Raw genomic sequence first — 408,639 nt, 5'->3', positions numbered from 1 at the left:
GAAGATATTCACACTCAACCAAATGGTGATTTGGCTGGGGGTGTGAGGGTTGATTATAAATGGAAACTTTTTGTTGGTGATAGGATTATTGATAGGATTGGTGGGAAGGAGTTTGATGGTGTATATAATATTCACACTCAACCAAATGGTGATTTGGCTGGGATTGTGGAGATTGATAGTGAATGGAAACCATTCATTTTTGATGGTAAGGATTATGTTTTTTATGATAAAATTAATAAAAAGGATTAAATAAACAAAAAAATACACCTATTTTTGGGTGATTTTTTTTGTTTATACTCAGAAGAGGACTCGGTCACAAATAATCTCCCTAACGGAAAATTTTCGCAACTCCTCTCCTCACGAAACTGAAGCATTTCAGTTTCTTTCTGAGCACAAAAATAATACATCTATTAAAATGTATTATTTTTGTGCTCAGAAGAGGACTCGAACCTCCACGGGCTTGCGCCCACAGGCCCCTCAAGCCTGCGTGTCTACCAGTTTCACCACCTGAGCAAAAATTTATTTATTTTGTTTTAGAACTTTCTATTCTTACCAACTATCATTTTTATTTTACTTTTTGCCAACCTTATTGTAATTCTTGTTTCTTTTGAAGATTTACCATCCACCTCCATTATAAAAGGCTTGTGGGAAGACACAGACATCTCCTCAAAAGGAAAAATACTCGGATCTTCATATTTATCACCAAACATCTTTTTTTTCTTTGCTGGGCGCAAAAATGCCTCCAACTTTCCATCTTGCGGATGAACAACTATATCTCCTTTTCTTTTTCTCTTCCACACAAAAGGTTGTAAATTACACACTACCAACTCCATCTTTCCGTTGTTAGATGAAACAGTAAACTTTTCATCGTATTCAATTTTTATATCACTTGCTGGAATATGCAATTGAGAAATAAAATATCTGTTGTTTACCCACCCAATGTCTAATTTTATCTTTCTTCTTTTAGACAAAACAGTACAAGACAACTCTCCAACAGGAATTCCTAAAACATCTGCTACAGTATTATTTTTCCCAACAGGCAAAAATCCAAATAAAATATCTGTTGCAGCAGATCTAGACAAAACCTTTGCAACAGTATTGTCATCACCAACAATTACAACGGTTTTTGCACCGCGCCTTATTTCATCTTGAATCAAAACTTCGGAATTTGTAAAAGGTTGGAGTCGAATTATCTTACCCGCAACACCAAAGTCTGTCAACCTAGTTTCAATTGCTTTCAGTATTGAGTCATATTTCTTCTGCCTCAAAAAATTGTCATATAAATAGACATACATAATATAAACAATAGTTCTGTCTTAAAATAATTATTCCTCTGAATCTTCTTTTTTTGATTTTGCGCGAGAACGCGTAGAAGTTTTTTTCGCACTATTTTTTTCAACAGACTCAAGTCCAGGCATCATAATTTTACCTTTTACCAAAGCACCAGCATGCACAACCAAAATATTACATTTTATATCCCCTGTAATTCTAGCGGTTTGAGTAAGTTCTAGTCTATTTTCTATCTTTGCATTTCCAATTATTTCTCCAGAAACTATTGAATCCCCTGCTTTTATGTCTGCTGAAACTTTTGCACCCTCTTCTATTGTAAGTAGTTTATCGGTAGAAACTCTCCCAGCAACACTTCCTTTTATTAAGATATTCCCGGCTGAATTAAAATCACCCTCCACATGAACAGAAGGCCCAACGACTGTTTCCACTTCGTCTTCTTGGTATTTTTCTTTATTTGTAGTAGTAATATCTTCTGAAGGTTTTTGAAACATATTTTTATGGGTTAAATTTATAGGATAAACTTATCTTATTATAATAGATATTTTATAACAAACTAAAAATAAAAACAATGACACAATGAACACAAAATGTTTACATCTCTTCCACGGTTTCAATAGATAAAATTTCAAGTGCATTTTTTAGTACATTTTTTACAGCGGTAGAAAGTAAAATTCTACCAACTTTAAGCTTTTCTGTTTCTGCTTCCACTATTCTATGTTTTGCATAAAAATCATTAAAAACTGAGGTCAACTCAAAACAATACCTAGTAATTACAGAAGGGTTGTAATCTTCCAAAGCTTTTTTGCAGATATCTTCATATTGAGAAAGTTTCAATAATACTACTTTTTCTTCATTTTCTTTTAGTTCACTTTTTTTATTTTGATAGTTTATGTTTTCTACTTTTCGCAAAATACTATTGATACGCGCAACTGTGTACAAAACATAAAGTCCGGTATAACCGGAAATTCCAGCTGATTCTTCAATATTAAAAACTACATTTTTTGATGCTTCATGTTTTTGCATACTAAATTTAATTCCAGCAAGTGTAAGTTTTTTTACATTTTCATTTATTTTTTCTTCACTCCAATCTATGTGTCTTTGTTTTGTTTCGTTTAACAAATATTCAAAAACCTGTTCATACACATCTTTGTACAAAATCACATTTCCTTTTCTAGAAGACATCTTTCCACTTGGCAAATTTACAAGTCCATACCCAATATGAGTCATTTTAAAATCAAAATTACTCAATTCTAGAATTTTGAAAAGTTGTTTGAAGTAAAAATTTTGTTCAACTCCTGTAATATTTATACTCTCGTCTATGTCTGGATATTTTTCTTTTTTTAATTCTGCCAAAGCCAAATCACTGGTCATATAAACCCCAGCTCCGTTGGATTTTCTAAGCAGTGCGATGTCCAATCCATATTTTTCCAAATCTGCAATAATTGCACCACCTTCTCCAGATTTTGCAAGACCTTTTTCAATTAGTTCGTCAACTTTCTTTTGTCCATTTTCTTTTATATCGCTTTCAAAAAAAGTTTGTTCGTGGTTTACTCCCAATTCTTTGTGAATTTGGTTAAAACCTTCCATACTCCACTCTCTTGTTTTTTGAAAAAGTTCATAAATATCACCAAATTTTGCTTCCAATTTTCTTTGAATTTCTGCGACATCTTCTTTTTTTGCAGGGTCGTCTCCTATTTCTTTTGTTGCTTCTGCATACACTTTTCCAAGCCATTCTTGTTTATTTTCTGTTGGCTCTTTACCATTATACAAAAACTGAATTCCCCACAAACATTTTGCCACATGTGCACCAAAATCATTTATATAATTTATAGGCGTCACATTGTAACCAGATTTTTTGTACAAATTTACAAGAACATTTCCTATACAAACATTGCGCAAATGTCCAACATGAAACTCTTTATGAGTGTTTTGCGACGGGTATTCAATCAAAACTTTTTTACCTTTACCCAAATTATTTGAACCATATTTTTCATTATTTTCTATTTTTTCTAATATTTTTACAGCCAAAACATTAGTGCTCAAAAATAAATTTACATAAGGTCCTTTGCTTTCTACATTTTCAATCAATTCTAGATTTCCAGATTTTATTTTTTGTGACAAATCATCTGCTATTTCCACAGGATTTTTCTGTTGTTCTTTTGCCAAATCAAAACAAGAGATCGCCAAATCACCCATCTGCTTATTTGGTGGAAATTCTAATTTTACTTCAAAAGATAGTAAATCTTTTAGTTGTTTTTTCAATTCGTCTAACATTTATATAATTTTTACAAAAAATCTTTTTCCTTTTTGAATTATGTCACCTATTTTTACCTCATATTTAAAATCATCTATTTTTTCCTCGTTTACTCTCACACCACCCTGCTCTATAGCTCGGCGGGCATCTGAAGAGCTTTTTACAAATCCAGCTTCCAATAATACTACGATGATATTATTTTCTGTAGGTTTCAGTTCTGGAATTTGCTCTGGTGTCTGTTTTTTTGCAAATGTATTTATAAAATACTCTTTTGCATTTCCTGCCTCACTATCTCCATAATACATCTTTACTATGGTTTCTGCCAATTGCATTTTGAAATCACGAGGATTTTCTCCATTTTTCATTTGTTGTTTTATGGTTTCAATTTCACTCATTGGCAGATAAGTACAACCTTCAAAACACTGCGCAATTGCTTCGTCTGGTAGTGCCATCACTTTTCCAAATATTTCGTTTGGTTCTTCGTTCAATCCAATTCCAGTTCCCAAACTTTTACTCATCAACTTTTCTCCTGTCACAGGATTTTCTAGTAAAGTTCCTGTCACAACAATTTTTTCTTTATTTTTATACTGTCTCAGCAAAGTTCTACCAGCAAGCATATTAAAAGTTTGGTCTGTTCCACCAATTTCCACATCTACTTCCAATTCTACGCTATCGTAACCTTGCATAAGTGGGTAGAAAAATTCATGGACATAAAGTGGCTTACTATCTTCAATTCTCTTTTCAAAACTATCACGCTCAAGCATTTGCTGTACTGTAAAATGAGATGCTAACTCCACAACATCTTTGAAAGACATCTTCTCCAACCATTCAGAATTAAATTTAAACTCAATAGGATTTTCTGTGTTTTCAAAATCTAAAATTTTTCCAATTTGCTCTTTGAAAGTTTTTGAATTTTCCAAAACTTGCTCTTTTGTAAGCTGAACTCTTGCAGAAGTTTTGTCTGTTGGATCTCCTACCATTGCAGTAAAATCCCCAACCAAAACTATAATCTTATGCCCCAATTCATGCAATCTCTTTAGCATTATATAATTTGTGGAATGTCCCAAATGAACATAGTCTGCAGTCGCATCTATTCCAGTATAAATTCGTAGTTGCTTTCCAGATTTCAAAAGATCCTCAAACTTTTCTTTTGTTGGATAAATTGTATCCACAGATCTGGTCAAAATCTCTTCAATTTTTTGTGCATCAGTATTTATTTCCATATTTTTATATTTGTTTAAGCTGTGGGGAATATAACCGAATACTTATTTGGTCTAAATTTCTAAATTTCGATATTTTTTACCTAAAATTTTTTCACCAATATTACCACATTTCTTCAAAAATTTTAGAAAAAAAATCCTCAAAATTATAAAAATTTATAGTTAAAGAAGTAGTCGCTCATAATCCCTTTTTAATTTATCTAATTTTTCTTTTGCCTCTTCCAATCTTTTTCTTTCTTCCTCTACCAATTCTACAGGAGCATTTTGCACAAAATTCTTGTTTGTTAATTTTCCTTCCAAAACCTTTACAAACGGCGCTACAAAATCTATTTCTTTTTGGATTCTTTCTTTTTGCTCTTCTAGGTTTATATCTATCTCTAAATAAATTGTATAATTTCTAGTCGCAAACTTAATCAAATTTTTATTGTTTGGAGCTTCATCTACAAAATTCAACTCAGATATGTTTGCTAATTTTTTAATTATCTCACTATTTTGAGTAAACAATTCTTTATATTTCTCACTTAAAATAAATGCATCGATTTTTTCTTTTGGTTTTACTTTGTTATTATTTCTTTTTACACGAATTTCTGTAATAAAATTTTGCAAAAAGAAAAACTTATCATATTCAGAAATATATTTTTGCTCATCTCCTGTAGATTCCGGATATTTTTCTACCATTAATACTTCATTTTCACCATAAACTTCTTGCCAAATCGCTTCTGTGACGAATGGCATAAATGGATGCCAAAGTTTAAGAATTGTATTCAAAATATAATTTAAAATTTCAGGTTTATTTCCTTCAACTTTTGCAATTTCCAAATACCAATCTGCCAATTCTCCCCAAGTAAAGTCTCGCAATCTTTCTCCAACTTTAGAAAACATATTATTCTCTAAGCTAACCACTGATAAATGTATTAAATTATCCAATTTATAATAAATAAATTTATCCGCCAAAGTTTTTGGCTCAGGTCGCTCAATATCTTTTTGTGGATTTTCTATATTCATCAAAATAAACCTAGAAATATTCCAAAGTTTATTTGTAAAATTCCTAAATCCTGCAACTTTTTCCTCGGACAATTTCATATCATTTCCAGGAGTTCCACCAATAAGCAAAGAAAGTCGTGTGGCGTCTGTGCCATACTTTTCTATCATATCTAGTGGGTTTATGATATTTCCTATAGATTTACTCATTTTTCTTCCTTTTTCATCTCTTACCATTCCGTGCAAGTACACAGTTTTGAAAGGAACTTCGCCCAAAGTATAAGTCGTCATTAGAATCATTCTTGCAACCCAAAAGAATAGAATATCATACCCTGTCTCCAAAACAGAAGTTGGGTGAAATTCCATATCTTTTAGATCATCTGGCCAGCCAAGTGTTGAAAATGTCCAAATTCCAGAACTAAACCATGTGTCCAGTGTGTCTGGATCTTGCTCCCAACCATCATCCTCTGGAGCTTCTACTCCAGAATAAACCTCGTAGCCTTTGTACCAAACAGGAATCCTATGCCCATACCAAATCTGGCGACTAATACACCAGTCGCGCAAATTGTCTATCCAATGAAAATAAGTTTTTTCAAATCTGTTTGGTAAAATTTCAATTTCTTTATTTTGAACAACTTTTTGCATCAATTCTCTTAGTGTCACTTCACTCCCACTTTCCACACCTTTTAAGTTTGATTTTGGAAGTACAAATTTTTTATTCACATTTACAAACCACTGTGTTTTTGGTAATGCTTCTACAACATCTTTAAACCTGTCAGAAGTTCCAACATTTTGTGTTATATCTTCTGTTTTAACAAGAAGACCTTCACTTTCTAAATATTCTACAAATTTTTCTCGTGCTTTCAAAACTGTAAGTCCTTTATATTTTCCAGAGTTTTCATTCATTTTTCCATCTTCACCAATTACTTGAATAAGTTCAATTGGTTCATTTTTTGCTTTTTGCCTTTCGTACATTTCGAAGTCAACTTTGCTATGAGCAGGCGTCACACCAACAGCCCCAGTTCCAAATTCTGGATTTACCTCTTCGTCTGCAATTATTTTTATTTCTAAGGGTTTAAAAGCTCCCACATCTATACTAAAAGTTTGCCCAACAAATTCTTTATATCTTTTGTCTTCTGGGTTTACCGCAACTGCAGTATCACCCAATTTTGTTTCTGGGCGTGTTGTTGCAATTTCAATTGGAAAATCTTTGGAATATTTAAAAGTGTAGAGTTTTGTAGGACGCTCCAAATGCACAAGTTCGTCGTCGCTACAAGTAGATTGCCCAGCAACAGACCAGTTGATAACTCTATGACCGCGGTAAATAAGACCGTCGTCAAACATTTTTTTGAAAACTGTGTTTACTGCTTTATGTCTTTTTTCGTCCAGCGTAAAAGCCTCGCGACCCCAATCCAAACTTGCTCCTATTTTTTTTGTTTGATGGACTATTGTGTCGTGAGATTCTTGTGCAAATTTTCTTACTTCATCCAAAAATTTTTCTCTTCCTAAAGTTTCTTTTGGTTTTTGCATTCCAGCGTCTATCAACATTTTTTCTACTTTTGTCTCTGTTGCAACTGCAGCATGATCAGTCCCAGGAAGCCACAAAGTCTTATCTCCTTTCATTCTGTGATAACGAACCATCACATCTTCAATAGCGAGCATCATAGCGTGCCCCATATGAAGTGTTCCTGTCACATTTGGCGGAGGCAATACTATTGAAAAAGGTTTTGCATCTTTTTTTGTAACACCTTTTTTAACGCATTCGTCTGGACTAAAAAATCCAGAGTCTTCCCAACTTTTGTAAATTTTATCCTCAAACTTTTTTGGCTCGTATGCCTTATCTAATTCCTTCATAACAATTTTTGTATTCAGTAAAGATGTATTTTCAAGTTTAATCTCATTTCTCCTTGTAGTTTAAAAGAAATTCACTAAAAAATCAACTAATAAGTGTTCTAAATGTTCTATCGCTACACTTGTTCCGGTTGTTAAAGTTGTAAAAAGGGAAAATAATGATTATTTAACTTTACAAAATACGTAAAAAATGGTAATTTAATATTGGTTCATTTTACCAGTACCACAAGGAGAAAATTATGCTCGGTCTGACTTTTACAAAAAATCATTTTTCAAAAAATTCTAAAGGTGAAGAAATTCAAGTTTGTGAATTTGAAATTCGTAGGTTTGATGGACACAAAAGATATAGATTTACTATGATAAATAGAATAACTTTTTTATTGGAAAAATATATAATAGAAATAATACATTGAAAGAAATTGTAGAATGTCAAGACCGTGTTATATTTTCTCAAGCTATCGAATCTATCCTTCCAAGAAATCCAGATACTGGAGATTTACTTACGACAGGATATGAATTTGTAATTGCACGAACTTTTTGGCTTGATGGAAGAAAACACAAACAAGAAGAAATAAATATAGAAAAAGCACAAAAAGAAAGAGAAAAGAAAGAAGCAAGAGAAAAAAGAATTTTCTAAAACTCACAAAATCGTACTATTTGCAGTACGGTTTTTTATTTATTAAAAATACTTGGCATATTTATTTACTATTTTTTGTTTTTCTGCTTGACATTATGCTCACAAATTGATAATATTATCTACTATACATATCACCAATATGGTATTAACATTAGTAGAACAAATTAACCAAGTACTGGAGAATAAAAAGAATGTACTTGTATGCTTCCCAAAAAATGGAAATCACGACGCTATCGCAAGTTCGATTGCGCTTTCTTTGTTTTTCAAAAAATTAGGTAAAAATGTAGATGTTATATCAGAAAGTTTTAAAAATCCTGAACAGCTAAATTTTCTTCCAGAAACAAAAAAAATAACTTCAAAATTTGAAGATTTGCGTAGATGTATTATAAAAGTAGATCTAACAAAAAATGGTCTAAAAGAAGTAAACTATAGTGTAGCTGGTGATAAGTTGAGCATTTCTATCACTCCAAAAAATGGAGCATTTTTGCCAGACCAAATAAAAATGCGTTCAACTGAATTTAAATACGATTTAATTGTAACGGTTGGAGTAGTAGAATTGGAATCTTTAGGAAAAATTTATAGAAACAATACAAAATTATTTTTCGATACACCGATTTTAAATGTAGGATTTAGTACAGAAAATGAACATTTTGGTCATATCAATTTTGTAAACATTACATCTACTTCTATCTCTGAAACTGTATATCTACTTATCAACAAGTTGGCTTCAGAACATTTGGATAGTGATATTGCAAATGCGCTACTTACTGGAATGATTGTAAATACAAAAAGTTTTCAATCTCCAAAAATTCGTCCGCGTACCTTGATGATTGCAAGCCAACTCATAAAACTTGGAGCAAATAGGCAAGAAGTTGTACAAAATTTATACAAAAATAAAAAACTTTCTACATTAAAATTATGGGGAGATGTTTTGACAAATTTACAAAATAATATTGAGTCAAAGTTTGTGTGGTCCACCATTACTAGTGATAATTTTGTAAGAACTGGAACAAATGTGAAAGATTTAAATGATATTTTTGATGATTTAATCCTAACTTCACCTGATGCAAAAATAGTACTACTTTTGCACGAACATCCAAAACAAAATAATTCAATATATGGAATTTTGAAAACTGTAAAACCATTTAATGCTATAAAAATTTCTAGAGAGTTTAGACCAACAGGAAATTCTACAGAAGTTCGTTTTGTTTTGACCAACGAAACACTAAAAAATGCAGAAAACAAAATTACACAAAAAATATTAGAAAATCTTTAATGTTTTTCTATATAATTTTATTTTTAAAATATTGTGAATCAAAAACGAGATCCATTCGACTGCATTCCGCTTCGCTACATTTCGCTCAGGATAACGTGATTATTTTACGTCATCTTGAGCAGAACGAAGTGGAGTCGAAGGTATACTTGTGCAGTATAATTAGAATATAAACAATTAAATTAAAACGTTAGTCCATCTTTTACTTTTGTTCTTTGTTAATTGATAGTTGTTAATTATTTCAATTAAAAAACTCCCTATTGAAAATAGGGAGTTTTGTTTTTTGAAGAACTTTTGTTTTTTCATTAAAAGCGTGCTCCTCCAGTTAGGAAGCATGCAGAATAATCTGCAGTTGCTCTACAACCGCTTACAATCACAGCATGGCTTATCGTACCTACCATTAGAATTTGGAAACCTAAACCATCTTCCAAATTCACAACTGGATCTGGAATTTCTATGTCTAAACCAAGCCCAACTTCATGGTTTTTGATTCGCAATCCAGCCTGCCAATTGAAATAAAAACCAAATCCAAAATCTAAACCAAGCTTACAATAATCCTTTACACTATCAAAATTATTCCAACGGATTGGTAGCCAATTTGCAGAACCTTGAATATTAAATTCGCGGTAAGAAATTGACGCCGTATCCTTTGGAAGATCTTTTGTATCTGTTAACTCTGTTGGCGGATACAAATATCCAATCATAAAAAAATAATTATCTTCCAAGTCATCGATAATAATAAACGAAGCCGTCAAATTTGTAGTGGTTTTACTCCACTGTTTACCACTCACAAAAATATAATCCGTAGTATCTTTTGTGGCTTTTTTATATTCCACTGTTAATTCTTTCAATTCTTGTTTTATTTCTTTTACTTCTTGCAAGACTTGTTCCAAAGTATCTTTTTCCAAATCTTGAAAATCTATATCATCTGGCACAGCAATAGAAGGTCTAAACCCCTCTGCAAAAGTAAAACTAGAACCAAACAATAAAAATACTGATATTGCCAAAAAAATCTTTACCCCTTTTCTCATGATTTATACCTTTTGGTTTGTGTGTTTAGTCATTATAATGTTTCAAAGGCATTGCAATTCCTCCTTGTTTTGGAAGTTTTGCACGCTCTTTGTCTGCTTCTTCTCTTATGCTTTTAGCAATACATCTATAATCATTATTCTTTGTCAAAGTTGGTAAAATACTGTCTTGAATATATCCAGAATCAGATTTACTATCTGCAAATCTCCTCCTAGCTCTTCTGTAAGCTTCTTCACTATTTACAAAAAATAAAACAGCTTCCAAAACCAACAAAAGTGGTGCTTGAATACAATCTAAAGAAGTTTTTTCAAAAGTAAACTCACTTCCTTTGCCATTTTTAATAGTTAAACTAGTTTTAACAGCTACTCCAAAGCCAAACTCATACAATTTATCATTTTTTGGATTTCGAGAAATACTATTTTGCCTACCTATTGACTCCTGTTTAAAACTAAGAGTTGTAACAGTTTTTAAAGTTTGAAAATCTGCAAATAAAGCAGAACGCAAACCTAAAAAGAAAGCATGAAGTGTGCCAACTCCCTGTTTCTCATTGATTTCTACAGTTCTATTTCCTAATTTTAAAGAACAAACAATAGTAAGTTCACCATTTTTATCCTCTGGAGTACTAAAAGGTATTCTAGAAGGAGTCTCTACATAATCACCCCTCAAAACCTCTTTCATAACTTGATAGGATTTTGCAAAATGATTATCACCTTGAATATACTCTGGCATTTTCCCCTCCTGTTGTGATTGTGAACACTGTCTATTTTTTAAACATAGTTATATTATGCACACAAAATTATATCATCGTCAAGGTAATAGTGACTGGCCTGTCATCTCCGGTGGTTGCTCTATTTCTAAAATCTTCAAAACTGTTGGTGCTACATCTGCAAGCATGCCAACTGAAGTCATAAGACTCAAATCTCCTTCTGGCGGATCTCCTGCTGGACCAGCCTGTCCTTTATAATTATTACCAATAATTATAAATGGTACAGGATTTGTACTATGTTCTTTTACTTTATCGCCAGTCTGCAAATTTACCACCTCTTCAGCGTTTCCATGGTCGGCTGTAATGAGCATTACGCCGTCTTTTGCAAGTACATACTCTGCTATTTGCCCAAGCCCTTTATCTACTATTTCTACTGCAAGTTTTGTAGCTCCTAAGTCCCCCGTATGGCTTACCATGTCCGCATTGGCAAAATTCATAAATATTACATCGTATTTATCTGACTCAATTGCTTTTATAACTTTTTTTGTGATTTCTGGAGCAGACATTTCTGGAGCTTTGTCATACGAAGCTACTTTTGGCGACGGTACTATTTCTCTATCTTCATTTTCAAATGGATCCTCAACAGTTCCATTCAAGAAAAAAGTAATATGCGCATATTTTTCTGTTTCTGCTATATGAAATTGTTTCAAACCAGCTCTGCTCACAACTTCTGCCAAGCAATTTCTTACAATATCTGGTGGAAAAGCAACATCAACAGGAAGTTCTTTTTCATATTCAGTCATGGTCGTAAAAGATAAACCTTTTATATATTCTCTTTCAAATTTATCAAATCCAGGCAAGACAAAAGATTGAGTAAGCTGCCGTGCTCTATCTGGTCTAAAATTAAAGAATATTACACCATCTTCACTTTTTATTGTGGTTTCTGGTTTTCCCTCTTTTCCAATTACAGTTGGTGGAAATTCTTCATCAAAAATTTCTTTATCATAAAACTCCTGAATTGTTTTTAAAGGGTCTGTTGTATAATTTTCAGCGACACCTTCTACCATTGCTCTATATGCTTTTTCTACTCTATCCCATCTACTGTCCCTATCCAATGCAAAATATCTTCCAGACAAAGACGCAATTTTTCCAACACCAATTTCTTTCATTTTTGTTTGAAGTTCTTGTACAAATTGAATTCCAGCATTATACAACGCATCGCGACCATCCATAATTACATGCACAAAAACTTTTTTGATTTTTTGTTTTTTTGCAAACTCCAAGAGAGCATAACAATGTTTGTCTGCTGCATGCACATTTCCAGGACTTACCAAACCTATCAAATGAAGTGATGACTTATTATTTTTTACCTGCTCAGCAACTTTTAAAAAAGCTTCATTTTCAAAAAAATCACCCTCTTCAATACTCTTGTTTATTCTTGGAAAAGTTTGGTAATAAACTCTTCCAGCCCCAATATTCAAATGCCCAACTTCTGAATTTCCCATTTCCCCATAAGAAAGACCGACCTCTGAACTAGATGCCGAAATAGTCATCACTGGGTACTCTTTTATAAATTTGTCAAAACTTGGTGTTTTTCCTTGTGTAATTGCGTTTCCTTTGTGATCTGGGGCAACACCCCAACCATCTAATACAGCCAACACAACTGGCTTTGGTCTATCTGCCATAAAATTATATTTAAATTAAAGATTTACCGGTCATCTCCTTTGGTTTTTTAATATCCATTATTTTTAATAGCGTTGGTGCAACATCGGCAAGTTTTCCTCCTGTTTTCAATTCTATATCTTTTACTTTTTTCTTAATAAAAATACAAGGGACAGGGTTTGTTGTGTGTTCTGTTCTAACTCCTTTTGTTTTTTTGTAAATCATTTCTTCAGCATTACCATGATCTGCAATAATTAACACCTGCCCATTCTTTTTTAAAACACCTTTTACTAGTCGTTTTATCTGTTTATCCAGAAATCCTAATGCTTTTTTTGCAGATTTAAAATTTCCAGTATGTGCAACAATATCCGCATTTGGATAATTTACACAAATAAAATTATATTTATCTTTTTTAATATAATCCAAAATAATACTAGTTAAATTTTTACAATGCATCTGTGGCTTTTCTGAATAAGAATAGTGACAGCCCGATCTTATCATTTCCCTATCTTCACCATTTACCGCACCAGCATAACCTCCATTTATAAAATATGTAATATGTGCATATTTCTCTGTTTCTGATATATAAAGTTGTTTATATTCCTCTCCAATTGCTTTTGCTAGCGGCATTTTTATATCTGGACTAGGAAACGCAGTTAAAACACCTTCTAAATCTGGCCCAAAATCTGTCATCGCGACAAAGCGAATATTTTTTGGTTTATTTTTCCTCTTAAATGCACCTTTATTGTGCTTTATGAAATCCTTTTGTACAAAAGCTTTTGTAAGCTGTCTTGCTCTATCACTTCTTGCATTATAAAAATATACCACATCGTTATCTTTTATTTTTGATATTGGTTTTCTTTTTTTATTTATTAAAACTGTTGGATGAATAAATTCATCTGTTTCCCCTCTTTTGTATGCTTTATTTATGGCTTCCTCTGCACTTACTGCTGTATATTTAGCTTCTCCAGAAACTATCAAATTGTAAGTTTTTTCTGTTCTTTCCCAGACCTTATTTCTATCCATAGAATAAAAACGACCACTTATACTGGCTATTTTTTCTCCATTTTTTAAATATTTTTTTAATTTCTTTAAATACTTTATTGCAGAATTAGGAGGTGCATCTCTACCATCTGTAAATAAGTGTAATGAGATTTTTTTATACTCTTCTCTTCTAAAAAAATTTAAAAGCTCGTATAAATGATCTGGGCAAGCGTGTGCAGAATGTCCATTGGTTAAAAGTCCAAAAATATGCACAGTAGAATTATATTTTTTTGCGTGAAAAAGTGCCTGCTTGAAAGCTAAATTTTTGAAAAAAGTACCATCTTTTATTGCTTTTGATATTATCATTAAATCCTGCTCAACAATTCTTCCTGCGCCTATATTAAAGTGTCCTGCTTCGGAATTTCCTTTTTGACCAGAACGCAAACCAACACTTACACCAGATGCTTTCAATTCTGTACTTGGATATTTTTTTATATACTTAAAAATATTTGGAGCAGTTTTTGGTGTAATAGCATTTCCAATATTCTTAAACCCAGTCAAACCAAACCCATCCAAAATAACCAAAACCGTAAGTTTTTTATCTTTAATTTTTGACATAATTATTTTAATTCACTTTCAATCTTCATCAATCTGTTGTATTTTCCCACACGCTCCGAACGAGAAAGAGAACCTGTTTTTATAAAATCCGCGTTTACTGCCACAGACAAATCTGCAATAAAAGTATCGCAAGTTTCTCCAGATCTGTGAGAAACTGAAACTTTGTACTTATTTTTCTTTGCCAGATAAATTGCATCTATCGTTTGACTAAGTGTTCCTATTTGATTTAATTTAATTAAAATTGCATTTCCAACTTTTCTATCTATTCCTTTTTTCAATCTTTTTACATTTGTCACAAAAAGATCGTCTCCAATAATAGCAACTTTTTTTCCAACTTCACGAGTAAAACTTGCCCAATTTTCCCAATCATCTTCTGCAAAAGGATCTTCCAAAGAAATAAAAGGATATTTTTTAATCCAACCTGATAAAATTTTCATCATTTCTTCTGCTTTTATCCCTATTTTTGAGCTGTTAAAAAAATATTTTCTATCTTTATAAAATTCTGAAGCTGCAATGTCTGAAGCAAGCATTACATCTTTCCCAGCAATATATCCAGCTTTTTTAATAGCTTTCATTAATAATTTTAACGCCTCCTCATTAAAAGTTAAGTTTGGTGCAAAACCACCCTCATCTCCAACGGCAGTATTTAATTTTTTCTCTTTCAATAATACTTTTAAAGTCTGAAATATTTCTGATCCGACCATTACTTTTTCTGCAAAACTTCCTTTTACAGGCACAAGCATAAACTCCTGCACAGAAAGTTTATTGTCTGCATGCCTCCCCCCATTCAACACATTCATAGTAGGTATCGGCATTACCCAAGTTTTTTCTTGAAGTTTAAAAGCACTACGAATATATTTATAAAGTGGAACTTTTTTGGAATTTGCACAAGCTCTAGCAGAAGCCAAAGAAACCGCCAAAATAGCATTTGCACCAAGTTTACTTTTGTTTTCTGTTCCATCCAATTCTATCATTAATCTATCCAATTCTCTTTGTTTACTAGCGTCCTCACCTTTCAAGAGTTTGTTGATTTTTTTATTTACATTTTCAACAGCTTTCAAAACCCCTTTTCCACCATATCTTTTTCCACCATCTCGAAGCTCCACAGCTTCATGAATTCCAGTAGAGGCACCACTCGGAACACAGGCAATACCAATAGAACCATCGACCAATAAAACCTCTGTCTCGATAGTTGGGTTTCCTCGTGAATCTAATATCTCCCTTGCTTTTACAGATTTTATATTAGTTTTTTTACTCATAATTATCTTATTTCAAACAAAACATTTATATTCATAACCACATCTGAAGTTCCAGTTTCAATATTTGGCTCAGAGGCATCCCCACCAAAACCTGACTCAAGTTTAGCATAATAAGGAACAATTCCACTTTGTTCGTACTCATTATATGAGACTACGCCAACAACCTCCAGACCTAGTGTTTTTGCAATTATTTTAGCTTTTTCAAGAGCATTTTTTAAAGCATCTTGTCGTGCTTCATTTTTATAAACCTCTGTGTCATCAATTGAAAAACTAACTCCACCAACCCTGTTCAACCCAAGCTCTCCAACCAAAGCCAGAACTTTTCCTGAATTATCTACATTTCTAACCTTTACAACCACATCTTGGTTTACAGTATAACCCGTCAATTCTCTATCCCCTTCTTTGTAGTTATACATTGGATAAACAGAATAGTCCTGTGTTTTTACATCTCTTCTTTCAATTCCCAACTCATCTAACTGAATAAATAACCTATTCATTATTAAGGTGTTTTTTTCTTGTGCCTCTACAACTGTTTCACTTTCTGAAACAATACCCATTGTAATTGTTGCTATGTCTGGTGTTACAACAGCTTTTCCTGATGCTGAGATATTTATTGTTCTTTCAGCACGATCTGCCTGCCCAATATAATGATATTTTTGGGTATTATTTCTAATCATTGTGCCAACCAACACAATAAGATACAACAGTAAAATAGCAAGAAAAACTCCAATTATTTTTTTAGTTAAACTTTTTGAGTGAGACTCACACTTATTCATTTTCATTTTTTCCAAAATTTTCGGTCCATTTTTTAAGACAGGCATATTTTTATAATTAATTTTATATGTATATTATAAACCTATTTTCCAACTCCAACAAATAAAACTATTGAAGTGCTTTCAAACCTGGTAAACTTTTTCCAGACAGATATTCCAACATTGCGCCACCGCCCATAGAAATAAAATCAATTTCTTTTTCAAAACTTAATTTTTTTATACTTTCTATAGTTTCTCCACCACCAACAATACTAAAAGCTCCTTTTTTTGAGTTTTTTACAATTATTTTTACCAATTTATCTGTACCTTCATTATAAGGTTTTTGTTCAAAATAACCCATAGCACCATTCCACAAAATTATTTTTACATTTTGCATTTTATTTGCAAATATTTTTATTGTTTCTGGTCCTATATCAAATATTCCTTCAGATTCCAAACAAATATTATGTGGATTTTCTTCTATTTTTACCACTCTAAAATCTGTTCCATCTTTTTTTCCAACAACAACATCAACAGGTAAAATTATTGTTTTTTCTTCAAGTAGACTCATTATTTTTTCATTTTCAAAACCTACTTCCAAAGAATTTCCAACCCCAAAACCTTTTTTCTTTAAAAAACTATTTGCAATCGCACCACCAACCAAAAACAAATCTGCCAAATTGGACAAACCTTCTATCAAATGTAATTTTGTTTCAACTTTTGCACCACCCAAAACTACCACAAATGGTTTTTCTGGATTTTCTAAAACTTTATTTAAATTTTTCAATTCTTTTTCAATCAAAAATCCAGCATAACTTGGAATAAATTCTGCAATTCCAACTACAGAAGCATCTGCTCTATGAGTAACAGAAAAAGCATCCAAAACAAAAACATCCGCCAAACTTGCCAAATCTTTTGCCAAAGTTCCTTTATTATCTTTTTCGTCTGGTGAAAATCTTATATTTTCTAGCATTACCACTTCCCCGTTTTGCATTTCGTCAATTCCTGTTTTTACCTCTTCTCCAAAATAATCTAAAAATTTCTTTATTTTTTTTCCAAATAAACCTGAAAATTCCTCAGCAACACCATCTAAACGCAAATTTTCATCGATTTTTCCTTCTGGTCGCCCCAAATGACTAATTATTATCACTTTTGCACCGTTTTCACTTAAATATTTTATAGTTGGTAAAGACGCTAAAATCCTAGAATTATCCACAATTTTCTTATTTTTAATAGGTAAATTGAAATCTACACGAACCAAAACCCTCTTTCCATCAATACTCTCTACTTCTTTTATAAAACGCATAAAATTCTTAAAAACTAATTACTTTAAGTAAATATACCACAATACCTTGACAAAATGTAAATACTGATGTATACTTATCTATTAGTGCTCATTACAATTTCCTTAACAATTGGAGAATAAACATGGAAGGAGTAATTTCCTCAGATAGTAATAAGGGGGAGTTTTATTTTAAACGAATAAAATTATTTTTAGATAGATTAGAGTTTGAAACTCAAAAAGATATCGAAAGAAAAAGAAACTCATTGGGGTATTTAGTTGATGAAATTAGTGGAAACACTTTAGATGATTATGAGGCATATGTTGTGTGTGGAAAATTCATCACAGATAAAAACATTGCGAATCTAATCAAAAAAATACACCCAGAACTGTTTATAGAGACAGTTCCACAAATAAACAATAGGCTTATTCAAAAAGAAAAAGCCTTTGAAGAAAAGAGTTTGTACCAACACTTTAAAGAATTAAGTGAAAAATATAATTTTACGATTTCTTTAACTTACAAACTCAAACCAAATGAAAAAGTTTTCATTGAAAATATAATAATTTTAGGAAAAGTTGAGAGAAGAATAAAGACGATTTTTTCAGCTTTTATAGATCAAATAAGAGAGAGTTGCATAGTTCCTGGGTCAAGATCAAAAAATATGCCCGAGGGAATTATAACTAACTCAAAATTTAAAAAAGAACTAAAGCTTGCCAAACATCACTTATGGCTTATTTGGCAACTTTTTCCAAGGAAAGAAAAATGAAAAAAATAAACAAAAACGGCGATTTAAAATCGCCGTTTATTTTTTTGTCTTAAAAAAGTTTTTATATCTTTTTTCCAACTCGCTCAACCATTTCTACAAGTCTGTTTGCATAACCCCACTCATTGTCATACCAAGCCAAAACTTTTACCAAATTTCCACCCACAACTTTTGTAAATTCCAAATCTACAATTGCTGAATATGGATTTCCAATGTAATCACTAGAAACTAATGGTTCATTTGATACTGCTAAAACATCTTTTAAATAGCCTTTTGAAGCATCGATAAATGCTTCATTTATTTCTTCTACCGTTGTGTCCTTTTTCAAAACTGCCACAAAATCTGTAAGTGACACAGAAAGAGTTGGGACACGGATTGAAATTCCATCAAATTTACCCTCCAACTCTGGAATTACTTTTGTAGTTGCAATAGCTGCTCCAGTTGTAGTTGGAACAATATTCATAGCCGCAGCCCTAGCTCTACGCAAATCTTTGTGTGGTGCGTCTTGCAAACGCTGATCTGAAGTATAAGAGTGAACCGTTGTCAAAAATGCTTTTTCTACTCCAAAAATATCATTTAGTACACGAATTACAGGCGCAGCACAGTTTGTAGTACAAGAGGCATTATTAATTATTTCTTTTCCATCATATTCTTCGTCGTTTACTCCACGCAAATATGTTGAAACCTCTTCACTTTTTGCAGGCGCAGAAATAACTACTCTTTTTGCTCCAGCTTTTATATGTCTTCCAGCTTCTTCGCCAGTTCTAAAAACTCCTGTTGATTCTACTACCACATCTATTTCCATTTTTCCCCAAGGTAATTTTTCTGGTTCTTTCTCTGCAAAAACTCTCACCTTTTTTCCATCTACAATCAAATTTTCCTCGTCAAAGCCTACCTCACCTACAAATTCTGGATAAGCTGTGTCGTACTTAAAAAGATGAGCCAAAGTTTTTGGATCTGTTAGGTCATTTATTGCAACCACTTCCATCTCAGAATTCTTAAGAGCCACTTTAAATGTGTGTCGGCCAATTCTACCAAAGCCGTTTATTGCTACTTTTATCATAAAAATATATACAAAAAATAATTACTCTTAGTTTATCACAATAGTATTAAAGCACAAGAAAAAAGGAAATAAATTATATAAAAATAATTATTTTTTATATTTTATAAATAAAAAAGAGACTTTCAAAAGTCTCTTTTTTAAATTCTTTATTTTTATTTTTCCATCTGTTCTGCAACTTCTGCTACAAAATCACAGCTTTTCTTTTCCATTCCTTCACCAACTTCATATCTAGCAAAACGACGCAAACTAATCTTTTCACCTATTTCAGCTGTTGCTGTGGTCAAAAGTTCTGCAATTGTTTTGTCTTCATCTTTTACATAAGATTGATCCATCAAACAAATTTCTGAATAAAATTTATTCAATTTTCCTTCCAAAATTTTCTCTATAATTTCATCTGGTTTTCCTTCTGTTCGTAGCTGTTCTCTATAAATATCTCTTTCTTTTGTTACAACCTCTACTGGAACTTCTTCGCGGTTCAAATAAATTGGAGAAGCTGCAACGATATGCATGGCAATATCTTTTGCCAATTCAACAAATTTATCATTTTTTGCCACAAAGTCAGTTTCACAGTTTAATTCTACCAAAGTAGCAATTTTATTTTGGCCATGAATGTAGCTTACAACCACACCTTCTGCAGCAATTTTTCCTGCGCGCTTTGCAGCTTTTGCTCCACCTAATTTACGCAAAATATCCACTGCTGAGTCATAATTTCCACCAGCCTCTTCCAAAGCCTTTTTACAATCCAAAATTCCTGCACCAGTTTGCTCACGAAGTCTTGAAATATCACTTGTGTTTATTGACATAGTTTTTATTTTATTTTAAGAAGTAATTATTATACAGCTTTCACAGGTTGAGCCTGTGCTTTTTGATTTTTTTCATACTCCACCTTTCCTTCTTTTACAGCATTTGCTACCAAAACTGACATCATTTTAATTGAGTTCATAGCATCATCATTTCCTGGAATAACATAATCAACCTTTATTGGGTTTGCATTTGTATCACAGACACCCACAACTTTTACTCCAAGACGGTTTGCTTCTACTATTGCGGTTTTTTCTTGTTGAACTGTAGGAGTAAATAATACATCTGGTATTTTTTCTAAAGTAGAGATACCAGAAATATATTCTTCCATTTTATCCAATTCTCTTTGTTTTTCTAAGGCTTCTTTTTTTGTATATCTTTCCCACTCACCAGTTGCTTTTTCTTCTTTATAAGTTAAATATTTCTTAATCAGTTTTTGAATTTCAGTAAAGTTTGTAAGCATTCCACCAATCCAACGATCTACCAAATAAGGTGTTCCACAGCTAATAGCAGCTTCTTTTACAATTTCTTTTGCATGTGGTTTTGTAGTTGTGAAAAGAATAACTTTTCCTTCTGAAGTCATCTGTTTTACAATTTCTAAAACTTTTTTAAGTTCTTCTTGTGTTTTTTCTAAATTAATAACATGAACACCATTTCTGTCTGTAAAAATGAATTGGTCCATTTTTGGATGCCAGCGTGATTTTTGGTGTCCAAAATGAACTCCAGCCTTTAACATTTCTTCTATACTCGGTATTTTCATAATTTCCTTTTAACTTCCTTCCTGTGTACCTTTTGAAAATGTTTTCAAAAAGAGGAAAAATACAGAAAGTGATAAATATGTTTACCAACTAATTGTTGACTCGGTAATGGCAATATTGTATTACATTTTAGTGTTTTTGTCAATAGAAATCTGTTATTCAATCAATAAAAACTAAAACTCACTATAATGTTGTTTTATTTTTTGCTATAATATAAGAAATAAATACATAACTAGATATATGAGTGGTTTTGTAGAACTATCAAAAGACAATTATATTCCAAAAAAACCTTGGTACAAAAAGACGCTAGGTATTTTATTTTTAATTTTTTCTTTTACTATTACAGCTTTAACACTTGCTTTCTTAATACTTTTAGGGTATTATTTATGGAATGTTAAGTTTGGCGACCCGACAGAGCTTACAGAAAAATTCAACAACCACTTTAGCTTTAGTACGGATATTCCTTTGGAAGCCCGTCCAGAAATTGAAGAAGATGTTAGTCAATTTATAAGAAGCTTCAACCCAACGCTTAATAATACAAACGCTCCTATCACAATTATCGCATTTATAGATTTTGAATGCCCGTTTAGTCAGGAATCTTATCCTATACTTAAACAGGTAGTCTCAAAATACGACTCAGCCATAAATGTAGTATTTAAACACTTTCCACTTACAAGTATTCATCCAAATGCAGTTCAAGCTGGGCTTGCTTCCACTTGCGCGCAAGATCAGGGAATGTTTTGGGAATATTATGATCTGCTTTTTATAAATAAAAAGTTGGATTATGAATCTTTGGTAAAAAATGCAGAAGATTTAAATTTAAATATTTCAATTTTTCAAAACTGCCTAACAAAACAGGTGCACCGTGCAAATATAGAACAAGACTTAAAAGATGGTGTTAGTTTAGGTGTAAGAGGAACTCCAACCTATATTGTAAACCAAACAAAACTAGAAGGCACTACAAACTTGTCTAGTTGGGATTCTATAATAGTAAGTGAACTACAAAAATAATATGAAAAAAATCATTATTGCTTTAAGTATTTTATTTTTATTTGCACCAATTTTTGCAAACGCACAAGTGGATAGTAAATGCTTTACAAAAGAACAGTGCGTACAACTACGAACACAATATAAATCACAAACCCCAAACGAAGGTTTTTTTGAAAAACCAGATCCAAAAAATGGTTGCGGAAAAGTACCGGTTGGCTCTATAACTGGAACACCGGGAGAGGTTATGGGATTTTGTCTGCCAGCATCCGAAACAAAGACTCAAGTCAAATTTGGTGGAAGACAAAATTTTGCAAATATAGGTGATTTCTTGAAATATATCTATAAATATGGTGTAATGGTGGCTGGAATCTTGGCAACACTTATGGTAATCGTTGCAGGATTTCAATGGGTTGCGTCTGGAGGAAATGCAGCTACAATTGGTTCAGCCAAAAAACGCATATTTGGAGCAATAATAGGATTAGTTTTGGCAGTTGGTTCTTTTACACTTTTGGAAACTATAAATCCTGCACTTGTAGAATTGCGTTTACCAAATGTCTGGATGATAAATAGGATTGCTTTGGGTGCAAACTATTGTAGTTTAATTAAAACCCCAGTTGCTTTAGCACTTCCAAAAAGTCAAAAACAACAACTTTTACTTTTAAAAAGTCAATCTACAAGTGCCTTAACGCCAGAAGCAAAAGTACTTGCAGAACAAAGAATTACTAAAGAAGAACAACGCATAAATCAACTAAAAATAGATGGATTAAATAAAATCCAAACTAATGGATATAATGTTGATCCACAAAAAACAGAATGTGGTAGCGATTATTTTGTACAAGGAGCAGGAAGTTCAACTTGTGTTGGTGCTATATGTAGTGAGAGGAATAAAGCGTGTGTTCCGTTTGATACAAATATAAATAATTTCATACAAACAGGAATACACAGAGTTCATGAAAAAATTCCTGAAAGTGCTTGTTGGGATGGAGTTTTAATAATGCATTATAAAGTGGAACAATCACTTTGGGAGTTGGCAAAAAGATCCACTCTTGAAGATGTTGTAACTTTGGAGCAATCCGACAATGGAGATGATAGATGGTTGGAAGATCCATCAAACCTTAGTGGGGATGAGGACTATCAAATGACTGTGAGAATTTACCCTGTTTGTGAAGGAGAAGTTACAGGAGATAATTATAAAGAAGTTACACCAGAATTTGAAACTCTCAACTCATCAAATTCCTTTTACGAATATGTTTTGAAGTTTAAAGAAAGTATGTTTGTACAGGCTGCAGTACAATGTCCGTCTGGTAGTAAAGCATACGGATTCATGATAATGAATCAAATTAATATAAATTTAACACCAAAAGATGCTTATATTTTTGTAGTAAAATCAGGTGACAGAACTGCATCTGCACATCTTTGGTGTGAAAAACCAGGAAGTTGGCAAAATAATGTTATACCAATAGAAAGTGTAATAGGAAATTCTCAAAAAAGTTTATTTTTAGAATTAACAATAACAGAAAGTTTAATTTCGCAAACATATAGTATACTTGATGATTCTGTGAGAGACGTACCTGGTGACACCTGTAACTAAAACAAAAAGTCAGAAAAAACAGATTATGAAGAAAATAAACAAAATAAAAATTAAGAACGCAAGAGTACACAATTTAAAAGATGTGTCGGTAGAAATACCAAAGAACAAATTAACAGTCATCACAGGACTTTCTGGATCAGGAAAGTCTTCTTTGGCTTTTGATACTATATATGCCGAAGGACAAAGACGCTATGCAGAAAGCTTGAATTCTTATGCGCGTCAATTTATGGATGTAAATGACAAGCCAGATGTGGATGAAATTTTGGGACTTTCCCCTACTATTGCAATTGATCAAAAAAATAGCAGCACAAACCCACGCTCAACAGTGGGAACTATAACAGAAATTTACGATCATTTACGATTACTTTTTTCAAAAATAGGAATTCAGTATTGTCCCGAAACAAACCATTGCGTAAAACAATATAGCTCCGGAGAAATTGCAGAACAAGTACGAAAGATAGCGCGTTCTGGCGATGAAATTATAATTTTAGCTCCAATAATTGCACAAAAAACAATAAAAGCAAAACAGCTTTTGCCAAACTTAGAAAAATCAGGTTTCAACTCACTTCGCGTAAATGGTGTTCAAATGAGTCTTTTAAGTTTAAAGAGATATAAATTTGAACCAAAAAAGCTTTATGATGTAGAGATAGTAATTGAAACAATTAGCGATATTAAAAAACAAAAGGTAGTAGAAGCTGTAGAAAAAGCATTAGATCTTTCAAATGGATCTTTGATAGCATTGAACCTAGAAACAGGAGACGAAAATTTATATACAACATTCCCATTCTGTCCAGAATCTGGAAAAACCTTTGAGTCTGTTGAGCCAAGAAGTTTTAGTTTCAACAGCCCGCACGGAGCATGTAACCGCTGTACAGGACTTGGATATACTTTAAATGTTGATTCATCCCTAATAATTCCAAACCCTCGCCTAACTTTGGCAGAGGGTGCTATTCAACCTTGGACCAGAATTGTAGGAAATCAAACTTATTACCAAAAATTGTTGAAAGTTGTTTCTGAAAAACAAAAATTCAACATAAACAAACCAGTAAAGGACCTTTCAAAAAAAGTAATGGACTTGGTTTTATATGGCACAGATGGACAAACTTATCAACTGGACAGCAAAGTTGTTCGATTTGAAGGAGTTATTCCAAACCTAACCCAACGACACGCAGAAACAGACTCAGAATATGTTCGTAAAGAAATTGAACATTATATGAGAGAAAGTGTCTGTCCTATTTGTGAAGGAAGAAGACTAAAGCAAGATTCACTCGCTGTACGAATTGGAGACTATTCCATTAGTGATATTGTAGAAATGGGTATTGGGGATGCTGTAACATTTTTCAAAAAACTGGTGGATCCAAAAAAATATGACGGCATTCCAACTTTTACAAAAAATGAAAAATTAATTGCAAATCCTTTACTAAAAGAATCTACAAAAAAATTAGAAAATCTTCAAAAAGTTGGGTTATCCTATTTAACTTTAGACAGATCTTTTGCCACACTTTCAGGTGGTGAATCACAAAGAATTAGACTTTCTAGTCAACTTTCAACTGGATTAAATGAGGTTATCTATGTCTTGGACGAGCCCTCAATTGGACTTCACTCAAAAGACAATGACAAACTAATAGACACTTTAAAAGCATTACGCGATAGTGGAAATACTGTAATTGTTGTTGAGCACGACCGCGCCATAATGGAAGCTGCGGATTATTTAATAGACATTGGACCTGGGGCTGGAATTTATGGTGGGAAAATAATGGCAAAAGGAACACCAGAAGAAGTTAGTAAAACAGATTCACTGACTGGTCAATATATGGCAAACCGCGAAGAAATCCCTATTCCAAAAAAACAAAACAAAGGAAATGGAAAAAGTATTTCTATTCAAGGTGCGACAGCATTCAATCTAAAAAATATTGACGTTGAAATTCCACTTGGAAAATTTGTATGTGTGACCGGTGTTTCTGGATCTGGAAAATCCACTCTTATTTCTGGAATTTTATCCAAAGCTTTGCATAAACATTTTTATAGAGCAAAAGCAGAACCCGCAGCTCACAAAAAAATCACAGGATTCAACCATATTGACAAAGTTATCACAATAAACCAAAGTCCAATTGGTCGAACTCCTCGTAGTAATCCTGCAACCTATACTGGAGTTTTCACAGCTATTCGCGATCTGTTTACAAGCGTACCAGAGGCCAAAATGCGTGGCTACGATGCTGGAATGTTTAGTTTCAATGTAAAAGGTGGTGGAAGGTGTGAAGCTTGTTCTGGTGAAGGTTACAAAAGAATTCCAATGCAATTCTTAAACGATGTGTTTATAGAATGCCCTGAATGCGAAGGAAGAAGATACAACAAAGAAGCTTTGGAAATTCACTACAAAAGAAAAAATATTGCAGATGTTTTGGCAATGACAGTTGAAGAAGCATATTTATTCTTTAGAGAAATTTCAAACATTGCAGACAAATTACAAGTACTACGAAATGTTGGGCTTGGTTATCTGCATTTAGGACAGCCTGCAACCACACTTTCTGGTGGTGAGGCACAAAGAATTAAACTGGCAACAGAATTATCAAGAAGAGCAACAGGAAAAACTTTGTATATTTTGGATGAACCTACAACAGGACTTCACTTCGAAGATATCAAAAGACTACTTCATGTGTTGAACGAATTGGTAAAAAAAGGAAATACAGTTCTAACAATAGAGCATAATCTAGATGTTGTAAAAAGTTCTGACTGGGTAATAGATATGGGACCAGAAGGTGGAAAAGCTGGAGGACAGGTTGTAGCTGTTGGCACACCAAAAGAAATCTCAAAAGTGAAAGAAAGTTGGACAGGACAATACTTGAAAGCAGAGGTTTTCAATAGATAAAAAATCTAACAAAATAAAAAACTGACGCAATTTACGTCAGTTTTTTATTTTTAATTTTCTTATGTTTTTACTTCAGTTTCCATCTTTACTTCTTCTTTTGGAGCTTCTACTTTTTCTTCAACCTTTTTTGCAACTTTCTTTGCTTTTTTTGGTTGATCTTTTCTGACCTCTTTCAATTTCTTTTTGTAATTTCTCAAGTAGTATGCTCTAGATTGATCAACTTTCATTGTTCTCACTAATTCAATTTTTTCTACTATTGGTGAATTTATTGGGAAAATCTTTTCTACTCCCACACCATTTGAAATTTTTCTAACTGTCACAGTTGCTCCAACCTCTCTTCCATGTTTTGTAGCTAATATGATTCCTTCAAAAACCTGGGTTCTTTCTTTTTCTTCACCTTTTGTGTTAGTTTCTCTAATTTTTTGGTAAACCTTTACGATCATTCCAGAACGCAATTTACTGCGAATATCTTCTGACATATTTTAAAATTATTTGTGAGCATTTGCCCACTTGCGGAGAGGTTAAGTTTTAATACCCAACATCACTAAAAATGTAATAATGGAACTAGTTTACACCAATTCATTGAAAATGTCAAGGAAAAGATTGACTTTCTAGCTTAAAAGTGGTAATATTTTATAAAGTTCATTTCAACATACAATCAAAAGAAAGGAGTTTGTAATGACAAATTTATCCAACCTACTTAAGCAATCTACAGAAGACCCAGAAAATATAGAACTCTTAAAAAAGCTTGCACTGGCGTTAAACAAAAAAATATCTTCTACTTCAAAAAACTATTTAATCTTCGATCTTGGAATTTCAGGATTAGCGAGAGTAAATATAAATAGAGACTTTGTACATATATTATTAAGAAGAGTAAAAAACCCTATCAACATTCTATGTTATGAGCTCATTGTTACTATCAATGATAGTCGCTATACATTGACTTTTGAAGGTCGTGCACATTATGAAAAAATTGAAAAACAAATAAAAGATTTCTACAGTTAAACACAAAAGACCCAAACGGGTCTTTTTTTATTTATAGAAATATTACCAAACATCATTTCATTTCCTCAAAAATTCCACTATTTTCTCTATCGTTTCTTCCAAATATCCTTCCTTATTTACAACCTTAAAATTATATTTTTCTGACTCAGCTATCTCATCTTTTGCTATTCCCAGTCTCTCTACTATTTCTTTGGCTGTGTGCCCACCTCTTTGCATAATTCTATTTCGCAAAACTTCCAAAGATTCCGGAAGTAAAAATATCGAAATATGATCTATACCCAATTTATCCAAATTATTTTTTCCATTTGTCTCTGTTGGTAAAAAAGAAAAAGCGTATTTTTGTTTTGATTCTTCCAATTTTGACTTTTCTGTACCATAATAATTTCCTGAATAAAAATTGTATTCAACAAATTCATTGTTCCCAATCTTCTCTTCAAATTTTTCTTTTGAAACAAAAAAATAATCAACTCCTTCCTGTTCACTCTCTCTTTTTGGTCGCGATGTCACTGTTATTACACGAGCGGAATTTGGAATTCTCTTTATCAACTCTTTTAAAATTGTAGTCTTTCCGCCGCCAGATGGCGCAGAGATTACAATTATTTTCCCCTTATTCTCCTCCATAAGATTATCTTAGTTTATTTAAAAAATTTTGTAATTTTTCTGGAAGTTCAGATTCAAAAACAACATATTTTCCACCAAAATCTTTAAATCCAAGTCTTGCTGAATGAAGAAAAAGTCTTTCCAATTTATCTTGTTTTTTGAATAAATTTTTATTGAAATATATATTGTCGCCAACAACAGGATGGTTGTATGCATACATATGAACACGGATTTGATGTGTTCTACCAGAATAAATTTTTATCTTCAAAAAACTAAACCTACCGAATCTTTTTTCTACCCAAAACTCTGTTTTTGCTTTTCTACCTTCTTGAATATCTCTTACAGTTCTCAAAGTTAACTTCTTCAAAGTTGGACGCGATACCATTCTACCATCTCTCCCTCTATCTATTTCAAAATCAATTATTTCTTGGTCTGTCTCTATAATTCCATAAACCAAAACCTTATAAATTTTTTCTACCTCTCTATTTTGAAATTGTTTTTTTAGATGTTCATACATTTTTTGATTTTTGGCAACTACCAAAAGCCCAGAAGCGTCTTTGTCCAAACGATGAACAATTCCAGGACGGAGTTTACCTTCTCCAACACCTTTTAATTCTGGATATTTTTCTAGTAAAATTCCAGCCATTGTCACCTTTTCCAAAGCTTCGGTTGGGTGTATCAAAAGTCCAGCTGGTTTTTCTACTACTAAATAATCCGACTCTTCTTTTATAATTGTTACATCGAAGTTTTCCTCTTTTTTAATTTGTACCTCACTTTTTCTTTCCTCTATTTCTTGAAAAGTTATCTCATTTGCAGAAATTAATTTTTTTCCAGCTTTTACTATTAGCTTTCCATCCACCAAAACACCACCTCTTTTTATCATTTTTTCTATTTGTGAACGACTAATTCCCAATTTTTCACTCAACAAAAGGTCGAGACGCTTCTTTTTCGACTCTTCATCTAAAATAATTTTTTGATTTAAGGCAGGCATTTGTAGAAATTAATTTGTGCGCCTGGATGGGATTGAACCATCGACCCCCACGTTATAAGCGTGGTGCTCTAACCCCTGAGCTACAGGCACATTTATGCAATAATAATAGCAGATTATTTATAAAAAATCAAGGATATGTTATAATTATACCAGAAAACTATTTTTTTTATGAAAGATACGCTTAGCAGTTTGATAAAAATTGCAAAACAAAAAATGAAGCACTCATCTGACTCTATACACGACCTAGAACATGTCAAAAATGTTGTAAATCATGTTAAAACCTTCAGTAATGATCTTCATTTAAATTCAAAACAAAAAAATGCACTAGTTTTGGCAGCGTGGTGGCACGATGTGTCTAGAACAGTTCCAAACAAAACTTCTTTTATTTGGATGCCTTTTTTAGATGATATTATTTCAGCTTTAATGCTGTGGTTTTTTACGTTAAAATATAAACTTTTTGGTGAGCTAGCTGGTACAAGTATAAAATTAATTCTGTGCAAAAGTCTTGGAACTGGAGCATTTTTTACAAAAATATTATTCAAGAAAAAAAATAGATTTTTGGTAGATTTACTAAAAGACGCAGACACTTTAGATGTACTAGGAATAGAAAGAATGAAAAAGACATTAGATCTAGTAGAAGAATCAAAAATTTACTATTTTGGCTATAAAACAGCAACATGGTGGTTTATATCTAAAAATAAACTAAAAATGAAAACAAAAGTTGCACAAAAATATTTAGAAAAATTAATCAAACAATTTATAGCTTGGGTTTCCAGCAAAGAAGTAAAAGACTTTTTTGAAAAAACTTTTGGATTAAAATGGGCAGACAAAATGCTAAGCAATATAAATAGAATATTAGATACTTTAATTCTTACAGGTTTAAAAACTACTTAAAAATAAATTGAAAAAATAGAGTAAATTATTACTCTATTTTTTATTTACAAAAATTATTTAACATTAACTTTTCCAAACTCACCATCATATCCAGGACTTAAAACAACCTCACCTTTTCGTACTTTATCCACAGCTTTTGCAATGTTATCCCCAGCGACCATGTGGATATCTTCTATTTTTGCATCCAAAAGAATAAAAAATTCACTACCAATATTCTCAATTAAATTATCATATTCTTTTTGTACAGTTTTTGTGTTCACACCTCTTCCCAATACACCAGACAAAATTTCTGGAAGTGGAACTATACTTTTATATGGAATTTTATTTACTTTTTTTGCCTCATTTTCAGTTCTGTCTGCCAATCCTACAACTCTATTTAAAACACCGATTATCAGAGATTTTTTACATTTTGGACATTTTCCTTTTAACTTTTTAGTCTCTTCTGGTTCACAAAAAAATCTGCAACCCCTATGACCGTCCACATGATATTTTCCTTCCTCAGGATAAAATTCAATAGTATTTAAAAATTTTGTTTTATCACCTTCTTGAATTATCCTTATTATTTCTTTGTAAGTTATTTCAGATTCATTTTTAAATTGAAAAACATTTGCCTCACGCCCAAGTTTTTGTAGGCTGTGTGCATCTGAATTTGAAATTAAAGTAATATTATCCAAAGCAGACAAACGCCAATTCATAGCAGGGTCACTAGAAAGCCCGGTTTCAATTGCATTTATATGTACTGACAACTCATCAAAAGCTTCTTCTAACGAATTGTAGCCACCTTTTGAACCAAATATACCAAACCATGGCGTCCAAGCGTGTGCTGGAATCATAACCATTCTTTCGTCCACCTCCAACATCAATTTCAAAATATCTTTACTTGGAATTCCCAAAATTGGACGCCCATCAGATTTTAAATTAAACCCCTTTTGTTCAAGAGTTTTATTAAATTTTTCTGCAATCTCTATGTTTGGAGCAAAAATTAGCAAATGTACTCGTCTAGTTTTTCCTTTGTGTTTTTTAATTGAAGAAACTTCAGTTCCCAAAATAAATTTAGTTTTACTTTTTTTATTTTTTAATTTATACACACCAACCGAGCTTTCTACCAATTCATTTTTAATACTTTCAAACCATTTTGGGTGTGTAAAATCTCCTGTAGCTACAATATCGATTCCACGAATTTCACAAGCTTTTGCAATTGTTGAAAGCTCTAATCTTTTACTACAAGCACGAGAATATTTGGAATGAATATGTAAATCTAAAATTTGTTTTATCATAATTTACTTATCAATAAAAATCAGTTTTAAAATTTTATTTACTGTTTCTTCCACACTTCCATTGTTTTCAATAATAAAACCATCAAAAAAAATACTCCATTTTTTAAATTTATCATATTTAAACAGCCCGTTCTGTTTTGTTTTGTATTTACGCTCAAATAAACGCTTCTTATATATCTTCTTATTCGGCAAAAGCATAATAGACTTCTTATCTCCCAAAAAATCATCTGGCGACAAGTCTGCAGCACCAACAAAAAGAAAATCGACATCGAACTTTTTAGTATTTAGTTTTTTATAAAAATTTTCTTTACGCTCTTTATAGTTTTTCCCAAGCTTTTCAATATCCAAAACATTATAATTTTTATTTTCTAAAAATTCTAAAAGCGTAGATTTTCCACTAGCAGGAGGACCGAATAAAATTATTAACATAATTACTCTACTGTCACAGACTTAGCCAAATTCCTAGGTCTATCGACATCTCTACCAAGCTTAACTGCTGTATAATAAGCGAACAACTGCAAGATAATTGTATTTAATAATGGCTCTAAAATTTCTATTGTTTTTGGTGTAAATAAAATGTCATCTGCCAATTCTTGTGCCGTAAAATCACCTTCACTTGCGAGTAGTAAAATAGGACTTTTTCTTGCTTTCACTTCTTCAACATTACTCCTCATTTTTTCATACAAACTATTTTTTGTAAGAATTGCAAGAATAGGAAAATCTTCAGACAAAAGTGCATTTACACCATGCTTCATCTCTCCAGCTGGACACGCCTCACTATGAATATAAGTAATTTCTTTTAGTTTTAGTGACCCTTCCAAAGCAACAGGATAATTTATTCCACGACCAAGAAATAGAAAATTTTTGTAATGTGAGTATTTTTCCGCAACCTGTCTTATTTTTTCTTTTTGTTCTAAAATTCTATCCATTTTTTGTGGAATTTGCCTTAATTCTTCTATAAATTCTTTTCCTTGGTGCAAGCTAGTTTTATTTAATCTACCAAACTGCAATGCGTAAAGTAGTAAAACAGCAACCATATTTGTGTAAGCCTTGCTAGAGGCAACAGCAAACTCAAGACCAGCATGGATATAAGTTCCACCGTCAGTCTCACGCGCAATTGTAGAACCAACCACATTTACAATTCCCCGTACAAAAGCGCCTTTTCTTTTTGCCTCGCGCAATGCCGCCAAAGTATCAGCAGTTTCACCAGATTGAGAAACTGCAAAAACCAAAGTATTTTTATCTATAATTGGATCTCTATATCTAAACTCACTTGCAACATCCACCTCCACTGGAATTCCAACCAACTTTTCAAAAGCATATTTACCAACCATACATGCATAATAAGCAGTTCCACAAGCTATCAAAACAATCCTGTTTATTCTGTGCATTTCCTCTATTGTCATATTCAACCCGCCCAAATGTGAAGTTCCATCTTCCTCATTTATTCTTCCGCGAATTGCATCCTTAAAAACAGCAGGCTGTTCAAAAATTTCCTTGAGCATAAAGTGAGGATATCCTTGTTTTTCAGCCTGTTCATCATTCCATTCTATATGTTCTATTGTTTTCTGAACTTCTTGCTCTTTTAAATTAAAAATTTCAAAACCTTTTTTTGAAACTTCTGCCAATTCTCCGTCATCCAAAAAAATCACATCTCTAGTATGTGCCAAAAGTGGTGTAGCATCGCTTGCCACAAAATATTCCCCCTCACCAACTCCCAAAACAATAGGACTTCCCATTCTCGCCACAATCATTTTATCTGGTTCATTTTTGTGCATTACCACCAAACCATAAGTTCCACGTATTTTTTTCAATGCTTTTTGAACTGCCAAACGAATATCACCATTATAAAATTTTTCTATCAAATGTGCCAAAACTTCTGAATCTGTTTCTGATTTAAAATTATGCTCAAATCCTAATTCTTTTTTTAACTCTCTATAATTTTCTATAATTCCATTGTGAACCAAAAAAACCTCATCTCTACAAGAAGAATGAGGGTGTGCATTTTGTTCTGTCACGCCACCATGAGTTGCCCAACGAGTGTGAGCAATTCCAATATTTCCAGAAACTGGATTAAATTTCAATTTTTCAGCTAAATTTTCTATTTTACCAACAGATTTTATAATAGAAAACTTATCTGCAAAACAAACTATTCCTGCAGAGTCATACCCCCTATACTCCAAACGACGCAAACCCTGAAGCAAAATCGTAGAAGCATCTTTTTTTCCAATATAACCTATAATTCCACACATACATTTCTTTACTTAATCTGCTTTCTTTTATTAGCCTCTTCCAATTCATGAGGTTTGTTTACTCCGTACCACTCTTTTCTATCTTCCAACAAAACAGCTTGAATTTTTTTATTTTCATCGCGTGCCATCATTATAGCTGCTGGTATACCATATTCGTTTATTGCGCGCATTTTTGGCATGTTTGGAAACACACCTTCATACCAAAACCTATCAAACACAAAAGTTCCAGTGCTAATTTCCTGTACTTTCTCCTGTTCCTCTGTTAAATATTCTTTTTCTATAATTTTGAAAGAATTATTTTTACGAATTACTCTTCCATAGCCTATTGGATGATCGAGTTCTGTGGTTAAAAGAGAAATAGTAGCATTATTTTCCAAATGCGACTGAATGAAATTAACCAAACTTTCCTTTTTATAAAAAGCACTGTCATCTCCATTTAATACTAAAACAATCTCAATTTCTTTTGGTAGTTTTTGCATTCCCACATATGCAGCATGTCCAGTTCCTAGTTGTTCTTTTTGGTGGGCATAAATAAAACCTTCACCAAAATATTCTTCAACTTTTTCTCTCTTAAAACCAACAACAAGAGAAATACTACTTTTTTCAAACCCAATTTGAAATAAAGTATCTACAATATAGCTTATAATCGGTTTATCCCCAATTGGGCACATAACCTTAGGAATTTCAGTACAATTCAATCTAGCACCTCTTCCTCCTGCCAAAATTACTACTCCAACTTTTTTAAAATCCATACAAAATAATTAAATTTTTTACTAAGCTTTTCCAAGACAACCAAAAGCTTTAAATTTATGTATAATTAATTTTTCCAACTCATCTCTTCCTGCACCCAAATATTTACGAGGATCCACTTCGCCAGGATTTTCATCCATATATTTACGAATTGTGGCAGTCATTGCTAAACGCAAATCACTATCAATATTTACTTTTACCACACCAAATTTTGTAGATTTACGAATTACACTTTCAGGAACACCTCGCGCACCAGAAATTTCTGCACCATGTTTTGTTGCCATTTTTACATATTTTTGCAAAATACTAGATGCTCCGTGCAAAACCAAAGGTATTTTTGGAATCATTTTTTGAATTTCTTCCAAGCGTTTCAAGTCTAATTTTGGATCACCTTTAAATTTATAAACTCCATGAGAAGTTCCAATAGAAACTGCCAAAGAATCACAACCAGTCCTTTTTACAAATTCTTTTGCTTTTTTTGGATCTGTATAAGCTCCCTCGCTTTTTTCACTTCCCTCGCCCGCGTCAAACTGTTCTCCAATCAATTCCCCAAGTTCTGCTTCTACTGTTATATTTTTTTTATGTGCATAATCCACAACTTTTTTTGTAAGTTTTACATTTTCTTCAAAAGGCAGATGTGAACCATCTATCATCACAGAGCTAAATCCAGCTTTAATTGCACTTTTACATATTTCAAAACTAGAACCATGATCTTGATGAAGTGCAGAAACCAACTTTGGGCTCATTTCCAATTCTGCTCTTACTATTGCAACGAGATCTTCTGTTCCTGCATATTCTCTAGCACCCTCTGAAACCTGGATAATAACAGGGGAATTTGTCTTTGCAGCTGCATCAACTATCGCTTGTGCGATTTCCAGATTATTTATATTAAAAGCACCAATTGCATAACCCTCTTGCATTGCTTTTTTAAACATTTTTTTTGTGCTTACAAATGGCATAAAATATAATTAAAAAAATAAAACTAACCTACTATTTATAGTATCAACAAACAAGGCAATGAAGCAAGTTTTTTTATATTAAAATAAAAAATACCTATTTAAAAGGTATTTTTTTAATCTTTTAGTCTTCTAATCTAGCAAAAGCCTGATCCCACAACTCCTCAAAATCCTCTTCTAAATCTAATTCTCCTATATGGTCTGCGCACCATTGCTCGAAAGCAACTTTAAGCTCACCGATGTCTGACGCATTTCCCAAAACATCTTCTAAAAGTGCATATTTTTCTTGATGTGCCATTGCCATCTCACCTTCTATCTCTTCAAATATTTCTTTTAAATGGTCCAAAATAGCACCTTTTGCTTCATCGTATTCGTACTCCATAAAAATTATATAAAAAATTAATATTGGATTATTTTCTAATATTCAAAAATAATCCCAACAAATAAAACTATACCATAATAATATTCTTTTGCAAATGTGGATAACATAAAAAATATTAAAAATTTTGTAATAAAAAAAGTGGTATACAATTTGTATACCACTCTAAAGACATTACTTCCGTCTATTATTACTACTTTTTTGAACCTCCTTTCCTCTTTTTTAGCACGATTCCACTCGTGCCACTCGGCTTCCAAAAGACGAAGGTTTTCTTTCTCTTCCAGCTTAACAAACTACTCCCCTTTTTTGTCGATCTCAGAACCATACTCATCAAAGAGACGAACAAAGTCCCAAGAATAGATTCAATAAGTTTAGAGTCTTTTCTTGTTTTAAGTTGTTTCAAAGCCTCCATTCTACTGCCAACAGACTTGTCGACCAAAGTTGGGAAACTTCTTTCTTCTTTATTTTCTTTAATTTTTGTATTCATCATTTTCTCCTTTTTTGTTGATGAATTGTCTAAAGAATATCAAACATTATCATAAACAATCCATTTTGCCAAGCAAAAAATAAAAATATAATTTAAAAAACAAAAAATACAGCATTTAAGTTGTATTTTTCTATTAAAAAAACAATATCTTGTAGCTCTAAGATTTTCAATTTAGTTTACAATACCTGGCACCTACCTACTTTTGCCTTTCGACTATCATCGGCGTAAACGAACTTAACTGCTGTGTTCGAGATGGGAACAGGTGTACCCTCGTCACAAAAGACACCAGGAATTGTAAACTAAATTGTAAAAAATCTAGAATTAAATAGAAATAAATCTACTTAAATCAACAAAATATTGCTTTTTTGTTTCACAAATAAGAGTCCTAACTAATTTTTTGGCAAAATCTATTCAATTTAAACCTCAAATAATTAGAAAAATGTTTGTAATATAAATACACAAATGTGAATTTATTATAGTAAAAAACTACTATGTGCTTTCGTAGTGCACTTGACCGATTAGTACACCTTGGCTCAACTTATTGCTAAGCTTACACCTAGTGCCTATCAACCTCCTGGTCTCGAAGGGGTCTCGAATGAATAGTAATCTTGAGAACGGCTTCGCACTTAGATGCTTTCAGCGCTTATCCGTGCCGAACTTAGCTACCCAGCGGTGCCCTTGGCAGGACAACTGGTACACCAGAGGTTCGTTCATCCCGGTCCTCTCGTACTAGGGATGAGTTCTCTCACTATTCGTCGCCCACAGCAGATAGGAGACCGAACTGTCTCACGACGTTCTGAACCCAGCTCGCGTACCGCTTTAATTGGCGAACAGCCAAACCCTTGGGACCTTCTCCAGCCCCAGGATGCGATGAGCCGACATCGAGGTGCCAAACCACGCCGTCGCTATGGACGCTTAGGCGTGATCAGCCTGTTATCCCCGGAGTAACTTTTATCCGTTGAGCTTCCGCCGTCTCACATCGTACGGTCGGATCACTAACTTCTACTTTCGTAACTGCTCGGGTGGTAACCCTTGCAGTAAAGCTGGCTTATGCGTTTGCACGTCCACCTGGATTTCCATCCCAGGCAAGCCAACCTTATAAACGCCTCCGTTACTCTTTAGGAGGCAACCGCCCCAGTTAAACTACCCACCAGATACTGTCTCCCCTCCCAGATTCATGAGAAGAGATTAGGTGTAGCCCAGCATAAGGGTGGTATCTCACGGGTGCCCGAAGGCTCCCACCTATGCTGAACATATGAAGCACCACACCAATATCAAGTTATAGTAAAGCTTCACGGGGTCTTTTCGTCTAGCTGCGGGTATGTCGCATCTTCACGACACTTGCATTTTCGCCGAGTACATAGTTAAGACAGTCTTCATACCGTTATGCCATTCGTGCGGGTCGGAACTCACCCGACAAGGAATTTCGCTACCTTAGGACCGTTATAGTTACGGCCGGCGTTCATCCGCGCTTCAGTTTAGAGCTTCTCTGATAAATCAAATAACCCCGCCCCTTAACGTTCGGACACTGGCCAGGCATCGCCCCCTATACTTCAGCTTACGCTTTTGCAGGGAGCTGTGTTTTTGGTAAACAGTCGCATGAAGTCTTTCGTTGCACCCCAACAAAGTTGGGGAGGCCTTATCCCGAAGTTACGGCCGCTGTTTTGCCGAGTTCCTTAACTATGTTTCTCTCGTACGCCTTGGTCTACTCGACCTGTCCACCTGTGTCGGTTATCGGTACGATTTGATATAGCCTAACGTTGTATTACTTTTCTAGGAACTTCTCTAATATGAATCGACATTGTCCGAAGACGCTATCTTTACCTTGCGGAACGTCAATAGCCAAAAAACGCTCATACCTTTGAAATCCGCATAATACAACAAACTATACCAAGTGCAGGAATATTAACCTACTCTTCCATCGGTTACCCCGCTTTTACCACGGGCTGGCCTTAGGATCGACTAACCCAGGGACGATTCACGTTGCCCTGGAAACCTTGGACTTTCGGCGTGCTGGACTTTAACCAGCATTTTTGCTACTTGTGCCTGCATTCTCTCTTCCCAACGCTCCACCGTTCCTCACGGATACGACTTCAACGCAGTTAGGAATGCTCCTCTACCACTGTTATAAAATAAATTTTAAAACAATTCGCAATTTCGGTACACTGCTTAGCCCCGGTACATTTTCAGTGCAGAAACTCTTGACCAGTGAGCTGTTACGCTATCTTTAAAAGGTGGCTGCTTCTAAGCCAACTTCCTGGTTGTATGAGAATTTCCACCACTTTTTACACTTAGCAGTGATTTAGGGACCTTAATTTGCGATCTGGGCTGTTTCCCTTTCGACTGTGAAGCTTAGCCCCCACAGTCTAACTTGCATGCTATTAATCTTTGGTATTCGGAGTTTGATTGAAAGTGGTACGGTAAACCGCCCAACTCTCATCCAGTGCTCTACCCCCAAAGGGAACACATACAGCTAGCCCTAAAGCTATTTCGAGGAGAACCAGCTATTACTGAGTTCGATTGGAATTTCTCCGCTATCCACAGCTCATCCCCGCGTGTTGCACGGCGCGTGGGTTCGGTCCTCCCATCAATTTTACTTGATGTTCAACCTGGCCATGGATGGCTCACTCAGTTTCGGGTCGTATGAATGCTGCTTATCGCCGGTTAAGACTCGGTTTCCCTATGCCTACGGACCAGAGGCCCTTAAACTTGCAACACCCACACACTCGCAGGCTCATTCTTCAATAGGAACGCTGTCACCCACCATAAAGGCGGGCTCCAACTCATTGTAAGCACACGGTTTCATATACTATTTCACCACCCTCCCGGGTTGCTTTTCACCTTTCCCTCACGGTACTAGTTCACTATCGATCACTAACAGTATTTAGCCTTGCCGCGTGATCGCGGCGGATTCCGACGGGATTTCACGTGTCCCGCCGTACTCAGGTACAAAAATTATACATAACATATGCATTTCGCCTACAGGACTATCACCTTCTAAGGTGTCCCTTTCCAGGGATCTTTGGCTATACATATATCACATACCAAATCTAATCAGGAGATTTGACATTTAAGACCTACAACACCTATATTGCAACGACCTGCTCTTTCTGCACTGGGCCAAAAAGTCCGAAGACAAATTGAATCCAATACATTCACAAATATAGGTTTAGGCTGTTCCCCGTTCGCTCGCCGCTACTAAGGGAATCATTATTATTTTCTGTTCCTCTGGTTACTGAGATGTTTCACTTCACCAGGTCTTCATTGTACACCTATGTATTCAATGCACAATACTCGATCATTACATCGAGTGGGTTCCCCCATTCGGAAATCTCCGGGTCAAAGGTTGTTTACCACCTCGCCGAAGCTTATCGCAGGTTACTACGTCCTTCATCGTCTGTTAGTGTCAAGGTATCCACCGTGCGCTCTTGAGATGCGCACTACGAAAACACATAATAGTATTTTCGCATATAATATTTTTTTACTTACAATTTTTCTTTTAGATATATTTAAAATAACTTTGTATCGCTATAAAGATTATTTTAATTTATATCTCTATTAAGACTCTTGAATTGTAATGTGCTATCAGTTGGATTCTCTAAGTAAATAAGTCATCTGCTGAGATGTTTATTTAGAGACTCTTATAATCTGACCACAGAAATTAACGACTTGATTAACTTCTGTAGTGAGACTATTTTTTAAATTTCGATAACGCTCCACATTTTACACTATTTAAAAAAAGCTGTCAAGTACTTTTCTTATAACAGTGGATAACTAATAATTTTAAGAAAAGAATACGATACAACTTCCACCGTTTTCATCCATTTCAACATGTTCAATTAGTGGGTTTTTTTCTAAAGATTTTAAAGTTTCATTTTTAAGCTTACCAGTTCCAATCCCAAAAATAATCCTACAATATTCTTTTTCATCTTGATACAAAGAATATAATTTTTGGTCTAATTTTTCCATAGAAGCATACAAAGAATTTTCTGTGTGCAAATCTATAGTATCTATATTTGGATTTATCTGACTTGCAAAAATTTTTATACTCTCCATATTTATAGATATATTTTGAAACAGCTTTTAGGTGCAACTTTTAGATTTCGAGCGAAAAGTGAAATTTGAAAAAAGCTTTATATACATAATGTTTTTTGATAATTTTACTTTGCAGCCGAAATCTAAAAGTTTCAACAAAAGATTGTTTTAAAATATATCTATTTTAGTGCGGGTGGAGAGACTCGAACTCTCACGCCCGAAGGCACATGGTCCTAAACCACGCGTGTATACCAATTTCACCACACCCGCTTTTTGTGGGAATAATTTCCAAACATCATTTCTATTAAAATATTTAGATTTTGACTACGACTTTAAGAAAAAATATTTCTGAAGATATGACTAGTCAAAAATTTTTTCTTTTTGTCTCGCTCAAAATTTAAAGATTTTAATAATGGAAAGCATTTTTGAAAATTATTCCCTACTTGAAACAACCTATTTTAAATACCCACCTAAATTGGGCGGGTATATTATATACTAAATAAAGTATTCTGTCAACTTAATTACTTGCAATTTTATATATAAAAAATTATTTGTAACGCAGTGCATCTAATGGGTTTAATTTGGCTGCACGCCTGGCAGGAAAAACACCAGTCATAAAACCAATAACAGTTGAGAAAAAAATAATAACACCAATAAACCAAAATGGGCTTACAAACAAGTCAACAGATTCACCACCCAAATTTTTTGCCAAAATATTTATTATAAAATTAAAAATTTCTCCACCTAAAATTCCAATACCAACACCTCCAAGCCCACCCAAAAATCCCATTAGCATTGCCTCAACAATAAATAAAGTTCTAATGCTTCTACGAGTGACGCCGATTGATCTCATAATACCTATTTCATTTGTACGCTCCAAAAGCATAACTGTCATTGTATTGAACATTCCGATAGCAGAAACAGTAAGTGCCACCAAACCAAACAAACCTAAAATTAATTGTACAATGCTAAATATTTTTTGTGCATCTTCAATTACATCTTTAAGTGCAGAAACAAAAAAACCCATCTCCACAATTTCAAGTCGTATATTGTCCATTGCTTCTATACTAGAGACTTTTACTTTTGTTTCTAAAAAATTTTCTATTCCGACACTTTCTACCGAAGCCAAAGGGATATAAACAAAACTTTCTGAGTCATCAGCCACAACACCAACAATAGAATACATTGTATCCTTATCTACAATTTCCAAATGCTCCACACCTTCGCCATCTATGCGTGGAATAAAAAAACTTAAATTAAACTCCTTTCCTAAGATATCTTCTGGGTTCATATTGAATAACTGAACAGCCGCGGAAGAAACTATTGCTTTTGGATTTTCATCAGTATTATTCTCAAATAAATCCCCTAAAATTGTATCCACTCCACTTAATCTAAAGTATGATGGTTTGACAGCATACATTGTTCCGTCTCCAACCAAATTTTCTAAACTTATTTGTGCAGAAGCAGAAATCACAGGACTGACCTCTTCCACATTTGGAATTTTTTTTATTTTATCAATTACATCTTTATTTAAAGTAATTAACTCTGAACTTCCTGGTGCAACATCTAAACTAAGTAAAGCGTCTGCCGTTGTAATACGACTTAATACAGCGTCTTGCAGACCGTAACCAAGTGAGACCAAAAATAGAACAGTTCCAATACCAACACCAACACCCATTACTGTTAATAATGTTCTAAGTGGTCTTGTTCTAAACATTCTTGTGGATAACGACAAAGCGTCGGAAAGTCTCATAGCTTATAATTTATTCTTTTTTTCTTTAGTATCTTTTTCTTTTTTATGCTTTTTTCTTTCTTCTTTTTGTGCTTTTAATAACTCTTTTTCTCGTTTTTTATTTCTTGTATATTTTCCAAGTAAAACCAACTCTAATCGTTTTGCAATTTTTTTTGCAGTTCTTTTATTTAATCCCGCACCACCGTGCTCCAAATCTAAATCTAACATTTTAAAAACACCTTTTTTGTCTGTTACACCCTGAACCCTGTCTTTCAAAATATAGTCAATTGCATCTAAACTTTCTGTACTATTTACTTGAACATCAAAAGTTTCCAACAAATAATATCTTATCTGCTTTACATATGTTTCTATTGGTTTTGAGGTTTCTATCTTATCTGAATCTGAAACAATCCTCATTTCTGAAACAATATCTTTTACTTTTTTTGATATTTCTTTTGCTGTACGACTATCCAAATCTGCACCACCATTTTCAAAATCTTTGTCCAAATATTCATACATTTCACTCTTACCATCTACACCTGTTTTAATCATTTGTTTTGTGTATTCCTCTAAAACTAAAAGCTGCCTACTATTCATTCCTGTTAAAACTTCTAGTAAAATTTCTTTAGCTTTATATTCCAAAAGCATTCCATCTATTTTTTTTGTATTTTTTGAGTATATTTTAGATATTAATTCTAGATTACTTTTTTCTTTTTTAAGCTCTTTATCTTCTTTAGTTTTCTTACCAATTCTGTGAATCACGCGCGGATTCTTATTTTCTTTCACATCAATTAACGCACCATCTTTCAAATAAAAAACCCTGTCTGCAATATCCAAATGTGTAGGATCGTGCGTTACTAAAATAACAGTCTTTTTTTGTTTTCTGTTCATCTCTTGAATCAAACTAAGCACATCGGCAGCAGACTTTGAGTCTAGGTTTCCCACAGGTTCATCTGCCAAAATCATATCTGGATCATTTACAAGAGATCTACTAATAGCCACTCGCTGTTGCTGTCCACCAGAAAGCTCAGTTGGCAATTTACTTGACTGAGGTCCTACTCCAAAATATTCTAAAAGATCTGAGGCTTTCTTTTTTCTTTTTTTTGGGCTTACTCCAATAGCAATCTGAGGCATCATTACATTTTGCAAAACAGAAAGAGAAGGTATTAAATAAAAAGCTTGAAAAATCATACCAATAGTTTTTTGATAGTGTTTTTCCAAATCTTTATTAGTCATCTTCACAACATCTTTACCTTGTATTATTGCCTCGCCCGTAGCTTGACGCTCTAAACCCGCAATAGAATAAAGAAGTGTAGATTTTCCACAACCAGAAGGACCAAAAAAAATAACAAATTCGCCTTTATAAATTTCTAAAGACATTTTTTTTAGAGCTTTTACTTCATTGCTTTTACCCATAAAATAAGTAACAGCGATATCTCTTGTTTTTATAATAACCTCTCTTTTCGACATAACAAAAAAATAAATTCTTTTTTATTATACCATAAAAAGACATCAAACTATGAAAAATAAGTAGACTAAATAAAACTATGTACAAAACAAAAAAACAACCCACAAATGAGTTGTTTTTTGTTTTTAGAAGGTTAACTTCCTGTTTTTTCGTAACGTTTTGGTTGTCTTTTATCGTCTCTTCTTGGAGGCCTGCTCTGTTCTACAAAACCTTCTGGTTTTGGAAGTAGTGCTTTAATAGATAAGTTTATTCTTTTCATATTATCTATTTCCTTCACTTTTACTTGTACTTTATCTCCAATTTTTAATACATCGCTTGGCTCTCCAATTCTTGCCCAAGCAATTTCACTTACATGAACAAGTCCATCTTTTCCTGGCAATATATTTACAAAAGCTCCAAAGTTTTCCAAACGCGCTACAGTTCCTTCATAGATTTCTCCAGCTTCAACTTCCTTTGTAATATTCAAAACCATTTCAGTAGCTTTGTCCATTCCTTCTTGGTCGCTTGAAGTTATGATTACTCTTCCATCCTGCTCAATATCCATTTGAACTCCAGTGTCAGCAATAATTTTATTTATCATTTTTCCACCTGGCCCAATCACATCTCTAATCTTATCTGGATCAATTTCTATTGTTTCAATTCTAGGAGCTGTTGATGCAAGTTCTGGACGAGGCTCAGAAATCAATTCTGACATTTTTGCCAAAATCTTTGTACGAGCATCTGCACTTTGTTTTAAAGTTTGATCTACAATATCCCAATTCAATCCTTGAGTTTTTGTATCCATTTGCATTGCTGTAATTCCGTCTATTGTTCCTGTAATTTTAAAGTCCATTCCACCTTTTCCATCTTCCACATCTTGCAAGTCTGTCAAAACTTTCCATCTATTTTCATCGTTTTCCAAATCTGATGCAAGACCAATTGCAATTCCTGCAACCGGCTTTTTAATTGGTACACCAGAGATCATCAAAGATAGAGTTGATGCACAAGTTGAAGCCATAGAACTAGATCCGTTTGAACCCATTACTTCTGAAACTACACGCATTGTGTAAGGAAACTCTTCCACAGTTGGAAGCATAGGCATTAATGCTCTTTCTGCTAATGCACCATGTCCGATAGCGCGCCTTCCTGGTCCAAAAATTCTACCCGTCTCTCCATAAGTATATGGCATATCATTGTAATGGTGCATATAGCGCTTTGTACCATCTTCTTCCATAGTGTCCATAGTTTGAACATCTCCCGGAGAACCAAGAGTCACGATAGACAAAACTTGTGTGTCGCCACGCATAAAAATCGCAGAACCATGAACACGAGGAATCGTATCACCATCTACAAATAATTCACGAACCTCTTCCAATCCTCTTCCATCTAAACGCTCATCTTTTTCCAAAATTCTGTTTGAAATTACATCTGAAATATGTTTCTTTGTATCTCCCAAACCAATTTTCTGAGCATCTTCATTAAATCCTTTTTCTTCCAAATGACTTTGTAATGCATTTTTTACATCCGTCATCGTTTGTTTTCTTTCTTTCTTTGTAATTTTCTTCGAGTCGAAAATCATAGAATCTGCAACTGAAAATACAAAATCTCTAGAAGCTTTTTTTACTTGCTTTTTTATATCTTCCAATTCTTCAACTTTTGTACCAACTTCCACTTTTTCTGTACCAAGTTCTGTTTGAATTTTCTTTATAAGTTCAACTATTGGATTCAATTGTTCACAACCCCATTTCATTGCATCGAACATATCTTGCTCTTTGACTTCTTTTGAACCAGATTCAACCATGATTAATTTTTCTGGAGTTCCTGCGACTATTAGATCTAAATCGCTGTTTTCTAATTCTGATTTTTTAACATTTAAAACTAACTCTCCGTCTACTCTCCCAATTCTAGCTGCTCCAATAGGACCATTCCAAGGAATTGGTGAGATAGCTAGAGCGCAACTTGCAGCAATAAATGCTGTCACAAATGCATCGTTTTCACCATCTACTGAAAGTGCCATAGTCACAACCTGAACTTCATTTCTTGTACTATCGTCAAACAATGGGCGAATAGCTCGGTCTATAATACGCCCAGAAAGAACAGCATCATCACTTGGACGACCTTCTCTTTTTATAAAACGAGATCCTTTAATTTTTCCTGCTGCGTATAATTTTTCTTGAAATTCTACACTCAAAGGAAAAAAATCTAACCCTTCACGAACACCACTACTTCTAGTAGCTGTAGCCAAGATCATTGTATCACCATACCTTACAGTACAGGCTGCACCTGCCTGAAGTGCAAGTTTTCCTGTCTCAATAGTTAACTCCCTTCCTCCCCACTCAATTGACCAACTTTTTGGATTTACCAACATAGTATTTTTATTTTCTAACGGGAATGTCGCCAAATACGCTTTCGTTATTGAAATGGTATTTGCTGATATTCCCAAGAGATGATCTAGATACTACAGACCCTCAACGAAAAACTTAAAAAGTTTTTTAGGGATCTATTTGTTTCTAGACCATCTATAATTAATTTATTTTCTTTTGTTTCTTGGGCGTCTTTTTCTGTCTACAATTAGAAATTTTTTACCAACCTCACTCAAATCTGTAAAAGCATCTGCCGCTTCTATTAGTTTTGAAGAAGTTGTACCGCCAAACGCCATAACTTCGACTTGTTTACCAGCACTTTTTTGAATATACTCAATCAGTGGCACATAATCTCCGTCTCCAGAAACCAAAACTACAGCGTCCAAACTTGCAGACAAACGAATAGCATCCACAGTAAGACCTACATCCCAATCTGCTTTTTTACTTCCACCAAAGAATATTTGCAAATCTTTTTCTCTTGTTTCGATTCCAAGATTATACAAAGCTTCAAAGAATGGTTGCTCATCTTTTGACTCTGTTCTTACAACATATGCGATAGCACGGATAAGCTTCCTACCTTCTGCTGCTTCTTTTACAATCTCACCAAAATTTACCTTTTTACTATGCAAATTTTTTGCACTATAATATAAATTTTGTACATCGATAAACACCCCTACTCTTTGGTCGGGGTGTTTAAGCGGTTTTTTACTTTTAATAATTTTCTTTTCCATTTTATTTTAAGCTGTTGCTTTGTTTTTTAGGAAAGCTTTTGCTTGTTTTAATTTCAATGCGATCACCAAGTTTTCATAAGATTTTGCATCTTCCTTTTTCAAGAAACGCAACAGCCTGTGTCTTTGTCCTACTTTTCTAAGTAGACCACGACGCGATGAATGATCTTTGTGGTGAGCTTTTAAATGAGAAACCAACTCGTCTATCTCTGCACTTAAAAGTGCAATTTGAACTTCTGAAGAACCAGTATCACCTTCGTGAGTTTGGTATTTCTTAATTATATTCTTTTTCTTTGTTTTTGACAACATAACCATGCATACTTTTAACGGGCTCTGTGCGGGCATGTCCACATAGGTCCGCGCTTCTGAATAGAGAATCTTTGACAAATATAACATTATTATATTTGTTAAAGACTCCTTATAAAAAGCAGTAATTTAATAATCAAACTATAACAGAAAAATGATAATTTGTCAAACAAAAACTGCCTATAAATCACTCTGAAGTCTACTTTAATAATAATTTTAAAGAAAACTCAAAAATGACTTATTTTGACAGTTATTTTAACATCTTGTCTTTGCAGAAAATATGCAGAACATCTTTTATTGCCCTAACTTGCTCCAACTGAACTTCTGTTAGAGACAGTTTAGCCCAAAATAAATTCCTATCTTTTGGCACTTTGTATTTTTTAGAAGAAGAAAGTACACTCACCATTACTCCAACATTTTTAAACAACCCTCTTACATGCGGCCAAACCTTTTTATTTATATCGGTTATATGTTTTGGTGTAGTAATAAAAATCTCATAAATCTTTATACCTTTGTACCTACTCATTACAGCCTCCTTTTTAAGGATCCGTATTTAGTATAACACAATAATTGAACTTATTTCAAAATAATTATTTCCTAAAAATTCCTGCTTTATGCGAAAATTTTAAAGTTGCCCCACAAGTAAGTGCAATCGCCAAAGCATCCACAGCGTCGTCATGTTCTTTTCTTAATTTTCCTAAATTTACTATTACCATTTTTTCCACTTGTTTTTTATCTGCTCTACCATAACCTGTTAACGCCTGTTTTATTTGCAAAGGTGTAAATTCATAAATAGGTAAATTTGCCAACTTTAAAGTCAAAAGAATTGCGCCTCTTGCCTGCGCGACAGCAATTGCAGTTTTTACATTTTTGGCAAAAAATAAATCCTCTACCGCAGAATACGTAATTGGATATTTTTTAACTATTTTTTCCAATTCCTTGAAAACCGTCTCCAACCTATCCACAAAAATTTGTTTTGGCGAAGTTTCTATACAACCATGATCCACATAAATATAGTTTCCTTTTTCTTTTTTTATAATTCCATATCCAACCCTACCATATCCAGGATCAACACCTAAAATGTATTCAACTTTTTTTTCAATCATAAATAAAAATGATGTATCGCTAACGCTTGATGGATCAGTCGCTTCGCTCTTTTGGTGAATCGAAAAGCCATGCTTTTCTTGATAAATCGCTTCACTTGAAAAAAATATGAAAATTTATATCATATCTCATATTTCCTCCTGTCATCCCCAACTTGATTGGGGATCCAGGGTTTGTACCATAGTTCTGTTTTGTAAACTCTGGATTCCTGATCGAGTCGGAAATGGTAATACAGATTTTCAACTTTCCCAACTTCCTTATTTTTGATTTGTAAACACATCTTGAACATCGTCGCAATCCTCAATTTTTTCTACCAACTTTTCAAGTTTTATACTAGCCTCTTCGCTCAATGACAAAGGTTCTCTTGCGACCCATTCAAGTCCAGAGTCATCTGTTTCTATTTCAGATTTCTTCAAAAATTCCAATAGATTTTTAAAGTCTTCTGTGGCAGAAATTATTTCCACACCTTCATCTGCTTCTCTTATGTCTTCTGCGCCTGCATCCATTAATGCAAGTTGTAAAGATTCCCAATCACCAGTTATATCTTTCTTTTCATTTACAAGTCTTACCACACCCTTTCTTTCAAACTGCCACTTTACACTTCCGGGGGCACCAAGGGATCCACCATTTTTTGTTAATGTATTTTTGACCTCTGATCCTGTTCTATTTCTATTATCTGATAAAGTTTCTATCATTATTGCAATTCCTCCTACTCCAAAACCTTCGTACAATATCTCTTCCAGATCCACACCACCAGTTTCACCAGCTCCTTTTTTGATAGCTCTTTCAATATTATCTTTTGGCATATTCAAAGACTTTGCTTTTTCCACAGCAAGTCTAAGTGAAAAATTCATATCTATATTACCCCCACCTTGTCGTGCCGCCAGATTAATAGCTCTAGTCGCCTTTGTAAAAATAGCGCCTCTTTTTTGATCTTCTTTTCCTTTTTTATTTTTAATCTTACTCCATTTTGAATGTCCTGACATAAAATAAATATTAATTTATAATACTAAATCCTAATTTAACATAACAAAAAACCCTGTAATTAACAAGGTTTTTTGTTTTAAAAAGTAATTTATACTTCTATAAAATAAGTATCCTTCCAAGAATAAATATAAGGTTTATATGAAAAGTCATGACTATTTTCTAAACTATGAACTGGATATTTTTTATCTTGCACAATTTTATGTATTTCCGCACGATTTGAATGTATCTCTCCACGAGTAGGAATCAACACTCCTTTTGCACCAATTGCTTTTGCGGATTTTTTTGCAAATTCTATCATTTGATCATATATACTTTCTGGATTTGCAGAAGCAAGTAATTTTGGAGTTGGATTTATTCCAGGTAAACTAAGATACTTTTCACCTTTATCTTCTACAATTTCAAAATGCATTCCTCCCTGAGATTTCTTAATTTCATCGTCCCACAAAATTACATTCATAAAAGTTTCTTTGTTCCAAAGTTTTTCGTCCACTGCTACACAAACTCCCATATTTAAACCAGCTACACTGTGCAATTTGTGTTTTGATATTTCCAAACGCAAAGGTTTTCCAGATCCACCTCCACCTTCTACAAATTCATATTTAGAAATATCATCTTGCAGTTTATTTTTTTCTTCACCAAAAAATTTACCAGCCAATTCTGAAGAAAGTTTTCCTGCATTACGATTCATTTCTGCATTCAATAGTTTTTCTTGAAAGTACTCTTTTAAAATTTGTTCCATTTCCATTGTCTCTGCTTCCATTCTCGCTTTTATATCTTCTGTTTTTTCATTTTCACCTATTTCGACATCTATTTTCTCCACACTTTCCATCAATTTTTCATTATTTACAAGTTCACTCAATATATCCCCTTCAAAATGAATACTATATTTTTTCAATATTCTTTTTATTTTACTATTTACAAACCTGTCTGTATCCTCATCAAATATTTTATGTTTTGGCACGCGAGTATACTGTTTCAAAACTCCCACCATACTTTTTACTATTCCTTTTTTTGCTTTTTTATTTATCACAAGTTTTGTAGCAATATCTACATCTTTTTCATATTCTTCTGGATTTTCTTCTTTGTATGTTTTGAGTGCAATATCAATAGCATCTTTAAATTTATCACCAACCAAATCTAACAATTGTTTGTTATCTTCAAAAGTATCTCCCTTTTTTTCAATTCCTGCAACTCCAGGAACAGCTCCGCTTGCAATAAGTCTATAAATATCTTGGAAAACCTCATTTTTTTCTTTCCAATTAATTTTTTTTGTTCGCAAAAGTTGTTGCGCAAGTTTTACATATTCCGCACGCCAATCTTTATTTTCCTCTTTTTTCTCTTTTGCGGTTTTATTTATTTTATCAATAAAACCAGTATATTTTTCTGGTAAAGTAAAGTCGGTTTTTTCACCTTCTTTTAAATTCCAAAATCCAAATTTTTTATATACAGCTGTTATTTTTGTTTCTTTGTTTAAATCCATTAATTCTTGTGGGATATCTTTTGTCCTATCCTCTCTTCTACTCAACAGGTTTTCATATTGCGCCCTTCCTATAGATGAAGCTGGTGAAAAAACATCGTAAGTTAAACCAACCAACATTTTCTCATCTTCTTTATTTTCAGAATTTTCACCTCCACCTTTTATTATTTGCCCTTGTATTTTCAAAACTTTTTCTTTAAGATTATTCAATTCTGTTTTTCTCTCCAAATCTGTGAGTGAATCATCTTCTATAATTGATAAATATTCTTTATATATATCTTGTATAGTTGGTAAACCAGAAAATATGAATTCTTTTAAGTTTTTATTTTCTGATAATGACTCATTGTATTTACCATGTTGTTTTGTTAAAAAATCCATTGTTTCTATTGCTCTTATTCCTTGTCTTATAGCAATTTCACTTAACAAAGAAAAATCTTTTTCTGAAATAACTCTTTCAAATTCAATAAGTTTTGATGTAAAATCCAAAAACCGAAAACTTCCAACACTTTGAGAATTACAAACAGGAATTAAAAATTCTTCTCCAAATTTTCCAGATTCAAGATATTTTTTATCTTCTTCGGAAATGTTTTGTGCTTCTTTTAATTCATTAAAATTTTGTAAAAAACTACCATATTTTCTTAAAAATTCCTCTAATAATTGATTTTCCATATCGTGCGGTGGAGTTTGATTTTCAAAAATCTTTTTATAATCTTCTTTTTTACCACCAAAATTTGTTTGTGCATTTTGTTGAAATCCTTGTGATACTGTGTTTAAACCACCTTGGAATTTTTCTATATTATTTATAAGCAAATCTATTTGTGCATTTTCAATAAGTTTGCTCGCAATGTCTTGATGATCTAAACCTTGGAATTTTTCTAAATTTTTTACTAAAAACTCAGCATTATTAGGTTTAATAAGTTTATTTGCTAATTCTTGATGGTTTAATCCTCTAAATTTTTCTAGGTTATTTACTAAAGGCCATACATTATTAGATTTAATAAGTCTATTTGCAATGTCTTGATGATCTAAACCTTGGAATTTTTCTAGGTTATTTGCAAGCACATAACCTTGGTCTGATTTAATAAGTCTGTTTGCAATGTCTTGATGATCTAAACCTTGGAATTTTTCTAGGTTATTTGCAAGCACATAACCTTGGTCTGATTTAATAAGTCTGTTTGCAATGTCTTTATAATTTAAATTTTGAAATTTATCTCGATTACTTTCAATATTATTATAACCTCCACTAAACTCACAAAGTTTATTTGCAACTGTACTATTCAAATCCTGGACTCTTTCGTCAAATAAAAAAGATTCTTTAAAAAAATACACCTCTTTATCTAAAATATATAAATAAATATCATTTTTATCTCCTTCATAATTATCAATAGTTTTAAACAACTTATCTTTTAGATTATTATAATATTCATATTCATATTCATATTTTTTTAGTTTTTGTGCTTTGAAAATATCTTCTATTTTTTGTAAATAAGCTTTTTTTTCTAATTCAGTGTGAATTTCTGCTTCCTCAGCCTCACTCACCGCCAATTCTTTAATTTCATTTTCTTGTTCTCTATTATATTCTCTCATAAAAAATATATGAATTTGTTTATGTTTTATATATTACCATATAAAAAAATTAAATAACAAAAAACCTTGCTGATGGGCCTATCTAAACATACCATTTCTATTAAAATCTCCAAATTTTGACTACAACTTCAAGAAAAAATATTTCCGAAGCTTAGGCTGGGCAAATATTTTTTCTTTTTGTCTCGCTCAAAATTTAGAAATTTAAATAACGAAAGCGTATTTTTAGATAGACCCTTAACAAGGTTTTTTGTATTTTTAAAGTAGTTTTATGCTTTTTCTTCTGTTGTTTTTACAGCCTCTACTTTTTCTGTTACTTCTTCTTCTGTCGTAGTTTCCACTGCTTTCACAGTCTCAACTTCTGCAACTTCAGATTGTTTTCTTTCTATTGGTTTTACACCTGTTCCTACTGGAATCAATCTTCCAATAATAACATTTTCTTTTAATCCTTCTAGATAATCAATCTTACCAGTAACAGCTGCATTTACAAGAACACGGGCTGTTTCCTGGAAAGACGCTGCAGACAAAAAGCTTTGTGTTGAAAGAGAAACTTTACTCATTCCTAAGAATAATTCTCTAACTTCTGAAGTTTTTTTGCCTGCTTCTTTTGCTTTATTGTTTGCAATCATATATTGAGTTTTCTCAATGATTTCTCCTGGGATAAGATCTGTATCGCCGACGTCTTCTACAAATACACGACTGAACAATTGCTTAATGATAACTTCTAGGTGTTTATCGTTCAATTTCTGTCCTTGAGCTCCGTAAATTTGTTTAATTTCACGAAGAATATATTTTTGAACAGAACCACGATCTCTCAAAACAAATAATTCTTGCAGATTTACACTTCCTTCTGTAAGTTGCTCCCCTTTTTCTACAACATCACCATCTTTTACCCAAAGTTTCAGTCCGATTGGAATTATGTATTCTCTTAAGTGCTTACCTTCATAAACCAAAGTCATAGATTTTTCAGCAACACGAACACTTCCTTTGTAAAGTGCTTTTGTTTCTTCTCCTGTTGTACCTCTTACAAGTAATACTTGTCCTTTTTTGATTTTTTGTCCGTCTACAATTTTTACATCGTCAGTTTTTCTGATTTTAATATCCATCTCTTCAGTTCCTTCAAAATGAACCTTGATGATTTTTTGCCCTCTACGCCCCTCAAAAACTTTTCTTCCTGTTGAGTTTGTAATTACTTTTCCATCTGCATCTTCTATTTCAATTGTTCCATCTACCTCTGTCAAAACAGCTTGTCTTTTTGGATTGCGAGCCTCAAATAATTCTTCCACACGGGGTAAACCTTGTGTAATATCTCCTACTCCAGCAACTCCTCCAAGATGGAAAGTTCTCATAGTAAGTTGTGTTCCCGGCTCACCGATTGATTGTGCTGCCACAATACCAGCTGCCATACCTATTTCTACAACTTCGTTGTTACCAAGGTCGTATCCATAACACTTTTTACAAACACCTTTTACAAGTTTACATTTTATAATTGAACGAATATGAACTTCATCTAGATCTGCTTTTGCAATATGTCTTGCAAGCTCTTCTGTCACGACCTGTCCTTTTTTAACAATTGTTTTTCCTTCGCTATCTTTAAGAGTTTTTGATACAAATCTACCTCTTACACGCTCTGCTATAGTTTCCCCAACTTCTTCTGAGCTAGCTCTTGTTATTAAATCTCCCTCTCTTTCTCCACAATCGTCTGCATTTACAACTACATCTTGTGCAACGTCTATAAGACGACGAGTAAGATAACCAGCATTCGCTGTACGCAAAGCGGTGTCAGTTAGACCTTTACGAGTACCATGAGAAGATATGAAGAATTCCAATACACTAAAACCTTCTTTAAAGTTTCCTTTTACAGGCAATTCGATAATGTCTCCACTCGGTGAAGCTACAAGCCCTTTCATTCCTACTACCTGCCCAAGTTGTGCCCAACTTCCACGAGCTCCAGAGTCAATCATTGCAAAAACTGGACCGTCTTTGTCCAGAGCTTTATCGTTGTAAGATAAAACTCTATCTTTTACATCTGTCCAAATATCTAATATTTTTGCGTGTCTTTCTGAATCTGTAAGCAAACCATCTTGATATTGTTCTTCTACTTCTTGTGCTTTTTTGTCGCCTTCTGCTAGGATTTCTGTCTTTTCTTCATTTTTACCAAAGTCTTGCATTCCAAGTGAATATCCAGATTTTGTAGCATAACGGAAACCAATTGTTTTGATGTCGTCCAAAGTACGAGCTGTAAATACTTGTCCGTAAAATTCAAGCAGGAAAGCAATAATTTGACCCAAAGTTTTCTTTGAAACAGTCTCATTATAAAATGATAATTTTTCTGGTAAAATTTCATTGAACAAAATTCTACCAACCGTTGTTTCAACTATTGGACCAATACCTTCTTCAAATTTAGACAAATTTTTGAAACGTACTTTTATCTTTTCTTTCAAGTTAATTTTACGATTTTTATATGCAAATTTTGCTTCTGTAGCGTCTGAGAAAAACTTTTTTACTTCCTCTTCAGTTTCAATAATTCCAGTCAAGTAATAACAACCAAGTACAATGTCATGCCCTGGAGTTACCACAGGACGACCAGTTGCTGGTTTCAAAATGTTAGTTTCTGCAGCCATTAGGTTTTCAGCTTCCCATTTTGCATCTTCTGTAAGTGGAACATGTACAGCCATCTGGTCTCCATCGAAGTCAGCGTTGAACGCAGGACAAACAAGTGGATGAAGTTGGATAGCTTTTCCTTCGATAAGAAGTGGTTTGAAAGCTTGAATACCCAATCTATGAAGAGTCGGTGCACGATTCAACATTACACGCCTTGTGCTAGTCACCTCTTCTAAGATATCCCAAACTTCTGGTGCGTTCGATTCTATAAATCTTGAAGCACTTCTTACATTATGAGCAAAACCTCTCTGAATTATTTTTGACATTACAAATGGTTTAAATAATTCCAAAGCCATTTTCTTTGGCAAACCACATTCACTAATTTTCAAACTTGGCCCAACCACAATTACTGAACGCCCTGAATAGTCTACGCGTTTACCAAGTAGATTTTGACGAAAACGACCTTGTTTACCTTTCAAAATATCTGCCAAAGAACGCAGTTGGCGTTTTTGCCCAGTTGATGCTGTCACAGTCTTTGAAGTTCTTGCATTATTATCAATTAAAGCGTCTACAGCCTCCTGAAGCATTCTTTTTTCATTTCTACGAATTACCTCTGGTGCATTCAAATCTATCAATCTTTTCAAACGGTTATTTCTATTTATAACGCGTCTGTATAAATCATTTAGATCGCTTGTTGCAAACCTACCACCATCCAGTGCAACCATAGGTCTTAAATCTGGTGGAATTACAGGCACAGAAGACAATACCATCCATTCTGGTTTAATATTATTCTTCTTAAGACTTGTCAAAAGTTTTACACGACGAACAAGTCTGTCACGCTTTGCACCCTTACTTTTTTTGATTAATTCCTCTAAATTTTCTATTGTTTTACTTAAATCTAATTTTTTTAAAAGTTCTTTTACACCTTCCGCACCAATTTTTGCATCAAAAATATGTCCAAATCTCAAAGAAAGTTCTTGATATTGATTTTCTGAAATTAAACTCATCATTGAAATTTCTTTTAGCTCTTTTTCAGCATAAGAAAAATCTTCTTCAAGTGATTCTACTTTTTTATCTCTTTCGCTAGCTAAGTCTTCCAACAGCTTTGCATCTTGATTTTCTTTTACAGCTTCAGCAATTTTCTTTTTATACTGATTTTCAAGTTGTTTTTTCTTACTTTTAAACTCTTTCTTTAATTCTTCTTGTGTCTCGGCTTTTAGCTCTTCGTCTACTTTTGTAATTATAAAAGAAGCAAAATAAATTACTTTTTCCAAACCTTGAATAGACATATCTAACACCAAACCTATTTTTGAAGGAATTGAACGCAGAAACCAAATATGTGTGACTGGCGCTGAAAGCTCAATATGCCCCATACGCTCACGACGCACAAGTGAGTGAGTCACTTCCACTCCACATTTATCACAAGTTATTCCTTTATAGCGAATTTTTTTGTATTTTCCACAATAACACTCCCAATCTTTTGTAGGTCCAAAAATTTCCTCAGCGAAAAGACCAGCTTTTTCAGAGCGCTGTGTGCGATAGTTAATAGTCTCTGGCTTCGTAATTTCACCGTATGACCACCCTTTAATTACTTCTGGTGAAGCAATCCTTAAAGCTAATGCGTCAAAATCAGTTGAATGTAGCGCGTCACGATTTATAGTACTCATAAATTTATTTTTATTATTCCTTTGAACTCTTAGATGTTTTTCCACCTCTTACAGTGATATAACCATCTTCGGTTTTCTTTAAAAGTTCTACATCAAGAGCTAGACCTTTAAGTTCTCTTGTTAGTACATTGAATGATTCTGGAACATTTACTTTTGTAATTGGTTCCCCTTTAATAATAGACTCATAAGCTTTTGAGCGCCCTGGTACATCGTCAGATTTTATAGTTAAAATTTCCTGTAAAGTATGAGCTGCTCCATAGGCTTCCAAAGCCCAAACCTCCATCTCTCCAAAACGCTGTCCACCAAACTGAGCCTTTCCTCCAAGAGGTTGCTGTGTGATAAGACTATAAGGACCAATAGAGCGTTGATGAATTTTATCTTCGATCATATGGTTAAGTTTCAACATATAGTTGTAACCAACTGTTGTTTTATGATCAAATAGTTCACCTGTTCTACCATCGTGAAGTTGTAGTTGTCCATCTTCTGGAAAACCTGCTTTTTTAAGCTCTCCCTGAATTACTTCTTCTGGAATTCCATCCAAAGTAGGGATAGCAGCTTTATAACCAAGTGCATTCGCAGCTAAACCAAGATGAGTTTCAAGAAGCTGTCCCAAGTTCATACGAGATACAACTCCAAGCGGTGAAAGGATAATATCAACTGGTGTTCCATCTTCCAAGAAAGGCATATCTTCTACAGGAACAACACGAGCGATAACACCTTTATTTCCATGACGACCAGCCATCTTATCTCCAACCTGAATTTTACGCATATCTGCTACAGTCACTTGAACCTGTTTTACAACTCCAGCCTGCAATTTATCCCCCTCTTCTGCTGAAAATACTTTTACATCTATTACCTTTCCTTTGTCTCCATGTTCTAGATAAAGAGAAGAATCGCGAACATCTCTAGCTTTATCACCAAAAATTGCACGAAGAAGTCTTTCTTCTGGAGAAAGTTCTGTCTCACCTTTTGGACTAATTTTACCCACCAAAATATCACCAGAATGGACTTCTGCTCCAACACGAACAACACCTTCGGCATCTAAATTCTTTAATTTTTCTTCACTTACATTTGGAATATCACTTGTCACCAACTCTGGCCCAAGTTTTGTATCACGAATATCCAATTTATAGTCTTCAATATGAACTGAGGAGTACTTATCCGACTGAACAAGTCTTTCAGAAATTATGATAGCATCCTCATAATTGAATCCATCCCACATCATATACGCAACCAATACATTTTGTCCCAAAGCCAACTCACTACTCTCTATTGACGGTCCATCACAAAGTGACTCTCCTTTTTTAACATTATCTCCCAACCTTACAACAGGTCTTTGATTGATACAACTTGAAACATTTGAACGCACATACTTTTTCAATTTATGAGTATAAACCTCACCTTTTGAACTTGTAATCTCAATTTTATCTCCGTCTAAGTAAGTCACCTCTCCTGTAGCTTGTGCGTGTATAACATATCCGCTATTTTTTGCGGCATCTTTTTCCATCCCAGTTCCCACAAGTGGAGCGTCTGGAGTAATACAAGGTACAGATTGCCTCTGCATATTTGACCCCATCAATGCACGCGTAGCATCATCGTACTCCAAGAAAGGAATAAGACTTGTTGCAACACTTAAAATCTGATTTGAAGCAACATCTAAATAATTAACATCTTCCACTTTTACAATAGTGGACTCTGAATAAGCACGCGCTGGAATACGAACTCCCAAAATAAAGCCATCTCCGTCTACTGGTGTTGTAGCACTAGCTGTCACTGTGCGCTCCTCTTCAAAAGAATTTAAATATACAACTTCATTTGTTACACGAGGTTTTACTTTTATAGTTTTTGCTTTTGTATTCGCTAGTTTTTTAGCGATTGTTTTTGTAATTTTTTCACCACTTTCTACAATTCCTTTTATAGTTTTTGCTGAAACCTCATCTTCTGTAAAACGAGCCTCATTTGGAACCTCATTTATAACTTTTCTATAAGGTGTCTCTAAAAATCCAAAACTATTTATCTTTGAATATGTTGCCAAATGTCCAACTAAACCAATATTTGGTCCCTCTGGAGTAGAAATTGGACAAACACGACCGTAATGAGTTGTGTGCACATCGCGAACCTCAAATCCCGCTCTATCACGAGAAAGTCCACCTGGCCCCAAAGCACTAATACGACGCTTATGTTCCAATTCTGCCAAAGGATTTACTTGATCCATAAACTGTGAAAGCTGTGCACTCATAAAAAACTCATGTACAGAAGCAATAACTGGACGGGCATTTACAAGTTTATTTGGAGATAGCTTGATAAGTTCATAAGTACTCATCCTGTCTCTAATAATACGCTCCATTCTTGACAGACCTACTCTAAATCTATTTTGCACTAATTCTCCAACAGCACGCACACGCCTATTTCCCAAATGGTCAATATCGTCAGGCTCTTCTTGAGTGATGTTAAGTCTAATTATTTCTTTTATAACAGATGTCAATTTTTCTGGTGATAAAATACGATTTTCTTTCTTTTCAAAATCTTTATCCTTTAAACCAAGATTAAACTTGGTATTAAATTTATAAATACCAACCTTACTTAAATCATACCTTTCGAAATTGAAGAACATTGAATGTATAAGACTTTTTGCATTGTCTGCTGTAGCCAAATCACCCGGTCTAATACGCTTGTACACTTCAATCAACCCTTCCTCTTCGTTTGAAGATACATCCTTTTTCAAAGTATTCTCAATAAAGTCTATCGTTGGATGATTATTTACATCTTTGAACAAATCTATAATTTGTTCATCGTTAAGACCTGCAAAAGCACGCAAAAGTGCTGTTACAGCTATTTTTCGTTTTCTGTCTACTTTTGCCCAGATTACATTGTTTTGGTCTGTTTCAATTTCAACCCAAGCTCCACGATTTGGAATAATTTTTGCACCATAAAAACGACGTCCGCGAAGGTTGGTTGCTGTAAAAAATGCTCCCGGACTTCTGATAAGTTGTGAAACTACAACACGCTCAATTCCATTTACTACAAAAGTGCCACGCTCTGTCATAAGTGGCATATCCCCAAGGTAAATCTCCTGTTTAGTTGATTTTCCTGTTCTTTTGTTTAATAATTTAACTGTAGCGCGAAGTGGAGCCTCGAAAGTAATATTCTTTTCTCGGCAAGTTGTTTCATCAAATTTTGGCTCATCTATGAAATAGTCTTCAAAATAAAGCTCTAAATCACGACCTGTAAAATCGTTAATAGGAGAAACCTCCTCGAAAAGTTCTTTGATACCCTCTCTTAAGAACCAACTGTAAGAATCTTTTTGAGCCTGAATAAGATCTGGAACAGGTAAACTAGAGCTAAATTTTGTAAAAAATTTACGCTGTTTTGTCTTTAATGGCTGTCTCTTGTATATTGGCATAATTCCTATAAGAAACAATTAATAGAATTTTCTTTGGAATGAAAAATCTAAGTGTGTTATGATTTAAAAAATGTAAAAATTTGAAAAAGTCAAATTTTTTATACTAAATTTCCTTATTTAATTAACAAAAAATACGCTCTTTACTTAAGAACGCTCTTAATTACTTTTAATTTATCCCTCTTTCGATTTGTTGCATGGTTTCCTACTTTTGTACACTCCCGTGCAATAACCCGCGCACTCACGATTTGTTATCGTTTGGCGTAGATTTTTTAAAGCGGTCATTACCCTTGCTTTACACTTAATTTCATCGAAAATAAACGACAAAAATAAGTGAAAATAAAAGCGAACATAATTATATACTATTATCTTAATTTTGTCAAATAAACACAGACCGTTTTAGTAAAAACTACTTTAAAGATGTTTTATTAAGATGATTCCTATGATATAATTTATTTATTCTATATTATAGCACAACCTAATACGCAGACAAACCATTATAATTTTATGCCAAGAAAGAAAAAGCAACAGATAGACGCCTTTAATCCCAACTTATCTCGCGGTATTATTGCGATTCTTATTTTAGTTTTAGCAATAATTGTTACTTTAAGTTTTTTTCAAAATGCTGGAACAGTCGGAATTATAATAGATAAATGGATTTTAAGCTCACTATTTGGATTTTCCAGATACTTTGTACCTATTGTACTGGCAATTTTAGCCTGGTTTTTTGTAAAAGATGTAGAATACAACTACAAAACAACTCATGGAATTGGTGCTTTTTTATTTTTCTTATCTACCGCCGGATTACTTCATTTAAAATTTGATGCAAGTCAGATGTGGCTAAAAGCATTAGACGGAGAAGGTGGAGGTATTTTTGGAATGTTTGCTTGGCCATTAAAAACATACTTAGGCAATACCGCGGGTTTAATTTTATTAATAGGCTTTGTATGTGTTTCGCTTTTACTACTTTTCAACACAAGTATAGTCTATTTTATACACTTAAATAGAAAAGCTTTGGGAAGTGTAGGATCTATCGGCAAAAATACTATTGGTGGTGCAGAGTTTTTTGAAAGCAAGCCCAAAAAAGATGATATAAAAATAAATGGAATGTACGGAAAAGAAGGAAGTACAGAAAGTGATAATGAAAGTCGTGTTGGTAATTTTCTGGCTCGTAAGATAAAAAGTAAAGAAGAGCTTCTTGCAAAACCAGAAAAAAAACCCGAAGATGAGTCATGGGGTCAAAAAGTTGTAATTAAAGACTTGCCACCAATTCGACTTTTAACCACTAGAAAAGGAAAACCGACAAGCGGAGATATAAAATTAAATGTTAGAATTATTCAAGAAACACTTAGCGATTTTGGAGTAAATGTAGAAATTGGAGAAGTTCGTGTTGGACCAACAGTCACTCAATACTCTTTTACACCCGCACGCGGAGTAAGGCTTTCTAAAATTGCATCTCTTACAAACAATTTGGCACTTGCTTTGGCCGCTCATCCCATTAGAATTGAAGCTCCAATACCTGGAAAATCTTTGGTTGGGATAGAGGTTCCAAACCAAAAAGCAGCACTAGTGAGTATTCGAGAGTTATTAGAAAGTAAGATTTTTAAAGCAAGAAAACATGGAATGATGATAGCACTTGGAAAAGATGTGGGTGGTAAGGTTTGGTTTGCTGATCTACCAAAGATGCCACATCTTTTGATAGCAGGCTCTACAGGATCTGGAAAAACTGTATGTATGAACACAGTTATAATGAGTCTACTTTTTCAAAACACAGCAGAAACACTTCGTATGATTATGGTTGACCCAAAAAGAGTAGAACTTACTCTTTATAATGGAATTCCCCATCTTTTGACACCTGTAATAACGAATACTCAAGACACTGTAAACGCTCTTCGCTGGACAATAAACGAAATGGATAGGCGTTTTGAAACTCTTGCAAAAGCAGGAAATAGAGACATTACTTCTTACAATTTGAAACACCCGGACACAAAATTACCGCATATAGTTTTTATTGTAGATGAGCTTGCTGATCTTATGGCAACTGCAGCGAACGAGGTAGAGTCTGGAATTATTCGTTTGGCACAGATGGCTAGAGCTGTAGGAATTCACTTAATTGTCGCAACACAAAGACCAAGCGTAGATGTTATTACTGGTCTTATGAAAGCAAATATCCCTGGTAGAATTGCTTTTTCTGTGGCTTCACTTATTGATTCTCGCACAATCTTGGATTCTCCTGGGGCTGAAAAACTAGTCGGAAAAGGAGATATGCTTTTACAAACAGCCGACCTTTCAAAACCCGTTCGTATTCAAGGAGCTTTTATCTCTGAAGAAGAGTTAAAAAATGTTGTAAAATTCTTAAAAGTAGAAGGAGAAAATATTTATGACTCAAACATAATTTCAAAAGATGACGAAGGCGATGGAGATGGAAAAACAAACTCATTTGGTGGAGGATCTAGACACAAAAAAGATTTACTTTTTGACGATGCAAAAAAATTAGTAATAGAAGCGGGAAAAGCTAGTGCCTCGTACCTACAAAGAAGACTGCGCGTTGGTTATGCTCGCGCAGCAAGGCTTATGGATGAGTTAGAAGACGCTGGAATAATAGGGCCACAACAAGGCTCAAAACCTCGTGATATATTAGTCGACACAAGCATAGCAGAAGTTCCACTGAGTCAGGAAGAAATTTCTAATATTCCACAAACAAATGATACCGGTGCCGAGCTTAATATTTTTCAAGAAGAAGTCAAAAATCAAGAAAGTGTAGATATAAAAATTAATGAGCAAATTGATAATCCGTATGATGAAGAACAGTAATAATCAAGATGCTCAAGAAGATGGGAATATCATTTTGGATATTTGCACAAACCTAAAAAATGAAAGGATTTTCTCAAAAATAGACTTAGAGACAGCATCAAAAAAAACAAAAATTGGAAAACACTATCTAAAACTTATAGAATCTGGTGATTTAGATAGTTTGCCATTTGCAGATATTTATAAAAAAAATTTTATAAAAAAATATGCGAATTATTTAGAGATTAAAATAAATGAAGGGGTTTTAGATAATATTCTCACAAAAAAATCCACAAATTCAGTAATACCAAAACAAAATAAAACGAACTACTCGTCCCACAACCTTCCACTTATTTTAAGGATTATTTTGGTTTCTGCAATTATTTTAGGTTTTTTTAGTTATTTGGGTTTTCAAATACAAAACATACTTAAACCCCCTTCGTTAATAGTTTATTCACCTGAAAATGGTCAAATAACCCAAGAATACACAGCGGAGGTTCACGGAAAAACAAAGCCCGGGGTAAATGTTTTTATAAATGGAAAAGATATTAAAAGTACAGAAAGTGGTGAGTTTAATGAAACCATAAATTTGAATAATGGTTTAAACACAATTACAATTTCGGCGAAAAAAAAATATGGTAAAACTATAACAGAAACAAGGTATATTATATTAAAAGAAAATCAAGAATTTTCTTACATTGAGTAAATTTGACATACAAAAATAAAACGAATACACTATCATCAAGAGGGTTTGGGCTTTATTAAAAGTCCTTAATTAATCCTCTTTTTTTAACCATAAATATTGGAAATATGACAAAATCAGACGAGCAGAAGGGTAAAATGCAAGCGGCTCAAAGCGCGATAGACCAGATAAAACAAAGATATGGAGACGGTGCTATAATGAAATTTGGTGAGTCTAGAACAATGGATATTGCAACAGTTTCTACTGGTTCTATTTCACTGGACATTGCACTTGGTGTAAAAGGTGTACCACGCGGAAGAATTTTGGAAATTTTTGGGCCAGAATCAAGTGGAAAAACAACTTTGGCGCAACATATAATTGCAGAGGTACAAAAAGAAGGTGGAATCGCAGCATTTATAGACGCAGAGCATGCGCTAGATCCAGACTATGCTCGTAAAATTGGTGTAGATGTTGATAATATGCTGATTTCTCAACCAGACACTGGAGAGCAAGCATTAGAAATTCTAGAAACTCTTGTACGCTCAAATGCTGTGGATGTGGTAGTTATTGACTCGGTTGCAGCGCTTGTACCCAAAGCAGAGATAGACGGCGACATGGGAGCATCTCACATGGGTTTGCAGGCAAGACTTATGAGCCAAGCACTTCGTAAATTAACTGGAGTTGTAAGCAAATCCAAAACAATTGTAATTTTTATAAATCAAATCCGTCATAAAATTGGGGTATTTTTTGGAAATCCTGAAACTACAACCGGTGGAAATGCTTTGAAATTTTACTGTTCTATACGAATTGAAATAAGAAGGGCTGCTCAGATAAAACAAGGAGATAAAGTAATTGGAAATCGGGTAAAAATTAAAGTTGTTAAAAATAAAGTTGCAGCACCATTTAGAACAACTCAGTTTGATATTATGTATAATGAAGGGATTTCCATTCCAGGAGATTTACTAGATGTTGGTGTGGAATACAGAGTAATAGACAAGTCTGGAAATACTTACACATTTGGAGAAGAAAAATTAGGAGTTGGAAGAGAAAAAGTAAAACAATATATAAAGGCAAATAAAAAATTGATGGAAAAAATTAGAAAACAAATTTGGGAAGTTTTGGAAAAAGGAATTGCTCCACCAGAAGAACAAGGAAAACCTGGGAAAAAAGAAAAAATTCAAAAATAATATAAAAAACCTTGGGTTAAACCCAAGGTTTTTTTGACACAAGACATAAGAATATGTTAAAAATAAAATAGAAACCTACAAAGGAGGGTCGAATGCTCATTAAAAAAATGTCGGAAGAAGATTTTTTCTTATTACAAAAAATTGCAGAAGCACCAAGCCCAAGTAATTTGGAAGGTGCATTAACTTACGGGGTTATACACCCAATTTTTAAAAAACTAATTACAGAAAATAAAAAAAGCTGGACTATTCATAGTTTTATTGGAAATGCTGGAATTGTTTTAAAAACAGAACGCAAAAAAAGTAATCCTTTAAAAATAATGTTGGTTGGACATTCTGATAAAATTAGACTTCAAGTAAAACATATAGAAGCTGACGGAAAAATCAAAATATCAAGCTCTTCTTTTTTACCAACATCTCTTATATCTAACAAAGTCAAACTTTTTAGCCGTAAACCAGATAATCCAAAAGAATTTAATGTTTTTTATGGCACAATAGAAGGAATTCCGCCAATACATTTAGCAAGTCAATCTCTAATTTCTGGAAAAAAAGGCGTTTCTAGCTCTGCTTTATATTTGGAGCTTGGTGTTTATGGAAGTCATGCTGATTATAAACTAAAAAACCTTGGTATACGACCCGGAGATCCTATTATTTTTGATAGAAAAATTGAAAAAAGACTTTTTACTAACATTTTTTCTGGGCCATATTTAGATAATAGTGTTGGATGCTTTACTGTTGTTCAACTTGCTAAAATGTTTAGTAAAATACAAGATTTAGAAAATATTCAACTACTCTTTACTATTTCCGCACAAGAAGAAATTGGTAGATATGGGAGTATGGTCGCTGTTGAAAATTTTAAACCCGATATTTTGATTGCAATTGATGTAAGTCACGACTATGTAAACACCCCGAACATACTTTGGAGAAATTTTCCAGAGACAGAAATTGGGAATGGTTTCACAGTAGTTTGTGGTGCAATGATATCACCAATATTAAATAATATTTTAATAACAGAATCAAAGAAAAAGTCAATTCCATATCAAACTGTTATATGTTCAAGAGATACTGGAACAGATGCAAGTTCTGGTGTAAAAGTTGGTAGAGACACAGTAGCAATGTCGCTTGGTGTACCGCTTCGATATATGCACACAGCGTCAGAATTAGCGCACACAGGTGATATTATGTCCTTACAATATGCCGTATACAACCTTATACAATATATAAACCTAAAAGGATTAGATAAAAATTATTTTGTAACCAACCATCCTCAACTTCAAAAAGCTGATAAAATTACACAAATATAAACTACTTTTAAAAAGTAGTTTTTTATTGACAAAAAAAATTAATATATGGTACAAATAAATTAGTACCTTTACAATAAAAAGGAGGAGAAAATGAGTATATGTACAAAAAAAGGTAGCAGAACTGCCATAATGCTTGGCGCAAAATTTATTTTTTATCCGGACACAAAGTGTTTGGAAATATTAAACTATGAAAATGGTTTGTGGCAAAATATTTATTTTATAAAAAACAAAAAAAAGCAAATTGATTTTATTAAAAGTTTTTCACATTTCAAACAATTTGTAGAATTTTTGGCTTTTACTCTTGGAAGGGGTATAAACAAGCCATATGTAAGACATGGAAGGTGGGCCTGCACTTTATGCCTAAAATATGATTATAAATATTTTGTAATAAGGGATAAAAATGGATTAGTTTGGGATGAAGAAAGAAAACTTATCCAAATTATTCCTGAAAAAGACGATGCTCTTAATTGCGTAGAAATAGAATTGGGAAATAGAGGTGTAATTCCAGCCTATTTTGTTCAAAATAAAAATGATTTTTTTGCTCTTCTACAAATAATTTGTGAGACTCATTGGATTAAAATATCTAAAAAAGTAGAAAGTCCTGGTTATTTTGAAGTTAAATTTGAATCGGCTTAGAAAAGTCAAAAGAGCAGAAATATTCTGCTCTTTTTTTTTGAATTTTTTATTTAAAACCTGAAGGTTTCAATAATATGTTTTAAATCATCTTCATGTTCTGAATTTGTATAAATATATGAAATATTATATCCATTTTTATGAACATCTGTTCCCATTTCAAAAATAAGATAAGTTACACCAAGACCTTCAAATTTTTTAGTTGGATATTTTTTATTATTAATTGTTGTATTAAACTCATTAACTAATTCTGTACCAAATGAAAATCCTATTTCTATAGCAGGATACTGAAATGATGCCTGACCATCTGGAGCCACTGCTGTTCCTATTTCACCCAAAGTTTCTTTATTTGTTATATCTTTTCCCCAATCGCAAGGATATTCAAAGCTTATATTATCTTTTTGGTAAGTTTTAAAACATTCGTTATTTTCAGATTTATTAAATATTAAATAACTAGCACTTCCAACAATTAAAGTTGTAAGTACAATTGTAATTATTATAGAACTTAAGGAACTTTTCATATTTTTAAATTAATTAATAACTTTTATATTATACACCATAATAATAATAAGAAATTTTTATTTATAAAACTTCTCCACCTCTACACCAGTATAATAATATTTAACCAAATCAACCCAACTAGATCCCAGTTCGTCGGCGCGGATTTCTGCGTCTCGTTGACTCATACCTACTCCGTGACCAAACAAACTTTTGCCGTCACGAAGGTCGTAGTCTGCTTTTACAGAAACAAGCCAAGGCTTTTCACCTCCCCAAACTTCGGACCATGCTCTAGTTCTACCATCTGTGTTTCCAAAATATGGTGTTATCACTGGAGTTCCATTGTAAGTTATAATTGAACCTTTTGTAGCAGTAGCTGCGGCTGCGACTTTTGGCGCCAAAGTCTCGTGCAAATAACCAAGATAAAGCTGATCGCCGGTATGAGCTACCACATCAAAATTGCGTTTATCATGTTTACTACTATATTGCTGGATATAATATGCGTAAGTTCTAGCTGAAGTTAACAAAGCTTTTATGTATTCTACATTGTCATAATTTGTAGTTTCTCCTATTCCAGCTGTATAATCTTCAAACAAAACGTCATTTATAAGGTAAACATTCGCGCCATCTTGTGTCACTCTATATTCTGCAGCTCCTCTATATTTATTGAAATTTCTAGGACCTTTCCATGAAACCTGCCTTTCATAATTGCGAAGTGTAAAAACTGCACGCTCATTTGAAATAGGCTCAAGTCTAATATAATTTTTTGTGTTCAGAGAAATTCCACCACCGCTAAAAGTATAAATTCCAGCAGAATAACTCATTTTTGCAAGAGTTCCGCGAGGTAAAATACCTATCAAAACTGTACCTTCAAAAACATTATAATTGTCTTCATCAGAAACAAACTCAACAAAATTTGCATCTCGCCAAAGCCCTACACGAATTCTAGGTTCTTGTGATAATCTGTAAATTTCAATTGGTTCCCCACTAAGAACTGGCTCAACATAATGTGAGGGTGCATCGGATGTGACAGTGATTGGAATTTCCACAATTCCATCGCCCAATACTGTACCATCTACTTTCAACTGAAATCTAGCAGTATAATTTCCCTGTTTTGCTGGAGCACGCATAAAAAAAGTCTCTCGTAAAATTCCTCCAGAAGAAATAGGGTTATTTTTTTGTAAAATAGTATTTTTGTCTTGCCAGCTAGCATCTGCAAAAGACGCAAATTCTCCACTTGCCACACTTGTGCCACCAGCCACAAAAGAATAATTTTGCCATGCAGACTCCCCCACATTTTGATAACCCAAAATTATTTTTATTTGCTCTCCTCCAACTGCTGTGATTTCTGGTTTATTCAAAATAAAACGCTGAGCTTTGTAAATTGTTGTTGAAACCTCCTCTTTAGTTTCTACTTTTTCAATTTGCGTAATTTTTGCTTTTTGTATTTCTGGAGCATTTATTACTTTAATTTTTAAAAAGAAATAACTTCCACGAACCCAACTATAATTTTCTGCTGCAAGATAAAATTTTTCTGTGTATTCCCCGACTTTATTTGGAGCTATTAGGTCTATTTTTAACTCTCCAATTTGACCTTGATAAGTATCTTTAGAAATTGTTGCAGTCTGATCACTTCCAATCCAGTTTGAACCACGAAATAATGAGTCGTGATATTTTGGCTCAATTGTATAAGCAGAAATAAAATTAGATCCACCAGCATACCACACTTTTGTACCAGTGTTTTTAAATCGGATTGTGACAGTTTCACTTGTTCCTGCTGGAATTACTATAGGATCACCAATAGATTGATCTACATATTTTGCAGAAAATCCTGTGTCTCGGATAGTTGGATGGTCTATTGCTAACACATCATTTACAAAAATAAAAGGTGTTAAAAATAATAAAAATATAAAAAAATTTCTAAAAAAAATCATAGTTTTTGAGGATATCATAAAAAAGATTAAATTTGATTAAAGACTATCTCAAAACATCATTTCTATTAAAATATAAAAATTTTGGCTACGACTTCAAGAAAAAATATTTCCGAAGTTAAGGCTGAGCAAAAATTTTTTCTTTTCGTCTCGCTCAAAATTTAGAAATTTTAATAATGAAAGTATATTTTGAGATAGTCTCATCTGATATTTAATTATACCATAAAAAAACAAGATATATTACAGAAAGAATAAAATAAAACTCTAAAAAATATCCCCAAAATAAAAAAGCCAGAAATTTAATCCTGACTTTTATTTTAAGAAGTGAATACATTTTCTATATCACTTTCAGCATATAATTTATCTCTTTTTATTTTTTTAGAATTTTTCACAGCCGTTTTATATCTTTCTTTCTTTTTAACCAAATATACTTCTGTTGATTCAGCAGATTCAGCAGTAATTTTATTTACATCCATTACAGCACCTTTACTAAATTTTGCCATACTTATATTAGCAAAGACAAAACTTGCCTTTTCATCGTCATCTTGATTGTTTGTAAGATCTTTTTCACCAAAAGGCCTCATTAAAACAGCTTCGTCAAAAACAGCCCCAAAACAATTTGTATAATCAAAAACAGTTCCTCGCAAATTACACCCTGAAAAATCTACATTTTTCAAGATAGAATCTGTAAAATTTACATAAGCAAAATCTATTTCACAAAGTTTTTGTTCAGAAAAATCAACACACATACACAATGCACCTCTAAAAGAGGTTCTTATTTTACTATTTGAAACATAAAAAAGATTATCTCGAAAAATTACACTTCTTAAGTCTGTGCCTATAAAACTAACATCTACCAAATAAGCTCCTTCGAAGTTTACACCTCTAAGGTTTGCAAAATCCAAAACAATTCTTCCATTAAAACGGTCTGATCTTCTAAATTTTGATAAAGCTGTTTTTGCACCATTTTCCACAATATCATCAATAAGCTGTCTTCTTATTTGATACTTAGTCAAAACTTTTTCGTCTTTTTGCTGTTTCATTTATACTACCCCTTTATTTTTAAAGAACTTATTGCTTTATTTTGTACCATTTTTATACTAATTTGTCAAAAACAAATCGTTGTGAAATTACTCTCAAACTGATATAGTGATTATAGAATAATATATGAATATGTCTTTGAACAAAAAAATTGCACACAATACAATAATTCAAATTGTTGGAAAAATAATCTCAACAATTTTAGGTTTGATTGCAATAGGAATGCTCGCCAGATATTTAGGGCAAGAGCGTTTTGGTTGGTATATTACGGCAATTTCATTTTTACAATTTATTGGGATTGTGATTGATTTTGGGCTAATTCCTGTCACATCACAAATGATGAGTGAAAAGAAATTTGATAAAACAAAATTATTCCAAAATTTACTTGGATTTAGGTTTTTAAGTTCTGTTTTGTTTTTATCACTTGCGCCACTTATTGTCTTGTTTTTCCCTTATCCAGCAGAGGTGAAAATTGCAATTTCCGTGTTAGTTTTGGGTTTTGTAGCGGTTTCAATGAACCAAGTTTTGATAGGTTTTTACCAAGAAAAACTAAAAATGCATATTCAAGCTTTGGGCGAAGTAGTAGGAAAAATTATTTTAGTTGTTGGACTTTGGCTTTTAATAAGTAAAAATGCAAATTTTTTACCAATTATGGCTTTAATTACAATTTCTAGCATTTCTTATACTGCCGTGCTTTGGATACGAGCTTTCAGAGAAAACACAGCAACACTTCGTTTTGACTGGCATATTTGGAAAGCGATTATCCAAAAATCTTGGCCAATTGCGATTTCTATAGTTTTCAATGTGGTTTATTTGCGTGGAGATATTTTACTACTTTCTATTTTCAAAAGCCAAGCAGAAGTTGGAAGCTATGGTGCCTCGTATAGAATTTTAGATGTCGTAGCACAAACTGCCATGATGATAATGGGTGTTTTACTTCCTATTCTAGCATACAATTGGTCTAGAAATTTGAAAAAGAAGTTCTCTTACAGATTGCAAATGTCTTTTGACACAATGATGGTTTTTGCAATTCCAATAACAGTTGGAATTATCGCTCTCGCTGAGCCTATTATTTCACTTGTTGTCGGTGCTAATTTTACAGATTCTGTATTTCTTTTGCAGATTTTGTCTTTAGCAGTTTTTGGAGTATATTTGGGGGCTGTTTTTGGTCACACTGCTGTAGCCATAAACAAACAAAAACAGGTGATGTGGATTTATATTTCAAATGCCGTAATAACTCTTACGGGATATTTAATTTTTATCCCAAAATTTGGTGCATTCGGCGCAGCTTGGATGACGGTTTTTTCTGAATTTTATGCAGGAATTTTACTTGCAATCGTAATTTGGAGATACACAAAAGTTCGTATAAAACTTGGGACTTTTATGAAAGCAATTCTCTCCTCTGCAGTTATGGCCGTGGTTATTTTATCTCTTCAAGATTTAAATATAATATTTTTAGTATTAATTGGTAGCTCTATTTACTTCGCTACTTTATATATTCTCGGCGGTTTTTCCAAGGAAACTGTAAAGGAGATTATCTCTTTGAAAAAATAAATACAAAAAAGAAGTTTAACAAAACAAACAAAGATCTCCAATAATTTAGAGATCCTTGTTTATTTTTAATTTACCAATTTTAATTTACGAATAATAAATTTAAAAGGAATAAGAAGTATACTCCAAGGTAAAACAGACAAAATTACCGGGATAACTATGTTTGGATCTACAAAAAATTTCCCAGCCAAATAAATTGCCAATGTGAAATTCATATAAGAAATACAAATTGTGATTGTAATTCTGTCTTTTTTGTCTCGCCAAAAAACCACAAAATACCCCAAAAAATGTACAATTATAAAAAATACAAATGTTAAAAATAAATAAAATAAAAATTTTCCCTGCAAACCACCGATTATTACATCTGCTTGTTGGGAGACAACACTTACTATCAAAAGTCCTAGGAGAACTGTTGATATAGATTTGAAAGATTTGTAGGCTGGTTGTATTTTTTTGTACCAAAAATATTTTACAATGTTTGCCAAAATAAATGGAATAAATATAACTTTTGCAAGTGAAACAAACATATCATACATACTCACATCTACATTTGCGCCAGCCAAAACTTTTATCACAATTGGAACTGTAAATGGCGCCAAAAGTGAGGTTGAAATTGTAAGAACTAGCGCTAAACTCTGCTTACCTCCACAAATTTCCGAAAGAAGAGGTGCTGTCATACCACAAGGCATTACAGCGAGCAAAAGAAATGCTATTGCCAAATTTGGAACTAACGACAAAGTGACAAAATATACAGCAATTGGAAGTAAAATAAGCATCACCAAAATCACAACCACAAACATTGCTTTATCTTTAAAATATCCAAGAGTTTCACGCAAATCTATTTTTAAAGCACTCAAGAAAAAAATTGAACCAAGAAAAAGTGTACTAAATGAAGCAAGTTTTACTGTTTGAGTAGGAAAAAGAAGACTTACCAAAAGTGAAACTGACAAAACAAAAAGATAAGAACTCGCAAATTTGTTTAAAATATTTTTCAAAGACATTTTGAAGATTTAAATTTTATATACTTGTATTTTACAATATTTTACTCTCTTACACCAAATTAACAATAATTTTAACTTTTATTTTTTACTTTTTTATGATTAAATAACTACACACTCAAAAAAGGAGAAAATCGTGAAAATAAAACCACTGCCCTTTTTAAAAACCCACGTTGCAAATATTGCACAAAACCCTGATCTTGGATTAGTTTTTCTATATTCAGAACCTGAAAAAACAAATGGTCTAACATCTGTATCACACGAAAGTTTTACAAATGATCAACTTCAAATAGCAAAACACATGATACAACATTTTGCAGAAATTACTAGAGATGATTTGAAAACAGAATTTCCAAAACCTTGGGTTGAAATTCCAGAATGGAAACCTGCACGGCTTACTGATTGGGATATAAAAAAAATAGAAAGCGATATAGTCAAGATAAAAGCTATGATGCAATCTATAGAACGTTTAACCATAGACAAAACCGACCCAGAGTTTAAATTATTTTGGGAATTAGCACGTCAAGACGGTGAATGTAAAAGAATTTGCAAAAAAATTATAAGACAAATAGACGAATTCGTTTTATTTGCAAATCGTAGAATTTTAGGTGTGCAGGTTTGCTGTAACATAATAAACCTCCCCAAAGATTCAGAGGAATTTGAATCTGCATTACATTCTGGCGGACTAGAACTGGCAAACGATATTATAAAAGCATTCTCCTTTGACGAAAAAATGGATATACTCGATGCAGGACTGTTTGGCTATGGAGGTATTAAAAATGAAGATTCTGCACCACGAGAAGTAGCCCCAGAATTTGTAAAACTTTTACGAAGTTTACTTTTGCATGAATCTATTCGCCATGGGTATAGACAATAAAATAAACCCCGCATAAATTAATATGCGGGGTTTTTTAAATAATTTTTATTTCATCAATTCATCTACCCTGTTTTTAAATTCATCATCGGAAAGTAAAATTTCTCTAACTTTTTTTGGTGTTGCAATTACTTCTATTTTTTGTCTGGCAGGCTCACCTTCTACTACTTTTTGTTCTGATTTCATTCCTTTTAACTCAATTCCGCGAGCTTTAAAAAGCATAATAAGTCGCCAATGTTCGCCGTCATTCCAAGGGTCGGCAGAAACAAAAGTAGTCTCTTCTGGCATAGTTTTATTTTTTATTAGTCAACCTTTTTAACTTCTTTTTTAAATCGGTTATTCTAAGCTCTCTATTTACCAAAAATTTATTCATTTTCTCTGAACGCTCCACTTGAGTTTTAAGTTTATCGTGATTATGTTTTTGCTCAAATGCACTAGCAATTAAAAAAGACATAATTCTAATTAAATCTACCTCTATTTTATTCCAGTTTCTGGACCTTCTGTCTTCATCAAACCCAATAAAACCAAACTTTTTTCCTTGAATTTTAAGTGGAAAAATAATAATAGCTTTTATGTTTTGTGGTATAAAAATTTCCTGCAAATCTGTTGGTAATTTTTTTACATCGTCCACAACAAAATCGCCATCTGTTTTTAATAATTTCAAAAAAGAAGGAATATCTTTATATTTTATATCTTTTAATTTTTTTATCTGTGGCTCAACACCTTTTGCAACCCACTCGTATGTATTTTTTGTGTGTGTTTTATGTTTAAAATCCTCAAAAATATAGACACGGCTAACATCTGTATGCTCGCCTATTTTTTGCATTGTGTAGTTCATTTTTTCCTCGAAACTAAAAGAAGATGAAGCCAACTTAAGAGCTACTTTTGCTAAAACTTCCTGCTGTCTAATTAGGTATTGCAAAAAATCAGAAGCACCGTCTAGTGCTCTACTATAATCAAAAGACTTTACATCTTGCAAAATTTTTCCATCTTTATTGTGAACTTTCTTTTTCTTCATATTTTGCAAACAGTTTGCAATTTTAGACTTAAAATAAAACTATTTTTTTAATTTATCAATTCTTTTCCTTATTTTTTTATTCTCTTTTCCAATCTTCTTTTTATCTTTTTCTACACTCACCCTCAATTCATAAAAATCTTCTAAAGCTTGTTCTAGTTTTTTATTTTGTATTTTTATCTTTTTCTCAATCTTAACTAACTTTTTACTTTTAACTTTATATTTTTTTGTTATTTCTTCTAATTTTTTATTTTTTATCTCCAACTCAGTAGTTTTTCTAATTAATGCATACATCCATTTAATAATTCCATAACTTGCAATAGCCAATCCTATCGGAACTAAATTTTCTATAAAAGTTAAATTTAAAACAAAAAATTCATCTAAAAAATCTTCCAAAGATCCAAGAAAAAATAATGAAAGCCCTAAAAATAATGGGATAAATAAGATTTTTTGTTCATAAATTCTTGCAATTACACCTATCCAAACTAAAATAACCAAAGCCGTAAGCCCTTCTGAAAAAATATCTCTATAGCTTACACCTAATACAGGTACTGTAGAGATAAACACAGTATAAACCAACAAAAGACTAAACAAAATTAACCCCAACAGTGGAACATAAAAACCTTTTAACTTTTTTATTTTATTTTTCAGAATAATTTTATATAAACTTTTACTTAATTATACACAAAAAACCATTTTTTTACAAAATAAAAAATAGAGCTGTACACACTCTATTTTTTATTTTTTAAATTTAGTAACGGTCGTCACGTGGTTTTGGAGGTCTTGCCTCGTTAACAGTGATTGCTCTTCCGTCTAGCTCATACCCGTCTAATGCTGCAATAGCGGCAGTAGCTTCTTCTTCTGTACCAAAAGTTACAAAACCGAATCCTTTTGAACGGTTAGTAGCTCTGTCAGTAATTATAACAGCTTCTTCAACTGTTCCGTACTGTGCGAACAACTTTCCTAAATCGTCTTCAGTTGCTCCCCAGCTAATGTTTCCTACAAATAATTTCTTTGACATGTTATCTATTTAAAATATAAAGATTTCGAACTGTGTTTTTGCTAAGTGTATCTTTATAAATTAAACTGTACACATTTAAATTTATTACTGACACGGAAAAACAAACGTTCTAAGAAGAATTATACCATTATTTTAATTAAATGTCAAGTATTTTTGGATAATTTACTTAATTTTCTTAATTAATCCTGCTATCTCTGAATAATGTTTATTTACAATTTCTGGTTTTCTAAAATTTTCTGCAAATTTTGCCAACTTTTCACAGGCTTTTAAAAGATCTTCCTTTGTTGGATTATCAAAATCAGCCCCAACATCTTCAAAAGTTTTTTTAATTTGCAACTCTATACTCATCTTCTTTATTTTTTCAATTTCTTTTGGATCTACGCCATCCTCTCCCATATCATCCAAAACCTCTTTGTGTGCTTTTATAAAACACTTTATAGTTGCGTCTCTTACATCTTTTGGTGTTACTTCTTTTGTTGTATCCACTCCATACACTAGTTTTGTCATACTTTTTTTAAATTAATATTAATTTTTTATTTTTTCTGCCCAAATATTTCTAAAATTTTATGCCAATGATTATGTCCTTTTGTGTTGTCATAGAAATCAAAAACTTTTGTTTTAATATTATAAAATCCTGCATCTTTAAATATTTTTTGTAAATATTCATTAGATAAATCAGACTTACTATTTACATCTAGTTTATCAAAAGTTTGTACAAAAAACCAGCCATCTTTTTTTAAATTAATATAAATTGTCTTAATAAACTCTTTTTTATTTTTTATTTTATGTATCACATAATTTGAGTAAACTAAATCAAATGGTTTATCTTTTGATTCAAACAAATATTCCAAATCAACTCCAGTTTTCAAATCCACACCATCTGCTTTCCATCCTATTTTTTTTAAATCCTCAACATCAGAAAAATTACCTGCACCCAAATCTAAAGACTTTCTTGGTTTATTAAATTTTTCTATTACAAATTGTTTCAAATGTTTATTCATATCTTTATTATATAATAAGTTCTTATAAAAACAAAAGGCCGTTTAATAAAAAACGGCCAAGTTAAAATTATTTTAAATACAACAATGAGGATCTTCTTCTAAATAGTCGCCCATCTGTATTAAAGCACGCGCCCTACAGCCCCCACACTGATATTTTATCTTACAACTCCCACATTTACCTTTTAAATTCATTCCAAGCATATTTCGTACTATTGGATTGTTTTGATATTTAATATTCATTTGCTCTATATCTAAGTCAAAAACATTCATCATTGAAATATCTAATAAAGCACAAGGTGTCATAGTTCCATTAGCATTTACATTAAAAGTAATCGCCGCAGCTCCACAACCGTCAAAAACTAATTCACCCTCTTCACCAAAATCACTTTTTCCTCTAAGAATACATTTTAATGGGTCGTTTGTTGTCACATTAATATCTGGAAAAATCTTTTTCAATCTATAAATTTCTTTCAAAAAAGAAAATTTTTGATCACGGGTCATCCACAAATCTCCTCGTCCTATTGCTTTTCCTGCAGGATGTATAGCAGAAAAACTAACTCTTTTACATCCAATATTTTTTGCAAAATTAACCATTTTCTCCATTTCACAAATTTGTGATGCTTGTATAGTTGAACGCATAGATGCCACCAAATTTGGGATATTACTTTCAACAACTAATTTTAATGCATCTACAGCTTTTGAAAATGCACCGTCATAAACACGAAAACTATCATGTTTTTTTGGGTCTAAATTATCCAAACTTATAGAAAGTACGAAACGCTGAAAATTTAACTCTTTAATTAATGAAAGATGTTTTTTTGTAAGTAAAAGACCGTTTGTTGTTAATGTTACAAAATCTCCACCGCTGAACCTTACCTGCCTTAAAACATCTTCAAAACTATCATGCAATAAAGGTTCCCCTCCAGAAATTACAATTTCTTTATAATTTTGGCTGAACTGCCTAGCAAATTTAATTATTTTCACAATTTGATTAATTGGCATATCTTTCCTAACCTGATTGTCTGCTCGACAGTGCTGACAACTCATATTACATCTTCCAGTAATTTCAATCTGAATCTGTCCAAACTCTATTTCATAGATTATATTTTCTGTTTCAACCTCTAAGCCTTTTATTTGAGTTTTATATTCCATCGTCTTTCCTCTTCTTTGAGTTTTTAGAAAAAATGAAGGGAGGAGAACCTCCCTTCTGTTTCAAAAATTAGTCACATATACTGCAACTACCTTTGCCGATACGCACTTTAATGCGTTTTTTAACTACTTTATTTTTCATTGTTTTACCTCCTTTTTACCCATATTATTTTATTAATTTTTAGGCTAGAAACTTATAATAAGTTTCTATTTAATTTAATTAACCTAAAAAAATAATAAATAGAAATAGGACTTTGAGTTTAATGTTAAAGAACTAATAAAAATACTATCATTATTCTTCTATTTTGTCAATAATTTTAAAATCTTACCAATTAAAAAAGTTAGTATAAGACTATATACTAACTTTTATTTATTTTAATATAAAAATTAAAACAATGTTGCCACATAATTATGTATTAAATACCCAATCACCAAGACTAAAACAAAATAATATATTGTCCAACCTTTTGTAGCGGGAAAATATCTTGCCATTATGCTAAAATTTCCTTTGTACCATTTTTTGACACCAAACCAAGAAATTGCGTTTGCCCCAACTGAATCCACCAAAAGAATATAGAAGAATATAATCCAAAATGTTGTCATATTTTTTGATTAAGAATTATTTTTTAAAATACTAAGTTTATTTTACCATTAAAAAATTATTTTTTCAACTTTAATAATCTTGCATTTATAGCAACAATTACAGTACTAAGCGACATCATTCCTGCGCCAATTGCTGGCGAAATCACAACTCCGTACCCAATCAAAACCCCTGCTGCCAAAGGTATGGCTACAGCATTGTACCCAGTTGCCCAAAATAAATTTTGTATCATTTTTCTGTAAGTTGCTTTTCCAAAAATAATTAATGAAACAACATCTTTTGGATTGCTATTTACCAAAACTATGTCCGCAGTCTCGGCTGCCACATCTGTGCCAGACCCAATCGCTATACCAACATCTGCCAAAGCTAATGCGGGAGCATCGTTTATGCCGTCTCCAGCCATTGCCACAAACTCTCCTTTTTCTTGTAGTTCTTTTATCTTTTCCTGTTTTTCGTGTGGCAAAACTTCTGCAAAAAATCCATTCAATTTTAATTTATCAGAAACATTTTTTGCAATTTTTTTGTTGTCTCCTGTCAGCATAAAACACTTAATTCCCCTATTTTTTAGCTCTGAAATTGCTTCAAAGGATTCCTTTCTTATTTTATCTTCTAGAGTAAAAACTCCTACCAAATCTTTGTCCACAACTATAAAAACAAGAGTAGCAACATCGTCTATTTTTATATTTTTTGGTATTTTCAATTTTCTTTTTTCTAAAGCTTTTTTACTTATAAGTTGAATTTTTTGTTTATTTACAACACCTTCCACACCTTCACCTTTTAAAACTTTAAATTTTGATACTTTTAATATTTTTAGTTTATACTCCTTTGCTTTTTCGATAATTCCTTTTGCAATTGGGTGTTCTGAATTTTTTTCCAAAGAAGTTGCAAACTGTAAAACCTGCTTTTCTTTGTATTTTTTATCAAACAAAACAATAGAACTTACTCCAAATTTTCCTTCTGTAAGTGTTCCTGTTTTATCAAAAACAATTGTTGTTATCTTTTTTGCATTTTCAAATGCAGTTCTATTTTTAATTAAAAGACCGTTTTTTGCAGAAACAGATGTTGAGACAGAATTTACAAGAGGAATTGCAAGTCCTAAAGCGTGCGGACAAGCAATCACCATAACAGTTGCCAACCTCTCTATTGCAAAAGCCAAATCTGGTCCATAAAAAAACCAATACACAAAAGTTCCAAATCCTGCAACTATTGCTATCATTGTAAGCCAGCGAGCTGCAACATCTGCAAGTTTTTCGGTTTTAGATTTTGATTCTTGAGCCTGTTTTACCAAGTTTATAACTTTTGCAAGATAAGAATCTTCTCCCGTTCCAGAAACTTTAACCTCCAAAATTTTATCCCCATTTATAGAGCCTCCTATTACAACCGCTTTCAATCCTTTTTTTACAGGCTTAGATTCACCCGTAAGCATAGACTCGTTTATATAACTAGATCCTTTTACAATTATTCCGTCTGCTGGAAACTTTTCACCAGCTTTAATTAAAACAACATCATTTTTTTTAAGTTTTGATATTTTAACATCTACTACATCTCCATTTTTTAGTAAATGGGCTGTGCTTGGCATAAGTTCTGCCAATTTTTCCAGTGCTTTTGATGCTCCAATTATAGATTTCATTTCTATATAATGTCCCAAAAGCATTACATCTATTAAAGTAGCAAGCTCCCAAAAAAAATACTTTCCTTTTAGTCCAAAAACAACTGCGGTGCTATAAAAATAAGCAACAGAAATTGCCAAAGCAATTAGCGTCATCATTCCCGGTTTTTTCTGCCTTAATTCTGTAAAAATACCTTTTAAAAATGGCTTTCCACCCCAAAAAAATATAAAACTAGAAAGAGCAAACAAAACATATTTATCACCAACAAAACTTAGTTCAAAATTTAATAAACCCTGAACAAGAGGAGAAAGTACCAAAATTGGCACTGTAATAATTGCGGAAACAATAAATCTTTTTTTATAATCTTTCATCATCATTTTGTGATGATTATGATTTGCACTTTTCTTACTATGCCCTTTTACATCTTTATGTTTATTATGTGAGCCTTTCATTTTTACAAGTTTTGTTCCGTCCATTTCACATTTTCCCGGTTTACTATATTCCATCTTACATTTTGGACATTTATATTTTTTCATACCCTCCTTTTTTAAATTATATATTATCAATTACTTTTTTTAGCTTTTCTTCTATAATTTGTGCCGTATTTTCCAGATCTTTATTCTCCACAAAGCTCATTGCAACAGTTGGAAGTATGGCGGAAACAAAAGTATCACTATTTTTTTGGTAAACTATCACATTGCAAGGCAACAACAACCCAATTTCAATCTCGGCTTGAAGTGTTTTGTAAGCATTTGGCGGATTGCAAGCACCCAAAATAATATAGTTTTCAAAATCAACATTAAGTTTATTTTTTAATGTTGATTTTACATCTATTTCCGTAAGAACTCCAAACTGCTCTTTTTGTAGCTCTGCTTTTGTCTTTTCTATTGTTTCTTCAAAAGAAAGATCCACTTTTTTACTATATCCGTATTTCATATTATTTATTTTTTAATATTAAGTTTATATATTATACCAAGAAAAAGAAGAAAATATATAACTTTATATTTTATTTTTTAAGTAAAAGCTCCAAATCTATCTCCAAATCATCAAAACGATTTTTTAAAACATCTTTTGAATCCTCTACTCCTTTATTATAAATATTTTCTCCAATATTTTGTAAGAAAAAATCCAAAACTTCCTCTCCAGCTATCATTCCAGGTTCTTCATCTCGCTCTTCTGCAAAAAAAGTAATTAATTCCCTGACAAAATATTTCCTTTCTTCACTTGAAAGTATATCCCACCTTCTTTTTATTTTGTTCATATTATTATAAAAATTGATATATTTATATAAATATATCCTTATAAATTTTGAATTTATTTCGGATATACGCTGTTATACCTCATTCCGCTCCGCTCCATTGCGTATAACATTCCAGTATATACGATGTTTTGCGGAACGCAGTGGAGCAAAATATGGGAGAGCGAAATGCAACGAGTGAACCACATATACTGTGTTAGGCGAGCCGAACGGAGCGATAGCGAAGTGAGAGTGCAACGGGGCAAGTTTATAGCGGAGCGGAGGGCGTGGCCTATTTTTCTAAAATTTTTCAATCATTATTATTGTTATAGAATTTTATCTTTAAAAGAAATTTTGATTTTTCGTCTGGGCTTTTGGGAAGAGTGGGAATTAAAGGGGTGAATTCTCCCTTTCTCAAACCCCTTATTCTTTACTTATTCCCCAAACACTTCGTTCAATTTACTTCTAGTACTTGGCCCGACATAACCAAAACCAATATCAGTACTATCCTTTATTACACCGTATTTTAATTGGAATCTTTGAACTGCTTTTTCTGTGAGTATTCCAAAATATCCTGTTGTTAATCTTTCTAAATATATGGAAGGTAAGGTAGATAATAATTTTTGTAATCTTCTAACATCATTATTTTTCATTCCTATTTCTAATCCTTTTGTGAATAAAGAAGATGTTTTTATTTCTTTTTTAACTTCTACTTGTTTTTTAATGGATTGTTCTGTTTTTTCTATTATTTTATTATTAGAATCATTAACAAACTTAATTGTAGATGGACCAAAATACCCAGTACCAACAGATAACTTTACTGGCTTAAGTATTTCATTATAATATTTATTTTGAAATTTAATTAAAGCATTTTTAGTAGCTCTACCAAAAAATTCTGTTTCATAGCCAGATGACCCAGACTCACCTTTTGATGAAAGTGTAAATCTATTATTATTTAAATACTTTTGTAATTCTTTTACATCTCTTCCTGACATTCCAACTCTTAAACTACGAGTAAATTTATAGCTTTGTTTCTTAGAAGTAGAAGTATTTTCTTGTTTTTCAACTTGTTCTTTTATTTTTTTGTTCTCTAATTTAGTAAAAGTTAAATCAATTCTGTTTTTTAACAACTCGTTATATTTAATTTTAATATCATTTATACCATCTTTATTTAAATCAATATTCTTTGTCTGTTTTGGATATAAATATATGGCAACAGGATCAGGATTTAGAACAAGCTTTATTCTTCTATCCGACATATCTAACTCCTCAATTTTAACGATATACTTTTTATTGTTTCTGTAAGCTACAAAACCAATCATAGAATTTATATAAGCTAAAAAGTTTTTTCCTTTTGTATTTATAATAAACCCAGATTTTGTTTGACCCATACCAATACTAGTGTCCGTTGTTCCATTTCCAATTGAATGTGGCAAGACGTATCCACCACCCCCGCTAACACTACTAGCAGCTGAACCAAATACACCAAAAGTAGTGAAATGATTAGTCTCACAAGACACAGTATTAGCTGTTGTATTTACTGAACAATTATCTAAAACAGACCAAGCACTACCAGTCCAATAATAAATAGCCAATGTAGTTTCATCTAATTCGCTTACATCACTATCAATATAAGTAATGGTAATAACTATATTTTTATCAAAATTTTGTATAGCTGTATTCACATCTTCAAAAGCGGTCAAATTGTAGGTATGTTCACCCACTATACTTGTTTCACTAGGAGTATTCGTAGTTAATATTACAGCATTAGTGTTTAGTTTATTTAATTGAAATTCAACACTATAATTAAGAGTAGAAGAAAAATTAGCTGGCACATTTAAAGAAAGATTTGCTGTGCCAGAATTAAAATTAATAGTAGCTCCAGTGGAAACAGTAACTGTGCTAAATTTTATTTCTTCAACCGCTGCTGAGCCTGTACAACCTAAAGTTGTAAAAGTATTATCGGAACTTGTGCCTTGGTTTTGGGCTAAATCTTTTGATCTAACTCGGTAATGATATCTTGTACAAGGTAAAAGATTAGACAATGAAATACTATGATCAGTTACACGTGTTGGTGTATTTGTTTCAATAGTAGATGTAGTATAACTAGAGGTAAGTCCATAATCTACTATACTAGAACCTGCTTCATTGGTAGCCCAAGCAATAGCTGTTGTAATTGAAGTTGGAATGGAAGTAATGCTAGAATTAATTGGCAGAGTAAAATCTTCAGTTATTACCTTATCAAAATGTACTGCCCAATTATATAATGTATTACCATAAAGTGATGAGGTAGGATCGGTATCACGAAGATTACCAGCAGGAGACCCAACAATTTGAGCACCTGGTACAGTTCCAGCTACTCCAGTATATGCATAACGAAGTTTTTGACCACTACCAGTTGGAGTACTGTCTAAAGTTACTTTAACAGTTTCTGAATCTAATAGCTCCACACTACTAATACTTGCTGAAGTAGTCGAATCATAGTATTCAAAACCATAATTGTTACGAGCACTAACTAAAGAAGTATCAAAAGCTAATTCTCCTGCTGGTACATGAAATTGAGCATAGATAACATTATCATTTCTTACAATAGTATCTGGACTAAGAGGTCTCCAAGCCTCACCATCAATGACAACTTTTTTTATAACTTTACCATAATATTCTCCGAGCCAACGATAACCGACATTTGTTAAATGAGCTGAATCTGAATAAGTGAAAAAATATTTTGGAGTTACCAACACGATCTTATCTGGATTATCTTCAGCTGCTGATAATTGATCGAGAGTAATCGAAGGAAACGCGGCATTATACCAATTAAATGAACTCATTTGATCGGTAAATAATGGAATGGTTCTGGTTTGACCAGTAATTGCTTTGATATCTGTTTCATAATCAGACTGCCATGCTTCTAAATACCCTTGATAAAGACCTCCATTACCAGCTAATTGATCAGACTCTCCATGTATAGCTGTCACCCCAATCACTCTGTCTGTCAGACCAAGTGCAGTAGCTGCATTTTTAACATCAGTAGTCTGAGATAAACCATTATTGTATGCTGAAGTACCTTTCTTTAACCCAGAATATGCTGTTCCTCCAATACCATGACGAGTAACAGCTGATTGAAAACTACCGTCTGGAGATAAAGCTGTAAGAGTATTTGCCATAGCACTGCTCATTGTTTCTACACTACTTTCTATTAAAGGTACTAAAGATGAACCGCTTAACATTTTATTGCTATATGGTTGACTAGTAGATAGGGCTGGAGAACCATTCTGACCTTCGGATAAACTTTGACCTGTAGATAAAATATGATTAAAATAACTCAACTCATTTACTTGAGAAGTTGCTGAGCTCAAATAAGCATTACCAGTAATAGGTGTAGTATCTGCTATTGGAGTAACTTCAAATTTAAAATATTTATTTAAATCACTAGAGGCAACTGTATAATTGATACTAGTTTCTCCAGAAATAGCTGAATATGTTCCATCTGCCGTATCTGCTTTTAACCAACGATATAAAGAAGTTGCTTCACTATCGCCATTTACATCATTAAAAGTGTAATTACCTGTGATTAATTCTCCAACCGATACTAATCCAGTTATAGTTATTGTATTAGCAGTTGGCACAGTTGGAGTGCTGGATATTGGAGTAGCCGAAGAAATCGAAGAAGCATTACTAGTACCATTAGTATTAGTTGCTGACACTCTAAAGTCATAGCTAAGTCCATTGGTTAGACCTGTGACAGTAGTAGTAGTGGTTGTAGAAGTCCCATCTGCGAAAGTAGACCAAGTAGTCGGTTCTGAAGCTAATTTATATTCTACTTTATAGTCAGTAATAGATACTCCTCCATTATTAACTGGAGCTGTCCAAGAAAGAACCATTTCTGTACTAGATGAAGTTGCAGTTAGACTGGTGGGAGCGTCAGGAACAGTGGTTGGCACTGAAGAATCTGAAACAATTGAACTGTAAATAGTTGTTGTTAATGATGAAGAATGACTGGCAGTAATAAAATATCCTGTAGAAAAAGTACCGTCTGCAATAGAATTTACTCCTCCAGCAAATAGGTCTATATCCTCACCGACGTCATTAAAATCTCCGTCACCATTGGTATCTTGATACAATTCAAAAGTTGCTCCTGCTGATGTTCCAATATTGATAATAGCTCTATAGCGTCTATTAGCGACAATAGCAACTCCTGTGCTAGTTAGAGTAGCCCAAGCATTGTTATAACGACGAGCTATATAAAAACTCCCTGAATTATGAACTATCAACGCATAATTTTCATTAGTTGCATGATTTAGTATGTCATTAGGGCCATACGCAATAGGAGCGCCAAACTGCCCCGTAACACTAACTGAAAAATCCGTCTGCAACATAGGAGTAGATGATCTAAGAAAACTATCTTGACTAACCAATCTAACACCACCCCAATTAGCACCGTCTCCTACTATTGTTAATGCATCATTTTGTTGAATTGAACCCGAAGAACCACCAACTCCCGTAGCATCAACTTCATTCCATTTAGAAGTATTAATAGTGGTACCTGTAAATGTATCCTCTAGTACAACAGCTGCCTGAGTTGTATTTGCAATAAAAATAAAAATAATTAAAGAAAAAACTAAAATATAACCTGTAAATATTGGTGATATTTTTTGTAAAATTCTATTTTTTTCTAATAACATAAGACTAAATTGTATTTTTTAATAATATTTATTTGTGTATTATATCCAGAGTGTCTAAATTTTATGTAAGACTTAACACTTTTCCCAGACCACGATTTTGTGATTTTGTAAGTCAAAATGGCAAATTCCAAACCTTCCTTCACTCCTCTTTCTTGCCACTCATCTGTAAGCTCTTTACGAACCTCAATTGTTTTGAGTCTTTGATTAATCCATTCTTTGGAATATCCCTTTTTTAGATATGTTTGCACAGCTCTGTTAATTGCTAATTCTGGGTCTTCTGTTTTTTCAATCCTTTCATAACCGACTTTGCTAGCCAAAGCTTAAAAGGCTCTGCTTTAGGCGAAGGAATTGACTGAATAAGCTTTAAAAGTGATTCTGTGTCAGCTACATCTGTAATTCTCATTTTCCCATCACTTGCTATTAATTTCAAACGGCTACAATTTGTAGCCACTTCACTACCTTCTTTTTTTAGCCTTGTTTTCAATACACTCCAATATTTTCGTGGATTAACACTTTCGGTTAAAACTTCAATAACATCAATGATAGAAAAATACCAAATTTCTTTATCTTCGTCCCAATGACGACGAACTTATTTTTCGTGAAAAAGTACAATTGAAGTATCTTTTTTAGTCATATTTTAAAAATTATTATTACCTTAGTGTTACATCTATATTATACTAAAAACTATGTTTTTACAATTTTATAAATAAAATCGTTTTCGGATCGATAGCGGAGAAAATACCATATTTCCCCTCTAAAAATAAAAAAGAAAAATTTTGTTTTGCTTCCTTATTTTTAAAAGCGAAGCGGGAAACCTCCTTATTATCAAACAGATAAAAAATGTATGTCGCCTAACGTTCCAGTATATCTGATGTTTGCCAAAATTCCTTTAAAAATCAATTAGTTTTTGGCAAATATGGGTCGAGCGAGGGCACGAGCGAGCTAGATATACTGTGTTGTCAGACCCGAGCGTAGTTTACGGAGCGAGAGTGCAACGGGGGCGTAGCGATAGCGGAGCAGTTTTTAAAAAATTATAAATTTCCCGCTTTAACCATGTCTATCGATGACTTTCCTCCTTGCTCCTCTAAATATACTTTATTCTTATCTGCAAAATAATGTTTCAACCTTTCAACTTGTTTAGGCACAGTGTTTTTAGGGATACTATCTAAGGTAAAATATCTTAAATCTCTAGCTTCTTCATTTAATGTGAGTTTTCCACCAATTACATTACAAACGAACATAAAAACTATTTCATCTTTATGAGGTTTTGCGTAAATACCCATAAAACGAGAGACTTCTACATCTAAGCCAGTTTCTTCTTTTGCTTCACGAATCATGCATTGCCAAGGAGTTTCGCCTTTTTCAAGACTGCCACCGGGAAGATTCCATAAATTGTAATCATTACGATGACAAAGCAAAACTTCACCTTGTTCGTTTGTAATTATCCCAAAAACCCCAACTGTTATTGTATGTTTCATAAGAATTTATAATTTTTTAAAAATTTCTGACAACGTCAGGGATATCCGAAGTTTTTCTGTAGCGTAGCGGAAGAAAAATTTGGAGAAATGGCGAGCCGAGCCATTTCTCGTATATCCCTTGTTAAGTGACCTGACGACCGAAGGGAGGAAAGCGCAGCGTGGTGCGGAGTGAAACGGAGCAAGTAATTTTTTGGGCGTTCCATCCAGCGAACACAGTGAGCCTTCCAGAACAAGTATCAATGGGCTTGGGCGTATCAGTTAAGTGCTTCCTATAAAACTTGATGAAGATTTCTATTTAATATCTTGAGGTATTTTCTTTTCTCGCTTCATTTTTTCTGTCTTTTGTTCCACAGTCATAAAATATGGTTTGTCTCTGAAATGTCTGTTTAGTATTTCACAATTCTCTTCAAGTGAATGTTCTAATGTGTCATTTTGAAGAATTTGTCCTGTTGCTACTAACTTTTTTGCTTCCTCAATATCTGAATCTGCCTCATAAAGAATTGCAGTAATTTTACAACCTGCAAAAGCTAAGGCAGTAGTTCTATGACTACCATCTAACATAAAATATTCTGCAACGGGATTTTGATGTTCAAATCTTTCAAATTCTTCAAGAAGTTTGTTATCAAAATACTTTCTGACTATATCTTTTCTGATGACTGGAACAAAAGGCACTTCTTCTCCTGATTTGCATTTAGAAAAATATTCATTTAGAACGCTATCGCTATGAACTGGGTAATCGTTCAAAGTGACAATTTGATTGGGCGTTAGTTCTATAGTTTTCATACCGTATAGAAATTAAGTAGTTCTTTAAATAGTTTAGCGTTCTAAATCCTCAATTATCTTTTTTAGTCTATTTATGTCCAAGTCCAATCTTTTTGAAATCTCAGGAGTAAGTTTTTTATTCAATTTTCCCTCTTTAACTAAACCTAAACGCCAAACTGAATATCCAATATCTCCGCAGGTATTGAGTAAGGAAATAACCAGTAATCTCTTTTTGCCTGTTTTTGATATTGGGTATCTATATGTTTTAAGGAATAGTTCTTTTTGTTTAGGATTTAGTTTTAAGCTTTGAATAAAATAGACAAGATCCCATTCGGGAAAATTGTATCTTGAGAATTCCCAGTCCAAAAGTCTAATGTTCTTGCCATCATAAATAATGTTTTCTCTTGATAAATCGCCATGCAACAAACAAGCCTCTTTTCTATCAGCAAAAATGTTGTCTTTTTTTGTGCAAAAAACAGTTACTCTCTTGAAAAGAGAATCAATTTCATTAGCTGTTTTAGAGGGAATTGCATTTTTATGGTTATTAACATTCCTAAAATATGGTTTTATTGCTTTCAACATGGAGTGTTTTTTGCAAGGCTTTTTTTGTTGATGCAGTTTCTTAAGCCATTTAGCCATTAAAATTATGAATTTGCCATTTAGTTTCTTAGGATATTTTCCATCAACAAATTCTTCAACAAAAAAATCAGCAGGAATAATTTTATGAGATTTATCAAAAAAATAGACTTTTGGTCCTAGTTTGGGTTTTAGAGATTTCAAAAGATTATATTCTTTTTTTAAATTCTTGAATTGAGGATTGTTTTCTATTCGCAAAACATATTTTTTTCCAGTTGTTTCAATTGCATAATTGTCATTATGATTTCCACTAGCGAGAAAAGAAAATTTTATTAAATCTTCATCAAGTTTTTTACAGGTTTCTTCTACTTGTTTTTTAGTAATTTTCATAATAGGTAGGTAAGGAAGCACGTTTATATAAGTTGCCCAAGCCCCATCACATTTTAGCCCAAAAAATTATTTCACTTAACGTTTAGTATATGCGATGTTTTGCGGAGCGTAGCGGAAGAAAAATTTGGGTGAAGCCCGAGCTGAGGGCTGAACCGTATATCCCTTGTTATACGCCCCGACGACTGAAAGGAGGAGAGCGCAGCGTGGCACGGAGCGTAGAGGAGTGAGTTCAAAAAATATTTTTCGTTTTTATTCATTTAGATAGGCTTTCGTTTATTTCTTATAAATTTGATTTTTTCGTTTTTCTTTTTCCAAGAGGGGTTAGGGGTGAATTGGAAAAAGGAAAACTCCTTATTTCTTTGTATTTTTTAATGAGAAGATAATACTTTCAGCAGGATAATTCATACGTTCACAGATTCTTTTTAAGATTCTAACAATATGATTTGCACTAAGTCCAACTTCAATAAAGTGTCCTTCAATAAATTCTATGGCATTTGGCAATTCTTTGTCTATTTCAAATAACCATTTGAATTCATCACTCTTTTTGATATTTACAAATTCAGTAGGCGAAAATTTATATAAAAAATTACATGTTTTTAATAGTAAATCTCTCCATGTCTTTATTTCAATACCTAATTCATCATTTTCAAAAAATAAACGAGACGGCTTACTTCCACTAAAACTATCTTCTGATTCTAAATCAAAAGTTTGTTCTTCTGGAATTGGTTTAGAATAAGTTGTTTTTGGATATGGCCAAATTTCCTCTGCATTTTTTATTAAACTTTTTGCTCTTTCTATTATAATTCCTTCATTCCAATCTGTTTGATTATCAAGTTTATAATTTAATTTTAATCTGCTTGTCTGAAAATCTATTTGTTGTTTATCTTCTAGTGAATTATTAGACAATTCACTATTTTTTGCTGTCAAACTTAAATTACCTAATGTGTGTAAATATTTATTGTGAATCTCTTGCCAGTTATCGCCTAATTTTAGTTTCCATTCTTTTGTTAGTGTCTGTGGCATAATATGTTCAACAGTTAAATTTTCCACATTTACAGGATAAGCAGAATTATAATTTTCTAATGATTCTAATAAAAAGTTTTTATTTTTTGCTTGTAATCTATAAATTTCTTTATTTATTAAAGCATTTTCAAATTCTTCGTTAGTTGGAACTTTTTGAGAGACTCTTTTTTCAAGTAGAATGTAATTCAATATATTTACATACTGATCTTTCCATGAATCTTCTTTTTTAATCTCTTTTGAAAGAGTAATAAACATTTTATTTAATCCTTGTGTGGTGTTATCCACTAGAATTTTTCTAAAAGCATAACTTTCAATTAATGTAAGGATTTCTATAATGTTATTTTCAGAAAGATTTTCCAATTTGACATCATTAAAAATATCAAATAAATAAGGATAACAAATAGTAAATTCTAATTTATTCAACCTTGATAATTTTTTATTAATTTCAATATTCTTATGTTCTTTAATTTGGACAAACCAACTAAATAATTCTGCGAATGTTAATAAATCATCAAGTATTTTTTCTTTATCTTTTTTGAAATTATTAAATGAATATTCTTTGAAAACTGAATAAACATCTGCCTTCTTTACCCATGTTCTTTCTTTGAAAATTAAATAATTTCTTATAAATTCAGCAATATTACCAGTTAGATTTTCTATTTCAATCCAATATTGTTTATATAACTTTTCTTGTTCAACTGGTTCTAAATCCATTAAAATGTAATTTCTAATTAAATCTCCTGCTGTTAAATCAACACCTGTTGAATTAAGGCTTTCAAAGATTAGTTGAGGATCATCTTGTCCCCTTACTAAATCTATTAGAACTACCTTCAATTTCCTAAAAGAATCAAAAATCTGCTGTGGACTTAATTCTTTTGAGGAAATTTTATTTAAGAAAAAATTATAATTATTAATAATATTAGAATTTACATCTAAATTATTTGATTTTTCAAAAAGATTTTCAAAAAATTCTTTATCTTGTTTATTTGGTTTGAGCCTAATTCTTTTATTTTTTTCTTTAGAATATTTATTAATCAAAAAATCCATTAATTGCTCGATTAAAACATTCTCTTCTTCTGATTTGTTTTCCTTTTTTTCCAAAAAATCATGTAGAGCCTTTAATAATAAAGAAACAGTAGTTAATCTTTGTTGCCCATCAATTACAGTATATTCTTGAAAACCACTTCCTATTGTTACCAGTGTTCCCAAAAAATGATCACTTCTTGAATTATTATTTAAATCAATTAAATCATTCCATAATTTAAGACAATTTACTTTAGTCCAAGCGTAATCTCTCTGATAAACAGGGATAACAAAACTTTTCCCCGAACCTTCTAAAAATTGATAAATTGGTAATTGTTGTACTTGCATATTTCCACCTATTATAAATTAAAATTGTAATTAGTATATAAGTTTTCTCTTTTAAATAAAATCGTTTTCGTAACGGAGTGGAGAAAACACAATATTATCCCCCTCTTTTATTTTTGAAAAAATCAAATTTATTCCCCTTTTAGAAAGCCTATAGTTATCGTACATCAAGAAAAATATTTTTTGAATTGCGTATAACTGGTTATTATCCGAAGTTTATTTCGGATAATAACTGTATTTTGTATTAAATGCGAACTTATGTTAGTATTCATATATATATAACTTATTTAGAAGTTTACCATGGAAAATATATTATTACAAACAAAAAATTTACTAAAATTAAGGGGATATTCTCCAAAAACTAGAAAGGCGTATTTATTATATATTAAACAATATTTAGATTTTGCAAAAAAATATGACTTGAAAAATAAAAAAGAGGCTATAGAAAAATTTTTATTAGAAAAAGTTGAGCAAAAAAAATCTCCACAAACTATAAATCTAGCTTTAAATTCTGTTAAGTTTTTTTATAAAGAAGTTTTGAAAAACAATGAAAGTATTGATTTAAAATTTACCAAAAGAAGTAAAAAATTACCTATTGTTTTAAGTAGAAAAGAAATACAAGAAATTTTAAAAAGTCTATCTAATCAAAAATATAAACTGGCAATAACATTAGCTTATGCTGGTGGCTTACGAATTAGTGAGGTACAAAATTTAAAAGTACAAGACCTAGATTTAGAAGAGTTAATTATTCATATTAAAAATGCTAAAGGTAAGAAAGACAGAATTACAGTTTTTCCAGAAAAACTAAAAGCAGATTTTCAAAATTTAATCGCAGGAAAAAAAATAAATGACTTTATTTTTAACTCTAATCGTGGAGGAAAATTAAGTACAAGATCTTTTCAATTTGTTTTTCAAAAAGCTCTACAAAAAACAAAAATAAAAAAACCAGCCACTTTTCATTCTCTTCGACATTCATTTGCTACTCACCTACTTGAAAATGGAGTAGATGTGCGATATGTTCAAGAATTGTTAGGACATTCTCATATACGCACGACACAACTTTATACAAAAGTGACAAATCCAAAATTAAAAAATATAAAAAGCCCATTATGAGTTTAGTTTTTTTATTTTTTTTCATATTATTTATTATTTTCGCTTGGAAAAGATTTTTTTGGGCTTGTTTTTTGGTTATTTTACTTTTACCATCTTATTTAGTTCGATTTAGTTTTGGACAAATTCCTACAACCTTTTTAGAGTTAATGATTGGAATTATCTTTATTTTTTGGCTAATTCGACTTTTTAATGAAGACAACAGAAAACTTGCTCAAAATAGAGCAAAGAAATTGTTCGACAATCACAAATCTTTATTGTTTGCGATAGGGATTTTTGTAATTGGGGCTGTAATTAATATAACTATTTCTATAGATTTACGCTCTGCACTTGGAGAATTTAAAGCTTTTTATGTTGAACCTATTATTTTTGCATTTATTTTATACACTTCGATTGAGGATAAAAAGCAGGTAAACAATTTAATTTTTGCTTTAGTTTTAAGTGGATTTGCAACTGCAATTTTGGCAATTTATCAACATTTTACTGGCTTTATGGTGCCTTATTCTTTTTGGGAAAATAGAGATACTTACCGCGTGACAGGTTGGTGGGGATTTCCAAATGGAGTTGGAATTTATTTAGCACCAATTATTCCACTTGCGATTTATCTTTTTGTAAATTATAAAAACAAAATTATTCAAACAACCTCCCTACTTTTTGTACCACTCGCTCTGCTCGCTATTTTTTATGCCAAAAGCACTGGTGCTTTAATTGGAGTTTTAGCTGGTTTATTTTTCTTACTTCTTTTCAATAAATTTACAAAAATAAGTGTAATTATAGCGTCTATTGCTGTGTTTTTGTTTGTAATGTTTGCACCAATGGCAAGTGGAATAAAACAAGAAATTCTACTTCAAGACAGGTCTGGACAACTTCGTATAAATATGTGGGGTGAAACTGTTGAATTACTCCGACACAACCCTATTTTTGGTGTTGGGCTCGCAAGTTATCAAAAAGCTATTTATCCGTATCGTATAGATAAATGGATAGAGATTTTTCACCATCCGCACAATCAATTTTTGACAATGTGGGTAAATATAGGGATTGTTGGTTTGTTTGGATTTATTTTAATTTTATTTTGGTTTTTCAAAACTGCTTTCAAAAACAAAAATATTTTTTTGTTAAGTGCAATGATTGTATTTGTAATAATTGGATTAGTTGATTCTCCTTACATAAAAAATGATATGGCTATAATTTTTTGGCTTTTACCTACTTTTTTACTACTTTTTAATGAAAAAGGTTGACAAACTCGCATAATTATAGTAATCTTACTTTTAGTGCTTTTAAAGTTCGGGTCCGTAGCTCAGTGGTAGAGCAACATACTCATAATATGTTATGCCTCGGTTCAACTCCGAGCGGACCCATTACCTTTTACACACACCATAATATTTGGAAGATAAAACCCGTGTGTAAAAGCAAAAACCCGACATTAAGTAATGTCGGGTATTTTTTTATCTAAAGTATCTATAATGTCCAATGCTTGCTCTGCATATTTTATCCACAAATAATGCTCTGATTTTCTTTTTGCCCAGTCAGGATAAGAATTAGGCAGATCAAGATCTCCTTTTCTTCCTAATGTTAAGCGTCTGGAAGACATAGATCTAAAAGCGATAATTACATCACTATTATTTGAGTCTACCTCTTCTGAAATACCAACAACAATTGGGCAAGAAAAAAGTCCTTCTGGAGTTAAAATAACCAAAAAAGGATCGCGCCCCCACTCATCGACTCTTCTTAATTCAACGCCTCTTGCTTTAAAGATTGTGGCAACTTTATTTTTCCACAATTTACTACTATCTGCAAAAGTCATTTCTGGAAAAACATCGTAAACTTCTTGAATTTCACATATAATACAATCTTGAATTTCTGGTACAGACTTTATAATAAGTTTGTCTATTTTATCCCTACACTTTTTTATAGACACAGATACCTCCACTTTTTCTATTTTAAAAGAACAAAATATTAAACCACAAAAAAGAAAAAATGTCAACAAAAAGGAGCATAAATATCGAAATATCTCAAGACCTTACTATTAAAATTGTGAATATTTAAAGTTCTTATGATTTTATCCCGAGATCCGTTCGACTTCATTCCGCTCAGGATGGTGTATTTAATTTTTCTTTTATTTTTTAAAATTTATTTTTTGTGATTTGTTTACATCTTGTTTCTTTATCATTCTATTGCTTAAATAAGTCAAAAAAGGTATATTAGTTTTATATAATTCACTTATTTCTTAGGTCTTAACCTTAACTCCTCGCTCTGTATGGCATTAACAATATTTTTATTAGTTTTAGGAATTGGTATTTTGATAGCCGGTGGTGAATTTCTAGTTCGCGGTTCTGCGTCCATCGCCAAAAGACTTAAGGTTTCTCAGCTTGTGATAGGATTGACTGTTGTGGCATTTGGAACTTCGGCACCAGAGCTTGTGGTAAATATATTTTCTGCTCTAAACAACTCACCAGACTTAGCAATTGGAAATATTGTAGGAAGTAATATATCAAACATCTTACTTATTTTGGGAATTGCGGCGATAATTTATCCGCTTCAAGTATCAAAAGGAACTGTGTGGAAAGAAATTCCACTTTCACTTTTGGCGGTTATATTACTGTTTATTTTTGGAAATGATGCACTTTTAGACGGGTCTCTCACAAATGTTCTTAGTAGAGCAGACGGCTTGGCATTTATGGCTTTCTTTATTATCTTCCTTTATTATACTTTTGGGATCTCCAAAATAGAAGGTGAAAAAGAGGTAATTCACACATCCAGCTGGTTAAATTCTGTTTTAATGGTTTTAGCTGGAATTGTTGGATTAGGTTTTGGTGGACAACTTTTGGTAAAAAATGCTATCATTTTGGCACAAATTGCCGGAATGTCTGAATCTCTTATTGGTCTTACAATTGTGGCTATTGGAACATCACTTCCAGAATTGGTGACGGCTGTAATCGCAGTTCTCCACAAAAATGATGATATGGCCATTGGAAATGTTGTTGGATCAAATATCTTTAATATATTTTGGATACTTGGACTTACAGCTGCAATAAAACCTTTGGCTTTTAATATCGCAGCCGATATAGATTTATTAGTAAATATAGGAGCTACACTCCTATTATTCTTATTTTTATTTAGTGGAGAAAGAAGAAAAATAAATCGACAGCAAGGTGTTATTTTTGTAATTCTTTATATAATTTATATTATTTATTTAATAAATAGAGGTTAAAATATGCGATTAAATAAATTTTTAGCGCAATCTGGATTGTGCTCTCGTAGAAGAGCAGACGAGTTTATAGAAGCTGGGAAAATAACTGTAAATGGAAAACAGCCAAAACACGGCGTGCAAATAGATCCAAAAAAAGACGAGGTAAAATTTAGAGACAAAATAATAAAACTCTCCGAAGAAGAGTTAATTTATATTATTGTAAACAAACCTGTTGGATATATTACAACTACAACTAGCGACCAAGGCAAGTCTGTTTTGGAACTTTTGAAAGCAAAGTATTATTATGCAATTGGCGGAAAAAGAGAAAGACGAAGAGTCTTCCCGGTTGGCAGATTGGACAAAGATTCCGAAGGGTTGGTTTTGCTTACAAACGATGGAGATTTGACAGAAAAATTGAGTCATCCGCGTTTTGAACACGAAAAGGAATATGAAATTCTGATCGATGAAGATATGAGTGAAGATGACATTGAAAATGTTTCCAAACAAATGCAACTTGGCGACGACAATGTAAAAGGAGCAAAGATAAAAGAAGTGAAAAAAGTAGAAGGTGGATACGCTGTTTATCTAGTCTTGAAAGAAGGAAAAAATAGACAAATCCGCAGAATGTTTGGAAGACTTGGGCATAATATACGAAAATTGAAAAGAATTAGGATAAATAAACTAGAACTTGGAAAATTGCCAGTTGGGCAATGGAGATATGTTGAGAAAAGTGAAATAATTTAAAAAGATGGATCGCTTACGCTTGGATTAAGTAGGACAAAATAAAAAGAGTTGGAAGGACCGGCTAATGTTTTATTATAATTATTTATATTTAATGATATTGCACGGGGATATTTCGACTCCGTTTCACTACGCTCAATATGACATAACTGAGACAATAAATTAAACTAACAAAAAAAAAGAATCTTGAGAAAGATTCTTTTTTTGTGTCAATTCCTTGACAAAAATAAAAACCTCGGACTAATATAGTCCGAGGTTATTTTATTTACAGTTTTTTTCTATTTATTGGGATTAGGTAAAGCGAACACACGATATCTACCAAAGAACTTTTATAAATTTTTTGAATTTTATGGTATGCGAAACTGTGTTCAGGAAATTCAAGGTTTACGGTTCCTGTTCTTTTCATTTCTTCCAAAACTTTATCTTTATTTGGATTAGTTGAAAAAGTTTTTAGAGATTCCTCCAAATCACTTTCAATTCCTTCATAAATACTTGCGATATATATTACCGCTTGCCTAAATTTTTGTACAGCTTCTGGTGTAAGCAAAAGAAGTAAATCTTCCGCAAAAATACGATTGGCATTTAAATGAAGGAAATCTACCCATTCTTCTGGGTTTTGTGAATAAAGATTAAGAAATTCCAAAATCTCTGACTTTTGCATCACTATTCTCCTGTTGTTAAAAGACTTATATACTTAAACAAAATTTAACACTTTTGTCAAGGTCTGCTATACTAAGCTTAGTAAAATTACACAAAAAAATATGCCAAAAACAAAAGTTAATTTTGATAAAATGCGTTCAGCATTTTTCTTTGCACTCATTATACTGCTTAGTATAGGAATGGTTTATTTATTACGACCATTTTTCTATCCTATTTTTTGGGCAGCAATTGTGGCAGTAATATTTTATCCAATTTACAGGTTTACAAATAAATACCTAAATTCTCCGGGTACAAGCTCTATTATTACTATTATTTTATTTACAGTTTTTCTTCTTTTACCTCTTACACTTTTTAGTGTTTTATTTATAAATGAGTCTGTAAACTTGTTTGATAAAATATCACAAAGAGATGTGCTTGGAGATGTAAAAATAGCTGCAGACTGGATAAATAAAACCTCACTAGCACCTTATGTAGAAATTGCCCAAGAAAAATGGACAGGCTATGCGCTAAATGCATCGGAGACAGTGGTTGTGTTTCTTTTTACTAACATAAAAAATATTACACAAAACTCAATGCGTTTTATTGTTATGTTTTTCTTGATGCTTTATACTTTATATTATTTTTTTAAAGATGGAGAAAAGATGTTAAAAAGAATAGTGGAAATTTCTCCACTTGGAAATAAATATGAAAAACTTTTATACAAAAAATTTACTTCAACAACAAAAGCCACATTAAAAGGAACCTTAATTATTGGTGGAATCCAAGGTTTAATTGGAGGGCTTACATTTTGGGTTGTGGGAATTGAAGGTGCTTTTATTTGGGGTGTTATTATGTTGGTAATGTCTTTAATTCCAGCAATTGGTCCATTTCTTATTTGGTTTCCAGCGGTCATTATCTTACTTTTAACTGGAAATATCTGGCAAGGAGTTGTACTTTTACTTGTTGGAAGTTTATTTATAAGTAGTATAGACAACCTTCTCCGCCCAATAATTGTAGGAAAAGATACTGGTCTTCATCCTTTGATAGTTCTACTTTCTACTCTTGGAGGTTTGTTGATATTTGGAATTTCCGGATTTATAATTGGGCCTGTCATTGCAGCATTATTCCTTTCTATAATTACCATTTACAAAGAGTACTACAAAAAAGAACTTAAAAATAATTAAAAAAATAAAAAAAGACTGCTAGAAAGGTCTTTTTTTTATTGACGAAATTTATATTTTGTGCATAAATAGTATAAACTATATTAACAGTTCTTTTAAACTCAAGGCAAAAGGAGAAAGATGTGTTCTTATTTAGATACCGAGACAAGACCAATTAAACTTTTACCCACAATAACAGAGCAAGATTTAGAGGATAAGGGTTTTACTGCAATTGAAAATAAAATAAGCAGAGACGCCACAACAACAGAGCTAATAACAAAAGCTCTGAAAACAGAAAGGCGTAATGGGTATAATTTTACCCTAAAAGAAATCTTTCTAGGTGTTATTTTTTTAGATTTTCACAATTCGGAGACAGAATTAGAAATAATTATTTTTGAAGGTTGGCGTGAAAACAGTGAAGGCAAAAAAACTGTTTTTTTTACTTCAAAAAAATTATTTGTAAGAAAAAATGATCCAGAAAAAGAAAAGAAGATAGAATTAGTACGAGGTTATTGTCTTTTGTCTGCTTTTTTTGATGCAAGACTAATGAAAAAGTCTGAAAAATTAGAATACACTACATTTTGTGAAGTTTTAAAAACTATACACAGTTTTCTTTTCGGGATAAAAAGTAGGATTATATTATTTTGTAAAAAAAATAATTTTAAAACCCTAGACCAATAAATTTTATTGGTCTTTTTTTTTGACAATATTTTTCAACTAACTTACAATAAAATTATTGCCTGTCTACTCTAACCAAGTAGTCTTTTTTTTTATAAAAAATATGAAAATTAAAACCATTTTATATACTATTCCTATATTTTTTCTGGTGAATTTACTTTTTTTGACAGGTTTCAGTAGTTTTGCGCAGTCGTCTTCGCTGGACCATATTATAATTACAGAAATTCAGGTTGCGGGCGAAGGTGGAACAACAGACGAATTTGTGGAAATTTTTAATCCAACAGCCAACAAAATAAATTTAGACGGTTGGAAACTTTATAAACTTACAAAAACGAACACAACAACAAAACATATTTTAATTGATTTTATAGGTAAAATTGGTTCGCAAAAATATTTACTTTTGACCCATCAAAACTACTCAAATGTCAGCACTACTGCTGATTTTATTTTTAATAACAGCAAAACAATTGCACCTAATAACACTATTGTTTTGGAAAATAATAAAGGAGAAATTGTAGATATGGTGGGTTATGGAAAAGCTACAGTTTTTGAAGGTGTTTCACCAGTTAATAAACCAGCCAGCGCAAAAAATTTTTCTAGGATAAAAATTCAAAATGATTTTCAGGACACAAACGAAAATTCAAATGATTTTATAAAAAATGATGCAGATCCTCAAAATAATTCTTACATTCCCCCATTGAACAATCCACCAATAGCAATTCTTTCACCAATTTCTGCAAGTAGCACAATAAATCAAGAAATTTTGTTTAGTGCAGAAAATTCTACCGACGACAAAGAAATAATAAGTTATAAGTGGGATTTTGGTGATGGAAATTTTGATTTTAATACAACGACAACTTATAGCTATGCTGTAGCTGGAGAATTTATCGTGAATTTAACCGTCACAGACGCACAAAATGAAACTGGATTTGCGAGTACGACGATAAATATTTATGAAGAACCAGAAATTACAACAACCACACCAACTTCTACAGAAATAATTGCTAAAATAAAAATAAATGAATTTTTACCAAATCCAAATGAAGATGAAGAATGGGTTGAACTTTATAACCTAACAACTTCAACTGTAGATTTGACCGACTGGTTTTTGAAAGATAATACTGGAACTTTTCCTTTAAATGGCGATATTACAGCTTTGGGATTTTTTGTATATGAATTTTCTAGCTCAAAGTTGAATAATGATGGTGATATAATTCAACTTTTTCACAAAAACGGTGAAAAAATAGATGAAACAAGCTACACAAATGTAGAAAAAGGAAATTCTATTGCAAAAAGTTTGGATTCAGGAAATTTTGAAGAAACTACAACTATCACAAAAAATGCAGAGAACATAATAACTACTCCACCAACCTCCGAACCTGCAAATCCCGTAAGTCAAAATATTGGGACTCCGCCACCAAGTTCAAATCCTGCTCAAAATAATAATTATTCTCATTTGGGCAAAATTATTATAAACGAAATTCTACCAAATCCAGATGGATCTGACATTGAAAATGAATTTATTGAACTTTTTAATGCGGACACAAAAACTATAAATTTGGCAGGTTGGCAAATTGGAGACGAGAGTACAAAAAGATATACAATTAAAAATACAATTTTAGAATCTGGAGAATTTTTGACACTTTTAAGGTCTAGAACTAAAATCGCACTAAATAATACCGGTGGCGACAGTGCAAAACTCTATAATGCAAACATATCACTTGTAGACAGCGTACAATACAGTGAAAAAGCAAAAAATGGAGAAAGTTATAGTCGTGGAGACGAAGGTTGGTTTTGGAGTGAAATAACAAGTCCAGACACAAAAAATGCAAAACAGCCAAAAAATGAACCTCTTTTAATTATAGACGCGCCAACTTCTACAGAAGTTGGAATTTCTGTAAAATTTGACCTTTCTGATTCTACAAATATAGAAGATTTAACTTTTGAGTGGGATTTTGGAAAAAGTACAAGTACGGGAATGTTTGCAGAATATATTTTTAGTGAAACTGGATTTTTTACTGTAAAACTAAACGCCGAAAATTCAGAAGGAGAAAAATTTGAAAAAGAAATTGAAATTGAAGTTTTGGAAGTAGAAAATTTTGCTGGCGGATTTCCTATTGATTGGGAAAATATAGAAATTACAGAAATTTTCCCAAATCCTGCTGGAAATGACGCAGACGAATTTATAGAAATTTACAATTCTGCCGATTTTCCAGTAGATATAACTGGGCTAAAAATTGATGATGAAGACGGAGGTTCAGAAGGATATATTCTCCCAAAAAATTCAGTGATTTTGCCAAATAGTTTTGTAGTTTTTTGGAAAGAAGAAACTAAAATTTCTCTAAACAATACTGGCGACTCCGCTCGCTTGCTTTATCCAGACGACTCTGTCATTTTTGAAATAAATTATGGAAAAACTATAGAAGACGCAAGTTTTGCAAAAATAAATAATAATTGGAAATGGACAACAACCCCAACACCAAACACAGAAAATGCTTTGGAAATAGTTGTAAAAACAACAACTTCACGAAAAAAAGTAAAAACGATTTTAAATTTACCAATAACAGAAATAAGAGTAAAGGTAGATACAGGTGATTTGGTACGAACACAAGGAACTGTGGCGGTTTTGCCAAATATTTTGGCAACTCAATACTTTTATATCGTTGATAATTCTGGAATTCAAGTTTATATGCACAGCAAAGATTTTCCAGAATTAAAAGTTGGAGATTTGGTAGAAATTGTTGGAGAAATTTCACAAGCTTACGGTGAAACTCGTATAAAATTGAAAGGTCGGGAAAGTATAAAAATTTTAAACCATACAAATTCGCTCGCTCCAAAAATAGTAGAAATTGCAGACATAAATGAAAGTTTTGAAGGATCTTTTGTACAAATTGCAGGAGAAATCACAGAAATAAAAGGTTCATATATGTATGTAGACGACGGAAGTGAGGAAATAAAAGTTTACTCCAAAAAAGGCACAAATATAGACAAACGAATGTATAAAATTGCAGATTTAGTGACCACTAACGGAATTGTAGGAAAAACTCGTGGCGGATATCAAATTTTACCCCGTTCCCAAACTGATATTATAAAAACTGGAGTTAGTGACTTTTCTACTGAATATAAAAATAATAGCGAAACAATTTCAAAAGACAGCGCAATAGAAAAATACCTCACCGCAACGGCTGGCGGACTAACTTCTGTTATTGTTGGTTTATTTGCACATTCCAAAAGGAGACATTTTGGCGGATTATTTACGAAACTTGCTGGAATTATTAGAAAATAGAAATATAAAATAAAGAAAGACCACAATACAAGTAGTCTTTCTTTATTTTACCTACTCTACCTAATCTACTCACTTATGGTATAATAGACACATTCAAATAAAATTTATGGAAAATATTTTTTTACAAATTAGCGTGCTTTTTGGAATTACCGTTAGCATTTCTCTTTTTATAAAACTACTTAAACAACCTTTAATAATCGCCTACATCTTTTCTGGACTTTTTGTAGGACCTTTATTTTTAAATTTAATAGACGGATCCGAGCATTATTTTGAATCTTTTGCAGAAATGGGAATTGTCCTTCTACTTTTTATGGTTGGGCTTGGTTTGAATTTAGAATTTGTCAAAAAATCTGGAAAAACTGTTGCAATAGGAACTTTAACACAGTTTGCAGTCACGGGAATACTTGGATTTTTGATAATGTATTTTTTAAATTTTGCTTTTTGGCCGGCGGTTTTTATAGCAGTCGCCATTACATTTTCTAGTACAATTATCGTCACAAAACTTTTAGCAGACAAAAAAGATTTAGATACAACTTACGGTCGTTATATGATTGGATTGTTATTAATCCAAGATATTATAGCCGTAATGCTTTTGATTTTTATAAACACATCTACCAGTAACGGTGGCGTCTGGTACAGAGTTTTAGGCACCACAATGGGGAAAGGATTTGTTTTGGTTGGTGTTGTATATTTTTTGGCAAAATATATTCTCCCCAAAGTTATAGAAAAAGTTGCAAACTCTGGAGAACTTTTATTTATATTTACAATTGCATGGTGTTTTGGTGTAGCAAGTCTTGTTTATATGCTTGGTTTTGGACTAGAAATAGGAGCTGTAATAGCAGGAATATCTCTTGGAACTTCACCATACCAAACACAAATTAGTAGTCGTGTAAAACCACTTCGAGACTTTTTTATTGTTTTGTTTTTTATTGTTTTAGGTAGTGAGCTTCAGCTTGGAGATATACAACAAGCGATAGTTCCCGGCGCAATTCTAACTGCTTTTGTCTTGATTTTTGATCCTTTAATTCTTTTTATAATAATGAGGCGACTAAAATATACTAGGCGTAACGCATTTTTGACTAGTATCACTACAGCTCAGGTAAGTGAGTTTGGTTTTATATTAATTTTTGCAGCAACTGGTGCAGGTTTTTTAGCCGGTGTAGAACTTGCAATACTTACAATTGTTGCACTCTCTACCATTATTGTTTCTTCTTATGTAATCACATACAACGAACAGATTTACAAAAAAATATTACCAATACTCAAAAAATTTGGTAAAGATGTGCAACAAGAAATTGAGGTTAAGACAGAATATCCTGTTTGGATTTTTGGATATCACAGAATGGGTTGGAAAATCTGTGAAGCTTTAAAAGAAAAAGGTATGAAATTTGCCGTAGTAGACTATGACCCAAATACTATAAAAAAACTAAAACAGCGTGATATTCCTGCGTTTTTTGGTGATGCCTCCGATGTTGAATTTTTGGAAGAACTACCTTTAGAAAAAGCAAAGCTTATTATATCTACTATTCCAGAAGTAAACGATCAAAAAACGTTAATTTCACATATACGACAACACTCAAAGAAAATTTATATTATCTCAACACTTTTCCATGTAAAATATTTGCGTGAACTTTACAAAGAAGGTGCAGATTATGTAATGCTTCCGCATTTATTGGGTGGTGAGTGGATTGCAAATACCTTGAAAGAAAATAAATGGGGTAAGAAACTATTTAATGATCTAAAAAAAGAACAAAAAGAAGAATTGAAGTTAAGATTTACAGAAGGAACACACCAATAGATAATATAAAAAACAAGTGTAATGTATTTATAGATGTTTTTATTACTCAAATTCTTGACATTCTAAATAAAAACTTGTATAATTGTGTACATTGCTTAACGGGCCCGTAGCTTAGCTGGTAGAGCGCCGCCCTTGCACGGCGGAGGTCAAGAGTTCGAATCTCTTCGGGTCCACAAGACGCTTTGGTGTCGTAATTGCTATTACATTAAAACAGGTCGGATACGCCGAGGTAGCTCAGTGGTAGAGCAGTGGACTGAAAATCCTCGTGTCGTGAGTTCAATTCTCACCCTCGGCACACATCGGAGTGTAGCTCAGTTGGCTAGAGCACTGCGTTTGGGACGCAGGGGTCGAAGGTTCAAGTCCTTTCACTCCGACAACTTCAAAAACTTCCTTTTAGGAGGTTTTTTGTTTTTACTCACATTGACAAAAATTAAAAAAACAAGTAAACTGAATTTATTATTAACGTGGGGGTAATTTGGAGGAAAAAGTAATGAAAAAGTTCTTTTGGCAATTCTATGCAATTTTGTATGATATTGTGAGATTTTTAAAACCTTACAAATATTTACAAAAGAGAATTTTGGAAGAGTTGAGACTTATTCCACACTTAGATATTTTAGATTCTGGATGTGGAACAGGAAACTCAATAAAAGAAGTGGTTTCTTCGAAGGATTTACCTTATAATATAAAAATTTTTGGAATCGATATCTCTTCTATAATGCTTGGAAAAGCAAGGAGAAAATTGAAAAAATTTAGTAATGTAAATTTTGAAAAAAAAAGAACTGAAAATGAAGCGAAAAATAAAAGATCTTTTGACCGCATAATATCTTCAAACTCGCTTTATACAACAAAAAATCCAGAAGAAGTCATAGAAAATTGGTATAAAAAATTAGAAGACGGTGGTATTTTAGTATTAGTTAATCCTTTTAATCCAAAACCACAAAATATTCTAAATGAACATTTACAATTGATTAAAAAAGAGAGAGATTGGAAAGCAGGACTATTATTTTTTTGTATTTTTCCTTTGTCAGTCTTACTTATGATGATAAACTTAGTTATTGCAAAAGCTGCAAAAAAAGGAAGTACAGTACACTTTATTGAACCTAAAAAACTAGAAGAAATTCTTAAAAATGTAGGTTTTATAATTTTAAATTTTGAAGTTTTGTATGGTGATACTTGTATTTTATTTAGTTGCCAAAAAGACACGGGTCAAATAATTACAAAAGGTGGGGAAGAAATTCTTATTCGTAGAGCACAAACTCCAGAAGAAATAATTGAAACCCAAAAATTAAGATATGAAGTATATTGTGAAGAAATAAAAAGTTTAGACCCAAAAGATTATCCAGACAAAATAGAAATAGACTGGTTTGATCAATATTCTTATCATTTTTTTGCAAAGAATAATTGTGGTATAATAGGGTGTATTAGGCTAATTCCAAATACTCCAAGAGGATTTTTATTGGAAGAGGAGTTTGAATTACCAAAATTTCAAGAAATAGCAAGAATGAAAACACTGGAATTATCTAGATTGTCAGTCGCAAAAATAAAAAGAACTACAAATTTAGGTATTTTAATAACAGCATTTTCATTAATAACCACAAAAAAGAAAATCTATACAAAATATTGGATAGCTGTTTGTCAAAAAAAATATTGGTTAGAAATATCTAAAACTTGTAATATTAAAATTTGGGAATCATATAAAGAATATCACGGTACATTTTCTGCTCCTGGTAGTATTTTTTTTAAAGATAAAATATATTTTAATTTAAATTATGATTTATAATTCATTTTCAATTTTATATTTAATTGTTTTTTCTTTAAATATATTATTAGGTTTAAAAATACTATTTAATAATAAAAAAAATATTTTAAATAAACTATTTGCAACTTATGCTTTTAGTTTAGCGTTTTGGAATATTTCTCTTTTTTTTACAATTACTGCAATAGGCGGGCCTACACTTCAACTTTGGTGGAGTAGGCTCGCTTTTTCTTTTTCTTTAATTTTAGTTAATGTTTTTTTATATTTTTCTTTAATATATCCAAAAACAAAACCAAAAAATAAATTATTTAATTTATTTTATATTATTGTAAGTTTAGTTTTATTTATTTTAACATTAACACCCCTATTAATTACAAATAGTGTTATTATTATTAATGGATCCATAAATGGAACCTTGGGGCCTTTAATTAATTTTTTTACTTTTTATTACCCAACAATTATTATAATAACTCTTATAATTTTAATTATAAAAGTTATAAATTCTAAAAAAATAGAAAAAATTAAACTAGCATATACAACAATAGGTTTTTCCATATTGGTAATACCAATACTTATAACAAATCTATTTTTACCGATTTTATTTAATAATTTTCACTATAATAATATAGGACCTTTATTCTCTTTCCCAATGCTTTTAATCATTGGTTATGCTATTGTAAAACATAGATTTTTGGATATAGAGGTTATTATAAAAAGAGGTTTTATATTTTCTGCAACTTTTGTAGTTGTAGCCACACTATTTATTGCAAGCATGCTTTTTGCCGGAGAGTTTATTGGGCAAACTTATGCACTTGTTTTGGCAGCTTTTATAATTACAATTGGTTTTACACCTTTCAAAAACTCTTTAGAGAGGATTACAAACAAGATATTTTTCAAAAGACAATACCACTTACGCTCTGCACTAGAAGAATTTAATAATCTTCTAATATCAAAACACAATTTGAAAAACTTACTTACAGATACTGCACAAAAAATTAAAGACAAACTCCAAACAGATGATGTCACCTTTATACTTGGGAGTGCTGTTTACAAGAAATTTCATACTGCAAAAGTTTTTGGAGATAAAAATAAAATAAAAATTGAAAAACATAAGGACTTAGTAGAGTATATATCAGACCACAAAAACAAAGAGGCTTTTATAGACAAAAATACAAGTGTTATTTTTAAAGACCATCTGGACTATTTAGTAAGCCATACTCGTATTTTTACAAATGGACAAAGAAAAAAACTTATTCACTTTAAAAAAGCTATGAATAAGTCTAAGTTTGAAGTTATTTCCCCTATTTATTCTCACAAAGACAAAAAATTGATCGCTATATTAATTATAGGAAAAAAGAAGTCTGATGATCCTTTTTATGATAAAGATATCCGACTAATAGACCAGATTTCAAAAGAAGTTGTTTACCCAATTGAACACTCAGAAGCCTTGAGAAAACTTCAAGAAACAGATAAAATTAAAACTGAATTTATAAATGTTTTGTCTCTTCACCTTCGTACACCGCTTTCTTCGGCTCTTTGGGATTTGGAAATTTTATTAGATGGAGATGTTGGAAAAATAAGTAAAAAAATCAGCTCTCACACAAGTGGAATTCACTACAAACTAAAATCTTTAAATAATGGTTTAAATTCACTTTTTACATCACTCGAAATATCAGAAAAAAAAGTAGCTATCAAAAAAGATCCAAATGATTTCTTTAAAAATCTACTGACACCAGCATTAGAAAAAGTAGAAGAAGACATAGAGAAAAAAGGTATAAAAATTAAAATAAAATCTAGTCAAAAAGAAATTACCATAAACTGTGATACAAAAAAAATACAACAAATTCTAGAAACACTCATTTCCAATGCTGTAGATTATAGCCCAAAAAAAAGTACTATTATCATACATCCATCATTAAATGTTCGGACAGACAAATTTACTGTTTCAGTGGAAGACGAAGGTGTTGGAGTATCTACAAAAAACAAAGAATTAATTTTTGAAAAATTCTTTAGAGGAAATGAAATTAAAAAAATAAAACCAGAAGGGTTAGGTGTTGATTTATTTATAAGTCGTAAATTTGCAAAAAAACATAAAGGTCAGCTGTGGTGCAAAGCTAAAACAAAAAAAAGGAAAGGTGCCACTTTTATATTAGAGATACCTTCAAAATAACAAGATATTACCAATAAAAAAATCGCGGTTATCCCACGATTTTTTTACGCTCTAAAAAGCGAAATTCCTTCTAAGAATATACAGTTCACCTTTTACAGTTTGGCAACTATTACTCTAAAAAGTTCTAATTTAGCCTCTCTTCTAAGCTTTGGATTACAACAGGATCTAATGTTAAATTCAGCTCAATCCCCCTTTCTATGTTTTTGTAAGTTGTAGATACATTTACAGTAGTATTTGATACATTTCCAGATATATTTACTCCACAATTATATGATACCATATTTATTGTAGTTGTGTTAAATGTACTATCGTTTTGCAATCTTATTAAAACCTCGTCCACACAAGCAGTTAATCTTTCTTTCGTTTGTACTGCTATAATTTGCTCATCTAAATCCAAAACAGTCATAAGACTAGTTCTGGCAAAACCAAAGAAAAAAATAAACGAAGTAATGCCTATAACAACCAAAAGAAGTATCATTACAACTCCTTTATCATTTTTTATTATAGTCATACTAAATTTCTAAAATACTAGAATTAAAATTTATTGTAGTTGAAACATTAAAACTATTTGAATTAAAACCTTCTTCTGAAACCGTAGGACCTTCTATTTTCAATTCTACGCGCAACCCTGTTAGTGTGCCAACACTATCTCTAACTGCGTGTATGTTCCACTTATCTATATTTAAATCTGGATCTGTTAGCCAACTTTGTGTGCTACTGCTTTGGTTTACAAGACGCAATCTGTTTATATTTTGCTGTGTATCTGCAAATAATGCTGTTGTTGAGACACTTTCCAAAATAAAACTATTTCCATTTTTATTTTGAAAAAATAATCTACTCTCATCCACTCCCAAAGTAGAGCTTGTTATACTAAAAGCTGTTGCATTATTAAACTCATAATGAACTCTGGAGAAAATTACAGAAGCAGAATTTATTATTCTAGATTTTGTGTCTAATTTTGAATAATTTGCAGTAGTTCCCAAAAAAAACATAACTAAAGCAGGTAAAATTATAGCCAGTAAAGCTATGTAAACAAGGGTTCCCACGAGTGTAATTCCGTTTTGCTTTCTCATACTAATAAGAAGGAGTAAAAATTCCAGTACTCACAGAAGTACCATCTTCTAAATAAACAGTTATTGAGATAGTAGAACCTTCCATATTTTGTGTAAATTGAGTTTTATGTAGCTCTACTGTATCTTCACCATCAACCTCTGCATGATGTACAAAAAGCTCTGTACCACTTGTTTGATAGCCGGAAGGAGAGCCTGGGCCAGAGCTAGACCAAATTTTGTGATTATCCAAAAATACTTGTGTTATTTCTGTATTATAATCCCAAGTAAAAATTATACTATCAATATCAAAATCGTCTTCACATATATTTGTAAAGTACACATCTCTCAACTGTTTTCCTCCAGACCAAGAAGCCGATGAAATATCTACAGACAAACAAGAATCATTCACCACAAAACAGCTTCCACTTGGGTTTTGCCAATTTGTTCTAAAACTTTCAAGAGAAACATCTCGCATTTCTCCATTTGTGTCTTGCCAAGTCACATTACTTTCTATTTTAAAAGTATCCAGATCTATTGTATCTGCTTGATTTTCACTTATACCACAACTTGCGCTTCGTCTTATACTACTTACCAAAATTTCTCTTGTAAACTTTCCTGTATTTTCTGGACCATTTTCTAGTAATTGCCAACTGCCAACCTCTTGTGAACTAGTCACAAAATGTAAACTACCACTCGCAGTCTCAAATAAATCACTAAATGTCATAGTTTTTATAGCAGAGACACCTTCTTGTGCAAGCCATAAACCTTCTTGAAAATCTGTATTTTTATAACTATCAAAACTACTCACTACCAACAAACTAGAGAGGGAAAGAAAAATTATAGCCATTAAACCTATTGTTAAAAGAGGCTCTAGAACTGAAAATCCTTTTTTATTTTTTAAAATCATACTACTTCCAAGTAATAAACCCATCTTTTGATACAATAATGGTTGAGGTTGCACCAAAAGATTGCACTAATATCTCTCCGTACTGACTAGTATCTGCGGAAAAAGGTAAAAATACAATTTCGTGATCATTGCCACTTGAACTACCAGAACCACTCACAGACATATTTATAAATTCTATTGCTTTTGTAAATTTTATATTTATATCTTTTGATGTGTCCCTAGCACCATAACTATCGCCAGAAAAAATTACAGCAGTTTCTGTTTTTCTAGTCACTTCATCATAAGGAAAATATATTCCCCAAGAAGTGCCAAAAAGTCCGTTTCTAGCTTTGTTTGCAGCAGAATTAATAACCGAACCAACCTCTTTTAATCCAGTTTCTGCAATAACATTTTGAAAGTTTGTATAAATACCAAAACTAGCAGCGGAAATTATTAAAAATATACTCATTGCTACTATAATCTCTATTGTTGTAAAACCTTTTTGTTTCATTTATTAACCTACAGAACCTATTATCTTATAAATTGGTGTAATAATAGAAGAAGCTAGAAGTGCCACAACCCCTCCTATCAAAAGTATAACAAAAGGTTCTAAAAGTGTAGATAAATTTTTTGTTGTTCCATCAATTTCTTGTTCATAAAATTCGGCAACATATACTAACATTTTATCCAATGTTCCTGTCTCTTCTCCAACTTTAATAAGCCTTGTTGCTAAAATTGGAAACATTTTTTTATGTTTTTCAAGAACTCCACTTATAGTTCCCCCTCTTGCAACCTCTTTCCCAACTCTTTTCATTACTTTTTTATACCTTACATTTTGTAAAACCTGAGAAGATATAGACAAGACTTCTTTTAAAGTCATGCCACTTTTCAGCATAGTGCCCATTAGTCTTGTCAACCTTGCTAAGTTTGTATCTCTAGAAAGCTTACCTGCGACAGGTAAACGCAATAAAATCCAGTGTAAAATAGGTTTTACAAATTTTAATTTTTTCAATACAGATAAAAAAATAAACAATGTTATCGAAAAAGCAATAACAGTAAGATAATCGTCTCTAAATAATTCAGATACCCAAAGCAAACCTTTTGTTGTTGCTGGTAATTCTATTTTTAAAGAATAAAAAAGCTCCACAAGCCCAGGCATTACAAAGATTATAATTCCAACCATTACTATTACAGCAACAGAAAGCACAACCACCGGATAAACAAGTGCACCTTTAACCTTTTTTCTAAGTTCATACTCCTTTTCCATTTGAAGCGTTAAATTTTCTAAATTATTTTGCAATGTACCAGAGCTTTCTCCAGCTTTAATTAAATTTATAAATACAGAAGAAAATATATGAGGATAATTTTCTAAACCAGCAGATAAAGTTCCACCTTTTCTTATATTTCCTTGAAGGCTTTTTAAAATCTTTTTTAAAGAACCAGATGATTGATCCACCAAAATATCCAACGCTTCATCTAAAGTAAGACCAGAACCCAACAAAACATTAAGGTATTTTGTAAATAGCATCAATTCTGTATGTTTTAAATTTACAGATATTCTATTCCAAAGCAGGTTCTGCTTTTTTTTAGATTTTTTTATTATTTTATGTTTTTTATGGTGCTTCTTCTTCATATTAAAATATATTACTCTTGCATAACCCTCATAAATTCCTCTAATGTGGTGTCATGGCAAGCAACTTTTTTCAATCCATCTTCTGCCATTGTTGTCATCCCATTTTTAATAGCTATTTCTTGTAGTTTTGTACTATTTACATGTTTCAAAATTAACTCCTGTATTTCAGGTGTATTCTCCAAAACCTCATAAACACCTAAACGCCCTTTGTATCCTGTATTTCCACACTCGTAGCACCCAGTTGCGGCTGATATTTTGATTGATTTTTTATTTCCAAATAATAAATCTATATGTTCTTTTTTTAGAATTTTTTTAGCCTTAGTTTTTGTAAAAGTTCTTTTTTCTTTACATTCTGAACACAACTTGCGAACCAACCGCTGAGCAATAGCACAAATAAGTGTTGAGGCTACCAAATAAGGCTCTGTTCCCATATCTATAAGTCTTAAAACAGTTGTAGCGGCGTTATTTGTGTGCAGAGTTGAGAGTAGTTTGTGTCCAGTCATAGCTGCATTTACTGCTATTTTTGCTGTTTCGTGATCGCGAATCTCACCAACCATAATTACATCAGGATCTTGCCTCAAAAGAGAGCGAAGTCCAGTAGCAAAATCTAGCTTTGCCTTTCTGTCGACCTGGCTTTGGTTTACACCCTCTATTTCAAACTCTACGGGATCTTCAATTGTGGTTATGTTAACCTCTCTTTTATTTATCTCTTCCAAAATTGCATAAATTGATGTTGTCTTTCCACTTCCTGTTGGACCTGTTGCCAAAATCATTCCCCAATTTTTGTGAATTGCTTTGGAAACTTTTTTTAAATCGTGCTTCAAAAATCCGAGTTGTGTTAATGTTAATTTATGAGATTTACCAGAAAGAAACCGTAAAACTACTTTTTCTCCGTTTGATGTTGGAATAATAGAGGCTCGCACATCTACATCGTTTGTGGGAGTATCAAACTCAAAACGCCCATCTTGTGGAGACCTGTGCTCGTCTGTTCTCATTTTTGTAAGAATCTTCAAAAGTGCTACAAGATGCCTATAGATAGTTTTATTAACTTTAAACCTATCGTATAAAATACCATCTACACGAATACGAATAACAGCTTCCTCCTCCCATGGTTCTATATGCAAATCTGAGGCAGACTCACCGATAGCAGCATACACCATCAAACCATTGAATAGCTCCACTATAATATCTTGGACATGTTTGTGTTTTGCACTCTCAATCAATTTATTTATTTTTTTTGCTGTTACTATTTTTTTATTTGCAGATACTTTATTTACATTCTTTTTTTTACTACCTTTTTGTTTTTTTAAGTCTATTTTTTTAACCAATTTAAAATGATGGCTTCGCCTTTTTAGTTTCATTTTTTTCTTTTTAAGAATTGCCATACTATTTTTTATGTTGGTATATCTTATTATACCACACTTTTGTTGGTGAGATTAAGTAATAAAAATTAAAAAAGCCCGCTGTAAAAAACAGTGGGCTTTTGATTTTTGAAATCTTATATTTCGTTCAAATAGAATCCGTGTGCGTATGCTTCTCGATCTTGCATATAGAAGTGTTTATCATCAATATCAGCATCGATGACTTTGCTATTATCTACACAATACTCTATATGCCCGTTGACTTGCACAATTGGATACTTCTCATTTCCACTAATCATTTCGACAGCATGCCAACAACCATCACCACCTCTTGAAGCGCAAAACACATTTACAAATGTTTGGCAATAGTCATAAGTCTCAAAAATCTCTTTTGGAATATTTATTGAAAAAGTTGCAAACTCTTGCCCTAAAAACGGAATTTCTCTGTAATCAGTCCAATAATCATCGCCGCCAACCCTTATCCAATTTGTACACCACACACCAATTAGATAAGTTTGCGGTACAATATACGGTGAAAATGCAAACTCTTTCACAGATAAAATATTATCTGTATAAAAATCTCTTTCCAGAGTTTCATCACCTGTCCAACGAATATCGAGATGGACGAAATCTGGATTTAGTTCTGTTGGATTTGTCCAATCACAGAACCTTTCTGTATCCACGTCCACCTCAGAAGAAATATCTGAGTATGAGGCATCCGCTCCAACATTTACAACCGTGACCTCCTCTTCAGGTCCACCACAAGCTGTGGTGGAGCAAAAACCCTTACCACAAGCCGTGAATAGAAAAAGCGAAAAGATTACAACAACAAACTTTACTGTTACTGACATTTCTGTCTCCTTTTTTGTGAACGAAAAATGAAAAGAACGAACGACTTACAATACCATAAACTAAGGCTCTTGTCAAGGTTAAAATAAAAAACATCGTTATTTAAACGATGTTTTTTATTTGAGCGGTAAACCAGATTCGAACTGGCGACCTCCTCCTTGGCAAGGAGGCGCTCTAGCCAACTGAGCTATTACCGCATATGGAGAACCATACTAAAAAGCCAAGAATTAAGTTTTTTATTTTACTTATTTCTTAGTACTTAATTCTTTCTTTGGTAGCGGGGGTCGGACTCGAACCGACGACCTGCGGGTTATGGGCCCGCCGAGCTGCCAACTGCTCTACCCCGCGATATAAAGCGCATTTAGAAACAACCTTTTTTGATTTCTAAATACCATTTTTATATTTCTTATTCACAAAACAATAATACCAGACTTTAATAAAAAAATCAAGTCTTTTTATGTGAAACCCCAACAGCTTGAGAAATTTTCTCAAATCCGTCCTTTTTCATAAGCTTAACCAATTCTATATTTATCTTTCCTATTAATTGTGGTCCTTCAAAAATCATTCCTGTTATTAATTGTACCAAAGATGCACCTAGTTTTATTTTTTCATAAGCGTCTTCTGCAGAAAAAATTCCACCAACACCCACAATTACCAAATTATCTCCGTATTTTTTATAAGTTTTGGAAATTAATTCATTTGAAAGTTTTTTTGTAGGTTTTCCACTTATTCCTCCTTTCATATTTTCTGAAATTTTATCTTTCAAGCTTTTATCTTGAAAATTTTTATTTAAATTTCCGATTATTACTCCGTTTATTTTGTATTGGACTATTATTTCCAAAAGTTTTTCAAACTCAACCCACGGTAAATTTATTGGCATTTTCAAAAAAATAGGTTTTTTGCTTTGAATAGAATAAATTTTCTCTAAAAGTTTTAATAATTTTTCTGGTTTTGTAAAAGGTTCGCCACCAAAAGTGTTTGGACAAGAAATATTTAAAGTATAAAAATCTCCAACCCCGCTTTCCAAAACCTTTTTATAACACTCAAAATAATCTTCTACTCCAGCATCAAGTCCTGCTGTTCTTGTACAATTTGTCTTTCCTATTGAAATTCCTTTTACAAAATTAGTTTTTTTGGATTTTTTTAGTCTTTCTATAATTTTTTCTACTCCATCATTTTTTAAACCATAATAAACAATCAGTGCTTTGGATTTTATAAGTCTATGCAATCTTGGTTTTGGGTTTCCTTTGTAATATTCATTTGTAATAGTTCCAACTTGCATAAAACCAAAACCAACACCACCTAAAATATCTATCAATTTTCCATTTTTATCAAAACCTGCAGAAAGTCCAATTGGATTCTCAAAATTAATATCTAAAATATTTTGCTGAAGTGCAGAATTTTTATAATCAAAAAGATTTCTTGTAAAAAATTTTGCAACCTTGCATTTACCCATAAGGTTTCCTACTTTTATAAATCTATCGTGTACAAATTCTGGATCTAGACGAAAAAAAACAGGCTTAAAAACCTTTTTGTAAACCAAACCTATTAAATTAGCTTTGTTTTTTGCAAACATTTGAGAAAATTAGCTGTTTATATAATCAACTAGAGCGGGCGACCGGAATCGAACCGGCATCATCGGCTTGGAAGGCCGAGATAATAACCATTATACGACGCCCGCATAATATTTTGTAAATTTTGAAACAAACAAGAATTGTGAAGGCCGAGATAATATGGAACTTTTCAGATTCCATATTATCGTCACTCGTTCGGAAATGAAAAAATTATTTTAACAAGATAACTTTCTCATTTCGCTCACTCGCTCGATAATAACCATTATACGACGCCCGCAAAAATAACTACCAATTAACAAAATAATTTTACCTTTTTTTGTATTTTTTGTCAATAGAAATCTATCTTTTAGCTTGAATTTTTAGCTATTTTAGGTTAAGGTGTCAAAGTGATCAAATATCATCCAAAAAAATATGGAGCAGATCTTACACATTAGTAAAAATGAAAAAAATTTTGTACTTCGTGCAAAAATAATTAAAATTATTAGAAACTTTTTTGAAAATGAAGGTTTTTTGGAATTAGACCCACCTATTTTAATAAAATATCCAGATTCAGAGCCAAACCTCTCGCCTATTTCTGTAGAAATTCAAAATGAAAAAAAAGAAAATTTCAACGGATTTCTACATACTTCTCCAGAATATACAATGAAGAAAACTTTAGCTAGCGGATTTAAAAAAATTTTTACAATTACGCACTGCTTTCGCAATTGCGAATCTTTTGGCGGACATCATAATCCAGAATTTACAATGCTTGAGTGGTACAGAGCCGAAGAAGATTTTTATAAAATAATGAAAGACTGTGAAGATTTACTTAAATTAATATCTCAAAAAACTGGAATTACAAAAATTAATGGAGTAAATATTGAAAAAAAATGGGAAAAAATTTCAATGAAAGAATTATGGCAAAAATATGTTAATGTAAATTTAGATAAATACTGTGAAACTTCAAAAATGTATAAACTTTGTAAAAAATTAGGTTTTAATGCAGGCAAAAATGAACCTTTTGAAGACTTATTTTATAGAATTTTCTTAAATAAAATAGAAGAATATCTAGGAAAAAAAGTTCCAACAATAGTTTATAACTATCCAGCACAAATGGCATCGCTTGCAAAAATTTCAAAAGAAAATCCAAAGTATGCAGAGCGTTTTGAGCTTTATGTAAACGGAATTGAGTTGGCAAATGCATTTTCTGAATTAACAGACGAAAATGAACAAAGAAAAAGAATAGAAAAGGATAATCCACACTTTGGAATTGATGAAGAATTTATAAATGCTGTAGAAAAAATGCCGAAATCTGCTGGAATTGCACTTGGTGTTGATAGATTGATAATGCTTTTTGCAAATTGTAAAAAAATAGAAAATATACTTTTACTTCCTACAAATAAATTATTTAACTTGAAAAAATAGCCTATTTTATGTATTCTTACCTTAGAGTTTAGAAATTAATAAAAAAATATGGGTGATACTACTGATATCAAAAAAGGTGCTGTCATAAAACACGCAAATGATCTTTATGTTGTTGTAGATTTTAAATTTGTAAATCCTGGAAAAGGGTGTGCTTTTTCTAAAACTAAAATGAAAGGAATTGGAAGTGGTAAAACAATTGAAATTACATACAAAAGTGGAGAAAATATAGACATTGCACATGTGGAAAGAAAAAATATGCAATTTTTATATAAAAATTCTGGAAAATATTCTTTTATGAATAATGAAACTTATGAAACAGTTGAAATGGACGAAGATTTAATTGGAACAGACGGAAAATTCTTAAAAGAAGGTTTGGTTGTAATCACTGTTTTACACGAAGGAAATCCAGTTGCAATCCAACTTCCAAGAAAAATTTCTTATAAAGTTGTCGATTCTCCACCAGCCGTAAAAGGTGATACAGCAAGTGGAAATGTGACAAAAGAAATTGGATTAGAAAATGGTTTACTAATTCATGCGCCAATTTTTATAAAAGAAGGAGAGACAATTTTAGTAAACACTGACACAGGAGATTATGGGGGGCGTGAGAGTTAAAAATAAACAAATAAAAACACTGCAATTTAGCAGTGTTTTTATTTTTGTGGTAAAATAAAAAGAGAGATAAAAGTTTTTATATGAAAAAAGATAAATTTATTGAAGAGGTAAAATGTATATTAGATGCCTCTTTGGATTGTATAAAAATTTTAGATTTAAAAGGAGACATTCTTTATATAAATAGAGGCGGATTACTTGAGCACGGCTTCAAAGACAGGCTTCAAACTCAAAATTGGGACTATTTAAAAACGATAGAAGAGGTTTATTTGAAAAAAATAAAAAGAGCAATGAAAAAAGCCTTAGATGGAGTACCGTCAACAATAGAAATAAAACATATTACAAAAGGAGTGAAAGGAGCATCGAACAGAACTTGGTGCAATATGACCTTTTCACAAGTAAAAAGTAGTAAAGAAAAAAATGCGTATATTCTCCTTGTCTCTAGAAATATAACAAAAGAAAAAAAAATAGAAGAAAAATTGAAACACAAGATAGAAAAACTCGAAAAAATAAATAAACTATTAGTGAGAAGAGAGTGTAAAATGGCTAAAATGAAGAAAAGACTAAAGAAGTTAGAAAAATAATATAAAACTATATTTTTGTAAATAAAAAATCGATGTTAGTACATCGATTTTATTTTTTAATGTCCAAAAAAACCTCTGCCTATTTTATCCGGGATCATATAAAGTGTAATTCCATTTACTAGACAAAAATCTTTCAGATCTTTATCTCGCACAGACCCACTAGAAGTTAGAATTGCTTTAACTCTACTTTCATACAGTTTTTCTGGTCCATCTAAAAATGGGAAAAAGCTATCACTATAAGCTACGGAATCCACAATCAAATGTCCTTGGTCTGTGGCTTTTTTGATAGCAAGTTCACAAGCCCCAACTCTATCTTGCTGACCAACACCATTTCCAATCAACATTCTGTTTTTTACCAAAGTTATTGCGTTACTATTACTTGTTGAACCAATAGCCCAAGCTAGAATTAAATCTTTTTCAATGTCTTCTGAAATAATACCTTGTTTTTCAATTACTGTATTTGTAAAATTCATTACAAAATCATAATTATCTTGCAGCAAAAATCCCCCTCTCACATAACGAAACCTAGGATTTTTATCCAAACTGCCTGAATACATTTCTGCTAAAGCTGGATTTTCTACCATTCTACAACGCCCAGTTCGTCTTTTTAGTAAATCTCTTGTATTTTCATCTATTGCAGGCGCAACCACCCCATCCAAAAGTCTATTGCCTCCTTTTTCCATTTTATAGTTTAAAATAACCTCAGTATCATTTACACCCAATGAAAAATTTGTCATAATCATTCCTCCAAAAATTGCACGTGGATCACCGTCAATTACTCTTTGTAGAACTATTTTCTTGTCTTCTCCAATTGCTACACCACATGGATTTCCGTGTTTTACAGCAACTGCAATAAAGGGAACCTCGCCAAAATTTATATCAAAACCAGCTGCGATATGGGTTATTGTTTGAACCATTCTATCTACATCACAACAATTATTATAACTCATTGGCACACCACGAACCTGTTTAAAATTATTAAAACTCAAAGGATCGTTATTTTTGTAAGTTAACAAACTTGCTGTTTTTTGTTGTGCATTTTCACCATAACCACATTTTTGCCTCTCAAAACCAACTATTCCTTTTATTTTTCCTTCACTATGAAAATTTGCAGAAATTAGACAATATCTAGCAACAATCTCTTCGGTTTTTGCAACCAAATTTGTAATGAACTTATTTTCGTATGGTTTACCCATCGCAAGCCATTTCAACGTTTTGTCTCTATCTTCAAAATCACAAACAACAATTCTTCTACCTTTTGCGGCGGAGCGGAGCAGTGTCGGCCCGCCAATATCAGTTTTTTCTATTACAGATTCTTGTGTACTTCCTTCAGAAGAGATCTCATCTTCCAAGGGATAAAGATCCACACAAACCAAATCAATTTTTGGTACACCAAGTCTTTTTAGCTCTTCGTTATCTTCTGGCAAATCTTTAGACAAAAGTGCTGCGTGGATTTTTCTATCCAATGTCACAACTCTATGCCCTAAAATTGCCCCGCCTCCAACAAAATCTGCAACATCCTGAACTTCAATTCCCCGCTCTTTTAGAAATCTTGCTGTTCCGCCAGAAGCTACAATTTTCCAACCAAGATAAATAAGTTTGCGCGCAAAAATATCTATATCTGTTTTATTGTAAACTGACAAAAGGGCTGTTTTTCCACACATCTCCACACTCCTATTTTGTATTTGATCTTGAACCTCACTATTGTAAGATAAAATACTACCATTCGCAAATTCTTTTATTGCTTCTATGAAAGCTTTGCCCTCCAATTTCTGAACTTTGTCTTTCAGAGAAATTACTGTATCGTGCGACAAAACTGAACACTTTTTTTGTATGATTATGTCGCCAGAATCTACCCCCTCATCTACAAAGTGAATTGTACAACCGCTCTCTTTATCTCCTGAAACTAAGACATCGTAATGAACTTGTTCATCCATTTTTCCTGTAAAAGCTGGTAAAAGTGAAGGGTGGACATTCATAATTTTTCCAGCCCATTTCTGAACAAAAAATTGGGATAATATCTTCATATATCCAATCAATAAAACCAAATCAACCTCAAAAGATTCAAAAATTTTTGAAACCTCTTTATCATAATCTTCACGATTTTTCCCAAAATCATTTATGTATGTTGCGGCTATTCCACACATTCTTGCTCTTTTTAATATAAAAGCATTTTCAACATTAGAAACAACCAATTCTACAGATGCCTTCAACAAATTCTGTTCGATTGCGTCTATTATAGGCTGCATACTCGTTCCGCGAGTTGAACCCAAAACTCCAATTTTTAGTTTTTTTTCTGATTGCATATTTTTTCCATAAATTTAATTTTGTTTTCTATAGTTTCCTCTTTTCCAATGTCTTTCCTGTGAAAAAGCGGACCTTTTATTTTTTGAATTTCACTTTCTGCTTCTTTTTCAGCCTCAAAAACTGTATTCGCAATTCCCACAAATGCTGTAGTACGCGATCCTATTTCAATTAAATCACCATTTAACAAATCCACAGAAGCCAAATATAAATTTTCTTGATTTTTCACCTCGGAAATGTCAATTTTTTCTCCTTTTACGGGTTTTGTTGGATATCCAATTGGTACAGCATATTTACAAACAGTAGCTTTTTTTGCGAAATTTATATCGCACTTATCTAACCTTCCACTCGTTATCCCTTCGCAAATTTCTACAAAATCTGACTCTAAAAGACTTAGAACATTCAGAGATTCTGGATCACCAAAACGAACATTATATTCTATTACTTTTATACCATTCTTTGTAACCATAAATCCGCCATACAGAATTCCTTTATACAATTCACCAAATTCTTTTTTTAATGCATTCAAAATTGAACGCGTAATTCCTTTTGCTTTTTGAACATTTTTCTCAGTCAAAAAAGGAAGTGAATGGTCTGCACAAGAATAACTTCCCATTCCACCAGTATTTGGCCCTTTGTCATTTTCAAAAGCTCTTTTATGATCTTGTACAACTGGCATATGTGCTAAATTTATCCCATCTGAAAAACTCATTAAAGAAAATTCCTGACCAATAAATTTTTCCTCTATTACAAAACTACTTTTTTTACTTATAATTTCTCTGCAATATTCCAAAGCTTCCTCAAAATTTTTCAAATGTTCGCCAGAAACTTTTACTCCTTTTCCACCCATCAATCCATCTACTTTTATTACATAATTTCCATCCAATTCATATAGAAATTCCCCAACTCCTTCTGTCGAATTAAAAATTTTATATTTTGGAAGACCGCTAATTCCATATTTTTCCATCAATTTTCTTGTAAACGACTTACTCGTCTCAAGTTGTGCAAGTTTTTTTGTAGGACCAACAGTTGGAATATTATTTTTCCACAACAAATCTGCAAGTCCAGCATTCAGCGGTATTTCTGGCCCAATAATTATAAGGTCTATATTATTATTTTTCGCAAAATCCAAAATTTGTCCTATGTCAGTCATTTTTCCAACCATATAATCTACACAATAGTTTTTTATTCCTATATTTAAACTGGTCCCAAAACAATATAGTGAAATTTTTTGTTTTGAACGCAAAAATGCTCGCAAAATTGCATGTTCGCGCGCTCCAGAACCAACTATCAATATTTTTTTTACTTTTTTTTCTTTTTTTTCTTGGATTTTATTTACAACTCCAGTCACATACCAACCATCAAAATATGGCATAGAAAGTCTATCTATACTGTGATTTCCTTTTCTCGTGATGGCTTCTGTCAAATCTTCTATATCTTGATAAAGTAAAACATCTACATCCATAAATTGGCGTATTTCTTCCATAGATTTGTTTGCAGCAATCAATTCTTGTTGGGTGGAAATATCAATACCATAAAAATCTGGATATTTTATAGGTGGCGAAGCGGATACAAAATATACTTTTTTTGCGCCAGCACCTCGAACCATTTTAACTACCTCTTTACTTGTTGTCCCACGAACTATTGAATCGTCGACAAGCATTACATTCTTACCTTTAATTTCCAATTCTTGAGGTGATAATTTTTGTAAAACAGACTTTCTACGCTTTTCTTGTCCAGGCATTATGAAAGTACGCCCAACAAAAGAATTCTTATGCAAACCTTCAGAATATCGAACTTTCAAAATATGTGCCACAGAAAGTGCCATAGTATTTGCACAAAATGGAACAGGAATCACAATATCTGGCGTTATGTCTGGATAAAATCTTTTCCATTTTTTTGCCAAATTATCTCCCATTCTAAGTCTTGCTCTATAAACACTTATACTATTTATCACCGCATCCGGCCTTGCCAAATAAACATATTCAAAAGCACACGGTGTAAAAATTTCTTTTCGCAAACGTTTTCTGCACATCTCACCTTTTTTGTTGATAAAAACTACTTCTCCAGGCAAAACATTTCCCTGCATTTTAAAATTTAAAGTATGATACATTGTATTTTCAGAAGAAAAAATGAAATCACTTTGTCCATTTTCATTTTCTCTTTTTCCCCAGACAAAAGGTCTGATTCCATTTGGATCTCTAAAAGCAAACATTCCTTTTCCTGCGATAATTCCCACAATTGAATACCCTCCATAAGCTTTATCAAAAACAGCCTCAACTGATTTACACAAATTATCAAAAAAATCTAATCCTTCGTTATTTTTTTGCAATTCAGATGCAAACAAACCCAAAATAATTTCTGTATCAGACTCAGAATTACAATAATATTTATTTTGCTCTTCCAATTCTTTTTTTAATACTTGTGAATTTGTAATATTTCCATTATGCACCAAAGAAATTCCATAAGGAGAACTGGTTTTAAATGGCTGAACATTGAAAAGTTTTTTTGAAGATCCTGTTGTTGTATATCTATTATTTGCAATCCCCCAATTTCCTGTTAAATTTTTTAAGATATTTTCTTTAAAGATATCTCTTACCAAACCCATTCCTTTTTTAGTATGAAATCTAGAATCATAAGTGAGCATACCGCCAGCATCTGTACCCCTATGCTGAAGATGGATGAGTGCATCACACAAATCCAATGAAACTGACTTTTGAGAATAAATCCCTACTATTCCACACATAAATCAAAAATTCTTTTTACCGCAAGTGCTGTATTTTTTGGATCCAAAATTGTCAAAACCGGAACATTACTTGGCATTTGAAGAGATGAATTTATGTTTACCATCATATCAAACTTATCTTTGAGTGGTGGACACGCTATCACAGGAAAGCTAGAATTTCCAGCAACAAAACCAGACAAAGCATTGGAACGCCCCGCAATTGTAATATAAACTATCTGCTTTTTATCTTTATTATTATCTAAAATCTGTAAAACTTCTCGTGGTTGTTTATGAGCAGAAGCTACAAATTGCTCAAAATTAATTCCGTATTTTTCCAATTCATCTGTAATATTTTTTGTAAATTCTTCGTCTGAAATTGAACCCAAAATTAAAATTGCTTTTGGTTTTATAGTTATTTTTTCAATTTCTGGCTTTATTTTTTCTTTATGAATTTCTTCACTTTTTATTTCTTCCAATCCAATATTTGCATAAGTAGATTCCACTTTTTTTGCAGTATATTTTTTTAAATTTTCCTGAATTCTATTATGCAAATTCAAAGTCATATCTGGAAATTTAAATTCTTTTCCTGTAATCATCTCGTACAAACGAATGTATCTACGAGAAAGCTCTACAACTAAATCTTTTGGTGCTTCTGGTAAATTTTCATCTTCATACGGATTACAATTTTCAATAAACCACAAACGCAAAAATTCCTTATCTATATTTTCTGGCTCCTGTCCACTCGCAAATCTATCCTCATAAGTTCTAGCGATCCAATATCTACTTGAGTCCGGCGTGTGAACTTCGTCTATCAATATTATAGTTCCATCTTGTGCTTTTCCAAATTCATATTTTGTATCCACTAAAATCAATCCATTTTGCTTGGCTATTCTTTGTCCAAAAGTAAAAATTTCTAATGCTTTTTTGTAAACATAATCCCAATCTTCCTGACTCATCAAACCCCTCTCTACTATTTGCTTAGCTGAAATAGATTCATCGTACTCATCTTTTGTGGTTGGTGTGACAATTGGCTCTTCAAATTTTTGATTTTTTACCATTCCTTCTGGCAAGCAATTTCCACAAAAATTTCTAATTCCTTTTTCATAATTTGTCCACGCAGAAGTACTCGTCGTTCCGGTTATATAACCTCTCACAATGATCTCCACTTTAAACGGTTCACATTTTTTTACCAAAATCACATTTGAATCCGGACTATGAATTATGTGATTTGGAATAATATGTTGAGTTTGGTCAAACCACCAAAGACTAGTCTGATTTAAAACTTGTCCCTTGAAAGGAATATGCGTTAACACCCTATCAAAAGCACTTTGCCTATCTGTAGTTACAATTAATAAATTATTATCCAAATCATAAATATCGCGGACTTTCCCTTTTTTCTTGTTTTGAAGATTTAAGTTTGTATCTGACAAATAATTATGTATGTTTTTACTAATTATTTCACTATACAAATCTGAAGCGTATCCGCTTATTGGAAAATTATTCATAGATTTTGAATATAAATAACAATTTTGTGAATTTTTATTATAAAATATACCTGTTTTCAAAACTGATTTTAATTCTGTTTTATTATCCAAAGTGATATTCCAAAGAATTCCTTTTTTGATTTTTTTTAAACCAATAATTCCATGGTTTTTCTCTAAATTTTCCTTTTTTTCTACTCCGTAAATATCATCCTTATACTGAACCAACAGAAAATTATCTTCATAATTTTCTTCTGCCAATTTTTCCTTATTTGTGTTAAAAAATTCACCAGTTTGAGTTAAATCTTCTTTTGAAATATTTTCACATTCAATCTCCCAATGAATTTGCTTTGAAATTTTTGCATTTATTCCCAAATTTTTTAATGTTTGCTCCACAGTATAAGATTCGTTATCTGTAATTATTTCTTCCACTATTATTTCATACTTATTTTTTTGCAATTTGTATTCTTTTAATTCAATTTTTTCCTGAAAATTATTTTTTACCTCCGCAAATTTCAAAAAATTCTGTTTATTTTGTCTTATATACTCTCGCATAGAAATAAAAATAATCTGACCTTCCTCACATCTTTCTGGATGAGGCATTATTGCCATTACATTTCCATCTTTATTTGAAATGGCTGCCAAATTTGCAATTGATCCGTTTGGATTTATAGGAAAATCATCTCTAACTTCCCCACTACTATCACAATATTTAAAAGTTGTGCATCCAGACTCTTCCAACTCACTCAAAAAAATAAGCGGAAAAACAAAACGACCTTCTGCGTGCGCCACAGGAATTCTCAAAATTTCTCCTTCTTTCAAATTAGTTGTAAATGCACATTTTGCTGACACTTTTATATTTACCCAATCATTGAAAAATCCTGTTCCCACCACATACCCCTCTTTTATTTGCTGATTTATTGCAAGCGCAACTTTTTTATTTTCAATTCCGGGCACCAAACCACTTTCCACCAAAATTTGGGCGCCATTACAAATTCCCAAAATTGGTTTACCTTTTGCAGACTCCTCAAAAATTACTTTCATAATTGGATCGAGTGCAGAAATAATCCCAGCGCGCGATCTGTCTTCATAAGAAAATCCGCCGACAATTACAAAACCATCGTATTCTTTTAATTTTTCATAATTACAATTCCAAAAAACAGATTCAGCCTGCATTCCAGCTTTGTTCACTGCTCTTATTGTTTCTGCTTCACAGTTACTTCCAGGAAATTGTATTATTGCTATTCTCATAAAATTACTTGCCCTTCCCTTTTTACTACTTTTCCAATTTCACAAATTTTATAATCAGGAAAACTTTTATTTATTAAGTTTATCGCATTTTCTACTTCATTTTTTGATAAAATTAAAACCATTCCAATACCCATATTAAATGTTCTGTACATTTCTTCCTCGACAACACCTCCAATTTTTTGCATCAAAGTAAAAATTGGTAAAACCTGCCAACTTCCCTTTTGAATTTTTACAGCACAATTTTCTGGCAAAATTCTTGGAATATTTTCCAACATTCCTCCGCCAGTAATATGTGCAATTCCTTTTATATTTATTCCAAAATTCAAAAGTAAAAACACTGGTTTTGTATAATTTTTATGAGGCTCAAGCAAAACTTCCCCCAAACTTCTGTCTAATTCCGACAAATTACTATGAACACTCAAACCTCCAACTTCAAAAAGTATTTTTCTGGCCAATGAGTATCCATTTGTATGCAGTCCGCTCGAGGTAAAACCCAAAACACAATCACCTTCTTCTATGTTTTTTCCAATAATTTGTTTATTTTTTTCTACCACTCCAGTAATTGAACCTGCAATATCTGTTTCACCATTTACATAAACTCCAGGCATTTCTGCAGTTTCCCCACCAACAAGTGAAATATCATTTTCTTTGCAAGCCCTCACCATTCCACTTACAATATCTTCTATAATTTGTGGATCCATTTTTGCGGTGGCAATATAATCCAAAAAAGTTAGTGGTTTTGCGCCAATTGTCAAAATATCACCACAACAATGATTTACAATGTCTTCTCCAACTGTGTCATATTTATTCATCATTTTTGCGATCATGAGTTTTGTGCCAACTCCGTCTATACTTTGCACCAAAACTGGATTATTATATTTTTCACAAAGATTTTTCAAATCATACATAGCACCAAAACTGCCAATTCCAGTCAAAACAGATTGCGAAAAAGTGCTCGTAACTTTATTTTTTATTCTTTTTACAGCCTCATTTCCGACATCTATATTTACACCGGAAAATTCATAAGTGATGGTCATAAATTTATAAATTAGCTTGTAAGCTTTAGACTTCTTTCATTTCGAACAAAGTGAGAAATCCCTTAAACATGTTATTTAAGTAAAGCTTCTTTAACGATAACATAAAAATGTTCTCACCTTACCTTTTGACACCAAAAGGTAAATAAAAGTGCCGAACGGTTGACAATTTTAGGCTTAATTTATTTTTAAAACTTATTTAATTGACCGCATTTGCTACTTCAATTATTTTTTGTATACTCAGAAAACCATAAGTTTTAAAAATAAATTAGTCCAAAAATTTCAAATGTTCGGGAGGTTAGGATAAAAAAGAAAAATTACAATTTACTTCTCAATCCATTTTCCCAAGCATTTTTTGCGCTTTCCAGTTCAATTTCAATTTTTTTATTTATCAAAATCCTCTTTCTTTTTATTGTTTTTCCTATTTCAAACAAACCTGTATTTCTTTCTGTAAAAATTTCTTTTAACTGCTTTTCATTTTCTTCTGAAACTTCTATTACAAAACCTCCGGTTTCACCAAACAAAATTCTATCACTTGAAAAGTCTGATTTTATTTCAACCTCACATCCAATTTCATTTTGAAAAGTCATTTCTGCAAGTGCTATAGCAATTCCACCATCGCTTATATCGTGTGCACTTAAAATTAAACGCCCTTCTATAGCGTCTGTCATTGCAAAAATTTGATTTTCCAATTCTTTGAAGTTTACTTTTGGAACAATCGCACCAAGCTCACCAAAAATATCAAAATAAACACTTCCACCACACTCTTCTCTTCGCTTCCCAACCATAAAAATTTTACTTCCCGTTTTTTTAAAGCTCATTTTTATAACTTTTGAAACATCTTCTATTTTTCCAACGCAAGCAATGACTGGACTTGGTGGAATAGCGCCATCATCAGACTCATTATAAAGTGAAACATTTCCAGAAATAATTGGAATTGGTGAATTTGGATGATTTTTTAAATGAATATTTTTACAAGTCCTTGCAATTCCTTTTATACCTTCTACAAATTGAAACATCTGCTCTTCTTTTTCTGGATTTCCATAATTTAAGCAATTTGTAATAGCTTGTGGCACAGCACCAACAGCCGTCACATTTCTCATAGCTTCAGCCACAGCGTTTACTGCTCCCCAATACGAATCTATAAGCCCAAACCTGGGGTTATGATCCACAGAAAGTGCTACACCAACATTTTTTATCTCGTCTGGAAAATCAGTATCCAAAAATGGCTGGACCACGCCAGCATCTGCTTCGCCAGGCTCAACAACTGTTGCACCTTGAACTTGCTTGTCATATCTCTCGTAAATTACTTTTTTTGAAGCTATATTTTCGTGCGATAAAATTTTCAAAAAAATCTGATTCAAACCGCCTTCATTTTTTATTTTTGGTTTTTTAAGTGTAAATTCTGGTTTTTTATATTTTCTCTCATAAAGCAAACCTTTTGTAATATCACTTGCTTTTGCATTTATTATATCTCTTCCTTTGTGTTTCACCACAAATTGTCCACCATTTTTTATTTTCCCTATTACGGTTGCTTTTGCATTTTTTGCCATTTTTGGCAATTCAAAAATCTTGTTGTAATGTTCCAAAATTATTGGCGTCGCAATTGGACATGCCACCCACATATATCTTTCTTGAGTTTCCGAACAAAGCGCCACAGTTGGGTGTAAACCCTCCATTCCAAACTGAACTTTGTCCATATCCACTTCTACTCCATATCCAGCGCTATCGGCCAATTCTACTGCTGCACAGCTAATTCCACCAGCGCCCAAATCTTTGAGCCCAACCCTATTCAATAAGTTTAATTTTTTTAATTTTTTTACCAAAGTATGAGTTGCTTTGAGTAAGTGTTTTTTTAGAAATGCGTTCGGTTCTTGTACGGCCCCTTTATTTTGTTCTTTTTTATCTTCTTCCAATTCTAGCGATGCAAACTGTGCCCCACCAAAACCTGTGTTATCAGTTGCTTTTCCCACCAAAATCAAATCATAACCGTCTGCATTTTTTGGAGCTTTAGAATGTATAATTTCATCCTCTTTCAAAACTCCAAGATGAACAACATTTACCAAACAATTGTCATTATAACCTTTATTAAAATAGGTATCGCCTGCAATTATTGGCACACCAATTGGATTTCCATATCCTGCAATTCCTTTTACAACCTCATTTTGAATATATTTTGTTTTTTGTTTTTCTATCTCACCAAAACGAAGTGCGTCTGCTCCAGCAATTACTTTTGCGCCCATACAAGAGACATCACGGACATTTCCACCAATTCCAGTTGCTGCACCTTCATAAGGCACAATCTGGGATGGATGGTTGTGTGACTCATGACTTATTACCAAACCATATTTGCCTCCGTTTTTATCTTTTGCAATTTCTATAATCCCAGCATCTTCAGTTGGACCCAAAATTACATTTGGCCCATCGGTAATATACTGATTTAAAAATAAACGACTGCTCTTGTAAGAGCAGTGTTCTGAACCTTGAATAGACCAAAGCACGCATTCTGAAATGTATGGTGCTCTACCTAAAAAATCTTGTTGAATTTTTCTCCCTTCCTCAAAAGTAAGGGCAATATTATAGTCCTTTAATTTCTTGCTAATCTCCCCCTCCTCCAGAGAAACAAAATCTATAGTTTCATCTCCAAACTGATGATTCATAACAGCCGACAAGCTTTATGGATTTATATCTAGCATTATTATTTTACCATTTTTAAATAAAAAAAGAGAGTGTTGATAACTTTTTGTGAAATAAAAAAACAGCCTTTTTAAAAAAGACTGTTTACACTTTAAGTTGAGATAGTCTTGCCCAAAATTGGGCTACACACCTTTGCTATAAACATTGGTCGATTTTTATTTTGAATACACTGAACAGATATTACTCTGCTCCCGAACAATAAATAAAGTTCTGTTCGAAGCTCTTGCTCAGACTCTGCCCTGTGACACAAGTCCTGAAGGACACTTCGAACCTCTTCAACATCTCTATCCCTGTAATTAATATATGCCACGATTCCCTCCTTTTGTGTTTTGATTTAATTTAAAAAGTAAAGTTTATTTTATTTTTTAATAAAATATTAACCAACTCTTCCATACCAGACCTCACCTCAAAATAACCAAAATATTTAAAATACTCTGTTTCATTTTGTACAAAATTACACAACACACCTAATTCTGCAGTTCGCCATTTTTTAAAGCCATATTTTCTAGCAATTTGTCTAATCTCTATTTCTGTCAACAGCATATTTTGTGAATTCATACCAGGACCAGCACCACCACACGCCAAAATCATATAACCTCCAAATGTATTTTTAAAAAGAACTTCGATAAACATTAACAAAAAAGGTGGAGTTTGTCAAGTGTTTCGTTGACTTTTTTATATTTTAAAGTTAAATTATAAGCAGATCCTTACAAACAAAAAGGAGAAAAAATGTGTAAAGAAAAAGACAAATTAGTAGAACACACTCTAGACCTTATGGCCAAAAAAATGCTGACAGCCGTGTTTGATGGTGAAAAAAATCCATGCTATATTTTACTAGAAAGTGTCATAAATATGTTAATAGGTTGCGCTACAGACGAACAGTTGAAAAAACTGTCAGAAGATGCATTTTTTAAAACAATAAGCCCAGAAATTGCATATGAACAATTAGTAAAAAGAAGAGAAAAGTATTGCTAAAAATAAAACCGCCAAAATTGGCGGTTTTTTTAGTTTTCTAAAATTTCAAAAGGACATTCTATTTTTTCATACCATTTATAATCATCTTCTTCATTATTTAAATATAAAGCTATACATTCTTTTCCGTTAGAGATAACCTTATATTTCAATGAGCAAACCCCACAACAAGCCAAAGTATTTGTTTTAAAAACTTTTTCACTTTCAACTTTCAAAAGACGGTCATCATTCATACACTCATTTCTAATTTCTACACTATATTTCGTTATTTCCTGTGTGTTATTTAAATACAAAATTAAAACAATTAAAAAACCCAAAAAAAATACTAAAAAAGATGTAAACCAAAAAATAGTTTTATATTTATTCATTTTTGACTCCTTTTTTTGAATATGAAAAGATCTAATTTAAATATAAACAAAAAAATAGCAAAAAGTCAATACAAAAAACATAAACTTAAAGATTTATAAATTATATATTTTTTGTGTGTTGGATTGCCAAAGCTAATAATAAAAAAATACTACCCACAAACAAGACTACTATTGCCATGACTGTTCCAACAAAAATACTAAAAAATGGATTTGGAGCAAAAAATACCGCAATTAACAATAATAAAATAAATATAACAGCGATAAAAAATGTCCTAAACAATGTGTTATATTTTTCAGCAAATTTACCAACATTAATTTCATTAAATTCCTCTTTTGTTGTCATATTTTTTATAAAGCTTATCAAAAAAATAGGCCACAAAAAAACTATACTCAAAACAAAACAAATACTAACAGCACCACCAAACCACGATGGCGGACTACTAACAAAACATCCAGAAAAAAATACAGTGAATAATACAACAATACCTAAACCTTTACTAATGATATTACAAGAAGTGCATAAGGTATTTTGTTCAGATTTTTTTTGACACAAAAAACAGTAGAAAATTTTCTGTTTTTCCATTTTTACCCCTTTTGTCTATAAAAAGATCCTATTTAAATTTAAAATAAAAATAACCAAAAGTCAATTTTTATAAAACTAAAAAATTAGCAAAAAAATGCTAATTTTTAATATATTTAAATTTTTTACCTCAAAAACCAAACAACCAACCAAACTTGAGTTGCTAAAATTATTCCTATTACTACCTGAAAAGAAAGTTTTTTTGTTTTATGACGAAAAAAATACATTCCCAAAAGTCCACCCAAAGATCCACCAATTAACGAAAGTGTCCAAAGTTTTTTTTCACTAATTCGCCTTTGAGCCAAGCTCGCTTTTATTTTGTCTAATCCAAAATAAAAAAATGTAGCAATATTTATAATTACCAAATAAATTATTGAGATTTGCGCCAAAAGTGTGTGGTCCAAAAACCACTTTACAAAAAAATCCATATTTATTTTTCCTTATTTTCAAGTTCTGATTTATGCATTAAGTGATTTCTTCTATCTTGTCGTGCAAGTTTGATAAGTTCTCCACGAATTTTACCAGGAAATGGAACATTTCTAAAAACAATGTCCTGTGTGTCTGATGCAGTTTTTACTATTACATTTCCATATTTAAAAAGTGTTGGAAAAATTCCTTTTACCTCGTCTGTCACATCTTGAATTCTGTGTAATTCTGTTTCAGAAGTACTACGAGCAAGAAGTCCATGTTGTTCTATATCTATAATTCTATCATCTGTAATTATCCAAACATCAAGATAAAAATCTGTAAAATTACTATAGAAAAATAGGAAGATACCCAAATAATAAATACTCCCAAGAAGAACTAATAACGGATATAAAATATCACCAGTCAAAACATTTGGCTCTAAGTTTAAAAACAAAAGATAAACCGCAACTGGCAAAATTACCAAAATCAAAAATAGAAATAAAAAAGGAACAAAAGTTATACTATGCCTTTTCAGGACATATAAAATCTTTTCATTGGGTTTTTTATTTATTAGAAATGCGATATGCATATTATTTTTCAAAGTTAAAAAAATTTGCTCCAAACTCAATTATTGGTGCTTGCCAATTTACATCTTGAAGTAAAAACCAAGTAAGATACAAAACTAGAGTAATAGAAATAAGTGTAAAAAATGTTACAGCCAAAGACCAAAATGAAAAAGTTCCAGTACTTACAATATGATAAACATTTAATAAAAAGAGCACGACAAAACCCACTAAAAATAACAGATAGGCAAAAAGTGCAAAATAAAGTGGAACAATTATCATAGTTTAAAAATTTACTAGCTAAGTTTTACTAAAAAAGTGTTGGATCTGTATTTCCAATATGTTTTTTTGCAATATGTGTCGCTGTTCTACCTCTCGGTGTCCTGTCTAACATGCCTATTTGCAATAAATATGGCTCATAAATTGTCTCCATTGTTTCTATATCTTCTGCAACAGATGCTGCCAAGGTTCCCAAACCAACAGGTCCGCCTTTGAATTTTTCTATAATTGCAGACAATATTTTTCTATCTACTTCATCTAGCCCGTAGTTGTCTACACCAAGCATTTCAAAAGCAGACCTTATTACTGTTTCGTCTATATTTCCATCATTTTTTACTTGTGCATAATCACGAACCCTCTTCAAAAGTCTGTTTGCAACACGAGGTGTTCTACGAGATCTCTCTGAAATTTTCATACTTATCCCAGGTTCCATTGTTACATCTAAAATTTCTGCATTTCTGTTTATAATTTTATCTATATCTTTGTGTTCGTAAAAATTTAAATGAAAAACATGTCCAAACCTATCGCGAAGCGGTCCGGAAAGTAAATTCATTTTTGTAGTTGCACCAATTATTGTAAACCTCTCTAACGGCATTCGCAGTGTTCTCGCTGCTGGACCTTTTCCTACAATAATATCCAGTGCATAATCTTCCATAGCGCTATAAAGAACCTCCTCAATAGTCTTATTCATTCTGTGAATTTCGTCTATAAACAAAACATCTCCACGCTCCAAATTTGATAAAATTGCAGCCAAATCCCCAACTCTCTCTAACGCTGGGCCAGCCGTCAACTTTATGTTTGAGTTCATTTCATTCGAAATAATGTGAGCAAGTGTGGTTTTACCCAATCCAGGATTTCCATAAAGTAAAACATGTTCAATTGGCTCATCTCTTTGCTTGGCAGCCTCCATAGAAATATGAAGCTGTTTTTTGATGTTGTCCTGCCCTACAAAGTCAAAAAGACTAGACGGTCGTAAATTTACCTCTATTCTCTCCTCTTCTTCATCTTCCGAATGCTCAGCCGAAACTAGCCGTTCGTCTGATATATTTATTGCGTCAAATTTATCTTCCATACAATTTATATTATACTTTAAAAAAATAGAAGATACAAATAAAAAAGCTAGGTATATTACCTAGCTTTTTACTATTTTTGAACATTTTTCTTTGGACGAAGATACCCCGTCCCTCTTTTTTTTGCTTTAATCCAATATCTTGGTTTTTTTGGGACTTCTGTCCCAATTAAGTTTACTTCAATCAAAACCCAACCAAAGGCTGTACTAAACCTAAAATCACCTTTTTGCAATATTTCTCCTTCTTTTAGCTCAACAGAGTCCTCCGAAGAAAAACCAACTCGTTCTTCTTGTTTTCCATTAAAATTAAAAGCAAATTCTTTACAACCAGACATACCTTCGTCCTCCTTTTGAAATGAACAATAAAAAAATAATAACACAAAAACCATTTTCTGTCAATAAACTTGACAGAATCTATAAAATTGGTTATTATATTATAATCTTTAAAAATAACTTAAACCTAAGGAGGAAAAATGGGTGCACTAAGTAACAAAGATATTGCTATTATTGGGGTGTGCTGCGCCAAAAGAGGTGCTATTGAATTGCATCAAATAGAAAATTTTACAAAAGCTTATAGAATAGCAAAGCAGTTTAAATTTTCTACTTCTCGATATAAAGAAAAAAATAGAGAAATAGAAAATTTTATTATAAGACTGGCTAAACTTATAGAGCCAGAAGAAAATAGACAAATTTTTCGTAAGCCAAAAGGCGCGGAATTTAGCACAAAAAGAGCTTACCAACATTTTTGTTGGATGTTTTTAACAATGATTAAGCCAGAAGAACTTTTTAATGAATTTAGGCTCGCATGGCCTTTTTGCGACGGCAACGGAAGAGTTGCTGATCTCATTTGGCGAATGGCGGTAAAAAGAGATACTGGGGAGTGGCCTCACCATTTCCCACCAAAAAAAGAATAGATATAAAAAGAGCTAGGATTACCTAGCTCTTATTTTTTTCGTCTGACTTTGAAACTGTTGCAACTAGCGGTGCACCGATCAAAACTGCAGCCAAATTTGGATTTAAACCTTCTAAAACTTCTTTGGATTCTTTTGTAAACTTTTTCAAAGCGTCCAACCTTATCCTTGTGCCTGTTTCCAAAATAATTACATTTGCAGTTTCTGGAGTTGGATCACAATTTGTGAGGTTAAACTGAATAAACTCAACACCCCATTCTTCTGCTCTAGATTTTACTTCTTTTAAAAGTTCGTCTGCTATTTTTTTCGTCTCAGAAATAGTCTTGTGATCTCGCTTAGAGAGTACATCCCGCAAAATTCCCATACAAAGATCCTCAATAGAAGCATCTACATTTTCAATTTCAAAAAGAGCTTTGTAAACTTCGTTTATTCTAAAAATTACAACAGCACTTACATAAAAAGATAGCTGGTTTTTCAATATAATTCGCTGACCTTTGAAATGAATAGTTTGCTGTTTTATGTGTCGTATGTGAATTGTGTCTGCAAAAGGCAGCAACCAAACGATACCTGGTTCAAAAATTCTTGGATTTCCTTTTTCATCGCATCTTGCCTTACCAAAACGAAGAACTATTCCTCGCTCACCTTCTCCAACAGAAGAAATTATTTTAAAAAGACCTGTGATCGCTGCAATTATTGGTGTGAAAATTGCAAGTAATGCTTGATTCATCTATTACCTCCATTTTTTAATGAGTTTATAGCGGTTTATTTATAGCAATATCATTAAGCGTATGTCAATTTCAAAAAACATTATCAACATGTTGTGGATAACATTTTTTTGAAATGTGATATAATAATTTTACAGCAAAATACAATATCTAGTATGTTAAATAAATAATAGACACTATATATAGTGTTTTATCTTCTTCAAAGATATTGTCTAAAAACTTCTACTTTGTTCTTTATTTATAAAACAGACCTATTTCAAAATCTTATTTTGAAATAGGTCTACTAACAAAAAATTATGAATATCCCACTCATAAAAAAGCGCGACGGATCTATGCAAGAATTTAATCCTGAAAAAATTCACAGCGCAGTTTACAAAGCTTTCAATGCTTCTCGTGTTTCTTTTGGCACAGAAATTTTGAAAAAAATAACTGAAACTACAATTCAAAATTTACAACAAATAGAAGGCACGCCGACTGTAGAGCAAGTTCAAAATATTGTTGAGCAAGTTTTAATGGAAAATAATTTCTATACAGTTGCAAAATCATACATTATATATAGGTACGAACATGCAAAAAATAGAAAAATTGAAAAAGAAGAAGTAATAAAAAAAATAGAAACAGATAGCTTGATGGTCACAAAAAAAAGTGGCGAAAAACAAGCTTTTTCAATAGAAAAATTGAAAAAATATATAGAAATCTGTGCAGAAGATAAAAATTTAATAGATGTGGACGGAATAGCTCATCAATGTAGATCAGAAATTTATGAAAACATACCTACTTCTGAAATTTCAAAAGCTCTTATTCTGTGCGCACGCTCTTATATAGAAAGAGATCCAGCGTATTCAAAATTGGCTTCAACAATGTTGTTGAAAGATGTTTACAAAGAAGTTTTGGAAGATAACTTTGATTTTAATAATTTGAAAGATGTTCATACAAAAACTTTCAAAGAAAAAATTAAAAAAGGTGTAGAAATAGAAAGATTAAATGCAAAACTACTATTATTTGATTTTGGCTTTTTGAGCTCACAAATTGATTTATCTCGTGATAAAAATATTGAATATCTAGGGATGCAAACTTTATACGATAGATATTTTTTGCGAAATCCGGAAACAAAAGAAGTTTTGGAAACACCGCAAATGTTTTGGATGCGTGTGGCAATGGGGCTAGCTTTGAGCGAAACTAATTACAATGAAAAAGCTGTTGAATTTTACAATATAATGTCTCAACTGCTTTTTGTACCATCTACTCCCACTCTTTTTCACGCTGGCACAACTCACCCACAACTTAGCTCTTGTTATATTACAAAAGTTGAAGATTCTTTAAGTCATATTTTCAAATCAATCTCTGATAACGCTCAAATGTCCAAATGGTCTGGCGGAATTGGAAACGACTGGACAAGTCTGCGTGGAATGGGTGCTCTTATCCGCGGAACTGGCGTAGAAAGCCAAGGTGTAGTGCCATTTTTGAAAATTGCAAACGACACAACAGTTGCAATAAATAGAAGTGGTCGCAGACGCGGTGCAACTTGTGCTTATTTGGAAGCTTGGCACATTGATTTTGAGGATTTTCTAGAACTTCGCAAAAATACTGGAGACGAAAGACGCAGAACTCACGATATGAATACTGCCAGCTGGATTCCAGATTTATTTATGAAAAGAGTAAGGGGCAGTATGGAATGGACACTTTTTTCACCAGACGAAACTCCAGAATTACATGAAATTTATGGAAAAGAGTTCGAAGAAATTTATGGAAAATATGAACAAAAAGCAAAAAATGGTGAAATAAAACTATTCAAAACAATGAAAGCGTCTGATTTGTGGAAAAAAATGATTTCAATGCTTTTTGAGACTGGACACCCTTGGATTACTTTCAAAGATCCTTGCAATGTTCGTTCTCCGCAAGATCATGTTGGTGTAATTCACTCATCAAACTTGTGTACAGAAATTACACTTAACACATCTAAAGATGAAACTGCAGTTTGTAATTTAGGTTCAGTAAATTTGGCACGTCATACTGAAAATGGATTTTTAGACAAAGTTCTCTTGGAAAAAACTGTAAAAACTGCAATGAGAATGCTAGATAATGTAATAGATTTAAACTTTTACCCAACAATTGAAGGAGAAAATTCAAATAAAAAACACAGACCAATTGGTTTGGGTGTAATGGGTTATCAATATGCACTTTATAACTTAAATATTTCATTTGATTCCGAAGAAAATATAAAATTTGCAGATGAAAGTATGGAACTTATCTCATATTTTGCAATTTCTACCTCAACAACTTTGGCAAAAGAAAAAGGAGCTTACCCTACTTTCCGTGGTTCAAAATGGGATAGAGGAATTATGCCGATTGATACAATTACACTTTTAGAAGAAGAGCGTGGTGAAAAAATAAATGTAAACAGAGATTCAAAATTGGATTGGAATAAAGTGCGTGAATTGATAAAAGAAAACGGAATGCGGAATTCAAATTGTATGGCAGTCGCGCCAACTGCAACAATTTCAAATATTGCAGGATGTTCTCCAACAATTGAACCTATTTACAAAAATATTTATGTAAAGTCAAATATGAGTGGCGAGTTTACAATTGTGAATTCGTATTTGATAGATGAATTGAAAAAACTAAATTTGTGGAATAGTGAAATGCTAAATGAATTGAAAAGATATGATGGAAATATCTCAAATATAGATGCAATTCCAAAAGAAATTCGTGCAAAATACAAAGAAGTTTTTGAGATTGATTCTAGTTGGCTTATAAAAGTAGCCGCTCACCGCGGGAAATGGATAGACCAAAGTCAATCTATGAATATTTTTATCAAAGGAACTTCTGGTAAAAAAATATCCGATACATATCAATTTGCTTGGGAAATGGGGTTGAAAACTACTTATTATCTGCGTTCCCTCGCAGCAACTCATGTTGAAAAAAGTACACTTGATATCAAAAAACAAGATTTAACAAAATCAGAAATAGAAACAACACCAAAACCTACTGAATCAACAGTTCCAGAGCCACAATTGTGTAGAATTGAAGATCCGGAATGTGAATCATGCCAATAAAATAACACGCTAACGATTGGGCAGACTAAGTATTGGAAAAGATAAACAAAAAATACACACATCATATTGAGCAAAACAAAGTGAAGTCGAAATATCTCGAAATAATATAACCAAAATTATAAATATTCGTATTTCTTCTAAGTTTTTTTGAGATCTTTCAATTTCGTTTAGAATGATGTGTTTAAATAAAAAAATATGAAAAGTATATTAAACAATTCAACGACCGATCCAAATAAAATACTGCCCTTTCAATATCCTTGGGCAAGAGTTCATTACAAAGCTGGTGTTGCAAACAATTGGGTTCCAGAAGAGGTACCAATGCAACAAGATGTAGAGCTTTGGAAAAAACAAGGTGGACTTAGCAAGGAAGAGCGTAGAATGATAATGTGGAATTTGGGATTTTTCTCTACCGCCGAGAGTTTGACTGCAAATAATATCGTTTTGGCAGTTTACAGACATGTCACAAATCCAGAATGTCGTCAATATCTACTTCGCCAAGCATACGAGGAAGCCGTTCACACCGATACTTTTATATATTGTTGTGATTCTTTGGGATTAGATCCAGAAGAAATTTACAATATGTACATCACTGTTCCAAGTATAAAAGCCAAAGATGATTTTGTGGTAAATATTACAACATCGATCTTTGATCCAAATTTTGAGACAAACACAACGGAAAATATGCAAAAATTTGTATACGATTTGATTGGATATTATGTTGTAATGGAAGGAATTTTCTTTTACGCTGGTTTTGCGATGATGCTTTCCCTACTTCGCCAAAACAAAATGGTTGGTGTTGGTGAGCAGTTTCAATATATTTTGCGAGATGAATCTGTACATTTAGCTTTTGGAGTGGATTTGATAAATACAATTATTTCTGAAAATCCAGAAATTTGGACAGAAGCGTTTAAAAATTCTGTTTCAAATACAATTCAAGAAGCTGTAAAATTAGAAGAAGCTTATGTTGACGATTGCCTACCAAGAGGAATTTTAGGATTACAACCAGAAATTATCAAAGAATATGTTCGCCACATTGCAGACCGAAGATTGGAGCGAATAAATTTACCAAAAGTTTATAATGACCAAAATCCATTTCCGTGGATGAGTGAAATTATTGACCTAAAAAAAGAAAAAAATTTCTTTGAAACAAGAGTGACAGAATACCAAAACGCAGGAAGTTTAGATTGGTAAGAGAGTATGATACATGATTCAGATAACATGATACAAAAAATAAGAATTAAGCAGGAAAGAGCTTTCTAACTTTCTTCTTCGCTTAACTACGGAATAGTCTTAGATCTTAACCTCGAAGAGGTCTTTCTTTCACATCATATTGAGCGAAACGAAGTGGAGTCGAAATATCCCCATACAGTTTCATAAAATATAAATAATTATAATAAAACCTTAGTTCCTTTTGTTCTGTCATTCCGAACCCAAGTATGTAAGTGAGAAATCGCTTAAGCTTTATTATTAAAGTGTGTTGTTTTTAAAACACTTAAGCGCTCTCTCACTTCGCTCGAGATGACCGGAATAAGCATAATGTACAATATTTTTTATAAAAAAAGAGCCAGCGGTTGTTCCGCTGGCTTTGTTATTCTGCTTATCTTTTTTATTATTTTTAGATCTTTTCAACCAACTCATCCCACACTCTTTTTTGCTCACGAAGAGCAACAGAAAGTGGGGTGTAGCTAGTAAAAGTAAAACAATTCTTAATTTTACCAAAATCTGAAGCGGCTTTCATACCTTTCATTTCTAAAATCAGATCTTTTATATTTTTTAATCTTTGAAGAAGTTCCTCATAACAAGGCTTCATATCCTCCACAAACAACTGACCAGAGACAATAGCCTTATCTCTTGTCTCTAGAATAAAAGCTGAAATATCTAAATTTTCATTGTCTTCAATTTCTTTCAACAAACCATCCCAAAAGCTGGCTTGAAGAGCAAGAGCTAAGGAAAGTGGACGAAGTGATAGGTTCTTAAGTTCCTCGTCAATTCCTAAATAACTTTGCTGGATCCACTCATTCGCCATGACAAATACAATGAACTCCACCAACCTACTATCCATTACGCGGACACGAAGCTCCACCTCTTCCAAAATTCTTTTAGCGGACTTTTGTGCTTTAACTCTTGCATCAATCACAAGATGTCGCACACTTTTTTGTGTTTGTTTTATTTTATTTTTTGTGTCATCAGATTTATTGATGTCACCAAACCAATTATTATTCATATAAAGACCTCTGTCGCCCATTTTCCTTCCTCCATGTTGAAACTGAACACCAGCAACACTATGTTACTGATGCATTATAAAATACCATCTTCAACCTCTTTTGTCAAGCTAAAAAGGATAAATCTTGACTTTTTGTAAAAATTAAGACATAATGGGACTGTCTTCAAACATACAAACCCCTGCCGCGGTGGTGGAATTGGTAGACACGCAGGACTTAAAATCCTGTTCCCCCTAAAGGAGTGCGGGTTCGATTCCCGCCCGCGGCACAAAAAACAGCAGTATTGCTGTTTTTTTGTTGTGGGAATGACACAAAGTCTTGTGTCATGTCGGGAATCGAAGGGTAGGTTTGGTGAAAACCAAAACTACACAGGGAGACCCTCGAACGCGGCACAAAAACAGCAGTATTGCTGTTTTTTTGTTGTGGGAATGAATAAATATATTTATTTTTATAATTTATCCAAAATTTAATCCAAAAAGATTGACAAAAAACAAAAAATATGATAATTTCATAAATAGTTCATTATTTTTTAATTTCTTGTGCCGGAATGGTGAAATGGTATACACAGGAGACTTAAAATCTCCCGCCTTAAAGCGTACGGGTTCGATTCCCGTTTCCGGTATTTACCCTCAATTGAAAAATTGAGGGTATTTTATTATTTGAAAAATAACAAAATACTAAATCATTTTAAATAATATATAAATTTTTCAATTTTAAACTTATCCACACTAAACTTTTATGTCTGTTCACATATTTTATACAAGCCTTTATTTTCAAGTTTTCCACGAAAAATCCACAGGTTGTACACATTTTGTACACAGCTAACTCTCCAAAAATAATTATTCAGTCCTACACAAAAAATATAAAATGTGGATAACTTGTGGATAACTTAGTAAATCTGTGGATAACTTTTTAAATTTATCCACAATTTTTTTTGTATTTACTAACACACACTTTTGTGTTCAAAAAAACTGGCTTAATTTAGCCAAATTTAAACTAATCCCACCAACATTGACAAACTCTAAAAAATATGGCATAATATAGACATAGTTCATTGACAAACGCTGTAATTCACAAAGTTCTATTTGCGAGTTACATCGACCTCTTTCACTCTACTCTTTCCAGCTTATAATTGTTGCGTTTTAATGCTCTTTCATTTCAAAAAGCTGTCCAATTATCTTCGGACAAAAAAACAAAAACAAAAATAAAAAAGTCTCCTAAGGCACTTATGAGACGCAACAACCGTAAGCTGGACTGGTAACCTTCACTATTGTTCGTCGTTTATATGACGAACCGAGGGCTCTACCTCTGTGGGGTAAAGAGAGTCTTCCTTAAGTAATAATACCTTTCGCAGAGATTGCGAAAATATCGTACTTAAAGAAGACGAACTATAAACAAGGCGTCCAGAGCAAATATAACTATTAGGCTCATTCGGACGCCTTTTTTGTTTGTTTAAATAAGTAAACACACTACTTTCCTGTTCTTTCTTTTATTATCTGTGAATAAAGACTCCTGGATTCCCGATCGGGGTCGGGAATGACAAAAGGACTTCACATCATACTAAACAAAACGAAGTGGAGTCGAAATATCTCGTGTTTGTTTCACTATTTTTATGTTTTGGTGATATTGTTTCGAGATCCTTCGGCTTCGCTCAGGATGACGTGTGTATATTTTGCGTTTTGTTTGGGATAATATGTGAGTATTTTGTACTTCGCTTTGTTCGGGATGATGTGTATTTATTTCTTGTTCTTCTTACGAGCTATTGCAAAAAATCGAATTATTTCATATAATAGAAGCACTTTAAATAGTAGAACAATATGCATGATCCAAAATTTGTAGGGGAAATAAAAGAAAAATTACTAAAAGATAAGACTCGTTTAGAAAGAGAGCTTTCTAAATTTACTCGTAAAAATCCTAAGATAAAAGGAGATTTTGAGGCAAACTATCCAGAATATGGAGATGATGAAGATGATAATGTGCAAGAAATGGAGCAATATGCTGTAAACAAGCCTTTGGAGATAAACTTGGAAAAGTTGTTGCGCGACGTAAACAAAGCACTAACTTCAATAGAGAAAAGGTCTTATGGTATTTGTAAATACTGCGACAAACCTATAGACAAAAGAAGACTACGAGCACGACCAACTTCAGGATCTTGTGTTAGTTGTAAAAAAACAATCAAAGAAGAAGCTTAAAATGGCTTTAAGCAAGCAAAAAATACTCTGTGCAAAAATGCTTTTAGGAGCAACTTTTTTATCTGGGTTTTTTTTGTTTTTGGATCAGAGTCTAAAAAGTATGGCTGTAAACAATCCATCTAAAAGCTATTATTTAATTAAAAATATAGTCGGGTGGGAATATTATGAAAACTATGGCATTGCTTTTAGTCTTCCTATGCCAAAATTCTTGCTAATCACATTTATACCAATTATAATTGCAAGTTTAATTATTTTTCTAATGAAAACCAAGAAAAAAAAGTTTTGGCTTATTTTTGGAACATCTCTTGTTATTGCAGGAGCCATCTCAAATTTAATAGATCGTGTATTTCTTGGTTTTGTGGTAGATTACTTTAGGGTGTTCACATCGGTTATAAATATAGCGGATATTATGATAATAGTAGGGGGGCTGATACTTGTAGTTCCGAGCTTAAAGAAAAAGCAATAATATGTTTTGTAAAATTAATTCTGCAGGGGTTCTTGGTTTAGGATGTGCACAGATTGATGTAGAAGTGGATGTTTCTGGAAGTTGGCCCGGTTATCAAATAGTTGGTTTACCAGATGCTGCCATTCAGGAGGCAAAAGAAAGGATAAGGACAGCGTGGAAAAATGCTGGGTTGCAATTTCCTAGCAATCACAAAATAATTGTAAATTTGGCGCCAGCAGATGTGCGCAAAGAAGGTTCTCATTACGATTTACCGATGGCGATTGGGATGTTTTTGGCAAGCCAAAAAATGAAAAATACTTTTGATGATAGTTTGTTTGTGGGGGAATTGGCATTGGACGGAAGTGTTCGCTCTGCAAATGGCATACTTCCTATCGCGTTGTTTGCAAAAAAAAATAATTTTAAACGACTTTTTGTCCCAGCTCAAAATGTAAAAGAGGCTGGTCTTGTCTCTGGAATTGAAATTTATTCTGTTTCAAATTTTAAAGAATTGGTTGAACATATTACAAATATTAAAAAAATGGAGCCTGTGCAACCACAAAATCCGGAAGAATGGTTTACAGAAAATTTATACGAGCTCGACATGGCTCATGTAAAAGGACAAGAATTTGCAAAAAGAGCTTTAGAAATAGCAGCGAGTGGTGCTCACAACATACTTCTTTCTGGACCTCCTGGGTCTGGAAAAACACTTTTAGCCAGAACCTTCCCAAGTATTTTACCAAAAATGACTTTAGAAGAAGCTTTAGAGGTAACAAAAATTTATTCTGTTTCTGGAAATTTATTTAAAAAAGCTTTAATTACAGAGCGTCCATTTAGAGCTCCACATCATAGTGCTAGTGCAGTTGCACTAGTTGGTGGAGGTCGCTTTCCAAAACCCGGAGAAATTTCTATGGCACATCGTGGAGTACTATTTTTGGATGAATTCCCAGAGTTTCCGAGGTCTGTACTGGAAAATCTACGCCAACCACTCGAAGATGGTGTAGTGTCCATTTCTAGAGCACAAGGAAGCCTAACATTTCCAGCACAGTTTACACTTGTTGCAAGTCAAAATCCTTGTCCGTGTGGATATTTTAGCGACCCAGACAGAATGTGTACCTGCTCCCCTTCTCAAATTGCACATTACAAAAAGAAAATTAGCGGACCACTTTTGGATAGAATAGATTTGCATGTAGAAGTACCAAGAGTAGCATTTGAAAAATTATCAAAAAATGATCTAGCAGAAACATCTAAAAATATTCGTGTACGCGTTGAAAATGCAAGAAAAAAACAAAGTGAGCGTTTTGAAAATTTGCCTTATCACACAAATAGCGAAATGCGTACAAAAGATATCCGTGAATTTTGTAAATTAAACGATGAATCCAAAGAATTACTAAGACAGGCCGTAGAAAAATTACATCTTTCTGCACGAAGTTACTATAGAATTTTGAAACTTGCTAGAACTATTGCAGATCTGGAAAATATAGATAATCTTGAGACTAAGCACATTGCAGAAGCATTACAATTTAGAGCGAGGGTTGAATAGGAAAAGACATAAAACAGATAATCTGAGACAAAAAACCAGCTTTTCAGCTGGTTTTTGATTTTATATTTTTTTAATAAAATCAGACAATTTAGGACTATTTGCCAATTTTTTCAAAACAGCTTTTGATGGTTTATAAGTCTTACCCTCAAAAAACCAACTCCGTCCGCAACTTACCTCAAAACCTCTTTTATCAAAAATAACCTCAACAGGATTTTGTGAAATTTGATCGAGATATTGAAGACAAAGACCTTCCCGTTTAATAAAAAATTTTGCAAAACAACTATCACACTTAGCACAAATTCCAATAGAAGATACAGCTTCTTTTTTAAGACATTTATTTTCATTATAATCCCAAACACGGATTTGCCCATTTTCACATTGTGTACATTTCATTTTTTCCTCCATAAAAAGAACTTAATACAAGTTTAATAAACTTTCACTCTTAATGTCAAATAAAAAATCAGCTGTTTAGCTGATTTTTTATTTGATATATCTTAGTGGGTTTTTCCTAACTCCGTTTATACGAACCTCATAATGAATATGTGATCCAGTAGAGCGACCGGTAGAACCCATTAGTGCAATTACCTGCCCTTGCACAACCTTTTCCCCGTAAGAAACTAGGAGTTGTGAAGAATGCGCGTAAAGTGTCTGCACACCGCCTCCGTGGTTCAAAATAACATAACAACCATAACCACCATTCCATCCACACTTAGATTTTATAACCGTACCACTTTTTGATGCATAAAGCGGTGTTCCAATTGGCCCGGCAATATCCAAAGCAGTATGACGCCAACCATAATATTGAGTAATTCTACGAACCCCTGCAGGCCATACAAATTCAGATCCAGCAGGTGAGCTTACAGACGGTGGTGGAGCAGAAACATTTCTAAACACAGAATTCCCGCTTGAAGGTCTTGGAATATAAACTGCTCTTGGTTTTACACCACCTGGAACAATTAACTGTTCTCCTACTATTATGTCAGATGCATTCGCAAGCTTGTTGTACTCTACTATCTCATCTACTTTTACACTGTATTTGCTTGCAATTTTAGAAATATTATCTCCACTTACAACCTTATGCAAAACCCCGTCAGTTGGTAAAATTTTCAACTTATCGCCTGGGCGAATATAAGAACGAGAAGTTAATCCGTTCGCCCACAAAACAGTAATAGTATTTAACCCAAATTTCTGTGCAATTGAACCAATAACATCTCCTGGCTGAACTTCATAATTTAAAATTTCTGTGCGAGAATCTACTCTTCCCGCTTCAATTGTTGGAATTTCTGCCCCTGTAATAATTGAAGGTTTTGCAATAGCACTTCCTCCAGCAGTAATTCCAGAAATACCCTCTTTTTCTATAATAACTTTTTGTGGAGTTGCACCTGTTTCCAAAACAATAGATGCCTCACGCCAACTCCTAGTGTCTTGCGGTGTTTGAATTGCTGAAATATCTATAATTACCTCTTGCATATCAAAATCCTGTTCTCCAGAGCCTACCATTTTATAAAGTACAGAATTTCTACCAGGCACAGACGCACTGTCTTGAGTATAAAGTGAACTATGAGGAATCATAACCACAATAGCAACCACAAAAAATACAACTTGCAGAGTATTGCGCTTACCAAAAAAATGTGCTATTGATCCTTTTATTGGGTTATTGAATTTTCCTGTTCTTCTTTTTACTCCAAAAAGTATCTTATAAACCCAAAAACCTAGTGTACTTCTATAAAGTTGACCAATTTTTTCAAAAAATGGTTTCAATATTTTGAATATACGAAAAAAAGCCCTCTTTGTCAAAACAAGGGTACGCAAAAATTTAAGAAATATTTTATATAATTTATGCCTCATAATAACCATCAGGTGTTATCCTGAAACACTATTATTATGCCTTTTTTAGCAAGAAAAGTCAATGAAAAAATAAGTTTTATGTTTTTCTACATTAAAACTTGATTTTTTTGCAAAAATAGGTTATTATATGGTCTCAATAATATATTTTATAAATTATGGATTATTCAACCAAAAAACTTCCGAAGTCTCAGCTTCAATTAAATGTGACTGTAGCTCCAGAAGATTACAAAAAACAGCTTGAAGAAGCTGGAAAAAGAGTTTCTAAAAAAGTAAATATAAAAGGATTTCGCAAGGGAAATGTACCTTTAGATGTTTTGAAAAAAGAAGTTGGTGAAATGGCACTTTTACAAGAGGCAGTAAACCACATAATTCAGGAAACTTTTGTAGAAATTATCAAAAAAGAAGAGTTAGAAAGTATAGGGCAACCTGAAATAAATATAGAAAAAATGGCACCAAAAAATGACTTGGTATATAAAGCTGTAGTGTCACTTTTACCAAAAATTAAGCTAGCTGAAACAAAATCTGTAAAAGCAAAGTTAGAAAAAAAGGAAATTACAGACAAACAAGTAGATGAAACAATCGATTCACTTCGTAAAACGCAGGCCGTAGAAGTGTCAAAAACAGGAAAAGCAAAAGGAGAGGACAAGCTTTTGATAGATATGGATATGTTTTTGGACAAAGTTCCTGTTGACGGAGGACAAAGCAAAAACTACCAAGTTTACTTAAGCGAACCTCACTATATAAAAGGTTTCAACGAACAAATAGTTGGACTAAAAAAAGGTGATAAAAAGGAATTTACACTTAAATTTCCAAAAGATCACTACCAAAAAATGCTTGCTGGAAAAAAAGTTGGTTTCAAAGTAAAGGTAAATGAAGTTTTTGAAAGACAATTTCCAGAATTAAACGAAGGGTTTGCTGTAAAACTTGGACAAAAAACTGTAGAAGAGTTGAAAACAACAATTAAAAAGAATCTGCAAACAGAAGCAGATCACAAAGCAGATCAATCTTTTGAGATAGAAATTTTGGATAAAATGATTGAAAAAACAAAATTTGATGAAATTCCAGAATTGTTGATTGACAATGAAAAACAGAAAATTTTCTATGAATTGCAACGCGATATTGAAAAAAACGGAATTACAATAGAACAATACTTGCAAGATATCAAAAAAACAGAGAAAGAACTGTTTAAAGATTTCAAAGCTCAAGCTGAAAAACGTGCAAAAGCAGCACTTTTATCTAGAGAAATCGCCATTGAAAATGATATAAAAGCTGAAAAAGAGGAAATTGATGCTGAGATTGCAACAATGAAAAAAATGTACAAACACGAGGAAGAATACATGAAAAACCTAGAAAAACCAGAAGTTCGTGGAACAATTGCGAATATGGTTCAAAATAGAAAAGTGATGAAATGGTTGAAAGATCAAATAATAAAGTAAATAATGAATCACTTCATTTGATGAATCTCTTCGCTTGGATTAGGACAGAATAAGAACAAAAAAGGGCTTTTTAGCTCTTTTTTGTTTTTTTTAGATACAAAGCTTGACAAAAGTGCTTTTTTGTGGTATATTTAAACGATGTTCATTTCATTTTTTAACCTAAAAAAGGAGGGGCCGTGATGGTTCTTGTGTCTTTTGGTGCATCGTGGGAGCGATGCCTTACAGAAAAAAAAGAAAAGAAAAAAGAAACGAAAAAAAAGGAGAAGAAATGAAACATTTGCTAATTTTCCTCCTTTTTTTCTCGCTCGCCATTTTGGCGAGCGGGTGTATCGTGATCACCGCGGACTCGCAAAGTGCGAGTGAGCGGTATTACGGAAATCCGCGCTATCAAGCGCGGAGAGCCGCAGTTTGCCGTATTAAAAACGGCAAATTTCAGTGTACCGTCCTAACAAGCTGGGAAAAAGCCCAACAACGACGGTATCGGGCGATCAAAAAAAAGAAACAAAAAAAGAGGAGAAGATGAAGTACTTGTTTTTCTTCTCGCTCGCCATTTTGGCGAGCGGGTGTGCTTCCACCATTTCCGACTCACACACAATTGTGAGTCGGTATAATGGAAAAACATTTGAGCGTGTGGAGACGGTTTGCCACAAGCTCAAACATCACCAGTGGCAAGACGGGAAAAGTCATTGCCACAAAAAAATTGAGGTGTTAGAGACAAAAAAAAGATAGAGAGAAAGAAAAAACAAAAGCGCTAACCATAAGGAAGGCGCTTTTTATATTGTTAAAAAACTATTATTTCTTTATATTAAGTAGATTCGAAATATCTCGGTGCAATATAACCAAAATATAAATAATTAAACCTTATTTCTGTCATTTCGAATCCGAGAATACGGATGAGAAATCGTTTCAGTGTTTTAATTAATGTGTTTTGTGTTTTTAAAATGTTTAAGGGATTTCTCGCTTCACTGAGAAATGATAGAAGACTCTATACGTCATCCCAAACGAAACGGAACAAAGTGTAGTGAAGTCGAAAAGTTTTTATTCACGTCATATTGAGCTTCACCTTGTGGAGTCGAAAATAAAAGTTCACGTCATATTGAGCGGAACGAAGCGGAGTCGAAATATCTCGGGATTGTTTCACTATTTTATGTTTTTGTGATATTGTTTCGAGATTTTTTAAATTCCGCTTCGCTTCGTTCGGGATGACGTGAGAGAAAAGTAGATTAAGAAATAAGCAGATTGGGTAGATTAAGTAAGGAAGGAATTTATATAAGAATCTGTATCATGTTATCTGTGTCATGTATCATTATGTCCTTCTTGTCATCCTTAGCTTGGAGATCTATTTCTTTTTTTCTTTTTTTCTTTTCTTTCACTGTTTTGTGATTAAAGACTCCTGGATTCCTGGTTAAGCTAAGAGATGATAAATATGGTAAAATAAAAGAAATAACCATAAAATATGAAAAGTAAAGAATTAAAAATTGCAATTAAAATAGCAAGAAAAGTAAATACATTTTTAAAAAAAGAGTTTAATTCACTTGGGCAGACAGAAATTGAGACAAAAAAGCATGGAGAAATCGTCACAAAAGCGGACAAAAAAGCAAATATAATTATTATAAAAGAATTAGAAAGATATTTTTCTACAGATAACATAATTAGTGAAGAGTCGCCAGCGATAGAAAATGGGAGCGAGCGAACTTGGTTTGTAGATCCATTAGACGGAACTAGCAATTTTGCATACGGATTCAAAGAATTTACAACTCATATTAGCTTTGCCGAAAAAGGAAAAATAAAGCTTGGTGTGGTGGGAAGTCCTCTCACAAACGAAGTATTTTGGGCTGAAAAAGGTGGTGGCGCTTTTGTAAATAATAAGAAGATTTCTGTATCAGAACCAAAACACACACAAATGATGGCACTAATCTGTGGCGGTCATACAAAACAAGGTGTAAAAGAGTTAAATAAGGTCTTTAAAAACCTAAACGAGGCAAACGCCCGTGTTCGCATATTTGCGGCCGCAGGCGTTGAACTAACAAGTGTAGCGAGCGGAAAAGCCGATGTGTGTATAATGACAGAAGTACATTCTTGGGATGTTATAGCTGGAATCGCTATTTTGCGTGAAGCTGGGGGAAAAGCAACAAATTTTGAAGGTGAAGACTGGCAAATTGGTGATACAAACATAGTTGCCACAAATGGAAAACTTCATAAAAAAGCATTGGGTTTTTTATGAATTAAAAAAATAGTCTTCAGACTTCATTCAGGATAACATAAATAAATTATCCTCAGATCAATACCCAAGATATTTCTGTAATAATTACTTCCACACCGAGGCAAATTTTGGTGTATTACTATGAATAAAAATACGACATATTGAGCGGAGTGAAACGAAGTCGAAATATCTCGATTTAGTATCATTAGAACTTTGAATATTTTATGTTCTGGTAATATTGTCCCGAGATCCTTCGGCTATCGCTCAGGATGACGTGATTTTATTTTTACTAATTCTTAATTATAATTTATGAAAAAATTTATAAAAATAAAAGTAATTCCAAAATCTTCGGAAAATAAAATAGAAAAGTTGGAAGATGGAAGTTTCAAAATAAAGCTGACTTCCCCGCCCATTAATGGAAAAGCAAATGAAGCTTTGATAAAACTAATAAACAAAGAGTGGAAAATTCCAAAATCCAAAATTTTGATTAAAAAAGGTAAAAGCGGAAAAAATAAACTAATTGAAATTCTAAAATAAAAAACTCGTAATTAAATTACGAGTTTTTGATTTTTATGATAATCAATATCAAAATGATAGCAATAGATCCAAATAAAACAAGCTAGAGAGAAAACGAACTAAAGTTTTTTATAATATTTTTTTATTTTGATCTAAAAAGTTAAAGAACTATTCTAAAATTATTATAAATTTAGATTTTTGTCAACCTTTTTAAGGTAAATCCACACCACCTTTACTCCAAGGATTGCAACGGGCAATTCGCCAGGCAGTTTTTGGAATTCCTTTTATAAGACCTTTTTTTTGAATGATTTTGTAACCGTATTCGCTACAAGTTGGGTAAAACCTACAATATCCGTACGGATGCTGAGATTTAAAAACTCCATGATCTGGAGATAGTGTTTTTTGATAAAGTTTTATTGCCCACAAAAATGGAATGCGTGGCATATAAAGTATTTTTTTGATTATTTTTTTCATATAAAAAGTATTTTCACTTTTGTTTAAAATGACAAAAGACTCTACACATCATCTCAAACGAAACGAAACGAAGTGAAGTGGAACTTGAGGAATCTCGGGAAAGTATAACCAAAATTGTGAATGTTTTTTGTTTTGTAATACTTATCCCGAGATCCTTCGACTTCGCTCAGGATGACATATGGGTATTCTGTCATCCTCAGCTTGATTGATGACCCCCGTCTGCCGGCGGGCAGGCAGGGTTTGTATCATTGTCTATTTACCAAAGACTCCTGAATTCCTGGTCAAGTCAGGAATGACAGAAAAGTAAGGACTTTATGAACTTTTAATTTATTTAGTTTGCTATTTTATTAAATGTGCTTTAAACAAAAGTTTATTTATTACTTTTTCAATTTCAGCATAATCTTTTTCCAAAGTTTCTGGCTTTGCAATTAAAACCGCCATAAAACCTTTTTTTATTTTTTCTGATTTTATAAGTAGCCTTACAACTTCGCGCATTTTTCTTCTTACTCTGTTTCTTTTTACTGCACTTTTGTTTACTTTCAAGCCAACAGTAAAAGCAATTTTTAAATCGTCTTTTGAATATTTTTTTCTGGGATATTTTTCTGGATCAATTTTCCAAACTTTTAATGTCAAAAATTCTAAATTAAAATATCTACCTTCTTTAAAAAGTATTTCAAAATCTTTCATCTTCTTTAATCTATTTTCTTTTTGAAGCATATTTTTATTAAAATACAAAAATAAGATACAAACAAATTACAAACTTTAAATATCAAATTTTAAGAAATAAAGCTACAATCTAATTGTTATTTCATTATACCAAAAAAATCCAAAAGACCTGCCTCAAAACATGTTTTCTTTATTAAAAATTTATAAGTTTTAATAAAAACAATGTTTTGAGGCAGGTCTTACAATACGGTTTTTTCAAAAAAATTTAACGAGTTTTTCTAAGGCGTTTACCTTTTTTTTCATCACTTACAGATAATTTATCTCTTTTTTTATCTCTTCTTCTTTTCAAAAGATTTCTACCTGCTTTTGTTTTCATTCTTTTCATGAAACCATGTGCTCTCGCTCTTTTTCTTTTTTTGGGTTGATAGGTTCTTTTCGGCATATTAATATACTAAGTGGACTTACTGTCCAATAAAAAATTGTGCAACTGAATCACATTAGACTCAATGAAGCCATTATAAACAAATTATTTGATTTTGTCAACCATTACAGAGTTTTTTTACCGTTTGCGTTTTTTATAAAGACTTGTTAACATGTGGATAACCTGTGTATAATATACCCAAGTTATCCACACAATTTTATTTTTTGGCTAAATTAAGAACAATTTTTTGTTTATAAGTTATGTGCTACAATGAAATCAATTTATTATTACAAAGAATTATTACCAAATTAACCTTCTTCAAAAAATAATACTTTAGCAAAACCAACCATATAAAATAATTATGACAAATCACGAAATTTGGCAAGCCATACTAGCAGAATTTGAGCTCAAAATCTCAAAGGCTAATTTTATTACATGGTTTGGTGATACTGGAATTTCAAACTATGAAGCTGGTCAGATAGAAGTCTGCGTTCCAAATCAATTTACAAAAAGCTGGTTAGAAAAAAAATATCATTCTGAGCTTGTCAGACTTTTAGAAAAAGTAACTCAAAAACCTATTAGACGCGTTACTTACACAGTTAATAATATAAAAAAAATACAAAAAGAACCTATAGCAACAGAAGCTTTAAAGCGAAATGTTGCACCAAAACATCAAAGCCTGCCCAAAACTAAACCACAAACTTTCAATGTTCCGCCAGCACAAAAAAAGTTTACACCTAGTATGTTGCCAATAAGTGGGCACAGTTTTAGCTTAAACTCTAAATACTCTTTTGAATCTTTTATAATAGGAAAAAATAATGAACTTGCTCATGCCGCTGCAAACGCTGTGGCAAATCGTCCTGGTGAAGCATACAATCCTTTGTTTATTTATGGTGGAGTTGGATTAGGAAAAACCCACCTCCTTCAAGCAATAGCACACTCCATGCTTGCGACAAATCCAAATATGAATTTTTTATATGTAACATCTGAAAAATTTACAAATGATTTTGTCTCGGCTGTACAACAAAGGAGAATTACGAATTTTAAAGAAAAATATAGAAATGTAGACCTACTTTTAATAGACGACATTCAATTTATAGGCGGTAAAGAGCAAACTCAAGAAGAGTTTTTCCATACTTTTAACGAACTCCACCAAAACAGAAGGCAAGTAGTCCTCACAAGTGATAGACCACCAAAAGAAATTGCGTCTTTAGCAGACAGACTCAAAAGCCGTTTTGAATGGGGAATGATAGCAGATATTTCAGCCCCAGACTTAGAGACAAGAGTGGCTATTTTACAATCAAAATGTCTAGAAAAAAATTATTCACTAACAGACGAGGTGGTACAAATGGTAGCAGAGTCTGTACAAAGCAATATCCGTGAACTAGAAGGTGCATTAAACAAAATTATTGCATTTCACGAGTTAAAAAATATTTTTCCGACAATTGATAGTGTTAATTCAATTATATCCACATTTAAAAAAGTTAATGTAAAAACAAATCTTACACCAAGAAGACTTATTGACGCCGTTACTGAATTTTATAATATAAGCCCAACCGACATATTAAATAAAAGTAGAGCGAGACACATATCTTTCCCAAGACAAATAATAATGTATTTAATGCGAATTGAGTTGAGTATGTCCTATCCTGCAATAGGAAACGAGATGGGAGGAAGAGATCACACAACAGCAATGCATGCATACAAAAAAATTTACAAAAAAGTAGATATGGATGAAAAACTACAACAAGAAATAGAATTAATTAAACAAAGATTATATACTATAACTTAATTTGTAAAAAGTTTAATATTTATATTCATTTTATATACAAAAAGTGGATAAACTGTTGATAAAATATGTATAACATGTAGAATAAATTGTGGAGAGAAGATGAATAACCTGTGTACAAAAAGTAAGTTATCCACATACAAAATGTTATCAACAGTTTTATACACAAGTTGTTAATAGAAAATTAACAGCTTGATACACATTTCTAACAAACAAAAATTAGCTAAACCAAAACAAAAATAAGGGTTATCCACTTTGTCCACAGCCCTTATTACTACTACTTCTATTTATATTTATATATTAATAGAAAGGACAAAAATAAAATTCTAGAAACTCAAATTTTCAGATTTCAACTAATATTTTAAAATATGAAATTCACATGTACAAGAGAAAACCTATTAAGCGTATTACACCAAGTAAGCGGAATAGCAAATAAACATACAAATTTACCAATACTAAATAATGTATTGATTCAGGTAGGTGGCTCTAAAGTTGAACTTGTGAGTACAAATTTGGAAATTGCAATAAAAACAAACCTAAGAGCTAAAATAGAAAACGAAGGAAGTTTTACAGTTCCAGCAAAAACATTGACTGATTTTATAAATCTTTTACCAGAAGAACAAATTCATATTTCTTTAGAAGAAAATGAACTTATCGTAAAATGTGGAAGTTCCAAAACAAAAATAAAAGGTGTAGAAGCAGATGACTATCCCGTTATTCCAGAAATAGAAGAAAAAAATGGATATGTACTTTCGGCAGAAGGTTTTAAAGATTCGTTGGCAAAAGTTGTTGTAGCTGTGGCAAAAAATGAAATAAGACAAGAATTATCTGGAGTTTATTTTGGATTTTTCAATCCAAGTTTTAAAGGTCTAACTTTGGCTGGAACAGATTCATACAGATTGGCTGAAAAGAAAATAGAAATTTCGCAAGGAGACGAAAGTTTTGAATGTATTGTTCCTTCAAAAAGTGTTCAAGAATTGGTTCGATTGATAGGTACTTTAAAAGGTGAGCAAGCTGAAAATAATGTGCGTTTGTGGGTAAGTGAAAACCAGATTTCTGTAAGATTTGCGAATTTTGAAATGTCTTCTAGGCTTGTGGGTGGTAAGTATCCAGATTATACACAGATTATCCCCAAGGAATTTAAAACTGGTGCGACTGTTTCAAACGGATCTTTGGTAAAAAAGATAAAAGCTGCAAGTTTATTTACAACTTTGGGAGTAAACGCAGTGAATTTTAAAATTGGCGACGGAGAAATGACTGTTTCTTCTACAAGTACACAAACCGGAGAACACTCTTCTAGTTTAGATGCAAAAGTTGTTGGTGATGGAAATGAAATTTTATTGAATCATAGATATGTTTTGGACGGATTGCAACAAATCTCTGGAAGTGAAGTTATTTTAAATATAAATACTAGCGATACACCTTGTTTGCTCAAACCAAAAAATGACAATAGTTATATTTATATTGTGATGCCTATTAGGCAATAAAAACAAACAAAAAAGAGCTTTTAAAAGCTCTTTTTTGTTTAAATGAAATATTTAATTGTAGATTTCCATTTTTACACGCTTTACACCAAACTCAATAGCTTCGGCGCGTGTAGGTAACCATATATCCATACGACCGTAAGTATACCTCTTGTTCATACGGTCACGAACTACAAATACTTTGTCACCAAAGATCTCTGGCATACGAACCTCTGTATTAAACATAAATCCGTTGCCAGCAATAGAGTTGTAATCGCTGTATTCATCGTAATAAGTACACAAGTCAAAGTTGTTTGCGGTGTGACATGGTGTGCTGTCTGTTTGATCGACAGTACTAGAATAAGCAGTAATAACCACCCACATAGTTTTAATAGCTTCTCTGTCGTTGCTTTTAGGAAGTTTTTGTGCTATAGTTTCATTCTTCTGAAGTGTAAAAGTAATAGGGTCTGTAATCATAAAATTAGATTCAGCTCTTACTACCTGTGGGTAGTTATTACTTACTATCAAACTAGAAGCAATAATAAAAACCAGTGTTCCGTTGAAGAAATTTCTGTATTTAATTGTTTTAATAAAATTTTTCATATATTTAGACTTATTGCTTTTAAGAGCAGTCTATTTAAAAAGCCTGACTTATAGTCAGACTTAATTCTTGTTATTTTAACCTTATTAGTGTAGCATAAATAGTAAGTTTTGTCAAGTATATTGAGTAAAAAATTTTATTTTTATATAATTTTAAATTTCGCTAATTTTAGCAAAAATATGCCAATTCCTCCTCTTAAAAACCGTTCTTACGGATACATACAAAATAGCCGAAAAAAGATTAAAAAAGGACTAAAAAAGTCCAAGTCTTGGGTTTGGGTTGTTTTTATCCCTTTAGTGATGTTTACTAAGTTTTTTTCTGCGCCATTCAAGGTAAAAAAATATTATTCTAGACTTCCAGAGTATAAACGCCGTGAATTTAGAAAGAAGATTGGACTAACATTGCTAACAGTCTTTGTTTTTTGTTTTTTTCTTGGGACTATTTTAATAGCTTGGGCAAACAAAGATTTGCCAGATCCAGATAAGATTACAGATAGAAATGTGGATCAAAGTACAAAAATTTATGATAGAACAGGCGAACATTTGCTTTATGAGATTTTTGCAGACAAAAAGAGAACAATTGTAGAATTGGAAGATATTCCACAAGATTTAATAAATGGTGCAATTGCCACAGAAGATACAAAATTTTATGAACATTATGGAGTTCGTCCTCTGAGTATTTTGCGTGCTGTGGTGATGGGGGTATTTACCGAGAGAAGAATTGCTGGAACATCTACTTTGACTCAGCAATTGGTAAAAAATGCAATTTTGACCAACGAGAGGACTTATACTAGAAAACTGAAAGAAATAATATTATCTCTTCGTTTGGAGCAGAAATATAGTAAAGATCAGATTTTAAAAATTTATTTCAATGAAATTCCTTATGGCTCTACAAACTACGGTGTAGAGTCAGCTTCTCAGGCTTATTTTGGAAAACATGTAACAGATTTAACTTTGGCAGAATCTGCGACTTTGGCCGGTATACCAAAAGCTCCTTCGTCTTATTTGAATAATACAGAAATGCTTAAAACACGCCGTAATTTTGTATTGCAGAGAATGTTCGACGAGGGTTATATTTCTGAAGAAGAAAAGAATTCTGCTCAAGAGGAAGAATTGCTTATGGAAGTTCGTTATAGTGACATAAAATCACCTCATTTTGTACTTTATGTGAAGCAAAAGCTAGTAGAAAAATATGGGGAACAACTTGTGGACACGGGTGGTTTGAGGGTTTTAACAACACTCGACTGGGAAAAGCAAATGATTGCTGAGAATGTTGTAAATGATATCGGGACAAGAGTTTTGGCAGAAGCCGATGCGGACAATACTTCGCTTGTAGTGATGGATCCAAAAACTGGTCAAATTTTGGCGATGATTGGTTCCAAAGATTTTAATAATGACGATATCGATGGAAAATTTAATGTAGCTACACTTGGAAAGCGTCAGCCTGGTTCGTCGTTTAAGCCTATTATTTATGCCGCAGCTTTTGAGATGGGCTATACTCCAGAGACAATTATTTTTGATGTACTTACAAATTTTGCCGTGAGTGGTAGATCTTATATGCCTAGAAATTATGACTTGCAAGAACGCGGACCTGTGACTATGCGTCAGGCTTTGCAGGGCTCATTAAATATTCCAGCGGTAAAGACTTTATATTTGGTTGGTGCAAAAAAGGGTGTTGAGTTTGCAGAGCGTCTAGGATATACGACTCTTTCTTCTGGAGATTTTGGACTTAGTTTGGTTTTAGGAGGGGGGGAGGTAAAATTGTTGGAACATGTTTCTGCTTATTCTGTATTTGCAAATGGTGGAACTAAAGTAGAATCTGTCTCAATTTTGAAAGTAATAGATAATAGAGGAGAGATTTTAGAAGAGTGGAAAAGAAAGCGACCACAAAGAGTTTTAGAAACCTGGGTGACCAATACAATTTCTAGTGTTTTAAGTGATAATTATGCTCGCGCTTATGCGTTTGGATTGAATAGTATTTTGAATATTCCTGGGAGGCAGGTGGCAGCAAAGACAGGAACGACAAATGGCTATGTTGATGCTTGGACAATTGGGTATACACCAAGTTTGGTTGCAGGAGTTTGGGCTGGAAATACAGACAATACTCCAATGAAAAGAGGTTATGGCGGAAGTCGTGTTGCTGGTCCAATTTGGAATGCATTTATGAGTCAAGCTTTGGAAGGATCTCCTTTGGAATATTTCCCTGGAGCGCCAGCAAATACTGCTACAAAACCTATTTTAAGAGGGTCTAAAGGTGGGAGTGTGACACTGATGATAAACAGGGCAACAGGTAGAATTGCAACAAGCTCAACGCCAGTAGATAATATAATTGAGCGAACTTATATTCCACCGCATTCTATTTTGCATTATCTGGTAAAAAGTAATCCACGTGGGCAGGGCCCAACAAATCCAGCAAATGATTATCAATATAATATTTGGGAAGCATCGATTAAAGATTGGATAAAAAGAAAACAAGAAGCAAATCCAGATTGGGAGGTGAGTTTTGAAGATCCTCCAGCAGATTTTGATTCAGATGAATCACTTGGAATGGCACCAACAATTGAAGTGATTTTTCCTTCGACAAGCTCAACTTTGGGCTCTAGACAGATTGATACAGATATTCGTTTTAGCTCGCCAAGAGGAATTGCAAAAGTGACATATCAACTAAACGGAAATTATGTTGGAGTGATAAAAACTCATCCGTTCAATTTGAATTATTATGCTACCGATTTGCAAGACGGTTCACATACTTTGACAATTACAGCAGAAGACGATTTGGGAAATAGACGAATTGAAGAGATAACTTTTGAATTGATAGCTGGGGTTGAACCACCGAGCGTCACTTGGGTTGGAAATAATATTATTATTAATAAAAATGATTTTCCTTATACTTTCTTTTTGACACCATTTAAAATTGATCAAATTGAATCTGTTATAATCCAAGAAGATGTAGATGGAATAAGAACTGTTTTGGAAGAAATAACAGATTTTTCCAATTTGTTCGATGGGAAAATTACTTTTACTTTAAGTAAGATTTTGGCAAAAGGAGACCATGTGTTTATAGCAGAGGTAAAACTCAAAAAAGGAATTCCTGGGAAGGGAGACTTAATAAATGTGAAGATTGGGAAATGATGGATCGCTTACGCTTGATGAATCATTCCGCTTGCGCTCCATTTGGTGAATCGCTAGGCTTCGCCTGCTTGATAAATCACTCACTTCGTTCGTTTAGATTAGAATAAAAAAGAAAAAGTAAAAATAAACACGTCATCCTGAGCGGAATGCAGCAAAGCGGAATGAAGTCGAACGGATCTCGAAATAAAATCATAAGACTTTAAATATTCATAATTTGGATAATACTTTCACGAGATATTTCGACTCCGTTTCACTCCGCTCAATATGACGTACGGATTTTTTTGTCATTCTCAGCTTGACTGGGAATCCAGGGTTTGAATCACAGTTCTGGTTTGTAGACCTTGGATTTTTAATTAAGTTGAGGATGATAGAGGAAAGTGTAGTAAATTGAGTGTAAAAACAAAAAAGAACTTTTTAAAAAGTTCTTTTTTGTTTGTAAAATCACTGCTTTTAGCTTGACAAAACCCTTTTTTTGTGCTATACTTATCGAAGTTCCTTACAATCCCAGTCTAACCCAGTCTAAACTTAAATAGGCATGAAAATGCCTAAACACGGAGAAGAACATGTCTGAAGACATCAATGTTGTTTATGTTTCTAGTGAAGAGCAAGCAGAAGAGATGTGGAGAAAAGCAGAAGAAAATAAGAAAAAAATGGAGTGGAAAAGAACAGTGAAATTGATGTGGCGTTTTGCCATGATTTCAACGGTCATCACTCTTGTGGTTTTGAGCATCTTTCAGTATTTTGCTGAAAGCAATTTGGTGGTTGATTATGTTTATTATGAGTATAGTATTCATGGAGTATTGCTAAAATTGGTTCCAAGTCTATTTATTGAAACTTTCCAAAGTAGATGGTGGGATCTACTTTTTGTTCCAATTTGTGTTTTTATTTTGGTATTAACTTATAGAATAGTATTTGAACACAAACAGAACGAGCCTGTATTTGCAATTTTGGGATTTGGATTTTTGTGTTCAATTGCTTATGGTGTTTGGTTTGGAATGGTTTATGGACTTTTACTTTGTGTAGGTTTTGTACTTTTCGCAATAATGGGTGAAATTATTGTGTTTACTTTGGTTGGTTTGAAAAAACTAATAAAAGCTACAGTGAGGATTGTAGTTAGTTTCCAGAAGAAATACATTACCTTTGCCAAGTTACATAGATGGCTTCTAGCAAAATGAAAATAAGCTAAAAAGCCAAAAGCCTCGGACTAAACATCCAAGGCTTTTTTTATTTTTGTATATTTTTTCTTTCAAGCGAAGCGATAGATCAAACGAACGAAGTTACACGATCTTGGAGGTACGGGCGGGAATCGAACCCACGAGTAGAGGTTTTGCAGACCCCTGCCTTACCACTTGGCTACCGTACCATTGGAGAAAAAGCAGATTAACGATTAAGCAGACTAGGCAGACTAAGTAAAAAAGTCAAAAGTCTATAAAGTCGAAAGTCACAAATTAATCACGTCATCCTGAGCGATAGCCGAAGGATCTCGTTTTTAATTCATTAGTACACTTACTCAACACAAATATAACATATTTTTAATATCTTTTCAAGGGTTAATATATTTTTTCCTTTTGTGATACTGTCTCGAGATCCTTCGACTTCATTCCGCTTTGCTCCATTTCGCTCAGGATGACGTTTTTTATTCACGTCATATTGAGCGGAACGGAGTGGAGCCGAAGGATCTCGTGTTTGTTTTACTATTTTTTGTTCTTATTATTCTTTCACGAGATCCTTCAGCTTCGCTTAGGATGACGTTTTTTATTCACGTCATATTGAGCGGAACGAAGTAGAGCCGAAATATCTCGTATTTGTTTCACTATTTAATGTTTTTGTTATTCTGTCTCGAGATCCCTCAAGCTCGGCTTCGCTTCGTTCGGGATGACGTGAGAGAAAAGTAGATTGAGCAGATTAAGTAAGGAATGAGTTTACACACGAATCTGTATCATCTATCATTATATCCTTCTTGTCATCCTCAGCTTGGGGATCGGTTGATTTCTGGTTAAGCTAGAAATGATAAACAGTAGTAAAAAGATTATGTCTTGAAACTGTTTGTAAAAGTGATACAATACAGTCTATGACTAATAAAAAAGAAAAATTTGTAATTATAGATGGGAATGCGATAATCCACAGAGCTTATCACGCGCTTCCTCCGTTTACTACCAAAGCTGGCGTGCAGGTGAACGCTGTGTATGGTTTTGCTTCTATGCTTTTGAAGGTTTTGGATACTATAAAACCAGAATATTTGGCTGTGAGTTTTGATGTTGCAAAAAAGACTTTTCGAGATGATCTGTACAAAGAATATAAGGTAAAGCGGGTAAAGACAGACCAAGAATTATATGATCAAATTCCACTTGTGCACGAAGTTGTGAAGGCTTTTGATATTCCAATTTATCAAAAAGCAGGTTTTGAGGCTGATGATGTGATAGGAACAATTGCAAAAGATTTAAGTAAAAAGTGGGATGGGCAGGTTATAATCTCAAGTGGCGATAAAGATTTATTGCAGTTGGTAGATGAAAATATCCATGTATATTTGATCCGCAAAGGAATAACAGATGTGGTAATGTTCGATGAAAAGGCTGTAAAAGAAAAATTTGGTTTTGCACCAGAAATGATGGTTGATTTTAAATCTTTAAAAGGCGATCCATCTGATAATATTCCAGGAGTAAAAGGAATTGGAGATAAAGGCGCAAATGAACTGCTTTCTAAAATTGGGAATTTGGAGAAAATTTATGAGCAAATAGATAGTTTGGAAGAAAAAGGAATAAAACCGCGAACTGTAAAACTGCTAAAAGCAGACAAGGAAATGGCTTTTTTGAGTAAAAAATTGGCAACAATTGTGACAGATGTAAAAGGTCTAAATTTCAAAGTAAAAGATGCCGAGACACAAACAATAGATTTGGAAGAAGTTGTGGCTTTGTTCAATGGTTTTGGATTTAATAGTTTGGTAAAACGCGCTTCTGCGATGTTTGGCGACGAGGAAAAAGATCTTCCAACAAAATCTACCGAAAAAGAAAAAAGAGAAATTGTAAAAGTTTCAGTAGAAGATGTAGAAAAAATAGTTTCAAAATTAAAAAAAGAAAAAGAATTTTTTTGTAAAGAAATTTTAGGAAATGAAGATGTTTTAGGAAATAAATTGATAGGATTTGCGTGTGGAATTAAAAATGAAAATTATTTTTTCGATTTTCGTGCTTTTGAAAATGATCAAAAGAAAACTTTTTATTCTTTGTTTTCTGGGGATAATTTGCTTTTTGGGCATAATCTAAAACAACTTACAAAAATTTTGTTAGTAAATAGAATTGAAATTAAAAACAAACTTTTTGATTTGATGATTGCTTCGTATTTAACAAATTCTAGCACCCGTGCTCACGATTTGAAAAGTATTGTTGCAAGAGAACTTGGAAAAGAAATAAAAGAAAATGTTCAAACGAGTTTGTTTGATGATGGTACAGAAGTCGTACATGAGGGGGTTGAATATTTTTTCAGACTTTACGAAGAATATCATAAATTTTTGAAAGAACAGAAAAATGATGATTTGTTTCATAAAATTGAAATGCCGTTGATAAAAGTTTTGGCGCAAATAGAACTAAATGGAATATTTGTTGATAAAGAAAAATTAAATAAATTGGCAAAACAAATAAACGCAAAATTGGAAAAAACAACTGAAAAAATACATAAATTGGCAGGAAAAGATTTTAATATTGCCTCGTCTGTTCAGCTTCGCGATATTTTGTTCAAAGATTTGGCTTTGTCAACCGCTGGAATTAAAAAAGGTAAAACTGGCTACTCCACTGCTTCTAGCGAATTGAATAAATTGCGAAGTTTTCACAACATAATTCCACTTATAGAGGAGTTTCGTGAATTGTCAAAATTGAAAAATACTTATGTAGATGCTTTGCCAAAAATTATAAATAAAAATACAAATAGAATTCATACAGATTTTAATCAAGCCGTGACAACAACCGGTAGACTTTCTAGCTCAAAACCAAATTTGCAGAATATTCCTACGCGTTCGGAAATTGGCAGAGAAATTCGTACGGCTTTTAGCACACCGAGTGGTTTTGAACTGGTTTCAGCCGACTATTCGCAGATTGAGCTTAGAATTGTGGCTTCGCTTGCAAAAGATAAAAAGATGTTGGAGATTTTTAACGAAGGAAAAGACATTCACACAGCAACTGCGGCAGCGATAAACGGTGTGTCAGAAGATGAGGTTACAAAAACAATGCGAAGTCGTGCCAAAGAGGTAAATTTTGGTGTTTTGTATGGAATGGGTTCATATGGTTTGGCGAGCAGAACAGGAATTTCCAACGAACAAGCAAAAGAATTTATAAAAAAATATTTTGAGGAATTTGAAGGTGTCAAAAAATATATAGACGAAACTTTGGATTCTGCAAAAAAACTTGGATATGTTGAAACTTTTTTTGGAAGACGCAGATATATTCCAGAATTGAGAGCATCAAATTTTCAGGTGAGAAACTCTGGTGAGCGAATGGCAGTAAATATGCCAATTCAGGGAACAGCAGCTGATATGCTCAAACTTGCGATGATAGAAATTGACAAAAGATTAAAGAAAAATTTTAAACTTGAAGATGTAAAAATAGTTTTGCAAGTTCACGACGAATTGATTTTTGAGGTAAAAAGCAGTTTGGTAAACAAAGTGACAAAAGTTGTAGAAGAGGTAATGCAAACTGTGCAACATTTTGATCACAGCACAAAAATGTTGGCACCACTCGAAATTCATACGTGCCATGCCAAAAATTGGGGTGAATTAAAATAAAAAAAGGCTAAAGTTTTAATTTAATTATTTATATTTTAATAATACTAAACTGAGATATTTCGACTCCACTTCGTTCCGCTCAATATGACGTGTGTTAAATTTTCGACTCCGTTTCACTCCGCTCCATATGACGTGCGTTGGGTTTTCTGTCATTCTCAGCTCGACTGGGAATCTAGGAGTCTACAAACCAGAATTATTTTTATATAAAAATACACAAACTGTAATAATTATATTGTGATACAAACTCTGGATCCCTAATCGAGTTTAGGATGACAGAGTAGAAAGTTCGTAAAGTCTATAAAGTAAAAAGTTAAATACGTCATCCTGAGCGAAGCCGAAGGATCTCGCCACAGAACAATTAAAATATAAATAAGAAATAAAAAAACCGTCTCGAAGTATCGAGACGGTTTTGGTTTCTAGTTTTTTATCCGTAGTCCAAACATGGAGCTGACTTTTCCTGTTTCCAAGATGCCGTACATTACCGGCGAACTCCAGACCGTGATATGGCTACCAAAATTGAATTCGAGAAGTGGTCCAAAACCATTAAACCTTCTTAAAACCCATCCGTATCTAAGTATGTTTTCTGGAGAATATGTCAAGAATTTTAAAATGTAAAAGAAGTTTCCTTTTGAGTCTTCACTCAAATCCATTTCACCTACAGCCGAAAAAGAATAGTACTTTTCTCTCCAACTAGTAAATAAAGCAGTTCTAAAATTATTTTCACCTGTCACGCCTATTCCTGCGCCGGCAGACAATTCGTTGGCGGAGATTGTTAGTCCTCCATAAACTTGCGAAAAATTTTCACTAACAGAAGCAAATATAAATATGTTGTCGACCTCGGCATACCCGAGTGTGTTTATACTGGCCACATTATTTTGAACTGAAACTTCAGTTTCCAAACTAACATAGCCCTGCCCAAAAATTGGAAAACAAAACAAAGTTAAAATTGAGAACACGAATATTGCTGAAAAGAACTTTCTCATTGCCTACTCCTTTGATTTGAGGTCGTAATATTTAAACATAAAAAACAAAGTTTGTCAATTCCCTGTCTTATCCAAGCGAAGCGATTTATCAAATCCAGCGAAGCGAAAATGATTTATCAAGTATAACGATTCATCAAACTAAGTGATTCATCTTTTGTTTACTTGTCAATAGCAAGGTATTAAACTAGAATAAGTACATATGATAATTTTTATTTACGGCAAAGACACTTTTCGCAGTAGAAAATATTTGAATCAAATGATAAAAGGTTTCAAGGAGAAGCGTGATTTAGAAGGGTTCAATACTGTAAAAATAGATTGCGAGAAGACAAAAGAAATTGGGTTTATTTGGAACGAGGTTTTGACCGTTCCTTTTTTGGCGGAGAAAAAGATGATTGTGCTGGAAAATTTTTTTGCTGCAAATCAAGACAAACTCTTTGAATTATTTGCAGAACACCTAAAAAAAGGTTTTTTTGATAAAGAAAGTAAAAATGTTGTAGTGATTTGGGACGGCTTAGACACTGTAAAAAAGAAGGTTGCGAAGAATCTTATGTCTTTGCTAGTCAAACAGCCCTACACGCGCAAATTTGACGTCCTGAAGTCAAATGAGTTGGGAGGTTGGATAGCAAAAGAAGCTCAAAGCAGAGGTGGTGCTATAAATTGGAGTGCTTCAAACAAACTTGCAAAAAATTCCATAGATATGTGGCAAGCTAGTTCCCTACTCGACCAACTTTTGGATTACAAAGATGGTGAAGAGATCACAGACAAAGATGTAGATTTGTTTGTTGCAGAGAAGGCGGATGATAATATTTTCAATTTAATAGATAGTATTTTAAATAAAAATAGTAAAAATGCTTATGCAATGATTCGCCAACAATACAAAAAAGGCGAAAATACGCTTTATATTTTTGCTATGCTTTTGCGTCAATGTAGGATCTTGTTAGAAATCAAAGATTTTGTAGAAAGAAATGGACAAGTAAACAGCAAATCTCTTGCCGTCACTTTGAAGATGCATCCGTATGTGGCACAAAAATCTTTATCAACTGCGAATAATTATTCGCTAGATACTTTAAAAAATTTCTACTCAGAACTTTTGGATTTTGATATAAAAATAAAAACCGGCCAAGTTGACCAGTCTTTACTTTTAGATGTTTTAGTTGGAAAATTTGCAGAAGGATAAATCGCTGATGCTTGCTTAATTCTTTTGGGTTAGAACAAGAAAAGACATAGCACAGACAATATAAGACATGGCACAGACAATATAAGACAAAATATAAAAAGAACACTCTTCTTTTTCTTACTTAGTTTGCTATCTCATAACGTCATCCTGAGCGAAGTCGAAGGATCTCGATTCAGGATCATTAGAACATAAAATATTCAAAGTTCTAATGATACTTTCCCGAGATATTTCGACTTCGTTTCACTCCGCTCAGGATGACGTATATTAAGTCACGTCATTTCGACTCCGCTTCCTGCCGGCAGGCAGGGATCTCGTAGAAATATCACTAAAATATAAATAATTAAAAAAATGCCAATTCCCTTTTTTATTTAAACAAAAAAACCTTGATTATTACATCGAGGTTTTTTAAAACAATATTTCTTTACTTTGCGACCTTAACTTTTGACATTTTTCTCATCAATCTTGCTACTTTTCTTCCAGCAGTATTTTTGCTGATTACATTTAGTTTTGCAGCTTTATCCAATTTCTTTTGAGCTTTCACAACTAATGCTGTTAGATCTTTTGATCCAGCTAAAATAGCTTTATCTACATTTTTCACAGCTTCTTTGTAAGCTATTTTTACTTTTTTGTTTCTGAGAGCTCTTTTAATTGATTGTCTTAGTGCCTTTTTGGCATTATCTTTATTTGGCATAATTTTCTTGAAGTTTATTAAACACAGGCATTATAAATGAATTGTTCTATTTTGTCAAGGATTTTGTCTTATAAACTAAGGAGTAAAAAATAATAAAACAAACACGAGATATTTCGACTCCACTTCGTTCCGCTCAATATGACGTGAGCTTTTATTTTTAACTCCACGAGGTGAAGCTCAATATGACGTGAATAAAAAACGTCATTCCGAACGGAGCAAAGCACAAAATACTCACATGTCGTCCTAAACAAAACATAAAACATACACACGTCATCCTGAGCGAAGTCGAAGGATCTCGAAACAATATCACAAAAACCAAAAAATATCAATATAAAATTTGGCTAAAATAAGCCAAATAGAGTTAAAAAGACTTGACAAAAGAGCCAAAAAGTGGTATAGTTATATATCAATTAAATGATTGATAAGCCGAAATAAGTACCTTTAAGTTTAAAACAAAAGAACATTGAATATTTATAGTTCTGGTGATAAAGCTTCGAGATACTGTGCCTGTTGGCTGGTTTGTTTCGACTCCACTATATTCAGCTTAATATGATGTGAATAAAACCACGTCATCCTGAGCGACAGCCGAAGGATCTCGGGACAACATCACCTTTCCATCACGCCATCCTGAGCGAAGTCGAAGCCGTGCCTGCCGGCAGGCTGGGATCTCGTGAAAATATCACTAAAACACAAAAAACATCATTTATTGAGAATAATTTATAAATTCTAAGAAAAATACAAGAATTTATGAATTATCTTCATTAAAATGAAGAAGCAAATTACAAAAAAACAGTAAACCTTTATAAAAAGAAAGAAACCGGAAAAAGCTAATTCCCCTAGGGAAAAGACAAAAATGGAGGCAAAAGACTTGACAAAAGAGTCAAAGAATGGTATACTGATTTATCAATTAAATGATTTATTATGAATTAAATAGTTGATAAACAAAATTTTAAAACTTATCTACATTTGGAAGGAGAGAGCCAAAAGTAGAATCATACTGATAAAAGCCGTATAAAGGCAATAAAACACTCTCTCCACCAAGAGAGTGTTTTATTTTTACAGACTTGGGTGTTACATACTTGGGAGCAATATATTAATGGCGCCAAGGCAAACAGTTAGCACCTAAATCTGTCGAAATATTCGACAAAAGAACATTTAAATTGTGATTACGCGTATTGCCCAAGTAAAAGGAGAGAGATTTTTGGGCGATCCGAGTACACATTCTTGTACTCAAGGAATAGACAATTTTAGTATATTTCTTGTATATGTTCTAGAGGTAGATCCGTTATACAATTGCTTTTAGTTAGAATTTAATAAAATTTAAGCGAAAACAATTTTTTATTAATAAGCTTTAGCTTTAGCTAAGATATTTAAGAAAAAATAGTTTGGAGCTAAATTTTATAAATTATGGGCTAAAATAAATTGTATAGCGGTTCTACAGATAGAATGGATGTAGAAAATGTAGACAACATTGTCGCAAGACGGTTTTGACTCGTTCGTGACATTCCTATCTTGAACCACAAGAACAAGATAGTATCAAGTGCATCCCCTCTTAACTTCGGTTGAGGGTGGGACAGTTGATACTAATATCAACAGAACATTAAAAAAGAGATTAAAAAGTCTATTCTGTCATTCTCGGCTCGATCGGGAATCCAGAAACGGTGATTCAAACCTTGGATCCCCAGTCAAGCTGAAGATGACAGGAAAACTCACGTCATCCTGAGCGAAACGAAGTGAAGTCGAATGGATCTCGTGAAAATATCACAATAATATCATTAATTAACCTATTAATTCATAATAAATAAGTATGATTTTTCCAACAGAGCTTATTTCATTCTTTTAAATAAGAAGAAAGAAACTTTATTAAATTGAAGTTTCGCGGAGAACGATTTTAATTTATCCTTCTCCACTCAATTGAGCCCTTGAATAGTTCAAGAGTTCAACAGAGTTTAATATCAGATTTTTTGCAATAAATGAAAAAAATCTTGCGATATTTCTATATATAGAAGTATTACAAGAGTTTTTTCTTAAAAAAGAGAAAAAATTCTAAAGTTCCTTTAAGAAACGGAAATTCCGGCTTGCCAAGCTAGAACGAATACAATCTTAGATCGATCACTATTATAAAAATAGTTGATTGGATTGTATTTGAAATAGATCTACTAATGTTTCTATTACAAGCCTATGAGTCAGTGATGACAATATTAGAGTGTAATAGGTAAAAATATTAGAATAAATTTCCAAAACAAAAACGGTCCCAACTTAGTTGGGAGCCTCGGGTGGCACTGAGGTTGAAAAATGGAGGCCAAAATGGCCAGCAAAAACATCGTCGCTTCTTCTTCTTCTTCTTTTTCCTTTTCCTTCTCCTCCCTCAGTTTTGAGGGGGTTGATGTTTCGTTCGAGCAGTTGGGAGGGCTGCTCGTTGGAAAAGTAGATGAGAAGATCGTCCAAAGGTGGACGATCTTCACCGAGGAGGATGTGGTCGCAGCCCGCGCAAAGCGCGCGGCGGCCAAAAAAAAGTTCGAGATGATGAAGGTAAAGGCCAAAAAGGCCAAGGCCGACAAGGCATACGCCAAGGCCCGCGCCAAGCGGACCCGCAACGGCGGGGCATTTGGAAAACGCTGGTAAAGCGTTTTCAACCCTAATCACATTGAAGGGTAAAATAAATGTGTAGGTGAAGACTGCCGAATCAGTCTAATAGCACATCCCCCAATTCACTTTGCACAAAGTAGAATTGGGGGACTTTTTTGAGAGTTTAACCCTAAAAAGTTGAGTTCTCAACAGAGTATAGAGATTCCTACATTTTACCAATGTGGGACGGTTAATACCTTGAAAGGATTGTTTCCTAGATGAAACAGTTTGGTATCAATTGACATACTTTCAAACACTTTTACCTTTTTAAGCCTGTGAGTCGCAAAAGACAATAGCAGAATAAAAAGGAAATATAAAAGTGTACACAAAATCTCTAAAAATTTAACCCGTCATTTTGTATGTGCCCGCTCGGTATATACAAAACGTTTCGAGCAACGCCTTGGAATGAAAAAATGACACCCGCCAATGGTAAGGTGGGAAACTTCCTGAGGAGGAAGATTAAGATGAGCAACGACAATAATTTCGTCGCAGCCACCTCCACCTCCACCGTAATGGTGGGAACCCACAACGGCGTGTTTCACGCCGATGACGTATTCTCCATAGCCAGCCTTCGGCTGGCTCTCGGAGAAATAAAAATAATCAGGACCCGTAACCCGGAGGTCTTGATGGAGTGTGATATCCGGGTTGATGTCGGGGGAAAGGACTTCCCAGACAATGGTGATTTCGATCACCATCAAAGGGGAGGTGCGGGATTCCGTGAAAACGGAATTCCTTACGCATCGTTCGGGTTAATTTGGAAGTCTTTTGGACTCCAAATTAGCCAAGGCGACAAGGGGGTCGCCGACCTCGTAGAGAGGAATCTCGTAATGCCAGTTGATGCTGGAGATTGCGGGCACACTTTTTATGAGGTGAATGGAGGTGGTGTCCTGCCAAACACCATCTCCAACATGATCTCAAGTTTAAACCCTTCCTGGCAGGAGGAGGGTTTAAACTTCGACGCTTGCTTCAAGCAGGCGGTCGAAATGGCGGAGGTTCTCCTCCGTCGAGAGATCGTGAAAGCCCAGGGCGAGGTCCTCGCCCGGAAGGTGGTCCGTGAGGCCATCTCTGGTGCCGAGGACTCCCGACTCGTAGTCCTCGACCGCTTCTGCCCATGGCAGGAGGTGGTCGTGACCGAGTCGGACGCACTCTTCGTTCTTTTTCCGGCTCCGACCGGAGATTGGCGAATCCAGTGTGTACCCCCCACTTTGGGGAGCTTTGGAAAGCGCAAGCCGCTACCCGAGGCCTGGGCCGGAAAGCGAGGGGAGGAACTCGCCAAGATGACAGGGGTGGTAGATGCCATCTTTGTTCATATTGGTTTGTTCATCGGTGGGGCGCAATCCCGTGAGGGAATCTTGCGTCTCGCCGAGCTCGCCCTCGCCGCCGAATAGTTGCATTCCCGCGACAAACCTTTTTTCACTCAAGGGGTAGTGAAAAAAGGGTAAACCAACCCCAACCTTGTGACTGGAATAAGTCTAAAAATCCAGCTCGCGATTCTATGCAACGCATGAACATAGATATAGCCCGCCCAGCCGAATAAATGGGCAATAAAGATTCGCATTGAATCTTTGGGGAGTGGTTCGATTGAACAATCGACCACTCCCCTACAACATTGAGTTTTTAACCAAAAGGTTGAAGGTTCAATAGAGTATATATTATTATTTAAAATCAAATATAGAAAATACACACGCCATCCTGAGCGAAGTCGAAGGATCTCGCGAAAGTATCACAAAAACATAAAATAGTGAAACAAACACGAGATATTTCGACTCCACTCCGTTCCGCTCAATATGACGTATATTTTATTTTGTCATTCCCGGCTTGATCGGGAATCCAGAGTATTCAAAATAGAATTATTTTATATAAAAATACATAAACTGTAATAATTATATTAATATAAAAACCTTGGATTCCCTCAGTCAAGCTGAGGACGACAGAAGAAAAAAATAAATTTAAAAACTTAATTTCCGCCTTGATAATTTATCGAGGCTGATGAGAGTTCGTCAAATAAAAAAGTTCGAGCAACCCGGCTCGTTTGTCTGTATTACTAGGCTTTAAAAAAAGTAATAGCGTGCAGAAAGTCAGTTGAATCTGGCCAGGCAGGGTGGGAATTTCCGGGCATTGTGCTCGGAAAAATGTTGTCGCAAGACGCATTACCACTGCTTGAGGAGAAGAGATGAGAAAAGAGGAGAAACTCCCAATCTTGCCCTTTGAGGGTGAGATTGTCTCTGCCGTGCGCGACCACAATGTGGTTGTGATCACGGCAAAGACCGGGGCTGGGAAATCCACCCAGGTAGTTCGTTTCCTAGCGGAAGCGGGGTACCGGGTGGTATGCACCCAGCCTCGAAGATTGGCAACACGCACCGTAGCGGCGCGTGTTGCCAAAGAGATAGGCGTCCGCCTCGGCGGACGCGTTGGTTACCGCACGGGAGTTGATCGTGCGGACTCGGCTGCAACCGAGATACTTTTCTGCACGGACGGGTTGCAGCTCGTTCGTGAGCTTTCCGGCTCAGGCGTTGGAGAGCGGACAGTTCTCGTCCTCGACGAGGTCCACGAATGGAATACCAACATGGAAGTGTTGGTGGCGTGGACTCGTAAGAGGATTGAGGACGGGGATGACCTTCGGGTCGTCCTGATGTCCGCGACGCTAGACGCCGAGAGATTGGCATCCTACTTTGGTGGGGTGCCGGTCATCTCCGTACCGGGCCGACTTTTCCCGGTCGAGAAACGCAACGCTCCGGCGTACGCGCTTCTTGACGAGGTAGAAAAGTTGGCTGGAGCGGGACGCAACGTTCTCGTATTCCAACCTGGCAAAAAGGAGATCGCCGAGACAGTATCGGCACTCCAAGCCAAGTTGGGAGCGAGCGCAATAGTGCGCCCGCTCCACGGAGGACTCGAGTATTCGGAGCAACAACTTTGCTTCGAACCCGCGCCGACTGGCAAGGTGAAGGTGGTGGTTTCCACGAATGTCGCACAGACATCCGTGACCATTCCCGACATCGACGCCGTTGTCGACTCAGGACTCGAGCGTCGGATTGAGCTGGTGGATGGAATTGAGGGTTTGTACCTCAAAGATACCAGCCAAGCCGACTGTACCCAGCGCGCGGGGCGTGCTGGGCGGACGAAGGCTGGAGTTTATATTCTTTGCTCGGCGACGAGTATTGAGGATAGACTCGCCTTCCCGAAAGCGGAGATTCTCCGCTCGCGTCTCGACCAGACGGTTCTTCGTTTGGCGGTGCAAGGTTTTGATGCTACGGCATTGAAATTCTTCCACCAGCCAGATGAAACTGTGCTGGCCGAGGCAAAGCGCGCACTCGTGGCGCTTGGTGCGATGTCGTCCGACGGCGAAGTCACAAAGACTGGTCGGCGGATGGCAAAGTTTTCGGTAAGTGTAGGGTTCGCCCGTATGCTTATCGAAGCCGAGCGGCTCGGAGTTGTCGAGCAGGTTGCGACTATTGCAGCTTGTCTCGAAGTTGGTGACATCCGTGCCCGTGATGGGAAATGGAAGTCGTTGACGCAGGAGAACCAATCCGACCTTCTGGCTGTGCTAGACGTTTTCAACGTCGGCAAAGCAATGAAGGGAGGACACGGCAGGTCCAAAGTGAATTGCTTGCGTGACGCAGGTATTTTTACTAAAGACTTTTTCCGAGCGGATGAGATTCGCCGGAAACTCCTAAGCTCCACGAGAAGGTCGCTTCATTCTAACTCTAAGTCGTTCGCGACAAAAGAGTTGGAAAAGAAAGCGATCCTTCGCGCATGCGTCGCCGGGATGGTAGACCACTTGTACCAAAAAGAGTACAGTGGCTACAAGAACGGCGACGGGTGGGCTCGCCAGCTCGATAATAAGAGTGTGGTGAGTTCTGGAGCCGACTGGATCGTTGGTATTCCGTTTGATATTTCTGGCAAAGGTAGGCGTGGTTCTTACACGCTTCGTCTTGTCGGAATGGCAACGGAAGTCGATCCAAATTGGCTTTGCGAAGTGGCGCCCCACCTCGCAGAAAAGAAGACAGGCCTCTTGCCTACTTTCTGCCAAGAAAAAGATACTGTGGTTTCAACCACAAAAATCTTCTTCAATGGCACAGAAGTTGGTGAGCAAACGGTTGATCACTGTGATCATCCAGACTCGGCTGAGATCTTCGCAGGATTTCTCGCGAACAATTCACATGTTTCTCCTGCTCTCGAGCAGAATCAGAAACAAGTGAATCGTGCACGCGAGCTCAATGTTCGGGCTGGTGAGGAAGTCTTTGAGGTTCAAGACCTTGAAGAATTTTACCTCGCTCAACTCGACGGAGCAAAGTGCGCGCGCGAGATCAAAAATCCGGGAGCAATTTTGCTTCCGGCTCTCGACGAGGAGCTTGTTGAATTGGTTTTGGGTGAAAATCCAGACACAATCAACCTTTTCGGAAGTGATCTTGTGGTGAAGTATCGTGACTATAATAATAGTTTTGATATTCCTCAAGTGAAACTTACCGATGAGATGGTGAAGGCGAATAGCTGGATCCAATTGTCGGACGAGGGTGTTCGCCTTCCTGGCGGTCGTCTGTTGGAAGTTGTTGCTAGTTTCGGCTATTATGCAACTTTCAAGGAAACTGATGTGCCTACGCTCAAGAAAAAGATGTGCGAATATCTTAATGTTGATCAGTGGCATGAGTTTTTGGGTGGCAACAAAAAGCCAGAAGTTAAGTTTCCTGAACTATTGGATGAAGACTCTTCAATTCCTTTTGTGACCTCTGTTTACGGACAGTGTGTTGTGACAGGAGAAGATCTCTTTATTTATAGTACTCTTATTTGGAGTTCCAGTTATGGAATCTTCGAGAATAAGAGAGTTAAGGATCTCAACGAGGCGAAGGAGGTTTTCCAAAATTCTGTTCTTCAGCTCGCAGAGTTGAAGATTCAGAATCGTGGGAAATTTGAAGCTAAAAAGCTTCAAGAAACACTCGGAAAACTTATTGGCCGTAAAGGTTGGTATGATTTGAAAGAGTGTGACTCCAAAAAACAGGCTGGAGATAGAAGGTATTGCTATCTATCATCTTCGGTCGAAGAGCTTTCCAAATGGATTGCTGAAACTAAAGTGATTATCACTGAAGTTGAGGTGCTGTTTGAAAAGTTGGAAGCGGATCTGGAGCTTGAACAAGAGGTAATTGCTGTAATCCTTCGGGAGAATGGCGATAATCTTGATCAGGCGCGTCAGATTCGTGCGTTTGCCGACAAAGTTGTTGAGATTTTGGGTAGCAAAGAAAAAGCTACACAAATCTTTAACGGCGAACTGAACGCTCCTTATGGACGCGCTCGCCGGCAAGACGCAATCGCTGACAAAGTATCCAATTTAGATTGGTGTTGTCAGGGAGACGAATTCTTTTCTTTGGGTCGCGCCAGAGACTTGGATTTGTGGTTGCAGTTGGCTATTACTTATCTTGACTCGACAACTGTCGTGAAGAGTAAAAGTAATGGAAAAAAGAAAGTTGCAAAAGTTAATAAGCCAGCGCAACAAACTTCCAAAGGCAATCGAAGTCTGAATGATCTTCAGGCGATGTTCAATAATCATTGAGCGCAAAAAAAGATCAACCCTTCCTCACAACGGGATTCGTGAGAAAAAGGAGGTAGTTCATATCCCAACTGGTTCGTTTAACCAGCTTGTTGCACAACAAGGAATAAATAGCACAGAAACATTCCTCCAATTTTACACACAGTAAAATTGGAGGACTTCATTGAGTTTTTAACCAAAAGGTTGAGTTCTCAACAAAGTATATATTATTATTTAAAATCAAATATAAAAAATACACACGCCATCCTGAGCGAAGTCGAAGGATCTCGCGAAAGTATCACAAAAACAAAAAATAGTGAAACAAACACGAGATATTTCGACTCCGTTTCACTACGCTCAATATGACGTGAACAAAAAATATTTTGCTCTGTTCAGTAAAAACTCTATCATTTATATTTTCAAATCGGCCAGTAATTCAGCATTTTTTGTTGGAGAGATCGCGCGCAAATAGCGTTACAAATTGTTCTTAATTGAACTCTCTCTCTCTCCTTGTAAAGCAGTTTTCGCAAGATCATGCTGGTCGATTTGAGGATATAAAAACACTTCGTATTTTTGCGAAGTATTTTTATAAAATAATAGAATTTGTTATACTATTTTATAATTAATACAAAAATATGAATGAAGAAATACAAACAGAAATAAATCAATCGTACAACAATCCAAAAAATATTTGGATTTTAGTTTTGTCTATTTTACTTACAGCTTTAATTGTAGGAATTGGAATGTATTTTTTGCAACAACTTAGTACAAAAAATACAGAAAAAGCTTTTCAAACACAAATTCAAGAACTACAAACGCAAATAAAAGAATTGAATAAAAATAAAGAAGATGTTGGTGTTATTCCAGAAGTAGCTGAAACATCAAAAACACTAAATGTAATAAAAAAAGATGTGCTAGAGACGAAGTATTTGGCTATTAATACAAGTAATTGGAAAGTTTACACAAATGATAGTTATGGATTTTCTTTTTCTTATCCAGAGGGTTTTGCAATAGTAAAAGATGCTGTAAAAGTAATATATTCTGGAAATTCAAGTGCAAAAAATTGGTATCAAATTACACTTATTGATATTTCTGGAACGGAAAATACCTATTTTAATATAGATATAAATCCAGACGGATATGGACCATTTTTCTATGATAAAACTTATGATTTGTCAATGAATTCTACTGGAAAGATTGTTGTAAATTCAATAGAAAAAATTCTTGTAAATGAGCAAAATACAGATGGAAAAATCCAAATTGGAAGTAATGTTGTAAAAGATTTTAATAGTCAGGAATATATGTTTAGATTTGGATTTGATGAAGGCGGAAAAGATATGGAGCCAATACTCAAAGGCATATTAAATTCACTTTTGTTTACAAAATAAACAATTACACAAAATAAAAAAACGATAGTCATTTAAACTATCGTTTTTTTTATATTAATTCTATATTATTATTCTCGAGCTAATCAGGAATTTGGAGTTAAAAACACCTTTCTCTTCTGTCATTTTTGTAGACCCTGGATTTTTAGTCGAGCTGAGGATGACAACAATAACTTACGTCATATTGAACAAAATAAAAAAAATTGAAATATCTCGTGTTTGTTTTACTAATCATCAACCTGTACTCCATCTAACTGTGGTACATCGTCTAACATTTTTTCGGCGCCAGTTATTTTCATTACATCTTTATCTATTTTCCCAAATTCTTTGTAACTTCTATTGTAAAAATTTACAGAAGTTTGCATATGCCCTCCCAATTTTCGCATTTGATCCTCGTAAGTTACGAGATGTTTTCTCAACTTTTCTACATTTTTTCTTATTTCTTTTGCACTTTCTTCTATTTTCAGTGCGCGCATTCCTTGCATTATGGTTTGCAAATAAGCATAAAAGTTTGTTGGCGACACTATTATCACATGTTTTTTATTGAAAGCATATTCAATCAAATCGTGAGTATCCACAGCTCCAACTGTACTAATTAGTAAATCGTAATAAATTCCTTCGGACGGAATAAACATCAAAGCAAAATCCATAGTGTCTTCAGACGGTTTAATATATTTTGCAGTTTCATCGATTCTATTTTTCAAATCTTGTTTAAGTTGCTTCTCCCATTGAAGTTTACGCGTTGGATCTTTCTCCACAACTAGTCTATTATAGTTTTCTAGGCTAAATTTGGAGTCTACCGGTACAATCTTGTTGTTTGGCAAAAAAATCGCAGCATCAACAATATTTCCATCTTTAAATTTATACTGCATTTTATATGAATTTGGAGGTAAAACATTTTTTAAGGTTGTTTCCAAGAAATATTCGCCCAGTATCCCCCTTTGTTTTGGGTTTTTTAGAATATTTTCCAAGCTTTGGAGTTGTTGTGCAAACCCAACCACTTGCTTATTTGTCTCGTCCAGTTTTGTGAGCCTCTCGGAAACCTCGCCAATTATCTTTGAACTTTGCCCAAATTGTAGTTGAATTGTGTTGTGAAGGTGTTTTTGTGAATCGCTTATAGATTTGTTCGACTCACCTATTTTTGTGTCTAAAGTTCTATTTAGTTCCTGTATTTGATTTTGAAGCATTGAGAAGACTTGTTCGTTGTTTCCACCACTTTTTTTTGTTTGTTTATGTAGAATTATTGCTAAACCTACACAAATAATTAGTAAGACAACGAAACCAACAGTTAGTAAAACTTCCATAGTTAGTGTAATATTTATATTTAAGACTTGAATTTATAAGAGAATTATAGTATAAAATAATGGTGTGAGCAAGAAAAAAAAGAATGCCTGCCGGTAGGTAGGGATCTTTAGATAGTATCACTAGAACAATAAATATTTAGAATTTTATCTATCCTCTCGTAGTTCAATGGATAGAACGAGGCACTCCTAATGCCTAGATGTAGGTTCGATTCCTGCCGAGAGGACAAATGTCCAAAATAATTAAAATTTGGTTGTGGACAAAAAAGCTCCTTAAAATTATCTGTTTAAAAATGTTATACACAGTATTTTTATAGATATACACAGTTTATACACAAGTTATAAACAGTTTTTTAATTTAGATCTAAAGTAGAAATAAACTTTAAAAAAGTTTAATAAAATAAAAAAAGACATCTGTAGCAGTTCGCTGGTTTATTTTTGTTATACAAGACAAAAATAAAACTTATCCACACCTTATCCACACTTTTAAAATAGGTATTTAATCTAAATAAAGCTAAAAAATAAGTTTATAATTGATTAAATTAAGTGTTTAGTTTTCTGGTTTTTTATAAAAAAATACTTATTTCTATAGATTTGGTAAAAACAAAAATAAAACTTATCCACAGTTTATCCATACCTTATCCACAGTTTTTATTCTTATTTTAGCTAAGAATTTCAATTAATACCTATCACTTATAAAAAGTTTTTATTTTTTGAAAGTAGGCAAGAATGTTTATAAATTCTAGTTTATCTTTGGGCTAAAACATAAAGCAAAAGTAATAGAAAGTAGTTAGGAATATTTTTCAAAAAAAACTAGAATAAGACAAATAAAAATGTCGTACAATGAACAGGGAGGCTAAAATGGGAAGCAGAAAAAAAGAAAAGACAGTAAAAAATGAAGAGGGAAAGCTTGGTATAGACTTTAAAACTTTGGTAGATATCCTTAAGGACTACAAAAAAATAAAGATAAAGGATTTAAAAATATACACACTTATTTGTTTGAAAACAACTAATTCTAGTTATAAAATTGCATTAATAGATCCTAAGACTGGTGTTTGCGTTATTTGTGGAACTAACAAAGAGTTTTTTTCAAAACCAGTACGATGTAGAATAGAAGGTGCTGTGTCAATTTCCGGATCTTCTTCACTTTATTCTGGTGTAATTATAGAGGGATTTTGTGTAGAAATTGTTATTTACAGTTTGAACAAGCGGCTTTGGTTGTCCAGTGTCGAGAGAATGCAGGTTCAGCCAGATTCTAAGATGGCAAAAGAGATAATAAAAGAGAGTTATAAAAACATACACTAAGTAAACCCGCAAATACTTGCGGGTTTTTTACTTACAATAATATACACCGAGGATTGTCTTAATATAATAATAATTCTTAAAAAAATACGCTGGGATTCCATCCTAAAAATGATTTATTTTTTAAAAATAATGTATAAAAATTATATATATCTTTTTTGTTATTATTAACCGTATTTTTTTGTTATTACTGCGCTAATCGAGAATCCAGAGTCTAAACCTTAAATCCCTTTTGTCATTCCCGACCCCGATCGGGAATGATAAGCAAAGGAAAATTAGAAAGTTCGTAAGGCTTAAAATCTTTATCGCCTTTATTATTCTTAGTTTGACCAGGAATTCAGGAGTTTTTAGTCTTAATACTTTATCTACTATCCTTAACCTTAGTAAAAAATAATAAATAGTAATATAATTTTTTAGATCCTAAATCAGGCTGAGGATCACAAAAAAAGTACTAAAAATGATAAATAGAAAAAATGTTGGGGACAGTAAAAAGGACGGCGATGAAGATAGTAGACAAAAAAATACTAATAATGGCGGAAAAATATAAAAAATAAGGAGTAGAAAATTTGTATATCCAAAATAATGAGTATTTTATCAGATTAAAGCATTGTTTAGCGATAATTTTGTATTGTTGATAACATGTTAATAACTTTTATTTTTTCTAAGACTAATTTTTAGTCTTCGCACAAAAAACGCTTAGTTTAGTTGTTTTAAAGGCTTTAGAAACTTTTTTATTTCTATAAAGTTATCCACATAAACTGTTAACTATTTTAAAAAATAAAAAGTTAGTTTCATACGAAACTGTTGAAGATAAAAAAGCCGTCAAAGCCCATTATATTCCCTTTTAACGCCTGTTTCTCTATTTTTTGATTGACCAAACTGTTTTGGTAATAAGTAAGTTAGACAAACGATTAAGTAGGTTTAAGAAGAAGAGTGTAAAATATTCAGAGTTCTTTTTTATTTCACAAAATCCTTCAAGCTTTGTTTTCTTTTCTTTTGCTCAGTATAACCGGATTAAAAACTATAACATCTTGAGCAATAGCCGAAGCTCTGTCTGTAGGAAGGTTGGTATTCTACCCAGGATATGGTATGTGTTGGGTTTAACTTTGTGGAAAAATTACACTAGCTTAAATAAAATGGAGTAAAGCGGAATGAAGTCGAAAGATTCTACAATTTATATCACCAAAATAAAAAAACACAAGAATTCTGTTATTTTGAATAAAGTTAGATTCGTCCGCTGGCAGACTGGAATTCTTTAAACATTTCAAAAATGTAGAACATACTAATTAAAATATCTAAGCCATTTCTTATCCGTACTCTCGGATTCGAAATGACAGAAAAAAATGGAGACTAACTATTTATATTTTGGTTATACTGCACAGCGATCGTTCAACTTTGTTTCCTGCCTGCTGGCATTACACTCAATATAATGTGAATAAAAATACTTTATTTTAGTATAATAGAAAAAAGTCTATGATTTATTTATTTCAAAGGGAAGAAACTTTTTATTCATATTAATACATTTAGGTTTATTTTGGTGTGGTGTTAATGATTACAAAAATATTCTAAAATTTTATTTTGAAAAATATTTAAGGACTTACTCTAAAAATAATTTATTTTAAAGCAGAAGCTTGGTCGTACAATATTTATGTATAATGAGAAGGGAAAAAGGAGGATTTGCCTAGAAAGACAAAATCCTCTTTGGGTAAAATCTCTTGATTTAACGCACTATGAATACGTTGGGTTTTTTGGGATTAATTACGACCTCTTGATCATGGCTTGTTTCTTCTGGCTGGTAATTGATATCAAGTTCATTGCCAGATATTTCTATGGCGATTGTTAGACCTGTTCTTCGATCTTTGACGACAATAGCACCTTCTTTACTGAAAGGCGAGTAAGCTTCCAGAGTAGAAGTCAGAAGTTGTTGAGACATTTTATACCTTGTGGTGTAATCTCTTTCGAGATTGGTTGAGTGAACTTTTTAGTATTACTACAAAAAAGCACTTTTGTCAATCCGTTAATTCAATTTATCTACTTATTTTGGCTATTTTTCTATCATATTATCTGCATAATGTCTTAATGTTTTTTCTTTTGTTATTTTTAATTTGATTGGGGATCCAAGGTTTAAATAATAGTATAATTTATTATAGTTTATATATTTTTATATAAACACAATTTTAGTTTATATACTCTGAATTCCCGATCTAGGTCGGGAATGACAAAGGAAGTTTAGGGTTTGTATTACCAGAATTATGAATATTTTACATTCTTGTGATACTGTCCCGAGATCCTTCGACTTCGCTCAGGATGACGTTATGGAAAGGTGATATATTCCCAAGATCCTTCGGCTTCGTTTAGGATAATATATAAGATTTTTATAATCCTTATCTTGATGGGGTTTCTTTTATTCATATTAATACATCAAAGCTTGCTTCGATATTGCAATAATTATTACAAAAATATTCTAAAATTCTATTTTGGGAATTATTTATTTAATCCATAATATTAAATACAAAAAAATACCCTGGGTCTTGATATGGGGATGATTTATTGAAATATCCTTAATTCAATTTATATACTTATTTGGGCTATTTTTTGCTTTTTGTATTTATGTTATAATGAAAAAGTTAATATTAAATATCATTTCTATTGATATTATTAAATTTTGACTACAACTTCAAGAAAAAAGTTAACTTATAAATATATCAGTAAAATTTTTCTTTTTGTCTTGCTCAAAATTTAACAATATCACCAACGAAAGCATATTTAATAACAATCTTTCAAACGGTATGAATATTAAAAAGTTTCAAATAAACATTTTAGCGGTTGCGCTATTATTTGTATGGGCTTCGCCTGTAAATACTGCTATGACTGGCGGTAATTTTGAGGTTTATGCTGATGCTTTCAATGTAGTCTCCACTGTTTCTAGTACTGGTGGAGTGTTCACACTTTACGACACTATGGGAGAGTTTGGGGTGACAACTTCAACAGGAAATACTTTTACACTAAAGTCTGGTTTTCAAGCTCAAGATAAAGGAGTATTAGCTTTTACACAAAGTTCAAACTCAATTGATTTGGGTTCTCTTACAAAAACAGCTGTAGTTAGTGCAGAAGTTGATTTAACAGTGACTACTGACTCTAAAAATGGTTATTCTATTTCTATGACAGAAGATGGAGACCTTAGATCTGGAGTAAATATTATAAACGATGTTTTGGATAGTCAGGTGACAGCAAATTTTGAAGAATATGGTGTCGCAGTAAGTGGGGCTGGATTTTTGTTTAATGACGATCAAGCGATTGTAAACGGATTGGCTATTGTCTCTGTAAACGGTGGTGCCGTGAGAAGTCAATCGACAGTTACATTTAAAGCTGCTGTAATTCAAGAAACACCGGTTGGTGACTATTCTCACGATGTTACATTTACTTTGACTGTAAATCCATGATTTTGTTTAATTTAAGTAGAAAAATTAAATTATTGACGATTGCTTTTTTGGTAATAAGTTCTTTTTTTGTATTGAGTACTCCAGATGTATTTGCTTTTAGTGTTTCGCCGTTGAAACAGACTAATATAGTAAAACCTGGAGAAGAGGTAGAATTTTTTGTTGATATTATAAATGATTCAGATGAAAAATCATCTTTTATAAAAGAAGTAGATGGTTTTATAATAGATTCAGAGACAGGAATTGCTAAATTTGGTCAATTTTCAGACGCACAAAACTGGGTAAACACAGAATCTTCAAAATTGGTACTTAAGGCTGGAGAAAAAGGTAAAATAAGGTTTTTGTTTACTATTCCAGAATCGGCACAGCCTGGAGCATATTATCTTGGGCTTTTTGCAAAAAAGGTAAACAGTGGTGGGCAAGTAGCGCTTTCATCTAGGATTGGTTCACTTTTGTTTTTGTATGTAGAAGGCGAGGTAAGTGAAGATTTGGTGCGAACTACATTTAGTGTTAGTAAAAAATTATTTTTTACACCAGAATTTGAGTTTGCGTTGGGTTTGCAAAACAAAGGAACAATTCATGTTAGTCCGCGTGGGCAGGTAGTTTTAAAAAATATTTTTGGAAAAGAGGTTGGTAAAGTTTATATAAATTTGGATCAACGCAAGGTTTTACCAAGAGGTGTTTGGCATGAAGTTTTAAAAATAGAAGATGTTGGTATTGGTGCGATAGGGCCGTTAAGAGTCGAGCTTACTGTGGTATATGGTCTTACACAAAACCAAATTCATGATGTAGAAAGTTTTTGGTATATTCCTTTGTGGCTTATTTATGTAATGACTGGGGTTTTGACCAGTTTTATTTTGGTGTTTACTATTGGAGGGCGTATTGTTAAGCGTTTTCGTAAGTGATATATAATTTCGTTTGATGAATTATTTCGCTTGGATTAGTATAAAAAAGAGAAAAATAGTGAAACAAACACGAGATATTTCGACTCCACTTCGTTCCGCTCAATATGACGTGAATAAAAAATATATTATCCCCCGAACGGAGCGAAGCATAACATTCATGTCATCCTGAGCGAAGTCGAAGGATCTCGAGATAAAAACACTAGAACGCAAAATATTCAAAGTTCTAATGATACAACATCGAGATATTTCGACTCCGTTTCACTCCGCTCAATATGACGTGAGCTTTGATTTTCGACTCCACTACACTTTGTTCCGTCTTGTTCGGGATGGTGTGTATGGTCTTCTGTCATTTCTCAGTAAAGCGAGAAATCCTTTAAACATTTTAAAAATATCAATTTAATAAATAACAAAATATGATTAAATTTTTTAAAAAATTAGTTCTTACTTTTTTTATATTTTTGTTTACCTTTGTTTTTTCTGGATTTTCTGTTGTTTTGGCAGACACAGAAACAGGGGTTGTTTCTGTAAATGCAAATTATGCTGGTGGCGAAGAGGATACTGTTGTTATTCCAGATCCGCCAGATCCTCCTGTAGATACTGCTTCGCCAATTATTTCTTCGGTTTCCGTTTCTGCGTTGGATATTTTTGCTACTGTTTCGTGGAGTGCTACTGATGATGTGGGAGTATTGTATTGTGATTTTGAGTATGGGTTATCTTCAAGTTATGGAACTACAGCTTCTGCGACTGGTGTTGGTGGAAATTATTCTTCAAATTTAACTTCTTTATTACCCGGTACACTTTATTTTTTCAAAATTACTTGTGCAGATCTGGCTGGTAATTCTAGTGTTTCAACAGATATTTTTTCAACAAGAGAAAATGAGCCACCAGTAATTTCTAGTGTAAGCGTGGTGTCTGATTTAACAACAGCAGATGTAAGTTGGTCAGCAGTGGATAATGTTTTGGTGGATTCGTGTAGTTTTGGTTACGATCTGGATGATTCGCTAGAGCCGTTCGATCTTTCAGCCAGTGCTTTCAATGTTGGTGGGCAATATTATGAATCTTCTTTTGGAAATTTACTTCCAAATACAAGGTATTATTACAAAATTTCTTGTATTGACCCTTCGGGAAATACGGTTTCGCATATAAGTTCTTTTGAAACACTTTCAGATACTACGCCACCACCTGATATTTCCAATTTTTCTGCGGTTGGGGCAGATAGACAGATCCAGTTAAATTGGGATTATACAGTTTCTTTGAGTGATTTTGATTACTTTATGGTTCGTCGTGGGCTTTCGCCTGTTTCAAATATAACTCAAGGAGTAGAGATAATGAGGATTTCAAATCCAAATAGTGTGAGTTTATTGAATACAGGACGAACTAATTTGACAGAATATTTTTATACAATTTTTGTTTTTGATACATCTGGAAATTATAGTGCAGGTGTGTCGGCTTCCGCTATTCCTCATTTGGATAGTGAAGTAAATTTTTGTACAGATAGTTTGGACAATGATTTGGACGGTACTACCGACTGCGCTGATATAGATTGTGCACTTGAGCCTGTTTGTATTTCTGGAGTTGAGATTTGTACCGATGGAATAGACAATGATAACGACGGTTTTACAGATTGTGCAGATCTGGAATGTATTAGTGAACCATCTTGCGCGCTTGGAGTTGAGATCTGTACCGATGGAATAGACAATGATAATGATGGTGCGGTGGATTGCTCAGATTTGGATTGTTCGTCTAATAGTGCTTGTATTGCTTTGGGTCCAGCTTGTGATGATGGGTTAGACAATGATGGAGATGGTCTAGTAGATTTGCAAGATCCGGGTTGTGAAAATAAAAATGACACAGAAGAGTACAATCCGCCAGCAGACACGGTTGGGTCTGGAGAGCAATTACCACAGTCTAGTTTGTTTTTTTGGCTTTCGGAGAGAACAATAGATACAACTTTAATTGGAGGAGTGCTTAGTGCATTGTCTGGCGATCACACCACAATTGGAATATCAGAATCAGCTTTAGCTTTGAAAGATGTAGATAATATAGATTTGAAAGTTGCGGGAAATTCATATAATTTCAATTTTGATAGTTCAGACGGTTGGTATTATTCGGATTTTGTGACGCCACAAATTGGTGTGTATTCTGCGTATGTAGAAATTGAGTTTTCAGACGGCACTTTTGATTCTAGTAGTTTTGAATTAAACTCACTGCCTTATGGTGTGGTACGAGACAATATTTCTAGAGAAATTTTAATAGACGCAAGTGTTACATTGCTTGATATGGATACAGGGGAGCAGGTGTGGGCGTCATCAAACTATAGACAGGTAAATCCGCAGTCTACGAGTGCAGGAGGAGCATATGCATTTATAGTGCCTCCAGGTCAGTATAAAGTTGTGGCACAAAGAGATGGATATAGACCAAAAGAGACCTTGAGTTTTGTGGTTGCAAATAGAATTGTAAATAGAAACTTAACTTTAATTAAAAAGCCAAAGCCTTTGATAGATGTTATAGATCCAGACGCTCCAGTTTTGGAAAATATAAAAAATGTTGCAGAAAATTTGAATGATAAATTTATAGAACAAAGTAGGGTGTTGTCAGAATTTTTTGGCGAAGCAGTTCTGAAAGTGGAGCAGTTAGCAGATGATCCAGAGATAGAAGTTTTAACTAAAACTATTGTGGCTCCAAGTGTAATTGGTGTTTCTGCTGCAGCTGTCATTCCATCTTTGTGGACTACTGCAATACCACTATTTAGATTTATATTTTTCCAGCCAGTACTTTTGTTTTGGAGGAGGAAGAGGAAAAAGTGGGGGGTTGTTTACAATGCACTTACAAAGCTTCCTGTTGACTTAGCGACTGTGCGCTTGCTCGATGCAAAGACAAACAAAATTATTCAATCTAGAGTGACAGACAGAGAAGGTAGGTTTTTGTTTATTGCGGATCCTGGAGAATACTTAATGCAAATTTCAAAAAGCGGTTTCAAATTTCCATCTAGTTTGTTAAAAGGAAAAAAAGAAGATGGAGAATTTTTTGATGTTTATCACGGTGAGTCAATAAAAGTGACAGAAGAAGATACTGTAATTACACCAAGCATACCAATTGAATTTTCAGGTAAAAAAGAACATATTCCTTGGAAAATTGTTTGGCGTGGGCGTTTGGTATTTTTGCAGCACGCTATTTCTTTGCTTGGTGTTTTAGGTACGGCTTTGGCATTATATATAACACCAGAATGGTATATTGGAGTATTTTTGGTAATTCAAATAGGCTTATATGTTGGATTTAATAGATTTATAAAACCAAAAGAGCCAACTGGTTGGGGGATTGTATCCGAGAAATCAAATAAAAAACCTATTGGAAAAGCTGTGGCTCGTTTGTTTTCAAAGAAATTTAATAAACTTATTGAAACAAGAATTACAGACACAAAAGGACGCTATGCATTTTTGGTTGGTCCAAGTGATTATTATGTGACTTTTGAAAAGGTTGGATTTAAAAACACAAAAACAGAAGATATTTTGAGCGCTGAAATTAAAAAAGAAGGATTTATTGGTAAAAATGTTGTTTTAGAATCTGGTGCAAATAAAGCTATTCACTCGGCACAAAAAGTAGATGAGCATGGAAATCCAAAAGAAGGTTTTGTGAAGTTTGAAGCAGCTCAAAAACCAATGGAAAAGAAGGATAAATGGGCAGAAAAAATGAAGAAAAAAGGAGAGAAATTGCACAAAAAAAGTGAAAAAGTTATTGAAAAAGGAAGTGTAGAAAAAAGATTAGAAAAAAAGAAAATTAAAATGGAAAATAAAGAAAATAAATGGGTGCAAAAAATGAAGAAAAAAGGAGAAAAATTGCATAAAAAAAGTGACGATGTTTTGAGACGGGAGTAGTGAAATAGACACGAGATATTTCGACTCCACTTCGTTCCGCTCAATATGACGTAAATAAAAATATGTCATCCTGAGCGAAGCCGAAGGATCTCGCGAAAGTATCACCAAAACATAAAATAGTGAAACAAACACGAGATATTTCGACTCCACTTCGTTCCGCTCAATATGACGTGAATAAAAAAACCCTCGTTAAAAACGAGGGTTTTTGAGTCTTAGTTGCAGGTGAGAATTCCAAATTCTCTGTAGTCAACTTTAAAAGAATGATGTTCGTGATCAAATGAAAAGCGTGTATTTGTAGTTGGTGCTCCTGCAAATCTGCTTGGGCAAGAGATCCAGCACTCGTATTTTTTTTGTTCCAAACTACATGTAGCTGGTAGACAACCTGTGTCATCGGCACAACATTCTTGAACATTTTCTACCCACGCAAGCTCATCGCAGTTATGTAGATTAACATCCAAAACTACATCAATATAAGGCTCTACATCTTCAGCGGTGTTGTTGTAAAGAGTAAACGGTGGAGATCCTTCGTCTCCGCAAGATACAAGAAAAGTAGGGAATGTGAAGATGGAAAGTAAGAGAATAAAACCTAGAAGCTTTTTCATTTTGAATTCCTCCTTTTTTTACACAAAACATCTGTGTAAAATATTGTAAATGAGCGGTATTTAAATTTTAGAACCTTTAATTTTATATGTCAAGTTTTTAAATTAAAAATAAAAATAATTATGAGATACGATACATATAGCATGAGACAGAAACTATTCACGTCATCCTGAGCGAAGCCGAAGGATCTCGGGGCAGCATCACCTTTCCATCACGTCATCCCCCGAACGGAGCGAAGCATAATATACAAAAAACACCAAAAAATATATTTTTCTAATTTTATTTTTATAGCTTATTCTACTATAAAAAAGCGTTTTTAAATAATATTTCCTAAGGAAGAAAAAAAGTATAAAACTTATCCACAGTTTGTGTGTGAAAAATCTTTCATTTTATGTTAAAATATAGTAAGAGTATAGCTAGAAAACTATTTTAGCTCAGTCAGCTATTTTACTGAGATAAAAAGTGTTTTTCTAGTATGTCATCCTGAGCGAAGCCGAAGGGTCTCGAGATAGAATTACAAGAATACAATATACTCTAAGTTTACAAATGTTTTTTATTAGTACGCAGAAAATAACCCAAAGAGGGTAGTCCTCGTCCGTGGAAGAGTTTTTCGCGGTTTAGCTTGTTGGGCCGAATTTATATATTTTCTGTGAATTGTGAAAAACATGCCACAAAGTAATTGGGTTGTAAAAACTAAACTCTTTAGATTGCCAAAAATGGCCTTTACACGGCTTGCTTTTGCTTTTCTAATTTCACTTTTTGTCTTAGGAGGCCTCCTCCTAACCAATACAGTAAAAACTGCAACTCCGCCAACTATCATTTCTTATCAAGGTAAACTTTTGGAAAGCGGTGCTTCTGTGACTACTACAAAATCAATGGCATTTTTGCTTTACGACGCATCTAGCGGAGGAAGTTTGCTTTATACTGCTGGTGGAACTTTGGCAAGTACTTCTACAGTTTCTATAACACCAAGCCAAGGTATTTTCTCTGTAGATTTGGGATCAGGAATTACAAATAGTATAGATTCTACGATTTTTAAAAATAATTCAACAATTTACTTGGAAGTTTGGGTAGATGGCACTGCACTTTCTCCTAGAAAACAAATCACAGCATCGCCTTTTGCAATGAACAGTAAATACCTTATGGGCTACGAGACCGCGACTGCTTCTAGCTCGGTTTACATTCCTCTCTCAGATTCAAACGGAAACTTAACTTTTTCTGGCGATCCTCAATCTAGCGGAGTGAGTGGTGGTTTGGTTTATATCAATCCTGCTTCTGCCGATGCAAATGAAACTTTGTTTGGAATAGCTTTAAACGGCGCAGAAAAATTCCGAGTAGACGAAGACGGAGATGGATTTCTCGCAGGAAGTATGGAGGTTGGAACTTCTACAAATTCAAATGTTTTATTGAAAGTGGTAAGTAACGACACTACAAGCTTGACAGTACAAGGTGAAACTTCTGGTGGAGCACATCTTAAAGTTCAAAATGGTAATAGTGTTGGATTTCAAATATCTCAAGCATCTAATTATGTTACTAATTATATTGGTGCGTTAAATCAAGCAGGTTCTCTTTATATTAAAAAAAGTACAAATTTAACAGGAATTAAATTATCTGCTGATAGTAATTCTTATATAAATCAGAACTTGTTTATTGGAACTACTGGCTCAGAAGCTATTACAACTTCAACATTTGCTTTGAGTGGAAATGATATGTATGTGGCTGATATGCTTGGAGTAGGAAACGCAGTATTTATTGAAAACGATTTATATATTGGAACTAGCACACTTCACTTGAATGGCGATGTGGACGGTGGAGTTATTTCAATGACTGGTGGAGCTCTTACAATAGATTCGGCAAGTACATTAAGTTTAAATACAACAAACAACCAAAATGTAGTAATTGGAACTGGAAATTTTGGAATTGGAACAAGTACACCAAACTACGCTCTTACTGTGAGCGGTACTACGTATATTAGTGGTTTATCCACTTTAGGTGGAAATTTGGCATTATCAGGAAACGACATCACAGGAGTAGATCAAATAATAGGAAATTCAACATATATTACAGTTGGAGATGCCGGAAGTTCTAGTCGTGCTTTTACCACAAATGATGATTTATTTGTAAGTGGTAGGCTAGAAGTAGATGGTAATTCGTTTTTTGATGGAAGGCTTTCAACTTCAGATTTATTTATGTTGGATGACGGAAATATAACTTTTGGTGGATCTAGTGATTCATTTTTGGACTGGAGCACAAATGAAGCAACAGCAGAAACTTTAATTTGGGCTTTGGGTACAAATTCACAATCAATAGTATTTACAAAAGTTGGAAATCAGACAAAAAGTTTTGACCATGGAAATCAGACAAACCCAACAATATTTATACATTCTGCCACAGATCCAGATTCAGATAATACTCAATGGTTAAGCTTAACGCACGACCAAACAAATGGAGTAATTTCAACAGGAGCTGGAGATATAAACTTAATGTCTGCAACAGGATTTGTGGGAATAAACACCACTACTCCTAGCTATGCACTAGATGTATCAGGAAAAGTAGCATTGGATGGAACAGTTGTTCTTTACCGCCCAACCGCAATGACAGGCTCATTGATAATAGGAGATGGAGGAACAAATTTGTCAAATACTACTGGAAATGAAGGATATTATAATACTTTTGTAGGACTTGGATCTGGAAGTGCAAATACAGCAGGTCTTGAAAATACCTTAATTGGTTATAATACTGCTAAGGCATTGACTATAGGAAATCAAAATGTGGTAATTGGTTTTGTTGCTCTTGCAGCTAATATAGGAGGAAGTGGTAATACAGTAATAGGACGAGCGTCTTTATATGCAAATGTAGCATCTAATAATACAGCTTTAGGTTGGGGTTCTGGTAGATATTTAACAAATGGTACATCAGCAAATATAAATGGAAATAATTCTCTTTATCTTGGTTATAACACAAAAGCACTCGCAGATGGTGGCACAAATGAAATAGTAATAGGATACGACGCAACAGGAAACGGAAGTAATTCCGTTACTTTGGGGAATGATAATATTACTGACACTTTCCTAAAGGGAAATGTAGGAATAGGAACAACTTCTACTTTAACTAATGAATTAAATGTTGAAGCTAGTGGTGGCGCTGCAATATCTATTGGTACAAAAGGGTCTGCTGGATCAACTGCTAGTCCATATGAACCAACACTTAATTTTCGTGGTTATAATAATGCTATAAAAGGGTCAATTCTCGTTCAAGATAGAAGTGCAAGTGTAAATGGTGGTTGGATGAAATTTAGCACAGCTGATAGTAGTGCTGTACTACAAGATAGAATGATAATTGATAATGCTGGTTATGTGGGTATTGGGACAAATATACCAAATCATCTTTTCACTATGGGTACTCCTGAAACACCAATTGGGACTACAGCACAAGCTGGTTTTTACAATGCTGGAAATAGTTTAATGATTTTCAGAGATACTACAAATGATGTTGAAGGGGGTTTTGGAACAAATGCAAGCGGGTCCAATGTTTTTATGGGAGCGGTTAGCAACCACAATTTGACTTTTAGGACAAATAATTCTCCAAAAATGACGATATTAGCTGCTGGTAATGTAGGTATTGGAACTTCTACACCGCAAAGTATATTGGATATACAGAGTACATCAGTAAATAAAACTAAAATAAATCTTGATGGTTCACAATATAATAGTTTAAACAATGTTGGTATTGAATACTTCTTAGCAAATTCAGTAGGTACACGCACTAAATATGGTTCAATCCTGATGCTAAATCAAGATATGACTGCTGGCGCTGAAAAAGGACGAATGCGGTTCTTTGTTTCAAATTCTGCGGATGGTGGTGGCAATGAGGCAATGACTATTCTTGGTAGCAATGTAGGAATAAACACAACAACACCTGGATATAAATTAACTGTAAGCGGAACAGCATATATCGCAAGTACTTTATCAATGGGGGGGAATATTTTGATGGCAGGAAATGACATCACAGGAGTAGATCAAATAATAGGAAATTTAAATAATGTGACAATTGGTGACGCTGGAACAGACAGTCATGATCTAACCACAAATGATGATTTGTTTGTAAGTGGAGCTTTTGAGGTTGACGGCTATTCATTTTTTGATAGTTCCGCTTCATTTACAGCAGGTGTGACATTGGGTGGTGTAATGTCGTTGGCAGGAAATGACATCACAGGAGTAGATCAAATAATAGGAAATTCAACTGTTATCACAATTGGTGATGCTGGGACTACTTCACACACATTAAATGCAAATGACGATTTATTTATAAGTGGAAAACTTGAGGTTGATGGGGCTGCTTATTTTGACTCAACAGCTGTTTTTGATGGTCTTACAACTATTGGTGCGAATGGAGATATTGTAATGTTGAATAACACAGAATTACAATTTGGTAATTCTCAAGATTCAAGATTAGATTGGTCGACAGGTCAAACTGTAGATACTATGATTTGGGGATTGGATGATGTGGCTAATTCAATTATTTTTACACAAACAGCAGATAGAGGATATGATTTTGCTCATTCAGCTCAAACAAACCCAACAGTATTCATTCACTCTGCAAATCAAAGTACATCTGAATGGTTAAGCCTCACCCACAATCAAACAGACGGAACTATCAGTACTGGAGCTGGAGATATAAACTTAATGTCTGCAACAGGATTTGTGGGAATAAACACAACAACAGCAAATTATAATTTGGAAGTAGATGGAAATGCTTATGTTTCTAGGACTATAAATATGGGGAATGAGCTTACTTTGAATGGAAAGAGTCTATTGATTGATGGGGATATGGAGACTGATGGGGTAGGTGCTTGGGCTGTAGGTTCAAATGCAATTCTTACAAAAGAAACAACAGACCCAGTCACAGGAGTTCAAAACTTAAGAATAGCTTACAATGGTACTAATCAACCTTCAGCTTTTCAAAGTATCGTTACGAGTGGTAAGAAATACAGGGTTAGAGGATGGGCGAGGGGTGATGGGACGTTCAAACCTAATATAGATTCTCCAAATGCAACTGCACAGTGGAATGGAACAACATCAACAACTTGGCAATACTTTGATATTACATTTGTTGCAGCAGGGGCAAGCATTTTTTTAGAGTCTGATTGTACCAGTGCAGGATATGTAGAATTTGACGATGTATCAGTATTCGAAGTAGAAAGTGAAGTAGCAAGTATCAACACAGGATATGGAGACTTAAACCTAAGACCTGCCACAGGATTTGTGGGAATAAATACAACAACACCTGGTTATGGTTTAACAGTAAGTGGAACTGCATATATAAGTGGCGCCTCTACTTTTGCTGGGCAGACTTTAACAAAAGGTAATGTTTTAAATCCTACAATAGTAAGTACTTTTCAACCTGGGGGTTTAAATGGAGATTTGGATGGAATATCTAAAGTAAGAATTTCTGGTAATTATGCTTATACTAGCGCTGGAGCGAAAGATCAGCTTGTAATAATAAATATTGCAGATCCAACAAGTCCAACCACAACAGCAATTTTTCAACCTGGAGGTTTAAATGGAGATTTGGATAATATATCAGATGTTGCTATTGCAAATAATTACGCTTATGCTCTTTCTTATGATAAAGATCAACTTGTAATAATAGATATAACAAATCCAGCAAGTCCAACCACAACAGCAATTTTTCAACCAGGAGGATTAAATGGGGATTTAAATGGAGCAAGAACGATTAAAATAGTAGGGAATTATGCATATATTGCAGCATTATTAGGAGGAAAAATGACAATAGTAGATATTTCAGATCCATATAATCCAACCTTGGTCTCTACATTTAATGCAAGTGGAACTTTAACAAATATGTTTGGTTTTGATGTGGTAGGAAATTATGCATATTTGACAACTTCTGTGAATGATAAAATGGTAATAGCAGATATTTCAGATCCATACAATCCTTCGCTTGTCTCAACTTATCAACCAAATGGAGTTGGTGGAGATTTGGATGGTACGCGTGATGTAAGAGTTGTAGGAAATTATGCATATCTTACAGCTTTTAGTAATAATAGTATTGCTGTAGTAGATGTTTCAAATCCAGAAAGTCCAACTACAATATCTATTTTTAAACCAGGAACAGCAGATTTATATGCACCTGAACATATAGAAATTTCAGGAAATTATGCTTATGTGTCAACTTATTCTAATGCTACACTAAAAATAATAGACATAACAGATAAATCAAATTTATCAATTGTTTCGTCTCTAAGTGTGTCTGGACCTGGTGGATTGGCATTAAAGGGAAATTATGTTTATCAGACTGCCACTTCAAATGATAGTTTATTAATAATAGACATCACAGGAGCAACAATCTCAAATACAGAGATAGGTACAGCACAAATTGACAATTTGCAGGTATTCAATTTCTCTCGTTTTGAGAATGGAGTAGACATCAAAGGAGGTTTGAGTATTGGAAGAAGTGGGTTGTTATTAAACGGAAACTTTGGAATGAGCAACGGCACAAACTCCTCAACTTTAACTTTTGCAAGTTCGACTTTGTTTACATCGAACCTTACAGATGCTAGCGCTAGCGATACTGCATTTACATTTAATACAAATTCATTTGGGACTTCAAACTTATTTAAAATAACAGAAGCTGGCTCTGATGTTTTTGTAATAAATAGAGAAGGAACAGGTGAATTTTATGATACAAATGGAAATGCACAAATAACATTTAGAGCAAATAATGGTTCTATATCAGCTAGAATTGGTGCGGGTGGAAATGGAAGATATGGTCAAATTAATTTGATAGATGAATCTAATAATGGGAGGGTTGTTTTTTCCGCAACATCTTCGGTGGATTCATATATAACGAGCAACTTCTTGGTAGGTTCCCCTGCTGAATCTATCGCAGACGCAAATTTTGTGATGAACGGGCAAGACTTTTATGTACATGATAAATTGGGTGTAAATGGGGATTCATATTTTGACGGAACTTTGAATATTGCTGGAATAAACCAAACCTCACCAATGATTTCTCTTACTCAAACTCCTACTTTGGGAAATACAAATACAATTTTGGATATTACTGCTGCTGGGACAAATTGGGATCCGGGTGCAAGAGCTCTTATGATTACAACTCTAACAGATACCACAATAACTCCGCTTACAATTAATGCCGCAGGTCAAATTGGTATAGCTTTTATGTATAATTCAGCAACAAGAGGAGGGCTTGGTCTGGACGCAGATTCATTAAATCTGATTACTTATGGAGCTTATGATATCAACTTAATCCCAGACACAACAGGAATTACAGTAATTGGTGATGCTGGTTCTACTTCACACACATTAAATGCAAATGACGATTTATTTGTAAGTGGAAAACTTGAGGTTGATGGGGCTGCTTATTTTGATGGAAATACTTTTATTGCGGGCATAACATATATAACACAAAATAAAGATATAAGATCAACAGCAGCTTATGGTTCTATTATGCCAGGAAATAGTTTTCAAACGTTACCATCGGTCACATTACATACAGGCATAACAGCCAATTCAATATTAATATCAGAGCTTAATGATTATACTTATAATTTCTCTCACACCCTACAAACAAACCCAACAGTATTCATCCATTCTGCAAATCAAAGTACATCTGAGTGGTTAAGCCTCACCCACGATCAAACAAATGGATATATAACAACAGGAAAAGGGTATTTAGTTTTGGATTCTGCGCTTGGAGCAATATCAATGTACGACCAAGTATTAATGAATTTCAAACCAATTTATTTTGGGGCTTCTGTTGCAAATCCTGGGTTATATGGCGCAAATGCTGCTGGTTTATATAAATCTTTAAATATTATAGCTGGAGGAAATGATTATGGCATTAGTGTTGTTGCGAATGCAAATAAAACTAATGATTATTCTGTTGCAACTACTACAAATACACATTTTAGAGTTTATTCTGCAACAGCGGCTGCGACATCAAAAACTCAATATATAGAAATGTATCACAATCAAACAGACGGAACTATCAGTACTGGAGCTGGAGATATAAATTTGATGTCTGCAACAGGATATGTGGGAATAAACACAACAACAGCAAATTATAATTTGGAAGTAGATGGAAATGCTTATGTTTCTAGGACTATAAATATGGGGAATGAGCTTACTTTGAATGGAAAGAGTGTATTGATTGATGGGGATATGGAAAAGAGTGGAGTTGGGGAATGGAGTGAAACATCTTTTCCTACAATAACAAAAGAAACAACTAATCCTCATGGTGGACTGCAAATATTAAGAGTAGCAGGAACAGGAATTGCAAATGCTGGAGCTTTTCAGTCAATAATAGTGGTTGGAAAAACATATAGACTTACAGGTTGGGCAAGAGGTAATGGAACAAATGCCCCTAGGGTTGTGAATTTTGCATCTAGTTTATGGACAGGAACAAGTTCAACAGATTGGCAATACTTCGATATAACCTTTGTAGGAGCAGGAGGGACAAGCCTTGTGTTGGGGCAATCAGCTTCCACAGGTTATGTTGAATTTGACGACATATCAGTATTCGAAGTAGAAAGTGAAGTAGCAAGTATCAACACAGGATATGGAGACTTAAACCTAAGACCTGCAACAGGATTTGTGGGAATAAATACTACTACTCCTAGCTATGCACTAGACATATCAGGAAAAGTAGCATTGGATGGAACAGTTGTCCTTTACCGCCCAACCGCAATGACAGGCTCATTGATAATAGGAGATGGGGGGACTAATTTGTCTAATACTTCAGGAATTGAAGGATATTATAATACTTTCGTAGGTATAAATTCAGGTGAAGGCCATACTACCGGATTCTATAATACAGCAGTTGGGTTTAATACTTTAAAGTCTGTTACTAGTACTTCTGGAAATACAGCATTTGGTACAGAAACTCTTAGGGATACAATAGGTACTGATAATACTGGAATAGGTAGTTCAGTTCTTATGGTTAACACCACAGGGGACAATAATACTGGATTTGGTTCATATGCTCTCTCTTCAAATACTACAGGAGATGATAATACAGCCGTTGGTTATGGGGCGGGTAGATCTATAACTGGTGGTTCAATAGCAAATGCAACATCAACCAACTCTCTTTATCTTGGGTATAACACAAGAGCCTTTGCGAGTGGAGATACAAATGAAATAGTGATAGGACATACCACAACAGGAAACGGAAGTAATTCTGTAACTTTGGGTAATGCAAGTATTACCAAAACAATATTAAGAGGTGCAATTACATTTACAGCTGGTTCTATTCCAGACGCAGCACATATTTTTGACACAGATACAGCTTTCACTTCTCCAGGTGATTATCTATTTTCTGTAAGAACTGGCGGAACTGCAAAATTCTCTGTAGAAGGAGATGGTACTGTTCGCGCTGCTGGACAATTGTTTGCATCTTCTGCAACAGTTGGTACTCCAGGAGCACCGGGAGACTTGGCAGAGCGAGTAGATATAAACCCAGCTTATATTGTAGAAGCTGGAGATGTTTTAGTGGTAGATTCTAGTTCTAGTGATATGTATACAAAAAGCCAAGGTTCTTATGTGCAAGAAGTGGCGGGTGTGGTTTCTACAAATCCTACAATTACAGTAGGTAATGGTAAGACACAACATACCGCAGTAATGGCAATGGTTGGTCGTGTTCCTATTAAAGTAAGTGCAGAAAATGGACAAATTGAGCGTGGAGATTTACTCATTACCGCTTCTGTCCCAGGGCATGCTATGAGATATGATCCTACAAAAGACACTGGCGACAATGTGGTGGGAATTGTGGGAATTGCACTAGATTCACTTACAACTTCAACTGGAAAAATAATGGGACTTATCAAAACTGGTTGGGTAAATAATAAGAACCAAACTATCGCTCAAATGCAACAAGACTTAATTTCTGTAGCTCAAGACAACGCAATAAATATTCAAGCAGACCCATCTCAATTGACAGTAGTACCAAGCGGAAGTAGTATTTTGCCAATTTCAAATGATCTAAATTTAAATAACTTTTCTATTATAAATGTAAGAAGCCTAATAGCTATAGATAATACATGGAGTGTAGATGTGGAAGGTAGATTTATTACAAAGATTATAACAACAGAAGGAGACAAGAATTTGTACGCGCTTCAATCTCAAGATACTGAACTCATATATTCTGGATCTGGAACTTTGGTAGATGGTGAGTTTAAAGTTTTATTTAGCGCGGTAGAAAGCGAAATTATAGATGCAGACAAGCCAATTAAAGTTTCTATTACTCTTACAGCCGAGGCAAATGGAATTTTTGTAAGCCAAAAAGATGTGAGCGGGTTTACCGTAAAAGAACTTCAAAGTGGAACAAGTAATGCGACTTTTGACTGGGTTGTAATCGCTAGCCGTAGAATTGGACCAGCTCCTGTGGTAGTAGAGCCAATTCCAGAGCCTATAGTTCCTACTTCAACCCCAACAACAACACCTGAAATTCTGGTAGAAACACCAACTACAACTGTTCCTGTCGTGGAAACACCTACGACTACTCCAACTCTAATAGAGCCTGTACCAGAACCAACTCCTGAGCCTGTTGTTGCGGAGCCTATTATAGAACCGACACCAGAACCTGTGATTCCTGAGCCAATTGTAGAAGAACCAATTCCAGAACCAGTGGTTGTGGTAGAGCCTGCTCCAGTGATAGAACCTGTGGCTGTAGATACAGTTCCTGCTATTTAAATTTTCCACACGTCATCCTGAGCGAAGCCGAAGGATCTCGGGAAAGTATCACCTTTCCGTTACGTCATCCTGAGCGAAGCCGAAGGATCTCGGGATAAAATCACCAGAATATAATTATGAAAAAATTTTATGTTTACATAATGTCCAACTCTCGCAAAACAGTATATTATATTGGTATTACAAATAAACTAGAACGAAGAGCAATAGAACATAAATATAAAAAAGACAAAAATAGTTTTACTGCAAAATATAATATAAATTAACTTTTATATTTTGAAGAACACGATAGTTCATTATATGCTATTCAACGTGAAAAACAATTGAAAGGTTGGGTGCGTGCTAAAAAACTAAATTTAATTAAAAAATTAAATCCAGAAATGAGAGATTTGTTTGGGGATTAATAAATAGTGAAATAAATACGAGATCCGTTCGACTCCTCTTTGCTCTGCTTAGGATAACGTATGTTAAGTCATGTTATTTCGACTCTACTTCCTGCCTGCCGGCAGGCAGGCGTTCCATTCAATATGACGTGAACAAAAAAATGTCATTTTGATTCCGTTTTATTTTATTTAGTATTATATAATAAGTTTCGTTTTGTTTAAAATGGTATATTTTAAGTTTTTCGCTAAAATAAGTCAAATTTGAGGAAGAATTTTAGGTTTTTGGGTCAAAAGACTTGACAAAAGTTTAAAAATGGGGTATAGTTATTATCATGATTTCAAAAAATCCGAATCGCCGAACGAAAAGGAGAAATTGGTGAACAGGCGATTGGCTTGAGTGTCCACAGTATGGTCGCTATAACACAAAGCCTAATAGGCAAATACTGAGGTCTTTGACGCCTTGGAGAGAAAACCAAAAGTCATTTCGAAGGGATCTTGTTTGCAGTCATTTACATATTCGGACTAAAAACAAGACAAAAAACCAAAACCATGGAGTTAAGTATTCTTGTTGGTCGACATCAGGCTGCGAAAACTTAGACGATTGGGATTGGCAAAGAATAGGTTTACAAACTTTACCTATCGAAAAATAAAGTTTCTGGCTTTACTCTACTTTTTAGAAGTTATGTCGGCGTACGCGATGTAAACAAGCTTCTAACTAGTTAAAAGGGTTTATTCAGTAGTATGGGTTTTAGCAGTTTTTCCTTAAAAAACTGCTTTTTTCTTTAGCTTTTAATAGTAGAATTTAAAGAAAAGAGATCAAGGAAGATCTTTGTCGCCAGAATTTTCTGGCTTTACAATATTAGGAGGGGAGTGATGGGTAAGTGGAAAGTTCTTGAAAACATTGAGATGGCTGTATTAAAGGCGTCCGAAGTCTTTCTTTGTCGCCAAAGAGAAAAGGTTGCAAAGTCCGTTTGTGGACTTTTTGTTGTAATGTTGGATGTAGAGTTGAATTTTATGAAAGGTCATAATGGTCTTCATAAATTTTTGAAAAAAGAAAATGAGCTAGTACTAAATGGAGTAAGTTTTTTTCTGAATGCAGATGGTTTGCTTAGTGTGAATTGGAAGATTCACACTAACACACATTGGCAATTTATTAAGCCTGGAGAACAGGCTTTGGTAAATAAAAATAGGCTTTTGGTTAAAACTTTTTTTGAAAAAAAAGAGGCTCTTGAGTGGTCTTTCGGCCAAGTTTTATCTTGCAACCGCCAATTGCAAGATGATGAGGCAGAATCGGCCGATCCTCAATGGGTTATGTAAAATTCTTTAATACTCGCGTTGTCATACTAGACAGCGCGGTTTTTTTTGTGTAAACTATAAGGAATTGTAAGATAAACAATCACGTCATCCTGAGCGAAGCCGAAGGATCTCGGGAAAGTATCACCAGAATATCAATATTCAAAGTTCTAATGATACAGCATCGAGATATTTCGACTCCACTGCGTTCCGCTCAATATGACGTGAACTCTTTATAAACTTTAATTTTAAAACATGTTATCAATAGGAATCGTTGGGTTGCCAAATGTCGGCAAATCAACACTTTTTAATGCGCTTACCAGAAGTAAGCAGGCAGAAGCGCAAAATTATCCTTTTTGTACCATCGAACCAAATGTTGGTATTGTTGAGGTTCCAGACGAAAGACTCTCTGCGCTTAGTGATTCTTCAAAATCTTTGAAAATAATTCCTACAGCTATAAAATTTGTAGATATTGCAGGTTTGGTAGAAGGTGCCTCAAAAGGAGAAGGTTTGGGAAATAAATTCCTTTCTCATATTCGCGAGGTAGATGCTATTGTACATGTGGTGCGTAGTTTTGCAGATTCAAATGTAACTCATGTAGACAGCGAAGCAAATCCTAAAAAGGATGCTCAAGTTATAAATACAGAATTGATTTTGGCAGATTGGCAGGTAGTGCAAAAACGTTTGGAAGCTACAAAAAAACAATTGAAAAGTTCAAATGCAAAAGAATTAATATCAAACTTGGCATTATTGGAAAAAATAAATACAACTTTGGAGGCGGATCAGCCTGCCAGATCTTTGGAATATAATGAAGAAGAGCAGGTTATTTTGAAAGAATTGCAACTAATTACACTTAAACCGATGGTGTATATAGTAAATGTAAGCGAGGACTTCAAAGAAGAAGAAAAAGTTGTAATAGAAAATGAAATTCAACATATTTATGTAAGTGCAAAATTGGAAGCAGAGCTTGCAGAATTGGGTGAGGAAGAAGCACTTGAATACCTAAAAGAAAGTGGAGTATCAGAAACTGGTTTGGATAAGTTGATCCGTAAAGGCTATGAAATTTTAGGATTAGTAACATTTTTTACAAGTGGAGTGCAGGAAACTAGAGCCTGGACTGTAAAAGAAAATACATTTGCGCCAGAGTCCGCTGGAGTAATTCATACAGATTTCATAAAAGGTTTTATAAAGGCAGATGTAGTGGGTTGGCAAGATTTTGTAGATAACGGTGGTTGGAATGATATAAAAAGCACAGGAAAAATGCGTTTGGCTGGAAAAGATTATGAAGTTCAAGATGGAGATGTTATTTACTTTCATGTGAATACATAAGGACATGATACGTTATGCAAATAACATTAGACAGAAAAACAAAAAGAAAGACGGACTAATGTTTTAATTTAATTATTTATATTCTGGTTATATTGCACGGAGATCCATTCGACTCCACTTCGTTCCGCTCAAGATGACGTAAAATACACGCGTCATCCTAAGTTCACTCCGCTCAATATAATGTGAACAAAAAAACGTCATCCTGAGCGGAAAACACACATACGTCATCCTGAGCGAAGTCGAAGGATCTCGGGACAATATCACAAGGTTTTAAATATTCATAATTCTAATGATTTTGAATCGAGATATTTCGACTCCGTTTCACTCCGCTCAATATGACGTATGTTAAATCACGTCATCCTGAGCGAAATGGAGTGAAATGGAATGAAATGGAATGAAGTCGAATGGATCTCGCAATAGAATCACCAAAACATAAAATATAAAAAAACTACCGTTAAAACGGTAGTTTTTTATTTTAAGTTTTAAACTTTTCTAAAGCGCCAGATATTTCTAGCTACAAACTGACCTTTGCGGTAGTAAAGTAGTGATTCATTTTTTGAGAAAGGCATCACTTTGTATCCAAGTTTTTTAATTTCTTCTATTCTTTCTGTTTTTATCCAATCGCCCTCAAATCTAAATTGAGGAAATATAAAAACAACGGTTGCGTTTGCTGCAAGTATTTTATGGAAACTTCTGAATGAGGCAAGATACATATCGGAAAGTCCATTTGCTTGGTTTTGCAACTCTTTCTCTGTTTCTCTACCGAGCAAGGGTTTTCCCATAAAAGGCTCTGTGACAATAATATTTACAGATTCCTCTGTTAATGTTTTTTCTATCTGTTCAGCTCTTGCGGTAGTAAAGCGTACATTTGGGTGTTTATCAAGCTCACGGCCTATCCATTTTACATTTTTCTTTGTGTCCTCTATTGCTTGTTTGCTAGAGTCGTTTGCTACCAATTTGTGGTATCCCAAAACTATTGCTTCGTTTAAAATTGTACCAGAACCGCAGAATGGATCTAATAATACATTTTTTGTTGGGCTTCCTTTTGCCAAATTTATCATTATTTTTGAAAGTTTTGGAGGTAGTGTTCCACTTTTTTTGTCTATTGCTGGGCGGTTCATATCTCTTTTGCTAAATCCTTCAAAATCTTGTATTGCAGTTGTCACAAAAAGTAATCCTTTTGATACCATAAGATCACTATTTTTTTGCATAAGTTTATTGTATACAACAGATGCACTTGTGTTTGTTTCTACAAATCTTACAGAACGCCCTTCTTTTTTTAATCCCTTTTTCACACTAAGTGCGATATTTTTCTTATCGTCACCATTTATTGAAAATTGAATTTTTCCTTCTGGTTGGGTTCTGTTTAAATATTCTATTGCAGTATTTTCTACACTTTCTATTTTTTCTATTTCTTTTCCAATTTTTATTGTTCCGCCTAATTTCATTAGCATTTTTTCTGAATCTATTTCTTTATCCAGCTCTAAAATTAGAAATTTTTCATTTTCAAAGTATATTTCGTGAGAAATTCTATCTCTTTCGAGTATTGCGACTATCTCTTCAAAAGAAATTTTTGGCTGATGCCCAAGGTTAAATATGTATTTCATAGTTGTTTTTCTTGACTTTTTATATCTAATCTGATATATTAGTTCCATTGTGCGTTTTATTTTGGCTTAGTTTTTTAAATTCAGTTAAAATAATTTCACAACATAGTTAATAATTTACCACATTTTGGTGGTTTTATCAAGTATTATGCAGAATTACGAGTTATTGTGCGTATTACCGGGGACTCTTACAGAAGAAGAAGTGAAGCCGGTGATTGAAAATGTAAAAGAAATTTTGTCAAAAAGTGGTATTGAAAATATGACTGTGCAAAATTTAGGAAAGAGTCGTTTGGCTTATCCTATCAAGCATATTCGTTACGGATATTTTCAAATAATCCAATTTGAAGCAAAAGGAGGCGAATTTGCAGATGTTAGAAAAAAATTAAATGAAGTTAGAGAACTTTTGAGGGCAATAATTACAAAGTTTGATGCAAAAGTAAGAACTGAAAGAGAAAGAAAAGCTGGTGGTCCAAAAACTTCAATGGAAACACTTTCAAAGATTGATAGAGATGCACCAAAGGAAAGACCAAGAAATAATAGAAGGGAAAGAAGTAAAACTCCGGTTGCAATAAAAAAAGAAGCTGAAAAGATAGACTTGAAAGAAATCGATAAAAATTTGGATAAAATTTTAGAGAGTGATTTAGAAAAAGTTTAATTTAATTCTATGGATTTAAATAGGGCAACAATTTTGGGGAGACTTACTGCTGACCCAGAGGTAAAAACAACACCAAGTGGGCAAACTGTAGCAACTTTATCTGTTGCAACAAACCAAACTTGGACAGATAAGAGTGGAAATAAGCAAGAAAAAGTTCAATTTCACAACTGTGTATTGTGGGGGCGTTTGGCTGAAATTGCTGGTCAATATCTATCAAAAGGACAGAAGATATATTTGGAGGGTAGGATTGAGACAAGAGACTGGGTAGGTAAAGACGGGGTGAAAAGATATAGAACAGAAATTGTTGTAAACCAAATGATAATGCTAGGCGGTGGCTCTAGAGGAAACACAAATAATGCAGGAAATGCAGATCAAAGCACTCCGGCACCAATTCCAGTAATTCAACAGGAATCTACAAGCAAAACTCAGCAAGTAGAAGCAAACGACACAGAGGAAATTAAGGTAGAAGATATACCATTTTAAAATTTTTTAAATAGTTATGATTAGAAAGGCTAAAAATCAAAAAAAGAAGTATTGTTATTTTTGTAAAAATAACTCTCAAGAAATAGATTATAAAGATGTGCAAACACTTCGTCGTTTTGTTTCATCTTTTTTGAAGATTGGTGCAAGGCGTAGAACAGGGCTTTGTTCTAAACACCAGAGAAGAACCGCAAAAGCTATCAAACAGGCTAGAATTGCAGGGTTAATTGCTTTTGTTCCTAAATAGAAACAAAAAATAAAAAAAGAACCTCTAAAGAGGTTCTTTTTTTATTATATTATTTTGAATAAAACAAAGCGGAGTTAAAAAATTAGCATAGATCATATTATAAGTTTCACCTCGTGGAGTTAAAAATAAAAGTTCACGTCATATTGAGCGGAACGCAGTGGAGTTAAAAATCAAAGCTCACGTCATATTGAGCGGAACGCAGTGGAGTCGAAATATCTCGATGCCGCATCACTAGAACTTTGAATATTTTGCGTTCTAGTGTTTTTATTTCGAGATCCTTCGACTCCGCTCAGGATGACGTGTGGAAAATTCCGCTCAGGATGGCGTGTGGGATTTTTACCATCTTCATCTCGATTGAAAATCCAGGGTTTTATTCACTTCGCACTTCTGTCTTTTATTGCGCATTTATTTTTTGTGGTATAATAGCAGGACTATTTTAAAATAGCTTTTTACAAGAATAATTCTTTAGTTATGCCAAAAGTGCAAAAAGTTAAAAAAGGTGTGATTGTGGTGGCTGGTCTTGGAACCAGATTTTTGCCTGCAACAAAAGCAATGCCAAAAGAAATGCTTCCTGTTTTGGACAAACCAGTTGTGCAATATATTGTAGAGGAAATGGCAAAAAGTGGAATTACAGAAATAATTTTCGTCACAAGTTCACAAAAAAGAGCGATAGAGGATCATTTTGATAGAGATTTATCATTTGAAAAGTTTTTAAAAGAAAAAGGTAAATACGATAGAATAAAAGATTTGGTAAATCTTACAAAAAAAGTTAGATTTTTTTATACACGACAAAGAGAGCCTCTCGGAAATGGGGATGCTCTTCTTTGTGCGCGCAATTTTGTAGGAGATGAACCTTTTGCATTTTCAGATGGAGACAGTATTATAGATGCAAAAGTTCCGGTTATAAAACAACTTTTGAAAGTTTTCAAGAAAAAAGGACATAGTGTAATTGGAGTTCAAAGAATTACAGACACAAAAGCAATGACAAAATATGGAAATGTGTATGCAGACTTGGTTGATGGTAAAAAAACATTTAGGGTTAGAAAATTTGTAGAAAAACCAGTAGAAAAAAAGGTTTCACCGCAAGGATTAATTGTGGGTGGAATGAGATATGTTTTTACAAAAGAAATTTGGAAATATTTAGAAAAAACTCGTCGTGGAAAAGATGGTGAAGTTTGGCTTTCTGACGCAGCAGACGATATGGCGAGGAAAAATACATTTTTGGCTTATGAATATGAAGGAGAATATTTTGACACAGGAAATAAATTGGCATTATTAAAGACATCAATACATTTTGCTAAAAAAGAAGGTTTATTATGAGGAATTTTAGGTTTTTAATTTTAGGATTTGTTGTTTTTGGGGTGTTTTTTGTTGGTGGGAATGTTAAAGCAGAGGATTGTGTTTGTGATGTTAACTTATCAGGTAAAACAGCATCATCTACATCTTCTCCAGGTCAAGATTGTACAAAAAATCATCCAGGAACTAAATTTATTATAAATAAGGGGTTTTCTTTTGTTGATATGATTAATAATATGATACCCGAAAATAGTTGTTATCCTTATAAACCGCAAATAGTAAATAATATAATATTATTTTCGCAAAAAATAATTAAAGATCAGAGTTCATGTGATAATACAAACATTGAAGGGTTTATAGAGGATACGGCTTTTCTTCATTATTATTATAAAGCTGAAATCAATAATTGTCAGATTAAACAAGAAGATTTTTTTTGTTTTTTAGCAGCCACACAATCATGTGAGCAAACAGGTGTTTGTCCTAATTCTCAAGTATGTGTACCATCTAAAGATCCATTTTTTAAATATTGTGCAGATGAAAAAAAGACTTGTAATACAGCATCAGATTGTCAAGATTTGGTACAAAAATATCAGAGAAGCTATAATTGTGCGAAAGATCATTCTGTAGCTTTTTATTCTGCAACTAAACCACCCACGCCACCAGCACCAAAAGATGAAAAAGAAACACCATTTAAGCTTCCGCCTGCTGAATCTTTAAATAAACTTGGAACAGATATTCCGGCTTTAATAGGAAGAGTTATCAAAACTATAATGGGAGTAGTTGGAACATTGGCTTTGATAATTTTCATTTACGCAGGTATTTTGTGGATGACAGCTCATGGAAATTCGGAACGACAAAAGAAAGCAATGGATACACTTGTGTGGGCGAGTATTGGAATTTTGGTTATACTTTCTAGTTATGCACTTGTAAATTTTATATTTCAAGCATTTAAATAAATCTATGAAAAACAAGCTTGTCATTTTTTCTATAATTTTTTCCTTACTCATTACCACCGGTCTTGGATGTAAGGGTTTGTCCAAAGAACAGCAACAGTCTATTCGACCGGTCACTTTAAATTATTGGACGGTTTTCAACGATGTAGACCATTTAAGAGACATGGCTGTAGCATATCAACAACTTCGTCCTTATGTAAAAGTAAATGTAAGACAGGTTCGCTACGATGAATTTGATAAATTATTTGCAAACGCACTAGCAGATGATGTTGGGCCAGATGTTGTATCTCTTCACACCCGTTGGCTTGGTAAATATAAAAGCAGGCTTGCACCAATGCCAAGAAGTATAAATGTTGCAAATGTAGAGGTAAAAGGAACTTTGGCGAAAGAAACAATTATAACAAGTGAGACTTTGGCAATGCCAAACATAAACACCATTCGTTCTCAATATATAGGAACTGTTGCAGAAGATGTAATATTAGACGGAGATATTTTTGGACTTCCTCTGGCGGTAGATACTTTGGCGCTTTATTATAACAAAGATTTGTTGGATAAGTCTGGAGTGCCTCTTGCGCCAAGAGATTGGGAAGAGTTGAGAGATGCAGTCATAAAATCTACAAAATTTAATGTTGCGGGAGATATTGTGCAATCTGGAATTGCGCTTGGAACATCAAAAAATATAGATAATTCTTTTGATATTTTATCTCTTTTGATGATGCAAAGCGGAGTGGATATGGTAAACGGTTCTTCTGTTCGTTTTGCAGAAGGTTTGCAAAGACCGTCTCCAGACCACCCAACTCTAAAGGCATTGGGATTTTATACAGATTTTGCTAGATCTACGCGCGATGTATATTCTTGGAATAAAAGAAAAGGTGATGCGCTGCAAGATTTTATGAGAGGATCTTCAGTATTTTATCTTGGGTTTGCTTTCGACAAAAATAGAATAAAAGCAGGTGCACCACAAATGAATTTGAATGTTATTCCTGTTCCACAGTTAAATGAAGCGGTACCTACAAATATAGCAAATTATTGGGTTGAGTCTGTTGTAAACAAGTCTGAAAACCAAGACTTGGCTTGGGATTTTGTAAGATTTATCGCCTCACAAAATAATGTAAAAAAATATACAGATAAAACAAGCCAGCCAAGTCCGTTTAGAGCTCAAATTGCACAGCAACAAAAAGATGTGGAGATGCAAGCGTTCGCTTTTCAGGCTCTAACTGCAAAAAATTGGTATCACGGAAAAGATATAGACGCAGCGGACACAGCTTTTGCAGATATGGTAGATGTTTATTCGCAACCTTTGGAAAATAGCGGAGACTTTTTGAAGATTCAGGCTCAGGCAGTGCAGAGAGCAGCACAAATTATTCAGCAAACACTTTAGAAAAGAAAGTTGAAAGTTCATAAAGTTTGTAAAGTAGAAATTTAGGAATAGAACACGTCATCTTGAGCGAAGCTGAAGGATCTCGGGGCAATATCACAAGAATATAAAATATTCATAGTTCTAATGATGTAAACACGAGATATTTCGACTCCGTTTCACTCCACTCAATATGACGTATTTTTACTCACGTCATATTGAGCGAAACGAAGTGGAGTCGAACGGATCTCGATTCAAAAACATTAGAACATAAAATATTATTATGAAAAATTTTAAAAATAAACTTTTAATTTGGTTGGTTTTACCAGGTTTTATAATTGGTGGATTTTTGTTTAGTCCTCTAGTTGTAAGTGGCGCACCTACTACTACAACAACCCCAACTCCAACTTCAACAACTCCAGCAACCCCAACAGCACCACAAACTATAAAAAATCCACCAAAAAGTTCAAAATTAATTCCAGACTGTGCGCTTACCAGAGATGTAAAAGGACAGTATTGCGATGATGTTAGTGATTTGGTGGAGTTTGGTATAAAAGTTGGACAGTTCCTTTTTTCTATTATTGGTGGTTTAGCTTTTGCTATGTTTATTTATGGTGGCTTTAAAATGATTTTATCTTTTGGAAATCCAGAAAAATTCAAAGAGGGAAAAAATGTGATGGTCGCAGCAGTTGTTGGATTGGTAATAGCTTTTGGAGCTTATATGATGATAGATTTTATTTTGGACGCATTAAGCGTGACCGGAGAATTTAGAGTTATAAAATAGCTAGGATAGAAAAGCATGAGACAAAAAGAAGGTTAATATCTTATTTAATTATTTGTAATTTAGTCCTGAGATACGTTGATTTTATGAGGTGGAGCTCAATATAGTGTGATTAAAAAATCACGTCATCCTGAGCGAAGCCGAAGGATCTCGGGATAGCATCACCTTTCCATCACGTCATCCTGAGCGAAGCCGAAGGATCTCGGGATAGTATCACCTTTCCATCACGTCATCCTGAGCGAAGTCGAAGGATCTCGGGAGTGTATAATAAGGTTTTAAATATTCAAAGTTCTAATAATACAGCATCGAGATATTTCGACTCCACTGCGTTTTGCTCAATATGACGTGAGCTTTGATTTTCAACTCCACTCCACTTGACTAAATATGTTATATGAAAAAAAGTTGGTATAATAAAAAAAATTGTTTTAAATAAATATGAAAAAAGATTTTAAAAAAATATACACATTTATAAGTTTTACTATTTTTGGTTTATTTTTAAATATAGATAAGGTTTTTGCACAAGCTGGAGAAATAGTTAAATTGGAAAATCCAATTGGTGCAGGAACAGATTTAAATACAATTTTGGGAGGTGGGGTAAAGGTTGCTTTGGGTGTTGTAGGTTCTGTCACTTTGGCTGTTTTTATGTATGGTGGTTTTTTGTGGATGACCTCTGCTGGCAACCAAGAAAAGATAAAAAAGGGTTGGAATACTATGATTTATGCAGTTGTTGGACTTTTCATTATTTTTTCTAGTTATGCTATACTTAATATGGTATTATCTGGAATTACTGGCGATTCTTTAAATGGTGGTGGTAATAATCCAGAACTTGTCTGTAAAGACATTGGAGATGGGTTTTCTTGTAGGAATATAGGAGAATGCGACTTGCCTAGTTTAGCTTTTGAAGATGTAGATTTGGATAGAGGTTTGTGTGAACAAAATCCAAATACATGTAAAGTAAATTTGTGTAAAGGTGGAAATAACATTGTTTGTTGTAAAACAAGAGAGGGAAATAGTAAAAAAAATGAAGAAAAATCTTTAAATATATCAATGTCTTCTCTTATAACTTGTGTATCCAATGAAATTGGAGGAGCTGAAGCAGAAGAAATTAAAAATGCAACAAGAAAACCAACATCACAAGAGATTAAAAAAGCAGAAAGTTGTTATGCTGGTGATTATAGTGGTGTGACTGTTGATTCTGATGTTGTAATATGTGTAGTGGATTATTTAGATCTAGAAAGGATTAAGGAGCTTATAAATGGAGATGTTTTGTCTTTGTGGGAACAGACCGTTTTAGTATCTTGTTTACTTTAAATTAAAAATAATTTTTATAAATTAAATTATGTACAATATCCAAAAAAGGAAGGGAGGTGAAAACAATGAATAAATTAATAGTAAAGTTAATAGAAAAAAAGGCAGTTGTAGCCATGATAGTAGTATTTGCTTTCAGTTTTGCTATGGCACCTGTAGTTTTCGCTCAGGATACTTTTGGTTTGGAAGAGGTTGAAACTGGACTAGCCGGTAGTTTGGGAAGTGAATCGATCCAAACAACTATTGCTAGTGTTATCAATATTGCTTTAAGTCTGCTTGGTGTTGTCGCTGTAGTGATTATACTAATGGGTGGATTTAAATGGATGACTGCTGGTGGAAGTGAAGAAAAAGTTGGAGAAGCAAAGAAAATCATTTTTTCTGGTATTATAGGTTTGGCAATTATTATGAGTGCATGGGCACTTGCTACATTTGTAATCGCACAATTATCGACTGCGACAGGTTCAAATGCTGATGTTTCAGGTTATCTATAATAAATAAAAAGGAAAGAGGCGGGGAAACTCGTCTTTAGGGCTACGGCACAATATCACTTCAAGTGAAATCGTATTGTGCTGTAGCCCCAGAATGAACTTTTTAATATTTTGCTGTATATCGGCAAAATATTAAAAATTTTGTTTCTATTAAAATTAATTATGTCATATTGAGCGAAGTGAATTTAGAATAACGTTTTTTAAGTCACGTCATATTGAGCGGAACGAAGTGGAGTCGAAATATCTCGATTCAAGAACATTAAAACTTTGAATATTTAAAACCTTGTGATGCTTTCCCGAGATCCTTCGACTTCGCTCAGGATGACGTGTATTTTAATCATGTTTTCCCGCTGAGAATGACAAAATTCAGTCACGTCATATTGAGCGGAACGAAGTGGAGTCGAAATATCTCGATTCAAGAACATTAAAACTTTGAATATTTAAAACCTTGTGATGCTTTCCCGAGATCCTTCGGCTGTCGCTCAGGATGACATAAAAATTTTGTTTTTATTAAAATTATGAAAAAAATAAGTAAACTTTTATCAAGAAAATTTTTGACTTTGTTTGGAGCTAGTGCAATTTTGTTTGCACCAGTTTTGGTTTTGGCAGATGATTATGGGCTGAGCAAAACTGCTAGTGCCGCTGGACTTGCAGGAAATAGCGATCTTACAGCTTTGGTGGGAAATATTATAGGAAGCGCACTTTCTTTGGTGGGAGTTGTATTTTTTATTTTAATGGTTTACGGTGGATTTCTTTGGATGACCGCACGCGGAAAAGAAGACATTGTAAACAAAGCAAAAGATACAATTATTGCAGCTGTAATTGGTCTTATAATTGTATTTGCATCTTACGCTTTGACTAGTTTTATTTTTAGTAGTTTGGATGGGCGAGTGGGTGGTGGAGGGGGTAATATAAACAATCTTCCTTTTGCTGATGAATTTTGTGTAGAAAATTCAGATTGTTCTTCTGGTGAAACATGTATTGATTCTCTTTGTGTTTTAGGAACCTCTCCTAATGGTGTTTGTAAAAGTATTATAAGAACTGAAACTCCAATAACAGAAGCAGAAAAAGTTTGTACAGATAGAGGTGAAATTTATAATAAATATAGGTGTGAAACTACCCAACCTTGTGTTATAGGGAGGGATGATTGTAAAACATATATTGGTGCTGAATATTCTTGTTTAGCTAAATAATATATGCCAAATAGTAATATAAAAGATGCAAGTTCTGTTTTGGACCAAGCTGTCGGCGGAACAGGATTATCTAACGCAAGTATAGGACAAATAGTTGGGCAGGTTGTTCAAGTTGCTTTGGGTTTACTTGGAATAGTATTTGTAATTCTTATTATTTATAGTGGATTTTTGTGGATGACTTCTGCAGGAAATGAAGAGAAAGTGGGAAAAGCAAAAAAGATTTTAATGTCTTCAATAATAGGATTATTTATAATCTTGAGCGCTTACGCTATTACAACTTTTGTTTTTGAGGCTTTGGTTTAATGGGGTAATAAATTAAATAGAATTTAAACAAAAAGAATCTTTTAGAGGTTCTTTTTTGTTTCTTTAGGTTAATCTGCTTATTTGTTAATTTATTATTCCATAACGCCATCCTGAGCGAAGCCGAAGGATCTCGAGATAGTATCACCTTTCATAACGTCATCCTGAGCGAAATGGAGCAAAGCGGAATGGAGTCGAATGGATCTCGGGACAGTATTACCAAAACATAAAATATTCAAAGTTCTAATAATACAGCATCGAGATATTTCGACTCCACTCCGTTCCGCTCAATATGACGTGAACTTTGATTTTCAACTCCGTTTCACTCCGCTCAATATGACGTGTTGAAAACAAAAAAAGAACTTTTCAGAAAGTTCTTTTTTTGTTTTGTTATTTTTTCTTTCTAATCCAAGCGAACAAAATAAATGATTTATCAAGCAGACAAAGCCTAGCGATTCATCTCCTTTTTTATTTCTCCGAGTATTATTTTGGAAGAGTTTTGAACTTTGAGCTTTGAGAATTTCAGCTTTCCTGTTTTGAAGGCGCGTATATATTGCAAAAGGTCTTCAGGTGTGCCTATTAGCTTACCTAGTTTGTTTTTTTGTATAAACTGCACATTCTTTTCTTCTTGACCTGGTATTGGACGTACTGCAAAAATAGGCTTATTTAAAGCAATACATTCTGAAACACTAATTCCTCCGGGTTTTGTTATTACAATATCAGATATTCTTATTAACTCGTCTATTTTGTTTACCCAACCCATTACTTTTATTTCCTTACCTTTTGTTGTTTTTATCTTTTTTAAATTATTTTTTAGTTTTAAATTTTTTCCAGCAACCGCTATTATATTTAAATCCAAAGAAGTTTTTGATAATAATTTAACTATTTTATCTGTTTTAATAAGTCCGTGTCCTCCTGCCAAGACTAGAATTGTGAAGTTATCTTTTTGTAGTTTATGTTTCTTTTTAAGTGCTATTACAGATTTTTTCTTGTAAAATTCTGGACGAAGTGGAATTCCACTCACGGTTATTTTTATATTTTTTATATACTTTTTTTCTATACTTTTTTTCATTTTGTCTGTTGCGACAAAATAATGACTGATATTTTTAGATAACCAAAGTGAGTGCAGTTCATAATCTGTGATAACCATAGCCAAAGGGCATTCTGGTTTAGTTTTTTTTGGGGAATGATTTATAAAATATGCTGGTAAAAAATGTGTGCAGATAATATAATCTGGATTTATTTTTTTTATCTCCGAAAGAAATTGATTTACAGAAAAATATTTTGAAAGTTTTAATATGTTATTTAATAGAGTAGACGCTTTGGTATTGTCTGTTTTGTCGTAAAGCAATCCCCAAAGCTCAGGCATTTTTTTCGCCATTAACTCATAAGAATTTACAGATAATGCTTTTATTGGTTTTGGCATAAAGTCTGCAATATCTATATGTTTTACATCTAGATTTTTGAAACTTTCTTTTGCAGTTTTTTCCAAAGCGTTGCCAGCCATAATATGACCAGTGCCAGCAGAGATGGAAATAATTAGTATTTTATTTTTTTTCATATGGCTATAGTTTATCAGGAAAGATGAAAAAGTTAAAAGTTTGTAAAGTTTATAAAGTAGAAAGTCAGAAAAAAATATTCACGTCATCCTGAGCGAAGCCGAAGGATCTCGGGAGTGTATAATAAGGTTTTAAATATTCAAAGTTCTAATGATACAGCATCGAGATATTTCGACTCCACTTCGTTCCGCTCAATATGACATAAATTTTATAATTTTTTTTAACTGTGGATAAAACGGTGGATAACTTTTATTTTTTCATTTTTTTCGGCTAAGTCTAACTAAAAACTAAACTACTTTGAAGTTATTTATTTTTTAATGTATACTAGTAAATACCTTTGGACACTATATATAGTGTTTAAAATGTGGTTTATATACTATATATAGTATATAATAGAAATACTGTTTATTTACTAATCTCTAGCTTATGGCTGTGTTTAAGGTGCAAAAAAGGAATGGAAGTATTGTAGATTTTAATCCACAAAAGATAGAAAAAGCTATTTCAAAAGCGGTGGAAGCTGTTGGCGGTACTGATATGTCGCAGGTTAAAAACATAACAAGTTTAGTTGTAAATATGGTGTCAGAAAAGTTCGATGGTGCAATTCCAACAGTGGAGGATGTGCAGGATGTTGTGGAAAAAGTTTTAATTGAAAGTGGGCACGCAACTACAGCAAAGGCATATATTTTATATAGAAACAAACATTCAGAAATTAGAGAAGATAGAAATGTTGTTGTGGAGGTTGGAAAAACAATAAGTGAGTATTTGGGAAAATTGGATTGGAGAGTAAACGCAAACTCAAACCAAGGGTATTCTTTGGGAGGAATGATTTTGAACACAGCAGGAAAAGTGACAGCAAACTATTGGCTTTCACATATTTATTCAGAAGAAGCAGGATCAGCACATAGAAATGGTGATATGCATATTCATGATTTAGATATGTTTTCAGGATATTGTGCTGGTTGGAGTTTGAGAGCAATTTTGGAGGAAGGTTTCAACGGCGTTCCAGACAAAGTAGAGTCAAAACCGCCAAAACATTTGAGTTCCGCTGTAGCGCAAATGGTAAATTTTCTGGGAACACTTCAAAATGAGTGGGCAGGAGCACAGGCATTTTCTAGCTTCGATACTTATATGGCGCCTTATGTAAAAAAATATTCAATGGAAATTGAAGAAGAATTACAAAAAGTAAATGCATCTTTTGCGACAGAGATAGAAAGACAAAAATATATAGATGATAAAACTTATAATTATGTTTATCAAAATTTACAATCATTTGTTTTCAATTTAAATGTGCCGTCTAGGTGGGGAACACAAACTCCATTTACAAATATTACAATGGATTGGGTTTGCCCAAATGATTTGAAAGAGAAAAGATTGGATTTGGGTGGAAAACCATTTCAATATAAATTTGGAGAATTGCAAAAAGAAATGGACGTTGTAAATAAAGCTTTTATTGCTGTAATGATAGCGGGAGATTCAAAAGGTAGAACTTTCACATTTCCAATCCCTACTTATAATATTGGAAAGGATTTTAATTGGGATGATCCACAAACTTTGGAGCTTTTTGAAATGACTGCAAAGTATGGAACTCCTTATTTTCAAAATTTTATAAATTCAGACTTGAATCCTTCTGACGTGCGTTCTATGTGTTGTCGTTTGCAGTTGGATTTAAAAGAGTTAAAAAAGCGTGGAGGTGGTTTGTTTGGTTCTGCCGAGATGACAGGTTCAATTGGTGTCGTGACAATTCCAATGTCTAGAATTGGATACAATTTCAAAGGTGACAAAGAAGGATTTCTAAATAGAATAGGATATTTAATGGAACTTGGCAAAGGAACTTTAGAGATAAAAAGAGTTGAGATTCAAAAATGGATAGACAGAGGATTATTTCCTTTTACAAAACGTTATTTGGGACATTTAAATAATCATTTTTCTACAATTGGTGTAAATGGAATGAATGAAGCTATAAGAAATTTTACAGATGACAAAGAAAATATTGCGACTCCATTTGGTCAAGAATTTGCAAAAGAAATTTTGGATTATATGCGTGAAAAATTGATGGTTTACCAAGAAGAAACTGGAAATTTGTATAATTTGGAGGCAACACCGGCAGAAGGGGCAACTTATAGATTTGCAAAAGAAGATAAAAAGAGGTTTCCAGGAATTTTACAGTCTGGTACAGAAGATGCACCTTATTATACAAACTCTTCCCAGCTTCCAGTTGGTTATACAGACGATCTGTTTGAGGCTCTGCAACTTCAAGATGAACTTCAGACCAAATATACCGGAGGAACTGTTTTGCATTGTTATATGAATGAGAGGATAGGTGAAGCCAGTGCTTGTAAGTCTCTGGTAAAAAGAATTCTAACTAATTTCAAACTTCCTTATATCACAATTACACCAACATTTTCTGTTTGTCCAAAGCATGGATATTTGACAGGAGAATATGATTTTTGTCCAAAGTGTGATAAAGAATTGGGAATAGAACAGGAGGTAAATAGATTGGACGGAGATTTTAGAGAAAAATATTTGAATACAGAAAGTGAGAAGTAAAAATAAGATAAATTTATTTATTAATTAATTAAGGAGTCTCTGATAAGTGTAACATCGTAGCGAAATCTTTAAATTTTGAGCGAGACAAAAAGAAAAAATCTTTGCCCAGCTTTAGCTTCGGAAATATTTTTTCTTGAAGTCCTAGTCAAAATTTAGAGATTGTAGTAGGTGGTATATTTATCAGAGACTCCAATAAAGCTTATGCCTAGCAACGAAGAAAGGACTCGCTGTGAAGTTTGGACCCGCGTAATGGGTTATCACAGACCGGTTTCCCATTTTAATATTGGGAAAAAGTCAGAACACATTTCTCGTAAACATTTCAAGGAGTGTGTAGCCGCAAATTCTCAATTTTGCGAAGCTTATTCGAACTAATCATCTTGTCGTGGTCTATTAGTCAGCTTGTAAAAGGGCTGACTAATGGTTTAAAAATAGTTAAAAGTTTGTAAGGTTCATAAAGTTGAAAGTCACCTCCTACTTAATCTGCATAATCTGCTTTTCCTACACGTCATCCTGAGCGAAATGGAGCAAAGCGGAATGTAGTCGAATGGATCTCGTGGCAATTTAACCAAAACATAAAATATTCAAAGTTCTAATGATACAATCCCGAGATATTTCGACTCCACTTCGTTCCGCTCAACATGACGCAATAAACCTTTTGTCATTCCCGATCCCGATCGGGAATTCAGAGTCAAAATACATAAGCATTGAGTCAAAATAAAATTACCAATCAAGTTCAATATAGTGTGAATAAAAATGGCATATCCTTAATTATTTCCTTTTATGCTAATTAGCGCAGTACAAAAATTTACTTTGCTTGACTATCCTGGAAAAACTTCTTGTATAGTTTTTACGCCTGGTTGCAATTTTCGGTGTGGTTATTGCCACAACCCAGAGTTTGTGTTGCCAGAAAAAATAAAAGAAATAAAAGATAGTTTTATTCCCGAAGAAATATTTTTTAATTTTTTGGATAAACGCGTTGGCTTGTTAGACGGTGTTGTGATTTCTGGAGGCGAACCTACTTTAATGCCAGATTTAGAAAACTTTATTGTAAAAGTAAAAGAAAAAGGATTTTTGGTAAAGCTCGATACAAATGGAAATAGATTTGATAATTTAAAAAATTTGGTTGATAAAAATTTATTGGATTTTATTGCGATGGACATAAAAACAAGTTTGGAAGAATATAAAAATGTATCAGGAAATTTGGTAAATGTAGAGGATGTCCAAAAAAGTATAGATTTTATAAAAAATTGTGGAGTTGATTATGAATTCCGAACAACAATGGTAAAAGAATTGCACACAGAAGAAGTTGTAAAAAAAATGCTGGAACTTTTAAAAGGTTCAAAAAGTTTTTATTTGCAACAATTTAGACCAAGAAAAATTTTAAAAGAAGAATTTTCAAAATATAATAGTTTTAGTGAATTGGAAATAGAGGAAATAAAAAAGAAATTTGAAAAAGTGGTAGAAAAAGTAGGAATTAGAGAGTAAAAAAACTTAGATTAAAAACCTAAGTTTTTTTATTGACAAAATAAATAAAATATGTTATTTTTATGTATGGTTCATTTAAATTTATTCATTCAAAAAAGGAGAGAAGAATGAAATGGTTTGGTGTTTTATTTATGATACTTATTGCAATATTTAGTTGCGACAAGTTGGAACTTCCAGAATTAGCAACCGAAAGACCGGAACTTCCAGAACAATTTAGGGAGTATCCTTCAAGTGATATTACCGCAGAAATTTATAAACTTTTCAATTGTGGAGATTTTTACGGCGAAACAGATTGGAAGCCAGAAGATGTTGTTTGTGATGGGGTTGTGGACTGCCCATCTGGGAACGATGAAATCGAAGATATTTGCCATGATGCAGATGAAGATGGAATTCCAGCATTTTTTGATAATTGTTCAGGTAAGTATAATCCCGGACAGGATGATTTAGATGGTGATGGTTTTGGAGATACTTGTGATATGGATATGGATGGCGATGAGCGTGAAAACTACTGGGATCCCTGTCCAATGAAGCCTCTTTCTGAAGATGAAATATGTATGAGCGAAGTGCTTATCTGGTGTTATCCAGAAGATTCACCGGCTCAATTTGGTTATGCCAAGCATATTTCTAGAGGAAAATTTGTGTATACAGAACACCCAGATGTTCCGTTAAAATATGGAGTTCAGCCGAATTTCAAGTGTGCTCGGATTTTGGTAGATTACAGTCTTACAGAGGTGTTTATAGGTGCAACCTCTGGAAGTCTAACTACTTTTACTCAAGATTTTGAACCTGAATGGTTGGGAAAATTGGAGCCACCAACGCTTGTTTTTGTCTCCAGAGAAATTTGGGCTTTCCCGATTCCGTTTCCTTTTGGAATGTATAATGAAATGATGCACGGTTTTTCTGTGCAAATCTAAAATATAGCTGGCAGTGTAAAACTGCCAGCTTTTTTAATAAAAGTTTATAAAGTTCTTGTTCATATTGTCATTCCCGGCTTGACCGGGAATCCAGGAGTCTTTAGTCAATGAACAATGATATAAACCTTTGCCCCAGTCAAGCTGAGAATGGCAAAATACTCACACGTCATCCTGAGCGAAGCCGAAGGATCTCGTGAAAGTATTACAAAAACAAAAAACATTCAAAGTTTTTAGAAAACTACCAAAACTAATATGTATAATATTTTAGTTCTTACACATAGTCTTGACTTATAGTTAAAAATGTTGTATAATTTTTACGTAAATAGAGACTAGGCCTATTATATGGTGGTATTGGTATAATGGTTATTACTTCGGCTTGTGGTGCCGAAAATTCGGGTTCAATTCCCGAATACCACCCAAAAACAAAAAACAGCTTTGAAAAAGGCTGTTTTTTATATAAAATAAGAACTATTAAGTTTTAAAGAAAAAATATTTAGTATACATTGCTCGACAAAATATATACTAAATACTAAGATAGTATATGTATAAAGAATTAAAGTATACTAACTATGAATATCGAAATAGGTAAAAACGTTAAGCAAAAAAAAGGTTTTTCTGCTTTTATTCCACATTCTTTTCCAGTGAAGGATATTTTTAATTTTTTCAATGGAAACAATGATAAAAGCAGATGAAGCAAGAGGTTCAGTTTCTAAATTAGACGGAATAACACATAAGTTGCCTAGCACAGATTTTTTTCTTAATATGTTTGTTGCAAAAGATGCTACATCGTCTGCCCAAATAGAAGGAACAAAGGCGACGATGGCAGAAGCTTTGGGAGCAAAGGTTGGACTAGAAGTTGATGATTCTGATGCTGATGATATTTTGTATTATATAAAGGCTTTTAAATATGGAATTGATAGATTGAAGAATTTTCCTTTCTCATTAAGGTTTATAAAAGAATTACATAAAAAATTGATGACTGGGGCAAGATTTACACAATATCCTAATCCGGGAGATTTTCGTGTTTCACAAAATTGGATTGGAGGAACAAATCCGCTTAACGCTTCATTTGTACCTCCACCAGTAATAGATATGAGGCGTGCTTTAGGTGATTTTGAAGAATTTTTACATAATAAAAAAGCGACACTACCTTTAATTCATATTGCATTAATGCATGCACATTTTGAAACAATACATCCATTTCTTGATGGAAACGGAAGAACGGGTCGTTTACTTGTTACAATGATGCTAATTAATAGGGGACTTTTGGAATCGCCCGTTTTATTTCTATCGTCTTATTTTAAGAAACATCAAAAAATATATTATCAAAAACTGAACAATTATCATGAAGGAGAAGTTGAAGCATGGGTTAACTTTTTTTTGGATGGTATTATAGAAATTAGTAATAAATCTATTAATATATGTAAAAATATTACTGAATTATATGAAGAAGATATGTGTAAGTTAAGATCTTTGGGTAAGCGAGAATCAGAAAGTGGTGTAAAGGTTTTAAAAAAGTTGTATGGACAGCCAATTATATCGTCTAAAATTATAATGGAATGGACTGGCTATACTCGTTCGGGTGCTGATAGGGTTATATATAGATTTATAGATCTTGGTATCTTACAACTATTAGATGAAAATGAAATTTATGATAAAAGTTATAGTTATAAAAAATATATTGATTTGTTTTTGAATAATTAAAATTCTAACTTCCTTCAGTAGGCGACCCTAAAATAAAAAACTCGCATTTTTGCGAGTTTTTTATTTTTTGGATTTTACTTTAAAGTAATTTTCCTACTTTTTCAATTGCATCTTTAATTTCTTTTGGATCTGTTCCAACTCTTTCGAAAGCTCTAAGTACTTCTAGTGGAAGTGCAAAGATAACTGTGTTTGATTGATCTGAACTTAAGTCGTTCAAAGTGTTTAAAGTTCTTAAGTGTAATGCTCCTGGAGTCACAGCCAACATTTTTGCTGCTGTTGCCAAGTTTTCTGCTGCCATCACCTCACCAGTAGATTTGATGATTACAGCTCTCTTTTCACGCTCAGCTTCGGCCTGCTTTGCAATTACTCTTTGCATGTCATCTGCCAAAATAATATCTTTTAATTCTACTGACTCAACTTCAATTCCCCAAGGGTCAGAAGCTTTGTCGACGATTTCTTTAATACTTTTTGCAGCAATTTCTCTGTTTGCAAGCAACTCATCTAGTTCCATTTCACCAACAATGTTCCTCATTGTAGTTTGAGCTAGCTGGCTCACTGCAAATTTGAAGTTTTCAATCTCAAGAATAGCTTTTGCGGGATCTGATACTTTGTAATAAATTACAGCGTTAATTTTCGCAGAAACATTATCTTTTGTAATTGCTTCTTGAAAAGGCACATCTGCTGTGCGGATACGAATATCCACTTTTGTCATGCTTTGGAAAATAGGAATTATCAAGTTCCAACCTGGATTTAAAACTTTTGTAAATTTACCAAGTTGAAATTTAACTCCTCTTTGGTATTCGTTGATTTGGCGAATACTCACTAATACGATAACTAGAACTAGTATAAGTACTGTGTACATATAAATATGTTATGAATAATTTTTTTTGAAATAGAATATTTAAAAATAGATCATTAAGTCTGTTTTTAAATACGCTTTCGTTATTAAAGTTTTTAAATTTCTGCCGAGACAAAAAGAAAATTTTTCGCTTATGCCATAGCATAATCTAACTATTTTCTTGAAGTCGTAGGCGGAATTTAGAAATTTTAATAGAAATGGTATTTGAAAATAGTCCCCAGTACCCCCAGCAGGAATCGAACCTACATCCTCGGCTTAGAAGGCCGATGTTCTATCCGTTGAACTATAAGGGCATGAGACAACTTTTTTACAGTTGTATTCATAGGAAATAATAGCTTATTTTTAGCTTTTTGTCAATGAAAATGAAAATTTTTGTATTTTTTTAAAAAAATAATTATAAAAAATAATAATTTTTTGTCCTTCTTCATTTTAATTGTCATCCTCAACTTGATTGAGGATCCAGGATTTGTGTCAACATTCTGGTTATTTAAACTTCTGGATTCCCAGTCAAGCTGAGAATGACAAATTAGAAGTTTTTATTTTTTTGTATCATATTTTATATTTTTTATGGTATGATGTAAACTAACTTAATAAAACATTTATGAAACTAGGAAAATTCAAAATTCCTTTGATAATTTTTGGAATTATTATTATTTTAGGTTCAATTATGACTGCTTACTCTTTAAGCAAAGAAGAGATTTTACCTTATAGATTTGTTGTTGCAGAAAAATCAGACATTTCTCAAGATGTAAGTGTAACAGGAAAAGTAATTTCTAGCAATCAAGTGGAATTGGCTTTTGAAAAATCTGGTAAAATTGGGGCAGTAAACGTAGAAGTTGGAGATGATGTTTATTTGGGGCAAGTACTTGCAAGAGTGTCTAATCCTATTTTGTCAGCACAGATTGCTCAAGCAAATGCAAATTTGCAGGCAGAGTTGGCAAGACTTGCTGAGTTGGAAAGAGGAACAAGACCAGAAGAAATTCAATTGGCAGAAACAAAAGTATTTAATGCAAATAAAAATTTATTGGAAGCTAGGAAAAATTTGGAAAATGTAAAATCAAAAGCTGAAACTGATTTAGATAATTCTTATATTACAACACTGGTGACAGCACAAAAAGCTGTAGGAGTTGGTAAAAATGCTATAGTTTTTATAGCAAATATCCAATCAACATATTATGGGTCTTCCAATGATTTGGTTGTTTTGGAGTTGGAAGATTTTCAATCCAAAGCACTTCAAAGTTTGCTTGGTACGTCGGCTGGAGGTTGGCTTTCTGAATTTATAAGTCCACTGACCGGAGGAGCATATGGAGAAGTTCAAAATGCAATAGATACTCAAGATAGAGTGGATATAGAAGATTCGTCTGTTCGAGCAATTGCAGCACTACAAGACGTGTTAAAAGCGGTTGAAAAAATAAAAGTGACATCTTCTTTTTCTGCCTCAGACAAATCATCTGTAGAGAGTGCAAAAACAAGTGTGACAACTGAAATTTATAATCTTACATTGGCGCAACAGTCTATAGTAGTTCAAAAAGCTACAAATACAAATTCTATACTTACTGCACGAATGGCGATAAGTACTGCAGAAAATACTTTGGCGATAGAAAAAGACAATTTAAATATAAAAAAATCTGGGTCATCTATAGAACAAATAAATGCTCAAAAAGCGAATGTGAACGCATCGCGAGCAAATATACAAAATTTGCAAGCACAATATACAAAAGATATTATCATTTCTCCGATAAAAGGTTTGGTGACAAAAGTAGGAATAGAAAAAGGTGAAATTGTGACAGCAAACAGTCCTATAATTACACTTATTTCTGAGACAAAATTTGAAATTGAAGCCAATATCCCAGAAGTAGATATTTCTAGTGTTGCTTTGGGAAATATTTCAAATGTCACACTGGACGCTTATGGAAACGATGCACATTTTGATGCTATTGTTTCTTTTATAGATCCTGCAGAAACCGTGTTTGAAGGTGTGGCAACATACAGAACAACATTTGATTTTATAGAAGAAGATGAAAGAATTCGTTCTGGAATGACGGCAAATATTGACATTGTAAACAAAACGAAAGAAAATGTAATCGCAATTCCACAAAGAGCTGTGATTAGGAGAAGTGGAGATAAATATGTCCGTGTTTTGCAAGGAGAAATGATCGTGGAGGTTGCAGTAGAAACAGGAATTCGTGGAGTAGATGGAAGTATAGAAATAGTAAGTGGGTTGAAAGAGGGTCAAAAAGTTATTGTTTTTATAGAAGAATAGTATGACAAACAAATACAAAATACATGATGTAGATAACATGATACAAAAAATACATGTCATCCCGAGCGTCAAAGAGGGATTTTGTGAAAGTGGAATAGATTATAAATAGTGATACTGCACAGGGATATTTGCCTGCCGGCACGGGTTCCCTAATTTGGTTCACCAAAGCATAAAACTGACAAATTAAACGTCTTTTCCCGGCACTTCGAACGATAGTGAGGCCGGCACGCCGGCAGACGGGAACCCTTTAAACATTTTTAAAACACTAAATATATTTAATTACAACATTTAAGCAATTTCTCATTCATATTCTTGGATTCGAAATGATAGAGTTTTTAGTCAAACATTTTAATAAGGTGTTTTTTTGTTATAAAATTTTCTAATTTTTTACTTTATATACTTAGTCTAACACCTAAAATCCTTGACAAAAGGACTTTTTTGTGGTATACTTATTTATTAAATAATTAGAAAGTTAGGTTTGAAACAGAATTGTTTCACAAATGTTCCTAAAAATGATAAAAAAGACTGTTTTTGGCTAAATTTAGCTAAAAAAGTTAAAAACAGCGTGTTTTTTTCAAAAACCACTTTTTTCGTAAGTTTAGGTTTGCAAGAGAGAAATTAAATCCCTTTATAAACTTTGGAGGGAAAGAGGTTGGTAAAAAATATGCTAGTAGTTGCCGTGACTCTTGACCTCAAATGAATTTCTAACTTATTTAAGTTTGAGGTTCATCAGAGGCTTCAACTCACCCCAACTTTATTTACAAAAAATTGTAACTAAAGTTGGGAGGAGTTTTCTAAAATTAACTACATATGGAATTTCTTGCACTTTTGATGTTGTTAAAAGGTAAGCCCATATTTGTTTATTGAAAGAATTTATTTTTTTGATAAACTTGCAGGACTGTTTCCAAACACTATTTTTTAAAAATTCGTAAAAACAATATAAAGAAAAGATTTTCCGATAATTTAATACAACTTTTTTTCTTTAATTTTGTTAAGTTAGTTCAATTAAAAATGTGTTTGGAAACAGCCCTTGTTTGTAAGTAATATTGGATCCCTCTCCAAAGGATAAACAAAATATTTTTCTTTTGGAGAGGGATTACTCCTCTTTAAAAAACAAACCCCAGACGATTTATCGTTTGGGGTTTTATAATTTGTATTATATTTTCTCTGTTCCTATTATAATCCAAGCGAACAAAGTGGACGATACAGCGATTTATCCGCTTTCTTTATCTTTATTATGAAACTTTTTATAAACAGATTTCAACTCTCTGTCAGAAATATGAGTATAAATTTGCGTAGTTGTGATAGAGGTGTGGCCCAGCATTATTTGTACGCTTCGTATATCTGCGCCGTTGCGGAGTAGGTCTGTGGCGTAAGAATGGCGAAGTGTGTGCGGTGTCACTTGTTTTGTAATTCCTGCTAGTTTTCCGTATTTTTCTGTTAGTCTCTGAATAGAGCGTGGTGTGATTGGTGCGTGTTCTATTTTTTCACCAGTTTTATTTGGATTGTGAGAGATAAATAAATAAGGATTCATATCATTGCGTTCAGCGATATATTTTTTTACCCAATGTTTTGCTTGTTCGGATAAAAATACAATTCTAGATTTTTGACCTTTTCCTTTTACAGTAAATTCATCGCGTTTTACATTTACATTTTCTTTTTTTAATTTTGCCAATTCAGAGACGCGAAGTCCTGTGCTAAACAACATTTCCAAAATAGATTTGTCGCGATAGGCGATAAGCTTGGTTGTTCTGGAGACTTTTGGGTTTTTTGTTTGCTGAGTTTTTAAATGTTTTTCTGGTGCTTCCAAAATTCTATTCAAATCCGATGCTTCTAGAAAAGTTATATCACGGTCTGGCATTTTCATTAGTTCAATTTTTTCTGGCGTAAGCGTTTTTACATCTCGTTTTGCCAAGTATTTCAAAAATGAGCGCAAAGCAATAAGGTGATAATTTTGTGTATTATTCTTGAGAGGGTCGCCATGAACATCTTCCAATCGGTTTAGCCAAATTCTATATTTTCTAACTTCTTCTAAATTAATTTTTTCTGGTTTTTTGTCGCCAAACCATTCTATAAAACGGTTTACATAAAACTCATAATTTTGTAGTGTTTTTGGACTACGATTTTTTTCTATCTCTAAGTGCTCAAGGAATTCTTGTAGGAACTCTAATAAATTTTTGCTCATATATCTTTGTTAGGGGACTTTATTATATTGTACGACATCATTGACAAAGGGTCAATTTTGTGATATACTGTATTTATAAAGGTCGAACAATGTCTACATAGAACCTGTTCATAATCCTTTTTCGTTCAATTCATTTTATTTTGGCTACAAATCCTATAAAAAAGTTTAATATAATACCATTATCCTTCACTTTTTTATAAAATTTTCGCTCAAAATATAATAAAATTGACTCAAAAAAATATTATGAACAGGTTCTAAAAGGAACTTCAAAAATAAAGAAGTTTCAAAATTAACTCTTAACCAAGAGTAGACAACAAGTCCGTAATTACGGCAAAAAAACAAAAATAAAAATAAAATCCATATGCAAAATAAACAAGAGCTAATTAGCTCAGAAAATTTTACTGTAGTTTACTATTATCTTACGGCAGCCCTGTTAGTTTCAGTTGCTGTTTTTTTATTTCTACCTCGTAGTTCCGTAGCGTAAGTTTGGTTGTATAAGTTAGTTTCCTTAGATTTTTAGAGTAGGCTCACTACATAATTCATTTTAGCCAATGTTTTATAAAATTGGCTACAAACAATTATGTAGTGAGTCTAAATACAATTCAAAGTTAGTTTTCATGCTTCACAATTCATTTCATTTCGGTTCGTAATCCTTAAAATTTAATTATAAACATTTTTTCTCAAACATCTTAACCTTGAGTTAAGGCAACAAAAAAAGTTTTTTCTTAAATTTTTAAATAGTTCTTTTTACAATTTAATTCCGTTTTCATTTTAAGCGTTATAAAAAATAATAATTTTATGAATAATAATTATGAAACAGGATTAAATAATCCTGAACAAAACAAAGTAACTAATGAACAAATGTTAGGGTTTTTAAAAGACTATGTTGAAGCTGTCAAAGTTTGGACTTCTGAAATTATGTCTGAAGAAGTTTCTATTGGTTGGAATAAATCTGTGATAGCAAAAGAGGAGTTTAAAAAATTATATAAGACACTTTCTATAGAAGAGCAAGATAAATTGGATAAATATTTAGAAGATAGATATCCTGCTAGTGAGTTGTTTTATATTAAGAGAAATGAGGATTGGGAAAACAAGGATGCGGTTTAATATCTTTTGATTTAAATATTATCCGAAAGAGTCACAAGCTATGTGGCTCTTTATTTTTTGTCTTTTTTATGGTTTAATGTTTAGATATGAATAAATTTTATTTAATTTTGCCAAACATAAGGTCGTGCCACAATGTGGGTGCAATGTTTCGGACTGCGGACGCTTTTGGTGTTTCCAAACTTTTTTTGTGTGGATATACAGCTTGTCCTCCAAAACCACAAATAGACAAGGTTTCTTTGGGTGCAGAAAAATGGATGAAATGGAAACATTACAAAAGCGCGAAGCGTTGTATAAATATTTTAAAAAAGAAAGGTGTAAAAATCGTTGCCTTGGAGCAAAGTGAAAAAAGCGTACTTCTTCAAAAAGCAAAATTTAGCGGGCCAATTGCACTTGTGGTAGGGAATGAAGTGGATGGAGTAAATCCTGAAATTTTGAAAATGTGTGACGAAGTGGTTCATATAAATATGCAAGGTAGAAAAGAAAGTCTAAATGTAAGTGTTGCTGCTGGGATTGCAATGTATGAAATAGCTAGTCAGATTAATTAATATTTTTTTGAATTTAAAATTAGTGATATAATAGTTATATGAATAATTTTAATTCACAACATACTTTGAACTTGTTGGAGCTTTTTTATAATGATTTGCCACCAATGGTTCCTGTCGAGGTGGAGGATAGGATGGGGCAGGTTTTAAAAAGTGCTAGAAAAAATGAGGCTGATTTGCAAGAATTGGAGCAAATAGCTATTTTTTTTGGTAGATATCTGTGGCCTTTTTGGAGGTCTTTTTATGATTTGATAGGTGAGCACCATAAAAATTTGGGAGAAGGTTTTTTTGTGGACAAATTGGAAAATAATTTAAAATCTAAATATAGAGATTATAAACACAGTGGAAAAACCTTCAGCGATATTAAAAAAGGAAGAGGAATAGAGGATTTTTCTTATGAAGAACGCAGACTTTTGAATGAGTTTTTGGTAGAAGTTGGTGGGGATATTAAAAAATTTACGAAACAGTCTATTTATAGCACCTCAGATAAAAAATATAGAAAAAATATAGAAAAATATCGTAAAATTTTGAAAGAGGTGGATAAAACTTTGGAAAAATTGAGAAAAATGGCAGAAGAAAACGAGAAAGATTGTCCAAGTTTGAGTGAAGAAATAATTTCAAAAGTTCAGTATTTTGAAAATTCATTGTGCAGGTTTGCACCAGAGTTAGATTATAGAGAAGTATTTGGAGCAGAAGAACATTTTTGCAATAGAAAAAAAGAAAAACAAATTTTTAATAGATAAATATGGTACCGAAATATTCATTAGATTTATATAAATTATTGTTAGACCAAAAACCGGCTGGATTGCCTGTTGCTGTTTTTACAGAAGGGCAGAAAGACTATAAGCGTTTGGAAAAAGAAGCACAAACTCCAGAGCAAGTAGAGTTTTCTATGATAAGTTATGGAAAAAAAGTTTGGCCATTTATGCAGGCGCAAAATAAATTTTTGGAGCTTTATGGAGAAGAAAAAAGAAAAGGTTTTTTTCTAGATTTACTGCCAGAAAACTTAAAGGAAAAGTGGAATAGGTTTGAGTCTGAAGGTGGAGAAATGCATAATTATAGAGAAGGGGATAAATATGAAAATTATTTTTCTGTGGAAGAGGATTTGGAAATAGAAAAAGCAGAAGTGGAAGCAAACAGTAAACTGAAAGAATATATTTTGGATTTGGCACAAAATGAAAAAAAAGATGAATACAGAAAATTGGTAGAAAAACTGGAAAGTGAGCAAGAAGAAATGACACAGAAAATAGAAGAATTGCGAGGATTAAAAAAAGCGGGATCAAAATGGGTAGAGGAAATTGATGTAGAAATTGATTTTTTTAAAAAAGGTTTTGCAGAAATAGAAGAGCGTCCAACTGTAGAAAAAATACAAGGGAAAATTGATTTTTATCAAGGTCAAATTGATGCGGGGAATAAATAAAAGAAGTAAGTTGTGCGGAATAAGTAGATTAAGTAATGAAAAAAAAGATAAAATATAAATAGTGAAACAAACACGAGATATTTCGACTCCGTTTCACTCCACTCAATATGATGTGAATAAAAAAACACGTTATCCTGATCGAAGCATAAAATACTCACACATCATCCTGAGCGAAGCCGAAGGATCTCGTGAAAGTATCACAAAACAAAAAATAGTGAATTAAACAGATAAAAATGTTTAAACATAATAGAAAAATGAGTTGTTGGTGATAAGAAACGGGTTTAAAATAAAAATAAAAAATAACTTTTTAAAAGAGTTATTTTTTATTGTAAAAAATGTGGATAACTATCGTGAAAGCGTCTTAAAAAAAGGCTCAAAAAATGGTATAATATTTACATGGCTCTAAACAGAGGCGATTTGTTTATATTTGGAAATAAACTAAAAGAATTGTGCTTCATAAAATAAATAAAAAAGTACAAAAATACCTAAGGAAACTTGGTGGTTCTTTTGGTTTTGGAAAAAGAAAAAGGAATGATATAAATTTTCTTTCAAAAACAAAGAAAAAAAGAAGTAATAAAAAACACGTCATATTGAGCGTAGTGAAACGAAGTCGAAATATCTCGAAAAAGAATAACCAGAATTGTGAATATTCAAAGTCTTGTGATACAAAAGCGAGATCCGTTCGATTGCATTCCGCTTCGTTCCATTCCGCTCAGGATGACGGGAAGAATGGTGATACAAAAGTAAGTTTTATTTCTGTCATTTCGAACGAAGTTAGGAATCGCTTGAACATTTTTAAATCAAAGAATGGCGGTAAAAAACACGTCATATTGAGCGTAGTGAAACGAAGTCGAAATATCTCGAAAAAGAATAACCAGAATTGTGAATATTCAAAGTCTTGTGATACAAAAGCGAGATCCTTCGACTTCGCTCAGGATGACGTGATTAAAGAGGGGATTGTTCGAAGATGGGATGGTTCTCAAAATCATGAAATAGTTTCAAAAAAGGACAGAAAAAAGAAACTCAGAAATTTGGCGAAGAAATATGCGGTGAGACCAAACCAAGAAGTTCTAGGAGTTAGGACAAGTGTATTGGTGCACTATTTGAAAAGTATTGTATTTTTTCCTTTGTTTATCCTTCATTTTTTCACACCAAACTTCTTTAAAGGCAATGTAAATCTTTGGACAAACTTAAAAGAAATATTTATATCAAAGAAGTTTCACCCTTTGCGAGTTGCTTTTGTTTCTTGGGTATTCTTTCTTGTAGTTATGATTCAAGCCACTATTTATTTTGTAGACAAAGCACCACCAATTTGGGCTGCTACTTATGATTTTGTGCAGACAGAATGGACAGCAGCGAGTACTACCGCAACAGGAGTACACCCAACAAACAAAACAGGTTGGACACTTTATGATTCTGCTTCTAGTTCAATATCAACAGGAACAGAGCTTACACTAAGTCTAGCAGACACAAACAACACACAAACATCAAACGCAGATTTTGATGGTGGGACTCACTCTTCTACCACTGCGTCTAATGATACTTTAAATTTAGGAACAGATATAAGTTTTACGGATTTATCCGACAGGTCTTCTAATACATATTTTCCTGTCTCAGGTCCATATGATATTTTTGTATCAGGCACACTCGCATATTTGGCAGACGGTAGTGGAGATTTTAGAATATTAGATGTGACAGATCCTTATAATCCTAATATTTTGAAAAGTATAACACTTACAAATAAGGGGTATGGTGTTGAACTTGTGGGTACTTTGGCTTATGTGGCTGCTGGAACAGACGGTTTAGTTATTATAGATGTAGCTAATTACGCAACAGCTTCTATTATCGGTAGTGTTGCAACTGTTGGTGCTCAAGATGTTTTTGTCTCTGGTACTATCGCTTATGTTGCAGATAGTACTGGCGGCTTAAGGATAATAGATATTTCTAACCCTACTACTCCCAATATTATTGGAACTTATCTAGATTCTGGTATAGCTTACTCCGTCACTGTTTCTGGTACAGTTGCATATTTAGCAGATTATTATAATATTAGAACTATAGATGTGTCTAGCTCTACAAACCCAACAGTTTTAGATAGTTTAGCTATGACCAGGGCTTATGATGTTGTTGTTTCTAATACTATTGCTTATGTGGCAGATTATACAAATGGTTTAAAAATTGTAGATATTGCCAGTTCTACTAATATTAATCTTTCGACTACTTTTGATGTTGTTGAAGGAAGTTCTTACAGTTTAGATTTGGTTGGTACAAATGTCTATCTTGCAGAAGATAGTGGTACTGATGGAGGTGTAATAATAATTGATGTTTCTAGCTCTACCAATCCTATTGTAATAGCAAGAAATATGTCTTTTTATTCGATAAGATATTTAAATGTTTTTAATGATATTGTATATTTGGGAAGTACCTCTTATGGTACTTTAAGTATTTTAGATGTGTCTAGTTTTACATCTTTAAGTAAAACAGGAAGTGTTAATTTTGAAGATAATTATTCTGGAGAACTTTTTGTTTCTGGAGACTTGGCATATGTTGTGCAAAGTACTTTTAATAAGATGAAAATAGTAGATATTTCTAATCCTAATTCACCGGTTGTTTTGGGGACTACAGCAACAATGGGAGATAGCACAAACAATGTTTTTGTCTCTGGTTCAATTGCATATGTAGCTGCAAGAAGTTCTGGTCTTAAAATAGTAGATGTCTCTAGCTCTACGGCACCTGTTATTTTGGGAACTTATAATACAACTAATTATGCTTATGATATTTTTGTCTCTGGCACAATTGCATATGTGGCAGATTTTTCTGCAGGGCTTCATTTAATAGATGTTTCTAGCTCTACTGCACCAACTCTTTTGGCGACACAAGATACACCAGGTCTTGCGTATGCTGTTGTGGTTTCTGGCACAATTGCATATGTAGCAGATGATAATACGGGAGGACTTCAAATAATAGATGTTTCTAGCTCTACTGCACCATCAATTGTTGGTTCATATACTGCTTGTGGAAGTAATGTTTATGATTTGAGTGTGATAGGAAATTATGCTTACCTTGCTTGTGGGGTAAATGGATTATATGTTGTAGATGTTTCTAGCTCTACTGCACCAACACTATCTGATTCTATAAATATTGGAGTAGTGGTTAGAAATATTTCAGTTTCTGGAGATTACGCTTATTTATCAAGTTCAAAAGAGTTTGCTGTAATAAACATATCTGATCCTGCTAATATAACTCACGCTTCAAATAGATCGTACAATACTCTTTCAGATGTCTTTGTGTTGGATAATTATCTTTATGTGTACAATTCAAAAAACAGTACTAGCTATTTAGATATAATAAAAGTACAAAATTACAAAACTTCAGGAACTTTCACCTCCTCAATAATAGATACAACTGCAAATGTTTCTTTTGGCGCACTTTCTTGGAATGGTGCTCTCCCATCAAATACAACTCTAACAGTAAAAGCCAGAACATCTGATGATTCTGGTATGAGCGGAGCAGGAGAGTGGGGAACATGTACTTCTCTAAGTTCTGGCACAGACATCACAGATGACGCTACTTGTGTATCGGATACGAATAGGTATGTGCAATACCAAGCTATTCTAACATCAAGCGATGTGGACGCAACACCAACAATAGAAGATATCACAATAGTTCACCAAAGCTATCCACTCACAAATCAAAGCCTAATATCTTCTGCTTATGACACTGGAAGCTCTGCAAATGTAATGGGTGATATGTCTTGGATAGAGACAAAACCAACAGGTTCAAATGTGAGGTTTCAACTTCGTACAGCACCAGATTCTAGTGGCTCTCCCGGAACATGGACTTCTTGGTTGGGCCCAACTAGTGATGCAGATTATTATTCTACTCCTGCTGGCGGACACACAATAAACAGCACAAATACAGATGGAGTAAATGATCAGTGGGTTCAGTATAAGGCTATCTTAACTTCCGATGGAATAAATGTGCCAATACTTTCAGATTTAAATATGACATATGTGGTAAATGATGCTCCAAATTTTGAAAGCACAATTACTGCTGTACAGGCTACAAGTACTGGTTATATAAACATAGCATATTCTGTTCGTGATACTGACACTGCATCAAGTGGTGTAAACTGTGCTGAATGTGTTACACCGTCTTTTCATTATTCTACAGATAGTGGAAACAATTGGACTCCAATTACCACCGGACTTTCTGCAAATGCAACATCTACAAAAACTGTTACAACTACCAACTATACAACATATACCCCAACATGGAATTCAAAAGCTCAAATAGATGGGACATACTCCACAACATTTGCAATTCGCGTGACAATAAACGATGGAGAAGGTGCAAATAATACAGCACTTAGCTCGTCTACTGTCTTTACTGTGGATGTAAAAGATCCAACTCCAGGTATTATTCCAATATATGTGGAGGCTACATCCACACCAGCATTGGTAACACTTTCAGGATCAGATGATAGCGCTGGTTTGCAAATGTGCGTGACTATCCAAAGCGATTATTCAGATTGTAGTAGCTACACTGACTACAACACAACATCATCATTATCATTTGTGACAGACCCAGACACAGGATATGTGAGATTTAAAGATGCTTATCAAAACACATATTCTGCAAGTGCATCAACTGCCGAGACACCAGAGCTAATTATTTTGAGAGATCTTTCAAATGTAAGTACAGATGAATATCAACATTTCTTTGCATGGAGAACTGTATCTGAACCATTTAATAGGTATCAAGTGTGGCAATCGACAAATGGTACAGACTTTTCTATTTTGACAGAGGTGACCACAAGAACGACAAACTATTATTTTAATCGTAGTTTGGTTTCCTCATCGGAATATTATTATAAAGCAAATACAGTAGATGATGATGGAAATGCTTCTTTTTTCTCTTCTGTTTTGTCCGACCAACCAAATGGGCAGGGTGGTTCTGATGCTACATCTCCAACCATTACAAATGTGACAACCTCCACACTGTCCACTCAATCTGTAGTTATAGTTTGGGATACAGATGAGCTTTCTGATTCTACAATTACTTATTCTACAACTCCTGCTACATTTACAACTTCTGTGGGTGTTTCAACTATGGTGGATAGCGTTTCTGCAAGTGGAGATCAGCATTCGGTTGCAATAACAGGGCTTACTCCAAATACTACCTATTATTATCAAGCAAAATCGGTAGACCCTTCTGGAAATATAGGAACAGAGGTAAATGGTGGAGATGGCTATTCATTTACAACAGTAGATGGACCTTCTATCTCGGCTGTAACAACTAAAACAGTTTTAAACACAAATGCTACAATTACTTGGAATACAGATCAATCATCGAATACTTCTATATTTTATTCAACAAATTCAGATCTTTCTGAGGCAACAGAGCTTACAGTTTCTGAAAGTGTGACAGAACATACCGCAAATGTGACTGGGCTTGTCGCGGCTACAACATATTACTATTATGTTGTTTCTGGTGTTGCTGTAGATAATAATGGCGGAAGTTATTATTCTTTTACTACATCAAATGATACGGTCGCGCCAGTTTTAACAGCGATTACCGCAATTGGCGTCACAGACGACGATGCTGTAATTACTTGGACATCAAACGAAGGGGCAACATCGCAAGTTCAATATGGGGTTGCAACTGGAGTGTACGATACTATTACAATAGAAAATTCCAATTTAAATACAAATCATGCTGTTACTTTGACAGGGCTTACTGTAGATACACCTTATTTCTATATTGTTGTTTCAACAGATGGTTCTGGTAATACTTCAACTTCTACAGAATATACATTTACAACTTTGGAGTTGTTATCAGAAGAGTCAGCTGTAGAAATTAGAGAAGCAGCAGCAGAAGCGACAGGTCAGGCAAATGCATCTTCTGGAGGAATGATAATTATTCAAGGAGGAGATTCAATCCCACCATCAATATTTAATATAAATGTAAAAGACATAACAATGGATTCTGCTGTAATGACTTGGGAAAGTGATGAGGTTGGAGATAGTATTGTGGAGTTTGGACTTTCTGATTCTTATGGAAGTATTGCTGGTTCTGTTGCAAATGTTACTAATCATGAAGTCACAATACTTCATTTGTCTGCTGGAACAACATATCATTACCGTGTGACGACATTAGATGCAGGTGGAAATAGAACAAATTCGGAAGATTTTACTTTTGAGACAAAAACATTTTTGTCGGAAGAAGATTTGGCAGAAATAGACGATGAAGGCACGTCTGAAAGTTCATTTGCAAACCTATTGCAAAGAACTCGTGAGTTGATTGCAAAAATGGCAACACAAGTTTCTGTAGCAGCACTTGAAAGGGAGGTAAATACACAATATAAATCATTGCGAGAATTGGCGCGATTAATTCCGTCACCACTTATCGGAGGTCAGCCAGTGGTTGATGCGGGGGCAACTTCTGCGCGTATTTCGTGGACAACAGATAAAAACTCTAATTCTTTGGTAGCTTTTGCCCAATCTAATATTTTTGGGAATACAGGAAAATATAGCCAGGTTGTAGGTAATTCAGATGCAGATGTGACAGAACATACTGTGGTAGTAAATGAGCTAAGTCCAGGAACATCCTATAATTATCAAGTGCAAAGTAAAACTCCAGTAAGCCCTCTTTCAAAATCACCAAATTTTATATTTATCACAAGACAAGAAGAGGTGGAAATTACAAATTATAGAATAGACTCTTCCGCTATGGATCAAGCCAATTTTTATTGGGTGACAAGTGTAATTGCAGACTCAAAAGTTACATATACTCCATATAGAGATGGTGTGTTGTCATTTGATGAGGCAGTTTCAAAAGATGATAAAGCTATGACAACAATTCACGAAATTGAGATCAGAGATTTTGAAGGGGGAATTGTGTATCAAATAGAACTTTCTGGAAAAGATGTTTCCGGAAACATAGTCTCAAAGGTAATCCCAACATATTCTACTACTGATATAGACATGGCACCTATAATTTCACAAGTTCAAACAGATTCTGCAATGCTGCCTGGAGATGATCAAAGAATTCAAGCTGTGATTTCTTGGGCTACAAATGAGCCGTCAACAAGTCAGATTTATTTTCAAAAAGGATTTAGCACTTCAGACACATTGAAAAGTAAGACAGCACTAGATCCAAATTATGTAAAGAGGCACGTTCTGGTTCTTACAAATTTTGAACCAGGCTCTGTTTACCAGTTTCAAGTAGAAAGCAAAGACTCAACTGGAAACATAACAAAATCAAGAACATTCACAATTCTAACACCAAAACAAAAAGAAAGTGTGTTCCAAGTTATTTTGAAGAACATTGAGGAAACATTCTCATGGGTTGGTGAATTGGGGATTTAAAAAATAAAGGTTCATTTATACTAAATTAATATTTGTCATTCCTAGCTTGACTGTGAATCCAGAGTCTACAAAATATAATTATTTTATATAAAAATATATAAACTATAATAATTACATTGTAATATAAATCCTGCCTGCCCGTCGGCAGGCTGGGACCCTCAATCAAATTAAAAATGACAAAAATCCCACACATCATCCTGAGGGGAGTTTTCCATCACGTCATCCTGAGCGAAGCCGAAGGATCTCGATTCAGGATCATTAAAACACAAAATACTCAAAGTTCTAATGATACAATCCCGAGATATTTCGACTCCACTCCGTTCCGCTCAATATGACGTGTATTTTATTTTGTCATTCCCGACCCTGATCGGGAATTCAGAGTCTATAAATTAGAATTATTTTATATAAAAATATATAAACTATAATAATTACATTACTATGCAAACCTTGGATCCCCGATCAAGTTAAAAATAATAGACAGGCATATATTCAGGATGATAGAAAATAAAAAAAGAGTTTTAAAACTCTTTTTTTATTTTTGTTCTAATTTAAGTGAAGAGATTTATCAAAGCAAACAAAGTTTACTAATTCATTAAACTAGGCGATATACTAAATATTATCGATTTATTGCATATTTTAAAATCTCGCCAGCAATATCTTTTTCTGTTGCTTTTGTAATTCCTTCCAGTCCTGGATTCGAGTTTAACTCTATTATTAGTGGACCCTTTTTGCTTCTTATAATATCTACACCTACTATTTGTAACCCGCATACTTTTGCCGCTTTTAATGCTAATTTTTCTTCTTCTTTTGTAATTTTTATTTTTTTTACACTTCCACCAAGTTTATAATTTGAACGAAACTCTCCTTTTTTCATTGCTTTTCTTTCCATTGAAGCTACGACTTTGTTTCCTATTATAAAAACTCTTATATCTTTTCCTTTTGCTTCTGCTATAAATTCTTGAATTAAAAGTGGTGGAAATTCTCTGCTACCGACTATTATACTCGCAAAAGAAATTAGACTTCTTTTACTTTCCAAAATAAAAACCCCTCTACCTTTTTTGCTATCTAGAATTTTTACAATATAGGGCGGTTTTCCAATTTCTTTTATGATAGAATCTATTTGTTTTATAGATCCTAAAAGAAAACTTTTTGGTGTTGGTATGCTATATTTTGCCAATATTTGAAGTGTGTGAAATTGATCTCGTGTTTGAGAAATTCCTTGAATTCTGTTTATAACTTTTGTACCGTTAAGTTCAAATTGATGAAGTATTGATTTGTGGAAAACACTACTTGTAGATGATACAGTTTTTCTGAATAATATTTTTTTTATTCCTTTTAGTATTTTGTCATTTTCAAAAAGGGTAAGTTTTCCATCTTCTATTTTTAAATGACAATGTTCAGTATATATTGTTTTTAGTTCTATATTTAATTTTTTTGCAGACTCTCCCAAGATTCTTGTACTTACTGAAGAGTTTTCAGGTTTACAGGTTGTGAGTAGGTAAACTTTCTTTTTCATATTACTTGATTTCGATTCTGATAGCTTTTTCCAATTTCCTGACATCAGCTAAAAGTTGTGATCTTTCTTTGTTAAATAATATAATATTAAATATGCTTATTCCACCATTTCTAGCAAACAGACACTTGTCTCCCGGTTTTTTTCTTATATTTATTTTTTTGAAGGATTCCAATTTATTTGCTTTTCTTAGTCCAAAAACTTTGACCAATTCTCCTTCTTTTGGTGTAAAAAATTTCATTGCAGTTGCATAACCTTTTATCTTTTTTGGAATAATAGGTTTTTTACCCATATGTATTAAAATGTCGTTCATATTATGATCTATGTTTGCAGTCATTTGGTATAAATCATGCCTAAAACCGCCAATTCTTGCTCCTACTTCTATAATTTTCCAGCCGTCTTCATTTCTCATCATTTCTATGTGTGCTGTTGTATTTTTTAGACCCAAGGCTTCAACTGCTTGAACCGCGACATATCGTGCACCTTCTATTGTTGCAGACTTTAGTTTAACTGGTGTAGTTTGTTTGTAGCCAAAGAAATCGTCTCCGCCTATTTCTTTTCCAGTCGTCACTCTCACAAGTGGACAAAAGTAGGTCTTACCTTTGTTGTCTACATAAGCATCTATACTATACATACTTCCTTCTAAAAATTGTTCTACCAAGACTTTTGGTTCCCAATTTCCACCAGACTCTTTGTGTACTTTTTTAATTTTTTTGAAAACTTTTTTTAGTGTTTTTTTTAATTCTTCTTTATCAAAACACATTGTGACAAGCCTGCTTCCAGCTAGGCCTGTAGGCTTTACAATCAAAGGAAAGCCAACTTTTTTTGCAATTTTATTTATAGTTTTTTCTTCATAATCTTTTACGATTGTGTATGTAGGAGTAATTTTCTTGTTATGTGTATGTAATCTCTTTCTCATTAATAATTTATCCGAAGACCACAAAAGAGATTCACTTGTTGGTGTTTTTAGATATGGAAGGTTTGGTATTACTTTTGCAAAGTTTTGAATCTGATCTTCTCCACGACAAGTGACTGCAATAAATGAGTCTCTGTGTGGTAGTAAAGCTTTTTGTATGCTGTTTACAGATTTAGTTTTACAAGAAATTAAAATATCCACCATATCTAATTTTTTTGGTGTTTTTTTATTGTCGTGTAATAGTGCGGTTTTAAATTTTTCTCCAGTTTTCTCTTCGTAAGCTTCTAAACTTTTTGAAATACCAGAGATGTATTTACCTACAAACAAGATTATATTTTTTTTCATAATTAAAAAGTATAAAATACTTAGACATTATGCACTAAAATGAATAAAAAATCAAGCTTAAAAGGACTTGATTTTGTTTTTTGTCATTTAAATTGATTTCGGAATTATTTTTTTATATTTTTTTATCATTGTTAAAGTTTGCCGCTTACTTAATAATCCAACTTGTGCACCAAATTTTTGTATTACCCCTGCTGAGTTTGCGGTACCCCACTGCACAGCTTCTTTTATTGTGTGTCCTTGTACCAAAGCGGACAAAAAACCACTTGTAAAAGCATCACCGGCGCCTGTTTTAGCCTTTGCTTTTAGTGGGTAAATTGGCATAAATAAAAATTCTTTTCCGTCTGTTGTGTACGATCCTTTTTTACCGTTTGTAATTACAGCAATTTTTGCACCAGTTTCCAATAAAGCTTTTAAGGTACTTTTTTCGGTTTTTTTCTTACCAACTATAATTTCCGCCTCTTCTTTGTTTAAAATAATTGCGTGAGCGTAGGGGAGTATTTTTTTTAGAATTTTCAAACCGTCTTTCAATTGGTATGTTCCTGGGTTTACAGCAAGTTTTATGCTTGGATTTTTTTTAAGATGAGAAATTAATTTTTTTTGAATTTTTTCAAATGATTTACTAAGCGATGTATAATAAATCCAATTAGTTTTTGGAATGTTTAATAAGGTGTAATTTCTTTTTGGGTGTTGAGACAGAATTGTACGCTCACCTTTGAAATTTAATACAATTGCGTAGCGAGTTTCTTGTTTTTTAACCTGTATATGTTTTATATTTACACCAACTTTTTTAAGGCTCGATAAAATAATATGACCGTTTAAATCGTCTCCAACTTCTGTAATAATTGTAGAGTTTAGCCCAAAAAGATGTGTACCAACTGCTACATTTGCGGCATTTCCACCAACAGACTGAGCGGATCCTGTGATAGGAATTTTTTCTGCATAATTTAGACAGAGTTTGCAATGTTCTTTTTTGATATCGCAATGAACTGTAGCGTCGTCTATCATTATATAAGTATCCAAAACACTATCTCCAATTGTAATTATATCTGTATGCATTTTTTTATAATTAATTTATTATATTATAGCATATTTGAGGATCGTTTCCACGTCATCCTCAGCGAAGTCGAAGGATCTTATCTTAATTTCACTCAAACATTCATCCAAAAATTAAAATTAAAATTTAATTTATTTTTAGGTAGTTAAATGTTCGGGGATTAAAAAAAGATCGAATTTACTTCGATCTTTTAAGTTTTCTTTTTTTGGTTACCACAATAAACGCAGGTTCTTTTTTTGTTGGAACAGGGTAAACATAATTTAGAAGATAATGTTAAAAAAAGAGCTTTACAGTCAATGCAGATTCTAAAAACACATGATGTTTGTTTTTTGGGGCAATCACAAACTTCTTCATTCACTAGTTACTCCTTTTTTTTTTGCCACAAATATGACATCTACTATTTTTTTTTGCGCATTTTTTGCAGGTTAAAAATGTTTTACTTGCTTTTAATTGCCCACATTTTTCACACCAGCTCATAATGGCAGGGTATTGTTCTGTATTGTGACCTTTGCAAACATCTTGTTTACCATTCATTGCTTACTCCTTTTGTTAAAGAACTTCTTGGTTAAATTCTATAATTTCTAAAAGTTTAAGTCAAATAAAAAATTATCAGGGAAGATAATTTTTTATTTTGAATTTATTTTATTTTGTTTCAAATCTGTTTATATAATCAATTGCACTTAGTACTGCTATAACACCTTGTCCAGCAGCGATAACTATCTGTTTGTGTGGTATGTTCGTTACATCGCCGGCAGCAAAAATTCCTTTGCAACTAGTTTGACATTTTTGGTCGATTTTTATTGATTTTTGTTTATCTTTGTTTACACAGTCTATAAAATAGGAATTTGGAATTGTTCCTATGTGGACCATCACTCCACCAACTTCTAATTCTTTTTCTTTTTTACTTTCGCTATCTTCATATTTCAAACTAGAAACCATTTTATCACCCAAAATTTTTGTTGTGTTCGCATTATAAATTATCTCTATATTTTTTGCTTTTTTTACTTTGTCTATTAAAATATTTTCACCTTTTGGAAAACCACCATTCATTTCTTTTGTATTTGGTTTGTTTGATATTAAATAAACTTTTTCAGCAATCCCACTCATCATAAGAGCAGATTCTAGACCTGCATTTCCAGCGCCAATTGTGGCTGTTATTTTTCCTTTAAAAAGTGGGCCATCGCAAACTGTACAATATGTAATACCTTTTCCACGAAAATCTTTTTCACCTTGAATACCTAGCTCTCGTGGGTGTATTCCACTTGCTACAATTATAGATTTTGTATCAAGTTTTACTTTTTTAGCACCTTTTTTTGTGTGAACTATATGAATATTATCTTTTTGTTCTATTTTTAGGACTTCTGTTCCTTCGCGAATTTCTGTGTTATAAAATTTGGCGTGATCTTCGAAATTCTTTGCCAATTCCATTCCATTTATTTTTATAATTCCAGGCCAGTTTCCAACTTCTCCAGAAAGTGCAACCTCTCCACCAATATCTTTGGATATTACTAAAAATTTTAAATTTCTACGCGCCGCGTAAACAGATGCTGAAAGTCCTGCGGCCGACGCTCCAATTATTATCAAATCGTACATATTTTTTAAATTATATAAAATAAATCACATCATCCTGAGCGAAGTCGAAGGATCTCGATTAAATTTCATAGAATTATAAATATATAAAATTCTTATGAAATAGACACGAGATATTTCGACTTCACTTTGTTCCGCTAAATATAACATATTAATTAGTTTACCAGATTATTGAAAAAAGTTAAATTTTCAGCTGGAGTTCCGTTTTCATTGAAAATTGCACTTCCAATACATAAAATATCGGCGCCAGCTTTGGAAATATTTTTTGCAGTTCCTTCGTTTACCCCTCCGTCAACTTCTATTTTAATGTGCGGAAATGCAACTTTTATTTTTTTTATTTTTTCTAAAACTTTTTTCTGAAATTTTTGCCCAGATTTTCCTGGACTTACTCCTAAAAAGAGTATGTACTCAAGGTTTGGTAATAAAAATTCTATTTTTTCGATTGAAGTTTTTGGATTAAGTGCAAAGCCAACTTCAAAACCAAAATCTACAAGTTTATGAAAAAGTTCCAAATTTATTTCTTTAAAAGATTCGGTGTGAACAACTATTCTTTGTACATTTGAGAGACTTTCCCATTTTTTTAATTCTTGAATTGGATTTTCTACCATTAAATGCAATTCATAACTTAAAGTTGTTGGAATTTCTTTAATTTTTTCTGCATCAGCCCAATTTTTCCAATGTGTAAATTTGCCATCGGCGATATCAATTTGAACTAAATCAACAGAATTTTCTACTGATTTTATTTGTTTTTCAAATTCGTTTTGTGATATAACATTTATTGCTGGGATTATTTTAATCATACAATTTTTTCTATTCTTCGGATATGTCTTTCTTCATTTGTAAATTCTGTGTTTAGCCAAAGTTCTATTGCTGTCTTTGCTTCTTCTTCGTTTAGAAATCTTGCGCCTATTGAAAGTATATTTGCATCATTATGCTCTCGTGAAAGTTTTATAATTTCTAAATTTCCTCCATAAAAAACTACAGCGCGAACATTTGGGAAACGGTTTGCCGCCATAGCTTCACCTTGACCGGAACCACCAAAAATAATGGCTTTTTTATTTGGATTTTGTGATATCTCTTTTGCGACTAAAGATATAAAATCTGGATAATCATCTTTTTCATTATGCTCTACTGCTCCTTTGTCTTCTATTTCAAAATTTCTTTCAATTAAAAATTGTTTAATTTTTTCTTTTAGTTCAAAACCGGCATGGTCTGTTGCTAAATATATTTTTTCCATATTATTTTATAAAATAAGTATAATCTTATTCTACACCTTTATTTTGAATTGACAAAACTTGGTTTTTGTGCTAAAAATGGTATTAAGCACATTACAATAAAATAGAGGAGTTGAAAAGGAGGTAAAATGACCAAATTAAGTTTGGGCTACAAAATAGTCAAAAAAATTTGTAAAGCTTTGCATAAGAAAACTTTTGTGCAAAGTGATTTAACATATAAAATTGCGAAATATTGTGATTTTAGCACTTTGGAGCGGTTAATTTTTGAGATAAACAGGTTGGCAAAAGAGGAGGATGAGCCTGCTATTGAACTCAATGATGATAATCGGGATATTTTTCAGATAGATCCTGTAATTTATTACGAAGTTTTCCCAGAAGAAAAAACTAAAGACAAAAAAGGAGGTTAAGATGGTGATAGAAGGAACACAAGAAAATCTAAAACAAAAATTGGGTTTTATTGATTTTATTGATTTTCCTCTGGAGTTTATGAATGCGTTTAATTGGATCTTTGGACAATGCCGAAGATCTAAGGGTAAGGAAGGGTATATCGTAATAGAAAAAGGACATATTCCAGCCAAAAGTAATGAGAAAACTGTAGGGTTGAGAGAAAAAGAGGAGGCCAGCAAAAGAAAAAGATTTTTACAGAAAATGATAGAGCTTTGTGCTATTAAATCAAGTAACCGTATTTATTCTGTGAAAAGAGATAGAGTTTTTGAATTAAATAGGCAGATTAGTTACGAAAGAGATAATAAAATATTATGCCATTTAAAAATTTTGCAGGAAAGAATTTTGAGTACTCATAGGTTGACCAAAATTTTTAAAGAGCATCTTGTAAAATATGAAGCTATGAAAAAATATGATATGCGAGTTGCAACGGCAGTTTATTTGAAAGAGTTTAATCAGCTTAAATTTAGACTTGAAGATTTGGAATTTGAAATAAACGAATTTGGTAGTTTCGAAAGCTTAATTGCAGAATACAAGATTTTGAGAGCTTGGATGAATTTGGACGAAAGAGCTAAAGCATCACTTCGTAGGTTTTGCGCTTAAAAATATAAACCGTCTATTAAATAGGCGGTTTTTTTATTGACAAAAGTGTGAAAAATTGCTATTATTTATTTGAAATAATTATACAACAAAAAGGAGGGCTGAAGTGTCTGAACAAGAAATTCAAAATAAAGAAGTTCGTGTGAGAATTGGAATAAACATAAGCTTCGAAATGTATAAGATTATAGAATCGCTGAGAGAAGATTTTGGCGTTAAGGATTGTGCCGAAATTTTTAGAAGAGCATTGGCTTTATTATATGAGGTCAACGAGTTACAAAAAAAGTTTGTGCAGAAGGACATTGCTTTGTGTATTCTTGGTAAGAGGAGAAAACCAAAAGAAATTATTATTTTAAAAAATCTTTCAAAATAAAAAAATAGTTTTCTTAAATTTCAAGTAGCTTTCGGGCTATTTTTTTATTTTCCAAAATATAAAACTTAAATCAGAAGTTTGAAGTCTAAAAGCTAAATTCAGCTATTTTTGTTGACATTGCCTAGGGAATTGGATAATATAAATAAGTAAATTTAAAAAGAAAGTTAATTGTCATTTTATGTACGAAGCAGATAAAAATGAGAAAGAAATTTTAAAATATTGGGATCAGCATAAGTGTTTTGAAAAATCAGTAGAAAGTAGACCAAAAGATAAACCATATGTTTTTTATGACGGACCTCCGTTTGCGACAGGTTTGCCACATTATGGGCATATAGTTGGAACTGCAATGAAGGATACAATTCCGCGTTTTTGGACTATGCGTGGTTTTCGTGTAGAGAGAAAATGGGGTTGGGATTGTCATGGTTTGCCAATTGAAAATATTGTAGAAAAGGCTTTAGATTTGAAAACAAAAAAAGATATTGAAGATTTTGGCATACATAATTTTAACGATGCTTGCAGGTCTAATGTTTCAAATTATGTAGACGAGTGGAAAAGAATAATTCATAGATTTGGTCGTTGGGTGGATATGGAAAATTCCTACCGAACTATGGATATAAATTATATGGAAAGCGTTTGGTGGGTTTTTAGACAGCTTTGGGATAAGAATTTGATTTATGAGGGTAGGAAGCCAATGCATATTTGTCCGCGTTGTGAGACCCCACTTTCAAATTTTGAGGTGACACAAGGTTATAAAGATATAAAAGATTTAACTGTGACAGCACAGTTTAAAGTTTTGAATGCAAAAGAAAAGTTGGGAGTTGAGGAAGATTTATATATTTTGGCTTGGACTACAACCCCGTGGACATTACCGGGAAATGTGCTAATTGCTGTTGGAAATGATATAGATTATTTGCAAATTCGTACAATAAATGAAAATGGTGAAAAAAATAAAGAGACATTTTTGGTTGCAAAAGAGAGAGCTGATTATGTGACAAAAGGAGCTTACGAAATTGTGGCAGAATTTACAGGTTCAAAATTGGTTGGTTTAAATTATGAGCCATTATTTCCTTATTATAAAGATACAAAAAATGCATTTAAAGTTGTGGAAGCTGATTTTGTGACGACAGAAAATGGAACTGGAATTGTACATATTGCACCAGCTTTTGGTTCTGATGACTATAGTTTGGGAGAAAAAGAGGAGATTGATTTTGTGCAACATGTAGGAATGGATGGAAAATTTAAACCAGAAGTGCTAGATTTTGTCGGGCAAGAAGTAAAACCAAAAGCAGATCATTCTAAGACTGATGTAGAAATTATAAAATGGCTTGCAAAAAATGGAAAATTGTTTGCAAAAGAAAAATATTTGCACAGCTATCCACATTGTTGGCGTTGTGATACGCCACTTTTAAACTATTTAACAAGCAGTTGGTTTATTCGCGTCACAGAACTTAAAGAAGATTTACTATTAAATAATGAAAAGACAAACTGGGTACCAAGCCATATAAAACAAGGGCGTTTTGGAAAGTGGTTGGAAAATGTAAGAGATTGGGCTGTTTCTAGAAATCGTTTTTGGGGTGCGCCACTTCCTATTTGGAGAAGTGATGATGGTGAAGATTTTATTTGTGTAGGAAGTGTTGAAGAATTAGAGGAGTTGTCTGGGCAAAAAGTAGAAGATTTGCACAAAGATACCGTGGACAAATTGGTTTTTGAAAAAGATGGAAAAACATATCACAGAGTTTCAGAGGTTTTAGATTGTTGGTTTGAATCTGGTGCTATGCCTTATGGCCAGATGCACTATCCGTTTGAAAACAAAGAAAAATTTGAAGCAGGTTTTCCAGCAGAATTTATTGCAGAAGGTCAAGACCAGACTCGTGGTTGGTTTTATACTTTACATGTTTTGGCGACGGCACTTACTCGCGGAGAAAATCCTACTATTCCAACAGATGAATCTTTGCCAGCTTTTAGAAATGTAATTGTAAACGGAATTATTTTGGCAGAAGACGGAAAAAAGATGAGTAAGCGTCTACAAAATTATCCAGATCCAATGTTGGTTTTGGAAAAATATGGTTCAGATGCTCTGCGATATTATCTACTTTCTTCGCCTGTTGTACATGCAGAAAATATGAGTTTTTCTGAAAAAGGTGTGCGTGAAGTTTATGGAAAAGTGATAAATATGCTTTGGAATGTGTTTAGTTTTTATGAAATGTTTGCAGAGGAAAAAGCTGTGAGCAAAATAAATACAGTAGAATTGGAAAATGTTTTGGATAAGTGGATTGTAGCAAAACTGAACAGATTGGTAGTAGATGTCACCAAAAATATGGAGGAGTATAAACTTGCTGAAGCAATTCGTCCAATCCAAGATTTTATTGCAGATTTATCTCAATGGTATATTCGTAGAAGTCGTGATAGATTTAAAATGAATTCTACTGAAGGTGATTTGGAAAAAGACAAAAAACAAGCAGAAAAAACTTTGGGTTATGTTTTGTTAACTTTATCAAAAGTGATGGCGCCATTTATGCCGTTTATTGCAGACAAAATTTACTTGCAAATAAAAGGTGAAGGAACTGCAGAAAGTGTGCATTTAGAAGATTGGCCAGAAGTTCTGGAAGGTGATATTGATTTTCTACCATTAGAAAATATGAGATCCACAAGAGATATTATTGAGTTAGGTCAATCTGCTAGATCAAGTGCTGGAATTAAAGTTAGGCAACCTTTGTCAGAAGTTTGTTTTTTTGGACCGCCTATTTATGATGATAATGAAGAAAAGAAAAAATATGAAACTTTAATTAAAAATGAGTTAAATGTTAAAGAAGTTAAATTCTTAAAAATGGGATGTCCTGACATAAATAGAGTTAAAAAAGACAAAAAATATTTTGTTATTGAAAGTCAAAGAACATTAGTTGCACTCAACACAGAAATAACAGAAGAATTGAAAAAAGAAGGTTTGATGCGTGAAATTGTAAGAACGGTGAACCAACTTCGCAAAGAACAAGGTTTAACTAGAGAAGACAGAGTTGTGATAACTTATCATACAGAAGATTTTCTACTTCAAAGCGTGTTTGAAAAATTTGCAGAAGATATTAAAAAGGGTGTTTTAGCAGATGAAATTTTGCAGGACGGCGGAGAAAAAAGTGTAAAAATTGGTGATGTTGAAATAGAACTTGGAGTGAGGAAAGTAGATTAATCAGAAAAAGACCTCTCCGAGGTTAAGAATTAAGTACTAAGACTACTTCGTATTTAAGTAGGAAATTTTCTTTCTATCTTATTTCTTAATTCTATTCTCTCACGTCATCCTGAGCGGAACGAAGTGAAGTCGAACGGATCTCGAAATAGAATCACCAGAACTAACAAAGAACAAAAGAAAAAACTGACTTATGTTTTATTATAATTATTTATATTTTGTGATATTGCACGGGGATCTTTCGACTGTCGCTCAAGATGACGTGGAAGAAAGACCTCTCCGAGGTTAAGAATTAAGGTTGTTTTGTAATTAAATAGAAAACCCTATAATATAATTAGTGCCAATAAAAAAATCCCCGCACATTTGTGCGGGGATTTGGGTTTTAGTAATGAGACAAAATTTTGTCTAGCTTTACAATTTTGGCTGCCCAAAAAGATTCCTCTTTTGAGCCTTCCTTTATTTCACTGAGTGCCGTTTGGCACTCAGTAATAAAATAAAAAATCATTTCTTTATTTAGTGGAATTATTGACAAATTGGAATTAAACATAAAAAAATCTGCTCGTATCATTGAAATTACACAAAAATCTTTCCCATTAATTTCTATAATTGTCCAAGAGCTTAGACTATTGATAATACCTTCGGTAATATCAAGAGAAATGGAGGCTAAAAGAGCATCATTTTCACTATCTATCTCCAGTTTTGAAGAACCAGGTTTATTATCTACAAGAATCTTCATTATTTCTCCTTTTTACCAATCTTTAAGATTGGTATTTTTGAGTTGCACTTTCACCTCTCTTCTTTCACGCCTTTGGTTAGCGTGTTTCCAACAGCTTCTGGTATTTTTACCTTTAGCTGCTGGTTTTTGGTTGTTGGGAGGTGTGAGTTGTACAACACAGATTTTTGAATTCATTTACCATTTACTCCTTGTAAGGATCGAACTGCTCCAGCACCACACTAAAGCAGGCTTAATTAAACCATAAAAATAGTTATTTGTCAAGGGTTTGGACTTAAAAAAATAAAAAGCAACTCTAATTAATAAGAGTTGCTTCTGTATTTTCCACGACAAGTGTTTTTGTTTTTGTGAGCACCATTTTTTCTTTCTGTTCGCATTTGAACAACAAAGAAATTTCGTGGTACAGTTTTGAGTTTTCTTTTTTTCTTTTTTTTACTCATTTTATCTCCTTTTTTGTGATGAGTCTCACTTTTCTACTCTTATTTTATAAAAGTGTAAAAGTGAGACCCAGACTTTTACTTACAAAAAATGTAAAAGTCTGGGGAATGACTTTGTGTCTGATTAATTATCAGACAAAAGCCGTTTGTGTTACCAAGAATTCCTCCAAAGCCTTTTCATACTCTGGGAAAATAGCGGAAATTGTCCGCTTAAATTGAGATTGATTCATTATTTTGAAATCAAAATCAATATCATCTTGGGTGGGGTGTCTACCTTTTTGAGCTATTCGCAACTGATCAAGCCCAAAAATACACCATTCAATATCTCCAACAGGAAAACTATGTTTATTCTTTGCATCAAGTATTTCTAAAATTTTGTCAATAGCGGAGACCTCTATTTGCGCTTCTAATACAGGGCTTAATGTATTTATATACATTAAGCTTGGTGCTACCGCAGGATCTGACTCTATAATTAGAGCAAATCTTAAAAAATCTATCAAAGCTTTTATTTCAATCTCTTCTTCTGGTTCTAGCCATTTTTTTGCTAGCTTTTCCACCTTTCTACTTTTACAAATAAGTAAAAGTAGTCCTACTGCTTTTAAAACATACAGTAGGTTTCCATTATTTTTCCACTGTTTTTTAGTAAACTTCGACTTGTTTAAAGATAAGAGCCATTCATTTCCCAGATAAAAAGCTGGGTTTTTTAGAAAATCTGGAATTTTAATAGTAGAATCAAAGGAGTACGCTGTCTTCATGATTTCTCTCCTATTTGTGGGTACGCGGTGATTTTACCTCCGTAATCGCTCATACGAGGCCTCTTGTGAAAAAAACTGTAAAAGGAACTCAATTAAACTTTTAACTTATTTAAAAACTCAATTGAATCCAGGATTTGTAATATTTTTTTAAAGACCCTAACTAATTATTCAAAATATATTTAAATATTTAGTTAAGGTAGGGAGTAAATTGTTTTTAGCAATTTACTCCCACATTTTTCACCATTTACAGCAGGCGATGGGCTGGATAGTACTTTTTAGGAAGTTTTACTATTAAATTACTTCAACTTCTTGTTCTGTCCTCTATTAGACAAGAAGATTTGTTCCCGTTTATTTTTCATCGGCTCGGCGGGAGTCCGATTAACCATATCCTTTTTGCCTAGTAGGCTTGTCGGAGATGGTAGGGCAGGCGGTTGCGTAGCGTATAATAATGCTTCCACTCCCGATTCGCGGCGTCACTTCCCGAAGGAAGCGATTTGGCGAGTTGGAAAGCCTTGCTCACCCGAACACAAAGTGTGTTTACGGCGGCGCGACGTTCCACTGCCCGCTCAGCTTTTTGGGCTGACTCTGCATCTACGATGCCAGCCGCTGCAAAAGCTTGAGCTAAGTTGGTCATTTAAACCTCCTTTTTTTTATTATCACTCAAAGGGAGGGACACCTTTTTGGAAACCATTTCCAGTTTAATTTGTATATTTCTTACACAAATTAAGCGGAAAATTGTTTTTGACTAATGTTTAAAACTAGACTCTGTTGAATCCTTGAATAACTCAAGGATTCAATTAAGTGGAGAAAGGTTTATACTATCTTCTTTTGTTTAAAATAATGAGATAAGTTCTGCTGGGAAAACCATATTTTTTGTTTAATTAGTAATTGGGGAGGTGTTTTTTTGAATAGCATCGTTTCAAACACTTATTAAGTTCTCCAGCTCAATAGGTGTTTGAAACGATACTGCCCAAAAAGGGCAAGTATCACCAATATGACATTTGATGTTTGTTTTGGATAAAATCCTTGCAAACATTTTTTGAAATGTTCAAAGCGTGTTTACTTGTGTGTAAGTCAAACATGTACGGATGCTTAAATGACTTAGATCCGCTGCGACTTGACAAGCTTTTGCGTTATGAACAAGAGCAACAATATCATAAAAATAAAACTTTGTCAAGTCTTTGTAGACAAAATAAGTATTTGTGATAGTAAAAAATGTCAAACTAAATTTGACAAAATAAGAAAAATATGGTATTATTATTTATAATACTACTATAAACAATAAAAAATATGTCAAAAAGTAATAAAAAAGTAAATACAACCCAAAAAACATTGGTTAGCTTGGGGCTCAGTAAAAACGAAGCGATGGTTTATGAATTTTTGCTCAAAAACGCAAACACTAATATAAAAATTTTACAAAAAAACATAGATCTTTCCAGAACTCTGCTTTATTATGTGTTGGATGGATTAAATGAAAAAGGTTTGTTGAAAAAGAGTAAAGATTCTGGGAAAACTGTATATAATTCACTACCACCGGACAATTTAAAAAACTTGCTAAAAGTAGAAGAAACAGAGGTGTTGGCAAAAAAGAAGATATTAAATAGTAATTTGTTTGATTTGCAGTCTTTGTATCGTTTGGGGCAAGATAAGCCAAATGTTAGGTTTTTTGAGGGTAAAAAGGGGTTAAAAGAGGCTTTGGACGATAGTTTGAAGCCCAGAAAGAAGATTTTAAGTATTGTAAATAAAGATGTATTAGACAAGAATTTTTCTGAATTGGTGAATAAATTTACAAAAGTGCGTCTAAAACAGGGTATAAAAATGGATTTATTGTCTGTAGATACACCTTTTGCAAGGAAATCTTATAAAAAAATTAAACCAGGAGAGTTTACAAAAGTAAAATTTTTGCCAGAAAGGTTTAAAGACTTATTCTTATTTTTGCTTATTTATGAAGATAAAGTCGGCATTTTGAGTTTAAGAGAGGGAAAATTGGTCACTTTTATAATAGAAGATAGGGAAGTCTATACTTTTTATAAGCAGCTTTTTGGTTTTATTTGGGAGCATTCAAGTAAATAAAAAAGCCGTTCTCACTAAAGTGTGAGAACGGCTGGTAAAAACACGCAAGAAATCAAATTTTTTCGAAGCAAATGATCATTTCTTCTTCGCTATCTACTATGTAGATAGTTCCGAAATAGCCTCTTTTCAGGAGTTCTCTTGTCTCCTGAATGGCTTCTTTTTTTCTGGAATATTCACGAACAATTACTTGCTCATTTTCTTCCAGTAAAAATCTTGTCACTTCCTTCTTTTGGCGATCAAAGGTTTTTACAAATTCCCTTATTCCCCACATTTTTGTGGTAAATAAAGAGTTCATTTCACGGCTTCCAACTAAGTTAAAAACCGTAACACCTTCTTCAATCTCCTCGATACCATTAATAACACAACCAGCATCCACATACTGCTCGCCGATTGCATTGCCAACGACGACGCAACCTATAATGCGGGTTGTTTCAATTTTTTGAGCCATTAACTCGATAAGCTTTTGTCCGAGTCCATTTCGCTGACTGTCTTTTTTGACATTCACGAATCGGAATTGAACCCCAGCTTTGCCCAAGTTTTCTGTGTAGAAAAAGGCTTCAATCTCACTATTTGTCTCCAAATAGGTGACTTCGCCTTGCTTTTCTTCCAATACCTCCTCGAAATCCCCAGCTTGCTCTTTGCAATCTGGGTAGTTTTGTTTTACAATTAAAGTGAGTTGACTTTGCTCGTGCAAAGTCAACTCGCCAATTTTTCTATGACAAATTTTGGGCCATACCCTTACTTCTCCCACACTTGCCTCCTTTTGTGGGCATGTTGTAAAAAGGACATCCAGACGGAACTATACCGAAAGGAATCTTATAATTATAGCATATTTTGGGTGTTTTGTCAAGTATTTTGGCTTAAATTAGGTTAATTTATTTTATATGTCAGAAAATAATAGAAATGAAAGAGCTTTACAAATACAAAAAGAATCGAAAGAAGTAAAAGAGGCTATTTTTAGAGAATTATTGGTTAAAGCTCTAAAAGAAGGTGTAAAAATAAATGAAGGTAATAACGGTGTAATTGTGAGGGTTGAGGGAGGAGTTTTGGATGAAGAAATTAAAAATGTTAACCCAAAATTTGAAGGACAGTCACTTGTGTCTAAAATATTTAAAATAGACTCTGTTACGGAAGCAACTAATGAATTTAATGTTATGTCTAGTGCGTATGATGTGTTGAATAGTATTTTTGAAAGTAGTCCGGATAAAGTCGAGGAATATGCAAAAATTCCACAAGCACATATTAATTATAATTTAAAAGATTTAGACGCAGAATTAGCAGAGACTTTGTCTAATTATGGTGTTCCAGCGAGAGAAGGGGGAAGTCTAAATGTTATTATTATGGATGCGGTTGATGGAAAGGATTTTAACACAATTTTATTTGAAGAGGTTGCAAAAAGACATCCAAAACTTATAGATTTAAAATTAGAAAATACATCTTTTAAACAGTTGGCTTATGAGGTTCAAGTTGCACTAAAATTTTCAAAGTCTGGTACAACAGGGGGAGGAAAAGAATTGTTGGATAGAGAAAATGTAGCAAAAGTGGTAGATTTTTTTGGAATTGGTAAGGGTAAAAAGGGGGAGGGTTCTGAATTTCGTTTGCCTGAAGATTTTTTTTCAAAAATTGCCAACACTATTAAATTGTTAAATGAAAATGGAATTTATCACCGTGATTTACATGAAAGAAACATAATGATGGATAAAAATGGAGATGTTTTTGTAATAGATTTTGGTATGGGACTTAATGATAAAAAAGTAACAGACCCTTATTATAGTAATTTAAAAGGAGGAGAATTTAATAGAGATACTGGTTTTGTAGAATTTTGGCAAGATATTGCAGAAGACCGGTCTGAAGCTGGAACAAAAAAAAAGAAAAAAAATATTTTAGGAACAAAACTAAGTCGTCATTTTGATATGTTAGAAAAAAGAAAAATGACACAAAAGTTTAATAATGAAATGAGGATACCAGTTCAAAGTTTATTTGAAGCTATAAAATCTGGTGAAGTAGACGATTTAATCGCAAATAAATTTTATGCAAATTTGACTACAAATAGAATGCTTCCACCGGACGAAAGTTTAATAGGATATTTTTTAGCTAGTGAGTTAGATAATTTTGTTGAAAATGAGGAAGAAAAAAAGATATTGGCAGATGAAATTAGAAAAATTTTACAAAAAAGAAATATAAGTCTTTATAATAAATTTAATGAATCTGCGAATTTGTAAGGTTTGCTATTGACATTTAAGTTATTTTATGGTTAAATGTATTAATCTTCAAAAGGAGGTTTGGATGAATATAAAAAGAAAGGAGATTCTTAGAAATACTTATTTAAAGTCTTTAAATTTAGTATGTGAAGTAGGTTTACATAATTTGTGGACCGAGGCTTTGCAAGGTATTTCTAAAACTTATGGGTTTTCAGGAAAAGAAGATTGTTCATTTTTAGCTATTAAAATAGGTTTTACTTTTGAATTTTTTATGAGGGAAGTGGAAGATCTAAAAAAAATGTCTGTAGTTTGCGAAAGTATAATTGCATAATAAAAACAAAGAGTGGCGGTTTATCCCTGCTCTTTTATTTTTGACCAAAAGTTGGAATAAAGATACAATATAGTGGGGTTTACAATAGAAACTCTTAAAAAAAATTATGATTGCATTTTTGAGTGGAAAATTGATTGGGAAGACTAAAACTTCTTTTGTGGTATTGGCTGGAGAGGGGGTTGGGTATGAAATAAGAGTTGTGCCGACTTTTTTGGTGCAGAAAAACATTGGGGATAAAGTAGAATTATTCACATTTTTGAAAGTTGCAGAAAATGCTTTGGATTTGTATGGATTTGAAAGTTTAGAACAAAAAGGTTTTTTCGAACTTTTAATATCTGTGTCTGGAGTTGGTCCAAAAAGTGGTTTGCATATTTTGACACTTGGAAGTATAAAGGAAATTTCATCTGCAATAGCTAGAAAAGATGTAAGTTATCTAACGCAAGTGAGTGGAATAGGGAAGAAGACGGCTGAGAGGATGATAGTGGAGCTAAGAAGTAAAATAGAGAAGTTGGTAGACGCTGGAGAAATGGAAGCTGATAATGGAGCTTTGGCTGATGTGGTAGATGGGCTTGTTTCAATGGGGTATTCCAAAGCAGAAGCGCGCGCTGCCGCGAAACGAATTAAAGATCCAAACAAAAACAGCGAAGCATTACTTCGTGAAGCATTAAAACTTTTAAGTAGATAAATATATGGAGGGAAGAGGTTTTATCAGAGGTGTAAATAAAAGAGAAATTGGCGAGGCTCTTGATCCAAATTCTCCAGAGTCCCAAGCTTTGGAGGCTAAAGTAAAACAAGAACAAGTAGATGCTGAAAGTTCAGAAAGGTTGACTAAATTAGAGGTTGGTGAAGAACGATTAAAAGAAATGGAACAAGCGGAAAGTGAAACTCCAATGGAAAAACTTGTTCGTGAAAGAAAAGAGAGGGAAGTAGAATCAGAAAGGAAAAACAAAGAAATTAAAAAACGAGGAGAAGGTATAAAAAAAGCAGAAATAGAAGCAAGGAGTAATAGAATAAAAGTTGAAACAGAAGCAACTATAGCTGAATTAAGAAAAACAATTGAAAGCCTTTCTACAGATGACAGAATGGCAGCCTAAGAAAAAATGAGACAGACAAAAAAGCAGATTAGGTAGAGTAAGTAAAAAAATATAAAACAAAAAACGCTATTTAAATAGCGTTTTTTGTTTTATTCATAGTAATACAGTGAGACTTGCCTCGGTACGGTAGTAATTATTATAAAATATCCCTAAATTCTTTATTCAAGCGAAGTTATGCATCAAGAAAAACATGGTTTTTCGATTTATCAAATGAGCGAAGCGAATGATCCATCGAGCGTTAACGATTTATCATCATTTCTTCGTTCCTTCTTTTTTTACAAGTGGAAGTGCAAGGTTTTCTTTTGGATTTGCTTTTTCTAGTAGCGCCAAACTCACTACTTTGTCTCCAACCGCTTTGAATTTCATAATTCTTACACCTTGGGTTGCGCGTCCAAGTGTAGAGACACTTTTCAAAGGGATTCGAATTATTTGTCCTTTTACTGTGATTATAAGTAGATCGTCTTTTGCACTTTTTCTTAGAACTTTGGCTTTTACAATTTGTCCGGTTCTTTGAGTGATTGCCATTGTTTTTATTCCACTACCACCTCTTTTTTGAACTTTGTAATATTTGAGAGCTGTCTTTTTTCCTCTACCAAGCTCTGAAACTACCAAAAGAAGTGCATCACTCTGTTCTATTGATTCTAGTGTGACCACATTCATTCCTACAACTTCGTCATCTGTTTTTAGTCTTATTCCTCTAACACCAGCTGCAGCACGACCCATTGGTCTTAGGTCTTTTTCTTTAAATCGAATTGCTTGACCTTTTTTGGTGACAATTGCAACATCATCTTTTCCACTAGATGGACGAACCCACTCAAGTCTGTCGCCATCTTTCAATTTAATTGCAATTAAACCAGATTTTCTCACTGTCTCAAAATCTTTAATTTTTGTCTTTTTTGAAGTTCCTTTCGTTGTTGTCATTATTAGGAATTTGTACTTATTTATATCATCCATTGAAAGGATTGATGTGACTTTGTCGCGAGGGGATAGTTGTAAGAAATTTACTAAAGCATTACCTCTGGAGGTTCTTGTTGTTTGTGGAATTTCATGAGCATAAAGTTGGAAAACTTGTCCTTTGCTGGTAAAAAGTAATAGTCTGTCGTGAGTGTATGTGGAAATTAAATGCTCTACAACATCTTCTTCTTTTGTCGCTAACCCAATGACCCCTTTTCCTCCGCGACCTTGAGTTTTAAATGAGTTCGGATCTAGTCTTTTTATATATCCGTCGCGTGTAGCGATAATAAGAGTTGGTTCGTTTGGAATTAAGTCTTCAATTCTGAACTCTTTTACGCCGTGAGCTACAATTTTTGTTCTTCTTGTATCACCAAATTTTTCTTTTATTTCTGAAATTTCTGTTTTAATAATGCCTAATATCTTTTTTGGACTATTCAAAATTCCTTCCAATTTTTTGATAATTACCATTTTTTCTTTCAACTCATTTTCAATTTTTTGGCGTTCCAGGTTTGCTAATTGTTGCAAACGCATATCCAAAATAGCAATAGTTTGAAGTTCACTAAATTTAAATTTTGCCATCAAGTTTTGTTTAGCTTCCTCTTTGTTTTTGGATTTTTTGATAATTTTTATTACCTCGTCTATTTTATCCAATGCTTTTTTCAAACCTTCCAAAATATGAGCCCTGGCTCTTGCTTTTGCAAGTTCAAATTCAGCTCTGCGAACAACCACGACTTGTCTGTGTTTTATGTGTTCTTCTAAAATTGTTTTTAGGTTCAAAATTCTTGGTTGAATTCCATCTACAAGTGCAAGCATATTGAAATGGAATTTTGTTTGTAGATCTGTAAGTTTATATAATTTATTTAAAACTTTTTTTGGAAAAGCATCTCTTTTCAACTCAATTACAATCCGAATTCCATCTTTGTTAGATTCATCACGTAAGTCTTTTATGTCTGTCATTTTCTTTTCTTGAACAAGATTTGCAATTTTTTCTATTAACCTAGATTTATTTACTTGATATGGAATTTCTCTAACAATAATTTGATGATAACCTGGTTTTTTTTCTTCTGTGTCTATTTTTGCACGCATTACAACACCACCTTTTCCTGTGGCGTATGCTACAGCAATATCTTTTTTATCGTAAATAATACCTCCGGTAGGGAAGTCTGGTCCTTTTATAATTTTATTTAAGTCTTCTATTGTTGCGTTTGAGTTTTCTATTAAATGTGTTATTCCATCACAAAGTTCGGTAAGGTTGTGCGGTGGAATATTAGTTGCCATTCCAACTGCAATTCCCATACTTCCTGTCAAAAGAAGGTTTGGTAATTTGGCTGGTAATACACGAGGTTCTCTGTGAGATCCGTCATAAGTTGCTTTGAAATCTACAGTGTCTTTTTCTATATCAAAAAGAAGCTCTTCTGCAATTGCTTGAAGTTTTGCCTCGGTATAACGCATAGCAGCAGCAGAGTCGCCATCTAATGACCCAAAGTTTCCTTGTCCATTTACCAATTGATAACGCATACTAAAGTCTTGCGCCATACGAACCATAGAATCATAGATAGCGGAGTCTCCGTGAGGGTGGTATTTTGCCATCACTTCTCCAACTACGTGGGCAGATTTTCTAAATCTTGCATTATGTTTTAGTCCAATTCCCCACATTGCGTACAAAATCCTTCTGTGAACAGGTTTTAATCCGTCGCGAACATCTGGTAATGCACGAGAGACAATAACACTCATTGCATATTGCAAATAAGATGTTTCCATTTCTTTTACCAATTCTATTGGTTTTATGTTTTGTGGTTTTACGCTCAACTCTTCTTGTTTTTTTGGCATATTTTATTCTATATTTTCTTCAGAACTTGTTGCGGTTTGTGTTGTGCTACTTACAATTTGTTCCAAGGTTTTTTCTATCTCGGTTATTATATTTTTATTTTTACCATTTTCATCTTTCAAAAGAAATTCATCCATTGTTGTGTTAAATTCAAACTTTGCAGTTTTAAACATGCCTTCTTCTGTTTTTTCTTGAAAATCTATATCGAAGAAAAGTATACTCATGTTTAAAATCCACATAATAAGAATAACACAACTTATTGAAATTACAGATACCCAAAGTATAATTTTTTTCTTTTTAAGTATTTTTTTTGAGTTCTCTTTTGAAACTGTTTCTTTTGTGATACGACCTACAATTATTCCTGGCATTGAATCTACTTTTTTATCTGTAGATTTGTTTGCACTTGGCATACTATTCTTTTGTTAGTATATAAACATCTGTTTCTTCTGCTGGCAAGTCTTTTTTCTTTATAATTATTTTTTTGTCTGTTGCTTTTGCTTTTATTCCTATTTCTTTTATAAACCTCTCAACTTCATCTGCTTTTGGATCATTGTCACTTTTGTGTCCGATGGGAATTATTATTCTAGGCTCTATTGCGTTTACAGCTTTCATAGCTTCTTGTGCTGTATACATTTCATCTCCACCACCAACTGGAAGAAGTAAAATATCCACACCAGACAAAACTTCAAGTTGGGTGTTTGTAAGTGTCTTTTTTGTTTTTCCGAGGTGGGCTAAACTTAAATTTTCTGCATCTATTCGAATCATTGTCTGTTTTTCTTTGTTTCCTTGTACTGCTGATATTAAAACATTTTTAATTTCTATTTCTCCAGGCATAGAAAGTGAAAAAGCTTCACCAACTGTGATAGAGTTTTCATCTCCCTGAGTGTAAACAGCCACATCTGGAGCCAAATTTGTTGGAAAACTTCCAACTTCTGGTTTGTATGGGTCTATTACAATAGATACTTCATCGTGCTTTGGTTTTGCCTGTATTTTTATAGCAGTACTGCCTAGCCAGGTTATATGCATAAATTCAGATTTAAGAGTTAATAGCTAAAAATTAAGTATTTTTTTGATTGCTTTCATATTGTATCTTAGATTATTACTCTGTGCAAGTACGGTTTTGAATATGTTGCACACAATCTGTGTTCGTTGTACTTGATTTTTTTCAAGAGTTGTGTTATAGTTAGCACTTCAGGAACCTTTAGTAAACACATCACCTACTAAAATCTCCAAATTTTGGCTATGATTTTAAGAAAAAATATTTTGTATACTTTAAAAGAACAAAGATTTTTTTTCATCTCGCTCAAAATTTGAAGATTTTGTGACGGTGCTATTTTTACCAAAGGTTCCATTTATTTAGCTCCATTTGGAGCAACCCACACACATGTATGTATAAGGGTTAAATTTAATTATTAATTAGTATGGCTGAAAAAGCTAAAACAAAAAAAGGTGGAAGTTTCGAAGAATTGTTAAACAATTATTTTGCAAATGTTCCAGATGTAGGAGACAATGTAAAAGGTAAAATTATTTCTATTGAAAACGGATCTGTAAGGATAGATGTAAACGGAGTGACTACAGGAATTGTTCGTGGAAAAGAATTGTTTTCTGAATCAGAAGTATATTCAAATTTAAAAGTTGGAGAGGAAATTGAAGCATCAGTTGTAGAATTGGAAAATGAAACTGGTGAAGTTGAGTTGTCTTTTCGTGTGGCTGGTTATGAAAATGTTTGGAATAAAATGAGAGATTTGGTAGAGAGTGGTTTGACTGTTCCAGCTAAAATACTGCAAGCAAATAAAGGTGGACTTATGGTTCAAGTTGATGCGTTAGTATCATTTTTGCCTGTATCACAGTTGAGTCCAGAAAATTATCCTCGTGTTCCTGGCGGAGACAAAGATCGTATTTTAGAACACTTAAAAGCTTTAATTGGAAAAACATTGCAAGTAAAAATTATCGATGTTGACCAAAGAGATGAAAAATTAATCGTTTCTGAAAAAGCTGTTTGGGAAGATGATCAAAAAGCTGTACTTGAATCTTACAAGGTTGGAAATATTGTAGATGGAGAGGTTAGTGCGCTGACATCGTTTGGTGCATTTATCAAATTTGGTGAAGGTTTGGAAGGATTGGTTCACATTTCTGAAATTGTATGGCAAAGAATTGAACACCCAAGAGATGTTTTGAAAGTTGGGCAGAAAGTCCAAGCTCAAATTATTGACTTAAATAAATCAAAAATCTATCTTTCTGTTAAGCGTTTGGTGGAAGATCCTTGGAAATCTGTGAAAGACCGTTATCAGGTTGATCAGGTTGTAAAGGGTGAAGTTCATAAAGTTGAACCATTTGGTTTGATGGTAAAGCTTGATAACGAAATTCATGGTTTGGCTCACATTTCTGAATTGAGTGATAAAACAATTCATGACAGTCGTGAACTTGAAGTAATGTTTGAAGTTGGTAAAGAATATGATTTTGAAATCGTAAATATAGAACCAGCTGAACACAGACTTGGACTTCGTGTAGCAGGATTGAAGAAAAAGAAAAAAGAAGTAAAACCTGCTAAGAAGAAAGTTGAAGAAGTAAAAAAAGAAGTTGTAGTTGAGGAAGTGACTGCTGAAAAGCTTAAAGCTAAGGAAGTTGTAGAAACTTCAGTTGTAAAAAAGAAAAAAGTTAAAAAAGAAAAAGTTGAAGAAAAACCTACTGAAGTGGTAGAAGAATCAAAAGTAGAAGAAACTCCAACTGAAGAAGTAAAAGAAGAATCTGTGGAAGAAAAAGTTGAAACTCCAACTGAGGAGAAAAAAGCTTAAAACTACAAAACTTAAAAATAAAAACTCACTTTTTAAAGTGAGTTTTTATTTTTATTTATAATTTACGTTATCCTGAGCGAAATGGAGTGAAACGGAATGGAGTCGAATGGATCTCGCAACAGAATAACCAGAACATAAAATATTCATAGTTCTGATGATATTGCACTGGGATCCGTTCGACTCCACTTCGTTCCGCTCAGGATGACGTGATTGAGGTGGTAAATTAGGATGGGAAAAAATAAAATAAAAAAAAGACCGGATTTGCTCCGGTCTTTTGGGCGCTGAAATTATTCTTCAATTTCCTCAACTTTCTTTTTCTTTTTGGATTGCAATATTATGAGGATAATTCCTAATACTATAAATACACCTCCTGCAACTAATGTTTTTGTTAAGTCTGCAAGAATGTTTCCAAACAGGAATGCAGTCGCAACTGCTATCATCATAAAAGTTCCAAGAATTGTTTGCACAAGAAGTTTGAAGTTTTTCCTTCCGAAGATTATTACTAGTGCAAAAGCCCAAATACTAAGTGTGGAGACTAGAGCTAGAACAGCTCCGATTGTGAATCCGTAGAAGACTCCAACTCCAACACTAATTCCTGCCCAAATTCCAATTAGAAGATTTTTTGGAATAAAATTGAGAATTTCTTTAAAGGTAATTTTGTCGATTGGATTAATGTTGTTTAGTTCTTCTGAAAAATACAAACCTAATGTAATTCCATAAATTAATTCAATACACAAAAGCGGTAAAAAAATTTTATTATCAAAAAGAATTAGTATTAAAAATAAGAAAATAAAAACAAGTATCATTCCTTTTATATTTTCCAAATCTTTTTCCTGCAAAGTAAAAATATAAACAATGAAAGCTAACGCTGGAATATCCCACCATCTTGAAATTTCAAATGGTAAGTCCAAACCGAAATCATCAAACATTAATATTGAGGATACGCTCGGCACAGATTCTGCACCAAGAACTAAATACAAAATCCAAAATACTGACGCTAAAAATCCAAATAGTGTGGCCAAAAGTTTAGCCCAAGATTTCCTGTCTCTTTTCTCGTTTTCCATTTTCCTCTCCTTTTGTTAAGGGTAGATCTTGCCATAGATCTGGTGAATATAAAGAACTTTAAGGAATTTCTAATAAACTTATTTATTAGAAGCTTCTTAATAGAAAATATTATCATTTATTTACACTTTTGTCAATAAAATCGTACTTTTTAATTGACAAAACATGTATTTTCTCCTATAGTTATAAGACATTATTTAAAAGTGGGAATATTAAGAATTTATGAAAAAGAAAAAAAACAATACAAAATTTGGAATGACAAAGAATTTTTTGGCAATATTTTTGATATTATTTTCAATTGCTGCAGTTTTGAGTTTTGTAGATATGAACACAGAAGAGCCAGACAAGATTGGAATTACTCAGTTGGTTCAAGAAGTAGAAGACGGGTCAATCAAAAAAATTGAAGTTCGTGGGGATAAGCTTTTTGTTCAACTACATAATGAGGAAGCAAAAGAGCAGCAAGTAAAAAAAGAATTTGGACAATCATTTTCAGATATTATGTCTGATTATGGTGTTGCAGAAGATAAAGTTCGTGCGATTGAAGTTTTTGTAGAAGAAGAGACAGGTTTTGTTGTTTGGTTGGCTATTTTGGCACCGTATTTATTGCCGTTGTTTATTATTTTGGTGATTATTTACTTCATGACAAGACAGGTAAAAGGAGTAAATAACAAAGCAATGGGTTTTGGGCAAAGTAAAGCAAAAGAATTTAATAAAGATAGTAAAAGTAAGATAAATTTTAGCAAAGTTGCAGGAGCAAAAGAAGCAAAAGAGGAGCTGGAAGAAATTGTTGAGTTTTTGAAAACTCCAAAAAAGTTTGAAAAAATGGGAGCAAAAATTCCAAAAGGCGTACTTTTGATGGGAGCTCCGGGAACTGGAAAAACTTTGTTGGCAAAAGCCGTGGCAGGAGAGGCGGATGTTCCGTTTTTCCACATTAGTGGATCGGAGTTTGTGGAGATGTTTGTAGGAGTTGGAGCAAGTCGTGTTCGTGATTTATTTGGAAAAGCAAAAAAAGCTGCACCAGCAATTATATTTATAGATGAAATAGATGCGGTAGGAAGAAAGCGTGGAGCAGGACTTGGTGGAAGTCATGATGAAAGAGAGCAGACTTTGAATCAGATTTTGGTAGAGATGGATGGATTTGAGCCAAATTCTGGTGTGATTATTATTGCAGCTACAAATAGACCAGATGTTTTGGATAAAGCACTTTTGCGTCCCGGTAGATTTGATAGAAGAGTTGTGATAGATATGCCGGATATTACCGACAGAGAGGCGATATTAAAAGTTCATGCAAAAAATAAACCACTTTCTAAAAAGGTTTCTTTGAGAAACTTAGCAGAGAGAACGCCTGGATTTACTGGGGCAGATTTGGAGAGTTTGTTAAACGAAGCTGCAATTTTGGCAGTGCGTAAAAACAAAAAAGAAATTAGTGAGGTTTTTATTTTGGAAAGTATCGAAAAAGTTTTGCTTGGGCCAGAGAGGAAGTCTAGAGTTATGCAGAAAAAAGAGCGTGAAATGACAGCTTACCACGAAGCTGGACATGCAATTGTTGGGCATTTCTTGGAAAATTGTCACCCTGTTCGTAAAGTTTCTATTATTAGTCGTGGTAGTGCTGGTGGATATACTTTGAGTATGCCAGAAAACGATGTGCGATATAGAACTCGTGCGCAGTTTAAAGATGATTTGGCTATGACTTTGGGTGGATATGTTGTAGAAAAAATGATTTATGGTGATAATGAAATTTCTACCGGTCCATCTAGTGATTTGAAGCAAGCTACAAAATCTGCAACTGCAATGATAATGCAATATGGAATGAGTGATAAGCTTGGACCTAGAATGTATGGTGAGCGTGAAGAGTTGATTTTCTTGGCGCAAGAAATTCATGACAAGAAAAATTATAGTGAAAAAACTGCAGAAACTATTGATGTGGAAATTAATGGATTGTTGAATGAGGCACTTGATCGCGCAAAAGTGGTTTTGAAAAAATATAAGCCAGAATTGGAAAAAGTTGTGAAATCTTTGCTTGAAAAAGAAACAATAGAGCAAAAAGCTTTTGAATTTTTGGTGGGAAAAGGAATAAGGAAAGTAAAGTAAGAAAAAAGTAAAATAAAAAAACCAGCGACTCAATCGCTGGTTTTGGTTTTAAAAAGGTTCACATAAAGATTGAATAATATTTTCGGCTATCGCTTTTGTATCTTTTGGTGTGAGTTTTTTTTCAACCATCGCCATAAAAACCATTCTAGCACATTCACTTTGGAAACGCCTTAAAAAGTTTTTAGCTAGAGTAATATAATAATCTTGTGTATAACCCCTAAAATTTGATGGAACTGCATGGTTTGTTTTGAAAGCATTTAAAATAACTTTACCTAAAGTACCATATTGTTTTGTAAAATCAGCCATTCGCTTGTCACGAGGAATAATTTTACTTTTTTGAACTTCCATGCCACCTCTCTTTTTTAAAAGAACTATCTTGAGTGGAATATGATACACGAAAAAATAAAAACTGTCAAGAGTTGTGAACAAAAACTAAATTATAAGGATTAATTAAAAAAACCGCCCAAGAAACAGGGCGGTTGGTAATCGCAAAACAATTTATTTTTTGCGAAGAGTTGCTCGAAAAGGAGGCTTTTGAAAGAAGAGTTTTGCCCAATCGTCAGGTAAAAAGCCATCTTGTGTCCAATGAATCCACAAACCCAAAGCAGTAGGTTGAGAATATTCAGGATTAAGAGGGATAACTTGTTTGCCGATTTCATGATCAGGTTTAATTATCTCTGAAAAAATCTCCAAACCATCATTATTAAAAATTGTTAGATGATCTCCAGCTTCTAAATTTTTCAAACCATCATAACCTTCTTTACCATCTTCATAAAATACCCACATATAACCTTCACATCCAGTTTCGAAATGTCCAAAAATTACACCTTTAAATTCTTTTTTGTCTTTGCCTTCTGTCATTTGCTCGTCCTCCTTTTTCGCGATTAAAACTCTGGTGGAATTATAGATAAATTAAGTATAAAAATCAAACCTATTATATAAAATTGAATTGTCGCTAGTTTTTAATTATGCTATAATTAGCTTATTAGCTATGTTTAAGAATAGGTCTTAAGAGAGGCTCTAAATTTTAATTATGAAAAAACCATTATACATACAAACCATAAGAGAAAGTTGGGAGATTGTCTGGGAACATAAGATTTTGTGGATTTTTGGATTGTTTGCAACTTTTTTGGGTCAGGCTGGAATAGGCGATTTGATCCACAAAATTTTAATGTTAGGATTTAAAAATCCTATTTATTTGGATACTTTTTTCGTGCCAAAAGGTTTTGTTGAACTTTTTATTTTAACCACAGGTTTACCACTTTCTATATCAAAATGGTTTGCACTTATTTGGCTATTTGTTATTTTGGCAGGTTTATTGTTTTTCTTTATATTTGTTGCGGTTATTAGCCAAGGTGCTATTATAAACTCAATAGCACAAAAAGTGAGAGGTAAAAAAGTTCCAGATTTTGGCACAGCTTGGCATAAAGGTGTAAATCATTCTGGACGCTTATTTTTTATAAATGTTTTGAAAAAAAGTCTAATTTTATTGGTGACCAGTTTTGTTACACTCTCTCTTTTGATAATGTACAGTAGTGCAAATATTTTTACATTCAGTAGTTTTGTGGTTACTTTGGTTCTTGCATTAATTTCTGGAATGTTGATTTCATTTTTGGCAATTTATGCCGCAGGATATGTGGTGGTAGAGGAGTATTCATTTGTAGAATCAATAGTCGCAGCGTGGAGGCTTTTTACACATCATCCACTTGTGTCTATTGAGGTTGGGCTAATAATAATGATTTTAAATTTTGCAGTAATGTTGCTAGGATTTTTGGCAATTTTCTTTTTCTTCCTTATACCTTTGGCAGTTTTTTGGTTTTTATCTATTTTGACAGGTGTGATTGCACTAAAAATGGTAGGAATTATTTTTGGATTTGTAATAACTTTGTTTATTGTAATGACACTTGGTTCAGTTTTTACAGCGTTTGCAACTTCTGTTTGGACAGATCTGTTTATGAGAATGCACAAAGAAGGGGTAAAAAGTAAATTGGTTCACTTTATTGATAAATTAAAGAGTTGATATGTCAAACTTTCAGACAATAGATGATTTGATTCCAAAAAAAGAGGAAACACAAGAAAAAGAGGGGGAGAAAGTCTCGCAACAAAAAACGGTTGTACAGGAAAAATTTACAAAAAAAATGGAGGATATTTCTTTGAAAGAATCTGAAACCAGAGCTGAACAGCTTGCTGGTTCTTTGGGTTTTTCTTATATAAATTTGGTAAAATTTCCAGTGAGCCAAGAGTCTTTAAGGCAAATTCCAGAAAAGCAGGCAAAAGAATTGGGCGTTGTTTGTTTCTTTTTCTCTCAAGATGAGGTAAGGCTGGGTGCAGTAGATCCAAGCCGTGAAGAAGTAAAGGAATTGCTACATCAAATTCAAGAAAGAAACCATGCAAACGGAGCTTTGTATACAATTTCTCAAGAAAGTTTTGATAAAGTTTTTGAATTGTACAAAAAAGTTCCAACTATTGCTGTAATTTCCAAAAATGTAGAAATAAGTGAAGAAGATTTGAAAAAAGTTCAGGCAGATGTAAATGATTTCGCATCATTACAAAAATTGTTTGATAGCGAAAAAGCAACAGATATAGTGACATTTATAATGGGAGCAGGATTAAAATTGGGTGCGTCAGATGTTCATATAGAAGCAGAAGAAGAAAAGATTGTAATCCGTTTTCGTATGGATGGAATTTTGCATGATGCTGGTACAATATCCAAAGAAATGTATAAAAAATTGGTTTCAAGAATCAAACTTTTGTCATCTTTAAAAATAAATGTTGTAGATCAGCCTCAAGATGGACGCTTTACAATAAAAGCAAAAAGTGGAGATGTGGATATTCGTGTTTCTACAATCCCTACTGTTTATGGTGAAAGTATTGTAATGCGATTACTTCCACAATCAAAAGAAAAAATGGCTTTTGAGGATTTGGGTTTGCGTGGAAGTGCACACGAAAGACTCAAAGCGGAGATAGAGCGACCAAATGGAATGATTATCACAACTGGGCCAACTGGATCAGGAAAAACAACAACACTTTATTCTATAATGCAGTATTTGAACAAGCCAGGTGTAAAAATTATTACACTCGAAGACCCTGTAGAATATAGAATGGATGGAATAAATCAAAGTCAAATGGATGCCACAAAAGGTTATACTTTTGCAAGTGCTTTGCGTTCTGTGTTGCGGCAAGATCCAGATATTGCGATGGTTGGAGAGATCCGAGATTTGGAAACAGCCGAAGTTGCAATCCAAGCTGCTTTGACAGGACATCTAATGTTGTCTACAATTCATACTAATAGTGCATCTGGTGCCATTCCTCGTTTTCTTTCTATGGGTGTAAAACCATTTTTGATGGCTCCTGCACTAAATTGTGTGATTGGGCAAAGACTTGTGCGTAAATTGTGTGATTGTAAGGTCGAAATTGAGCTTACACCAGAGCAAAAAGAAAGAGTAGATAAAACTTTGGAAAATTTACCAGAAACAGAAAAAAATATTGAAGCGAGTGGAAAATTTTACGGACCTGGAAAATGTGATAAATGCAGTAATTTGGGATACAAAGGTAGAATTGGTATTTATGAAATTTTTACAATGATTCCAGAAATAGAACAGCTAATCGTATCTGGAAATGTGTCGGAAACAGATATAGAACAGGTCGCTGTAAAAAATGGTATGATAACCATGATTCAAGACGGAGTGTTAAAAGCAATGGAGGGGGAAACTTCAGTAGAGGAGGTATTTAGAGTGATTGAATAATATTTATTTTTCCTGTCATTTCGAACCAAAGTGGGGCTTGCCTGCCGGCAGGCGGGAATCCCTTAAACATTGATTTAAAAATATTCTTTTTTAATGATAACATCAAATGTTCGGGGAGTTAAAAAAAGGAGGAATTTTAAAAAACTGTAATTTCAAAATAGAATATGTCTTCAGGAAAATTTCAAAAGAATTTTGCGGCAGAGCAGCCAGTAAAGTTGTATAAATTTATTGCAATTTCATTTCTACTTTTAACAGTAGCTCTTTTGGCTGTTATTCTTTTTATGTCATCAAAAAGAGCTACTATTACAATAATAAGTAAAACAGAAGTGGTAGATGTATCAGGAACTGTGGATGTGGGAAAGGGGAGTAACGCTGTGACAGGGGCAGTGACTACAACTATTATTACTTTGGACAAGGTGTTTAGTCCAACTGGGGACAAAGAAGAGCCAGGGACTGCTCGTGGCACTATTACAGTTTTTAATGAAACAAACTCTAATCAGCCTTTAATTTCAACGACAAGATTTCTTTCTGCAGACGGCATACTTTTTAGACTCAAAGATAAGGTAGTTGTTCCTGCAAAAGGAAAAATCACTGCAGATGTCTATTCTGATACAAAAGGCGTGGAAAATAATATAAGCCCTACAAAATTTACAATTCCTGGATTGGATGAAGCGAAACAGAAGGTAATTTTTGGTGAGAGTGAAGAAGCTATGACTGGTGGAATTACAACAAGTGGAGTTGTAAGTGCAGAAGATATAAAACAAGCTGAAACAGTGCTTTTGGGGGAGTTGGAAGAGCTTGGTAAAAAATCTTTTGGACAAATTGCACCAACAATGAACACCGTATTTTCTATTGTACAAAATACTTTTGAGACAGATACAGAAATTGGCGAAGAGGTGTCAGAGTTTACAGTTTCTGCAAGAGCGACAGTTTTGGCAGTAATGTATGACAAAAAAGAGGTAGACGCAAGAGCAAGGAATTTATTGATGAGAAGGTCTGTAAACGATATAGAATTGGTGGAGCAGGGTGACGCCGATCCTGTAGTTTCTTTGGAGAGTTATGATTTGGCTAGAGGTTCGGCAGTATTAAATATATTTTATAGTGGAATTGCAAAACTGAATTCAGATAGCAAGCAACTTCAAAAAGTAATGTTTTTTGACAAGAGCGCAGAGGAGGTGCGTGAGTATATATTGTCTTTAGACCATGTAAGTAGTGTAGATGTAGAATTTAAACCTGCATGGATTCAGACTGTACCTCCTGTGGATTCTCATGTAAAGGTTGTTGTGAAGCATGTTGATTAAATATTTTCTTTTAATTAAATAAATATTAAGCTAATTTTTATTTAATTTATTTGTATTAAAAAACATAACATAAGTTTGTATAATATACAATTTTATGTTATTAAAAAATAAAAAGTTTGTATAAAAACCAGTTATACGACATATTTTTGAAAAAATTTGAATTTAAAGATTTTTGTTGTTGGGCTTTAAAGAATAAGGAATATTTTTGATTTTTTTAAATTTAAAAGAGGGGAAATAAGGTGTTTTCTCTGCTCCGCTACGAAAAATCTAATCTAAATATTACTATGAAAAAATATACATTAATTATAGATTATTTGTTAATCGCAATATTTGCAGTTATACTATTGTCAAAGATTATTGATATTCAATTTATAAAAATTGTCCAATTAATATTTTTTATTCTTATCTCTATACATATTATTCAACACAGAAAAATTATTTTTTATTCCTTAAAAAATCTCTTAAATAATAAAACTAAATGAATATAAAAACATCATTATTCCTAGCTATCACCTCTATTAAACGAGGGAACAAGGGAACATTAGCAATGACCATTCTAATTATGACACTTGCGTATGTTAATCTTGTTTTTGTTGCTTCAATTTTTGGTGGAATAGTTGAAGCAATAAATCAGGAAGCTATTGATAATCAATATGGAAATATAACAATAGAACCGGCTATTGATAAAAAATATATAGACAATAAAAGTGCAATAAAACAATTAAAAACAATACCAGGGATTATTGGGGTTTCTCAACATTACATAGATAGTCCGATTGTGAAATATGATTATCGTAAAGATGGTTATGATATAAAAAGTGGTAGATGGGTCTTAAAATCAATAAACCCAGAAGATGAAAAAAAAGTTACAAAAATCCATAAGTCAATTGTAGACGGAGATTTTTTAGATAAGAATGATAGAGATCAGATAATGATAGGTAAAGAAATTGCCGGAGGATATGGTGGTGACTTGGATTATTTAAGTCTTGGTGTTGTTGTTGGAGATGAAATAAATGTTTTATTTAGCAATGGTATAAACAGAACATATACAGTAAAGGGTATTTTTAGCACTAAAAGCACTCAAGCCGATCAAATGTTGTTTATAACTAAAAAAGAGATGGAGTCTGTTTTAAAAATTCACAATTTTGCATCAGAAATTTTGATTAAAGTTGAAGATACAGGCAATGAAGAAATATATATTAAAGAAATAAGGCAAGCTGGATTAAACAAAGAGGATATAAAAAAATGGCAAGATTTAATGGGTTTTACTTCTGGTGCTAGTAAAAGTTTTACAATGATTAGTATTATACTTGGAGTAATAGGAACGATTGTTGCTGGAGTAACTATATTTATTATTATTTTTGTAAGTGTCGTAAACAAAAGAAGACAAATTGGAATATTAAAAGCTATTGGTATGGAGGAAAATACAATTATTTTGTATTTTGTTATGCAGGCATTATTTTATGGAGTAGTTGGCGTAATCATTGGGGCATCTTTAATCCTTTTTGTTATACGACCATTATTTATTGTAAATCCTTTAGATTTTCCTGTCGGTTGGGTCTCGTTAAAAATAACATTTAATATTATAAGCATAAGTAATTTAAGTTTAATAGGCGCTGCTTTGATAGGAGGGTTTTTTCCAGCATATCGTGGCGCAAAAGAGAGTATATTGAAATCTATTTGGGGATAAATTCTAATTTAAAAATTATCATGATTATTGAAGTAAAAAATTTAAAAAAGACATACGAAGGAGTTGTCCCAACTCACGCATTAAAAAATATTAATTTTGGAGTAAAAAAAGGAGAATTTTTGGCACTTATGGGCCGTTCTGGTTCTGGGAAATCTACACTTTTACATCAGCTTGGATTATTAGATACACCAACTACAGGAAAAGTTATTATGGAAGGAATTGATCTTATGAATTTTTCTGAAAAACAAAAAGCCGAGTTTAGGTTAAAAAAATTAGGTTATGTATTTCAATCCTATGCTTTATTGCCAGAATTAACGGCGTTAGAGTCTGTCTACCTACCTCTAATGCTTTCTAGAATTTCTAAAAAAATATATATAAAAAAAGCAACTGAAATGTTAACAAAAGTTGGATTAGCAGAAAGATTACATCATTTACCAAAAGAAATGTCTGGTGGTGAACAGCAAAGAGTTGCTATTGCCAGAGCATTAGTAAATGATCCAATGATTTTATTTGCTGATGAGCCAACCGCTAATCTAGATAGCGAATCTTCCCTTGCGATATTAAAATTGTTTAAAGAATTAAATAAAAAAATAGGACAAACTATTATAATGGTAACTCATGAACCTGACGATAAAAAATATGTGGATAGAGTAATATGTTTAAAAGATGGAATTATTGAAAAAGAATAAAAAATAAGGAGTTTTGAAAAATGAAATTCACCCCTTTAATTCCCCTCTTTCATTTTTCAAAACAAAAAAATCAAAAATAAGAAATGATAAAAGCCCAACAACAAAAGAATAATAAGGATAAATTTTTTCAAAAATACGCTTCGGGGTCGTTGCACTTAATTTTCTTCCGTTATCACTACAGAAAATCACCCTCGCCTAACACAGTATATGCGGTTCACTCGTTGCACTCCGTTCACCCATATTTTGCTCCGCTACGCTCCGCAAAACATCGCATATACTGGAACGTTATGTGAAATAATTTAATAATTTTTTACACTTATGGAATTTTTACTAATAGTAATTGCTATAGTTCTCGGAATTTTATTTTATTTTTTTAAGGATAAAATTTCTATTTTTCTTCAGGAAGAAGAAAAGACTTTGCCATTTAAAAGAAAAGATTTTTTACTCAATATTCCAGAAAGGCAATTCTTTGAGAGGTTGCAATCAATTATTCCTACTGAGTATATTGTTTTTCCTCAAATTGTATTGAGTAATATTGTGAAAGTAAGTTCTTCAAGAAAAGATTTTTGGACTTATCAAAATAAGATAAACAGAAAAACAATTGATTTTGTTATTTTTGAAAAACAATATCTGAAACCAATTATTGCGATTGAATATAATGGAAAAACACACAATAGAAGTGATAGGCAGAAAAGAGACGAATTTGTAAATAGGGTGTTGGAATTAGTAGGAATAAAAAGTCTTCACATTAAACATCAGAAAAATATAAATTTTGAAGAAGTAAAAAATAAAATAAACGAATTACTAATATTGAACAAAAATAATTAAATTATTTTTGTATTTAAAACAATTCTGTTGACTAAACATCATAAATCCACTAAAGTAAATATATAGAAAGTATATTTATTTTTTAGTAAGTCTGGAAATTGTAGGGCAAAGAGATTTTAAACAATCTTTTAATGCCTTTTATTTTTTTAAAATTTTATGGAAAACGAAAAATTGGAAAAAGCAAGACATTCTTGCGCACATATTGTGGCATCTGCTGCAAACGAGCTTTATCCAAATTTAAAATTTGGTGTTGGTCCTGTAATAGAAAACGGGTTTTATTATGATATAGATTTTCCAGAAAATATTGGAGAGGAAGATCTGCAAAAAATAGAAGATAAAGCAAAAGAATTGATGAAAAGTGGTCTAACTTTTGAAAGACAGGAAATGAGTTTGGAAGATGGGGTTAATTTTTTCCAAAAAAATGGGCAGATTTACAAAGTAGAACTGTTGAACGACTTAAAAAAACATGGAACTACAAAAATAAGCGAAGAAGAAAAACAGGAAGTGGGCGATTCTGCAAAAGAAATTTCACTTTACAAAAGTGGAGAATTTACAGATTTGTGTCGTGGACCTCATATAGAAAATAGTAGTGAATTAAATCCAGAAGGTTTGAAACTTACTCGTTTGGCAGGAGCGTATTGGAGAGGGAAAAATGAAAATCCACAGCTTCAGCGAATTTATGGAGTTTATTTTGAAACAAAACAAGAATTGGAAGATCATATGGAAATGCTTGCAGAAGCAGAGAAGAGGGATCATAGAAAAATTGCAAAAGCACAGGAGTTATATTTTTTTGATGATAAAGTTGGAAAAGGCTTGGTGATGTGGTTACCAAATGGAACAATTATAAGAAATGAAATAGAAAAATTGGCAGTTGAAAAAGAAGACAAAGCAGGCTATAAGCGCGTTGTGACTCCGCATTTGGCAAAAGAAGAGTTATATATAACTTCTGGACATTTGCCGTATTATAAAGATGATATGTATCCTGCAATGGAAATGGACGATGGGACATATTATTTGCGTTCTATGAATTGTCCACATCATCATTTGGTATTTGGACACAAACCTAGAAGTTACAAAGAACTGCCTTTGCGTGTAGCAGAATATGGAACAGTTTATAGAAACGAGCTTTCTGGAACTTTGGCAGGACTTTTGCGTGTTCGTGGACTTACCATGAATGATGCTCACACGTATTGCAGTAAAACTCAAATAAAATATGAGTTTAGAGCTGTGATCAATATGACAATGGATTATTTCAAAATGTTTGATTTGGGTGATTATTGGTTTAGACTTTCAAAATGGGATCCAGAAAAGACAGAAAAATATATAAATGAGCCAGAAAATTGGAAGTTTGCAGAAAATGTGTTGCGCGAAGTTTTGCAGGAAATGGAAGTTCCATTTACTGAAGCAAGTGATGAAGCAGCTTTTTATGGGCCGAAAGTGGATGTACAGTTTAAATCTATTATTGGTAGAGAAGAAACATTGTCTACAGTTCAATTGGACTTTTTGGCAAAAGAAAGATTTGGTTTGAAATATATAGATGAAACAGGAAATGAAAATAATGAAGTGTTTGTAATTCACAGAGCGCCACTTTCTACACATGAGCGTTTTATAGCATTTTTGATAGAGCATTATGCAGGGAAGTGGCCAGTTTGGCTTGCACCTGTTCAGGTTCAGTTTGTTCCAGTTTCAGATAAATTTTTGGAAGGCACAAAAGAATTGGCACAAAAATTTGTAGATGCGGGAGTGCGAATTGAAATAGATAGCGCAAGTGAAACAGTTGGTAAAAAAGTTCGCAAAGCTGTAGAAAACAAAGTGCCATACATAATTGTAGTAGGTGAGAGAGAATTGAGTGGAGATAATTTTGCTGTGAGAATGAGGGATAAAGATGGTGAGACTGAAAATATAAATAAAGAGGAGTTTGTTGAAAGAATTGTGAAAGAAATAAAAGAAAGAAAATAATTATTTTTTAATTTGAAAAAACTTTTTATTGTTATTTTTAGTCCGACTTAGGAATCCAGAGTCTATAAACTAGAATTATTTTTATATAAAAATACATAAACTGTAATAATTACATTGTAATATAAATCCTAGATCCTCAGTCAAGCTGAGGATGACAGAAAAACACGGTGCGTATAAAAAATAAAAAAACACTATTTAAATAGTGTTTTTTTATTTTGTTGTAATCTAAGTAAGGTTATTCAACAAACATTAAGGGTCTTAAACTTTACTTGCGAAGCCAGAACTATTTTCTGAGCCTCGATTCATTCTGGACGAGTTTCTTGGTTTTGTTGCCTCGCCAGTTTTAAATAGTGTGGAGTCGTTTATTATTTCATTCAATCTTTTGATATCTTTTTTGAGTGCACTTTTTCCAAAAAACCATGTTTTTTTGAGCTTAGCTTCTTTTTCTTCTAGTTTTGCTGTTAACTCTTCTAGGAGTAGCTCTCTTTTTTGTTTTTCTGAACCTTCTGTATCATTTACTTTTTTCAACAATCCTCTTTGAGCCAAAAGCCATTCTTTTGTGTCTGGATCCATTGGTGTATCTTTTATCATTTCACCCATTCCTTTTGTTGGAAGTGGTTCTAATTCTGTAATTTCTGGTAAAACTTCTAGCTCTTCTTTTGTTGGGGCTGAGTCTAATTCTTTTTCAAGTTCTTGCCACTCTGGAGTAATTTCTGTTCCAATTTGTTCTTTTTCCTCTCCTTCTTTGAGTATGTCAGATAGTTTTTCTGGCGGTTCTGTTTTTATTGCACTTTCTGTTGTTGGTGGAATAGTGTCTTCTACTTTTTTACTTTCTTGTTCTGCAGTCGCTTGCTTTGTTAATTCCTCTAAACTAGTATTTTTTTCTTTTTCTTCATCTGCTTTTATAGATTCCTTACCAGCTTTTTGTGCTTCGTTTAAAGCTTCTATTACATCTTTTCTTTTTTCGTTTTTTATTTCTTGTTGAAAATCTGGAGAAATAATTATTTTTTCTTCATCTGTTTCTGGTTTTGAAGCAACATCAAGTTCTGCCTCACCAGATTGGATAGTTTTTTGAAGTTCAGCTTTTTGTTCTTCCAATTTTATTTCTTTTAACATTTCTTGTTGTTTTTGCATTCTTTCTATTTCTACTTTTGGATCTTCCACATTTGCGGACGCATTATAAGCATTTCGTATATTTATTGCTTCATTTACTCCAGCATTTTCTGTGGGTGGCTGATTGTTTGCTTTTTGAGCAGCTTGAAGATAATCAGCCCTTTGCACTTCTGATTTTTTCACCATTTCTATTTCTTCTTTTTTCATTTTTTTTTCTTGCTTTTGCTCTTCCGCAGATTGTTTACCTGCAATCATAGTTTCGGCAAGTGCTTTTTCTGTCTCTGTCATGTTATCTTCTTTTGCTATTTCTTTGGCCACCTCGCTCATACTCATTATTTTACTTTCTTTTTCCATATTATTTATTTTTTGTGACTGGTTTAAAAATACCTGTTTTATCTAAATCTCCTAAGGTTTGCATGTCTTTTTCTGTGCTTTGATTTACCTTTTCTAATTCTTTTATAATTTTTTGCTCTTTATCGCTAATGATAGATTCATTTACTACTTTTCTTGTTTCAGAAAGTGCTTGTTCTACTGCTGTGCCTTCTTCTCTTTCTTTTTGTTTTTGAATATTTCTATCTATATTTTTTTGTTTTTCTCGATCTTTAGCATTTTTTTCCAATAGTTCTCGCATTGCTTTTTCTCGTCTATTTTTTAAAGCATCTGGGTTTGTATTTATAGAATCCATTTTTTTAAGTAATTCTTGTTCACTTTGTTTTTGAATTGCTTCGCCTGCAATTTCTGTATTTAGTTTTCTTTCTGCTTCTTCTAAACTCATTGATCTTAATTCAGGGTTTCCCATATTTTTTTTATTTAAAATTACCTATTTATTATATGTTATATGGTTTTTTTGTCAATTTATTAGTCTTAAACTTGACAAAACCTGAAATGTTTGATATAGTTAAATGTTCTAAAAGTTCCTTACAAATGAAACTAAAAAAGGAGAAAAAGATGAATAAAAATGTTGTGAAAATTTCAGATCATAGAAAAATGTCTGGAAGATTTTATAGTGTTGTTCCAGCATTTAAATCTCCAGATTTGAATGCAAAACTTCTAAAATTTCCAAACTATTGGAGATTGGAAATTATGATTGTTATAGATTATATTAGGTTTGACAGAAAGGTTAAAACTCTTTGTATTAATATTGAAAATAAAGAATATAACTTTTCAAAACTAAACGAAAGTTTAATGAGATTTTCTCTTAGAAAAATTTCTATTTCAAGTTTGTTGGGGTGTAATAGATTTGAAGGAGACGTAAAACTAACCGAACATATAACAGGAGATAGGACATCTTTCTTTATGTACGATGTTAAAAATACAGACTTTGATTTCGAAGTTGTGTTTTATGAGGGTAGTAGGGTTACATTTATTTGTGAAGGAAGGGGAGAATTTTGAAAGATAAAAAAGTAAGACGACTATAAATATAGTCGTCTTTTTTATTTTTGTTAAGCTTGCCAAACTCTTCTTTCAATTTCTCTTGGCATTTTTTGTGAGCCGTGAGTTTTTATAAATTTTCTAGCTGAGTTTATAAACTGTTTTTTTGTCGGTTCATCCATTTTTGCAAAAACTTTGTCTTGAGTTTCATTTGGTAGTTTCAAAAAATGGTCTGGACCTTGAATGGCAAAAGCCACAAGTTTTCTCATTATTTCTTGATTATTTTGAAAACCTTCTATTTCAGTAAGTAAATCTAAATTGTTTACTTCTAATTGACCAAGCATTTCTGCAAATTTTTCTGGTGGTGTAGTTTCTAATACTTTTTGCTGGGCTTCTCTAGATGTGTGTCGTAATAAGGTTGGATTTTCAAATACTTCTTGTATTTGCATTTCTTCTGGTAGTGCATTTATTAATTCAGGGTTTAATTCTAATTTTATATCTATTAAATCTTTTTTAAATTCAGGGCTTAATGTTGAATCTTCTAATGTCTGCATTCGCGATATAATTTCTAAAGCTTTTCTTGCTTTTATACCTTTTCCAGCCACAGAAGCACTTAATATTTTTGCACTATTTGGGTTTCGTTCTATCAAAAATTGCATTTCATTTTGATTTGCCCCGGATGTATAATTTGCCAAATCATCTTCACTATATTTTGTATAAAAACTATCTCTCGCATTATCGAACTGCTGTCCCATTAATTCTATTTTTTGCTTTTCCATATTAGAAAGTGGGGGTTTTTCATAAACTTCTGTTAATTTTTGCAATTCTTGTTTTCTATTTGGGTTTGGTGGTAATTCTGGGTTGTATATTGATTGAACTCGAAGTCCTTGTTCAGAAAATAAAAGCTCTCTCATTGCCATTTCAGCCGCTGTTGGGTTTTTTCTATTTTTTTCTATTGTTGCTTTTTTTTCAGCTATTTCTTTTTCGATTGTTATTCTTTCTTTTTCAACCACTTCTTTTTTATGTTGTTCTAATTCTCCCGGAGTTGCAAAAAAATCACCTTCCTCTTCTTCATCATCACCGTCTTCTCCAAAATCAAAATCCCCAGTGTCTCCTCTAACTTTTGCGGTTGCAGCTTCGGCTTCTGCAATGGATATTCTTCTTCTTTCTGGGTTCATAGACTTGATTTTTTAGTTTATTAAATTATGTTTTTTATATTTCCTGCTTTGTATGGAGTAGAATGTAAATTTTCACGATTTAACTTAGTTAAAGTAGGTCTTAGAAGTGTCTCTACTACTTCTGGATGACTAGGATATAATTTTTTTAAAATAAGGCTAACTTCTTCTTCAGTCACCATACCTTTTTTAAGTAAATCAGTTTTTTGCTCAATAGGTAAATTTATAAAATTATCTAATATTTTTATTTTATTAATAATTTTTTCATAATAATCTGGATCAACATCTTTTATTCCTTCGAGAACTTTTTCTTTTATGTCGACATTATGTTTCAGTGCAAGAATTAGAGATATATCAGACATGTCTCCATTATTTTTGTATTTAATTAAAGTAGAAGTGTCTAGTAAAACCTCTCTTTGCTTTAATGGTTTTTCTATATATCTTTGATATTCTTTTGGGTATTTTATTTTATATTCGTCTAAATGTTTTAATATTGAGTTTTTGTCTTTTATTTTTTCTAAAATTGGATCTAAAACATTATAATCACCGCTCAAACTTAAAAGACTGGCTATAACTACTTTCTGTTCCTCATCTTTTAAGGTACTTAAAAAATCAGGATTTTTATTTAAATAATCTTCTTGTACTCTACTATCTGCAAAAATTAAATATTCTGGTTTTTTGGAAATTATGTCTAATTGTATTTTTAAATCAATAGTTATTAATAGAGAAGGCTTGCTTTCTAAAATAGATTGAATTATTTGTGATGAGAATTCTGAATTTGTGTGAGCTAAAACAGATATTACTTCTGTTGGTTTGTGTACAGAAGCCGCAGCCAAAATATCTGGATCATCTTTTTTTAATCTTAAAATTGTACTAGTTTCAAAAGTTGAAAGATCTCCACCTAATAATACATTTATAACATCTTGTTTTGTTGAGTTTTCTATTACTTCACTAAATTTCTCATCAACTCCTTCATAACTTTTTCTAGCATCTTCAAATTTTTGTCTGGTTGAAATTAAACTTTGTGTTTCTTCTTCACTTAAATTATCAAAATTAAATTCAGCATCTTTTTCAAGTGCATTTTCAAATTTAGAAAAATATTCTTTATTTGGTATATTTAGAAATTCTTCTTTAGAAAAACTGGGGATTTTTAATTCTCTTCTCATATACTTGATTTTTTAGTATTTTTTTGTTAAACTTTGCTAAAGATCAACAAAAATACAATGAATAATCAGAAGTATTATCACATCATCACATTTGGCTGTCAAATGAATAAAAATGACTCAGAGAGATTGGAGTCAATTTTGTGCAATATGGGTTTGGAAAATACAGATGATGATAAGCAGGCAGATGTGATAATTATGAATAGTTGTAGTGTGCGCGCTTCGGCAGAAGATAGGATTTTTGGGCAAACTAGAAATTATGCAAAATTAAAGATAAAAAAACCAAACTTAATAATTTGTGTGACAGGTTGTATGCCTGGGCGTGATAAAGGTGGCAAACTTCGCAAAAAGTTGAAAAATGTGGATTTATTTTTTCCAACCAAACAAATGATAAATTTGCCAAAATGGTTGGCAGAGATAAATCCAGAATTTCGTCGCGAAGATTTGGAGGAGGATTATTTAATTTTAAACCCTGTTCGCAAAAATAAATTCCAGGCTTTCGTTACAATTCAAACTGGGTGTAATCATTTTTGTAGTTATTGCGTTGTGCCATTTTCTCGCGGTTTAGAGGTAAATAGACCTTTGAAAGATGTGATGGATGAGGTGAAGGATTTGGCAAAAAATGGATATATAGAAATTGTATTATTGGGACAAATTGTAAATCATTATATTGCGCCAGATCCAGAAAATTTTTCCAAAGAAAATCCGTATAAAGAAAGTGATTTTGCAAAACTTTTGTGGGAAGTAAATCAAATTGAAGGAATAAAGAGGATGAGTTGGACTGCGCCACACCCAATTTTTATGACAGATGAGGTGATAGACGCACTTACATTATCAAAACAAATGAATTATCTGCATTTGCCAGCTCAGTCTGGAAGTAATAAAATTTTGGAGAAAATGAACCGAAGGCATACACGCGAGTTTTTTCTTGGTATAATAAAGAAGATAAAGGCAAAAAAACCTGGTATTGCACTTGGCACAGATTTTATAGTAGGATTTTGTGGAGAGAGCGAAGAGGATTTTGAAGAAACTATAAGTCTCTACAAAGAATGTGATTTTGATATTTCTTATCCCGCTCAATATTCTACTCGTTCTGGAACTGTATCGGCAAAGTTTTTTGAAGATGGTGTGCCAAAAGCAGAGAAAAAGCGTCGTTGGCTGAAAATTCAAAATATGATGAAAAAAAGAACTCACGAGAAAAATCAGAATTATGTTGGGAAAGTTGTGGAAGTTTTGGTGGACGAATGTAAAAATGGTTGGTGTGGTGGACAGTCTAATGAGATGAAGCTAACGCGTTTTAAGGGTGGTGAAGAGTTAATTGGTAAGATTGTTCCAGTTGAGATTTTTAAAGCTGAGATGTGGATTTTGTGGGGAAGGAGAGGTGAATAGTGTTAGTTATTCACGTCATCCTGAGCGAAATGGAGTAAGTCGAAATGCCAGCCTGCCGGCAGGAAGTCGAATGGGTCTTGGTTTAAAAAGACTAGAATTAAAAAATATAAACAGTGAATTGTTTACGAGATATTTCGACTCCACTTCGTTCTGCTCAAGATGACGTGAGAGGTTTCATTCGAAATGAAAGAAAAAATAAGTGAAGTGATAGAACATTTAGAACTTTTTCAAAAATATGGATAAAAAAGAATTGAGAAAATTGCCAAAATTAGTAGTACTTTTGGGGTCTACGGCTAGTGGAAAAACTGAGTGGAGTTTGAAGTTGGCAAAAATTTTTAATGGAGATATTATTTCAGCGGATTCTAGGCAGATTTTTCGTAAGATGAATATAGGAACAGCAAAAGTAGAAGGGGGGTGGCGTAGAAATGGTTTGCGAAGATCTTATTTTGTTGGCGATATTGTTCATCATTTGGTGGATTTTTTGGATCCTGGAAAGGCTTTTACTGTTGCAGAATTTAGAGATAAAGCTATTAAATATGTAAAACTTGCTGTAAAACAAAATAAATTGCCAATGATGGTAGGTGGAACTGGACTTTATATTTCTTCGGTTGTGGATAATTTTTCAATTCCACGAGTTGCCCCAAATAATAAATTGCGCAAAAGTTTATCTACAAAAAGTAACGAAGATTTAATGGTACTTTTAACAACTTTGGATCCTGTTGCAGCGGATGTGATAGATAGAAATAATAAAAGAAGAATTGTTAGAGCTTTGGAAGTATCTATTTTAACTGGCGAGCCATTTTCTGGGCAAAAAATGAAAGGTGAACCCATGTTTGATGTGTTGCAAATTGGAATAAGTGTGGATAGAGGAGTGCTTCATGAAAGAATAGAAAAAAGAATTGATAAAATGATAGAAGGTGGGCTTTTGGATGAAATAAAAGGTTTGTTAAAACAAAAATATCATTGGGATTTGCCAAGTATGAGTGGGATTGGGTATAAGCAATTTAAAGGATTTTTGGAGGGTGAATATGATTTGGAAGAGGCAAAAAGATTACTTGTGCGTGATACAAAAAGGTATGCAAAAAGACAGCTTACTTGGTTTCGTCGTGATAAGCGTATAAAGTGGGTAAGAAATTATGAAGAGGTGGAGGTGTTGATAAGAGAATTTTTAAAAAAATAGTTTTTTAAATAGTTATTTTTTTTGTGGTATAATATACTTATCTTTTAATATTATACTATGAAGATTTTAGAAAATGAAAAACATATAGATGAAATTAACGAGGGAAGAGAGCCTGTTTGGATTATTATAGTTTCTGTTGGTCTAGCTTTTCTTGTTAGTTTGTTAGTAATGCTTAGTTTGATAATTTTTCAAAAACCTGCTGTCACAGAAGTTGATATAGAACAGATACAAATTCAATTGGATGATTTAAACGAGAAGGTATCATTTTTAATGTCAGAAAATACAAATGTGAGAACTAGTGATAAGACTAATTTGAGTGTTTGTGGAAATTTTCCTTCTCACAGTGGAGAAGACAGTATTTCCAGTAGTTATTTTGTTTGTAGGGATGTAATCGTTGGTTTTTGTTATTATAAAAATAGTTATTTTGAGCCAATTGCAAACTGCGATACAGAGGTTGGCACAAATCCGTATGGAAATCCTACTTGTTTCAAAAGTGTTGTAGATATTTTTGATTTTAATGGGGAAATCCAAGAAAGAGGAACAGATGCTAATACAAAAGAGCAGGATGTTTGTGGGTTAACCACGCGTTCATATTTTGAATCTAAAATGAAATAATAAAAATTGTGTTTATTTAAACTTCTAATTTGTAATTCCCGCGCTAATCGGGAATCCAGGGTTTACAAACCGGAATTATTTTATATAAAAATATATAAACTATAATAATTACACTATTATACAAACCCTGGATCCCTAATCAAGTTGGGGATCCTATCAAAAAAACCGCCGAGTTGGCGGTTTTTTGTTTTTATTCTTTTACTCCTTTTATATCTTCTTTAGATTTTATATGTGTTAAATTGACTCTTAATATTTCTCCTAATAAAAAACCGAATATTACAATTAAAAGGTTTACTGCATAATTTTGTATTAATATATTTAAAATAAAAATAACAAAAATACAAAATAGAATTGCGTAAAGATGATATCTTTTTTCTGGTATTAATGCGCAAATAATCGCGTAAATTACAGTCAATAAAATAATACCTAAAAGATCCACCATTTCCTCCTTTGATTTTGGAACTTGCTTATTTTAGTATTTTTTTTCAAAAAAGTCAAGTTAAAAAGATAAATAAAACTAAGTACAAGTGTGAATATTAAAAGATCAAAAATAAAAACATAAAAAGAAATAAGAATAATATGTAAAGAGCAAATAAAAAATATAACTATCAATTTTATTAAGTGATATTTGGGTATGTAAATATTTTTTTTAAGCGGATATAGAAAGCAAAAAAGTATGATTATTCCAAAAATAATTCTAATTATATTTGCGTTCATTTTATACTCCTTTTTTAGAAAAAGTTCTTTATTTAAGTAAAGCAGTAAAAACTAATTTTTGTCAATTAAATAATTTGCCAATTTAATTTATCTTTACCTTTAAATATTCCAATTCCGTTGTGTTCATAAGGAGTATTCCACTGCTCCTTTTTCAATGTAATAGATTCTTGGTTTAAAGGTATTCCATAAAATTCTGCACCAAATTTTGATACAAAATCTTCTAATTTATCTAAAGCATTTTCATTTTCAAAAATTTCGCATAATAAAGGTAATGCAATTGGGGCTGAAAATATTCCAGCAGGACAATTTTGGCTATCTATTTTCTGATTAATTGGATGTGGAGCGCTATCTGAACCAAAAAAGAATTTTGGATTTCCGCTAGTCATTGCTTTAATTATTGCTTTTTGGTCTACCTCATTTTTTGCGATAGGTTTGCAATAATTGAGGGGATTGATAATATCACTATCTTTATTGCACACATCGTCAAAAGTTAAAATTGGATGGTGTGCAGAAATAGTAGCTGAAACATTGTTAGGAGATTGTTCAACAGTTTGTATCATTTCTTTGGATGTCACATGTTCTACAACTATTTTTAATTTAGGAAAATCTCTAATTAATTTTAAAAGAAATGGAATTGCCTGTGTTTCTCTTTCTATTTCAGGAATTTTTTCTCCAGTTTCTGGATTTTCAATTAACTCCCAGTGTCCAGAGAAAATCATACCCAAATCTTGTACAATTTTAAGGACATTGTAATAATTTTTAAGAAGTGACAAAGGCACACCTTCATCGGAATTTGTAGAGGTTCCTTCAGGGATAAGTTTTAATACTTTTGCTCCAGCGTCAAAAGCATCTTCTATGTCTTTTGGTGTTGTGCTGTTTGTAAGCATTATCGACATTATTGGCGTGAATCCGTCGTGAGCGTGCAGTCCTATTTCTTTTTTGTAAGAAATAACGTCAGGACTATTTTTAATTGGTGGAGTTGTGTTTCCCATTATTACGGCTCTTTTGAATACTGCGGATGTAAAAGGTAAAACATTGATAAGTGTTTGTCCTCTGCGCAAATGCACATGAAAATCATCTGGTTTTCGTATTGTTATTTTTTCTATTTTTGTGCTATAAAGATAATTTTGTATTTCATTAAATTTTTGTTCAGAGATTTTATTTTGGTTTAAAAGGGTTTCCAACAATTCACTTATTTTAAAGATTGATTTTACTGTTATTCCAGCTTTTTCTAAATTTTCTCTTCCGCCTTGCTGTCTGTCCAAAAGTATTACAACATCTGTCACATTTAGGCCTACATCATTTAGCGGTTCAACAGTTTCTAAAACACTAGATCCGCTTGTAATCAAATCTTCTACAATTAAACATGTTTGCCCTGACTCAAAAGCACCTTCTATTATTTTTTTTGTGCCGTATTTTTTTGCTTCTTTTCTGCGCATTACCATTGGAATATTATATTTTATAGACATTGCTGTAGCAAACGGTAGGGCAGTATAAGGAACTCCACAAATAAGATCAAAATCTGTATTTGAAGCTAATTCATTTAATGCGTCTGCAATTTTCATCAGAATTTTTGGATATGAAACTGTGATACGCAGATCTATATAAATAGGCGAGAGAGTTCCATTTTTTAGAGTAAATCCACCAAATTTTATAGCGCCTATTTCAAATAAATCTGAAACCAGTTTATTTTTTTGCTGTTCTTTTTTATATTCAAATGCTATTTGTGGATGCCAAAGCATTGTGGTTGCGGTCATTGTAATATCGGCTCCGGCTTGCAAAAATTCATTGAAATGCTTTGGTTCGGAAACTCCACCCATTCCAATTATTTTTAGATTTAAGCTTTTATTTTCAATAATTTCTTTTGCATTTTTTGTCAATTCTAGTGCTAAATTTCGAATTGGGTTTCCGCAAAGTCCACTTTTTTCTCTACCAATTCCAAGTGCTGGTGAGCCATCTTCTTTTTGAACGGCTACGGAGACAGAGTTTATACCCGCAATTCCAGAGGCTCCAGCTTTTGATATTGCAACCAAAGTTTTTTGGAGTGATTCTACAGTTTCAAAAAAACCAAGTTTTACGATTAAAGGTGTTTCTTTTATTTCATTTTTTATTTTTTGAATTATCTCAAAAACTTGCTCAGAGTCTTTGTACAAAATTCCTTCTTTACTTTTTACATTTGGACAAGAAAAATTTACCTCAATTATTTTTGCACCAGCACTTTTTGCAAGCTTAGAAACATTTACAAAATCTTCTGCCAAACTTGTATTTTCGCTTTGGCTTCCAACTACAGAAACTATGATAATTTGCCCTTCTTTTATACTTGCGTGAGCTTTTTTGATATCTTCTATTAGAAAATCTGGATCCATAGAAGGCATACCAAAAGAGTTGGTGATTGCTATTTCACCTGTCTTTTTAACTGGAGTTTTTTTGAGTGTAAAATTTGTGTTCAGGTCTGAAGTTTTAAATTGGTTTGGAGTTTCAACGAACACAATATTTGGACTCTTGTGCCCACCTGCATATTTACTTCGAATTGTTTTGTAAGTGAGAATATCAAACCCCATTTTCGAGGCAAGAGCTATCCATTTTGAGCTCAAGAGTGGTCCAGCTGGCACACCGATTCTGGAGCGAATTTTAAAACCTAGAAAATCAACCCATTTTTCTTTTTCTACATCAGGAATCGTTGGAATTTCTTCATTGAAAAACGGACCGTTTATAAGGTTGTATTGATAAGATTTATTTTTGTCATAAATCGGCTCGTTTAAAATTTTCATACTAAACTAGATTTTCTTTCTCCAACATCCATAATATCATAGCTTTTTGCATATGCAATCTGTTTTCAGCCTGATCAAAAATTATTGAATTTTTGTGATCAATAGCATCGCGTGATATTTCATATCCAATATGACAAGGCATACAATGCATTATTTTTGCGTTTGGTGCGTAAGTATCAATTAAATTAGCATTAAGTTGATATGGCATAAATTTTTCTTTTTTTCTGTAAAATTCTTCTTGCATTTCTGGCTTTACTTTTCCATTTTCAAAAAACTCCATATTCATCCAAGTATCTGTATGAACATAATCTGCGTCTTGTAGTGCATCACGCAAATTCAATGTTCTTTTTATTTTTCCTGTTTCTTCTGCTTGTTTGTTTAATTCTGTATCAATACTATCTGGGTCTATTTCTGGTGCCACCAAAACAACTTCTATTCCTAATTTTGCGCAAGCAAGCATTAGTGTGTTTGAAACATTATTTTCTACTCCAAGCCAAACTATTTTTTTTACATTTTCTAGACCTCCACTATGTTCAGCCATTGTCAAAATATCGCTTAAAGCTTGTGCTGGATGATATTTTTCACTACAAGCGTCCACCACTGGAATATTGTCAAAATTAGCTGCCAATTCCACATCTGCGGATTTTTTGGCTCTAAACATTAGCAGTTCTCCAAATCTCATAACAGCTTGCACTTCATCACCAAAATCAGTCAAAGAAAACTGAGTAGTTTTTGCATCTAGAAAAATAGCGTGTCCGCCCAATTGTGTCATAGCTGTTTCAAAAGAAAGTCTTGTTCTGGTGGATGATTTTTGAAAAAGCATTATCAAAGTTTGGTTTGATAATATTTTATGTTCAACTCCAGATTTAAATTCTTTTTTCAGTTTTATAGCTGTGTTGAGTATTCCCAAAATATCATTTTTTGATTGTTCTTTTAGTGAAATTATATGTCTCATATTTTTTATATTTTATATTTTTTAATTTCATTTTGATGAAAAATTTTCTCACAATATTTGCATTGAGCGTCTAAATTATTTTTATTAATGAAAAAATGACTATCCATTTTTTCATTATTTGTTATACAGTTTGGATTTGGACAAACCAAAAGTTTGGCGACTTCTTTTGGAATTACAGTTTTAAATTTTTTATAAACTTTAAAATTGCGGATAATATTTATCGTGGCGTCCGGTGCAAAAATAGCCAAAATACTAACTTCTTTTTCTGTTAATTCTTTATTTTCTATTTTAATTAAATTTTTTGTACCCACTTTTTGACTAGGAAAATTTACACCTATTGATACTATTTTATTGTCACTTGCCAAGTTTAATATTTTGAATAATTTAAAAGCAACTTTTTTAGGTATATGGTCTATAACTGTTCCGTTTTCTATGGTGAGAACTTTAAATTGTTTATTTTCATTCTCAAATTGTTTATTTTCAATTCTGTAATTATTAAAAGTTGGCTCATTAATTTGCATATTTTCATTTAAAATTGATTTCCCAAGTAATAATCCCAGAAGTGCTTGCCGCACAAATAATCCGTTTTCTGCTTGTTGAAAATAGTATGCATATTTTGTGTCGTCTATTTTTGTCTCAATCTCATTTACTCTCGGTAGTGGATGCATAATTCTCATATTTTCTTTAACATTTTGAAGCATACCAGATGTCAAAATATAGACATTTTTTACTTTTTCATATGCTGCTCGATCTGAAAATCTTTCTGCTTGAATTCTTGTCATATACAAAATATCCACTTCAGTCAACAGGTTTTCCATTTTTTTATGTAAAAAATACTCAATTCCATTTTCTTTTAGTCCGTCGAGTATATAATTGGGCATTTGCAGAAAATTTGGAGCAACAAAATGTAATCTAGGTTTAAAATGAGTTAGAGCTTGTGTTAGGCTGTGTGCAGTTCTTCCATATTTCAAATCTCCTATTATCGCAATGTTCAAATTATTTAAAGTTCCTTGACACTCTTTTATTGAAAATAAATCTAAAAGTGTTTGAGTTGGATGTTGATTTGTGCCGTCTCCGCCGTTTAAAATTGGTTTGTCTGTTGCCTCCGTCGCTCTTCTGGCAGTTCCTTCCAAAGGATGACGCATTGCTATTATATCCACATATTGACCAATATTTTTTATTGAATCATATAAAGTTTCCCCTTTTTTTGCTGAGGTTATTCCAGCATTTGCAAATCCCACTACTTTTCCACCCAAACGATTCATAGCAGTTTCAAAAGATAGTCTAGTTCTAGTAGATGGTTCAAAAAAGCAACTTCCCATGACATATCCTGAAAGTAGGTTTGGTTTTGGGTTAATTTTTAACTCTTGTGCACATTCTAAAATATAAAGAATTTCTTCTTTTGTTAATTCTTTGATGGATATAATACTTTTTCCTTTGAAATTTTGGTTCATAAAATTTTTTAAAAAAATACCACCAGTTTAGGTGGAATAAACTTGCCTAGAAATAATTATTCTAAGGCAACTGTATCTAGTAACTTTATTTATGTCTAATTGTTGCAGAATTATTTTTAGTATATTCATAAAAAAGAAAAAAATCACCGACTAGGTGATTTTATTATTACCGTATTTATTTTCTGAATTTTGTAGATATTTTGATGTATTCATACTGCGATAAATAATAACAGGATTTTAATTTTTGTGCAAAACTTGGGTTGTGGATAAAATTTAATGTATTATGATAATATTATATTTTTGGTAATTTATTTTTAAAGTGTTAAAATAAATTTACACCTAATTTTGGGTGCGTCCATTCCCTACAATTTATAAAAGGAGGGAAGAGTGGTGAGAAATTTAACTGTATTTGCTTGTCTATTTTTTTTAATAGGTCTGAATGCTTGTAAGACTTATAAACTTGTTGAATTCACACCAAGTGATCCAAATATAAAAATTTATTATTCTCCTTTAGATCCAGATGATGTTGGTAATTATCGTTGGGATGGGCATACTGTAGCCGAGGTTATAGAAAATCCAGAAGGAGAATTAATAATAGTTGTGGATACTTTTTATATACAAAATTTACCACCACTTTTGCAAGAATTTGTTCTTCGACACGAAGAAGGGCATATTATTTTAGGTGTTGATTTAAATTGGAAATTTACTACTGCCGAGAAATTAGATGCTCAGGCAACATGTTATGCAATGATTTTTTTTAATGATATCGAAATAAAATTAATAAAAATAATGGCAAAAGAGCATCATTTAAAAGAGGGTCTTGTAAATTGTTGGGAATAAAAAATCCCGCTTAACCTTTTTTAGGTTGAGCGGGGAGTTTATGTGAAAAGGTTAAAACAAAAAAGAACTTTTTAAAAGTTCTTTTTTGTTTTGTTTATTTCAATTTTTCTCTAAGCATTTTTTCCAAAACTTTTGGGTCAGCACTTCCTTCACTTGCTTTCATTGCCATTCCAATTAGGAATTTTAGTATTGGTTCTTTTCCTTGTTTAAATTGTTCCACTTGGTCTGGATAACTTCGGATTACATTTTCTATAATTTCACCCAATTTTCCTTCATCGTTAATTTGCCCATAACCTTTTTCCTCCATTATTTGTGTCGGGTCAATATCAGTTCCAGCGTTAAGCATATCTCCCAAAAGTTTGAGTGCATTTGTAGAATTGATGCGTTCAGCATAAACAAGTGCCACAAGTTCTGCAAAATTTTCTGGAGAAATTGCCAAAGTTTTTATATGCATTTTTCTATTTATCATTTCACCCATTAGTTTACTGGTAAGCCAGCCTCCACAAAGTCGTGCGATTTTATTTCTTTTTTCTTCCATTATTTCATTGCTATCTCCTTTTATTTCTGGCAGGCTGTGCAACCAGTCCACAAGCTCGCTCATCACGCGTTCGGTAAAATCTGCCCACTCTTTATCGTTTGTCAGTATTTTGGAGTCAGAATAGGAAAATCCGTACTCTGTGTGAAACCTCTTTCTTTTTGCAATTGGTAATTCTGGCAAACTTATCTCACCAGCAATTTGCAAAGGGTGAAACGGTGGAATATCTGGTTCTGGAAAATATCTATAATCATGTGCAGATTCCTTTTTTCTTTGTGGAATTGTTTCTTGTTTTTTTGCGTCCCAACCTTTTGTCTGCTGTTCCCAATTTTCTCCATTTTCCAGCATTTTTGTCTGCTGCGCAATTTCAAATTCAAGTGCTTTCTCTACTGCTTTAAAAGAATTTAAGTTTTTTACTTCAACTTTTGAATTTAAAACATAATCACCAAGTGGTTTTACAACTCCATCCACAATTTCAAATTTTCCTGCTTCTTGCACAGAAATATTTGCCTCACAACGCATTAGACCTTTTTCCATATTCGCATCACTCACATTTAAATATCTCAAAATTGAGCGTAATTCTTGGCAATAAGTTTTTGCTTCAAGTGGAGTTTTGAAATCTGGCCTTGATACAATTTCAACGAGGGGAGTGCTGGCGCGATTGAAATCTGCCAAAGTGTTTCCTTCTTTGTCATGTGTCAATTTTGCTGTATCTTCTTCCAAATGTACTCTTTCTATCTCAATCAAAGCAGTATCGCGAACATTTTCTTCTGTTTCAAAAGTAAGAGTTATTTCTCCGTGTTCTGCAATAGGCTCGTCAAACTGAGAAATTTGATATGCTTTTGGCAGGTCTGGATAAAAATAATGTTTACGATCAAATTTTGAAACTTCACGAATAGAACAGCCCAAAGCTTTTCCAATTTTTACAGTCCACGCGATGGCTTTTTTGTTTGCTGTTGGAAGCGTGCCTGGGTGACCAAGGCAAATTTCGCATACATTTTTATTTGGCTCATTTTCGTCTGGATTATTTTTGCAAGAGCAAAACATTTTGCTATTTGTTTTTAGTTCTACATGAACCTCCATTCCAATGATTGTTTGATACATATTTTTGAAGAATTAGGAAGTGATGGATCGCTTTGCTCGATAGATCACTTCGTTTGATGAATTGTCAAATTGCATTTGACTTGATGATAGCCTGCTGGCAGACAGGAGTCGCTATACTTGTGTAGGATAGAAACAAAAAACCCTTCTAAAGTAGAAGGGTTTTTTAATCTACCTAAGTTGTTTCTATTTTACTGTTTTTGTGTTATTTCTGCAACCTTTGGGGTTTTTTGAAGTTCAGTAAATAGGATAATCGGTGCCCCATTTGTAAGTGGTATAAAAAGTATACTCACAAAACTTGTAATTAAACTAGACATAATTAAAGCAAAAGTGTAAACACTGGATGTTTCGTCTATTCCAGAAGTAAGTAGACCAAGAATTCCACCAACAAGTCCTCCTATAATTAACATTAAAATAGCAAAAATTAAAATTGAAGCAAACAACCTCCAAAGTACTGCCCACCAGCGTCCTTTTACCAGTTCTTTACTAGATTTAATAGCTTCCACGACCTTCTTTTCGTTGATAACGGCTTCATGAAGTGTAAAAAAATACCAAATTGAAAATATTACACCTGGAATTATAAAGAGTATATATCCAACAATAATAATAAGTGTAGATAATATAGAAGCTAAAATTGCAGGAATTAAAACATGTTTCACATTTGATAATTCTGTTTTAATATCTCTTACTTCTTTTCCATTATATTTTGCGTAGAAAACACGTATAAAACTTGCTGTAATCCAAAATGTAGCAAACCAGGAGGCTAATAATAAAACAAAATATCCATTGAAAATCATTGCGTCTCTGGCAGAATCACTTGCTGCAAATTCTTTTACAAAAGTTGAGAGTATTGTTATTATCCCTGTTGGAATAAATAGTGCAATTACATACGAAAAGAAAAGTTTAAAATTTTCTTTATAAATATCTATTGTTTTTTGAATTAGTTCTTTTGCTGGGATTAACATAGTTTAGTTCATTATTTTTTTAAGTAAGTTTAAAGCATCCATTTTCATTATAGCAATTTCTGTGTTTACATTCAAGACTTCAATTTTAGTTCCTTTTTCTGTGAAATATTTTTGATATTCTGGATTCAAAAACTGAGCTTGTGCTTTTTCTAAAAATGGTTTGTTTTCAAAAATCGTATTATCTTGTTTTTCATATCTTGTAGAAAGTCTATCAAGTGCAGAGTTTGCGGGTAGGTTTGCGATTATCAAATAATCTGGAGCATTTTGTAGTGCAAAAGCATTTCCTTCCAAGTTTGCCACAAAATCTATATCTACATTTCCCTGGATTGGTTGATAACAAAGTGAAGTGCTTACACTTCTGTCTTGCAAAATTATTTTTCCAGCTTTTAGAAGTGGAACTAAAATTCTTTTATAAAGAACTAATCTGTCCAATGAATATGCATTTGCTGTGGCACTTGCAGTATAGTCATTTCCATTTTGTATTATTTCGTTGCGAATAGCTTTGCCAATCCAGGCGTGTGTTGGTTCTCCAGAAATTATCACATCATATTCAAGCAGGTCTTCTGCTTTTGGGTGTTTTTCATTTTCTTTCCAAAAATCAATCAAATTAAAAACTTTTTTACCATTGTTTTCTAAATATTCAGCCCAAGTTTTTATTATTGTTGTTTTTCCACTGCCGTCTATTCCATCTAAAATTATAAACATATTTTTAAAAAAGGATTAAGAATTAAGTTAAAATTATTGCAACTTGTTATTTATACTATTTTGTAAATAGTGTGCATTTTTTGGGGAAATAATACTTTTTCCTATTTTTTCTTCAATATCTATCCTAGCTTTACCTGCTGTGTCACCACCTTTTTTGGCGATTTCCTTACTTTCTAAAAAAGTTTTTGGTTGTTTTTCTTTGGATATTTCGGTTGTTGTTGCTTCGGCAAGCATATTTAAAATCAACTCCAAATTAGTCATACTATCTCTTAAATTCTGTTTTTGAAGATTTTTAAACTTTTTATATTGTTTTACAGATTTTCCAGACCAAGCTTTTGTAATCTCATCTGTTAAAATTGCAAATTCTATTCCTTTTTGAACTCCTCTTTCTTCCCACTCATCTGTTAATTCTTTTCTTACTTCAATTGTTTTTATTCTCTGATTTATCCAATCTTTGGAATATCCTTTTTTAAAATAGGTTTGCATTGCTCGGTCTATTGCAAGTTCTGGATCTTCGGTTTCTGCTATTCTTTCATAGCCAACTTTTGCAAGCCAAAGTTTGAAAGGTTCTGCTTTTGGGGAGGGAATGGATTGGATTGCACGTAATAAATCTTGGGTAGAGAAACAGTCGGTTTCCCTTATTTTATTATCAGAAGCTATCATTTTGAACCGTACGATTTTTTCGTACACTTCACTTCCTTCATTTTTAAATTTATTTTTTAGGTCACTCCAATATCTTTTTGGAATTGTAGAGTTAGTTAAAACAGAAATAACGTCTACAACTGAAAAATACCAAAGTTCATCTTTTTCATTCCAATGTCTGCGAACTTGTTTTTCGTGAAAAAGCGTGATCGAGCTGTCTTTATTAGACATAATTATTTTTCATAAGTTAAAAAAGAAATTTCTCCCATTTTTTCTTCTTCTGTTATTTTCCATTTTGTCTCGTCTATTTTTGGGAAAAAAGTATCGCACACATCTATTGTTCGGTGAACTTTTGTGATATAAAGTGTATCGGCCAAATCTATAGACTGTTTGTAAATTTCGCCACCGCCAATTATAAAAACTTTTTCATTTTTGTGAGCTTGTATAGCTTTTTTGATATCAGAATAAACCGCCACCTCTTCTGGTGCTTTATAATCTGGTTGCCTAGTTATTATAATATTTTTTCTGTTTGGAAGTGGGCGAAATTTTTCTGGTAGAGATTCCCAAGTTTTTCGCCCCATTATTACCACATTTCCTGTTGTATATTTTTTGAATAATTTCATATCTCCAGGAATATTCCACGGCAAATCACCACTTACTCCTATACAATTGTTTTCACTTACGGCTGACATTAATGCGATCATATTAAACTGCTATATCAAATTTAATTCGTGGATAACTTTGGTAGTTGGAAAGTTTTGTATCTGTATACTGCCAGTCAAAAATAGATGAAAAATTTTCTGTTTCTATTTTTGGTAATTGGAATTTAGTTACATCGCGTGTTAATTGTTCTTTTGCTCCATTTATATGATTTTCATAAATATGAGTATCTGCCAAAAACCCAATTAGACGACCTTCTTCAAAACCAGATTCTTTGGCGAGCAAATGTAATAGTAAGGCATAACTCGCAATATTAAAAGGAAGCCCAAGCATAACATCCACAGAACGCTGATTCCAGAGTAGATTTAATTTTCCGTTTATCACTGTCACTTGAAAAGCATAGTGGCAAGGCGGAAGAGCCATTTCATTTATCATTGTAGGATTCCAAGCCGACACTATCATTCTGCGGTCATGTGGGTTTGTTTTTAGTTTGTCAACTACATTTTTAAGTTGATCTACACCTTTTCCAGAATAATCGCTGGTGTGGTGGTCGTACGGAGCATTGAAATTTCTCCACTGAAATCCATAAATTGCACCCAAATCTCTTTCTTCTCGCATTTTCTTCTTTGCTTCTTCGCTATGTCCGTACGGTGCTTTTTTTGGGTAAGCCCATTCGTCCCAAATGTGGTTGTTTCTATCTTGCAACCACTGTTTGTCTGTCAATCCTTTTATAAAAAATTCCAATTCACTAGAGACAAGTCTGATAGGTACTCTTTTTGTTGTCAACATTGGAAAACCTTTGGACATATCGTGCTGGAAAAAAGCTCCAGCAACCGCAATAGTATCCACTCCTGTTCTGTTTTCCTTTTTTTCTCCATTTTCCAATACATTTTTTACTATATCTAAATATTGTTTCATAATTTTTTAAATTCCTGTTGAACCAAAACCACCTCTATTATTGTTAGACATTTTATCAACTTCTTGCCAGTTTACTTTCACAATTGGCACAAAAATTCCTTGTGCAATTCTTTCGCCTGCTTTAATTTCTACGGTTTCATTTCCAAAATTATAAAGTGCTGTGCTTATCTCGTCATTTTCTCCACAATAATCTTGATCAACTATTCCTACATTATTTGCAAGCATTAAACTTCTTTTCTGTAGACTAGAGCGTGCTGCAATTACAAGCATGAAATTTTGTGGAGTCTCAATAATCAAATTGCTTGGAGCCATTTTTATTTCTTTTGGTTCAATTGAAATATCTTTTCGTGTATAAATATCAAAAGCAACAGACCCTTTAGTTTGATAGTGGGGAAGTGGAAGTGATTTGTCAACTCTTTTAATTTTGACCTCCATATTTTTTTATAATATTATCTATTTGCTTGTTTAATTCTTCAAAATTTCCACTGTTTTCAATTTTTTCCATAGCCTGCTTTGCAACTTCACGAATACTAATTTCTGTAGATCTTTCGTGGTCTGCTAAAAAGTCTTCGTAAGTTTTAGATTGGTCGTCTGTATTTTCAGATCTTTTTACCAATCTCTCGTAGCGAATTTTTGGATTTGCATCGATATGAATTAACACAAAACCAGACATTTTTGTTAGGTATTCAATATCGGCCATTCTACGAATTCCGTCAACTACTATTGTATTACTTGAGTCGTTTTCCACATCTTTTCCAAGTGTTTTAGCCATCACATCTTCACCAAAAGTACTTCTAATAAATTCTGAAGTTTTTATGAGATTGTCTCTATTTTTTTCTACATAAATCCTATCTAAAATATCACGAAGCATTGTAGAAAATCTGTAAGACGGCGCATTGTATTTTTCTTTTAAATATTCTGCTGCGGTTCCTTTTCCACTAGCAATAAAACCAGTAAATCCTAAAATTATTTTATTGTTTGTCATATTTTTCTACTGTTTCTTCGAAGTAATTTAGTGAAATTCCAACACGCCTAAACATATCTTCGCTTTCTGCACCGCGGTGATATTTTTTCTCACAAACAACTTTTTTTATACCAGAATTTATAATCATTTTAGCGCAAGTAGAACACGGTGTCATTTTGCAGTAAAGTGTTGCGTTTTCAATCGCCACACCTCTTTTTGCAGCTTGAACTATAGCATTTTGCTCTGCGTGAGTTGTGCGCAAACAATGTTGACTCTGACTTCCATCTTCGTGAATTATAGTTTTAAATTGATGTCCAATTTCGTCGCAATGAGGAATACTGCGTGGAGAGCCAACATAGCCTGTCACTAAAATTTGCTTATCCTTTGCGATTACACAGCCAGACCTTCCTCTATCGCAAGTCGCTCTTGTTGCCACAGCTTTTGCAATATCCATAAAATATTCGTCCCAGCTAGGTCTTATATATCTATTTTTTTCTTCCATATTTATTTTATTACTTTAAAATAAAGCTATTAGTTTGTATAGTTTATCAAACTTATCTAAACCGTCAAATTAAAAAACACTGATTTTAACAGTGTTTTTGGTTTTTATCTTCTAAATATACTTTTTAATTTTGTTAGAAAACTTTTTTGTTTTTCGGGGTCATACCTACTACCTTCTTTTTCAAAATGATTGTATGATACAAAAATTTTTAGCAATGGATTGTTCGCAAGCCACGAAGACATTATAAAAACTAGAATTTGATTTGCTTGATACTTATTATTAAATTTTGCGCGAGCCCAAATTGCGTATGCTTTGTTATACATATTCATTGGATTGGAATTGCTAAAATCTGTATTTTCAAAAATTGCGTATTTTGCGTTTACATTCATTAATTCTGCACCAATAAAACTTGCATTTGTGCAATCTGTATTTGAAAGGTCTGCATTAAGTAAGTTTGTATTGTTAAAACAGATATTTCTTAAATTTGCTCCAGAAAAATTTGTATTTTGTAGCTCTGCAGACTCAAAATTTAAACCAGACAAATCCATTCCAGAGAAATCTAGTTTTTTTTCTGGATTATTTTTTCTCCATTTATGTATTGCAATTAAACTACCATTTTCTCGAATTTCTTTGATTATTTTTTTCACAATGCGGATCTCCGTTGGCAAATAAAAAGAACTTCTTGGATATTATCACAAGAAGTTCTTTTTTTCAAGTTTTTAATTAGATACTTATAGTTTTAAAGCGGACTTTCAACTTTTATACTTGGCCCCATGCTACTCGTAATATATAAAGATTTTATATATGTACCTTTTGAGGATGTTGGTTTAACTTTTTTTAAAGTTTCCATAAAGTAGTTGAAGTTTTCAACTATTTTGGTATCGTCAAAACTTACTTTACCAATTGTTTGGTGTATGTTTGAAGTATCGTCATTTTTGAAAGAAACTTTACCTTTTTTAAGGTCTGCAATCATTTCTTTTACATTTGGTCCAACTGTTCCAGTTTTTGGATTTGGCATAAGTCCACGTGGTCCCAAAACACGAGCAACCATTGCCAGTTTTGGCATCATTTCTGGTGTTGAGATAGCTACTTCAAATTCAATTTTTCCACTAGTTTTAATTTTTTGAATTTCTTCTTCTCCATAGATAAAGTCAGCTCCAGCTTCTTTTGCCTCTGCTTCATCGTTTGGTCCTACAAAAGCTGCAATTTTCTTTGTTTTTCCAGTTCCGTGAGGAAGTGTCATTGTGGTACGAATTTGCTGATCACTTTTTTTAGGATTAATTCCTAAGTTTGTGTGAACTTCTACCGAAGCATCAAATTTTACATTGCTAGTTTCCTTTACTAAAGCAACAGCTTCTTCTATTGTGTAAACTTTTGTTTTATCGATCTTTTCTGATAATTCTTGCATTCTTTTTGACATATTTTTTGTCGTAAGTGGTATTAGCGCTTAGCATTTTTGAAGACTAAGCTCCCACATATAAATTATGGTCTAATAATACCAGAATTCTTTGATTTTGTCAATAGTAGGAAATTAATAATTTTGATATTCTGTCATTTCGAATGAAGTGAGATTTGCACACTGGCAAGTGGTTTTTTTAAACATTTTAAAAGTAAAGTTCTTAATGATTACAATATTTAAGTAATTTCTCATTTGTATTATTAAATTCGAAATGACAGGAAAAAATATAACAAAAAAAGCCCGTTCGCGGTTGCTACTTGGGCTTTTATATTATTTTCTTCTCCTTGTTTGTTGCAAATCAACTTCTTCGCAGTTTGGGCAAAGAATACCCACGCGATTTTCGCTGTATTTACAGTTTGTGCAAAATCCAGCTCGTAACTGGTGTTGAAACTTTGCTGGTCTTTTTGTAATTTTAGGCGTTGCTTTTGCGAGAAAAGCAGCCAGGTATTTTCTTTCACTTTGGTCTTTTCCAAAGCTTCGGAAAATTACATTGGCACACGCCTGTTTTTCTGAAACAGCGTGTGTACTTCCTACAAAAACTCCATTTCTATACACAAACCACTGAACTTTTTCCACTTTTTCCTCCTTGAAAATGAACCCTTATAATCATAATACAATATCACAAAAAAGCCCTTTTGTCAAGCAAGAAAGATAGTAAATTAACAATTAAGCAGGTTAACTAAAATAAGATACAGATAATTAATTAAAAATCCCTATAGCGTCATTCCCAGCTTGATCGGGAATCTAGAGTTTCTAAAATAATACAGTGATTCAAATTAGATTTTTAATCAAGTTGAATATAATAGACAAAACAAAAAACCTCTTTTATGAAAGAGGTTTTTTTAATGTTAAATTCTTATTTTTTCTTTGTTACATCATTTATGACTTTTCCATTGGCAAATGAGTCTATGTTTTCGGCTGTGGTGTTTATTATTCTCTCTATTGCTTCTGTGCTATTAAAAGCATTGTGAGGTGTGATAATTACATTTGGGTGATCTATCAGCATATTATTTAAAAGACTGTTTTTGATCACTTTTTCGTCTTTTATCATATTCATACTTAGTCCACCACGCTCACCGGTTTCTGAATAAAAAATATTTGATGGGTCTTTTGCAATTTGTTCATCTTCCAAAACATCCAAACCAGCACCAGCAATTCTACCACTCTCCAATCCCCAAACCAAAGCTTCTGGTTCGACAAGTCCACCGCGAGCTGTGTTTATAATATAAGCTCCTTTTTTAATTTTTTTAATGTTTTTCTTATTTATGAGGTGGTAAGTCTCTGGAAATAGTGGAAGATGTAGTGTAATTATATCAGATTTTTTTAATAATTCGTCTAGTTTTTTTACATAACGAAAATTGAAGTCAGTTTCTAATTCTGGTTTTGGAAATAAATCAAAAGCAATAATTTCAGCTTCAAAACCAGCTAGTCTTTTTATAACATGTTGACCAATATGACCAGTTCCAATAACACCAATTGTCTTTCCTTTTATGTCAAAACCACGCAATCCGTGATAATCATAATTACCTTCTTTTACTCGGTCTATAGAGTGAAAAAGTTGGCGAGAAAGCGCAAGAATCAAAGAAATAGTATGTTCTGCAACAGTATTTTCACCATAAGTCGGCACATTACAGACAGGAATTTTACGCTTTTTTGCCTCTGCCAAATCTATATGGTCAAAACCAGTGGACATTGTGACAATTAATTTTAGGTTTGGTAAATTTTGAAAAACTTCTTTATCTACTTTTGAATCTACAAAAACGCCTAAAACTTCTGTTTTTTTATCTAACTTTTCTATATCTATAATTTTACTAACAACCGTTATCTTATGACTTTTAAGTTGAGTTTTTAGGTATTTTGTAAAACTTGTCATTACTCCAAAAAATGAGCAGTTTAATTTTTTTAACATATATTTAAACTTTTTTATTTTTATCTTTTCTCAATATGTAACCGTGACTAAAAAATAGGATTATTCCAGCTGCCATTGTTGGAATATCTCTTACCAAAGATCTTTGCATATTAATTTTTGCAAAATTTTTATTTTCTTGTTTTTCTTGCCAAACTGTATGTTGAATTTTCCATTCGTCTAGCATTCTTTTTTCGTCTTCTGTTAGTTTAATTTCACCATCGTTTTCTATTATTTTAAGTTTTGTATCAGAAATAAAAGGACGAATTGGCATTTTTTCGTAACTATAGTTTTCTTGTGCAACATCTGGGAAAACCCATGTTTCCAGAGCTATTTTCGTCATATCTATTCCAGGGATTACCATCATCATAAGCCCTGCCAAAAGTACTGCATAGAAATAAATTTTTCTAATTATATCTTTTGCGGATGAATTATTTTTTGCCATATTTTTTATTTTATTGTGCTATATATATTATAATTATGTAGTATAACAAAAACTCACCTATTTTGGCGAGTTTTTGTTAGGTGTATCTTTTATTTTAGATTTCTGTTTCAATACCCATTTGTCTCGCAGTCCCAGCAATAATTTTCATTGCTTGGTTTACATCATTTGTGTTCAAGTCTGGCATTTTCTTTTCTGCGATTTCTTTTAATTGAGCATTACTCAATTTGGCTACTTTATCTTTCAAAGGGTTACTTGAACCACTTTTTAGTTTTAAGGTTTGTTTTATTAGTGCGCTTGCTGGGGCAACTTTTGTAATAAAACTAAAAGATCTATCTTCGTAAACATCTATAATAACAGGCACAATTTCTCCTTTTCTGTCTGCTGTTGCGTTGTTAAATTGAGTACAGAATTCTTGGATATTTAATCCATGTTGTCCCAATGCTGGCCCAACTGGAGGCGCAGGGTTTGCTGCTCCACCTTTAATTTGTAATTTTATTTGTGATAATACTTTCTTTGCCATATTTGGTATATTATTTTCGGTTTTCAGACTTCAGAAGCTCTCGTCTTTCAACTTTTTATTAATTTAGTTACTTTTTTTAATTTGTAGTGCGTCTAGCTCAACTGGTGTCTCTCTTCCAAACATACTAACAAGAACTTTAACTTTACCTCGTGTTTCATCGACTTCACTAACTTTTCCTTCGAAATTTTTAAATGGCCCATCTGTAATTTTTACAGAATCGTCTACATTAACATCAATTTTGTGTGTAGGATCTTCCACATCCATTCTCTTTTGAAGTGATTTTACCTCCGATGGGTCAATTGGAGTAGGGGTAGTACCAGAACCAACAAAACCAGTGACATTTGGTGTATTTCTTACAACATACCAAGAATCATCTGTCACGATCATTTCTACCAAGACATATCCTGGAAAAATCTTTTCTTCAATTACATTTCTTTTTCCACCTTTAATTTTAATTTTCTTTTCTTTTGGAATCAAAACACCAAAAATTTTGTCGCCCATATCAAAAGACTCTGCTCTTTGCTCTAGGTTTCTTTTTACATTTTCCTCGTATCCGCTATATGTGTGTAATACATACCATCTGCGACCAAGGTCTAGGGTTTGTTTTGCCATAAAAAATTAAATAATTGTTTTTAAAATAATGTCGAATAAGTAATCTAAAATAGCAAAGAAAATCATAATTCCAAGACTAAGCGCTATTACAATAATAGTGTAGTTTTTAGTTTGTTTTTTTGTTGGCCAAGTCACTTTTTTCATTTCACGACTTGAGTCAATAAGGTATTTTTTTAGCTTTTTGATTGCTTTTAACATATTTTTTCTATTTAAAAAAGGCCTCTGGCCAATCTATTTAAATAATAACTTATTTTGTTTGTTTTGTCAAGTGAAAAGTATAAATAGTAAAATAAAAAAACGGACATTATTGTGGTCCGTTTTGTTTTTAGTAACAGGTAGTTTTATTTGTTGTTTTTATTTTTCCTGTATTTGTTATGTCTACCAAACCTCGATTTAGTCCGTAAGAGTATGAGAGGTCTGATTTTTGTGGAATACTCACAGATAGGAACTTCGGTTTATTTTTTGGATCTGTAATTACAAAATCAGACAATCTGCCAAATTTATACATAGAAGTATCAATTTCTAAGTCTTTTGGTAATTCAACTAGTACTCTTTTTAATTCCACCTCGGTCACTTCTTTTGGGAGGACATTTAAAATATTTTTTAAAGCACATTTTTCTTCAAGCATTTGCTCGAGTAGAACTATAAGAGGTGAGTTGATAATATGTATTCCTTTTACTAAACAAAGAATTCTCCAGACTCTATAAATTTCGACAATATAGTAGTATTCCAAACTTTCTTTTCCTAGAAGTTTTACAAATCTTGTAATTTTTTCACCGTTAAAAGTAATTTCTTTCTCTATTCCAATAAATGGTACGAAGAATAGTGATGATACTTCTCCTGTTTTGTATTTTATACTAAAGTTTACAGTAATACCAAGAGAAACTTTTCCTTTTTTTAAAATGAACTGTTTTGAAAAAAATTGTTTTGGACCTTTTCTAGGCATTTTTTCTCCGTTTCTTTTTTTTTTTGGACAGCTCAAGCTTACATTATTTTTATATTTTTGTCAATAAAAAACCCACTTTTCAAAAGTGGGTTATAGGTTTTCTACAAACTAATGTGTGTTTGTAAATATTTTGAAAGCTGTCTTTTGAAGGGTTCACCTTTTGTTGTTATAAGAAGGTTTGCAGTAGTTGTTTTAGTTGCTCTTGTAGAGCGTATATTCTTTTTAAAAGGATTTTTTAGTCTACGACTTAACATTTCTTGAACTTGCTCTTGACTATGGTCTTTGCCGAGCCAGTTGGAAATCTTTTTCAAATTTTTTTCTTCGAGTGCATCTTCTATTTTGCTTATAAAATTAAAACCTCTAATTTTTATAGAATTTACCAAAAGAACCATTAGTTGATAAGCTTTTCTCAAATCATATTCATTTGCTTCGGCGGGAAAGTTGTATTTCGCTTCCACCCCTTTAATAAGGAGGTAAGGTCTGATAAAAAGTACTTTTTCTGATAAATGATATTCCTCTTTTTTTGTCTCTGTCTTTGTAATAGATTTTAAACTAAATTGAATTTCTAATATCAGTTGAACTCTTTTTTGTTTTGCTACTAAAATATGAATATATTTTGAGTGTTTATTTCCTACAATATTCACCTTCTCTCTCCTTTTTTGTCAGCGTGAAATTACGCGACAAAGAATATTAACATTATTTAATAAAAAAGTCAATAAAAAATGCAGGTTTTTATTCCTACATTTTTTATTTTAAATATTTTTTTATTTACACGTCCAAATCTGTCACAGTTTTTGCGTGAGTTTGTATAAATTTTTTACGAGGAGCAACCTCGCTTCCCATTAGAATATCAAAGATTTCACTTGCTTTTTCTGCATCTTCTACAGTAATTTGTAATAAAGTTCTTGTTTCTGGATTCATTGTGGTGTTCCAAAGTTGATCTGGATTCATTTCTCCCAAACCTTTATACCTTTGAATATTTACTTTTTTACCTTTTACTTTTACTACTTGCTCTTCTCCTTCGTCATTTTCTTCTTCTTCAAGCTCAACTTCTGCTTGGTTTATTCCGTCTTTTTTAAGCTTTGCTTTTAAGGCTTCTTCGGAATAAAACCATTCTATTTTTTTACCCTTTTTAATACTAAAAAGAGGTGGTTGAGCTACATATAAAAACCCACCAGATATAAGATCTGGGAAATATCTAAAGAACAATGTTAAAAGAAGTGTTCTAATATGCGCACCGTCTACATCCGCATCGGTCATAATTATAATTTTGTGATAGCGCAATTTTTCTATATTAAATTGATCTCCAATATTTGTACCCATTGCAATGATAAGAGATTTCAATTCGTTGTTTGTAAGTATTTTATCCAATCTTGCTCTTTCCACATTTAAAACTTTTCCACGAAGAGGTAGAATGGCCTGAGTATTTCTGTCTCTTCCTTGTTTGGCACTACCACCCGCAGAATCTCCCTCTACAATGTACAATTCTGAATTATCTGGTTTTCTACTCGAACAGTCTGCAAGTTTTCCTGGCAGTGTAAAACCCTCTAATGCTCCTTTGCGAAGAATAGATTCTCTGGCTGCTCGCGCTGCATTTCTTGCTCTGGCAGCGAGTACACATTTTCCAATTATTGCCTCTGCATCACGCGGATTTTCTTCTAGAAAAATCAATAAATGTTCTGACAAAATAGAGTCCACTGCAGGTCTTACTTCTGGATTTCCAAGTTTTGCTTTTGTCTGTCCTTCAAACTGTGGATCTGGAATTTTAACCGAGATAATAGATGTTAAACCTTCTCGTACATCGTCCCCAGTTAAATTTTTATCTTTTTCTCTTAGTATTTTTTTGTCTCTAGCATAAGAGTTTAAGGTTCTGGTAAGTGCAGCTCTAAAACCTGCAACATGAGAACCTCCGTCTGGATTGATTATATTGTTTGCAAAAGCAAAATTTGATTCTGTATAGTCATTTGTATATTGAAGTGAAAGTTCTACTAAAACATCATTGTGTTGTTTTTCTACATAAAAAACATTTGGATGTTTTGTCTCTTTATTTTTATTTATGTGTTTTACATAACTAGCAATTCCACCTTCAAAATAAAATTCGTGACTATTTTTTAAAAAATTTACAGCATTATCATCTTTTTCTTTTTCTTCTGGGGATCTGCTGTCTGTAATTGTCACGCGAACACCTTTTGTAAGATAAGATTGTTGTCGTAAGTGATCTATTATTGTTTTCCAGTTGTAGTCTATAGTTTCAAAAATACTGGAGTCTGCTCTGTAAGTAATTTTTGTTCCTGTTTTGTCGGATTTGCCCAATAGTTTTACCTTTGCTTTCGCTTTACCTATTTTGTATGTTTGTGTCCAATATTTTCCGTCTCGGTGAACTTCGGCTGTTAATTCTGTGGATAAAGCATTTACAACAGAAACACCTACACCATGCAAACCACCAGAAACTTTGTATCCGCTGTCGTCAAATTTACCACCAGCGTGAAGAGTGGTCATTACAAGCTCCAAAGCGCTTATTTTTTTGATTGGGTGAAGTCCTGTTGGAATTCCACGACCATTGTCTGTCACAGAAATCCAGTGATCTGGCAAAAGCTCAATGATAACATGATCACAATAACCAGCCATTGCTTCGTCGAATGCGTTGTCTACAACTTCCCAAATCATATGGTGAAGTCCTTGTTGACCAGTGGAACCAATATACATCCCAGGCCTTTTGCGAACAGCTTGCAACCCTTCTAAAACGGTAATATTTTGTGCACCGTATGAATCATTCTTTTTTACTTTTTTTTCTGAAATTTTCGGCATAATAAAACTAGGTATAAAATTATTAGTAGTCCCATTATATAACTATATAACTATATAACACAAGAGTGCGTACTGTTATTTAGAACATTTTTGGTGTATAATTAAATTAACTTTTTTATATTATGTTTCAAAAAGAAAAGTCAGATATTTATCGCTATAATGGCGGTGGAGGAGAAGAAATATCAAGTAGAAAGCTTGTGTTGGCACAGTGGTTTGTTGCCCACAGAATTTTACTTAGAAAAATCGGAATTGGTATTTTGGTTTCTTTTTGCGTTGTATTTTTAGGTTTCGGTTTGTTTGGCTGGGTTAAATATCTATCTTATGATTATTGGGTAGATAGAAATCAACTTGTGGAACAAACAGTTTTGTTTCAAAATTACACAAATTTGCAACCAATTTATTCAGCATCAAATTTTAGAGTCTCTGGCACAAAAGTATTTAGAAGTGCAGAAGAAAAATACGACCTAACTGCTAAAGTTGCAAATCCAAATAAAATGTGGGGAGCTAAAATAACTTATAAATTTTTATTCTCCGGAGGAGAAACAGACAGTAGAAGTGTTATTGTATTGCCAAACACAGAGTCCCCAGTTATTTATTTTGGGTTAAGTTCTGTGGTTTTTCCTACAAATGTTAGGTTGGTTGTAGAAAATATAGAGTGGAAGAGGGTTGGGCCTCACATTTCTACAGATCCAATTGGATTTGTATCAAGTAGGACAGATTTTTTTGTAGAGAATTTTAATTTCACTAGAGGAAGTTTGGTGGAAAATGCAGTTCCAGTAAACAGAATTGAATTTGATATTATAAACAATTCTGCTTATGGATTCTGGGAGCCACTATTTGTTGTAGAGCTTTTAAATGGTGATCAGACTGTTGGTTATATTCCTCTAACTTTATCTCAGTTTAGGTCTGGAGATATGGAGCATATTGATTTGAGAAGTTTTATACAAACAAGTAATGTGAGAGAGGTTAAACTTCATTATTTGTTGGATATTTTTGAAGATAATTCTTATATGAACCCCGGTGAATAGCCTTGTAAGTTAAGAATTAGGTATTTATTTAATTCTTTTTCTTGTGGTAGTATAGAAAACTATCATAAAATTATGAGATTTTTAAGGAAGACATCATTAATGCGGGGTTACGATTGGGTGACTATTATTTTAGTGGTAACAATAACAGCGATTGGATTTGCTGCAATTTATAGTGTAGATTTGTCAAAAGGACTTAGTTTAGTTTATGTACCAAACCAGCTTATTTCTTTTGTTTTAGGAATTTCTATTTTGTTTATTGTTGGTAGATTGCACAGTACTATATTTTTTGCAGGTGCAAAATGGATATACATTTTAGCATTGATTTTGCTCATTTCAGTTTTGTTTTTAGGTGTTAACATTAGAGGAACTACTGGTTGGTATCGGTTTGCTGGTTTTTCTTTTCAGCCTGCAGAGTTTGCAAAGTTTGCTTTAATTGTTTGGATGGGTTGGTGGATTTCCAGGCAGGGTAGAGGTTTTGAAAAATGGCAATTTATTGCTTCTAGTGGTTCTGCAGTTTTCTTGTTGGTTGGCTTTATTTTACTTCAGCCAGATCTTGGCTCTGCTTCTGTTTTGGTGGGTGTTTGGTTGGGTTTATTATTTTTAACTAGAACAAAAAAATTGCACATTATTATTTTGATAGGAATTGTATTGTCTAGTTTTATTTTTGGGTGGTCTTTTCTTTTTAAAGATTATCAAAAAGAAAGGTTAATGACTTTTTTAGATCCATCTCGTGATCCTTTGGGTTCTGGTTACAATGTAATACAATCTACAATTGCTATTGGTTCAGGTGGTTTTTTTGGGCGTGGTTTAGGTTTTGGCTCACAAAGCCAACTTCATTTTTTACCAGAAGCTCAGACAGATTTTATTTTTTCTGTAATTGCAGAAGAACTTGGTTTTATTGGGGTATTTTTAGTAATGGGATTATTTTTAGCATTAATTTTACGCCTAGTTTGGCTTGCTAGTGAGTGTGACGATGATTTTTCCACTTTTGTAATCTTAGGTGTAGCTATTTTATTTTTGGTTCAAATAGTTGTAAATATAGGTGCTGCAACTGGAATTTTACCAGTAACAGGTGTCACACTCCCTTTTTTAAGTTATGGGGGCTCATCCCTCATAATTAATTTTTTATTAATAGGTTTGATACAAAGTATTGTCAGGTCGTTGAATATAAGTAGTAGTTTTGAGTTTTAAAAAAAAGTAATAAACACACTATTATTCTTGACTTTTTCTTTGTTAGATGTTATAGTATGCCCACTAAGAGTCTTGCATCTATACAATTGTTCAGGTGTAATATTGTTAGATAGTATGAAATTAAAATTATGAAGTTTTCTTCAAAAAATCCTCTTAATGAAGCATTAAGATTGATGAAACATTGTCCTCTATGTAAGCAAGATTACATAGTAGAAAAGGCAAAAATAGTACAAAAACAAAACGAGGCACATTTGATACATATCACTTGTGATAATTGTGAAAATGCAGTTTTAGTTTTATTGGTAATTTCTCAATTGGGTGTAAGCTCTATTGGAATTATTACAGATTTGGTTCTAAAAGATATGCAAAAGTTTTTGTTAAAAAATGTAATTACAGAAGACGACTTGTTAAATTTTCATGAACTATTAGAAAATAAACAGTCCCTATTTATTAAATCGTTAATTGGTTAGATATGACATTTTCCATTACTGCAAAGCCTAGAGAGGCTGGTAAAAATTTAAATGAGATTCGTGAACAACTTTTAGTTCCTGCTGTTTTGTATGGACCAGAGGTTGAAGCTATTTCAATTATTGTGGACCGTAATGAATTTCTTAAGGTATATAGAGGTGCTGGATCAAACCTTGTAGAGCTTGCAATTGAAGGGGGAAAAACTTTCAGTGTTTTAATCCAAGATATTCAAATTAATGTTGTGACACGCGATGTGCAACATGTGGATTTTCGTCAAATTCCTATGGGAGTGGAAATTAATACTGAAATTTCTTTGAACTTTGTTGGAGAGTCATCAGCTGTGAAGATGGGTGGTACTTTGAACAAAGGATTAGAAAACTTGAATGTTACTTGTTTGCCGAAAGATTTGGTTGGAGAAATTGAAGTTGATATGTCACCGCTTGCAACTTTTGAAGATGTGATTCGTGTTTCAGATGTAAAACTTCCAAATGGAATTACTGTTTCGGAAGATTTGGAAGCTGTAGTATTATCAGTAACAGCACCGCTGTCAGAAGAGCAATTAAAGGCACAAGATGATGCTGAAACTACATCCATAGAAGATATAAAGGTGGAAGGAGAAAAGAAAGAAGAAGGTGAGGTTGAGGCTGATGTAAAGGCAGGAGAAAAGAAAGAAGAGTCGGAAAAATAAAACAAAAAATACAAATAAAAAAGAGCAGATCTGCATAGGTCTGCTCTTGTATTTTTGGTTAAATCAGGTAAAATAAAGTTATATGAAAGAAATAGATAAAGGAAAAATAAAAAAGAAAATTAAAAAGCTAAAAAAGAAAAAAAATAAAGTAGATGAGGTGGCTTACATTTATTTTTTGGCAATAGTAGGATTTTTAGTAGGATTTGTACTTTTAGTTTGGTTTGGTTTGGGGTATTTGGCTAAAATTAATAATGCAAATAATGTTTTTATAGATGATTTGATAGAAGAGGTTGTAGAAGAGAAGGGTGAAGAGTGTATAAAAAGAGATATTTTGGACGGGGTTTGCATAGAAGAAAGCGAAGAAGAGGTGGGTAAGCAAGTAGTAGGTATTATGATAGACAATCATCCAGATGCAAGACCACAGTCTGGAATGTCTAAAGCTTCTGTTGTTTACGAGGTTCCTGTAGAAGGTGGATATACTCGATATTTTGCATTATTTCTTGTATCGGCAGAAGTGGAAAAAATAGGACCAGTGAGAAGCGCAAGACCATACTTTTTAGACTGGTCTGAAGAATATGGTGATATGCTTTATATGCATGTTGGTGGGTCGCCAGAAGCACTGGATTTGATAAAAAGTAGAGAAGTGTTTGATTTAAATGAATTTTTTGGAAGTTGGTATTTTTGGAGGAGTCCAGCTAGACTTGCACCACACAATACTTATACTTCTAGTGATTTGTGGAATAACTTTTTAGAAGATAGGGAAGTTTCTAATGTTGTAGAGTATGAAGGTTGGAAATTTGGAGAAGTTAGTGAATGTGATGGGAATTGTATTAGTGAGATAAATATTCCATTTTTGTATCCTTCTTTTGTAGTAGATTGGAAATATGTAGACGGGCAATTTATGCGTTATCAGTCAAATATAAAACAAAGAGATTTGGAAGGTGAAGTGATTTTAGCAGATACTGTAATTGTCCAAAAAGTGAAAAATAAAGTAATAGACGGTGTGGGACGAAGAAAAATTTATACAATTGGTGAGGGTGAAGCATTTGTTTTTCAAAAAGGAAATATGATAAAAGGAACTTGGGAAAAAGAAAGTTTAAGTGGTAAAACAAGATTTTTTGATGAATCTGGAAAAGAAATAAAACTAAACGCAGGAAAAATTTGGGTGGAAGTTGTACCGGATGATATTGATATTACAACTAAAAATAATTAAAATTTATCTTGAAAATAAAAAAACCACCGGTTTAAAACCGGTGGTTTGTGTTTTAGGAAGTTTTACTTCCATATAATTTTCTGGCATCTTCAACTGTAAATTTTCCTGAAAGATACTCCCACAATCTATCTTCGGGAGAAAACAAAATACGTTTGTGTGTACTACTGTATACATAGCCAATGTAATATACACATCTCCACCATGGACAAACGGTATATAATACGCTTTGTGCGGCGTAGTTTGCAAGGTACCAGTGCGCTCTTTCTTTTGCTTTTTCTATCTCTTCTCTTGCATCCGAAAGTTCTTTTTTGGTAGCTTCTCCTAATGCATAACGCCTAGCCACTTGAATTGTATTTCTGGGTCTATTATCATCGGGATATCTCTCTTCAAAATAGTGCAAAATACTTTCTGCACAATCACACAAAAATAGTAAAAATAATTGCCTATTCCATAGAAGTTGTGTTTTGAAAGGTTTTTCCATATAAACCTTACTCTCTTTTGTTAAGTAGTCTTTTGTTGAGTACCTATAAATTAATTTGAGTAAGTGAGTTGGTTCTTGTTTTTTTATTCCAGGATTTTCTACAACAATTTCCACAAAACTGGCCCAACGAATTCTCATCTTTTTTAGAATTGCCAGTTGAACTTGTCTATCAAAACTATCAAACTGTTCTTGTTTCATCATCCGGAGATATTGGTATAAATCATCAAAATTATCTACTATTTGTACCGCTTCTTCTGTGCTTTCGCAAGAATTTAAAATTTCTAATAATTCACTCAATACAACAGAACTAGTCCAACACAGTCCCATCTTTTTTAGAATTGCCGATTGAACTTGTTTATCAAAACTATCAAACTGTTCTTGTTTTATCATTCGGAGATGTTGGTGGCGATTATCAAAATTATCTACTATTTGTACCGCTTCTTCTGTGCTTTCGCAAGAATTTAAAATTTCTAATAATTCATTCAATTTTCTACTAAATAATTTTGTGGTGGATGACATTTCCCCTCCTTTTTTAAGTGGGATGTAAAAGAACAAAGCTTAATCTAACATTTTTTGAGGTAAATGTCAAGTTTCATTTTAAAGAAATCTTCACAATCCGAATTCTATTTGAGAGGTCTTTGTAAAAGTGGGTTTTTGGATTTGAAAATATATTTTTAATTATTTTTGATAGTTCGGTTTTTTGTTCAGGATTTATTTCCAAAAATATATTTATTTTTTGCTTTTGTATTTTTTTATCTTTAATTTGTTCAAGCAATTTTCTATAAAGTCCAAGTCCACTTTCTTTTGCGACTAGTGCCAACTTTGGTTCTTTTTGAATTGATTTTTCTTCTTGAAATTGTTTTTCTGTGAGGTATGGAAGGTTTGCTGTGATTATTGTTTGTTCTGGTAATTTTGAAAAAATTGAAAGTAAATTTCCTTTCAAAAAAGCAATCTTAACATTATGTGTGTTCGCATTTTGTTTTGCAATTTTTAAGGCTTTTTTGGAAACATCAACAGCGAACACATTTTTTGATGAACTATTTATCGACAGCCCTTTTTTAATAATTGAGATTGGAACACAACCAGATCCAGTTCCAACATCTATCAAAGTTGTTTTTGAATTTACAATTTCCAAAACTTTTTCTACCATTATCTCTGTATCAGGGCGGGGGATTAGGACATTTTTATTTACTTTAAAATCCAATCCAAAAAATTCTTTGTGTTTTGTAAGTACTGCTACACTCCACCCAGCTTTTCTTTTGCTCACCAAGTATGCAAATCTAATTTTTTGAAGCAGGGGAATTTTATGTTTTGGGTTAGTAGCAATAAATTCTCTAGATTTTCCTAAAACAAAAGCCAATAACAAGTCAGCATCGAGTTTATCGATACTGTTTTTATATTTTTGAATTGTTTGAAAAATTGTCATAAAAAGCCAAAAGTTAGAAAACTACCCACGTCATATTTCGACTCCACTTCGTTTCGCTCAATATGACGTGTTTTTTTGTTCTAATCTAAACGAAGTGATTTTATCCTTCTTGTTTCAGTTTTTCCATCTCAGCATCTTTTAGTGCTGTAAGAATTGGAGTTAAGTCACCATCTAAAATATTTGGAATAGTGTTCCAACTTTTTTGAATTCTATGATCTGTAATTCTATCTTGAGGAAAGTTATAAGTGCGGATTTTTTCACTTCTATCTCCAGTTCCAATTTGTCCGCGTCTTTGTTCTTTTAGTTCAGATTGAATTCTTTCTTGTTCAATTTCGTAAAGTCTGGCGCGCAAAACATTCATAGCTTTGATACGGTTTTGAAGTTGAGATCGCTCATCTTGACATTGAGCTACTGTATTTGTAGGAATGTGTGTAATTCGTACGGCGCTATAAGTTGTATTTACACTTTGCCCACCTTTTCCACCAGCACAAAAAGTATCTATTCTCAGATCTTTTGGATCAATTTCAAATTCTGTTTCTTCTATTTCTGGCAGTATTGCGACACTTGCAGTAGATGTGTGAATACGCCCAGATTTTTCTGTTTCTGGCACTCTTTGAACTCTGTGAACTCCAGATTCGTGCTTCATATCTGCATAAACATTTGTGCCTTCAATAGAGAAAATAACTTCTTTGTATCCGCCAATTTCGTTTGCACTTTCACTAATTAAAGCAGATCTCCAACCTTTATTTTCTGAGTATTTTATATACATTCGCATCAATTCTCCAGCAAAAAGTGAAGCCTCATCTCCTCCAGCTCCCGCACGAATTTCTACAATTACATCATTTTTATCCAGTGGATTTTTTGGAATTGTTAAAAGTTCCAACTCTGTGTCCAGCTGTTCTATTTTTGTGTTTGCTTCAACTAATTCTGTTTTTGCCATCTCTATCATTTCATCATCCGTTTCGAAGGTTAATATTTTATTTGTTTCAGAAATTGTATTTGTTAATTTTTCCAAAAGATCTATTTTTTCAATTGTTTCTTTTAATTCTGCGTATTCTTTTGATATGTCTTTTAGTTTTTTGGGATCACAAACAATAGCAGGGTTTTGTAGATCTTGCTCTAGCTGTGTATTTCTTTCTTTAATTTTTGTGTACCGTTCGTTCATATTTTAGAATAGAATTAAGGATTAAGATCTAAGAATTAATTATTTTTATTATAACAAAAAACAGGTATCAAAAGAACCTGTTTTTTGGTTTTTAATTTGCTATTTTCCTTCAGTTTCTGTTGTTTTAGTTTCTATCTCTTCTTTTTCTTCAGCTTCTACCTTTTTTGTTGTTTCAGGTGTTTTTTCAACTTTTTCTTCTTCAACTATAACCTTTTCTGCTGGAGTTTCAGTTTTTTCTTCTTTTGCAACTTCCTCTACAACTTCTTTCTTTGTTTTCTTAGTCTTTTTTGTAGCGCTCAAAGCTTTAGATTTTTTCATTCTTTCTTCAAACTTTTCTACACGGCGCGCTGTGTCTACTAAGATTTGTTTACCAGTATAAAATGGGTGGGAAGCAGATGAAATTTCAACATTAATAATGAAGTGTTCTACTCCATCTATATCTTTTTTTTTGTCTGAAGTCATTGTTGATGTTGTTATAAAATCTTCTCCGCAAGAAGTGTCAATAAAAACTACAGGATATGTTTGTGGGTGAATATCTTTTTTCATAAAAGTTATTTTTAGTAATGCCAACATTGTAGCATTTTTAGATGCTTTTTGTCAAGAGTAAAAAGAGTAGATTGACAAATAAGTAGGTTAAGAAAGAAAAAAATTGGGTATGATACAAATAACATAAGACAAAAAACTTCTAATTTGTCATTCTCAGCTTGACTTGGAATCTGTGGTCTACAAAATAGAACTGTGAAATAAACCCTAAATCCCTAATTAAGCTAAAGATGGTAGAAGGAAAACATATAAACAAATAATTTAACTAATTAAAAGAAAAAACCCCACGCTACTTATATTAAGCGTGGGGTTTGGTTGTGGATCACACCACTTTCGTTAGGTGTGATCTATGATTGTTATTGGTGAGTGTTCTTCTTTCCTCCCATCCGTTTTTGTCGGCTTGTGCGCCGACCTTTTGTTTTATATCCATCTTTGATGTGTTCAAAGATGGATGCCGAGAGTGGTTTGTCCCCACCTCGGAAAGACGACAGGTCAATCCCTGTTGTCTTTTCGAAACTTTTCTTTTGCGGAGATTTCCGCATCCGTCTACCTTCAAGGTAGTACCGGACTGCTTGGTTTGGATGGTAAAACAGCTGTCGCCGTTCTTTACCCACCCAAAATGCTCCCCTTTCGGTGATCTCTAGAATTCCCGCCAGCGCTTCTTTTGCACCGGCTTGGATGTACCGATATGGCTCACCCAGTTTTTCCAGGATCTCCATGAGCTTTTCTGCAAGCCCGACGATTTCGTTCAACCTTACAAACTCTTTTCCGAGTTCGCTAAGGTCATCTTCTTCGTCGAGCTCTTCTAGCTCTTCATCTGTGAGTTCAGACTTGACTTTTTCAAGTTCAAGTCTAAACTCCTCTGCTAGAAACTCGAGACTTTCGAGTTTCAGGAATACCCCCTCTTTTCTGGGGATATTTTTTGGCTCCCCAGCCAGCACGGAGAGGATGCAAGTCACATCTTCTTCGAGCATGTCCTTTACGGACTGCTCGAAGTCCCCATCTGCGGCCATTTGAAAGGCCTTGAAGACCTTTATGAGTGGCACGGCAACCACTCCTGTTGATCCCCAAGCTTCTTTGTCGGACATTTCAGGGTTTCCCCTCAAAATATCCTCTTTTTTTGCCACGCGAGCCTGATGCGCGTGGTACTGACAAACATACTTGTTTTCAAGTACATCGATCCATATTTTGTAAAGACCTTTTTTTAGGCCTTCACCAAAAAATTTTTGTGTGACGCTGGCTGTGAAGTCACAGCCTTTGGAACTACACTCGAACTGGGTTTTGAAGTCCCAGTTCGAAACTTTTACCCCTCCAATGTCCAGCCAACGCTGGACAACAAATTTAACAGCCTCGTCAAAAGATTTCAAAGTTTCAATCTCACTCATTTTAAATCTCCTTAAAAGATTTTTGCTGGTTTTTTAAAAGGGCACTAAATAATAAAAGATTTCCAGCAAATCAATTACTATATAAAACTCACCTGAGCTTTAAAAGAGAATTAACTAATTAATTGCCTTTTATAACTCAAGTAATGATTAGAGGATATTATCATTTTTTTGTGCATTTGTCAAGCTTTTTTGAGTAAAAATAAAAAAACCACCTCATTTTAGATGGTTTTGTGGAATATATTTATATAGATTTGATTTTCTAAATATAAATATATTTAACACGTCGTCTATTTAAATACTCTATCCTATATGTTTCAACTGGAAGTATTCCATTTGAAAATCTTATCCTATCTGCTTCAAAATCACTTGGGTCCAGAGTTTCAATAATGGGCTTTCTTTTTGAGTATTTAGGTTTGTGCACTTTGTCTTTAGCTTTGTTCCTGTCTTCACAAGCTTGACAAAGATCAAAACCTCTATTTCTGATAATTCTATTTTTCTTTCGTAGACCAGCAGGTCTTTGTTCGCATTGCCTACAGAGCTGTTTAGACATTTTATACTCCCTATTCTCAAAAGTACATTTATTCGTACATATAATAATAAAACACATTGGCTTAATTGTCAAACAATAAGTTGAATTATTAACTATTTTATTGTTATTTGTATTGAAATACTTGATTAATTTATCAAACTATACTATACTATTTAAGTATATCTAATAAGGATATTGTAAATTTACTAGATATGCCTTTATTATTTTGGTATCATAAGTTATGAACTTCACAATTTCAATTATACAAATTATCCTGTCGGTTTTATTGATAGTTGTAATACTATTGCAAAAAAGCAGTTCAGGATTGGGTGCTGCCTTTGGAGGAGGTGGAGGCTCTATCAAGACTACAAAGCGTGGAGTAGATAAACTACTTTTTAATGCTACTATTGTATTATCAATATTTTTCTTCCTCTTGGCAATAATTAGTTTAGTTATTTAAAGGGTTTGTTTTGTAATAAATTCTAAAAATAGGTTATTTTTAACCAATAATGTGCTTCAAAAATTAGTTAAAAAAATTTCTAAAAAGTTTTCTAAATTAAAAAAAAGAGAACCTAAGTCTTTGGTTGGTCGCGAACTAGACACAAAACTTTTGCGTAAAATACATGGTAAAAAAGTTCCTAGCTGGGGTCAGTTTAGAAGAATAAAACACTTGTTATCATCTAAAGAGCAGAAGATATTAAGCCTTAGTTCTTTAATTTTTTTAGTTGGAATTTTTTGGTCTGGAGTTGTTCTTGTTAATAATTTTAGAGTGGACATTCCTGCAGTTGGTGGAAAGTATATAGAAGCTGTTGTTGGTTCACCACAACTTATAAATCCTGTTTTTGCTAGTATAAATGATGTTGACTTGGATATTTCAAATTTAGTTTATTCTGGTCTGTTGCGTTACGACGAAAATCAGCAAATCCAATTGGATTTAGCAGAATCTTATGAGATAAGTGATGATAAAAAAACTTATACTTTTAAATTAAAAGAGGATGTAAAGTGGCACGATGGACAACCTTTTACAGCTTATGATGTTGTTTTTACAATAGATACAATTTTGGAGCCTTCTGTAAACAGCCCATTATTTGTAAGTTTTCAAGGAGTAGATGTAAAAGTAATAGATGAGCAGAATGTAAGATTTACTTTAAAGGAACCTTTTACGCCATTTTTGTCTAGTTTGACTGTTGGAATTATTCCAGAGCATATTTGGTCACAAATCTCTCCAGAGCGTGTTCGTTTGGCTCAAAGAAATCTACAACCAGTCGGAACTGGACCGTTTGTATTCAAAAAACTGGTACAAGATGAGTCTGGCTATATTTTTAGGTATGAGCTTGTGAGATATGAAAATTACCACAGAGCGCCAGCTTTTATAAAGGAATTTGTGTTTCAATTTTATAATGAATACGGTGGAGAAGCCGGGGCAATTCAAGCTATACGAGAGCAAAAAGTAGATGGATTAAATTTTGTACCATCAGATTTGCAACACAGAGTGGAGAGGAAACATATTAATTTACATACTTTGCATTTGCCACAATACAATGCTTTGTTTTTTAATCTTGGTGTAGATAAAATGAAGAGTAAGAATTTGCGTACAGCACTTTCTTATGCTATTAATAAGGATCGTATTTTGAAGGAGGTTTTAAGCGGGGAAGCAAAAACTTTAAATGGACCTATTTTACCTGGATTTCCTGGTTTTGATGAAGAAAAAAATAAATCTACTTACGATGTTCAAGAAGCAAGTGAACTTTTGGATAAAAGTTGGAGTAAAGTGACAGCAGAAGATTATAGAACTTTGCGTAAAGAAACCTTGTTGAAAGAGTGGGAAGATCTGCAAAAAACTGAAGAAGAAACAGTAGGCGAAGAAACGGGCAATATTTCTACAACAACTCCAGAAATAGCAACAGAAGTTCTCGAGGCAGAAAAGACAAGATTAAGAGAACTTGCAGAACAAGAAATAGAAATAAGACTGAATGAGGAGATAAGTGAAGTCCAATCTTTTTATAGAAAAAATAGTAATGATGAGTTTTTGACACTTAAGCTGGTAACGGCAGATACAGAAGAATTCAGACAAGTAGCTAATTTGTTGTCAGCTTTTTGGCAGGATTTGGGAGTAATGACAAATATAAAATATGTAAATTCAAAAGATTTTAATAAAGAAGTTTTAAGACCTAGGGAGTATGATATTTTACTTTATGGAGTAATTGTTGGAAATGATCCAGATCAGTTTCCTTTTTGGCATTCATCACAAGTTGCTTTTCCTGGCTTGAATTTGTCTGGATATGTAAATAGAAATGCAGACGCTTTGTTGGAACAAGCTCAAAAAGAAGATAATACAGAAAAACTAGAAGAGATATATTCAAAATTACAAGATATAATTATTGCTGAGAAGCCAGCGTCTTTCTTGTTTATCCCAATATATACTTATGCAACCACAGATAAGGTTCAAGGGGTTAGTGCTGTGAGAATTGCAAGACCTGCAGATAGGTTTGCAGATGTGAATACTTGGTTCATTAAGACAAAAGGTCAGTGGAATTTTAAGAAATAATTTTTTATTTAAGAGCTTGTCCAACATCTTAGACTTATTTGTAAATAACTTTTGTGTAAAATTTAACAAATACTTTGTATAAATAAGGTATTTTGAGAATTTTATTCTTTTAAAAAGTTGTTTGCAAAAGAGTTTAAAATCTTCAAACAATTTAAATTTTAATAGGGATTATTCCCTACAAACTTTTTTAATTAATAAAAATATGGAAAACAAAAAGAGAAATACCTACAAGGCACAAAACAAAAGAGGTGGGCATAATTCTACACGAAGACCTGCCAAAAAAGGTGGGCAAAATGATAACAGAAAAAAGAAGTCACTTGTTTTACCTAAAAACAAGAATCTTCGTATTATACCAATTGGCGGATGTGAGGAGGTTGGTCGTAATATGACTGTGTTTGAGTATGATGGTGACATTGTTATTTTGGATATGGGAATTCAGTTTCCAGAAGATGATATGCCTGGAATTGATTTTATAATTCCAAATACAAAATATTTGGAAGGTAGGGAGAAAGATGTAAAAGGTGTTGTGTTTAGTCACGGACATTTGGACCATATTGGGGCTGCACCGATTTTACTAGAAAAATTAAATAATCCTGTGATTGCTGCTCGTGATTTGACTCTTGCGATGATAAAACATAAGCAAGATGATTATAAAAAAGGTACAGCAGATAAATTGAAAACAATTCGTATAAAAAGTGTAAAAGATGTAATTCGTTTTGGAAAAATTACAGTAAAGTTTTTTCAAGTAGAGCATTCAATTATGGATGCTGTCGGTGTGATTATTGAAACTCCAGCTGGAATTGCAATTCATCCCGGAGATTGGACTTTTGATCACGATGAGGATGGAAATCCTTTAATAGATTATAAAGAATTGAGAGAGATGAAAAAACCAAACATGCCAACTATTTTAATGTTGGAAAGTTTGGGTGCAATGCACGAACATCGCGGAGCATCTTATGAAGAAATGTATAGAAATTTGAAAAAAATTATTTCTAAAGCACAAGGTAGAATTATTATTGGAACATTTTCATCACAAATTGAGCGTGTAAAATGGATTTTGGATGTAGCACAAGATATGGGCAAAGTTGTAGCTTTAGATGGTTATAGTATGAAAATGAACATAGAACTAGCCAGAAAACTTGGCTATGTGAAAATGAGAAAAGGTGTGCTTATAGATATAAAAAACATCAAAGATTATCCAGATAACAAAGTAATGGTTGTGTGTACTGGAGCTCAAGGAGAGCAAAATGCGGTCCTTTCTAGAATTGTAAATAAAAGTCACAGATTTATTTCTTTGGTGGACAAAGATACTGTAATATTTTCTTCTTCTGTAATCCCGGGAAATGAGAGAAGCATTCAGAAATTGAAAGATAATATGTATCGCCAGTGTGATAATGTTTATCATAATCAGGTAATGGATGTTCATGTGAGTGGACATGCAACTCGTCAAGATATTTTGGATATGATAAAGCAAATTCAACCAACATATTTTATGCCGGTTTATGCTTATCATTATTTTTTGAAAGAAGCTGCAAAGTTGGCGCGTGAAAATGGTTTTCCAAAAGAGAGAATAGTAGTTCCAGATAATGGAACTGTAATGGAGTTAAATCCCAAATCTTTACGAATTTTGAAAGAAAAAGTTGATACAGATTATGTGTTTGTAGATGGGCTTGGGGTGAGCGATACACAAAAAATTGTAATTCGTGATAGGCAAGCCTTAGCAGAAGACGGAATGATTGTAATAATTGCAACAGTAGATTCTAAAAAAGGAGTTTTGGTGCAAAATCCAGATATTATATCTCGTGGGTTTGTATTCTTAAAAGAAAATAAAGCTTTAATAGAAGATGTGCGACACAAGGTAAAAAGAATGGTTTTGAAGTCAGATCCATTAACTTGGGCAGACACAAATCAAATTAAAAATGATATCCGCGACAAAATAGGTCAGTTTGTTCTTACAAAAACAAAAAAACGCCCAATGATTTTGCCTGTAATTATTCAAGTATAATAATTATTATGAAAAAATTATACAAGTCTAAAAAAGATAAAAAACTTTCTGGAGTTTTGGGTGGGGTGGGTGAGTATTTGAGCGTAGACGCAAACATACTTAGAGTAATTTTTGTATTATTGGTTTTTACAACAGGATTTTTTCCTATGATTGCTGCTTATGTTTTGGCCACAGTATTTTTACCAGAAAACCCAAATCAATAAAATATTAAGTAATAAAATAAATTCAAAAAATAAAAATATAGTTTAACCACTATATTTTTATTTTGGGCTGTGATAGACTTTAGGTAGTGAGAATTTAGTAAATGAACAAAAAATATGTCAAAAGAAATAATAGTATCTGGAATGCAACCAACTGGGAATTTACACATTGGAAACTATTTGGGTGCAGTAAAAAATTGGGTGGAACTTCAAAATTCTGGTAAATATGAAATGTATATTTTTATTGCCGACCTCCATTCTTTGACTGGAAATATGAGTGCAGAAGACAGAAAAGAGCAGATAATAAAAACTGCAGTAGAATTGTTGGCTGTTGGAATTGATCCGGACAAGACTACATTTTTTGTTCAGTCACACATAGATGGGCATACAGAGTTGAATTGGATTTTTAATTGTATAACACCAATTGTGGAGCTAGAAAGAATGACTCAATTTAAAGATAAGTCTGTAAAACAAGCAAAAAATATTAATTCTGGTTTGTTTTCTTATCCAGTTTTGCAGTCTGCAGATATTTTGCTTTATGGTGCAAATAAAGTTCCAGTAGGGAAGGATCAAGTCCAACATGTGGAATTAACTAGGAAAATTGGGCGTTGGTTTAATAATAGATTTGATGATTATTTTGCAGAAGTTCAGGATCTGCTTACGGAAACTCCAAAAGTGATGAGTTTATTGGAGCCTACAAAAAAGATGAGTAAAAGTGCTGGATTGGGCCATGTAATAGAATTGGCGGATGAGCCAAATATAATTGAAAAGAAAATTCAAAAGTCTGTGACAGCTTCGGCTGGCGGTGATGAATCACCAGGTGTTCAAAATTTATTCACACTTGCTCAAAACTTTGGGGATAAAAAAGAATTGGAAAGGTTTAAACAGGCTGAAAAAGATGGAACTATAAAATATAGTGAATTAAAAAAGCTAACTTCTAATTCTATAAGTGAGTATTTTGCAGAATTTAGAAAAACTCGTGAAGAATTGCTAATGGACAGAGATAAAATCGCAGAAATTCTAATAAAAGGCGCACAAAAAGCACAACCAAAAGCTACTCAAACTTTGGAAGAAGTAAAAAAGCTAGTTGGGATTACTTAAAAATATGAAAATTCTTGGTATTTTTTTTGGTGGGATTTCTAGTGAATATGATATTTCAATTATTTCTGCTGAGGGCGTTTTGAGCAGTGTGGACAATAAAAAATTTAAAATAATAGAAATTTTTATTGATAAAAAGGGGATTTTTTGGACTGGTAAAAATGTTATTGAGAAAGTTAAAAATAAAAATTTAAAAGAGTTAGAAAAAGTTGATTTAAATAATCTTGCTAAAAAGATTGATGTTGCTTTTCCAGTTCTTCATGGGGAAGGTGGGGAAGATGGCTCAATTCAAGGTTTTTTGAAAACTTTAAAAATTCCATTTGTTGGCGCAGATATTTTGGCGTCTGCGGTTTGTTTGGATAAATATATCTTCAATCAATTGATGGTTTATAATAAAATCTCCAAACCAAAATTTGTGGGGATAGATTTTTTGGCAGAAGATAAAAAAGAGATAAGCAGAAAAATAGAAAAAATAAAAAATAAATTTAAATTTCCAGTTTTTGTAAAACCTTCACGAGCTGGCTCGTCTATTGGAGTTTATAAAGTAGAAGATAAAAATAAATTGGAAAGTTCAATAGAAAAAGCGACCAAATATGATAATAGAATTGTAATTGAAGAAGCTGTGAATTGTGCAGTAGAAATAGAAGTTTCTATTTTGGGAAATAGTGTAAAAGATTTTAATATTTCTATTTTGGGAAAAATAATTCCGGGTGCAGATTTTTATGATTATGATGATAAATATAAGGAAGAGAACGCAGTTTTTGAGATCCCTGCAAAATTATCAAACGAACAAATAAAAGAAATAAAAAAAATAGCATTATATGCTTATAAAATATCAAATTGTCAAGGTTTGGCAAGAGTGGATTTTTTGATGGATAAAAATAATAAAATCTTTTTAAATGAAATAAACACAATTCCAGGTTTTACACCTATTTCTATGTATCCAAAACTTTGGATTGAGTCTGGTTTGAGTTATAAAAATTTGATTACAAAATTAGTGGAATTGGCAATTAAAAATTACTTTTAAAAGTAATTTTTTGTAGGCTTTATTTTTTATAAATCTTCAATTTTTTTAATTACATCATTTAGAGAAACTTCATTTTTAATTAAATACTCTGTAGCACCAAGTTTTTTAGCTTTTTTACTATCAGACAGTTGGCTTAGGTCGGTTAAAATAATTATTGGTATTTTAGATATTTTTTTATTTTTTGATTTTCTAATTTTTTTGATTAGTTTGAAACCGTTTCCTTGTTTTAGTATTATATCTGATATTACAATTTGTGGCTTTTCTTTTTCTATTTGTTTTAGTGCTTTTGGATAAGATTTTGCTATAATGGATTTCCAGTTTTTTAGTTTTTCAAATTTAAATTTATAAAATCTAGTTAATATCGGGTCTAGATCCGATAGTAAAATTAATTTTTTTTTATTTTTTTTAATCATAACATTAAAATTTAATTTCTGTAAAAGGTGATGTTTTTGATGTAATTGTTTTTTCCGATAAGTTTAATATACGCATCCATTGTGGTTTTATTTTAAATACTATGTATTTTTTTCCTTTAATATGAAAGAGGGGTGGCCAAAAATTTTTTCCAATCGAGGCTGACTTTATTAGTTTATTGTAAATTCTATATTTTTCTTTAGTGTTTTTAATAATACTTACAACACCATCAGCTTGTACTAATATTTTATCGTGTTTCCAAATAGTAAAACTTATTTTTTTATTCTTAAGTAGGTTTTTAGATTTATATGAATTTTTGTGTGTTGTAAAATAAAAGTTAAAGTCTTTATCAACATAATATAAGATAACAGAAGCGTGTGGTTTGTTTTTTGAAATCGTAGCAATCTGCATTATAAATTGCTTTTTAAGAAATTTAAGAATATCTTTTTCTGTTATTTTTTTATTCATAGTATTTTTACAATATATATTATATTATATCATAAAAACTTGACTTATTTATAAAAAGTATATACAATATAAATATATGAGATATATTTTAGTAAACAATAATAACAATAATTCGCAGTAGCGGAAATTTTGTTTTACTAAAACATCAAAATTTCCGCACAAGATGCGGATTTTTTTATTTTTTATATTCCCAGATAGTTCAATGGTAGAACACCTGGCTGTTAACCAGGATGTTGCAGGTTCGAGTCCTGCTCTGGGAGCGAAATAAAAAATAGCTTAAATTAGGCTATTTTTTTGATGTTTGGATTTTTGTCTTTCTATAATTTCTAGCTTTTAAATTCACAATTTTGTATTTTTAGTGTATAGTCATATTATAATTTTATGAACAAAAAAACTAAAATAATTTCAATCGTATTAGCAAATCTGATTATTTTCGCAGGTATTTTTGTATATCTACAATATAATAATGTTTGGCCTTTTGCCAAAGAAGAGAGTACAAATATAGAAGAACAAACTGTATGGGTAGATAGAGCAATGGCAGAATGGGAAATGTTAGAGAAGGGAACAGATGAGCAAACTGGAATTTTTTATCAAAAACAATATAATTCTGATTTAGGAATTACAGTAAAGATTCCGGCTACTTGGTATATAACAAAAGAGTCTAATATGAGTCACAGAGGATCATTTTCTACAGCTTTTTCTCCTGTAGGTGTTTCTGATGTAGACAATATCAAGCCAAACGAAACTTTCGCTATTTTAATGTTGGCGAAAAATAAAGATATAACACTTCTAAATAGTTCTAGTTTAAACAACCTATTAAACAATTTAACAAGTGACATAAGTTATTCAAAGATTAAATACAAAAATTTTGATAATGTTTTTTTTAAAGAAGATGTTAATAACCCGTACAGAAAAGAATATACAATATTTATAAATGATACCAGCATTTTTATTATTAATTTTTATATCAGTTCTCCAAATGACATACAAAGTCTTGAAAATTATAAAGTTGAGGCTAATTTCATCTTGGATAGTTTAGAATTTGATGAGAATTAAAAATCTTATTTTAGTGTCTTTGTAATGGCATTTTAGTTCTAACATCCTTCACCACTCCGAGTAATTGAAAAAAACTTCGCTAAAATTAGCGGAGTTTTTTTAATAATATTTATTATATATTTGTAATTAATGCTTAAAATTTACCATCTCAAAATTGCACTTACAAAAAATGGGTTGTTGTTGTCATGGGTAGATATTAAGATCTTGTATAATAAATAAATTCTGTATTATTTATAGAGATTTACAGGTAAGGTATGATAGAATATCTGTTGTAAAAAACGAGAAGAAAAAAATTATGAAATTTTCAAAACAGGCAGAACATGTCATAGATATTATTGAGAATACAAATAGTACTATTTTTGTTACAGGTAAGGCTGGGACAGGGAAGTCGACACTGCTTGATCATGTTCGCCTGATATCCAAAAAGAAAATGATAGTTCTGGCACCTACAGGCATATCCGCTCTAAATGTGCGTGGAGAAACTATCCATTCATTTTTTATGTTAAAGCCAGGATTTGAACTAGACGAGGCAGAGTCAATGACAATTAATGAAAGAAAAAAAGTAAAGTTTAGAAATATCAAGACCTTGGCTATTGATGAAATTTCTATGGTTCGAGCTGATCTTTTGGATGCTGTTGATACACTTTTGCGCAGGGCACGCCAGAACAATGAGCCTTTTGGTGGGGTGCAAATGATTTTTTTTGGCGATCTTTATCAACTTCCACCAGTTGTGACGCAAAGAGACAAGGAGAAGTTTTTTTTGGAGTACGATTCACCATACTTTTTTGATGCAAATGTTTTTGGTAGACTTTCTCAGACCAGTATGTTTTCAAATAGTGGATTGCGTATTATTGAACTCACAAAAATGTATAGACAAAAAGATAAGGATTTTATCAATGTTCTTAATGCTGTCCGAGAGGGAGTAGTAAATAATAGTCATATAGAACTTTTGAACTCACGGCTTATTCCAACCTTTGAACCAAAACAAGAAGATAATTATGTACACCTTGTCACAACAAATGCTATGGCCGCAACCATAAATAAGGCAAAAATGGCAGAGCTTCAAGCAAAAGAAATTTCGTTTAATGCATCAATAAAAGGTGATATTGCAAAAAATTTATATCCAAATAGTGAGGAGATTTGTTTGTGTATTGGCGCACAAGTCATGTTTATTTATAATGATTCAGAAAGACGCTGGGTGAATGGAACTATTGGTACTGTTATTGATATAAATACAGATATTGATGAAGACGGAAAAATTGGAGGTTGTGTTGTTAGTGTAGAAAAGACAAACGGAGTAGTGGTTGAGGTGGGAAATTATACTTGGGAAATTTCTAGGTATGTTTTTAATAAAGGTGTGTTTGAACGCGAGATAATAGGATCATTTACACAAATGCCAGTAAAACTTGCTTGGGCTATGACTATTCATAAAAGTCAGGGGAAAACTTTTGATAAAGTTGTGGTAGATCTTGGACGAGGTACTTTTGTTCACGGTCAAACGTATGTCGCGCTCAGTCGTTGTACAACTCTCGAAGGACTTGTACTAAAAAAACGATTTTATCAATCCAGTATTATTATGGATAGTCGTGTTAGAAATTTTAAAGTAGATAAGTCTTGAAAACACTGAGTATAAATTATTCAGTAGTTTTTTCCATTATTTTGAATTTACTATATTATAATGTTGACAAATTAGATAAATTCTGGTAGAATTTGGTATTGAACTATACTTAATACCCACAGAGCACGCCTCTGCGGGAAAATAAAAATTATATGCTTTCCAAAGTAATGAAAAAAATGATGAAAGAGAAATCTGGGAGAATGGAAGAAAGAAAAAATCCAGATGATACCAATAAGAAGTATCCGACATCAAATCCCCGAATGAATGCAGGCTTTCATGTAAAGCCAAACAGTCAAAAAGGGGCGGAGCGACAACGCAGTATAGGAAATCGCAGTAACAAACCGGCACGATAAAACAACTATGAATTTTGATAAAATAAAAATTATACTAAAAGATGAGCCTAAATTTCGCTTTAAACAAGTATTTAAGGCTATTTTTGTTGATCTGATATTTGATTGGAATCAAAACACAACTTTGCCATTGTATCTTCGCGAAACATTAAATAAGGAATGCCCAATAAATATTGAAGCAGAAGTACTTGGTTCAAAGAATAGTGAATCGCTAAAAGCTCTAATTACTTTGGGTGGTGGAAGTAAGATTGAGACCGTTCTCTTGAAACATAAAGATGGTAGAGCGACAGTATGCGTCTCTTCTCAGGTTGGGTGTCCAATGCGATGTGATTTTTGTGCGACCGGAAAGATGGGTTTTAAAAGAAATCTAGAAACTGGAGAGATAATTGAGCAAGTTTTATTTTGGCAACGCTATTTGAATAATAGTAATGTTGGACCAAAAAGACTTACAAATGTTGTATATATGGGTATGGGTGAACCATTTCTAAATTATGATAATGTTATGGAGTCTGCGAAGATTATTAATGACAAAGATGGTATAAATATCGGTGCGCGTCATATTTCTATATCTACTTGTGGTTTGGTTCCAGGAATAAAAAAGTTTGCAAAAGAAAAAATGCAAATTAATTTGGCAGTCTCACTCCATGCTCCAAATGATAAATTGCGCTCGGAGCTTATGCCGGTGAATACTAAATATCCTATAAAAGAACTGATGTCTGAGGTTAAAAATTATGTTAACGCTAGATCGCGTCAGGTTATGTTCGAATATCTAATGATCGATGGTGTAAATGATAGCGAATATCATGCTAAGGAACTGGCTAAATTAATGGACAATCCACTATATGTAGTAAATCTGATACGCTATAACCAAACAGGAAAATTTTACCCATCTTCTGCAACTGCTATCAAAAAATTTACAAATATTTTGATGCGAAATAAAATAAAAGTTATACAGCGTTACAGCTTTGGTTCTGATATAAATGCTGCTTGTGGTCAGCTAGCGGGTATAAATGAAAAAGAGAGATAAGAATTTGATTTTAAGATATTTTATTTTTTTAATAAATAATAATCAAATAAAAAAGCTTGATTTTTGATTATTTTTATGATAATCTTCAGTCTTAATATTAATTAAAATTATGCAGGAAATTATTATAGATTTTTTATTAAAAAATGCGGTAGATATAGTTTGGATTGGTATTTTGTATTTTTTTGGTAAAATACTTTTGAAATTGATGGTAAGAAAGTTTGAGAAGATGGTGGATGATGGGGACGATAGTCATGTTTCAAAAAAAGAAAAAAGAGCAGAAACTTTGGGTCACATAATTATTTCAATTGGAAATATTATTATTTATGCTGTACTTTTGTTTATGGTTCTAAACTTATTTGGGGTTGATATTAGACCAGTTTTGGCTGGAGCTGGAATTATAGGATTGGCTGTTGGTTTTGGGGCACAATCTTTGGTAAAAGACTTTGTGACAGGGGTTTTCATTTTGGTGGAAGATCAGTATGGAATTGGGGATAAGGTAATGATAAACAAATCTGAAGGTACTGTAATTAGAATTTCAATGCGCTCTACAGTTTTAAAGGATGATAATGGAAAAATTCATTATATTTCAAATGGATTGATAAAAGATGTGGTTAAAATGCCAAGTAAGAAAAAAACTTAATAAAATATATGAAAAATCAGGTTAAAAACTTGATTTTTTAGTATAATTATGTTAATGTTCTCTATTAGATATGTTCCAAAATAATTATTTCGCCAAAATTCCTATATTTCGACTACAACTTGATAAAAATTATTCAACAGTACTATTGTAATGCCCCATAATTTTTATCTGTGTTTCGCTCGAAATATAAAAATTTTTATCGAAATCTTATTTTGGAATATGTTTAAATAATAAATTTTTAAAATAAAATATGTCTAAAAATCTTATAATTGGCCTACTAGTTGGGTTTATTGCAATTTTAGTCGTTTCTTTTGTTGTATTTTTGGCAGTTCCAAAAATAAACAATCTTGTCTCTGATGAGGTAAAAGAAATGGTTAAGGAACAGAATATCCAAGATATTCAAGAAGATAATATAGAAAAAGAAGATGATAGTATAATTTCAATTTTTTCTCCAAATGTAGGTAGTACAATTTCAAGCCCACTAGAAATTACAGGCGAAGCAAGAGGGTATTGGTTTTTTGAGGGAGATTTTCCTGTTTCACTTGAAGATTCAAATGGTTATGTGATAGCTACAGGATTTGCTACAGCTGGCGGAGATTGGATGACAGAAGAAATGGTACCTTTCACATCTAATTTGGTTTATGTGACACCTATGTCTAATAATGGAGTATTGGTTTTAACAAAAGATAATCCGTCTGGACTTCCAGAAAACGATGATGAGCTGAGAATTCCTATAATTTTTGACAAAAGTACAATTACTTTGAAGGTTTATTTTCCAAATAGTAATGTAAATAATGACTGTCAAGATGTTTTAGGAATAGAACGCAAAGTCCCAACAACTTTGGGGGTAGCAAAAGCTGCAATTGAAGAATTATTAAAAGGTTTAACAGCAGAAGAAATAAATACTGGATATACAACAAATTTAAATGAAGGCGTTAAATTGAATGGTATTTCAATTTCAAATGGTACAGCTTATGCTGATTTTGATAGTAATTTGGAATATCAAGTTGGAGGGTCTTGTAGAATTATGGGAATTTATGCTCAAATTGAAGAAACTTTGAAGCAATTTGTAACGGTTGATTCGGTGGTAATTTCTATAAACGGAAGTACAGCAGATATATTGCAACCGTAATTTAAAAAAATAAAACAAAAAACACTCTCAATGAGTGTTTTTTGTTTTAATTATTTTTTTATGTTAAAATAGTCCTACATTTTTATATAATATTATGAGAGGTGAATCTAATTTTAATATCCCTGAGTTTTCTGAGGATGAGCAAAAATGGCTTGAACATATCTATTTTTTTGATAATGATTTTGGAACAAACGAAGAGCTTAGAAAATCCGTAAGAGATAGAGCTGTAAATCCAGATAATTTTTTGGGTGAAGGTGGTATAGGTAGGGTTGTAGATTTGGGTAGTGATGTTTGTATAAAATTTATGCTTAATAGGGCAAACAGTGAAAATAAGCATTTGTACAACCTTGGATGCAGTCCAAAAGAAGAGGTCGAATTTATGCACAAGCTTAAAGATTTTTTATCTGAAGGCGTACACTCTCCAAATGTTGCAGCTTATTATGTTGGAAATGAGGGTGCTGCTATTATTATGGAAAAAATTAACGGATTAAACCTACAATTTATTTTACTTGGAAAAGAGTCATTGCCGGAAGGTTTTAATATAGATAATTTTTTTGAAAGATTGGACGGTTATTTACAAGATATGCATTCAGAATTTGGAATTGCACATGGAGATATTTATGCAAGGAATATTATGATAGATATTGAAACTGGCAATCCTGTTTTAATAGATTTTGGTAGGTCTATGTATTTAAAAGGAGATGATCCAACAAAAGACAGGAATTCAGACTTAGATTTAAGTATGTTGGAGGATGTTTACGATAAAGTGGCTAAATTTATTGAAAAAGCTTGACAAAAAGTAAAATTTATATTATTATATTAAGTCTTATGAAAAATGAGACGGGGTTCACAAAACAACAAAAAGGTGAAGATATGTTCAATTTTGAATTTGTAGATGGGGTATTTGAAGTTGCAAAAAAAACTGCTCTTGTTTTAAAAGAAACAGGAGAGAAAAAAGGAGTTTTTCAGTTTGGGCAAAAAGGAGGTAAGATGTTTATCTCCACAGAACGAGCATTGCTCGTTTCGCCAAAAGAAATTGAGGTGGAAAAAAATACTTTCTATATTTCTTTCTTTGAAAGATAGAAAATAGTTTTTTGCTAAAAACGACAATGTTATATGTATTGTCGTTTTTTATTTTATTTAAAAATCTTTTCTTGATAAAATATGAAGTAATAGCTAGTATTAGTTTGCGTTCTTTATTTAGTCAAAAGAAGTCTCAAAAGGTGTCTTGTACATCTATGCGACCAGATGGTACTGAAAATGTAATTTACCAAGATGAGTTTAATTTTGAACATTTAAGTATCTTGGTGACGCTATAAAGAAAAAATGGCCGAGAATACCAAGAAGAAATATTAAGATAGAAATGAGAACTTTTATAGTTGATGAGTGTTCATGTCATTGGAATTCATCAAAACAACTCACTGTTTTGGTTGTTGAGTGTGCTGTAAAAAAAGATAAGTAAAAAAACGGTAATAAAAATCACCATTTTTTTTATTTGTTTCATACCATCTTCTTGACAAAAGTCTGAAAAAGTAGTATTATAAATTGTAAATTCATTCCCAAAAGTACTGTCTTCAAATGTATTTTCAAAAAAGAAAGTTTATTTGAAAATAGTCCTTAGGGCTTTTATTTTTTTATGGAAATTAGAAATATAGCAATTATTGCTCACGTAGACCACGGAAAGACGACTCTTACAGACGCTATGATGCGTCAGTCTGGAATGGTGACAGATGAGTCAAAAAGTATGGATAGTAACGCTTTAGAACAAGAGCGTGGTATTACTATTTATGCAAAAAACGCATCATTTTTTTATAAGGATACAAAGGTAAATATTGTGGATACACCTGGGCATGCTGATTTTGGTTCAGAGGTTGAGCGTATTTTGCGTTCTATTGATAGTGTGTTGCTGGTAGTAGATGCACAAGAAGGTCCAATGCCACAGACAAAATTTGTATTGAAAAAATCTCTTGAATTAGGTTTGAAACCTATTGTTATTTTGAATAAAATTGATAAGCCAGCAGCCAGACCAGAAATTGTACACGACATGGTGTTGGAACTTTTTATGGATTTGGGTGCAAACGATGAACAGCTTGATTTTAAAACTATTTACGCAAACGGGCGTGACGGAATCGCAAAAAATAATTTAGCAGATGAATCAAATGATTTAACTCCACTTTTTGATTCTATTTTGGAAAATGTAGAACCAGCTAAGTCTGACACGAGCGTTCCGTTTAGAATGCAACCTTTTAACCTGGGTTATGATAATTTCCTAGGAAGACTTGCAATTGGGCGTGTATACGAAGGTATTATTAAAAAAGGAAGTAAAGTTATTGTAAAAAAACCAACTGGTGAAGAGCGTAGAGCAAGTATATCAAAACTTTTTACTTTTGAAGGTGTAGAAAAAAAAGAAGTAGGCGAAGCAATGGCAGGAGATTTAGTGATGATTGCTGGAATTTCTGATATTTATATTGGGGAGACTGTTTGTGCAAATTCAGATCAAGAACCACTACCAGCGATTGAAATAGATGAGCCTACAATCTCTATGAACTTACTTGTAAACAACTCACCATTTGCAGGAAGAGACGGTAAATATGTGACAAGTAGACAAATCAGAGAAAGACTTCAAAGAGAGTTGGAGGTAAATGTTGGTTTGAAAATTGACTTCTCAAACAACGATTTTTGTAAGGTTTATGGGCGTGGTGAAATGCATATTGCTATTTTGCTGGAAAATATGCGTCGTGAAGGTTATGAACTTCAAGTTTCTCAACCAAGAGTTATTACAAAAGAAGAAGATGGGCAAAAACTTGAACCATTTGAAGAGTTGACAATAGATGTGCCAAATGAATTTGAAGGTGTTGTAATTGAAAAAATAATGAAACGCAAGGGTGTAATGATGGATATGTGTCAAAATGGAATAGAGAAGAGAATTGTTTTTGAAATTCCAACTCGTGGTTTACTTGGTTATAGAGGGGAGTTTGTAGTAGACACAAGAGGTGAGGGAATTATGTGTTCTCGTGTAGTTGGTTTTAAACCTTATGTGGGTGAAATCAATAAGCGTGATGTTGGTTCTATGATTTCTATGGCTACAGGAAAAGCTCTGGGATTTTCTTTGAACAATCTTCAAGGTAGGGGTTCTTTATATATAGGGCCTCAAGCAGAAATTTATGAGGGAATGGTTATTGGAAATGTTTCAAAAGGAAATGATATGACCGTGAACCCAACAAAAGGAAAAAATCTTACAAATATGCGCTCTTCCGGAGCGGATGAAGCTATAAAACTTACCCCTCCAATTCAAATTACGCTTGAGCGTGGTTTGGAGGTAATTTCTGGAGATGAATATCTAGAAGTGACGCCAAACAATATACGGCTGAGAAAACAAGTTTTGAAAGAAAACGACAGAGTGACAGCAAGTAGAAAGAAATAAAAAATTAAAATAAAAAATCCCGTTAATATGACGGGATTTTTTATTTGTGGTATTGTAGTATTATGTTCATTTTACAATTTAGTTTGCAAAAAGGAGAGGGAAATGAGGATTTATTTGAGAGAAGTTATCTCTGGTTCTTACGAACTGGTTTTGGAAGAGAAAGGACAAGAGATTAATGTTATAAGAAATATAAAAACTTGGAGTGATTTTGGTAAGTCTGTTGGTTATTTGGTTGCAAATAATCATATGAGTTTTAAGGAGTCTGTTTTATTCTTGGAAAAGTGTGAGCAATCGAATATACATCTTTTGGAAGAAATAGACATTTCTGGTTTTCCAGATGATGAGGTTATAATTAGGTTGGAGACTAGTAAGTATTACAAAGCTTTAATTTTGGAAGGTAAGAAGAGTGGAAAGATAGTTTACTGGAATTTGAGCCCGCTACACACTTGGACACATATAGAGTTTGCAATTTCCCATTTTGTTTTTGGGGGGTATATTGGGTTAAGAGAAGCGCATAGTTTTATTGAAATTGAGAAAAATAATGATCTAGATTTCCCTCAATTTTTGGAGGATATGAGTGAAGATGCAAAAAAAGATAGAAAATATTGCATAATGTTAGATGATTTAGATGTGAGCGGCCATGCAAACTAAAAAATCCCGCCAAAATGGCGGGATTTATTTTTTTCAAATAAGTTTATTATTTCAGAGAATTTAGAATAATCGCTAAAGCGTGGCCAACATTTAATGATTCTAATTTTTCATTATGTTTTATTTCAATGGAAGTTCCTTTTGTTTTTATTTTTATTCCTTGCCCTTCTGAGCCAACAATTAAAGTAATTTCTTTTTCCATTTTTTCTATCAAATCACTATTTAAAATTTTTGATTCTCCCTTTTCCAATTTATAAATTGGTCTATTTAAATCTTCTAATAATTTTTCTATTTCTATTCGTTTTGTCTCTATCCAAGGAACTTGGAAAAGTGCACCAACAGAAGATCTTATCACTTTTGGATTGGTTGGATCTACGGATTCTACTAGAATCAGTGAAGCATTAAAACCCAAACAAAGTCTAAAAATACTTCCCAAATTTCCTGGATCTTGAATTCCGTCTAAAACTACAACTATTTTGTATTTTTTAATATCGTCTAAATTCCATTTTGGAATTTTTGCAATTCCAGCAATATTTTGTGGTGTTTGTGTAGATGTGAAATCTTTGAAGTTGTCCGTATCATTGTTTGTAAAAGTAAATTCTACAGCTTTTCCTGCTGTTTCTATTACTTTTTTACCTTCTACAAGGCATAGATTGGATTTTAATCTGCCTTTTTTTGTTTGTAGTGATTTTAGTAGTTTCTCTTTTACTTTGCTTAGCATATTTATTTTGACCTTATATGTAAAATATAGTACCATACAAGTGAAAGTAGGTACAGAAATTAACTAAAAATAATCAAATATGAAGCGATTTGAACTTTTTTTGATGATGCTAAAATTACCAGTTGATTTTTTAATGTTGATGTTTGCAGTATTGTCTGCTTATTATATTCGTTCAATGGATTTTGTAGTAGAGTTGAGACCAGTTTTATTTGATTTATCTTTAGCTGATTATCTGAATTTGTCTTTTTATGTGATTTTAGTTTGGTTGTTGCTTTTTTCTTTTGCTGGTTTATATTCGGTAGATCCAAACAAGAAATTTTCAGGAGAATTGAAACAGGTTTTTGTTGGTTGTAGTCTTGGTTTGGCTGCGGTTGCACTTTATATGTTGTTTGCACAATTACTTTTTGATTCTAGATTTTTAGTATTGTTTACTTGGATTTTTGCTATTCTTCATGTGTCTTTTGGGCGTATTGTGATAAGGGGTTTAAAGAGTTTGCTTTATAGAGGTGGGGTTGGCTTGCGCAAAGTCGTAGTGATAGGTCAAGAAGACATTGCAAGAAGTATTATAAAAACTTTAAAAAGTAGAAAAGAGTTGGGTTATAAAGTTGTAAGAACTTATGTTTCTTTCAATAAGACTGCAAAAGAAAGATTGTTAAAAAAAGATATAGATGAAATTATTTTTGTAAATCCAAGAGCAGACGAAAGGGAAACTTTAAGTGCTATTAATTTTTGTAATGAAAAGCAAATTGTGTTTAAATATTCAGCAGATTTATTTACATCGTATTCTACAAATATTGCTATTAGTGCACTTGCTGGGATTCCAATCATTGAGCTTAAAAGAACTCGTTTGGATGGGTGGGGGAGAGTAATAAAGCGATTGCTAGATATTGTTGTAAGTATTGTTATTGTGATACTCACAAGCCCTTTAATGCTTTTGATTTCTATTATAATTTTGATAGAAACTGGCAGACCTTTTATTTATAAAAACGAACGAGTTGGCGCTCGCTCTCATAGATTTTTTGTTTATAAATTTCGCTCAATGTATCAGAAAGATTCTACTGGGTCACAATTTGGTAGGGCTGGAAAAAAAGCAGAAGAAAAAGAAAAAGAGCTTATTAAAAAGCAAAATGGTAAGACTGGGCCTATTTATAAAATTGCAAACGATCCTCGTGTATCACCTTTTGGTAAGTTTTTACGAAGGTGGAGTTTAGATGAATTGCCAAATTTTTTCAATGTGTTACGAGGGCAAATGAGTGTGGTAGGTCCGCGTCCACATCAGCCACGCGAAGTAGAAAAATATGAAAAAGTACATAAAAAGGTTTTCTTTGTAAAGCCTGGAATTACAGGCCTTTCACAGATTTCAGGCAGGAGCGACCTGTCTTATGAAGAGGAGCTAAGGTTGGATATTTTTTATATAGAACATTGGAGGATGTTTTTAGATCTAACTGTTTTAATAAAAACCCCATTTATCATTCTAAAGAAAAGAAGGGAATTGTAATTTAAGAAGTTATTGTTGTATGAAAGTTGCGTTGGTACATGATTATTTATCTCAAGACGGAGGGGCAGAGAAAGTATTAAAAGTATTTAGTGAAATTTGGCCAGAAGCGCCAATTTTTGTGCTTTTTCATGATAGAGAAAAATTGAAACAATTTAATAATTCTGATATTAGAGAATCTTTTTTGGCGAAAATACCTTTTATAAAATCTCATTATCAGTGGACTTTGCCATTTATGCCTTTGGCTACGGAACATCACAATTTGAAGGGTTTTGATATTGTTCTGTCTTCTGCGAGTGCTTTTTCAAAAGGTGTGATTACAGATCCAAATACTGTTCATATCTCTTATTGTCACACACCGACAAGATATCTTTGGACAGATACTCATGAGTATATTTCAAATTTAAAATACAACAAATTGATTAAACTTGCACTTCCAAGACTTATCCATAAAATGCGAATTTGGGATAGAACAAGTGCAGACAGAGTGGATAAATTTATTGCGAACTCAAAAATTGTTCAGAAGCGAATAAAGAAATATTACAACAGAAATAGTGAGGTGGTTTACCCTTCAATAAATGTGAACAAGTTTTTTATTTCTGGTGAGATTGGTGATTATTTTGTTTCTGGCGGGCGAATGGTGGCATACAAGAGATTTGATCTGATAGTACATGTTTTTAATAGGTTGGGTTGGCCTGTCAAAATTTTTGGTGATGGTCCAGAGCTAGAAAAATTGCAAAAAATTGCAAAATCAAATATAGAATTTGTGGGTAGAATTTCTGATGATGAAAAAGCAAAATTATTAAGTCGTGCTCGTGCTTTTGTTCATCCTCAAGTTGAGGACTCTGGGATTACACCGCTTGAATCTATTGCTTCGGGTAGGCCTGTAATCGCTTATGCAAAAGGTGGAGTCTTGGAAACAGTACAAGAAGGTAAAACTGGAACTTTTTTCTATGAGCAAACATGGGAATCTCTGATGCATAAACTTTTGAATTTTGATGATAGGGTATGGAATAGTATAGAAATAAGAAAAAGCGTTGAAGAGTTTAGTGAAGAAAAATTCAAAGAGAGGGTTGTAAATTTGATAGAAAATGAGTACAAAAAGTCTTTAATTTAATTATGAATATAGGAATAGATATAAGGTCATTGACTGGTTCTGTGAAGACGGGTGTTGGGGAATATACTGTGGAATTAATCTCCAGTATTTTAAAGCAGGATAAGAAGAATAATTATTATTTATTTTATAATTCCCTAAAAGAAGATATAAGTACTTCACAGTTTCCAAAGGTTGAAAATGTGTATTATATAAAAACTAGTTGGCCAAATAAATTATTGAGTGGTAGTTTGTTTTTGTTTAAAAGACCTTATCTAAATAAAATAATTTCTAAAAATTTAGTTAAAGAGGTTGAGATAGATTTGTTTTATAGTCCGAATATTCATTTTACTTCTATTGGTCCAAAAATTCCTCACATCCTTACAATTCATGACCTGTCTTTTGTATTTTTTAAAGATTTTTTTTCTATAAAGCGTAGAATTTGGCACAAATGTGTGAGAGTAAGAAGGCAATGTAAAAAAGCTAGCTTAATTTTGACACCTTCAGAAAATACGAAAAACGATGTTGTAAATTATTTTGGGGTAGGGGAGAAAAAAATAAAAGTAATAAAACCAGGGCTTTCTACATTATTTTTGAAACAAGACACAGAATCTGTACAAAAGATAAAAATTAAATATGGTTTGCCAGAAAAATTTGTTTTCTTTTTAGGAACTATAGAACCAAGAAAAAATATAGATGGTGTGGTCGATGCATTTTTGCTTTGGCAAAGAAAGAATTCTTATGCGCAAGAATATGAGCTAATAATTGCTGGAGCACAGGGTTGGAAGTGTTTAAAACTTTTGGAGAGAATTGGTAAAAATAAAAAAATAAAATATGTTGGTTATATAAGCCCAGAAGAAAAGAGGGTGTTTTATGAGTTGGCAAGTATTTTTGTATACCCTTCTTTTTATGAGGGGTTTGGTTTCCCAGTACTCGAGGCTATGAGTGTGGGTACGCCTGTAATCACAAGTTCAAGATCTTCACTTCCAGAAGTAGTTGGAAATTCTGCTTTTATGGTAAATCCACACGATATTGCAGAAATTGCAAAAGGGATGCAACTTTTAACATCGGATTATTATCTTAGAAATGAGTTAATTGATAGGGGGTATAAAAAAAGTTATGAGTTTTCTTGGGTAAAATCTGCCGAGCAGTGGATTGAAGCTTTAAGTAGTGTAATATAATATGAGGATAGGAATTGACGCAAGGATGTACGGTCCAAAACAGGCAGGGCTTGGGCGATATATTCAAAAGTTATTAGAAAATTTAGTAGAAATTGATTCTGAAAATGAATATGTAATTTTTTTGAAGGAGGATAATTTTAATTTGTTTGAAACAAAAAATCCTAAATTTAAAAAAGTTTTGGCAGATATTCATTGGTATGGAAAAGGTGAACAACTTTTGTTTCCAAAAATAATTAAAAAAGAAGGTGTAGATTTGATGCACTTTCCACATTGGAATGTACCACTTTTTTATCGAGCACCTTTTGTGGTGACAATCCACGATTTGATATTACTTCATTATCCAAATAGGCGAGCGAGTACTTTGAATCCTGTTTTATATTTTCTAAAGTATATATTTTTTAGAATTATACTTTGGCACGCCACAAATAATAGTAAAAAGATAATAACTGTAAGTAAGTTTGTAAAAAATGATTTAATAAAAACTTCGAAAGTAAAACAGGAAAAAATAGTAGTTACTTATGAAGCTTCGCTAGAAAAGATAGGCGGGGCTGATAAAAGTGTTTTAGAAAAATATAATATTACAAAACCCTTTGTAATGTATGTTGGAAATGCTTTTCCTCATAAAAATTTGGAAATGTTGGTAAAATCTTGGAAGTTTTTTATAGAAAAATATAGTAAGAATTATCAGTTAGTTTTGGTTGGTAAAGAAAACTATTTTTATAAAAGACTTCAAAAAGAAGTTGAAAAATATAATGATAAAAATTTGAGTGAATCTATAAAAATAACAGGTTTTGTGCCAGATGAAGAGCTTTCTCAATTGTACAAAAAATGTGGTCTTTATGTTTTTCCAAGTTTGTACGAAGGGTTTGGTATTCCACCGCTCGAAGCTATGCAGTATGGTGTGCCGGTGGTGAGTTCAGACAGAAGTTGTATGCCGGAAATTTTGGAGGACGCTGCAAATTATTTTGATCCAGAAAATTATCAGGAAATGGCAAAAGTAATTTATAAAAATTTAACAAACAAGGAAGAGAGAAAAAAACTTCAAGAGAATTCCAAAAGAGTTCTGAAAAAATATTCTTGGAAAAAAATGGTGGAGGAGACAATAGAAATTTATAAATAAAAAAGTTAAGTATAAAACCTTGACTTTTTTTGTTAAGTTTTAATTGGTTCAGGAAGATCTTTTCAATTAAAGGTGGTATATTTTGCCATTCTCTAGAATCAAAATATCCTTGAGCTTCATCAATAAAAAATAAGTATATAAAAACTCAAAAGACTTAGTTTAATCTAAGTCTTTTTTTATTTTATTAAATTAGTCTTTTTTAAGCCTGTGGATAAAACCTATTTTTTACTTAAAATAAGACATTTTTTGCAATTAAGAAATATGGTATAATGTAGTAGATTTATAAATATATAAATTTATTATCTTTTCATGCCAAGAGTAAGAAGAAATAAAATTAAAAGAAGATCCTGTACTGGTTGTAAAAAAATGGGGCATAATTCTAGGACTTGCCCAGAGAAAGTGATTGCAGAAGAGTTAGATATAGAAGTTGGAGAAGTTTTTGTAGGAGATGATTTTATAGAGACTAAAATAGAAACCACCAAAAAATACCCAAAGGTGGTTGTTTGTGGTGAAGAAAAAATGATGAGGTCTCCACATATTGTAAATTTGCGCGGAGAGCTAAAAAAACAACCCGCGAAAGTAGAGGTGTATAAAGAAAAAGAAAATATACAAAATACTGTAGGTGTAAATTTTGCAAATTTGGTGAGAAAGGCAAATCAAAGAAGAAAGGTAGAGTTGGATAATAAAAATATAAGTAGTAATTTTATTTTAAAAGAAGAGTTGAATAGAGGGAGGATAGAAAAAATAGATGTTCAAAAAATAAAAAAAGCACAGAGTTTGAAGAAAAAGGAAAAGATAAAAATAGAAAAAACTGAAAAGCAAAATAAAGTAAAAAATGAATTTAGTTTTTTTACTGGTATTTCATCCAAAATTAAATTATTTAAAACAAAAATAAATTTTTCTTTATCAAGGTTGAGTTTTAAAAAATGGGTTGGAAATTTTACATGGAAAAAAATGGCATACCAGAGCGTTGTTATGTTTTTGTTAGTCGCTATTCCAATTCCAACTGTTGGGTATTTTAAGCAGGTTCGTACAACTAGTGAACAGATAGTAGAAGGTAGTAAACAGGCTTTAGTTGGGTTACATTCTTCTACTCTATTAGCCTTAAATTCAGATATTAGTGGGGCACAGACAGACTTAAATAATACATTGGAATATTTCAATAATACAAAAAAATTATTAGACTCAGAGAATAAAATATTGATGAGTGTTTTGCGAGTATTGCCTATTTTTGGTAAGAGTATGAAAAGTAGGGAGAGTTTGTTAAGTGCTGGACAAAGTATGGCACTTGCGAATACTTACATAGTAAAAGGTATTGGTGAGGCTACTGAAGATGGATTAAATGCAACAGATAAAATAGCTTTAATTAGCGAGCATTTAAATAGTGCTTTACCACAATATGAAAATGCTTTTAGAGAGTTGAGCGGTGTGGATCCAAAGATTATCCCAAAAGAGTATAGGGATGAATTTAAAGAGTTTCAGATTTTATTCGGTGTTTTTATAGAGGATTTGGGTGATTTGGTCCAGCTTATAGATACTCTTCAGCTTATTTTGGGTAGCGACGATTTTAGAAGGTATCTACTAGTTTTTCAAAATAATAATGAACTTCGTCCTACTGGTGGTTTTCTTGGGAGTTTTGCAATTATAGATATTCAAAAAGGTAGAATTCAAAATATAGATATTCCAGGAGGTGGAAGCTATGATTTAAAGGGACAGTTAGACGCTTATTTAACTCCACCATTACCACTACAATTGGTAAATAGTAGGTGGGAATTTCAAGATTCAAACTGGTTTCCAGATTTTGGGATTTCTGCACAAAAGATGGCTTGGTTTTATGAGCATAGTAGGGGTACAACAGTAGATGGTGTGATAGCAGTAAACGCCACAGTTTTGGAGAGAGTTTTGAAAGTGGTGGGTTCTATAACTAGCGAAAAACATAATTTAGAACTGATGGGCGATACTGCAATAGATGATTTGCAGTATCAAGTAGAGATTAATTATGACAAAATAGAAAATAAACCAAAAGAAGTTATAGGAGAGCTTGTGGATGATTTGTTTGTTCAGTTTGAGGGTTTAGATAATATAGATTTGGTTCGCGTACTCAATGAGTTTCATCAAGCATTAAAAGAAAAAGAAGTTCAGGCTTTTTTCTTTGATAGAAAATTGCAAAAAACAGTGCGTGATTTTGGCTGGTCTGGTGAAATAAGTTATACAAATAAAGATCAGGATTATTTAAATATTGTGAGTGCAAACCTGCAAGGTCAAAAAAGTGATAAAAAAATAGAACAAAATATTGAACATGAAGTGTTTATTCAAAAAGATGGCTCTATTGTGGATAAAGTTATAATAAAGAAAAAACATACTGGTATAGATGGTGAAATGTTCAGTGGTGTTAGAAATATAAGTTATGTGCGTGCTTATGTTCCAGAAGGCTCAGAGCTTTTGGAGGCTGGTGGTTTTTCTTATCCTGCGGAAGGGGCATTTCATGTTTCAGAGGATTGGTACGAAGAAGATCTGTCTATAGCGCAGTTTGAAAAGGAGGTGGGAATTCACAGTAAAACAGGCACTAGAATTACAAAAGAATTTGGAAAAACTGTCTTTGGTAATTGGGTGTCCACAGATCCGGGTGGAGAGAGTGAGATTTATTTTATATATAAACTGCCATTCAAAATTCCGACAGTTCAACCAAGAGAGATTAAAGGTGAAAATTTTTGGAATTCACTTTTGTCCAATGATGAAAATAGGCTAAAATATAGTTTGGTTCTGCAAAAACAGTCTGGAATTAACAGTGGTTTTAGTTCTAGTGTAAAAATTCCTGATGATTGGGATTTTATTTGGAAGTCTGACAATTCAAAATTAAAATTTAATAATTTACTTCAATATAATTCTATACTTCAAAGCGATACTGTTTTTGGTGCCGTTATAGAAGGGGAAATTAATTAAACATTGTCTTATGTCTAAAAAAGAACACAAAAAAAGTAAAAAACATAAAAAAGACGAATCTGAAGAAAAGGATATTTATTTGGAATTGGAAGAAGATGGGAAAAATATACACAAGAAAAAACATAAAAAAAAGAAGAAAAAAAAGCATAAAAATAATAATAAATTTGAGAGTTTTGACAAAGATAAAAGTGTAAAAGAAAAAAAGATTAAGAAACATAAAAAAAAGAAAAAAAAACATAAAGAAAAAGAAGATGTTGGAATGTTTGGTTTTGTGGAAAAAATATTGAAACCACTAAAAAAGAAAAAACATGGTGGTATGAAAAAACTTATGAAAAAGAAAAAGCATCAAAAAAAAGATGATGATGTGGATAAAGCACTTTTGGAGATTTATGAAAACGAGGATGGCACAATTCCAGATATGAGTAAATTTCAGAAAAAAAAGAAGATGGGTCCACTTCTAAAAGCTCTTAGTGTTTTAGTTTCTTCACTGCTATTTTTAGGTCTTGTGGCATGGCTTGGTTTTTTTGTACTTGGTTCTAGTAGTAAGTTTTCAGAAGAAGATGTGCTACTAACAATAGTTGGAGATGAAGCTGTGACAGCTGGACAAGATGTGAGCTATAGGGTTAGATATAGAAATTTACAAAATAGTGTATTAAAAAATGTAGAATTAGAAATTCGTTATCCAGAAGGTTTTGTGTTTGTTGAGAGTAGTATTGAGCCGTCAAATGAAACAAATGATAAGTGGATTATAGGAGAGGTTGCAGGACAAGATGGAACTTATATTGATATATCTGGAAAACTTTATGGGGATATAAACAAGAAACAGTCTTTTAGGATATTTTTCAATTATACTCCTGATAATTTTAGTTCAGATTTTCAGCAGGTTGCCAATCTTAGTACAGAAATAACAGACTCCGTCTTTGAACTGTCTTTTGAAGGTGTCGATGCTGTTGTTGCTGGTGTGGAAACAGAGTTTAAAGTTTTGCTAAAAAATACAAGCGAAAAAAGTATTGAAAATTTAGCATTAGTATTAACGCCTTTTGCTGGATTCTCAAAAGTAGAGAGTATCCCAGAAAGTGATGAGTTTGAAAATTTTGTATGGTCAATTCCTATTTTAGAAGGTGAAAAAATAGTAGACATAAAAGGTATCTTTAATCTCGGAGATTATGACGATAGTTCTATAATGGCGAGTTTGATAGGTTGGAAAGATTCAGAAAATCTTGGAGATGGTTATATTTTTGCAACATCTAGCTATAGTCCTACAATTTTGGAGAAGAGCATTTCCGCACAGCTTGCTATAAACGGTTCGTTAAAAAATAGCACAGCGATACCTGGAGATGTGTTGAATGGGACTATTACAGTTTCAAATGCTGGAGAGAGTATAATATCAAATGTTCGAGTAAGGATGATTTTTGACGCACCTTCTGTAAATAAAAGGAGTGTATTAAATTGGATAAAATTAGACGATCCAAATAGCGGAGATGTTTTTGGGGAACAAAGAAGTGTGGATATTAGACGAGGACACATAACTTGGGATGGTGGGGATATTGCAGAATTGAGATCTATTTCTTTGGGGGAGAGTGTCTTAATAGATTACCACTTGCCTGTTAAAACAGATAGCGAGATAACTCTTGCGGATTTTGCAAAATATGAAATAATAGCTACTGTTGAGATTCAATATGATACATTAAAAGGAAGGGAGTTTTTATCTAGTAGTCCAATTGTTATTAAACTTAATTCTGACATAGATTTGCAGGTTTCCGATGAAATAAGTCAAGATTCTGACGGTCGAGATGTTCATTCTATAACTTGGTTACTATCAAACTCATTCCACAATCTAAAGGATTTAAAATTTGAAGCTGATTTATATGGAGATTTTGTGTGGGATCCAAGCACACTTTCTGTGCCTGCTGGAAATTTGCAATATGACATAGAAAACAAAAAAGTTGTTTGGACTATTCCAGAAATGCCAACAAGTATAGATGTTCTGGCACTCCAGTTTAATATAATTTTGAATCAAAAAAACCCAAGTCAGACAAACTTAACTTCAAAAGTAAGAGGAACTGCAGTGGATGATGTGACAGGCGAGCAGTTGTTTATTGTTGGAGATGAAATTTTGTTTGAATAATAGGAGGGTAACAGACAGGAAGGTTAGAAAGTTTATAAAATCTGCAAAGTCCTTACTCTTTTGTCATTCCTGGCTTGACTAGGAATTCAGGAGTCTTTAGTCGCGAAACAGGAAAGAATGGAATGGATCCCCGTCAAGCTGAGGATGATAAAAATAAGAACTGAGGATGACAGAAATAGGATTTGAGGGTGGAAAGTAAAAGGAGTGGTATATAAATAATAACATGTACTATCCTAAATAATAACTGAAGCCAAACTTACCGATAGAGTTCTTATGAAAGTATATTTAAAATCAAAAATATTTTAAAAAAGAATTAAAAAAGCCGACATAGAAATTCTATGTCGGCTTTGGTTTTTAGATTGGAACAACTTGAATTTCGTTGTTCCTAATCACCAAGCGCTCTTTTGCGGTTAGTGGAATTTTTTTTATTTTTTCACCCTTTTTATTTTTTTCCCATCGCATAGTTGGTTTTATTTTTTTAAAAACCATTTTTTGTAATTCTGGGTCAAAAATCCAGTTTTCTTTGTGCAGCGGAGTTCTGCTATTGAGGTTTAAAGAGATTGTACTATTACCTCTTTGAATCTCCCCATTTTTGAAATATGGATTTCTGAAAACTCTCACTTTCCACAATGCAGAATTTAGCATTGTTTCTAGAGCTTTTATTACTTCTTCTAACTCCTCCATTTTTTCTCTTAAAAGTTCGTTTCTAACAAATTCGAAACGAACTAAATAGTATAGTTTATCATGTTCGTTTAATTTTTGCTCCCAACATGCTCTGACTATTTTATAGCCAGAAGCATTGATATCTTGGTGAAGCAAATGTGCTCCAACCTGAGCCTCGCCATTTTTTTGTGGAGATATAAACTCCACACCTTTGGATATTTTTTCTTTTTTTGGTTGTTTTGTTGATTCCAGAATACATTTTGGAATACATTCCGGGTTTGAAACCCGGATTACAACCATCATCATTGGGATGTTTTCTCCCAAAGTTTCATTTTTTTTATCCAATTTTCCCATTATTCTCTCGATAAGAGAGTTCATGATTTTCTCCTTGTTGGGTTAGAAATGTAAAATGAACAGTAATATAAAATACCATATTTTAGTACAAAAGTCAAGTTAAAACATAGAAAAAACTACAAAAAAGAAAAAAACCTGATTATTCATCAGGTTTTTGGTTGTTTTGTTTGAAAAAGAAGAATTTTTTTCTAGTTTCTGAATCAAACATTTCTGTTGATTCTTCTAACATTCTTTTTTTTCTCGTTTGAACATAATAAACAATAAATGCCAAGATTCCAGATAGAATAGTGCAAACCATCATTAAGTCTGGATTTTCTGGCATAAACTTGGTGTAAGCTCCGTAAATTGTTCCAAATATGATTACGAAAGGTAAAAGAACATCACGCATTTTTATCTCCTTTTTGTTTTCTTTTTTTGTAAAAAATTTTGTAATATACAAATTGGCAAAAAAATACTAAACCAAAAACTGAACCACCGGCTTGCCCAGCAAACAAAAACCAGTCTGGTTTTAAAAGTGAATAGAAAGTCCAAGAAAGATAACTTAATCCTACAAAAATAACAAGTAGAACAGACAAACCTTCTACACTTTTTGTTTTGTGTGTTTGCCAAATTTGAGATGGTAAACCTACTAAAACTATCATTGTAGAAGTTATGGCACCAAAAATGCCTAGCAATTCTACCACTTTCTCCTCCCTTTTTGTAAAAGAACTTAATTTAAACTTATCAGAAAAAAGTCTTTTGTGCAAAAAATATTTTTTATAGTTTATTTATTTTGGCTTTAATAACTATATATCTTGACAGGAATTTCATAAAAGGTAGATATCTTAAAATTGCTTCGTCTATATTTTGGATTTTTCTATTCATTAGGCGGCGTCTATTTTCTATACTAAGTTCTTTTTGGTGAAATATGTCGGCTAATAAAAAAAATAGAGGTTTAATTTTAAGTATAAATAAACTAAAAATTCTGTATGGTTTGTATTCTACCGTGGAGAATATGTTTTGTATTAATTTTAGATCATTTTGGAATAAAATTCTTTCTGTTGGTGTTTCTTGTCTTATTGGGTATAGTCTAACAATAAGTTTTGATGTTCTTATTTTTTGTATTGTGTTTGAAAAAACAAAAGGTTCTATTGTTACAAAAATTCCATTTGGTTTTAGTATTCTTTTTATTTCATTTAGTGCTTTTTCTACTTCTAAATGATGTAGTGATACATTTATAAATACAATATCAAAAAAATTATCTTGAAAATTTGTATTTTCTGCTGGAGATACAGAAAAATTAGTTTTTTCTGAAACTTCATTTTCTATAGATCGACGCTTTGCTATAGATATGCTTTCATCGCTTATATCTAATCCATAGACATTTGCACCATTTTTGGCAAACCATACACTTATTTCACCATTCCCACAACCTATTTCTAAAATAGTTTTATTTTTAAAATCGCTTATATATTTTTTAGCACAATCAAATAAATCTCCACTATAGTCACTAAAAGGAGGGTTATCTCTTTCAACTAATAAAGATTTACTATCCCATTTATCGTGAACTATCGAGTTATAGTAGCTTTTTTCTGTTAATTGTTTTTCTGTTAAAAACATGTCAGCTATATAATTAAATAAATTTAAATTAGTCTTAACAATTAATTTATTATTTTGTGCTCTCGCTAGGATTCGAACCTAGAATACTTGGTCCGAAGCCAAGGGTGATATCCATTTCACTACAAGAGCGCATATAAAAACATGGCACATAATACAACTAGTATAACAATGTATCATGCTATCTGTATTATGCACCATGTCTTATTTTGTGCGCCCAGCAGGATTCGAACCTGCGACCGTTTGCTTAAGAGGCAACTGCTCTACCAACTGAGCTATAGGCGCTTTTTAAGAATTAAGTGGGGACAGTTATTTATTTCTTTTTAAAATTTTAACCTCAGAACCTTTCCATTTTTTTACTTTTAATGCTTCTTCTGCTGCTGAAGTTTGAGCTTCTTGTTTACTAGTTCCTTTTCCTTCGGCAATTTTTTCTTTGTTTAAAAAAGCTCCAACTGTAAAATCTTTGTTGTGGTCAGGCCCTTCCTCGTTCAATACTTTGTATGTTGGGGTTATGCCCAGTTTTTCTTGTGCAGATTCTTGAAATCTAGATTTTGGATCTATCCACAAATTATTTTCCAAAACATTGTCTAGTTTTGAAATAACCCATTCGTGAATAAATTTTTTGGCAGAATCCCAGCCTTGATCATAATATATAGAACCAATAAAAGCTTCAAGTGCATTTGCAAGAATATATTCGCGAGCTTTACTGCTTACATCTTTTGACTCACCGCGACTTAGTAGCATAAAATTGTTCATACCAATTTCGCTTGCAATTCGTGAGCACATTTTTGCGTTTACAAGAGATGCTCTCCAGCTTGTCAATTCTCCTTCTGGATTTAGGAAAGTGTCAAATAAATACTCCGTGACTACAATTTCTAAAACTGCGTCTCCCAAAAATTCCAATCTTTCATTGTGTGGTAGAGAAAAATCTCTATTTTCATTTAAATAAGACCTGTGAACAAATGCCTGTACAAGATTGTTTGGATCATTAAATTTGATACCGGTTTTCTTTTCAATTTCAGAGAAGTTTTTTTTCTCGTACATTTCATTTATCATAATTTTATTTTTTATCTTCAGGTGTTTTTTCTTTTTTTGGAATTTCTACAACTTCTCCGTTTTTTGTCATTTCGTTGAATAATGCACCCAAAATACCGTTTACAAATTTTCCAGACGAGGGGCCACCATAACTTTTTGCAATTTCAATTGCTTCGTTTATAGCTACTTTTGCTGGAATTTCTTTGTTGAATTTTAACTCATAGACACCAATTCGAAGTATCGCTCGGTCTATCAAGGTAATCTGGTTTATTGGCCAGTTTATTGTATACTTTGAAATAATTTTGTCAATTTCATCTATATTTTTCACAGTATCCATGACAGTTGCCAAAATATACTTCTTGTTTTCATCTAAACCAATACCAAATTCTTCGGTCATTTGGTCGACAATTGCAGGAAGAGCAGAGCTTGGTTTTTCTCTGAAATCCCATTGATAAAGACATTGCATTACTATTGAACGAGCGAGGTGTCTATTAGACATATAGTTTTGTTAAACTTTTTTACCTTTATAAGTGCCACATTTTCCGCAAGCTTTGTGTGGCATAGTGGTAGCACTACATTTTTCACATTTAGACAACATTGTCTTTTTAAGTGCAAAATGAGATGCTCTCTCTTTTTTTGAACGCGAAGTTCTTTGTTTTGATGGAAGTCCCATATTTATATTTATTATATCGTAAAACGGGATTATTATAAACCATATTTGGAAAAAAATCAAGTCAAAGTGTGAAGTTCTTGATTTAAACTAGTAAAATCAGGTAGTATATATGTATATGAAAGTAAAAATTTGTGAAAATAAAAGTGAGTGGAATAAAAACTTAGAGAGTAAGTCTGAGTTTTTGCAGGTTTATCAGTGGGGTGAGTTTAAAAAAAAAGCTGGGGAAAATATATTGCGAATTCAGGTTTTGGATGGTGAAAAAGTTGTAAATCAATTTCAAGGAGTTGTCCAGAATTTAAAATTTATAAAATATCTTTATTTACCTAGAATTTCTGCAAATAGAAAAGAAATGCAGTTGCTTTTTGAATTTTTAAAGAAAAAAGGTTTTAGCTTTGTAAGAATTGAATATATAGAAAAAAAAGTGAAAACTAAGTTTAAGGCAAAAAAAATAAAAAATAGACAACCAGAAAATACTTGGATTTTGAATTTAAAGAACAGTGAGGAAGATCTGCAAAAAGAAATGCATAGTAAAACTAGATATAACATAAGACTTGCAAGTAAAAAAGGTGTAGAGATAAGAGAAAGTAAAGATATTGATATTTTTTGGAATTTGGTGGAAAAAACAAGCGCAAGACAAAAGATAAAAAGTCATAGTAAAAATTATTATGCAGAAATGTTGCAACTTTCTTTTGTAAAACAGTATGTAGCTTATCTGGAAGGTGTGCCCGTAGCATCAAATTTGATAGTAGAGTGGGGTGATATGACAACTTATCTGCACGGAGCTTCGGATTATGAGTATCGTAAGGTTATGTCACCGTACAAGCTTCAGTGGGATGTAATTCAAAAAGCAAAAGAAAATGGATTTGAAAAATATGATTTTTGGGGAACAGCACCTGCAGAAAAGGAGGGAAGTGGAGAAGAGAAAAATTGTTCAAATGGTTGGTGTTGGAATGAATTTCACTCTTGGGCTGGTGTGACAAGGTTTAAAGTTGGTTTTGGCGGTAAACCGAAAAATTATCCAGAAGCAGTTGATGTTGTTTTTAGTGGTTTTAAATATTTTTTGTATAAGGTAATTCACAAAATTCTAAGATAAAATATGAGTTGGAAAATAATAGAAAAAAAAGATGTATCGCCATCTAAATGGAGGAAAGTGGAAAATTGGAAAGTCCAGACACATAAAAATACAATAGAAGACGAGGTTTATATTTCTTTGCTTGGAGATTCTGTAGTTGTCTGTGGATTGACAGACGACAATAAGATTTTACTTCTTACTCAATATTGTATTGGTCAACAAGAATATTTGAAAACTTTTGTGGCTGGTTTTGTTGATAGTAAGTCAGCAGAAGAAACAATAAAACATGAATTGCAGGAAGAGGCTGGATGCTCTGCAAAAGAATTAATTTATCTTGGGAATTCGCATAAAAGTAAGTGGGCAATTGGAAAAGCACATTTCTACTTGGCAAAAGGAATAGAGCAGAATTTGGAGCAAAAGCTTGAAAGTTTGGAAGATATTTCAGTTGAGTTTATTTCGCTAGAAGAATTGGAAAAACTTTTGGATGAAAACAAAATCCATGATATTGGTTCTACTATTTGTGCTGAAAAAGTTTTAAGATATTTAAAAGTAAATTCATAATTTTAAACAATATGAAAACTTCGTGGAATTATAAAGAGTTTTTTAAAGTGAACAATAAAGTTGGTCAAAATGAGAAACTTGATTTTGCAATGTATTTTGCTTCATCTTGGCTTATTTATGTAATTTCTGCAATTGTAATTTTGTGGGGATATTTCAAATTCAATGGTTCAGTGACATTTTGGTTTATGTTTTTGGCTTTGGGGATTTCAATATTTTTTGGACTTATTGCTAGTTTTACAATTTCTTTATTTTGGTCACAAAAGAGACCTATTGCTGTACTCAAAGATATAAAACAATTAATAATACCGTTTCAAACTTGGAAAAGTTTTCCTTCAGATCACACTTTAATATCTTTTTTGTTTGCTCTAATGCCATTATATTTTGGTGCTAGTTTTTTCTTCGTTTTAGCTTTATTTTTATTGTCGGCTGTGGTAGGTTATGGAAGAGTTTATGTGGGGGTCCATTATCCTTACGATATTTTTGGTGGATTTTTACTAGCTTTAATTATCTCACCGTTATCATTTTTCTTGACTTTAATATTAGTATTTTAATTTTATGAACGCAATTATTTTGTGTGGTGGTATTGGAAGTAGGCTTGGGGAAATTGTAAAAACCACACCAAAAGTTTTGATAAAAATTGGAAACAAAACTGTATTTGATTGGCAAATGGAAAAATTTGCCAAATTGGGTGTGGAAGAAGTTGTTTTGGCGGCAGGACATTTGTCCGATGTTTTAAGAAATCATGTAGGTGAAAGTTGGAATGGTATAAAAATAATTTATGCAATTGAACCAACAAGGCTTGGAACTGGCGGTGCAATTAAATTTTCAATGAATTATATTACAAAAAAAAATAAGCCAACTTGGATTTTGAATGGTGATGTTTTGACAACTGTGGATTTTGCAGATATATATAAAAATTTAAAAGATGACTCAGATGGAATAATTTTGGGTTCAAAAGTTGAAAATGCTTCTAGTTATGGAACTTTATTTTATGGCGATGATAAGCAGATAAAAGAATTTAAAGAAAAAGAAGGTAAGAAAATTGTAGGTTTTATAAATGGAGGAGTATATTTGTTCAATCCTCAGGTCAGTAAATATTTTCCAGAAAAAGACGCGTTTAGTGTTGAATACGATATGTTTCCAAATATGAATAATTTGCATGTTTATGAGTCTGAACATCCGTGGATAGATATTGGTGTGCCAGAGCGATTGGCTTGGGCAAATGAAAATTGGAAGATTTTTAAAGAGGTTTAAATTTTTATTTTATGATTAAAATTGTTTCTACATTATTTCTAATTTGTGCAGTCACTGGTGGCTGGTTTTTGTTTTCAGAAATTTATAGAGCGCCAGCGCGAGAAGCTGATAGTGTAGTTTTTACTATTGAGCAAGGTGAAAGTGTTTCGGCTTTGGCAAAGCGTCTGGAGAATGATCAGATAATTCGTCATTCTTGGCTTTTCACTCGTTTTATAGCTTTGAAAGAAATGGATAAAAAAATTCAAGCTGGAACTTATGAGGTGAAAACTCCAATAACTTTGGCGAGAGTTGTGTCAGCATTAGATAGACCAAGTTTTGAAGAGAGGGAAATTACCATTTTGCCAGGTTGGGGTTTGCGAGAAATTGCAGAATATTTTGAGAAAGAAGGGGTTGCGACAACCGAAGAATTTTATCAATTGGTAGGAAAACCTGCTTTTAATTATAAAATTTTAGATAGAAGAGGTGAGACTGTAAATAGTGATTTAAAAGTTTTGGAGGATAAGCCAAAATATGCAAATTTGGAAGGGTATTTGGCGCCAGATACTTATAGAATTTATAAAGACGCTAAACTCGAGGAAATAATTTTGAAATTGGTTGACCATAGAAATTCTCAAATTACCGAGGAAATGTATGCACAAATTAAAAATTCTGGATTTAGTTTTTATGAAATTTTGACAATGGCAAGTATTTTGGAGCGAGAGGTAAGGAGTGAAAAAGATAAGGCAAAGGTATCAGATTTGTTTTGGCGTCGTTACGACGCAGGCTGGGCTTTTCAGGCGGATTCCACAGTTCATTATACAATTGGGAAAAGTGGCGATGTTTTTACAACTAGTGTAGATAGAGCTACAAATTCAGCTTGGAATACTTATAAATATCCCGGGCTTCCGCTTGGGCCTATTTCAAACCCAGGAATTGAATCTATAATCGCAGCGATTTATCCTGAAAAAAATGAAGAATGGTATTTTATGACAACTTTTGAAGGTGAGGTAAAATATGGAAAAACTCTTGCAGAACATAATGCAAATGTGAATAGGTATTTGAGGTAAGTTTTTAAAAAAATAAAATAAAAAAGCGCAATATAATTGTGCTTTTATGTTTTTTATTTGTTTTAATATTTTTCTTTTTTTGTTTTTAAGTTTTAATACTTCTGTTTTTAACTTTATATTCTCTTCTTTTGGTATTTCTATCTCTTTTTTTGTTTTCAAAATGTGCGATAAATACAGAAAGAGCTAAAATTGGAATCCAAATTGGAGAGGTGGAAAAGAGTGAAATGACCAAAATCATTATTGATATTGTATCTTTTTTATTAACCTGAACCTTTCTTTTGTTTAAATGAGGCAGTTTATTCATTGCCAAGAAAAAAATTAAATAAGCTGTGGTAATTGATAGATAATTTAACTTTTCACTTAATTTTGTTTTTTGTTTTCTCACTTTTTCCTCCAAATTTTGGAAATAATTCTTAGTTAATTTTTATCACTTTTTCCAAGTTCCGTCAACCCACTGTTTTTTGAAGTTTAGAAAATTGTCTTTTTTAATCTCTTTACGCATCTGCGAAGTTAAGCTTAATAAAAAGTATAAATTGTGAATAGACGCTAATTTGTAAGCAAGTAATTCTCTGGTTTTAAATAAATGATGAATATATGCGCGCGAGTGATTTTGGCAAGTTGAACAATCACATTTTGAATCTATTGGTTTTTTATCTTCTTTGAATTTTGCGTTTGTAATATTTATTCTAGTTTTTTTGGATTTTGGAGTTGGACTAATATAAAGCCCACCGTTTCTTGCCATTCTTGTCGGCGCGACACAATCAAACATATCCACACCTTTTTCCACAACCTCAAACATATCCACAGGTGAAAATCCAACTCCCATTGTATAACGCGGTTTATTTTCTGGTATAAAAGGAATTACCCAGTCTAAAATATCTGCAGTGGCTTTCATATTATAACCAACGGATTCTCCGCCAATTGCAATTCCGTCGAAATCCATTTCAGAGATTGTTTTGGCAGAAAGTTCACGAAATTCTTTGTGCTGAGCGCCTTGAATTATTCCAAACAAAAACTGCTTATATTCATGATGTTTTGTATCTTTTTTGTGTTCAATCACACATTGCTTAGCCCAGCGATGAGTTCTATCCATTGCTTCTTTTGTATATTTTTTGTTCGCGTCGTCTGGAGTGCACTCGTCGAAAGCCATTATTATATCGGCTCCAAGTTTGTGTTGAATTTTTATAGCTTCTTCTGGGGTAAACCTATGAATAGATCCATCCAAATGACTTTTAAATGTGACACCTCCTTCGTCTATTTCGGCGAGTTTGCTGTGCTCATCACTAAATCCACCGCGATCTTCTAGTTGTTTTCCTAAAGATAAAACTTGAAACCCACCACTGTCTGTAAGTAATGGTTTGTTCCAATTCATAAATTTGTGGAGTCCTCCAAATTTGTCTATTAAATCTTCGCCTGGGCGTAAATGCAAGTGATAAGTGTTTGCCAAAATTATCTGTGCATTTAAATTTTCCAATTCATCTGTAGACAGACTTTTTACTGTAGCTTGCGTCCCGACAGGCATAAAAATAGGTGTCTGAATTTCACCATGATCTGTTTTTATAACTCCAGCTCGCGCTCTAGAATTTTTGTCTTTGTGTTCAACTTCAAAAAATTTCATATTATCTATTTATGTTTAATTGATAATAGCACATTTAAATGTTTTATTCAACTTAAAAACCTAATTGCATACTTGACAAAAGTCTTATTTTGTGTTATTATCAGCTGTTCTTTAAAAGTAAATTTTTAGTTAACATACACACAAAAGAGGTGTTTAGATGTTTAGTAAGTTTTGGGTTTCTCTTTTCATAGGCATTTTATTTTTTGGGTGTATAGAAAATAATATATACGCTGAAGTGGTAGAAAAAGAAAAATTGGAAAATTCTACAGCTGATAATTATGACTTGATTGGTGTAGGTGTTGGAATGTTGGTATCTGACTTTTTTCTACAGACATTTATTCATGAGGGTACGCATACTATCGTTGCACTTTCTGAAGGTTATGAAATAGAAAAATTTCAACCATATCCAGGAATAAATAAACATGGATTTCATTTTGGAGTTTCTGGAAGGTCTACGGATAAAATTAGGTCTGGTCCTGAAGCATTAATTTTTATTTCTCCCAAGTTTACAAGTGTGAGTGTATTGTATTCATATGTTATTTTGGAGCAATATGATGTTTTACCCAGTAATCAGTATGCACAGCTTGGATTGTGGGTATTTGCATTTGGTGCTTGGATTGATTTTACACGAGATGTTTGTTCTGGTATTTGTTACGATAGTCCTACTAATGATTTGGTTATGTTTGAAAAGTATATGGGATATACTTCTCTGTGGGAGAAGTTGGCTGTACGGGGTACAATTTTGGTTCTTTCTGGACTTTCCATATATCCACTGTACAAGGGGTTAAAAAAGGTTTTTGATATGTCTTTAACAGGTGAAGAGGAGGGTTTATTGAGTTCTCTGGTTATAAGTCCTAGTATGGTTGGTTATAGAATTAAATTTTAAGTAGTTTTTCAAAAGGCATCTTCGGATGCCTTTTTTTTGTAAAAATATTTTTTCAATTGACATTGGATATTTTTTAGGCTAAGTTTAACTTAGATCTTTAAAACTAGTGGAGGGAAAAATGGATCTATTTTATATTATATTTACTTTAATAATATTTTTATTTTTGTTTTATGCGTTTTATCTTAAATTTTCAAATAGATTAGAAAATAATGGTTTTTCTATTTTTGATTTTTTAAATAATATTTTTGATGTAATACTTTTAAAAATTTTTGGTGCAATTGGTGTGAAAAAGGAAAAAGAAGAGTTAACTTTTTCAGAAGAGCAAGAAAAAAACTATGACGATGGCTACATAAGAAGAATGAAACATAGGTTTAATAAGATTCCAAAAGAGAGTTCTAGAGATTTTTGGCAAGAAAGAGAGTATTTAAAAGATTTAATTTTTAGGCATCTACCTTATTGGTGTAAAAGAAAAAGGGAGATTAAAAAAATATTAATTAAATTGGAGGAGCGTAAAATAGAGTTAGATATTTTAGGCAGGCATAGTAATAATTTGGGAGACATTGCTGTGAATTCCAATAATTGCAAAATAGCTGATTTAGTAGGCGAATTGAGAGAGGTTAAGAATAAAATTGGAGATTGTAATATTGCTTTATCTCATTTTGAGGATGAAATAGATATGATTCAGCTTTTACAAAGGTCTAATATTGATAGTGATCTTACTATTCCAACTCTAAAAAATATTTCAGAGAAATATTTTTTAGATAGGCAGGTTGGAATAGACGAGCTTCAGCATGAGTTGGATTTTGATATTTTTGCAGAGTTAGGAGAGGATGAGAAGGAAATTGTAGAAGAAGGTGATGAGTGTGAGGTATAGACGGCTTAAAAAAGCCGTCTTTTTTGTTGACAAAAAGTAAAATTTAGTTTATCTTTAATGGAGTACATAAAAATAACAAAGGAGGTTATTATGTTGTTTGGGATTGCTCTTTCTACTTATATTTTTTATTCGTTTATCATTTTTACAACTCTTTATTTTTTTTCAAGGTGGATTTCATTATTGATAAGGGTTGAAACTGACAGCGAAAATATCTCAGAACCATCTCTTTATCTCGCTAGTTTTTGTGGATTGTTTGGGGCTGGTGCAGTTATTTTAACAGTCGCATATATATTGTTTTATGGTGCTAAAATTTTAATTTTTACTATAATTTTATTTTTACTTTATTTCACATCATCTTATTTTGTGAAAAAAATAAAAAAGGAGTTTTAAAATGTATTATTATATCTTTGTGATTATAATTTTAGCTGGTTGTTTTCTTTTCTTTTTCGAAAGATTGATTGAATTTTATAAACTAAATCAAAAAAGAGTAAGATTAACTGAGAATTTTTTTAGGTTTTTATTTAAAGATGTAACATATTATGAAAAAAAGAAGTTAGAATCTTTTGAGTACTTTTCTAAATTGCAGGATTCTGCAGAAAATAAAACTTTAAAAAATATAAGTTTTATAAATTATAGAATTTTAGAAACACTCTATTCGCGTAAATTATCGCAAGATAGTTTATTAAATAAATTTAAACATAGACACAAAATTATTTGGTCATTAAGAGGTGTCTCTCTTGAAATTAAAGGGTTGGAAGTTTTATTACAATCTCTTGAAAAAGATGATAAAGATTTGGAAAAATTATTTTCTGAGTTTAAAAAACTTTTAAATAAAAAAACAAAGCGTTCTTAATTGGACGCTTTTTTATTGACAAAATGTGAAAAATGGTTTATATTTATTTGGGTATATAAATACAACAAAGGGGTTTAAATGAGTATTGAAAGTATTTTCCTTTCTGTTTCAATTGTACTTTTTATTTTTTCAGCACTTTTTTGGATTAGACCTTGGACTGTAATAAAACTTCAAAAAAGAAAAAAAGAATTAGTAGAAAAATTTAGAGATTTATATTGTTTGGAAAATAGTTGGTATAAAAAACAAAGTAAATCGTCTGAAAGTTATAGAAATTTTTTATTTTTGGAATATCCAGATGCTAGTATTTATGCCTTATCATTGCAAAATCACACAATGATTGAAAGGTCTTTAGAAAGAAAAAGAGGGTTTCAAGATAGTGTACAAAAAAATATAAATAAAATACATTATCCAATTACCAACTTTTTTGTTTTGAGGCTTGATGTTTTGATTATTGAATCTGGTATAGAAAAAATAAAAGAAGAGGATATTTTTTTGGAAAGCCTCTTCGATGAGATTGAAGATTTGATTGTCGAGTTGGAAGAGTTGAAAGAGGATTTTAATATAAAAAAAGATGACGAGAGTTATCTTCATTAAAAACACGACGGCTAAATTTAGCCGTCTTTTTTTATTGACAAAAATATATTTTTAGTTTATATTTAGGCAGGTAAAGTTCTTTTCATTTTAGGAAGTGACATGTTTGAAACAATTCAATTTTGTTTTGTTTTATTTATTATTTTGTGGCTTGTTGTTTTGCCGATAAAATATTACGAATATTCAAAAGAAAAAAAGAGATTGGCAAAAGTATTTTATGATGAATATTTTAGAGATGAAAATTGGTTTGCAGAAAAAAGAATTGAAATAAAAAATATTTCTGTATCTGAGAATTTTAGTGAAGATGAAATTCTTATTTTGAATAATTTAAAAGATAATGCTAAGTTTTGGTTAGAACTTCGAAAAAGAAGATAAGAGTGTACCCAAAGATTTATTGGATATAAAACATTTTTGAAAAGCGATCTTTGGCTTATTAATCATGATATTAAGTATATTAAACAAATTGATGAATTTCTAAAAGATCTAATGGAAGTATTACGAATTCTCCAAAACAAGCACCTTTAAAATAGGTGCTTTTTTATTTACACTATTTTTGATATTATATAGTCTTACTTTAAATAAATATGATTGACTATAATAACGAATTGAATAGCGAACAGGTAAAAGTTATCACCGATGGAGATGGGGCTTGTTTGGTGTTGGCTGGAGCTGGAAGTGGTAAGACTAGGACTATTACTTATCGAGTGGCACATTTGTTGGAGCAGGGGGTAAATCCGGAAAATATTTTGCTTGTCACTTTTACAAATAAAGCGTCGCGCGAAATGCTAACTCGTGTGCAAGAAATAACAAGAGGTGAAACTCGTCTGCCGTGGGCTGGGACATTTCACAGTATTGCTTTCAAAATTTTGAAAAGGCGAGCAGTAGTACTTGGTTATTCAAATAATTTTACAGTTTTGGATAGCGAGGATAGTAGGGATTTGATAAAGATTTGTGTGAAGCAAGAGGGTGTCCAAAAAACTGGTCAAAAATTTCCATCTACAAAAGTTTTACAATCTATTTTTAGTTTTTCTAGAAATTCCGAGATGGGTTTGCAAGATGTTATAAATTTAAAATATCCACATTTTTTAAATTTAAGAGATGATTTGGGACATATTTTCAATGAATATGAAAAGCGTAAAAAACTTTCAAATTCAATGGACTTCGATGATTTGCTGATAAATTTTTACAGACTTCTTCAATCTTCACCAGAAATGTTGGATTATTATGCTGGCAAATTTAAATATGTTTTGGTGGATGAGTATCAAGATACAAATAAAATTCAGGACTCAATTATAAATTTACTAGCTTCGGTACACAAAAATATTTTGGTGGTTGGTGATGATGCGCAAAGTATTTATTCTTTTCGCGCTGCAAATGTAAATAATATTTTGGATTTTCCAAAAAAATATGAAGGCACTAAAATTTTTAAGTTGGAGACAAATTACAGATCAACTCCAAATATTTTGGGGCTTGCAAACGATGTAATAGAAAAAAATCTAAAACAATTTCGTAAGGTTTTGAAAAGTCATCGAGAAGTAAATGTGACGCCAGAGCTAAATTCTTTTTATCATCAAAAAAATGAAGCAGAATATATTGCAGATAAAATTTCAGAATTTCAAAATGACGGAATAAAAAAGATAGCAGTTTTATTTCGTTCAACGCACCACTCACAAGCACTGGAAATGGAGTTGAATAGTTTGGGAATTGACTATGAATATAGAGGTGGAATTCGATTTTTTGAGCGTGCACACATCAAAGATGTTTTGGCATTTTTGCGAATTTATTCAAACCCAAAAGATATGGTTTCTTGGAATAGGGTTTTAAATATGCAGTCTGGAATTGGTCTTGTGACAGCTCAAAAAATAATTGCAATTGTAAAGGATTTAACTTCAGAGGAATTAATTTCTGCAGAAATTCCAATGTCGGCACGAGCAAAAATAGGGTGGGGAGATTTTGTGCAAATTTGGAAGGATATAATAAATGTTCAAGCAAAAAAACCTGGAACTTTGATCGAGGCTATATTGAGCTCAATTTATGTTCAGTATTTAAAAAGTGAATATGATAATTATAGAGAGCGTGTGCAAGACATAGAACAGCTTGTAAGTTTTGCAGAAAAATACGATAATTTGGGAAAATTTTTGGCCGAGTCTGCTTTACAAGAAGGAAATGCTAGAAAAGATATGAAAAAAGAAAGAAATGAAGACGCTGTAATTCTCTCTACAATTCACCAAGCAAAAGGTTTGGAATGGGATGTAGTTTTTATTATAAATTTGGCGGCGGGACAGTTTCCAAACGAGCGTGCAATGCGAGAAAAAGATGGTTTAGAAGAAGAGCGAAGACTTTTTTATGTTGCGATTACTCGCGCCAAAACTCACTTGTTTATGACATATTCTGAGTCTGGTGGGTTTGGAAATTTATTTTCTGGACCTAGTTTGTTTATAGGTGAAATGAATAGTAGAAATTTAACAGATGAGAGATGTAGAGAGACTTCAGTTTTTACAGATCCAAGCGATGATATAGATGAAATTTCCTATGTTCCTTTTGATGATGATATCCCAAAACACTCTAGTTTCTTGAAAAGTATTGACGAATTGTAAAAAAATAGTTATATTTGTTTATATTAAACATTAAATAAAAAATATGAAATTCGATGGAATTTACGAAAAGACTTTATTGATTGTAAAACCAGACGGAGTACAGCGTGGTTTGGTCGGGGAAATTTTAGGTAGATTGGAAAGAAAAGGTTTAAAGTTGGTTGGTCTAAAAATGGCGCAACTAAATCCAGAAAAACTTCGCGAGCATTATGCACACATTGCTGAAAAGCCTTTTTATCAAGGAGTTGAAAATTTTATGAAATCAAATCCTGTGGTTATCATTTGTTTGGAAGGTAAAAATGCTGCAAATGCAGTTCGTCTAGTCGCTGGTATTACAAATGCTGGTCAAGCAGACGGTGGTACTATTCGCGGGGACTTGGCAATGGGAATGTGTAATGTAGTTCACTGTTCAGATAGTGCAGAAAATGGAAAAATTGAAACAGAGAGATTTTTTGAATCACATGAAATCTTTGACTACAACAAAACAGACTTCTTGCACATTTATATGGAAGATGAGCGTGCTTAGTATTGACAAAAATAGAATTTTATAGTAAACTAATTTTTATAAATTCAAAAAATATGAATGGAGTAATGTTTTGCAGTGGTTGCGACGATGAAAAAGACGGTGATTGCTGTGGTGGTAATTGTGGCGGAGATCACAAATAAAACAAAATAAAATAAATACTCCGTAAAAAGCGGAGTATTTATTTTGAAGAGAATTGAAAACTGTTTTAAAAAAATAGTTTTGAGTTCTTTTCGTGCCATAGCGCTCATTTCATAAACATAGGAGGCTCTAATGGAAGAGTATCATAGATTCTTGGAAGATATTTTAAAATGTAACTCCCTAGAATTAGAAAATTTAATTGTCCAGCTAACATTATTTGTAGAATCATACAATATAATAAAGGGTGTTTTGCAGGATGATTTACGAGAAATCTGTAAAACTAAAGTGGAGAGATTTTTATTCTGGATAAAAGAAAATAACGGTGAGTATGCACTTTTTGTAAAAGCGTGGCTTCAAAAATTTAGAGAATTAACAGAAATTTGTTACGAAGAAATTTTATGTGAAATGCGTTTGCAAGGGGAGGTTTAGTTTTATAAAGAGGTTTCGACCTCTTTTTTATATAATAACAAAAAGGCACCTGAACTCAGGTGCCTTTTTTCTTTGTATAAAAATTTAAGCAGTTTGGTGTTTTTTTTCTGTTCTAACACATCTTGTGCAAACCAACTCACCATTATGTTTTTGTAGGTTTGGTTTTTGCCGTCTCAAAGTTTTGTTTTTTGCATGTGAACGGTTCGCTGCTTTTTTTGAACCTTTCTTACATTTAGCACATTTAGCCATATATTTGTTATAATAGTGTTGACTTATCTCAGTCTTCTGTTTATAATTCTTGGAGTTAGTTCTTATTCACGATAATTATATAGATAAATATAGTACTTGTCAAGTTTAAACAATAAATTATGAGTTATTTACCACTTTTCTTCTTTTTTACCTCATTACTTATGTCTGCAATTTTACACGAGTATGCCCATGCTTGGGCTGCAGACAAACTTGGTGACCCAACTGCAAAATACGCTGGACGCTTAACATTAGATCCGCGCAAACATATAGATATGTGGGGTACAATTTTGATGCCTTTGTTTTTATTTCTAGTTTCTGGTGGTTCTTTTTTGTTTGCTTACGCCAAGCCTGTTCCATACAATCCCTACAATCTCAAAGATCAAAAATGGGGACCAGTTTATGTTGCTATTGCTGGACCGTTGTCCAATTTTAGTTTAGCTTTGGTTTTTGGCTTATTAATTCGTTTAACACCTTATTTAAGTATTTCAAAAAGTATATCAGAATTTTTTGCTATTATAGTTTATGCAAATGTTTTACTTGGTGTTTTCAATATGATTCCAATCCCACCGCTCGACGGCTCAAAACTTTTGTACGCACTTTTGCCAGATTCTATGGCACATGTAAAAGAAACCTTAGAAAGATATGGATTTTTCATCCTTTTAATCTTTATTTTTTCTTTTTCTCGAATTGTGTTTCCAATTATTTTAAAAACTTACGGTTTATTTACAAACCAAGCTTTTTATTTATTAGAAAATTTATTTTTTTAAATATTTATTTTTAATAAATATGTTTAGTAAAATTCCATCCGATATATTAAAATTATATAAGATATGGTCAAATGATTATAAAAAATATGATCAATTAATGTAAAATAAATTAATAAATTTATTTATTATAAATATTTCATATTTTAATAATATTATATAAACACAATAAAAATCAACAAGTTATTAAAAATTCTTTAATAATAATTGAAAATAAATATATAAATAAGTATTTACTTAATAAAAAGTTGATAGATTTTAAAAAAGAGTTTTGTTTATTTAAAATTAAAATGATATATATAATAATTGGTTTTATTATGATAACTAATTTAATTTATCTTTATTTTATATTATATACTTGACATTTTTTTATATTTCTCGTATAATGATGACGCTTTAGAAATTTAAATTTATTAGATTTAATTTAAGTGGTTGATTTGAGTTGCCGTCACCTAAATTAAATTTAACTTTAGAAAAAATAGTTATGCCAACAATGAATCAAATTCTCCGCAAAGGAAGAAAGAAAAAAAAGAAGAAATCAGAATCTCCTGTTTTGCAATACACATATGACAGTCTTCACAGAAAGAAGACAATGTTGAGACGTGGTAGTCCATTTAAAAGAGGTGTGTGTACAAAAGTTTATACAGCTACCCCAAAGAAACCTAACTCAGCGCTTCGTAAAGTAGCAAAAGTTCGTCTTTCGAATGGTGCTGAAATTATTGCATATATTCCAGGTGAAGGACACAACTTACAAGAGCATTCAATCGTGTTGATTCGTGGTGGGCGTGTTAAAGACTTGCCGGGTGTTCGTTATCACATCGTTCGTGGTGTATACGATACACAAGGAGTTGAAGGTAGAAAGAGAAGTAGATCAATGTACGGTGTTAAAAAACCAAAAAAATAATATATGGCTAGAGGAAAAAAAATACCAAAAAGAATAATTGCTCCAGAAGCAAAATATGGTGACTTGCTACTTGCAAGATTTATCAACTTTGTAATGGAAAGTGGAAAGAAAACAACGGCACAAAGAATTGTATATGGTGCATTGGATATTGTTGCTGAAAAAACTGGTGAAAAACAATTGGAAGTTTTTAAAAAGGTTATTGAAATTGTAAAACCTCAAGTAGAGGTAAGAAGTCGAAGAGTTGGTGGGGCAAACTATCAAGTGCCAATGCCAGTTGTAGGAACAAGGCAGGATGCTTTAGCATTTCGTTGGCTTGTGGAAGCTGCTAGAAAAAGAAAAGGAAAAGCAATGATAGACAGATTGGCTTCAGAAATGATGGATGTAATGGAAGGAGTAGGTGGTGCAATGAAAAAGAAAGAAGATACTCATCGTATGGCAGAAGCAAATAAAGCATTTGCTCACTTCGCAAGATTTAGACGTTAATTTTTCTAATCTATAATAAAGACGAAGATACAAATTAACTATTTGTATCTTTCCGTTTATATCTTTTAACTTAAATTAAAAATATGGCTCGTGAATATTCGTTAGATAAAACTAGAAATATAGGAATCATGGCTCACATTGACGCTGGTAAGACAACAACTACTGAGCGTATTTTGTATTATACTGGTCGTAAGCATAAAATTGGAGAAGTTCATGAAGGGGCTGCTGAAATGGACTGGATGGAACAAGAAAAAGAGCGTGGCATTACTATTACTTCTGCTGCTACAACTTGTTTTTGGAAAGATACTCGTATCAATATTATTGACACTCCAGGACATGTAGATTTTACAATAGAAGTTGAGCGCTCACTTCGTGTTTTGGATGGGGCTGTTGCAGTTTTTGATAGTTCACAAGGAGTAGAACCTCAATCAGAAACTGTATGGCGTCAAGCAGATAAATATTCAGTACCTAGAATTTGTTTTATAAATAAAATGGATAAAGTAGGAGCTGATTTTTACATGAGTATAAATTCTATTAGAGAAAGGCTTTCTAAGAAAGCTTTTGCTGTACAACTTCCAATTGGACAAGAATCAAGCTTGTCTGGGGTTATAGATTTGATAAAAAGAAAAGCATATAAATTTGAAGGAAATTTTGGAATCGATATTAAAGAAATTGAAATTCCAGAAGACATGAAAGAAAAAGTTGAAAAATACAGAGCAGAACTTGTAGAAAAAGTTGCAGAAGCAGATGATATTATAATGGAAAAATATTTAGGTGAAGAAGAATTGTCAGTCCAAGATATTAAAAGTGCAATTAGAACAATGGTTTTGAAGGATGAGATTTATCCAGTATTCTGTGGTTCTGCATTGGCAAACATTGGAGTCCAACTTGTCTTGGATGGTGTTGTAGATTTCTTACCATCACCGTTAGACATTCCACCACTTATAGGAATTGATGCAGATGATGAAGAAAAAACAATTGAAATTGTGGCAGATGACGACGCACCTCTTGCAGCAATGGCTTTTAAAATTGCAACGGATCCATTTGTTGGAAAACTTGTGTTCTTCCGTGTTTACGCCGGTACTCTAAAGGCTGGAAGTTATGTATTAAATACTACTAATGGCAAAAAAGAAAGGATTGGTCGTATCGTTCGTCTTCATGCAAACAATCGTGAAGAAGTTCAAGAAGTATATTCTGGAGAAATTGCAGCAGCAATTGGTTTGAAAGAAGCAAAAACAGGAGATACTCTGGTAGATGAAAAGCGCAAAGTTATTTTGGAAAAAATTGAATTTCCAGATCCTGTTATTCACATTGCAATTGAGCCAGCTACAAAAACTGACCAAGAAAAAATGGGATTTGCATTGCAGAAATTATCAGAAGAAGACCCTTCTTTCAAAGTTAGAACAGATGATGAAACTTTGCAGACAATTATTTCTGGAATGGGAGAACTTCATTTGGAAATTATTGTAGATCGTATGAAGCGTGAGTTTGGCGTCACTGCAAATGTTGGTGCTCCTCAGGTTGCATATAAAGAAGCTATTACTGCAAATTCTGAGGCAGAAGGGAAGTATGTGAAGCAATCTGGTGGACGTGGTCAGTATGGTCATTGTCTAATCCGTATGGAGCCTACGGAGCGTGGTGAAGGTTTTGAGTTTGCAAATGAAATTAAAGGTGGAACAATTCCAAGAGAATACATTCCAGCTATTGAAAAAGGAATGAAAGAATCAATGGACAGAGGTATTCTTGCTGGTTATCCAGTTGTGGATTTGAAGGTTACTCTTTATGATGGTAGTTATCATGAAGTTGACTCTTCAGAAATTGCATTTAAAATGGCAGCAAGTATGGCATTTAAAGCAGCTGCAAACAAAGCAAAACCGGTAATTTTAGAACCTATTATGAAGGTCGAAGTTACATCACCGGAAGATTATATGGGAGATGTAATGGGAAATTTGAGTTCAAAGCGTGGTCAAATCCAAGAGATGGGAGATCGTGGAAGTGCAAAAATTATTTTGGCACTTGTACCACTTTCTGAAATGTTTGGTTATGCTACAGAACTTCGTTCTATGACTCAAGGTCGTGCTAGTTATTCAATGGAATTTGAACACTACGCACCAGCACCAAAAAGTGTTGAAGCAAAAATAATTGAAGGTAGAAAGTAAACTTCTTTAAACTTTTAAAAAACAAAACCACACCTCAAAAGATGTGTTTTTGTTTTTTAAATTTGATATAATAGAAGTAAAATAAAATATGAAATTTAATATAGTAACAATTTTTCCAGAATTAATATCTCAATATTCAAATGAGAGTATTTTGGGACGCGCACAGAAAAATAAATTTATAAAAATTAACGCAATTAATCTGCGAGATTTTTCTGAAAATAAACATAAGAAAGTTGACGACACTCCATACGGCGGCGGAGCTGGGATGGTCATGAAACCGGAGCCAATTTATAGAGCTTTGAAAAGTGTAAAAGCACTACCGTTTAAAACCGTAGACGGACTTTCAAAAATTAAAAAAATTTTAACAGGCGAAGTTTCAAAAAATAAAAAAACAATTTTACTTTCTCCGCGTGGTGCGCAGTTTGATCAGCGAATGGCAGAAAAATTTTCAAAATATAAAGAGCTTACTTTTGTGTGTGGAAGGTATGAAGGCGTAGATCAGCGAGTGGTTGAAAGAATGGTGGATGAAGAAATTTCAGTTGGTCCTTACATTTTGGCTGGCGGAGAATTGGGCGCTCTAATTATTACGGAAGCGGTTAGTCGTTTAGTTCCAGGTGTTTTAGGAAACCCAAAATCTTTGGACGAGGAGACTTTTGGAAAAGGTGAAAAAGGTAGTGGTGCAGAGTATTCTCAATACACAAAACCTGCTGATTTTAAAGGTTGGAAAGTTCCAAAAATTTTATTAAGTGGAGACCATAAAAAAATAGAAGATTGGAGAAAAAATGTCTAAAGAATAAAAAGTAGTTTTTTAAGACTTGAATTTTTAGGTCTTTTTTCTTTTAGAAGACAGGTGATTTACTATGGTAAAAGTTATCCACAAGTATAATTTTTATAAAAGTACTTGACAAGTTTTTGGCTATAGTGTAAACTTGCAACTGCATTTAGATAACGGAAAAAATGCGTCGAACATTACAATGTAATTAACCAAACAATTCACAATAAGAAAGTGACAAAGACTTCTATCGCTTTAGTTTATCTAAAGCGGGAAAATGTCTATTCAAAAAATAAAGAAACTCTAGGAAATAACTTTTATAGAGAGGGTAAAAACTTCGGTTTTTAATATCTCTTTTATTGAGAGTTTGATCCTGGCTCAGGATGAACGCTGGCGGCGTGACTAAGGCATGCAAGTTGAGCGATCGGTCTTCCTTCGGGAAGATACGGAGCGGCAAACGGGTGAGTAACACATTGGTAACCTACCTCCAAGACAGGGATAGCCCATTGAAAAATGGATTAATACCTGATAGTCATAACAGGCTTAAGTCTGTTGTGTAAAGTTCCGACGCTTGGAGAGGGGCTTATGGCTGATTAGTTAGTTGGTGGGGTAATGGCCTACCAAGACTTCGATCAGTAGCAGGCGTGAGAGCGTGACCTGCCTCACTGGGACTGAGACACTGCCCAGACTCCTACGGGAGGCTGCAGTCATGAATATTCCACAATGCCCGAAAGGGTGATGGAGCGACGCCGCGTGCAGGAAGACGCCCTTCGGGGTGTAAACTGCTTTTATCGAGGACGAATTAGTGACGGTACTCGAAGAATAAGAGGGTGCTAACTCCGTGCCAGCAGCAGCGGTAATACGGAGCCCTCGAGCGTTATCCGGTTTCATTGGGCGTAAAGCGTCCGCAGGTGGTTTGAAAAGTTAGTTGTTAAATCTTGAGGCTTAACCTCAAGGCTGCAACTAAAACTTTCAAACTCGAGGTTGGGAGAGGTAAGCGGAACACACGGTGTAGTCGTAATAAGCGCTGATATCGTGTGGAACACCAAAGGCGAAGGCAGCTTACTAGAACATACCTGACACTCATGGACGAAAGCGTGGGTAGCGAATGGGATTAGATACCCCAGTAGTCCACGCTGTAAACGATGTATACTAGGTATTGGAAGTATCGACCCTTTCAGTGCCGTTCAAGAAAGCTAACGCGTTAAGTATACCGCCTGGGTAGTACGGCCGCAAGGCTAAAACTCAAAGGAATAGACGGGGACCCGCACAAGCGGTGGATCATGTGGTTTAATTCGATGGTACGCGAGTAACCTTACCAAGGCTTGACATATAACTGCAAGCTCCCAGAAACGGGAGCCTCCTTCGAGGGTGTTATACAGGTGCTGCATGGTTGCCGTCAGCTCGTGCCGTGAGGTGTACCCTTAAGTGGGGTAACGAGCGCAACCCTTGTCCTGTGTTAAATGTACACAGGAGACTGCCGGCGTAAGCCGGAGGAAGGTGAGGACGACGTCAAATCAGCATGGCTCTTACGTCTTGGGCTACACACATGATACAATGGTCGGTACAGAGGGTCGCAAAGTCGCGAGACTAAGCTAATCCCAGAAAGCCGGCCTAAGTTCGGATTGGAGGCTGCAATTCGCCTCCATGAAGTTGGAATCGCTAGTAACCGCGCATCAGCACGACGCGGTGAATACGTTCTCGGGTCTTGTACTCACCGCCCGTCATACCACGAAAGTTGGCAATACCCGAAGCTTCTTTAGTTAATAAAGGGAGTGAAGGTAGGGTCAGTAATCAGGGTAAAGTCGTAACAAGGCATCCGTAGCGGAAGCTGTGGATGGATCACCTCCTTTCTGGAGAATTCTTTCAGCGTAAGCTGACAAGAATCGTCGACTTGATACCATATTTATATGGTAACTTGTAAGATTCCGATTTATTCGGAGTCATATCAATCTTTCAATTAGAGTTTTGTGGTAGACATTTGTAGAATGTCTTTGTCACTTTCATATTGTGAAAAAATAAAAAACACCTTTTTTGGGTGTTTTTTATTTTTTAAATACTTGCAAAATAAAATACATTTCGCTACAATTCTGATATATAGAAATTGTTATCAAAATAATATAAAAATATGGATTCAATAGATAGGTATTTAAAATTAGCAAAAAAGACAAATAGTAAATTTATTATTCACGACTCAAATACAAAAGAAGACTTTATAATATTGTCTTTAGATGAGTACGAGGATTTGGTTGAACAGGAAAAAATGGTAAATAATATTTTAGAAAGAAAAGAAGAAAATGAAAGTGTGCCAAGTTCTAATTTTTTTGATGAAGAAGAAGTTGAGGATAAGATAGATTTTTTGGATGAAGAAGTAGAAAAAGTAAATAAAGATATAGCACTTTGGTATTCTGAAGAAAAAGATGAAGAAGTAGGAAATCTTGATATTAAAAAAGAAAGAGAATTTTTACTAGAAAAAAAAGTGGAAGATTTTGAAGTAAAAAGTAAAAATGAAAATATAAAATCAAAAGAATCTACAGATTGGCATAGCATGGCAAATGTAATTTCTAAGCGTTTGGGTCGTAATGCAGAGTTGGAGTATGATGAGATTATGGATGTTGAGAATAAATCTCTAGAGTCTATAGATATAAATGGTATAAAATTGGATGATCCAATTGAGAAAGAAAAAGGTGAGCCAATTTTTTATGAGGAGTCGGTGTAGGGAAGATAGGTTGAGTAAAGAAAAAATAAATATAAAAAATCATCAGTATATGGGTGATTTTTTTATATTTATTTTTAAAATTTATTTACTTACTGTTGTTTTTTGGTGACCCCTAAGTAAAGCTAAGTACCCAAAACTTGACTAATTTTTTGTTATTGTGTATAATGCTAACGCATTTTTATTTTAAAAAAAGTGTAAAATTTAATAAATTATTATTTAGTAATTGTCGCTGGATTACAAAACGATTTTGGGACATCCCCAAATAGTGCGACATTATCAATTCATTTTGTATGGCAGATTTTCAAAGAACAAAGCCACATGTAAATGTGGGTACTATCGGTCACGTCGACCATGGTAAAACTACACTGACAGCAGCCCTTTTAAAGGTTTCAGCTGCACATGGTATGATGGCGTCTGCAAAAGACGTTGGTGAGATAGATGCAGCACCAGAAGAGAAAGCACGTGGTATTACTATTGCTACAGCTCATGTAGAGTACGAGACAGAAGCTCGTCACTACGCTCATGTTGATTGTCCAGGTCATGCTGACTATGTAAAAAACATGATTACAGGTGCAGCACAAATGGACGGAGCTATTCTTGTTGTTTCAGCAGCAGATGGTCCAATGCCTCAGACTCGTGAACACATTTTACTTGCTCGTCAAGTTGATGTGCCTCATATTGTAGTATTTTTGAACAAAGTTGATCAGGTTACAGATCCTGAACTTATTGACTTAGTTGAAGAAGAAATTCGTGATCTATTGAAGAAATACGATTTTCCAGGAGATGAAACTCCTATTATCCGCGGGTCAGCTCTGAAAGCATTGGAAAACCCATTAGATGAAACAACCTCAAAACCAGTATTGGATTTATTGCAAGCTTTGGATGATTTTATTCCACAACCAGTTCGTGAACTTGATAAACCATTCTTGATGCCAGTTGAAGATGTGTTCTCAATCGAAGGGCGTGGTACTGTTGTAACAGGTCGTATCGAAAGAGGAATCATTAAAGTTGGAGAAGAGATTGAAATGGTTGGAATGCAAGAAGCAACTCCAAAAAGTACTGTGACTGGTGTAGAGATGTTTAATAAAACACTTGACCAAGGACAGGCTGGAGACAACGCTGGAATTCTATTGCGTGGTGTTAAAAAAGAAGAAATTGAGCGTGGTATGGTTTTGGCTAAGCCAGGTACAATTAAAGCTCACACAGAATTTGAAACAGAAGTTTATACTCTTACAAAAGAAGAGGGTGGAAGACATAAGCCATTCTTCAAAGGTTATAAACCACAATTTTACATCCGTACAACTGATGTGACTGGTAGTATTGAACTTCCAGAAGGAACTGAAATGGTAATGCCAGGAGATACTGTATCAATGAAGGTTAAACTTCTTGTACCAGTAGCTATCGAAGAACAAATGCGTTTTGCTATCCGTGAAGGTGGTAGAACTGTAGGTGCCGGTGTTGTAACAAAGATTATCGCATAGTATTTAACTTATTTTGAGGGTCGAAAGACCCTCAAAATTTGTTTAGAATAGTATTTTAGTAAATTATGACAAATACAGTAACAAAAATCGAAGAAAAGAAAAATGAAAAAGTAGACCAACGTGTACGAATTAAAATTCGTGCATATGATAATAAAATTATCGATGTCGCTACTAAGACCATTATTGATACCGCAGAAAGAAATAATGCAAAAGTAGTAGGTCCAGTACCTCTTCCAACTGAAACTAACAAGTTTAGTGTTGGTCGTTCAACTTTTGTACACAAACAATCTTCTGAACAGTACGAAATGCGTACACACAAAAGATTGGTTGATATTATGAGTCCAAATTCAAACGTAATTGAAGCTTTAATGAATTTGAATTTGCCAAGTGGTGTTGATGTAGAAATCAAAATGTCGTAAAGACGGACTGATTCTAGAAAGTTTTTTATAAAAGAATTGTTGTTTAATTAAATTGGCTAAATTTAGCTTAATTTAATTAAATAACTATTCAAATACAGGTTGTGAATAAGTGTTTCGGCTTAGCTATTGACAGATTATTTGTTTTCTGTTAAGATAGTGCCGTTATTAAAAACCTAAATATTTATACAGATAAGATTCGTCTATTTTATAGATGGAAAACATCTGATCGAATGTATTGGTTTAGTGAGGTACGCGAAGATTTTAAATTAGATTAAATTAAAAGGCCATTTAACCTTAGGGTAAGAGGCTAGAAGCAGTTTTGGCAATATGCCATTGTTTAACTGCTTCTAGTTTTTTAAAACTCTAAATTCTGCTAGAAAATAGAATATGAAATTTATCTTAGGTAAAAAAATAAGTATGACACAAGTTTTCCGTGAAGACGGAATTGTTGTTCCTGTGACAAAAGTTAAAGCAGGACCTTGTGTTGTAACTCAAGTTAAAACTACAAAAAGTGACGGTGTAAATGCTGTTCAGATTGGTTTTGGCGACAAAAAATTGTTTAGATTGAATAAAGCGGAGCAAGGCAAACTTAAAGGGTTGCCAGCTTTAAGTTTTAAGAAGGATTTTCGTGTAGACGAAGATTCTACTTTGAAATTTGGTGATTACTTTACGGCAAGTACTTTTACACCTGGAGAAAAAGTGAAAGTTACTGGAACTTCAAAAGGAAGGGGATTTCAGGGTGTTGTAAAAAGACATGGTTTTCATGGTTCTCCTGCTTCTCATGGACATAAAGACCAATTGAGAATGCCTGGTAGTATTGGTGCAACTGGTCCAGCTCGTGTATTTAAAGGTACAAGAATGGCGGGGCACATGGGAGATGCACAGATTACTGTTGAAAATTTGGAAATAGTAGAGGTGAACCCAGAAACAAATGAAATTTTGATTAAAGGGGCAATTCCTGGAGCGCGTAATGGTTTAATTTGGCTAACAACTTCTAATGGAGTTGTAGAACCAGAAAAAAATCTTTTGGAAAAAGAGGGCGCTGTTGAAAATGTGGAAGTAATTGTAGAAGAGCCAAAAGAAGAAAAAACAGAAGAGATTTCTGTAGAAGAGTCAAAAGAAGATATAAATAAAGAAGAAGTATTTGTAAAGGATAATTCTGTAGAGGACAAGGAAAATAAATAATATGACTAAAGTATCAGTTTATAACAACAAAGGTGAACAGGCAGGTGAGTTAAGCTTAAATGATGCTATATTTGGTTTGACACCAAAAGAAGGTTTGGTTCAGCAGGTTTATTTGGCTCAAAGAGCAAATGCTAGAGAAGCTTGGGCTGACACAAAAGATAGGAGTGAGGTGCGTGGTGGAGGAAGAAAACCGTGGAAACAAAAAGGAACTGGTCGTGCACGACATGGATCAAACAGGTCACCTATTTGGACTGGTGGTGGGGTTACTTTCGGACCTTTGTCTGCTAGAAATTTCAAACAAAAAATTAACAAAAAAATGAAGAGAAAAGCAACTGTAATGGCTCTTTCAAATAAAGTTATTTTGGATAAATTTATTGTATTGGAAGATTTTGCACCAATATCAAAAACAAAAGACATGCTAAATCTTTTAAGTAAAATGCCTGGATTTGGTAGAACAATGCTTTTTATTTCCGCTGATTTAAATAGAGATATTATACTTTCAACAAGAAATATAAAGAAAGTAGATGTTCAAAGAGCTATTGATGTAAACATTGTTGATTTAATGCATCATCAATATATTGTTACTACAAAAGCTGGTGTTGAAGCTTTAGAAAAACGTCTTTCTTAAAAATACGAATATGGCTATTTTAGATAAAATAAAAAATAAAAAAGAAGAAGCCCCAAAAGCAAAAGCTGAAAAGAAGGTTGAAACTACACCAAAAATTTCTTCTGTAAAAAAAGTTACTGCTAAAGATACAAGTAATGCATTTAAAGTAATAGTTAAGCCTGTTGTTTCAGAGAAATCAAATTCTGAAGAGGCAAAAGGAAAATATACTTTTATTGTTGCTATAAATACGAACAAAGTAGAAATTAAAAAAGCAATTAATGATATTTATGGTGTGTTGCCTTTGAAAGTACGCACTTCAATTACAGACGGAAAAGTAAAACGTTTCGGTAGGTCTCGTGGTAGAAGATCGAGTTTTAAAAAAGCTGTTGTGACTTTACCAAAAGGTAAGACAATTAATATCCACGAAGGAGTTTAATAAAAAATATGGCAGTTAAGAAATACAAACCAACAACACCAGGAAGACGCGGAGCAAGTGTTATGGATTTTTCTATTATCACAAAAACAGAACCAGAAAAATGTCTTACAGCACCTTTAAATAAAAAAGCAGGGCGTAATAATACAGGTAGAATTACAGTGCGTCATCGCGGTGGAGGAGTTAAACGCCTTTATCGAATTGTTGATTTTAAAAGAAACAGATTCGACGAGACAGCTGAAATAATTGCAATTGAATATGACCCAAATAGAGGTCCAAACATAGCTCTTATTCAATATCAAGATGGAAAGAAGTCATACATATTAGCAGCAGAAGGTTTTAAAGTTGGTGTAAAAGTAACTTCTTCAAAAAATAAGATTGATGCTGTTGTTGGTTCAAGAATGCCATTATCACAAATTCCAGTAGGAATGTTTGTTTATAATGTTGAATTGACACCAAGTAAAGGTGGACAAATTGTACGTTCTGCTGGCTCTGGAGCTCAAATTCAAACAGTTGAGGGTAAGTTTGCTCAATTGAAATTACCTTCTGGAGAAATTCGTTTGGTGGCAAAAGGAAATATGGCTACTGTGGGAAAAGTTGGAAATGCAGAGCGTAAATATATTCGTCTTGGAAAAGCAGGAAGAAGAAGAATGCTTGGTTGGAGACCTACTGTAACCGGTAAAAGTATGAACCCTGTCGATCATCCACATGGTGGAGGAGAAGGTCATGCACCTATTGGTTTGAAAGGTGGGCCTAAAACTAAGTGGGGAAAGAAAGCGCTTGGTGTAAAAACAAGAAAAAAAGGGAAATGGAGCGATAAGTTTATTGTAAAAAGAAGAAAAAAACGTAAGAAATAAATTATGTCTAGAAGTCTTAAAAAAGGTCCTTTCGTCAACGCGAAGCTAATGAAAAAAGTTTCTAAGGCGACTGCGACTGGAGATAAAAAACCAATTAAAACATGGGCCAGAGCATCTACTATAACACCAGAAATGGTGGGGATGACTTTTTTGGTACACAATGGAAAGTTATTTTTAAATGTTATTGTTAATGAAAACATGGTAGGACATAAGTTAGGTGAGTTTTCACCTACTAAAAAGTTTGTGAGCCATGGTGGAAGAATGGCAAAACAAACAAAGTAGAAAAATAGTATATGAAAATGGAAACTAAAGCAAAATTAAGACATTTACGAATAGCACCAAGAAAGGTACGCCTGCTTGTTGATCTTGTTCGTGGAATGAAAGTACAGGAAGCTGTCGATCAGATGCAATTTTCACAAAAAAATGCTGCTCGTCCTGTGAAAAAACTTATAGAATCTGCAATAGCAAATGCTGTTCATAATCATGAGATGAATCCAGAAACTCTAATTATAAAAACAGCATTTGTGGATGAAGGTAAAACACTGAAAAGGTGGATGCCAAGGGCTATGGGTAGAGCAACTCCAATAAGAAAAAGAACTTCTCATATAACAATAGTTTTAGAAGGTGAAGTTGTCTCAAAGAAAAAAAATGTAAAAAAAGTAGAAGACAAAAAGACAGAAGTAAAAGAAGATAAGAAGGTTGTAGAAAAGGATGAAAAAGACTCTGCGCCAAAAAAACAAGATTCTTAAGTTTTGTATAAATAATAAATAATATGGGTCATAAAGTCCATCCAAAAATTCACAGAATTCCATTTATATACAATTGGGAATCAAGATGGTTTAGTAATAAAAACTATGCTCAAAATTTGGAGCAAGATATTAGAATACGCGAACATATAAATAAAAAGTTAAAAAGTTCACATATTGATTCTATTTTAGTAGAAAGAACACCAAAAAACTTAACTGTTACAATTTTAGCAGCAAAGCCCGGTTTTATTATTGGAAGAGGTGGTAAAGGGATTGATGAATTAAGAAAAGAAATTGAAAGAAAGTTTTTGAAAATGTCTTTGAAGGTTAGGTTGAATGTAAAAGAATTGCGTTCACCAGCACTTTCTGCAAAAGTTACTGCTACTACAATTGCAGAGCAAATTGAAAAGCGTTTTGCATTTAGAAGGGTAATGAAACAGACAATCGAAAAAGTGATGCAGGCCGGAGCACAGGGAATTAAAATTTCTTTGTCTGGAAGATTGAATGGTGTAGAAATTGCGCGTAATGAGAAATTATTTGCTGGAAAAGTTCCTTTGATTACTTTGAGAAGTGATGTTGATTATGCGTTGGTTGAGGCTGATACAATTTACGGAAAAATTGGAGTAAAAGTTTGGTTATATCACGGTGAAATCTTTAGTCAAAAAGATAAGTTTGCAACAGACTCTAAAAATGATAGAAGACCAAGAAGGGGAAACAACAGAAATAATAAAAACAGTTATAGAAAGAAGATAAGTTAAAGATTTAAGTATGTTATTACCAAAAAAAGTAAAACATAGAAAGTGGCACAAGCTTAGAAGGAGAAATAAAGGTGTTGCTACAAGAACTAATACCGTTGCGTTTGGTGAGTTTGGGTTGTGTGCACAAGGGCATGCTTGGCTAACTTCAAGACAGATTGAAGCTACGCGTAAGGTCTTAACAAGATTTGTTCGTCGTTCAGGAAAAATGTGGATTAGAGTATTTCCAGATAGACCTGTAACAAAAAAAGGTAGTGAAGTACCTATGGGGAAAGGTAAGGGTGCACCGGATAGATATGTTATTACTGTTAAGCCTGGAACTATCTTGTTTGAATTAGGTGGTCTTCCAGAAGGAGTTGCAAGAGAAGCAATGAGAAAAGCAGGACACAAACTGCCAGTTAAGGTAAAGTTTGTTAAAAAAGAATTTTAAGGAATAGGGTATGAAATTTGAAGATTTAAAAAATAAAAGTGAGAAACAGTTGCATGAATTGCTTTCACAAAAAAGAAATGAGCTAAGAGCTTTAAGATTCCAAGCAAGTGAAAATCAATTAAGTAAAGTTCGTGATATAAGAGAAACTAGAAAAGTAATTGCACGAATTTTGACTTTTTTGAATAAAAAGGTCTAAAAGACTTGATTTAATAGGAAAAATTTGCTAAGATACTACTTATGAATAATGACAAGAAGACAATTAAAAAGACTCAAAAAAGACAATTACAAGGTGTCGTTCTTAATGCTAAAGACAAAACTATTAGTGTGGAAGTTACTAGTATTAAAACACATACAAAGTATAAGAAAAACTACAAATCAAGTAAAAAATATCAAGTGCATGATGAGAGAAACATTGCAAAAGTTGGAGATAAGGTTGTTTTTGAAGAATGTCGCCCAATGAGTAAGATGAAGAGGTGGAGAATTTCTAAAATAGTTAAATAGATTTTAAAAGAAAAAGTATGATTCAGCATAGATCAATGCTAAAAGTAGCAGACAATTCAGGTGCAAAAAAGTTGATGTGTATCAGGGTTCTTGGTGGTTATAGAAAAAGATTTGCAAGAATTGGTGATGTAATTACATGTACAGTAAAAGAGGCGGTTCCTCGTGGTGCGGTTAAAAAAAGTGAAGTAGTCCATGCTGTAATTGTGCGTCAAAGAAAAGAAAAAAGAAGAGCAGATGGAACTTACATTAGGTTTGATGAAAATGCTGCTGTAATTATTGATAGAGCTAGTAAAGAAATGAAAGGTACGCGTATTTTTGGACCGATTGCTAGAGAGTTGCGTGCAAAAGGTTATCAAAAAATTGTTTCTTTGGCACCAGAAGTGCTGTAATAGGGAATAATTAGAATAAGAATATGAAAATAAAAACTGGAGACAAAGTAAAAATTTTATCTGGAAAAGACAGAGGAAAAACTGGTAAAGTTATTCAGATACTTGAAAACAAGAAAAAAGGACAAAAATATGTTGTTATTGAGGGTGTGAATATCTTAAAAAAGCATATTCGTTCACGCAGTGCTGGAGAAAAAGGGCAAATAATTGAACTTCCAGCTCCAATGAATGTGAGTAATGTTATGCTTATTGATCCTAAATCTGGTAAGCCAACACGCGTTGGTTATAAGATAGAAGGTGGTGATAAAAAGAGACTATTAAAAAGAAGTGGTGAGTTGATTGACTAATTATATGGATTCAAAATTGCAAACAATTTATAAAAAAGAAATAGTTCCAGCTCTAAAAAAAGAGTTTGGATTTAACAATCTAATGCAAGTGCCAAAAATTGAAAAAGTTATTATCAATGTGGGGTACGGGCGTCACAACAAAAATAAAAGCTATATCGAAAATGTTGAGAACACGCTATCAAGAATTACTGGTCAACGCCCTGTTCACAATTTGGCAAAACAGTCTATTTCAAACTTTAAGATTCGTGAAGGAATGGACATTGGTATGTCTGTGACATTGCGTGGAAAAAGTATGTACGATTTTCTTTACAGGTTTATCCATATCGCGTTACCGCGTGTAAGAGACTTTAGAGGGTTGAATCCAAAAAGTTTTGATAAACAAGGTAACTATAGTATTGGTATTAAAGAAAATATTGCTTTTCCGGAAGTAACAGCAGAAACATTAGAAAAGATTCATGGTTTGCAGGTAGTAATTGCTACAACAGCAAACAATAAAAAAGAAGGTATGTCACTTTTGAGAAAAATGGGACTACCTATTAAAAAATAAACAAAGTATAACACGGGATTATGGCAACACAAGCACAAATTTCAAAGTCAAAGAAAACGCCAAAATTTAGTACACGAAAAGTAAATCGTTGCTGGAAATGTGGTAGAAATCGTAGTTTTATGCGTAAGTTTAGATTGTGCAGAATTTGCTTTAGAGAATTAGCAAACCAAGGTCTATTGCCCGGTGTAAGAAAATCTAGTTGGTAAATTAATTTATTTTTATGATGACTGATCCAATAGCAGACATGCTAACACGTATAAGAAATGCTCAAATGGCTAAATTGCCAAGAGTAAAAATGCCTTTATCAAAATTGAAGCTTAATATTGCTGAGATTTTAAAACAAGAAGGTTATGTTAGTTCTGTAGAAAAAATTGAAGAAGGTGTTCCAAAAGTTTTAGTTTTAGGATTAAAATATAATGGTAGAACTCCTGCTATAACTAATATTAAACGCGAAAGCAAGCCTGGGCATAGAATGTATAAAAAGGCTGATGAACTACCAAAAATCTTGAATGATTTTGGTTTCGCAATTATTTCAACCCCAAAAGGGCTTATGACAAATAAGCAGGCTCGCAAAGCTGGGCTTGGTGGTGAAGTACTTTGTTCAATATATTAAAAATATGTCACGTATAGGAAAACAAATAATTCAAATTCCACAAGGGGTAACAGTTGAAACTGCTGATGGTTTTGTAATTGTAAAAGGACCAAAAGGAGAATTGAAAAGAGCATTAAATTCTATTGTAAAAGTAAATATTACAGAGAATCAAGCTACTGTAAGTGTGGAAAATGAAACTAATAAAAAAGAAAGGTCACTTTGGGGAACTTTTTCTTCTCACATTAAAAATATGGTTGTAGGTGTGTCTGTTGGATACAAAAAACAACTTGAAATTAATGGTGTTGGTTATCGTGTGGTGATGCAAGGAAAAGACTTAAAAATAGAGGTAGGTTTTTCACATCCTGTTTTATATTCTATTCCAGAAGGAATTACAGCAACTACTGAAAAGAATTTAATTACTATTGAAGGGATTGACAAGGAATTGGTAGGGCAGACATCAGCAGAAATAAGAGCAATTAAAAAACCAGAACCGTACAAAGGTAAAGGTATTAAATATGTAGATGAGGTAATTCGTCGTAAGGCTGGTAAAGCTGCAAAGGCAGCTTAGGGATTTTCATTAAACATTCTTTTTGTTTAAAGTGTGGGTGGTGATAATTGTATAAATAAAATAATATGGCAAAAGTAAATAGAAAACAGACAAGGGAAAGACGCAGAGCTCGTGTGAGAGCTCGTATTTCTGGTACAATTCAAAGACCACGTTTGAATATTTTTAGAAGTTTAACTGGAGTTTATTTACAACTTATTGACGATGTTAATGGAAAAACAGTTGTAAGTGTAAATAGTAAAAAAGATGGGAATACTGGTGATGCTGGTAAAAGAAAAGGGGGCGTCGCTAAATCTTATTTATTGGGAATGGCTTTGGCTGAAAAAGCAAAAGCTAAAAATATTGAAAATATCGTTTTTGATCGCGCTGGATATCTTTACCATGGTCGTGTAAAAGCTGTGGCAGAAGGTGCTCGTGAGGGCGGTTTGAAATTTTAAGTTGTTTAAACAAAACTATGGCATTTAAAGGAAAGTCTAGAAAATTTAAGCGTGAAAAACCTGAATTTGATCAGCAGATTGTGGATTTATCACGCGTAACGCGTGTGACTGCGGGTGGAAAACAGATGAGCTTTCGCGCACTACTTGTAATTGGAGATCGAAAAGGGAGAGTTGGATATGGATTGGAAAAAGGTAAAGATGTACAAATCGCAGTAAATAAGGCATATAATCAGGCAAAAAAGAACTTGATTACTATTCCTATGGTTTATGACACATTGCCACACAGAGCAGAGGCTAAATTTAAAGCAGCAAGAGTAATGATAAAACCTGCTCCAATTGGTTCTGGTATTATTGCGGGAAGTGTAATTCGTACAGTTTTGGAGCTTGGCGGAGTGCCAAATGCTTCTGGAAGAATAATGGGAAGAACAAACAATAAAATTACAAATGTAAAAGCGTTGTTTATAGCCTTGCAATCTTTCAAGAAAGAGGCATTGACTCAAAAAATAAAAAAAGTAAACACACCTAAGGTGGAAAAAGTAGAAGAGGTAAAAGAAGAAGATGTTAAGAAGGAGGCGAAAGTAGAAAAAAAGATTTCAAAAACAGCAGTAAAGAAAAAAGTTGCTAAAAAAGTTGAAGCGAAAAAATAATTAGAAAAATATGGCAATTGAATTGCATAAAATTAAATCATCTAGAAAATCAAGTAGAACAAAAAAACGTGTTGGCCGTGGAAATGCCACAGGAAAAGGTACTTATTCTGGCCGTGGTCTAAAAGGACAGCGTTCTCGTGCAGGTGGAAAAGGTGGACTGAAAAGAATTGGTATGAAGGCTAATTTACAGAAGATTCCAAAAGTTCGTGGTTTCAAGAGTATACACCCTAAAAAGGAGACTGTGTCTTTGTCTACGCTTGAAAAATTTGCAGATAAGATGGAAATTGTAACACCGGAGTCTTTAAAAAAGTTGAAGATTATTGCAAAAGCTAGAAATGGTGTTAAGATAGTATCTAACGGAGAACTTACAAAAAAGATAGCAGTAAAAGGTTGTGGTGTTTCTGCAAAAGCAAGAGAAGCAATTGAAAAAGCTGGTGGCTCTATTGAATAAAACTGTTTGTAGTTCCTGTTTCTTTTTACTCAATTTTATAGTACTTACTTTATGTGGTGGGAAAAAATTATTCGTATCTGGAAAATAAAAGATATTCGCAAAAACGTTTTGTTTGTATTGGCAATGTTGGTTGTTTTCAGATTGGCAGCCCACATTCCAGTTCCTGGAATTAATGTAGAAAATCTTGGTAGATTTTTGGATGGAAATCAGATATTTGGAATGATGAACTTGTTTTCTGGTGGAACAATGGAGAACTTCTCTATTGTGATGCTTGGAATAGCACCTTATATTACATCTTCAATTATATTTCAGCTTTTGGGTATGATCTATCCAAAGATAGAGGAAATGCAAAAAGAAGGCGAGGCAGGTCAGCAAAAGATAAGTATGTATACTCGCCTTGCTACTGTTCCTCTTGCGTTTTTACAATCTTACGCAATGATAAATATATTGCGTCAGTCTCAATATGATATTGTAGGGGATATAACTGTTTTCCAACTTAGCTCTATTATGATTACAATTACAGCAGGAACTATGTTCTTGATGTGGATTGGAGAATTAATTAGTGAAAAAAAAGTTGGGAATGGTATATCTTTATTAATCTTTGCTGGTATAATATCTGCTGTTCCTGGAGTTCTTCAAAACTTAATTATAAACTATAACTCAGCAGACTTGTTTACATATGTTTTATTTGCAATAGTGTCTGTAATTACGATAATTGCAGTGGTTATAATTAGTGAGGGACAAAGGAATATTCCTGTTAAATATGCACGGCAAATTCGAGGTAGAGCAGGTCAAGGTCAGCAAACACACTTACCACTTCGTGTGAATATGGCTGGAGTTATCCCTATTATTTTTGCAATTTCAGTTGTACTATTCCCTCCGCTTGTCGCCCAATTCTTTGTGAGTAATCCAGGAGTTTTGGGTACTGTTGCGAGAGTGACAGTTGATATTTTTAATAATCAGATTATTTACGGAGTTTTATATTTCTTGATGGTATTTGGATTTACCTACTTTTATACAGAGGTTATATTCCATCCAGACCAGATGGCAGAAAATTTACAAAGACAAGGTGCATTTATCCCAGGAATTCGTCCTGGTAAAGAAACTGAAAATTATCTGAAATCAACAATGAATAAGATAGTACTGTTTGGAGCTTTATTCCTAGCAGGTATTGCAATTCTTCCTTTGATTGTGCAGGGAATAACCCAGACACAATCGCTAGCGATTGGTGGTACAAGTTTGCTAATTGTAGTGTCAGTAGCAATTGACACCGCAAAACAAACGGAAGCACAAATAACAATGCATGAATACGATAGAGTTTAAAACTTTAAAAAAACCATCCGAGAGGGTGGTTTTTTATTACTTGATTTTTATAGTGAAAAGTGTTAAATTATTTATGTGGAAACTCCACTATTTTTTATTTTTTAAACGAGTGAGAGTTGTAATAAGTCGAAGCGAAGCGTAGATTTATTATAACCGAGCGAGTGCAAAAAAGAAGATTTTTTTATTTAATAAATCGAGACTAAAAACATTTAGTTATGAAAAAAATTATTATTTTACTTGGTATTCCTGGAAGTGGTAAGGGAACTCAGGCAAAGTTGATTGCGGAGAATTATAGTTATACTCATATTTCTACTGGAAATCTTTTTCGTGCTATTTTGGCAGATGAAAATGCGGACGGAAAAATAGTAAAAGCAGTTGAGGGAATTAAAGATGGGAAAATGGTTGCAGACGAGATTGTGTATAAACTTGCTTTTGCGGAAATAGAAAAAAAGATGAATGAAAGTGACGGTGTAGTACTGGACGGCGCTATAAGGAATTTAGAGCAGGCAGAAGCTTATGATAGGTTTTTTAAGGAAAAAGGATGGCAAAATGATATAATGGCAGTAGAAATAGAATTGACTGATGAAATAGCCACAGAAAGGCTTTTGAAGCGTCATGAAGGTAGAGAGGATGACAAAAAAGATGTAATTCTAAAAAGAATGGAAGATCAGGGAAATGCGAAGATAAGACCCATTGTGAATTACTATAAAAAAATAGATATATTAAAAGTGGTGGACGGTAGTAAAAATATAGAGGAAGTGACAAAAAGCATAAATAAAGTGTTAAAATAATTATGATGAATTTTATAAAACCAAAAGAAGTTCAAGATAAACTTGTGAAAGGTGGAAAAATTTTGGGTGAGGTTTTGGAAAAGATATCCAAAATGGCAGTACATGGAATAAGTACTGCTGAGATAGATAAAGAAGCTGAAAGACTTATAAAAGAAGCTGGTGGATTGCCAGCTTTTAAAGGTTATGGTGGAGATAAATACAGGAAAGGATTTCCTGGTACTGTTTGTGTTGCTAGAAATCATGAGTTGGTTCATGGGGTTGCAAGGGATAAGGATATTCTGAAAGAGGGGGATATTTTTAGTATGGATATTGGAATGCAGTGGCCTAGAAAATGTGGAGAAGGGGAGAATAAAAATGGATATTTTACAGATACGGCTTTGACTGTGGCTGTTGGGAAAATTCCTGAGAAAACTCAAGGTCTGATGAATGTGACAAAAAAAGCTTTGGAAATCGGAATTGATAAATGTAGAGCTGGAAATAAACTATCTGATATTGGAGAAGCTATTCAGGATTATGTAGATCCAAAAGGGTATGGAATTGTGCGAGATTTGATAGGACATGGCGTAGGGTTTCATGTACACGAAGAGCCTAGGGTTCCAAATTTTTATGATTCTAGCTTGAAGAGAATTATTTTGAAAGCTGGAATGGTTTTGGCATTGGAACCAATGATAACAATGGGGGGGGGTGATATCGTGACAGCAGATGACGATTGGACAATAGAAACTGCAGACAAAAGTTTGTGTGCACATTTTGAGCATACTGTTATAATTACAGAAGGCGATCCAATTGTAGTGACCAGAAGACCTTTAGAAAAATAAATATGAATATTTTAGGTATTGATTTTGGAACAAAAAGGATTGGTTTGGCTGTAAAAAGAGACGCTGTAGATGTTGTTTTACCTTTTGGTGTTTTTGAATGGGAGGGCGAAGATGAGAAAATACAAGAGTTTGCTAAATTAATTTTAAAAGAAAATTTTGATAAGATTGTAATAGGCTTGCCGGTTGGTTTGGAAAGTGGAGAAGAGACTAAAAATTCAAAAAAAGTTCGAGAATTTGCAGAAAAAATAAAATTGAAAATTGATACACCAATTGAGTTTGCAGATGAAAGATATTCTTCTCACGAAGCAGATGAGATGGGTGGTGAAGCTTATCGCGATGAGAAGGCTGCAATGGTTATTTTGCAGGAGTATTTACAGAATTAGAGTATATATAATATATGTATGCAATTGTTTTGGAGCGAAGAGATTTTCGTGAAAATGACCAGTTGATAACTTTTTATACAAAAGATAGTGGAAAGGTTGATGTTTTGGCGCGTGGAGTTAAGAAAATTGTAAGTAAAAATTCGGCCAATTTGGAGCCGTTTTGTTTTGTGGATGCGGAAATTTTGCAAGGAAAAGAAATGAGAATTTTAGGTAGTGTTCAGTCTATAAATTCTTTTTCTAATTTACGACAAGATTTTAAAAAAATTTTATTGGCACAGTTTACCGTAAAAATGTTGAGCGAATTGACACAGGAAAATCTTCCAGACAATAAGGTTTTTATTTTTTTATACAGTTGGTTGAATTTTTTAAATGAGCTTAGTTGTGTTGTAAATTATATTACACTTTTAAATTCTTTTACTTTAAAAATGTCTGCTTTGCTTGGTTTTTTACCACAGTTAAATTTTTGTGTTCATTGTCCTAGAAGGTGTTATGATGGTGGAAATTCATGGTTTTTTCATTTTTCTGGAGGTGGGGTTTTATGTGAAAATTGTAAGATTAAACACTTTATACAGTCAAAAGATCTAGCATTTTTAGGAGGAATTAGAAATGATATGATAACTTTAATAATTAGTAAATTTAGTGAAGTTGGTAGTATTGAAAATACAGAAAATCCAGAAAAAGTATATAAATTTATAATTCGCTATTTGGAAAGTTTCAACGAAAAAGAAGTAAGTAGGGTGAATTTGAGTTTTTTTGTTTAATTTTACTTGACACTTTGTGGTATTCGTGGTGAGATATAAATGTTCTTTTAAATATACAACTATAGATTAGGAGGGGGTATGTGTGTTTTGGTGAAACTTTTTGTGTCATTATTTTTACTTACATCTTGTGGTGCTGGGCTTGAGGTTGTGGTTTCAGAATTAAAAATAGAAACACCAAAAATGAAAGTTCAAGGGTTTGAGCTTGTTTGCGGTGAAGGCACAGAACAAAAATTTTCTGAGAATAAAGTATTTTTGGAAAATAGATGCGAGCGTAAAAATAATATTTGGCATGGTAAAAGAAGGGTTTATTATTTGAACGGCCAGCTCTATATAGACTCTACTTTTTGTGAGGGTAAACTTTGCAGAATTTGGAAGACTTATTATGAGAGTGGTATGTTGAAAAGTGATGGGTTATATAAAAAAGGTAAACCAAACGGAATATGGACTACATATTATAAAAATGGAAATAAATTTTCAAGTGGAAAATTTAGAGATGGGTGCAAGGATGGGATTTGGTATTTTTACGATGAAAATGAAAATAAGATTGTAAAAATTTTTGCAGATGCTAAGACTTGTAGATCTGAAGTTGTTGAAAAATATGAAAGGGGTTTATAATGGCACTTGACTCTACAATTATTATTTGTACAGGACTTATAATATTTTCTACCCCTGATCCTGCGGTTTTCTTTCTGGAAAATCAAATGTGGGAATGGCCAGAAAATTATACTGAAAGTCTGGAAATGGAGTGTGAAAAGGGCACTTACTCAGATTGGTATTTGCTAGATTTTGAGAATTTAGTATTGTTTTGTAGAAAATCGGATGGCACAAAACACGGTGTCTGGAAAAAACTTTATTTAAATGGTAAAGTACAAGTGCAGCGACATTACGAAAATAATATTAGAAATGGTTTGGAAAAGGTTTATCATAAAAATGGTGTGGTTGCCGAAGAAGGTTTTATTGTAAATGATGAACTAGATGGGGATTGGGTTTTTTATGATGAGCGTGGTGTTATCAGAATGATGGGAACCTATGATGTAGGTTGTAGAATTGGTTGGTGGGTTGTATATGACAAGAATGGAGAGCAGGTAATGGGCAGTGTTTATAAAAAATGTAAGGGTACAAGTACAGAAGTCTACTAATAGTGAAATTTTTTAAAACTCAAGGAGAAGACATAAAAATCTTCTCCTTTATATATAAAAGTATGAATATTTTTATTGACCAGGTGTCAGAATTTATAGAAAAAACAGTTACATTAAAAGGATGGATTTATAATACACGTTCTTCTGGGTCTATTGCTTTTTTGCAGATTCGTGATGGAAGTGGGTTTATTCAGGCTGTGGTTTCAAAAAGTGAGGTTGATGAAAGTGTTTGGAATATTGTAGAAAATTTAACACAAGAGTCTTCAGTAAAATTAACTGGAAAAATTACAAAACATCCAAAAAAAGACAATGTTTTTGAAATGCAGGTCGAAGGGTTTGAGTTGGTGGGTAAGTCTGAAGAGTACCCAATTAGTCTAAAAGATCACGGACCAGACTTTTTGTTGGATAATAGGCATTTGTGGCTTCGTAGTAAAAAACAGTGGGCTATTCTCAGGATGCGTGATGTTGTAATACTTGCTATTTCGGAATATCTGCACAAAGAGAGGTTTATTCGTGTAGATTCGCCAATTTTTACACCAAATGCTTGTGAAGGAACCACCACTCTTTTTCCTGTTCCATATTTTGATCTTGGTGAGGTTTATCTAACACAATCTGGTCAGCTTTATGCAGAGGCTGCTATTGCCTCTGTTGGGCGTTGTTATGATTTTGGGCCAGTATTTCGTGCAGAAAAATCAAAAACAAAAAGACATCTTACAGAATTTTGGATGATGGATGCAGAAGGAGCTTTTGTAGAGCATAATGAAAATATGGATATTCAAGAAGGATTGGTAAAACATATTGTGGGGAAAGTTTTGAATGAATGTAAAAAAGAATTGGAAATTTTGGGGCGTAATACAGAAGCTTTGCAAAAAATAGTAGACAATCCTTTTACAAGATATACTTATACTGAAGCTATACAAAAATTGAATAAACTTGGGTCTGATATAAAATATGGAGAAGACTTGGGGAATGATGACGAAGGAATGCTTACAAAAGATAGTAATGTGCCTGTTTTTGTGGAAAAATGGCCAGCAGAAATAAAGCCATTTTATATGAAACGCGATGAGACTGGAAAAATTGCCTTGAATAATGATTTGATAGCAACTGAAGGTGGTGGAGAAATTGCAGGAGGTTCACAGCGTGAGGATAATTATGGTGAATTGTTGAAAAGGATAAAAGAATCTGGATTGTCTGAAGAAGATTTTGCTTGGTATTTGGACTTAAGGAAGTATGGAAGTGTGCCACATTCTGGTTTTGGATTTGGTTTGGAGCGAATTGTTCGCTGGCTTTCTGGAGTGCAACATGTGCGCGAGTGCATTCCATTTCCAAGGGTCTTGAATAGAGTGAAACCATAAAATAAAGTTCTTTTAACAAAAACCAAAAAGGAGGTATGATGCTTACACAAGATAAGAGAGAGGAGCTAAGACACAAAATATGTCTTATGCTTTGTGGAGCAATCTTATATTATAAAACTAAAGGACAGAAATTCTTTTTTGAAAAAACGGAGCGTTTAATAGCTTTTGTGATTGTTATGGACTCAATAAAAAGACTCATGATTATAGGGGATTTTAATATAAGAGATCTAAATGTTGATTATGAAGATTTTGTAACAGTTAAAATGTTTGCAGAAATGATAGAGAGAAACATAAAGAAAGATGGAGGTGGAAATGAGTGATGTAAGAGATGGTGCTGTAAAAATTGTTGAGGTTGAATTTAAGGATATTTTGTATACTTTTCGTAGTATGGGAAGTGGTTATTGTGTTAGTTTTAATAAAAAAAAGATTTTATCTAATTATAATGATATGATATTGTTGGTTAATCTTTTCAGTATTAGATTTGGTGAGATAGGAGTTACAAAAAAAGAATATTCTGATGTTGAAAATTTTATTTTTTCTTTTTAGAGTAGATTATTAAAACTGGTTTAAAAAGCCAGTTTTTTTCTTGCCTTTATCCTTGGTATGAAGTAAAATATAGAAATAAACTGAATACTTTTATTGAACTAAAAATATGGAATACAGAACACACACATGCGGTGAACTTACAAAAGACGAGGCTAATAAAAATGTTACGCTTTCTGGTTGGGTGCACAAACGCCGAGATTTGGGCGGTTTAATTTTTGTGGATCTTCGCGATAGATATGGGATTACACAAATTGTGTTCAATCCAGAAAGAGTTGAAAATTTTGAATTGGTTGAAAAATTGAAATATGAATTTGTGATAAAAGTCGTAGGTGATGTGATGCTGCGTGATGAGAAAAATGTAAATAAAAATTTAAAAACAGGAGAGATAGAGGTAAATGCTATAAATTTGGAAATTTTGAGTGAGGCAAAAACAATGCCATTTGAAATTTTTGATGCTAGAAAGCAAGAAGAAGATGAAGAGCTTCGTTTGAGATATAGATTTTTAGAATTGCGTCGTGAAAAATTGAAAAATAATATTTTGTTTCGTGCAAAAATGGAAAAGCACATTCGTGATTATATGGAATCACGTGATTTTATAAATATTGCAACTCCAATTCTTACTGTTTCTTCGCCGGAAGGAGCTAGAGATTTTTTGGTACCAAGTAGAATTCATCCAGGTAAATTTTATGCACTTCCACAAGCACCACAACAGTATAAACAACTTCTAATGGTTGCAGGTTTTGATAAATATTATCAAATTGCTCCGTGTATGCGAGACGAAGATCCGCGCGCAGACCGTTCACCTGGAGAATTTTATCAGCTTGATGTGGAGATGAGTTTTACCTCCCAAGATGAATTTTTTGAAATAATGGAACCTTTATTTTCTGAGCTTACGCAGTTGGCTGGTAAAAAAGTAAAAGATAAGAAGTTTCCAAGAATTGCGTATAAAGATGCAATGAATAAATTTGGAAGTGATAGGCCTGATTTGCGTTATGGTTTGGAAATTCAAGATGTCACAGAGTGGGGAAGTAAAACAGGATTTAATGTTTTTTCAAATACAGAAAGTGTAAAAGCTTTAGTGATTGGAGGTGGAAATAAATTTACAAGAAAAGAGATTGATGAAGAATTTACAGATGTTGCAAAACGAAGTCACGCAAAAGGACTAGCTTGGATGAAATTTGTGGAGGGTGTTTTTGAGGGTTCTGTCGTAAAGTTTTTCAAAGAAGGTGAGTTGGAAGAATTGAAAAAAGAATTAAAATTGGAAAAAGATTCTATTGTATTTTTTGTGGCAGACAAATGGAAAATATCTTGTGAAGCACTTGGTGCTGTTCGAAGTTTAACAGCAGAAAAGTTGGAATTGGCAGATAAAAATGTGATTGCGTGGGCTTGGATAGTAGATTTTCCAATGTATGAATGGGACGAGAAAAATCAGAAAATTGATTTTGGTCACAATCCATTTTCTATGCCACAAGGTGGTATGGAAGTTTTAGAAACAGAAAAACCACTGGATGTTTTAGCTTATCAGTATGATATTGTTGCAAATGGTTTGGAGCTTTCTTCTGGCGCTGTACGAAATAAGGATACACAAATTATGTATAAAGCTTTTGAGGTTGCTGGTTATTCACAAGAAGAAGTGAATAAAAAATTTGGTCATATGATAAATGCGTTTGAATATGGAGCACCTCCTCATTGTGGTTTTGCTCCTGGAATTGAGCGTATGGCTATGCTTTTACTTGGTGAGAAGAATTTGCGTGGTGTGATAGCATTTCCAAAAAATCAAAAAGCACAAGAGGTGATGCTAGGCTCTCCTGCAGAAATTAGCGAAGAGCAGTTGAAAAATCTTGGTTTAAAAAAGATAGAGGAGGAAGTTTAGTTGTATTATGCAGGTATCTATTCATTTTAAATTAGATCAGTTTGAAGGTCCAATAGATTTACTACTTCAACTGATAGAGAAGCAAAAATTAGACATAAACGAGGTTTCACTTTCTTCTGTGACAGAACAATATTTGGATTTTGTAGAATTATTAGAAAAAGAAAAATCAGCAGAAGAAATTGCTAACTTTTTAATGGTTGCATCTCGTTTACTTTTGTTGAAATCTAGAGCTCTTTTGCCGGGTCTTGTTTTTGAGGAAGAAGATGTGCAGAGTTTGGAGAGTCAACTGGAAATTTATAGGTTGTTTCTAGAAAAAAGTAAAAAAGTGCAAAAAATGTGGGAAAGCAGGTTATATTCTATAGGAAGAAAAGGAGAAAAAATAGTTAAAAAAACAGGTATAATGCCAAAAAAATTGCATTTAATGAACTTGAGTAAACTTATGGTTAGGTTGGTTCAAAAATTGGAACCACCAAAACCTATTCCAAAGGCAAAATTATTCAAAATAGTTTCTTTGCGAGAGCGTATTCGTCATCTAAGGCTTTTTTTTAAGAAAAATACAAAAATAAAATTTCGTGATTTTTTTTCATCAAAAAAAGAAAAGGCAGAGATTGTAATAACTTTTTTAGCTTTACTTGAGTTGGTAAAAAGTAATACTTTGAATATAAAACAGAATGTAGCATTTGGTGAAATTATGATTAAGAACAAATAATTTACTAGTAAAAAATATGAATTTGGGATCAAAAATAGAGTCTATATTGTTTGTGGTTGGAAGAGGGGTTTCTGTCCAAGAAATTATGAAAGTTTTAGATGTGGAAGAAAGTGAAGTTATAATTGTATTGGAAGATTTAAATTCAAGGTATAAAGATGATGGATCGGGACTACATTTAATTACTGATGGTTTTTTGTATAAAATGTCTTCAAAACCAGAAAACTTAGATGCAATTGAAAAATTTATTTCTATTGATCTTTCTAGTGAACTCACAAAACCACAACTCGAAACTTTGACTATAATTGGATATTTGGGTCCAATTACAAAATCTGAGTTAGAGGAACTTCGCGGTGTAAGTTGTGGAATTATTTTAAAAAATTTGATGATGAGAGGTTTGGTTTCAGAAAAAGAAGAGGAGGGAGGTTTATTTTCGTTGTATGTTTTATCCACAGAAGCACTTGGATATTTGGGGATTAGTTCTGTAGAAGAGCTTCCGGACTATACAAATCTTCGAGAACATGATAATATTAAGAATACTTTAAATAATTTAAAGCTACTTTAATTTAAGATTTTTATTGAAATATTATTTTAAAATAGGTTTATTGAGTAATTATGTTTAATCCAGAAAAATCACAAAAAGATTGGCCAAATAAAATTAGAGATATAATTGGGGTGGTTTCAGTTGTTGCTGTTGTGCTTTTTTTATTTGCACCACCTGTTGTTGTACGTTCTTTGGATATGGTAGAATTTTCTTTTTTAATGAGTGCTGTTGAGACTGCAAATACAAAAATAGATGAAAAATTGGAAGGTGGCGATTTTCCTGTAGAACCTGTCGTTGTGTTGCCAAAATTACCAGAACTGGTTGGTGATATGGCTGATCCAGAGGATTTTACAGCAGAGAGTATTATTGTAAAAGATGTTGAGACTGGTAAGGTTTTGTTTGGAAAAAATGAGTATAGTTTTCATTCTTTGGCAAGTATTACGAAATTGATGAGTGCACTTGTTTTGTTGGATTATAATATCGATTTTTCCACTACAACATCTGTAATATATGATGATATTTTTGACAGCCATATTTTAGGTGGAGAGGTTTTTACCGCAGAAGAGCTTTGGAGTTTGTCTTTGGTTGGATCATCGAATAGAGCAATTTTGACATTGGTGGATTTAGTAGATGAAAGAGAAAATTTTGTAGAAAAAATGAATGAAAAAGCACAAGAACTTGGGATGTTTGAAACTTTTTTTGTGGAACCTACAGGATTAGATGGTGGGAATATCTCTACAGCGTCTGATATAATACATGTTTTAGAGGAAGCTATGCTTCATAAAAAGATTAGAAAAACACTTTTGGAAACAGAATTTATAGTAAGTAGTCGAGGTAAAAATGCAAAAAAACATAAAATGTGGAATACAAATTGGCTTTTACTTGGCTGGATTCCAAGTGATTTTGGTGAATTTATTGGTGGTAAGACAGGTTATATTCCTTTGTCTGGATACAACTTTACTATGCAAGTTAAAGGAAAAAATGGTAAAATATTAAGTATAGCAGTACTTGGTGCAGAAGTTCATGAGGATAGGTTTACAGAAGCGCGAGATATCGCGTATTGGACTTTTGAAAATTATGAGTGGCCAGAAGAAGGTGTAAAATAAATAAATTATAAAAAATAATTTAAATAAAAATGTTAAATTTGAATCCAGCAACTTGGTTTTTAAGTATGCCACCAGAAGTGGCTATTTTTCTGCTTTCAATGATTCCAATAACTGAGCTGAGAGCATCTATTCCAATAGGAATAGAGGTTTATAATTTGGCAATTTGGAAGGTTTGGGTTATTGCTGTAGTTGGGGACACGGTACCTGCAATATTTATTTTACTTTTGATGCCTTATGCTCACAAACTGGCAGTAAAATATAGAATTTTTGGAAAATTTTTAACCTATGAGCTAGAAAAAGCAGAGAAAAAGTTTTCTGGAAAATATGAAAAATACGGATCACTCGCTTTAATAATTTTTGTTGGGATACCACTTCCGTTTACAGGTTCTTGGACTGGATCTTTAGCATCTTTTGTTTTTAATATTCCTTTTAGAAAGTCTTTTCCACTTATTTTGATTGGTGTTTGTGTAGCAGCAACTATCGTAACCTTTTTGACTCTTTTTGCAGGTGGAATACTTCGTTGGTTTATTTAGATATTATTAAGAAAAAATAAAACCACCTTTTGAAAAGGTGGTTTTGTTTTGTTAGTTCATTTTGGACAGGTCTATCTTAATTAATATATCTTTTAACTTTGTTCTAATGAACTCAATTAATTCAATGTGCATATTCTGTATCTCTACTTTAATTTTACCGCCAGTACCTATTAAGAGTAATAGTCTTAATATGAGTGGTTCATTTATTAATTCAAATAAAGTTTCTAATTCTTCTTCTGTAAAATTATCTGCAAATAATTTAATTAATTTTTTATCATGACTTATCGATAAATCAGAAGCAGACTTTTGTAAAGCTACTATTTTTTGCTCATCTATATTTTCTGATTCTTCTGTTTCTGAAAATTTCATCAAAATCCCTGCAAACAAAAACATAGATTCTAGTAAGAAGCTTGGACTTACAAAACTTAGTACTAAAATTTCTTCTGCGAGTTCTATTTTTCTTGTATCGCTGTCTGACATTTTTACCTCTTATTGTTGTAATGAACTACTAATTTAATATAACACACTTTATATTAAAAATAAAAAAACCACCTTTTAAAGGTGGTTTACATTCTCAGTTTAGTGGTTTTTTTGTTAACTTTCTTTTAGGATCATTGAACCCGAGAGGTTTAGATTCTTGGTCAAGTTTAATCCCGATGGCAGTAATTTGCTGACTTACTTTTTTTATTGCATTTTTATGGGCTTTTTTTGCCATCTTCCCGACAGACAAAAATAACTTTTGAATGGGGGGATTACTTAAGATAATAGCTGTAATATTATCTATCTCATCTTCATCCCAAATTTCTACAAAAGCATCAATAAGAAACTCTTCAGTTAGGTGTTTGTAGTTTGAGATTGTTCTGTCTGAAATTTCTTCCAAAGCGGTTAGTTCAAAACCACCGCTGATTAATCCTTTTTTTGCTAACTCTTCGGTTAGTTGTATGACTCCAGAAAAACGAGCTGATAGCTTACTAGTCACTCCTAGCAAAGCAAGTAAAAAACTAATTTTTTCTCTGTGGTCGCTCATTTCTACCTCCTTAGTTTTGGTAAAGAACACTACACCTACTTAACCATTTTTTAGCACTTCTGTCAATTATTTTATAGTTAAGAGTACTATTTCTGGTGGGTTTAAAAATCTAGAGCGAGCACCGGTTTCGCCGGTTCCGCTTGTGATAAACATTCGTACATCTTTATATTTAGAAAATCCTTGGTACCATTTTATAGGAATTTTGGCTTCAATTTTTCCAAAAGGTCCTATAAAAGGTAGGCGAAGCTGTCCTCCATGAGTATGACCGGAAAGTAAGAGGTCAACTTTTTTGTTCGCTAATTCTTTTACAGCAAGTGGATGATGGATAAGTGCGATTGTTGGAATTTCTTCTGTTCTTTCGTTTAAAACTTCTGTATCTAACTTATTTGCTAAAAGTGAATCTCCACCAAAAAGGTAAAAATTCTCATTTTTTATATTTATTTTCTCTAAATCGTTTGTTAAATAATTTATACCCAAATATTGTGCGTACCACTTGGTATTTTCACTTAAATCTGGTAACCAAACCCAATCTTCTTCTATTGTGTTTCTACCAACGCCATATTCATGATTTCCGTGAACTGCGTATGTTGGGTATTTTTTTGCTAAGTCTCTAAGTGGGGTCAAAAGTATAAATTCTGATAACGAGCTGCCGTCATTCATAATCTGATCTCCTCCAATTAATACTAAGTCTGGGTTTAGTTCTTCTATTTTTCCGATTAGTTTTTTTAGATGAGCTTCTTGTTTGTATGGACCAACTTGAAAATCTGCAATAAAAGCTATTTTTATTTCATTTTCTATTCCTTCTATATCTATAATTTTGTGATTTACTGTTAATAATTTTGGTTCAATAAAACTTCCATAAATAATACAAAGTGCAAAAAACAAAAGTATTGATGAGATTGTAATTGTAGATTTTGGATGTTTCTGTTCCCAAGAATTTTTCAATTTTATTTTGTTGCGCATCAAAATAAAAGCAGGTAGTACGACTGCTATAATTGATGTAAAAATTAAAATGTCAAAATATAGTTTCATAATATTAATAATAGCCTTTTTTGTAAAAAAAATAAACCCTTTTACAAGGTTTATTACTTTTTATCTAATTCTTTGAGTTTTCGAATCATATAATATGTCATATAACTTGCACCAACCATTAAACAAAATCCTCCATAAAAAAGAGTTGTGGTGTTATCTTGTATTCCAAATAGTTTTGGTAGTGCAAAAACAGTAAATAATATTATTGAATATCCTATTAACTTTTCAATAAGTTTCATTTCAACACCTCCGTTTGTGTTTTAAGAATTTTATATTCTGTGCTGTGCCGAAGGAGGGAATCTATCACAGATAAATTTACTGACGTAAATTTTCCGCGACCCCACCTCGCGGTCATCGCCTTACCTCTTTGGGCAAACTCAGACATCGCTCCGATTTTCGATTCCCACACATGACACAAACTATTGTGTCATTATTCTGTGCTGTGCCGAAGGAGGGAATCGAACCCTCACTCCCGAAGGAACACGATTTTGAGTCGTGCGCGTCTACCAGTTCCGCCACTTCGGCTTATTTGAAATATCTTTTATATTTAGGACTATTATACACATTCTTTGCTGTTTTGTCAATATACTGTATAATATCATTAAGTTTTATGTTATGGCAAAAGTAATTTCGATTGTAAATCAAAAAGGAGGAGTAGGTAAGACAACAACAGCAATAAACTTGGCTGTATTTTTGGCTGAAATGGATAAAACTGTTTTAATTATAGATATGGATCCGCAAGGAAATGCAACTAGTGGGCTTGGATTTGAGAAGAAATCTTTAGAAAAGCATATTTATCATGCACTATCCAATGAGGCTAGGATGGTGGATATTGTTTTGGAAACAGAGCATGAAAATTTGCATTTGGCCCCAGCTACGCCAGATTTGGCAGGTGCAAATGTGGAACTTGTAAATGAAGATAGGCGTGAATACAGACTTACAGATTTATTGGAACCTATTTCTGATAATTATGATTATGTATTGGTAGATTGTCCGCCAGCTTTAGGGTTGTTGACTTTGAATAGTTTATTAGCTTCACAAGAGGTTTTAATTCCTGTTCAGGCTGAGTATTATGCTTTGGAAGGTCTTGGTCAGCTTTTGGAGACTGTAAAGCTTGTGCAGGATAATATAAAGCCAGATTTGGAAATTTTAGGAGCTGTAATTACAATGTACGACAAAAGGACAAGACTTTCGTCGGAAGTTCTAAATGAATTGTATAAGCATTTCCCAAATAATATATTTAGAACTGTAATTCCTAGAACTGTTCGTTTGGCGGAGGCTCCAAGTTTTGGTAAGACAATTTTACAATATGATCCGTGGGGAAAAGGATCAAGATCTTACCAAAAATTAGCAAAAGAAATTTTACGAAAACACACTTAAATAAAAATAAATATTTAAATAATTTTATATGGCTCTTGGAAAAGGACTTGGATCACTTATTCCGCAAAGTAAACCGTTGGCAAAATCTGCTATTGTTGAGTCTGCAAAAAAAGCAAATATTACTGAAAATAATCTGAAGTCTGATGAGCGTGTTTGGCAAATTCCAATTTCAGAAATAAAACCAAATGAAGAACAGCCAAGAAAAAATTTTTCACATCAAGAGTTGGAAAACTTAGTAAATTCTATAAAACAGCATGGGGTCTTACAACCGATAACAGTAAATGAGAAAAAAGATGGTGAGTATGAGTTGATAGCTGGAGAGAGGAGAATGCGGGCATCTGAAATTGCTGGTTTTGCAACTGTTCCTGCTTTGGTTCGTAAAGTTGAAGACGGGCAAGAAAAGTTGGAATTGGCTCTAATTGAGAATATACAGCGTCAAAATTTGAATTCTATTGAAGAGGCTTTTGCTTTTAAGAGGCTTATAGATAGGTTTGGGCTAACTCAAAGTGAGGTTGCACAGAAAGTGGGTAAAAAACGACCAACAATTGCAAACACAATACGATTGCTTGGTTTACCAGGAGAAATACAAAAAGCTTTGATAGATGGAAAAATAAGTATGGGAAAAGCAAGAGCTCTTTTAAGTTTGAAAAGTGAAAAAGACCAGTGGAACATGTATCAGAGTATGCTTGGAAAGAATATTACGGTAAGAGATGTAGAGCAGGCTATTGTGCGTAAAGGGCAGAAATCTAGAAAAGGTTCTGTAAGACGCGATCCTAATTTATCAGCAATAGAAGAGAAAATAGAAGAGGTTTTAAATACAAAAGTTCGCATAACTCAAAGAGGTGAGAGGGGTACAATTCTTATAGAATATTATTCTAAGGATGAGTTTAGGGAATTGGTTGAAAAATTATCAAAAATATAAAATAAAAAATGACCACATTGGTCATTTTTTATTTTGTAAAATCTAGTATTTTGAATTTATTTTTTCTTAGAGTCGAACACAGATTTTATCCAGCTTGGGATTTTAGATTTTCTTGCATTTTTTATATGATTTTTTGCTGTTGTTGTTTTTACAAAACTAAGCCAATCTGGATTTGGTCCTTTTCTGTTTTTATTTGTTGTTATTTCCACAACATCACCATTTTTTAGTTCTGCGTCTAGGCTTACTATTTTATCGTTAACTGTTGCAGAATTACACTTGTTGCCTATATCTGTGTGTATATGATAAGCAAAGTCCACTGGAGTGGCACATTCTGGCAGATCTATCACATCACCTTTTGGTGTAAAAACAAAAATTCTAGTTTGCAAGAAATCTACTTTTATTTCTTCTAAATCGGATAGTTTTTTCAACATATCTTTTTGAATTTCTGCTAATTCTTTTGCCCACATAATCTCTTTTTTGGGAAGTCTGGAGCCGTGTTCGTCGTAATGCCAGTGAGCCGCAACGCCGTATTGAGCCTCTTCGTGAATTTCTAGTGTGCGAATTTGGAACTCTACCATTTCGCCATCATCACCAAAAACTGTAGTGTGTAAAGATTTGTAACCATTTGGCTTTGGTTGTGAAATATAATCTTTTATTCTTCCTTTCATAGGTTTCCAAACATTGTGTAGTATTCCAAGTGTTGCATAACAATCTGCAATAGTTGGTACGACAATTCTAATTGCAACTAAATCATAAATTTTTGTAATTTGATTGTCTTTGCGAACTAATTTTTTATAAAAACTATATAATTTTTTATTCCTTCCACTTACATAAATTATTGGTATATTTGCATTTTTTAAGCTTTCTTTTGCTTTCTTTTGAATTTTTGTAAAGTATTCTTCTTTACCTTTCAATCTATCGTCTCGAATTTGTTTTACACGCCTATATTCTTGTGGGTATACAAATTTAAAAGCTAAATCTTCTAACCTACCTTTCATCTCGTCCATTCCAAGTCTGCCTGCAATTGGCGCGTAAATTTCCAAACTTTCTAGTGCAATTCTGTATCTTTTTTGTGGAGGAAGTGCTTCCAAAGTTTCCAAATTGTGAATTCTGTCTGCAAATTTAATAATCATAACTCGTACATCTTCTGCCATCGCAATAAACATTTTTCGTAGGTTTTCTATATAGCGTTCAATTCCACGATATTTTAGTTTTCCAAGTTTTGTAATTCCTCGCACAAGCCCTGCTATTTCTTTACCAAAATTTTGTTCAACCTCTTCTAGTGTTATGTCTGTGTCTTCTGGCACATCGTGAAGTATTGTAGCTGTGATTACAACAGGATCAATCCTCATATCTGCCAAAATGTGTGCAGCAGCAAGTGGGTGGATAATATATGGCTCACCAGATTTTCTGGTTTGACCTTTGTGAGCATTTTTTGCAAAATCATAAGCTAGCTGAATTATTTCTAAGTCAGCATTTGGTATATAGGATTTTATTTTATCAAGCAACCCTTCAATTGTCTGTTTTCTTTTTGCCATAAAATTTTCTCAATATCTTTTAACTGTAGCATTATTTTAGGTATTTTTGCAAGGATTTTGAGTGTTTTAGCTTGACAGTTGAATAAAATTTTATTATAATATTTTTAAGGTGTTCTTTGTTGGAAAGCTAAAAAAAAGGAGTGAGATGTGAATAAAATATATCCAAAAGAATTCGTGGAAGAGGTAAGAGCTGAGTTTGATGATAATCATATTATTCACAGCCTATTAAAAATAAATAGTATGGAGGTTGGATATTATTGGTTAAATATGCATAAAAAAATAGGACTAACTCCTGAAGAAGTTGTATCTTTTTTTGATGATAATAAAGAGCAGTTGGTAAAAAAAGCTGCAGAGCATGCTATTAAATGCAGAAAATTATATTATAATTGGCTTGCAATTATTAAAAATATATAGTAAGTAAAAAGTAGATTTGAAACAATCTACTTTTTTAATATAATATATTTTACTTACACTCCTTATTTGAACATTTCACTTTATCTTTTCCAGCTTCTACTATTAGCTGTTTACACTTTGTACATTTTTTTCCAGTTGGTTTGCTCCAGAGAGCATTTTCACATTTTGGATATTGGTTGCAAGCAAAAAATGTCCTTCCTTTTTTACTTTTCTTTTCTACAATTTCTCCAGTTTTACATTTGTTGCATTTTACACCGGTTGACTTTGCAAAAGATTTTATGTTTTTACAATCTGGATAACCAGAACACCCTAGGAAAGGTCCAAATCTTCCGTGTTTCAAAGCCATTGGCTCGCCACATTTTTCACATTTTTCGTGTACCATTTTGGCTTCTTTTTTCTCTTCGCCGTCTATTGGTTGTGTGGTTTTACATTCTGGATAATCTGTACAAGCTAGGAATTTTCCAAATCGCCCAAGCTTAATTACCATTGGACTTTTACATTTTGGACATTTTTCTTTGGATTTTTCTTCAGTAATATCTTTTTTATCTACTTCTTTGGTTTTCTTTTCTAGATTTTTATGAAAAGGTTTGTAGAATTTTTTTATTAGTGGGATCCATTCTTTTTTTCCTTCTGCAATTTTGTCCAAATCATTTTCCATTTGAGCTGTAAAAGATAAATTCACGATATTTGGAAAGTGTTTTACAAGTAAATCATTTACTGTGAAAGCAATATCTTTTGGTTGTAATCTTTTATTTTCATTTCGAAAAACATAGCCACGACTTTCAATTGTGTTTATAGTTGGAGCATATGTAGAAGGTCTACCAATTTCATGTTCTTCTAAGGCTTTTACAAGTGTAGCATCAGAATATCTAGCTGGTGGTTCTGTAAAATGTTGCAAAGGATTTATCTTTGAGCATTTTAGTTTTTCACCTTCTTCTATTTTTGGAAGTGAGTCTTCTTTTGTAAGTTTTGGATAAAGTTTGAGCCAACCATTGAAAACAATAATTTGTCCGTTTACGCGAAAAGTGTATTTTCCTGCTGAAATATCAATTACGGTTTTATCTAAAATAGCTTCACTCATTTGTGTTGCAATAGCTCTTTTCCATATTAAGTTGTACAGTCTGTACTGTTGAGGGTTTAAAATTTTCTTTAGTGATTCTGGTGTGTATTTTGCATTTGTTGGACGAATTGCTTCGTGAGCTTCTTGTGCGCCTTTTGCTTTTGTTTTATACCTTCTTCCTCCGCTTGCATATTCTTTTCCATATTCTTTTGTCAAAAAAGTGTCAGTTTCTTTTATGAACTTTTCAGACATTGCCATAGAGTCTGTACGCATATAGGTAATAAGACCAGTCATTCCCTGACTTCCAAGTTTTACACCCTCATAAAGTTTTTGTGCTGTACGCATTGTTTGTTTTGCAGAAAAACCTAAAGTTTGGTTTGCTTTTTGCTGAAGTGTAGAAGTTGTAAATGGAGGTGGTGGAGACTTTTTTGCTTTTTTCATCTTTACAGATGAAACTACATATTTTTCTTTTTTTAAATCGGTGACAATTTTATCTACTTGTTTTTTGGTTTTTAGATCCATTTTTCCAACACGCTTTCCACTTATTGTGGCAAGTTTACCTGGAAATTCTTGACTTTTGTCTTTTGAAAAAAGTCCTGTGACACTCCAATATTCTTCTGGATTGAATGCTTTGATTTCTCTTTCTCTTTCTACAACTAAACGAACTGCTACAGATTGTACGCGTCCAGCACTTAGTCCACGCACAACTTTTTTCCATAAAAATGGAGAAAGTTCGTATCCCACCAATCTATCCAAAACTCTACGAGCTTGTTGGGCGTCTACTAAATCTTGGTTTATAAATCTAGATTTTTTTAGAGCTTCTTCAATAGCATGTTTTGTGATTTCGTGAAAAACAATCCGTTTTGCTTTTGCTGGTTTTATTTTTAAAATTTGTGCCAAATGCCAAGAAATAGCTTCGCCTTCTCTATCTCCATCAGTTGCAAATATAATTTCACTGCTATCTTTTGCGTATTTTTTTAAAGTTGCCACTACTTTTGCCTTGTCTTCAGATACTTCGTATTCTGGTTCAAAAGTATCACCCTTAATATCTATTCCCATTCTACTTTTTGGCAGATCTCGAACATGACCAAAAGAAGAGGTGACCTTATAACCAACTCCTAAATATTTTTTGATTGTTTTCGCCTTTGTTGGCGACTCTACGATTACTAGTTTTGAACTCATATAAAGTACAGGATAATTAAAAATGAGGATTTTGTCAAGGGTTTTACCTTAATACATAATTCATATTGCCTAGATTTTGGACAACTCCGCGGATTTCCATCATTATAAGTGTGCTACTTACAGTTGAATTTGGAAGTTCTGTTTCGCGAATTATTATATCCAAATGCTTTGGTTCTTCTGTTAAGCAGTTTATAATTTGCCCTTCTTCTGGGGATTCTGCTTTTGGTTTTTCTTTTTCTATTTTTTCTTTTTTTGTGATTTGTAAAATTTCAAAAATATCCCGCGGTGATGTTACAGGATGTGCGCCATTTTTTATTAAATAATTTGGACCTTCTGCTGTGATAGAAGTTATATTTTGAGGGATCGCAAAAACTTCTCTCGCAGAATCTAGTGCATATTGAGCTGTGATGAGCGAACCAGATTTGATGGGTGCTTCTATTACTAAAGTCCCCAAAGACATTCCAGCGACAATTCTGTTGCGTTTGGGGAATGAAAATTTAGTAGGTTTTGTGAGTGGAGGATATTCTGAAACTAAAGCTCCACCACATTCCAAAATATTTTTTGCCAATCCAACATGAGATTGTGGATAAATGGTTTTATTGTCTATTCCACCACCCAAAACTGCGATTGTATGTCCGTTTATTTGTAAAGTAGCTGTGTGTACTTCTTTATCTATTCCAAAAGCAAGTCCACTTACAATTGTCATTTCGTGTGCTATCTCTGGAATTATTCTGTGCACAACCTGCCTTCCGTATTGTGTATATTTTCTAGTTCCAACTACTGCTAAGTTTGGTAAATTATTTTTTAGATTTCCGCGTACAAAAAGTGCAAAAGGTGGATCGAAAACTTTTGAAAGTTCGACTGGATATTCTAGGTCATTAAAAATTATAACACGAATGTCTTCTTGAACAAGAATTTTGTTCAATTTGTCTTCATCTAATTTTTTTTGCCAATTTGAAAAAACTTCAATAAATTTTGGCGTCCAACCTAAAAGTTTAATATCTCCAGAATCCCAAAAATTTTTGGTAGAACCAAAAACTCTTAAAATATCGTTGTATTTTTTTAGGCTAAAGCTGGGGCAATGAGCCAGTAAAATTTCTATTTGCATTTTTAAAATAAATTTTCCACTTTCGCTACAACATCTTCTATTGTTTTTGAAAGTTTATTTTTTTCTAATATGTTGAACCTGCCTAAAACAAATTTTGGCGTATTTTGCATTTTCCTTTCATTTTTTACTGCAATACCAACTCTTACTCTTTGAAAATTTTCTGTACCGATTGAGTTTATAATAGACTTGATTCCGTTGTGTCCTGCGTGTCCACGATTTTGTTGAATTCTAGTATCACCCAAAAACAAATCCTTGTCGTCGTGAACCACAATAATATCTCGTGGAGGTATCTTATAATAGTGTGCTAATAGTTGCACAGATTGCCCAGAAAGATTCATAAAAGTCATTGGCTTTGCTAATATAATTTTTTCGTGATTTTCTGTAAAACCTGCTATTTCTGCGTTGAATTTTTTACTCAATTCCCACTTATTTAAACTATGAAGTTCTGCCATTTTTTCAAACAAACTATCTAAAACCATAAAACCCACATTATGTCGTGTTTTTTTATATTTTTTTCCTGGGTTGCCCAGTCCCACAATAAGTTTCATAATTTTTAATTATATAAAATAATCTTTTAAAATATTTATTTCCTTTCTGTCATTTCGAACCAAAGTGGGGCTTACCTGCCGGCAGGCGGGAATCCCTTAAACATTGATTTAAAAACATTCTCTTTTAGCGATAACATCAAAATGTTCTCACTTTACCTTTTGACACCAAAAGGTAATCAAAAGTGCCGAACTAATGATAATTCCCTGTCTGCTAGCGGGAAATTTCAAATATTCTGGAGGTTAGAAATTTAGAAAAGAACAGAAATTTATCATATGTTCAATTACATTTTTGCTTTACGCAATTTAATTATAATGGGTGTTCCAATAAAATTAAATTGTTCACGAAGTCTGTTTTCTATAAAGTTCATATAAGAACGGTGTAGTGAGGTCTTGTGTTTTATAGCAAGCTCAAAAACAGGAGGATTTTCGGCTATTTGTCTGAAACCTAAAATCTTTGGCTGTCTTGTTCCTTTTCCGCGAGATGGTTTGTGTTGTCTCGTCACACTTTCAATAAATACTTTTAGAGCACCTCTTGATATGAAGGTGTGTCTTGCGTCCCAAATTTTGATAAGTTCTGGAAAGAGTTTGTGAGTTTTCTCTCCACTCAAACCACTTGTAAAAACAATAGGTGCAAAATTTAGGTGAGGAAAGTGAGAATAAACCATTTTCTTTACATTGATTTGATTTGTTTGGCTATTGTCTTCTGCAAGATCCCACTTATTTACTATTATAATAACACTTTTTGCTCTTCTTTCTAAGAGTCCACCTAGTTGTCTATCTTGGGAAGATATGGGTTCAGAGCCGTCTAGTACAAATAAAACTAGGTCTGATTTATCTATATAATCTATACTTTTTATAATACCTTTTCTTTCTAAAAATCCTTTTACCCTTGCTTTTCTACGAATTCCTGCTGTATCTATAAAATTTAAGTTGTATATTTTGTCTTCGTCTCCTACTTTTTGTGTGTATGTGACAAGTGTGTCAAATGGTTCACGGGTTGTATGTGCCATATCACTTATAATTACCTTGTCTTCCCCGATAATTTTATTGAAAAGTGAAGATTTTCCAACATTTGGTTTTCCTATAACAGAAATATTTATAATATTTTCTATTTCATTATAATCTTTTGGTTTTATGTCTATTGCGTCTAGTATGTTGTAAAGTTTATCTAAAAAGTCTCCAACATTTCTACCACTTACAGCAGAAACAGGGAATGGAGCACCAAAACCAAGTTTAAACCAGTCTTTGTCAGCTCTTAAATCTCTTTCTATTTTTGTGCTGTCTACCTTGTTTGCCAAAAGCATTATTGGCTTGTCTTTGTAATTTCTTAAAAGTAGTTTTGCCAATTCTTTTTCTTGTGGCAAAATTCCTGTGTGTGCGTCTGTAATAAAAAGTATCACATCAGCTTCTTTTAATGCTTTTTCAGATTGTTCAATTATTTCTTCTTCTAGTAAAACATCATCTGTAAAAGTTAGACCACCAGTATCTACAAGTTTAATTCTTTGTCCGCGCCAAAGCATTTCCCCTTCATTTCTAGTTCTTGTTGTTCCTGGAATTTTGGATACAAGTGCTTTTTCTTGTTCTATTAGTTTATTGAAAAGAGTAGATTTACCAACATTAACACGACCAACAAGGGCAATGGTTGGTAATTGTTCGTCTATAATTTGTGCGGGTGTTGGCATATTTTCTATAATTCAAAGTCTGTTCCTAAGATGATAAGAATATCACTACTGGAGGTAAAAGTCAAGTTATTTGGTAGTTTTCTTATGGATATTCCTAGTTCTTCTTTTAACGCCTTTGCTGTATCTGTTTTTTGGTCAGATCCTATTATATATATACCACTTAATTGTTGTGGTCTCTCTGCAGTATTTCCAAGTTCACCGACATCAAAACCTTTCTTTTCTAATTTGTTTTCTAGTCTTGCTGCCATTCCTGCTATCCAAGTTCCATTTTGTATTTCTATTTTAGCATCGCTGTAATATTTTGGTGAATTTTGCTCTGCTACTATTTGTGGTTTTTGTGGCTGAGCTTCAAAAATATTTGCAATTAGATAATTTATTTCACCGAAATCTCCAGTTTTTGGCTGAAGCATATAAGCACCGTTTGCGCCGACTATATTTTTTAAGTATCCGTTTGGGCTATTGTCTAACACAAAAGTTTTTATATTTTTTGTGTCCAAATCTTCTTTTATAACTTTCATAAATGTTACGATATCAGCAAACTCCATGTTTGTGGTGATATGTCTGTCTAATGTTTTTATAATGTTGTAAATTTTGAGTGGGTTCGCGAGTGTAGAAAAAGAAAATACTTTTTCTTTTAAAGCTAGTATAACTTGTTGTTGTCTTCTTGCTCTAGCAAAATCTGATCCTTCGCCGTTGTTTCCGTGTCTAGATCTTGAATATTCAAGTGCAGTTTCTCCGTTCATTTCTTGTTCACCTTGAGCAAATGAAATTGTTTTATATAAATCGTCTTCTGCTGGATATTGACTATCTTTGAAAGCATTTTCAACGAAGACATTTACGCCTCCAACATCATCTACAATCTTTTCAAAAGCTTTAAAGTCTACTCGAATATAATATGGAATATCTATGTTGAAAGTGTCAGAAATAACTTCTGTTGCAAAAGCTCCGCCTTGGTTAGATTTTTGTTTTTCTCCAAAGTGGTTTGCGTGGTTTATCTTCCACCAACCTTCACCTTTTATATATACTCCCAAATCCCTAGGTATTGAAATCATTGCAACTTCTCCTGTGGATGGTTTTATACTTGCAATAATAATAGTGTCTGTAAGAAATGGTCCGTCGTGTCCTAAACCTCCCATACCCAAAAGCAGGATGTTTATTCTGTCATCTTTTTCCCCTTCTAGTTTTACCTCTTTGTTAAATACAAAATATTTTAGTCTTTGAAAGATTCCTTCAGGTCGAACAGGCTCTAGTGTTATAGGATCATAATCGTCTGGATTGTTTGAGCTGTTTGAAGTTATTGCGCGTGCTGTATAGCCACCCAAAAGTAGTAATACAAAAACAATCAAAAATAAAAAAAACTTGGAACGTTTTTTGCCAGGTTCTTGTTGATTTGACTCTTGATCCTCTCCTTGTAAAACAAAATTAATGTCAGTTCTCTGCATATAAGCTTATTATATGGGAAAAAATGGTGTTTGGCAATATTTAGCTCTGTATTTTATTATTTTATTGTTTTGTTGTATAATGTCTTTATATGCCAGAACAAATAACAGGAAAAACTTTATTGGGAGATATTCACCAAGAGTGGACTATCCAAGAATACGAGCAACAAAGCAGGAGCAGGCTTTGGTTTATTTTAATTATTTCATCTGGTTTAGGAATGGTTGTCGTCGGTGTTATTACGGGTAATTTTCTTTTTTCTTTGATTATTATTTTATTTTCTATTATTTTGTTTCTTCAGGCTCACCAACAGGCTCCACAAATTGAGTTTAAAATTTCAGAGTTGGGTATTATTCTTGGTACAAGATTTTATTCATACTCAGAGTTGACAGAATTTTTTATTGTTTACAACCCTTTGGAAGATGTGAAGACTTTGTTTATAGAAACAGAAAGTGCATTGCGTCCAATTTTAAGAATTCCACTTTTAGATGAAAATCCACTGGAGATAAAACAAATCTTGAGTCAGTATTTGGCAGAAGATATAGAAAAAGAAGAACCTTTGTCCGATAGGTTGGCTAGAAACTGGAGACTTTTGTAAAACAGTAAAATAGGAAGAGTAAGTAGTTTAAACTAAAAAAGAAAAAATATTCACGTCATCCTGAGCAAAACGAAGTGGAGTCGAACGGATCTCGTTTTAAAAACACTAAACAAAAAACACAAGGAAACTTGTATTTTTTGTTTCTAGAACATATTTAATATCTTTTTTCTAAGTCAGTTTTATTATATTTTGAGCGAAAATTTTATAAAAAAGTAAGGAATAATATTTTTATACCGAACTTGTTTATAAAATTTGTAGTCAAAATAGAGTGAGATTAAATAGGAAAAAGATGTTGAATAGGTTCTTATGGTTGACTTTGTCATGGTTTTGAGGTATAATTGGACTGTTCCAGATATAATTTGCTCTCGTCGTTCAACGGATAGGACACTAGTTTGCGGAACTGGGGATGTAGGTTCGATTCCTGCCGAGAGCACAATAGAATAGAAAATATAAGAAATAAGCAGATTAGGCAGATTGAGTAAGAGACAAAAAACTAGTAGAAATACTGGTTTTTTTGTTGACAAAATCTAGAAAAAATGATAAGTTTATTTAAAGTTCTTTACAATTTATGAAACTGCAAAAAGGAGGTGCACAGTGAAAATCGATACATTAAAAAAAAGATTGTGGTTAGATTTTGTATCTATACGCCGTAATATTTATGATGAAGAGTTTGAAAAGGCAAAAAAGAAATATGAAGATCAAGTAAAAGAAGAAAAAGCTTCTTATGAATTAAAAATAGTAAGACAAGAAAATCAAAGATTGGAAATATTAAAAAAAATAGAAAAACAATCTAAAAAAAATAATATGTTTTTAATTTTAAACAAAAATGATATTAGAAATAAGATATTGATTTTATCTATAATTCCTTTTTTTTGTTTTTATCTACCTATTTTTCTTGTAATTTTTCAAAGTATTTTATCTTTTGTCTTATCTTTTGTTTTGTTGGTTTTTATTTTTTTTATTTTGTTAAACTTTTATAACAAAGAAAATATACAAAAGTTTGTACATGTGTCATGTGAAAATAATTTTGAATATAAAGAATTTAAACCAAATGGAGTTTTTTGTGCGGTATCATTTAATCCAAATAAATTTAAAGATGAGTTTGATAAAAATTATTATGATTTTGCTATTGAGCATAATAAAAAAAGACTTAATGAGTTAGAGAGTGATTTGTTTGGTAATGATAGCGACTATCAAAAACAATATAAAAGAATTGAGTTTAATTTAAGTGAGGTTGTTCGTTTGAATGAAGTTCTTTCGGTGCGGAAAAATGAATACCAACGCTTAAACAGAAAGATTCCTAAACATATAAATTTGGCTATTTATGCGGTTAATAAATATAATGAACATCTTTTAAGAGAGCAGGTTATTTTAAGAGGTTTTAAAATTGACAAAGAAGAGTATATTAGTAAAACAAGAGTATCTTTAGAGGTTTTTCAGCAAACTACTTTGCCAGATTTGAAAATTATGGAAGATGTACGAAAGTTGGTTGGAGATATTCAAGAAATTAGTGATGAAGTTGATAAAATATTGGAAAAAATGTCAGGAGAAATAGCAGGTGAATTAGAAAAGATACGCCAAGAAAGTGAAGATATTGTAAGACAAGTTGATATTAAACTGGCATTAACTGTTTCTGATTTTTCTGAAGGATTAGGGTTGGATGAATTAGGCTCTGTTTTAGAAGAATTGGTTGATGTTGAATTAGAAGAGTTTAGTGTTTAAATAATAAATAAATTAGTAAGAATACTGGTTTTTTTTGTTGACAAAATTGGAATAAAATGGTAGATTTATTTAAAGTTCTTTACAATTTATAAAATTACAAAAAGGAGGTAAGAGTGGAAAAATCTTTTTTATTAATTAGTGAAAGATTACATAGAAAAATGGTAGTTAAAAGTGGGATTTTGTTTGGAGTGTTATCTTTAGTTTATTTATTATTACCTATTTTTAATGTTAATACTTATTTTTATGAGTTATGTTTACTTAATTCAAGATTTTATTATATATCTAATGTAATTAATACTTATATTCCAGCTTCTTTCTTTTTTGTTTTTTGTATGTCTGTTTTGTTTGTTGATATTTATTTTTTGAATAACTCTTTTACTAAAAAGATATTTTTTAAATCTTTTATTTATGTTATTAAAAATAGTAAAATATTTTTTAAATCTTTGTCTAACAAGGTTTAAAACCAGTAGAAATACTGGTTTTTTTATTTGTAAAATTTTTTGCAGATGTTAAAATATATAAGCGACAGATCTATTGTTGGATAATTTTTCGCCAAAATTTCTATATTTCGGCTATAACTTGATAAAAATTATTCAATAGTGCTATGGCAATACCTCATAATTTTTATCTTCGTTTCGCTCGAAATATAAAAATTTTCATCAAAAAATTATTTAACAATAAATCTTGTGAATATAACTTTAGAAACACCAATACAATCTTTGAATAAAATTGGGGATAAGTTGAGGAAAAGATTTGATAAATTGGGCATAAAAAATGTCCGTGATTTGTTGCGCCATTTTCCATTTCGTTATGAGGATTATAGTAAAATCGTAGAAATAAAAGATGCAAAAGTAGGGGAGGCAGTGACGGTAAAAGCAAAAATAGAATTGATAAAAAATAAGAGGAGTAAAAGGAAGCACACTTTTTTGACCGAGGCTTTGATTTCGGACGATAGTGGGCGAATGAGGATTTTGTGGTTTGGTCAGCCTTTTATCGCAAAAACTTTAAATGTAGGTGATGAAGTTTATTTTTCTGGAACTCCAAGTTTGGATAGACTTGGAATTTTGTTTGCTGGGCCTATTTATGAAAAGGCGAGTGAGGAGCAGACAAAACATACTGCTAGAATAATTCCAATTTATCCTTCTACTTTTGGATTGACTCAAAAGCAGATCCGTTATTTTGTGGGGCAGGTTATAAAATTGGCAGAGAAAATTGAAGAGTGGTTACCGCAGGAAATTTTTGATAAGTTAAATTTATTTTCCACAAGCGAAGCTGTAAAAGGTATTCATTTTCCAGAAAATAATGAAAATTTGACAAGTGCAAGAGAAAGGTTAAAATTCGATGAATTATTTTTACTGCAACTTCGTGCAAAATTTATTCGTGATCAAAATAAAAGTTTTCAAGCGCCAAAGATTTTATTTAAAGAAGAAAAGATGAAAAAGTTTGTAAAGTCATTACCGTTTGAACTGACTGAGGATCAACGAGTGGTTTCTTGGGAGATTTTGAAAGATTTGCAAAAAGACTCTCCAATGAACAGAATGCTTCAGGGAGATGTAGGAAGTGGAAAAACCGTGGTTGCGGCAATTGCTGGTTATAATACAATTTTGAACAAACACCAGACCGCTATTTTGGCACCAACAGAAATTTTGGCAAAACAGCATTTCAATTCTTTTCAGAAATTTTTGGGAGATGTGAATATTGCTTTGTTTACGAGAACAAATAGAATTTTGAAAAATAGTGAGGGCGAAGCCGTTTTTTCCAAAGCAAAAATGATAAAACTTATAAAAAATGGTGAGGCGGATATTATAATTGGAACCCATACACTTTTGGGGGATAAGGTGGAATTCAAAAAACTTGGGTTGATAATAATAGATGAACAACATAGATTTGGAGTAGAGCAGAGAAAAACTTTGAAGGAAAAATCTGGATTGAAAGATAGAATGCCACATTTTCTAACCATGTCTGCAACACCAATTCCCAGGTCTTTGGCTTTGGTGCTTTGTGGGGATTTGGATATTTCTACAATTACGCAAATGCCAAGTGGTAGAAAACCGGTGAAATCTAGAGTAGTGAGCGAACAAAACAGGCATAAAGCTTATGATTTTATTCGCGCGCAAGTGGTGGGCGGAAGGCAAGTTTTTGTGATTTGTCCGTTGATAGAAAACAAAGATGGCGAAGGAGATGAGAAAAAATCTGTACTAAATGAATATGAAAGGTTGTCAAAAAAAGTTTTCCCTGATTTAAAAATTGGATACCTTCATGGTAAACTAAAAGCCGGTGAAAAAGACAAGGTAATGAAAAAGTTTTCGAGCGGAGATTTGGATATTTTGGTCTCTACATCTGTGGTAGAAGTGGGTGTGGATATCCCAAATGCGAGCGT

At 32.9% G+C, this 408,639-nt stretch carries 357 protein-coding genes, 20 tRNA genes, 3 rRNA genes and 10 pseudogenes (1 of these 390 running past the window's edge); 205 read left to right on the top strand and 185 right to left on the bottom strand.

Features of this window, described 5'->3' with window-relative positions:
• Positions 1-249 (top strand): hypothetical protein (locus L3J07_04825; GenBank protein MCF6277124.1); only part of this gene is annotated, 249 nt, incomplete at its 5' end.
• Positions 250-429: 180 nt separating this feature from the next.
• Here the strand turns inward: L3J07_04825 and L3J07_04820 are convergent.
• From L3J07_04820 to L3J07_04795, 6 genes are all read right to left on the bottom strand, one after another.
• Positions 430-513, bottom strand: a tRNA-Leu gene (locus tag L3J07_04820).
• Positions 514-533: 20 nt separating this feature from the next.
• Complete coding sequence (locus L3J07_04815) at positions 534-1,295, bottom strand: hypothetical protein (GenBank protein MCF6277123.1); 762 nt, start codon at positions 1,293-1,295, stop codon at positions 534-536.
• 30 nt (positions 1,296-1,325) lie between these two features.
• Positions 1,326-1,781 carry a polymer-forming cytoskeletal protein gene (locus L3J07_04810; GenBank protein ID MCF6277122.1) on the bottom strand — a complete coding sequence of 152 codons (456 nt, stop codon included), beginning with the start codon at positions 1,779-1,781 and terminating at the stop codon, positions 1,326-1,328.
• Positions 1,782-1,881: 100 nt separating this feature from the next.
• A complete protein-coding gene (argS, locus tag L3J07_04805; GenBank protein MCF6277121.1) occupies positions 1,882-3,564 on the bottom strand; it encodes an arginine--tRNA ligase in 1,683 nt (560 codons plus the stop codon).
• Positions 3,565-4,767, bottom strand: a complete 1,203-nt coding sequence (gene tyrS, locus L3J07_04800; protein ID MCF6277120.1) for a tyrosine--tRNA ligase — start codon at positions 4,765-4,767, stop codon at positions 3,565-3,567. It lies immediately after the preceding gene.
• Between the two features lie 159 nt (positions 4,768-4,926).
• Positions 4,927-7,599: a valine--tRNA ligase gene (locus L3J07_04795; GenBank protein MCF6277119.1), complete on the bottom strand. Its 2,673-nt coding sequence runs from the start codon at positions 7,597-7,599 to the stop codon at positions 4,927-4,929.
• 236 nt (positions 7,600-7,835) lie between these two features.
• Between L3J07_04795 and L3J07_04790 the strand changes: the two genes are divergently transcribed.
• From L3J07_04790 to L3J07_04780, 3 genes are all read left to right on the top strand, one after another.
• Positions 7,836-8,009 carry a hypothetical protein gene (locus tag L3J07_04790; protein MCF6277118.1) on the top strand — a complete coding sequence of 58 codons (174 nt, stop codon included), beginning with the start codon at positions 7,836-7,838 and terminating at the stop codon, positions 8,007-8,009.
• Positions 8,006-8,233: a hypothetical protein gene (locus tag L3J07_04785; GenBank protein MCF6277117.1), complete on the top strand. Its 228-nt coding sequence runs from the start codon at positions 8,006-8,008 to the stop codon at positions 8,231-8,233. Before L3J07_04790 ends, L3J07_04785 begins: the two co-directional genes overlap by 4 nt.
• Positions 8,234-8,372: 139 nt before the next feature.
• On the top strand, positions 8,373-9,509 hold the full coding sequence (locus L3J07_04780; GenBank protein MCF6277116.1) for a hypothetical protein: 1,137 nt from the start codon (positions 8,373-8,375) through the stop codon (positions 9,507-9,509).
• A gap of 302 nt (positions 9,510-9,811) precedes the next feature.
• On the opposite strand, the gene L3J07_04775 is transcribed toward L3J07_04780, so the two are convergent.
• The 7 genes from L3J07_04775 to L3J07_04745 form a co-directional block, all read right to left on the bottom strand.
• Positions 9,812-10,537: a hypothetical protein gene (locus L3J07_04775; GenBank protein MCF6277115.1), complete on the bottom strand. Its 726-nt coding sequence runs from the start codon at positions 10,535-10,537 to the stop codon at positions 9,812-9,814.
• Positions 10,538-10,562: 25 nt separating this feature from the next.
• On the bottom strand, positions 10,563-11,264 hold the full coding sequence (locus tag L3J07_04770; GenBank protein ID MCF6277114.1) for a hypothetical protein: 702 nt from the start codon (positions 11,262-11,264) through the stop codon (positions 10,563-10,565).
• A 78-nt stretch (positions 11,265-11,342) separates the two neighbouring features.
• Positions 11,343-12,926 (bottom strand): 2,3-bisphosphoglycerate-independent phosphoglycerate mutase, encoded by a 1,584-nt coding sequence (gene gpmI / locus L3J07_04765; protein MCF6277113.1) that lies wholly within the window; start codon positions 12,924-12,926, stop codon positions 11,343-11,345.
• A 10-nt stretch (positions 12,927-12,936) separates the two neighbouring features.
• Positions 12,937-14,505, bottom strand: coding sequence for a 2,3-bisphosphoglycerate-independent phosphoglycerate mutase (gene gpmI / locus L3J07_04760; GenBank protein ID MCF6277112.1), 1,569 nt, complete (start codon positions 14,503-14,505; stop codon positions 12,937-12,939).
• A 2-nt stretch (positions 14,506-14,507) separates the two neighbouring features.
• Positions 14,508-15,764, bottom strand: a complete 1,257-nt coding sequence (gene eno / locus L3J07_04755; GenBank protein MCF6277111.1) for a phosphopyruvate hydratase — start codon at positions 15,762-15,764, stop codon at positions 14,508-14,510.
• 2 nt (positions 15,765-15,766) lie between these two features.
• Positions 15,767-16,585 carry an SIMPL domain-containing protein gene (locus L3J07_04750; protein MCF6277110.1) on the bottom strand — a complete coding sequence of 273 codons (819 nt, stop codon included), beginning with the start codon at positions 16,583-16,585 and terminating at the stop codon, positions 15,767-15,769.
• A 61-nt stretch (positions 16,586-16,646) separates the two neighbouring features.
• On the bottom strand, positions 16,647-17,822 hold the full coding sequence (locus tag L3J07_04745) for a phosphoglycerate kinase (protein ID MCF6277109.1): 1,176 nt from the start codon (positions 17,820-17,822) through the stop codon (positions 16,647-16,649).
• Positions 17,823-17,944: 122 nt separating this feature from the next.
• On the opposite strand from L3J07_04745, the gene L3J07_04740 reads away from it, so the two are divergent.
• Positions 17,945-18,565, top strand: a complete 621-nt coding sequence (locus L3J07_04740) for a hypothetical protein (GenBank protein MCF6277108.1) — start codon at positions 17,945-17,947, stop codon at positions 18,563-18,565.
• Between the two features lie 61 nt (positions 18,566-18,626).
• Here L3J07_04740 and gap read toward each other — a convergent pair whose 3' ends face one another.
• From gap to rpsB, 3 genes are all read right to left on the bottom strand, one after another.
• Positions 18,627-19,625: a type I glyceraldehyde-3-phosphate dehydrogenase gene (gene gap / locus L3J07_04735; GenBank protein ID MCF6277107.1), complete on the bottom strand. Its 999-nt coding sequence runs from the start codon at positions 19,623-19,625 to the stop codon at positions 18,627-18,629.
• A 152-nt stretch (positions 19,626-19,777) separates the two neighbouring features.
• A complete protein-coding gene (gene tsf, locus L3J07_04730) occupies positions 19,778-20,428 on the bottom strand; it encodes a translation elongation factor Ts (protein MCF6277106.1) in 651 nt (216 codons plus the stop codon).
• Between the two features lie 29 nt (positions 20,429-20,457).
• Complete coding sequence (gene rpsB / locus L3J07_04725; protein MCF6277105.1) at positions 20,458-21,186, bottom strand: 30S ribosomal protein S2; 729 nt, start codon at positions 21,184-21,186, stop codon at positions 20,458-20,460.
• A gap of 238 nt (positions 21,187-21,424) precedes the next feature.
• Between rpsB and L3J07_04720 the strand changes: the two genes are divergently transcribed.
• The 3 genes from L3J07_04720 to uvrA are packed head-to-tail and all read left to right on the top strand — an operon-like array spanning position 21,425 to position 26,634.
• On the top strand, positions 21,425-22,195 hold the full coding sequence (locus L3J07_04720; protein MCF6277104.1) for a DsbA family protein: 771 nt from the start codon (positions 21,425-21,427) through the stop codon (positions 22,193-22,195).
• A gap of 1 nt (position 22,196) precedes the next feature.
• Positions 22,197-23,765: a pilin gene (locus L3J07_04715; GenBank protein ID MCF6277103.1), complete on the top strand. Its 1,569-nt coding sequence runs from the start codon at positions 22,197-22,199 to the stop codon at positions 23,763-23,765.
• Positions 23,766-23,790: 25 nt separating this feature from the next.
• A complete protein-coding gene (gene uvrA, locus L3J07_04710; protein ID MCF6277102.1) occupies positions 23,791-26,634 on the top strand; it encodes an excinuclease ABC subunit UvrA in 2,844 nt (947 codons plus the stop codon).
• 59 nt (positions 26,635-26,693) lie between these two features.
• Here the strand turns inward: uvrA and L3J07_04705 are convergent, their stop codons facing one another.
• The gene (locus L3J07_04705; GenBank protein ID MCF6277101.1) at positions 26,694-27,113 is read right to left on the bottom strand and encodes a 50S ribosomal protein L19; all 420 of its coding nucleotides are present in this window, start codon (positions 27,111-27,113) and stop codon (positions 26,694-26,696) included.
• A 199-nt stretch (positions 27,114-27,312) separates the two neighbouring features.
• Between L3J07_04705 and L3J07_04700 the strand changes: the two genes are divergently transcribed.
• Positions 27,313-27,639: a hypothetical protein gene (locus tag L3J07_04700; protein ID MCF6277100.1), complete on the top strand. Its 327-nt coding sequence runs from the start codon at positions 27,313-27,315 to the stop codon at positions 27,637-27,639.
• A 57-nt stretch (positions 27,640-27,696) separates the two neighbouring features.
• On the opposite strand, the gene gmk is transcribed toward L3J07_04700, so the two are convergent.
• The 3 genes from gmk to L3J07_04685 form a co-directional block, all read right to left on the bottom strand.
• The gene (gene gmk, locus L3J07_04695) at positions 27,697-28,260 is read right to left on the bottom strand and encodes a guanylate kinase (GenBank protein MCF6277099.1); all 564 of its coding nucleotides are present in this window, start codon (positions 28,258-28,260) and stop codon (positions 27,697-27,699) included.
• A gap of 4 nt (positions 28,261-28,264) precedes the next feature.
• On the bottom strand, positions 28,265-29,230 hold the full coding sequence (locus L3J07_04690; protein ID MCF6277098.1) for an RluA family pseudouridine synthase: 966 nt from the start codon (positions 29,228-29,230) through the stop codon (positions 28,265-28,267).
• 17 nt (positions 29,231-29,247) lie between these two features.
• Positions 29,248-29,320: transfer RNA gene (locus L3J07_04685), tRNA-Ile, on the bottom strand.
• Between the two features lie 78 nt (positions 29,321-29,398).
• Here L3J07_04685 and L3J07_04680 point away from each other — a divergent pair.
• A complete protein-coding gene (locus L3J07_04680) occupies positions 29,399-30,124 on the top strand; it encodes a hypothetical protein (protein ID MCF6277097.1) in 726 nt (241 codons plus the stop codon).
• A gap of 53 nt (positions 30,125-30,177) precedes the next feature.
• On the opposite strand, the gene L3J07_04675 is transcribed toward L3J07_04680, so the two are convergent.
• From L3J07_04675 to L3J07_04570, 22 genes are all read right to left on the bottom strand, one after another.
• Positions 30,178-31,401, bottom strand: a complete 1,224-nt coding sequence (locus L3J07_04675; protein ID MCF6277096.1) for an endonuclease Q family protein — start codon at positions 31,399-31,401, stop codon at positions 30,178-30,180.
• A 3-nt stretch (positions 31,402-31,404) separates the two neighbouring features.
• The gene (locus L3J07_04670) at positions 31,405-31,830 is read right to left on the bottom strand and encodes a hypothetical protein (protein MCF6277095.1); all 426 of its coding nucleotides are present in this window, start codon (positions 31,828-31,830) and stop codon (positions 31,405-31,407) included.
• 2 nt (positions 31,831-31,832) lie between these two features.
• The gene (gene glmS, locus L3J07_04665) at positions 31,833-33,653 is read right to left on the bottom strand and encodes a glutamine--fructose-6-phosphate transaminase (isomerizing) (GenBank protein ID MCF6277094.1); all 1,821 of its coding nucleotides are present in this window, start codon (positions 33,651-33,653) and stop codon (positions 31,833-31,835) included.
• An 8-nt stretch (positions 33,654-33,661) separates the two neighbouring features.
• Entirely contained in the window at positions 33,662-34,405 is a 744-nt protein-coding gene (locus L3J07_04660; GenBank protein ID MCF6277093.1) for an NTP transferase domain-containing protein, read from the bottom strand.
• 21 nt (positions 34,406-34,426) lie between these two features.
• A complete protein-coding gene (gene fba, locus L3J07_04655; GenBank protein MCF6277092.1) occupies positions 34,427-35,362 on the bottom strand; it encodes a class II fructose-1,6-bisphosphate aldolase in 936 nt (311 codons plus the stop codon).
• 121 nt (positions 35,363-35,483) lie between these two features.
• The gene (locus tag L3J07_04650; GenBank protein ID MCF6277091.1) at positions 35,484-35,741 is read right to left on the bottom strand and encodes a hypothetical protein; all 258 of its coding nucleotides are present in this window, start codon (positions 35,739-35,741) and stop codon (positions 35,484-35,486) included.
• Positions 35,742-35,931: 190 nt separating this feature from the next.
• A complete protein-coding gene (locus L3J07_04645) occupies positions 35,932-36,225 on the bottom strand; it encodes an IFRD domain-containing protein (protein MCF6277090.1) in 294 nt (97 codons plus the stop codon).
• A 183-nt stretch (positions 36,226-36,408) separates the two neighbouring features.
• A 5S ribosomal RNA gene (rrf, locus tag L3J07_04640) occupies positions 36,409-36,515 on the bottom strand.
• A gap of 208 nt (positions 36,516-36,723) precedes the next feature.
• Positions 36,724-39,670 (bottom strand): 23S ribosomal RNA (locus L3J07_04635).
• Between the two features lie 338 nt (positions 39,671-40,008).
• Positions 40,009-40,281 carry a hypothetical protein gene (locus L3J07_04630; protein ID MCF6277089.1) on the bottom strand — a complete coding sequence of 91 codons (273 nt, stop codon included), beginning with the start codon at positions 40,279-40,281 and terminating at the stop codon, positions 40,009-40,011.
• A gap of 167 nt (positions 40,282-40,448) precedes the next feature.
• Positions 40,449-40,530, bottom strand: a tRNA-Leu gene (locus L3J07_04625).
• A gap of 277 nt (positions 40,531-40,807) precedes the next feature.
• Positions 40,808-42,013, bottom strand: a complete 1,206-nt coding sequence (locus L3J07_04620; protein ID MCF6277088.1) for an ABC transporter permease — start codon at positions 42,011-42,013, stop codon at positions 40,808-40,810.
• A gap of 3 nt (positions 42,014-42,016) precedes the next feature.
• Positions 42,017-43,462 carry an ABC transporter ATP-binding protein gene (locus tag L3J07_04615; GenBank protein MCF6277087.1) on the bottom strand — a complete coding sequence of 482 codons (1,446 nt, stop codon included), beginning with the start codon at positions 43,460-43,462 and terminating at the stop codon, positions 42,017-42,019.
• Between the two features lie 131 nt (positions 43,463-43,593).
• Positions 43,594-45,807, bottom strand: a complete 2,214-nt coding sequence (locus L3J07_04610) for a polyribonucleotide nucleotidyltransferase (GenBank protein ID MCF6277086.1) — start codon at positions 45,805-45,807, stop codon at positions 43,594-43,596.
• A 162-nt stretch (positions 45,808-45,969) separates the two neighbouring features.
• A complete protein-coding gene (locus L3J07_04605; GenBank protein MCF6277085.1) occupies positions 45,970-46,533 on the bottom strand; it encodes an NYN domain-containing protein in 564 nt (187 codons plus the stop codon).
• 6 nt (positions 46,534-46,539) lie between these two features.
• Positions 46,540-46,845, bottom strand: a complete 306-nt coding sequence (gene rpsO / locus L3J07_04600) for a 30S ribosomal protein S15 (protein ID MCF6277084.1) — start codon at positions 46,843-46,845, stop codon at positions 46,540-46,542.
• A gap of 241 nt (positions 46,846-47,086) precedes the next feature.
• Positions 47,087-47,362 (bottom strand): hypothetical protein, encoded by a 276-nt coding sequence (locus L3J07_04595; protein MCF6277083.1) that lies wholly within the window; start codon positions 47,360-47,362, stop codon positions 47,087-47,089.
• A gap of 64 nt (positions 47,363-47,426) precedes the next feature.
• Complete coding sequence (ruvC, locus tag L3J07_04590) at positions 47,427-47,942, bottom strand: crossover junction endodeoxyribonuclease RuvC (GenBank protein ID MCF6277082.1); 516 nt, start codon at positions 47,940-47,942, stop codon at positions 47,427-47,429.
• A gap of 255 nt (positions 47,943-48,197) precedes the next feature.
• Positions 48,198-48,926, bottom strand: a complete 729-nt coding sequence (locus L3J07_04585; protein ID MCF6277081.1) for a YebC/PmpR family DNA-binding transcriptional regulator — start codon at positions 48,924-48,926, stop codon at positions 48,198-48,200.
• An 89-nt stretch (positions 48,927-49,015) separates the two neighbouring features.
• On the bottom strand, positions 49,016-51,991 hold the full coding sequence (locus tag L3J07_04580; protein MCF6277080.1) for a hypothetical protein: 2,976 nt from the start codon (positions 51,989-51,991) through the stop codon (positions 49,016-49,018).
• A gap of 266 nt (positions 51,992-52,257) precedes the next feature.
• A complete protein-coding gene (gene rpoC / locus L3J07_04575; GenBank protein ID MCF6277079.1) occupies positions 52,258-56,259 on the bottom strand; it encodes a DNA-directed RNA polymerase subunit beta' in 4,002 nt (1,333 codons plus the stop codon).
• A 13-nt stretch (positions 56,260-56,272) separates the two neighbouring features.
• Positions 56,273-59,662, bottom strand: coding sequence for a DNA-directed RNA polymerase subunit beta (locus tag L3J07_04570; protein ID MCF6277078.1), 3,390 nt, complete (start codon positions 59,660-59,662; stop codon positions 56,273-56,275).
• Positions 59,663-60,166: 504 nt separating this feature from the next.
• Here L3J07_04570 and L3J07_04565 point away from each other — a divergent pair.
• The 5 genes from L3J07_04565 (at position 60,167) to L3J07_04545 (ending at position 66,255) form a co-directional block, all read left to right on the top strand.
• Entirely contained in the window at positions 60,167-62,473 is a 2,307-nt protein-coding gene (locus L3J07_04565) for a DNA translocase FtsK (protein MCF6277077.1), read from the top strand.
• Positions 62,457-63,155, top strand: coding sequence for a helix-turn-helix domain-containing protein (locus L3J07_04560; protein MCF6277076.1), 699 nt, complete (start codon positions 62,457-62,459; stop codon positions 63,153-63,155). Before L3J07_04565 ends, L3J07_04560 begins: the two co-directional genes overlap by 17 nt.
• A gap of 104 nt (positions 63,156-63,259) precedes the next feature.
• Entirely contained in the window at positions 63,260-64,318 is a 1,059-nt protein-coding gene (gene recA, locus L3J07_04555; protein ID MCF6277075.1) for a recombinase RecA, read from the top strand.
• A gap of 92 nt (positions 64,319-64,410) precedes the next feature.
• On the top strand, positions 64,411-65,619 hold the full coding sequence (locus L3J07_04550) for a peptidase M42 (protein ID MCF6277074.1): 1,209 nt from the start codon (positions 64,411-64,413) through the stop codon (positions 65,617-65,619).
• A 90-nt stretch (positions 65,620-65,709) separates the two neighbouring features.
• Entirely contained in the window at positions 65,710-66,255 is a 546-nt protein-coding gene (locus tag L3J07_04545) for a hypothetical protein (protein ID MCF6277073.1), read from the top strand.
• A 50-nt stretch (positions 66,256-66,305) separates the two neighbouring features.
• On the opposite strand, the gene L3J07_04540 is transcribed toward L3J07_04545, so the two are convergent.
• From L3J07_04540 to L3J07_04530, 3 genes are all read right to left on the bottom strand, one after another.
• Complete coding sequence (locus tag L3J07_04540) at positions 66,306-66,773, bottom strand: hypothetical protein (GenBank protein ID MCF6277072.1); 468 nt, start codon at positions 66,771-66,773, stop codon at positions 66,306-66,308.
• A 57-nt stretch (positions 66,774-66,830) separates the two neighbouring features.
• Positions 66,831-68,684 (bottom strand): hypothetical protein, encoded by a 1,854-nt coding sequence (locus tag L3J07_04535; GenBank protein ID MCF6277071.1) that lies wholly within the window; start codon positions 68,682-68,684, stop codon positions 66,831-66,833.
• A 314-nt stretch (positions 68,685-68,998) separates the two neighbouring features.
• Complete coding sequence (locus L3J07_04530; protein ID MCF6277070.1) at positions 68,999-69,724, bottom strand: pentapeptide repeat-containing protein; 726 nt, start codon at positions 69,722-69,724, stop codon at positions 68,999-69,001.
• Positions 69,725-69,854: 130 nt separating this feature from the next.
• On the opposite strand from L3J07_04530, the gene L3J07_04525 reads away from it, so the two are divergent.
• Positions 69,855-71,276 carry a flippase gene (locus tag L3J07_04525; protein ID MCF6277069.1) on the top strand — a complete coding sequence of 474 codons (1,422 nt, stop codon included), beginning with the start codon at positions 69,855-69,857 and terminating at the stop codon, positions 71,274-71,276.
• A gap of 65 nt (positions 71,277-71,341) precedes the next feature.
• On the opposite strand, the gene L3J07_04520 is transcribed toward L3J07_04525, so the two are convergent.
• Positions 71,342-72,274: a bile acid:sodium symporter gene (locus L3J07_04520; protein MCF6277068.1), complete on the bottom strand. Its 933-nt coding sequence runs from the start codon at positions 72,272-72,274 to the stop codon at positions 71,342-71,344.
• Positions 72,275-72,407: 133 nt separating this feature from the next.
• Between L3J07_04520 and L3J07_04515 the strand changes: the two genes are divergently transcribed.
• Positions 72,408-73,148: a hypothetical protein gene (locus tag L3J07_04515; GenBank protein MCF6277067.1), complete on the top strand. Its 741-nt coding sequence runs from the start codon at positions 72,408-72,410 to the stop codon at positions 73,146-73,148.
• A gap of 45 nt (positions 73,149-73,193) precedes the next feature.
• On the opposite strand, the gene L3J07_04510 is transcribed toward L3J07_04515, so the two are convergent.
• The 17 genes and pseudogenes from L3J07_04510 to L3J07_04430 all read right to left on the bottom strand — a co-directional run bounded on the left by L3J07_04510 (position 73,194) and on the right by L3J07_04430 (position 91,061).
• On the bottom strand, positions 73,194-73,433 hold the full coding sequence (locus L3J07_04510) for a hypothetical protein (GenBank protein MCF6277066.1): 240 nt from the start codon (positions 73,431-73,433) through the stop codon (positions 73,194-73,196).
• Positions 73,434-73,437: 4 nt separating this feature from the next.
• A complete protein-coding gene (locus L3J07_04505) occupies positions 73,438-74,163 on the bottom strand; it encodes a GAF domain-containing protein (GenBank protein ID MCF6277065.1) in 726 nt (241 codons plus the stop codon).
• Positions 74,164-74,202: 39 nt separating this feature from the next.
• Complete coding sequence (locus L3J07_04500) at positions 74,203-74,754, bottom strand: hypothetical protein (protein ID MCF6277064.1); 552 nt, start codon at positions 74,752-74,754, stop codon at positions 74,203-74,205.
• A 157-nt stretch (positions 74,755-74,911) separates the two neighbouring features.
• Entirely contained in the window at positions 74,912-75,181 is a 270-nt protein-coding gene (locus tag L3J07_04495) for an RNA-binding protein (protein MCF6277063.1), read from the bottom strand.
• A gap of 162 nt (positions 75,182-75,343) precedes the next feature.
• A complete protein-coding gene (locus tag L3J07_04490; protein ID MCF6277062.1) occupies positions 75,344-75,688 on the bottom strand; it encodes a hypothetical protein in 345 nt (114 codons plus the stop codon).
• A 26-nt stretch (positions 75,689-75,714) separates the two neighbouring features.
• Positions 75,715-76,182, bottom strand: a complete 468-nt coding sequence (locus L3J07_04485; protein ID MCF6277061.1) for a class I SAM-dependent methyltransferase — start codon at positions 76,180-76,182, stop codon at positions 75,715-75,717.
• 72 nt (positions 76,183-76,254) lie between these two features.
• Complete coding sequence (locus tag L3J07_04480; protein ID MCF6277060.1) at positions 76,255-77,334, bottom strand: radical SAM protein; 1,080 nt, start codon at positions 77,332-77,334, stop codon at positions 76,255-76,257.
• A 384-nt stretch (positions 77,335-77,718) separates the two neighbouring features.
• A complete protein-coding gene (locus tag L3J07_04475) occupies positions 77,719-77,934 on the bottom strand; it encodes a hypothetical protein (protein MCF6277059.1) in 216 nt (71 codons plus the stop codon).
• 56 nt (positions 77,935-77,990) lie between these two features.
• Positions 77,991-80,078, bottom strand: a complete 2,088-nt coding sequence (locus L3J07_04470) for a copper-translocating P-type ATPase (GenBank protein ID MCF6277058.1) — start codon at positions 80,076-80,078, stop codon at positions 77,991-77,993.
• 16 nt (positions 80,079-80,094) lie between these two features.
• Positions 80,095-80,478, bottom strand: a complete 384-nt coding sequence (locus tag L3J07_04465; GenBank protein ID MCF6277057.1) for a DUF302 domain-containing protein — start codon at positions 80,476-80,478, stop codon at positions 80,095-80,097.
• 70 nt (positions 80,479-80,548) lie between these two features.
• Positions 80,549-80,803 (bottom strand): DUF2164 domain-containing protein, encoded by a 255-nt coding sequence (locus L3J07_04460; protein ID MCF6277056.1) that lies wholly within the window; start codon positions 80,801-80,803, stop codon positions 80,549-80,551.
• Between the two features lie 410 nt (positions 80,804-81,213).
• Entirely contained in the window at positions 81,214-85,461 is a 4,248-nt protein-coding gene (locus L3J07_04455) for a fibronectin type III domain-containing protein (protein MCF6277055.1), read from the bottom strand.
• Positions 85,462-85,526: 65 nt separating this feature from the next.
• Positions 85,527-86,020 (bottom strand): annotated as a pseudogene (locus L3J07_04450) (Bro-N domain-containing protein).
• 472 nt (positions 86,021-86,492) lie between these two features.
• Entirely contained in the window at positions 86,493-86,939 is a 447-nt protein-coding gene (locus tag L3J07_04445) for an NUDIX domain-containing protein (protein ID MCF6277054.1), read from the bottom strand.
• A gap of 291 nt (positions 86,940-87,230) precedes the next feature.
• A complete protein-coding gene (locus L3J07_04440; protein MCF6277053.1) occupies positions 87,231-87,683 on the bottom strand; it encodes a hypothetical protein in 453 nt (150 codons plus the stop codon).
• A gap of 72 nt (positions 87,684-87,755) precedes the next feature.
• Positions 87,756-88,667, bottom strand: a complete 912-nt coding sequence (locus tag L3J07_04435; GenBank protein ID MCF6277052.1) for an aminoglycoside phosphotransferase family protein — start codon at positions 88,665-88,667, stop codon at positions 87,756-87,758.
• A gap of 351 nt (positions 88,668-89,018) precedes the next feature.
• On the bottom strand, positions 89,019-91,061 hold the full coding sequence (locus L3J07_04430) for a DUF262 domain-containing HNH endonuclease family protein (GenBank protein ID MCF6277051.1): 2,043 nt from the start codon (positions 91,059-91,061) through the stop codon (positions 89,019-89,021).
• Between the two features lie 297 nt (positions 91,062-91,358).
• On the opposite strand from L3J07_04430, the gene L3J07_04425 reads away from it, so the two are divergent.
• The 3 genes from L3J07_04425 to L3J07_04415 all read left to right on the top strand — a co-directional run bounded on the left by L3J07_04425 (position 91,359) and on the right by L3J07_04415 (position 93,526).
• Positions 91,359-92,171 (top strand): tyrosine-type recombinase/integrase, encoded by an 813-nt coding sequence (locus L3J07_04425; GenBank protein ID MCF6277050.1) that lies wholly within the window; start codon positions 91,359-91,361, stop codon positions 92,169-92,171.
• Positions 92,168-93,406 carry an O-antigen ligase family protein gene (locus L3J07_04420; GenBank protein MCF6277049.1) on the top strand — a complete coding sequence of 413 codons (1,239 nt, stop codon included), beginning with the start codon at positions 92,168-92,170 and terminating at the stop codon, positions 93,404-93,406. The genes L3J07_04425 and L3J07_04420 overlap by 4 nt, the downstream gene beginning before the upstream one ends.
• A gap of 48 nt (positions 93,407-93,454) precedes the next feature.
• A tRNA-Ile gene (locus L3J07_04415) sits at positions 93,455-93,526 on the top strand.
• 65 nt (positions 93,527-93,591) lie between these two features.
• Here L3J07_04415 and L3J07_04410 read toward each other — a convergent pair.
• Positions 93,592-94,086 (bottom strand): hypothetical protein, encoded by a 495-nt coding sequence (locus L3J07_04410; protein ID MCF6277048.1) that lies wholly within the window; start codon positions 94,084-94,086, stop codon positions 93,592-93,594.
• Between the two features lie 339 nt (positions 94,087-94,425).
• Here L3J07_04410 and L3J07_04405 point away from each other — a divergent pair, with 339 nt between their 5' ends.
• Positions 94,426-95,379 carry a calcium/sodium antiporter gene (locus L3J07_04405; GenBank protein ID MCF6277047.1) on the top strand — a complete coding sequence of 318 codons (954 nt, stop codon included), beginning with the start codon at positions 94,426-94,428 and terminating at the stop codon, positions 95,377-95,379.
• A gap of 3 nt (positions 95,380-95,382) precedes the next feature.
• The gene (locus L3J07_04400; protein MCF6277046.1) at positions 95,383-96,102 is read left to right on the top strand and encodes an rRNA pseudouridine synthase; all 720 of its coding nucleotides are present in this window, start codon (positions 95,383-95,385) and stop codon (positions 96,100-96,102) included.
• A gap of 262 nt (positions 96,103-96,364) precedes the next feature.
• Here L3J07_04400 and L3J07_04395 read toward each other — a convergent pair whose 3' ends face one another.
• On the bottom strand, positions 96,365-96,760 hold the full coding sequence (locus L3J07_04395; protein MCF6277045.1) for a hypothetical protein: 396 nt from the start codon (positions 96,758-96,760) through the stop codon (positions 96,365-96,367).
• Positions 96,761-96,860: 100 nt separating this feature from the next.
• Here L3J07_04395 and L3J07_04390 point away from each other — a divergent pair, with 100 nt between their 5' ends.
• The 9 genes from L3J07_04390 to L3J07_04350 all read left to right on the top strand — a co-directional run bounded on the left by L3J07_04390 (position 96,861) and on the right by L3J07_04350 (position 107,586).
• Positions 96,861-97,922: an AI-2E family transporter gene (locus tag L3J07_04390; GenBank protein ID MCF6277044.1), complete on the top strand. Its 1,062-nt coding sequence runs from the start codon at positions 96,861-96,863 to the stop codon at positions 97,920-97,922.
• 117 nt (positions 97,923-98,039) lie between these two features.
• Positions 98,040-98,579, top strand: coding sequence for a hypothetical protein (locus L3J07_04385; protein MCF6277043.1), 540 nt, complete (start codon positions 98,040-98,042; stop codon positions 98,577-98,579).
• Between the two features lie 100 nt (positions 98,580-98,679).
• The gene (locus L3J07_04380; GenBank protein MCF6277042.1) at positions 98,680-101,862 is read left to right on the top strand and encodes a lamin tail domain-containing protein; all 3,183 of its coding nucleotides are present in this window, start codon (positions 98,680-98,682) and stop codon (positions 101,860-101,862) included.
• A 106-nt stretch (positions 101,863-101,968) separates the two neighbouring features.
• Complete coding sequence (locus L3J07_04375) at positions 101,969-103,660, top strand: cation:proton antiporter (protein ID MCF6277041.1); 1,692 nt, start codon at positions 101,969-101,971, stop codon at positions 103,658-103,660.
• A 100-nt stretch (positions 103,661-103,760) separates the two neighbouring features.
• Positions 103,761-103,833 (top strand) — tRNA-Ala (locus tag L3J07_04370).
• Positions 103,834-103,883: 50 nt separating this feature from the next.
• Positions 103,884-103,955 (top strand) — tRNA-Phe (locus L3J07_04365).
• 5 nt (positions 103,956-103,960) lie between these two features.
• Positions 103,961-104,034, top strand: a tRNA-Pro gene (locus L3J07_04360).
• A gap of 116 nt (positions 104,035-104,150) precedes the next feature.
• Positions 104,151-105,440: a methyltransferase domain-containing protein gene (locus L3J07_04355; protein MCF6277040.1), complete on the top strand. Its 1,290-nt coding sequence runs from the start codon at positions 104,151-104,153 to the stop codon at positions 105,438-105,440.
• Positions 105,430-107,586 (top strand): ATP-binding protein, encoded by a 2,157-nt coding sequence (locus tag L3J07_04350; protein ID MCF6277039.1) that lies wholly within the window; start codon positions 105,430-105,432, stop codon positions 107,584-107,586. The genes L3J07_04355 and L3J07_04350 overlap by 11 nt, the downstream gene beginning before the upstream one ends.
• A gap of 124 nt (positions 107,587-107,710) precedes the next feature.
• On the opposite strand, the gene L3J07_04345 is transcribed toward L3J07_04350, so the two are convergent.
• The 11 genes from L3J07_04345 to L3J07_04295 form a co-directional block, all read right to left on the bottom strand.
• Entirely contained in the window at positions 107,711-108,097 is a 387-nt protein-coding gene (locus L3J07_04345; protein ID MCF6277038.1) for a hypothetical protein, read from the bottom strand.
• A 1-nt stretch (position 108,098) separates the two neighbouring features.
• Positions 108,099-108,659, bottom strand: coding sequence for a hypothetical protein (locus tag L3J07_04340; protein ID MCF6277037.1), 561 nt, complete (start codon positions 108,657-108,659; stop codon positions 108,099-108,101).
• A gap of 1 nt (position 108,660) precedes the next feature.
• Positions 108,661-109,545: a hypothetical protein gene (locus tag L3J07_04335; GenBank protein MCF6277036.1), complete on the bottom strand. Its 885-nt coding sequence runs from the start codon at positions 109,543-109,545 to the stop codon at positions 108,661-108,663.
• 1 nt (position 109,546) lies between these two features.
• Entirely contained in the window at positions 109,547-110,035 is a 489-nt protein-coding gene (locus tag L3J07_04330; protein MCF6277035.1) for a type II secretion system GspH family protein, read from the bottom strand.
• A gap of 3 nt (positions 110,036-110,038) precedes the next feature.
• Complete coding sequence (locus L3J07_04325; protein ID MCF6277034.1) at positions 110,039-111,157, bottom strand: type II secretion system F family protein; 1,119 nt, start codon at positions 111,155-111,157, stop codon at positions 110,039-110,041.
• A gap of 11 nt (positions 111,158-111,168) precedes the next feature.
• A complete protein-coding gene (locus tag L3J07_04320; protein ID MCF6277033.1) occupies positions 111,169-112,542 on the bottom strand; it encodes a GspE/PulE family protein in 1,374 nt (457 codons plus the stop codon).
• Positions 112,543-112,655: 113 nt separating this feature from the next.
• The gene (locus tag L3J07_04315) at positions 112,656-113,369 is read right to left on the bottom strand and encodes a hypothetical protein (GenBank protein ID MCF6277032.1); all 714 of its coding nucleotides are present in this window, start codon (positions 113,367-113,369) and stop codon (positions 112,656-112,658) included.
• A gap of 121 nt (positions 113,370-113,490) precedes the next feature.
• Positions 113,491-113,564: transfer RNA gene (locus L3J07_04310), tRNA-Gly, on the bottom strand.
• Positions 113,565-113,639: 75 nt separating this feature from the next.
• A tRNA-Met gene (locus L3J07_04305) sits at positions 113,640-113,715 on the bottom strand.
• Between the two features lie 97 nt (positions 113,716-113,812).
• On the bottom strand, positions 113,813-114,943 hold the full coding sequence (locus L3J07_04300; protein MCF6277031.1) for a quinone-dependent dihydroorotate dehydrogenase: 1,131 nt from the start codon (positions 114,941-114,943) through the stop codon (positions 113,813-113,815).
• 33 nt (positions 114,944-114,976) lie between these two features.
• Positions 114,977-115,048 (bottom strand) — tRNA-Gly (locus L3J07_04295).
• 304 nt (positions 115,049-115,352) lie between these two features.
• On the opposite strand from L3J07_04295, the gene genX reads away from it, so the two are divergent.
• The 3 genes from genX to L3J07_04280 all read left to right on the top strand — a co-directional run bounded on the left by genX (position 115,353) and on the right by L3J07_04280 (position 117,538).
• On the top strand, positions 115,353-116,345 hold the full coding sequence (gene genX / locus L3J07_04290; GenBank protein MCF6277030.1) for an EF-P lysine aminoacylase GenX: 993 nt from the start codon (positions 115,353-115,355) through the stop codon (positions 116,343-116,345).
• 48 nt (positions 116,346-116,393) lie between these two features.
• A complete protein-coding gene (gene efp, locus L3J07_04285; GenBank protein ID MCF6277029.1) occupies positions 116,394-116,957 on the top strand; it encodes an elongation factor P in 564 nt (187 codons plus the stop codon).
• A gap of 80 nt (positions 116,958-117,037) precedes the next feature.
• Positions 117,038-117,538, top strand: coding sequence for a PAS domain-containing protein (locus L3J07_04280; protein ID MCF6277028.1), 501 nt, complete (start codon positions 117,038-117,040; stop codon positions 117,536-117,538).
• A 56-nt stretch (positions 117,539-117,594) separates the two neighbouring features.
• On the opposite strand, the gene purN is transcribed toward L3J07_04280, so the two are convergent.
• The 7 genes and pseudogenes from purN to L3J07_04245 all read right to left on the bottom strand — a co-directional run bounded on the left by purN (position 117,595) and on the right by L3J07_04245 (position 129,621).
• Positions 117,595-119,844, bottom strand: coding sequence for a phosphoribosylglycinamide formyltransferase (gene purN, locus L3J07_04275; GenBank protein ID MCF6277027.1), 2,250 nt, complete (start codon positions 119,842-119,844; stop codon positions 117,595-117,597).
• Entirely contained in the window at positions 119,823-121,307 is a 1,485-nt protein-coding gene (gene purD, locus L3J07_04270; protein MCF6277026.1) for a phosphoribosylamine--glycine ligase, read from the bottom strand. The genes purN and purD overlap by 22 nt, the downstream gene beginning before the upstream one ends.
• Positions 121,296-122,588: pseudogene (gene purF / locus L3J07_04265) on the bottom strand (amidophosphoribosyltransferase). Before purF ends, purD begins: the two are co-directional and overlap by 12 nt.
• The gene (locus L3J07_04260) at positions 122,576-125,299 is read right to left on the bottom strand and encodes a phosphoribosylaminoimidazolesuccinocarboxamide synthase (protein MCF6277025.1); all 2,724 of its coding nucleotides are present in this window, start codon (positions 125,297-125,299) and stop codon (positions 122,576-122,578) included. The pseudogene purF and the gene L3J07_04260 overlap by 13 nt, the downstream one beginning before the upstream one ends.
• A complete protein-coding gene (gene purM / locus L3J07_04255) occupies positions 125,296-126,336 on the bottom strand; it encodes a phosphoribosylformylglycinamidine cyclo-ligase (protein MCF6277024.1) in 1,041 nt (346 codons plus the stop codon). Before purM ends, L3J07_04260 begins: the two co-directional genes overlap by 4 nt.
• Positions 126,337-126,650: 314 nt before the next feature.
• Positions 126,651-128,993 (bottom strand): phosphoribosylformylglycinamidine synthase subunit PurL, encoded by a 2,343-nt coding sequence (purL, locus tag L3J07_04250; protein ID MCF6277023.1) that lies wholly within the window; start codon positions 128,991-128,993, stop codon positions 126,651-126,653.
• A gap of 376 nt (positions 128,994-129,369) precedes the next feature.
• Positions 129,370-129,621: a hypothetical protein gene (locus tag L3J07_04245; GenBank protein MCF6277022.1), complete on the bottom strand. Its 252-nt coding sequence runs from the start codon at positions 129,619-129,621 to the stop codon at positions 129,370-129,372.
• A gap of 138 nt (positions 129,622-129,759) precedes the next feature.
• Between L3J07_04245 and L3J07_04240 the strand changes: the two genes are divergently transcribed.
• Positions 129,760-130,005, top strand: coding sequence for a hypothetical protein (locus L3J07_04240; protein MCF6277021.1), 246 nt, complete (start codon positions 129,760-129,762; stop codon positions 130,003-130,005).
• A gap of 29 nt (positions 130,006-130,034) precedes the next feature.
• On the opposite strand, the gene L3J07_04235 is transcribed toward L3J07_04240, so the two are convergent.
• The 7 genes from L3J07_04235 to L3J07_04205 form a co-directional block, all read right to left on the bottom strand.
• Positions 130,035-130,370 carry a hypothetical protein gene (locus tag L3J07_04235; GenBank protein ID MCF6277020.1) on the bottom strand — a complete coding sequence of 112 codons (336 nt, stop codon included), beginning with the start codon at positions 130,368-130,370 and terminating at the stop codon, positions 130,035-130,037.
• A 100-nt stretch (positions 130,371-130,470) separates the two neighbouring features.
• On the bottom strand, positions 130,471-130,713 hold the full coding sequence (locus L3J07_04230; GenBank protein MCF6277019.1) for a hypothetical protein: 243 nt from the start codon (positions 130,711-130,713) through the stop codon (positions 130,471-130,473).
• A gap of 362 nt (positions 130,714-131,075) precedes the next feature.
• Positions 131,076-131,378 (bottom strand): DUF1294 domain-containing protein, encoded by a 303-nt coding sequence (locus tag L3J07_04225; protein ID MCF6277018.1) that lies wholly within the window; start codon positions 131,376-131,378, stop codon positions 131,076-131,078.
• Positions 131,379-131,380: 2 nt separating this feature from the next.
• Entirely contained in the window at positions 131,381-131,947 is a 567-nt protein-coding gene (locus L3J07_04220; protein MCF6277017.1) for a PH domain-containing protein, read from the bottom strand.
• Position 131,948: 1 nt separating this feature from the next.
• Positions 131,949-132,203 (bottom strand): hypothetical protein, encoded by a 255-nt coding sequence (locus L3J07_04215; protein MCF6277016.1) that lies wholly within the window; start codon positions 132,201-132,203, stop codon positions 131,949-131,951.
• A gap of 28 nt (positions 132,204-132,231) precedes the next feature.
• Positions 132,232-133,272: a Holliday junction branch migration DNA helicase RuvB gene (gene ruvB, locus L3J07_04210; protein ID MCF6277015.1), complete on the bottom strand. Its 1,041-nt coding sequence runs from the start codon at positions 133,270-133,272 to the stop codon at positions 132,232-132,234.
• 71 nt (positions 133,273-133,343) lie between these two features.
• Entirely contained in the window at positions 133,344-133,604 is a 261-nt protein-coding gene (locus tag L3J07_04205; protein MCF6277014.1) for a hypothetical protein, read from the bottom strand.
• 138 nt (positions 133,605-133,742) lie between these two features.
• Here L3J07_04205 and L3J07_04200 point away from each other — a divergent pair, with 138 nt between their 5' ends.
• A complete protein-coding gene (locus tag L3J07_04200; GenBank protein MCF6277013.1) occupies positions 133,743-134,183 on the top strand; it encodes a hypothetical protein in 441 nt (146 codons plus the stop codon).
• A gap of 22 nt (positions 134,184-134,205) precedes the next feature.
• On the opposite strand, the gene L3J07_04195 is transcribed toward L3J07_04200, so the two are convergent.
• The gene (locus L3J07_04195) at positions 134,206-134,907 is read right to left on the bottom strand and encodes an SPFH domain-containing protein (protein MCF6277012.1); all 702 of its coding nucleotides are present in this window, start codon (positions 134,905-134,907) and stop codon (positions 134,206-134,208) included.
• A 294-nt stretch (positions 134,908-135,201) separates the two neighbouring features.
• Here L3J07_04195 and L3J07_04190 point away from each other — a divergent pair, with 294 nt between their 5' ends.
• Together L3J07_04190 and L3J07_04185 are read left to right on the top strand one after the other, a co-directional pair.
• Positions 135,202-137,961 (top strand): ribonucleoside-diphosphate reductase subunit alpha, encoded by a 2,760-nt coding sequence (locus tag L3J07_04190; protein MCF6277011.1) that lies wholly within the window; start codon positions 135,202-135,204, stop codon positions 137,959-137,961.
• A 195-nt stretch (positions 137,962-138,156) separates the two neighbouring features.
• On the top strand, positions 138,157-139,152 hold the full coding sequence (locus tag L3J07_04185) for a ribonucleotide-diphosphate reductase subunit beta (protein ID MCF6277010.1): 996 nt from the start codon (positions 138,157-138,159) through the stop codon (positions 139,150-139,152).
• A 424-nt stretch (positions 139,153-139,576) separates the two neighbouring features.
• Here the strand turns inward: L3J07_04185 and L3J07_04180 are convergent, their stop codons facing one another.
• Entirely contained in the window at positions 139,577-140,206 is a 630-nt protein-coding gene (locus L3J07_04180; protein ID MCF6277009.1) for a hypothetical protein, read from the bottom strand.
• Between the two features lie 160 nt (positions 140,207-140,366).
• Here L3J07_04180 and L3J07_04175 point away from each other — a divergent pair.
• The 5 genes from L3J07_04175 to L3J07_04155 all read left to right on the top strand — a co-directional run bounded on the left by L3J07_04175 (position 140,367) and on the right by L3J07_04155 (position 144,360).
• Positions 140,367-140,451: transfer RNA gene (locus L3J07_04175), tRNA-Leu, on the top strand.
• Between the two features lie 273 nt (positions 140,452-140,724).
• A tRNA-Leu gene (locus L3J07_04170) sits at positions 140,725-140,805 on the top strand.
• 1,195 nt (positions 140,806-142,000) lie between these two features.
• Positions 142,001-142,375, top strand: a complete 375-nt coding sequence (locus L3J07_04165; protein ID MCF6277008.1) for a TraR/DksA family transcriptional regulator — start codon at positions 142,001-142,003, stop codon at positions 142,373-142,375.
• Between the two features lies 1 nt (position 142,376).
• Complete coding sequence (locus tag L3J07_04160; GenBank protein ID MCF6277007.1) at positions 142,377-142,841, top strand: signal peptidase II; 465 nt, start codon at positions 142,377-142,379, stop codon at positions 142,839-142,841.
• 1 nt (position 142,842) lies between these two features.
• Positions 142,843-144,360, top strand: coding sequence for a YifB family Mg chelatase-like AAA ATPase (locus L3J07_04155; GenBank protein ID MCF6277006.1), 1,518 nt, complete (start codon positions 142,843-142,845; stop codon positions 144,358-144,360).
• Between the two features lie 60 nt (positions 144,361-144,420).
• Here L3J07_04155 and L3J07_04150 read toward each other — a convergent pair whose 3' ends face one another.
• On the bottom strand, positions 144,421-144,753 hold the full coding sequence (locus L3J07_04150) for a hypothetical protein (GenBank protein MCF6277005.1): 333 nt from the start codon (positions 144,751-144,753) through the stop codon (positions 144,421-144,423).
• 87 nt (positions 144,754-144,840) lie between these two features.
• Positions 144,841-146,208: a LysM peptidoglycan-binding domain-containing M23 family metallopeptidase gene (locus tag L3J07_04145; protein MCF6277004.1), complete on the bottom strand. Its 1,368-nt coding sequence runs from the start codon at positions 146,206-146,208 to the stop codon at positions 144,841-144,843.
• 155 nt (positions 146,209-146,363) lie between these two features.
• Between L3J07_04145 and tig the strand changes: the two genes are divergently transcribed.
• The 3 genes from tig (at position 146,364) to L3J07_04130 (ending at position 150,384) form a co-directional block, all read left to right on the top strand.
• Positions 146,364-147,644, top strand: coding sequence for a trigger factor (gene tig, locus L3J07_04140; protein ID MCF6277003.1), 1,281 nt, complete (start codon positions 146,364-146,366; stop codon positions 147,642-147,644).
• 1,456 nt (positions 147,645-149,100) lie between these two features.
• Positions 149,101-149,868: an inositol monophosphatase gene (locus L3J07_04135; GenBank protein ID MCF6277002.1), complete on the top strand. Its 768-nt coding sequence runs from the start codon at positions 149,101-149,103 to the stop codon at positions 149,866-149,868.
• Between the two features lie 288 nt (positions 149,869-150,156).
• Entirely contained in the window at positions 150,157-150,384 is a 228-nt protein-coding gene (locus L3J07_04130; GenBank protein MCF6277001.1) for a DUF167 domain-containing protein, read from the top strand.
• Between the two features lie 198 nt (positions 150,385-150,582).
• Here the strand turns inward: L3J07_04130 and yidD are convergent.
• From yidD to rpmH, 3 genes and pseudogenes are all read right to left on the bottom strand, one after another.
• Positions 150,583-150,807 (bottom strand): annotated as a pseudogene (gene yidD / locus L3J07_04125) (membrane protein insertion efficiency factor YidD).
• Positions 150,808-151,176: 369 nt separating this feature from the next.
• Positions 151,177-151,554: a ribonuclease P protein component gene (rnpA, locus tag L3J07_04120; GenBank protein MCF6277000.1), complete on the bottom strand. Its 378-nt coding sequence runs from the start codon at positions 151,552-151,554 to the stop codon at positions 151,177-151,179.
• Between the two features lie 214 nt (positions 151,555-151,768).
• Entirely contained in the window at positions 151,769-151,945 is a 177-nt protein-coding gene (gene rpmH / locus L3J07_04115) for a 50S ribosomal protein L34 (protein MCF6276999.1), read from the bottom strand.
• A gap of 340 nt (positions 151,946-152,285) precedes the next feature.
• Between rpmH and dnaA the strand changes: the two genes are divergently transcribed.
• Together dnaA and dnaN are read left to right on the top strand one after the other, a co-directional pair.
• Positions 152,286-153,716: a chromosomal replication initiator protein DnaA gene (gene dnaA / locus L3J07_04110; GenBank protein MCF6276998.1), complete on the top strand. Its 1,431-nt coding sequence runs from the start codon at positions 152,286-152,288 to the stop codon at positions 153,714-153,716.
• Between the two features lie 365 nt (positions 153,717-154,081).
• A complete protein-coding gene (gene dnaN, locus L3J07_04105; GenBank protein MCF6276997.1) occupies positions 154,082-155,200 on the top strand; it encodes a DNA polymerase III subunit beta in 1,119 nt (372 codons plus the stop codon).
• 51 nt (positions 155,201-155,251) lie between these two features.
• Here dnaN and L3J07_04100 read toward each other — a convergent pair whose 3' ends face one another.
• Positions 155,252-155,779, bottom strand: coding sequence for a 3D domain-containing protein (locus L3J07_04100; protein ID MCF6276996.1), 528 nt, complete (start codon positions 155,777-155,779; stop codon positions 155,252-155,254).
• Between the two features lie 297 nt (positions 155,780-156,076).
• Between L3J07_04100 and L3J07_04095 the strand changes: the two genes are divergently transcribed.
• Entirely contained in the window at positions 156,077-158,908 is a 2,832-nt protein-coding gene (locus L3J07_04095) for a PBP1A family penicillin-binding protein (protein ID MCF6276995.1), read from the top strand.
• A 563-nt stretch (positions 158,909-159,471) separates the two neighbouring features.
• On the top strand, positions 159,472-160,083 hold the full coding sequence (locus L3J07_04090) for a hypothetical protein (GenBank protein MCF6276994.1): 612 nt from the start codon (positions 159,472-159,474) through the stop codon (positions 160,081-160,083).
• Between the two features lie 113 nt (positions 160,084-160,196).
• On the opposite strand, the gene L3J07_04085 is transcribed toward L3J07_04090, so the two are convergent.
• Positions 160,197-160,271 (bottom strand) — tRNA-Cys (locus L3J07_04085).
• Positions 160,272-160,979: 708 nt separating this feature from the next.
• Between L3J07_04085 and polA the strand changes: the two genes are divergently transcribed.
• On the top strand, positions 160,980-163,679 hold the full coding sequence (polA, locus tag L3J07_04080; protein MCF6276993.1) for a DNA polymerase I: 2,700 nt from the start codon (positions 160,980-160,982) through the stop codon (positions 163,677-163,679).
• A 416-nt stretch (positions 163,680-164,095) separates the two neighbouring features.
• On the opposite strand, the gene L3J07_04075 is transcribed toward polA, so the two are convergent.
• Entirely contained in the window at positions 164,096-164,662 is a 567-nt protein-coding gene (locus L3J07_04075) for a hypothetical protein (GenBank protein ID MCF6276992.1), read from the bottom strand.
• A 199-nt stretch (positions 164,663-164,861) separates the two neighbouring features.
• Here L3J07_04075 and holA point away from each other — a divergent pair, with 199 nt between their 5' ends.
• The gene (gene holA / locus L3J07_04070) at positions 164,862-165,839 is read left to right on the top strand and encodes a DNA polymerase III subunit delta (protein MCF6276991.1); all 978 of its coding nucleotides are present in this window, start codon (positions 164,862-164,864) and stop codon (positions 165,837-165,839) included.
• A gap of 421 nt (positions 165,840-166,260) precedes the next feature.
• On the opposite strand, the gene rpsT is transcribed toward holA, so the two are convergent.
• Entirely contained in the window at positions 166,261-166,530 is a 270-nt protein-coding gene (gene rpsT / locus L3J07_04065) for a 30S ribosomal protein S20 (protein ID MCF6276990.1), read from the bottom strand.
• A 2,295-nt stretch (positions 166,531-168,825) separates the two neighbouring features.
• Between rpsT and L3J07_04060 the strand changes: the two genes are divergently transcribed.
• The 4 genes from L3J07_04060 to L3J07_04045 all read left to right on the top strand — a co-directional run bounded on the left by L3J07_04060 (position 168,826) and on the right by L3J07_04045 (position 176,067).
• Entirely contained in the window at positions 168,826-169,155 is a 330-nt protein-coding gene (locus L3J07_04060; GenBank protein MCF6276989.1) for a hypothetical protein, read from the top strand.
• A 416-nt stretch (positions 169,156-169,571) separates the two neighbouring features.
• Positions 169,572-170,546: an MYG1 family protein gene (locus L3J07_04055; GenBank protein ID MCF6276988.1), complete on the top strand. Its 975-nt coding sequence runs from the start codon at positions 169,572-169,574 to the stop codon at positions 170,544-170,546.
• A 785-nt stretch (positions 170,547-171,331) separates the two neighbouring features.
• The gene (locus L3J07_04050) at positions 171,332-174,703 is read left to right on the top strand and encodes a hypothetical protein (protein ID MCF6276987.1); all 3,372 of its coding nucleotides are present in this window, start codon (positions 171,332-171,334) and stop codon (positions 174,701-174,703) included.
• 611 nt (positions 174,704-175,314) lie between these two features.
• The gene (locus L3J07_04045) at positions 175,315-176,067 is read left to right on the top strand and encodes a hypothetical protein (GenBank protein MCF6276986.1); all 753 of its coding nucleotides are present in this window, start codon (positions 175,315-175,317) and stop codon (positions 176,065-176,067) included.
• Between the two features lie 224 nt (positions 176,068-176,291).
• Here the strand turns inward: L3J07_04045 and L3J07_04040 are convergent, their stop codons facing one another.
• Entirely contained in the window at positions 176,292-177,368 is a 1,077-nt protein-coding gene (locus L3J07_04040) for a DNA recombination protein RmuC (GenBank protein MCF6276985.1), read from the bottom strand.
• Positions 177,369-177,520: 152 nt separating this feature from the next.
• Between L3J07_04040 and L3J07_04035 the strand changes: the two genes are divergently transcribed.
• From L3J07_04035 to L3J07_04015, 5 genes are all read left to right on the top strand, one after another.
• Positions 177,521-177,592 (top strand) — tRNA-Arg (locus tag L3J07_04035).
• Positions 177,593-178,226: 634 nt separating this feature from the next.
• The gene (locus tag L3J07_04030; GenBank protein ID MCF6276984.1) at positions 178,227-178,670 is read left to right on the top strand and encodes a hypothetical protein; all 444 of its coding nucleotides are present in this window, start codon (positions 178,227-178,229) and stop codon (positions 178,668-178,670) included.
• Between the two features lie 2,786 nt (positions 178,671-181,456).
• Entirely contained in the window at positions 181,457-182,110 is a 654-nt protein-coding gene (locus tag L3J07_04025; GenBank protein MCF6276983.1) for a hypothetical protein, read from the top strand.
• Positions 182,107-183,012 carry a DUF916 domain-containing protein gene (locus L3J07_04020; protein MCF6276982.1) on the top strand — a complete coding sequence of 302 codons (906 nt, stop codon included), beginning with the start codon at positions 182,107-182,109 and terminating at the stop codon, positions 183,010-183,012. Before L3J07_04025 ends, L3J07_04020 begins: the two co-directional genes overlap by 4 nt.
• 413 nt (positions 183,013-183,425) lie before the next feature.
• Entirely contained in the window at positions 183,426-186,887 is a 3,462-nt protein-coding gene (locus tag L3J07_04015; protein MCF6276981.1) for a hypothetical protein, read from the top strand.
• Positions 186,888-187,099: 212 nt separating this feature from the next.
• Here L3J07_04015 and L3J07_04010 read toward each other — a convergent pair whose 3' ends face one another.
• Positions 187,100-187,489, bottom strand: coding sequence for a hypothetical protein (locus L3J07_04010; GenBank protein ID MCF6276980.1), 390 nt, complete (start codon positions 187,487-187,489; stop codon positions 187,100-187,102).
• Positions 187,490-188,152: 663 nt separating this feature from the next.
• Here L3J07_04010 and L3J07_04005 point away from each other — a divergent pair.
• The 4 genes and pseudogenes from L3J07_04005 (at position 188,153) to ychF (ending at position 201,219) form a co-directional block, all read left to right on the top strand.
• Positions 188,153-198,217 (top strand): hypothetical protein, encoded by a 10,065-nt coding sequence (locus L3J07_04005; GenBank protein MCF6276979.1) that lies wholly within the window; start codon positions 188,153-188,155, stop codon positions 198,215-198,217.
• Positions 198,218-198,333: 116 nt separating this feature from the next.
• A pseudogene (locus L3J07_04000) lies at positions 198,334-198,618 on the top strand (GIY-YIG nuclease family protein).
• A gap of 852 nt (positions 198,619-199,470) precedes the next feature.
• Positions 199,471-199,914, top strand: a complete 444-nt coding sequence (locus L3J07_03995) for a hypothetical protein (protein MCF6276978.1) — start codon at positions 199,471-199,473, stop codon at positions 199,912-199,914.
• 231 nt (positions 199,915-200,145) lie between these two features.
• Positions 200,146-201,219: a redox-regulated ATPase YchF gene (gene ychF / locus L3J07_03990; GenBank protein MCF6276977.1), complete on the top strand. Its 1,074-nt coding sequence runs from the start codon at positions 200,146-200,148 to the stop codon at positions 201,217-201,219.
• A 482-nt stretch (positions 201,220-201,701) separates the two neighbouring features.
• Here the strand turns inward: ychF and L3J07_03985 are convergent, their stop codons facing one another.
• Complete coding sequence (locus L3J07_03985; GenBank protein MCF6276976.1) at positions 201,702-202,826, bottom strand: RsmD family RNA methyltransferase; 1,125 nt, start codon at positions 202,824-202,826, stop codon at positions 201,702-201,704.
• A gap of 145 nt (positions 202,827-202,971) precedes the next feature.
• Between L3J07_03985 and rpsF the strand changes: the two genes are divergently transcribed.
• The 11 genes from rpsF to L3J07_03930 all read left to right on the top strand — a co-directional run bounded on the left by rpsF (position 202,972) and on the right by L3J07_03930 (position 211,884).
• The gene (gene rpsF / locus L3J07_03980; GenBank protein MCF6276975.1) at positions 202,972-203,478 is read left to right on the top strand and encodes a 30S ribosomal protein S6; all 507 of its coding nucleotides are present in this window, start codon (positions 202,972-202,974) and stop codon (positions 203,476-203,478) included.
• A 9-nt stretch (positions 203,479-203,487) separates the two neighbouring features.
• A complete protein-coding gene (locus L3J07_03975) occupies positions 203,488-203,961 on the top strand; it encodes a single-stranded DNA-binding protein (GenBank protein ID MCF6276974.1) in 474 nt (157 codons plus the stop codon).
• A 16-nt stretch (positions 203,962-203,977) separates the two neighbouring features.
• Positions 203,978-204,205, top strand: a complete 228-nt coding sequence (rpsR, locus tag L3J07_03970) for a 30S ribosomal protein S18 (GenBank protein MCF6276973.1) — start codon at positions 203,978-203,980, stop codon at positions 204,203-204,205.
• A 471-nt stretch (positions 204,206-204,676) separates the two neighbouring features.
• A complete protein-coding gene (locus L3J07_03965; GenBank protein MCF6276972.1) occupies positions 204,677-205,525 on the top strand; it encodes a UTP--glucose-1-phosphate uridylyltransferase in 849 nt (282 codons plus the stop codon).
• Positions 205,522-206,457: a pilin gene (locus L3J07_03960; GenBank protein MCF6276971.1), complete on the top strand. Its 936-nt coding sequence runs from the start codon at positions 205,522-205,524 to the stop codon at positions 206,455-206,457. The genes L3J07_03965 and L3J07_03960 overlap by 4 nt, the downstream gene beginning before the upstream one ends.
• A 4-nt stretch (positions 206,458-206,461) precedes the next feature.
• A complete protein-coding gene (locus L3J07_03955; protein ID MCF6276970.1) occupies positions 206,462-207,835 on the top strand; it encodes an extracellular solute-binding protein in 1,374 nt (457 codons plus the stop codon).
• A 259-nt stretch (positions 207,836-208,094) separates the two neighbouring features.
• A complete protein-coding gene (locus L3J07_03950) occupies positions 208,095-208,595 on the top strand; it encodes a pilin (GenBank protein ID MCF6276969.1) in 501 nt (166 codons plus the stop codon).
• Positions 208,596-209,027: 432 nt separating this feature from the next.
• Positions 209,028-209,903, top strand: a complete 876-nt coding sequence (locus L3J07_03945; protein ID MCF6276968.1) for a pilin — start codon at positions 209,028-209,030, stop codon at positions 209,901-209,903.
• Positions 209,904-209,968: 65 nt separating this feature from the next.
• Positions 209,969-210,391: a pilin gene (locus L3J07_03940; GenBank protein MCF6276967.1), complete on the top strand. Its 423-nt coding sequence runs from the start codon at positions 209,969-209,971 to the stop codon at positions 210,389-210,391.
• 515 nt (positions 210,392-210,906) lie between these two features.
• Positions 210,907-211,581 carry a pilin gene (locus L3J07_03935; protein MCF6276966.1) on the top strand — a complete coding sequence of 225 codons (675 nt, stop codon included), beginning with the start codon at positions 210,907-210,909 and terminating at the stop codon, positions 211,579-211,581.
• Between the two features lie 3 nt (positions 211,582-211,584).
• A complete protein-coding gene (locus L3J07_03930) occupies positions 211,585-211,884 on the top strand; it encodes a pilin (GenBank protein MCF6276965.1) in 300 nt (99 codons plus the stop codon).
• Positions 211,885-212,329: 445 nt separating this feature from the next.
• Here L3J07_03930 and L3J07_03925 read toward each other — a convergent pair whose 3' ends face one another.
• Complete coding sequence (locus tag L3J07_03925) at positions 212,330-213,442, bottom strand: hypothetical protein (GenBank protein MCF6276964.1); 1,113 nt, start codon at positions 213,440-213,442, stop codon at positions 212,330-212,332.
• Between the two features lie 424 nt (positions 213,443-213,866).
• Between L3J07_03925 and L3J07_03920 the strand changes: the two genes are divergently transcribed.
• From L3J07_03920 to L3J07_03900, 5 genes are all read left to right on the top strand, one after another.
• A complete protein-coding gene (locus tag L3J07_03920) occupies positions 213,867-215,987 on the top strand; it encodes a ribonucleoside triphosphate reductase (GenBank protein ID MCF6276963.1) in 2,121 nt (706 codons plus the stop codon).
• A 201-nt stretch (positions 215,988-216,188) separates the two neighbouring features.
• Entirely contained in the window at positions 216,189-216,359 is a 171-nt protein-coding gene (locus L3J07_03915) for an anaerobic ribonucleoside-triphosphate reductase (GenBank protein MCF6276962.1), read from the top strand.
• 408 nt (positions 216,360-216,767) lie between these two features.
• Complete coding sequence (locus L3J07_03910) at positions 216,768-217,472, top strand: anaerobic ribonucleoside-triphosphate reductase activating protein (GenBank protein ID MCF6276961.1); 705 nt, start codon at positions 216,768-216,770, stop codon at positions 217,470-217,472.
• A gap of 62 nt (positions 217,473-217,534) precedes the next feature.
• Positions 217,535-218,386 carry a thrombospondin type 3 repeat-containing protein gene (locus L3J07_03905; GenBank protein MCF6276960.1) on the top strand — a complete coding sequence of 284 codons (852 nt, stop codon included), beginning with the start codon at positions 217,535-217,537 and terminating at the stop codon, positions 218,384-218,386.
• A 666-nt stretch (positions 218,387-219,052) separates the two neighbouring features.
• Positions 219,053-220,090, top strand: a complete 1,038-nt coding sequence (locus L3J07_03900; GenBank protein ID MCF6276959.1) for a Fic family protein — start codon at positions 219,053-219,055, stop codon at positions 220,088-220,090.
• A 79-nt stretch (positions 220,091-220,169) separates the two neighbouring features.
• On the opposite strand, the gene L3J07_03895 is transcribed toward L3J07_03900, so the two are convergent.
• Complete coding sequence (locus tag L3J07_03895) at positions 220,170-220,952, bottom strand: slipin family protein (protein MCF6276958.1); 783 nt, start codon at positions 220,950-220,952, stop codon at positions 220,170-220,172.
• Positions 220,953-221,170: 218 nt separating this feature from the next.
• Positions 221,171-221,242 (bottom strand) — tRNA-Arg (locus L3J07_03890).
• A 308-nt stretch (positions 221,243-221,550) separates the two neighbouring features.
• Between L3J07_03890 and L3J07_03885 the strand changes: the two genes are divergently transcribed.
• Entirely contained in the window at positions 221,551-223,212 is a 1,662-nt protein-coding gene (locus tag L3J07_03885; protein ID MCF6276957.1) for an efflux RND transporter periplasmic adaptor subunit, read from the top strand.
• Between the two features lie 1,213 nt (positions 223,213-224,425).
• On the opposite strand, the gene L3J07_03880 is transcribed toward L3J07_03885, so the two are convergent.
• The gene (locus L3J07_03880) at positions 224,426-225,397 is read right to left on the bottom strand and encodes a tyrosine-type recombinase/integrase (GenBank protein MCF6276956.1); all 972 of its coding nucleotides are present in this window, start codon (positions 225,395-225,397) and stop codon (positions 224,426-224,428) included.
• Positions 225,398-226,195: 798 nt separating this feature from the next.
• On the opposite strand from L3J07_03880, the gene L3J07_03875 reads away from it, so the two are divergent.
• From L3J07_03875 to L3J07_03855, 5 genes are all read left to right on the top strand, one after another.
• Positions 226,196-226,504 (top strand): hypothetical protein, encoded by a 309-nt coding sequence (locus L3J07_03875; GenBank protein ID MCF6276955.1) that lies wholly within the window; start codon positions 226,196-226,198, stop codon positions 226,502-226,504.
• Positions 226,505-226,590: 86 nt separating this feature from the next.
• On the top strand, positions 226,591-227,049 hold the full coding sequence (locus L3J07_03870; protein ID MCF6276954.1) for an RNA methyltransferase: 459 nt from the start codon (positions 226,591-226,593) through the stop codon (positions 227,047-227,049).
• A 38-nt stretch (positions 227,050-227,087) separates the two neighbouring features.
• Positions 227,088-227,789, top strand: coding sequence for a hypothetical protein (locus L3J07_03865; protein MCF6276953.1), 702 nt, complete (start codon positions 227,088-227,090; stop codon positions 227,787-227,789).
• A 2-nt stretch (positions 227,790-227,791) separates the two neighbouring features.
• Positions 227,792-228,466 carry a hypothetical protein gene (locus L3J07_03860; GenBank protein ID MCF6276952.1) on the top strand — a complete coding sequence of 225 codons (675 nt, stop codon included), beginning with the start codon at positions 227,792-227,794 and terminating at the stop codon, positions 228,464-228,466.
• Positions 228,467-229,407: 941 nt separating this feature from the next.
• Positions 229,408-235,836 (top strand): fibronectin type III domain-containing protein, encoded by a 6,429-nt coding sequence (locus L3J07_03855; protein ID MCF6276951.1) that lies wholly within the window; start codon positions 229,408-229,410, stop codon positions 235,834-235,836.
• A gap of 616 nt (positions 235,837-236,452) precedes the next feature.
• Here L3J07_03855 and L3J07_03850 read toward each other — a convergent pair.
• The 7 genes from L3J07_03850 to L3J07_03820 all read right to left on the bottom strand — a co-directional run bounded on the left by L3J07_03850 (position 236,453) and on the right by L3J07_03820 (position 242,491).
• Positions 236,453-237,352, bottom strand: a complete 900-nt coding sequence (locus L3J07_03850) for a RimK family alpha-L-glutamate ligase (protein MCF6276950.1) — start codon at positions 237,350-237,352, stop codon at positions 236,453-236,455.
• A gap of 1 nt (position 237,353) precedes the next feature.
• Complete coding sequence (locus tag L3J07_03845) at positions 237,354-238,610, bottom strand: ATP-grasp domain-containing protein (GenBank protein MCF6276949.1); 1,257 nt, start codon at positions 238,608-238,610, stop codon at positions 237,354-237,356.
• Between the two features lie 87 nt (positions 238,611-238,697).
• Entirely contained in the window at positions 238,698-239,666 is a 969-nt protein-coding gene (locus L3J07_03840; protein ID MCF6276948.1) for a carbohydrate kinase family protein, read from the bottom strand.
• A 355-nt stretch (positions 239,667-240,021) separates the two neighbouring features.
• Positions 240,022-240,198, bottom strand: coding sequence for a hypothetical protein (locus L3J07_03835; protein ID MCF6276947.1), 177 nt, complete (start codon positions 240,196-240,198; stop codon positions 240,022-240,024).
• Positions 240,199-240,306: 108 nt separating this feature from the next.
• Positions 240,307-241,257 carry an FAD-dependent oxidoreductase gene (locus L3J07_03830; protein MCF6276946.1) on the bottom strand — a complete coding sequence of 317 codons (951 nt, stop codon included), beginning with the start codon at positions 241,255-241,257 and terminating at the stop codon, positions 240,307-240,309.
• Positions 241,258-241,409: 152 nt separating this feature from the next.
• Positions 241,410-242,054, bottom strand: a complete 645-nt coding sequence (locus L3J07_03825; protein ID MCF6276945.1) for a ribulose-phosphate 3-epimerase — start codon at positions 242,052-242,054, stop codon at positions 241,410-241,412.
• Positions 242,051-242,491, bottom strand: coding sequence for an RpiB/LacA/LacB family sugar-phosphate isomerase (locus L3J07_03820; protein ID MCF6276944.1), 441 nt, complete (start codon positions 242,489-242,491; stop codon positions 242,051-242,053). The genes L3J07_03825 and L3J07_03820 overlap by 4 nt, the downstream gene beginning before the upstream one ends.
• Positions 242,492-242,617: 126 nt before the next feature.
• Between L3J07_03820 and L3J07_03815 the strand changes: the two genes are divergently transcribed.
• From L3J07_03815 to ileS, 4 genes are all read left to right on the top strand, one after another.
• Positions 242,618-242,896, top strand: coding sequence for a hypothetical protein (locus L3J07_03815; protein ID MCF6276943.1), 279 nt, complete (start codon positions 242,618-242,620; stop codon positions 242,894-242,896).
• Between the two features lies 1 nt (position 242,897).
• Positions 242,898-243,536, top strand: a complete 639-nt coding sequence (locus L3J07_03810; GenBank protein MCF6276942.1) for a hypothetical protein — start codon at positions 242,898-242,900, stop codon at positions 243,534-243,536.
• A 103-nt stretch (positions 243,537-243,639) separates the two neighbouring features.
• The gene (locus tag L3J07_03805; GenBank protein ID MCF6276941.1) at positions 243,640-243,903 is read left to right on the top strand and encodes a hypothetical protein; all 264 of its coding nucleotides are present in this window, start codon (positions 243,640-243,642) and stop codon (positions 243,901-243,903) included.
• Between the two features lie 178 nt (positions 243,904-244,081).
• Positions 244,082-247,087 (top strand): isoleucine--tRNA ligase, encoded by a 3,006-nt coding sequence (gene ileS / locus L3J07_03800; protein ID MCF6276940.1) that lies wholly within the window; start codon positions 244,082-244,084, stop codon positions 247,085-247,087.
• Positions 247,088-247,466: 379 nt separating this feature from the next.
• Here the strand turns inward: ileS and L3J07_03795 are convergent, their stop codons facing one another.
• Positions 247,467-247,820 carry a hypothetical protein gene (locus L3J07_03795; protein MCF6276939.1) on the bottom strand — a complete coding sequence of 118 codons (354 nt, stop codon included), beginning with the start codon at positions 247,818-247,820 and terminating at the stop codon, positions 247,467-247,469.
• A 565-nt stretch (positions 247,821-248,385) separates the two neighbouring features.
• A complete protein-coding gene (locus L3J07_03790) occupies positions 248,386-249,009 on the bottom strand; it encodes a hypothetical protein (GenBank protein MCF6276938.1) in 624 nt (207 codons plus the stop codon).
• 1,290 nt (positions 249,010-250,299) lie between these two features.
• On the opposite strand from L3J07_03790, the gene L3J07_03785 reads away from it, so the two are divergent.
• Positions 250,300-251,082: a hypothetical protein gene (locus L3J07_03785; protein MCF6276937.1), complete on the top strand. Its 783-nt coding sequence runs from the start codon at positions 250,300-250,302 to the stop codon at positions 251,080-251,082.
• Between the two features lie 52 nt (positions 251,083-251,134).
• On the opposite strand, the gene L3J07_03780 is transcribed toward L3J07_03785, so the two are convergent.
• Positions 251,135-251,833 (bottom strand): hypothetical protein, encoded by a 699-nt coding sequence (locus tag L3J07_03780; protein MCF6276936.1) that lies wholly within the window; start codon positions 251,831-251,833, stop codon positions 251,135-251,137.
• 133 nt (positions 251,834-251,966) lie between these two features.
• Here L3J07_03780 and L3J07_03775 point away from each other — a divergent pair, with 133 nt between their 5' ends.
• The 4 genes from L3J07_03775 to L3J07_03760 all read left to right on the top strand — a co-directional run bounded on the left by L3J07_03775 (position 251,967) and on the right by L3J07_03760 (position 254,708).
• Positions 251,967-253,304 (top strand): protein kinase, encoded by a 1,338-nt coding sequence (locus L3J07_03775; GenBank protein MCF6276935.1) that lies wholly within the window; start codon positions 251,967-251,969, stop codon positions 253,302-253,304.
• 64 nt (positions 253,305-253,368) lie between these two features.
• Entirely contained in the window at positions 253,369-253,614 is a 246-nt protein-coding gene (locus tag L3J07_03770) for a hypothetical protein (GenBank protein ID MCF6276934.1), read from the top strand.
• 106 nt (positions 253,615-253,720) lie between these two features.
• Complete coding sequence (gene ruvA / locus L3J07_03765; GenBank protein MCF6276933.1) at positions 253,721-254,299, top strand: Holliday junction branch migration protein RuvA; 579 nt, start codon at positions 253,721-253,723, stop codon at positions 254,297-254,299.
• A 4-nt stretch (positions 254,300-254,303) separates the two neighbouring features.
• Positions 254,304-254,708, top strand: a complete 405-nt coding sequence (locus tag L3J07_03760) for a hypothetical protein (GenBank protein MCF6276932.1) — start codon at positions 254,304-254,306, stop codon at positions 254,706-254,708.
• 252 nt (positions 254,709-254,960) lie between these two features.
• On the opposite strand, the gene gyrA is transcribed toward L3J07_03760, so the two are convergent.
• The 3 genes from gyrA to L3J07_03745 are packed head-to-tail and all read right to left on the bottom strand — an operon-like array spanning position 254,961 to position 258,516.
• Entirely contained in the window at positions 254,961-257,492 is a 2,532-nt protein-coding gene (gyrA, locus tag L3J07_03755) for a DNA gyrase subunit A (protein ID MCF6276931.1), read from the bottom strand.
• 3 nt (positions 257,493-257,495) lie between these two features.
• Positions 257,496-257,900 (bottom strand): hypothetical protein, encoded by a 405-nt coding sequence (locus L3J07_03750; GenBank protein ID MCF6276930.1) that lies wholly within the window; start codon positions 257,898-257,900, stop codon positions 257,496-257,498.
• Position 257,901: 1 nt separating this feature from the next.
• The gene (locus tag L3J07_03745) at positions 257,902-258,516 is read right to left on the bottom strand and encodes an MBL fold metallo-hydrolase (protein ID MCF6276929.1); all 615 of its coding nucleotides are present in this window, start codon (positions 258,514-258,516) and stop codon (positions 257,902-257,904) included.
• Positions 258,517-258,911: 395 nt separating this feature from the next.
• Here L3J07_03745 and L3J07_03740 point away from each other — a divergent pair, with 395 nt between their 5' ends.
• The gene (locus L3J07_03740) at positions 258,912-260,285 is read left to right on the top strand and encodes a S1 RNA-binding domain-containing protein (GenBank protein ID MCF6276928.1); all 1,374 of its coding nucleotides are present in this window, start codon (positions 258,912-258,914) and stop codon (positions 260,283-260,285) included.
• A 287-nt stretch (positions 260,286-260,572) separates the two neighbouring features.
• On the opposite strand, the gene L3J07_03735 is transcribed toward L3J07_03740, so the two are convergent.
• Positions 260,573-261,349 (bottom strand): hypothetical protein, encoded by a 777-nt coding sequence (locus tag L3J07_03735; GenBank protein MCF6276927.1) that lies wholly within the window; start codon positions 261,347-261,349, stop codon positions 260,573-260,575.
• A 220-nt stretch (positions 261,350-261,569) separates the two neighbouring features.
• Between L3J07_03735 and ftsH the strand changes: the two genes are divergently transcribed.
• Positions 261,570-263,438, top strand: a complete 1,869-nt coding sequence (ftsH, locus tag L3J07_03730; protein ID MCF6276926.1) for an ATP-dependent zinc metalloprotease FtsH — start codon at positions 261,570-261,572, stop codon at positions 263,436-263,438.
• A gap of 48 nt (positions 263,439-263,486) precedes the next feature.
• Here ftsH and L3J07_03725 read toward each other — a convergent pair whose 3' ends face one another.
• Both L3J07_03725 and L3J07_03720 read right to left on the bottom strand, forming a co-directional pair.
• On the bottom strand, positions 263,487-263,786 hold the full coding sequence (locus tag L3J07_03725) for a hypothetical protein (GenBank protein MCF6276925.1): 300 nt from the start codon (positions 263,784-263,786) through the stop codon (positions 263,487-263,489).
• 150 nt (positions 263,787-263,936) lie between these two features.
• Entirely contained in the window at positions 263,937-264,299 is a 363-nt protein-coding gene (locus tag L3J07_03720) for a hypothetical protein (protein MCF6276924.1), read from the bottom strand.
• A gap of 172 nt (positions 264,300-264,471) precedes the next feature.
• On the opposite strand from L3J07_03720, the gene L3J07_03715 reads away from it, so the two are divergent.
• The 7 genes from L3J07_03715 (at position 264,472) to thrS (ending at position 273,651) form a co-directional block, all read left to right on the top strand.
• Positions 264,472-265,458, top strand: a complete 987-nt coding sequence (locus tag L3J07_03715; GenBank protein MCF6276923.1) for a hypothetical protein — start codon at positions 264,472-264,474, stop codon at positions 265,456-265,458.
• A 1-nt stretch (position 265,459) separates the two neighbouring features.
• On the top strand, positions 265,460-267,184 hold the full coding sequence (locus L3J07_03710) for a GspE/PulE family protein (protein ID MCF6276922.1): 1,725 nt from the start codon (positions 265,460-265,462) through the stop codon (positions 267,182-267,184).
• Between the two features lie 164 nt (positions 267,185-267,348).
• On the top strand, positions 267,349-268,485 hold the full coding sequence (locus L3J07_03705) for a hypothetical protein (protein ID MCF6276921.1): 1,137 nt from the start codon (positions 267,349-267,351) through the stop codon (positions 268,483-268,485).
• Between the two features lie 478 nt (positions 268,486-268,963).
• The gene (locus tag L3J07_03700; protein ID MCF6276920.1) at positions 268,964-270,175 is read left to right on the top strand and encodes an FtsX-like permease family protein; all 1,212 of its coding nucleotides are present in this window, start codon (positions 268,964-268,966) and stop codon (positions 270,173-270,175) included.
• A gap of 20 nt (positions 270,176-270,195) precedes the next feature.
• Positions 270,196-270,864: an ABC transporter ATP-binding protein gene (locus tag L3J07_03695; protein MCF6276919.1), complete on the top strand. Its 669-nt coding sequence runs from the start codon at positions 270,196-270,198 to the stop codon at positions 270,862-270,864.
• 318 nt (positions 270,865-271,182) lie between these two features.
• Positions 271,183-271,692, top strand: coding sequence for a DUF2726 domain-containing protein (locus L3J07_03690; GenBank protein ID MCF6276918.1), 510 nt, complete (start codon positions 271,183-271,185; stop codon positions 271,690-271,692).
• A 156-nt stretch (positions 271,693-271,848) separates the two neighbouring features.
• On the top strand, positions 271,849-273,651 hold the full coding sequence (thrS, locus tag L3J07_03685; protein ID MCF6276917.1) for a threonine--tRNA ligase: 1,803 nt from the start codon (positions 271,849-271,851) through the stop codon (positions 273,649-273,651).
• A gap of 258 nt (positions 273,652-273,909) precedes the next feature.
• Here the strand turns inward: thrS and L3J07_03680 are convergent, their stop codons facing one another.
• Both L3J07_03680 and L3J07_03675 read right to left on the bottom strand, forming a co-directional pair.
• A complete protein-coding gene (locus tag L3J07_03680) occupies positions 273,910-275,118 on the bottom strand; it encodes a hypothetical protein (GenBank protein ID MCF6276916.1) in 1,209 nt (402 codons plus the stop codon).
• A gap of 1 nt (position 275,119) precedes the next feature.
• On the bottom strand, positions 275,120-275,563 hold the full coding sequence (locus L3J07_03675; protein ID MCF6276915.1) for a hypothetical protein: 444 nt from the start codon (positions 275,561-275,563) through the stop codon (positions 275,120-275,122).
• A 149-nt stretch (positions 275,564-275,712) separates the two neighbouring features.
• Here L3J07_03675 and L3J07_03670 point away from each other — a divergent pair, with 149 nt between their 5' ends.
• Positions 275,713-276,156 (top strand): hypothetical protein, encoded by a 444-nt coding sequence (locus L3J07_03670; GenBank protein MCF6276914.1) that lies wholly within the window; start codon positions 275,713-275,715, stop codon positions 276,154-276,156.
• A gap of 50 nt (positions 276,157-276,206) precedes the next feature.
• On the opposite strand, the gene L3J07_03665 is transcribed toward L3J07_03670, so the two are convergent.
• Positions 276,207-277,313 carry a hypothetical protein gene (locus L3J07_03665; protein MCF6276913.1) on the bottom strand — a complete coding sequence of 369 codons (1,107 nt, stop codon included), beginning with the start codon at positions 277,311-277,313 and terminating at the stop codon, positions 276,207-276,209.
• A gap of 20 nt (positions 277,314-277,333) precedes the next feature.
• The gene (locus tag L3J07_03660) at positions 277,334-278,476 is read right to left on the bottom strand and encodes a hypothetical protein (protein ID MCF6276912.1); all 1,143 of its coding nucleotides are present in this window, start codon (positions 278,474-278,476) and stop codon (positions 277,334-277,336) included.
• Between the two features lie 102 nt (positions 278,477-278,578).
• Here L3J07_03660 and miaB point away from each other — a divergent pair, with 102 nt between their 5' ends.
• The 3 genes from miaB (at position 278,579) to L3J07_03645 (ending at position 281,657) form a co-directional block, all read left to right on the top strand.
• Entirely contained in the window at positions 278,579-279,862 is a 1,284-nt protein-coding gene (gene miaB / locus L3J07_03655) for a tRNA (N6-isopentenyl adenosine(37)-C2)-methylthiotransferase MiaB (protein MCF6276911.1), read from the top strand.
• A gap of 235 nt (positions 279,863-280,097) precedes the next feature.
• Positions 280,098-281,042 (top strand): tRNA (adenosine(37)-N6)-dimethylallyltransferase MiaA, encoded by a 945-nt coding sequence (gene miaA / locus L3J07_03650; protein ID MCF6276910.1) that lies wholly within the window; start codon positions 280,098-280,100, stop codon positions 281,040-281,042.
• Positions 281,043-281,099: 57 nt separating this feature from the next.
• Entirely contained in the window at positions 281,100-281,657 is a 558-nt protein-coding gene (locus L3J07_03645; GenBank protein MCF6276909.1) for a hypothetical protein, read from the top strand.
• Positions 281,658-281,847: 190 nt separating this feature from the next.
• Here L3J07_03645 and L3J07_03640 read toward each other — a convergent pair whose 3' ends face one another.
• From L3J07_03640 to pyrB, 5 genes and pseudogenes are all read right to left on the bottom strand, one after another.
• A complete protein-coding gene (locus L3J07_03640; protein ID MCF6276908.1) occupies positions 281,848-282,099 on the bottom strand; it encodes a hypothetical protein in 252 nt (83 codons plus the stop codon).
• 340 nt (positions 282,100-282,439) lie between these two features.
• Positions 282,440-285,145 (bottom strand): dihydroorotase, encoded by a 2,706-nt coding sequence (pyrC, locus tag L3J07_03635; GenBank protein ID MCF6276907.1) that lies wholly within the window; start codon positions 285,143-285,145, stop codon positions 282,440-282,442.
• 1 nt (position 285,146) lies between these two features.
• Positions 285,147-286,100 (bottom strand): ornithine carbamoyltransferase, encoded by a 954-nt coding sequence (locus L3J07_03630; GenBank protein ID MCF6276906.1) that lies wholly within the window; start codon positions 286,098-286,100, stop codon positions 285,147-285,149.
• A 5-nt stretch (positions 286,101-286,105) separates the two neighbouring features.
• Complete coding sequence (gene pyrI, locus L3J07_03625) at positions 286,106-286,621, bottom strand: aspartate carbamoyltransferase regulatory subunit (protein ID MCF6276905.1); 516 nt, start codon at positions 286,619-286,621, stop codon at positions 286,106-286,108.
• Between the two features lie 21 nt (positions 286,622-286,642).
• Positions 286,643-287,554, bottom strand: a pseudogene (gene pyrB / locus L3J07_03620) (aspartate carbamoyltransferase).
• A gap of 390 nt (positions 287,555-287,944) precedes the next feature.
• Between pyrB and L3J07_03615 the strand changes: the two are divergent.
• The gene (locus L3J07_03615) at positions 287,945-288,394 is read left to right on the top strand and encodes a hypothetical protein (GenBank protein ID MCF6276904.1); all 450 of its coding nucleotides are present in this window, start codon (positions 287,945-287,947) and stop codon (positions 288,392-288,394) included.
• Positions 288,395-288,488: 94 nt separating this feature from the next.
• Here the strand turns inward: L3J07_03615 and gatB are convergent, their stop codons facing one another.
• The 20 genes from gatB to gyrB all read right to left on the bottom strand — a co-directional run bounded on the left by gatB (position 288,489) and on the right by gyrB (position 304,082).
• Positions 288,489-290,033, bottom strand: coding sequence for an Asp-tRNA(Asn)/Glu-tRNA(Gln) amidotransferase subunit GatB (gene gatB / locus L3J07_03610; GenBank protein ID MCF6276903.1), 1,545 nt, complete (start codon positions 290,031-290,033; stop codon positions 288,489-288,491).
• Between the two features lie 188 nt (positions 290,034-290,221).
• Entirely contained in the window at positions 290,222-290,995 is a 774-nt protein-coding gene (locus tag L3J07_03605) for a glycerophosphoryl diester phosphodiesterase membrane domain-containing protein (protein ID MCF6276902.1), read from the bottom strand.
• A gap of 3 nt (positions 290,996-290,998) precedes the next feature.
• Positions 290,999-291,700 carry a hypothetical protein gene (locus L3J07_03600; protein ID MCF6276901.1) on the bottom strand — a complete coding sequence of 234 codons (702 nt, stop codon included), beginning with the start codon at positions 291,698-291,700 and terminating at the stop codon, positions 290,999-291,001.
• A gap of 33 nt (positions 291,701-291,733) precedes the next feature.
• Positions 291,734-292,573 carry a hypothetical protein gene (locus L3J07_03595; GenBank protein MCF6276900.1) on the bottom strand — a complete coding sequence of 280 codons (840 nt, stop codon included), beginning with the start codon at positions 292,571-292,573 and terminating at the stop codon, positions 291,734-291,736.
• A gap of 2 nt (positions 292,574-292,575) precedes the next feature.
• Complete coding sequence (locus tag L3J07_03590) at positions 292,576-293,046, bottom strand: dihydrofolate reductase (GenBank protein MCF6276899.1); 471 nt, start codon at positions 293,044-293,046, stop codon at positions 292,576-292,578.
• 1 nt (position 293,047) lies between these two features.
• Positions 293,048-293,920, bottom strand: a complete 873-nt coding sequence (gene thyA, locus L3J07_03585) for a thymidylate synthase (protein ID MCF6276898.1) — start codon at positions 293,918-293,920, stop codon at positions 293,048-293,050.
• A 6-nt stretch (positions 293,921-293,926) separates the two neighbouring features.
• On the bottom strand, positions 293,927-294,355 hold the full coding sequence (gene dut / locus L3J07_03580; GenBank protein ID MCF6276897.1) for a dUTP diphosphatase: 429 nt from the start codon (positions 294,353-294,355) through the stop codon (positions 293,927-293,929).
• Entirely contained in the window at positions 294,339-294,905 is a 567-nt protein-coding gene (locus L3J07_03575) for an AAA family ATPase (protein ID MCF6276896.1), read from the bottom strand. Before L3J07_03575 ends, dut begins: the two co-directional genes overlap by 17 nt.
• The gene (locus tag L3J07_03570; protein ID MCF6276895.1) at positions 294,892-295,386 is read right to left on the bottom strand and encodes a cytidine/deoxycytidylate deaminase family protein; all 495 of its coding nucleotides are present in this window, start codon (positions 295,384-295,386) and stop codon (positions 294,892-294,894) included. The genes L3J07_03575 and L3J07_03570 overlap by 14 nt, the downstream gene beginning before the upstream one ends.
• Before the next feature lie 104 nt (positions 295,387-295,490).
• Complete coding sequence (locus L3J07_03565) at positions 295,491-296,033, bottom strand: pentapeptide repeat-containing protein (protein ID MCF6276894.1); 543 nt, start codon at positions 296,031-296,033, stop codon at positions 295,491-295,493.
• Positions 296,034-296,125: 92 nt separating this feature from the next.
• The gene (gene rplA / locus L3J07_03560; protein MCF6276893.1) at positions 296,126-296,806 is read right to left on the bottom strand and encodes a 50S ribosomal protein L1; all 681 of its coding nucleotides are present in this window, start codon (positions 296,804-296,806) and stop codon (positions 296,126-296,128) included.
• A gap of 309 nt (positions 296,807-297,115) precedes the next feature.
• On the bottom strand, positions 297,116-297,421 hold the full coding sequence (locus L3J07_03555; GenBank protein ID MCF6276892.1) for a hypothetical protein: 306 nt from the start codon (positions 297,419-297,421) through the stop codon (positions 297,116-297,118).
• A 280-nt stretch (positions 297,422-297,701) separates the two neighbouring features.
• A complete protein-coding gene (locus L3J07_03550) occupies positions 297,702-298,754 on the bottom strand; it encodes an NAD(P)-binding domain-containing protein (protein ID MCF6276891.1) in 1,053 nt (350 codons plus the stop codon).
• A gap of 4 nt (positions 298,755-298,758) precedes the next feature.
• Complete coding sequence (locus L3J07_03545; GenBank protein ID MCF6276890.1) at positions 298,759-299,196, bottom strand: hypothetical protein; 438 nt, start codon at positions 299,194-299,196, stop codon at positions 298,759-298,761.
• Between the two features lie 94 nt (positions 299,197-299,290).
• Positions 299,291-299,716, bottom strand: a complete 426-nt coding sequence (gene rplK / locus L3J07_03540) for a 50S ribosomal protein L11 (protein MCF6276889.1) — start codon at positions 299,714-299,716, stop codon at positions 299,291-299,293.
• A gap of 63 nt (positions 299,717-299,779) precedes the next feature.
• Positions 299,780-300,328 carry a transcription termination/antitermination protein NusG gene (nusG, locus tag L3J07_03535; protein MCF6276888.1) on the bottom strand — a complete coding sequence of 183 codons (549 nt, stop codon included), beginning with the start codon at positions 300,326-300,328 and terminating at the stop codon, positions 299,780-299,782.
• Between the two features lie 6 nt (positions 300,329-300,334).
• Positions 300,335-300,526 carry a preprotein translocase subunit SecE gene (secE, locus tag L3J07_03530; protein ID MCF6276887.1) on the bottom strand — a complete coding sequence of 64 codons (192 nt, stop codon included), beginning with the start codon at positions 300,524-300,526 and terminating at the stop codon, positions 300,335-300,337.
• 127 nt (positions 300,527-300,653) lie between these two features.
• Complete coding sequence (locus tag L3J07_03525) at positions 300,654-301,274, bottom strand: hypothetical protein (GenBank protein ID MCF6276886.1); 621 nt, start codon at positions 301,272-301,274, stop codon at positions 300,654-300,656.
• A 101-nt stretch (positions 301,275-301,375) separates the two neighbouring features.
• Positions 301,376-301,918, bottom strand: coding sequence for a hypothetical protein (locus L3J07_03520; protein MCF6276885.1), 543 nt, complete (start codon positions 301,916-301,918; stop codon positions 301,376-301,378).
• A gap of 124 nt (positions 301,919-302,042) precedes the next feature.
• On the bottom strand, positions 302,043-304,082 hold the full coding sequence (gyrB, locus tag L3J07_03515; GenBank protein MCF6276884.1) for a DNA topoisomerase (ATP-hydrolyzing) subunit B: 2,040 nt from the start codon (positions 304,080-304,082) through the stop codon (positions 302,043-302,045).
• A gap of 122 nt (positions 304,083-304,204) precedes the next feature.
• On the opposite strand from gyrB, the gene L3J07_03510 reads away from it, so the two are divergent.
• From L3J07_03510 to L3J07_03490, 5 genes are all read left to right on the top strand, one after another.
• Positions 304,205-305,110: a hypothetical protein gene (locus L3J07_03510; GenBank protein ID MCF6276883.1), complete on the top strand. Its 906-nt coding sequence runs from the start codon at positions 304,205-304,207 to the stop codon at positions 305,108-305,110.
• Positions 305,111-305,182: 72 nt separating this feature from the next.
• The gene (gene rodA / locus L3J07_03505; GenBank protein MCF6276882.1) at positions 305,183-306,301 is read left to right on the top strand and encodes a rod shape-determining protein RodA; all 1,119 of its coding nucleotides are present in this window, start codon (positions 305,183-305,185) and stop codon (positions 306,299-306,301) included.
• Positions 306,302-306,429: 128 nt separating this feature from the next.
• A complete protein-coding gene (locus L3J07_03500; GenBank protein ID MCF6276881.1) occupies positions 306,430-306,771 on the top strand; it encodes a hypothetical protein in 342 nt (113 codons plus the stop codon).
• A 2-nt stretch (positions 306,772-306,773) separates the two neighbouring features.
• Positions 306,774-307,457 carry a 50S ribosomal protein L25 gene (locus L3J07_03495; protein ID MCF6276880.1) on the top strand — a complete coding sequence of 228 codons (684 nt, stop codon included), beginning with the start codon at positions 306,774-306,776 and terminating at the stop codon, positions 307,455-307,457.
• Between the two features lie 82 nt (positions 307,458-307,539).
• The gene (locus L3J07_03490; GenBank protein ID MCF6276879.1) at positions 307,540-308,670 is read left to right on the top strand and encodes a DUF3048 domain-containing protein; all 1,131 of its coding nucleotides are present in this window, start codon (positions 307,540-307,542) and stop codon (positions 308,668-308,670) included.
• Between the two features lie 52 nt (positions 308,671-308,722).
• On the opposite strand, the gene L3J07_03485 is transcribed toward L3J07_03490, so the two are convergent.
• From L3J07_03485 to L3J07_03460, 6 genes and pseudogenes are all read right to left on the bottom strand, one after another.
• Positions 308,723-309,670: a hypothetical protein gene (locus tag L3J07_03485; GenBank protein ID MCF6276878.1), complete on the bottom strand. Its 948-nt coding sequence runs from the start codon at positions 309,668-309,670 to the stop codon at positions 308,723-308,725.
• Positions 309,671-309,743: 73 nt separating this feature from the next.
• Positions 309,744-310,577 carry a peptide chain release factor N(5)-glutamine methyltransferase gene (gene prmC / locus L3J07_03480; GenBank protein MCF6276877.1) on the bottom strand — a complete coding sequence of 278 codons (834 nt, stop codon included), beginning with the start codon at positions 310,575-310,577 and terminating at the stop codon, positions 309,744-309,746.
• Between the two features lie 100 nt (positions 310,578-310,677).
• Positions 310,678-311,742 (bottom strand): peptide chain release factor 1, encoded by a 1,065-nt coding sequence (gene prfA / locus L3J07_03475; protein ID MCF6276876.1) that lies wholly within the window; start codon positions 311,740-311,742, stop codon positions 310,678-310,680.
• A 312-nt stretch (positions 311,743-312,054) separates the two neighbouring features.
• A pseudogene (locus L3J07_03470) lies at positions 312,055-312,288 on the bottom strand (type B 50S ribosomal protein L31).
• 353 nt (positions 312,289-312,641) lie between these two features.
• Complete coding sequence (locus tag L3J07_03465) at positions 312,642-313,670, bottom strand: hypothetical protein (GenBank protein MCF6276875.1); 1,029 nt, start codon at positions 313,668-313,670, stop codon at positions 312,642-312,644.
• Between the two features lie 259 nt (positions 313,671-313,929).
• Positions 313,930-314,220, bottom strand: coding sequence for a hypothetical protein (locus L3J07_03460; GenBank protein ID MCF6276874.1), 291 nt, complete (start codon positions 314,218-314,220; stop codon positions 313,930-313,932).
• Between the two features lie 220 nt (positions 314,221-314,440).
• Here L3J07_03460 and secG point away from each other — a divergent pair, with 220 nt between their 5' ends.
• From secG to L3J07_03430, 6 genes are all read left to right on the top strand, one after another.
• Entirely contained in the window at positions 314,441-314,659 is a 219-nt protein-coding gene (gene secG, locus L3J07_03455; GenBank protein MCF6276873.1) for a preprotein translocase subunit SecG, read from the top strand.
• Positions 314,660-314,710: 51 nt separating this feature from the next.
• Positions 314,711-316,747, top strand: coding sequence for a peptide ABC transporter substrate-binding protein (locus tag L3J07_03450; GenBank protein MCF6276872.1), 2,037 nt, complete (start codon positions 314,711-314,713; stop codon positions 316,745-316,747).
• A gap of 202 nt (positions 316,748-316,949) precedes the next feature.
• The gene (locus L3J07_03445) at positions 316,950-318,752 is read left to right on the top strand and encodes a ribonuclease J (protein MCF6276871.1); all 1,803 of its coding nucleotides are present in this window, start codon (positions 316,950-316,952) and stop codon (positions 318,750-318,752) included.
• An 8-nt stretch (positions 318,753-318,760) separates the two neighbouring features.
• Entirely contained in the window at positions 318,761-318,955 is a 195-nt protein-coding gene (locus L3J07_03440; protein MCF6276870.1) for a PspC domain-containing protein, read from the top strand.
• A 114-nt stretch (positions 318,956-319,069) separates the two neighbouring features.
• Positions 319,070-320,053 carry a tryptophan--tRNA ligase gene (trpS, locus tag L3J07_03435; GenBank protein ID MCF6276869.1) on the top strand — a complete coding sequence of 328 codons (984 nt, stop codon included), beginning with the start codon at positions 319,070-319,072 and terminating at the stop codon, positions 320,051-320,053.
• Positions 320,054-320,057: 4 nt separating this feature from the next.
• Positions 320,058-321,077 carry a D-alanine--D-alanine ligase gene (locus L3J07_03430; GenBank protein MCF6276868.1) on the top strand — a complete coding sequence of 340 codons (1,020 nt, stop codon included), beginning with the start codon at positions 320,058-320,060 and terminating at the stop codon, positions 321,075-321,077.
• 26 nt (positions 321,078-321,103) lie between these two features.
• Here the strand turns inward: L3J07_03430 and L3J07_03425 are convergent, their stop codons facing one another.
• Together L3J07_03425 and L3J07_03420 are read right to left on the bottom strand one after the other, a co-directional pair.
• Positions 321,104-321,490 (bottom strand): response regulator, encoded by a 387-nt coding sequence (locus L3J07_03425; protein ID MCF6276867.1) that lies wholly within the window; start codon positions 321,488-321,490, stop codon positions 321,104-321,106.
• A gap of 4 nt (positions 321,491-321,494) precedes the next feature.
• Positions 321,495-321,956 carry a pyridoxamine 5'-phosphate oxidase family protein gene (locus L3J07_03420; GenBank protein MCF6276866.1) on the bottom strand — a complete coding sequence of 154 codons (462 nt, stop codon included), beginning with the start codon at positions 321,954-321,956 and terminating at the stop codon, positions 321,495-321,497.
• Between the two features lie 188 nt (positions 321,957-322,144).
• Here L3J07_03420 and L3J07_03415 point away from each other — a divergent pair.
• The 13 genes and pseudogenes from L3J07_03415 (at position 322,145) to L3J07_03355 (ending at position 331,854) form a co-directional block, all read left to right on the top strand.
• Positions 322,145-322,216: transfer RNA gene (locus L3J07_03415), tRNA-Asn, on the top strand.
• 121 nt (positions 322,217-322,337) lie between these two features.
• The gene (locus L3J07_03410; GenBank protein MCF6276865.1) at positions 322,338-323,012 is read left to right on the top strand and encodes a hypothetical protein; all 675 of its coding nucleotides are present in this window, start codon (positions 322,338-322,340) and stop codon (positions 323,010-323,012) included.
• Positions 323,013-323,307: 295 nt separating this feature from the next.
• Positions 323,308-323,892: pseudogene (locus tag L3J07_03405) on the top strand (AAA family ATPase).
• A 489-nt stretch (positions 323,893-324,381) separates the two neighbouring features.
• Positions 324,382-324,552: pseudogene (locus L3J07_03400) on the top strand (ATP-binding domain-containing protein).
• Positions 324,553-324,782: 230 nt separating this feature from the next.
• On the top strand, positions 324,783-324,983 hold the full coding sequence (locus L3J07_03395; GenBank protein MCF6276864.1) for a hypothetical protein: 201 nt from the start codon (positions 324,783-324,785) through the stop codon (positions 324,981-324,983).
• A gap of 7 nt (positions 324,984-324,990) precedes the next feature.
• Positions 324,991-326,007, top strand: a complete 1,017-nt coding sequence (gene rlmN, locus L3J07_03390) for a 23S rRNA (adenine(2503)-C(2))-methyltransferase RlmN (GenBank protein MCF6276863.1) — start codon at positions 324,991-324,993, stop codon at positions 326,005-326,007.
• 109 nt (positions 326,008-326,116) lie between these two features.
• Positions 326,117-326,647 (top strand): mechanosensitive ion channel family protein, encoded by a 531-nt coding sequence (locus L3J07_03385; protein MCF6276862.1) that lies wholly within the window; start codon positions 326,117-326,119, stop codon positions 326,645-326,647.
• 250 nt (positions 326,648-326,897) lie between these two features.
• Positions 326,898-327,779 carry a GerMN domain-containing protein gene (locus tag L3J07_03380; protein MCF6276861.1) on the top strand — a complete coding sequence of 294 codons (882 nt, stop codon included), beginning with the start codon at positions 326,898-326,900 and terminating at the stop codon, positions 327,777-327,779.
• Between the two features lie 94 nt (positions 327,780-327,873).
• Positions 327,874-328,572, top strand: coding sequence for a hypothetical protein (locus L3J07_03375; GenBank protein MCF6276860.1), 699 nt, complete (start codon positions 327,874-327,876; stop codon positions 328,570-328,572).
• A 35-nt stretch (positions 328,573-328,607) separates the two neighbouring features.
• Positions 328,608-328,862: a hypothetical protein gene (locus L3J07_03370; GenBank protein MCF6276859.1), complete on the top strand. Its 255-nt coding sequence runs from the start codon at positions 328,608-328,610 to the stop codon at positions 328,860-328,862.
• Positions 328,863-328,933: 71 nt separating this feature from the next.
• Entirely contained in the window at positions 328,934-329,098 is a 165-nt protein-coding gene (locus tag L3J07_03365; protein ID MCF6276858.1) for a hypothetical protein, read from the top strand.
• A gap of 317 nt (positions 329,099-329,415) precedes the next feature.
• Positions 329,416-331,203, top strand: a complete 1,788-nt coding sequence (typA, locus tag L3J07_03360; protein MCF6276857.1) for a translational GTPase TypA — start codon at positions 329,416-329,418, stop codon at positions 331,201-331,203.
• A 102-nt stretch (positions 331,204-331,305) separates the two neighbouring features.
• Positions 331,306-331,854 (top strand): hypothetical protein, encoded by a 549-nt coding sequence (locus tag L3J07_03355; GenBank protein MCF6276856.1) that lies wholly within the window; start codon positions 331,306-331,308, stop codon positions 331,852-331,854.
• A gap of 46 nt (positions 331,855-331,900) precedes the next feature.
• Here L3J07_03355 and L3J07_03350 read toward each other — a convergent pair whose 3' ends face one another.
• Complete coding sequence (locus L3J07_03350; GenBank protein ID MCF6276855.1) at positions 331,901-332,572, bottom strand: RNA methyltransferase; 672 nt, start codon at positions 332,570-332,572, stop codon at positions 331,901-331,903.
• 79 nt (positions 332,573-332,651) lie between these two features.
• On the opposite strand from L3J07_03350, the gene L3J07_03345 reads away from it, so the two are divergent.
• From L3J07_03345 to L3J07_03320, 6 genes are all read left to right on the top strand, one after another.
• Positions 332,652-334,070, top strand: a complete 1,419-nt coding sequence (locus L3J07_03345; GenBank protein MCF6276854.1) for a sugar transferase — start codon at positions 332,652-332,654, stop codon at positions 334,068-334,070.
• A 19-nt stretch (positions 334,071-334,089) separates the two neighbouring features.
• Positions 334,090-335,184: a glycosyltransferase gene (locus L3J07_03340; GenBank protein ID MCF6276853.1), complete on the top strand. Its 1,095-nt coding sequence runs from the start codon at positions 334,090-334,092 to the stop codon at positions 335,182-335,184.
• 2 nt (positions 335,185-335,186) lie between these two features.
• Positions 335,187-336,341, top strand: a complete 1,155-nt coding sequence (locus L3J07_03335; GenBank protein MCF6276852.1) for a glycosyltransferase family 4 protein — start codon at positions 335,187-335,189, stop codon at positions 336,339-336,341.
• Between the two features lies 1 nt (position 336,342).
• Positions 336,343-337,461: a glycosyltransferase family 4 protein gene (locus tag L3J07_03330; protein MCF6276851.1), complete on the top strand. Its 1,119-nt coding sequence runs from the start codon at positions 336,343-336,345 to the stop codon at positions 337,459-337,461.
• 309 nt (positions 337,462-337,770) lie between these two features.
• Positions 337,771-340,404 carry a DUF4012 domain-containing protein gene (locus L3J07_03325; protein MCF6276850.1) on the top strand — a complete coding sequence of 878 codons (2,634 nt, stop codon included), beginning with the start codon at positions 337,771-337,773 and terminating at the stop codon, positions 340,402-340,404.
• A 10-nt stretch (positions 340,405-340,414) separates the two neighbouring features.
• On the top strand, positions 340,415-342,532 hold the full coding sequence (locus L3J07_03320) for a hypothetical protein (GenBank protein MCF6276849.1): 2,118 nt from the start codon (positions 340,415-340,417) through the stop codon (positions 342,530-342,532).
• A 354-nt stretch (positions 342,533-342,886) separates the two neighbouring features.
• Here L3J07_03320 and L3J07_03315 read toward each other — a convergent pair whose 3' ends face one another.
• The 9 genes from L3J07_03315 to rpmF all read right to left on the bottom strand — a co-directional run bounded on the left by L3J07_03315 (position 342,887) and on the right by rpmF (position 346,853).
• On the bottom strand, positions 342,887-343,573 hold the full coding sequence (locus tag L3J07_03315; GenBank protein ID MCF6276848.1) for a hypothetical protein: 687 nt from the start codon (positions 343,571-343,573) through the stop codon (positions 342,887-342,889).
• Between the two features lie 115 nt (positions 343,574-343,688).
• A complete protein-coding gene (locus tag L3J07_03310) occupies positions 343,689-343,937 on the bottom strand; it encodes a hypothetical protein (GenBank protein MCF6276847.1) in 249 nt (82 codons plus the stop codon).
• A complete protein-coding gene (locus L3J07_03305) occupies positions 343,930-344,295 on the bottom strand; it encodes an SWEET family sugar transporter (protein MCF6276846.1) in 366 nt (121 codons plus the stop codon). Before L3J07_03305 ends, L3J07_03310 begins: the two co-directional genes overlap by 8 nt.
• Positions 344,296-344,305: 10 nt before the next feature.
• The gene (locus tag L3J07_03300; GenBank protein ID MCF6276845.1) at positions 344,306-345,148 is read right to left on the bottom strand and encodes a methyltransferase domain-containing protein; all 843 of its coding nucleotides are present in this window, start codon (positions 345,146-345,148) and stop codon (positions 344,306-344,308) included.
• Between the two features lie 57 nt (positions 345,149-345,205).
• Positions 345,206-345,277 (bottom strand) — tRNA-Arg (locus tag L3J07_03295).
• Between the two features lie 80 nt (positions 345,278-345,357).
• A tRNA-Lys gene (locus tag L3J07_03290) sits at positions 345,358-345,430 on the bottom strand.
• Between the two features lie 24 nt (positions 345,431-345,454).
• Positions 345,455-346,201, bottom strand: a complete 747-nt coding sequence (gene rnc, locus L3J07_03285; protein ID MCF6276844.1) for a ribonuclease III — start codon at positions 346,199-346,201, stop codon at positions 345,455-345,457.
• 4 nt (positions 346,202-346,205) lie between these two features.
• Positions 346,206-346,679 carry a transcription antitermination factor NusB gene (nusB, locus tag L3J07_03280; protein MCF6276843.1) on the bottom strand — a complete coding sequence of 158 codons (474 nt, stop codon included), beginning with the start codon at positions 346,677-346,679 and terminating at the stop codon, positions 346,206-346,208.
• A 9-nt stretch (positions 346,680-346,688) separates the two neighbouring features.
• Positions 346,689-346,853, bottom strand: coding sequence for a 50S ribosomal protein L32 (rpmF, locus tag L3J07_03275; GenBank protein MCF6276842.1), 165 nt, complete (start codon positions 346,851-346,853; stop codon positions 346,689-346,691).
• A 115-nt stretch (positions 346,854-346,968) separates the two neighbouring features.
• Between rpmF and L3J07_03270 the strand changes: the two genes are divergently transcribed.
• From L3J07_03270 to mltG, 5 genes are read left to right on the top strand one after another with little or no spacing between them, the layout of a single operon-like run.
• Positions 346,969-347,946, top strand: coding sequence for a peptidoglycan bridge formation glycyltransferase FemA/FemB family protein (locus tag L3J07_03270; protein ID MCF6276841.1), 978 nt, complete (start codon positions 346,969-346,971; stop codon positions 347,944-347,946).
• 3 nt (positions 347,947-347,949) lie between these two features.
• Positions 347,950-348,486: an NUDIX hydrolase gene (locus L3J07_03265; protein ID MCF6276840.1), complete on the top strand. Its 537-nt coding sequence runs from the start codon at positions 347,950-347,952 to the stop codon at positions 348,484-348,486.
• Positions 348,487-348,497: 11 nt separating this feature from the next.
• The gene (locus tag L3J07_03260; GenBank protein MCF6276839.1) at positions 348,498-349,037 is read left to right on the top strand and encodes a phosphatase PAP2 family protein; all 540 of its coding nucleotides are present in this window, start codon (positions 348,498-348,500) and stop codon (positions 349,035-349,037) included.
• 4 nt (positions 349,038-349,041) lie between these two features.
• Positions 349,042-349,740: an NTP transferase domain-containing protein gene (locus tag L3J07_03255; GenBank protein ID MCF6276838.1), complete on the top strand. Its 699-nt coding sequence runs from the start codon at positions 349,042-349,044 to the stop codon at positions 349,738-349,740.
• An 11-nt stretch (positions 349,741-349,751) separates the two neighbouring features.
• Positions 349,752-350,786, top strand: coding sequence for an endolytic transglycosylase MltG (gene mltG / locus L3J07_03250; GenBank protein MCF6276837.1), 1,035 nt, complete (start codon positions 349,752-349,754; stop codon positions 350,784-350,786).
• A gap of 85 nt (positions 350,787-350,871) precedes the next feature.
• On the opposite strand, the gene L3J07_03245 is transcribed toward mltG, so the two are convergent.
• Together L3J07_03245 and tgt are read right to left on the bottom strand one after the other, a co-directional pair.
• Positions 350,872-351,171, bottom strand: a complete 300-nt coding sequence (locus tag L3J07_03245) for a hypothetical protein (protein MCF6276836.1) — start codon at positions 351,169-351,171, stop codon at positions 350,872-350,874.
• A 42-nt stretch (positions 351,172-351,213) separates the two neighbouring features.
• Positions 351,214-352,404 carry a tRNA guanosine(34) transglycosylase Tgt gene (gene tgt / locus L3J07_03240; protein MCF6276835.1) on the bottom strand — a complete coding sequence of 397 codons (1,191 nt, stop codon included), beginning with the start codon at positions 352,402-352,404 and terminating at the stop codon, positions 351,214-351,216.
• Between the two features lie 157 nt (positions 352,405-352,561).
• On the opposite strand from tgt, the gene L3J07_03235 reads away from it, so the two are divergent.
• The 10 genes from L3J07_03235 to L3J07_03190 all read left to right on the top strand — a co-directional run bounded on the left by L3J07_03235 (position 352,562) and on the right by L3J07_03190 (position 359,295).
• Complete coding sequence (locus L3J07_03235) at positions 352,562-353,290, top strand: hypothetical protein (protein MCF6276834.1); 729 nt, start codon at positions 352,562-352,564, stop codon at positions 353,288-353,290.
• Between the two features lie 118 nt (positions 353,291-353,408).
• Positions 353,409-354,164, top strand: a complete 756-nt coding sequence (locus L3J07_03230) for a hypothetical protein (GenBank protein ID MCF6276833.1) — start codon at positions 353,409-353,411, stop codon at positions 354,162-354,164.
• Positions 354,165-354,254: 90 nt separating this feature from the next.
• The gene (locus L3J07_03225; protein ID MCF6276832.1) at positions 354,255-354,554 is read left to right on the top strand and encodes a hypothetical protein; all 300 of its coding nucleotides are present in this window, start codon (positions 354,255-354,257) and stop codon (positions 354,552-354,554) included.
• Between the two features lie 19 nt (positions 354,555-354,573).
• Positions 354,574-355,017: a hypothetical protein gene (locus tag L3J07_03220; protein MCF6276831.1), complete on the top strand. Its 444-nt coding sequence runs from the start codon at positions 354,574-354,576 to the stop codon at positions 355,015-355,017.
• Positions 355,018-355,095: 78 nt separating this feature from the next.
• A complete protein-coding gene (locus L3J07_03215) occupies positions 355,096-355,611 on the top strand; it encodes a hypothetical protein (GenBank protein ID MCF6276830.1) in 516 nt (171 codons plus the stop codon).
• Positions 355,612-355,710: 99 nt separating this feature from the next.
• The gene (locus tag L3J07_03210; protein ID MCF6276829.1) at positions 355,711-355,983 is read left to right on the top strand and encodes a hypothetical protein; all 273 of its coding nucleotides are present in this window, start codon (positions 355,711-355,713) and stop codon (positions 355,981-355,983) included.
• A 209-nt stretch (positions 355,984-356,192) separates the two neighbouring features.
• Positions 356,193-358,205, top strand: coding sequence for an ATP-dependent helicase (locus L3J07_03205; GenBank protein MCF6276828.1), 2,013 nt, complete (start codon positions 356,193-356,195; stop codon positions 358,203-358,205).
• Positions 358,206-358,263: 58 nt separating this feature from the next.
• Positions 358,264-358,728, top strand: a complete 465-nt coding sequence (gene ndk, locus L3J07_03200; GenBank protein MCF6276827.1) for a nucleoside-diphosphate kinase — start codon at positions 358,264-358,266, stop codon at positions 358,726-358,728.
• Between the two features lie 2 nt (positions 358,729-358,730).
• A complete protein-coding gene (locus tag L3J07_03195) occupies positions 358,731-358,868 on the top strand; it encodes a hypothetical protein (protein ID MCF6276826.1) in 138 nt (45 codons plus the stop codon).
• Between the two features lie 130 nt (positions 358,869-358,998).
• Positions 358,999-359,295 carry a hypothetical protein gene (locus L3J07_03190; protein MCF6276825.1) on the top strand — a complete coding sequence of 99 codons (297 nt, stop codon included), beginning with the start codon at positions 358,999-359,001 and terminating at the stop codon, positions 359,293-359,295.
• An 84-nt stretch (positions 359,296-359,379) separates the two neighbouring features.
• Here the strand turns inward: L3J07_03190 and L3J07_03185 are convergent, their stop codons facing one another.
• Entirely contained in the window at positions 359,380-359,544 is a 165-nt protein-coding gene (locus L3J07_03185) for a 50S ribosomal protein L28 (GenBank protein MCF6276824.1), read from the bottom strand.
• Positions 359,545-359,663: 119 nt separating this feature from the next.
• On the opposite strand from L3J07_03185, the gene L3J07_03180 reads away from it, so the two are divergent.
• The 43 genes and pseudogenes from L3J07_03180 to L3J07_02970 all read left to right on the top strand — a co-directional run bounded on the left by L3J07_03180 (position 359,664) and on the right by L3J07_02970 (position 390,609).
• Positions 359,664-360,311 (top strand): site-2 protease family protein, encoded by a 648-nt coding sequence (locus L3J07_03180; GenBank protein MCF6276823.1) that lies wholly within the window; start codon positions 359,664-359,666, stop codon positions 360,309-360,311.
• Positions 360,312-360,792: 481 nt separating this feature from the next.
• Entirely contained in the window at positions 360,793-361,212 is a 420-nt protein-coding gene (rpsL, locus tag L3J07_03175; GenBank protein MCF6276822.1) for a 30S ribosomal protein S12, read from the top strand.
• Positions 361,213-361,215: 3 nt separating this feature from the next.
• Positions 361,216-361,695 (top strand): 30S ribosomal protein S7, encoded by a 480-nt coding sequence (gene rpsG / locus L3J07_03170; GenBank protein ID MCF6276821.1) that lies wholly within the window; start codon positions 361,216-361,218, stop codon positions 361,693-361,695.
• A gap of 83 nt (positions 361,696-361,778) precedes the next feature.
• Complete coding sequence (gene fusA, locus L3J07_03165; GenBank protein ID MCF6276820.1) at positions 361,779-363,854, top strand: elongation factor G; 2,076 nt, start codon at positions 361,779-361,781, stop codon at positions 363,852-363,854.
• 88 nt (positions 363,855-363,942) lie between these two features.
• Positions 363,943-364,644 (top strand): tRNA (guanosine(37)-N1)-methyltransferase TrmD, encoded by a 702-nt coding sequence (gene trmD / locus L3J07_03160; GenBank protein ID MCF6276819.1) that lies wholly within the window; start codon positions 363,943-363,945, stop codon positions 364,642-364,644.
• Between the two features lie 337 nt (positions 364,645-364,981).
• A 16S ribosomal RNA gene (locus tag L3J07_03155) occupies positions 364,982-366,479 on the top strand.
• Positions 366,480-366,754: 275 nt separating this feature from the next.
• Positions 366,755-367,345 (top strand): hypothetical protein, encoded by a 591-nt coding sequence (locus tag L3J07_03150; protein ID MCF6276818.1) that lies wholly within the window; start codon positions 366,755-366,757, stop codon positions 367,343-367,345.
• 290 nt (positions 367,346-367,635) lie between these two features.
• Complete coding sequence (tuf, locus tag L3J07_03145) at positions 367,636-368,826, top strand: elongation factor Tu (protein MCF6276817.1); 1,191 nt, start codon at positions 367,636-367,638, stop codon at positions 368,824-368,826.
• 65 nt (positions 368,827-368,891) lie between these two features.
• On the top strand, positions 368,892-369,245 hold the full coding sequence (rpsJ, locus tag L3J07_03140; GenBank protein ID MCF6276816.1) for a 30S ribosomal protein S10: 354 nt from the start codon (positions 368,892-368,894) through the stop codon (positions 369,243-369,245).
• A 387-nt stretch (positions 369,246-369,632) separates the two neighbouring features.
• A pseudogene (gene rplC, locus L3J07_03135) lies at positions 369,633-370,232 on the top strand (50S ribosomal protein L3).
• A 199-nt stretch (positions 370,233-370,431) separates the two neighbouring features.
• On the top strand, positions 370,432-371,058 hold the full coding sequence (rplD, locus tag L3J07_03130) for a 50S ribosomal protein L4 (protein MCF6276815.1): 627 nt from the start codon (positions 370,432-370,434) through the stop codon (positions 371,056-371,058).
• 10 nt (positions 371,059-371,068) lie between these two features.
• Positions 371,069-371,473 (top strand): 50S ribosomal protein L23, encoded by a 405-nt coding sequence (gene rplW / locus L3J07_03125; protein ID MCF6276814.1) that lies wholly within the window; start codon positions 371,069-371,071, stop codon positions 371,471-371,473.
• Between the two features lie 8 nt (positions 371,474-371,481).
• A complete protein-coding gene (rplB, locus tag L3J07_03120) occupies positions 371,482-372,327 on the top strand; it encodes a 50S ribosomal protein L2 (GenBank protein MCF6276813.1) in 846 nt (281 codons plus the stop codon).
• 3 nt (positions 372,328-372,330) lie between these two features.
• On the top strand, positions 372,331-372,609 hold the full coding sequence (rpsS, locus tag L3J07_03115) for a 30S ribosomal protein S19 (protein MCF6276812.1): 279 nt from the start codon (positions 372,331-372,333) through the stop codon (positions 372,607-372,609).
• Between the two features lie 17 nt (positions 372,610-372,626).
• Positions 372,627-372,974, top strand: a pseudogene (gene rplV / locus L3J07_03110) (50S ribosomal protein L22).
• A 125-nt stretch (positions 372,975-373,099) separates the two neighbouring features.
• Positions 373,100-373,831, top strand: a complete 732-nt coding sequence (gene rpsC, locus L3J07_03105; protein MCF6276811.1) for a 30S ribosomal protein S3 — start codon at positions 373,100-373,102, stop codon at positions 373,829-373,831.
• A 10-nt stretch (positions 373,832-373,841) separates the two neighbouring features.
• Entirely contained in the window at positions 373,842-374,258 is a 417-nt protein-coding gene (rplP, locus tag L3J07_03100) for a 50S ribosomal protein L16 (GenBank protein MCF6276810.1), read from the top strand.
• Between the two features lie 10 nt (positions 374,259-374,268).
• Positions 374,269-374,454 (top strand): 50S ribosomal protein L29, encoded by a 186-nt coding sequence (gene rpmC, locus L3J07_03095; GenBank protein ID MCF6276809.1) that lies wholly within the window; start codon positions 374,269-374,271, stop codon positions 374,452-374,454.
• Positions 374,455-374,495: 41 nt separating this feature from the next.
• Positions 374,496-374,759, top strand: a complete 264-nt coding sequence (gene rpsQ, locus L3J07_03090) for a 30S ribosomal protein S17 (GenBank protein MCF6276808.1) — start codon at positions 374,496-374,498, stop codon at positions 374,757-374,759.
• A 17-nt stretch (positions 374,760-374,776) separates the two neighbouring features.
• Positions 374,777-375,148: a 50S ribosomal protein L14 gene (gene rplN / locus L3J07_03085; GenBank protein MCF6276807.1), complete on the top strand. Its 372-nt coding sequence runs from the start codon at positions 374,777-374,779 to the stop codon at positions 375,146-375,148.
• A 23-nt stretch (positions 375,149-375,171) separates the two neighbouring features.
• The gene (gene rplX, locus L3J07_03080) at positions 375,172-375,492 is read left to right on the top strand and encodes a 50S ribosomal protein L24 (GenBank protein ID MCF6276806.1); all 321 of its coding nucleotides are present in this window, start codon (positions 375,172-375,174) and stop codon (positions 375,490-375,492) included.
• Positions 375,493-375,496: 4 nt separating this feature from the next.
• Positions 375,497-376,039, top strand: a complete 543-nt coding sequence (gene rplE / locus L3J07_03075) for a 50S ribosomal protein L5 (protein ID MCF6276805.1) — start codon at positions 375,497-375,499, stop codon at positions 376,037-376,039.
• A 20-nt stretch (positions 376,040-376,059) separates the two neighbouring features.
• The gene (locus L3J07_03070) at positions 376,060-376,245 is read left to right on the top strand and encodes a type Z 30S ribosomal protein S14 (protein MCF6276804.1); all 186 of its coding nucleotides are present in this window, start codon (positions 376,060-376,062) and stop codon (positions 376,243-376,245) included.
• A 14-nt stretch (positions 376,246-376,259) separates the two neighbouring features.
• Entirely contained in the window at positions 376,260-376,652 is a 393-nt protein-coding gene (gene rpsH / locus L3J07_03065; GenBank protein ID MCF6276803.1) for a 30S ribosomal protein S8, read from the top strand.
• A gap of 4 nt (positions 376,653-376,656) precedes the next feature.
• On the top strand, positions 376,657-377,199 hold the full coding sequence (rplF, locus tag L3J07_03060; protein ID MCF6276802.1) for a 50S ribosomal protein L6: 543 nt from the start codon (positions 376,657-376,659) through the stop codon (positions 377,197-377,199).
• Between the two features lie 65 nt (positions 377,200-377,264).
• Complete coding sequence (gene rplR, locus L3J07_03055) at positions 377,265-377,633, top strand: 50S ribosomal protein L18 (protein MCF6276801.1); 369 nt, start codon at positions 377,265-377,267, stop codon at positions 377,631-377,633.
• A 17-nt stretch (positions 377,634-377,650) separates the two neighbouring features.
• Positions 377,651-378,280: a 30S ribosomal protein S5 gene (locus L3J07_03050; protein ID MCF6276800.1), complete on the top strand. Its 630-nt coding sequence runs from the start codon at positions 377,651-377,653 to the stop codon at positions 378,278-378,280.
• A gap of 10 nt (positions 378,281-378,290) precedes the next feature.
• Positions 378,291-378,731 (top strand): 50S ribosomal protein L15, encoded by a 441-nt coding sequence (gene rplO, locus L3J07_03045; protein ID MCF6276799.1) that lies wholly within the window; start codon positions 378,291-378,293, stop codon positions 378,729-378,731.
• A gap of 51 nt (positions 378,732-378,782) precedes the next feature.
• Positions 378,783-380,054: a preprotein translocase subunit SecY gene (secY, locus tag L3J07_03040; GenBank protein ID MCF6276798.1), complete on the top strand. Its 1,272-nt coding sequence runs from the start codon at positions 378,783-378,785 to the stop codon at positions 380,052-380,054.
• Positions 380,055-380,269: 215 nt separating this feature from the next.
• Positions 380,270-380,845, top strand: coding sequence for a nucleoside monophosphate kinase (locus L3J07_03035; GenBank protein ID MCF6276797.1), 576 nt, complete (start codon positions 380,270-380,272; stop codon positions 380,843-380,845).
• A 2-nt stretch (positions 380,846-380,847) separates the two neighbouring features.
• Positions 380,848-381,663: a type I methionyl aminopeptidase gene (gene map / locus L3J07_03030; GenBank protein MCF6276796.1), complete on the top strand. Its 816-nt coding sequence runs from the start codon at positions 380,848-380,850 to the stop codon at positions 381,661-381,663.
• Positions 381,664-381,665: 2 nt separating this feature from the next.
• The gene (ruvX, locus tag L3J07_03025) at positions 381,666-382,046 is read left to right on the top strand and encodes a Holliday junction resolvase RuvX (GenBank protein MCF6276795.1); all 381 of its coding nucleotides are present in this window, start codon (positions 381,666-381,668) and stop codon (positions 382,044-382,046) included.
• A gap of 14 nt (positions 382,047-382,060) precedes the next feature.
• Complete coding sequence (recO, locus tag L3J07_03020) at positions 382,061-382,807, top strand: DNA repair protein RecO (GenBank protein ID MCF6276794.1); 747 nt, start codon at positions 382,061-382,063, stop codon at positions 382,805-382,807.
• A 78-nt stretch (positions 382,808-382,885) separates the two neighbouring features.
• Positions 382,886-383,422: a hypothetical protein gene (locus L3J07_03015; protein ID MCF6276793.1), complete on the top strand. Its 537-nt coding sequence runs from the start codon at positions 382,886-382,888 to the stop codon at positions 383,420-383,422.
• A complete protein-coding gene (locus tag L3J07_03010) occupies positions 383,422-383,946 on the top strand; it encodes a hypothetical protein (GenBank protein ID MCF6276792.1) in 525 nt (174 codons plus the stop codon). Before L3J07_03015 ends, L3J07_03010 begins: the two co-directional genes overlap by 1 nt.
• Before the next feature lie 62 nt (positions 383,947-384,008).
• A complete protein-coding gene (gene asnS, locus L3J07_03005) occupies positions 384,009-385,301 on the top strand; it encodes an asparagine--tRNA ligase (protein ID MCF6276791.1) in 1,293 nt (430 codons plus the stop codon).
• Positions 385,302-385,336: 35 nt separating this feature from the next.
• A complete protein-coding gene (locus L3J07_03000; GenBank protein ID MCF6276790.1) occupies positions 385,337-385,621 on the top strand; it encodes a hypothetical protein in 285 nt (94 codons plus the stop codon).
• Positions 385,614-385,847, top strand: coding sequence for a hypothetical protein (locus L3J07_02995; protein MCF6276789.1), 234 nt, complete (start codon positions 385,614-385,616; stop codon positions 385,845-385,847). The genes L3J07_03000 and L3J07_02995 overlap by 8 nt, the downstream gene beginning before the upstream one ends.
• Before the next feature lie 106 nt (positions 385,848-385,953).
• Positions 385,954-387,720: an aspartate--tRNA ligase gene (gene aspS / locus L3J07_02990; GenBank protein MCF6276788.1), complete on the top strand. Its 1,767-nt coding sequence runs from the start codon at positions 385,954-385,956 to the stop codon at positions 387,718-387,720.
• A 7-nt stretch (positions 387,721-387,727) separates the two neighbouring features.
• Positions 387,728-388,429 carry a segregation/condensation protein A gene (locus L3J07_02985; protein MCF6276787.1) on the top strand — a complete coding sequence of 234 codons (702 nt, stop codon included), beginning with the start codon at positions 387,728-387,730 and terminating at the stop codon, positions 388,427-388,429.
• A 16-nt stretch (positions 388,430-388,445) separates the two neighbouring features.
• Complete coding sequence (scpB, locus tag L3J07_02980; protein MCF6276786.1) at positions 388,446-388,991, top strand: SMC-Scp complex subunit ScpB; 546 nt, start codon at positions 388,446-388,448, stop codon at positions 388,989-388,991.
• A 50-nt stretch (positions 388,992-389,041) separates the two neighbouring features.
• Positions 389,042-390,076, top strand: coding sequence for a hypothetical protein (locus tag L3J07_02975; GenBank protein MCF6276785.1), 1,035 nt, complete (start codon positions 389,042-389,044; stop codon positions 390,074-390,076).
• Positions 390,077-390,105: 29 nt separating this feature from the next.
• Positions 390,106-390,609, top strand: coding sequence for a small multi-drug export protein (locus L3J07_02970; protein MCF6276784.1), 504 nt, complete (start codon positions 390,106-390,108; stop codon positions 390,607-390,609).
• Positions 390,610-390,660: 51 nt separating this feature from the next.
• Here the strand turns inward: L3J07_02970 and L3J07_02965 are convergent, their stop codons facing one another.
• The 5 genes from L3J07_02965 to L3J07_02945 form a co-directional block, all read right to left on the bottom strand.
• Positions 390,661-391,089 (bottom strand): hypothetical protein, encoded by a 429-nt coding sequence (locus L3J07_02965; GenBank protein MCF6276783.1) that lies wholly within the window; start codon positions 391,087-391,089, stop codon positions 390,661-390,663.
• Between the two features lie 94 nt (positions 391,090-391,183).
• Positions 391,184-391,636, bottom strand: a complete 453-nt coding sequence (locus L3J07_02960; GenBank protein ID MCF6276782.1) for a hypothetical protein — start codon at positions 391,634-391,636, stop codon at positions 391,184-391,186.
• A gap of 66 nt (positions 391,637-391,702) precedes the next feature.
• On the bottom strand, positions 391,703-392,668 hold the full coding sequence (locus tag L3J07_02955; protein MCF6276781.1) for a metallophosphoesterase: 966 nt from the start codon (positions 392,666-392,668) through the stop codon (positions 391,703-391,705).
• A gap of 53 nt (positions 392,669-392,721) precedes the next feature.
• Positions 392,722-392,907 carry a hypothetical protein gene (locus tag L3J07_02950; protein MCF6276780.1) on the bottom strand — a complete coding sequence of 62 codons (186 nt, stop codon included), beginning with the start codon at positions 392,905-392,907 and terminating at the stop codon, positions 392,722-392,724.
• Between the two features lie 204 nt (positions 392,908-393,111).
• Positions 393,112-393,193 (bottom strand) — tRNA-Leu (locus L3J07_02945).
• Between the two features lie 90 nt (positions 393,194-393,283).
• Between L3J07_02945 and L3J07_02940 the strand changes: the two genes are divergently transcribed.
• Positions 393,284-394,048, top strand: a complete 765-nt coding sequence (locus L3J07_02940) for an AAA family ATPase (GenBank protein ID MCF6276779.1) — start codon at positions 393,284-393,286, stop codon at positions 394,046-394,048.
• A gap of 28 nt (positions 394,049-394,076) precedes the next feature.
• The gene (locus L3J07_02935) at positions 394,077-394,970 is read left to right on the top strand and encodes a ParB/RepB/Spo0J family partition protein (protein MCF6276778.1); all 894 of its coding nucleotides are present in this window, start codon (positions 394,077-394,079) and stop codon (positions 394,968-394,970) included.
• 56 nt (positions 394,971-395,026) lie between these two features.
• Here the strand turns inward: L3J07_02935 and L3J07_02930 are convergent, their stop codons facing one another.
• On the bottom strand, positions 395,027-396,508 hold the full coding sequence (locus L3J07_02930) for a RelA/SpoT family protein (protein MCF6276777.1): 1,482 nt from the start codon (positions 396,506-396,508) through the stop codon (positions 395,027-395,029).
• 147 nt (positions 396,509-396,655) lie between these two features.
• Between L3J07_02930 and L3J07_02925 the strand changes: the two genes are divergently transcribed.
• Entirely contained in the window at positions 396,656-396,922 is a 267-nt protein-coding gene (locus L3J07_02925) for a hypothetical protein (GenBank protein MCF6276776.1), read from the top strand.
• Positions 396,923-396,971: 49 nt separating this feature from the next.
• Here L3J07_02925 and topA read toward each other — a convergent pair whose 3' ends face one another.
• The 5 genes from topA to L3J07_02900 all read right to left on the bottom strand — a co-directional run bounded on the left by topA (position 396,972) and on the right by L3J07_02900 (position 403,944).
• Entirely contained in the window at positions 396,972-399,164 is a 2,193-nt protein-coding gene (gene topA / locus L3J07_02920) for a type I DNA topoisomerase (GenBank protein ID MCF6276775.1), read from the bottom strand.
• Positions 399,165-399,207: 43 nt separating this feature from the next.
• Positions 399,208-400,272: a DNA-processing protein DprA gene (gene dprA / locus L3J07_02915; GenBank protein ID MCF6276774.1), complete on the bottom strand. Its 1,065-nt coding sequence runs from the start codon at positions 400,270-400,272 to the stop codon at positions 399,208-399,210.
• A gap of 2 nt (positions 400,273-400,274) precedes the next feature.
• Entirely contained in the window at positions 400,275-400,820 is a 546-nt protein-coding gene (gene pth, locus L3J07_02910; GenBank protein ID MCF6276773.1) for an aminoacyl-tRNA hydrolase, read from the bottom strand.
• A 281-nt stretch (positions 400,821-401,101) separates the two neighbouring features.
• A complete protein-coding gene (gene der / locus L3J07_02905) occupies positions 401,102-402,502 on the bottom strand; it encodes a ribosome biogenesis GTPase Der (GenBank protein MCF6276772.1) in 1,401 nt (466 codons plus the stop codon).
• A gap of 5 nt (positions 402,503-402,507) precedes the next feature.
• Entirely contained in the window at positions 402,508-403,944 is a 1,437-nt protein-coding gene (locus tag L3J07_02900; GenBank protein MCF6276771.1) for an LCP family protein, read from the bottom strand.
• Between the two features lie 89 nt (positions 403,945-404,033).
• On the opposite strand from L3J07_02900, the gene L3J07_02895 reads away from it, so the two are divergent.
• The 4 genes from L3J07_02895 to recG form a co-directional block, all read left to right on the top strand.
• The gene (locus L3J07_02895; protein MCF6276770.1) at positions 404,034-404,537 is read left to right on the top strand and encodes a hypothetical protein; all 504 of its coding nucleotides are present in this window, start codon (positions 404,034-404,036) and stop codon (positions 404,535-404,537) included.
• 361 nt (positions 404,538-404,898) lie between these two features.
• Positions 404,899-404,970 (top strand) — tRNA-Arg (locus L3J07_02890).
• Positions 404,971-405,131: 161 nt separating this feature from the next.
• Entirely contained in the window at positions 405,132-406,259 is a 1,128-nt protein-coding gene (locus L3J07_02885) for a hypothetical protein (protein MCF6276769.1), read from the top strand.
• Between the two features lie 686 nt (positions 406,260-406,945).
• Positions 406,946-408,639, top strand: partial view of an ATP-dependent DNA helicase RecG gene (gene recG / locus L3J07_02880; protein MCF6276768.1) — the 5' portion only. It continues 376 nt past the right edge of the window; 1,694 of the gene's 2,070 nt are visible here — the first part of the coding sequence; it begins with the start codon at positions 406,946-406,948; the stop codon falls past the right edge of the window.

Source organism: Candidatus Magasanikbacteria bacterium (assembly GCA_021648085.1).
Lineage (GTDB): Bacteria > Patescibacteriota > Patescibacteriia > Magasanikbacterales > UBA922 > JAKITS01.
Note: the sequence above shows the minus strand (reverse complement) of the source record. Positions and strands in the feature narration are given on the sequence as shown.

Coding starts and splice junctions, on each gene's coding strand:
- L3J07_03235 (MCF6276834.1), top strand. CDS start 352,562: ATGTTTAGTAAGTTTTGGGTTTCTCTTTTCATAGGCATTTTATTTTTT.
- L3J07_04670 (MCF6277095.1), bottom strand. CDS start 31,830: ATGTTAATAATTTTATTCGGTCCTCCTGCTAGTGGAAAATCTACGCTT.
- L3J07_03230 (MCF6276833.1), top strand. CDS start 353,409: ATGGATCTATTTTATATTATATTTACTTTAATAATATTTTTATTTTTG.
- trmD (MCF6276819.1), top strand. CDS start 363,943: ATGAAATTTAATATAGTAACAATTTTTCCAGAATTAATATCTCAATAT.
- L3J07_03900 (MCF6276959.1), top strand. CDS start 219,053: ATGGAAACAATGATAAAAGCAGATGAAGCAAGAGGTTCAGTTTCTAAA.
- L3J07_03430 (MCF6276868.1), top strand. CDS start 320,058: ATGAAAATTCTTGGTATTTTTTTTGGTGGGATTTCTAGTGAATATGAT.
- rplW (MCF6276814.1), top strand. CDS start 371,069: ATGGCTATTTTAGATAAAATAAAAAATAAAAAAGAAGAAGCCCCAAAA.
- rplP (MCF6276810.1), top strand. CDS start 373,842: ATGTTATTACCAAAAAAAGTAAAACATAGAAAGTGGCACAAGCTTAGA.
- L3J07_03315 (MCF6276848.1), bottom strand. CDS start 343,573: ATGAACTCTCTTATCGAGAGAATAATGGGAAAATTGGATAAAAAAAAT.
- tsf (MCF6277106.1), bottom strand. CDS start 20,428: ATGTCAATAAACACAAGTGATATTTCAAGACTTCGTGAGCAAACTGGT.
- gatB (MCF6276903.1), bottom strand. CDS start 290,033: ATGTATCAAACAATCATTGGAATGGAGGTTCATGTAGAACTAAAAACA.
- L3J07_03050 (MCF6276800.1), top strand. CDS start 377,651: ATGGCATTTAAAGGAAAGTCTAGAAAATTTAAGCGTGAAAAACCTGAA.
- L3J07_03225 (MCF6276832.1), top strand. CDS start 354,255: ATGTTGTTTGGGATTGCTCTTTCTACTTATATTTTTTATTCGTTTATC.
- rpmH (MCF6276999.1), bottom strand. CDS start 151,945: ATGCCGAAAAGAACCTATCAACCCAAAAAAAGAAAAAGAGCGAGAGCA.
- L3J07_04810 (MCF6277122.1), bottom strand. CDS start 1,781: ATGTTTCAAAAACCTTCAGAAGATATTACTACTACAAATAAAGAAAAA.
- L3J07_03895 (MCF6276958.1), bottom strand. CDS start 220,952: ATGTACACAGTACTTATACTAGTTCTAGTTATCGTATTAGTGAGTATT.
- nusB (MCF6276843.1), bottom strand. CDS start 346,679: ATGTCTAATAGACACCTCGCTCGTTCAATAGTAATGCAATGTCTTTAT.
- L3J07_04315 (MCF6277032.1), bottom strand. CDS start 113,369: ATGTCAGTAACAGTAAAGTTTGTTGTTGTAATCTTTTCGCTTTTTCTA.
- L3J07_02930 (MCF6276777.1), bottom strand. CDS start 396,508: ATGGCAAAAAGAAAACAGACAATTGAAGGGTTGCTTGATAAAATAAAA.
- rpoC (MCF6277079.1), bottom strand. CDS start 56,259: ATGAGTACTATAAATCGTGACGCGCTACATTCAACTGATTTTGACGCA.
- L3J07_03320 (MCF6276849.1), top strand. CDS start 340,415: ATGTCTAAAAAAGAACACAAAAAAAGTAAAAAACATAAAAAAGACGAA.
- dprA (MCF6276774.1), bottom strand. CDS start 400,272: ATGCAAATAGAAATTTTACTGGCTCATTGCCCCAGCTTTAGCCTAAAA.
- L3J07_04650 (MCF6277091.1), bottom strand. CDS start 35,741: ATGGAGTACGAATACGATGAAGCAAAAGGTGCTATTTTGGACCATTTA.
- L3J07_04720 (MCF6277104.1), top strand. CDS start 21,425: ATGAGTGGTTTTGTAGAACTATCAAAAGACAATTATATTCCAAAAAAA.
- L3J07_03190 (MCF6276825.1), top strand. CDS start 358,999: ATGGAAGAGTATCATAGATTCTTGGAAGATATTTTAAAATGTAACTCC.
- L3J07_04380 (MCF6277042.1), top strand. CDS start 98,680: ATGAAAATTAAAACCATTTTATATACTATTCCTATATTTTTTCTGGTG.
- L3J07_02900 (MCF6276771.1), bottom strand. CDS start 403,944: ATGCAGAGAACTGACATTAATTTTGTTTTACAAGGAGAGGATCAAGAG.
- L3J07_04460 (MCF6277056.1), bottom strand. CDS start 80,803: ATGAACAAAATAAAAAGAAGGTGGGATATACTTTCAAGTGAAGAAAGG.
- L3J07_04465 (MCF6277057.1), bottom strand. CDS start 80,478: ATGAAATACGGATATAGTAAAAAAGTGGATCTTTCTTTTGAAGAAACA.
- L3J07_03640 (MCF6276908.1), bottom strand. CDS start 282,099: ATGGTGGATCTTTTAGGTATTATTTTATTGACTGTAATTTACGCGATT.
- rodA (MCF6276882.1), top strand. CDS start 305,183: ATGAGATTTTTAAGGAAGACATCATTAATGCGGGGTTACGATTGGGTG.
- L3J07_03865 (MCF6276953.1), top strand. CDS start 227,088: ATGAATAATTTTAATTCACAACATACTTTGAACTTGTTGGAGCTTTTT.
- L3J07_03720 (MCF6276924.1), bottom strand. CDS start 264,299: ATGACAGAAGGCAAAGACAAAAAAGAATTTAAAGGTGTAATTTTTGGA.
- rpsH (MCF6276803.1), top strand. CDS start 376,260: ATGATGACTGATCCAATAGCAGACATGCTAACACGTATAAGAAATGCT.
- L3J07_04680 (MCF6277097.1), top strand. CDS start 29,399: ATGAAAGATACGCTTAGCAGTTTGATAAAAATTGCAAAACAAAAAATG.
- L3J07_04455 (MCF6277055.1), bottom strand. CDS start 85,461: ATGTTATTAGAAAAAAATAGAATTTTACAAAAAATATCACCAATATTT.
- L3J07_04430 (MCF6277051.1), bottom strand. CDS start 91,061: ATGCAAGTACAACAATTACCAATTTATCAATTTTTAGAAGGTTCGGGG.
- L3J07_03690 (MCF6276918.1), top strand. CDS start 271,183: ATGGAATTTTTACTAATAGTAATTGCTATAGTTCTCGGAATTTTATTT.
- L3J07_03835 (MCF6276947.1), bottom strand. CDS start 240,198: ATGAATGGTAAACAAGATGTTTGCAAAGGTCACAATACAGAACAATAC.
- L3J07_03335 (MCF6276852.1), top strand. CDS start 335,187: ATGAATATAGGAATAGATATAAGGTCATTGACTGGTTCTGTGAAGACG.
- ftsH (MCF6276926.1), top strand. CDS start 261,570: ATGAAAAAGAAAAAAAACAATACAAAATTTGGAATGACAAAGAATTTT.
- L3J07_03985 (MCF6276976.1), bottom strand. CDS start 202,826: ATGAAATACATATTTAACCTTGGGCATCAGCCAAAAATTTCTTTTGAA.
- prmC (MCF6276877.1), bottom strand. CDS start 310,577: ATGACAATTTTTCAAACAATTCAAAAATATAAAAACAGTATCGATAAA.
- L3J07_03630 (MCF6276906.1), bottom strand. CDS start 286,100: ATGAGACATATAATTTCACTAAAAGAACAATCAAAAAATGATATTTTG.
- aspS (MCF6276788.1), top strand. CDS start 385,954: ATGGAATACAGAACACACACATGCGGTGAACTTACAAAAGACGAGGCT.
- L3J07_03745 (MCF6276929.1), bottom strand. CDS start 258,516: ATGCATATAACCTGGCTAGGCAGTACTGCTATAAAAATACAGGCAAAA.
- rlmN (MCF6276863.1), top strand. CDS start 324,991: ATGAATTTTGATAAAATAAAAATTATACTAAAAGATGAGCCTAAATTT.
- L3J07_04780 (MCF6277116.1), top strand. CDS start 8,373: ATGGTATTAACATTAGTAGAACAAATTAACCAAGTACTGGAGAATAAA.
- L3J07_03070 (MCF6276804.1), top strand. CDS start 376,060: ATGGCAACACAAGCACAAATTTCAAAGTCAAAGAAAACGCCAAAATTT.
- L3J07_04225 (MCF6277018.1), bottom strand. CDS start 131,378: ATGGATTTTTTTGTAAAGTGGTTTTTGGACCACACACTTTTGGCGCAA.
- L3J07_03740 (MCF6276928.1), top strand. CDS start 258,912: ATGGCTGAAAAAGCTAAAACAAAAAAAGGTGGAAGTTTCGAAGAATTG.
- L3J07_04690 (MCF6277098.1), bottom strand. CDS start 29,230: ATGCCTGCCTTAAATCAAAAAATTATTTTAGATGAAGAGTCGAAAAAG.
- L3J07_03180 (MCF6276823.1), top strand. CDS start 359,664: ATGAGTTATTTACCACTTTTCTTCTTTTTTACCTCATTACTTATGTCT.
- L3J07_04050 (MCF6276987.1), top strand. CDS start 171,332: ATGAGAAAAGAGGAGAAACTCCCAATCTTGCCCTTTGAGGGTGAGATT.
- rpsO (MCF6277084.1), bottom strand. CDS start 46,845: ATGGTTATGTTGTCAAAAACAAAGAAAAAGAATATAATTAAGAAATAC.
- L3J07_04560 (MCF6277076.1), top strand. CDS start 62,457: ATGATGAAGAACAGTAATAATCAAGATGCTCAAGAAGATGGGAATATC.
- rnc (MCF6276844.1), bottom strand. CDS start 346,201: ATGATAAATGAAATGTACGAGAAAAAAAACTTCTCTGAAATTGAAAAG.
- L3J07_04375 (MCF6277041.1), top strand. CDS start 101,969: ATGGAAAATATTTTTTTACAAATTAGCGTGCTTTTTGGAATTACCGTT.
- L3J07_03205 (MCF6276828.1), top strand. CDS start 356,193: ATGATTGACTATAATAACGAATTGAATAGCGAACAGGTAAAAGTTATC.
- rpsF (MCF6276975.1), top strand. CDS start 202,972: ATGCAGAATTACGAGTTATTGTGCGTATTACCGGGGACTCTTACAGAA.
- L3J07_04540 (MCF6277072.1), bottom strand. CDS start 66,773: ATGAAAAGTTCCTTAAGTTCTATAATAATTACAATTGTACTTACAACT.
- thrS (MCF6276917.1), top strand. CDS start 271,849: ATGGAAAACGAAAAATTGGAAAAAGCAAGACATTCTTGCGCACATATT.
- L3J07_04195 (MCF6277012.1), bottom strand. CDS start 134,907: ATGAATCAAGCATTACTTGCAATTTTCACACCAATAATTGCAGCGATC.
- L3J07_03525 (MCF6276886.1), bottom strand. CDS start 301,274: ATGCCTAGAAAAGGTCCAAAACAATTTTTTTCAAAACAGTTCATTTTA.
- dut (MCF6276897.1), bottom strand. CDS start 294,355: ATGGAGGTCAAAATTAAAAGAGTTGACAAATCACTTCCACTTCCCCAC.
- L3J07_03955 (MCF6276970.1), top strand. CDS start 206,462: ATGAAAAACAAGCTTGTCATTTTTTCTATAATTTTTTCCTTACTCATT.
- L3J07_04510 (MCF6277066.1), bottom strand. CDS start 73,433: ATGCCAGAAGAGACTACTTTTGTTTCTGCCGACCCTTGGAATGACGGC.
- L3J07_04525 (MCF6277069.1), top strand. CDS start 69,855: ATGTCTTTGAACAAAAAAATTGCACACAATACAATAATTCAAATTGTT.
- L3J07_04030 (MCF6276984.1), top strand. CDS start 178,227: ATGGGAAGCAGAAAAAAAGAAAAGACAGTAAAAAATGAAGAGGGAAAG.
- L3J07_03845 (MCF6276949.1), bottom strand. CDS start 238,610: ATGAAAAAAAATATAATCTTGTTTGTAGGTAAATACATCTCTGGTATT.
- tuf (MCF6276817.1), top strand. CDS start 367,636: ATGGCAGATTTTCAAAGAACAAAGCCACATGTAAATGTGGGTACTATC.
- ileS (MCF6276940.1), top strand. CDS start 244,082: ATGTACGAAGCAGATAAAAATGAGAAAGAAATTTTAAAATATTGGGAT.
- rpsR (MCF6276973.1), top strand. CDS start 203,978: ATGATTAGAAAGGCTAAAAATCAAAAAAAGAAGTATTGTTATTTTTGT.
- L3J07_04530 (MCF6277070.1), bottom strand. CDS start 69,724: ATGAAACAGCAAAAAGACGAAAAAGTTTTGACTAAGTATCAAATAAGA.
- gyrA (MCF6276931.1), bottom strand. CDS start 257,492: ATGCCAAAAAAACAAGAAGAGTTGAGCGTAAAACCACAAAACATAAAA.
- pyrI (MCF6276905.1), bottom strand. CDS start 286,621: ATGCAAATTAATGAGCCAACTTTTAATAATTACAGAATTGAAAATAAA.
- rplX (MCF6276806.1), top strand. CDS start 375,172: ATGAAAATAAAAACTGGAGACAAAGTAAAAATTTTATCTGGAAAAGAC.
- L3J07_03935 (MCF6276966.1), top strand. CDS start 210,907: ATGAAAAAAATAAGTAAACTTTTATCAAGAAAATTTTTGACTTTGTTT.
- L3J07_04100 (MCF6276996.1), bottom strand. CDS start 155,779: ATGAAAAATTTTATTAAAACAATTAAATACAGAAATTTCTTCAACGGA.
- asnS (MCF6276791.1), top strand. CDS start 384,009: ATGAATATTTTTATTGACCAGGTGTCAGAATTTATAGAAAAAACAGTT.
- gmk (MCF6277099.1), bottom strand. CDS start 28,260: ATGGAGGAGAATAAGGGGAAAATAATTGTAATCTCTGCGCCATCTGGC.
- L3J07_04485 (MCF6277061.1), bottom strand. CDS start 76,182: ATGAATAAACATTTGAAACAATTTGTAATAGAAAAATTTAATAAACCA.
- L3J07_03905 (MCF6276960.1), top strand. CDS start 217,535: ATGTATGGTTCATTTAAATTTATTCATTCAAAAAAGGAGAGAAGAATG.
- L3J07_02940 (MCF6276779.1), top strand. CDS start 393,284: ATGGCAAAAGTAATTTCGATTGTAAATCAAAAAGGAGGAGTAGGTAAG.
- L3J07_03810 (MCF6276942.1), top strand. CDS start 242,898: ATGGTGATAGAAGGAACACAAGAAAATCTAAAACAAAAATTGGGTTTT.
- L3J07_04470 (MCF6277058.1), bottom strand. CDS start 80,078: ATGAAAAAATATAAATGTCCAAAATGTAAGATGGAATATAGTAAACCG.
- L3J07_03375 (MCF6276860.1), top strand. CDS start 327,874: ATGAGAGGTGAATCTAATTTTAATATCCCTGAGTTTTCTGAGGATGAG.
- L3J07_04200 (MCF6277013.1), top strand. CDS start 133,743: ATGGGTGCACTAAGTAACAAAGATATTGCTATTATTGGGGTGTGCTGC.
- L3J07_03785 (MCF6276937.1), top strand. CDS start 250,300: ATGTCAAAAAGTAATAAAAAAGTAAATACAACCCAAAAAACATTGGTT.
- miaB (MCF6276911.1), top strand. CDS start 278,579: ATGAATAAAAATGACTCAGAGAGATTGGAGTCAATTTTGTGCAATATG.
- L3J07_04705 (MCF6277101.1), bottom strand. CDS start 27,113: ATGTCAGAAGATATTCGCAGTAAATTGCGTTCTGGAATGATCGTAAAG.
- rplN (MCF6276807.1), top strand. CDS start 374,777: ATGATTCAGCATAGATCAATGCTAAAAGTAGCAGACAATTCAGGTGCA.
- gpmI (MCF6277113.1), bottom strand. CDS start 12,926: ATGGCAGATAGACCAAAGCCAGTTGTGTTGGCTGTATTAGATGGTTGG.
- L3J07_04535 (MCF6277071.1), bottom strand. CDS start 68,684: ATGATTTTTTTTAGAAATTTTTTTATATTTTTATTATTTTTAACACCT.
- L3J07_04645 (MCF6277090.1), bottom strand. CDS start 36,225: ATGAATACAAAAATTAAAGAAAATAAAGAAGAAAGAAGTTTCCCAACT.
- L3J07_04545 (MCF6277073.1), top strand. CDS start 65,710: ATGAGTATATGTACAAAAAAAGGTAGCAGAACTGCCATAATGCTTGGC.
- L3J07_04790 (MCF6277118.1), top strand. CDS start 7,836: ATGCTCGGTCTGACTTTTACAAAAAATCATTTTTCAAAAAATTCTAAA.
- L3J07_03790 (MCF6276938.1), bottom strand. CDS start 249,009: ATGAAGACAGCGTACTCCTTTGATTCTACTATTAAAATTCCAGATTTT.
- L3J07_03420 (MCF6276866.1), bottom strand. CDS start 321,956: ATGAATAAAAAAATAACAGAAAAAGATATTCTTAAATTTCTTAAAAAG.
- L3J07_03930 (MCF6276965.1), top strand. CDS start 211,585: ATGCCAAATAGTAATATAAAAGATGCAAGTTCTGTTTTGGACCAAGCT.
- L3J07_04215 (MCF6277016.1), bottom strand. CDS start 132,203: ATGATAATTGTTCCACTTTATTTTGCACTTTTTGCCTATCTGTTATTT.
- L3J07_03545 (MCF6276890.1), bottom strand. CDS start 299,196: ATGGCAAAAAATAATTCATCCGCAAAAGATATAATTAGAAAAATTTAT.
- ychF (MCF6276977.1), top strand. CDS start 200,146: ATGTTATCAATAGGAATCGTTGGGTTGCCAAATGTCGGCAAATCAACA.
- recA (MCF6277075.1), top strand. CDS start 63,260: ATGACAAAATCAGACGAGCAGAAGGGTAAAATGCAAGCGGCTCAAAGC.
- L3J07_03035 (MCF6276797.1), top strand. CDS start 380,270: ATGAAAAAAATTATTATTTTACTTGGTATTCCTGGAAGTGGTAAGGGA.
- L3J07_04490 (MCF6277062.1), bottom strand. CDS start 75,688: ATGACAAAACTAGTGTATGGAGTGGATACAACAAAAGAAGTAACACCA.
- rpsG (MCF6276821.1), top strand. CDS start 361,216: ATGGCTAGAGGAAAAAAAATACCAAAAAGAATAATTGCTCCAGAAGCA.
- glmS (MCF6277094.1), bottom strand. CDS start 33,653: ATGTGTGGAATTATAGGTTATATTGGAAAAAAAGATGCTTCTACGATT.
- L3J07_03300 (MCF6276845.1), bottom strand. CDS start 345,148: ATGTTTTTAACAGAAAAACAATTAACAGAAAAAAGCTACTATAACTCG.
- L3J07_03705 (MCF6276921.1), top strand. CDS start 267,349: ATGTCTTCAGGAAAATTTCAAAAGAATTTTGCGGCAGAGCAGCCAGTA.
- L3J07_04090 (MCF6276994.1), top strand. CDS start 159,472: ATGTCTGAAGACATCAATGTTGTTTATGTTTCTAGTGAAGAGCAAGCA.
- L3J07_04025 (MCF6276983.1), top strand. CDS start 181,457: ATGAATATTAAAAAGTTTCAAATAAACATTTTAGCGGTTGCGCTATTA.
- L3J07_04605 (MCF6277085.1), bottom strand. CDS start 46,533: ATGGAAAAGAAAATTATTAAAAGTAAAAAACCGCTTAAACACCCCGAC.
- L3J07_03840 (MCF6276948.1), bottom strand. CDS start 239,666: ATGCATACAGATATAATTACAATTGGAGATAGTGTTTTGGATACTTAT.
- gyrB (MCF6276884.1), bottom strand. CDS start 304,082: ATGCCGAAAATTTCAGAAAAAAAAGTAAAAAAGAATGATTCATACGGT.
- L3J07_03925 (MCF6276964.1), bottom strand. CDS start 213,442: ATGAAAAAAAATAAAATACTAATTATTTCCATCTCTGCTGGCACTGGT.
- secY (MCF6276798.1), top strand. CDS start 378,783: ATGTGGTGGGAAAAAATTATTCGTATCTGGAAAATAAAAGATATTCGC.
- L3J07_03725 (MCF6276925.1), bottom strand. CDS start 263,786: ATGGAAGTTCAAAAAAGTAAAATTATTCCTCGTGACAAGCGAATGGCT.
- L3J07_03255 (MCF6276838.1), top strand. CDS start 349,042: ATGAACGCAATTATTTTGTGTGGTGGTATTGGAAGTAGGCTTGGGGAA.
- L3J07_04745 (MCF6277109.1), bottom strand. CDS start 17,822: ATGCGTTTTATAAAAGAAGTAGAGAGTATTGATGGAAAGAGGGTTTTG.
- L3J07_03460 (MCF6276874.1), bottom strand. CDS start 314,220: ATGTCTAAACAGCTCTGTAGGCAATGCGAACAAAGACCTGCTGGTCTA.
- L3J07_03995 (MCF6276978.1), top strand. CDS start 199,471: ATGGGTAAGTGGAAAGTTCTTGAAAACATTGAGATGGCTGTATTAAAG.
- ruvC (MCF6277082.1), bottom strand. CDS start 47,942: ATGATTGAAAAAAAAGTTGAATACATTTTAGGTGTTGATCCTGGATAT.
- map (MCF6276796.1), top strand. CDS start 380,848: ATGATGAATTTTATAAAACCAAAAGAAGTTCAAGATAAACTTGTGAAA.
- L3J07_02995 (MCF6276789.1), top strand. CDS start 385,614: ATGAGTGATGTAAGAGATGGTGCTGTAAAAATTGTTGAGGTTGAATTT.
- L3J07_04445 (MCF6277054.1), bottom strand. CDS start 86,939: ATGAAACATACAATAACAGTTGGGGTTTTTGGGATAATTACAAACGAA.
- L3J07_03665 (MCF6276913.1), bottom strand. CDS start 277,313: ATGAACCCAGAAAGAAGAAGAATATCCATTGCAGAAGCCGAAGCTGCA.
- L3J07_03680 (MCF6276916.1), bottom strand. CDS start 275,118: ATGGAAAAAGAAAGTAAAATAATGAGTATGAGCGAGGTGGCCAAAGAA.
- L3J07_03760 (MCF6276932.1), top strand. CDS start 254,304: ATGGAGGGAAGAGGTTTTATCAGAGGTGTAAATAAAAGAGAAATTGGC.
- L3J07_04130 (MCF6277001.1), top strand. CDS start 150,157: ATGAAAAAATTTATAAAAATAAAAGTAATTCCAAAATCTTCGGAAAAT.
- rpsQ (MCF6276808.1), top strand. CDS start 374,496: ATGAATAATGACAAGAAGACAATTAAAAAGACTCAAAAAAGACAATTA.
- der (MCF6276772.1), bottom strand. CDS start 402,502: ATGCCAACACCCGCACAAATTATAGACGAACAATTACCAACCATTGCC.
- rpsT (MCF6276990.1), bottom strand. CDS start 166,530: ATGCCAAATAAAGATAATGCCAAAAAGGCACTAAGACAATCAATTAAA.
- L3J07_04075 (MCF6276992.1), bottom strand. CDS start 164,662: ATGAGAAAGTTCTTTTCAGCAATATTCGTGTTCTCAATTTTAACTTTG.
- ruvX (MCF6276795.1), top strand. CDS start 381,666: ATGAATATTTTAGGTATTGATTTTGGAACAAAAAGGATTGGTTTGGCT.
- L3J07_03600 (MCF6276901.1), bottom strand. CDS start 291,700: ATGTTTATAATTTTAGATGGAATAGACGGCAGTGGAAAAACAACAATA.
- gpmI (MCF6277112.1), bottom strand. CDS start 14,505: ATGTCAAAAATTAAAGATAAAAAACTTACGGTTTTGGTTATTTTGGAT.
- mltG (MCF6276837.1), top strand. CDS start 349,752: ATGATTAAAATTGTTTCTACATTATTTCTAATTTGTGCAGTCACTGGT.
- L3J07_03490 (MCF6276879.1), top strand. CDS start 307,540: ATGAAAGAAATAGATAAAGGAAAAATAAAAAAGAAAATTAAAAAGCTA.
- L3J07_03820 (MCF6276944.1), bottom strand. CDS start 242,491: ATGGAAAAAATATATTTAGCAACAGACCATGCCGGTTTTGAACTAAAA.
- rplO (MCF6276799.1), top strand. CDS start 378,291: ATGGCAATTGAATTGCATAAAATTAAATCATCTAGAAAATCAAGTAGA.
- polA (MCF6276993.1), top strand. CDS start 160,980: ATGACTAATAAAAAAGAAAAATTTGTAATTATAGATGGGAATGCGATA.
- uvrA (MCF6277102.1), top strand. CDS start 23,791: ATGAAGAAAATAAACAAAATAAAAATTAAGAACGCAAGAGTACACAAT.
- L3J07_03885 (MCF6276957.1), top strand. CDS start 221,551: ATGAAACTAGGAAAATTCAAAATTCCTTTGATAATTTTTGGAATTATT.
- L3J07_03570 (MCF6276895.1), bottom strand. CDS start 295,386: ATGGAAGAAAAAAATAGATATATAAGACCTAGCTGGGACGAATATTTT.
- L3J07_03850 (MCF6276950.1), bottom strand. CDS start 237,352: ATGAAAAAGAAAGTTTACCTACTCACAACCTGTAAACCTGAAAACTCT.
- purL (MCF6277023.1), bottom strand. CDS start 128,993: ATGAATCATCAGTTTGGAGATGAAACTATAGATTTTGTTTCTCTGGAG.
- L3J07_04435 (MCF6277052.1), bottom strand. CDS start 88,667: ATGAAAATTACTAAAAAACAAGTAGAAGAAACCTGTAAAAAACTTGAT.
- L3J07_04280 (MCF6277028.1), top strand. CDS start 117,038: ATGAAAAAAGATAAATTTATTGAAGAGGTAAAATGTATATTAGATGCC.
- secG (MCF6276873.1), top strand. CDS start 314,441: ATGAACTTCACAATTTCAATTATACAAATTATCCTGTCGGTTTTATTG.
- L3J07_03015 (MCF6276793.1), top strand. CDS start 382,886: ATGTGTGTTTTGGTGAAACTTTTTGTGTCATTATTTTTACTTACATCT.
- L3J07_02935 (MCF6276778.1), top strand. CDS start 394,077: ATGGCTCTTGGAAAAGGACTTGGATCACTTATTCCGCAAAGTAAACCG.
- L3J07_04260 (MCF6277025.1), bottom strand. CDS start 125,299: ATGAGAATAGCAATAATACAATTTCCTGGAAGTAACTGTGAAGCAGAA.
- L3J07_03795 (MCF6276939.1), bottom strand. CDS start 247,820: ATGAAGATTCTTGTAGATAATAAACCTGGTTCTTCAAAACTGGAGATA.
- L3J07_04160 (MCF6277007.1), top strand. CDS start 142,377: ATGGCTTTAAGCAAGCAAAAAATACTCTGTGCAAAAATGCTTTTAGGA.
- fba (MCF6277092.1), bottom strand. CDS start 35,362: ATGCCATTTGTAAGCACAAAAAAAATGTTTAAAAAAGCAATGCAAGAG.
- rpmC (MCF6276809.1), top strand. CDS start 374,269: ATGAAATTTGAAGATTTAAAAAATAAAAGTGAGAAACAGTTGCATGAA.
- L3J07_03445 (MCF6276871.1), top strand. CDS start 316,950: ATGGAAAACAAAAAGAGAAATACCTACAAGGCACAAAACAAAAGAGGT.
- L3J07_04320 (MCF6277033.1), bottom strand. CDS start 112,542: ATGGCAATTCTTAAAAAGAAAAAAATGAAACTAAAAAGGCGAAGCCAT.
- L3J07_04610 (MCF6277086.1), bottom strand. CDS start 45,807: ATGTTGGTAAATCCAAAAAGTTGGTCAATTGAGTGGGGAGGAAGGGAG.
- holA (MCF6276991.1), top strand. CDS start 164,862: ATGATAATTTTTATTTACGGCAAAGACACTTTTCGCAGTAGAAAATAT.
- L3J07_03715 (MCF6276923.1), top strand. CDS start 264,472: ATGAAAAAACCATTATACATACAAACCATAAGAGAAAGTTGGGAGATT.
- L3J07_03270 (MCF6276841.1), top strand. CDS start 346,969: ATGAAAGTAAAAATTTGTGAAAATAAAAGTGAGTGGAATAAAAACTTA.
- L3J07_03870 (MCF6276954.1), top strand. CDS start 226,591: ATGAATAAATTTTATTTAATTTTGCCAAACATAAGGTCGTGCCACAAT.
- rplK (MCF6276889.1), bottom strand. CDS start 299,716: ATGGCAAAGAAAGTATTATCACAAATAAAATTACAAATTAAAGGTGGA.
- L3J07_04155 (MCF6277006.1), top strand. CDS start 142,843: ATGTTTTGTAAAATTAATTCTGCAGGGGTTCTTGGTTTAGGATGTGCA.
- L3J07_03265 (MCF6276840.1), top strand. CDS start 347,950: ATGAGTTGGAAAATAATAGAAAAAAAAGATGTATCGCCATCTAAATGG.
- L3J07_04300 (MCF6277031.1), bottom strand. CDS start 114,943: ATGTTTGCAAAAAACAAAGCTAATTTAATAGGTTTGGTTTACAAAAAG.
- L3J07_03880 (MCF6276956.1), bottom strand. CDS start 225,397: ATGAGCAAAAATTTATTAGAGTTCCTACAAGAATTCCTTGAGCACTTA.
- L3J07_04400 (MCF6277046.1), top strand. CDS start 95,383: ATGCGATTAAATAAATTTTTAGCGCAATCTGGATTGTGCTCTCGTAGA.
- L3J07_03960 (MCF6276971.1), top strand. CDS start 205,522: ATGAGGAATTTTAGGTTTTTAATTTTAGGATTTGTTGTTTTTGGGGTG.
- L3J07_02895 (MCF6276770.1), top strand. CDS start 404,034: ATGCCAGAACAAATAACAGGAAAAACTTTATTGGGAGATATTCACCAA.
- L3J07_03915 (MCF6276962.1), top strand. CDS start 216,189: ATGCCTAGCAACGAAGAAAGGACTCGCTGTGAAGTTTGGACCCGCGTA.
- rpsL (MCF6276822.1), top strand. CDS start 360,793: ATGCCAACAATGAATCAAATTCTCCGCAAAGGAAGAAAGAAAAAAAAG.
- L3J07_04240 (MCF6277021.1), top strand. CDS start 129,760: ATGTGTAAAGAAAAAGACAAATTAGTAGAACACACTCTAGACCTTATG.
- L3J07_03150 (MCF6276818.1), top strand. CDS start 366,755: ATGGATTCAATAGATAGGTATTTAAAATTAGCAAAAAAGACAAATAGT.
- rplD (MCF6276815.1), top strand. CDS start 370,432: ATGACTAAAGTATCAGTTTATAACAACAAAGGTGAACAGGCAGGTGAG.
- L3J07_04010 (MCF6276980.1), bottom strand. CDS start 187,489: ATGAAAAAGCTTCTAGGTTTTATTCTCTTACTTTCCATCTTCACATTC.
- L3J07_03185 (MCF6276824.1), bottom strand. CDS start 359,544: ATGGCTAAATGTGCTAAATGTAAGAAAGGTTCAAAAAAAGCAGCGAAC.
- L3J07_03965 (MCF6276972.1), top strand. CDS start 204,677: ATGCCAAAAGTGCAAAAAGTTAAAAAAGGTGTGATTGTGGTGGCTGGT.
- typA (MCF6276857.1), top strand. CDS start 329,416: ATGGAAATTAGAAATATAGCAATTATTGCTCACGTAGACCACGGAAAG.
- L3J07_03710 (MCF6276922.1), top strand. CDS start 265,460: ATGTCAAACTTTCAGACAATAGATGATTTGATTCCAAAAAAAGAGGAA.
- L3J07_04660 (MCF6277093.1), bottom strand. CDS start 34,405: ATGGATTTTAAAAAAGTTGGAGTAGTAATTTTGGCAGGAGGAAGAGGT.
- L3J07_04425 (MCF6277050.1), top strand. CDS start 91,359: ATGGAAAATATATTATTACAAACAAAAAATTTACTAAAATTAAGGGGA.
- dnaA (MCF6276998.1), top strand. CDS start 152,286: ATGACAAATCACGAAATTTGGCAAGCCATACTAGCAGAATTTGAGCTC.
- L3J07_04165 (MCF6277008.1), top strand. CDS start 142,001: ATGCATGATCCAAAATTTGTAGGGGAAATAAAAGAAAAATTACTAAAA.
- L3J07_03775 (MCF6276935.1), top strand. CDS start 251,967: ATGTCAGAAAATAATAGAAATGAAAGAGCTTTACAAATACAAAAAGAA.
- L3J07_02965 (MCF6276783.1), bottom strand. CDS start 391,089: ATGTCAGACAGCGATACAAGAAAAATAGAACTCGCAGAAGAAATTTTA.
- L3J07_04405 (MCF6277047.1), top strand. CDS start 94,426: ATGGCATTAACAATATTTTTATTAGTTTTAGGAATTGGTATTTTGATA.
- purN (MCF6277027.1), bottom strand. CDS start 119,844: ATGCAATCAGAAAAAAAACTAAAAATTGGAGTTTTGGGTTCAACTCGC.
- nusG (MCF6276888.1), bottom strand. CDS start 300,328: ATGGCAAAACAAACCCTAGACCTTGGTCGCAGATGGTATGTATTACAC.
- L3J07_04190 (MCF6277011.1), top strand. CDS start 135,202: ATGAATATCCCACTCATAAAAAAGCGCGACGGATCTATGCAAGAATTT.
- L3J07_04150 (MCF6277005.1), bottom strand. CDS start 144,753: ATGAAATGTACACAATGTGAAAATGGGCAAATCCGTGTTTGGGATTAT.
- L3J07_04815 (MCF6277123.1), bottom strand. CDS start 1,295: ATGTATGTCTATTTATATGACAATTTTTTGAGGCAGAAGAAATATGAC.
- L3J07_04095 (MCF6276995.1), top strand. CDS start 156,077: ATGTTTACTAAGTTTTTTTCTGCGCCATTCAAGGTAAAAAAATATTAT.
- L3J07_03425 (MCF6276867.1), bottom strand. CDS start 321,490: ATGATTAAAAAAAATAAAAAAAAATTAATTTTACTATCGGATCTAGAC.
- L3J07_04060 (MCF6276989.1), top strand. CDS start 168,826: ATGGAGGCCAAAATGGCCAGCAAAAACATCGTCGCTTCTTCTTCTTCT.
- L3J07_04615 (MCF6277087.1), bottom strand. CDS start 43,462: ATGTCGAAAAGAGAGGTTATTATAAAAACAAGAGATATCGCTGTTACT.
- L3J07_04330 (MCF6277035.1), bottom strand. CDS start 110,035: ATGAAACAAAAAGGTTTTACAACAATAGAGATTATAGTAGCAATGAGT.
- L3J07_03350 (MCF6276855.1), bottom strand. CDS start 332,572: ATGCTAAGCAAAGTAAAAGAGAAACTACTAAAATCACTACAAACAAAA.
- rpsS (MCF6276812.1), top strand. CDS start 372,331: ATGTCTAGAAGTCTTAAAAAAGGTCCTTTCGTCAACGCGAAGCTAATG.
- L3J07_04630 (MCF6277089.1), bottom strand. CDS start 40,281: ATGGAGAGTATAAAAATTTTTGCAAGTCAGATAAATCCAAATATAGAT.
- L3J07_04205 (MCF6277014.1), bottom strand. CDS start 133,604: ATGTCTGGTTGTAAAGAATTTGCTTTTAATTTTAATGGAAAACAAGAA.
- L3J07_04145 (MCF6277004.1), bottom strand. CDS start 146,208: ATGAGGCATAAATTATATAAAATATTTCTTAAATTTTTGCGTACCCTT.
- L3J07_03395 (MCF6276864.1), top strand. CDS start 324,783: ATGCTTTCCAAAGTAATGAAAAAAATGATGAAAGAGAAATCTGGGAGA.
- L3J07_04565 (MCF6277077.1), top strand. CDS start 60,167: ATGCCAAGAAAGAAAAAGCAACAGATAGACGCCTTTAATCCCAACTTA.
- thyA (MCF6276898.1), bottom strand. CDS start 293,920: ATGAAACAATATTTAGATATAGTAAAAAATGTATTGGAAAATGGAGAA.
- L3J07_03645 (MCF6276909.1), top strand. CDS start 281,100: ATGAAGATTTTAGAAAATGAAAAACATATAGATGAAATTAACGAGGGA.
- L3J07_03750 (MCF6276930.1), bottom strand. CDS start 257,900: ATGCCAAGTGCAAACAAATCTACAGATAAAAAAGTAGATTCAATGCCA.
- L3J07_04135 (MCF6277002.1), top strand. CDS start 149,101: ATGAAAAGTAAAGAATTAAAAATTGCAATTAAAATAGCAAGAAAAGTA.
- L3J07_03370 (MCF6276859.1), top strand. CDS start 328,608: ATGAAAAATGAGACGGGGTTCACAAAACAACAAAAAGGTGAAGATATG.
- L3J07_03310 (MCF6276847.1), bottom strand. CDS start 343,937: ATGCGTGATGTTCTTTTACCTTTCGTAATCATATTTGGAACAATTTAC.
- L3J07_04325 (MCF6277034.1), bottom strand. CDS start 111,157: ATGAAGAAGAAGCACCATAAAAAACATAAAATAATAAAAAAATCTAAA.
- scpB (MCF6276786.1), top strand. CDS start 388,446: ATGAATTTGGGATCAAAAATAGAGTCTATATTGTTTGTGGTTGGAAGA.
- L3J07_03950 (MCF6276969.1), top strand. CDS start 208,095: ATGAAAAATTTTAAAAATAAACTTTTAATTTGGTTGGTTTTACCAGGT.
- L3J07_04020 (MCF6276982.1), top strand. CDS start 182,107: ATGATTTTGTTTAATTTAAGTAGAAAAATTAAATTATTGACGATTGCT.
- L3J07_04045 (MCF6276986.1), top strand. CDS start 175,315: ATGAATGAAGAAATACAAACAGAAATAAATCAATCGTACAACAATCCA.
- L3J07_04390 (MCF6277044.1), top strand. CDS start 96,861: ATGCCAAAAACAAAAGTTAATTTTGATAAAATGCGTTCAGCATTTTTC.
- L3J07_04015 (MCF6276981.1), top strand. CDS start 183,426: ATGATTAAATTTTTTAAAAAATTAGTTCTTACTTTTTTTATATTTTTG.
- L3J07_03325 (MCF6276850.1), top strand. CDS start 337,771: ATGCCAAGAGTAAGAAGAAATAAAATTAAAAGAAGATCCTGTACTGGT.
- L3J07_03000 (MCF6276790.1), top strand. CDS start 385,337: ATGATGCTTACACAAGATAAGAGAGAGGAGCTAAGACACAAAATATGT.
- rplE (MCF6276805.1), top strand. CDS start 375,497: ATGGATTCAAAATTGCAAACAATTTATAAAAAAGAAATAGTTCCAGCT.
- L3J07_04420 (MCF6277049.1), top strand. CDS start 92,168: ATGAGTTTAGTTTTTTTATTTTTTTTCATATTATTTATTATTTTCGCT.
- tgt (MCF6276835.1), bottom strand. CDS start 352,404: ATGAAATTTTTTGAAGTTGAACACAAAGACAAAAATTCTAGAGCGCGA.
- L3J07_04235 (MCF6277020.1), bottom strand. CDS start 130,370: ATGAATAAATATAAAACTATTTTTTGGTTTACATCTTTTTTAGTATTT.
- L3J07_04395 (MCF6277045.1), bottom strand. CDS start 96,760: ATGCAAAAGTCAGAGATTTTGGAATTTCTTAATCTTTATTCACAAAAC.
- L3J07_04795 (MCF6277119.1), bottom strand. CDS start 7,599: ATGAAGGAATTAGATAAGGCATACGAGCCAAAAAAGTTTGAGGATAAA.
- tig (MCF6277003.1), top strand. CDS start 146,364: ATGGATTATTCAACCAAAAAACTTCCGAAGTCTCAGCTTCAATTAAAT.
- L3J07_03510 (MCF6276883.1), top strand. CDS start 304,205: ATGTTTCAAAAAGAAAAGTCAGATATTTATCGCTATAATGGCGGTGGA.
- L3J07_04620 (MCF6277088.1), bottom strand. CDS start 42,013: ATGAGACTTTCCGACGCTTTGTCGTTATCCACAAGAATGTTTAGAACA.
- topA (MCF6276775.1), bottom strand. CDS start 399,164: ATGAGTTCAAAACTAGTAATCGTAGAGTCGCCAACAAAGGCGAAAACA.
- L3J07_04520 (MCF6277068.1), bottom strand. CDS start 72,274: ATGTCTTTGAAAAATATTTTAAACAAATTTGCGAGTTCTTATCTTTTT.
- L3J07_04350 (MCF6277039.1), top strand. CDS start 105,430: ATGATTTATAATTCATTTTCAATTTTATATTTAATTGTTTTTTCTTTA.
- fusA (MCF6276820.1), top strand. CDS start 361,779: ATGGCTCGTGAATATTCGTTAGATAAAACTAGAAATATAGGAATCATG.
- L3J07_04220 (MCF6277017.1), bottom strand. CDS start 131,947: ATGCATATCGCATTTCTAATAAATAAAAAACCCAATGAAAAGATTTTA.
- ruvA (MCF6276933.1), top strand. CDS start 253,721: ATGATTGCATTTTTGAGTGGAAAATTGATTGGGAAGACTAAAACTTCT.
- L3J07_02950 (MCF6276780.1), bottom strand. CDS start 392,907: ATGAAACTTATTGAAAAGTTAATAGGATATTCAATAATATTATTTACT.
- L3J07_02970 (MCF6276784.1), top strand. CDS start 390,106: ATGTTAAATTTGAATCCAGCAACTTGGTTTTTAAGTATGCCACCAGAA.
- L3J07_03465 (MCF6276875.1), bottom strand. CDS start 313,670: ATGAGTGAGATTGAAACTTTGAAATCTTTTGACGAGGCTGTTAAATTT.
- L3J07_04475 (MCF6277059.1), bottom strand. CDS start 77,934: ATGACAACATTTTGGATTATATTCTTCTATATTCTTTTGGTGGATTCA.
- L3J07_03660 (MCF6276912.1), bottom strand. CDS start 278,476: ATGAGAAGAGAATTAAAAATCCCCAGTTTTTCTAAAGAAGAATTTCTA.
- L3J07_03215 (MCF6276830.1), top strand. CDS start 355,096: ATGAGTATTGAAAGTATTTTCCTTTCTGTTTCAATTGTACTTTTTATT.
- L3J07_03815 (MCF6276943.1), top strand. CDS start 242,618: ATGACCAAATTAAGTTTGGGCTACAAAATAGTCAAAAAAATTTGTAAA.
- pyrC (MCF6276907.1), bottom strand. CDS start 285,145: ATGAAAATTTTAAACGAGCCGATTTATGACAAAAATAAATCTTATCAA.
- pth (MCF6276773.1), bottom strand. CDS start 400,820: ATGAAACTTATTGTGGGACTGGGCAACCCAGGAAAAAAATATAAAAAA.
- L3J07_04505 (MCF6277065.1), bottom strand. CDS start 74,163: ATGAAGAAAAAGAAAGTTCACAATAAAGATGGAAAAATTTTGCAAGAT.
- dnaN (MCF6276997.1), top strand. CDS start 154,082: ATGAAATTCACATGTACAAGAGAAAACCTATTAAGCGTATTACACCAA.
- L3J07_03940 (MCF6276967.1), top strand. CDS start 209,969: ATGAATAAATTAATAGTAAAGTTAATAGAAAAAAAGGCAGTTGTAGCC.
- rplR (MCF6276801.1), top strand. CDS start 377,265: ATGGCAAAAGTAAATAGAAAACAGACAAGGGAAAGACGCAGAGCTCGT.
- rplF (MCF6276802.1), top strand. CDS start 376,657: ATGTCACGTATAGGAAAACAAATAATTCAAATTCCACAAGGGGTAACA.
- L3J07_03345 (MCF6276854.1), top strand. CDS start 332,652: ATGAAGCGATTTGAACTTTTTTTGATGATGCTAAAATTACCAGTTGAT.
- L3J07_03945 (MCF6276968.1), top strand. CDS start 209,028: ATGAAAAAAGATTTTAAAAAAATATACACATTTATAAGTTTTACTATT.
- L3J07_04550 (MCF6277074.1), top strand. CDS start 64,411: ATGCTCATTAAAAAAATGTCGGAAGAAGATTTTTTCTTATTACAAAAA.
- eno (MCF6277111.1), bottom strand. CDS start 15,764: ATGAGTAAAAAAACTAATATAAAATCTGTAAAAGCAAGGGAGATATTA.
- L3J07_04770 (MCF6277114.1), bottom strand. CDS start 11,264: ATGCCAGAGTATATTCAAGGTGATAATCATTTTGCAAAATCCTATCAA.
- L3J07_03340 (MCF6276853.1), top strand. CDS start 334,090: ATGAAAGTTGCGTTGGTACATGATTATTTATCTCAAGACGGAGGGGCA.
- L3J07_03910 (MCF6276961.1), top strand. CDS start 216,768: ATGCTAATTAGCGCAGTACAAAAATTTACTTTGCTTGACTATCCTGGA.
- L3J07_03695 (MCF6276919.1), top strand. CDS start 270,196: ATGATTATTGAAGTAAAAAATTTAAAAAAGACATACGAAGGAGTTGTC.
- L3J07_04185 (MCF6277010.1), top strand. CDS start 138,157: ATGAAAAGTATATTAAACAATTCAACGACCGATCCAAATAAAATACTG.
- L3J07_03410 (MCF6276865.1), top strand. CDS start 322,338: ATGAACAAAAAAACTAAAATAATTTCAATCGTATTAGCAAATCTGATT.
- rpsC (MCF6276811.1), top strand. CDS start 373,100: ATGGGTCATAAAGTCCATCCAAAAATTCACAGAATTCCATTTATATAC.
- L3J07_03575 (MCF6276896.1), bottom strand. CDS start 294,905: ATGACAAACAATAAAATAATTTTAGGATTTACTGGTTTTATTGCTAGT.
- L3J07_03700 (MCF6276920.1), top strand. CDS start 268,964: ATGAATATAAAAACATCATTATTCCTAGCTATCACCTCTATTAAACGA.
- L3J07_04055 (MCF6276988.1), top strand. CDS start 169,572: ATGACACCCGCCAATGGTAAGGTGGGAAACTTCCTGAGGAGGAAGATT.
- L3J07_03380 (MCF6276861.1), top strand. CDS start 326,898: ATGTCTAAAAATCTTATAATTGGCCTACTAGTTGGGTTTATTGCAATT.
- L3J07_03330 (MCF6276851.1), top strand. CDS start 336,343: ATGAGGATAGGAATTGACGCAAGGATGTACGGTCCAAAACAGGCAGGG.
- gap (MCF6277107.1), bottom strand. CDS start 19,625: ATGATAAAAGTAGCAATAAACGGCTTTGGTAGAATTGGCCGACACACA.
- L3J07_04570 (MCF6277078.1), bottom strand. CDS start 59,662: ATGCCAATATACAAGAGACAGCCATTAAAGACAAAACAGCGTAAATTT.
- tyrS (MCF6277120.1), bottom strand. CDS start 4,767: ATGGAAATAAATACTGATGCACAAAAAATTGAAGAGATTTTGACCAGA.
- L3J07_04595 (MCF6277083.1), bottom strand. CDS start 47,362: ATGAGTAGGTACAAAGGTATAAAGATTTATGAGATTTTTATTACTACA.
- prfA (MCF6276876.1), bottom strand. CDS start 311,742: ATGAACGAACGGTACACAAAAATTAAAGAAAGAAATACACAGCTAGAG.
- L3J07_02975 (MCF6276785.1), top strand. CDS start 389,042: ATGTTTAATCCAGAAAAATCACAAAAAGATTGGCCAAATAAAATTAGA.
- L3J07_04750 (MCF6277110.1), bottom strand. CDS start 16,585: ATGCCTGTCTTAAAAAATGGACCGAAAATTTTGGAAAAAATGAAAATG.
- L3J07_04385 (MCF6277043.1), top strand. CDS start 98,040: ATGTGTTCTTATTTAGATACCGAGACAAGACCAATTAAACTTTTACCC.
- L3J07_04340 (MCF6277037.1), bottom strand. CDS start 108,659: ATGAGAAAGCAAAACGGAATTACACTCGTGGGAACCCTTGTTTACATA.
- L3J07_03260 (MCF6276839.1), top strand. CDS start 348,498: ATGAAAACTTCGTGGAATTATAAAGAGTTTTTTAAAGTGAACAATAAA.
- argS (MCF6277121.1), bottom strand. CDS start 3,564: ATGTTAGACGAATTGAAAAAACAACTAAAAGATTTACTATCTTTTGAA.
- L3J07_04245 (MCF6277022.1), bottom strand. CDS start 129,621: ATGATTTTGGCGTGTGGTGGTGCTGGTCCTGGTATGAATTCACAAAAT.
- L3J07_04335 (MCF6277036.1), bottom strand. CDS start 109,545: ATGATTTTAAAAAATAAAAAAGGATTTTCAGTTCTAGAGCCTCTTTTA.
- L3J07_04585 (MCF6277081.1), bottom strand. CDS start 48,926: ATGTCAGGACATTCAAAATGGAGTAAGATTAAAAATAAAAAAGGAAAA.
- L3J07_03210 (MCF6276829.1), top strand. CDS start 355,711: ATGTTTGAAACAATTCAATTTTGTTTTGTTTTATTTATTATTTTGTGG.
- L3J07_04180 (MCF6277009.1), bottom strand. CDS start 140,206: ATGGGCGACAGAGGTCTTTATATGAATAATAATTGGTTTGGTGACATC.
- rnpA (MCF6277000.1), bottom strand. CDS start 151,554: ATGCTTCAAAAAGAAAATAGATTAAAGAAGATGAAAGATTTTGAAATA.
- L3J07_03440 (MCF6276870.1), top strand. CDS start 318,761: ATGAAAAAATTATACAAGTCTAAAAAAGATAAAAAACTTTCTGGAGTT.
- L3J07_02960 (MCF6276782.1), bottom strand. CDS start 391,636: ATGAGCGACCACAGAGAAAAAATTAGTTTTTTACTTGCTTTGCTAGGA.
- L3J07_03770 (MCF6276934.1), top strand. CDS start 253,369: ATGAATATAAAAAGAAAGGAGATTCTTAGAAATACTTATTTAAAGTCT.
- L3J07_03495 (MCF6276880.1), top strand. CDS start 306,774: ATGACATTTTCCATTACTGCAAAGCCTAGAGAGGCTGGTAAAAATTTA.
- L3J07_03590 (MCF6276899.1), bottom strand. CDS start 293,046: ATGATCGCATTAATGTCAGCCGTAAGTGAAAACAATTGTATAGGAGTA.
- L3J07_03595 (MCF6276900.1), bottom strand. CDS start 292,573: ATGTCTAATAAAGACAGCTCGATCACGCTTTTTCACGAAAAACAAGTT.
- L3J07_03485 (MCF6276878.1), bottom strand. CDS start 309,670: ATGTCATCCACCACAAAATTATTTAGTAGAAAATTGAATGAATTATTA.
- L3J07_03355 (MCF6276856.1), top strand. CDS start 331,306: ATGAGGATTTATTTGAGAGAAGTTATCTCTGGTTCTTACGAACTGGTT.
- rplA (MCF6276893.1), bottom strand. CDS start 296,806: ATGTCAAAAAGAATGCAAGAATTATCAGAAAAGATCGATAAAACAAAA.
- L3J07_03875 (MCF6276955.1), top strand. CDS start 226,196: ATGAATAATAATTATGAAACAGGATTAAATAATCCTGAACAAAACAAA.
- L3J07_03500 (MCF6276881.1), top strand. CDS start 306,430: ATGAAGTTTTCTTCAAAAAATCCTCTTAATGAAGCATTAAGATTGATG.
- L3J07_04040 (MCF6276985.1), bottom strand. CDS start 177,368: ATGGAAGTTTTACTAACTGTTGGTTTCGTTGTCTTACTAATTATTTGT.
- L3J07_04700 (MCF6277100.1), top strand. CDS start 27,313: ATGACAAATTTATCCAACCTACTTAAGCAATCTACAGAAGACCCAGAA.
- L3J07_03010 (MCF6276792.1), top strand. CDS start 383,422: ATGGCACTTGACTCTACAATTATTATTTGTACAGGACTTATAATATTT.
- rpmF (MCF6276842.1), bottom strand. CDS start 346,853: ATGGGACTTCCATCAAAACAAAGAACTTCGCGTTCAAAAAAAGAGAGA.
- L3J07_04495 (MCF6277063.1), bottom strand. CDS start 75,181: ATGTCAAAGAAATTATTTGTAGGAAACATTAGCTGGGGAGCAACTGAA.
- L3J07_04775 (MCF6277115.1), bottom strand. CDS start 10,537: ATGAGAAAAGGGGTAAAGATTTTTTTGGCAATATCAGTATTTTTATTG.
- rpsJ (MCF6276816.1), top strand. CDS start 368,892: ATGACAAATACAGTAACAAAAATCGAAGAAAAGAAAAATGAAAAAGTA.
- miaA (MCF6276910.1), top strand. CDS start 280,098: ATGGATAAAAAAGAATTGAGAAAATTGCCAAAATTAGTAGTACTTTTG.
- recO (MCF6276794.1), top strand. CDS start 382,061: ATGTATGCAATTGTTTTGGAGCGAAGAGATTTTCGTGAAAATGACCAG.
- purD (MCF6277026.1), bottom strand. CDS start 121,307: ATGGATGTAGATGTTTTACTTTATCAAGATATAGAAGATTTGACAGAA.
- L3J07_04480 (MCF6277060.1), bottom strand. CDS start 77,334: ATGGAATATAAAACTCAAATAAAAGGCTTAGAGGTTGAAACAGAAAAT.
- trpS (MCF6276869.1), top strand. CDS start 319,070: ATGTCAAAAGAAATAATAGTATCTGGAATGCAACCAACTGGGAATTTA.
- rpsB (MCF6277105.1), bottom strand. CDS start 21,186: ATGAAAATACCGAGTATAGAAGAAATGTTAAAGGCTGGAGTTCATTTT.
- L3J07_03830 (MCF6276946.1), bottom strand. CDS start 241,257: ATGTACGATTTGATAATAATTGGAGCGTCGGCCGCAGGACTTTCAGCA.
- L3J07_04345 (MCF6277038.1), bottom strand. CDS start 108,097: ATGACTATAATAAAAAATGATAAAGGAGTTGTAATGATACTTCTTTTG.
- L3J07_04675 (MCF6277096.1), bottom strand. CDS start 31,401: ATGATAAAACAAATTTTAGATTTACATATTCATTCCAAATATTCTCGT.
- genX (MCF6277030.1), top strand. CDS start 115,353: ATGGAGCAGATCTTACACATTAGTAAAAATGAAAAAAATTTTGTACTT.
- L3J07_03860 (MCF6276952.1), top strand. CDS start 227,792: ATGGTACCGAAATATTCATTAGATTTATATAAATTATTGTTAGACCAA.
- L3J07_03825 (MCF6276945.1), bottom strand. CDS start 242,054: ATGATTAAAATAATCCCAGCAATAAATGTTATATCACAAAACGAATTT.
- L3J07_04740 (MCF6277108.1), top strand. CDS start 17,945: ATGGAAGGAGTAATTTCCTCAGATAGTAATAAGGGGGAGTTTTATTTT.
- L3J07_03550 (MCF6276891.1), bottom strand. CDS start 298,754: ATGTTAAAAAAATTAAACTGCTCATTTTTTGGAGTAATGACAAGTTTT.
- L3J07_03605 (MCF6276902.1), bottom strand. CDS start 290,995: ATGTTAATCCCAGCAAAAGAACTAATTCAAAAAACAATAGATATTTAT.
- L3J07_03670 (MCF6276914.1), top strand. CDS start 275,713: ATGAATAAAAATGTTGTGAAAATTTCAGATCATAGAAAAATGTCTGGA.
- L3J07_04355 (MCF6277040.1), top strand. CDS start 104,151: ATGAAAAAGTTCTTTTGGCAATTCTATGCAATTTTGTATGATATTGTG.
- purM (MCF6277024.1), bottom strand. CDS start 126,336: ATGACCATCACTTATGAATTTTCCGGTGTAAATATAGATGTCGGAAAT.
- rplB (MCF6276813.1), top strand. CDS start 371,482: ATGGCAGTTAAGAAATACAAACCAACAACACCAGGAAGACGCGGAGCA.
- L3J07_03920 (MCF6276963.1), top strand. CDS start 213,867: ATGGCTGTGTTTAAGGTGCAAAAAAGGAATGGAAGTATTGTAGATTTT.
- L3J07_03735 (MCF6276927.1), bottom strand. CDS start 261,349: ATGGAAAACGAGAAAAGAGACAGGAAATCTTGGGCTAAACTTTTGGCC.
- L3J07_02955 (MCF6276781.1), bottom strand. CDS start 392,668: ATGAAACTATATTTTGACATTTTAATTTTTACATCAATTATAGCAGTC.
- L3J07_04230 (MCF6277019.1), bottom strand. CDS start 130,713: ATGACAACAAAAGAGGAATTTAATGAAATTAATGTTGGTAAATTTGCT.
- secE (MCF6276887.1), bottom strand. CDS start 300,526: ATGTTAAAAGCAATCAAAAAGCTAAAAAAATACCTTATTGACTCAAGT.
- L3J07_03385 (MCF6276862.1), top strand. CDS start 326,117: ATGCAGGAAATTATTATAGATTTTTTATTAAAAAATGCGGTAGATATA.
- L3J07_03975 (MCF6276974.1), top strand. CDS start 203,488: ATGGATTTAAATAGGGCAACAATTTTGGGGAGACTTACTGCTGACCCA.
- L3J07_04580 (MCF6277080.1), bottom strand. CDS start 51,991: ATGAGAGAATATAATAGAGAACAAGAAAATGAAATTAAAGAATTGGCG.
- efp (MCF6277029.1), top strand. CDS start 116,394: ATGGGTGATACTACTGATATCAAAAAAGGTGCTGTCATAAAACACGCA.
- L3J07_04005 (MCF6276979.1), top strand. CDS start 188,153: ATGCCACAAAGTAATTGGGTTGTAAAAACTAAACTCTTTAGATTGCCA.
- L3J07_02985 (MCF6276787.1), top strand. CDS start 387,728: ATGCAGGTATCTATTCATTTTAAATTAGATCAGTTTGAAGGTCCAATA.
- ruvB (MCF6277015.1), bottom strand. CDS start 133,272: ATGGAAGATAAATTTGACGCAATAAATATATCAGACGAACGGCTAGTT.
- L3J07_04715 (MCF6277103.1), top strand. CDS start 22,197: ATGAAAAAAATCATTATTGCTTTAAGTATTTTATTTTTATTTGCACCA.
- L3J07_03675 (MCF6276915.1), bottom strand. CDS start 275,563: ATGGGAAACCCTGAATTAAGATCAATGAGTTTAGAAGAAGCAGAAAGA.